The 461373-nt window shown below is 62.6% G+C and carries 451 protein-coding genes, 5 tRNA genes and 4 riboswitches (2 of these 460 cut by a window edge); of the genes, 226 read left to right on the plus strand and 230 right to left on the minus strand.

Features of this window, described 5'->3' with window-relative positions; translation table 11 throughout:
* The 4 genes from sepX to A0W34_RS21190 all read right to left on the minus strand — a co-directional run.
* A protein-coding gene (sepX, locus tag A0W34_RS21175; protein WP_081558232.1) for a divisome protein SepX/GlpR crosses the window boundary here: on the minus strand, positions 1–241 show its 5' portion. 494 nt of this gene lie to the left of the window's left edge; 241 of the gene's 735 nt are visible here — the first part of the coding sequence; it begins with the start codon at positions 239–241; the stop codon falls past the left edge of the window.
* Positions 242–508: 267 nt separating this feature from the next.
* The gene (locus A0W34_RS21180; protein WP_007727523.1) at positions 509–1144 is read right to left on the minus strand and encodes a GNAT family N-acetyltransferase; all 636 of its coding nucleotides are present in this window, start codon (positions 1142–1144) and stop codon (positions 509–511) included.
* Positions 1145–1165: 21 nt separating this feature from the next.
* Positions 1166–2425 (minus strand): molybdotransferase-like divisome protein Glp, encoded by a 1260-nt coding sequence (gene glp, locus A0W34_RS21185; protein ID WP_003946353.1) that lies wholly within the window; start codon positions 2423–2425, stop codon positions 1166–1168.
* A 125-nt stretch (positions 2426–2550) separates the two neighbouring features.
* The gene (locus A0W34_RS21190) at positions 2551–3462 is read right to left on the minus strand and encodes a UTP--glucose-1-phosphate uridylyltransferase (protein WP_003946415.1); all 912 of its coding nucleotides are present in this window, start codon (positions 3460–3462) and stop codon (positions 2551–2553) included.
* A 59-nt stretch (positions 3463–3521) separates the two neighbouring features.
* Between A0W34_RS21190 and A0W34_RS21195 the strand changes: the two genes are divergently transcribed.
* The 4 genes from A0W34_RS21195 (at position 3522) to mscL (ending at position 5869) form a co-directional block, all read left to right on the plus strand.
* Complete coding sequence (locus A0W34_RS21195) at positions 3522–4100, plus strand: 5-formyltetrahydrofolate cyclo-ligase (RefSeq protein ID WP_064074033.1); 579 nt, start codon at positions 3522–3524, stop codon at positions 4098–4100.
* Positions 4101–4211: 111 nt separating this feature from the next.
* On the plus strand, positions 4212–4523 hold the full coding sequence (locus A0W34_RS21200) for an FmdB family zinc ribbon protein (protein ID WP_042921300.1): 312 nt from the start codon (positions 4212–4214) through the stop codon (positions 4521–4523).
* 77 nt (positions 4524–4600) lie between these two features.
* Positions 4601–5347 (plus strand): SAF domain-containing protein, encoded by a 747-nt coding sequence (locus A0W34_RS21205; protein WP_064687538.1) that lies wholly within the window; start codon positions 4601–4603, stop codon positions 5345–5347.
* 99 nt (positions 5348–5446) lie between these two features.
* A complete protein-coding gene (gene mscL / locus A0W34_RS21210; RefSeq protein WP_007727535.1) occupies positions 5447–5869 on the plus strand; it encodes a large conductance mechanosensitive channel protein MscL in 423 nt (140 codons plus the stop codon).
* Positions 5870–5928: 59 nt separating this feature from the next.
* Here the strand turns inward: mscL and A0W34_RS33235 are convergent, their stop codons facing one another.
* The 9 genes from A0W34_RS33235 to mrf all read right to left on the minus strand — a co-directional run bounded on the left by A0W34_RS33235 (position 5929) and on the right by mrf (position 12919).
* Positions 5929–6105 carry a hypothetical protein gene (locus A0W34_RS33235; RefSeq protein WP_003946347.1) on the minus strand — a complete coding sequence of 59 codons (177 nt, stop codon included), beginning with the start codon at positions 6103–6105 and terminating at the stop codon, positions 5929–5931.
* Positions 6106–6111: 6 nt separating this feature from the next.
* A complete protein-coding gene (locus A0W34_RS21215) occupies positions 6112–6609 on the minus strand; it encodes a MogA/MoaB family molybdenum cofactor biosynthesis protein (RefSeq protein ID WP_176720912.1) in 498 nt (165 codons plus the stop codon).
* Between the two features lie 80 nt (positions 6610–6689).
* Positions 6690–8183, minus strand: coding sequence for a S1C family serine protease (locus A0W34_RS21220; RefSeq protein ID WP_232329898.1), 1494 nt, complete (start codon positions 8181–8183; stop codon positions 6690–6692).
* A 226-nt stretch (positions 8184–8409) separates the two neighbouring features.
* Positions 8410–9789, minus strand: a complete 1380-nt coding sequence (locus A0W34_RS21225; protein WP_020908630.1) for a HAMP domain-containing sensor histidine kinase — start codon at positions 9787–9789, stop codon at positions 8410–8412.
* A gap of 65 nt (positions 9790–9854) precedes the next feature.
* The gene (locus A0W34_RS21230; RefSeq protein ID WP_003946387.1) at positions 9855–10541 is read right to left on the minus strand and encodes a response regulator transcription factor; all 687 of its coding nucleotides are present in this window, start codon (positions 10539–10541) and stop codon (positions 9855–9857) included.
* Between the two features lie 70 nt (positions 10542–10611).
* Positions 10612–11223, minus strand: a complete 612-nt coding sequence (locus A0W34_RS21235; RefSeq protein WP_003946409.1) for a trimeric intracellular cation channel family protein — start codon at positions 11221–11223, stop codon at positions 10612–10614.
* Positions 11224–11241: 18 nt separating this feature from the next.
* On the minus strand, positions 11242–11415 hold the full coding sequence (rpmF, locus tag A0W34_RS21240; protein WP_007727540.1) for a 50S ribosomal protein L32: 174 nt from the start codon (positions 11413–11415) through the stop codon (positions 11242–11244).
* On the minus strand, positions 11415–11669 hold the full coding sequence (locus A0W34_RS21245; RefSeq protein ID WP_003946367.1) for a type B 50S ribosomal protein L31: 255 nt from the start codon (positions 11667–11669) through the stop codon (positions 11415–11417). Before A0W34_RS21245 ends, rpmF begins: the two co-directional genes overlap by 1 nt.
* On the minus strand, positions 11666–12919 hold the full coding sequence (gene mrf / locus A0W34_RS21250; protein WP_003946410.1) for a ribosome hibernation factor-recruiting GTPase MRF: 1254 nt from the start codon (positions 12917–12919) through the stop codon (positions 11666–11668). The genes A0W34_RS21245 and mrf overlap by 4 nt, the downstream gene beginning before the upstream one ends.
* Positions 12920–13023: 104 nt before the next feature.
* Here mrf and rpmB point away from each other — a divergent pair, with 104 nt between their 5' ends.
* From rpmB to A0W34_RS21285, 7 genes are all read left to right on the plus strand, one after another.
* Entirely contained in the window at positions 13024–13260 is a 237-nt protein-coding gene (gene rpmB / locus A0W34_RS21255; protein WP_003946346.1) for a 50S ribosomal protein L28, read from the plus strand.
* A 4-nt stretch (positions 13261–13264) separates the two neighbouring features.
* A complete protein-coding gene (gene rpmG / locus A0W34_RS21260; protein ID WP_003946358.1) occupies positions 13265–13429 on the plus strand; it encodes a 50S ribosomal protein L33 in 165 nt (54 codons plus the stop codon).
* A gap of 2 nt (positions 13430–13431) precedes the next feature.
* Complete coding sequence (gene rpsN / locus A0W34_RS21265; RefSeq protein WP_003946379.1) at positions 13432–13737, plus strand: 30S ribosomal protein S14; 306 nt, start codon at positions 13432–13434, stop codon at positions 13735–13737.
* Positions 13738–13746: 9 nt separating this feature from the next.
* Complete coding sequence (gene rpsR, locus A0W34_RS21270) at positions 13747–14004, plus strand: 30S ribosomal protein S18 (protein WP_003946414.1); 258 nt, start codon at positions 13747–13749, stop codon at positions 14002–14004.
* Between the two features lie 130 nt (positions 14005–14134).
* Positions 14135–15073, plus strand: a complete 939-nt coding sequence (locus A0W34_RS21275) for an AEC family transporter (protein WP_003946401.1) — start codon at positions 14135–14137, stop codon at positions 15071–15073.
* 19 nt (positions 15074–15092) lie between these two features.
* The gene (locus A0W34_RS21280) at positions 15093–15557 is read left to right on the plus strand and encodes a hypothetical protein (protein WP_007727550.1); all 465 of its coding nucleotides are present in this window, start codon (positions 15093–15095) and stop codon (positions 15555–15557) included.
* A gap of 152 nt (positions 15558–15709) precedes the next feature.
* On the plus strand, positions 15710–17071 hold the full coding sequence (locus tag A0W34_RS21285) for a flavin monoamine oxidase family protein (protein ID WP_050656887.1): 1362 nt from the start codon (positions 15710–15712) through the stop codon (positions 17069–17071).
* A 36-nt stretch (positions 17072–17107) separates the two neighbouring features.
* Here the strand turns inward: A0W34_RS21285 and A0W34_RS21290 are convergent, their stop codons facing one another.
* Positions 17108–18625: a PucR family transcriptional regulator gene (locus A0W34_RS21290; RefSeq protein WP_081558234.1), complete on the minus strand. Its 1518-nt coding sequence runs from the start codon at positions 18623–18625 to the stop codon at positions 17108–17110.
* Between the two features lie 169 nt (positions 18626–18794).
* On the opposite strand from A0W34_RS21290, the gene A0W34_RS21295 reads away from it, so the two are divergent.
* From A0W34_RS21295 to A0W34_RS21305, 3 genes are all read left to right on the plus strand, one after another.
* Positions 18795–20225, plus strand: coding sequence for a gamma-aminobutyraldehyde dehydrogenase (locus A0W34_RS21295; protein ID WP_003946421.1), 1431 nt, complete (start codon positions 18795–18797; stop codon positions 20223–20225).
* A 90-nt stretch (positions 20226–20315) separates the two neighbouring features.
* Positions 20316–21215, plus strand: coding sequence for a universal stress protein (locus tag A0W34_RS21300; protein WP_081558235.1), 900 nt, complete (start codon positions 20316–20318; stop codon positions 21213–21215).
* The gene (locus tag A0W34_RS21305) at positions 21212–22738 is read left to right on the plus strand and encodes an APC family permease (protein WP_003946397.1); all 1527 of its coding nucleotides are present in this window, start codon (positions 21212–21214) and stop codon (positions 22736–22738) included. The genes A0W34_RS21300 and A0W34_RS21305 overlap by 4 nt, the downstream gene beginning before the upstream one ends.
* Here the strand turns inward: A0W34_RS21305 and A0W34_RS21310 are convergent.
* Positions 22735–23352, minus strand: coding sequence for a TetR/AcrR family transcriptional regulator C-terminal domain-containing protein (locus tag A0W34_RS21310; RefSeq protein WP_030536334.1), 618 nt, complete (start codon positions 23350–23352; stop codon positions 22735–22737). The two genes, A0W34_RS21305 and A0W34_RS21310, sit on opposite strands and share 4 nt — an antisense overlap.
* A 149-nt stretch (positions 23353–23501) precedes the next feature.
* Here A0W34_RS21310 and A0W34_RS21315 point away from each other — a divergent pair, with 149 nt between their 5' ends.
* Positions 23502–24449, plus strand: coding sequence for a nitrilase-related carbon-nitrogen hydrolase (locus A0W34_RS21315; protein WP_081558236.1), 948 nt, complete (start codon positions 23502–23504; stop codon positions 24447–24449).
* Positions 24446–25471, plus strand: coding sequence for an agmatine deiminase family protein (locus A0W34_RS21320; protein ID WP_003946422.1), 1026 nt, complete (start codon positions 24446–24448; stop codon positions 25469–25471). Before A0W34_RS21315 ends, A0W34_RS21320 begins: the two co-directional genes overlap by 4 nt.
* Positions 25472–25482: 11 nt before the next feature.
* On the opposite strand, the gene A0W34_RS21325 is transcribed toward A0W34_RS21320, so the two are convergent.
* Genes A0W34_RS21325 through A0W34_RS21335 form a run of 3 tightly spaced genes read right to left on the minus strand, consistent with a single transcriptional unit; the run spans position 25483 to position 29277 of the window.
* Positions 25483–27420, minus strand: a complete 1938-nt coding sequence (locus A0W34_RS21325; RefSeq protein ID WP_063315954.1) for a VWA domain-containing protein — start codon at positions 27418–27420, stop codon at positions 25483–25485.
* A gap of 9 nt (positions 27421–27429) precedes the next feature.
* On the minus strand, positions 27430–28806 hold the full coding sequence (locus A0W34_RS21330) for an ATP-binding protein (protein WP_102999408.1): 1377 nt from the start codon (positions 28804–28806) through the stop codon (positions 27430–27432).
* 54 nt (positions 28807–28860) lie between these two features.
* Positions 28861–29277, minus strand: coding sequence for a VOC family protein (locus tag A0W34_RS21335; RefSeq protein ID WP_007727590.1), 417 nt, complete (start codon positions 29275–29277; stop codon positions 28861–28863).
* A gap of 85 nt (positions 29278–29362) precedes the next feature.
* Here A0W34_RS21335 and A0W34_RS21340 point away from each other — a divergent pair, with 85 nt between their 5' ends.
* The 3 genes from A0W34_RS21340 (at position 29363) to A0W34_RS21350 (ending at position 31604) form a co-directional block, all read left to right on the plus strand.
* On the plus strand, positions 29363–29935 hold the full coding sequence (locus A0W34_RS21340; protein ID WP_007727593.1) for a DUF4126 domain-containing protein: 573 nt from the start codon (positions 29363–29365) through the stop codon (positions 29933–29935).
* 27 nt (positions 29936–29962) lie between these two features.
* Positions 29963–30931: an alpha/beta hydrolase family protein gene (locus A0W34_RS21345; RefSeq protein WP_081558237.1), complete on the plus strand. Its 969-nt coding sequence runs from the start codon at positions 29963–29965 to the stop codon at positions 30929–30931.
* Between the two features lie 451 nt (positions 30932–31382).
* Positions 31383–31604, plus strand: coding sequence for a hypothetical protein (locus tag A0W34_RS21350; protein WP_003946391.1), 222 nt, complete (start codon positions 31383–31385; stop codon positions 31602–31604).
* 76 nt (positions 31605–31680) lie between these two features.
* On the opposite strand, the gene purH is transcribed toward A0W34_RS21350, so the two are convergent.
* The 4 genes from purH to A0W34_RS21370 form a co-directional block, all read right to left on the minus strand.
* Positions 31681–33240 carry a bifunctional phosphoribosylaminoimidazolecarboxamide formyltransferase/IMP cyclohydrolase gene (gene purH / locus A0W34_RS21355; protein ID WP_081558238.1) on the minus strand — a complete coding sequence of 520 codons (1560 nt, stop codon included), beginning with the start codon at positions 33238–33240 and terminating at the stop codon, positions 31681–31683.
* Positions 33233–33952, minus strand: coding sequence for a phosphoribosylglycinamide formyltransferase (purN, locus tag A0W34_RS21360; protein WP_081558239.1), 720 nt, complete (start codon positions 33950–33952; stop codon positions 33233–33235). Before purN ends, purH begins: the two co-directional genes overlap by 8 nt.
* Positions 33953–33958: 6 nt before the next feature.
* Complete coding sequence (locus A0W34_RS21365) at positions 33959–35491, minus strand: cell division protein PerM (protein WP_081558851.1); 1533 nt, start codon at positions 35489–35491, stop codon at positions 33959–33961.
* A gap of 121 nt (positions 35492–35612) precedes the next feature.
* On the minus strand, positions 35613–36656 hold the full coding sequence (locus tag A0W34_RS21370; RefSeq protein WP_081558240.1) for a DUF5336 domain-containing protein: 1044 nt from the start codon (positions 36654–36656) through the stop codon (positions 35613–35615).
* A gap of 86 nt (positions 36657–36742) precedes the next feature.
* On the opposite strand from A0W34_RS21370, the gene A0W34_RS21375 reads away from it, so the two are divergent.
* The gene (locus A0W34_RS21375; RefSeq protein WP_003946418.1) at positions 36743–37378 is read left to right on the plus strand and encodes an IMPACT family protein; all 636 of its coding nucleotides are present in this window, start codon (positions 36743–36745) and stop codon (positions 37376–37378) included.
* 42 nt (positions 37379–37420) lie between these two features.
* Here A0W34_RS21375 and sucD read toward each other — a convergent pair whose 3' ends face one another.
* From sucD to A0W34_RS21390, 3 genes are all read right to left on the minus strand, one after another.
* The gene (gene sucD, locus A0W34_RS21380) at positions 37421–38323 is read right to left on the minus strand and encodes a succinate--CoA ligase subunit alpha (RefSeq protein ID WP_003946432.1); all 903 of its coding nucleotides are present in this window, start codon (positions 38321–38323) and stop codon (positions 37421–37423) included.
* Positions 38324–38338: 15 nt separating this feature from the next.
* Positions 38339–39508 (minus strand): ADP-forming succinate--CoA ligase subunit beta, encoded by a 1170-nt coding sequence (gene sucC, locus A0W34_RS21385; RefSeq protein ID WP_003946426.1) that lies wholly within the window; start codon positions 39506–39508, stop codon positions 38339–38341.
* A gap of 179 nt (positions 39509–39687) precedes the next feature.
* A complete protein-coding gene (locus A0W34_RS21390) occupies positions 39688–41529 on the minus strand; it encodes a hypothetical protein (protein ID WP_232329899.1) in 1842 nt (613 codons plus the stop codon).
* Between the two features lie 232 nt (positions 41530–41761).
* Here A0W34_RS21390 and A0W34_RS21395 point away from each other — a divergent pair, with 232 nt between their 5' ends.
* Complete coding sequence (locus tag A0W34_RS21395) at positions 41762–42784, plus strand: M23 family metallopeptidase (RefSeq protein WP_054828357.1); 1023 nt, start codon at positions 41762–41764, stop codon at positions 42782–42784.
* Positions 42785–42862: 78 nt separating this feature from the next.
* Here the strand turns inward: A0W34_RS21395 and pcrA are convergent, their stop codons facing one another.
* A complete protein-coding gene (pcrA, locus tag A0W34_RS21400) occupies positions 42863–45355 on the minus strand; it encodes a DNA helicase PcrA (RefSeq protein WP_003946394.1) in 2493 nt (830 codons plus the stop codon).
* Between the two features lie 316 nt (positions 45356–45671).
* Between pcrA and A0W34_RS21405 the strand changes: the two genes are divergently transcribed.
* Positions 45672–45998: a chorismate mutase gene (locus A0W34_RS21405; RefSeq protein ID WP_003946362.1), complete on the plus strand. Its 327-nt coding sequence runs from the start codon at positions 45672–45674 to the stop codon at positions 45996–45998.
* A 74-nt stretch (positions 45999–46072) separates the two neighbouring features.
* Here the strand turns inward: A0W34_RS21405 and A0W34_RS21410 are convergent, their stop codons facing one another.
* Complete coding sequence (locus A0W34_RS21410; RefSeq protein ID WP_007727613.1) at positions 46073–47527, minus strand: NAD-dependent succinate-semialdehyde dehydrogenase; 1455 nt, start codon at positions 47525–47527, stop codon at positions 46073–46075.
* Positions 47528–47619: 92 nt separating this feature from the next.
* On the opposite strand from A0W34_RS21410, the gene pgi reads away from it, so the two are divergent.
* A complete protein-coding gene (gene pgi / locus A0W34_RS21415; RefSeq protein ID WP_007727615.1) occupies positions 47620–49275 on the plus strand; it encodes a glucose-6-phosphate isomerase in 1656 nt (551 codons plus the stop codon).
* Between the two features lies 1 nt (position 49276).
* Here the strand turns inward: pgi and A0W34_RS21420 are convergent, their stop codons facing one another.
* Entirely contained in the window at positions 49277–50089 is an 813-nt protein-coding gene (locus tag A0W34_RS21420; RefSeq protein WP_007727618.1) for an FAD:protein FMN transferase, read from the minus strand.
* Between the two features lie 210 nt (positions 50090–50299).
* Here A0W34_RS21420 and A0W34_RS32800 point away from each other — a divergent pair, with 210 nt between their 5' ends.
* Positions 50300–50458 carry a hypothetical protein gene (locus tag A0W34_RS32800; RefSeq protein WP_155277906.1) on the plus strand — a complete coding sequence of 53 codons (159 nt, stop codon included), beginning with the start codon at positions 50300–50302 and terminating at the stop codon, positions 50456–50458.
* Positions 50459–51010: 552 nt separating this feature from the next.
* Positions 51011–51454: a helix-turn-helix domain-containing protein gene (locus A0W34_RS21425; protein WP_003946341.1), complete on the plus strand. Its 444-nt coding sequence runs from the start codon at positions 51011–51013 to the stop codon at positions 51452–51454.
* Positions 51455–51480: 26 nt separating this feature from the next.
* Here A0W34_RS21425 and A0W34_RS21430 read toward each other — a convergent pair whose 3' ends face one another.
* From A0W34_RS21430 to A0W34_RS21440, 3 genes are read right to left on the minus strand one after another with little or no spacing between them, the layout of a single operon-like run.
* Positions 51481–52299, minus strand: coding sequence for an ABC transporter permease (locus A0W34_RS21430; RefSeq protein ID WP_007727621.1), 819 nt, complete (start codon positions 52297–52299; stop codon positions 51481–51483).
* On the minus strand, positions 52259–53110 hold the full coding sequence (locus A0W34_RS21435) for an ABC transporter ATP-binding protein (protein WP_042921332.1): 852 nt from the start codon (positions 53108–53110) through the stop codon (positions 52259–52261). The genes A0W34_RS21430 and A0W34_RS21435 overlap by 41 nt, the downstream gene beginning before the upstream one ends.
* Position 53111: 1 nt before the next feature.
* On the minus strand, positions 53112–53582 hold the full coding sequence (locus A0W34_RS21440) for a MarR family winged helix-turn-helix transcriptional regulator (RefSeq protein ID WP_007727626.1): 471 nt from the start codon (positions 53580–53582) through the stop codon (positions 53112–53114).
* A 125-nt stretch (positions 53583–53707) separates the two neighbouring features.
* On the opposite strand from A0W34_RS21440, the gene A0W34_RS21445 reads away from it, so the two are divergent.
* Positions 53708–54211, plus strand: coding sequence for a COG4315 family predicted lipoprotein (locus A0W34_RS21445; protein ID WP_007727629.1), 504 nt, complete (start codon positions 53708–53710; stop codon positions 54209–54211).
* Between the two features lie 3 nt (positions 54212–54214).
* Here A0W34_RS21445 and A0W34_RS21450 read toward each other — a convergent pair whose 3' ends face one another.
* Both A0W34_RS21450 and A0W34_RS21455 read right to left on the minus strand, forming a co-directional pair.
* On the minus strand, positions 54215–55537 hold the full coding sequence (locus A0W34_RS21450; RefSeq protein ID WP_003946361.1) for an NAD(P)/FAD-dependent oxidoreductase: 1323 nt from the start codon (positions 55535–55537) through the stop codon (positions 54215–54217).
* Positions 55537–56289: an SDR family oxidoreductase gene (locus A0W34_RS21455; RefSeq protein WP_007727631.1), complete on the minus strand. Its 753-nt coding sequence runs from the start codon at positions 56287–56289 to the stop codon at positions 55537–55539. Before A0W34_RS21455 ends, A0W34_RS21450 begins: the two co-directional genes overlap by 1 nt.
* A gap of 82 nt (positions 56290–56371) precedes the next feature.
* Here A0W34_RS21455 and A0W34_RS21460 point away from each other — a divergent pair, with 82 nt between their 5' ends.
* From A0W34_RS21460 to A0W34_RS21470, 3 genes are read left to right on the plus strand one after another with little or no spacing between them, the layout of a single operon-like run.
* A complete protein-coding gene (locus A0W34_RS21460; RefSeq protein WP_030534884.1) occupies positions 56372–57781 on the plus strand; it encodes a dihydrolipoyl dehydrogenase family protein in 1410 nt (469 codons plus the stop codon).
* Between the two features lie 29 nt (positions 57782–57810).
* On the plus strand, positions 57811–59340 hold the full coding sequence (locus A0W34_RS21465) for a carboxylesterase/lipase family protein (RefSeq protein WP_081558242.1): 1530 nt from the start codon (positions 57811–57813) through the stop codon (positions 59338–59340).
* A complete protein-coding gene (locus A0W34_RS21470; protein WP_081558243.1) occupies positions 59337–60809 on the plus strand; it encodes a carboxylesterase/lipase family protein in 1473 nt (490 codons plus the stop codon). Before A0W34_RS21465 ends, A0W34_RS21470 begins: the two co-directional genes overlap by 4 nt.
* Positions 60810–60816: 7 nt before the next feature.
* Here A0W34_RS21470 and A0W34_RS21475 read toward each other — a convergent pair whose 3' ends face one another.
* Complete coding sequence (locus tag A0W34_RS21475; RefSeq protein WP_003946354.1) at positions 60817–61242, minus strand: hypothetical protein; 426 nt, start codon at positions 61240–61242, stop codon at positions 60817–60819.
* Positions 61239–61829: a helix-turn-helix domain-containing protein gene (locus A0W34_RS21480; protein ID WP_003946400.1), complete on the minus strand. Its 591-nt coding sequence runs from the start codon at positions 61827–61829 to the stop codon at positions 61239–61241. Before A0W34_RS21480 ends, A0W34_RS21475 begins: the two co-directional genes overlap by 4 nt.
* A 166-nt stretch (positions 61830–61995) precedes the next feature.
* On the opposite strand from A0W34_RS21480, the gene A0W34_RS21485 reads away from it, so the two are divergent.
* From A0W34_RS21485 to A0W34_RS21510, 6 genes are all read left to right on the plus strand, one after another.
* The gene (locus tag A0W34_RS21485; protein WP_063315946.1) at positions 61996–62781 is read left to right on the plus strand and encodes an aldolase; all 786 of its coding nucleotides are present in this window, start codon (positions 61996–61998) and stop codon (positions 62779–62781) included.
* A gap of 33 nt (positions 62782–62814) precedes the next feature.
* Positions 62815–63717 (plus strand): dihydrodipicolinate synthase family protein, encoded by a 903-nt coding sequence (locus A0W34_RS21490; protein WP_064687551.1) that lies wholly within the window; start codon positions 62815–62817, stop codon positions 63715–63717.
* Between the two features lie 59 nt (positions 63718–63776).
* Entirely contained in the window at positions 63777–64637 is an 861-nt protein-coding gene (locus A0W34_RS21495) for an SDR family oxidoreductase (RefSeq protein WP_081558244.1), read from the plus strand.
* Positions 64637–66445 (plus strand): DEAD/DEAH box helicase family protein, encoded by a 1809-nt coding sequence (locus A0W34_RS21500; protein WP_081558245.1) that lies wholly within the window; start codon positions 64637–64639, stop codon positions 66443–66445. The genes A0W34_RS21495 and A0W34_RS21500 overlap by 1 nt, the downstream gene beginning before the upstream one ends.
* 199 nt (positions 66446–66644) lie before the next feature.
* On the plus strand, positions 66645–67121 hold the full coding sequence (locus A0W34_RS21505) for a nitroreductase/quinone reductase family protein (protein ID WP_003946395.1): 477 nt from the start codon (positions 66645–66647) through the stop codon (positions 67119–67121).
* Between the two features lie 57 nt (positions 67122–67178).
* Positions 67179–67958: a DUF427 domain-containing protein gene (locus A0W34_RS21510; protein ID WP_042449057.1), complete on the plus strand. Its 780-nt coding sequence runs from the start codon at positions 67179–67181 to the stop codon at positions 67956–67958.
* Positions 67959–67988: 30 nt separating this feature from the next.
* Here the strand turns inward: A0W34_RS21510 and A0W34_RS21515 are convergent, their stop codons facing one another.
* A complete protein-coding gene (locus A0W34_RS21515; RefSeq protein WP_030534893.1) occupies positions 67989–69221 on the minus strand; it encodes an MFS transporter in 1233 nt (410 codons plus the stop codon).
* Positions 69222–69293: 72 nt separating this feature from the next.
* On the opposite strand from A0W34_RS21515, the gene A0W34_RS21520 reads away from it, so the two are divergent.
* The gene (locus tag A0W34_RS21520; RefSeq protein WP_007727651.1) at positions 69294–70169 is read left to right on the plus strand and encodes a LysR family transcriptional regulator; all 876 of its coding nucleotides are present in this window, start codon (positions 69294–69296) and stop codon (positions 70167–70169) included.
* Here the strand turns inward: A0W34_RS21520 and A0W34_RS21525 are convergent.
* The 4 genes from A0W34_RS21525 to cobF all read right to left on the minus strand — a co-directional run bounded on the left by A0W34_RS21525 (position 70162) and on the right by cobF (position 74271).
* Positions 70162–71028 carry an Fpg/Nei family DNA glycosylase gene (locus A0W34_RS21525; RefSeq protein ID WP_007727653.1) on the minus strand — a complete coding sequence of 289 codons (867 nt, stop codon included), beginning with the start codon at positions 71026–71028 and terminating at the stop codon, positions 70162–70164. The two genes, A0W34_RS21520 and A0W34_RS21525, sit on opposite strands and share 8 nt — an antisense overlap.
* Positions 71029–71068: 40 nt before the next feature.
* A complete protein-coding gene (locus A0W34_RS21530) occupies positions 71069–72244 on the minus strand; it encodes a GGDEF domain-containing protein (protein ID WP_081558246.1) in 1176 nt (391 codons plus the stop codon).
* Positions 72245–72287: 43 nt separating this feature from the next.
* On the minus strand, positions 72288–73454 hold the full coding sequence (locus tag A0W34_RS21535; protein ID WP_232329900.1) for a GGDEF domain-containing protein: 1167 nt from the start codon (positions 73452–73454) through the stop codon (positions 72288–72290).
* 76 nt (positions 73455–73530) lie between these two features.
* Positions 73531–74271, minus strand: a complete 741-nt coding sequence (cobF, locus tag A0W34_RS21540; protein ID WP_042921340.1) for a precorrin-6A synthase (deacetylating) — start codon at positions 74269–74271, stop codon at positions 73531–73533.
* Between the two features lie 86 nt (positions 74272–74357).
* Here cobF and A0W34_RS21545 point away from each other — a divergent pair, with 86 nt between their 5' ends.
* The 5 genes from A0W34_RS21545 (at position 74358) to A0W34_RS21565 (ending at position 78503) form a co-directional block, all read left to right on the plus strand.
* Positions 74358–75158, plus strand: a complete 801-nt coding sequence (locus A0W34_RS21545; RefSeq protein ID WP_007727661.1) for a thymidylate synthase — start codon at positions 74358–74360, stop codon at positions 75156–75158.
* 2 nt (positions 75159–75160) lie between these two features.
* Positions 75161–75652: a dihydrofolate reductase gene (locus A0W34_RS21550; RefSeq protein ID WP_047272583.1), complete on the plus strand. Its 492-nt coding sequence runs from the start codon at positions 75161–75163 to the stop codon at positions 75650–75652.
* Positions 75653–75736: 84 nt separating this feature from the next.
* Complete coding sequence (locus tag A0W34_RS21555) at positions 75737–76069, plus strand: cupin domain-containing protein (RefSeq protein ID WP_003946336.1); 333 nt, start codon at positions 75737–75739, stop codon at positions 76067–76069.
* 19 nt (positions 76070–76088) lie between these two features.
* On the plus strand, positions 76089–76784 hold the full coding sequence (locus A0W34_RS21560; protein ID WP_030534897.1) for a hypothetical protein: 696 nt from the start codon (positions 76089–76091) through the stop codon (positions 76782–76784).
* A gap of 27 nt (positions 76785–76811) precedes the next feature.
* Positions 76812–78503 (plus strand): sensor histidine kinase, encoded by a 1692-nt coding sequence (locus A0W34_RS21565; RefSeq protein ID WP_081558248.1) that lies wholly within the window; start codon positions 76812–76814, stop codon positions 78501–78503.
* 3 nt (positions 78504–78506) lie between these two features.
* Here A0W34_RS21565 and A0W34_RS21570 read toward each other — a convergent pair whose 3' ends face one another.
* The 7 genes from A0W34_RS21570 to cycA all read right to left on the minus strand — a co-directional run bounded on the left by A0W34_RS21570 (position 78507) and on the right by cycA (position 86713).
* The gene (locus A0W34_RS21570) at positions 78507–79145 is read right to left on the minus strand and encodes a response regulator (protein ID WP_003946380.1); all 639 of its coding nucleotides are present in this window, start codon (positions 79143–79145) and stop codon (positions 78507–78509) included.
* Positions 79146–79221: 76 nt separating this feature from the next.
* Positions 79222–80115, minus strand: a complete 894-nt coding sequence (locus A0W34_RS21575) for a universal stress protein (RefSeq protein ID WP_081558249.1) — start codon at positions 80113–80115, stop codon at positions 79222–79224.
* Between the two features lie 358 nt (positions 80116–80473).
* Complete coding sequence (locus tag A0W34_RS21580) at positions 80474–81514, minus strand: LLM class F420-dependent oxidoreductase (protein ID WP_007727670.1); 1041 nt, start codon at positions 81512–81514, stop codon at positions 80474–80476.
* A gap of 176 nt (positions 81515–81690) precedes the next feature.
* Positions 81691–82584, minus strand: a complete 894-nt coding sequence (locus tag A0W34_RS21585; protein WP_007727672.1) for a universal stress protein — start codon at positions 82582–82584, stop codon at positions 81691–81693.
* 141 nt (positions 82585–82725) lie between these two features.
* Complete coding sequence (locus tag A0W34_RS21590) at positions 82726–84231, minus strand: glutamate-cysteine ligase family protein (protein ID WP_050654664.1); 1506 nt, start codon at positions 84229–84231, stop codon at positions 82726–82728.
* Positions 84232–84356: 125 nt separating this feature from the next.
* Positions 84357–85127, minus strand: coding sequence for a M23 family metallopeptidase (locus A0W34_RS21595; protein WP_003946431.1), 771 nt, complete (start codon positions 85125–85127; stop codon positions 84357–84359).
* 122 nt (positions 85128–85249) lie between these two features.
* Positions 85250–86713, minus strand: a complete 1464-nt coding sequence (gene cycA / locus A0W34_RS21600) for a D-serine/D-alanine/glycine transporter (protein WP_003946351.1) — start codon at positions 86711–86713, stop codon at positions 85250–85252.
* A gap of 142 nt (positions 86714–86855) precedes the next feature.
* On the opposite strand from cycA, the gene A0W34_RS21605 reads away from it, so the two are divergent.
* The gene (locus A0W34_RS21605; RefSeq protein ID WP_007727677.1) at positions 86856–87572 is read left to right on the plus strand and encodes an HAD family hydrolase; all 717 of its coding nucleotides are present in this window, start codon (positions 86856–86858) and stop codon (positions 87570–87572) included.
* Positions 87573–87579: 7 nt separating this feature from the next.
* Here the strand turns inward: A0W34_RS21605 and xylB are convergent, their stop codons facing one another.
* The 3 genes from xylB to A0W34_RS21620 form a co-directional block, all read right to left on the minus strand.
* On the minus strand, positions 87580–88977 hold the full coding sequence (xylB, locus tag A0W34_RS21610; RefSeq protein WP_081558250.1) for a xylulokinase: 1398 nt from the start codon (positions 88975–88977) through the stop codon (positions 87580–87582).
* 24 nt (positions 88978–89001) lie between these two features.
* Entirely contained in the window at positions 89002–89319 is a 318-nt protein-coding gene (locus A0W34_RS21615) for a WhiB family transcriptional regulator (RefSeq protein ID WP_003946343.1), read from the minus strand.
* Between the two features lie 69 nt (positions 89320–89388).
* Positions 89389–89619 carry a DUF3263 domain-containing protein gene (locus A0W34_RS21620; protein WP_020970382.1) on the minus strand — a complete coding sequence of 77 codons (231 nt, stop codon included), beginning with the start codon at positions 89617–89619 and terminating at the stop codon, positions 89389–89391.
* A 194-nt stretch (positions 89620–89813) separates the two neighbouring features.
* Here A0W34_RS21620 and A0W34_RS21625 point away from each other — a divergent pair, with 194 nt between their 5' ends.
* Both A0W34_RS21625 and A0W34_RS21630 read left to right on the plus strand, forming a co-directional pair.
* Positions 89814–91001, plus strand: coding sequence for an ROK family transcriptional regulator (locus A0W34_RS21625; protein ID WP_003946405.1), 1188 nt, complete (start codon positions 89814–89816; stop codon positions 90999–91001).
* A gap of 267 nt (positions 91002–91268) precedes the next feature.
* Positions 91269–92570 carry an MFS transporter gene (locus A0W34_RS21630; protein WP_007727683.1) on the plus strand — a complete coding sequence of 434 codons (1302 nt, stop codon included), beginning with the start codon at positions 91269–91271 and terminating at the stop codon, positions 92568–92570.
* Positions 92571–92616: 46 nt separating this feature from the next.
* On the opposite strand, the gene A0W34_RS21635 is transcribed toward A0W34_RS21630, so the two are convergent.
* The 9 genes from A0W34_RS21635 to A0W34_RS21675 form a co-directional block, all read right to left on the minus strand.
* Positions 92617–93417 carry a crotonase/enoyl-CoA hydratase family protein gene (locus A0W34_RS21635; RefSeq protein ID WP_042451070.1) on the minus strand — a complete coding sequence of 267 codons (801 nt, stop codon included), beginning with the start codon at positions 93415–93417 and terminating at the stop codon, positions 92617–92619.
* 65 nt (positions 93418–93482) lie between these two features.
* Complete coding sequence (locus tag A0W34_RS21640) at positions 93483–94463, minus strand: LLM class F420-dependent oxidoreductase (protein WP_232329901.1); 981 nt, start codon at positions 94461–94463, stop codon at positions 93483–93485.
* Positions 94464–94467: 4 nt separating this feature from the next.
* Positions 94468–94869, minus strand: a complete 402-nt coding sequence (locus A0W34_RS21645; RefSeq protein ID WP_081558251.1) for a nuclear transport factor 2 family protein — start codon at positions 94867–94869, stop codon at positions 94468–94470.
* Complete coding sequence (locus A0W34_RS21650) at positions 94866–96587, minus strand: class I adenylate-forming enzyme family protein (protein WP_081558252.1); 1722 nt, start codon at positions 96585–96587, stop codon at positions 94866–94868. Before A0W34_RS21650 ends, A0W34_RS21645 begins: the two co-directional genes overlap by 4 nt.
* A gap of 13 nt (positions 96588–96600) precedes the next feature.
* A complete protein-coding gene (locus A0W34_RS21655; RefSeq protein WP_003939841.1) occupies positions 96601–97884 on the minus strand; it encodes an ABC transporter substrate-binding protein in 1284 nt (427 codons plus the stop codon).
* A gap of 58 nt (positions 97885–97942) precedes the next feature.
* Complete coding sequence (locus tag A0W34_RS21660) at positions 97943–99031, minus strand: branched-chain amino acid ABC transporter permease (RefSeq protein WP_030534909.1); 1089 nt, start codon at positions 99029–99031, stop codon at positions 97943–97945.
* Positions 99028–99924 carry a branched-chain amino acid ABC transporter permease gene (locus A0W34_RS21665; protein ID WP_003940241.1) on the minus strand — a complete coding sequence of 299 codons (897 nt, stop codon included), beginning with the start codon at positions 99922–99924 and terminating at the stop codon, positions 99028–99030. Before A0W34_RS21665 ends, A0W34_RS21660 begins: the two co-directional genes overlap by 4 nt.
* A 3-nt stretch (positions 99925–99927) precedes the next feature.
* A complete protein-coding gene (locus A0W34_RS21670; RefSeq protein ID WP_003939931.1) occupies positions 99928–100641 on the minus strand; it encodes an ABC transporter ATP-binding protein in 714 nt (237 codons plus the stop codon).
* Positions 100638–101441 carry an ABC transporter ATP-binding protein gene (locus A0W34_RS21675; RefSeq protein ID WP_081558253.1) on the minus strand — a complete coding sequence of 268 codons (804 nt, stop codon included), beginning with the start codon at positions 101439–101441 and terminating at the stop codon, positions 100638–100640. Before A0W34_RS21675 ends, A0W34_RS21670 begins: the two co-directional genes overlap by 4 nt.
* 114 nt (positions 101442–101555) lie before the next feature.
* On the opposite strand from A0W34_RS21675, the gene A0W34_RS21680 reads away from it, so the two are divergent.
* The 4 genes from A0W34_RS21680 to A0W34_RS21695 are packed head-to-tail and all read left to right on the plus strand — an operon-like array spanning position 101556 to position 105602.
* Positions 101556–102143 (plus strand): nuclear transport factor 2 family protein, encoded by a 588-nt coding sequence (locus A0W34_RS21680; protein WP_081558254.1) that lies wholly within the window; start codon positions 101556–101558, stop codon positions 102141–102143.
* Positions 102140–102910 (plus strand): SDR family oxidoreductase, encoded by a 771-nt coding sequence (locus A0W34_RS21685; RefSeq protein ID WP_081558255.1) that lies wholly within the window; start codon positions 102140–102142, stop codon positions 102908–102910. Before A0W34_RS21680 ends, A0W34_RS21685 begins: the two co-directional genes overlap by 4 nt.
* Positions 102907–103962 (plus strand): NAD(P)H-dependent amine dehydrogenase family protein, encoded by a 1056-nt coding sequence (locus A0W34_RS21690; protein ID WP_081558256.1) that lies wholly within the window; start codon positions 102907–102909, stop codon positions 103960–103962. Before A0W34_RS21685 ends, A0W34_RS21690 begins: the two co-directional genes overlap by 4 nt.
* Positions 103959–105602, plus strand: coding sequence for a long-chain-fatty-acid--CoA ligase (locus tag A0W34_RS21695; RefSeq protein WP_081558257.1), 1644 nt, complete (start codon positions 103959–103961; stop codon positions 105600–105602). The genes A0W34_RS21690 and A0W34_RS21695 overlap by 4 nt, the downstream gene beginning before the upstream one ends.
* 74 nt (positions 105603–105676) lie before the next feature.
* Here the strand turns inward: A0W34_RS21695 and A0W34_RS21700 are convergent, their stop codons facing one another.
* Genes A0W34_RS21700 through A0W34_RS21710 form a run of 3 tightly spaced genes read right to left on the minus strand, consistent with a single transcriptional unit; the run spans position 105677 to position 109198 of the window.
* The gene (locus A0W34_RS21700) at positions 105677–106408 is read right to left on the minus strand and encodes a hypothetical protein (protein WP_037128481.1); all 732 of its coding nucleotides are present in this window, start codon (positions 106406–106408) and stop codon (positions 105677–105679) included.
* Positions 106405–107922 carry a carotenoid oxygenase family protein gene (locus A0W34_RS21705; protein ID WP_003940450.1) on the minus strand — a complete coding sequence of 506 codons (1518 nt, stop codon included), beginning with the start codon at positions 107920–107922 and terminating at the stop codon, positions 106405–106407. The genes A0W34_RS21700 and A0W34_RS21705 overlap by 4 nt, the downstream gene beginning before the upstream one ends.
* A 43-nt stretch (positions 107923–107965) precedes the next feature.
* Complete coding sequence (locus tag A0W34_RS21710) at positions 107966–109198, minus strand: acetyl-CoA acetyltransferase (protein WP_030534916.1); 1233 nt, start codon at positions 109196–109198, stop codon at positions 107966–107968.
* 123 nt (positions 109199–109321) lie between these two features.
* Here A0W34_RS21710 and A0W34_RS21715 point away from each other — a divergent pair, with 123 nt between their 5' ends.
* The 5 genes from A0W34_RS21715 to A0W34_RS21735 all read left to right on the plus strand — a co-directional run bounded on the left by A0W34_RS21715 (position 109322) and on the right by A0W34_RS21735 (position 114217).
* Positions 109322–110533, plus strand: coding sequence for an acetyl-CoA C-acyltransferase (locus A0W34_RS21715; RefSeq protein ID WP_081558258.1), 1212 nt, complete (start codon positions 109322–109324; stop codon positions 110531–110533).
* On the plus strand, positions 110530–111453 hold the full coding sequence (locus A0W34_RS21720; RefSeq protein ID WP_058037860.1) for an SDR family NAD(P)-dependent oxidoreductase: 924 nt from the start codon (positions 110530–110532) through the stop codon (positions 111451–111453). The genes A0W34_RS21715 and A0W34_RS21720 overlap by 4 nt, the downstream gene beginning before the upstream one ends.
* Positions 111450–112274: a DUF1295 domain-containing protein gene (locus A0W34_RS21725; protein ID WP_081558259.1), complete on the plus strand. Its 825-nt coding sequence runs from the start codon at positions 111450–111452 to the stop codon at positions 112272–112274. Before A0W34_RS21720 ends, A0W34_RS21725 begins: the two co-directional genes overlap by 4 nt.
* On the plus strand, positions 112271–113137 hold the full coding sequence (locus tag A0W34_RS21730; RefSeq protein ID WP_054827295.1) for an acyl-CoA thioesterase: 867 nt from the start codon (positions 112271–112273) through the stop codon (positions 113135–113137). The genes A0W34_RS21725 and A0W34_RS21730 overlap by 4 nt, the downstream gene beginning before the upstream one ends.
* A gap of 81 nt (positions 113138–113218) precedes the next feature.
* The gene (locus A0W34_RS21735; RefSeq protein ID WP_003940366.1) at positions 113219–114217 is read left to right on the plus strand and encodes a winged helix-turn-helix transcriptional regulator; all 999 of its coding nucleotides are present in this window, start codon (positions 113219–113221) and stop codon (positions 114215–114217) included.
* A 9-nt stretch (positions 114218–114226) separates the two neighbouring features.
* Here A0W34_RS21735 and A0W34_RS21740 read toward each other — a convergent pair whose 3' ends face one another.
* Positions 114227–115606: an LLM class flavin-dependent oxidoreductase gene (locus A0W34_RS21740; protein ID WP_198035666.1), complete on the minus strand. Its 1380-nt coding sequence runs from the start codon at positions 115604–115606 to the stop codon at positions 114227–114229.
* Between the two features lie 242 nt (positions 115607–115848).
* Here A0W34_RS21740 and A0W34_RS21745 point away from each other — a divergent pair.
* Positions 115849–115924 (plus strand) — tRNA-Arg (locus A0W34_RS21745).
* 49 nt (positions 115925–115973) lie between these two features.
* Positions 115974–116936, plus strand: a complete 963-nt coding sequence (locus A0W34_RS21750) for a formylglycine-generating enzyme family protein (protein ID WP_081558853.1) — start codon at positions 115974–115976, stop codon at positions 116934–116936.
* A gap of 1 nt (position 116937) precedes the next feature.
* Here A0W34_RS21750 and A0W34_RS21755 read toward each other — a convergent pair whose 3' ends face one another.
* Positions 116938–117855 (minus strand): TauD/TfdA dioxygenase family protein, encoded by a 918-nt coding sequence (locus tag A0W34_RS21755; protein WP_081558854.1) that lies wholly within the window; start codon positions 117853–117855, stop codon positions 116938–116940.
* A 35-nt stretch (positions 117856–117890) separates the two neighbouring features.
* On the minus strand, positions 117891–118559 hold the full coding sequence (locus A0W34_RS21760) for a TetR family transcriptional regulator (RefSeq protein WP_081558261.1): 669 nt from the start codon (positions 118557–118559) through the stop codon (positions 117891–117893).
* A 205-nt stretch (positions 118560–118764) separates the two neighbouring features.
* On the opposite strand from A0W34_RS21760, the gene A0W34_RS21765 reads away from it, so the two are divergent.
* Positions 118765–121101: an arylsulfatase gene (locus A0W34_RS21765; RefSeq protein WP_081558262.1), complete on the plus strand. Its 2337-nt coding sequence runs from the start codon at positions 118765–118767 to the stop codon at positions 121099–121101.
* Positions 121102–121174: 73 nt separating this feature from the next.
* Here A0W34_RS21765 and A0W34_RS21770 read toward each other — a convergent pair whose 3' ends face one another.
* The 4 genes from A0W34_RS21770 to A0W34_RS21785 form a co-directional block, all read right to left on the minus strand.
* A complete protein-coding gene (locus tag A0W34_RS21770; RefSeq protein WP_332314327.1) occupies positions 121175–122677 on the minus strand; it encodes a DUF4153 domain-containing protein in 1503 nt (500 codons plus the stop codon).
* A 108-nt stretch (positions 122678–122785) separates the two neighbouring features.
* Positions 122786–123781 (minus strand): HAMP domain-containing sensor histidine kinase, encoded by a 996-nt coding sequence (locus A0W34_RS21775; protein ID WP_007727705.1) that lies wholly within the window; start codon positions 123779–123781, stop codon positions 122786–122788.
* Positions 123778–124464, minus strand: a complete 687-nt coding sequence (locus A0W34_RS21780) for a response regulator transcription factor (RefSeq protein ID WP_058037854.1) — start codon at positions 124462–124464, stop codon at positions 123778–123780. The genes A0W34_RS21775 and A0W34_RS21780 overlap by 4 nt, the downstream gene beginning before the upstream one ends.
* A gap of 65 nt (positions 124465–124529) precedes the next feature.
* Positions 124530–125063, minus strand: coding sequence for an NlpC/P60 family protein (locus A0W34_RS21785; RefSeq protein WP_020970417.1), 534 nt, complete (start codon positions 125061–125063; stop codon positions 124530–124532).
* Between the two features lie 250 nt (positions 125064–125313).
* Between A0W34_RS21785 and A0W34_RS21790 the strand changes: the two genes are divergently transcribed.
* Positions 125314–126423, plus strand: a complete 1110-nt coding sequence (locus tag A0W34_RS21790) for a serine hydrolase domain-containing protein (protein ID WP_007727723.1) — start codon at positions 125314–125316, stop codon at positions 126421–126423.
* A gap of 5 nt (positions 126424–126428) precedes the next feature.
* Here A0W34_RS21790 and A0W34_RS21795 read toward each other — a convergent pair whose 3' ends face one another.
* A complete protein-coding gene (locus A0W34_RS21795; protein ID WP_007727728.1) occupies positions 126429–127652 on the minus strand; it encodes an erythromycin esterase family protein in 1224 nt (407 codons plus the stop codon).
* Positions 127653–127760: 108 nt separating this feature from the next.
* On the opposite strand from A0W34_RS21795, the gene A0W34_RS21800 reads away from it, so the two are divergent.
* On the plus strand, positions 127761–128483 hold the full coding sequence (locus tag A0W34_RS21800; protein ID WP_081558264.1) for a TioE family transcriptional regulator: 723 nt from the start codon (positions 127761–127763) through the stop codon (positions 128481–128483).
* A 4-nt stretch (positions 128484–128487) separates the two neighbouring features.
* On the opposite strand, the gene A0W34_RS21805 is transcribed toward A0W34_RS21800, so the two are convergent.
* The gene (locus tag A0W34_RS21805; RefSeq protein WP_003940096.1) at positions 128488–129135 is read right to left on the minus strand and encodes a TetR/AcrR family transcriptional regulator; all 648 of its coding nucleotides are present in this window, start codon (positions 129133–129135) and stop codon (positions 128488–128490) included.
* Between the two features lie 77 nt (positions 129136–129212).
* On the opposite strand from A0W34_RS21805, the gene A0W34_RS21810 reads away from it, so the two are divergent.
* Positions 129213–130754, plus strand: coding sequence for an MFS transporter (locus tag A0W34_RS21810; protein WP_081558265.1), 1542 nt, complete (start codon positions 129213–129215; stop codon positions 130752–130754).
* On the opposite strand, the gene A0W34_RS21815 is transcribed toward A0W34_RS21810, so the two are convergent.
* The gene (locus A0W34_RS21815; RefSeq protein WP_081558266.1) at positions 130654–132936 is read right to left on the minus strand and encodes an ATP-dependent DNA ligase; all 2283 of its coding nucleotides are present in this window, start codon (positions 132934–132936) and stop codon (positions 130654–130656) included. The genes A0W34_RS21810 and A0W34_RS21815 overlap by 101 nt on opposite strands.
* Positions 132937–133051: 115 nt before the next feature.
* Between A0W34_RS21815 and A0W34_RS21820 the strand changes: the two genes are divergently transcribed.
* Entirely contained in the window at positions 133052–133324 is a 273-nt protein-coding gene (locus A0W34_RS21820; protein ID WP_037128762.1) for a WhiB family transcriptional regulator, read from the plus strand.
* 65 nt (positions 133325–133389) lie between these two features.
* Entirely contained in the window at positions 133390–134295 is a 906-nt protein-coding gene (locus A0W34_RS21825; RefSeq protein WP_081558267.1) for an ABC transporter substrate-binding protein, read from the plus strand.
* 1 nt (position 134296) lies between these two features.
* Here A0W34_RS21825 and A0W34_RS21830 read toward each other — a convergent pair whose 3' ends face one another.
* The 12 genes from A0W34_RS21830 to A0W34_RS21885 form a co-directional block, all read right to left on the minus strand.
* A complete protein-coding gene (locus A0W34_RS21830; protein WP_075834100.1) occupies positions 134297–135949 on the minus strand; it encodes a substrate-binding domain-containing protein in 1653 nt (550 codons plus the stop codon).
* A gap of 120 nt (positions 135950–136069) precedes the next feature.
* A complete protein-coding gene (locus A0W34_RS21835; RefSeq protein ID WP_003939735.1) occupies positions 136070–136501 on the minus strand; it encodes a type II toxin-antitoxin system Rv0910 family toxin in 432 nt (143 codons plus the stop codon).
* A gap of 73 nt (positions 136502–136574) precedes the next feature.
* Positions 136575–138212: a solute symporter family protein gene (locus A0W34_RS21840; protein ID WP_007727752.1), complete on the minus strand. Its 1638-nt coding sequence runs from the start codon at positions 138210–138212 to the stop codon at positions 136575–136577.
* Positions 138209–138571: a DUF485 domain-containing protein gene (locus A0W34_RS21845; RefSeq protein WP_003939976.1), complete on the minus strand. Its 363-nt coding sequence runs from the start codon at positions 138569–138571 to the stop codon at positions 138209–138211. Before A0W34_RS21845 ends, A0W34_RS21840 begins: the two co-directional genes overlap by 4 nt.
* A gap of 162 nt (positions 138572–138733) precedes the next feature.
* The gene (locus A0W34_RS21850) at positions 138734–140485 is read right to left on the minus strand and encodes a sodium/solute symporter (protein WP_081558268.1); all 1752 of its coding nucleotides are present in this window, start codon (positions 140483–140485) and stop codon (positions 138734–138736) included.
* A gap of 10 nt (positions 140486–140495) precedes the next feature.
* A complete protein-coding gene (locus A0W34_RS21855) occupies positions 140496–140867 on the minus strand; it encodes a membrane protein (protein WP_003939880.1) in 372 nt (123 codons plus the stop codon).
* Entirely contained in the window at positions 140864–141655 is a 792-nt protein-coding gene (locus tag A0W34_RS21860; protein WP_003939723.1) for a LytR/AlgR family response regulator transcription factor, read from the minus strand. The genes A0W34_RS21855 and A0W34_RS21860 overlap by 4 nt, the downstream gene beginning before the upstream one ends.
* Positions 141656–141706: 51 nt before the next feature.
* Positions 141707–142924: a sensor histidine kinase gene (locus A0W34_RS21865; RefSeq protein WP_030534943.1), complete on the minus strand. Its 1218-nt coding sequence runs from the start codon at positions 142922–142924 to the stop codon at positions 141707–141709.
* The gene (locus tag A0W34_RS21870) at positions 142921–143307 is read right to left on the minus strand and encodes an MmcQ/YjbR family DNA-binding protein (RefSeq protein WP_007727762.1); all 387 of its coding nucleotides are present in this window, start codon (positions 143305–143307) and stop codon (positions 142921–142923) included. Before A0W34_RS21870 ends, A0W34_RS21865 begins: the two co-directional genes overlap by 4 nt.
* A 4-nt stretch (positions 143308–143311) precedes the next feature.
* Positions 143312–144529, minus strand: a complete 1218-nt coding sequence (locus tag A0W34_RS21875; RefSeq protein WP_081558269.1) for a lipase family protein — start codon at positions 144527–144529, stop codon at positions 143312–143314.
* Between the two features lie 15 nt (positions 144530–144544).
* Entirely contained in the window at positions 144545–146191 is a 1647-nt protein-coding gene (locus A0W34_RS21880) for a Na+/H+ antiporter (RefSeq protein ID WP_003939739.1), read from the minus strand.
* A 121-nt stretch (positions 146192–146312) separates the two neighbouring features.
* A complete protein-coding gene (locus A0W34_RS21885) occupies positions 146313–146504 on the minus strand; it encodes an antitoxin (RefSeq protein WP_003940164.1) in 192 nt (63 codons plus the stop codon).
* A gap of 180 nt (positions 146505–146684) precedes the next feature.
* Here A0W34_RS21885 and A0W34_RS21890 point away from each other — a divergent pair, with 180 nt between their 5' ends.
* Positions 146685–147827: a GGDEF domain-containing protein gene (locus A0W34_RS21890; protein WP_075834106.1), complete on the plus strand. Its 1143-nt coding sequence runs from the start codon at positions 146685–146687 to the stop codon at positions 147825–147827.
* Between the two features lie 6 nt (positions 147828–147833).
* Here A0W34_RS21890 and A0W34_RS21895 read toward each other — a convergent pair whose 3' ends face one another.
* The 3 genes from A0W34_RS21895 to A0W34_RS21905 all read right to left on the minus strand — a co-directional run bounded on the left by A0W34_RS21895 (position 147834) and on the right by A0W34_RS21905 (position 152324).
* Positions 147834–150338, minus strand: coding sequence for a cation-translocating P-type ATPase (locus A0W34_RS21895; RefSeq protein ID WP_003940410.1), 2505 nt, complete (start codon positions 150336–150338; stop codon positions 147834–147836).
* A gap of 76 nt (positions 150339–150414) precedes the next feature.
* Complete coding sequence (locus A0W34_RS21900; protein ID WP_081558270.1) at positions 150415–151530, minus strand: MBL fold metallo-hydrolase; 1116 nt, start codon at positions 151528–151530, stop codon at positions 150415–150417.
* 62 nt (positions 151531–151592) lie between these two features.
* Positions 151593–152324 (minus strand): enoyl-CoA hydratase, encoded by a 732-nt coding sequence (locus A0W34_RS21905; protein ID WP_003940192.1) that lies wholly within the window; start codon positions 152322–152324, stop codon positions 151593–151595.
* Positions 152325–152436: 112 nt separating this feature from the next.
* On the opposite strand from A0W34_RS21905, the gene A0W34_RS21910 reads away from it, so the two are divergent.
* Positions 152437–153540, plus strand: coding sequence for an NAD(P)-binding domain-containing protein (locus tag A0W34_RS21910; RefSeq protein WP_081558271.1), 1104 nt, complete (start codon positions 152437–152439; stop codon positions 153538–153540).
* The gene (locus A0W34_RS21915) at positions 153537–154979 is read left to right on the plus strand and encodes a phospholipase D-like domain-containing protein (RefSeq protein ID WP_064443868.1); all 1443 of its coding nucleotides are present in this window, start codon (positions 153537–153539) and stop codon (positions 154977–154979) included. Before A0W34_RS21910 ends, A0W34_RS21915 begins: the two co-directional genes overlap by 4 nt.
* 4 nt (positions 154980–154983) lie before the next feature.
* Here the strand turns inward: A0W34_RS21915 and A0W34_RS21920 are convergent, their stop codons facing one another.
* Positions 154984–155493, minus strand: a complete 510-nt coding sequence (locus A0W34_RS21920; protein WP_030534948.1) for a DUF6630 family protein — start codon at positions 155491–155493, stop codon at positions 154984–154986.
* A gap of 378 nt (positions 155494–155871) precedes the next feature.
* Here A0W34_RS21920 and A0W34_RS21925 point away from each other — a divergent pair, with 378 nt between their 5' ends.
* The 6 genes from A0W34_RS21925 to A0W34_RS21950 all read left to right on the plus strand — a co-directional run bounded on the left by A0W34_RS21925 (position 155872) and on the right by A0W34_RS21950 (position 161514).
* Positions 155872–158718, plus strand: coding sequence for a sensor histidine kinase (locus A0W34_RS21925; RefSeq protein WP_232329902.1), 2847 nt, complete (start codon positions 155872–155874; stop codon positions 158716–158718).
* Positions 158715–159131: a roadblock/LC7 domain-containing protein gene (locus A0W34_RS21930; protein ID WP_003940329.1), complete on the plus strand. Its 417-nt coding sequence runs from the start codon at positions 158715–158717 to the stop codon at positions 159129–159131. Before A0W34_RS21925 ends, A0W34_RS21930 begins: the two co-directional genes overlap by 4 nt.
* Positions 159132–159136: 5 nt before the next feature.
* Complete coding sequence (locus A0W34_RS21935) at positions 159137–159511, plus strand: DUF742 domain-containing protein (protein ID WP_007727785.1); 375 nt, start codon at positions 159137–159139, stop codon at positions 159509–159511.
* Positions 159492–160079 carry a GTP-binding protein gene (locus A0W34_RS21940; protein ID WP_003940118.1) on the plus strand — a complete coding sequence of 196 codons (588 nt, stop codon included), beginning with the start codon at positions 159492–159494 and terminating at the stop codon, positions 160077–160079. The genes A0W34_RS21935 and A0W34_RS21940 overlap by 20 nt, the downstream gene beginning before the upstream one ends.
* Before the next feature lie 40 nt (positions 160080–160119).
* On the plus strand, positions 160120–160914 hold the full coding sequence (locus A0W34_RS21945) for an MHYT domain-containing protein (RefSeq protein WP_003939865.1): 795 nt from the start codon (positions 160120–160122) through the stop codon (positions 160912–160914).
* Positions 160915–160977: 63 nt separating this feature from the next.
* Entirely contained in the window at positions 160978–161514 is a 537-nt protein-coding gene (locus A0W34_RS21950) for an AAA family ATPase (RefSeq protein WP_054781217.1), read from the plus strand.
* A 12-nt stretch (positions 161515–161526) separates the two neighbouring features.
* On the opposite strand, the gene A0W34_RS21955 is transcribed toward A0W34_RS21950, so the two are convergent.
* Positions 161527–161985, minus strand: coding sequence for a GNAT family N-acetyltransferase (locus tag A0W34_RS21955; protein ID WP_007727787.1), 459 nt, complete (start codon positions 161983–161985; stop codon positions 161527–161529).
* A 56-nt stretch (positions 161986–162041) separates the two neighbouring features.
* A complete protein-coding gene (locus A0W34_RS21960) occupies positions 162042–162668 on the minus strand; it encodes a helix-turn-helix domain-containing protein (RefSeq protein WP_007727793.1) in 627 nt (208 codons plus the stop codon).
* Positions 162669–162701: 33 nt separating this feature from the next.
* Between A0W34_RS21960 and A0W34_RS21965 the strand changes: the two genes are divergently transcribed.
* On the plus strand, positions 162702–163730 hold the full coding sequence (locus A0W34_RS21965; protein ID WP_081558273.1) for an NAD(P)/FAD-dependent oxidoreductase: 1029 nt from the start codon (positions 162702–162704) through the stop codon (positions 163728–163730).
* Between the two features lie 9 nt (positions 163731–163739).
* On the opposite strand, the gene A0W34_RS21970 is transcribed toward A0W34_RS21965, so the two are convergent.
* From A0W34_RS21970 to ctaD, 3 genes are read right to left on the minus strand one after another with little or no spacing between them, the layout of a single operon-like run.
* Positions 163740–164159 carry a DUF5313 family protein gene (locus A0W34_RS21970; RefSeq protein WP_042451127.1) on the minus strand — a complete coding sequence of 140 codons (420 nt, stop codon included), beginning with the start codon at positions 164157–164159 and terminating at the stop codon, positions 163740–163742.
* 55 nt (positions 164160–164214) lie between these two features.
* Positions 164215–164688 (minus strand): MarR family winged helix-turn-helix transcriptional regulator, encoded by a 474-nt coding sequence (locus A0W34_RS21975; RefSeq protein WP_003939892.1) that lies wholly within the window; start codon positions 164686–164688, stop codon positions 164215–164217.
* A 45-nt stretch (positions 164689–164733) separates the two neighbouring features.
* Complete coding sequence (ctaD, locus tag A0W34_RS21980; RefSeq protein WP_046379038.1) at positions 164734–166488, minus strand: aa3-type cytochrome oxidase subunit I; 1755 nt, start codon at positions 166486–166488, stop codon at positions 164734–164736.
* Positions 166489–166690: 202 nt separating this feature from the next.
* Here ctaD and A0W34_RS21985 point away from each other — a divergent pair, with 202 nt between their 5' ends.
* Positions 166691–167842 carry an NADH:flavin oxidoreductase gene (locus A0W34_RS21985; protein WP_007733403.1) on the plus strand — a complete coding sequence of 384 codons (1152 nt, stop codon included), beginning with the start codon at positions 166691–166693 and terminating at the stop codon, positions 167840–167842.
* A 64-nt stretch (positions 167843–167906) separates the two neighbouring features.
* Here the strand turns inward: A0W34_RS21985 and A0W34_RS21990 are convergent, their stop codons facing one another.
* Positions 167907–168755, minus strand: coding sequence for an aldo/keto reductase (locus A0W34_RS21990; RefSeq protein WP_081558274.1), 849 nt, complete (start codon positions 168753–168755; stop codon positions 167907–167909).
* A gap of 130 nt (positions 168756–168885) precedes the next feature.
* On the opposite strand from A0W34_RS21990, the gene A0W34_RS21995 reads away from it, so the two are divergent.
* The 3 genes from A0W34_RS21995 to A0W34_RS22005 all read left to right on the plus strand — a co-directional run bounded on the left by A0W34_RS21995 (position 168886) and on the right by A0W34_RS22005 (position 172165).
* Complete coding sequence (locus A0W34_RS21995) at positions 168886–169482, plus strand: class I SAM-dependent methyltransferase (protein WP_030535396.1); 597 nt, start codon at positions 168886–168888, stop codon at positions 169480–169482.
* 66 nt (positions 169483–169548) lie between these two features.
* Entirely contained in the window at positions 169549–171180 is a 1632-nt protein-coding gene (locus A0W34_RS22000) for an ABC-F family ATP-binding cassette domain-containing protein (protein WP_058037843.1), read from the plus strand.
* A gap of 145 nt (positions 171181–171325) precedes the next feature.
* Positions 171326–172165 carry an aldo/keto reductase gene (locus tag A0W34_RS22005; protein WP_081558275.1) on the plus strand — a complete coding sequence of 280 codons (840 nt, stop codon included), beginning with the start codon at positions 171326–171328 and terminating at the stop codon, positions 172163–172165.
* Positions 172166–172177: 12 nt separating this feature from the next.
* Here the strand turns inward: A0W34_RS22005 and A0W34_RS22010 are convergent, their stop codons facing one another.
* The 3 genes from A0W34_RS22010 to A0W34_RS22020 form a co-directional block, all read right to left on the minus strand.
* Positions 172178–172753, minus strand: coding sequence for a TetR/AcrR family transcriptional regulator (locus tag A0W34_RS22010; protein ID WP_058037841.1), 576 nt, complete (start codon positions 172751–172753; stop codon positions 172178–172180).
* Complete coding sequence (locus A0W34_RS22015) at positions 172754–173167, minus strand: VOC family protein (protein ID WP_021332241.1); 414 nt, start codon at positions 173165–173167, stop codon at positions 172754–172756. It lies immediately after the preceding gene.
* A 74-nt stretch (positions 173168–173241) separates the two neighbouring features.
* Positions 173242–173658, minus strand: coding sequence for a hypothetical protein (locus A0W34_RS22020; RefSeq protein WP_083056918.1), 417 nt, complete (start codon positions 173656–173658; stop codon positions 173242–173244).
* Positions 173659–173767: 109 nt separating this feature from the next.
* Here A0W34_RS22020 and A0W34_RS22025 point away from each other — a divergent pair, with 109 nt between their 5' ends.
* The 6 genes from A0W34_RS22025 to A0W34_RS22050 all read left to right on the plus strand — a co-directional run bounded on the left by A0W34_RS22025 (position 173768) and on the right by A0W34_RS22050 (position 179404).
* Complete coding sequence (locus A0W34_RS22025; RefSeq protein ID WP_042952669.1) at positions 173768–174118, plus strand: helix-turn-helix transcriptional regulator; 351 nt, start codon at positions 173768–173770, stop codon at positions 174116–174118.
* The gene (locus A0W34_RS22030) at positions 174111–174656 is read left to right on the plus strand and encodes a hypothetical protein (RefSeq protein ID WP_003939943.1); all 546 of its coding nucleotides are present in this window, start codon (positions 174111–174113) and stop codon (positions 174654–174656) included. The genes A0W34_RS22025 and A0W34_RS22030 overlap by 8 nt, the downstream gene beginning before the upstream one ends.
* Before the next feature lie 43 nt (positions 174657–174699).
* A complete protein-coding gene (locus A0W34_RS22035) occupies positions 174700–175596 on the plus strand; it encodes an ABC transporter ATP-binding protein (protein WP_003939757.1) in 897 nt (298 codons plus the stop codon).
* Complete coding sequence (locus tag A0W34_RS22040) at positions 175593–176786, plus strand: ABC transporter permease (protein ID WP_081558276.1); 1194 nt, start codon at positions 175593–175595, stop codon at positions 176784–176786. The genes A0W34_RS22035 and A0W34_RS22040 overlap by 4 nt, the downstream gene beginning before the upstream one ends.
* A gap of 93 nt (positions 176787–176879) precedes the next feature.
* Positions 176880–178367, plus strand: coding sequence for an acetyl-coenzyme A carboxylase carboxyl transferase subunits beta/alpha (locus A0W34_RS22045; protein WP_081558277.1), 1488 nt, complete (start codon positions 176880–176882; stop codon positions 178365–178367).
* On the plus strand, positions 178364–179404 hold the full coding sequence (locus A0W34_RS22050; protein ID WP_081558278.1) for a hypothetical protein: 1041 nt from the start codon (positions 178364–178366) through the stop codon (positions 179402–179404). Before A0W34_RS22045 ends, A0W34_RS22050 begins: the two co-directional genes overlap by 4 nt.
* A 20-nt stretch (positions 179405–179424) precedes the next feature.
* Here A0W34_RS22050 and A0W34_RS22055 read toward each other — a convergent pair whose 3' ends face one another.
* Complete coding sequence (locus A0W34_RS22055; RefSeq protein WP_064443860.1) at positions 179425–180696, minus strand: MFS transporter; 1272 nt, start codon at positions 180694–180696, stop codon at positions 179425–179427.
* A gap of 178 nt (positions 180697–180874) precedes the next feature.
* Between A0W34_RS22055 and A0W34_RS22060 the strand changes: the two genes are divergently transcribed.
* The 3 genes from A0W34_RS22060 to A0W34_RS22070 all read left to right on the plus strand — a co-directional run bounded on the left by A0W34_RS22060 (position 180875) and on the right by A0W34_RS22070 (position 184541).
* The gene (locus A0W34_RS22060; protein ID WP_081558279.1) at positions 180875–182791 is read left to right on the plus strand and encodes a propionyl-CoA synthetase; all 1917 of its coding nucleotides are present in this window, start codon (positions 180875–180877) and stop codon (positions 182789–182791) included.
* 93 nt (positions 182792–182884) lie between these two features.
* Positions 182885–183730 carry a mycofactocin-coupled SDR family oxidoreductase gene (locus A0W34_RS22065; RefSeq protein ID WP_020970454.1) on the plus strand — a complete coding sequence of 282 codons (846 nt, stop codon included), beginning with the start codon at positions 182885–182887 and terminating at the stop codon, positions 183728–183730.
* A 301-nt stretch (positions 183731–184031) separates the two neighbouring features.
* On the plus strand, positions 184032–184541 hold the full coding sequence (locus A0W34_RS22070; RefSeq protein ID WP_223304422.1) for a hypothetical protein: 510 nt from the start codon (positions 184032–184034) through the stop codon (positions 184539–184541).
* A gap of 7 nt (positions 184542–184548) precedes the next feature.
* Here A0W34_RS22070 and A0W34_RS22075 read toward each other — a convergent pair whose 3' ends face one another.
* Positions 184549–184935 carry a DUF1304 domain-containing protein gene (locus A0W34_RS22075; RefSeq protein WP_003939752.1) on the minus strand — a complete coding sequence of 129 codons (387 nt, stop codon included), beginning with the start codon at positions 184933–184935 and terminating at the stop codon, positions 184549–184551.
* Between the two features lie 87 nt (positions 184936–185022).
* On the opposite strand from A0W34_RS22075, the gene A0W34_RS22080 reads away from it, so the two are divergent.
* Complete coding sequence (locus A0W34_RS22080; protein WP_030535389.1) at positions 185023–185607, plus strand: TetR/AcrR family transcriptional regulator; 585 nt, start codon at positions 185023–185025, stop codon at positions 185605–185607.
* 57 nt (positions 185608–185664) lie between these two features.
* Positions 185665–186285, plus strand: a complete 621-nt coding sequence (locus tag A0W34_RS22085; protein ID WP_081558855.1) for a GNAT family N-acetyltransferase — start codon at positions 185665–185667, stop codon at positions 186283–186285.
* On the opposite strand, the gene A0W34_RS22090 is transcribed toward A0W34_RS22085, so the two are convergent.
* Positions 186243–186833 (minus strand): TetR/AcrR family transcriptional regulator, encoded by a 591-nt coding sequence (locus A0W34_RS22090; RefSeq protein ID WP_081558280.1) that lies wholly within the window; start codon positions 186831–186833, stop codon positions 186243–186245. The genes A0W34_RS22085 and A0W34_RS22090 overlap by 43 nt on opposite strands.
* Before the next feature lie 113 nt (positions 186834–186946).
* Between A0W34_RS22090 and A0W34_RS22095 the strand changes: the two genes are divergently transcribed.
* The 3 genes from A0W34_RS22095 to A0W34_RS22105 all read left to right on the plus strand — a co-directional run bounded on the left by A0W34_RS22095 (position 186947) and on the right by A0W34_RS22105 (position 189291).
* Positions 186947–188185, plus strand: coding sequence for an MFS transporter (locus A0W34_RS22095; protein WP_003940229.1), 1239 nt, complete (start codon positions 186947–186949; stop codon positions 188183–188185).
* A 134-nt stretch (positions 188186–188319) separates the two neighbouring features.
* Complete coding sequence (locus tag A0W34_RS22100; RefSeq protein WP_021332236.1) at positions 188320–188766, plus strand: hypothetical protein; 447 nt, start codon at positions 188320–188322, stop codon at positions 188764–188766.
* A gap of 156 nt (positions 188767–188922) precedes the next feature.
* Entirely contained in the window at positions 188923–189291 is a 369-nt protein-coding gene (locus A0W34_RS22105) for a VOC family protein (RefSeq protein ID WP_003939994.1), read from the plus strand.
* Between the two features lie 4 nt (positions 189292–189295).
* Here the strand turns inward: A0W34_RS22105 and A0W34_RS22110 are convergent, their stop codons facing one another.
* Both A0W34_RS22110 and A0W34_RS22115 read right to left on the minus strand, forming a co-directional pair.
* Complete coding sequence (locus tag A0W34_RS22110) at positions 189296–190642, minus strand: cryptochrome/photolyase family protein (RefSeq protein WP_081558281.1); 1347 nt, start codon at positions 190640–190642, stop codon at positions 189296–189298.
* Positions 190643–190652: 10 nt separating this feature from the next.
* Positions 190653–191240: a TetR/AcrR family transcriptional regulator gene (locus tag A0W34_RS22115; RefSeq protein ID WP_042921655.1), complete on the minus strand. Its 588-nt coding sequence runs from the start codon at positions 191238–191240 to the stop codon at positions 190653–190655.
* 76 nt (positions 191241–191316) lie between these two features.
* Between A0W34_RS22115 and A0W34_RS22120 the strand changes: the two genes are divergently transcribed.
* On the plus strand, positions 191317–191694 hold the full coding sequence (locus tag A0W34_RS22120; RefSeq protein ID WP_003939721.1) for a DUF952 domain-containing protein: 378 nt from the start codon (positions 191317–191319) through the stop codon (positions 191692–191694).
* Here A0W34_RS22120 and A0W34_RS22125 read toward each other — a convergent pair.
* Entirely contained in the window at positions 191691–192686 is a 996-nt protein-coding gene (locus tag A0W34_RS22125; protein WP_081558282.1) for a hypothetical protein, read from the minus strand. The two genes, A0W34_RS22120 and A0W34_RS22125, sit on opposite strands and share 4 nt — an antisense overlap.
* 89 nt (positions 192687–192775) lie before the next feature.
* Here A0W34_RS22125 and A0W34_RS22130 point away from each other — a divergent pair, with 89 nt between their 5' ends.
* The 3 genes from A0W34_RS22130 to A0W34_RS22140 are packed head-to-tail and all read left to right on the plus strand — an operon-like array spanning position 192776 to position 195436.
* Positions 192776–193351 (plus strand): TetR/AcrR family transcriptional regulator, encoded by a 576-nt coding sequence (locus A0W34_RS22130; RefSeq protein ID WP_029256004.1) that lies wholly within the window; start codon positions 192776–192778, stop codon positions 193349–193351.
* A 40-nt stretch (positions 193352–193391) separates the two neighbouring features.
* The gene (locus A0W34_RS22135) at positions 193392–194096 is read left to right on the plus strand and encodes a response regulator transcription factor (RefSeq protein WP_003939853.1); all 705 of its coding nucleotides are present in this window, start codon (positions 193392–193394) and stop codon (positions 194094–194096) included.
* Positions 194093–195436, plus strand: coding sequence for a sensor histidine kinase (locus A0W34_RS22140; protein ID WP_003939972.1), 1344 nt, complete (start codon positions 194093–194095; stop codon positions 195434–195436). The genes A0W34_RS22135 and A0W34_RS22140 overlap by 4 nt, the downstream gene beginning before the upstream one ends.
* A 5-nt stretch (positions 195437–195441) precedes the next feature.
* On the opposite strand, the gene A0W34_RS22145 is transcribed toward A0W34_RS22140, so the two are convergent.
* A complete protein-coding gene (locus tag A0W34_RS22145; protein ID WP_081558283.1) occupies positions 195442–197718 on the minus strand; it encodes a SulP family inorganic anion transporter in 2277 nt (758 codons plus the stop codon).
* 324 nt (positions 197719–198042) lie between these two features.
* Here A0W34_RS22145 and mgrA point away from each other — a divergent pair, with 324 nt between their 5' ends.
* The gene (gene mgrA, locus A0W34_RS22150) at positions 198043–199074 is read left to right on the plus strand and encodes an L-glyceraldehyde 3-phosphate reductase (RefSeq protein WP_007733451.1); all 1032 of its coding nucleotides are present in this window, start codon (positions 198043–198045) and stop codon (positions 199072–199074) included.
* Positions 199075–199087: 13 nt separating this feature from the next.
* On the opposite strand, the gene ppk2 is transcribed toward mgrA, so the two are convergent.
* On the minus strand, positions 199088–200053 hold the full coding sequence (gene ppk2 / locus A0W34_RS22155) for a polyphosphate kinase 2 (RefSeq protein ID WP_003940295.1): 966 nt from the start codon (positions 200051–200053) through the stop codon (positions 199088–199090).
* Positions 200054–200263: 210 nt separating this feature from the next.
* Here ppk2 and A0W34_RS22160 point away from each other — a divergent pair, with 210 nt between their 5' ends.
* Positions 200264–202681 carry a lysylphosphatidylglycerol synthase transmembrane domain-containing protein gene (locus A0W34_RS22160; RefSeq protein ID WP_007733454.1) on the plus strand — a complete coding sequence of 806 codons (2418 nt, stop codon included), beginning with the start codon at positions 200264–200266 and terminating at the stop codon, positions 202679–202681.
* Between the two features lie 9 nt (positions 202682–202690).
* Here A0W34_RS22160 and A0W34_RS22165 read toward each other — a convergent pair whose 3' ends face one another.
* Positions 202691–202981 carry a hypothetical protein gene (locus A0W34_RS22165; protein ID WP_081558284.1) on the minus strand — a complete coding sequence of 97 codons (291 nt, stop codon included), beginning with the start codon at positions 202979–202981 and terminating at the stop codon, positions 202691–202693.
* A gap of 11 nt (positions 202982–202992) precedes the next feature.
* Entirely contained in the window at positions 202993–203217 is a 225-nt protein-coding gene (locus A0W34_RS22170; RefSeq protein WP_232329904.1) for a flavin reductase, read from the minus strand.
* A gap of 192 nt (positions 203218–203409) precedes the next feature.
* On the opposite strand from A0W34_RS22170, the gene A0W34_RS22175 reads away from it, so the two are divergent.
* Positions 203410–204621, plus strand: coding sequence for a low temperature requirement protein A (locus A0W34_RS22175; protein ID WP_081558286.1), 1212 nt, complete (start codon positions 203410–203412; stop codon positions 204619–204621).
* 10 nt (positions 204622–204631) lie between these two features.
* Here the strand turns inward: A0W34_RS22175 and A0W34_RS22180 are convergent, their stop codons facing one another.
* The 7 genes from A0W34_RS22180 to A0W34_RS22210 form a co-directional block, all read right to left on the minus strand.
* Positions 204632–205870, minus strand: a complete 1239-nt coding sequence (locus tag A0W34_RS22180) for a helix-turn-helix domain-containing protein (RefSeq protein WP_064073983.1) — start codon at positions 205868–205870, stop codon at positions 204632–204634.
* A gap of 106 nt (positions 205871–205976) precedes the next feature.
* A complete protein-coding gene (lpdA, locus tag A0W34_RS22185) occupies positions 205977–207374 on the minus strand; it encodes a dihydrolipoyl dehydrogenase (RefSeq protein WP_081558287.1) in 1398 nt (465 codons plus the stop codon).
* A gap of 6 nt (positions 207375–207380) precedes the next feature.
* Positions 207381–208898 carry a 2-oxo acid dehydrogenase subunit E2 gene (locus A0W34_RS22190; protein ID WP_081558288.1) on the minus strand — a complete coding sequence of 506 codons (1518 nt, stop codon included), beginning with the start codon at positions 208896–208898 and terminating at the stop codon, positions 207381–207383.
* A gap of 2 nt (positions 208899–208900) precedes the next feature.
* Positions 208901–209950, minus strand: a complete 1050-nt coding sequence (locus A0W34_RS22195) for an alpha-ketoacid dehydrogenase subunit beta (RefSeq protein ID WP_007733466.1) — start codon at positions 209948–209950, stop codon at positions 208901–208903.
* Positions 209951–209960: 10 nt separating this feature from the next.
* Complete coding sequence (locus A0W34_RS22200; protein ID WP_044479496.1) at positions 209961–210884, minus strand: thiamine pyrophosphate-dependent dehydrogenase E1 component subunit alpha; 924 nt, start codon at positions 210882–210884, stop codon at positions 209961–209963.
* A gap of 236 nt (positions 210885–211120) precedes the next feature.
* Positions 211121–211582: a hypothetical protein gene (locus A0W34_RS22205; protein WP_003940038.1), complete on the minus strand. Its 462-nt coding sequence runs from the start codon at positions 211580–211582 to the stop codon at positions 211121–211123.
* 63 nt (positions 211583–211645) lie between these two features.
* Complete coding sequence (locus tag A0W34_RS22210) at positions 211646–212212, minus strand: hypothetical protein (protein ID WP_042451198.1); 567 nt, start codon at positions 212210–212212, stop codon at positions 211646–211648.
* Positions 212213–212465: 253 nt separating this feature from the next.
* Here A0W34_RS22210 and A0W34_RS22215 point away from each other — a divergent pair, with 253 nt between their 5' ends.
* Genes A0W34_RS22215 through A0W34_RS22230 form a run of 4 tightly spaced genes read left to right on the plus strand, consistent with a single transcriptional unit; the run spans position 212466 to position 215642 of the window.
* Positions 212466–213122 (plus strand): hypothetical protein, encoded by a 657-nt coding sequence (locus A0W34_RS22215; protein WP_003939689.1) that lies wholly within the window; start codon positions 212466–212468, stop codon positions 213120–213122.
* Positions 213115–213678, plus strand: a complete 564-nt coding sequence (locus A0W34_RS22220) for a hypothetical protein (protein ID WP_081558289.1) — start codon at positions 213115–213117, stop codon at positions 213676–213678. The genes A0W34_RS22215 and A0W34_RS22220 overlap by 8 nt, the downstream gene beginning before the upstream one ends.
* Positions 213679–213690: 12 nt before the next feature.
* Positions 213691–214368 carry a response regulator transcription factor gene (locus A0W34_RS22225; protein WP_081558290.1) on the plus strand — a complete coding sequence of 226 codons (678 nt, stop codon included), beginning with the start codon at positions 213691–213693 and terminating at the stop codon, positions 214366–214368.
* Complete coding sequence (locus tag A0W34_RS22230) at positions 214365–215642, plus strand: sensor histidine kinase (RefSeq protein WP_081558291.1); 1278 nt, start codon at positions 214365–214367, stop codon at positions 215640–215642. Before A0W34_RS22225 ends, A0W34_RS22230 begins: the two co-directional genes overlap by 4 nt.
* Positions 215643–215706: 64 nt before the next feature.
* On the opposite strand, the gene A0W34_RS22235 is transcribed toward A0W34_RS22230, so the two are convergent.
* The 3 genes from A0W34_RS22235 to A0W34_RS22245 all read right to left on the minus strand — a co-directional run bounded on the left by A0W34_RS22235 (position 215707) and on the right by A0W34_RS22245 (position 219871).
* On the minus strand, positions 215707–217422 hold the full coding sequence (locus A0W34_RS22235; protein ID WP_058037824.1) for a glycerol-3-phosphate dehydrogenase/oxidase: 1716 nt from the start codon (positions 217420–217422) through the stop codon (positions 215707–215709).
* 48 nt (positions 217423–217470) lie between these two features.
* A complete protein-coding gene (gene glpK, locus A0W34_RS22240; RefSeq protein WP_003939742.1) occupies positions 217471–218979 on the minus strand; it encodes a glycerol kinase GlpK in 1509 nt (502 codons plus the stop codon).
* Between the two features lie 64 nt (positions 218980–219043).
* Positions 219044–219871, minus strand: a complete 828-nt coding sequence (locus tag A0W34_RS22245; protein ID WP_003940085.1) for an MIP/aquaporin family protein — start codon at positions 219869–219871, stop codon at positions 219044–219046.
* A gap of 239 nt (positions 219872–220110) precedes the next feature.
* Here A0W34_RS22245 and A0W34_RS22250 point away from each other — a divergent pair, with 239 nt between their 5' ends.
* Positions 220111–221094 (plus strand): sugar-binding transcriptional regulator, encoded by a 984-nt coding sequence (locus A0W34_RS22250; RefSeq protein WP_007733475.1) that lies wholly within the window; start codon positions 220111–220113, stop codon positions 221092–221094.
* Here A0W34_RS22250 and A0W34_RS22255 read toward each other — a convergent pair.
* Positions 221029–221832 (minus strand): TetR/AcrR family transcriptional regulator, encoded by an 804-nt coding sequence (locus A0W34_RS22255; RefSeq protein WP_007733476.1) that lies wholly within the window; start codon positions 221830–221832, stop codon positions 221029–221031. The genes A0W34_RS22250 and A0W34_RS22255 overlap by 66 nt on opposite strands.
* 93 nt (positions 221833–221925) lie before the next feature.
* On the opposite strand from A0W34_RS22255, the gene A0W34_RS22260 reads away from it, so the two are divergent.
* The gene (locus tag A0W34_RS22260; protein WP_081558292.1) at positions 221926–222879 is read left to right on the plus strand and encodes an ATP-binding cassette domain-containing protein; all 954 of its coding nucleotides are present in this window, start codon (positions 221926–221928) and stop codon (positions 222877–222879) included.
* On the plus strand, positions 222876–223637 hold the full coding sequence (locus tag A0W34_RS22265) for an ABC transporter permease (RefSeq protein WP_058037821.1): 762 nt from the start codon (positions 222876–222878) through the stop codon (positions 223635–223637). Before A0W34_RS22260 ends, A0W34_RS22265 begins: the two co-directional genes overlap by 4 nt.
* 92 nt (positions 223638–223729) lie before the next feature.
* Here A0W34_RS22265 and A0W34_RS22270 read toward each other — a convergent pair whose 3' ends face one another.
* The 5 genes from A0W34_RS22270 to pdxH all read right to left on the minus strand — a co-directional run bounded on the left by A0W34_RS22270 (position 223730) and on the right by pdxH (position 228752).
* Positions 223730–224092, minus strand: a complete 363-nt coding sequence (locus tag A0W34_RS22270) for an FKBP-type peptidyl-prolyl cis-trans isomerase (RefSeq protein WP_003940440.1) — start codon at positions 224090–224092, stop codon at positions 223730–223732.
* 38 nt (positions 224093–224130) lie between these two features.
* A complete protein-coding gene (locus A0W34_RS22275) occupies positions 224131–225429 on the minus strand; it encodes a citrate synthase (RefSeq protein ID WP_020908786.1) in 1299 nt (432 codons plus the stop codon).
* 358 nt (positions 225430–225787) lie between these two features.
* Positions 225788–226735: an aldose 1-epimerase family protein gene (locus A0W34_RS22280; protein ID WP_003939677.1), complete on the minus strand. Its 948-nt coding sequence runs from the start codon at positions 226733–226735 to the stop codon at positions 225788–225790.
* Between the two features lie 41 nt (positions 226736–226776).
* Positions 226777–228042, minus strand: coding sequence for an MFS transporter (locus A0W34_RS22285; RefSeq protein WP_021332219.1), 1266 nt, complete (start codon positions 228040–228042; stop codon positions 226777–226779).
* Positions 228039–228752: a pyridoxamine 5'-phosphate oxidase gene (pdxH, locus tag A0W34_RS22290; protein WP_081558293.1), complete on the minus strand. Its 714-nt coding sequence runs from the start codon at positions 228750–228752 to the stop codon at positions 228039–228041. Before pdxH ends, A0W34_RS22285 begins: the two co-directional genes overlap by 4 nt.
* A 244-nt stretch (positions 228753–228996) precedes the next feature.
* Between pdxH and A0W34_RS22295 the strand changes: the two genes are divergently transcribed.
* The 4 genes from A0W34_RS22295 (at position 228997) to A0W34_RS22310 (ending at position 233289) form a co-directional block, all read left to right on the plus strand.
* Positions 228997–230124, plus strand: coding sequence for a citrate synthase 2 (locus A0W34_RS22295; protein WP_003940025.1), 1128 nt, complete (start codon positions 228997–228999; stop codon positions 230122–230124).
* Positions 230125–230187: 63 nt separating this feature from the next.
* On the plus strand, positions 230188–231309 hold the full coding sequence (gene serC / locus A0W34_RS22300) for a phosphoserine transaminase (protein WP_007733484.1): 1122 nt from the start codon (positions 230188–230190) through the stop codon (positions 231307–231309).
* Positions 231310–231509: 200 nt separating this feature from the next.
* Positions 231510–232451, plus strand: coding sequence for a septation protein SepH (sepH, locus tag A0W34_RS22305; protein ID WP_064073980.1), 942 nt, complete (start codon positions 231510–231512; stop codon positions 232449–232451).
* Between the two features lie 52 nt (positions 232452–232503).
* Complete coding sequence (locus A0W34_RS22310) at positions 232504–233289, plus strand: DUF6928 family protein (RefSeq protein ID WP_042451221.1); 786 nt, start codon at positions 232504–232506, stop codon at positions 233287–233289.
* Positions 233290–233309: 20 nt separating this feature from the next.
* Here A0W34_RS22310 and A0W34_RS22315 read toward each other — a convergent pair whose 3' ends face one another.
* Genes A0W34_RS22315 through A0W34_RS22325 form a run of 3 tightly spaced genes read right to left on the minus strand, consistent with a single transcriptional unit; the run spans position 233310 to position 235012 of the window.
* Positions 233310–233570, minus strand: a complete 261-nt coding sequence (locus A0W34_RS22315; protein ID WP_030535366.1) for a DUF2537 domain-containing protein — start codon at positions 233568–233570, stop codon at positions 233310–233312.
* Positions 233567–234373 carry a TrmH family RNA methyltransferase gene (locus tag A0W34_RS22320; protein ID WP_003939731.1) on the minus strand — a complete coding sequence of 269 codons (807 nt, stop codon included), beginning with the start codon at positions 234371–234373 and terminating at the stop codon, positions 233567–233569. Before A0W34_RS22320 ends, A0W34_RS22315 begins: the two co-directional genes overlap by 4 nt.
* A gap of 48 nt (positions 234374–234421) precedes the next feature.
* The gene (locus A0W34_RS22325; RefSeq protein WP_037128521.1) at positions 234422–235012 is read right to left on the minus strand and encodes a TetR/AcrR family transcriptional regulator; all 591 of its coding nucleotides are present in this window, start codon (positions 235010–235012) and stop codon (positions 234422–234424) included.
* Positions 235013–235082: 70 nt separating this feature from the next.
* On the opposite strand from A0W34_RS22325, the gene A0W34_RS22330 reads away from it, so the two are divergent.
* Complete coding sequence (locus tag A0W34_RS22330; protein ID WP_003940103.1) at positions 235083–235631, plus strand: hypothetical protein; 549 nt, start codon at positions 235083–235085, stop codon at positions 235629–235631.
* Here the strand turns inward: A0W34_RS22330 and A0W34_RS22335 are convergent.
* The 3 genes from A0W34_RS22335 to A0W34_RS22345 form a co-directional block, all read right to left on the minus strand.
* A complete protein-coding gene (locus A0W34_RS22335; protein WP_007733487.1) occupies positions 235615–236922 on the minus strand; it encodes an MFS transporter in 1308 nt (435 codons plus the stop codon). The two genes, A0W34_RS22330 and A0W34_RS22335, sit on opposite strands and share 17 nt — an antisense overlap.
* A gap of 104 nt (positions 236923–237026) precedes the next feature.
* Positions 237027–237458 carry a MarR family winged helix-turn-helix transcriptional regulator gene (locus A0W34_RS22340; protein WP_003939901.1) on the minus strand — a complete coding sequence of 144 codons (432 nt, stop codon included), beginning with the start codon at positions 237456–237458 and terminating at the stop codon, positions 237027–237029.
* A 65-nt stretch (positions 237459–237523) separates the two neighbouring features.
* Complete coding sequence (locus A0W34_RS22345; RefSeq protein WP_003940242.1) at positions 237524–238978, minus strand: NCS2 family permease; 1455 nt, start codon at positions 238976–238978, stop codon at positions 237524–237526.
* 102 nt (positions 238979–239080) lie between these two features.
* On the opposite strand from A0W34_RS22345, the gene A0W34_RS22350 reads away from it, so the two are divergent.
* Both A0W34_RS22350 and A0W34_RS22355 read left to right on the plus strand, forming a co-directional pair.
* Positions 239081–239338: a DUF2530 domain-containing protein gene (locus A0W34_RS22350; RefSeq protein WP_007733492.1), complete on the plus strand. Its 258-nt coding sequence runs from the start codon at positions 239081–239083 to the stop codon at positions 239336–239338.
* A gap of 90 nt (positions 239339–239428) precedes the next feature.
* Positions 239429–240469, plus strand: coding sequence for an iron-siderophore ABC transporter substrate-binding protein (locus A0W34_RS22355; protein ID WP_081558294.1), 1041 nt, complete (start codon positions 239429–239431; stop codon positions 240467–240469).
* Here A0W34_RS22355 and A0W34_RS22360 read toward each other — a convergent pair.
* The 3 genes from A0W34_RS22360 to A0W34_RS22370 all read right to left on the minus strand — a co-directional run bounded on the left by A0W34_RS22360 (position 240459) and on the right by A0W34_RS22370 (position 244579).
* Complete coding sequence (locus A0W34_RS22360) at positions 240459–241010, minus strand: phosphatase PAP2 family protein (RefSeq protein ID WP_042921691.1); 552 nt, start codon at positions 241008–241010, stop codon at positions 240459–240461. The two genes, A0W34_RS22355 and A0W34_RS22360, sit on opposite strands and share 11 nt — an antisense overlap.
* A gap of 6 nt (positions 241011–241016) precedes the next feature.
* The gene (locus A0W34_RS22365) at positions 241017–243689 is read right to left on the minus strand and encodes a sacsin N-terminal ATP-binding-like domain-containing protein (protein WP_081558295.1); all 2673 of its coding nucleotides are present in this window, start codon (positions 243687–243689) and stop codon (positions 241017–241019) included.
* A gap of 68 nt (positions 243690–243757) precedes the next feature.
* Positions 243758–244579, minus strand: a complete 822-nt coding sequence (locus A0W34_RS22370; RefSeq protein ID WP_030535360.1) for a DUF3027 domain-containing protein — start codon at positions 244577–244579, stop codon at positions 243758–243760.
* A gap of 38 nt (positions 244580–244617) precedes the next feature.
* On the opposite strand from A0W34_RS22370, the gene A0W34_RS22375 reads away from it, so the two are divergent.
* The 3 genes from A0W34_RS22375 (at position 244618) to A0W34_RS22385 (ending at position 247706) form a co-directional block, all read left to right on the plus strand.
* Complete coding sequence (locus tag A0W34_RS22375) at positions 244618–245448, plus strand: glutaminyl-peptide cyclotransferase (RefSeq protein ID WP_075834166.1); 831 nt, start codon at positions 244618–244620, stop codon at positions 245446–245448.
* A 69-nt stretch (positions 245449–245517) separates the two neighbouring features.
* Complete coding sequence (locus tag A0W34_RS22380; RefSeq protein ID WP_223304424.1) at positions 245518–247212, plus strand: MFS transporter; 1695 nt, start codon at positions 245518–245520, stop codon at positions 247210–247212.
* A gap of 26 nt (positions 247213–247238) precedes the next feature.
* On the plus strand, positions 247239–247706 hold the full coding sequence (locus tag A0W34_RS22385) for a DUF2771 domain-containing protein (protein WP_223304425.1): 468 nt from the start codon (positions 247239–247241) through the stop codon (positions 247704–247706).
* 88 nt (positions 247707–247794) lie between these two features.
* On the opposite strand, the gene A0W34_RS22390 is transcribed toward A0W34_RS22385, so the two are convergent.
* Positions 247795–248208: a cold-shock protein gene (locus A0W34_RS22390; RefSeq protein ID WP_007733502.1), complete on the minus strand. Its 414-nt coding sequence runs from the start codon at positions 248206–248208 to the stop codon at positions 247795–247797.
* A gap of 215 nt (positions 248209–248423) precedes the next feature.
* Here A0W34_RS22390 and A0W34_RS22395 point away from each other — a divergent pair, with 215 nt between their 5' ends.
* Both A0W34_RS22395 and A0W34_RS22400 read left to right on the plus strand, forming a co-directional pair.
* On the plus strand, positions 248424–248651 hold the full coding sequence (locus A0W34_RS22395) for a hypothetical protein (RefSeq protein ID WP_003940194.1): 228 nt from the start codon (positions 248424–248426) through the stop codon (positions 248649–248651).
* Positions 248652–248684: 33 nt separating this feature from the next.
* Positions 248685–249074: a YccF domain-containing protein gene (locus tag A0W34_RS22400; protein WP_003939919.1), complete on the plus strand. Its 390-nt coding sequence runs from the start codon at positions 248685–248687 to the stop codon at positions 249072–249074.
* Between the two features lie 94 nt (positions 249075–249168).
* On the opposite strand, the gene A0W34_RS22405 is transcribed toward A0W34_RS22400, so the two are convergent.
* Positions 249169–250566 (minus strand): putative Ig domain-containing protein, encoded by a 1398-nt coding sequence (locus A0W34_RS22405; RefSeq protein ID WP_081558296.1) that lies wholly within the window; start codon positions 250564–250566, stop codon positions 249169–249171.
* Positions 250567–250960: 394 nt separating this feature from the next.
* A riboswitch (cyclic di-AMP (ydaO/yuaA leader) is annotated at positions 250961–251170 on the plus strand.
* Positions 251171–251178: 8 nt separating this feature from the next.
* Between A0W34_RS22405 and A0W34_RS22410 the strand changes: the two genes are divergently transcribed.
* Positions 251179–251742 carry a transglycosylase family protein gene (locus A0W34_RS22410; RefSeq protein WP_003939675.1) on the plus strand — a complete coding sequence of 188 codons (564 nt, stop codon included), beginning with the start codon at positions 251179–251181 and terminating at the stop codon, positions 251740–251742.
* Between the two features lie 83 nt (positions 251743–251825).
* Here the strand turns inward: A0W34_RS22410 and A0W34_RS22415 are convergent, their stop codons facing one another.
* Positions 251826–252014: a hypothetical protein gene (locus tag A0W34_RS22415; RefSeq protein WP_019744939.1), complete on the minus strand. Its 189-nt coding sequence runs from the start codon at positions 252012–252014 to the stop codon at positions 251826–251828.
* A 60-nt stretch (positions 252015–252074) separates the two neighbouring features.
* Between A0W34_RS22415 and A0W34_RS22420 the strand changes: the two genes are divergently transcribed.
* Together A0W34_RS22420 and A0W34_RS33675 are read left to right on the plus strand one after the other, a co-directional pair.
* On the plus strand, positions 252075–254399 hold the full coding sequence (locus tag A0W34_RS22420; RefSeq protein WP_081558297.1) for a helicase-associated domain-containing protein: 2325 nt from the start codon (positions 252075–252077) through the stop codon (positions 254397–254399).
* 87 nt (positions 254400–254486) lie between these two features.
* The gene (locus A0W34_RS33675; RefSeq protein ID WP_007733507.1) at positions 254487–254612 is read left to right on the plus strand and encodes a hypothetical protein; all 126 of its coding nucleotides are present in this window, start codon (positions 254487–254489) and stop codon (positions 254610–254612) included.
* 424 nt (positions 254613–255036) lie between these two features.
* Here A0W34_RS33675 and A0W34_RS22430 read toward each other — a convergent pair whose 3' ends face one another.
* Together A0W34_RS22430 and A0W34_RS22435 are read right to left on the minus strand one after the other, a co-directional pair.
* The gene (locus tag A0W34_RS22430; protein WP_003940633.1) at positions 255037–255687 is read right to left on the minus strand and encodes a TetR/AcrR family transcriptional regulator; all 651 of its coding nucleotides are present in this window, start codon (positions 255685–255687) and stop codon (positions 255037–255039) included.
* A gap of 54 nt (positions 255688–255741) precedes the next feature.
* On the minus strand, positions 255742–256053 hold the full coding sequence (locus A0W34_RS22435) for a hypothetical protein (protein ID WP_064073975.1): 312 nt from the start codon (positions 256051–256053) through the stop codon (positions 255742–255744).
* Between the two features lie 215 nt (positions 256054–256268).
* On the opposite strand from A0W34_RS22435, the gene A0W34_RS22440 reads away from it, so the two are divergent.
* The 5 genes from A0W34_RS22440 (at position 256269) to A0W34_RS22460 (ending at position 263292) form a co-directional block, all read left to right on the plus strand.
* Complete coding sequence (locus tag A0W34_RS22440) at positions 256269–257462, plus strand: LLM class flavin-dependent oxidoreductase (protein WP_064074070.1); 1194 nt, start codon at positions 256269–256271, stop codon at positions 257460–257462.
* Positions 257459–258535 carry an alcohol dehydrogenase catalytic domain-containing protein gene (locus A0W34_RS22445; protein WP_081558298.1) on the plus strand — a complete coding sequence of 359 codons (1077 nt, stop codon included), beginning with the start codon at positions 257459–257461 and terminating at the stop codon, positions 258533–258535. Before A0W34_RS22440 ends, A0W34_RS22445 begins: the two co-directional genes overlap by 4 nt.
* A 180-nt stretch (positions 258536–258715) precedes the next feature.
* Positions 258716–260374 carry a DNA repair helicase XPB gene (locus tag A0W34_RS22450; protein ID WP_003940219.1) on the plus strand — a complete coding sequence of 553 codons (1659 nt, stop codon included), beginning with the start codon at positions 258716–258718 and terminating at the stop codon, positions 260372–260374.
* Positions 260375–260476: 102 nt separating this feature from the next.
* Positions 260477–262555: a peptidase gene (locus A0W34_RS22455; RefSeq protein WP_081558299.1), complete on the plus strand. Its 2079-nt coding sequence runs from the start codon at positions 260477–260479 to the stop codon at positions 262553–262555.
* A gap of 74 nt (positions 262556–262629) precedes the next feature.
* The gene (locus tag A0W34_RS22460) at positions 262630–263292 is read left to right on the plus strand and encodes a DUF3239 domain-containing protein (RefSeq protein WP_007733514.1); all 663 of its coding nucleotides are present in this window, start codon (positions 262630–262632) and stop codon (positions 263290–263292) included.
* Positions 263293–263301: 9 nt separating this feature from the next.
* Here A0W34_RS22460 and A0W34_RS22465 read toward each other — a convergent pair whose 3' ends face one another.
* From A0W34_RS22465 to A0W34_RS22490, 6 genes are read right to left on the minus strand one after another with little or no spacing between them, the layout of a single operon-like run.
* A complete protein-coding gene (locus A0W34_RS22465; RefSeq protein WP_063315901.1) occupies positions 263302–264288 on the minus strand; it encodes an LLM class F420-dependent oxidoreductase in 987 nt (328 codons plus the stop codon).
* Positions 264289–264301: 13 nt separating this feature from the next.
* The gene (locus tag A0W34_RS22470; protein ID WP_042451237.1) at positions 264302–265534 is read right to left on the minus strand and encodes an MFS transporter; all 1233 of its coding nucleotides are present in this window, start codon (positions 265532–265534) and stop codon (positions 264302–264304) included.
* A complete protein-coding gene (locus A0W34_RS22475) occupies positions 265531–266877 on the minus strand; it encodes an LLM class flavin-dependent oxidoreductase (RefSeq protein ID WP_081558300.1) in 1347 nt (448 codons plus the stop codon). The genes A0W34_RS22470 and A0W34_RS22475 overlap by 4 nt, the downstream gene beginning before the upstream one ends.
* Positions 266878–266908: 31 nt before the next feature.
* Positions 266909–267781, minus strand: a complete 873-nt coding sequence (locus A0W34_RS22480; protein WP_081558301.1) for an ABC transporter permease — start codon at positions 267779–267781, stop codon at positions 266909–266911.
* Positions 267774–268595, minus strand: a complete 822-nt coding sequence (locus A0W34_RS22485) for an ABC transporter ATP-binding protein (RefSeq protein WP_081558302.1) — start codon at positions 268593–268595, stop codon at positions 267774–267776. Before A0W34_RS22485 ends, A0W34_RS22480 begins: the two co-directional genes overlap by 8 nt.
* Positions 268592–269671 carry an ABC transporter substrate-binding protein gene (locus A0W34_RS22490; RefSeq protein ID WP_003940132.1) on the minus strand — a complete coding sequence of 360 codons (1080 nt, stop codon included), beginning with the start codon at positions 269669–269671 and terminating at the stop codon, positions 268592–268594. Before A0W34_RS22490 ends, A0W34_RS22485 begins: the two co-directional genes overlap by 4 nt.
* 277 nt (positions 269672–269948) lie before the next feature.
* On the opposite strand from A0W34_RS22490, the gene A0W34_RS22495 reads away from it, so the two are divergent.
* Positions 269949–270911, plus strand: coding sequence for a sigma-70 family RNA polymerase sigma factor (locus tag A0W34_RS22495; RefSeq protein WP_054831257.1), 963 nt, complete (start codon positions 269949–269951; stop codon positions 270909–270911).
* Here A0W34_RS22495 and A0W34_RS22500 read toward each other — a convergent pair.
* Positions 270887–272608: an FUSC family protein gene (locus A0W34_RS22500; protein WP_081558856.1), complete on the minus strand. Its 1722-nt coding sequence runs from the start codon at positions 272606–272608 to the stop codon at positions 270887–270889. The two genes, A0W34_RS22495 and A0W34_RS22500, sit on opposite strands and share 25 nt — an antisense overlap.
* Before the next feature lie 187 nt (positions 272609–272795).
* Between A0W34_RS22500 and A0W34_RS22505 the strand changes: the two genes are divergently transcribed.
* Entirely contained in the window at positions 272796–273974 is a 1179-nt protein-coding gene (locus tag A0W34_RS22505; protein ID WP_081558857.1) for an acyl-CoA dehydrogenase family protein, read from the plus strand.
* Positions 273975–273978: 4 nt separating this feature from the next.
* On the opposite strand, the gene A0W34_RS22510 is transcribed toward A0W34_RS22505, so the two are convergent.
* Together A0W34_RS22510 and A0W34_RS22515 are read right to left on the minus strand one after the other, a co-directional pair.
* A complete protein-coding gene (locus A0W34_RS22510) occupies positions 273979–274605 on the minus strand; it encodes a TetR/AcrR family transcriptional regulator (RefSeq protein ID WP_064687603.1) in 627 nt (208 codons plus the stop codon).
* Positions 274602–275258: a TetR/AcrR family transcriptional regulator gene (locus A0W34_RS22515; protein WP_007733534.1), complete on the minus strand. Its 657-nt coding sequence runs from the start codon at positions 275256–275258 to the stop codon at positions 274602–274604. Before A0W34_RS22515 ends, A0W34_RS22510 begins: the two co-directional genes overlap by 4 nt.
* Positions 275259–275441: 183 nt before the next feature.
* Between A0W34_RS22515 and A0W34_RS22520 the strand changes: the two genes are divergently transcribed.
* From A0W34_RS22520 to fadD11, 7 genes are read left to right on the plus strand one after another with little or no spacing between them, the layout of a single operon-like run.
* The gene (locus tag A0W34_RS22520; RefSeq protein WP_065351295.1) at positions 275442–276998 is read left to right on the plus strand and encodes a flavin-containing monooxygenase; all 1557 of its coding nucleotides are present in this window, start codon (positions 275442–275444) and stop codon (positions 276996–276998) included.
* A complete protein-coding gene (locus A0W34_RS22525; protein ID WP_003940129.1) occupies positions 276998–277930 on the plus strand; it encodes a metal-dependent hydrolase in 933 nt (310 codons plus the stop codon). The genes A0W34_RS22520 and A0W34_RS22525 overlap by 1 nt, the downstream gene beginning before the upstream one ends.
* On the plus strand, positions 277927–279018 hold the full coding sequence (locus A0W34_RS22530; RefSeq protein ID WP_081558303.1) for a PDR/VanB family oxidoreductase: 1092 nt from the start codon (positions 277927–277929) through the stop codon (positions 279016–279018). Before A0W34_RS22525 ends, A0W34_RS22530 begins: the two co-directional genes overlap by 4 nt.
* On the plus strand, positions 279015–279515 hold the full coding sequence (locus A0W34_RS22535) for an SRPBCC family protein (protein WP_081558304.1): 501 nt from the start codon (positions 279015–279017) through the stop codon (positions 279513–279515). Before A0W34_RS22530 ends, A0W34_RS22535 begins: the two co-directional genes overlap by 4 nt.
* Complete coding sequence (locus A0W34_RS22540; protein WP_081558305.1) at positions 279512–280945, plus strand: aldehyde dehydrogenase family protein; 1434 nt, start codon at positions 279512–279514, stop codon at positions 280943–280945. The genes A0W34_RS22535 and A0W34_RS22540 overlap by 4 nt, the downstream gene beginning before the upstream one ends.
* Before the next feature lie 4 nt (positions 280946–280949).
* On the plus strand, positions 280950–281912 hold the full coding sequence (locus A0W34_RS22545) for an SDR family oxidoreductase (RefSeq protein WP_081558306.1): 963 nt from the start codon (positions 280950–280952) through the stop codon (positions 281910–281912).
* Complete coding sequence (gene fadD11 / locus A0W34_RS22550; protein WP_081558307.1) at positions 281909–283711, plus strand: fatty acid--CoA ligase FadD11; 1803 nt, start codon at positions 281909–281911, stop codon at positions 283709–283711. The genes A0W34_RS22545 and fadD11 overlap by 4 nt, the downstream gene beginning before the upstream one ends.
* Here fadD11 and A0W34_RS22555 read toward each other — a convergent pair.
* The 5 genes from A0W34_RS22555 to A0W34_RS22575 all read right to left on the minus strand — a co-directional run bounded on the left by A0W34_RS22555 (position 283687) and on the right by A0W34_RS22575 (position 287509).
* Positions 283687–284772 (minus strand): sulfate/molybdate ABC transporter ATP-binding protein, encoded by a 1086-nt coding sequence (locus A0W34_RS22555; protein WP_007733546.1) that lies wholly within the window; start codon positions 284770–284772, stop codon positions 283687–283689. The genes fadD11 and A0W34_RS22555 overlap by 25 nt on opposite strands.
* Positions 284769–285578 carry an ABC transporter permease gene (locus A0W34_RS22560; RefSeq protein WP_020970514.1) on the minus strand — a complete coding sequence of 270 codons (810 nt, stop codon included), beginning with the start codon at positions 285576–285578 and terminating at the stop codon, positions 284769–284771. Before A0W34_RS22560 ends, A0W34_RS22555 begins: the two co-directional genes overlap by 4 nt.
* Positions 285575–286384, minus strand: coding sequence for a molybdate ABC transporter substrate-binding protein (gene modA / locus A0W34_RS22565; protein ID WP_003940357.1), 810 nt, complete (start codon positions 286382–286384; stop codon positions 285575–285577). The genes A0W34_RS22560 and modA overlap by 4 nt, the downstream gene beginning before the upstream one ends.
* 25 nt (positions 286385–286409) lie before the next feature.
* Positions 286410–286805 (minus strand): TOBE domain-containing protein, encoded by a 396-nt coding sequence (locus A0W34_RS22570; protein WP_003940157.1) that lies wholly within the window; start codon positions 286803–286805, stop codon positions 286410–286412.
* A 125-nt stretch (positions 286806–286930) separates the two neighbouring features.
* Positions 286931–287509 carry a carboxymuconolactone decarboxylase family protein gene (locus A0W34_RS22575; RefSeq protein ID WP_007733549.1) on the minus strand — a complete coding sequence of 193 codons (579 nt, stop codon included), beginning with the start codon at positions 287507–287509 and terminating at the stop codon, positions 286931–286933.
* Positions 287510–287644: 135 nt separating this feature from the next.
* On the opposite strand from A0W34_RS22575, the gene A0W34_RS22580 reads away from it, so the two are divergent.
* Entirely contained in the window at positions 287645–288835 is a 1191-nt protein-coding gene (locus A0W34_RS22580) for a pyridoxal phosphate-dependent aminotransferase (protein WP_003939670.1), read from the plus strand.
* On the plus strand, positions 288832–289842 hold the full coding sequence (locus tag A0W34_RS22585; RefSeq protein ID WP_003940556.1) for an AraC family transcriptional regulator: 1011 nt from the start codon (positions 288832–288834) through the stop codon (positions 289840–289842). Before A0W34_RS22580 ends, A0W34_RS22585 begins: the two co-directional genes overlap by 4 nt.
* Here A0W34_RS22585 and A0W34_RS22590 read toward each other — a convergent pair.
* Positions 289839–290264: a VOC family protein gene (locus A0W34_RS22590; protein WP_003940409.1), complete on the minus strand. Its 426-nt coding sequence runs from the start codon at positions 290262–290264 to the stop codon at positions 289839–289841. The two genes, A0W34_RS22585 and A0W34_RS22590, sit on opposite strands and share 4 nt — an antisense overlap.
* 48 nt (positions 290265–290312) lie before the next feature.
* On the opposite strand from A0W34_RS22590, the gene A0W34_RS22595 reads away from it, so the two are divergent.
* Both A0W34_RS22595 and A0W34_RS22600 read left to right on the plus strand, forming a co-directional pair.
* Positions 290313–290879, plus strand: a complete 567-nt coding sequence (locus tag A0W34_RS22595) for a hypothetical protein (protein ID WP_081558308.1) — start codon at positions 290313–290315, stop codon at positions 290877–290879.
* Between the two features lie 400 nt (positions 290880–291279).
* Positions 291280–291774 carry a hypothetical protein gene (locus tag A0W34_RS22600; protein WP_081558309.1) on the plus strand — a complete coding sequence of 165 codons (495 nt, stop codon included), beginning with the start codon at positions 291280–291282 and terminating at the stop codon, positions 291772–291774.
* Between the two features lie 22 nt (positions 291775–291796).
* Here the strand turns inward: A0W34_RS22600 and A0W34_RS22605 are convergent, their stop codons facing one another.
* Positions 291797–292315 (minus strand): hypothetical protein, encoded by a 519-nt coding sequence (locus A0W34_RS22605; RefSeq protein ID WP_156888939.1) that lies wholly within the window; start codon positions 292313–292315, stop codon positions 291797–291799.
* Between the two features lie 125 nt (positions 292316–292440).
* On the opposite strand from A0W34_RS22605, the gene A0W34_RS22610 reads away from it, so the two are divergent.
* The 4 genes from A0W34_RS22610 (at position 292441) to A0W34_RS22625 (ending at position 294860) form a co-directional block, all read left to right on the plus strand.
* Positions 292441–292644, plus strand: a complete 204-nt coding sequence (locus A0W34_RS22610) for a hypothetical protein (RefSeq protein ID WP_156888940.1) — start codon at positions 292441–292443, stop codon at positions 292642–292644.
* A gap of 177 nt (positions 292645–292821) precedes the next feature.
* Positions 292822–293112 (plus strand): hypothetical protein, encoded by a 291-nt coding sequence (locus A0W34_RS22615; protein ID WP_081558312.1) that lies wholly within the window; start codon positions 292822–292824, stop codon positions 293110–293112.
* Positions 293113–293530: 418 nt separating this feature from the next.
* Complete coding sequence (locus A0W34_RS22620; RefSeq protein WP_081558313.1) at positions 293531–293755, plus strand: hypothetical protein; 225 nt, start codon at positions 293531–293533, stop codon at positions 293753–293755.
* Positions 293756–293783: 28 nt separating this feature from the next.
* Positions 293784–294860 (plus strand): hypothetical protein, encoded by a 1077-nt coding sequence (locus A0W34_RS22625; RefSeq protein ID WP_081558314.1) that lies wholly within the window; start codon positions 293784–293786, stop codon positions 294858–294860.
* A 116-nt stretch (positions 294861–294976) separates the two neighbouring features.
* On the opposite strand, the gene A0W34_RS32805 is transcribed toward A0W34_RS22625, so the two are convergent.
* Entirely contained in the window at positions 294977–295120 is a 144-nt protein-coding gene (locus tag A0W34_RS32805; protein WP_156888941.1) for a hypothetical protein, read from the minus strand.
* Positions 295121–295282: 162 nt separating this feature from the next.
* On the opposite strand from A0W34_RS32805, the gene A0W34_RS22635 reads away from it, so the two are divergent.
* The 6 genes from A0W34_RS22635 (at position 295283) to A0W34_RS22660 (ending at position 298767) form a co-directional block, all read left to right on the plus strand.
* On the plus strand, positions 295283–295513 hold the full coding sequence (locus A0W34_RS22635) for a hypothetical protein (RefSeq protein WP_156888942.1): 231 nt from the start codon (positions 295283–295285) through the stop codon (positions 295511–295513).
* Positions 295510–295707 carry a hypothetical protein gene (locus A0W34_RS22640; protein ID WP_081558317.1) on the plus strand — a complete coding sequence of 66 codons (198 nt, stop codon included), beginning with the start codon at positions 295510–295512 and terminating at the stop codon, positions 295705–295707. Before A0W34_RS22635 ends, A0W34_RS22640 begins: the two co-directional genes overlap by 4 nt.
* Positions 295704–296012: a hypothetical protein gene (locus A0W34_RS22645; RefSeq protein ID WP_081558318.1), complete on the plus strand. Its 309-nt coding sequence runs from the start codon at positions 295704–295706 to the stop codon at positions 296010–296012. Before A0W34_RS22640 ends, A0W34_RS22645 begins: the two co-directional genes overlap by 4 nt.
* Positions 296013–296265: 253 nt before the next feature.
* Positions 296266–296835 (plus strand): HK97 family phage prohead protease, encoded by a 570-nt coding sequence (locus A0W34_RS22650; protein ID WP_081558319.1) that lies wholly within the window; start codon positions 296266–296268, stop codon positions 296833–296835.
* A 5-nt stretch (positions 296836–296840) separates the two neighbouring features.
* Entirely contained in the window at positions 296841–298130 is a 1290-nt protein-coding gene (locus A0W34_RS22655) for a phage major capsid protein (RefSeq protein ID WP_081558320.1), read from the plus strand.
* 325 nt (positions 298131–298455) lie between these two features.
* Entirely contained in the window at positions 298456–298767 is a 312-nt protein-coding gene (locus A0W34_RS22660) for an HNH endonuclease (protein WP_081558321.1), read from the plus strand.
* Between the two features lie 940 nt (positions 298768–299707).
* On the opposite strand, the gene A0W34_RS22665 is transcribed toward A0W34_RS22660, so the two are convergent.
* Positions 299708–301114 (minus strand): recombinase family protein, encoded by a 1407-nt coding sequence (locus tag A0W34_RS22665; protein WP_081558322.1) that lies wholly within the window; start codon positions 301112–301114, stop codon positions 299708–299710.
* 101 nt (positions 301115–301215) lie between these two features.
* A complete protein-coding gene (locus tag A0W34_RS22670; RefSeq protein ID WP_020970517.1) occupies positions 301216–301656 on the minus strand; it encodes an Lrp/AsnC family transcriptional regulator in 441 nt (146 codons plus the stop codon).
* Between the two features lie 79 nt (positions 301657–301735).
* Between A0W34_RS22670 and A0W34_RS22675 the strand changes: the two genes are divergently transcribed.
* The 3 genes from A0W34_RS22675 (at position 301736) to A0W34_RS22685 (ending at position 304080) form a co-directional block, all read left to right on the plus strand.
* Positions 301736–302473, plus strand: a complete 738-nt coding sequence (locus tag A0W34_RS22675; protein WP_003940360.1) for an AzlC family ABC transporter permease — start codon at positions 301736–301738, stop codon at positions 302471–302473.
* Entirely contained in the window at positions 302466–302795 is a 330-nt protein-coding gene (locus A0W34_RS22680) for a branched-chain amino acid transporter permease (protein WP_003940007.1), read from the plus strand. The genes A0W34_RS22675 and A0W34_RS22680 overlap by 8 nt, the downstream gene beginning before the upstream one ends.
* Positions 302796–302934: 139 nt before the next feature.
* Complete coding sequence (locus A0W34_RS22685) at positions 302935–304080, plus strand: HoxN/HupN/NixA family nickel/cobalt transporter (RefSeq protein WP_080961209.1); 1146 nt, start codon at positions 302935–302937, stop codon at positions 304078–304080.
* Positions 304081–304102: 22 nt separating this feature from the next.
* Here A0W34_RS22685 and A0W34_RS22690 read toward each other — a convergent pair whose 3' ends face one another.
* Positions 304103–304471 carry a hypothetical protein gene (locus A0W34_RS22690; protein WP_054825539.1) on the minus strand — a complete coding sequence of 123 codons (369 nt, stop codon included), beginning with the start codon at positions 304469–304471 and terminating at the stop codon, positions 304103–304105.
* A 136-nt stretch (positions 304472–304607) separates the two neighbouring features.
* Here A0W34_RS22690 and A0W34_RS22695 point away from each other — a divergent pair, with 136 nt between their 5' ends.
* Positions 304608–304982 (plus strand): hypothetical protein, encoded by a 375-nt coding sequence (locus A0W34_RS22695; protein WP_063315893.1) that lies wholly within the window; start codon positions 304608–304610, stop codon positions 304980–304982.
* Between the two features lie 53 nt (positions 304983–305035).
* On the opposite strand, the gene A0W34_RS22700 is transcribed toward A0W34_RS22695, so the two are convergent.
* Both A0W34_RS22700 and A0W34_RS22705 read right to left on the minus strand, forming a co-directional pair.
* On the minus strand, positions 305036–305500 hold the full coding sequence (locus tag A0W34_RS22700; protein ID WP_042921731.1) for a hypothetical protein: 465 nt from the start codon (positions 305498–305500) through the stop codon (positions 305036–305038).
* A gap of 83 nt (positions 305501–305583) precedes the next feature.
* Entirely contained in the window at positions 305584–306375 is a 792-nt protein-coding gene (locus A0W34_RS22705) for a MerR family transcriptional regulator (protein WP_042921734.1), read from the minus strand.
* 248 nt (positions 306376–306623) lie between these two features.
* On the opposite strand from A0W34_RS22705, the gene A0W34_RS22710 reads away from it, so the two are divergent.
* A complete protein-coding gene (locus A0W34_RS22710) occupies positions 306624–306851 on the plus strand; it encodes a hypothetical protein (protein WP_020970523.1) in 228 nt (75 codons plus the stop codon).
* Positions 306852–306945: 94 nt separating this feature from the next.
* Here A0W34_RS22710 and A0W34_RS22715 read toward each other — a convergent pair whose 3' ends face one another.
* Positions 306946–307362 carry a DUF7144 family membrane protein gene (locus A0W34_RS22715; RefSeq protein WP_007733561.1) on the minus strand — a complete coding sequence of 139 codons (417 nt, stop codon included), beginning with the start codon at positions 307360–307362 and terminating at the stop codon, positions 306946–306948.
* A gap of 147 nt (positions 307363–307509) precedes the next feature.
* On the opposite strand from A0W34_RS22715, the gene A0W34_RS22720 reads away from it, so the two are divergent.
* Positions 307510–308142, plus strand: a complete 633-nt coding sequence (locus tag A0W34_RS22720; protein WP_054188888.1) for an alpha-ketoglutarate-dependent dioxygenase AlkB — start codon at positions 307510–307512, stop codon at positions 308140–308142.
* Here A0W34_RS22720 and A0W34_RS22725 read toward each other — a convergent pair.
* The gene (locus A0W34_RS22725) at positions 308135–309673 is read right to left on the minus strand and encodes an AMP-binding protein (protein WP_058037803.1); all 1539 of its coding nucleotides are present in this window, start codon (positions 309671–309673) and stop codon (positions 308135–308137) included. The genes A0W34_RS22720 and A0W34_RS22725 overlap by 8 nt on opposite strands.
* Entirely contained in the window at positions 309670–310497 is an 828-nt protein-coding gene (locus A0W34_RS22730) for a crotonase/enoyl-CoA hydratase family protein (RefSeq protein ID WP_003939849.1), read from the minus strand. Before A0W34_RS22730 ends, A0W34_RS22725 begins: the two co-directional genes overlap by 4 nt.
* Positions 310498–310602: 105 nt before the next feature.
* On the opposite strand from A0W34_RS22730, the gene A0W34_RS22735 reads away from it, so the two are divergent.
* Positions 310603–311376 carry a hypothetical protein gene (locus A0W34_RS22735; protein WP_081558323.1) on the plus strand — a complete coding sequence of 258 codons (774 nt, stop codon included), beginning with the start codon at positions 310603–310605 and terminating at the stop codon, positions 311374–311376.
* Positions 311377–311398: 22 nt separating this feature from the next.
* Here A0W34_RS22735 and A0W34_RS22740 read toward each other — a convergent pair whose 3' ends face one another.
* Positions 311399–312091 (minus strand): SDR family NAD(P)-dependent oxidoreductase, encoded by a 693-nt coding sequence (locus tag A0W34_RS22740; RefSeq protein WP_064444223.1) that lies wholly within the window; start codon positions 312089–312091, stop codon positions 311399–311401.
* Between the two features lie 134 nt (positions 312092–312225).
* Between A0W34_RS22740 and A0W34_RS22745 the strand changes: the two genes are divergently transcribed.
* From A0W34_RS22745 to A0W34_RS22780, 8 genes are all read left to right on the plus strand, one after another.
* Positions 312226–313143, plus strand: a complete 918-nt coding sequence (locus A0W34_RS22745; protein ID WP_020970528.1) for a LysR family transcriptional regulator — start codon at positions 312226–312228, stop codon at positions 313141–313143.
* Between the two features lie 139 nt (positions 313144–313282).
* Positions 313283–314659 (plus strand): MFS transporter, encoded by a 1377-nt coding sequence (locus tag A0W34_RS22750; protein WP_081558324.1) that lies wholly within the window; start codon positions 313283–313285, stop codon positions 314657–314659.
* Positions 314660–314722: 63 nt separating this feature from the next.
* The gene (locus tag A0W34_RS22755) at positions 314723–315604 is read left to right on the plus strand and encodes a shikimate dehydrogenase (RefSeq protein WP_081558858.1); all 882 of its coding nucleotides are present in this window, start codon (positions 314723–314725) and stop codon (positions 315602–315604) included.
* Positions 315605–315648: 44 nt separating this feature from the next.
* On the plus strand, positions 315649–317601 hold the full coding sequence (locus A0W34_RS22760; RefSeq protein ID WP_193595009.1) for an oxidoreductase: 1953 nt from the start codon (positions 315649–315651) through the stop codon (positions 317599–317601).
* A complete protein-coding gene (locus tag A0W34_RS22765; protein WP_042921744.1) occupies positions 317598–318422 on the plus strand; it encodes an aldo/keto reductase in 825 nt (274 codons plus the stop codon). Before A0W34_RS22760 ends, A0W34_RS22765 begins: the two co-directional genes overlap by 4 nt.
* Positions 318422–319516, plus strand: coding sequence for a Gfo/Idh/MocA family protein (locus A0W34_RS22770; RefSeq protein WP_081558326.1), 1095 nt, complete (start codon positions 318422–318424; stop codon positions 319514–319516). Before A0W34_RS22765 ends, A0W34_RS22770 begins: the two co-directional genes overlap by 1 nt.
* Positions 319513–321240, plus strand: coding sequence for an FAD-dependent oxidoreductase (locus tag A0W34_RS22775; protein ID WP_081558327.1), 1728 nt, complete (start codon positions 319513–319515; stop codon positions 321238–321240). Before A0W34_RS22770 ends, A0W34_RS22775 begins: the two co-directional genes overlap by 4 nt.
* Complete coding sequence (locus tag A0W34_RS22780; protein WP_054825533.1) at positions 321237–322040, plus strand: sugar phosphate isomerase/epimerase family protein; 804 nt, start codon at positions 321237–321239, stop codon at positions 322038–322040. Before A0W34_RS22775 ends, A0W34_RS22780 begins: the two co-directional genes overlap by 4 nt.
* A gap of 54 nt (positions 322041–322094) precedes the next feature.
* On the opposite strand, the gene A0W34_RS22785 is transcribed toward A0W34_RS22780, so the two are convergent.
* Positions 322095–323183, minus strand: a complete 1089-nt coding sequence (locus A0W34_RS22785; protein ID WP_003940571.1) for a 3-deoxy-7-phosphoheptulonate synthase — start codon at positions 323181–323183, stop codon at positions 322095–322097.
* Between the two features lie 373 nt (positions 323184–323556).
* Here A0W34_RS22785 and A0W34_RS22790 point away from each other — a divergent pair, with 373 nt between their 5' ends.
* From A0W34_RS22790 to A0W34_RS22800, 4 genes are all read left to right on the plus strand, one after another.
* A complete protein-coding gene (locus tag A0W34_RS22790; RefSeq protein WP_232329906.1) occupies positions 323557–324336 on the plus strand; it encodes an ABC transporter substrate-binding protein in 780 nt (259 codons plus the stop codon).
* On the plus strand, positions 324333–324605 hold the full coding sequence (locus tag A0W34_RS33460) for a hypothetical protein (protein ID WP_232329907.1): 273 nt from the start codon (positions 324333–324335) through the stop codon (positions 324603–324605). Before A0W34_RS22790 ends, A0W34_RS33460 begins: the two co-directional genes overlap by 4 nt.
* 166 nt (positions 324606–324771) lie before the next feature.
* Complete coding sequence (locus A0W34_RS22795; RefSeq protein WP_003940575.1) at positions 324772–325062, plus strand: CD225/dispanin family protein; 291 nt, start codon at positions 324772–324774, stop codon at positions 325060–325062.
* A 50-nt stretch (positions 325063–325112) separates the two neighbouring features.
* Positions 325113–325559 carry a DUF2752 domain-containing protein gene (locus A0W34_RS22800; protein ID WP_051649551.1) on the plus strand — a complete coding sequence of 149 codons (447 nt, stop codon included), beginning with the start codon at positions 325113–325115 and terminating at the stop codon, positions 325557–325559.
* Between the two features lie 11 nt (positions 325560–325570).
* Here A0W34_RS22800 and A0W34_RS22805 read toward each other — a convergent pair whose 3' ends face one another.
* From A0W34_RS22805 to A0W34_RS22815, 3 genes are read right to left on the minus strand one after another with little or no spacing between them, the layout of a single operon-like run.
* Complete coding sequence (locus A0W34_RS22805; RefSeq protein ID WP_081558328.1) at positions 325571–326671, minus strand: DNA alkylation repair protein; 1101 nt, start codon at positions 326669–326671, stop codon at positions 325571–325573.
* The gene (locus A0W34_RS22810; protein WP_007733586.1) at positions 326671–326988 is read right to left on the minus strand and encodes a nuclear transport factor 2 family protein; all 318 of its coding nucleotides are present in this window, start codon (positions 326986–326988) and stop codon (positions 326671–326673) included. Before A0W34_RS22810 ends, A0W34_RS22805 begins: the two co-directional genes overlap by 1 nt.
* The gene (locus A0W34_RS22815) at positions 326985–328655 is read right to left on the minus strand and encodes a PucR family transcriptional regulator (protein WP_065351309.1); all 1671 of its coding nucleotides are present in this window, start codon (positions 328653–328655) and stop codon (positions 326985–326987) included. The genes A0W34_RS22810 and A0W34_RS22815 overlap by 4 nt, the downstream gene beginning before the upstream one ends.
* A gap of 195 nt (positions 328656–328850) precedes the next feature.
* Here A0W34_RS22815 and pruA point away from each other — a divergent pair, with 195 nt between their 5' ends.
* Complete coding sequence (gene pruA, locus A0W34_RS22820) at positions 328851–330512, plus strand: L-glutamate gamma-semialdehyde dehydrogenase (RefSeq protein WP_081558329.1); 1662 nt, start codon at positions 328851–328853, stop codon at positions 330510–330512.
* A complete protein-coding gene (locus A0W34_RS22825) occupies positions 330512–331477 on the plus strand; it encodes a proline dehydrogenase family protein (RefSeq protein WP_081558330.1) in 966 nt (321 codons plus the stop codon). Before pruA ends, A0W34_RS22825 begins: the two co-directional genes overlap by 1 nt.
* On the opposite strand, the gene A0W34_RS22830 is transcribed toward A0W34_RS22825, so the two are convergent.
* Together A0W34_RS22830 and A0W34_RS22835 are read right to left on the minus strand one after the other, a co-directional pair.
* Positions 331474–332772 (minus strand): NtaA/DmoA family FMN-dependent monooxygenase, encoded by a 1299-nt coding sequence (locus tag A0W34_RS22830; protein WP_198035667.1) that lies wholly within the window; start codon positions 332770–332772, stop codon positions 331474–331476. The two genes, A0W34_RS22825 and A0W34_RS22830, sit on opposite strands and share 4 nt — an antisense overlap.
* 113 nt (positions 332773–332885) lie before the next feature.
* Positions 332886–333431 carry a CGNR zinc finger domain-containing protein gene (locus tag A0W34_RS22835; RefSeq protein ID WP_003939872.1) on the minus strand — a complete coding sequence of 182 codons (546 nt, stop codon included), beginning with the start codon at positions 333429–333431 and terminating at the stop codon, positions 332886–332888.
* Between the two features lie 68 nt (positions 333432–333499).
* Here A0W34_RS22835 and A0W34_RS22840 point away from each other — a divergent pair, with 68 nt between their 5' ends.
* Genes A0W34_RS22840 through A0W34_RS22860 form a run of 5 tightly spaced genes read left to right on the plus strand, consistent with a single transcriptional unit; the run spans position 333500 to position 337994 of the window.
* Positions 333500–334447 (plus strand): EamA family transporter, encoded by a 948-nt coding sequence (locus A0W34_RS22840; protein WP_003940332.1) that lies wholly within the window; start codon positions 333500–333502, stop codon positions 334445–334447.
* A gap of 45 nt (positions 334448–334492) precedes the next feature.
* Positions 334493–335449, plus strand: coding sequence for an ABC transporter ATP-binding protein (locus tag A0W34_RS22845; RefSeq protein WP_003940598.1), 957 nt, complete (start codon positions 334493–334495; stop codon positions 335447–335449).
* Positions 335449–336243 (plus strand): ABC transporter permease, encoded by a 795-nt coding sequence (locus A0W34_RS22850; protein ID WP_019745005.1) that lies wholly within the window; start codon positions 335449–335451, stop codon positions 336241–336243. The genes A0W34_RS22845 and A0W34_RS22850 overlap by 1 nt, the downstream gene beginning before the upstream one ends.
* Entirely contained in the window at positions 336244–337368 is a 1125-nt protein-coding gene (locus A0W34_RS22855; RefSeq protein ID WP_003940336.1) for a sensor histidine kinase, read from the plus strand.
* Positions 337365–337994: a response regulator transcription factor gene (locus tag A0W34_RS22860; RefSeq protein ID WP_003940330.1), complete on the plus strand. Its 630-nt coding sequence runs from the start codon at positions 337365–337367 to the stop codon at positions 337992–337994. Before A0W34_RS22855 ends, A0W34_RS22860 begins: the two co-directional genes overlap by 4 nt.
* Positions 337995–338249: 255 nt before the next feature.
* Here the strand turns inward: A0W34_RS22860 and A0W34_RS22865 are convergent, their stop codons facing one another.
* Positions 338250–339554, minus strand: a complete 1305-nt coding sequence (locus A0W34_RS22865) for an IS256-like element ISRer3 family transposase (protein WP_042927240.1) — start codon at positions 339552–339554, stop codon at positions 338250–338252.
* 139 nt (positions 339555–339693) lie between these two features.
* Here A0W34_RS22865 and A0W34_RS22870 point away from each other — a divergent pair, with 139 nt between their 5' ends.
* Together A0W34_RS22870 and metE are read left to right on the plus strand one after the other, a co-directional pair.
* Positions 339694–340131, plus strand: a complete 438-nt coding sequence (locus A0W34_RS22870) for a helix-turn-helix domain-containing protein (protein ID WP_003940179.1) — start codon at positions 339694–339696, stop codon at positions 340129–340131.
* Positions 340132–340212: 81 nt separating this feature from the next.
* A riboswitch (cobalamin riboswitch) is annotated at positions 340213–340437 on the plus strand.
* A 159-nt stretch (positions 340438–340596) separates the two neighbouring features.
* Complete coding sequence (gene metE, locus A0W34_RS22875; RefSeq protein ID WP_003940074.1) at positions 340597–342861, plus strand: 5-methyltetrahydropteroyltriglutamate--homocysteine S-methyltransferase; 2265 nt, start codon at positions 340597–340599, stop codon at positions 342859–342861.
* A 58-nt stretch (positions 342862–342919) separates the two neighbouring features.
* On the opposite strand, the gene A0W34_RS22880 is transcribed toward metE, so the two are convergent.
* Together A0W34_RS22880 and A0W34_RS22885 are read right to left on the minus strand one after the other, a co-directional pair.
* Positions 342920–344518, minus strand: a complete 1599-nt coding sequence (locus A0W34_RS22880) for an ABC transporter substrate-binding protein (protein ID WP_081558332.1) — start codon at positions 344516–344518, stop codon at positions 342920–342922.
* A 173-nt stretch (positions 344519–344691) separates the two neighbouring features.
* Positions 344692–345306, minus strand: a complete 615-nt coding sequence (locus A0W34_RS22885) for a TetR/AcrR family transcriptional regulator (RefSeq protein ID WP_003939912.1) — start codon at positions 345304–345306, stop codon at positions 344692–344694.
* Between the two features lie 104 nt (positions 345307–345410).
* On the opposite strand from A0W34_RS22885, the gene A0W34_RS22890 reads away from it, so the two are divergent.
* The 5 genes from A0W34_RS22890 (at position 345411) to A0W34_RS22910 (ending at position 351393) form a co-directional block, all read left to right on the plus strand.
* On the plus strand, positions 345411–345962 hold the full coding sequence (locus tag A0W34_RS22890) for a MarR family winged helix-turn-helix transcriptional regulator (RefSeq protein ID WP_003939926.1): 552 nt from the start codon (positions 345411–345413) through the stop codon (positions 345960–345962).
* A 109-nt stretch (positions 345963–346071) separates the two neighbouring features.
* Positions 346072–347271: a homogentisate 1,2-dioxygenase gene (locus A0W34_RS22895; RefSeq protein WP_030535304.1), complete on the plus strand. Its 1200-nt coding sequence runs from the start codon at positions 346072–346074 to the stop codon at positions 347269–347271.
* A complete protein-coding gene (locus A0W34_RS22900) occupies positions 347268–348137 on the plus strand; it encodes a hypothetical protein (protein ID WP_030535303.1) in 870 nt (289 codons plus the stop codon). The genes A0W34_RS22895 and A0W34_RS22900 overlap by 4 nt, the downstream gene beginning before the upstream one ends.
* The gene (fahA, locus tag A0W34_RS22905) at positions 348134–349324 is read left to right on the plus strand and encodes a fumarylacetoacetase (RefSeq protein ID WP_030535302.1); all 1191 of its coding nucleotides are present in this window, start codon (positions 348134–348136) and stop codon (positions 349322–349324) included. Before A0W34_RS22900 ends, fahA begins: the two co-directional genes overlap by 4 nt.
* Positions 349325–349402: 78 nt before the next feature.
* Positions 349403–349496, plus strand: a riboswitch (SAM riboswitch).
* Positions 349497–349500: 4 nt separating this feature from the next.
* A complete protein-coding gene (locus A0W34_RS22910; protein WP_232329908.1) occupies positions 349501–351393 on the plus strand; it encodes an FAD/NAD(P)-binding protein in 1893 nt (630 codons plus the stop codon).
* A 49-nt stretch (positions 351394–351442) separates the two neighbouring features.
* Here the strand turns inward: A0W34_RS22910 and A0W34_RS22915 are convergent, their stop codons facing one another.
* The 4 genes from A0W34_RS22915 to A0W34_RS22930 all read right to left on the minus strand — a co-directional run bounded on the left by A0W34_RS22915 (position 351443) and on the right by A0W34_RS22930 (position 356607).
* Entirely contained in the window at positions 351443–353866 is a 2424-nt protein-coding gene (locus A0W34_RS22915) for an ATP-dependent Clp protease ATP-binding subunit (protein WP_007733608.1), read from the minus strand.
* Positions 353867–353980: 114 nt separating this feature from the next.
* Positions 353981–354496, minus strand: a complete 516-nt coding sequence (locus A0W34_RS22920) for a hypothetical protein (RefSeq protein WP_037128543.1) — start codon at positions 354494–354496, stop codon at positions 353981–353983.
* Positions 354497–354508: 12 nt separating this feature from the next.
* Entirely contained in the window at positions 354509–355708 is a 1200-nt protein-coding gene (locus A0W34_RS22925) for an MFS transporter (RefSeq protein ID WP_081558334.1), read from the minus strand.
* A complete protein-coding gene (locus A0W34_RS22930; protein WP_054781765.1) occupies positions 355705–356607 on the minus strand; it encodes an NAD(P)-dependent oxidoreductase in 903 nt (300 codons plus the stop codon). Before A0W34_RS22930 ends, A0W34_RS22925 begins: the two co-directional genes overlap by 4 nt.
* 108 nt (positions 356608–356715) lie before the next feature.
* Between A0W34_RS22930 and A0W34_RS22935 the strand changes: the two genes are divergently transcribed.
* The gene (locus tag A0W34_RS22935; protein ID WP_081558335.1) at positions 356716–357294 is read left to right on the plus strand and encodes a CGNR zinc finger domain-containing protein; all 579 of its coding nucleotides are present in this window, start codon (positions 356716–356718) and stop codon (positions 357292–357294) included.
* Here A0W34_RS22935 and A0W34_RS22940 read toward each other — a convergent pair.
* Positions 357291–357920, minus strand: a complete 630-nt coding sequence (locus A0W34_RS22940) for a TMEM175 family protein (RefSeq protein WP_081558336.1) — start codon at positions 357918–357920, stop codon at positions 357291–357293. The two genes, A0W34_RS22935 and A0W34_RS22940, sit on opposite strands and share 4 nt — an antisense overlap.
* 216 nt (positions 357921–358136) lie before the next feature.
* Here A0W34_RS22940 and A0W34_RS22945 point away from each other — a divergent pair, with 216 nt between their 5' ends.
* From A0W34_RS22945 to A0W34_RS22955, 3 genes are all read left to right on the plus strand, one after another.
* Entirely contained in the window at positions 358137–359387 is a 1251-nt protein-coding gene (locus tag A0W34_RS22945) for an MFS transporter (protein WP_007733614.1), read from the plus strand.
* 16 nt (positions 359388–359403) lie between these two features.
* The gene (locus tag A0W34_RS22950; RefSeq protein ID WP_081558337.1) at positions 359404–361071 is read left to right on the plus strand and encodes an amidohydrolase; all 1668 of its coding nucleotides are present in this window, start codon (positions 359404–359406) and stop codon (positions 361069–361071) included.
* A 93-nt stretch (positions 361072–361164) separates the two neighbouring features.
* The gene (locus A0W34_RS22955; RefSeq protein ID WP_003940243.1) at positions 361165–361824 is read left to right on the plus strand and encodes an LppP/LprE family lipoprotein; all 660 of its coding nucleotides are present in this window, start codon (positions 361165–361167) and stop codon (positions 361822–361824) included.
* A gap of 94 nt (positions 361825–361918) precedes the next feature.
* Here the strand turns inward: A0W34_RS22955 and A0W34_RS22960 are convergent, their stop codons facing one another.
* Positions 361919–365374: an indolepyruvate ferredoxin oxidoreductase family protein gene (locus A0W34_RS22960; RefSeq protein WP_042921773.1), complete on the minus strand. Its 3456-nt coding sequence runs from the start codon at positions 365372–365374 to the stop codon at positions 361919–361921.
* 321 nt (positions 365375–365695) lie between these two features.
* Between A0W34_RS22960 and A0W34_RS22965 the strand changes: the two genes are divergently transcribed.
* Complete coding sequence (locus tag A0W34_RS22965; protein WP_003940632.1) at positions 365696–366451, plus strand: MerR family transcriptional regulator; 756 nt, start codon at positions 365696–365698, stop codon at positions 366449–366451.
* Positions 366452–366457: 6 nt separating this feature from the next.
* On the opposite strand, the gene A0W34_RS22970 is transcribed toward A0W34_RS22965, so the two are convergent.
* The gene (locus tag A0W34_RS22970; protein ID WP_081558338.1) at positions 366458–368977 is read right to left on the minus strand and encodes a helix-turn-helix transcriptional regulator; all 2520 of its coding nucleotides are present in this window, start codon (positions 368975–368977) and stop codon (positions 366458–366460) included.
* Positions 368978–369341: 364 nt separating this feature from the next.
* On the opposite strand from A0W34_RS22970, the gene A0W34_RS22975 reads away from it, so the two are divergent.
* Positions 369342–370343 carry a helix-turn-helix domain-containing protein gene (locus A0W34_RS22975; RefSeq protein WP_223304431.1) on the plus strand — a complete coding sequence of 334 codons (1002 nt, stop codon included), beginning with the start codon at positions 369342–369344 and terminating at the stop codon, positions 370341–370343.
* A 50-nt stretch (positions 370344–370393) separates the two neighbouring features.
* Positions 370394–370651, plus strand: a complete 258-nt coding sequence (locus tag A0W34_RS22980) for a hypothetical protein (RefSeq protein WP_064687627.1) — start codon at positions 370394–370396, stop codon at positions 370649–370651.
* 325 nt (positions 370652–370976) lie between these two features.
* Here A0W34_RS22980 and A0W34_RS22990 read toward each other — a convergent pair whose 3' ends face one another.
* Positions 370977–371879 carry a hypothetical protein gene (locus A0W34_RS22990; RefSeq protein ID WP_058037781.1) on the minus strand — a complete coding sequence of 301 codons (903 nt, stop codon included), beginning with the start codon at positions 371877–371879 and terminating at the stop codon, positions 370977–370979.
* 151 nt (positions 371880–372030) lie between these two features.
* Positions 372031–373443: a Si-specific NAD(P)(+) transhydrogenase gene (gene sthA / locus A0W34_RS22995; RefSeq protein ID WP_054827928.1), complete on the minus strand. Its 1413-nt coding sequence runs from the start codon at positions 373441–373443 to the stop codon at positions 372031–372033.
* A 470-nt stretch (positions 373444–373913) separates the two neighbouring features.
* On the opposite strand from sthA, the gene A0W34_RS23000 reads away from it, so the two are divergent.
* The 6 genes from A0W34_RS23000 (at position 373914) to A0W34_RS23025 (ending at position 380178) form a co-directional block, all read left to right on the plus strand.
* Positions 373914–375428, plus strand: coding sequence for a condensation domain-containing protein (locus A0W34_RS23000; RefSeq protein ID WP_081558339.1), 1515 nt, complete (start codon positions 373914–373916; stop codon positions 375426–375428).
* On the plus strand, positions 375361–376827 hold the full coding sequence (locus tag A0W34_RS23005; protein WP_050654764.1) for a condensation domain-containing protein: 1467 nt from the start codon (positions 375361–375363) through the stop codon (positions 376825–376827). The genes A0W34_RS23000 and A0W34_RS23005 overlap by 68 nt, the downstream gene beginning before the upstream one ends.
* A complete protein-coding gene (locus tag A0W34_RS23010; RefSeq protein ID WP_081558340.1) occupies positions 376827–378209 on the plus strand; it encodes a condensation domain-containing protein in 1383 nt (460 codons plus the stop codon). The genes A0W34_RS23005 and A0W34_RS23010 overlap by 1 nt, the downstream gene beginning before the upstream one ends.
* Before the next feature lie 78 nt (positions 378210–378287).
* A complete protein-coding gene (locus A0W34_RS23015; RefSeq protein ID WP_003940568.1) occupies positions 378288–378749 on the plus strand; it encodes a MarR family winged helix-turn-helix transcriptional regulator in 462 nt (153 codons plus the stop codon).
* Positions 378746–379174 (plus strand): organic hydroperoxide resistance protein, encoded by a 429-nt coding sequence (locus A0W34_RS23020; protein ID WP_003939720.1) that lies wholly within the window; start codon positions 378746–378748, stop codon positions 379172–379174. The genes A0W34_RS23015 and A0W34_RS23020 overlap by 4 nt, the downstream gene beginning before the upstream one ends.
* Positions 379171–380178 (plus strand): NADP-dependent oxidoreductase, encoded by a 1008-nt coding sequence (locus tag A0W34_RS23025; protein WP_019745038.1) that lies wholly within the window; start codon positions 379171–379173, stop codon positions 380176–380178. Before A0W34_RS23020 ends, A0W34_RS23025 begins: the two co-directional genes overlap by 4 nt.
* A gap of 78 nt (positions 380179–380256) precedes the next feature.
* Here the strand turns inward: A0W34_RS23025 and A0W34_RS23030 are convergent, their stop codons facing one another.
* From A0W34_RS23030 to A0W34_RS23040, 3 genes are all read right to left on the minus strand, one after another.
* A complete protein-coding gene (locus tag A0W34_RS23030) occupies positions 380257–381132 on the minus strand; it encodes an oxidoreductase (protein WP_073512772.1) in 876 nt (291 codons plus the stop codon).
* Between the two features lie 50 nt (positions 381133–381182).
* The gene (gene yidC / locus A0W34_RS23035) at positions 381183–382136 is read right to left on the minus strand and encodes a membrane protein insertase YidC (RefSeq protein ID WP_003939695.1); all 954 of its coding nucleotides are present in this window, start codon (positions 382134–382136) and stop codon (positions 381183–381185) included.
* Positions 382137–382248: 112 nt separating this feature from the next.
* On the minus strand, positions 382249–382554 hold the full coding sequence (locus A0W34_RS23040) for a DUF6412 domain-containing protein (protein WP_029256089.1): 306 nt from the start codon (positions 382552–382554) through the stop codon (positions 382249–382251).
* A 389-nt stretch (positions 382555–382943) separates the two neighbouring features.
* Between A0W34_RS23040 and A0W34_RS23045 the strand changes: the two genes are divergently transcribed.
* Complete coding sequence (locus A0W34_RS23045; protein ID WP_039973374.1) at positions 382944–383483, plus strand: C40 family peptidase; 540 nt, start codon at positions 382944–382946, stop codon at positions 383481–383483.
* A gap of 190 nt (positions 383484–383673) precedes the next feature.
* Positions 383674–383910 (plus strand): hypothetical protein, encoded by a 237-nt coding sequence (locus A0W34_RS23050; RefSeq protein ID WP_007733940.1) that lies wholly within the window; start codon positions 383674–383676, stop codon positions 383908–383910.
* Here the strand turns inward: A0W34_RS23050 and A0W34_RS23055 are convergent.
* A complete protein-coding gene (locus tag A0W34_RS23055) occupies positions 383885–386242 on the minus strand; it encodes an ATP-binding protein (protein ID WP_007733939.1) in 2358 nt (785 codons plus the stop codon). The two genes, A0W34_RS23050 and A0W34_RS23055, sit on opposite strands and share 26 nt — an antisense overlap.
* 196 nt (positions 386243–386438) lie before the next feature.
* Between A0W34_RS23055 and A0W34_RS23060 the strand changes: the two genes are divergently transcribed.
* From A0W34_RS23060 to A0W34_RS23070, 3 genes are all read left to right on the plus strand, one after another.
* Positions 386439–387164, plus strand: a complete 726-nt coding sequence (locus tag A0W34_RS23060; protein WP_058037903.1) for a GntR family transcriptional regulator — start codon at positions 386439–386441, stop codon at positions 387162–387164.
* A gap of 108 nt (positions 387165–387272) precedes the next feature.
* Positions 387273–388847, plus strand: coding sequence for an NCS1 family nucleobase:cation symporter-1 (locus A0W34_RS23065; protein WP_058037776.1), 1575 nt, complete (start codon positions 387273–387275; stop codon positions 388845–388847).
* Between the two features lie 5 nt (positions 388848–388852).
* On the plus strand, positions 388853–389581 hold the full coding sequence (locus A0W34_RS23070; RefSeq protein ID WP_007733934.1) for an aspartate/glutamate racemase family protein: 729 nt from the start codon (positions 388853–388855) through the stop codon (positions 389579–389581).
* Here A0W34_RS23070 and A0W34_RS23075 read toward each other — a convergent pair.
* Positions 389548–390723: an MFS transporter gene (locus A0W34_RS23075; RefSeq protein WP_081558341.1), complete on the minus strand. Its 1176-nt coding sequence runs from the start codon at positions 390721–390723 to the stop codon at positions 389548–389550. The two genes, A0W34_RS23070 and A0W34_RS23075, sit on opposite strands and share 34 nt — an antisense overlap.
* 98 nt (positions 390724–390821) lie before the next feature.
* On the minus strand, positions 390822–391133 hold the full coding sequence (locus tag A0W34_RS23080; protein WP_007733929.1) for an ArsR/SmtB family transcription factor: 312 nt from the start codon (positions 391131–391133) through the stop codon (positions 390822–390824).
* 338 nt (positions 391134–391471) lie between these two features.
* Here A0W34_RS23080 and A0W34_RS23085 point away from each other — a divergent pair, with 338 nt between their 5' ends.
* Together A0W34_RS23085 and A0W34_RS23090 are read left to right on the plus strand one after the other, a co-directional pair.
* Positions 391472–392722, plus strand: a complete 1251-nt coding sequence (locus tag A0W34_RS23085; RefSeq protein ID WP_202425829.1) for an MCE family protein — start codon at positions 391472–391474, stop codon at positions 392720–392722.
* A gap of 82 nt (positions 392723–392804) precedes the next feature.
* A complete protein-coding gene (locus A0W34_RS23090; protein WP_058037902.1) occupies positions 392805–393560 on the plus strand; it encodes a class I SAM-dependent methyltransferase in 756 nt (251 codons plus the stop codon).
* A 43-nt stretch (positions 393561–393603) separates the two neighbouring features.
* Here A0W34_RS23090 and A0W34_RS23095 read toward each other — a convergent pair whose 3' ends face one another.
* The 8 genes from A0W34_RS23095 to A0W34_RS23130 form a co-directional block, all read right to left on the minus strand.
* A complete protein-coding gene (locus A0W34_RS23095; RefSeq protein ID WP_030535276.1) occupies positions 393604–394356 on the minus strand; it encodes a MerR family transcriptional regulator in 753 nt (250 codons plus the stop codon).
* A 75-nt stretch (positions 394357–394431) separates the two neighbouring features.
* Positions 394432–395919, minus strand: coding sequence for a flavin-containing monooxygenase (locus A0W34_RS23100; protein WP_156423121.1), 1488 nt, complete (start codon positions 395917–395919; stop codon positions 394432–394434).
* The gene (locus A0W34_RS23105; RefSeq protein WP_058037775.1) at positions 395916–396836 is read right to left on the minus strand and encodes a hypothetical protein; all 921 of its coding nucleotides are present in this window, start codon (positions 396834–396836) and stop codon (positions 395916–395918) included. The genes A0W34_RS23100 and A0W34_RS23105 overlap by 4 nt, the downstream gene beginning before the upstream one ends.
* Before the next feature lies 1 nt (position 396837).
* Positions 396838–397749, minus strand: a complete 912-nt coding sequence (locus tag A0W34_RS23110) for an SDR family NAD(P)-dependent oxidoreductase (RefSeq protein WP_081558342.1) — start codon at positions 397747–397749, stop codon at positions 396838–396840.
* 169 nt (positions 397750–397918) lie between these two features.
* A complete protein-coding gene (puuE, locus tag A0W34_RS23115) occupies positions 397919–398848 on the minus strand; it encodes an allantoinase PuuE (protein WP_081558343.1) in 930 nt (309 codons plus the stop codon).
* A gap of 16 nt (positions 398849–398864) precedes the next feature.
* Positions 398865–399851 (minus strand): allantoicase, encoded by a 987-nt coding sequence (gene alc, locus A0W34_RS23120; RefSeq protein ID WP_081558344.1) that lies wholly within the window; start codon positions 399849–399851, stop codon positions 398865–398867.
* Between the two features lie 3 nt (positions 399852–399854).
* Complete coding sequence (locus A0W34_RS23125; RefSeq protein ID WP_054780992.1) at positions 399855–401099, minus strand: DUF6986 family protein; 1245 nt, start codon at positions 401097–401099, stop codon at positions 399855–399857.
* A 62-nt stretch (positions 401100–401161) separates the two neighbouring features.
* Entirely contained in the window at positions 401162–403189 is a 2028-nt protein-coding gene (locus A0W34_RS23130; RefSeq protein ID WP_042922239.1) for a CocE/NonD family hydrolase, read from the minus strand.
* A gap of 140 nt (positions 403190–403329) precedes the next feature.
* On the opposite strand from A0W34_RS23130, the gene A0W34_RS23135 reads away from it, so the two are divergent.
* The 3 genes from A0W34_RS23135 to A0W34_RS23145 all read left to right on the plus strand — a co-directional run bounded on the left by A0W34_RS23135 (position 403330) and on the right by A0W34_RS23145 (position 406804).
* Complete coding sequence (locus A0W34_RS23135; protein WP_007733907.1) at positions 403330–404253, plus strand: pseudouridine synthase; 924 nt, start codon at positions 403330–403332, stop codon at positions 404251–404253.
* A 75-nt stretch (positions 404254–404328) separates the two neighbouring features.
* Positions 404329–405864: a CYTH and CHAD domain-containing protein gene (locus tag A0W34_RS23140; RefSeq protein ID WP_007733905.1), complete on the plus strand. Its 1536-nt coding sequence runs from the start codon at positions 404329–404331 to the stop codon at positions 405862–405864.
* A 49-nt stretch (positions 405865–405913) separates the two neighbouring features.
* Complete coding sequence (locus tag A0W34_RS23145; protein ID WP_047271050.1) at positions 405914–406804, plus strand: universal stress protein; 891 nt, start codon at positions 405914–405916, stop codon at positions 406802–406804.
* A gap of 54 nt (positions 406805–406858) precedes the next feature.
* On the opposite strand, the gene A0W34_RS23150 is transcribed toward A0W34_RS23145, so the two are convergent.
* The gene (locus A0W34_RS23150) at positions 406859–407599 is read right to left on the minus strand and encodes a VIT1/CCC1 transporter family protein (protein ID WP_019745057.1); all 741 of its coding nucleotides are present in this window, start codon (positions 407597–407599) and stop codon (positions 406859–406861) included.
* A 131-nt stretch (positions 407600–407730) separates the two neighbouring features.
* Here A0W34_RS23150 and A0W34_RS23155 point away from each other — a divergent pair, with 131 nt between their 5' ends.
* Entirely contained in the window at positions 407731–408489 is a 759-nt protein-coding gene (locus A0W34_RS23155; RefSeq protein ID WP_058037769.1) for an SDR family NAD(P)-dependent oxidoreductase, read from the plus strand.
* 3 nt (positions 408490–408492) lie between these two features.
* On the opposite strand, the gene A0W34_RS23160 is transcribed toward A0W34_RS23155, so the two are convergent.
* The 10 genes from A0W34_RS23160 to A0W34_RS23205 form a co-directional block, all read right to left on the minus strand.
* Positions 408493–409125: a TetR family transcriptional regulator gene (locus tag A0W34_RS23160; RefSeq protein ID WP_007733896.1), complete on the minus strand. Its 633-nt coding sequence runs from the start codon at positions 409123–409125 to the stop codon at positions 408493–408495.
* 114 nt (positions 409126–409239) lie between these two features.
* The gene (gene ftsW / locus A0W34_RS23165; protein WP_081558345.1) at positions 409240–410616 is read right to left on the minus strand and encodes a putative lipid II flippase FtsW; all 1377 of its coding nucleotides are present in this window, start codon (positions 410614–410616) and stop codon (positions 409240–409242) included.
* Between the two features lie 224 nt (positions 410617–410840).
* Complete coding sequence (locus tag A0W34_RS23170; protein WP_192712357.1) at positions 410841–412202, minus strand: MFS transporter; 1362 nt, start codon at positions 412200–412202, stop codon at positions 410841–410843.
* Between the two features lie 69 nt (positions 412203–412271).
* On the minus strand, positions 412272–413666 hold the full coding sequence (locus A0W34_RS23175) for an NtaA/DmoA family FMN-dependent monooxygenase (RefSeq protein ID WP_081558347.1): 1395 nt from the start codon (positions 413664–413666) through the stop codon (positions 412272–412274).
* A gap of 29 nt (positions 413667–413695) precedes the next feature.
* Entirely contained in the window at positions 413696–414775 is a 1080-nt protein-coding gene (locus A0W34_RS23180; protein WP_007733884.1) for an LLM class flavin-dependent oxidoreductase, read from the minus strand.
* A gap of 4 nt (positions 414776–414779) precedes the next feature.
* A riboswitch (SAM riboswitch) is annotated at positions 414780–414875 on the minus strand.
* Positions 414876–415054: 179 nt separating this feature from the next.
* The gene (locus tag A0W34_RS23185) at positions 415055–416683 is read right to left on the minus strand and encodes an ABC transporter substrate-binding protein (protein ID WP_081558348.1); all 1629 of its coding nucleotides are present in this window, start codon (positions 416681–416683) and stop codon (positions 415055–415057) included.
* 241 nt (positions 416684–416924) lie between these two features.
* A tRNA-Phe gene (locus tag A0W34_RS23190) sits at positions 416925–417001 on the minus strand.
* Between the two features lie 70 nt (positions 417002–417071).
* Positions 417072–417145 (minus strand) — tRNA-Asp (locus tag A0W34_RS23195).
* Between the two features lie 135 nt (positions 417146–417280).
* Positions 417281–417353 (minus strand) — tRNA-Glu (locus A0W34_RS23200).
* Between the two features lie 112 nt (positions 417354–417465).
* Positions 417466–418119 carry a TetR/AcrR family transcriptional regulator gene (locus A0W34_RS23205; RefSeq protein ID WP_003940323.1) on the minus strand — a complete coding sequence of 218 codons (654 nt, stop codon included), beginning with the start codon at positions 418117–418119 and terminating at the stop codon, positions 417466–417468.
* A gap of 405 nt (positions 418120–418524) precedes the next feature.
* On the opposite strand from A0W34_RS23205, the gene A0W34_RS23210 reads away from it, so the two are divergent.
* From A0W34_RS23210 to A0W34_RS23220, 3 genes are all read left to right on the plus strand, one after another.
* Positions 418525–419016, plus strand: coding sequence for a MarR family winged helix-turn-helix transcriptional regulator (locus A0W34_RS23210; RefSeq protein WP_064073417.1), 492 nt, complete (start codon positions 418525–418527; stop codon positions 419014–419016).
* The gene (locus tag A0W34_RS23215) at positions 419013–420404 is read left to right on the plus strand and encodes an MFS transporter (RefSeq protein WP_081558349.1); all 1392 of its coding nucleotides are present in this window, start codon (positions 419013–419015) and stop codon (positions 420402–420404) included. Before A0W34_RS23210 ends, A0W34_RS23215 begins: the two co-directional genes overlap by 4 nt.
* A 12-nt stretch (positions 420405–420416) precedes the next feature.
* Positions 420417–420489 (plus strand) — tRNA-Lys (locus A0W34_RS23220).
* A gap of 88 nt (positions 420490–420577) precedes the next feature.
* Here the strand turns inward: A0W34_RS23220 and A0W34_RS23225 are convergent.
* The 3 genes from A0W34_RS23225 to A0W34_RS23235 all read right to left on the minus strand — a co-directional run bounded on the left by A0W34_RS23225 (position 420578) and on the right by A0W34_RS23235 (position 422562).
* Positions 420578–421429, minus strand: coding sequence for an alpha/beta fold hydrolase (locus tag A0W34_RS23225; protein WP_054780996.1), 852 nt, complete (start codon positions 421427–421429; stop codon positions 420578–420580).
* A 62-nt stretch (positions 421430–421491) separates the two neighbouring features.
* Entirely contained in the window at positions 421492–421800 is a 309-nt protein-coding gene (locus A0W34_RS23230) for a hypothetical protein (RefSeq protein WP_136470805.1), read from the minus strand.
* A gap of 219 nt (positions 421801–422019) precedes the next feature.
* A complete protein-coding gene (locus A0W34_RS23235; protein ID WP_030535258.1) occupies positions 422020–422562 on the minus strand; it encodes a TetR/AcrR family transcriptional regulator in 543 nt (180 codons plus the stop codon).
* A gap of 121 nt (positions 422563–422683) precedes the next feature.
* Here A0W34_RS23235 and A0W34_RS23240 point away from each other — a divergent pair, with 121 nt between their 5' ends.
* From A0W34_RS23240 to A0W34_RS23250, 3 genes are all read left to right on the plus strand, one after another.
* A complete protein-coding gene (locus A0W34_RS23240) occupies positions 422684–423157 on the plus strand; it encodes a DUF4334 domain-containing protein (protein WP_047271067.1) in 474 nt (157 codons plus the stop codon).
* Positions 423158–423186: 29 nt separating this feature from the next.
* A complete protein-coding gene (locus A0W34_RS23245) occupies positions 423187–424275 on the plus strand; it encodes an NAD(P)-dependent alcohol dehydrogenase (RefSeq protein ID WP_047271204.1) in 1089 nt (362 codons plus the stop codon).
* Between the two features lie 84 nt (positions 424276–424359).
* Positions 424360–425559 (plus strand): low temperature requirement protein A, encoded by a 1200-nt coding sequence (locus A0W34_RS23250; protein ID WP_081558350.1) that lies wholly within the window; start codon positions 424360–424362, stop codon positions 425557–425559.
* 1 nt (position 425560) lies between these two features.
* Here the strand turns inward: A0W34_RS23250 and A0W34_RS23255 are convergent, their stop codons facing one another.
* Both A0W34_RS23255 and A0W34_RS23260 read right to left on the minus strand, forming a co-directional pair.
* Positions 425561–426145 (minus strand): hypothetical protein, encoded by a 585-nt coding sequence (locus A0W34_RS23255; protein ID WP_003940111.1) that lies wholly within the window; start codon positions 426143–426145, stop codon positions 425561–425563.
* A 45-nt stretch (positions 426146–426190) separates the two neighbouring features.
* A complete protein-coding gene (locus tag A0W34_RS23260) occupies positions 426191–426568 on the minus strand; it encodes an MmcQ/YjbR family DNA-binding protein (protein ID WP_020908916.1) in 378 nt (125 codons plus the stop codon).
* Positions 426569–426667: 99 nt separating this feature from the next.
* Between A0W34_RS23260 and A0W34_RS23265 the strand changes: the two genes are divergently transcribed.
* Positions 426668–427114 carry a hypothetical protein gene (locus tag A0W34_RS23265; RefSeq protein WP_054780998.1) on the plus strand — a complete coding sequence of 149 codons (447 nt, stop codon included), beginning with the start codon at positions 426668–426670 and terminating at the stop codon, positions 427112–427114.
* Between the two features lie 99 nt (positions 427115–427213).
* A complete protein-coding gene (locus A0W34_RS23270; RefSeq protein WP_003940105.1) occupies positions 427214–427804 on the plus strand; it encodes a DUF937 domain-containing protein in 591 nt (196 codons plus the stop codon).
* 56 nt (positions 427805–427860) lie between these two features.
* On the opposite strand, the gene A0W34_RS23275 is transcribed toward A0W34_RS23270, so the two are convergent.
* Positions 427861–429045, minus strand: a complete 1185-nt coding sequence (locus A0W34_RS23275; RefSeq protein WP_198035717.1) for an MFS transporter — start codon at positions 429043–429045, stop codon at positions 427861–427863.
* Between the two features lie 147 nt (positions 429046–429192).
* On the opposite strand from A0W34_RS23275, the gene A0W34_RS23280 reads away from it, so the two are divergent.
* The 5 genes from A0W34_RS23280 to phoU all read left to right on the plus strand — a co-directional run bounded on the left by A0W34_RS23280 (position 429193) and on the right by phoU (position 435332).
* Positions 429193–430068: a LysR family transcriptional regulator gene (locus A0W34_RS23280; RefSeq protein ID WP_081558351.1), complete on the plus strand. Its 876-nt coding sequence runs from the start codon at positions 429193–429195 to the stop codon at positions 430066–430068.
* A gap of 131 nt (positions 430069–430199) precedes the next feature.
* Positions 430200–431159: an acyl-ACP desaturase gene (locus A0W34_RS23285; RefSeq protein ID WP_003940492.1), complete on the plus strand. Its 960-nt coding sequence runs from the start codon at positions 430200–430202 to the stop codon at positions 431157–431159.
* 81 nt (positions 431160–431240) lie between these two features.
* On the plus strand, positions 431241–432383 hold the full coding sequence (gene dusB / locus A0W34_RS23290; RefSeq protein ID WP_003939756.1) for a tRNA dihydrouridine synthase DusB: 1143 nt from the start codon (positions 431241–431243) through the stop codon (positions 432381–432383).
* A 150-nt stretch (positions 432384–432533) separates the two neighbouring features.
* The gene (locus A0W34_RS23295) at positions 432534–434564 is read left to right on the plus strand and encodes an LCP family protein (RefSeq protein ID WP_042451384.1); all 2031 of its coding nucleotides are present in this window, start codon (positions 432534–432536) and stop codon (positions 434562–434564) included.
* A gap of 72 nt (positions 434565–434636) precedes the next feature.
* Positions 434637–435332, plus strand: coding sequence for a phosphate signaling complex protein PhoU (gene phoU / locus A0W34_RS23300; RefSeq protein WP_003940130.1), 696 nt, complete (start codon positions 434637–434639; stop codon positions 435330–435332).
* A gap of 75 nt (positions 435333–435407) precedes the next feature.
* On the opposite strand, the gene A0W34_RS23305 is transcribed toward phoU, so the two are convergent.
* From A0W34_RS23305 to A0W34_RS23365, 13 genes are all read right to left on the minus strand, one after another.
* Positions 435408–436154, minus strand: coding sequence for an SDR family oxidoreductase (locus A0W34_RS23305; protein ID WP_081558352.1), 747 nt, complete (start codon positions 436152–436154; stop codon positions 435408–435410).
* A 90-nt stretch (positions 436155–436244) separates the two neighbouring features.
* Positions 436245–436982 (minus strand): urease accessory protein UreD, encoded by a 738-nt coding sequence (locus tag A0W34_RS23310; RefSeq protein ID WP_232329909.1) that lies wholly within the window; start codon positions 436980–436982, stop codon positions 436245–436247.
* On the minus strand, positions 436982–437725 hold the full coding sequence (gene ureG / locus A0W34_RS23315; protein ID WP_003939705.1) for an urease accessory protein UreG: 744 nt from the start codon (positions 437723–437725) through the stop codon (positions 436982–436984). The genes A0W34_RS23310 and ureG overlap by 1 nt, the downstream gene beginning before the upstream one ends.
* Positions 437718–438407: an urease accessory protein UreF gene (locus A0W34_RS23320; RefSeq protein ID WP_081558354.1), complete on the minus strand. Its 690-nt coding sequence runs from the start codon at positions 438405–438407 to the stop codon at positions 437718–437720. Before A0W34_RS23320 ends, ureG begins: the two co-directional genes overlap by 8 nt.
* Before the next feature lie 4 nt (positions 438408–438411).
* The gene (locus tag A0W34_RS23325) at positions 438412–440121 is read right to left on the minus strand and encodes an urease subunit alpha (protein WP_081558355.1); all 1710 of its coding nucleotides are present in this window, start codon (positions 440119–440121) and stop codon (positions 438412–438414) included.
* Positions 440118–440588, minus strand: a complete 471-nt coding sequence (gene ureB, locus A0W34_RS33755; protein WP_007733849.1) for an urease subunit beta — start codon at positions 440586–440588, stop codon at positions 440118–440120. Before ureB ends, A0W34_RS23325 begins: the two co-directional genes overlap by 4 nt.
* Positions 440585–440887: an urease subunit gamma gene (ureA, locus tag A0W34_RS23335; protein WP_003939800.1), complete on the minus strand. Its 303-nt coding sequence runs from the start codon at positions 440885–440887 to the stop codon at positions 440585–440587. The genes ureB and ureA overlap by 4 nt, the downstream gene beginning before the upstream one ends.
* A gap of 280 nt (positions 440888–441167) precedes the next feature.
* The gene (gene pstB / locus A0W34_RS23340) at positions 441168–441944 is read right to left on the minus strand and encodes a phosphate ABC transporter ATP-binding protein PstB (protein ID WP_003939968.1); all 777 of its coding nucleotides are present in this window, start codon (positions 441942–441944) and stop codon (positions 441168–441170) included.
* A gap of 58 nt (positions 441945–442002) precedes the next feature.
* On the minus strand, positions 442003–442911 hold the full coding sequence (gene pstA, locus A0W34_RS23345) for a phosphate ABC transporter permease PstA (RefSeq protein WP_081558356.1): 909 nt from the start codon (positions 442909–442911) through the stop codon (positions 442003–442005).
* A gap of 3 nt (positions 442912–442914) precedes the next feature.
* Positions 442915–444006, minus strand: a complete 1092-nt coding sequence (gene pstC / locus A0W34_RS23350; RefSeq protein WP_007733846.1) for a phosphate ABC transporter permease subunit PstC — start codon at positions 444004–444006, stop codon at positions 442915–442917.
* 62 nt (positions 444007–444068) lie between these two features.
* A complete protein-coding gene (pstS, locus tag A0W34_RS23355) occupies positions 444069–445187 on the minus strand; it encodes a phosphate ABC transporter substrate-binding protein PstS (RefSeq protein ID WP_003940482.1) in 1119 nt (372 codons plus the stop codon).
* Between the two features lie 193 nt (positions 445188–445380).
* A complete protein-coding gene (gene mshD, locus A0W34_RS23360; protein WP_073512762.1) occupies positions 445381–446280 on the minus strand; it encodes a mycothiol synthase in 900 nt (299 codons plus the stop codon).
* Position 446281: 1 nt separating this feature from the next.
* Positions 446282–447034 (minus strand): winged helix-turn-helix transcriptional regulator, encoded by a 753-nt coding sequence (locus A0W34_RS23365; RefSeq protein WP_003939728.1) that lies wholly within the window; start codon positions 447032–447034, stop codon positions 446282–446284.
* A gap of 141 nt (positions 447035–447175) precedes the next feature.
* On the opposite strand from A0W34_RS23365, the gene A0W34_RS23370 reads away from it, so the two are divergent.
* The 8 genes from A0W34_RS23370 (at position 447176) to A0W34_RS23400 (ending at position 452425) form a co-directional block, all read left to right on the plus strand.
* Positions 447176–447955, plus strand: coding sequence for an LmeA family phospholipid-binding protein (locus A0W34_RS23370; protein WP_003939847.1), 780 nt, complete (start codon positions 447176–447178; stop codon positions 447953–447955).
* Positions 447952–448428 (plus strand): thioredoxin family protein, encoded by a 477-nt coding sequence (locus tag A0W34_RS23375; RefSeq protein ID WP_073512761.1) that lies wholly within the window; start codon positions 447952–447954, stop codon positions 448426–448428. The genes A0W34_RS23370 and A0W34_RS23375 overlap by 4 nt, the downstream gene beginning before the upstream one ends.
* Before the next feature lie 10 nt (positions 448429–448438).
* Complete coding sequence (locus A0W34_RS33840; protein ID WP_350318872.1) at positions 448439–448525, plus strand: putative leader peptide; 87 nt, start codon at positions 448439–448441, stop codon at positions 448523–448525.
* Between the two features lie 131 nt (positions 448526–448656).
* Positions 448657–449127: a DUF4395 domain-containing protein gene (locus tag A0W34_RS23380; RefSeq protein WP_073512792.1), complete on the plus strand. Its 471-nt coding sequence runs from the start codon at positions 448657–448659 to the stop codon at positions 449125–449127.
* Positions 449128–449201: 74 nt separating this feature from the next.
* Positions 449202–450035 (plus strand): sulfurtransferase, encoded by an 834-nt coding sequence (locus A0W34_RS23385; RefSeq protein WP_003939859.1) that lies wholly within the window; start codon positions 449202–449204, stop codon positions 450033–450035.
* Between the two features lie 2 nt (positions 450036–450037).
* Positions 450038–450343, plus strand: coding sequence for a DUF1416 domain-containing protein (locus A0W34_RS23390; protein WP_003939797.1), 306 nt, complete (start codon positions 450038–450040; stop codon positions 450341–450343).
* Positions 450344–450601: 258 nt separating this feature from the next.
* The gene (locus A0W34_RS23395) at positions 450602–451240 is read left to right on the plus strand and encodes an FABP family protein (protein WP_198035718.1); all 639 of its coding nucleotides are present in this window, start codon (positions 450602–450604) and stop codon (positions 451238–451240) included.
* Between the two features lie 144 nt (positions 451241–451384).
* Entirely contained in the window at positions 451385–452425 is a 1041-nt protein-coding gene (locus A0W34_RS23400) for a type IV toxin-antitoxin system AbiEi family antitoxin domain-containing protein (RefSeq protein ID WP_081558358.1), read from the plus strand.
* 233 nt (positions 452426–452658) lie between these two features.
* Here A0W34_RS23400 and cydC read toward each other — a convergent pair whose 3' ends face one another.
* The 5 genes from cydC to A0W34_RS23425 form a co-directional block, all read right to left on the minus strand.
* Positions 452659–454347: a thiol reductant ABC exporter subunit CydC gene (gene cydC / locus A0W34_RS23405; RefSeq protein WP_081558359.1), complete on the minus strand. Its 1689-nt coding sequence runs from the start codon at positions 454345–454347 to the stop codon at positions 452659–452661.
* The gene (gene cydD / locus A0W34_RS23410) at positions 454337–456025 is read right to left on the minus strand and encodes a thiol reductant ABC exporter subunit CydD (RefSeq protein WP_007733831.1); all 1689 of its coding nucleotides are present in this window, start codon (positions 456023–456025) and stop codon (positions 454337–454339) included. The genes cydC and cydD overlap by 11 nt, the downstream gene beginning before the upstream one ends.
* Positions 456026–456083: 58 nt before the next feature.
* Entirely contained in the window at positions 456084–457127 is a 1044-nt protein-coding gene (cydB, locus tag A0W34_RS23415) for a cytochrome d ubiquinol oxidase subunit II (protein ID WP_003939727.1), read from the minus strand.
* A 9-nt stretch (positions 457128–457136) separates the two neighbouring features.
* Positions 457137–458636 carry a cytochrome ubiquinol oxidase subunit I gene (locus A0W34_RS23420; protein WP_007733830.1) on the minus strand — a complete coding sequence of 500 codons (1500 nt, stop codon included), beginning with the start codon at positions 458634–458636 and terminating at the stop codon, positions 457137–457139.
* Between the two features lie 154 nt (positions 458637–458790).
* Positions 458791–459654 carry an aminodeoxychorismate lyase gene (locus A0W34_RS23425; RefSeq protein WP_007733829.1) on the minus strand — a complete coding sequence of 288 codons (864 nt, stop codon included), beginning with the start codon at positions 459652–459654 and terminating at the stop codon, positions 458791–458793.
* Positions 459655–459733: 79 nt separating this feature from the next.
* On the opposite strand from A0W34_RS23425, the gene ygfZ reads away from it, so the two are divergent.
* Both ygfZ and A0W34_RS23435 read left to right on the plus strand, forming a co-directional pair.
* On the plus strand, positions 459734–460855 hold the full coding sequence (gene ygfZ, locus A0W34_RS23430) for a CAF17-like 4Fe-4S cluster assembly/insertion protein YgfZ (RefSeq protein WP_007733828.1): 1122 nt from the start codon (positions 459734–459736) through the stop codon (positions 460853–460855).
* On the plus strand, positions 460852–461373 hold the 5' portion of the coding sequence (locus A0W34_RS23435; protein WP_030535239.1) for an MOSC domain-containing protein. The gene runs 147 nt beyond the window's last position; the window shows 522 of its 669 coding nt (coding positions 1–522); the start codon lies at positions 460852–460854; the stop codon falls past the right edge of the window. The genes ygfZ and A0W34_RS23435 overlap by 4 nt, the downstream gene beginning before the upstream one ends.

Raw genomic sequence — 461373 nt, forward strand, 5'->3', positions numbered from 1 at the left:
TGTCCATCTGGTCCTCCGCGTCGTAGCTGCTGCGCACTGGTTCTAGTTGCCAGTTCGGATCGCTTCGATGTCCTGCTGCCGGCCCGCGCTGAACAGGGTTGCTGTCGCCGCGGTGGAGTACTCGAGTCGCGAGTGCCGCGTCACTCGTCTGCCGGATCCTGGGGCGCTTGTTGACAAGCATCGGCACCAGGACGAACAGCCACACGGCCACCAGCCCGATCCACACGAATGAGCTAGGCATGCCGCGGCCTCCTCCCGATCACCTACCAGCACCTATGCCAGCCGTTGACGAGTCAAGGTTAACGGCCGACGCCCTCGCATCGTTGCCGACGCGCCGAACCCCACCATACTCATGTGTCACACGCGTACCGAACTGAACTTCCGGTTCAGTCCCAAAAGTCTCAAGTTCTGGTTGAATCAAAAACCACATTTTCCCGCCCGAAAGTAGGACTACTCAGCGGTAACTGCTGTTTAGCTCGCGTTTCTCACGCTTCTGGCGCCGTCTTCGTCACACCCACGAAGCACGTCCGGACCGCACCAATCTGTCGACGACGGTGGTGGGTACTTCCTCGATGGTCATTCCGACCAGAAGATGATCACGCCATTGGCCGTCGACATCGAGGTAGCGCTTGAGAAGACCTTCCTCCCGGAACCCAACGTTTCGTAGGACTGCGCGACTCGACGCGTTCTCCGGCCGAACAGTGGCCTCCACTCGATGCAGACCGACCTTCGAGAATGCGTGATCGAGTGTGAGTGCAACGGCAGCTGTGGCTACGCCCCCACCGGTCACGTGCGAGGCGACCCAATAGCCCACCCAGGCGGACCGCAGAGCGCCGCGCACCACATTTCCGATGGTGACCTGCCCGCAGTACTTCCCGTCGAGTTCGATCACCAGGGGAAGGATCCTGCCCTTGCGCGCTTCGGAGCGAAGGTTTCCGCACAGGGACGGCCAGACGGTGATGTGGTGGCGAGCATCCCAGGGCGATTCTCCGGTGGGCTCCCACGGCTCGAGGTGCTCGCGATCGCGAATGCGGAGACGACTCCACACAGCAGCGTCACGGAGCTTCACGGGGCGGACGGTCACCACTCCCGCGGGCACTCGCAGCGGGCCGAGATCTTCCGGCCATCCTGGATGGACTGACATCACACCCCACTCGGGTCGGCGTTACCCACGTTGGGCGAGAAAAGCTACGTCGACTTCTTCACCGATGTGCACTTCGGTGACGTCTCGATCGACCAGAACCAAGCAATTGGCTTCCGCCAAGGTCGCGAGGAGATGTGAGGACGCACCGGGCGCACCCCCGAGGGCCTGCACCAGGTACTCCCCTGTCGCTTCGTCACGCATCAGCTGACCACGCAGAAAACCCTTGCGATCGGCAATCGACGTGATCGTTCCCACTGTCCGCGCCTTCACTACTCGCCGCATCGGCTGGCGGCGTCCGAGCGCGATTCTGATCAGCGGGCGAACCATGACTTCGAATACCACCAGTGCGCTGACCGGGTTGGACGGTAGGAGAAAGGTCGGAACCTCGTCCCTTCCCAGCTTTCCGAAGCCTTGCACCGATCCCGGATGCATGGCAACGCGCTCCACCTCGAGTGTCCCCAGGTCGGCAAGCGCCTCACGAACCTCGTCGGACGCTCCGCCGCCCACGGCACCGGCGATGACAACGATTTCCGAGCGAATCAGCTGTCCCTCGACTACTTCGCGAAGACGACGAGAGTCGTTGCCTGCGATTCCCACACGGTTGACGTCGGCGCCGGCATCGCGCGCTGCGGCGGCGAGGGCATACGAATTGACGTCGTAAACCTGACCAGGCCCCGGCGTGCGATCCACGTCGACGAGTTCTCCACCGACGCTGATGACGGAGAGGCGCGGACGGGGATGGACGAGTACTTTGTCGCGGCCGACCGCGGCGAGCAACCCGACCTGTGCGGCTCCGATGATGGTGCCTGCCCGAACGGCCACGTCGCCCGGCTGGACGTCGTCGCCTGCACGGCGAACGTAATCGCCCGAACGCACCGGCTCGAAGATCCGAACGCGAGCGCGACCACCGTCGGTGTTCTCGAGCGGAAGAACTGCGTCGGCCAGCGTGGGCAAAGGCGCGCCGGTGTCGACTCGGACGGCCTGGCGAGGTTGCAAGCGGATCGGTTGGCGTGAGCCCGCCGTCACCTCACCGACCACCGGCAAGCTGAGGTCGGTAGGCTCGCCGTCCTCGCCTCGGAGGTCGGCTCCGGCGCCGGCGACATCGACACTGCGAACCGCGTAACCGTCGATGGCAGCTTGATCGAATCCCGGCAATGGGCGTTCGGTCACCACTTCCTCGGCACACAGCAGTCCCTGCGCCTCCGAGATGGCGACCCGAACCGGACGGGGTGCCACTGCAGCAGCGGTAACCCTGGTCTGCTGCTCCTCAACCGACCGCATCTGGTCCGCGTCCTCCTGTGTCTGGAAATTCGGTGATATCCGTCAGCTCATGATGCCTTGCCGCCGAAAAGGGACAAGCACATTGATACTGCGTTATCGGGCGATCAACCACCGTGGCGACACGCTCAGCGGTCGAGCCGATCCGCGAGCCACTTACGCAAGGACGGGCCGTAATCGTCACTGTCGAGCGCCAGGTCAACCGAAGCGCGGAGGTACCCGCCGGGGTTGCCCAGGTCATGACGCGTTCCGCGGTGCACCACCACGTGAACCGGATGGCCCTCGGAAATCAGGAGAGCGATGGCGTCGGTGAGTTGCAACTCACCGCCGGCTCCCGGCTCGATGCGACGAAGTGCGTCGAAGATCGCACGATCGAGCAGATAGCGACCTGCAGCGGCAAAGGTCGACGGCGCGTCTTCCACAGCCGGCTTCTCGACCATGCCGACGACCTTGAGGACGTCGGGATTGACCGCGTCGGGAACGATCTCGACGTCGAAGACGCCGTAAGCGCTGACTGCGTCTTTCGGGACGTCGATTGCACAGAGAACGGATCCGCCGCGCTTGGCCCGAACTCGCGCCATGATCTCCAGGACGCCACGCGGTAGTACGAGATCATCGGGCAGAAGGACCGCGATGGCATCTTCGTCGTCGTCGAGAACCGACTCGACGCAACCGACTGCATGCCCGAGGCCGAGGGGCTGCTCCTGAATCACGGAGTCGACTTCGAGCAAACCCGGCGCTTTGCGCACCTTCGCCAGGGCAGCGAGTTTTCCGCTTGCTTCCAGCTTGCTTTCGAGCACGAGATCCTCGACGAAGTGGGCAACCACGCCGTCTTTGCCCGGGGACGTCACGATGACGAGCCGCTCGGCTCCCGAGTCCGCAGCTTCACCTGCCACCAGTTCGATACCCGGTGTGTCCACGACCGGCAGCAATTCTTTCGGAACCGTCTTGGTGGCAGGCAGGAAACGCGTACCAAGTCCGGCTGCGGGAACCACGGCCGTACGGAAGGCCCTCGTGCTGCTAGCGACAACGTCTGTCATGCCAACACCTTAGCCGCCGCTTGTTACCGCTCGGTCAGCACGACGAATATCGTTGCGGGGTGACACCTCAGACAAAAGCACAATGGCGACAAATCACACTCGCAGCACGTGATGCAGTCTCCGAGCACACTCGAAACACGGAAACTGCGGCGTTGATCACGCACATACGTTCAGTGATTGTCGACGGCTCGGTCGTCTGTGCGTACGTCCCCACCCGCACCGAACCAGGATCCACCGATTTGCTCGACGCCGTTGCCGAGATCGCTCAGCGTGTACTACTTCCGATCACCGGGGAGCCGGGACCGTTGTCCTGGGTCGAGTACAGCGGCGCGGACGGTTTGCGCCCCGCGAAGTACGGCATTCGAGAGCCTGTCGGACCCGTCCTACCACCGGAAACCCTGTCCGACGTGGAATGCATGCTTGTCCCTGCTCTCGCGGTGGATCTTCGCGGAACACGCCTCGGCCGTGGCGCAGGCTTCTACGACCGGACGCTCGGGTCGGTCGGACCACAGACTCGGCTCGTGGCAATTGTCAGAGACTCCGAACTCGTCGAGGCCTTGCCTGCCGACGACCACGACATTCCCATGGGCTGGGCATTGACGCCAAGCGGCGGTCTCACGCCGCTCCAAGGCGATTGATCTGCGGGAATAGATCCCTGATTAGCGCTGTTGGCACTGTCACTTGTAGAGTGCTAAAGGCTGCGGTGTAAATACGCGGCTGCTCGAACATCACAGTGCGGAGGAAGCCCGGTGCCCACCTACTCATACGCATGTACGGAATGTGACAACCGTTTCGACATCGTCCAGTCCTTCAGCGAAGATTCGCTGACGGTCTGCCCAGCTTGCTCAGGCAAGCTCCGCAAGCTGTTCAACTCTGTTGGCATCGTGTTCAAGGGCAGCGGCTTCTACCGCACCGACAGCCGCGGCGGCTCCGGGACTGCGAGCGAGCCCGCCAAGAGTGATTCGGCACCCGCTACGAAGTCCGAGTCCAAGTCGGACTCCTCGTCGACATCGAGTTCGTCGACCAGCACGCCGGCGCCCGCAAAGGCTGCCGCGAGCTGATTTCCACAACCTCCGGGTTGTCCACAGGTTCACATTGTCAGGGCCGGAAGCACCGCTTCCGGCCCTAACGTGCATGAATGCCGTCAGCACGTTCTCGCTCGCCGAGGCGCTCCGATCCACTGCGCGCCCAACTCGATCTCAGCCCGAGCACCTTCGATCGCGTCGTCGAACTGACACGGGGCACACGATTCCGCACGGCGACAGTCCGTAAGATCGCAGCCGTTGTCCTCGCCACACTCGGCGTTGTTCTCTTCTTTCGAGGCGATCCCGCGACCGATACGGTCGCCGTAGTTGTCTCGAGCCGCGATCTCACTCCGGGGCAGGTGATTGCGGATTCGGATGTCGAGATGCGAGAGATCGACTCGAAACAACTTCCCGAAGGAGTTGTCTCCGACACCGACCTGGTGGTCGGAAGAACCGTTGCCGGCCCGATTCGCTCCGGAGAAACCGTCACCGACGTGCGCGTTCTCAGCCCACGGCTGGCCGGGTTGTCGGTAGGAACCGACGACGCCCGCATCGTCCCCGTCCGATTGGCCGATGCGGCCGTCGCGGACATGTTGCGCAGCGGGGACGTCGTCGACGTCCTGACCGTCGGCCCTGACACATCCCGCCCAGACACACCCCACCCCGACACACCCAACGAATCAATTGCCGACAAGGCCCCACAAATTCTTGCGGCAGGAGCGGTAGTCGCTTTGGTCACCACGTCGGAAAGTACGCGTAACCAGCAGGAACAGGTGATTTTGCTGGCCCTGCCGACACCAGCAGCCAACGTCGTAGCCGCGGCATCTCTGTCCAATGCGATCACCGTGACATTCCGCTGACCGCACAAAGCGTCCGAAGCTCCTCTAGGATTTTTCCAGTCGGTTCGGTATCAACGGACCATCTGGCACTTGCCATCGGAGACTCGAGGGGACACCGACATGCTCAAGGGATTCAAGGACTTCCTGCTTCGCGGAAACGTGCTCGACCTGGCCGTCGCGGTTGTCGTCGGCGCAGCCTTCACCGCCATCGTCACGGCATTCACCAGCAACATCATCAACCCACTCATCGCAGCTATCGGCGGATCCGACGAATTGGGCTGGGGAAAGGAGATCATTGCCGGTAATTCCGAAACCTTCGTGAATATCGGTGCTGTGGTCACCGCGATCATCAACTTCATCATCATCGCAGCGGTCGTCTACTTCGTGCTGATCGTCCCTGCGAATGCGGCGAAGAAGAAGTTCGTCTCCGAGCCCGAGGACAAGGAAGCCAGCGAAACCGATCTGCTCATCCAGATCCGCGACATCCTCTCGGCCAATGCCGGTGGCGCCGACACGGGAGCGCACGCCAAGACTCTCGAATAGGCAGTGCCCACAGATCAGATCAGGCCCTCGGACAATTGTCCGGGGGCCTGATTTACTTCTCAACCCCCGTGGTGCGGGGGCCGCTGACTGCGCAGCCAGTCGTCGTCCGAGGACCGCGAGGATCCTTCGGGACCCCGCTCGTCCGACGTCGTCTCGGGAAAGACGTCCCCGAAGATGCGCGCCAGGCGCTTCTTGTCGACTGACGGCTTCTTCGGGGTATCTGGTTGCTCCGACAAGCTGTCTCAGCCCTCGAGGCTGGAGAGCTCGGCGATCACGTGACTCGCCAAAGCCGTCAGGGTTGCCATGCCGTCGCGAATTGCCGGCCTGGTCGACGCCAGATTGGCGACCACGGTGCTTCCCGAAACTCCGACGAGGCCGCGGGACAAGCCTGCTTCGAGCGATCCGGCCGAAAGACCGGAAGCACGAAGTGCTTCGGCAATTCCCGGGATCTCGCGATCGAGAACCTCAGCGGTCACGTCAGGAGTGACGTCACGCGGGGATACCCCGGTACCGCCGACCGAGATGACGAGGTCGACGCCACCGATGACTGCGGTGTTGAGAGCGTTGCGGATCTCCACTTCGTCGGCGGCGACGGCGACCGTCGCATCGACGAGAAAACCCGCTTCGTTCAGCAGTTCCGTGACCAGTGGACCGATGGAGTCGGTGTTGTCGCCGTGGGCTGTGCGATCGTCGACGATGACGACCAGAGCGCGGCCGGCCGATGTGGCTTCGAGTTCCATGACTCCTACCGTAGTGTCCGATCCCGACGCCGTTGCGATCTGGCCGAAGATCGGGTCGATCGTCTGCTGATCGCCGAACATCATCGGCCGCCCTGCGCTGCCGCGGTTCCCAACGTGACGTCGACGGTCTTGGTCTGCCCGCCGTCGCTGTACGTGATCGAGACCTTGTCGCCGGGAGCATGTGAACGCACTGCCGCGATCAGCGAATCACCATCTGCGACAACACGATCGTCGACCTTGGTGATGACTGCACCCTTCGGGATACCGGCCTTGGCGGCCGGCCCGTCAGCAGTGACATCCATGACGGTTGCGCCGTCGGCGTTGTCCTGCGACGGCACGGTCACGCCGATCATGGCCTGAGTCGCCTTGCCGGTCTTGATCAGTTCGTCGGCGACGCGGCGTGCCTGATCGATCGGGATGGCGAAACCGAGGCCGATCGAACCGCCTTGGGTACCCGACGACGCTCCGAGCGAGGCGATCGCCGTGTTGATGCCGATCAGCTGGCCGTCCATGTTGACGAGGGCGCCACCGGAGTTGCCGGGGTTGATCGCTGCGTCGGTCTGCAGAGCGTCGATGACGGTGTTCTGATTGCCGGACTCGCCGCTCGTGGACACCGGGCGATCGAGTGCGGAGATGATGCCTTCGGTGACCGTGCCGGCCAGGCCGAGTGGGGACCCGACGGCAACCACCTGCTGTCCGACCTGGACGTCGCCGGAGTTGCCGAGATCGATGGGGGTGAGGTCGTTTCGACCGTCGACCTTGATGACGGCGATGTCGGAGACGGGATCGGCACCGACAAGGGTGGCCGAGGCCTTGGTTCCGTCGGAGAACGCAACGCGAAGTTGCGCTCCCTGTGCGCCGGCAACGTGGTTGTTGGTCAGAATCAGACCGTCGGAGGACAGGATGACACCGGAGCCCTCACCGCCCTGTCCCTGCGCGGTGGCCACCTCGATCTGCACGACGCTCGGCACGACCTTCGAGGCAACGGCCTGAACCGAGCCGGCGGGAGCGTTGGACGTGTTGGTCGCAGTGGGCTTCGGAGCGTTCAGAGAGTTGGTGACCGTCGCGGTTCCACCGTTGCGGTCCGCGACGACGGCGCCGACCACGCCACCGACACCACCACTGACCAGGACCAGGGCGAGAGCGCCGGCAACCAGCACCATGCGTCCCGACTTCGGCTTTGTGGTGGTCGAACCGGAGTTCGGCCCCTGCAGCGGTGCGGGGATCTGGTTGTGGCCGCCGCCCGGGCCGTTCGGACCGCCGGGGCCACCAGGGTTGGGTGCGCCGTACGGGGCGCTCTGCTGGTACGCGGCCTCATGGGCACCGTGCGGGTGGCCGAAAGCCTGCGTGGGCTGCTGCTGTGCCTGCCCGAAGGCTTCGGCGGGTCGGGCGAACGACTCGGTCGGCTGGTACGGCTGCTGAGGCGCCTGCCCCTGAGGCTGCTGCGGCGGCACGGGAGGCTGTGCCTGAGGTGCCGTCGGCTGTGCCTGAGGTGCTGTCGGCTGCGCCTGGGTGGTGGGCTCGCTGTTGGGCTGCTCGGGCCGGGTCGGCCCGACGTTACGGTCCTCGGTCATCGGCTCGCTTTCGTCTACGGTGACCACCGGACGGGCAGTCACAACTGTTCTGCCGACAATGCTGCCTTGCGCTGCTGAGAAGGCGCTGAGACGTGCCTGTCACTTTACCCAGAGTTCGACGTGAAAAACCGGTGTTGTCGGTTCGGCCCGAAAGACTTTCGGGCCGAACGCATTAAGCCGTGACGTCAGTCACCGAAGCGAGGGACCAACGGGTCTACAGAACACGCTACTCGGCACTCGGCCCCGGTTCACCGGGAAGCACGATACGAACAAGCGCTCCCCCACGATCGGATTCGTCGATCGCGATGGTGCCGCCGTGCTTGACGACGACCTGACGCACAATCGCAAGTCCCAGACCCGATCCCGGCATCGAACGTGCCGCAGTCGACCGGTAGAAACGATCGAACACCAACTCCCGATCCTCCTCCGGAATGCCAGGTCCCGCATCACTTACGGTCAATTCCAACAATCCTTGACCCACCGGTCGCATTTCGACGCGTACCTGTTCGCCCTTCGGACTCCACTTCGCAGCGTTGTCGAGGACGTTCAGCACGGCACGCGACAGGCCCGCTTGATCTCCGTAGACGTACCACGGAGTGGTGACCGCCTCGAACTCGATTTCGTTGCGCCTGCGCCGCGCTCGTTCGAGCGCACGCTCGACGACGTCGCTGACGTCGACGCGCTCGTACACGGTTTCGGGTGCGTCTTCACGGGCCAGGTCGACGAGGTCGCCGACCAGAGTCGACAGTTCCTCGATCTGCGCGACGACGTCGGCACGAAGTTCTGCCATGTCCTCGTCGGGAATCTGCGGCGCACCGGGGCGACTTGACGCGATCAGCAATTCCATGTTGGTGCGCAACGAAGTCAACGGCGTCCGCAACTCGTGTCCGGCGTCCGCGACGAGGCGCGACTGACGCTCACGGGACTCGGCGAGCGCCCGCAGCATCGTGTTGAAACTCTCTGTCAGGCGCGCCAATTCGTCGCTGCCGGTAACGGGGATCTGCGTCAGATCGTCTGTCCGAGCGACTCGTTCGGTGGCAGCAGTCAGCCTGGCAATGGGTCGTAAACCGGTGCGGCCCACGGTAGTACCCGCCACTGCCGCAAGTATGACGCCACACCCGCCGACCACGAAGAGCACCCAGGCCAGACGGTCCAGTACCGCAACGGTCGGCGCGAGCCGCTGACCGATCACCAAAGTGCTGCCGTCATGGGTTCGTTGAGCCAGCACTCGCTGACCGTCGACGGTTCGCAGCGAGGAATCCGATTCGCCACGCGCTACGGCGTCTTCGGCTTCACCGATCGGCACGTCGGAACCGGGCGGCTGGTACGTGCTCAGGTCCGAGAAGATCAGGGCCACACTGATGTCGGTGGTGTACAGCGTCGCACCGGAGATGTAGCGAGGGTCGAATCGCACGACATTGCTGTCGATCAGCACCGCTGCCCTGGTACGCAACTGGTGATCGACGTCCGCGTAGAGCGCACGCGAAACCACCGCGTAGGCAGCGATCGCCATGACTGCGACGGCAATGGCCACCACCGACGCGGCGAGCAGCGTCACACGCCAACGCAATGACACCGAACGGGTCAGTGGCATCGGTGGGCGCATTTCGACGGACGCTTGGGTGGTGGAGGATTTCTTCGGTTCGGCGTTCTTGCCGAACGGAGCGGTGATCACGGAGGCGTCTCCCGCAGGACGTAGCCGACTCCGCGGACGGTGTGGATCAACCTCGGTTCGCCGTCGGCTTCCGTCTTGCGACGCAGGTAGCCGACGTACACCTCGAGGGCATTGCCGGACGTCGGGAAGTCGTATCCCCACACTTCTTCGAGAATGCGTCCACGGGTCAGCACGCGGCGTGGGTTGGCCATGAGCATTTCGAGGAGGGAGAACTCGGTGCGCGTCAGGCTGATCGATCGTTCGCCGCGCTTGACCTCACGGGTGACCGGGTCGAGGGTGAGGTCCTCGAACGCCATCATTTCGGAATCGGCGTCCAGATCGGGCGCGGTGCGGCGAAGTAGTGCACGCAACCTGGCAAGCAACTCTTCCAAAGCGAAGGGCTTGGGCAGGTAGTCGTCCGCTCCGGCATCGAGGCCGGCCACTCGCTCGCTGACCGAATCGCGGGCGGTGAGCACGAGGATGGGCAGGTCGTCGCCGGCACTGCGAAGACGACGGCACACTTCGAGTCCGTCGAGTCGCGGCATCATGACGTCGAGAACGACGGCGTCGGGCCGGTTGGCGAGGATCTTCTCGAGTGCGTCGAGCCCGTCGACCGCGAGCTCGACCGTGTAGCCGTTGAAGCTGAGCGACCGCCGAAGCGATTCGCGAACCGCCCGGTCGTCGTCGACCACCAAAATACGCATACCGACAGTTTGGACTGAAGTGCTGAGATGCGGCTGAGAGGGTCCGATTCCGGCCTCCGGCGTGTCGCGGTCAGTCCCGGGTTCGCCTCGGCCCGGGCAGGCTCCAATGACGCCATAACGCAAGCAGTCTGAACACCGCGGCGAACGCTGTGCCGCACACCAGCGCGGCGTTGGTGGACAGTCCGGCTTGCGAGACTGTGACCACCAACGCAGCGCCGAGCAGTGCGGGAACCGCGTACAGGTCCTTGTGCAGGAGCAGTGGCACCTCGTTGACGAGAACGTCGCGGATCACGCCGCCGCCGATCGCCGCGGTCGCACCGATCAACGTCGCCGCCAGCGAACTGGCGTTGTTGTCCAGCGCGATGACGGCGCCGGTGCTCGCGAACAAGCCCATCCCCAGTGCGTCGAGCGCCAGGATTTCACGACGCAGTCGATTGAGCGGCTCGTGGAGGTAGAACACGGCGAGTGAGGTGGCGGCGGCCGTTCCGAAGTACGGCCAACTGCTCAGCGAGCTGGGCGGATGGACGCCGAGGAGAACGTCGCGGACGATACCGCCGCCGATGCCGGTGAACACACCCACCGAGCACACCCCGAAGATGTCGAGTCGCTTGGTGACGCCCACCAGGGCACCCGAGGCCGCGAACGCCACGATGCCCACCAGTTCGAGGATCCTCAGCAGCACCGGCCAAGGATCGCACGGTCAGATGCGGCTCGGGTCGATCACCCCGAGTCGAACTGCTTTGACCAGTCGCCGAGGGACTCGGTGGGTCTGGCCGAAGGCTGTGACCTCGACCAGATCGGGCGCCGTCGCCTTCCACTGGGCACGACGGCTGCGCGTGTTGGAACGGGACATCTTCCGCTTGGGAACGGCCATCAGAGTGCCTTGCGCTTTCCGTAGCGCCGCTCGAACTTCTCGACGCGTCCGGCGGTGTCCATCACACGTTGCGCTCCGGTCCAGAACGGGTGAGAGTCGCTCGTGACGTCGACGACCAGCAGCGGGTACGTGCCACCGTCTTCCCATTCGACGGTGCGCTCACTCGTCACGGTCGATCGGGTCAGGAAGCTCTTGCCGGTGCTGGCGTCCTGGAAGACCACCGGGTGGTAGTCGGGGTGCATCTGCTTCTTCATTCGTTTCCCTCTCGCGTTGATTCGGTTTCGGCATAAGGTGATTCGGATTCGTCACACGGGTCTTCGTGAAACTCGCCGAACGGGTCTTCCCACGTTGCCCACGACGCTTCGTCCGCCAATTCGTCGTCGGTGACCAAGGCGTGCTGCAGTGTTCGGTCGATCTCGAGCGGGTTCGCACCGCATGTGAGAACGACCATCGAGGTGTCGCGATCACCGAAACGCTCGTCCCATTTCAGAGCCGCGAGTGCACGGCGTTCAGCTGGAACGCGGTCTCGTTCCTCCGGCGTCATCGCGGCAAGCCAGGTGTCCGCGCTGGCAACTCGCAGGCCACCGCCCGCCGATTCGAGCCAGAGCGCTTCACCCGGTTGGGTTGCCACCCAGACTCGCCCTCGGGAGTACACGACGCCTTCGAGCAGGACGTCGATCGCCTCGTGCAGACGACCGGGGTGGAACGGCCGGTTCGCGGTGAACTCGACGAGCATCACTCCGCCGTCGTCGTCGAGCGGCGGCTGGCGACGCAACAGCGGTGAGTGAGCGTCGGCCAGTTCACCGCGTCGCGCATCCGCAGGCACCTCGAGGAGCAGTGCCTCGATGTCGTCTCCCTCATCGAAGACGGGTACCCGTGGAGCGATGCGCGCGAGAACCGCGTTCAAGCGGGACCGCTGCCAGCCGTCGAGCGCATCGGACCCGCGTAGGACGAGCGCGTCGGCGAAGTCGACCTGCCCGACGACGACCTGAGCCAGGGTGCGGTCGTCGTCGAGAGCTTCGTCGCCGGTGGCGTCTGCCAGCCAGGTCGCCGCGTCGATGCACGTCACGACGGCGTCGACGCGGACGTCCCGCTGCGCCGGTCCGTCCAGTTGGCCGACGACGCCGGTTACGACGACGTGCTCGATCGCCCAGCACAGCGCCTCGGGCTCGAGTTGCCGGTCCAACAGCAACACGATCCGCTGCACCGAACTGTGCGAGTGAAGCCGGCGCAGGAGCGGCAGCAAGTCTTCGCGCAGGGTGCAGGAGACGCAGCCGTGCGCGAGCTCGAGGATCGTCTCGCGCTCGGACACAGTGCCGGCAGACCCGGCACTCCCGGTCATCGAGGTGACCGTCCGCCGGACCACCCCTTCACGGACGTGGCTCAGGTCGTGGTGGACCAGAACAGTTCCGGTTCGCAGCAACGCTCGTGCGGTGTGTGGGGTGGATTCGCTCATGCCGGCGACCAGGACCAGCGGAGTCCTGCCGTCCAAGATCGTGTTCACAGCGGGCCTTTCTGGGAATGATTGTCATTACCGAGGTTGAACGGTACATTGATCTCACCGCATTGTCGAAAATGATTGTCATCTGCAAGTTGAAAGGAACACCCATGTCGGCTCACTGCCAAGTGACCGGACGTGTGCCGGGGTTCGGAAAATCCGTCTCGCACTCTCACAAGCGTTCGAACCGTCGCTGGAACCCGAACATCCAGCGCAAGACCTACCTCCTGCCCAGCGAGGGGCGTCGCATCACACTCACGCTCTCGACCAAGGGCATCAAGACGATCGACCGCGACGGCATCGAATCCGTCGTCGCCCGGATCCGCGCGCGCGGCGAGAAGGTCTGAGCAGATGGCACGCAACGAGATCCGCCCGATCGTGAAACTCAAGTCCACCGCGGGCACCGGGTACACGTACGTGACCCGCAAGAACCGTCGTAACGACCCCGATCGACTCGTACTGAAGAAGTACGACCCGGTGCTGCGAAAGCACGTCGATTTCCGAGAAGAGAAGTAGGCATGGCCAAGAAGTCGAAGATCGCGAAGAACAACCAGCGACGGGTCGTCGTCGAGCGGTACGCGGAGCAGCGGTCCGCTCTCAAGGAGACGATCCGCTCCCCGAAAAGCTCGGCAGAGGAGCGCGCGAAGGCCCAAGCGACCCTGCAACGTCTACCACGCGACGCCAGTCCGGTACGATTGCGCAATCGAGACGCTGCGGATGGACGTCCGCGCGGCCACCTGCGGAAGTTCGGGCTCTCCCGGATTCGCGTGCGAGAAATGGCGCACCGTGGGGAACTGCCTGGCGTACACAAGTCGAGCTGGTAAGGAAGTCGGATGGCAGTCAAGCGTTCACCGTCGAAGAAGCCACGCCCCGTAGAGGGTCGTAAGCCCAAGAAGAACCCGTTGTTCGCAGCGAAGATCACGCATGTCGATTACAAGGACATCAACTTGCTTCGCACGTTCATCTCGGACCGCGGCAAGATCCGCAGCCGTCGCGTCACGGGCCTGACCCCGCAGCAGCAGCGTCAGGTCGCCGTTGCAGTGAAGAACGCACGCGAAATGGCGTTGCTCCCCTTCACCGCCGCCCGGTAGTCATACGTGCTCGGTAGTCACACGTAGAAGTACCGAAGAGGTCGCGCAGTCACTCGACTGCGCGGCCTTTTTGTTGCCCTGACTAAGATTTTCCCGAAGTCGTTCATTCCAGTCGAGAGGTGCCCGCAGCGTGTCGGGAGTTGTTGCGGGTTTCACCGTAATTTTTGTTGTCATCGCGGTCGGGTATCTCCTCGGCCGTCTCGGCACCCTCGGTAGCCAAGGACAGTTCGTTCTCGGTCGACTCGTCTTCTTCGTCGCGACGCCTGCCCTGCTGTTCACCACCCTCGCGTCGTCCGATCTTTCGGTGATCTTCTCGCCGACGCTCGCCGTTGCGTCGGCTACTGCCTTTGCCGTCGGCGCTCTGTACGTCGTCGTCGCAAAGATCTGGCTCAACCGGCCGCTACCCGAACTGACCATCGGCGCGCTGTCGGCTTCGTACGTGAATTCGGCCAACCTCGGAATCCCGATCGCGGTGTTCGTGCTCGGCGATGCCACGTTCGTCGCGCCGCTCCTGCTCTTTCAGATCGTCGTGTACTCCCCGATCGCCTTGACGATCCTCGATCTGACGGCCCTTCGCGGCGCGGATGCCGAGAAGCTCTCGTTGATCGACACCGTCACCGCCCCGTTCAAGAATCCGATCGTGCTCGCGGGCGCTGCGGGGTTGATCGTCGCGTTGATCGGTTGGGTACCGCCCCGGCCGCTGATGCAGCCTTTCGAATTGATCGGCGCGACGTCCGTACCCGGTGCGCTGTTGGCATTCGGGCTCTCGCTCTACGGCGTGCGGGTGCTGGAGAAGGGCTCGAGTCCACGCCGCGACGTCGCGCTGGCATCGACGCTCAAGATCGTGGTCCAACCTGTGCTGGCCTATCTGATGGCGCATTTCCTCCTCGGCATCGACGGTCATCAGTTGTTCGCCATCGTGGTCGTCTCGACGTTGCCGACGGCGCAGAACGTCTTCATCTATGCAAGCCGCTATCGGCGCGGAATGGTCCTCGCCCGAGACAGTGCCTTTGTCACCACTTTGGCGTCAATTCCCGCAATTGCGCTGGTCACAGCGCTACTCGCTTGAGCAGGGTTACGGTGGATTCATGCGTGTACTAACCCTCGCCGTTCTGGCCTGCCTTGCTGTGGCCGGATGCTCCGTCGGGGCCCAGACCACGGGGCCGGTTGCCGCACCGAATCCGATGGCGGCCAACGAAGCAAGTCCCGCCGACTGGTCGCTCGGAACCCCCGTTCCCGACGAGGTCGACGACAGCGAGATGGGCACGGAGTTCGACAGCCGCACCGACATCGTGGGTGCGACGGCCACCATGTTCGAATCGTGGTCCGAGGTCGACGATCACACGGTGGCAGTCCACTTCGTGACCGGTACTCCGGAGTGCTACGGCGCGTACGCAACCGTCGAAGAGACTGATACGACGGTGATCGTCACGCTCCGAACCGGAGCATTGCCGGAGGCCGCGGACAAGATGTGCATCTTGGTTGCCGTGTTCGGCAGCCTGGACGTTCCGCTGAGCCGACCGCTCGGCGATCGCCACGTCATCAACGGCTAGCCGCGCCTAAACGGCACAAGATCACCGATCGAACACGCCGTTTCGTCAGGTGTGGTGTGCGTCTCCTCGGGACAGACTGAAAACCGACACCCGTTCACTCGCTCGTCGGCATCTTTCGACTCGAGCGGTGCTCAACATGAAGGAGCTCGCAAGTGCCTACTCTCCAGAGAGACGTTGCAATCGTCGGCGCCGGCCCCTCTGGCCTGGCAGCTGCAACCGCGCTGCGCAAGGCCGGTTTGACCGTCGCTGTAATCGAAGCGCGCGACCGCGTCGGCGGCCGCACGTGGACCGACACCATCGACGGAGCAGTTCTGGAAATCGGCGGCCAGTGGGTCTCCCCCGACCAGACCGCGCTGATCTCCTTGCTCGACGAACTCGGCCTGAAAACTTTCGAGCGCTACCGCGAGGGCGAGTCCGTCTACATCTCGTCGGCAGGTGAGCGGACGCAGTACACGGGTGATTCCTTCCCCACGAACGACACCACGAAGAAGGAGATGGACCGTCTCATCGACGAGATGGACGATCTCGCAGCACAGATCGGCGCCGAGGAACCGTGGGCACATCCCCTCGCCCGCGATCTCGACACAGTCTCCTTCAAGCAGTGGCTGATCAATCAGTCCGACGACGCCGAGGCACGTGACAACATCGGTCTCTTCATCGCCGGTGGCATGCTCACCAAGCCCGCCCACTCGTTCTCTGCCCTGCAGGCCGTACTCATGGCCGCTTCCGCAGGCTCGTTCTCCCATCTCGTCGACGAGGACTTCATCCTCGACAAGCGAGTGATCGGCGGAATGCAGCAGGTATCGATCCGCATGGCAGAGGCCCTCGGCGACGACGTCTTCCTCAACGCACCCGTGCGTACGGTGCAGTGGAACGAATCCGGTGCAACGGTGTTGGCGGACGGCGATGTTCGCGTCGAGGCAAGCCGAGTGATCCTGGCCGTACCGCCCAACCTCTACTCCCGGATCTCGTACGATCCCCCGCTGCCGCGTCGTCAGCACCAGATGCACCAGCACCAGTCCCTCGGCCTCGTCATCAAGGTTCACGCGGTGTACGAGACGCCTTTCTGGCGCGAAGACGGCCTCTCCGGCACCGGCTTCGGCGCGTCCGAGGTAGTGCAGGAGGTGTACGACAACACCAACCACGAGGACGATCGCGGCACCCTGGTCGCTTTCGTCTCCGACGAGAAGGCCGACGCGATGTTCGAGCTTTCCGTCGAGGAGCGTAAGGCCACGATTCTGGCCTCACTTGCCCGCTATCTCGGCCCGAAGGCCGAAGAGCCGGTTGTGTACTACGAATCCGACTGGGGCTCGGAGGAATGGACCCGCGGTGCGTACGCAGCGAGCTTCGACCTCGGAGGCCTGCACCGCTACGGCGCGGATTCCCGCACGCCCGTCGGCCCGATTCACTTCTCGTGCTCCGACATTGCGGCCGAGGGGTACCAGCACGTCGACGGTGCCGTTCGGATGGGTCAGCGAACCGCAGCCGACATCATCGCTCGCAGCAAGGCCTGACGGCCGCTTTGCCAAGTCTCGATCATTGCCCGGCAGTCACGATTGCCGGGCAATGATCGAGAGCAGTAGTTCGGCCCGAACCCTGGCCACTTCCAGCCGACAGTCGATCAGGCTCTCCACCTTCGCCATTCGGCTCCGCAGTGTGTGCCGGTGAACGCCCATCGTGATGGCGGCCGCTTCCCAGTGTCCGTTGGCCTCGAGAAATGCCCGCAACGACGCCAGCAGTTCGGTGCCGTTGTCACGGTCGTAGTCCTCGATCGGTGTGATCATCGTTTCCGCCAGCGTGTTGAGCACTTCACGCGTCGAATCGAAAGACAGCAGCACACTTCCGGTCAGCGCCGCGAATTCCAAAGGTTCGCCACCGATTTCCGCCGCCGACGCACACAGCTGGGACTGTTCGACGGCGACCGCCAGCGCAGCGACCACCCGTCGCGCGCTCAAGCCGACACGAAGCGCGCGAAGATCCGACCTCGATACCCCGCCGAGCAGCTCTCGGGCGAACTCGACGTCGTCGGTTCCACGCAGCAGCACCGTGACGCGAGTGTCGTTGATCCGCGAGAACAACTGCCGCCCCGCCTTGTTCATGAACTCGGCAATCTCGGCTCCGACGCGTCCCGCTACGTCGGACGTGTCGGCAAGAACTGTCAATCCTCGGATCATTCCCTCGCCGTCGGCGGCATGCCTGATCTGTTGCCACGCCGGCGCCGGGTCGCGATCCTCGGTGAGCAGCAGCCCGAGGGCGTGCGAATTCAACTGATCCTGAGTAGCACGCAGGCGCGCAGGTTTCTCGAAGTCCAACGCCAACAACGAGTTCGCGTGACCGAGCAGTATCTGATCGACGTAGCTGAGCGCCGAAGCACTGATCACCGCCAGGTATCCGTACGGCGTTCGCCCGACGCTGATCTGCTGCACCGCGATCGACGCTCCAGACCTTGCGAGCGTCACGCTACTGGAGGCACCGCCCCCGAGAGTTGCTCGCAGTTCGTCGATCACGTCGTCCGTCGGCAGTTGAGGTGAGCTCTCGAGAACTCTTCCGGCGACGTCGAGAAGAAGCACCGTCGCCGAAGTCGCGATCGCCAGTTCACGCACGGTTGCGGCAGTTCCGCCGGAAATGACGGCACGCGTCATTCGCGGTTGCGCCCGCGACGCCCGGAGGACAGCTTCATATTCCTGCTCTGCCAACCGGCTCATCACACGCTTGACGACGGCAGCAAAAGGCGTCGGCAGCGGCACCTCGATCAGCGGGAGTCCGATCTCGTCGGCGACGGCCACCAGATCGGCCGGGACCTCGGGGTACGAGAGCCCGGTTCCGAATCCCACCGCCGCCACACCTGCCGCGTCGAGCATTCGGAGATAGCGGCCGCGCTTTTGCTGAGTGGACGGCAATCGGATGCCGGTGGTGAGGATGAATTCGCCGCCGGTCAACCACCGGAAAGGGTCGAGCAGCTCCGTGGCGTGCGCAAATGTGATTTCGCGACCGACGCCCTGGGCGCCGCCTTTGAGTTCCAGCGCGAGGTCCGGCTGCGCCAACATCCACCGCACAGCGATCGTCATGGGCTGGACTGTACAACTCGGCGCGTCGGCGATCAAAGATTTCACCTTTTTGGCAGCTGCCTTTACTTGTGAGTCAGCGCACACTTGCTCACACACGCCCCACAAAGTGCGAGTTCCGTGCTGATCACCTCGGCCGGAACTCGTTCGACCTCGAGAGGAACCGGTACCGATGTCGATCGTCGTACTCGAGAACTACATCAACGGTGAATTCGTCGCCTCAGCCGCGACGGAAACACTCGACCTGATCAACCCCGTGGACGAGAGTGTGGTCGGTCGTACGCCGGTCTCCACGAAGGAAGACGTCGACGCCGCCGTCGAAGCCGCACAGAGAGCATTCGAGACCTGGGGCAAGACGACGCCGAGCGTGCGGCAGGCTGCACTCCTCAAGCTCGCCGACGCCATCGAAGCGCACAGCGACGAAATCGTCGCAGCCGAAAGCGCCAACACCGGCCAGGCTCACCAGATGATCGCCGACGAAGAGGTCAAGGTCGGAGCCGATCAGATGCGGTTCTTCGCCGGAGCCGCACGACTTCTCGAAGGCAAGGCGGCCGGAGAGTACATGGAGGGTTTCACCTCCTACGTCCGTCGTGAGCCGATCGGCGTCGTCGGTCAGGTCACTCCATGGAACTACCCGTTCATGATGGCGCTGTGGAAGATCGGGCCCGCCCTCGCGGCCGGCAACACGATCGTCCTCAAGCCCAGCGACACCACACCGGGCAGCACGCTGGTCCTGGCGAAGCTCTCGAAGGGCATCCTGCCGGACGGCGTGTTCAACGTCGTGCTCGGCAACGGCGGAACCGGAGCGACGTTGGTGGAGAACCCGGCCCTCGGTCTCGTCTCGATCACCGGTTCGGTGCGGGCGGGCATCGCTGTCGCCGTGTCCGCAGCACAGCAACTCAAGCGCGCGCACCTCGAACTGGGCGGCAAAGCGCCGGCGATCGTCTTCGGCGACGTCGACATCGAGAAGACCGCCACCGGCATCGCCGAGGCAGCGTTCTTCAACGGCGGCCAGGATTGCACCGCGGCCACTCGCGTGATCGTTCACGAGTCCATCCACGATCAGCTCGTCGAAGCCCTCGTCCGGAACGCCGAGAAGCTGCGCCCCGGAGCGCCTTCCGATCCTGATGCCTTCTACGGCCCGCTCAACAACATCAATCACTTCAACGCCGTGAGCGACAAGATCGCGAACCTGCCGGCGTCGGCCAAGATCGTTACCGGCGGAAAGCGTTCGGGCGAAACCGGATTCTTCTTCGAGCCGACCGTCATCACCGGCGTCGCGCAATCGGACGACATCGTGCAGGAAGAGACTTTCGGTCCTATCCTCACAGTCCAGAGCTTCTCCGACGAGAAGGAGGCGATCACGCTTGCCAACGACGTTCGGTTCGGCCTGGCCTCGAGCATCTGGACCAAGGATCACGGTGTCACGCAACGCGTCTCCGCTGCTCTCGACTTCGGTGCGGTGTGGATCAACTGCCACATCCCGCTCGTCGCCGAAATGCCGCACGGCGGCTTCAAGTATTCCGGTTACGGCAAGGATCTCTCGGCCTACGGAGTCGAGGACTACACCCGTCTCAAGCACGTCATGAGTTCGCACGACTGAGTCGCCGCCCCTCCTGCTGTGCGCCTTTATCAACCCCCCGCGGTTAATAAAGGCGCACAGCAGATTCCTCCAATCCGGAAAAGAGCCACCATGCGCCTTATCGTCGGATACCTCGCCACACCCAGCGGTAAAGACGGGCTGGTCCTCGGGGCCCAGCTCGCGCGCAGTCTCGGCGCGCAACTCGACATCTGCATGGTCCTCCCACCGGATCGGACACTGCCGGCCAAGGTTCCCTCGGAAGCCGGCTACGACGACATCCTCGCCGCGCGTGCACACGACTGGCTCTCCGAAGCGAAAGCGTCGGTGCCCGAGGACATCCAGGTGGAAGTACACCTGAGCTTCCACGAGTCGTTCGCTCAGGGCCTGCTCGACGAAGTGGACCGACTGAATGCGCTCGCGATCGTGGTGGGAGCTTCCGGCGACGGTCTGCTCGGCCGTCACGCGATAGGTTCGGTCTCGACCGAACTGCTTCACTCCGCCCATGTCCCGGTAGCGCTGGCGCCTCGCGGAACGCGGCACTCGGCGGCCACTGTGATACGAGAGGTCACCTGTGCACTCGGCACCCGCGTCGGCGCCGACATCGTCTTGAACACCGCCGTGCGCGCCAGCGAACTGATGCAGGTTCCGCTCCGACTGGTCTCACTGGTAGCGCTCGACCCCCAGAACGATCTGCGCGATCATCGCGACACCGCCGAGTCGGCCAGGGAGCGTGCACGAAATCACGCTCAGGACACACTCGACGTCGCAAGAGCCGCGCTCCCCGCGGAGTTCCCCATCGAGGTCATCATTGCCGACGGTTCAACAGTGGAATCCGCAGTGCGTCAACTGGACTGGCAGGACGGCGATCTCGTGATGGTCGGTTCCAGCCGTCTCGCGCAGCCCCGCAAACTGTTCCTGGGCTCGACCGCCGCCAAGATGCTGCGCGTACTGCCCGTACCCATGGTCGTAGTGCCCAAGCACGAATTCACCCAGCCGGAGGCACTGTCATGACCAGCACCGAACTGAGTTCCAAAGGCCTCGCCACCGGCAAGATCGGCATGATCTCCGGCGCGGTGCTCGGAATCTCCTCCGTGGCACCGGGTTACACCCTGACGGCCAGCATCGGATTGATCGTCGCTGCGGTCGGTCTCAAGATGCCCGCCATCTTCATCGCCGGCTTCATCCCGATGTTCCTCACCGCGTACGCGTACCGCGAACTGAACTCCGACACTCCTGACTGCGGAGCGTCATTCACGTGGTCCACCAAGGCATTCGGACCGTACGTCGGCTGGATGTGCGGCTGGGGCATGGTGATCGCCACCATCATCGTGCTCTCGAACCTCGCTGCAATTGCCGTCGACTTCTTCTATCTGTTCATCGCGCGGGTGGCCGACAATCCCTCCATCGCCGATCTGCCGGGCAACAAATTTGTCAATGTCGGCACCACACTCGTCTTCATCGCCCTGGCCACGTGGATAGCGAGTCGGGGAATCACTACCAGCGAGCGCGTGCAGTTCGCACTCGTCGGCTTCCAGATGGTGCTGCTGGTCGTCTTCGCCGTCGTTGCACTGGTTCACGTTGGCGCCGGCGACGCCCCGGCCGGATTGTCCTTCGACCTGAGTTGGTTCAACCCGTTCAGCGGACTCGCCATCGGTGCGTTTGTCATCGGACTCACCGGATCGATCTTCGCGTTCTGGGGCTGGGATACCTGTCTCACGCTGGGCGAGGAGTCGAAGAACCCCAAGAAGACCCCCGGCCGCGCCGGTTTGCTCTGTGTCGCAACCATTCTCCTGACCTACCTGCTGGTCGCCGTTGCCGCGATGATGTACGCCGGCGTCGGCGAGGAAGGCCTCGGCCTCGGCAATCCCGACAACTCCGAGAACGTCTTCGGCGCTCTGGCCGACCCGGTACTGGGCAACTGGGGCGGAATGCTTCTGTTCCTCGCGGTCTTCGTCTCTTCAGTCGCCAGCCTGCAGACCACGTTCCTGCCCGCGGCACGAACCATGCTCGCCATGGGTGCATACGGAGCTTTCCCCAAGAAGCTCGCCGAGGTCTCGCCTCGGTTCCTGGTGCCGTCGTACGCGACCGTCGTGGCAGGCGCGGTAACCGCAGTGTTCTACAGCGTCGTCACGTTCCTGTCCGAAAGTGCTCTGCTCGATACGATCGCCGCACTCGGCATCATGATCTGCTGGTATTACGGCATCACCGCATTCGCGTGCGTGTGGTACTTCCGCAAGACGCTTTTCGAGAGCGTACGAAACTTCGTCTTTCGGCTCGCGTTCCCACTCATCGGTGGCCTCATGCTGCTTGCGGTGTTCGTCATTTCGGTCCAGGAGAGTATGAATCCGGACAATGCCAGCGGAGCATCCATCGGCGGAATCGGCCTGGTCTTCTTCCTCGGGTTCGGAATCCTCATCCTCGGCGCGGTCCTGATGATGGTCATGCGAGTGCGCAATCCCGAGTTCTTCGAGGGCAAGACCCTCAATCGCGACACGGAGGCTCTGCGCGACGAGAACGACCTCAGCGTGTCCTAGGAGACAGTAGATTCGGGGGCCTGCGCGATCAGGCCCGCCATCAACACGCGCAAGCCGAATTCGAAGGCGGCGTCGGCACGTTCGGGATTTTTCCCGGACGTTGCCAACGCCGCCTTCATCGCGTCGTTGGCTTCGGGTCCCGACGCCCACTGGACGTCCGGCGCCGCCAGGTCCAGGGCCGAACCGAGAACAAAACTGTCGACGGTCGTGATCGCGTGCAGTGTTTCGGTCGGGTCGAAGCCACCATCGGCAAATGCCTGCGCCAATGCGTTGTAGAGGGTGAACGCCACACCGGCCTGCACCGTCTGGGCCGTGAAGAGCGGAATCAGACGAGGATGCGCGGCGTAGCTTCGCCGGTACTCGGCTGCCAGCGCCGCGACGGTCTCACTCCAGGTCCCCGAGGCCGACTCGACGTCGATTCCTGCCATCAACTGCGCCCTCATCAGTTCGACGATCTCGGCTCGTCCGGAAACGTGGTTGTAGAGCGAGGACGGTCGAACCTTCAGTCTTGCGGCGAGTCCCGGCATGGTGAAGTCGCCGGATTCGTCCACCGACTCGATCGCTGCCTCGGTGATGATCGCCGGCGAGAGCAGTCGTTGCGATGGCCGCGGCATATGTCCTCCTGTAGTGATCCACACCGTTCGGGGCGCTGCAAAAAACAATTCCTCGAAAGTCCTTGATCAATCAGCGCTCACCCACCATACTTAACGAATCACATTCGTTTTACGTTGAACGTCGAATACCCGAGCACCGAGGAAACCCCATGCTGACGATCACCGCCCTCACCCCACCCGAGTCACCGGCCGCGACTTCGCCGTCCACGTCCACCCCTCTGCGTGTAGGTCTCGTCCAACATCGCTGGCACGAGGACCAAGACGACCTCCACGCTGAATTGAGCGAAGGCATTGCGTCCGCAGCGAAGCTGGGCGCTTCCGTGGTCTTTCTTCCGGAGCTGACGCTCAGCCGCTACCCCGCTTCCACCCCGGCCGGCGACAATCCCGGACGCGCGGCGGAAGACCTGCTCACCGGACCCACTTTCGCCTTCGCCACCAAGGCCGCTGCGGAGAACCAGGTTCTCGTTCACGCGTCGTTGTACGAGCGCAGCGACGCCGAGGACGGCCTGGGCTTCAACACCGCGATCCTGGTCTCGCCCGGGGGTGAACTTCTCGGTCGTACCCGCAAGCTCCACATTCCGGTGACGGCCGGGTACTACGAGGACACGTACTTTCGCGGCGGTCCGTCCGTGGACGCATACCCCGTTCACGAGGCACTCGGCGCCAAGTTCGGACTCCCGACATGCTGGGACGAGTGGTTCCCCGAGGTCGCACGTGCATACTCCCTCGCCGGTGCCCAGGTCCTGGTGTACCCGACGGCGATCGGCTCGGAACCCGATCACCCGAACTTCGACACCCAACCGCTGTGGCAGCAAGTGATCGTCGGAAACGGTATCGCCAACGGCACTTTCATGGTTGTCCCCAATCGCCACGGCAGTGAAGGTCTCATCACCTTCTACGGTTCGTCGTTCATCTCGGACCCGTACGGACGCATCCTCGTTCAGGCTCCGCGCGACGAATCAGCCGTCTTGGTCGCAGATCTCGACCTGCAGCACCGTGAAGACTGGCTTGCGCTGTTCCCGTTCCTGGCCACTCGCCGACCCGACACCTACTCGGCCCTGACCGCACCGGTGAACACTGCAGGAGCCAACCGATGACCTGGCGCATGCCCGCGGAAAGTGAGCCGCACGAACGTACCTGGATGGCGTACCCGAGCGCCGGATACTCTCTCGGGGACACTGCGGAAGAGCAGCACGAAGCGCGCTCGACGTGGGCGGCCGTCGCCCACGCCGTCGCCGAATTCGAGCCGGTCACCGTCGTCGTCGATCCCGCCGAAGTCGAAGAAGCACGAAAGTACCTGTCCGAGAAGGTCGACATCGTCGAGGCACCTCTCAACGACGCGTGGATGCGCGACATCGGGCCGACGTTCGTCCTGTCCGACGAAGGCCGTCTCGGCGGAGTCGACTGGGTGTTCAACGGCTGGGGTGCACAGGATTGGGCGCATTGGGACAAGGACTCGAAGATCGGCGCATTTGTCGTCGAACAATCCGGTGCCCAGTTGATCGACTCACCAATCGTCAACGAGGGCGGCGGTATTGCGGTCGACGGTCTCGGCACCGTCTTGGTCACCGACACCGTCCAACTCGATCCGGGACGAAACCCCGACCTGACGAAGGCCGACATCGAGGCCGAACTCGCCCGCACCATCGGCGCCAAGCACGTGATCTGGCTTCCCCGCGGATTGACTCGCGATCAGGAGACGTACGGAACGCGCGGACACGTCGACATCGTCGCTGCCATCTCTTCCCCCGGAGTTGTACTCGTCCATGACCAACGCAATCCGGTGCACCCCGACTACGCCGTCAGCAAGACGATCATCGAGTTGTTCGAAAGCTCGACGGACGTCGGCGGTCGGCCGTGGAAGGTCATTCGGGTACCTGCGCCCGAGATCCTGCGCGACGACGAGGGATTCGTCGACTACAGCTACATCAACCATCTCGTGGTCAATCGCGGAGTGATCGCCTGCAGCTTCGACGATCCGGCCGACGCCGAAGCGGCCCGGATCCTTGCGGCCGCCTACCCCGGGCGCACCGTCGTCACCGTCGACGCCAGACCGCTGTTCGAACGTGGCGGCGGCATCCACTGCATCACCCAGCACCAGCCCGCTGAACAAGACTGACGACGGCAGAATTAGCGGCGACCTCGCATGTAGTCACTCACGACCGCGGCGCCGAGGCCGTCCAGGTCCGGCGCGATGACGCGTCCACCCACACGGTGCGCCATCCGGTCGACCACCCTGGCCAGACCTGGATCCTCACCGAGGCGGAAGAACGTGACCTTGGCGCCCAGCCTGGCCACCGCGTCGAGTGCTCGAACCGTCAAACCGAGGGTTCGCGCACTCGGCGGGTAGTCGAACCTGGCTTCTCCGTCCGCTTCGAGATGAGCCGTCGGCTCACCGTCGGTGACGATCAGTACCACCGGCTGTGCGTTGGAGTGGCGTCGAAGATGCCTGGCCGCCAACAACAGTGCGTGGTGCAGGTTGGTTCCCTGGTCCCACGCGCCGTCCAAACCAGCGAGCTCCGACGGGCTCAGCACATGCGCGTGGCGTCCGAAGGCGATCAACTGGAGTTCGTCGCTGCGAAATCGCGTACTCACCAGATGATTGAGTGCCAGAGCGGTGCGCTTCATCGGTACCCAACGCTCTTCCATCACCATCGAGAACGACGTGTCCACCAGGAGAGCAACCGCGGCCTGACTGCGCTGTTCGGTTTCGGCCACCTCGACATCGACGACGCTCAGCCGCACCGGCATTCGGCCCGGGTCACGCAGGACGGCGTTGGTGATGGTTCTCGTGACGTCCCACGGTTCCGTGTCCCCGAATTCCCATTCGCGGGACGCTCCGGTCGGTTCACCCATCGCACCGGCCCGACGCGTATCGCGTTGACCGGTTCGCGACGACAGTTGCCCGGCGACATCGCGCAGAGCAGTCTGCCCGAGCTGTCGCATGGCTTTGGGCGACAAGCGCCATTGACCATCCGGTGCACGATCGAAGAAACCCTGTTCCTGCAAAGCCTTTTCGAGATCGGCCAGGGTGCGAGCATCAGCGGCGGCTTCGTCGCCGAGTTGCCGCGCGACTAGCTCGGGGTCGATGTCGTCGAGCGCCGCGCCCGCGTATTGCTGCGACAGTTGATCCGCCAAGGATTCCAGCTCGGCGATGTCCTGCAGGGCACCGGTCCCCTCACCCAACCCCATTCCGTTGTCGCCGCGGAACTGTTGCGAACCTTCCCAGTCCTCACCCGGCCGAGCCGCCTGAAGGAACTGGTCGAGTTGACTCAGCTCACTCATCAGGCTCGGATCACCGAACGCCTGCTGCGCCAACGCATCCAACTCGTCACGCTGCTCCTGCGAGAGCGAGTTCCGCAATCGTTGTGCAGCCGCCGCGCGCTGCGCCAAAGAATCCAGAAGTTCCTCGACGTTGCGCGGGTTGTCCGGGAAATACTGCCCGTGCTTGTCCATGAACTCCGCGAACTGCTCCGCAGTGTCGACGCCGCGAGAGTGCGCGTCGAGCAGTTGATTCAGATCAGCCAGCATCTGGCGTATCTGCTCACGATCCTCGTCGGTGGCGCCCTCGAGTGCCTGCTTCATTCCCGAGAAGCGTTGATCGAGAACCTCACGTCCGAGCAGATCACGAATCTTCTCGTAATCCGCGCGAGCCTGTTCGCTGCGCCAGTTGTAGTCGGCCAGATCTTGCACGGCCTGAGCTGTCGACGGCGGTAACTCCTCGATCCGCATTTCGTTGAATCGTGCGTCGTCGTCGAGAGCACGTGCCAGTTCTTTGCGCTCTTCGAGCACCGCCTTGTCGAGAAGCTTACGAACCTCGTCGAGCGTTCCGTCGAGATTGTTGCGGCGTAGCAACTCACGTCGGCGCCGGTTCGCCTGGGCAGCAAGGTCGTCGAGCCCGCGCATGTCCCGGTTGCCTCGGCGCAGGAGCTCTCGGAGGGCATGGCGCGGCGACGTGCCCGACAACACGTCGTCGCCGATTGCTGCCAGGGCCTCGCGCAGATCCACGGGAGGCGCGAGCGGATCGGGACCACCGTCGTAAGGCCCGTACCGCGGATTGTGGATCATCACTGCCCCTTACGAATATACCGAGCGGCCGCCCGGGCCTTGATCTTTGGAGATCCGGCGCGCGAGGTAAAGCCCTTCGAGGGCAAGTTCGGCACCGGCGGCACGCTCGCCGTCGGATTGCGCACCGAGACGTTCGGCTACTTCGTCCAGGACCTCGAGGTCCGGAAGCTCGTCGAGAAATGCCTTGGCCGTGACAGATTCACCGGTGACGATCGTGTTGCCCATCTCCACCGCAGCAACCAGCATCCCCAGGTCGATCCCGCCGAGACGTACCCGAACCGTATCGGCCGTCGCGCGACGCAGCAGGTGCTCGAGCACCTCCAGTTCTCGTCCCTCTTCACCGGATTCGAACTCGACCTTGCCGCGAAGAACCTCGACCACGGACTCGAGATCGACGGGCCGTGCAACAGGATCGGCTTCGCCGAGCACCGCTGCCCGTCGTACCGCGGCGGCACTGACGGTTTCCGCGCCGGCGACGGCAAAGCGTGCCGACACACCCGATCGCTGGTCCACCGAGGTGGATTCGCGTAGCAAGCGCGTGAACCTGGCAAGAATTTCGAGAAGGTAGTCGGGCACCTCCGCGGCCAGGTGCGCCTCCTGCTCGATCACCGCGATCTCGCCCGCCAACTCGACGGGGTAGTGAGTGCGGATTTCTGCGCCGAAGCGGTCCTTGAGCGGTGTGATGATGCGCCCGCGGTTGGTGTAGTCCTCGGGGTTGGCGCTCGCGACCAGAAGAACGTCCAACGGAAGCCGAAGCGTGTACCCGCGGACCTGGATGTCCCGCTCTTCCATCACGTTGAGCAAAGAGACCTGGATGCGTTCGGCGAGGTCGGGGAGCTCGTTGATGGCCACGATTCCGCGATGCGCGCGAGGCACGAGGCCGAAGTGAATGGTCTCCGGATCGCCGAGGCTCCGGCCTTCGGCAACCTTGACCGGATCGACGTCGCCGATCAGGTCGGCGACCGAGGTATCCGGCGTCGCCAACTTCTCGGAGTACCGCTCGCTGCGGTGGCGCCAGGCGATCGGGAGGTCGTCGCCCAGTTCCTTGGCTCGACGTATCGAAGCCGGGGTGATCGGCTCGTACGGGTGCTCCCCCAGTTCCGAGCCTTCGATGACGGGCGTCCACTCGTCGAGCAGGAGCCCGAGGGTGCGAAGCAACCTCGTCTTTCCCTGACCTCGTTCGCCGAGCAGAACCACGTCGTGGCCGGCGATCAGCGCCCGCTCGAGTTGCGGGGCGACCGTGTCCTCGAACCCGACTATCCCGGGCCAGGGGTCACGGCCGTCCCGCAACGCGGCGAGAAGATTCTCTCGTAGTTCTTCCTTGACACTTCGCTGTACGTGTCCGGAGGCGCGTAGCTCTCCGAGGGTTTTTGCGACAGTCACCACTCCACGCTACGAGTGTTTGCGGGGTTTCGCCTCTCGCCGAGGAAGTTCGGTCGCTCAGCCTTCGATGTTCTCGGGATTCATCCAGATGATTTCCCAGATGTGGCCGTCGGGATCCTGGAAGCTGCGGCTGTACATGAAGCCGTGATCCTGCGTCGCGTTTCCTTCGGAACCGCCGGTCGCGAGCGCCTTGTCGACGAGGGCGTCGACGGCCTCACGGGTCTCGGCCGAGAGACCGAGCAGCGCTTCCGTCGACGTCGAGGTGTCGGCGATGCCCTTGGTGGTGAAGGTCTTGAAGAAGGGCTCGGCCAACAGCATCACGACGATGGTGTCACTGATGACCATCGACGACGCATTCTCGTCGGAGAACTGCGTGTTCTTGGAGTATCCGAGGCCCTCGTAGAAGGTGGTGGCCTTGCCGAGGTCCTTGACGGGCAGGTTGAGGAAGAACATCGGCTGCGGGTTTGTCGCCATGAAAGGTCCTTTCCGAGACTTTGCTGTGCGCCTTTATTAACCGCCGGCGGTTAATAAAGGCGCACAGTAGACCTAAACTCCACCCATGGATACCTGGGTGTTGCCGGCCATGCTCGGCCTCGGACTCGCCGCAGCGTCCGGAATGCGAACCTTCCTGCCGCTGCTGATGCTCAGCGCTGCCGTCCACTTCGAACTGTTCGGGATCACCGTCGGCGAGTCGATGCGGTGGATCGGATCGACCGGCGCGCTGGTCGCGTTGGCAATCGCCGCGGTGGTCGAACTGGGTGCCGACCTCATTCCGTTCGTGGACAACGCACTCTCGGTGATCGGGAACGTCACCGGACCGATTGCCGGAGTGATCGCCGCCTGGGCGGCATTCAGTCATCTCGACCCTGCGATGGCCGCGTTGGCGGGCATCATCGTCGGAGCGCCGACGGCGTTGACGTTCAGCGCCGCGCAGACCGGCACTCGCGCGGTCAGTACGGCCACTACCGGTGGGCTGGCAAATCCCGTCGTTTCCGTCATCGAGGATGTGCTGACTTTCTTCACTTCCTTGATCGCGATGATCTTGCCGCTCCTGATCATTCCCCTGCTCGCCGCGCTCTTGTGGTTCAGCTGGCGTGGCTGGCGTCGTGTCCGGAGTCTGCGCACCGCCTGACCGCACCGACCTGGTAGACAAGTCGTCATGTCCGACACCGAGATCTCGTTCCAATCCGGCGACGTCACCCTGTACGGGAGTCTTCGCCTGGCCGCCTCACCCGACGCCCCTGCCCCGGCCGCGCTGATTCTGGCCGGCAGCGGCCCCACCGATCGCAACGGCGACAGCGCCCTCCTCGAAGGCGACATCGGAACTCTGCGGTTCATCGCGGATCTTCTTGAAAAACAAGGGATTTCAAGCCTGCGTTACGACAAGCTCGGCAGTGGCGAAACTGCCCTCGGTGACTACGACATCGAGGACATCGCCGATCTCGGCTTCAACACTTTTGTCGACGCCGCCTCCGACGGACTGGACTACCTCGCCGGGCAACCCGGTGTCGATCCCAAGCGCTTGTTCGTGGTCGGACACAGCGACGGCGCCGTAGTCGCACTGGCTCTCGCCACCGCGAAAGAGAGCACGAGAGTCAGCGCCCTCGCACTGCTCGAGCCACTGAGCGTCAGGCTTCTCGATCTACTCACGACGCAGATTCACCGCCAGCTCGATGCGGTCGTCGGCGCCGGTCAGTTGCCGGTCGAACTGGCTGACGAACTGCGCGTCGCGCTCGCCGATGCCGTCGAGTCGCTGCGATCCGAGGGCACTGTTCCGGATGACCTGCCCGAGCCGCTGCAGAATGCGGGACTCGTACACGCCAACGCCAAGGCACTCGCCGAGGAAGACGCATTGGACCCGGTTGCGCTCGTGGCGGCGCTACCGGCGGGCATGCCCGTTCTCACGAGCTGCTCGGACAAGGACATCCAAGTCATTCCCGCCGATGTCGCGGCACTCGACGCCGCGCTCTCACATACAGCGCTGACTTCAGTGCGGATGCGCAACGCCAACTTCGTACTCAAGGACATCGGCGACGAACAGTCCACCGGGGCCGACTACGTCGCGCCGCTTCCGTACTCGGCAGAGTTCTCGGAGCCCTTCACAGCGTGGGTCCGTTCGTTCTCCTGATCACGTACAGACCGAACGTCCTCTTTTTCAGGTAGAAAGTTCCCTCCGTGAGCCATCGCGGAGGGAATTCTGCTTTCTACGCCTGACCTGCAATGAAGACTCTTTCAATCCGGCGAACCTGGGGACAGAAGTCACCCGGAGTTTACGTTCGCGGCGCTTTTTATTGGTGCGAACCCTCGATCCGTGCTGTACGGTCATCCATTAACCAGCAACGCCACACAGAAAGGACCGGACATCATGTCGCTACACCCGCACGTCGTATCCGTACCTTCGTGGCGCAGCTGCACCGCAGACAAGCACATTTTTTCGGCCGCAATGTCGGCCAAGCACATGGGCAACAAGCGCGGTGTACCCCGAGAATGATCCCCAGTTTCACCGGATTCGTTCTCGGGCACCCAGGGCAAACGCCTCGGGTGCCTTTTCTTTTACCTTTCACACGCAGGAGCACCACATGAAACTTCGAGTCAACCAACTGTCCATCGCGCCGCCGTATGTCGATCTGCCCGGTGACCTCACCGGATACGCCGTCACCCTGGATCTTTCACACTCCGATGCGGCCCACGAAGCTACCCTCGGCGCATTGATCAGCGAGATCCGCAGTCGCGGAGCCTCACGCGTCGTCATCACCGGCTCACCGCGCGAACTCCAGGGCACCCACAGCAGCGCCGCCTGAAAGACCCGGGCGGCCTGAATGCAGAACGGGCCCCGAACTCCCGTTGAGGAGTCGAGGCCCGCTACCGACGCAGGAGTCAGTGCGCGAAGTGGCGCGCACCGGTCAGATAGAGAGTGATACCGGCTTCCTTGGCTGCGGCAATCACTTCGTTGTCGCGAACCGAACCACCCGGCTGCACAACAGCCTTGACGCCGGCATTGAGCAGCACCTGCAGACCGTCAGGGAACGGGAAGAACGCGTCCGAAGCTGCAACCGAACCTACGACGCGGTCACCGGCTCGCTGAACAGCCAGATGCGCTGCATCGACGCGGTTGACCTGGCCCATACCGACGCCGACGGACGCGCCGCCGGAGGCCAGCAGGATCGCGTTGGACTTCACCGAACGGCTGGCGCGCCAAGCAAATTCGAGGTCAGCGAGAGTCTCGGCATCGGCAGCCTCACCGTTGGCGAGGGTCCAGTTGGCCGGGTTGTCGCCGTCGGCGTCCAGGACGTCGCGCTGCTGGAGCAACGTACCGCCGGAGATCGGACGCAGTTCGATTCCGGTAGCGGTCGGAGCGGCTGCCTTCAGAACACGAATGTTCTTCTTACGCTGCAGAACCTCGACAGCTCCGTCTTCGTACGAGGGCGCGATGACGACCTCGGTGAAGATGTCGGCGATCTGCTCGGCCAGTTCGACGGTGACCTCGCGGTTGGCAGCGATCACACCACCGAAAGCACTGACCGGATCGCATGCATGCGCCTTGCGGTGGGCGTCGGCGATGTCGGTGCCGATGGCGATGCCACACGGGTTGGCGTGCTTGATGATCGCGACGGCCGGATCAGTGAAGTCGTACGCTGCGCGCCACGCTGCGTCGGAGTCCGTGTAGTTGTTGTACGACATCTCCTTGCCGTGCAACTGCTCCGCCTGAGCCAAACCTGCAGGCGCAGCCGGGTTTTCGTACAGCGCAGCGTCCTGGTGCGGGTTCTCGCCGTAGCGAAGAACAGCGCTGCGGTTCCAGGTAGCACCGACCCAGGCCGGGAACAGCGAGCCGTCCTCGTCAGCGGCGATCGTGCTCGTCATCCAGCTCGCAACAGCGACGTCGTACGACGCAGTGTGCTGGAAAGCCTGCGCTGCAAGCACAGTGCGCTCACGCAAGGTGAATCCGCCACCGGCAACGGCAGTCAGGACGTCGGCGTAACGAGCCGGATCGACCACGACGGCAACCGACGGATGGTTCTTGGCTGCAGCACGCACCATCGACGGGCCGCCGATGTCGATCTGCTCGACACACTCGTCCGGGCTAGCGCCCGAGGCAACCGTCTCGGTGAAGGGGTACAGGTTCACGACCACCAATTCGAAGGTCGCGATGCCGAGTTCCTCGAGCTGAGCGAGGTGATCCGGCTTGCGGGTATCGGCGAGAACGCCGGCGTGGACGCGCGGATGCAGCGTCTTCACACGGCCTTCGAGGCATTCCGGGAATCCGGTCAGAGCCTCGACCGGCGTCACGGGGATTCCGGCGTCGGCGATCTTCGACGCGGTCGAACCGGTCGAGACCAACTCGACACCGGCCTCGTGCAGGCCCGTGGCCAGCTCGATCAGACCACTCTTGTCGTAGACGCTGACAAGTGCACGGCGCACAGCCTTGCGTTCACTCACTGGGGATCACGGCCTTTCGTCCATCGGAAACCACTCCGCGCGTAGCAACAGCGGCGATGACGTCCGCCAACAACCGTCGCTCCACAATTTTGATGCGTTCATGCAACGAAGACTCGGTGTCGTCGTCATGCACCGGCACAGCTTCCTGCGCCAAGATCGGCCCGGTATCAACTCCGCCGTCGACGAGATGCACCGTGGAACCGGTGACCTTCACGCCGTACGCCAGAGCGTCGGGAACCGCGTGCGCGCCGGGAAAGGCAGGCAGCAACGCGGGATGAGTGTTGATGATTCGGCCGCCGAAACGCTCGAGAAAGCTGGGGCCGAGGATTTTCATGAAGCCTGCGCTGACCACGAGATCGGGTTCGTACTCGGCCACTGCTGCTGTCAGCGCCTCGTCCCAGGCGGCACGATTTTCGTAGGTCTTGATCGAGACCTTGAAGGACGGGATCTTCGAATCCACAGCGTGCTCGGCGGCGAGGCAGTCACGATCTACACCCACGGCAACGATCTCGGCGGGGTATCCCTCGGCATGCGAAGCGTCGATCAGCGAAGTCAGCAGGGTTCCAGCGCCGGAAGCGAGTACGACTACCCGCGCGACCGAGTCGCGAAATTGGACCCTGTCGGGCATTGTCGGCTGCGGATTGTCGGCCGAGGCAGTCAGCGCACTACTCCTGAGAACTGGAAGATGATGCGGCCGGAGTATCGGCCGCATGACAGCCTAGTCGCTGGACTCCTGCGGCTTCGAGGGCAGGTCGGTCTCCGGCTCGGCCCCGGCTGTGGGGTCCGCCTCGGGTGCCGCGACAACCTCCGCGTCGACTACTTCGATCTCGACGGTTTCCTCTGTCACTACCTGCACGGGTTCGCCTGATTCTTCGACAATTTCGGCTTCGACGACCTTGGTCACTACCACCGCAGATTCCTGGGCGAGCACTTCGTCGGCGTTTTCGTCGTCCTCGCCATCCGTTGTGGCCGCGGCCGTGATCGCAAGTTCGGGCTCGGATGCTCGAGCCGGTTCAGCCGTCGGCGGCGCAACCTCGTCCTTCATGTGTCCGCGGTGTGAGAACCACATCGCGAACAGCGCCGAGACGGTTCCGAACAATCCCAGCCACGCAAAAGTCAGAAGACCGAAGCCCCACCACAGGACCTCGACGGTGCCGAACTGCCCGAGGTCTCCCCCCGCAGCAAGGGCAAGCAGAGCCATGACGACGCCGGCACCGGCAGCTGCCGTCAGCACTGCGAGCACACTGTCCTGCCCGGCGATGCGTCGAGCGCAATCGCGGCCGAGCATCACACCCACCGCAGCCGGAACGATCAACAGCACCGGCCAGATTCCGCCGGCGACGCCTTCCGGAACCGCTCCGAGAAGGGGCAAGGGTGGCAGATCTCCACCGATGTTGCCGAACACGCTGATGGAGACGTTTCCGAAATCGGCCGTCGATCCCGTCATCACCGCGGCTGCACCGACCACGAGGTTCGGCAGGTAGAGCAGCGACAACACCGTCAATCCCAGTACGCCGACAAACCCGTTGCCGCGTGCGAGTAGGTCACCGACCGTCGACCACGACACGAGTAGTGACACCACAACGGCCACGGCGCCCGCAGCCAGCAGCGCTGCCGACGCGGCCGCGGCCGGACGAACAGCGGCAGATGCCCACGGCGGAATCTCGGCGACGACGCGATCCCAGTGCGCAGCAGCAACACCGACGGACGCGGCGATCAGGTGAATCCCGGCGACCCAGCCGAAAGCGGCCAACGTGTTGGGGCTCGACAGCGGAATTGCCGCGGAGGCGTCGGCGACAACGGCGAGAGCGATTGCCGTGATAGTCAACGGTCCGGCTACCGCCGCCCCCACCAGGCGGAGTGTGTCGTCACGGGAGTCGGTGTGCACCGCAGTCGACGCGCATCGGCGTGCGACCACCCACATCATGACGGCCGTCGGAAGCAATGGCAGTACACCGAGTTGGACGCCGCTGATAGTCGCCGGCACCTGGTGGATGACCAACCAGGTGGTGGCAATGGCGCCGAAGGTTCCGGTCAGGTCGCTGCTCGCCGATACCAAAGCGACCACGACGACAGCCGCGATCAGCAGCATCGTCAGGCCCGACGGTCGGAAGGCGACGGTCAGCAGCTTGCGCGCCAGGTCCGGGTTCGGTCCCGGGCGACCGCCGCCGACGCGGCCGCTGCCAGTACGACCACGTCCGGGTCGTGAGGACGTGGGACGGGACCGGGTGCCATCAATCAAAGAACTCATCCCCTCGAGGGTTTCACTCGACAGTGCGCCGCGCACTCAGGCGCGCCGTCGGGCTCACGGAATGTGGCCTCCACCCGCAGCGGGTCGGAGGCCACATTCATGTTCGTGAAACGAAGAAGTACTACTGCTGACGCTCGTCGGGGTTCTGCGAGCCGAAGACCTTGGTCTCGGCCGCGGAATCGCTGCTGCCCTGGTCAGGTTCCGCAGACGGCGTCGGCGCTTCGAAAGTGGGCGGCTCGAAGCCCGTCGGCTGCTCGGTCGAGCCAGTCTGCTGCTGGTTGTACGGCTGGCCGTAACCGCGTGGAGCGGTGAACTGATCCGACGAGTAACTCGGGTTCGGCTGGCCACCGGGCTGAGAGGTCAGCGGATAGTAAGACGACGTCGTCGCGGCCGACGAGTCGGTCTGTCCGGGATTTTGCACCGGGTTCTGCCCGTAGGGAGACGCAGTCTGGCCGTAAGGCGGCTGCGAAGCGGTCGGGTCTGTGGGGGCGGCGTGCGCTCCCCCGTATCCCTGCTGCTGCGCCTGCCCGTACTGCGGATTCTGCTGGTACTGGCCCGGCTGCTGAGCCTGCTGAGGCTGGCCGTACTGAGCCTGTCCGTATCCCTGTGGCTGACCTGGCGCCTGCCCCGGCGCCTGGCCGTAAGGCTGCTGCTGACCGTACTGCTGAGCTACCGGTCGGGGCGCGGGCGCCTTCAGGATTCCGATCTCGAACAACAACGCGGCGACTGCGACGACGGTCTGCACGAACGAGAGGATCAGCACGATGATCAGGCCCCAACCGAGGCTGATGTCGACGTAGTCGCTGGTACCGACGGAGAACGCGGCGAACACCAAGGCGAAGAAACCCGTGAGGGTGAGCGCTGCGGCAATGCCTGCATACGACTGCTTCGGGAGCAGCGAGACGCCTGCGACCACACCGCCGGCGAAAACGAATCCGAGGCCGTAGATGCTCGATTCGAAGAAACTCGAACTGGTATCCAGGCCGCTACCGATGCCGCTGCTGCTTCCACTGATCGACGTGAAGGGCGCAAAACCGAGCAGGAAATTGATCAGGCCGAGTGCCGCGACGGCGATGAGCAGGATGAATCCGAGATTCTTGGTTCCACCGCCCGCTGCCGGCTGATTCGGTGGCCCGAAGCTGGGCCCTTGCGGCGTGAACGTCATGACTTCTCCTCGTAGACGGTCTTCGATGGTTACCAGCGTATGTGTCTCGACTTCGCACGCTAACACCGACAGGAGACAATGGGCAGATGCCCTTCACCCTCGCGCCCGGCGCCGACCACGTCGTCGAAACCGAGGTGAAGCACTCACGATTCATCGCCGCGCTTCACCGAGTAGACGACGCCGAAGCCGCCACGGAGTTCGTCGCGGAGCAGAAATCGCTGTATCCCGATGCGCGCCATCATTGTTCGGCTTTCGTGATCGGATACGAGGCGAACTCACGCGTCGAACGTGCACACGACGACGGTGAACCGGGCGGCACTGCCGGGGTGCCGATGCTTCAGGTTCTCAAGTCTCGAGATCTGGTCGATGTGATTGTTGTCGTCACGCGCTATTTCGGCGGAATCAAGCTCGGCGCCGGTGGATTGGTCCGCGCGTATTCGGGAGCGGTCTCGGTGGCTCTCGATTCGGCCGAGCTTGTGGCCAGGGAGAGAAAGGTCCTGCGCACTTTGGCGATCCGGCACTCAGAGGCCGGTCGGGTGGAAGCGGAGCTGAGAGCGCGGGGCGTCTCGGTGCTCGGAACTACGTATGGATCGAAGGCGGTGATGACACTCGCCGCCGGTGACGCCGACGATCTCGACTCGATCGTCGCATCCATCACATCCGGTGCGGGGCAGTTGGAACCTGCCGGGTCGATGTGGGTCGATACCACTGTGCGTGGTTAAGGAGTCCGGAGACTCCCTAACCACGCACGGGGGCGAAGCCCCTTACAGGGACTGAAGAATCTCGCGAGCGAGAGCAGCGGTGGCGGACGGCGTCTTGCCGACCTTCACGCCTGCAGCTTCGAGAGCTTCCTGCTTGGCCTGAGCCGTTCCCGAGGAACCGGAGACGATGGCGCCGGCGTGGCCCATGGTCTTGCCTTCGGGAGCGGTGAAGCCTGCCACGTAGCCGACGACCGGCTTGGTGACGTTGGCCTTGATGTAATCGGCTGCACGCTCTTCGGCGTCGCCACCGATTTCACCGATCATCACGATGACCTTGGTCTCGGGATCCTTCTCGAACGCCTCGATGGCGTCGATGTGGGTGGTTCCGATGACCGGGTCGCCGCCGATGCCGATGGCGGTGGAGAAGCCGAAGTCACGGAGTTCGTACATCATCTGGTAGGTCAGGGTGCCCGACTTGGAGACCAGGCCGATGGGGCCGGTGCCTGCAATGTTGGCGGGCGTGATGCCGACGAGGGCCTCACCCGGGGTGATGATGCCGGGGCAGTTCGGTCCGATGATGCGGGTCTTCTTGCCCTTGGACTCGTTGTACGCCCAAGCGTAAGCGGAGTCCTGAACCGGGATGCCCTCGGTGATGACCACGAGGAGCGGGATCTCCGCGTCGATGGCCTCGACGATGGCGTCCTTCGAGAAGGCCGGGGGAACGAATGCGATGGAGACGTCTGCGCCGGTCTCCTTGATCGCCTCTTCGACCGTCGCGAAGACGGGGAGCTCGACAGGGGAACCGTCAGCTGCAACGTGCGAGACCGTGGTGCCGGCCTTGCGAGCGTTGACGCCGCCGACGACCTGGGTGCCGGCCTTGAGCATCAGAGCGGTGTGCTTGGTGCCCTCGCCGCCGGTGATGCCCTGGACGATGACCTTTGAATCCTTGGTGAGGAAGATTGCCATTGTTCTGTGAGTCCCTTACTTCGCTGCGTGAGCGAGTTCGGCGGCCTTGTCGGCGGCCTCGTCCATGGTTGCGACGACCGTGACCAGCGGGTGGTTGGCCTCGGCGAGGATGCGACGACCCTCTTCGACGTTGTTTCCGTCCAGGCGAACGACGAGCGGCTTGTTGGCCTCGTCACCCAGGGTCTTCAGTGCGCCGACGATGCCGTTGGCAACTGCGTCACACGCGGTGATGCCGCCGAAGACGTTGACGAACACGCTCTTGACCTGTGCATCGTTGAGGATGACATCCAGGCCGGCAGCCATGACTGCAGCGGAAGCTCCGCCGCCGATGTCGAGGAAGTTGGCGGGCTTGACGCCACCGTGGTTCTCGCCGGCGTATGCGACGACGTCCAGCGTGGACATGACCAGGCCTGCGCCGTTGCCGATGATTCCGACCTCACCGTCGAGCTTGACGTAGTTGAGGTCGTTTTCCTTGGCCTTGAGCTCGAGGGGATCGGTAGCGTCGCGATCCTCGAATGCCTCGTGGCCGGGCTGACGGAACGCTGCGTTCTCGTCGAGGGTGACCTTGCCGTCGAGGGCGAGGATCTGATCGTCAGGCGTACGAACGAGGGGGTTGACCTCGACGAGGAGTGCGTCTTCGCCGATGAAGACCTCCCACAGCTTCTGGATCGTCACGGCCGCTGCGTCGAGCACCTCTGCGGGCAGCTTTCCTGCCTCGGCGATGCTGCGCGCGAACGCGAGGTCGACGCCCTTGACTGCGTCGACGGGGATCTTGGCGAGAGCGTCGGGGTTCTCCTCGGCGGTGACCTCGATCTCGACGCCACCCTCTACCGAGCACATGGCCAGGTAGGTGCGGTTGGTGCGGTCGAGCAGGAAGGAGATGTAGTACTCCTCGGCAATGTCACTTGCCTCTGCGACCAGCAGCTTCTTGACGACATGGCCCTTGATGTCCAGGCCCAGGATTGCCTCGGCGTTTGCCACTGCGGCATCCACGTCGGGCGAGTACTTGACGCCACCGGCCTTGCCGCGGCCGCCTACCTTGACCTGTGCCTTCACCATCACGGGCTTACCGATTTCTTCGGCAATCTCGCGTGCGCCGGCGACTGTGTCTGTAACACGTCCAGCCGAAGTCGGCACTCCGTGCTTGGCGAAGAGTTCCTTCGCCTGGTATTCGAAGAGATCCATCTGCTCACCGTCTCGTCTGCGTTGTCACCCGCTCGAGGGGTAGGAGCGGGTCTGTTCTGGACTTTAACCAGTTGCCGCGTTCGGTTTGCGCCCGCATTGATGCTATGTGGCCCAAGTCACGCGCAATTGCCCGATGAGGCACGCCTCACCGATTCGGCAAGGTGGCCACACCGAATTTGTCAAGCATCAGTCTCACTGATTCTTGCGCTCGAGAACGCTGCAACGAGAAGCAACACTATGCCCGTGGCCGCTGTGATCGCACCCACCCCCACGGTTGCGTCCGATATGCGCGATGACGTGAGTGGCCACTCACCGACGTACACCAGAGCTGCCACGGCAGATCCGATCAGCAATGCCGCGCCCCGCGACGGCCGCGCGGACGCTGCGATCACAGCGGCGATCACGACGGTGACGCCGACGAGCAGTTGACCCCAGACGTCAATTCCCCACGGCCACTCCAGAACTGAGGCCGCCGTATAGGCGTCGCCCTGATAGAGGGGAAACGCGGTTCCGATCAGGACAGCGACGGCGCCGATCCCACCGACGAGAAGCACCAGCCCTCTCGAACCGCCACCTACCGACGTGTCGACATCCTCACGCTCGGCGCTTCCCGCCAGCCAGACGAGCAGTCCCGTCGCCGCAGCGAGGAAAGCCGCGCCGCAGAGCACGAAGGCGCCGGCCCCCAACCCGACGCCCGGTACGTCCGTGGCGATGACAGCCGACTGCATGACAGCGGCGACTCCCATCACGACCGTGGTCCACAACACGCCGACGGCCGGCCGCACCACCGCGGCGCGGCCCGGGGCGAACAAGCCCAGACCGGCGACCAGCAGTACAGCAGCCGCGAGCAGGACAACTCGAGACGAGAGCATGGACGGTTCGGGGATGTTCTCCGGCAACGACAGGACCGGAAGTGCCACCCCCAGGGCTGCCACTGCTGCGGTGACAACTGCGCCGATACCGGCAACGCGGTGAAGTCTGTTCACCCGCGCTTGCGCCGCCCGGGACTGAGCCACCATCGCCGCTTTCAGCGCACCCTTTGTCGTCTTCGCGGGTGCGCGAACCACACTTTCAGCGGGAATCGCATCTGTTTCACGCCTGGAAGCGAGGTAGGGAGCTGAAACTCCGATCACGGCGATGACCACGGCGGCCAGTGCCCCGACCACCGATCCCGAACCGACGCCGATCCGATCGCCGGCCGCGAACCCAGCCATCACCCTGGTTCCACTGACTGCGAGTGCGCCGAGACCGACACCGATCAGGGCGCCGCAGCCCACCGGTAGCGAGATGGACGTCAATGCCGCCGCGACCGCAACGAGTACCGCGACGCCGACCAATCCCGTACCGACGGCGGTGGCCGCCGCCGAGTCGACGAGCGGTTTGACCAGAAAGATCGGATCCTGCGAACTGAAGGAAGGACCGAACAGGGAGAGCACGAACACCACCGCGGCCAGAATCAGCAGCGCTGTCGGCCACCCACCGATCCGCCCGCCAACCGATCGCCCGTCGAATTCCGCGGCGCGAGCGCTGCCGTATCCGTCCCGCTCCGATTCACGATGGACGACCATGAAGCCGAGGACACCAGACGCCACAAGAAGTCCGTGGCCCGCGAGCGCGAGATAAGCGCCCGGACCCGCATCGATCGAACCCGCCGAAATCGGACGGAAAAGGTCCAAGCGGTTTGCATCGATTGCGTCGACGAACAACTGAACGTCGAGGATCGCCGCGCCGAGGGACACCGCGCCGATACCTGCCAGGAGTCCGCCTGCGAAGGCGGGCCTGCGCCCCGAGGTGAGCACCGCAACCAGCGGCACGACGATCGTGCAGACGGCAGCGAAGAGAGCGGCGGAAGCAAGAGCCCCCGTCGTGTCGACCCCGCGGCCACTCCCGACTCCGACGACGGGACTGGCTGCCACTCCGACGGCACCGAGCAGTCCGATTACCGCCGCGAGTGGCGCCCCTGACTTCACTCCGGGGTCGTCGAAACGCGCCTGCGACGTAGTTCCAGGTGTTGTGGACACTCGATCGACGGTAGTGCCTGAATGGACCGGTGATCCGGTTGTGACACGCGTGATCACGAAACGAGATGATTCGTCCGTTTTGCCCGGATCGACATATTCCCAGGTCAAGCTGTGAGGCACGTCACATAATCGGACAGGTTTCCGCTACGGCTTGCGCCCATCGCAATCATTTCGTTACCGTCAGTCGGTCTAAGTCACGGGCTGATCACGAACTCGAGGAGAGAACCGGCATATGCATCACCGCAGCCAGTTCACCGCTAGTAGGTTCTCGAACTCAGCTCCAGACGAGGTCACGACCACTTATCCAACGCACTCGGCCAGGCGTTACACCGAGACCAAAAGTTCTGAGATCTCTACCGATATGTTCACTCGAAATTCATCCTCCACGTCGTCAGATTCCGACTCTCACGAGTTCGTCGAGTCCGACGTGATCAGCACCCCCACTTACGCCACCTCCGCACCGACAGTCGATGTCGAATCTCCGGTTCGCCGCAGCGGTGCTCACCGACTCCCCACCCCTCCCTCCGCTCTCAAGGGCCGCGCCGCCGTTCTGGCAGTTGCAGCCGGCGCGGTTGTCGCCGCGGGCCAGGCAGTTGTCAACGACGGTTCCTCTTCTGCCGCCGACCACTCGGAAGTTGCACTCGCCAACGAGTCCTCCGCGATCGGTACCACCGCAGAACCGCAGGCCGCTCAGTTCGCTCCGGCCACCTCCACGGCAGCCACCACCGAGGCCGACGCTCCGCAGGTCCTCAACGTCGCAGCGCCGACCGACCTCTCCCAGTTCAGCAACCTGCTTGCCAAGGGCCAGCGTTTCAGTGACGAGCGCGCAGCACGCGAAGCCGCTGCCCGTCGCCCGCTGTTCGTCCTGCCGGCAGTGGGCACGTTCACGTCCAACTTCGGCACCCGCTGGGGCACCCTGCACGCCGGCGTCGACATCGCCGCCCCGATCGGGACGCCCATCGTCGCCGTCGCCGACGGCAAGGTCATCGATTCAGGTCCGGCTTCCGGGTTCGGCATGTGGGTACGCCTACAGCACGCAGACGGAACGATCACCGTCTACGGCCACATCGACACGTCCACCGTCACGGTTGGTCAGCAGGTCATGGCCGGCGACCAGATCGCCACTGTCGGCAACCGCGGCTTCTCCACCGGCCCGCACCTTCACTTCGAGGTTCATCTCGCCGGCGAGAACAAGATCGATCCCCTCCCCTGGCTCGCCTCACGCGGCATCAGCCTCGGCGTCGAGCAGGACTGATCGCAAGCCCAACGCTTCTGATGAAAAACTTCCGGCCCGCACCTTTCCAGGTACGGGCCGGAAGTTTTTGCCTGTCTTCTACAGCTTGACCATCGGCACACCGCCGATGAGCATCAACCGCACCTTGCCCGCGCTACCGAAGTCGATGGTGACCGTCGCGGTGGGGCCAGTGCCCTTGGTTTCCAACACGGTGCCCAGACCGTACTTGTCGTGACTGACGCGGTCACCCGTGGCGAGGACCAGAACGTTGTTGCGGCCACGCGCGGCACCGAAACTGGGAGTCGACGCGGCCTTGCCGGACCCTCCCCCGTAGTTCTGCCCGCCGCCGTATCCCTGGCCGCCCTGGCTGCCGTAGCGGCTTCCGCTGCCGTAACCCGGCCTGCCGCTTCCGAATCCGCCACCGGTGCCCGGATCCTCACGGCGCCAGTTGATCAGGTCCTCCGGGATCTCCTGGATGAACCGCGACGCCGGGTTCTGGATCGGTTGCCCCCACGCCGAACGCATGATCGCGCGCGTCAGGTACAGGCGCTGCCTGGCACGGGTGATGCCGACGTAAGCAAGTCGACGCTCTTCGGACAGCTCCGCCGGATCGCCGAGGGCGCGCATGTGCGGGAACTGCCCGTCCTCCCAACCGGTGACGAAGACGACCGGGAACTCGAGGCCCTTGGCGGTGTGAAGCGTCATCATGGTCACGACGCCGTCATCGGAGTCCGGCAGTTGATCGGCGTCGGCGACAAGCGATACCCGTTCGAGGAAGGCGGCAAGCGAACCCGGATCGGGTTCACCTTCACGCATTGCTGCGGTTTCCTCGTCGTCCGGATCGATCAGCCCGGCCGCGTTTCGCGCGTCGGAACTGAATTCCCTTGCCACGCTGACGAGTTCGTTCAAGTTGTCGAGTCGCGCGCCATCCTGCGGATCGCTGCTCGCCGCAAGCTCGGCGCGGTAGCCGGTGCGCTCGAGCACCGCCTCGGCAACCTCACCGATGTCACCGAGCTCGAACGGTTCGTCCTCGTCGGCGGCCGCTGTCGGTAGCAGGGCCCGCAGCCCGTCCATCATCTCGAGGAACGACGCGATGGCCTTCTGTGACCGCGTATTGAGCAGCGCCACTTTGCCTTCCGCGCCGTCACGGAGAGCGGCGGCGAAGCTGATGTTGCGATGCTCGGAGTGCACGGCGACGCAGGCTTCGGCTCGATCACCGATACCGCGTCGGGGCGTGTTGAGAATGCGTCGTAGGCTCACGGTGTCGTCCTCGTTGGCGAGGACGCGCAGATACGCGACGATGTCCCGAACTTCCTTGCGCTCGTAGAAGCGAACGCCGCCGACCACCTTGTACGGCACTCCGAGTCGAATGAAGATCTCCTCGAGCGCGCGCGAGGAGTTGTTGGTCCGGTAGAACACCGCGATGTCGGCGAACTTGGTCTCGCCCTGGTCCACCAGCCGATCGATCTCCGAGGCGACAAACGATGCTTCGTCGTGCTCGTTGTCTGCAACGTAGCCGACGATCAGTTCGCCTTCACCCGAATCGGTCCACAGACGCTTTTCTCGTCGGCCGGTGTTCTTGGAAATCACGGAGTTGGCCGCAGACAGAATGTTCTGCGTCGAACGGTAGTTCTGTTCGAGAAGGATGGTCCGAGCATCCGGGTAATCGCGTTCGAACTCTTCGATGTTGCGGATAGTGGCTCCGCGGAACGCGTAGATCGACTGATCGGCGTCACCGACGACGCACAATTCGGCCGGGGCAACGGCGTGGTCGGACTCTCCGGCTCCACCGACCAGTTCACGCACAAGCATGTACTGCGCGTGGTTGGTGTCCTGGTACTCGTCGACGAGCACGTGACGGAAGCGGCGGCGGTAGTACTCGGCGATCTGTGGAAACGCCTGAAGAAGCGCGACGGTCTCACCGATGAGATCGTCGAAGTCGAGTGCGTTCGCAGCACGCAGCCGCTGTTGGTAGTGGCCGTAGACCTTGGCGATCAGCCGCGGCAGTTCGGCCGGATCCTGATCGGCTGCGACAACCGCCTCTTCCGGTCCGACGAGTTCGTTCTTCAGGTTGGAGATGTGAGTGGCGAGAAGCCGCGCGGAGAATCGTTTGGTGTCGAGCTCGAGGTCCTTCGAGATCATCGTCAGCAGTCGACGCGAATCGTCGGAATCGTAGATCGAGAAATTCGAGTTCAAACCGGGCAGGAGCGCCGCCTGTGCTCGCAGGATCCGCACGCAACTGGAGTGGAACGTCGATACCCACATGGCGTTGGCACGCGGTCCGACAAGAGCTGCCACACGCTCGCGCATCTCGGCCGCAGCCTTGTTGGTGAACGTGATGGCCAGGATCTGACCGGGGGTGACACCCCGTTCGGCCAACAGATAGGCGATGCGACGCGTCAGCACTGCAGTCTTGCCCGAGCCGGCGCCCGCGACTATCAGCAACGGCGAACCGGCATGGACCACGGCCTCGCGCTGTTGCGGGTTGAGACCCTCGAGGAGGGCGTCCGAACCCGCGTCGTGTCCCCGCGCGCCGCCCCCGTCGTGCTGGGAATGTCCGTCGTGCTCACCGAGTGCTGGGTACGTGTTCATCGCCTGTCCACGCTACCGGCGTCCACCGACACGGTCGTCAGTGCGTCCACCTGCTGGTAGAGGCACTTGGATTACCTGTGTCGAGCATGGCAAACTGGACGCTATGTTCAGCATTTCCGTTCGCGACAACACGGCCGACCCCGTCGGCCCGCTGTGGCGTTACTTTACGTGCCCCGGACCTCGGTGCACGTGATCTGAACAGCTCACCCGCCCCTGGTCCGAATCGGATCCGGGGCATTTTCGTCAGTGTGCCTGGATCGGTAACGACCCGAGCCGAGACCACGATCCACGCAGTAGGAAGAGGAGACGAATAGCAATGAGCACCCAGGCTGCAGCCCCCCATGGAAATACTGTCGATACTGTAAAAACTGCTCCGACAGACGTCGAGATCCCCCAGAGTGAGGCGGAGATCGACGAACTACGGAAAGAAATCGACCGTCTCGACGCCGAGATCCTCGCGGCCATCAAACGCCGCTCCGAGGTCTCCCAGATCATCGGCCGTACCCGGATGGCATCGGGTGGTCCGCGTCTGGTGCACAGCCGCGAGATGAAGGTCCTCGAACGATTCAACGAGCTGGGCCAGGAAGGCCACACTCTCGCGATGCTGCTCCTGCGCCTGGGCCGCGGACGCCTGGGCCACTAGCGCACGACCTGTTCACTTGCGAACGGCCACATCGGATGCCTCTGGCAGTCCCGATGTGGCCGTTCGCGTGTGTATCAGCTCTCGAGCGCGATGTACTTCGTGTTCAGGTATTCCTCGATCCCCTCGGTCCCGCCCTCGCGGCCGAATCCGGATTCCTTCACGCCACCGAACGGCGCTGCCGCGTCCGAGATCACTCCGCGGTTGACGCCGATCATTCCTGATTCCAGTGCGTCGGAAACCCGAAGCGCACGGTCGAGATCCCTCGTGAAGATGTACGCGGCCAGTCCGAACTCGGTGTCGTTGGCGGCTGCGATTCCCTCGGCTTCGGTGTCGAAGCCGGTGATCGCGGCGACGGGTCCGAACACCTCTTCTTTCAGAATCCGCGCGCTGGCCGGAACGTCTGCCAACACCGTGGCTGGATAGAAGTACCCTTCACCACCCGGCGCTTCGCCGCCCAGTCGCACCTTCGCCCCGGCATCCACCGCATCTGCAACCAACTCCGCGACCGTGTCGAGTTGGTTCTGGTTGATCAGCGGGCCGAGCTTCGTCTCCGGGTCGGTACCGGGTCCCATCGTGAAAGTCGCCATCTTCTCGGTCAGCTTGGTCGTGAACTCTTCACGCACGGCGTTGGCGACGTGGAACCGGTTGGCGGCGGTGCATGCTTCGCCTCCGTTGCGAAGCTTCGCCAGTACCGCGCCCTCGACTGCCTTGTCGACGTCCGCGTCGTCGAACACCACGAAGGGTGCGTTGCCACCCAATTCCATCGACGTGCGGAGCAATCGCTTCGCGGACTTCTCCACCAGCATCTTGCCGACGCCGGTGGACCCGGTGAAGGTGAGCTTGCGCAGTCGAGGGTCGTCGATGAGAGGGCCGGTCACTTCACCGGATTTCGATGTCGGCAACACCGAGAGGACTCCGTCGGGCAACCCGGCTTCGGCCATGAGCTGAGCAAGCAACAACATCGTCAACGGGGTCTCCGAGGCGGGCTTGACGATGATCGTGCAGCCGGCGGCCAACGCCGGGCCGATCTTGCGGGTACCCATCGCCAACGGGAAATTCCAGGGAGTGATGGCCAGACACGGTCCGACCGGCGCCTTGGTGACAAGGATCCGGCCGTTGCCCGCCGGCGCCGGCGTGTAGCGCCCGCCGATGCGAACGGCCTCCTCGCTGAACCACCGGAAGAACTCCGCCCCGTACTTCACCTCGGCGCGACTTTCGGCGAGTGCCTTGCCCATTTCGAGGGTCATCAGCAGCGCCACGTCCTCGGCTCGCTCGGTGATCTTCTCGAAGACGGCTCGCAGGATTTCACCACGCTCGCGCGCAGGTGTGCTCGCCCACTTCGACGAGACGGCGACGGCTTCGTCGAGAGCGCGCAGCGCGTCCGCGGGGCTCGCATCGGCGACATCGGTCAACGATTTCCCGGTCGCCGGATCCGCCACCGGGAAGGTCGCGTTGTTCTCCGCGGGCACGAACCGACCGCCGACGAACAACTGGGTGGGAACTGATCGAATGAATTCGAATGTGTCCATGGGTTCCATGATGCTCGTCGGAGCCGCGTCCGTCTGCCCGCGAGCGAGACTCACGCGGAAGTTTCCAGCTTGTGCCACTAAAGTCGATGATCGTGAGCACTGACATCACCGGAACCTCAGCCTGGCAGAAACTGCGCGCTCATTACGCCGACATCGAAGGCGTTCACCTGCGAGAACTCTTCCAGGACGATCCAGCCCGCGGGCGAGAGCTGACGATCGACGCCGGTGATCTTCACATCGACTACAGCAAGCATCGCGTCAGCCGCGAGACTCTCGCGCTGCTCGTCGACCTGGCCCGCGAGGCCGGCGTCGAGGCACGACGCGACGCGATGTTCGCGGGCGATCACATCAACACTTCCGAAGACCGCGCCGTACTGCACACAGCGCTGCGTCTGCCCAAGGATTCTGCGCTGACCGTCGACGGTCAAGACGTCGTCGCCGACGTTCACGAAGTTCTGGACGCGATGGGCGCTTTTGCCGATCGTGTGCGCAGCGGCGAGTGGACCGGAGCTACCGGCAAGCGCATCCGCACCATCGTCAACATCGGCATCGGCGGTTCCGACCTCGGGCCGGTGATGGTCTACCGCGCATTACGGCATTACGCCGACGCCGGAATCAGCGTCCGGTTCGTCTCCAACATCGACCCTGTCGATCTGGTCGGACAGCTCGACGACCTCGATCCGGAGACGACGCTCTTCATCGTCGCATCCAAGACGTTCTCCACCCTCGAGACCCTCACCAACGCGACAGCGGCAAAGCGTTGGCTGTTCGCCGGTCTGGGCAGCGAAGACGTCTCGGCCGTAGCCAAGCATTTCGTCGCAGTCTCCACCCACGGTGACCGCGTGGCGGAGTTCGGCATCGACACCGCGAACATGTTCGGGTTCTGGGATTGGGTCGGCGGGCGCTACTCCGTCGACTCGGCGATCGGCTTGTCGGTCATGTGTGCCGTCGGACCCGTTCGCTTTGCGGAGTTCCTCGACGGTTTCCACCAGATCGACACGCACTTCCGAAACCAACCGCTCGAGCAGAACGCGCCGGTCCTCCTCGGCCTCATCGGGCTCTGGTACTCCAACTTCTTCGGCGCACAGTCCCGCGCAGTTCTGCCCTACTCCAACGACTTGCTGCGCTTTCCCGCCTACCTGCAGCAGCTGACCATGGAGTCCAACGGCAAATCGGTTCGCGCCGACGGCTCACCGGTGACCACGTCCACCGGTGAGATCTTCTGGGGCGAGCCCGGAACCAACGGCCAACACGCCTTCTACCAACTCCTGCATCAGGGCACCTGGCTGGTGCCTGCCGATTTCATCGGGTTCGCGGAATCCACCGACGATCTGCCTACTGCGGACGGCACGGGATCAATGCACGATCTGCTCATGAGTAACTTCTTCGCTCAGACAAAGGTTCTCGCGTTCGGGAAGACTGCCGAAGAAATCGCGTCAGAGGGCACTGCTCCGGAGCTGGTGCCACACAAGGTGATGCCAGGCAACCGACCGTCGAGCACTATCTTGGCGAAGGAGCTGACCCCCTCGGTCGTCGGTCAGCTGATCGCACTTTACGAGCACCAGGTATTTGTCGAAGGTGCTGTCTGGGGTGTCAATCCGTTCGATCAGTGGGGCGTCGAACTCGGCAAGACACAAGCCATGGAACTGGGGCCTGCGCTCTCTTCCGAAGCAGCACCCGGCGACCTCGGCGACACATCCACAGATGCTCTGGTGCAGTGGTACCGCAGAGAGCGCGGACGGGCCTGACTCACGCGGCCGCCGGGCCGAACCAACTTTCCGTTGTGTACACGCGTCCGGATCGGTCGACGAGCCGAGCCCGAAGCTCTTGCTGTTCAACCCATTTGATGGCGCTTATCCCCCGGATCAACGCAGCTTCGCTCGCGGCGTACGCCCACACCGCGTCGTCAGCAATCACCGAGACCTGTGCCCATTCCGTGGAGGGCCGCTCCTGGTTCGGCTCCCAGGAGGGCAGCTCCAGCGCCCGCGCCGTCGCCATCGCGGTTCCGTTGATCAGTTCGACTTCTTCGCTGTCCGGCACCGGAATCTGCCAGCCACCAGCCGGTGCATGGCCGGCCGTGGCGATCACGTCGCCGATCCGCACAGCAACGCCGCATTGTAATTCGGCGGCGACGATCTGCGCGGCGCGATCGACGGTGTCGGCCTTGGCAACTCCGGTGATGTCGAACGACGCACCCCAGGGCGCGTACACCACGTCTCCGTCGAGCTGTACGTCCTCGAACGTCGGGGTCGGGTGCACCGGAGGGATGGATTCGTCCTCGGAGTAGTTGTCGGCAAGCGGATTGACTGCACCGCCGGTCATACGGGCAGCCCACAGCGCCGACCGCAGCAGAGCCGACATACGTCGTGTCACTTTGACCGGAGTTCCCTGAGCGAGGTTGACGGCGTGAATCTCGGCGTCTCCCCGGCGAAGGTCGCAGACCGCTTCGGTTTCGTCGATGGCAGCTGCGATCAACGCGTGCGCAGTAGGCAGCGCAGCGCCCTCGGTGACGTCCACCTCCACGGCGGAATCCCACATCGCCCACTTCTCGACACTGACCATGTCAGTCCTGCCCTTCGAACACACTGTGTTGTAACCAGTATGCGCCGGTCAGCAACCCCCGTGCCATAAAGCGCTTCCGAGGCCGAGGCACACATGCCGCAGGTTGAGCAGCGCACGGCGGGGACTGGATGGTAGATCTGTGCGACAGAATTGCCGCCTGGACTGTCGCCCTCCGTGTGCAAGACGTGTAATCCTCCACATGGTTCTGACATGCACCTGACTGCGACGACGTCGACTACTACTGGCGCAGCGGGCAATTCCGATCCGAAAGACGCAGAGTCGACGCTCGACATGTCCGGCCGGCCGGCTGCGCTTCGAGCCCGGTCCGCCGCAGCAACACGCCCGGGCGGCGCTGATGTCACCGCATGAACCTTATGTCACCGCATGAAAAATGGGGACCGACGAGAAGCACTGTGTTCCAACGTCGATGACATACCAATCGGCCGCTTTCAATGCGCGTCACTTTCGCAGGTGGACACACCTGAGCGCTCACTCTCGAGTGCAGCAAAATACGGGCCCACCACTGCGCGCGAGCGTCGAGCAGAGCACCGAGAAGAAGTCCCGAACACGCGGCGCGCCAACCGCCGGCACGACGACGCCCGGTGCCCGGCGGCAGCGCTTCGCACGTTACAGACCGAGCAGGAATGCATCGACACAAAATGGATAGGACCGGCTGAAAGAACCTGCAGCACAATGGCGTAACCACCACCGTTCGGCTTATACGCTACCGCCGTACACCTTGGCAAAACGAACGGTCAGTACGCGGCGAAAATCACATACTTTACAAAGTCTTTGGAATTTTTCTGCGCCAAATATCCGCAGGTGAAAGGACTTTCGACCAGAGTCCAGAATAACCGTGTCGTCTACTATGTGAAAACTGCGAAGTAGCTGTGACGCTGGGTCACGCTCGAGGGAGGAATTGTGACCGATTCATTCAAGGACCGTTTGAACGCCTTGTACCCGGCCACAGCACCGAGACTCACCAACGCACAAGTTGTGGAAGCCCTTTCGCAACGTGGATGCAAGATTTCGACACCGTACCTCTCGCAACTCCGGAGCGGTGTGCGCACGAATCCATCGGAGCAAGTCGTTTTGGCATTGGCCGATTACTTCGGCGTGGCAGCAGAGTACTTCTTCGGCCCGACACCTCGCCAAGATCCCGAACTGATTCCGGAAGAAGACCGTTCGGTTGTCGAGGAGTTCCACGACAGCGAATTACGTTCTCTGGCCATAAAAGCGGTCGATCTCTCCCCTGAATCGCAGGACTTGCTCTCATCGATTGCGGAGAAACTTCGCTCGTCCGAAGGACTCCCGGCCGTCCCTCCGGATTGCAGCACCTACACCCCACCGTTCACTCGCGACTAGTCCGGAGCGAAGATCAGCGAGTCAGATCAGCGAGTCAAGCGGCCCAATAGTGCCGAAGCTGTGATGATTCCGAGCAGCGCGGCCCCGATCAGCACGCCGAAGTCGACGAGGTAGTCGGTCGGCATTCCGATCAGCAGACCGCGCAGCGCTGACACCTCGTAACTCAGCGGATTGATGCGACTGAGCCACTGAACCCACGTCGGCATGAGTTCGACCGGGTACAGAGCGTTGGACGCGAAGAACAACGGCATGGTGATCGCCTGGCCGATGCCCATCAATCGATCTCGTTTGAGCACGATCCCCGCGATCGCAACCGACAGACAGGCGAAGAACGCCGAGCCGAGGACAACGACAGCCACGACGCCGAGCAACTTGATCGGGTTCCACGTCATGCTCACGCCCAGCAGCGCCGCTACAACGACTACGACCACGGCCTGGGCGACCGCACGGATACCGGCCGCAAATGCCTTTCCGGTGACCAGCGCGGCTCGTGGCGTCGGCGTCACCATGAGTTTGGTGAGGACTCCCGCGTCACGCTCCCAGATGATCTGGATTCCGTAGAAGATCGCAACAAAAAGCGCGGACTGCGCAATGATGCCCGGCGCGAGAAAGTCGAGATACGGTACGTCGCCAGTCGGGATCGCTCGGATATGACTGAACGTCTGACCGAAGATCACCAACCAGAGGATCGGCTGGATTGCGCGCGTGACCAATTCAGATCGGTCGTGCCGCAACTTCTGAACTTCCACGAGGCAGAATGTGTAAATTCTCGAGAGCAATCGAGCAAGACTGTTGGTAGTGGGATCAGCCCAAGCGGCGCGCTGTGCGACGGGCACTGCGGACATCGTGGAGACCTCCTGACTTGTCGCCGGTGAGATCGTCGCCGGTGTAGTGACGGAACACGTCTTCGAGAGTGACCTCCGGCCCCAGTTCGGCGGCCAACGCGCTCGGCTCGCCCACCGCACGAAGTTCACCGTGATGCATCAACGCAACACGATCACACAACTCCTCCGCTTCTTCCATGTAGTGCGTCGTGAGCAGCACAGTCATGCCGTACTGCTTCTGCATCTCCGCCACTCGCTGCCAGACGGATTCGCGGGCAATGGGATCCAGCCCCACCGTCGGTTCGTCGAGCACCAGCAACGACGGTCGGTTCACCAGCGCCTGCGCAAGTTCGAGACGTCGCACCATACCGCCGGAGAAACCCGACGCCAGACGATCACCTGAATCGAGTAGGTCCACCATCTCGAGCGCCTGGTCGACGCGCTCGCGTCGTTCGGACCGCGGAACGTCGTACAGTCGCGCGAACCAGGTCACGTTCTCGCGTGCGGTCAATGCGCTTTCGATCGAGAGCTGTTGTGGCACGTACCCGAGGTAGCGCCGAATGGTCATCGCCTCGGTACGAACTGAGCGACCGAGAATCCGAATGTCACCGTCTTGCAGAGGAAGTAACGTGTTGAGCAACCTGATCGTCGTAGTCTTTCCTGCGCCGTTGGGACCGAGCAGGCCGAAACACTCCCCCGCATTGATGACCAGACTCAGGTTGTCCACCGCGCGGTGGTCGCCGAACTTGTATGTAACCGAGTCGATCTCGACCGCGTGTGCGCCGGGGTCGGGTGAACCTGCCGCTCGGCTCTTCCACCACTGTGTCAGCATCTCACTGCCCCCCGCCTTCCGATCCGGCTGCTGCCAGAGCGCTCGCCAATCGAGACAGGGCCGGTAGAGCAGCCTCGATACTTGCCCTGTCCTCTGCGGTCAGAGTCGACAATGCCTGACCGACAATCACACTCCGGCGATCACGCCACACCTCGACGCGGGCGCGCGCCTCGTCCGCGAGCACCAATCGCGCGACGCGGCGGTCGGCCTCGTCGGCAACGCGTTCGATCACTCCCTCGTCGACGAGCTGCCGCACCAAGGTGGACACCGTGTTTGCCGCGACACCCAATCGCCCGGCAGCCTCGGCCACCGACAGACCCGGGTTGCGTCGTAGCAGCCTGACGAGTTCGATCTGGGCGCCGGCGAGCGGTCGTTCCGCAAACGGCCGCCCCGACGCCTTCCTCGTGCCCCGGCGCAATTGTCCGAGCGTCTCCAGGACGTCATCCGCAAGATTTGCTCCGCTTCCATCCACAACCTCACAATAGCTCTGTAACAGAGCTATTGTCGAGGAATCCGGACGCCCGGCGTTTTCAGCTCGTCCGCAACGGGTATCCCCGATTGCTTGTCCCGAGCACTCCCGCCCAGAACGGAGACGTCATGCGCAGACAGTGGTTGTTCGCGACAGTTGCGAGTACCGCCCTGATCCTCACCGGTTGCTCGCCCGACGCCCTCGATTCCGGGGACAGCGCAGACAACGTCACTGCCATTTCGACGTCGCTGTCGCCACCCGCCGCCGCTGATGCACCCCTGCTGAAGACCGCCGACTCCCCACTCGGGACGATCGCCGTCGACGGCGAAGGCATGACCGTCTACGTCTACAACCCGGACGAGGAGAACTCACAAGCCGGGTCGTGCGACGAAGCGTGCCTGCGTTACTGGCCGGCGGTCACCTCGGTCACGGATTCGCCGATCGTCGAAGGAATCGACGCTGTCATCGGTACCATCGACGGGCCGGAAGGATCTTTCCAGATCACCGTCAACGGCAAGCCCGTCTATCGGTACCTCGACGACAAGGTTCCCGGCGACATGCTCGGACAGAGCGTCGGCAGCCTGTGGTGGATGATCGACACCGCCGGAAACCCCGTGTTCAAGACCGAGTAACCCTCAGTTGTACGGCTGCCGAGCGGTTTCGGGGTCGCCGTACGTGATTGCCCGTTCCCGACGCGTCTTCGACGCCAGGGTTGCGCCCCAGTTCAGCACCGTGCTGGCGCGATTGCGGAACCCCGCGAGGAACGCGATGTGGATGATTCCCCATGACACCCATCCGATGAACCCGGACAACTGGACCGGCCCTGCCTGAAGCAACGCGTGGCGTCGCGAAATGTAGGCCGCGGTTCCAAGATCGCGGTACTTGAACGGTTTTCGGCTGGGCACTCCGTTTTCCACGGTTGCAGCGATCCGGGCACCGGCGTGCCGACCACCCTGCATCGCGACCTCGGCCACCCCGGCAAGTTTGTCCCGCGACATGAGGTCGCCCACCACGTAGACGTTCGGGTGGCCGGGAACGGTCAGATCGGCTTCCACCTCGATGCGGCCACCGCCGACCTGCTTCACACCCAGCGCCGTGGCCAGTGCCTCGGCGAACGGCACTGCTTCGACGCCCGCGGTCCACAGAATCGTGCGGGTCTCGTACTGCCGCTTCTCTTTTGTCTTCTTGTCCGTCGTCTCGATGCTGGTCTCGCACACGTCGGTGACGTGCACGCCGAGGTGAGTCTCGACGCCGATCCCGTCGAGAGTACGTTTGGCGGCGGCCGAGAGCTTGCGACTGAACGAAGGGAGCACCCGATCGTCGCCGTGGAAGAGCAGTACCCTTGCCTCGTCAGGGTCGATGGACCGGAACTCGTTGGTGAGCGCGTGCATCGCCAATTCGCGGATCTGTCCGGCTAATTCGACGCCGGTGGGTCCGCCGCCCGCCACGGCGAATGTCAGCCACGGTCGACGTTCTTCCGCAGTCGGGAGCGATTCGGCCATCTCGAACGCAGCAATGAGACTGCGCCTGATCGCCAAAGCGTCGTCGAGGGTTTTCATGCCGGGCGCCCATTTGATGAACTCGTCCTGGCCGTGGTAGGACTGGCGCATTCCAGCCGCCACGATCAGGTAGTCGTACGGCAATTCGAAGGTCGACCCGTCGAAGCGACTGGCAGTCAGTATCCCGGCGTCGGCGTCCACCGACTTGGCCTCGCCCAGAACGACGTTCGTGTTCTTGTTGTCCTCGAGCAGATGTCGCAGCGGACTTGCGATCTGCCCTTCGGAGAGCAGACCCGTGGCGCACTGGTAGAGCAGGGGCTGGAAGACGTGGCTGGTCCCTCGGTCGATCAGAACCACCTCGACGTCAGCCTTCTTGAGTCGTCTCGCTGCATACAGTCCACCGAAGCCGCCACCGACGATCACTACCCGGGGCTTACCGTTCGAGATGTGGATGCTCATCAGACAAACCTCGCTGTCACGGAGTTGGGCAGGAATCGTAGGGCCGCATCTATCCCTTGCCACTTGAGGCCGGGTAGCGCCGCTCGGGTGGTTTCCTTCTCGATAGCGTCGACCATGGCACTGACGCCTTCGTCCAGACTGGCCATGAGCGCAGCGTCGTCGCCGGCGCCGGCGGACATGTCGGTCTTGATGAAGCCCGGCAGCAGCGTGGTGACCCGAATAGGTGTGCGCGCCAACTCGATACTGAGCGCCTCACCCAGCGCCGCTACTCCCGCCTTGCTCGCCGAATAGGCCGCTTTTGGCCCGGGTAGCCCCCGATCCGCGCTTATCGAGGACACGAGAACCAGGTGTCCGGAGTCCTGCGCGCGGAAGATCTCGAGCGCAGCTTCACACTGCGACAGCGCGCCGACAAAATTCGTCTGCGCTGTTGCAAGATTCGCGTGCGCTTTTCCGGTTCCGATCTTGGCGCCCTTGCCGAGCCCGGCGTTCACGATCACCCGGTCCAGGCCACCCAACTCGTCGCGCAGCTCACCGAAAACCCGGACGACGGAATCGTGTTCGGTCACATCGAGTTCGCGCACTGCGACGCTGATCGACGGGTACTGCGCCACCAGCTCCCCACGCAGCGTGTCGAGACGATCCGTCCGCCGGGCACACAACGCGAGGTCGCGACCGGCCGCGGCGAATCTCCTGGCCATCTCCTCACCCAGACCCGAACTGGCACCGGTGATCAAAATCTTCTGCCGCGTCATGGGTGCAACTGTAACCATCATCGAGTTCTCGTACCCGGCGGTAACCGAGCGAACTCGGACCGATCCGACATACCGTGGAGCAATGACCGACGAATTCGATGTCATCGTGATCGGCGGTGGACCCGCCGGCGAGAACGCCGCCGCATACGCCATCGCCGGAAGTAATCGCACCGCCGCAATCGTGGAACACGAACTGGTCGGCGGTGAATGCTCGTATTGGGCCTGTATGCCCAGCAAGGCACTACTGCGCCCGGGGCAGGTCCTCGAGGCGGCCGACGCCTTGCCCGGGATCCCGGCCGGACCGCTGGACGTCGATGCCGTTCTGAAACGGCGCGACTCGTTCACCCACAACCACGACGACTCGTCCCAGGTCGACTGGGCAACCTCCGCGGGCATCACCGTGATCAAAGGCCACGGGGTCATCGACGGCGAGCGAGCAGTGACCGTCGACGGGACCCGTAAGCTCCGTGCCCGCCGTGCCGTCGTACTCGCCACGGGAACGACCGCCACCGTCCCGAAGACACCGGGATTGCGCGAGGCACTCCCGTGGACCTCGCGCGACGCCACCAACCTGCACGAGGTTCCGTCGCGAGTGGCGGTCATCGGCGGCGGAGTGGTCGCAACTGAGTGCGCAACGTGGTTGTCGTCGTTCGGCGCTCACGTGACGTTGCTCGTGAGGGGCGATGCTCTGTTGAAATCAGCAGAACCGTTTGCCGGAACGATGGTGGCCGAAGCACTCGGCGCCCGCGGTGTGGACGTTCGACTGAGCACTGCCGTCAACTCGGTCTCACGCCCCGATGCCAAGGACACCGGCGAAGGTCACATCCACGGTGGACCCGTCAGCATCGAGACATCGTCCGGCGTGATCGAAGTCGACGAGGTCATCGTCGCGGCGGGCCGCGGGCCGACATCTGCCGATCTCGGCTTGTCCGTCATCGGCCTCGAGGACGGCAAGTACGTCACCACTGACGATCACCTCTGTGCCCAAGGTGAGTGGCTCTACGCCGTCGGCGACATCAACGGTCGTTCTCCCCTCACCCACATGGGCAAGTATCAGGCGAGAGTCTGCGGAGACGTCATCGCCGCGCGGGCCGAGAGCCGCGGACTCAGGGGACCTCGGTACACGGCGTCGGCGGACAACGGACAGGTCCCCCAGGTGGTGTTCACCTCACCCGAAATCGCCTGGGTGGGACGCACCGAGAAGAAAGCTCGCGACGACGGCTACGACGTCGAAGTCGTGGAGATCGAACTCGCCGTCGCGGGATCTTCGCTGCTGCGCGACGACTACTCGGGGCGCGCGAAGTTGGTGATCGACAAGGCCACCGACGTGATCCTCGGCGCTACCTTCGCCGGGCCCGAAGTATCCGAGCTGGTGCATGCGGCGACAATCGCGGTCGTCGGCGCCGTACCACTGGAAACTCTCTGGCATGCGGTGCCCTCGTATCCGACGGTCAGTGAAGTCTGGCTTCGATTGCTGGAGGCTCGCCGCTGACGCGCTCCCGAAGTACGTATAGTCGCGACATGGCGTCCTACATACTTGTGACCACGGCCGACGGCACCCTGCGCGGCCGCCGGGTGGGAAAACTTCGTGCCTGGCGCGGAATTCCCTACGCCCGGCCGCCGGTCGGAACACTGCGTCTGACGCGACCCCAGCCGGTCACGCCGTGGACCGGAGAACGCGACGCGACCAGGTTCGGCGACGCGTCTGTCCAACACAAGAAGGGGCTGTTGCTCGCGCCCGGGAAGTACCAGCCGAGCAGCGAGGACTGCCTGACGCTCAACGTGCTCGCCCCCGCGAACACCGGCAATACTCCGCGTCCCGTCATGGTTTTCATCCACGGTGGGGCAAACACCATCGGGACCTCGGCCACCGGCTTGTACTCGGGCGTGTCCCTCGTCGAACGCGGCGACGTCGTCTACGTCTCGATCAACTACCGACTCGGCGCTCTGGGCTACCTCGATTTCACCCCGTTCTCCACATCCGAGCGCGTATTCGACTCCAACCTCGGACTGCGCGATCAGGTCGCGGCCCTGCAGTGGGTGCAACGCAACATCGCCGCCTTCGGTGGGGATCCTGAAAAAGTCACGATTTTCGGTGAATCCGCCGGAGCCACCGCCGTCACCACCCTGATGGCGACTCCGGCCGCCAAGGGACTCTTCGCCGGCGCTATCGCCGAGAGTTCGGCTCCGGATCTGGTCTCGAGCACGCAGCGATCGCATGCCTGGGGCGCGCGTTTCGTCGAGATCCTCAATTCCGGCCTACCACCCGCGAAGGCCCTGACCTCGGCGACAGCCGTCGAATTGGGCAGAGCCGGAAGCAGACTGGGCGCCGAGGTACTCGCGAACACACCTGGACTACATCCCTTCGGACCGGTCGTCGACGGCGACTTCCTGCCGCGCTCCCCCTTGGACGCATTCAAAGAAGGATCGGCACACCAGGTGCCGATGATCATCGGCACCAACAGACGGGAGGGGACGCTGTTCCCGAAGGTGCTCGACGCACTTCCGACCAACCCGTCGCGCATCGACACCATGTTTGCCCTCACCGATCCCGAGGCCGGGAAGCGCATCCTCGCAACCTATCCCGGCTACCCGGACGAGCAGTCCGCGATCGACGTCGGCGGAGACGTCACGTTCTGGCACCCGTCCGTGGAGTTGATGCAAGCGCACGCACAATCGGCGCCGACATACGCCTACCGATTCGACTTCGCGCCGACGATGATGCGCTGGCTCGGCCTCGACGCCACACACGGATTCGAGCTGTTTGCAGTCTTCGGCATCGGTGACACCCTTGTCGGGCGCGGCCTCACCCTTCCCGGCGGTCGACGCGGACTGCGCGCAGTCACCGAATCTGTTCAGGGACACTGGCTTCACTTCGCCGAGCACGGCTCGCCGCGCGGATCGTGGCCGCGCTACGAGGGGCAGGAGCGTCGGACCATGATCTTCGACGAGATCGTCCGCGTCGAGAACGATCCCAGACGTGAACAACGCTTGGCCTGGGCGGGATACAGCGGTTACCGTAGCCACGGCACCGACATCTCCCTACCGTGACGAGCCCCCTCGAGATCACTCTCGATTCCGGGGTCGTACGCGGGCGCCTCGATCGAGGACTGCGCACCTGGCGAGCAATCCCCTACGCAACGGCCCCGACCGGTCCTCGGAGATTTCGCGCACCGCAGCCGGTCGAGGCTTGGCATGGTGTCCGCCCGGCGGAAGCATTCGGCTCTCCGTCTCCGCAGCGCAAGAGCAACTTCGACGAGAACTCACTCTTCGTCAATGTCGTGGCTCCGCAGGTACCGTCGGATTCGTTGCGACCGGTCATGGTTTTCATTCACGGCGGCGCGTACAACGGCGGGAATCCGTCGACGCCCATGTACCGCGGAACGAGCCTGGTCGAACGTGGCGACATCGTCTACGTCTCGATCCAATATCGTCTCGGCGCGTTGGGCTACCTCGATTTCAGTGAATATTCCACTGCGGAACAATCATTCGAGACGAACCTCGGATTGCGCGATCAGATCGCCGCGCTGACGTGGGTCCAACGCAACATCGCCGCTTTCGGTGGCGACCCGAACGCCGTCACCGTCTTCGGTGAATCGTCCGGCGCCAACGCGGTCACCACTCTGATGGCAACGCCGGCGGCACGAGGGCTGTTCGCCCGGGCCATCGCTCAAAGTCCGCCGGCTGCTTCGGCATACGGAAAAGAGCGAGCGCACCGTTGGGCACGCGAGTTCCTCGAGATCGCACAGGCTCCGGATGCCGATCCGGCATCGTGGCTGCGCTCCGCTTCGGTGAAGGACCTGGTCGATGCCGGCGAAGAACTTGCGCGCCGCGGCGCGGACGAAGAACCCGGAACGCGGGCATTTGCCCCCGTGGTGGGTGACGACGTCCTTCCCGAACACCCGCTCGACGTGTTCGCCGCCGGACGCGCCCACCCCGTTCCGCTGCTCGTCGGTTCGAATCTCCACGAGGGAAGAATCTTCCCGCGCGTTCTCGACATCTTGCCTACCGACCCGGTTCGGATCGAGAAGATGTTCTCCCACACCACCCCTGAAGTGAAAGCACGTGCGCTCGCGGCGTATCCCACGTATCCGCACCGGTTTGCTGCCGCAGATCTCGGCGGCGACATCACGTTCTGGGAGCCCGCGATACTCTGCGCACAGGGTCATTGCCAGGTAGCTCCTACCTACAGTTACCGCTACGATTTTGCGCCTCGCCTGCTCAGACTCGTCGGCATGGGCGCTACCCACGCCACCGAATTGCTTGCGGTCTTCGGGCGTTCGGATGCACTCACCGCGGCCTTGACAGCGGTCGGTGGGCGCCGCGGACTGACTGCGGTGACCTCCACCATGCAGCGCCACTGGATCCATTTCGCCCGCCACGGAGTGCCGGACCGGGATTGGCCCGCCTACTCCGTACCGGAGCGGCAAACAATGATCTTCGACGAGACGTCCCGAGTGGAGAACGACCCGATGGGTGAGCGTCGACGGGCTTGGATCGGCTACGAGCACAGGCGCTGAAGCCCGATCAGAAGAACTGACCTTTCACGAAACCTGCGAGTAGGACGGCAAATCCGCCCACCTCGCCGAGAATCAGCAGAAACATCCCGAGGTGCAGGGGCGGACCGGCGGACTCGAACTGATTGTCGGTGTCCTTCATCGCACCGTGAGCGATGTAGCTGAATATCGCTGCGAGAAAGAAGAACACGACCACTGCGGCACTGGTCAGGTTGATCCACGTCGGCCACGCACTGAGTTCGACGAACACCGCGATCAGCAGCGTCGCAAACGAGTACATCAGGGCAGCGCGGTGTGCGATGTCGACATACGGATGGGCGAGGTGATTGTCCGAAGTGGCCATCTGTCGGTATTTCCAGATTCCCAGGCACAGGGAGAGAAGGAAGATCAGACCGGCAGCGAGAAGCGTCAGTGTCGTGTCGATCCCCAGCGTCATCTGCCCACCCCGCAGTGCGTTTCCAGCGAGTCACCGCTGGGTGATCCAGCCGAAGGCTTGTCGTAGACGACAACCAGCACCACCGCACGATCCGCCGACACCGACCGCATCCGGTGCGGCGTATTCGCGTCGAAGTACAAGCTGTCGCCGGCGTCGAGGTGCATCGTCTGCCCGGGGATTTCGAATTCTACGGATCCGGAATGCACGAACACGAACTCCTCTCCCGTGTGGTCCATGAACTTGGGACCCATCACCGAGGCCGGATGAACCACGAACGGCTGCATGGCCTTTCCGACCAGTGAGGGCGCGATCGGATCGTAGACGGAAGACTGCACGGAGTTGGCCGGGTCGATCACGCGGTCCTTCGCGCGCACGATCGTCATGGCATTTCCCTCCATACTGTCCGAGAACAGTTGCCCCACATCGGCGTCGAGCACACGCGCAATCTTGAGTGCCACCGCGATCGACGGGGTACTGATACCCCGCTCAACCTTGGAGAGATAGCTCTTCGTCAGACCGGTCTGCTCGGCCAGGCCCTCGAGCGTCAGACCGGCGCGACGCCGATGTGTTCGCAAAAACGCTGCCATTCGGTTCCCCTCACGAGACTTTGTGTCATCACCCTACCAATACATTGACCTGCGGCGATCAGCGATGCAGGAATCGAAGGTTGCACATTTCCGTCCTATATGACACTTTGTGTCTTATAGGTGACTGAATGTCATTGATTCCCGGGTCCCGAGAAAGGCACACCCTATGACCGACACGATGCATGCGAGCAAGCAGGAACTCATGGCCACCGCCGAGACGAAGATGCTCACCGAAGTAGCGACAGGTAGTTGGACTCTTCGACAGAAGATCGCACTGACCTGCCGGGCACTGTCGGACGCCGGCCACGACTCCGGCCTTGCCGGACAGATCTCCGCCCGCGGTGAGCAGCCAGGAACGTTTGTCACACAGCGACTCGGCCTCGGGTTCGACGAGATCACCGAGGACAACCTCCTGCTCGTCAACGAGGATCTCGAAGTCCTCGACGGGGAAGGCATGCCGAACCCCGCCAACAGGTTCCACAGTTGGATCTACCGCGCACGACCCGACGTCAACTGCATCGTCCACACACACCCGCTACATGCGACGGCGCTGTCGATGCTCGAGATTCCCCTCGTCGTCTCCCAAATGGACATCGCGCCGCTCTACGACGACTGCGCATTTCTCGCCGACTGGCCCGGGGTTCCCGTGGGAAACGAGGAGGGCGAGATCATTTCGGCTGCACTCGGCGACAAGCGGGCAATTCTGCTCGCCCACCACGGCCAACTCGTCGTCGGCAACACGGTCGAAGAGGCATGCTCTCTCGGGCATCTGATCGAGCGAGCGGCCAGACTGCAGTTGCTGGCGATGGCTGCCGGAGACATCAAGCCGCTACCGCCTCGCCTGGCGAAGGAGGCACACGATTGGACACTGACTCCTCGGCGCAGCGAGGCGAACTTCGCTTACTACGCCCGTCGCGCTCTCCGCAATCATCCCGACACACTGACCAACTGACTTTTGTTTCCCACCAACAGAACTGAGAGCCTCATGAGCAGCACCATCAAGGGAATCGTCGCCTATCCCATCACCCCGTTCGACCGGGACACCGGAGCATTCGACCCCAAGCCGCTACACACGCTCCTCGACAGCATGATCAGCAGTGGTGTCGACGCGATAGCCCCACTCGGCAGTACCGGCGAGAGCGCCTATCTCGACGATGCAGAGTGGGAGACGGTCGCTCGGGAGACTGTCGACTACGTCGACCGCCGAGTCCCCACCGTCGTCGGAGTGTCGGATCTGACGACGGCGGGAGCACTCCGCCGAGCATCGATCGCGGCAGACGCCGGAGCCGACGCAATGATGATCCTCCCCACGTCGTACTGGCATCTGGGTGAGCAGGAGATTCGTGAACACGTCACCGCGGTGGCCGATTCCGTCGACATTCCCACGATGATCTACAACAATCCGGCCACCACCGGGATCGACATGTCGCCGGAGTTTCTCGTCGATCTCGTCTCCACCGTCGACGGCATCACGATGATCAAGGAATCCACCGGCGACATCACCCGGATGAACCGCATCAACGAACTGAGCGGTGGCACGATCCCCTTCTTCAACGGCAGCAATCCTCTTGCACTGCAATCTTTCTCTGCCGGTGCAAGCGGATGGTGCACGGCAGCCCCGTGTCTGGCCCCCGAACAGGTGGTGCACTTCTGGCGTCTACTCGAATCCGGTGATCGGTCGGGTGCCGCCGCTGTGTTCGAACAGATCGAGCCGCTACTGAAGGTCCTCGTCAGTCGCGGACTGCCGTCGACGGTCAAAGCCGGGTTGGAATCTCTCGGCGTCGACGCCGGCCTTCCCCGCCGGCCCCTGCTGTCCCTCGACGACAACACCAGGACAGCTTTGTCCGACGCTCTGTCGGTGGCTCGCGGTGTAATCGTCGCGTCGTGACCTGACGTGGGAGTGGGTTCCGGCAAGATGGGATGCACACCGACCGAAGGAGGGGCACCATGTCCGTAGATTCACGGTCTGCGAGGATCGCCGTCACCGGCGCGACCGGTCATATCGGCGGACTGGTGGCCCGGTCGTTGGCCGACGCCGGTGTCCCGCAGCGGCTGATCGCACGGTCGGTCAACCGATTACCGCAGCTCCCCGGTGCCGATTCGGCCGAGACCACGTACGGGGATCAGGAGCGCGCTCTCGCGGCTCTGGCCGGAATCGACACCCTCTTCATGGTCTCGGCGGCCGAAAGCGCAGATCGCCTGGATCAGCACCGCACCTTCATCGACGCCGCAGCGGAGGCCGGGGTCAGGCACATCGTGTACACGTCTTTCCTCGGCGCTGCTCCGGACGCGACGTTCACGCTCGCTCGCGATCACTGGGTCACCGAAGAACATATCCGCGCTTCCGGGCTCGCATTCACCTTCCTGCGCGACAGCTTCTACCTCGATTTCCTACCCGCTCTCGCCGGTGAAGACGGTGTGATCCGCGGACCCGCAGGGGACGGTCTCGTCGGCGCGGTAGCGCGCTCCGACATTGCTGCCGTCGCTGTGTCGGTTCTGCAGGATCTGGATTCTCATGTCGGACAGACGTACAGCCTGACCGGACGGGAGGCACTGACGCTCTCCGAGGCCGCGAGCATCATCACCGAAGTCACCGGCAAGCGAACCACGTACGTCGAGGAAACGCTCGAGGAAGCTTACGAATCGCGGGCGTCGTACAACGCACCCGCTTGGGAACTCGACGCATGGGTGTCGACGTACACCGCAATCGCGCAGGGTGAATTGGCGCTGATCACGGGCACCGTGGAGGACCTTGTCGGCCGGCCTGCGCTCACGCTGCGTGAATTCCTCACAGCAGAAACCGCCTGATGCCACCACGCAAAGCAACCACGGCACGCAAGGCTGCCGCAAAGAAGGCTGCACCGCAGAAGGCTGCACCGCAGAAGGCTGCACCCAAGAGGAACACGACCAGAAAGACCGCCCCGAAGAAGACTGTCGCAAAGAAGAGCTCACGCGCGACGATGCCGGATGTGCCGACTGCCGGCCCTGGTGAGAGAGTCTGGCTCCTCGACGTTCCCTTTCGGACGCCGGCGCCTGGTGCGCAGTTCGTCAAGAAATGGAAGAGCTACGCGTGGGTCGGTACGGAGTTGCCCGTAGAACTCGCTCCATTCAAGGCACTCCCCTTCTCTTATCAGCAGTGGGTAGAGGACGACATCAATGACAGCACCGGTGAACGTCCCGTTGCTGCACCCAAAATTCCTCGGCCCGAGCAGGTTTCGGGGGCTGCAGCCGTCGTCGATGCCGCTCGCGCCGGCAAACGCGGATTTCTGTTGGCAGACAATGCAGGCCTGGGTAAGACGCTGATCGCAGTGATGTCTGCCAAGACGATTGCCGAGGAGCGTGGCGAAACCAACATCCTCGTCCTCGTCGATCGACCCGCACAGATCACCATTCCGCATTGGCGCTATTCCATCGCCTCGGTGGGCGACGGTGGATTCCGCTGGTTGATCATGTCGCCTGACCAATTGAAGAAGCTGATCGCGCGAAACGGCCGCCCCAAGTACACGTTCGGTGTGGTGATTGCCGACGAGGCCCAGCTGTACAGCAACGACACACAGCGCACGGCGGCATTCGAGAAGGTCGCGCGCTTTTCGAATGCTCACGAGCAAGCGCCGTTCGTCCTGTCCGTGACGGCAACACCGGGACACACGCCGGCCGACCAGCGTTACCTGGCACCGCTTTTCGCGCAGCTGCATTCAGAACCTTCGGAGTACTGGTCCGACCTGGGCGCCAGGCTGGTCGAGTCCGGCCTTCCGCTGGACAAGTCCTACGGGAAGTGGACGTGGAGCGCAGAGGCGAAGGAATCACCTACGCTGCAATCTCGCGCGCTCGAGACCGTGCGTGGGTGGATGTCGAACAGCAAACCGCCCTTGATGATTCATCGACCGACTCCGTGGGGACCTGTTCCGCTCGACGGTATGCCGATCGACCTCACCCATGCCCAGCGCGCCGAGTACGAGACGGAGTGGGCCGAGTACGCCTACGAAATGGGATTGGCCCGCAAGAGTCGCAACATCGCGCGCGGCCGTGCGCTGGTTCTGCGCTACCGACAGAAAGCGGGCATGATCCGCGCCGAGTCGACGGCCCAGTGGGCGCAGGCGCAGGTCAAGGCAGGCAAGCAGGTGTTGGTGGCCGTCGAATTCGTCTCCACGGCAGGTGATCCACTGGTCGAGATGATCGAAGACGCCGGGATCTCGGTGGCAAAACTGTTCGGCGCGGTGCCGGACAAGGAGGGTCAACGTCTGCGGTTTCAACGCGGGGACGCACCGGTCATCGTCTTCAATGTCACGACCTCGATCTCGCTCCATGCCAACGAAGCACTCCCGGACGGCACTCACGCGTCCCCGTTGCCACGGACGGGAATCTTTCATCAACCGCGCTACTCAGGGATCGCGGCAGAACAGACGTTCGGTCGGTCGCATCGCGACTACCAGACGTGCCCGTGGGTCATACCCTTCGGCGTGGGCACCAAGGAAGAGGACGTCGCCACGGTCATGTTGCGCAATCTCAATTCGGTCACAGGTCTGAAAGGTGGTGATCGATCCGGTCTGCGGTCGCTGTCCGAACTGCTCGGCGTCGAGTGGCTAGAGCCTGATGTCTTGACCTCGGAGGGTTGATCTTCCAACGACCGTCCAACGCGCACAAACGAACGGTTTCGGCGGTATGCCCCAATTCCACTCCACCAAAACCGAATTCGGCTGACCGCTTCATTCCTTTCGGGACCTTGGGACTCAGGTATCTGTGACCTGACGTGGCAGACTCTTCCGAGTCGAGGTGCACCAGCCTCGAAACAGTGCCGAGAATGCGAGGGGTCCGATGCGCAATATCTACCGGTCATTGATGCGCAATGTCGGCCATACACAATGGTTCTCGGATCTCGGCAAGGATCTGGTTCCGCTCGATCGAGCAGTGCAGAGAGTGTCGGGAGGCAAGCTCTCGCTGGTCGGAGAGAACACCGTGACTCAGCTACTGCTCACCACGACGGGCCGTAAGACCGGCCGTTCTCGAACCACGCCACTCCTGTACGCACCCGACGGCGATGCGTTTGTCGTCGTCGGTTCGAACTGGGGGCAGGATACGCATCCAGCATGGACACTCAATTTGATGGCAAATCCCACCGCGATCGTGACAGTGAAGGGCGTCGAAATACCGGTCGGTGCGAGTCTGGCGGAGGGCGCCACGCGTAAGAAACTGTGGGAGCTCGCGACCACCACGTGGCCGCCGTACGAAACCTACGCCGATCGAGCATTCGGGCGCCAGATCCGCGTATTTCGACTCCAACCTGTCAAATAACTGCTGCCGGGCGCAGGATGGGAAGGACCACCCTGCCGATCTCAGGAGCATTCGCGAATGTCCACAGCACTGACTCACGCAGAAGACACACAGATCACAGCTTCCAACGGGCGGATCGCACTGGAGCCGAACCCCCGCCGAATTCGAGCCTTCTTCGCTGGTCACGCCGTCGCAGACACCACTCGTTCGGTATACCTTTTCGAACGCGGCCGCCTGCCGATGTACTACATCCCCCTCGCGGACGTTCGTACCGAATTCCTCGTCCCGACGTCGACGACCACCCATTGCCCATGGAAAGGTGACGCCACCTACTGGACGATCGAGATCGGGGATCGCCGGGCCGAGGACGCCGTCTGGACCTACCCTGAACAGTTCGACGGTTCCCTGGATCTGAGTGAGTACGTCGCATTCTATTGGGATCGCATGGACGCCTGGTACGAGGAGGATCAACAGGTCTTTGTCCACGCCCGCGATCCATACGTACGTATCGACGCACTCCCCTCGTCCCGCCACGTCCAGGTTTTTGTCGGCGACGTACTGGTCGCCGAGACGAGACGACCCAGACTGCTCTTCGAAACCGGACTGCCCACGCGGTACTACATTCCGAGAATCGACGTTCACAGCGAGTACTTTGCGCCGTCCCCGACCACCACGGCCTGCCCCTACAAGGGCACTGCGTCGTATCTGTCGTTCACCGGCACAACCGAACTCGCTCCGATCGAGGATCTGGCGTGGTTCTATCCGTTCACTACCGCCGAAGCGTCCGGGATCGACGACCACGTGTCGTTCTATCCCGAACGCGTCGGCAAGATCCTGGTGGACGGTGCCGAAATCTGAAAGGTGCTGGAGCCGAGAAGGTGTGGGTGCCTACCCCACTGCAACAGGGGATTGCGGGATTCGCAGTTCAGCCGTCTCCAGTCGGCGATCATGCACCCACACCATCGCCGTTGCAACGGAGAAGACCAACCCAGCGATGCATACTCCGTTCCAGCCGTACGACTTCCACACCACTGACCCCACCGCCGAGCCCACGGCAGCACCGACGAAGTAGGTGGTCATGTACACGGAATTCACACGCGAACGCGCTTCGGGGACAAGGGCGTAGATCACGTTCTGGTTGCTGACGTGCACTCCCTGCAGCGCGAGGTCGGCAAGGACGATGGCAACGAGAAACCACACCACGTGGGTGGCACCGGCGACAAAGGGAAGCCACGACACCAAGAGAATCGCGATGGCGCCGCCGGTCGCCAGCTGACCCAATCCCCGATCGGCCAGTCTGCCCGCCACCGTCGCCATCAAAGCTCCCGCCACACCGAGTAGTCCGACCAAGCCGATTTGAGTGTCGCTGTAGCCGAATTCGCCGGACAGAAGAAAGGCCATCGTCGTGAAGACGGTGCTGACAGCAGCAAAAGCCAGTCCGCCCATGGCCGATCGGGTTCTCAGGCGCGGCAAGGTCGCAGCCAACTTCCCTACCGAAGCGAGCGTTGCGCGGTAGCTTGCCTTCGGGCGATCTGCGGAATCGGAAGGCAGAGATCGCCACAATGCCACGGCCATCACCACCATCAGCACCGCCGCAACCTTGTATACCGTCGACCAACCTCCCAGTCCGGAGAGGACGCCGGCAACGCTGCGCGCCAGCAGGATTCCGATCAGCAGTCCGCTCATGATCGTGCCGACCACCTGACCGGACCTCTCAGGTTCGGCCAGTGAGGCGGCAAACGGAATGAGCACCTGGGCGGCGACCGAAAAGACGCCAGCGACAGCGATTCCCACTGCCAGCGTGGCAAAGTTGGGCGCAAATCCGCTGACCGCTTGACCGGTCGCCGCCAGCAGCATGAGCCCTACCGTCAGCTTGCGTCGGTCCACCATGTCGCCCACCGGAACCAGAAGTATCAATCCGAGTGCATACGCGACCTGCGCGATGGTCACCGTCGCGGCCGCTGCGGAGGCCGACACATTCAGGTGATCTGCGATGGAATCGAGGAGTGGCTGGTTGAAATAGTTACCGCCCGCGCACAGGCCCGTCGCCGCAGCCATCAGCAGCACTATCGGTAGTCCGAGCCTCGGACGCGCGTCGCTTGAAATCATGTCGTCAAGCATGACCGCCTACACCGACGCGCGTCCAATAGATAGATATGCATGATCTATCTCCAGAAACGATAGATTGGTGTAATGGAACTACGTCACATCCGCTACGCCCTGGCAGTCGCGGAAGACAGACACTTCAGCCGAGCAGCGTCGCGGTTGCACGTTTCCCAGTCCGCCTTGAGTGCCCAGATCAGAGACCTCGAAAAGGAACTGGGAGTCGAATTGTTCAACCGGAACAGCCGAAACGTCGGCCTGACTGCTGCAGGCGAGGTTTTTGTCGCCCGCTCCCGCGAGGTACTCGGCGCCGTGTCGAGACTCGTCAGTGATGTCTCGGCACGGAGCAACGAGCAAGTGCGGTTGACGGTCGGCACCATCACCTCGGCGGGGCGCGTCGACGTCGGACGCGCCCTGGCAGATCTGACACGGCGCCACCCTGCAATCAACATCACCGCGCGACCGTACGGCAGTGAAGTAGTTATCGAGGGAGTCCGGTCCGGTGCAATCGACGTCGGCATTGTCGGATTGGCCGCAGGTCGCCTACCCAAGAGCTTTGCCGCCGCACCGCTGTGGAGTGAACCCACCGCAGCGTTCGTTGCTCCCGACCATCCCTTTGCCCAGGCTTCGTCGATCAGGCTCGAAGACCTACGCGATCACACTCTCGTGGACTTCGCCTCCGGCAGCGAGGCCCGTGTCCAAACCGACCAAGCCTTCGCCGAATCACAGGTCCCTCGGGGAAAAACACTTGAAGCCAACTCGGTAGACCTGATCTGTTCACTGACCGCCAACGGCCTGGGCGTAGGTTTGCTCCCCCAGTCCATGAGCGCCCTGCACCCCGAATTGGTCTGCATTCCGATCACCGATGCGCCGCATCGGATCGTCCACGCAATCACCGAACCCACCCATTCGTCGGCGCTCGCCCGCGAGTTCGTCGAACTACTCGCAGCGCAGTTCGCTACTTGAGCAGTTTCGACATTCGCCTGTCCGCCAACGGTTTACCGCCGGTCTGGCACGTCGCGCAGTATTGAAAAGAGCGCTCCGCGAACGACACTTCGCGTACGACGTCACCGCACACCGGGCACGGAAGTCCGGTACGAGCATGCACTCGCATCCCCGAGCGTTTCTCACCTTTGAGCCGGGCCGCGTCCTGACCTTCCGAACGCTCGATCGCGTCGGCCAGCGTGGATCGCATCACGGCATACAACGTCGAAATCTGATCCGGCGTCAGCCGCGACGAGGTCGCGAAAGGCGAGAGTTTCGCGGTGTGGAGGATCTCGTCCGAGTAGGCGTTCCCGATACCGGCGATCAACGACTGCTCGACTATCGAGTTCTTGATCCGCGCCGACGTTCCGCCCAGAATCTGTGCGAACTCGGCTTCGGTCACAGCCATCGCGTCCGGCCCCAACCGGGCGATGCCCGGAACCTCCTGCGGATCGTTCACGACCCAGACGGCGAGGCGTTTCTTGGTGCCGGCTTCGGTGAGATCGAATGCCGGCGTCAACCCTTCGGGTGTGAAGAAATGAACGCGCAGCGCCAACGGCCCCTTCCCCGGCTTCGGCGGCGTCGCCGATGGATTGTCCAGCCAGCGCATCCAGCCGGCACGGGAGAGATGCGTGACCAACCACAACCCGTCGCAATCCAGAGCCAGATGCTTCCCGAAGCGGGCGGCGCCCGTGACGTCACGCCCCTGCAGAGCGGTGATCGGCGGATCGAAGGTCTTGAGCACACTCAATGCAGCGATGTCGACGCGTCCCACCACTGCGCCGACCGCGTGCTGACGAAGGAACCCTGCCAGCGCTTCCACCTCGGGTAGTTCAGGCATGGCAACAGACTAACGCCGACCACGGACACTCACAGCGCGCTCAGTCCGTTTCCGTCTGCAGCACCACCGAATGCCCACCGCGTGCCTTCGCGGAGTACATCGCCCGATCCGCTCGCCGCAGCAGAGTCGGGTAGGCGACCAGCGCATCATCCGCTGATTCGAAAGGCCCTGCGATCTTCGCGATTCCGACGCTCATCGCCACCTCGGGATGATCGGGCGAGGTGATCGTCGAACGGAGTAGCTCATGTTCGAGTCGATGGAACGAGCGTTGATCGACCGAATCGACGATGACGAACTCGTCGCCGCCTATCCGTGCGATCAAGGCCGCCGGGCCGGCGCATTCGACCAGTCTCGATCCGACTTTTTCGATCACGGCGTCACCGACGGTATGTCCGTACTCGTCGTTGATGGCCTTGAATCGATTGATGTCGACGGCGGCGACTACCAAGAGCGCCGAGTGCGTGTACGACCGCTCCAGCAACAGTCGTACTTCGTCGGCCAGTCCCCTCCTGTTGAGCAGTCCCGTCAGTGGGTCCAATTGCGAGTTCAACGCGTCGGTGCCGAGGATCGAGAAAATGAACTGACAGGCAAAGGGAATCACGTAGATTGCCGCGCCGACCAGTACTACCAACGCGACCAGAACCGGAACATCCACATCGTTTTCGACCACGGCCGTACGTGTCACGATGCCGATGACCACGACGAACACCCACAACATGTGAAGGCTCTGTATTCGAGCATTGTGGAAGAACGCGATGTATCCGCCGATCACCGAGAACATCACGGCGTGTGCCAGTGCTGCAAGTGGATTGGAGTACAGCAGCATTGCGGCCGCTATTCCCACTTCCGAGTAGAGCACAAAGGCGTAAGACCAGGAACGGGAGAGATTTCGCCTCGTCGAGAGGGCGACGGCCATCATCACGGTTATGACCATGATGGCTGCGTTCGCGGAGCGCGCGTGCGCAGTGGTCGGTCCCTGTGGACTGAAGCGAGTGAGGAACATGATCACGGTGACCAGTACCAACGAGCAGACGACGAGAAACCGCGAGGCGACGGTCAACCCTTTGTCCGCGAGATAGCGATTGAAGGTGTCGAATTGGTCCGGACGCCGATACCAATCGACAAGTTGAGAAGAGATCAGCCGGAACGCGGGACCCGAGAGCGGTCGTCGAGACGCCACGGCGTCCGAACGCTCAACACTCTCGGCAGATTCCATAGTGTCAGGGTAATCCAGTCAACTCCCCGCAATCAGACAATTTTCACTGTTTGCCGTCCCACATCACAACCTGATCGCCGCCGGCGGCCTTCGCGCGGTACATCGAGGCATCGGCTACTCGAAACAGTTCCGTCAACTCCTCGTCGGAAATAATCGACGACCATTCGGCAGAGGTGATCGCGACTCCGACGCTGGTGGTCACTACCGGATCACGATCGTCGATTCGCAAGTGCCTTCGCAGATTGTCTTCGAACGCAGGCGCTGCGCCGACGTCTATCGTGTCTACCAACACGAACTCGTCCCCACCGAATCTGGCGAAGAGCGCCTTCTCGCCGCCGCACCACCGCAGTCGATCAGCAATCTGGCGAAGTACGAGATCGCCTTCCTCGTGCCCCTGTGAGTCGTTGACGCTCTTGAACGAATCGACATCGACAATCGCGACGACATACGACGACTTGCTCGACGCATGCCCCGTCGCCCCCATTTCGACAACAGCTCGCTGCAGCCCGCGCCGATTCAGAAGCCCTGTCAACGGATCCACATCCGAACTGTCCGCGTCGGAGCCGAGAAGTGAGAGGACGAACTGGCAGGCGAACGGAATGACCACGATCCCGGTGGCGATGATCAGACACAGTGCGGTGGCCAACGCAGGATCCGCGAAGACCGCAACCTTTCGGCCGACCACTGCCAGAACCACGATGGACAGCGCGATGTGAACCGCCTGGAGTCTCGCGTTGTGAAAGTACGCGATGTAACCACCGATCAGTACGAAGAGCACACACTGGATCAACCCGATGAAAGGGTCGTTGTTCAAGAACACACCGACGAATACGCCGACCTCGCAGTAGGCGACAAAGAAGTACGACCACCGACGCGTGATTTCGGGCAGAAGGCAGAAGAGCACGATCACCGCAATCGTGACGGCGATGATAACGGCGTTGACGACGCTGGTGACGTGGTTGTGCACGCCCGCGTCGCTGAAGCGCAGCAGAGTCATCGCAATGATGACCGTCGTCAGCGAGCCGATGACCAGCAATCGGACAGCTAGCTCCAGGCCCTTCGTGGCGAGGTATCGATTGAAACTGTCGAATTGATCAGGACGCCGATACCACTGAACCAGAAGGTCGAAAGCCGACTTCACAGCAGATTTTTCACGGCCACGCGGCGCGGGCAGAATCGACTGCAGTCGGTCCTGCCCGAACGATGTCATGCGCAGATCATAGGTGCGCAGACCGTCGTTCGGGATCAAGAGTGCAGGATCGAGGCGGCAAATTCAGGGTCGGTTGTCAGCGCCGAACGAGGTACGTATCCATGATCCAACCGTGCTTCTCACGCAACTCCGCCCGGCGAGCGACGATCTGATCTTCGACGTCACGCAGTTTGCCGGAAATCAACTCCTCGTCCGGGGTCCCGAGGTACGCGCCCCACCAGATCTCGGCGTCGTTTTCGCTTACCTGAGTGAAGGTGCAATGCGCGTCGAGCATCACGACGGCATTGTCCACGCCGTCGGGCAATCCCTCGGCCAGTTTGCGGCCGGTCGTGATGTGGATGGGTTCGCCGATTCGGTTGAGGACGATTCGGTGTTGTGCAGCCAGCGACTGCACGCTGGTGATTCCCGGGATGACGGAGTAGTCGAACGAAACTCTCCCGCGAGCGAGCACGCGCTCGACGATCCGCAGAGTGCTGTCGTAGAGGGAGGGATCACCCCAGACGAGAATCGCGCCGACGCCAGGTTCGGCCGCGAATTCCGCTTCGAATTTCGCGGCCCGACGCTCGTGCCAGTCCTCGACGACTCCCTCGTAATCGGTGGGGGTTCGGTCCCGCGGCGGGTCCGTGATCTCGACCACCTTGTAGTCGAGGTGAACGTGCTCGTCGAGAATGCCGGTGCGCAAGTCGACCAGGGCCTGCTTCTCGTCACCCTTTCCGATGATGAAGAAGGTATCGGCCCTGTTCATGGCCTTGATCGCCTGAACCGTCACCTGGTCGGGATCACCAGCACCGATACCGATCACCAAGAGTTCGCGCATGTGCCGAGGCTATATTGCCGTGCGCCTTTATTAACCGCCGGAGGTTAATAAAGGCGCACAGCAGGGCAGGCCCTAGACTGATTCCCGTGACTGTCTCCACTGCTTACGAAGACCTCCTCCGGCTCGTCATGGAGACGGGTACCGCCAAATCCGATCGAACCGGAACCGGCACCCGCAGCATCTTCGGTCACCAGATGCGTTTCGATCTTGCCGACGGCTTTCCGCTCGTCACCACCAAGAAGGTCCACCTCAAGTCGATAGTCAACGAACTCCTGTGGTTCCTGCGCGGCGACTCCAACGTGGCGTGGCTGCACGAGCACGGCGTCTCCATCTGGGACGAGTGGGCCGACGAGAACGGTGAACTCGGCCCCGTCTACGGCGTCCAGTGGCGTAGCTGGCCCACCCCTTCGGGCGAGCACATCGACCAGATCGCGCAGACCGTCGAGACTCTGCGCTCCAACCCCGATTCGCGGCGGATCATCGTTTCGGCGTGGAACGTCGCCGACATTCCGCAGATGGCCCTGGCGCCGTGCCACGCTTTCTTCCAGTTCTACGTCGCCGACGGCAAGCTCTCCTGCCAGCTGTACCAGCGCAGCGCCGACATGTTCCTCGGCGTTCCGTTCAACATCGCCAGCTACGCGCTGCTCACCCACATGATGGCCCAGCAGGCCGGACTCGACGTCGGCGAGTTCGTCTGGACCGGCGGCGACTGCCACATCTACGACAATCACGTCGACCAGGTGACCGAGCAGCTCGGCCGCGAACCGCTGCCGTTGCCGACCCTGAAGCTGAACAAGCGCGACTCCATCTTCGACTACACCTTCGAGGACGTGGAGATCGTCGACTATCAGCACCACCCCGCGATCAAAGCCCCGGTAGCGGTCTGACGATGACCGATCGCACAGTCACCCTCATCTGGGCGCAGGCCCACGGCGGCGTCATCGGCGCCGACAACTCGATCCCGTGGCGCGTGTCCGAGGACATGGCTTACTTCAAACGCGTCACCATGGGCCATCCGGTAATCATGGGGCGGCGCACCTGGGACTCCATTCCATCGAAGTTCCGTCCGTTCAGCGGGCGTCGGAACATCGTCGTCACACGCGATCCGCAATGGCACGCCGAAGGCGCCGAGGTAGTCCACAGGCTGGACGACGCCCTGGCGTTGCCGGACGGTGACGTCTTCGTCGTCGGCGGCGGGCAAATTTATTCGGCTGCACTGCCATTCGCGACGCATCTACTGGTGACCGAGATCGACCTCGACATCGCCGGTGATGCTTTTGCTCCCGAGATCGGCCCCGAATGGAACCTGAAATCCGACGAGCCCTGGCAGACCTCGGAGAAGAGCGGCCTGCGCTTCCGCTGGTTGGAGTACACGCGCTGACCGACTTCCGCCGATAACGAGGCACCTCGCGAGTGAGTCGGTCATACTCCAAGAAGGACATTCACCGCTTCCGAGAGGTCTTCGATGGACAAGAAGTCACTGACCGCTCTCGCTCGCCAACAGTTGAAACTGGCGGGCTCGGCGACCAGCGGTCGCAGTTCACAAACCGTCTACGGTGGCCACCAGCGCAGCCTGCGACAGACGGTGATCGCCCTGAGCGCCGGCAAGAGCCTCGCCGAACACGACAGTCCGGGCGAAGCCACGTTGTTGGTCCTGAGCGGGAAGCTGAATCTTGTGTGTGGGAGTGACCAGTGGAAAGGATCCACGGGTGATTTCCTGACCGTCCCGGCCGACCGGCACAGCGTCGAAGCGCTCGAAGACGTTGCATTTCTACTGACCGTCGCCATGAAGGGCTGAAATCGGTAGCGTCTTCCGCGTGAGCGAAACCGTGATCGAAGTGTCCGTCGTCGCAGCCCCGTCCGTACTCTGGCCCGCGCTGCGCGACCCGTCGCTGATTCGACGTTGGTTCGGCTGGGAGTACGACGGACTCGACGACGAAATCAACCAGATCTACTCCACCGCTGAGGCCGACCCCGAAGCGTTGACGCTGAAACTCGGAAACGGTGACCGTTTCTCACTTCGCGAACAGGACGGCAAGACGGTCGTCCGCATCGATCGGCCGGCCAAATCTGCCGACGACGACTGGTACGACGACATCACCGAGGGCTGGACGACATTCCTCCAGTTGCTCAGATTCGCAGTGGAGCACCACGGACTGGCCGAGCGTAAAACCATTTATCTCGACGGCCTTCTGCTCCCCGGTGAGAACGTGGCAAGCGTCCTCGGGCTCACCGAAATCGAATTGGAAGCGGGAAGTCGGTACGCGGTGACAATCGCTCCCGGCGACTATTTCGAAGGCGTCGTCGACTACGTCACTGACCACCAATTCGGGTTGACAGTCGAGGATCTCGGCCCTGGCCTGCTGTCTGTCGCCACCCAGTCGGTGACGGCGCAGCGGCCCGACGGAGGCATGTCCATCCTGCTGACCACCTACGACCTGAGCGATGACGAGTTCGACGAGATCAAGCATCACTGGTCGTCGTGGTGGGAAGGTCGCCGCCAGGAGAGCTGACGTTCGGTGAGGCGATATGCTTCGACCATGGTCGAAGCTTCGGGTCACAGTCCGGCACGTACGTTCGGCGAGTTGCTCGACCGCCTGGGCGATTCCAATGCCGACATACCGACACTCCACCGCCTGCTCGAGGCGGTCCTGGTGGTCGGCTCCGGCCTGGACCTCGACCTGACGCTTCAACGGATCATCACCTCTGCGACAACGGTTCTGGATTGCCGCTACGGCGCCCTGGGGGTCGCGGCGCCGGGGGGCGGGCTCTCGGAATTCGTGTACGAGGGAATCTCCGGGTCCCAACGCGCGACCATGGGACATTTCCCCGAAGGTCATGGCGTGCTGGGTGTTCTGATGAATCACCCGCAGACTTTGCGTGTGGCCCATCTCGGCGACCATCCCGAATCGGTGGGATTCCCCGCAAATCATCCACCGATGGAGAGCTTCCTCGGAGCGCCGATCATGATGCGGGGAAAGGTGTTCGGAAGCATCTACCTGACCGAGAAACGGGGACAGGCCGAGTTCACCCAGGAAGACGAGGTCATTCTCGAAGCCCTCGCCATCGCAGCCGGTATCGCTGTGGAAAACGCCCGACTGTTCGAGCAGTCACGAACTCGTGAAAGATGGCTCACCGCAACATCTGCCATCCGCTCGCGGTTGCTGGCCGGTGACTCGCTCGAGGACGGCCTGCAACTTCTTGCCAGTCGCGTTCGGGACCTGACCGGCGTCGACGACGTGATCGTGGTGATCTGCGAGAACGGCTACGCACAGGTTCACGCCGCGGCCAGCGCCCGGACCACGTCACGTGGAGTCAGAATCCCGGCGACCACTTATCCGTTCGACGTGGTGCGGAGCAGTCGAAAGCTACAGGTACTCAACACTTTAGGCGCACTCACCGAACTGGTGCCGTCGGCTGGGAGTGCGGTCGTGGCACCGATGTGCGTCGCCTCGGGTGTAGTCGGCGCGGTCATCGTGGCGTCGAATTCCACCAACACGCACTGGGATCACGACGAACTGACCCGGATCGAGTCGATGGCCGAACTCGGCTCCGTTGCAATCGAGTTCGACGAGAAACAAAAGGCGCAACGCCTGTTGTCCGTTCTCGCCGACCGCGACCGCATCGCACGAGACCTGCACGACAACGTCATCCAGCGACTGTTCGCGAGCGGAATGAGCCTGCAGAGCACGCTTCCGGACGAGACCCTCCCGGAGTCGGCGCGCGCGATTGTCAAACGATCTCTCGAACAGCTCGACAAGACAGTCCGCGAGATTCGGACAACCATCTTCGATCTGCAGACTCCGACGGCCACCGATTCGTCGAGCCTGCGCCGACGCCTCCTCGATGTCATCGGCGACGCCACCGCACAGTCCGCGGTGACCCCGAGCGTCCAATTCTCCGGCGCCATCGACACTTTGGTGAATCCCGGGATCCACCAGCACGCCGAAGCCGTGCTGCGTGAGGGGTTGAGCAACGTCCTTCGGCATGCACACGCACGCCACATCACCATCGCTGTCACCGCGGACGTCCAATTTGCGATCACGATCGAGGACGACGGCGTCGGACTCCCCTCCGACTTCCACAAGAGTGGACTGCACAATCTGGAGCGCCGCGCCGAACATTGCGGCGGTACGTGCACGATCGTCAATCACGATCCGAGCGGTGCACGCCTGCTCTGGCGAGTACCGCTCGGTCGAACCAACTCGAATCGACCGAAATCCGGTCGTTAGATCCTAGCGACTGCCGCTACGGATTTCGGTCGCCAGCACCGCAGCCTGAGTACGACGCTGCATGCCCAGCTTCGAGAGCAGACGCGTCACGTAGTTCTTGACCGTCTTCTCCGCGAGGAACAATCGCGCGCCGATCTCCCGGTTGGTGAGCCCTTCTCCGATGAGGTCGAAGACTGCTCGCTCCTGATCGGAAAGTTCGGCCAACGGATCAGCTGTACGGTCGCTGCGGATCCGCTGCATCAGCGCCTCGGTTGCACGACTGTCGAGCAGTGAACCGCCGCGCCCGACTGTGCGGACTGCAGCGACCAGATCGGTTCCGAGAATCTGCTTGAGGACGAATCCCGAGGCGCCCGCCATGATCGCGTCGAGCAACGCCTCGTCATCGGCGTACGACGTGAGCATCAGGCAGCGGAGGTCGGGAAGCATCGAGCGGAGTTCTCGGCACAGTTCGACGCCGTTGCCGTCAGGCAGGCGTACGTCCAGGACAGCGACGTCGGCGTTGCTCTGCGGTACCGCAGCCAGCGCTTCCCCCACGGACGCCGCCTCGCCCACCACCACGAAGTCCTCGACCCCACCGAGTAGGTCGAACAATCCGCGTCTGACGATCTCGTGATCGTCGACCAGGAATATCCGCGTTGTCATCGAACCCCTCCAAAAGACATCTCACGTCGAACGGTACCGGAGACGGTGGACTCAGAACTCATGGAATGCATTCTCTTCACTTGTTGACGTGCCGGACGATGAGAACCGGGCAATCCGCGGTGTGCAGGAGCGCTCGACTGGTCGATCCGAGGAGCATTCCTGCGAATCCGCCGCGCCCGCGACTGCCGACGACTATCAACTGCGCCGTCTCCGCGTATTCGCTCAGAACTCGGACCGGACGGTCACGCGCGACGACTCTTTCGACGAAGACGTCCGGGTAACGCTCGGTGAATCCGGCCAATTGCTCCGCGAGGACAACTTCCTCACCCGTCTGGATGCTGCTCCACAGTGGGTCGTCGGGGGTGGCGCCCAACGAGGGCTGCACACTCACGTCGCTCCACACGTTGACGGCGATCAAGGTGGCGCCCCGCGCGGAGGCCTGCTCGAAAGCGTGCTCGACTGCCTCGATGCTGCTTTCGGATCCATCGACACCGACGACGACGGGGCCCTCGGTCGGCGGTCGACCGTCGAGCGTCCGTCCTCGGACAACTGCAACCGGAGATTCGCCGTGCGAGACAACCGAGACCGTCGCAGAACCGACGACCAATCCGGTGAATTCGCCGTGCCCGCGAGGGCCGAGCGCAATGATGTACGCACCCTTGGACAATTCGATCAAGCGATCGGAGACGCTGCCGTCGAGCAGTTCGGTGACGATCTCGAGGTCGTCGTCGATGCTTTGCCGCGCGAGGATCTGTGCGCTGTCCAGACGAGCGGTGGCAGTGCGCCGCAGTTCGTCCTTGAAGCTCTCGGCGAGGTAAGGCTCGGAGTAGTAGAAGGCTGGGATGTGCACCACCGTCGCGATGTGGAGCGGTCGACCGAGCGCCACTGCCGTCCTCGCCGCCCAGACGACAGCCGACGACGCCGATTCCGAACCGTCTACCGCTACGACGACGGGTTTGGTTGCACTCATGTTCGTCCCTCCACAATCGACCACAGAATCTCTTCGCCCTCACACTATTGCCCAATGACGGCAAAAAGGATTCATCAGCCGACGCGAGTCCCGAATCGGACATTGGGTGTTCGGGTGGACTGCGGCAACGGCCCCGCCAACATCCCTTTCGGGCGTCAACGAGGCCACCGGTGCCGGATTCGCACGCAAACCCTGGCTACTCGATCCACGTTAGGTGAAGAACCCGACCGGTCAGAAGTGAAAAAAGTCCTGTCAACAAGCGCCCAAAATCGGGTTTCGTACGCAGGAGATCCTGAACCACCCGCTCTGCTGTGCGCCTTTGTTAACCGCCGGCGGTTAATAAAGGCGCACAGCAGGGTCAGTCACAAATCTTGCGGAACTTCTCGATCAGCTGCACTCGGCCGTTGCGGTCGGCCGCTAACGGCGTGACGTTGAGCGTCGTGACACCGGCTTCGGCGAAGGCTGCGACGCGTTCCTTGACGTAGCTCTCGGGACCGATCAACGACACTGCGCGAACCAGTTCGTCCGGGACCGCTGCTGCGGCTTCGTCCTTCTTGCCCGCGAGGTAGAGATCCTGGATCTTCTCGGCGGCCTCTTCGTAGCCGTAGCGCACCGCGAGATCGTTGTAGAAGTTCTTGCCCTTGGCGCCCATGCCACCGATGTAGAGCGCAAGGCTCGGGCGTACCCAGTCGAGCATGTGGTCGACGTCGTCACCGATGGCCAGGGCCGGCGACGCGTACACCTGAAGCTCACCGAGGCTCGGATCGCGCTTGGCCTTGCCCTTGGCGATCGGCTCACCCCACACGCTTGCTGCCTTCTCCGGATGGAAGAAAATAGGTTCCCAGCCTTCGGCGATTTCCGCCGTCAGCTCGACGTTCTTGGGTCCGAGCGAAGCGATCAGGATCGGGATGCGCTCACGCACAGGATGATTGATCAGCTTGAGCGGCTTTCCGAGTCCGGTGCCCTTCTCGGCGGGGAGGGGAACCTGGTAGTACTTGCCCTGGTACTCGACCTTCTCGCGGCGCCATACCTGACGGCAGATCTCGACGACCTCACGTGTGCGTCCCAGCGGAGCGTCGTACTTGACGCCGTGGAACCCCTCGATCACCTGCGGTCCGGAAGCGCCCAGTCCCATCACGAAGCGACCGTTGGAGACGAAGTCCAGGCCCGCCGCCGTCATGGCGGTCAACGAGGGCGTACGGGTGTAGATCTGAAAGATTCCCGAAGCGAGTTCGATGGTCGACGTCTTGGCCGCCAGGTAACCGAGCTGGCTGACGGCGTCGAAGGAATACGCCTCCGGGACGAAGGCGATGTCGAGGCCCGCCTTCTCCAGGTCACCGACCTCTTCGACGGTTTCGGCGAACCCGCCGCTGTAGTTCAAACCCATACCGATACGCACGTTGTAACCCCAATCCTGACGATTGCTGCCGTGTGCGACGCGCACACGAGCAGTGGTACTCCCATCGAACACTTACTCACATCGAACACTACGGAACCTGAGTCCGCATTCATGTGACTACCCCGTTCATATTCGATGACCGAAATGAACGGGGTAGTGGGAGAGCCTGTCGAGGGTCAGGATTCTTCGGGGCGAACCACCATGACGGGGCACTTGGCCGAAGCGATCAGGGTGTTGCTGGTCGAGCCGAGCAACATGCCGCGGAATCCACCGCGACCACGGCTTCCGACTACGACGAGCTGCGCTTTTGCCGACCAGTCCAGCAGCCGTCCGCGTGGGTTGTCGAGGTATACCTCGCGCCGGACCTTCACGTCCGGGTATTGCTCGGACCATCCGGCCAAGCTCTCGCTGAGTACCGCGTGCTCTTCCTCTTCGAGAGACTGCGGGGCAAGCGCAGCGGCCCTCGGGTCTTCGAATGCCGCACTGCCGAGGTCACTCCACACGTGCAACGCCACCAACTCGACTCCGCGGAACGACGCTTCCTCGAAAGCCGCACCGACGGCCTGGGCGCTCAACGCGCTGCCGTCGACGCCGACCACTACGGGTCCTTCCGAGGGCACCGCACCATCGCGGTCCCGAACGACGATGACCGGACACTTGCCGTGACTGGCCACACCGACCGCGGTATTGCCGAGGACTGCTGTCGCCGCCTTGCCTGACGCCGACGCTCCGACAACGACCCGCCTGGCTTGTGCCGAACTCTCGATCAGCCACTGAGTTGCGCTGCCGATGGCGATTTCGGTGTGAACTTCGAGTTTCGGATCGATCTCACGGGCGAATTGTTCCGCCTCTGCCAAGATCGCTTTTCCCGCCTCTTCGACCCATTCGTACACCCCACCCGCGTCGACGTACGGTCCGCCGAAACCGTAAGGCGCGAAGTCGAGGGCGTGGATGATGTCGAGTCGCAATTCGCGCTGGGCGGCGATTTTCGCGGCCTCGCGGAGCGCTGTGGACGCAGTGTCCGAACCCTCGACTCCGACAACAACACTGTTATGTTCGCGTGAACTCATGTGCCCACCTTCCTGAAGAAGTAACCGAGCCACTTTCACTCTAACCATCCCACTTGTCCGGATTTTTTGGGGTCGCCCCCTCTTCATTTCGGGGACTTAGGTCCCCGAAACTGTTGACGGATAGGAGAATTAGCAGAGCAATCAGGACCAGGTGTGAACAGGATCTCCCGTCCGCATGTTCTCCACGTAACCGCGGAGCATTCCGGTGAGCGCAGTCGAGCGGTCCGCGCCCGAGGCCTCCGCGTGCGCCACTTGCTCGCGTTGCCAGGCGGCACCGGTCTGCCGATTCATGCACCGCCCTTCGATCACGCCGAGGTACCGATCGCGGGCCGCGGCGGACAATCCGAAGTCGGCCAAACCCTCGTCCGCCAACGGCAGCAGCCTTCGCAGGACCAACTCGTCGGCACCGACCCAACCGATCTCCGGCCAGTACAGGGTGGCGTCGAGTCCGTACTTGGCGCCGATGTGCAGGTTCTCTTCTGCCGCATGGAACGACATGTGCGACCACAGTGGCCGCTCCGCGTTCACCAATGCGCGAACGGTTCCGTAGTAGAAGGCCGCATTGGCCATGATGTCGACGACGGTCGGCCCGGCCGGCAGCACCCGATTCTCGATACGCAAGTGCGGCTTGCCATCCGAGCAGTCGTAGACAGGCCGATTCCAGCGATAGACCGTGCCGTTGTGCATCTGAAGCTCGCTCAACTCCGGAACCCCGCCCGCCGCGAGCACTTCCAGCGGATCGGTGTCCGAGACATCAGGGAGCAGCGCCGGGAAGTACCGTGAATTCTCCTCGAACAGGTCGAGAACCGAATGGATCCACCGCTCACCGAACCACACTCGCGGTCGCACACCTTGGTTCTTGAGCTCGAAAGTTCGGGTGTCCGTTGCCTGTTCGAAGATCGGAATGCGTGATTCGTGCCAAAGCGCCTTCCCTGCCAGGAAAGGAGAATTGGCCGCAAGCGCCACCTGTACTCCGGCCAGACACTGCGCGGCATTCCAGTGCGCTGCGAATTCTTCCGGCGCGACGCGCAGGTGCAACTGCATGGACGTACAAGCCGCCTCCGGCACCACCGAATTGGTGTCGGCCCGAAGGATTTCCACGTCGCCACCGGGTAGCGCGACACCTTCGACGTCGAGTTCGATGTCCTCTCCTCGCGCGGCAAAAATTTGCTCGTTGAGCAATTCGTAGCGCGGGTTGGCGGTGATCCACTCACGATCGAGATGCTCGAGCTGCAGTGTCGGCAGCATCCCGATCATCACCATCTCGGCGTCGTGCGCGTGGATTCGCGCGTCTGCGACGTCGAGGGACGCCCGCAGTTTCTTCTCCAATTCGAAAGTCGCATCACCGGTGAGTGGGCCGGGCTCGACGTTCATCTCGACGTTGAACTGTCCGAGCTCGGTTTGGAAAACCGCAGAGTCGTCGATGGATTCGAGTACTTCACGGTTGGACATCGCGGGCGTCATGTCGCCGGTCACGAGGTTGAACTCGATCTCCATGCCCAACAGCGGAGCGGGCTTGTCGACGGCGTCTCGGAAGTCACCACCGTCGAGCATCTGCTTCATGGCGTCGACGCACGAGCGCACCTTCTTACGAAAGAGCCTACGGTCGGCTCTGGTGAATTCTCGCGCCGTGACCTCTGCACCCATTGCGCATTCCCCCTTCGACGATCAACGTCACTGAAGGCTATCCGTCCGGTGTCACCGACAAACGAGAACTGCGGTGGCACCGGGAAGAATTTCCCGACGCCACCGCAGTTCTCCGAAAGTTTCTTCTACGAGTTGTCGACCCAGGTGACAGCTACGCCGCGAGCCTGCAGCCACGCTGCGGGATCGACCTTTGCGCCGTTCTCGGCAACCTCGAAGTGCAGGTGCGGGCCGGTGGACTGGCCACGGTTACCCACGGTGGCGATCTGCTGGCCGGCGTTGACACGCTGGCCGACGTTGACCTGGTAGTCGTTGACGTGGCCGTACGTGGTGACCGTGCCGTCGTCGTGCTGGACGCGGACCCAGAGGCCGAAACCTGACGCCGGGCCGGCGTCGATGACCTGGCCGTCGGCTGCAGCCAGAATCGGCGTACCGATCGGAGCCGCGATGTCGAGGCCGCCGTGGTGTGCTCCCCAGCGCGAACCGAAGGTGGAGGTCAGCGTTCCGGACACCGGCTGCACGGTACGAGCTGAGGTGCCGGGGTTGATCCCAGCGAGGAACTGCTGTGCCTGCGTGTTGAGGTCGGCAGCAAAATCGGGAAGCTCGGGGATGTCGAGAGCCGGAAGTGCCGCCAATTCAGCCGGAACGACAACGCCCTCGGGGAGCAGACCCTGCGGGATTTCGATGCCGGCGATGGTCTGTGTTGCCGGCGCCGCAGCAGCCGTTCCTGCGCCCATCTGGCCTGCACCGACGAGGAGTGCACCGGTAGCCGCAGCTACGACACCTGCCTTGACACCGGCACCAGGGCCAGCCGACGGGGTGCGGTGGCGGCCGCTTGCTGCCTCGGGATCGATCTCGAAGACAACATCGTCATTGCCCGTGCGGTGGTGGTTTCCCACAGTGTGTACTCCGTCAGTCGTCGGCGTGCAGCGTCCTTCTGATGAAGCCCGCTCCTCTGTCTGCCGAAGAATGTAACAGTTTGATCAAGGCGGCCGCCACCGTTACCCGATCTTGACCAAAACTATTTGTCGCCGTTCTGTCGGCTGGCGTCCAGTTCTGACTTGAATGCGTCGTATCGTGCCCGGTGAGCGGGTCGACGCCGGATGATCGCCCACGCGATGCCCAGAACCACGAACCAGATCGGCGTGACGAGAAGTGCCTGCAGGGTGTCGTCCTTGGTTGTCAGTGCCCAGAGAATGAAGACGAAGAACGCGAGCACGACCCAGCACATCACGATGCCGCCGGGCATCTTGAACTTCGACGCCTCGTGCAGGTGCGGACGACGCTTCCGGTACACCATGTAGCTCGCCAGGATGATCGTCCACACGAACATGAACAGCAGCGCCGAAATGGTCGTGACGACGGTGAAGGCCTCGATCACGGAATCGCCCGAGAACAGCAGGATCAACGACGCCAGCAGGAAGATGCACGAGAACATCAGGGCGTTCGCGGGGACCTTGCGTGAGTTCAGCTTGCCGAGGGCCCTCGGTGCGTCGCCCTCCTGCGCAAGGCCGAACACCATGCGCGAGGTGGAGTAGATACCCGAGTTGGCCGAAGATGCAGCGGAGGTCAGCACGACGAAGTTGATGACAGAAGCAGCGATGCCGAGGCCGGCGAGTGTGAACATGGCGACGAACGGACTCTTGTCTGCGCTGATTTCACGCCACGGAGTCACCGCGATGATCACGGTCAGTGCAACGACGTAGAACAGCAGGACACGAATGGGGATGGAGTTGATGGCCTTCGGCAGGTTCTTCTCCGGGTCCTTCGCCTCGGCTGCCGTCGTACCGACGAGCTCGATACCCACGAAGGCGAACACGGCGATCTGGAAGCCGGCGACGAAGCCCATGAATCCGGTCGGGAACATCCCGCCGTCGTTCCAGAGGTTGTCGATACCGGAGGTGGCACCGTTCGGCGCCGTGAACCCGGAGACGACCATGACGATGCCGACGACGATCAGGCTGACGATGGCGATGATCTTGATCAGCGCGAACCAGAACTCGGTTTCACCGAAAGCGCGAACGGTCGGGAGATTGAGGAGCAACAGCGCCGCGATCGTCAGCAAAGCAGGAATCCACGCCGCGAGCCCTGGCCACCAGTACTTGAAGTACCCGGAAATCGCGATGACGTCCGCGATGCCGGTGACGATCCAGCAGAACCAGTAGGTCCAGCCGGTGAAGAATCCCGCCCAGGGGCCCAGCAGATCCGCGGCGAAGTCGGAGAACGACTTGTACGCCATGTTCGAGAGCAGCAGCTCCCCCATCGCCCGCATGACGAAGAAGAGCATGAATCCGATGATCATGTACACGAAGATCACGGAAGGCCCGGCGAGCGAGATCGTCTTGCCCGATCCCATGAACAGTCCGGTGCCGATGGCACCACCGATGGCGATCAGCTGGATATGCCGGTTGGACAGCTGACGTGAGAGGTGGGGGTCTTCGCCGGACGGCTTCGTCAGGTCTGGTGTATTCGCGTGGTCGGACACGGAGGATCCCCCTCGTCGTTCGGTTCATCCGGGGCATCGAAATCGTGCCCGTCGGGGGAACCTCGGAAAATGTGCTCTCTCAAAGTACGCGTGCACTGGCTCACATCACGCATCGGAAAGCGGACGCCGATAACCTGTCGAGGTGAACACTGACAGCACGGCCCATCAAGACGGACATATCGCCGCGACGCTGTTCGATTTCTCCGGAACCCTCTTCCGTTTGGAGGAGAGCGACGATTGGACCGAGCACCTCGTCGATCACCAAGGCGATCCGCTCGACGTGCACGCTCAAGCCGAGCTGATGCGTCGGATGACCGCGCCGGTGGGCAGAACCGTGGAGATGGACGAAGCGGGGATCTACGCGTGGGAGAACCGCGACCGGGATCCGAAGTTGCATCGTCAGGCTTACCTCGACGTGTTGAGTAAGTCCGGGGTGCCCGATCCGGTTCGGGCCGAAGCTTTCTACGCCCTGCTGGTCGATCCGGATCAGTGGTCGCCGTACCCGGATACCGGCGAGGTCCTGAAGTCACTGTCGGAGAAGGGCATACGCACTGCCGTCTTGAGCAACATCGCCTTCGACATCCGTCCGGCGTTCGCCGACCGCGGCTGGGACGTCTGGGTCGACGAGTTCGTTCTCTCGTTCGAGGTGGGTGCAGTCAAGCCCGAACCGGCGATCTTCGAGTACGCCCTCGCACAACTCGATGTGGATGCGGCACAGACTCTGATGGTCGGTGACAGCGACATCGCCGACGGCGCTGCCCGTGACGTCGGTTGCCAGTTCGCACTCGTCGATCCCCTGCCGACGACCGAACGCCCGCACGCGCTACTCGACGCAGTGCGGAAGTTCGGGCTTCTGTAGGGAGCGCTCAGACACCTTCGGTGAGTTCGCGCAACGACGCGTAGCGCTCGCGCACGTGGGGAGCTGGTTCGGCGTCGAATCGTCGCTCTTCCGGTTTCGGCCACACCGGCGGCTGCGTGTCCCCGGACAGTGCCCATGCTGCTTGCCTGCATGCCCCTTCGGCGACGTACTCACCCGGAGCAGGGATCACGACCGGCACTCCGAGAATTGCCGGCGCGATCTCACAGAGAGCGCGCGACTTCGCTCCGCCTCCGACGAGGAGAACTCGCTTCACCTCGACGCCTTGACGAACCAGATCGTCGACGCCGTCGGCCAAGCCGCACAGGAGTCCTTCGATTGCGGCTCGTGCAAAGTGCGCAGGCGTCGAGTTCTGCAGCCGGAATCCGTGCATGGCCCCCGTGGCGTCAGGGCGGTTGGGCGTCCGTTCACCCTCGAAGTACGGAATCATGACCAGCCCGTCGTTTCCGAGGGGCGCCGTCAACGCCAACCGCGACAGTTCGGCGTGATCGACACCGAGAATGGACGCCGTCGCATCAAGAATGCGCGCGCCGTTGAGAGTGCACACCAGCGGCAAGTGCAGGCCGGTTGCGTCCGCGAATCCTGCCACGTTCCCGCCGGGATCATGCGTGGGGGTGGCCGATACAGCCGAGACGACGCCGGATGTTCCGATCGAGATGATCACGTCACCGGGAACTGCTCCCAAACCCAGTGCGGCTGCGGCATTGTCACCGGTGCCAGGCCCGACAATACCTCCGGAACGTGTACTTCCGATCTTTTCGTTCGGCGATGCAACTCGGGGAACATGCGGGGTTCGACCGCGAAATGCCAACGCCAGCAAATCTTTACGATATTCGCGCGTCGAGGCAGCATAATAGCCGGTTCCACTGGCGTCGCCCGCGTCGGTAACAAGCTCCTCGATCGAGCCGGACCCACCCAACTTCCAGGACAACCAGTCATGCGGAAGACACACCGCGGCAGTGCGATCGGCATTGCCGGGTTCGTGATCTGCCAGCCATCGAAGCTTGCTTGCCGTGACCGCGGCGACCGGAACTACACCAACTGCGTCGGCCCACGCCTTGGGTCCGCCGAACTCTTCGACCAGATCGGTCGCAGCCTTCGCCGACCGAGTGTCGTTCCACAGCAACGCCGGTCTGACAACCTCGCCGCCACTGTCCAGACACACCATGCCGTGCTGTTGAGCTCCGACCGATACGGCTGCGACGTCGCCGAGCCCACCCGCCGCGGCGATTGCACTGTCCATCGCCTCGAGCCAGCATGCCGGATCTATCTCGGTACCGACGGGGTGCGCCGCCCGCCCTTCTCGTACCAGCTCTCCCGAATCGGCATCACGGACAATGACTTTGCACGACTGGGTAGACGAATCGATACCGGCTACGAGGGTCACACTGGCGTCCTTTCCGAAGGACCGTCAGCTCGCGTTGGCGACCGCGGGCATCCGGTTGCTGCGCTTACGCAGCGATCGCACATATTCTGCGCGCTCGGTCTCCGTCATTCCACCCCAGATGCCGTACGGCTCGTGGACGGAGAGTGCGTGTTCGCGGCACTGCTGGAGTACAGGGCACGTCGCGCAGACCTTCTTGGCGTTGCGTTCACGGTTCTCGCGGGCGTGTCCACGCTCGCCGTCCGGATGGAAGTACACCGCGGAATCGTGCCCGCGGCACGCTCCCTGCAGCTGCCAGTCCCACACTTCGGCGGTCGGGTACGGCATCGGAAGGTGCTTGTGCATGATGGCGACCTCAATTCCTTACTCGGGTGACACGGATTCGGGTGACTCTGGGCTGACGCCGGGTCGGACTTATCGACGCCTGGCCGATTGGCCGAGTCGATGTGCACAGACCGTTGCGAGTTCGCCGGTGACCGGCGGAGTCAGCGCTACGACGCCGTCGTCGAGAATTGCCTGCAGCCTGCGGAAATACTCGTCCGGGGCGAGGCCGAAGGTTACAAAGATCTCTTCGTCAGGTCCACCGTCGAACTGCTGCCACTTACGTGCGAACTCGACGATCTCTTGTGTATCGGTGCGGCTCATCAGGTTCTCCCCTGTTTGTGCGCCCTGCTTCACAGAAACTGCGACTCGTCTCCTCGGACGCCCGTGGCAGTGAGTCAAGACACAGACTATGCCTACTTCTGCTTTTTCACAAGACCTACTTACGTCTTTTTGTGAACAAAGTATGCCAACTTTCGCACGCTGAAGTTACCGACGAGGAATGCTTGAATAGGACAATGACCCGACCGTCCACGACTCCGGCTACTGCGGGAGAGGTATTCACGCTGATACGCAGCGGTTCCGCAACCACGCGCAGCGAGATCGGGAAGCTCACCGGCCTGTCCAGGACGGCGGTATCGGCCAGGGTTGCAGCACTTCAATCGCTTGGTTTGATCGCCGATGACGACGAGGGCCCGTCGACAGGCGGTCGGCCGCCGTCCACTCTCACGTTCGCGAACTCGTCCGGCGTGGTTCTCGTCGTGGCAATCGGTCGATCGCGGGCACAACTTGCCGTCACCGATCTGGCGGGCACGATCCTCGCGGCAGAAGACATCGACAAGTCGGTCGGGGTCGGCCCCGACGAACTGATGCCCGAAATTGCCGAGCATCTTTCGTCACTACTGGCCCAGGTCCACCGCGCGTCTACCGAGGTCATCGGAATCGGACTGAGCATTCCCGGAACGGTCGACGTCGCCGCGGGAGCAAGCCTCGACTCTCCGATGATGGCGGGGTGGGACGGAGTCGCGCTTGCCCCCTATCTGGCATCGGTGACCACGGCTCCGCTGTTCGCGGACAACGATGCCAACGTGATGGCTCTGGCCGAATTGAGCGAGCGACGCGAGAGTGCGCCCAACCTCCTGATGATCAAGGCGTCAACCGGCCTCGGCGCAGGAATCGTCATGGGCGGAGTCCTCCAACGCGGTTCACTCGGAGCGTCCGGCGAGATCGGGCATACCAAAACCGCTGCAGCGCGGGGCATGAAGTGTCGCTGCGGCGACGTCGGCTGCGTCGAAACTGTCGCCAGCGGTTGGGCTCTCGTGCACGCCCTCCGAGATCAGGGCCGAAGCGTCGGTCACGTGCGTGATGTCGTCCGCCTCGCCCTGGACGGCGACAGCGAAGCCCGCCGGCTCATCAGAAGCAGCGGCCGACTGATCGGCGACGTCATTTCCGGCGCGGTCAATCTCCTCAATCCCGAGGTCCTGATCATCGGCGGCGACATGGCCGAGGCGGACGAACTCTTCCTCGCCGGGCTTCGGGAGTCCGTCTACGGCAACGCAACGGCGCTTGCCACCCGAAAGCTTCAGATCGCTTCGGTCAGCCACGGCGCACAATCCGGCATCCTCGGTTGTGCGGTTCTCGTCCTCGACCATCTGCTCAGCGCCAGGGAAATCGATCTGCGGATCGCGGCGTCACTCCACACGTGAGTCGCTGACTTCTCGCACGCTCCGCATCAAACAATCAGACTTTTCCGGCATCGCTTGTGTTGACGCTCACACTTCTGCATAAATCATTACCTACCGATCATTCGGTTGTCGATATCGACGATGAGATCGCGCAGGAACGCTCCGAGTCAGCCAAAAGCATGCACCGAGCACACCGGCAACGTCGCAGATCGAACAGCGTTTCTCCCCTGTTCCGACTTCGCAGTTTCACCGTTTCGGTGAACCACGTGACTGGCAGAAAGTAGCTCGATGACCACAACCAGAACTGGCACCAAGCCCGCCGCGAAGGAATACGACCGCGCCGCGATGGCGTCGATGGTCGGCACCACCGTCGAGTGGTACGACTTCTTCATCTACGCCCAAGCTGCAGCCCTGATCTTTGCCGACCTGTTCTTCAAGCCGATGGGCTCGGCAGGCCAGATCGTCTCCTACGTCACGGTCGGCATCAGCTTTGTCTTCCGTCCTCTCGGTGCCATCGTGGCCGGCTATCTCGGCGACAGGCTCGGCCGCAAACGTGTCCTGGTCGCGACGTTGGCGATGATGGGTGCCGCGACGGTTCTCATCGGCGTGCTGCCGACGTATGCATCGATCGGAATCTGGGCACCGATCCTGTTGATCCTGCTTCGCGTCGTCCAAGGATTCTCGACGGGCGGCGAATGGGGCGGGGCCGCTCTTCTTGCCGTCGAACACGCACCCACCAAGCGTCGAGGATTCTTCGGAGCGTTCGTACAGATGGGAGTACCGCTCGGAATGTTGCTCGCCACCGGCGTTTTGGCACTGTGCACGTTCACCCTCACGGACGAACAGTTCACCACCTGGGGATGGCGAGTGCCGTTCCTGCTCAGCGTCGTGTTGATCGGCGTCGGCTTCTACATTCGAAGCAAGGTCAGCGAGTCACCCGTATTCGCCGAACTCAAGGAACGCCGCACCGAGAGCAACACGCCTATCCGAACTCTGTTCAAGAAACACCCGAAGCAGGTCGTACTCGCGGCGCTGTCCTTCATCGGCACAAACGGCAACGGCTACATGGTGATCGGCGGATTCATCGTCGCGTACGCAACCAAGACCTATGGCCTGGGTAAGACCGAACTACTGATTGCCACGCTCGCAAGTGCCGTCACGTGGGGCGTTTTCACCATGATCGGCGCCTACTGGTCGGATCGACGCGGCCGCACCACGGTGATGAACGTGGGCAACCTCGCAATGGTCCTCTTCGCGGTGCCGTTCTTCCTCCTCATCGACACCGGGAATCTCGGCTGGATCTACGTGGCGATGATCCTGTTCTCGGTCGGACTCGGGCTGTCGTACGGACCTCAACCCGCGTTGTTCGCCGAACTGTTCCCGGCTTCGATCCGTTACAGCGGTGCGTCGATCTCCTACGCGGTAGGCACCATCTTCGGCGGCGCCTTTGCTCCCACCGTCGCACAGTGGCTCCTCGGCAAGACCGGTGGCACCCTTGCCATCTCGATATACCTCGCCCTGCTGGCCGCGGTCTCGTTCGTCGCCACGATGCTCATCAAGGATCGATCAGGACGAGACCTGATGGTGTAATCGACCTGAATGTGGACGCCCAACGGCGTCGCGATGCCGGAGTTTGTCAGCCGAACTTTCGAAAGGCGAACTCCGGCAACTTCTTCGCAGCATTCGCTGTGCGCACGATCTTGTGGTTCTTGCCTCGCATCAGCGCCAGTTGGATCCGCGATTCGATCCAGAACGCGCCGCGAGGCGAGCGGTTCCAGGTCTTGTGCAGCAACGTCTTCGTCGCTGCGACGGCGTCCGGCGAGCGAACCGCGATCTGCGACAGCAGTTCCTGCGCCGGCTTGATCGGATTGTCGCTGACTCCGCTCACGAACCCCCACTCGAGAGCCTGATTTCCGTCGAACAGTTCAGCAGTCATGGCGAGGCGTTTCACGACGTCCATTGCCGCGAGTTCGCGCATCGTGACCGTTCCGGTCATGTCGGGGATCAATCCCCACTTCGCCTCCATCACCGAGAACGTGCAATCGGGGGTGGTGAATCGAAAGTCTGCGGCGAGCGCCAATTGCAGTCCCCCACCGAAGCAGTGCCCGTGAACGACCGCGATGACCGGCACGGGCAATTCGCGCCACACCCAGCACGCGCGTTGAAAGAGGTTGGTCTTCTGACCGGGAAATTTCGCGAAGGCCTTCGCCATGCGCCTCGGTTGCTTACCCGCAGAGGCGAAGTCCAACCCGGCCGAGAACGCGTCACCCGCGCCTTGAAGAATCACGCCCCGGATCGAACGATCAGCTTCGATAGTTCGAGCGGCGTCCACCAGGGCGTCGAGCATGTCCAGATCGAGACCGTTGAGTTTCTCCGGTCGGCTGAGCGTCACGTACGCCACCGACTGCACTACCTCGACACGAACGCGATCACTCACGGCTACTCCTTCGGTTAGACATACCCCCGACGAACTTACCTGAGAGTAAGTTCGTCGGGGGTCCGTCATGCCATCTCCGCAAGAAGTTCCATGGTCACTTTGCCGGCAGGATCCGAATCAGTGGATGAAGGCACGGCCACGACGGAGTCCACTCCCGCCGCTCGGTACGCCTCGAGTTGCTCGCGGGCATCGGCCGGAGTCCCGACGATTCCCACCGTTGCCACCATCGCGTCCGAGGCCTGGCTCAAGAGCTCGCGCGGCGCGGCCCCGGCCCTGGCTGCCTCGATCACATCAGCGAAGCCCGCGCGGACGAACATGTCCGAGTACCCCGGAGCAGCCAGATACGGTACGAGCCCGCGTCGAAGTTGATCGATCGACACCTGTGACGGTCCATTCTCGGCGACGGCAGCCGGTGCCCACACCGACACGAAAGGCATGCCGGTTTCCAACTCGGCAGCGATTTCCTTGCACCGTGTGATCAGGCGCCCCGCTTGCTCCGGGCTGACCAGATTGAGCACCAGTTCGTCGCCCAACTCCACCGCGGCCCGAAGCGCCTTGTCCCCGAATGCCGCAACGATCAGCCGGCCGCCCGGCGGTTGAAGTCGCAGCCGGTATCCACTGGTCCGCATCACCGTTCCGGCGACTTCGCCCCGCTCGCCGTTCATGAGCGCTCGCACACCGCGGGCGGACTCCGCGAGCGCCCGAGCTGCCCCGGACCTGCTTCGTCCATGCCATTTTTCGACCACGACAGTGCTGGACGTACCCAAGGCGATCGACACGTGGCGCCCGGTGAGATCGGCCACCGACGCCGCCCCGATCGCGATCATCGCCGGATCACGAACCGTCACCGCGAGTGGGCCGACCACCAGTTCGGAGTACTCGAAGCCGACGCCGACCGACGTCGCCAGCGCAAAGGCGTCGTACGTCGCCATCTCCCCCACCCACACTCGGCCGAACCCGAGTTTGTCGGCGAGGCGCGCGGTAGTGGTCACCTCCTGCGGCGGACGGTCCTGCCACAACCCCAGGGAGATGTCGATGGTCGGCAAACCTCTACTCGAAGTCGGAGACAAGACCCATTCCCTCCAACAGTGTCGGACGGTCGTAGTACTCGAGCCACTCGGTGATCCGTCCGTTTGCCATGCTGAGGATTCCGACAACAGGAACGACGCCATGGGTACCGTCGAAGTGGAAGTCGTCCACTCGCTGCACAAATACCCTTCCGTCGATCACGCCGAGAGACTCGATCTTCAGTGTGATCCGTTCACACTTGCTTGCCAGTAACGCAATTCGGCCCGCAACGGCCTCCTTGCCGACAAGAGGTTCCTGCATGACGCTGTGGAGCACACCGTCCTCGGCGAACAAGTCGACGACGCGTGTCCAGTCCATGACGTCCCACGCCTGGAACATCTCACGCGCCAACGCAAGCTTGTCACTGTCGTTCATCACACTCATGCCACACTCTTCTGTCGAAGCTCACGCTTGAGGATCTTTCCGGTCGAATTGCGCGGCAGTTCTTTCCGAATCTCCAGCCGCTCGGGAAGTTTGTACGACGCAATGCGCTTGTCCTTCAGGAACGCGACCAGAGCGTCCAGCTCGAGTTCCGTCTCGGGCCGCAGCGTGACCACTGCTGCGACGCGCTCACCGAGTACTTCGTCGGGGTCGCCGATGACGGCCACATCCGCGACGGCCGGATGCTCGGCGATCAATCCCTCCAGTTCGGCTGGGGCGATGTTCATTCCGCCGCGGATCACGAGGTCCTTCCCCCGGTCCAGGTAGCGGAGAAACTGCCCGTGATCACCGGCAATCTCGAAGATGTCTCCGGTGCAGAGGAATCCGCGTTCGTCGAACGGAGACGGCCGATCGCCGAGATAGCCGGCAAAGACCGTCGGTCCGCTGATTCGCAACTCACCCGGGTGCCCGACTTCGGTGATGTCCTCGCCGGTGACCACGTCGACCAAGCGCACGTCCATCCAGTCGGAGATTCTGGTGCTCCAGCGAAAGTTCTCGACACCGAAGCGGGGGAAGTACCGTGCGCGGTCGTCCGGATCCGGCATGTCCGCAGGCGAGGAGAGCAGACTGATGCCTTCGTTGGATCCGAAGAAGTTGATGACTCCGATTCCGTATCGCTCCTGCCATCCCCGGACCATCGGAGGTTGCAGTGGCACCGAACCCGAACCGATCCGAGTCAAGCTCGACAGGTCGACCGCCGCGAGCATCGACTCGTCGGCGAGCAGCATCCACAACAGCGCAGGCGGCGCTACCGTGTACGTCACGCGCTCGGCCTCGATCTGCCCGAGGAAAACTCGAAGATCGAACGGGTGGTGCTGTACCAGTACACATCCCGTGCGGAGCCACGGCAGGAACATTCCGTTGATTCCGGCCATGTTGACCATCGGGAACGGGTTCAGCAAGACGTCGCCGACACCGATGTCGGGAGCGTCGATCGTGGCCCAGCAGATGGCCAGCCACTCGTAGTGCGAACGTGGGACCCCCTTCGGTTCGCTTTCGGTCCCGGAGGTCCAACAGATCGTCATCGCATCGTTGGGGTTGTTGGGATCTTCGGTGATTCGGACATCCAATTCACTGCGCTGTGTTTCGGTGGCCGCCCGAGGACTCAGCCCCACGACACCGGCCGGCAACTGGGCCGGAAGCTCGGATGCGGGAGCGTAGGCGAACACCGATCTCAGAGAGGGAATCCGGGATCTGATTGCAGCGATCTCCGTAGCAGGGAGTCTGTCACCAAAACTGGGTACGGTGACAAATGCTGCAAACGCCGCCTGGTTTGCCATTCCTTCCACTTCACGTTCGCGGTACTGCATGGGCAATGGCGAGACCACGATCCCCAGAGACCACGCTGCAAGGTAGACCTCGACCAATTCGACGGTATTGGGCATCTGCACGCCCAGAACATCTCCCCGGCCCAAACCCACCTCGGAGAAGCCGGCAGCGAGCGCGATGACTTCGCTCTCCAGTTGGTTCCAACTGAGGCGTCGCGGATCTCCGCCGGACAACTCGCTCCGGTTCGCCGGATCAACCACGGCAAGTTCGTCACCGCGTACCCGCACCTGCGCCCGGAACACCTGATCGATCGTCTCGTCGGACCACCACCCCTTCGAGGTGTATTCGTCCACCTTGACGCGAGGGTGCAATCCCCTGTGTGCCTTGTTCATTCGCGTACTCGTTTCAGTTCTCGTAACGGCCGGAAATGTCGATCACGTCGCCCTGCTTCTCGAACGCCTGGGTAGCGGCGTTCCACTCGAACGGCTGGAATGCCAGGATTCCCAATGCATGGTCCGCGGTCATCGTGAATTTGATTCCGTCGATGAACATCGGCGGGTGGTAGTCCTGCGTTCGTGCGGCACTCATGATGCTGGCGCGTGAGAGTCCGTCGGATGACTCAGAGGCCCGAGTGAAGTTGTCCACCAACAGGTCACCGATGGCCCAGCCGTTCACGGTGTAGCTGTTGGTCGGGGAATCGGCACCGTGAGCAGCCGCACCGGCCAGGTAGTCACGTACCGCCGCGTCATCCTTGTAGAGGGCGTTGTTGGGATCCTTGAGCCACACCATCACCTGCTGCCCGTCGGCAGCATCACCCGCGGGCGCATACAGCGTCGCACCGTCGACGCAGTTCGACGGTTGAATCACGGTGTCGGGCTTCCATCCGACACGTCCGATCGCCTGGGTGATCGCGAGGCAATCGGTGGTGACACCGGCCACCACCAATACCTCGGCGCCACTGGCTTTGAGGGTCGATGCCGCCGTCTTGGGGTCGGTCAGCGCCTCTTCGGCTGCGATCTCGAAGTTCGTTCCTTCGATCGCGGACTTGAAGCCGTTGGCGATCCCTTGTCCGGACTCGGTCTGGTTCGTGGCCAAGGCAACCTTGGCGCCGCTCGGATACTTCTTCTTCAGGCTTTCGACCACTACCTCCATCTCGACGCCCGGATCCGGTAGATACTCCGTGGTCCACGGAAAGTCTTCGATCACCCGGAACTCGGGCATGCCTGCCTGCGCGAAGAGCAGTGGAACACAGGCAGTGGTCTGGTCGTCCGCGATGGCGTTCAACTGGCCTGCTCCGAACGTGCCCAGAACGTCGACCTTGTCCTTCTGAATGAACTCTCCGACATTGGCTTTGGCGCGCTCCGGGGAGAAGGCATCGTCCTTGACCACGACGTCGAGCTTGACGCCGCCGACGCCGCCGGCCGCGTTCTCGACCTCGAACCGTGCTCGCATTCCTTCGATCACGTTGCCGACCGCGTCGGCGAGCGGGCCGGACGTCGGACCACTCCACCCCACCGTGAGTTTGTCGGTGATCGGCGCCGCGGCACCACTGGGATCGCTGCAGTCGTCGACCGATACTGCTCCGGCCGAGGTCGACGTGTTGCTCTCTGCGTCGGAGTTACCTCCGCAGGCCGAAAGGAGTAGTGCCGCAGCGGCGATGACTGCGGGAATCGTGGTCTGCCTTTTCATATCGTCCAGTTCCTTGCTGTGAGTTGAGAGAAACGAGAGTGGGCGAGGGAGACGGCGCTCAGGTGCGGGGTTCACCTTCGCGATACTTGGGATGATCTGCGGGAACCACGAGGACAAACCGTCGGAGAACACTGTTGATCCGGCCGACGATTCCGTCCGGCATCAAGAACACGATCGCGATCAGCACCGCGCCGAACACAACTCCCGACACGGGGCCGTCGGTGACGCTTCCGGTGTAGTACGGCAGGAACACCACTGCCGTCGCCCCGACGATCGGGCCGAATTGCGTTGCGATTCCGCCCAACACCAGTCCGGTGATGAACTCGATCGACTTCATCAACGAAAAGGACTCGGGTGAGAGCGCGCCGATGTACATCGTGAACAGCGAACCTGCCAGACCGGTGATCGCGCCGGAAAGTCCGAAAGCGAGAATCTTGACCCGCGCGACGTTGATGCCGTTTGCACTCGCCGCAATCTCGTTGTCGCGCACCGCAACCATTGCCAGACCGAATCGACTCTTGACGAGATTGCGGATCAGGAGCATGACCACTGCCAGCGTCACTACCGAAACCCAGAAGATCCAGAGATAGGTGTCCGCGCGGGTCAAACCCGTCCATTTCGGCGGGACCAGAAGATTCGCACGAACGACCATGCCGGCCGCGCCACCGGTGAGATCCCCGGTCTTGCGGATCACTTCGGGAAACGCCACAGCGACGGCGAGGGTAACGAGGGCCAGATACAGCCCTTTGATCCGCAAGGAGGGAAGCCCGACGAGAAGTCCTAGTACGAAACACAATACGACTGCCATCGGGATTGTGGTCAACGGCGAGTATCCGCGATCGACGATCAGAACGCCGGTCGTGTACGCGCCGAGGCCGAAGAAGGCAGAATGGCCGATCGACAGAAGTCCGGTGTACCCGCTGACGATATTCAGTCCGGCGATGGCAATCGCGATGATGAAGACACTCGTGAACTGCCCTACGCGAAACGGCGCGCTCTGCGACACGAGGAGCAGGGCACAGACGGCAGCCACCAGCAGAACCAGTTGGAGTATCCGGTACGACGTCGATCCGGCAACCACCACGCGCGGCTGCCTGACTGCCTTTTCGGCGACCGCGGGTTCATTTCTCTCGGCAAGCGTCGTCATACCCGCTCCAGTTTCTTGGTACCGAACAGTCCATTGGGTCTGACGAAGAGGATCACCACGATGATCAGTAGCGCGGATGTCTGCTGCAGCGAACCGCCGATGACCGAAATGTAGCCGCTGAGCATCGATTCCAGAACACCGATCGTCAACCCACCCACAACTGCGCCGACAAGACTGTCCAGACCGCCGAACAGCGCTGCCGCAGATGCTGCGATGAAGATCGGGAACATGGTCGTAAGGCCGAGTTGTTGCGGCGAGAGCGGAGTGACCAGGACACCGGCCAGTGCGCCGATCGCTGCCGCAACACCCCAGCCGATTGCGAGTATCCGGCTGGTCGGAACTCCGGCGAGAGTGGCAGATTCGGCATTGTCCGCGACGGCACGCATGTGCAGACCGACTCTCGTCTTGCGAAAGAGCAAGGACATCAACACAAGTAGGACAACGAGCGCAACCAGTACGCCCAGTGCGTCGCCGTACACGCGCGCGCCGCCCACTGAGATGTAGTCGGTGGGACCGTTGGGAAACGGGCTCGGCATGATCTTCGTTTCGCTCCCCCACAGCATTCCGGCCAACGAGTTGAGCCCGGTGAACAATCCCAGTGCCACTATCAGCACTGCCATGTCACTTCTACGTTGAACCGGCCGGATGAGCAGACGCTCCATCAACGCCCCGAGCAGGAAGCCGAGAGCGAGAGCCGCTCCGATCGCGGCCCAGATCGGCCAGGACATCGTTGTGAGCCACCACGCCACGAAGGTTGTGAACAGGGCCAACTCGCCCTGAGCGAAGTTGATCGTGCCGGTGGCACGGAACACCACCACGAGTGCCAGCGCGAGAATTGCGTAGATCGAGCCGTTGGTCAATCCGGAGATGAGTCGTTCGAGAAAGAGTGTCACCGTTTACTCCTGGTACCCGAGATAGGCGCTGCGCACGACGTCGTCCGAACGAAATTCCTCGGGCGTGCCGGCAGCGACGATGGTGCCTACGTCGAGCAGGAAGACCTTCGACGCGAGTTTCATCGCGAGATCGGCATTCTGTTCCACGATCAGCAGTGCAGTTCCGTCGCTCCGGTTGATCGCACCGAGCGTGTCGAACAATTCGGCGATGACGATGGGCGCCAGACCCAGGCTCGGTTCGTCGCACAAAAGCAGGGTGGGACGGCTCATCAATGCCCGCGCGACCGCGAGCATCTGCTGTTCACCGCCTGACAGCGAACCTGCCAACTGTGTGGACCTCCTCGCGAGCACCGGAAATGTCTCACACCACCGCTCGATGTCGGCCTCGATCTCCGCCTTGTCGTTGCGAAGCGCAGCGCCGACGAGCAGGTTGTCACGTACCGACAGTTGACCGAGAGTTCCACGGCCCTGTGGGACAAGGCTGACGCCGGCGGCCACGGCGCGTTCAGGTTTGGATCCGAGCGGCGAACCGTTGAAGGTGATCGTTCCCTGGTGCGGAATCAATCCGGCAAGCGCGCGCATCATGGTGGTCTTGCCGGCACCGTTCGCGCCGAGAACAACAGCGACCCCGCCGGGTTCCACGTCGAGCGACACCCCGTGCAGTACATTGCCTCGCCCGTAACCGGCATGCAGATCATCGACGCTCAGCAGGCTCATGCCGCTCGCCCCAGATAGGCATTGATCACGGCGTCGTTCTGCTGGATCTCCGCCGGAGTACCTTCAGCGATCTTGTGGCCGAAGTTCAGTGCGACAACGTGATCGGAGATACCCAGCACCAATCCCATGTGGTGTTCGACCAGAAGCGCTCCGAAGCCGAAGTCGTCGCGGAGCGAGACGATCAGTTCTCCCAACTCCTTGACTTCGCTGTGTGTGAGCCCGCCGGCGGGCTCGTCGAGCAGAAGCAGCGAAGGCTCGGACATCAATGCTCGTGCCAGTTCGACGCGCTTGAGTGTTCCGAACGGAAGGCCTGCTGCCGGCGCGTTCGCGACGTCGACGAGTTCGAGGCGTTCGAGCAGGTACCAGGCCTTCTCTCGCAGTTCTCGGACTCGGGCGCGCGCTGGAGGCCAGCCGAGAAGCCCTCTCGCCAGTCCGAAGCGGCCCCGAGACGATCCGCCGACCATGGTGTTGTCGAAGACGCTCATGCCGCTGAACAGTGCGAGATTCTGGAAGGTCCGAGCGATCCCTGCAGATGCCAATGCATAGGGCCGCAATCCCAAGAGGTCGGTTCCTTGCCAGGTGATGACACCGCGACTCGGTTCGTAAATCCTTGTGATGCAGTTGAACAGCGTGGTCTTACCAGCGCCGTTCGGCCCGATGAGTCCGCAGATCTGGCCGGCGTGGACGTCGAAGCCGACGTCGTCGAGAGCCGTAACTCCGCCGAATTCGATCGATACATCGGAGAGCGTGAGTACGACCGGGTCATTCGCAGGTTGTGCGGGTGGTGTGTTTCCAAGCATTGGTTTCACCTCCTCGTGACACTTCAATTAACAGTGTGATAGAGATTACTACAGTAAACAGAGGCACTCCGTCAACGTGCGGCCCCCGATCCGGAGCCGAGAAGGGACATCATCGTGAGGTCCAACAACATTCACGCAGTCGACAGCGGCGGGGGCCCAGACGTCAGGGACTACAGCCGGGTCGACGCTCTCGTCGCCAAGCAGGAAATCTACGAGGTTCTGGCTCGTTTCCTCCGAGCTGCCGATCGCGGAGACGTCGAGGACGCCAGGCGGTGTTATCTACCCGGCGCAACCGAAGACCACGGGGGTGTCTTCACCGGCACCGCCGACGACTACATCGACCACATCGCCGGGGCCATCACTCACCCACGGTCACTGACGACCCACGCAATGACCAACGTCCTGATCGAACTCGACGGGGCCACAGCACACGTCGAGTCCTACGTGCTTGCCTTCGCGCGAATCAAGCACTCGGACGGCATAGCCGACACACTCACCTCGGCGCGCCTGATCGACCGCTTCGGCTACGAGGACGGCAGGTGGGGAATCCGCCACCGCGCACTGCGGTGGGACTGGAACCACGACATGGCCACAGCCGAAGGCTGGATCTTCGGGATGCTCGCGCCTGAAACGTCTTTGAAGAAGAGCAAGAAATTTCCCGACGACCTCATCTACACACGGCAGACACAGGAGCACTCATGACAAGGTTTCGCGGAACGCCGATAGAGGGCGCGACTGTCCTCGTCACCGGCGCCAATCGAGGGCTCGGCTTGGCCTTCGTCCAACAGGCGAAGTCGATGGGTGCCGCCAAAATTTATGCAGGGGTGAGAAATCCCGACGAGGCGCCCGCCGAGCTGCGATCCACCGGAGCACACATCGTCGAACTCGACGTGACCGATCCAGGACTCGTCGATGCAGCGGCCAGGGCGTGCGGTGACACCACAGTGGTCGTCAACAATGCCGGACTGTTCACCGGGAATCGGTTGATCGAGGCCGACGACCAAGCGGGTGCGCGAGCCGAGATGGAGGTCAACTACTTCGGGCCTCTGACGATGATCCGCGCCTTCGCGCCGGTACTCGCCGCCCGCGGCGGAGGATCGATAGTCAACGTCCTGTCGGTGGCCGCAATCGCTCCGACCGCCTTCATGGGTGGCTATTCACCGGCCAAGGCGGCTGCTCTGTCGCTCGGCGGCATCGCTCGCGCCGAACTCGAACCGCACGGCATCACCGTCACGTCGTTGATCGTCGGCAGCGTCGACACCCGCATGGCGTCACATGTGCAGGGCCACAAGGAAAACCCTCTCGACATCGCGGCAACCGGACTCGCCGCCATGCAACGCGGCGAGTGGACGTGCGACACCGATTTCATGGCAATCGACGCGCGTGCGCGCCTGGCCCGCGACCCGATTCGGTACGAACGCGGACTGGGCAAGCTCCTCTTCGCCGGCGAACTGACCACCCGATCATGAGCGATCCGATTCGTGTTGCCCAGTGGGCGACCGGCGCCATCGGCAAGACGGCGCTACGCGGAATCATCGATCGTCCCGACCTCGAGTTGGTCGGCCTCTACGTGTACAGCGACGCCAAGGCGGGTCGAGACGCCGGTGACATCGCCAGACGAGCACCGACGGGGGTGATCGCTACACGCGACGTGGACGAGATCATCCGCTCGCGCCCACAGGTTCTCATCCACAGTCCGCGGTTGCAGATTCCGTACGAACGCCACGACGACGATCTGTGCCGTCTGCTTCGCGCCGGGATCAACGTGATCACAACGGCCGGGCAGCACTTCCCCCGCGCACACGGCACCGAACGCGAGCACATGTTCGCCCAAGCATGCAAGGAAGGCGATTCGACGCTCTTCGGCGTCGGGGTGAGCCCAGGCGTCATCGGTGAGAGATTGGCGTTGGCGCTGACGGGAACATCGATCGAACTCGACCGAATTACGATCGACGAGGTGCTCGACGCTCGCGGCATGCCTGACCCCGGCTTCGCGTTCACCGTCATGGGAATGGGTTCGCCCCCGGAGGAACTGGACGGAACCGGGCCGTTGCCCTCGCTGTACGCGTCGCTGTACCTCGAGACCATCGCGTTCATGTGCGAGCGCCTGGGCGTCACCTACGACGAGGTCGTGTCCGATCACAGGGTCGTTCCGGCACGTACGGATCTCGACGTCGCCGCCGGACGCATCGCCGCGGGAACCGTCGGAACCACCGAATGGCGCTGGCACGCAATGGTCGACGGAAAGCAGTTCCTCACCCTCGCCATCATCTGGACCATGGAACCTGATCGCGACGAATACGCGGGACGGGACCAATGGGAAGTCCACCTCTTCGGCAAACCCGAGATCGTGATGACCGTCAACCTGGTCGAACCACAAGATCCGAACAGTCGCACGACAGCCGGTCAGTTCATCACTGCAGGCCCGGCACTACGCGCCGTCGAGCATGTACTCGCTGCTCCCGCCGGCATTTTCGAACCCCCTGTCTTTGCCCCCTTCAGATTGGAGCATTCAGCATGACAACTCAGCCGACGGACGTAGGTTCGACTGCCACCCGTGAACCTGCCACCCGTGAACCTGCCGTCCGTGAACCTTCCGTGAACGCGCTCCTGCCCGACGGTCGCCCCGTGCAGAATCTGGAAGACTTGCTACGCAGCCGGGCGATTGCCAGTCCGAAGAGCACCGCCGTCATCTCCGATGACGGGCGTACCAGTTTCCGCGAACTCGACATCGAAACAAATCGTGTCGCGAATGCACTTCTGCGCGATGGTGTTCGACCCGGCGACCGGGTGGCGTACATCGGGGCCAATGCACCGTCTTTCCTCTCCGTCCTGTACGGATCTTCGAAGATGGGCTCGATCCTGACGGCCGTCAACAATCGGCTGGCACCGGGCGAGGTCGACTACATCCTGAGCAACAGCGAGCCGACCGTCGTCGTACTCGGAGCAGGCGATGAGGGCCTCTCCGACGTCGCCGCGGCGGTCGGTAGCGTCCGGACCGTCGTCACGGTGGACGGTTCCGGAAACTCGATCTCGTGGAACGACTGGCTTTCCGGTGTCGGCGACGACGATCCGGGGTCGTCGCGCCGCCCCGACGACACAGCGCTGATCTTCTACTCGTCGGGAACCACCGGTCACCCCAAGGGAATCGAACTCACCGGCGCCAACCTCGGCCGTGCCCTCGCCACCATGTATCACCTGCTCGATCTCGACACCGACTCCGTGGCTATGTGCCCGGTTCCGTTCTTCCATGTGGCCGGACTGGGTCTCGCCCTGGTCACGACGCTCGGCGGTGGCGCTCTACTGCTCGAGACCATCGCCGGACCTCTCGAACTCGTCGCGCTGATGCAGGAGTACAAAGTCACGCATGCGGTCGCCGTTCCCGCGGTGATCAGCGTCCTGACCTCCCTTCCGGCTGTGCGCGAGGCAGATTGGAGTGCCCTGCAGTTCCTGGTCTACGGAGCCGCGCCGATGCCACTGCCCCTGTTGCAAGACGCGACCGAGGTCTTCGGGTGTAGTTTCCTGCAGGCATACGGACTCACCGAGTCGACCGGCGGCGTCACCATGCTGACCCCGGAAGATCATCGGGCGACCGACGAGTCGACCGCGCATCGGTTGAAGTCCGTCGGGCAGCCGATGTTCGGAGTGCCCATCCGCATCGTCGATCCCGTGACGCTCGAAGACGTCCCGGTCGGTACCCGCGGCGAGGTCGTCATCGGCGGCGCTCACGTCATGAAGCGTTACTGGCGTAACGAAGCAGCCACTGCGGCCACCATGTTGGACGGTGACTGGCTTCGCACCGGAGACGGCGGATCGTTCGACGAGGACGGCTATCTCTACCTCCACGACCGCCTCAAGGACATGATCGTCTCCGGCGGTGAGAACGTCTATCCGGCCGAGGTGGAGAGTGTTCTCTCCGGGCACCCCGGCATCCGCGAGGTGGCGGTAGTCGGCGTTCACTCCGATCGGTGGGGTGAGACTCCCCTTGCCGTAGTCGTTCGAGCTGCTGATTCGGATGCAACCGAAGCGGAGATCATCGAGTGGTCACGCGAGCGACTGGCTCACTTCAAGTGCCCCAGTGCGGTTCGGTTCATCGAGGAGCTGCCACGCAACGCTAGCGGGAAGCTGCTCAAGACTCGTTTGCGACAGGACTTCGCTTGAGTCCATGACACGAATTCGGGGCCGGTCGCTTCGAGCGATCGGCCCCGATTTCTGTCGTTCGATGTGAAGCACGCTCAGCGTGGGTGAATCCGGAACTCCACGCCGCCGACACTCAGCCCGGGCTCGACGGCAGACGCGCCGCTCGACGCCGCCAGATCGATTGCAGTGAGCATCGACCGCTCCCCCGGAACGAACGACACGACGCGTGATCCCAGCCTGATCGAGAGTGGTTGCGCCGAGACCGGTTTCTTTCCGAACACTTCGGCCCACAGCGTCGCCGTCCTGGCCGGATCGGGCGAGGACACGTCGACGCCGAGGATGTCGTCGACCCAGGGATCGAGGGAAACCTCCTTCTCCGTCTCATCCCAGAACCACTCGTCGGCGTCGGGAATCTCGTCGAGTTCTACGAGCAGTCCGAGATCACCGGGATGAAGTTGGACGATCCGGTGACCGTAGGCCTCGAGATCTGCCACCGTCCGAACATCGGCCGCAGCTGCACGTTCCAGATAGGGCTCGATGTTCGAAACCTGGATCGAGAGTGCATAGCCGCCCTCCCCTCCGCCCTTGCGGATCCATCTCGCCAGCGAGACCGTCTCGTCGAGCGGTGCGACGATCTCGAGAAATGCCTGCGGCCCGACGGCCAAGGTCTCGTCGGCCAAACCGATGTCTTCGAGCAGTGGATCTGTGAATCCTGGTGCCAGATTCAACGCTTCACGTAGTTGTTGACCGGTCTTGTCCAGGTCTCGTGCACCGATCACCACCTGTCGCAGGATCTCCCACGTGCCCGCGTCGTGCGTGCCCGTCACAGTCCGACCGCTTCGGCTGCGGTGTCGGCACTCTGCCAGCGTCGGAGCTCGGCACCCGGCGCCCACGTCGAGTGGGTGCCACTCGAAATCCGTTCGGGAAGGCGAAGTTTGCACAATGGTCCGTCTCCGACGCGGGCAGCGTCGAAGATCAGGCAGAAGGACGCGTCCTCGTTCATGTCGGTGGTCAACGTGATGAGATAGCCGTCGTCTTCGGCGGTACCACCCACGCGTGGTGCCATCGAGGTCTCGCTTCCATACACGCCGTCACCGAAGGAGAATCGTTCCTCGTTCCCCGTAAGCAGGTCGTGTTTGACCAAGCCGTCGAACAGGAACCACGACGGCTTACCCGAAGCCGCATAGGCGTATCGGTACTTCTCACCCGCGAAATTGCCGTTCATCATGCCGAATTCGGTGATCGAGTCACTGAGTTGCTCTTCACGCGTGGCTCCGGTGACCAGGTTCAAACGCCAGCGGTGAAGCCGGGTCTGCATGCGATCGAGAGCGAGGAAACGGAAGGCGCGCTCCCACTGATTGCCCATACCGTTGTCCGACGGCTCCGGATCACCCTGGTAGAAACCGTCCAGAACAATCTCGTCCCCCTCTTCGTAGGCGTTCACGAAGTGCAGGACATAGGTCGAATCGGCTTCGAACCACTTGATGTCAGAAGTATTTCCGCGGCGTGGGATGACTCCGAGACGCAGCGGGATATCGGGATGGAAATTCGCGACGTGCGCGCCCTTCTCCAGCAGAACCGGATCCCAGAACAAGGGGCAGTCGTTGAGGATCGCGTAGTTCTCCGTGAAGGCCATGTCGTGCGGCAAGCGCGGACCGGGAAGTGGGACGTCGACGTAGTGGACCAACTCGTTGGCCGAGTCCACCACGCCGTAGTGCATGTACGGCGCTTCCTTGCTGTAGTTGAAGAACAGCATTTCTCCGGTCTTGTCGTCCACCTTCGGATGCGCGGACACACCCCATTCGAAGGGGAACTTGCCGTTCCAGCTTTCCTTGCCGAGTGTCTCCGCCGACATCGGATCGAGACGATACAGATCTCCGCACTGGTAGAAGCTGGTGAGAGCAGTCCCCCGGTGAACGACGACGTCGGTGCTGGACGCGTCCTTCATCCGGGTGCGCGCACCCTTGCCGCCCTCGGGGCGACTGAGTTTGGGAGACTCGGCAAGCCCGGCCCACAACGCAGCGCCGGCATCCTGCTCGGCCGCCAAGCCGTCGGTACGTACGAATCGGTTGCGGTAGAACGACTCTCCGTCGCGAAAGCCCACGATGTGAATCATGCCGTCACCGTCGAAGGGGTGATACGCCTTCATCGAGGGATGGAGCGGATTCTCGGTGTTACGCAGGTAGACACCGTCGAGGTCTTTCGGAACCTCACCGAATACGACTTCGAGGTTGTCCGCTTTGAACTCGGTGGTCTGGGGTTGCCACGGGCCGGTGCGATACGGGTGATCGTCATCGGCGGGAAGGGTGGACAACAACTTGCCTACGATTTCGACGTCCATGGAATTCTCTTTTCGACTGATGGGGAAAGGCTGGGCTGCACTTTCAGGAAACTGCGTCGACGACAAAACTGACGGTGGTGGCCGTACTTCCACCGAAGTTGAGCGTCGCAAAGCGGCTCGCACCCTCGACTTGGAAACCGCCGGCCGTTCCCGTCACCTGATGGGCCGCGTCGAGAAGCATTCGAACACCACTGGCACCCACCGGATGACCACCGCCGATCAGACCGCCGCTGGGGTTGATCGGTAGCTTGCCGCCCATGGCGATATCACCACTCTCGATGGCTTTCCACGACTCGCCGGGCGCGGTCAGACCGATGTGGTCGATCGCGAGATACTCACTCGCCGTGAAACAATCATGTGTTTCGATCCCGTCTATCCCGGCCAGGTCGACTCCGGCCCGGGAGAAGGCACCCATCACCGCATCCCGAACGTGTGGCATCACGTAGGGATTATCGGCGTCGCGGGCCAGCTTCTGCTCGAGACCTAAACCAACTGTCCGGTGACCCCAGCCCGCGATCTGGGCCAGCGGAGTCGCCGCGGCATCAGGATGCTCTCGGAGGTACTTGTCCGTCACCAGCACAACCCCGGCGCCACCGTCGGTCACCTGACTGCAATCGAATCGTCGAACACCACCTTCCACAACGGGATTGGTGGTGTCGTCACCACCCGCATTTCCGAGTAGATCGGGCACCGCCCAACCGCGTGTCTGCGCGTTGGGGTTGTTCTTCGCGTTTGCGAAGTTGATCTGCGAGATCGCGCGAAGGTGAGATTCGTCGATCCCGTAACGCCGCCCGTACTCCTTCGACACACGGTCGAACATGTACGGCCACATGAATTTTGCTTCCTGACCTTCGTGTCCGACCCAGGCTGCAGCGCCCAGATGGCCAGCCGCGTCATCACCCGGAACCGTCTTCTCCAGTTCGATACCCATCACCAGAGCCACGTCGTAGTTGCCGGCGCGCAGGTCTGCCATCGCTGCAAGTACAGCGATACTGCCCGATGCGCACGCCGCCTCGTGCCGAGACGAGGGCACACCCCACAGGTCTGGATGCACGGTGGCGGGCATCGCGCCCAGCTGACCTTGGCCGGCAAACAATTGCCCGAAGGCATTACCGACGTGGATCACCTCTATGTCGGTGGCAGGAACCTTCGCCGCATCCAGGGTGTGGTTCACCACCTCTTCGGCAAGGTTCGCGAAATCGAGTTCCTCACGGGTGAAGTTCCGTGCGAAGTCGGATTGGTACCCGCCGAGAATCCAAATGTTCGAAACAGTCATGACCTCTCCCCTTGCCGATCCGGCCTCGGTGACGTCACCGAGATACCCGCGCAACGGCGGTTGTAATTTCACCGCAACCGTACTACAACTAGCAGAGTAACTCTACTAATTGAAGGGTTGAAAATGACTGATGCTTTTGTCCTCGACTACGTGCGAACGCCGCGCGGTCGAGCATCGGCGCGAGGCGCCCTCCACGAACACAGCCCAGTCGATCTTGTCGTCCACCTGGCCAAGGCTTTGCAGGGTCGAACGAACCTCGCCGCAGAACAGATCGACGACGTCGTTCTCGGTTGCGCATCGCAGGTGGACGAGCAGGGCGCGAACATCGCTAGAACTGCCGCACTCCTTGCCGGTTGGGGCGACTCCGTCCCCGGCGCAACCCTCAACCGATTCTGCGCATCCGGCGTCGACGCAGTTGGCCAGAGCGCGGCCCGCATTCGCGGCGACGACGTGTCCCTCGTCGTGGCCGGTGGCGTCGAAAGCGTCTCCCGGACTCCGATGTTCAGTGATCGCGGACCGCTGTGGACCGATCCGGCAACTATCGCGCAGATCGGTTCCATCCATATGGGTGTTGCCGCCGACTTGAATGCCACGATCGAGGGGTACTCCCGCGACGAGTTGGATGCGTACGGCGTCGAAACCCAGCACAAGGCTGCCGAGGCCTGGCGCAACGGCGCATTCGAGCGGTCCGTTGTGCCTGTCCCCGGCAGAAATGGTGAAGCCGGAATCGCGCACGACGAACTGGTCAGGGCAGAGACGACGGCAGAGGGACTCGCCGCGCTGCCTCCGGCCTTCGAAGGGCTCGGCGCCGCCGGTCAGGATGCACTCGCGCTCGCCGCCTACCCTGAGGTCGGCAAGGTCGAACACCTGCACACCGTCGGATCCTCTCCCGCCATGGCCGACGGCGCAGCGCTCCTACTCCTCGGATCCGAGAAAGCCGCGGCGAGAGCCGGCTTGACCCCTCGCGCACGGATCATCGGATCCGCCTCGACTTCGGTGAATCCGGTCCTCATGCTCACTGCGGGTCAGAGCGCCGTGGAGGCAGTCATCGCGCGAGCCGGGCTTCGTCCACAGGACATCGACGTGTTCGAGTTCGCAGAGGCCTTCTCCGCGCTCTGCCTACGGTTCCGCCGCGATCTTGACGCCGGGCCGGACCGCATGAACCCCAACGGAGGCACGATGGCGATGGGCCATGCATTCGGCGCCACCGGAGCAATTCTCGTCGGCGCATGTGTCGACGAACTGGTACGGAGCGACGGACGCTACGGTGTGGCCGCGGTCAGCGGCGCAGCCGGTGTCGGAGTCGCGGTGCTCGTCGAACGGATCGCCTCATGACCGTCAGTTCACTCTCCGGCCGCGTTGCCGTCGTCACGGGAGGGGGTAAGGGCCTCGGCCGTGCCGTCGCACTGCATCTCGCGAGCCGAGGGGTCACGGTGATCGTCAACAATCGGAATCGCACACTCGACGGGAGCGGCCGAGGGCCTGCAGATCAGGTCGTCGACGAAATCCTCGAAACCGGTGGACAGGCCGTCGCCAACCACGACGACGTCACCGACCCCGAGGTCGGCCGAAAGTTGGTGGACGACGCTCTCACTCGGTTCGGACGACTCGACTTCTGCATCACCAGCGCCGCGGTCAGCGGTCCACAGATGCTTCATCGCACCACCGCCGAGAACCTCAGCACCGTCATCACGACAAACGTCGTCGGAACCGCACTGGTCGCCGCCGAAGCCTCCCGAGTGATGCGCGAAGCCGGATTCGGGCGCATCGTGATGATTGCCTCGACCGCAGGACTGCACGGAGAACCCACCGTGTCCGCCTACGCCGCCAGCAAGGGTGCCGTCATCGCATTGGGACGCACCGCAGCCGGCGAAGGTGCGAGTCGCAATGTGTTCACCAATGTCGTACTGCCCTATGCCACTACGCAGATGACCGAATCCGGAATGGATCCACGATTCATCGACATCATGGGTGCCGACCTGGTAGCCCCGGTGGTCACCGCCCTCGTCGATCCCGAGTCCACGACCAACGGGCAGGTGATCGTCACGGCAGGCAACGGGGTGCGTTCGGCCGACGCCGTCGAGGGCTCGACCGAATTCTTGCCCACCACCACAGAACTCGATGCCAAAGCGCTCGACGCGCTACTCGTGACCAGCCGACTCGGCGCTCCTCACACCTATCCGAGCGCACAGGAAGCCTTCGCGGACTTCGCTTCCGAACTGCTCGACCACCACAATCAGAAAGCGCGCGCATGACCGACATCCCAGTGGGCGACCTTGCACTGAACTTCGGTGTGAGCGCACTCGCCGTCCTCGTCTTCATCGCAGTCGTGATGGCCGTCGCCATCCGGATGAACAATCACTCGATCATCGACATCTGCTGGGGGCCTGGCTTCGCCGTCGTCGCCGTCGTCTCGTACCTGACGTCCATCGGGTCGGACGGCAACGATCTGCGTCGCCTCGTCGTGCTGGCTCTGACCGTGGTCTGGGGAATGCGACTCGGCCTCTACATCGGCTTCCGAAACCGTGGGCACGGGCAGGACAAGCGCTATACTGCCCTGCTCAAACATCAACAGGGACCGCTGGTTCCGTTCCTGATTCGCAAAATCTACGGCCTCCAGGGCGTTCTCATTCTCGTGGTGTCGCTGCCCGTCCAGTTCGCGATGTACGAGTTTCGCGCCCTCGGAGTCCTCGGCGCGATCGGCATCGCGGTCTGGACCGTCGGCTTCGTCTTCGAATCGGTTGGAGACTACCAACTTTCCCGCTTCAAAGCTGATCCGGCCAATGCCGGGAAGGTGATGGACCGTGGGCTCTGGGCCTGGACCCGCCATCCCAACTACTTCGGTGATGCATGCGTCTGGGTCGGACTGTTCATCCTCGCGCTTGGTGATCCATTGGCGCTGATCACGATCGTCTCTCCGATCGTCATGATCAAACTGCTGGTGAGCTACAGCGGTAAGGCCCTTCTCGAACGCGGCATGCGCAAGAGCAAGGGGCAGGCCTACGACGACTACGTCGCCCGGACCAGCGGATTCTTACCTCGTCCACCCCGTCCGGCACGAAACCACGCGTCGTGAGCGCCCCCACGAGTGGTCTCGCCGACGTCTTCGATCTGGAATCGACCGGCCCGGACCGGTGGCAAGGGTCGAACGACGGTGTTCGGCTGCCTCAGCTGTTCGGCGGCCAACTGGTAGCCCAGTCGATTCTCGCAGCCGGGCACACGGTTACCGACGGCAAAGCGATCAGTTCCGTCCACACCCACTTCCTTCGCCCGGGGTCGACGAATCGCGCGACCGAGTTCTCGGTAGATCGCCTTCGGGACGGAAAACGCCTGTCCACCAGAGGCGTCGACGTCCACCAGGACGGACGACTCGTCTGCCGTTCGACGGTCTCTGCCTCCTCGATCGACGAGGGCATCACTCACAGTCGCGCAGTACCTACCGCACTCCCGCCCGCTGAGTGCGTGACGTTGCAGGAGTTGGCCGAGGCAGACGGCGGGCTGGGAGAGGTGTGGGAGGAGTTCTCCGCCATCGAGATTCGTGTGTCCCCCATCGATTCGCAGGCCCCCACGACGCATTCGGCGGCGCCTCCGCGCAACATCTGGATGCGTTCGGCTCAGCGGCTGAGCGACGATCCGCTGATTCACGTGGCTGCTCTCGCCTATGCCAGTGATCTGATGCTGATGGCAACCGCGCTGACTCCGCACGGCTACGACATCGGGCAGGAGCACTCGCTCGACACGGACTGGACTGGTGTGTCCCTCGATCACACGATGTGGTTTCAACGCCCTGTGCGGGCGGACGAGTGGCTGCTCTTCGAGCACTCGACCCCCACAGCTCACACCGGCAGAGCAGTAGTGAATGCCGCGGTCTTCGATCAGTCCGGACTCCAGATCTGCCAGATCACTCAGGAAGCGTTACTCATTGCCCGCACCGAGTGATTCCCGACTCTTTCTGCAGACCATTCGGTACGGTCTCGCGGTGCCGCAGGGTGCGCGGCCTATGATTTCGGGGTGGTACGAGTGAATGCAGCCGGATCTTCGACACCCACCGCGTCGGCGGGCGTCACCGAGTTGCCTGCCGGCGGTCCGAACGCACTGGCCGTCACGCTCGGGTTGTTGGGGGACGAGTGGAACCTCTGGATTCTGCGATTCGCCCTGTTGGGGTCGCGGCGATACAACGACTGGCTCGCCCTCGGGGGAATCTCCAACTCTGTATTGTCCTCACGGTTGGCGGTCCTGACGGCCGGCGGAATGCTCGAGCGTCGTGAGTATCAGCAGAACCCGCCCAGGCACGAATACTCGGTCACCCGCAAAGGGCAGTCGATCTGGCCCGTCCTGATCACCATGTGGTCGTGGGAGAAGCAGTGGGCGCCCAATGAAACCCAGCCGCTTCCACCACTGCGGCACAGCACCTGCGGAAACGACTTCACCCCGATCCTGCGCTGCAAGGAGTGCGGCGAGGACGTGGACGTACGATCCCTGGACTCCCAAATGGGTCCGAGTGGGGACTTCTCACGCAGTGTCCCGGAAGCAACATCGCGGCGACGCTCCACCAAGTCCGAACGCCGTCCGGAGATTCTGGCTCACACGATGGAACTTGTCGGCAATCGCTGGTCAGCGGCGATCATCGGTGCAGCTTTCCGAGGCGCTCGCCGCTACGGAGAGTTCGCCGAGATCACCGGTGCACCACCGGCGATAGTCGCGGATCGCTTGAAGCACCTCACCGAGATCGGTGTGATGGAAACGCGTCCGCTTCCGGATCGCCCACAGTGGTCGGAGTATCGACTCACCGCCAAGGGCACGGCGTATTTCCCCGTGGTGATGTGCATGATCTCCTGGGGTCAGCGTTGGTTCAGATCCGCGGACGGCCCGGACATCGTTCTCCATCACAAGGCCTGCGGTAAACGGTTCGAAGCACGCTTGGGTTGCAGTGTGTGCGGTGAAGAGTTGAGGTCTTCGGACATCGAGGCCGTCGACCTCACCACCTCGGTTCACGTACCCGGGTCCGGCTGGTCCTGAGGTCCCCGCTCAGCCGGCAGTGCGGATCCGGTCGAAGCTCCGGCCTCGGTGTTCGAGCGGCAGCCTGTCCCCTCGCCCGAACAGTTTGTTGCGCAGCGTTCCCTCGTCGTAGTCGCTCTGGTAGGCACCTCGTTTGGTCAGCTCCGGAATCACATGCTCCACAATGTCTTCGAAGGTTCCGGGAGTCACCGCGTACGCGAGATTGAAACCGTCGACGTCGGTCTCGGACACCCACTCCTGCAATTCGTCGGCGACCTCCGCGCCGGAACCGACAACGATCGGGCCGAGCCCGCCGATGCCCGCCCACTCCGCGATGTCCCCCACCGTCCATTCGCCACCTTTCTCGTCGGCCTGGCGAAACGATGCGACCGCGGATTGAATGGCATTGCTCTCGACGTTCCCGATCGGTTCGTCCGCTCGGTATCCGGAGAGGTCGATTCCCATCCACCCCGAGGTGAAAACGAGCGCGCCTTCACTACTCGCGTAGCTGCGGTAGTCCTCGAGCTTCGCCTGGGCCAACTCAGGGGTTCGGTCGGTGATGATCGTCAACAGTGTGTAGATGCGGGCCGAGTACGGATCTCGCCCGACCTTCGTCAGTTCGTTTCGGATTCGGGCAACGGTGTCTTTGAGAATCGCCTTTGTCGGTGCACCGACAAAAATTGCTTCGGCATTCTCGGCGGCGAACCGAACCCCGCGAGGCGACGCGCCGGCCTGGAAGATGACCGGCGTCCGCTGCGGAGAAGGTTCGGAGATGTGGATGCCCGGAACGGTGAAGTGCTTGCCTTCGTGCTCGATCGGATGAACCTTGGCGGGGTCTGTGTAGACCCCGGTGGTTCTGTCACGCACCACCGCGTCGTCTTCCCACGACGTTTCCCACAACTTGTAGAGAACTTCGAGGTACTCGTCCGCGTGGTCGTAGCGATCGTCGTGCTGGAGTTGGTCGTCCTCGCCCATGTTCCGTGCGGCCGAGGGGAGGTATCCGGTGACCACGTTCCACCCGACTCGCCCGTTCGTCAGGTGGTCGAGGGTGCTCAAGCGCCGAGCGAACGGGTAGGGATGCTCGAAAGCTGTACCTGCGGTGATCCCGAAGCCCAAGTGCTCGGTCACGGCAGCCATCGCCGACGCCAGCAGTAGCGGGTCCGAGACCGGTACCTGCGCGCCCTGCCGCAGCGCTGCGTCGTGATTGCCGCCGTACACGTCGTACGTTCCCAACACGTCGGCCAGGAACAGCCCGTCGAATCGTCCACGCTCGAGGAGCTTCGCCAACTCCGTCCAGTACGTCAGATCCGTGTACCTGGACGACTGGTCCTCCGGGTGGCGCCACAGACCTGGCGATTGGTGGGCGACGCAGTTCATGGCAAAGGCGTTGAAGCGGATTCTGCGGGTCATTCCCGCACGATGCCGTGCCTGCTCCGCGGTGAACACCATTGCGATCAGTGCGATCGGTTCGGCTCCTGCTTGCACCCGGCGATACCGTCGACTTCGCGACCTCGTCGGCGGGCCGCTACACTGACTAGCGCAGCTGTGACGCCCGAGGCATCGTGCCGACAGGTCGAGCGGACGCAACAGCAGTATCGGGAAGCGAAAACCCCGGCAGCACAGGGTTTTCAGCGCTTGTCGGTACGCTCCCCGCCCTCGTAGCTCAGGGGATAGAGCATTCCTCTCCTAAAGGAAGGGTCGCAGGTTCGAATCCTGCCGAGGGCACCAGGTGGGACTCTCCCCACATCGGCGTGACCAACGTGCCATTCTTGAATTCATGACGACGCCTCACTCCACGGCAACTCCCCCGAAGAACATGTCTTTGATCCCGGGTGGGACGTACTGGATGGGCTCCGAAGACTTCTATCCGGAAGAACGCCCAGTTCACCAGGTCACCGTCGACGGATTCTGGATGGACACGACGGCGGTGACGGTCGCCGAGTTCCGACGCTTCGTGAAGGCAACCGGCCACGTCACCACTGCGGAAATCGCCCCGGATCCCGCCGACTATCCCGATGCCGATCCAGCCCTCCTCGTTCCGGGATCGTTGGTCTTCACTTCGCCACCCGGCCCGGTCTCACTTGACGACTACACCCAGTGGTGGTCGTTCACTCCCGGCGCCGACTGGCGCCATCCAGAGGGAGCTGACAGCAACATCGGGGGACGTGAACGGCACCCCGTCACCCACGTGTCGTACTTCGACGCCCAGGCCTACGCCGCGTGGGCCGGCAAGGAACTCCCGACCGAGGCCGAGTGGGAGTTTGCCGCCCGCGGCGGACTCGATCGCCAGGCCTATGTGTGGGGCGATCACGACTCTCCGGGCGGGCGGCCCGGTGGCAACGTGTGGCAGGGCCAGTTCCCCTGGGAGAACCTGCTCGAGGACGGTTACGAGCGCACTGCTCCGGTCGGAAAGTTCCGGCCCAACGGCTACGGACTGTTCGACATGGCCGGGAACGTGTGGGAATGGACGGCCGATCACTACACGTCCGACCACGCCCACAGTTCCAAGAACGTCGCGCCGGCCTCGTCGTGCTGCATTCCTCGTAATCCCCGAGCGGAGTTCGCCACGGAGGCGTTGGCGGGCGAACCCTACGCACGACGGGTGATCAAGGGCGGCTCACATCTGTGTGCACCGAACTACTGCCTGCGCTACCGCCCTGCCGCGCGGCAGGGCGAATCCGAGGAGTCCTCGACCTGCCACGTCGGCTTCCGGTGCATCATCCGCATTCCGCAGGAGTAGATCAGAAGGGCACGTCCCCCAGGATGGCCACCCGCTCCATGACGCGGCGATGAGGGAAGTAATCACTCGCTGCGTAGTGCTGGGTAGCCCGGTTGTCCCAGAAGGCAATGGAATTCGGCGCCCACTTGAAGCGGCACTGAAAGTCCGGGACCTTGACCTGCGCGAACAGCAGGTTGAGCAGCTCGTTGCCTTCGACAGGATCCATGTCCGGAATGTGGGTGGTGAAAAGGCTGTTGACGAACAGAGTCTTACGCCCGGTCTCCGGATGCTTACGCACCATCGGGTGCAGGACCGGCGGGTACTGCTCCTTCATCTGTTCCAACTTCTCCGGGCTCATGCCGCGTCCGAAGGACGGCACAAAATCGTGGATGGCGTCCTTGCCGTCGATCAAGTCCTTGATCTCGTCGGGGAGGCAGTCGAAGGCGTTCCCCATATCAGCCCAGAGCGTGTCACCACCGGCAGGCGGTACGTCGATCGCCCGAAGTACTGAACCGAGCGGCGGCGTCTTCGTCCAGGTGACGTCGACGTGCCAGATGTTCTCGGTTCCTGGACTGTCCTCTCCGCGTTCGAATCTGACGACTGCCGGGACCTCTCCCTGCGGGAGAAGTGGATGAACCTCGAGTTCACCCCAATGGGCCGCGAAGTCACGATGATTCACGCTCGAAATCGGCTGGTCCCGAAAGAACACGACCTTCCATTCGAGGAGGGCCCGACGCACGTCCTCGATCTGCTCCTCCGACGGATCACGCAAGTCGATATCGCTGATCTCGGCACCGATGAACGGTGTGACGGGTGTCAGAGTGAACCGCTCGTACGGCCTCGATTCAACGCCTTCCGGATTGCGCCTCATTCCGCGTGGTCCGAATTCGATTGTGTGATTGCCGATTTGGACTGTTCTTGATGATGTAAGGGTAGCCATCGAATGACTCCGTCCTGTCGTGTCGTGTCGCGGGGTCACACGTCAGTCGACGCGTGCACCCGCTTTGCTCGTGTGCGTTTGTGTGCGCTTTGGGGCGCGGTCAGTGCTCCTACCGCGAGATCGACCAGATGATCCACCGTCGTATCGAAATCTGCCTGCACAACGGGGTTTTCGTCTTCCCGGCGTTGCTCGAAGATGGCCAGAGCAGAGACGCTCATGTTGAACGTCAGATCGATCCGTTCAACCGCGACGCGGCGGGGCAGATGCGGCAACGCCCGCGTCAACCTGCCGACTACCTCGTTGATTCCTTCACTGACCTCGCGAAACTCAGCACTCTGCGTATCCACCGACGGTGAGATTCGGGCAATGAATCTCGCATAGTTGGACCCGTCGACCGTCGCCAGAAAATCGGCCAGCGGGTACAGAAAGGCTTCGACCAAAGCACGGACCAAGTCGGTCCGCCCACTGGCGTCGATGTCGTCGAGATACGTCAGTCGCGCTGCGTTGATCTGATCCATCCGATGCCGGAATACGGCCAGCACCAGACCGTCTCGCCCACCGAAGTGATACTGAACTGCAGAGTTGTTGCGCTGCCCGGCCGCAGTCGCCACGTCCCGCATGGACACTTCGTGAATACCTTGCTCGGCGAACATCCGCTCGGCGACGGCGATCATGGCGTTCTTGGCATCCAACGAGGCGGGCATACACCGACCATATAAGTCATTGTCTTAATTCCGCAAGGCCCACCCCCCGTGCGCGGTTAGGGAGTGCAGGGACTCCTTAGCCACTCACGGGGGTAGTTGTCCCAGTCAACGAGACATACGCCGCCAACGGAACCCCAATCGATACGCTCCCGATTAAGACAACTGCTTAATCGACCCGGTTTTGCACACGCCAAGGAGCCTGCTGGTGAATCGCCATTCCATTCCGATCATTCCCGAGACGCCGAACGTCGCGGCCGCCGTGTACTACCCCGATCAGAATCCCCCGTACACCCGCCCGGAACCGCTTCGCCCGCCGGCCGGGGCCCCGAACGTGCTGCTGATCATGATCGACGACGTCGGATTCGGCGCACCCTCCGCGTTCGGTGGCCCGTGCCGCACCCCCACCGCCGAGCGTTTGGCCGAAACCGGCGTGAAATACAGCCGATTCCACACCACGGCCCTGTGCTCGCCGACGCGTGCCGCCACACTGACCGGGCGCAACCACCACAGTGTCGGTATGGGTGTCATCTCCGAAATGGCCAACGCGGCACCGGGATACAACGGAACCCGCCCCGCCTCTGCCGCCACGGTCGCACGCGTCCTGCAGGGAAACGGCTATGCGACAGGTGCTTTCGGCAAGATGCACCAGACCCCGACGTGGGAGACCACCGCTGCCGGGCCGTTCGATCGGTGGCCGGTCCGTGAGGGTTTCGACAAGTTCTACGGTTTCCTCGGTGCCGAGTCCGACCAGTTCACCCCGGTTCTCTACGAGGACTTCACGATGGTCGACTTACCCAAGACGCCGCAGGAGGGTTACCACCTGTCAGAGGATCTGGTCGACCATGCGATCGAATGGGTCGAGGGTGTCAACACGATGGACCCCGACAAGCCGTGGTTCTGCTATCTCCCCTTCGGCGCGTGCCACGCTCCACTGCAGGTTCCGGACCGATACCTGAACAAGTACGTCGGCGAATTCGATCACGGGTGGGATCGCCAACGCGAGATCACCCTCCAAAAGCAGAAGGAACTGGGCGTCGTCGCTCCTGACACCGAATTGGCCCCCTGGGCTCCAGGGCTCCCATACTGGGACGAACTCGACGACGACCAGAAGAAGGTCTCGGCCCGTTTGATGGAGTTGTATGCGGCGTTTCTCGAGCACACCGACGACGAGGTAGGCAGGCTCGTCGACCGGTTGCAGGACATGGATGTACTCGACAACACTCTGGTGCTCTACATGATGGGTGACAACGGCGCTTCCGCGGAAGGCGGAATGGAGGGCTCGTTCAACTACCTCGCCGGCCTCAACGGTTACAAGAGTGCGACATCCGACGTACTGGCGCGCTACGACGAATTGGGGACCGAAACCAGCTACCCGCACTATCCGGCGTCGTGGGCTCTGGCTCTCGACACCCCTTACCAGTGGGCCAAGCAGGTTGCGTCCCATTACGGCGGTACCCGAAACGGTCTGATCACCCACTGGCCCAAGGGGATCGACAAGCCAGGAATCAGGGAGCAGTGGCATCACTGCGTCGACATCACGCCGACAATCCTGGAAGCTGCCGGTATTCCGGCACCGACCAGCGTCGACGGGGTCACCCAGAAACCGATGGAAGGCGTGGCGATGAACTACACCTTCGCCGAGCCCGATGCCGAAGAGCGCCACACCACACAGTATTTCGAGATCTTCGGCAACCGCGGAATTTACGATCACGGTTGGACCGCAGTCACGGCCCACCGCGCACCCTGGCTGATGGCCACTCACGGCCTCGAGCTCACACCGATGAGCGAGGACCGTTGGGAGCTGTACGACACCTCGGTCGACTGGTCGCAGGCCCGCGATCTCGCGGACGAGCATCCCGAGATCCTCGCCCGGCTCAAGGAAAAGTTCCTCGTCGAGGCGGCCAAATATCAGGTGCTGCCGCTGGACGACAGAACGGTCGGTCGCCACGCCACCGCGGAATCACGACCCCCGCATCCGATGATGGGCCGCAAGACCCTCACGCTGTACCCACACATGAACGGTCTGGTCGAGAAAGCCGCGCCGACGTTCTTCAACCGCTCGTACACGCTGACCGCAAGTCTGGGTAGCGTCGCCGACGGCATGCTGGTCAGCCTCGGTGGCCGGTTCGGCGGATTCGCTTTGTACATACTCGATTCCGTCCCCGTCTACTGTTACAACTTCAGCGGCGGTGGTCGGACCTTCGTGCGTGGGCGCAACCCGCTGGCACCCAATGCACGCGAGGTGTCCGTCCACTTCGAGTACGACGGCGGCGGAATCGGCAAGGGTGGAACCGCAACCCTGAGCGTCGACGACGAGGTGGTCTCCGAAGGCCGGATCGAGAAGACCACTCGGGCGATCTTCAGCATGAACGAACAGCTCGACGTCGGCATCAACCGGGGAAGCCCGGTCGCGGAAGAGTTCGCGGACAAGGGCACGTTCCGCTACGGCGGCAAACTCCACAGCGTGACCGTCGACTTACGATCCACCCGAGATGTGGTGTCCGCAGAGGAACGGGAGAAAATCTCACTCGCCGTGCACTGATCGACCAGGCGACGCTCGCCGATTGTGCAGCCGCGCGCGATATCTGCCGTGCGGCTGCACAATCGCCCTGCGTCTATCCGACCGTGTACATCTGCAGGCACGGCCCCACCGGGCGAGCTTCCAGGATGTCGCGGGCCTTCTCACGCGCTGCGTTGAACTCCCAGGGCGCAGTGGTGCCCGGCACTCCGAATCGATATCTGCTCAAGGCACATGAACGCTGCGGTTCCGGTAGACGATCCAAGGCAGGTACCGCGTCGACGGAGAGCCCGCGTAAGTAGGAAACGTCGATGCTCTTGCCGCCCTCGAACCGTTCCACGTTCTTTTGCGCGATGTACGCGTCGGGGTTGAACACCGCGAAGGCCAGCAGCGCGACGGCCGAAGTGGCGAGAACAGCTGTGGGCAGCCACTTCCCGGACATCCGAATACCTGCGACGAGCAACAACACGAACACGAAGCCAAGAAGCAGCTCTGTCGCGAAGACGCTGACCCGGAGCACCGTGAAACCGTACTGATTCTCGTACAACCACATCCGGTGCACAGCGGACGCCACGATCACCAGGCTGAAAACACACAGGGCACCCAGCAGTCCGCGGGCAAGACGCCTCGATCCAGCGTCGCAGCGGTCGATGTACCGCACTGCGACGGCGATGACGAGCAGCGTCAGCACGGTAACCGCCATGAGCTGCCAGAAACCCTCACGCGCGTAGTCCGCATAGGTCAGTCCATCGGTCACCTGTACGTGCTCGTCTCCCCCGAACAGCGTCTTCGTCTGTACTGCAACAAAACCGAGGAACAGCACGTTAAGTACTCCGAGCGGGACCGCCCACTCCCACATCGGCAACGGCGTCGCCGGCGCAGGTGCAAACGCGTCCACCGTCGGCGTTCTGCGACGCAGATACACCGCAACCAGCGTGCCGAACGCCATCACGACGCCGGCAAAGATCCGTGCTCCCGGGTTCGGCACCGAGATGGCAGGAGCGAAGCCGCCGAAGATCTTCGCGAACTCCGGATCCGCACTCACGAACAAAGATCCGAAAATCAGCAGGAGAAGAATCGACACTGCGCTTACGACGACAACTCGCGCCGCCGGCACCCGCGGAGCAGAGCGGGTAGCAAGTTTTCGACGACGAACGAAGTTGACCGTCCGGTGGGGTGCCCGCCAGGGAGCGACCGTTCCCAGAAGTATTCCGGTCCACGTCCGCCCGCCGATCAGAGTCCACGTGAACAGAACCCACGCAGCTACGACGCAGAGGAACACCAACCACTCCGCACCGCGAACGGCGGCAACACCCAGCAGTGCGAGCATCCCGATGGCGGCGACCCACTGCGTCACGGTCATCCGCGGCGGCGTCAGAATCCCGAAGACGATCACCACACCGGCACCCACGATCACGTACGCGATACTCGCGAACCCTGGGTCGAGGATCAGGGCCGCAAGCACCCCTACTGCGGCCGCGCCGAGGAGCATCGAGCGGGTGGCCATCGACGTGCGATCGGGACGCCAGAACCGGCTGGAACGCTTGGGTTTTACGGCCGGCATCGGCGGTTTCGGTGGAATTACTATCGGAGCGCTCATGTGATCTCCTATGTGTCTGGTTCAATTTTTCAGGGTCGGAAGTACAGACGAATGCCGATGAAGACATGCGCCATCGCGAGATCTCTCGATCTCGTCAGGGACTTTGATTCAGTTCTGCGGCAGCACTACTCGAATGCAACAACCCGACGGGGCATCGACGACGGCAATCCTGCCGTCATGTAATTCGACCGCCCACTTCGCGATCGCGAGGCCGAGCCCGGTACCCCCGTCGGTCGAGCCGCCGCGGATGAAGCGGTCGAACACTCGCTCACGGGCCTGTGGTTCGATGCCGGGGCCGTCGTCGTGGACGTCGAGCACCAACTCCCCCGCGCTGCCGGTACGTACTCGGATGACAACTTTGGTGTCGACGTTCCCGTGCTGAACCGCATTGTCCACCAGGTTGGTCACCACCTGGTGGAGGCGATCCGGATCGGCGACCACGGACAATTGTGGAGGCTTGACGTCTATCTCGATGTCGCCCGCACTCACACTCGACAGCTCGCGTAAGAACGGCTCGACCTCGAAACGGCGGCGTTTCAACGGCATTGCGCCACCCTCGAGTTTCGAGAGATCGAGAAGGTCGGCTACCAGCGCGCCCAGTCGTTCCGTTTGCCGCAGCGCCGATTTCATCATCGCCGGATCCGGTTCTTCGACACCGTCGACGACGTTCTCGAGCATGGCTTGCAAAGCGGTGATGGGCGTGCGCAGTTCATGGGAGACGTTGCCGATCAACTCGCGGCGGTACCGGTCGTCGGCCCCGAGGTCCTCGGCCATCCGATTGAACGCATGGGCGAGTTCGCCTACTTCGTCTCTGGAAGTCGCTCGTACTCGCCGCGAATAGTCGCCGCGCGCCATCGCCTTCGCCGCGGCCGTCATCTCGCGAAGCGGTGACGTCATCCCGTGTGCGAGCACCTGAGTAACGCCTAGAGCGACAACCAACGCCGTCAGTAGAGCAAAACGAAACGGTTGTTGCGACGTCAGCCAGAAACCACCCGCGGCGAACACCAGTGCTGCGACAACCAGGAGGCCGACCTTCACCTTGAAGGACCGCATCGGGTCCAGCGGCCGCGGCCACCGTGCAAAAAGACGGTCGACGACGCTCATCGCGGCACGTCCCAGGCGTACCCGACCCCGTGAACGGTCCGGATCACGGAAGGTCCGAGCTTGCGTCGCAGCGCCTTGACGTGGCTGTCGACGGTCCGACTGCCCGCTCCCTCACCCCAGCCCCAGATCTCCTCGAGCAGCGACTCCCGCGGGATCGCGGCTCGCGGCCGCTCCGCCAGATAGGCGATGAGATCGAATTCGGTGCGAGTCAGGTGAACTTCTTGCGCATCACGGCGCACTCGACGTTCGGTCAGGTCGATCACGACGTCACCGAACTCGAGGAGGTCGGCCACCGGGCGAGCAGCGTGCTCCGCGCGATCCGCACGCCGAAGCAGAGCCTGCACCCGGGCGACGAGCACACGCATGCTGAACGGCTTGCTCAGATAGTCGTCGGCCCCGACGCCGAGACCGATCAGCATGTCCGTTTCATCGGCGCGAGCGGTCAGCATCAGCACGGGCACCGGGCGCACGGCCTGGATGCGGCGGCAAACTTCGAGGCCGTCGAATCCCGGCATCATCACGTCGAGCACCACTAGGTCGGCATCCATCTGCTCGCAGCGGGTCACAGCGCTGGGGCCGTCGAATGCCAACTCGACGTCGTAGCCCTCGGCACGCAGCCTCGCCGCGATGGACTCGCAGATGCTGACCTCGTCGTCGACCACGAGCACTCTTCGCTGACTCATGGAACTGACTGTATTCGGCCCTCGTGGATGAACCTGGGAGGACTTGTGAAGGTTCTGTGCAGGTTCTAGAACCTGCGGATGTTGTTGATCGGCAGATCCGCCAGGGGCGTCAGTCCGGTCGGAACACCAACTCCGTAGGCGTTGAACACCATTCCGAACCCAGCGTAGATGCCGACGTGCGTCGCACCGGGGTAGAAGGTGATGACGTCGCCGGGGGCGAGGGCCCACCGGGGAACCGGCTGTCCGACGTTGGCCTGCTGTTGGCTGGTCCGTGGCAGATTCACGCCGGCCTGCCGAAACGCCCATTGCACCAGCCCGGAGCAGTCCCACGAGTTCGGCCCGACGCCGCCCCACTGGTAGGGCTTTCCGGTCTGAGTGCTCGCCGCTGCCAGCGCGATCAGCCCTGCCGGACTCGGAATCGGAAGGGCGGCTGATCCGCTGCTGATGCTGCCCGTGCTTCCCAAGCTTCCGGAACTCCCGCTACTGCCACCGCTACCGAGGCTTCCCGGGTCGGCTGAGGCGGGGGCAGCGGAAAGCAACAGGACACTTCCGGTCAGCAAAGCCGCGACCGTTCCCGTGCGGAGTGTCGACTTCTTCATGCATCCGTCCTTCGTGGGAGTCGTTTCGGCGCGCGGCAGCGCACCTCGATAGCCGTGAACTGGTAAGACACGTGAAAACAAACACTTCGTTCGGATGTTAACTGCGTGGACGTGGTGTTCGGACAGGAATGATTGATCCGATTTGTCGGTTTTGAACAAACGGGCCTTACGTCCCGGGCTGGCAGAAGATCAGGGAATGATGGGGGATTTCCTGGATCCCGCGGCACGACAAGGTCCATAGATTCGACTCATGCGCCCATACCTGCTCGTCGCCGCGGTCATCATCGGAGCCACCACGGCACTCGTCGGTTGCTCGACGCTCCAGCGCGCAGTGGAGATTCAATCGGATCTCGACGGACTCACCAGGTCGGGTGTCGTCGGGTCGATCGCAACACTCGACGACGGCACCACGACGGCTGTCATGACCAGCGGCGTGCCCAACCGGACCAACGGCGATTCGATCGGCAAGAATGATCGCGTCCGGATCGGAAGTGTGACAAAGACATTCACAGCTTCACTCGTTCTGCAGTTGGTCGCCGAGGGCAAGGTCGACCTCGACGCACCGATCGAGCGGTATCTCCCGGGCCTACTGCACAGCAGTGACATGGACGGCAGTGGCATCGACGGTAGCGCGATCACCGTGCGGCAACTGCTGCAACATCGCAGCGGCCTTCCCGAGTTCGCCGGAGAACCCGGCGCCGACGAATGGATTGCAGCTAACGAGAACCGAACGCTGACGCCGTCCGCCGCGGTCGCCATCGCCCTCGGCAAACCGGCGCAATTCGTCCCCGGAACGTCGTTCGTCTACACCAACACCAACTACATCGTTCTCGGAATGCTCGTCGAATCCGTGAGCGGCCGCAGCTACGCCGATGAACTCCGGTCTCGGATACTCGATCCGCTGGACTTGGAAGACACGTACCTCCCGCCGGCCGGTGAGCTCGACATCAGGGGCGATCACCTGACGGGCTATCAGGATCTCGACGGTGGCCTGACCGACGTTTCCCGCACGGAACCGTCGATCCCCTGGGCTGCCGGAGCGATGGTCTCGACGGGCACAGACCTGAACACCTTCTGGCGTGCACTACTCGACGGGCGGGTGGTGCCGGCCGAGCAGCTTGCCGAGATGACCACCCCTCAGGTCGCCGCCACCGAAGCCGAGGGACTCGGGTACGGGATGGGCGTCGGCGCCACCGAACTTCCCTGCGGCGTCACCTATACCGGCCACAGTGGTGGGATCTACGGGTACTACACACTGTCCGGTGCGACGCCGGACCGCGCGTTCACTGTGACGCTGACGTCGACGCCGAAGGACCAGCCGGACACCGTCGCGATACTCTCGCACGCACTCTGCCCTTGACGCTGTTACCAGTATTGATGACGTTTTCCATCAGTGTCCGCGACGAAAATGACGGCGTCGGCGCCGTCCAACTCCGAAGGTTTCAGCGGCAGATGCCCTGGCAGGATCGCCTCTCCCGCGGTGACGGACAGGTCAAGTGCTGCGCGAAGTGCGGGGGTCGGAAACAGGGCACGCCGACTGGTCGCATCGGCCAACGCTCCCTGCAGAGTGCCCGGATCACTGTCGGGGTTGGCGTCGGTTGCCACGAATACGTAGCGCTCTCCGAGGACAAGTCCGACAAGTGAGCCGGCGCTCCCCCAGCTGACCACGTCGCCGTTGACGGGCATGTCGGACGGCACTCGCAGGAGATGGGCATTGTGTGCGAAGAGCAGGATCGGCCCGCGTCGCTGCTCCTGGGCGACGACGGCCAGCAGGTTCTCGGCCATCATCTCGGCACGGAGACTGAGCAGAGTGCCGATACGATCAGGAGCGGAACTCGCCATCGCGGCGTGGTAGCGCAGAAGACCTACAGCGGTGCGTGCGTGTGCGAGGGCCAGGTCGTATCCGCCCGGGTCGGCGGGCCGCAGCACAGGTGCGGCGCGCCGCAGGACGCTGGCGAGGTCGTCCGCAATGATGCGCAGGGCACGAGCCTGATCGGAGTTGCCGACGGACGCAGCCGGTTCGAACATCGCCGCCGGGTTGGTCCAGTCGGGGTCCTGCCCGAGCAGAAGGTCGATGTCGTCGAACGAGTGCGGCCGCATCGCAGCGGGCAGGAAGTCACCTGCTGCAGACAGCGCGCCACGTGGGCTCGGTGCGCCGGAGTACTCCACCGGAGCGTCGAAGCCGTAGAAGCGAACTCGGTCGGCCGGAGCGCGGCCGTGGTTGTACTCGCGTAGCCATTCGACGAGTTCGCGGTTTCCCGGTACCGCACCGAATCCGTGGCTGAAGCCTGTGGCGAGCACCTTCTCGATGTCCGCCTCTCCCCCGTTCACGTAGTCGTTCACGAGCAAAGCCGCAAAGACATCTGTTTCGAGCACGATCGACCGATATCCTCGTTCGACCAGTTGGCCGAGAAGTTCGTTGCGCAGCAACGGAAAAGCCTTGATCCCATGAGTCGGCTCGCCGAGAGCGAGCAGAGCCGGCACCTCGGTTCGCGCTGCGAGCAGTTCGTCGACGGCACGACCAAGACTTGCCGCGTCTTCGAGTTGGCGGCCGAACTCACTCAGCGCTGGGGCAGTGGACATGATCATCCCTTTCGAATGTGGACTGCCTTCGACAGTATCGTTGAAGATTCGGGTTAAACTTTTACTGGCAATTACCTGGGGTATAACGTGAAAAGCCTCAATCGGAGGTGATCAGTGCGGCCCATAGACCTTGCCCGTGAACACGGGTTGTCCGCACAGGCGATCCGCAACTACGACGATGCCGGCATCCTCCCTCCGACCGAGCGCAGCACTTACGGCTACCGGCGATACACCCCAGTGCACGCGCAAGCCCTGCGCACTTTCCTCGCATTGCGCGGCGGTCACGGGCACCAGCGGGCCACGGAAATCATGCGGGCAACCAACCAGGGCGACACCGAGTCCGCCTACCGCCTGATCGACAGTGCGCACGTGACGCTGCTCGCCGAGCGAAAAACTCGCACCGAGGTAGCCACAGCGCTGGGGACTCTGTCCACCATGGCACCGGCACTGGTGCACGGTCCAGCGCTGACGGTGGGTGAGCTGGCGCGCCGTCTCGGCGTTCACCCGGCGACACTGCGCACGTGGGAAGAGCATGGCATCCTGCGCCCCGAGCGCGAACAGGCAACGGGTTATCGCGAATACGGTCCGGAGTGTGTGCGCGACGCCGAGATCGCACGGCAGCTGCGGCGCGGTGGCTATCGGCTGTCGCAAGTCGCTCAGTTTCTCGATTCGCTGCGCGAGGCCGGCGGAGCAGACGCATTGTCAGCGTTCCTCGAATCCTGGCAAGACCGGCTAACCACACGCAGTCGCAACCTTCTCGCCGGCGCAGCTCAGCTCGATGCCTATCTCACGATGCTGGATCAGACCTCGCCTGGTTGCCGATCAGCAAACGGTTGAGGCGTCAGTTCACAAGCCGCGCAAGGCTCCTCACCATCTCACCGACGGTGTCGGTCGACGGCCACGGGAATTCCGGGAGATCGGCCCGCAACATCACCTGTCCGTGCAGCGAAGTCCAGATCGATACCGCATCGACAAAAGTGTCTGTGCTGGCCGACCTCCCAGCGGCGACGCACGCGTCGAGGTTGGTCACCAGTGTGTTGAAGGCGGCCAGTCCTCGCGTATCCGATTGTGGTGACTGACCTTTCGGCCTGGACCACCCGAACAAGACCCGATACCGAGCGGGCTCGGAAATGCCGAACTCGACGTATGCCGAGCACCCGGCATACAGACCCTCGACCGGGTCGGGGTGTGCGGAAACGGCGTCGGCCACGGCGAGATGCAACTGCTCCAGCGATTCGGAGACCACCGCTTCGACAATGGCATCGCGATCGGAAAAGTGTCCGTAGATAGATGGTGCGGATATCCCGACTTCGCGAGCGACCGATCGGAGCGTCACCGCCTGATCCGATCCGGTGCGGGCGATGAGCGTCGCCGCTGCGGCGACGATCTCTCCGCGGAGTCGTGCGCCGCTTCCTCTCGGATTTCGGGCGCGAGTACTCCGAGAACCACTCGTCCCAGTTTCATCGGCATCTTCGGAAACATCACTCACCCGACAAACTTTACACATGTAAGGCGAGGGGGTACGTTCTCATCACTAAACATTCGTAAGGTTACATTCGTAAGGACATGATGAATTCCCTCGAACCCACTGACCGGCGACGATGGGCAGCACTGGGCGCCCTCTGCACATCCCTCGTCGTAGTCACGACCGACAACACCATCCTCAACACCGCTATCCCGACCCTTGCCCGCGAACTGCGGGCGACCACCGTCGACCTGCAATGGATCACCAACGCATACACATTGGCGTTCGCCGCCTTGCTCATCACGGCAGGTGGACTCGGCGCGAGATTCGGTCACCGTCGGATACTTCTGACCGGCCTCACCTTGTTCGCCCTCGGGTCAGCCTTCGCTGCCCTCTCTCACACGTCGTTGCAGCTGATCGGATGGAGAACAGTGATGGGGGCAGCCGCCGCACTGGTCATGCCGGCGACGCTGTCACTTGTCGTCTCGATGTTCGCCCCGCACGAGAGAGGCCGGGCGATAGGAATCTGGTCTGCAACCGCCGGACTGGGAATCGCGATCGGCCCCGTGGCCGGTGGCGTACTTCTCGAACATTTCAGTTGGGGAAGCGCCTTCTGGATAAACGTCCCACTGGTCGCCGGTGTGATCGCCGCGACGGTTTTTCTTGTACCCCCGGCAAGAGGGATCACGAAGGGTTCGTTCGACATCCCCGGACTCCTGCTGTCCGCCGGCGGACTGGCTTTGATCGTGGATGCCCTCACCCAGGCAAGCCTTCGCGGATGGTCGTCGCCCGTCACGGTGCTGGAGATCGTCAGCGCAACAGCACTTCTCGCCGGATTCGTCTGGTGGGAGCTGCGGGCCTCGGCGCCGATGACCGACGTGCGCATCTTCACCAGTCGAGTGTTCAGCATCTCCAATGCCATCTTGGCCGCAACGTTCTTCGCCCTTTTCGGAGTTCTCTTCACGTACACGCAATACCTCCAATTAGTTCGTGGTTACGGTCCATTGGTCGCCGGCGACGGTGCAGTTCCGTTTGCGATAGTGATGGCGGCTGTCGCCTCCAGCAGCGATCGTATGGTCGGCCGATTCGGCGTGCGCAGTTCGATCGCGAGCGGTCTCGCAGTCATGTCCGCGGGACTGTTGGTCCTGTCGATCGCAGCAGATAGGTACGCACCGTTCGGAATCCTGGCTGCGATCATGGCACTGGTCGGCGCGGGGATGGGGTTGGTCATGGCTCCGGCCACAACCACGTCGATGGCTTCGGTTGCGCCCCAGCAGGCTTCGATGGCCAGTTCGATCAACAGCGTCGTGCGAGAGTTGGGTGGAGTTCTGGGCGTCGCCGTCATCGGGACGGTCGTAGCCACCGATTTCCGGTCCCGCTTCGAACCCGGAGTCGACACTTCCACAGCCGATCCGGCGCAGATCCATGCCGGCGCTCCCCCCGCGAGTGCCTTGACCGACGCAGCGAACCAGGCTTACACCTCGGCGATGAGTACCGGAATCCAAATCTGTGCCGCAGTCGCGTTCGTCGGTGCGTTGGCCGTCATTGCACTGTTTCCCGCACCACGTCGCCCGGTTTCTTGTCCTCCCGCAGACCCCGCCAACTCGGATGACGAAGGCGTCCGGTCGCCGTCCAATCCATGAACCGCACCTCACCGACGAGTTCCGGTTTCACCCACACTGCTCCCTTGCGGTCGTCGGCGGGCAGTTCCTCCCCGAACGGACTTTCCTTCTGACGCAGCGGTTCCAGTGTCGCAAGTAAAGACTCCAAGTCGCGATCACTGAAGCCTGTACCGACGCGCCCCACGTAGGTCAATCCATCCTCACCCGGAATTCCCATGAGCAGCGCCCCGATCCCCTGTGCTCGATTGCCCTGCCCAGTGCGCCACCCTCCGATCACCACCTCTTGAGTGCGCCAGTTCTTCACCTTGATCCAACTCGACCCACGCCGCCCCGGAAGGTAGACCGATGCACGACGTTTGGCGACAATCCCTTCCCATCCGGCATCGGTACTCACCTCCAACGCGTTCTCCGCCGTGCCCTCGATCTGTGGAGGTACCTCGAGCTCACCGACCTTGCCCGCCAACGCATTCAACACGGTGCGCCGGTCCGAGTAGGATTTCCGCAGCAAAGACACTCCGTCGAGGTACAGAAGATCGAAGGCCAGGAACACCGGCTCCCCACCTCGCTGGAGAAGACCGAAATCGGTGACCCCCGCGTCGTTGTACGCCACCACTTCCCCGTCGAGAACCACGTCATGACTGTCCAGCACCTCGGCCAACCCGGCAAGGGCGGGATAGTCCCCGGTCTTGTCGTTACCCGCGCGACTGCGAAGTGACATTGTGCCCGAATGATATTCGAGAATCACTCGAATCCCGTCCCACTTACCTTCGAAAGCCCACTCCTGCGAGTCGAGACCTTCGAGCGTTCCAGCGGTGGCAAGCATCGGCTCGAGATTCTTGGGAAACTCCGTTCCGAAACTCGCGTTCTGATCCTTCATCAGATGCATCAACCACTGGTCACCCTTCGTCCGGATCAGCGCGAAGCGTCCCTGCACCCGTTTCCCACTGAGGCGCACGATCACCTCGTCTTCACGCCACTTCTCGGTCTCGTACGTCCCGGAATCCCAGATCGTCATCGAACCGCCGCCGTACTCCCCCTTCGGAATCGTGCCCGAGAACGTGGCGTACTCGAGCGGGTGATCCTCGGTGTGCACGGCCAACCGATTCTCTCCGGCACTGGTCGGTACGCCCTTCGGAACAGCCCAGGACACGAGCACACCATCCCGCTCCAGCCGAACGTCGTAATGCAATCGTCTGGCGTGATGTTCCTGAATCACAAAGGTATTGCCCGCTGTCTCCTTGGTCACCGCAGCAGGGATCGGCTCCGGCGTCCGGTCGGCCGACCGCTTGTTGCGATAGTGCGTCAACGTGTCGGCTACAGCCGCCGAGACCGGCGGATCCAGATCGCCCAGCAGATCACCATCGGATTCGACGCGCTCCAGAACCTCGTCGAACAACAGATGCCGTAGTTTCGGATCGTCGAGTTCGTCCCAACTGCGCGGCGCGGCAACATAGGGTTGATCGCGACCACGCATCGAGTACGGCGCAATGGTTGTCTTGGCTGCGTTGTTCTGACTCCAGTCCACGAAAATCTTGCCTGCCCGCACATTTCGAGCCATCGTCGCGGTGACGAGATCCGGGTGAAGCTTCTCGAGTCCGGTGGCGATCTGCTTGGCGACAGTCGACGCACCGCTGCCGTCCAAGGCTCGATCCAGTGGAACGTAGAGGTGAATTCCCTTGCTACCACTGGTTACCGGATAGGCAGTCCACCCCAGAGTTGCGACCAGATCTCGAATCGACCTCGCCACCTCGGCGCACTCGGTCAATCCGACGCCTTCGCCCGGGTCGAGATCGAATACCAGTCGTGTCGCCGGACCACGCTCGGAACCGTCGAATCGCCATTGGGGAACGTGCAATTCGAGTGCGGCCTGCTGCCCCAGCCACGCCAGGGATGCAACGGAATCGAAGACCGGGTAAGTGACGACACGATCAGAATGTTGCAGCGACGCACGCGTGAGCCACTGCGGGGCAGACGACGCAAGGTTCTTCTCGAAGAAGGACTGACCGTCCACGCCATTGGGCCAACGCTTACGAGTGCCCGGTCTACCGACGACATGCGGAAGCATGACTGCGGCGATACGGGTGTAGTAGTCGATGACTTCGGCCTTCGTGGTGCCGCTCTCGGGGTAGAGGATCTTGCCCAGATTGGTCACGGACACCGTTGTGCCGTCGAGCGTGATCTGACCCCGATCCGTCGTTGCCATTTCCTCATTGTGCTGGATAGTGCTGCATCTGGCAGTAGAAATCTGGTGGATCGGAAACCTGCCGCTGCGCCAGTCCACGGGCAAGACTGGATTCTCGATGGGAGAGGAGACCACGATGACAGTTCGCAGTTCCGTGGAGCCGTTGGTGGACAACAACTGGCGGATGTTCGCCACCTGTAAGACGGTGGACCCCGCGGTGTTCTATTCGCCGGGTGAAGAACGCGGACGCAATCGGGCTGCACGGGAAAATTCCGCCAAGCAGGTGTGCTTCCGCTGCCCGGTCATTCGGGACTGTCTGACGTTTGCACTCGACACGGCTGAACCACACGGAGTATGGGGTGGGACGACACCGTCGGAGCGCCTTGCACTACGACGCTCAGCTGCGTGAACTCCGCTCACACGAGACCCCCGTCACGTTCGTACCGGACAAACAGGCAAGATGGCCTTGTGCCTATGACACGACGCGCTGTTGCCGTGACCGCCATCTTCGCTTCCTCGATCTTGTTGGGCTCGTGTTCGTCGCAGCCGGAGGCACCTGCGGCAGCGGACACCACGACCACGGTTCCCGAGGCATTCACCAAACTGCCCTCGACTACCGCCGTGGACAAGTGCGGACCCCAGAGCGGGACCACCCTCGAAGACGGTGTCTTGACCATCGCCACCGATTCGCCGGCGTACGCGCCGTGGTTCGTCGACAACACTCCGTCCAACGGCAAGGGCTTCGAGGGGGCGGTGGCCCGGGCCGTCGTCGACAAGCTCGGGTACAACGCCGACCAGGTTCGCTTCACCACGGTCGCCTTCAACGACGCACTGAAACCAGGCCCCAAGGATTTCGACTTCGACGTCAATCAGTTCACGGTTTCCGGGGATCGCCGTGAGAACGTCGACTTCAGCTCGCCGTATTACGCAGTGGCGCAGTCGGTGATCGCCTCGCGCGGGAGCAAAGCCGCTGAGGCAAAGAATCTTGCGGATCTTGCCGGCTACCGTTTGGGCGCTCAGACCGGTTCCACCAGCCTCGCGGCGATCACGGACACGATTGTTCCGACCACTGCGCCACGCGAGTTCGCGACCACGGACGATGCGAAAGCTGCGCTGGCCGCGGGCGAGATCGACGCACTGGTCGTCGACATCCCGACCGGATTTCACATCACCGAGAACGAACTGCCCGGGTCGGTCATCGTGGGTCAGTTTCCGCGACCCAACGCGGTCACCGAATTCTTCGGGTTCGTGCTCGAGAAGAACAGTCCTCTGACGGCGTGCGTCTCTGCCGCCGTGGATGCGCTCTACGCCGACGGCACCCTCGAGAGACTCGCAACCGAATGGATCACGGACAGCGCCGACGCGCCAGTCCTCGAGTAGTTCAGCCGGCGCGCCCACTGATCGCGCCGACGAAGACCTTCGGGATGTCTGCCGGTGTCGGAGCGAAGTGGCTGTTGCCGCCGGTGAGAGCCGAAATCTGCTCGAGCACATCGGTATCGGCGTCATCGGTGACACCGATGGTGATGATCGGTACCGGCCGCGTCGGGTCCTGCTCGCGAGTCAGGGTGTCGAGAAGTTCCTGCAGCGAGATACTCGACGGATCATCGTTCGCACCGTCGGTCAGCAGAATCACCGAATTGATCGAGGCCGGATCGTAGGTCTGTTGCATGGACCGATACGCGGCGAGAACGCTGTCGTACAAACCTGTTCCGCCGCCGACGATCGAAGAGAGGTCGTCGATCCGAGACAGCAGTTTGCTCCGATGATCCGTGTCGCCTTCAGTTGCATCCATACGGGCGACAGGTTCGAGTTCGCGGTAGTCCGTCCCGTCACCGAGGTCTACGGAGAACGCCCAGAGACCCAATTGTGCGTTGGCGGGAAACATTCGGATCGCGATGTCACCGGCCTGCGCCGTCGCGGCCATTCGAGTGACCCCGTCCTGCATGTAGTCCATGGACCCCGAGACGTCGACAACTGCCAGCGCGCGGGAAGGCCTGGACAGAATCTCGTACCGCGCAAGCGCTTTGGTGACCACAGACGGATCGGACGGCACCAGCGAGCCAACACTTCCCACTCCACCGGCGACCGGTGGGGCCTGATCCGCGCCGCGGAACCCGAGGCCGGCAAGTACGGAGCGCCCGGTGTCCGATGTCAGCGCTGCCACCAGCAGTTTGCCGGCGTCGACCGCCGACGAGTCTGCACCCACACTTGCCATCGGGTAGTCCATGAAGACCGAACCGGACGACGGTACCGACGCGGTGAGTCGACTGTCCGCATGTGCGGCGAGATAAGCCTCGAAGGTCTGCTCGGTCGTCACCGCGGTCCCGCCGTCCGCGTCCACGGTTTGGATGCGTCCGGTCGAACCGGTTTCCTTCAGATTTCCGTACTGCGCTTGCGCCACCGGGACCAGGGCTGCCGAAATGGACGTGAGGTCACCGCCCCGCGACTGGGCCTCGGCAAAGGCTGCCACGATCGGTGCGCTGGAGACGGCACTGGTGAGGGGATCGCCGATGTGCAGTGCTGGAGCGCCGAGGACATCCGTCCAAGCGGCGGGTGCCTCGCTACCCGGCGCCGAGACAGTGACAACAGGGGTGGACGCGACCGAGTTGCTGATCCGGCGAATCTCCTGCCCGCTAGCCGAAACCTTGTCCAACCATTCGCTCGAATCAGGGATCCACAGTGCGGGTGCCGAACCGTCGGCGATCGCCGCGACGGTGAGCACGGGATCTTGCGGCGTCACGCTGAGCGAGCTGCACCCGAGTTCCGTAGCGGGGATGGCAGCGGCGACAGCTTCGAGTCCCGAGGCGATCGACGGATCGGCGGCCACGGTCACGGTTTCCGGGTTCTCACAGCTGGTTGCCGTCGCAGCTGTGACAGCACTCGCACCGAGTTCTCCCTTGTCGCTGACGCTTTTGAACGTCACGGCGAATGCTGCGGTTCCACCGACTGCGACTACTGCCAAGAGTCCGATCAGAACCTGCACGGATCGAGGCATGGACGCAGGTGGTGCGCCGTACCCATGACGAGACGACATTGATCGAATCCTTTCCGGCGGGACCCGCATCAATAACCAACCGATGCCCGGTTTATCCCGCCGAAAAGAATCCTAACTCACGTTAGCGGTGAAGTAGCTCGATGTGGAAATCTCCACAACTTAGGTGTAGATCTGGACAAACTGGGCCAGCGACTTCTCCACATCGCCTTTGAGCGCCCGCGCCACACTCGAACCGATCGGGCCGAACAACGGCGCGCCGCCCAACTCGACTGTCAGCGCGAGTTCCGACCCGTCGCCCTTTGCCTTGACGTCGAGTTCGAGACCGAGCTTGACCCCGCCCTTGCCGTCTCCCTTGAGCGAGATCGCCTTCGGGACGTCGTACTTCTTGATGGTCCACCGAACGCGGTTGCGCAGGCCCTTCACAGTCACGACCGAGCTGATCTCGGTGCCGACACCCAGTTGTTCGGGAAGTTCACTGCGCCATCCGTCGTGAACCACGAGCCAGTTTTCGTATCCACTGAGATCGGACGCCTTGTCCCACACTTCCTGAGGAGGAAGCGGAACGTCGATTTTCACTGTGAGCTTTGCCATGGCAGAACAATAAGCCCCGTGCGCCTTTTCCGTAACCAGAGGTACCAGAAAGACGCACGGGGCTTTGCCCCTCTTAGTGGCTGACAGCCTTTTCGACGCCGACGCCGGTGAGGGAGCGAACTTCCATCTCCGCCTGCTTTGCCGGATCTTCGATCTTGTTACGTCCGATGTACGTACCGACGATGCCGAGGACGAATGCCAGCGGAATCGAGACGATGCCGGGGTTCGAGAGCGGGAACCAGGCGAAGTCGGAGTTCGGGAACATCGACGACGGCTTACCCGACACCGCCGGGGAGAACACGATCAGCGTCAAGCAGCTGATCAAACCGCCGTAGATGCTGAAGAGCGCACCGGTGGTGTTGAACTTCTTCCAGAACAACGAGTAGAGCAGGGTGGGCAGGTTCGCCGAGGCCGCCACTGCGAAGGCGAGAGCCACCAGGAAGGCGATGTTCTGCCCCATCGCCATGATGCCGAGAACGATGGAGACGAGTCCGATGACCACGACGGTGATTCGAGAAACTCGAACCTGCTGCTCCTCGGTTGCGTTGCCGCGCTTGATGACACTGGCGTAGATGTCGTGAGCGAACGACGCCGAAGCAGTGATCGCGAGACCGGCAACGACGGCGAGGATGGTCGCGAACGCCACCGCGGAGATGATGCCGAGGAAGATGGTGCCACCGAGCTCGAAGGCGAGAAGCGGAGCGGCCGCGTTCTCCTTACCAGGCGCTGCCAAGATCTTGTCCGGTCCGACCATGCTGGCCGCGCCGTAGCCGAGAACCAGTGTGAACAGATAGAAGGCACCGATCAGCGCGATCGCCCAGGTCACCGAGCGGCGAGCTTCCTTGGCAGTGGGCACCGTGTAGAAGCGCATCAGCACGTGCGGCAGGCCCGCCGTGCCGAGCACCAAAGCGATTCCGAGAGAGATGAAGTCGAGCTTCGTCATTCCGGAAAGACCGTACTTGGCACCGGGCCCGAGGATGTCGCGTCCCTGCACACCCTTGGTGGTGGAACTGTTGACCATGTCCTGCGCATTGGCGAGCAACTGAGAGAAGTTGCCGCGCACTGCCCACAGAACGAGTACGAACATGATTCCGGCTCCGGCAACCAGCAGAACTGCCTTGACCATCTGTACGTAGGTGGTGCCCTTCATGCCGCCGACCAAGACGTACACGATCATCAGCACACCCACGATCGCGACGACGATCGACTGTCCCACCTTGCCGTCGATGTTGAGCAGCAGCGCGACAAGTCCACCGGCGCCGGCCATCTGGGCAAGAAGATAGAAGAGGGAAACGGCCAGAGTGGACAGGGCCGCCGCCATGCGCACCGGACGCTGCTTGAGTCGGAAGCTCAGCACGTCGGCCATCGTGAATCTGCCCGTGTTCCTGAGCAATTCGGCGACCAGGAGCAGTGCAACCAACCAGGCGACAAGGAAGCCGATGGAGTACAGGAAGCCGTCGTAGCCGTACACGGCGATCGCACCTGCGATACCGAGGAACGATGCCGCCGAGAGGTAGTCACCGGCGATGGCGAACCCGTTCTGCGGGCCGGTGAACTGCCCACCACCGGTGTAGAAGTCGGACGCCTTCTTGGTGGTCCGGCTGGCGCGGATCACCAGCGTCATGGTCACGACGACAAACGCGAGGAAGATCGCGATGTTGAAGGCTGGGTTTCCTACGTCCGTTCCGGACGCGGCGAGTGTGGTGATCACTGTGCGGGACCTTCCAGTTCTTCACGGATGGCGGCGGAGCGGGGATCGAGCTCACGACCGGCGAACTTCACGTACCACGCGGTGATGGCGAAGGTCGTGACGAATTGCCCGAGGCCGAGGATGATGCCGAGATTGATGTTGCCGAGGACCTTGGTGGCCATGAAGTCGTGGGCATAGGTAGCCAGGACGACGTACACCGCATACCAGAGCAGGAAGAATGCAGTGATGGGGAAAACGAACTTGCGCAGACGCGTTCGGAGTTCCTGGAATTCGGGACTCGCTTGCATGTCTATGAATGCCTGGGCATCCGGGGTGCGTCGCTCTTGCGGCGACCCCTCACTGATTTCTGCTGTGGACACTGCCGGCTCCTCGCCTCGCGTGTGAAGTGAACTACGCACAGACGTTAGTGAGATCGGAGTCACATGAAGACGCTGTGGCGCCAGTCACACGGTGAGCAGTCGCGCGCTGCGCCGAACGGTCAGGCAGGCGCGACCAACGGCAGAGGGTTCGGGCGGTGAAAGTCAGGGTTGGCGGAGATCGTCTTCGCGATCGGAGCCCATTCCGAGACGTTCCGGGGCGTGCATCCGCGTGAAGATTCGCGCAATATCTGCCGGTATCTGCTTCGACGACACCTTGCTCACGACGATCATCGTGAGGAACGCCAGCGGCACGCTCACCGCGGCCGGGAACGCGAAAATGGCTGCCGGCCAGCCACCGAGGACGTCCTCCGACAAACCACCCAGGACGGCGACAGTAGCGGCAGTGCCCGCAACACATCCACCGACAACCATCCCCGCCCCCGCGCCGACGGCAGTCAGACCGCGCCACCAGATACCCAATACGAGCAGTGGGCAGAGCGTCGACGCAGCGACTGCGAACACCAAACCGACGGTTCTCGAGAGGTCGACCGACACCACCGCCAGCGACAGCACGAGAGGAACGACCCCGGCCAGTAGCGCTGCAATACGGAAGTCTCGAACTCGACCACGGAGAACATCGGTACTGACGACGCCGGCGATGCTGACGAGCAATCCGGACGACGTCGACAGGAAAGCGGCGATGGCACCGGACGCCACGAGGGCTGCCAGCAGTTGTCCGCCCCACCCCGAGAACACCGAGCCCGGCAACAGCAGCACCGCCGCGTCAGAGGTGCCGGTGATCAGAAGTTGCGGGACGTACAGTCGAGCGAAAACACCGAGGAGTGTCGGAAACAGGTAGAACACGCTGACCAGACCGACAACGGCGAGCGACGTCAGACGGGCTGCCCGGCCGTCGGGGTTGGTGTAGAACCGGACGAGAACATGAGGAAGGCCGAGCGTTCCGAGGAAGGTCGCGAGCATCAGCGAGTACACCTGGTACATCGGGTGCGGCCCACCGAAACCCCAACCCGGGGTGATCCAGTCAGAGTTCTGCGCGGGCGCTCCGGCGACGACAGGGACAGCGGCTCCCGCGTCGAGGACCATGGACATGCCTTCACCGAGAGTGTGCTCCCCCGGCCCCAGGGTCATCGTGCCTTCGACCGCTCGCCCGTCGACTGTGCCGCCGCTGACCGTCACCGGCTCGGACACCTGGACGACGACGTCGGTGGTGATGTCGACGGTCGTCGCAGTGGTGACCGTCGGCGGCATCGACGCGCCGACGTCGTGGTGATCGCCGAAGAAGTAGAAGGTCAGTGCCACAGCGGGAATCGCGACGGCAGTCAGTTTCAGCCAGTACTGGAAGGCCTGAACGAAGGTGATCGAGCGCATCCCGCCGCCGACGACGTTGGCGATGACGATGACCCCGACCGCTACGCCGCCGATCCAACTGGGAACCCCGAGCAAGATATTGAGCGTCAGTCCCGCGCCTTGGAACTGTGGAATCAAATACAGGATGCACACCATCGCGACCACGAGCATCGCGAGCTTGCGCAATCGCGGTGAGCCGAGACGGAACTCGGCGAAATCGGGGACGGTATACGCACCGGAACGCCGAAGCGGCGCTGCGACGAACAGCAGCAGGGCGAGGTATCCGGCGGTGAAGCCGATGGGATACCAGAGTGCGTCGGCGCCGTACTTGGCGACCAGCCCCGCAACACCGAGAAACGAAGCAGCAGAGAGGTACTCGCCGGAGATGGCCGTCGCATTCCACCGCGCACTGACGGTTCTGGACGCGACGAGAAAGTCCGAGGTGGTACGAGCGAGCCGAACGCCGTAGATTCCGATAGCCACCGTCGCGACAGCTGCTGCCACGATGCCGAGCACCGTCACCACCGGGATAGGTTGTCCTCCCACAGTGCCGCGCTCAGTCGTCCACGATGTCGTTGAAGTCCTGCTCGTTTCGCTCCGCACGACGCACGAACACCCAACCGGTCGTCAACAGCAAGGGATACACGGCGCCGCCCATCACGAGCCAGGGCAACCGGATGCCAAGGACCGCGACCTCCGACAGCGTCGGGAAGAGATGCGTCAGCAGCGGCACCGCACACAGGAGCCCGGCTGCCACGACGGCAAGGCGAATCGCCAGTCCCAACTGCGCGCGAACGAGACCGCGGATCATGGCGTCACCGACTTCGGTCTGTTCCTGCACCTCCACCCGTGTTCGCACGATCCGTGCGCCACTACGTTGCGCCAACACAACGCGCTCACGCTGCGGAGGGTCGGACTGCGACGTCACCGCGACAACCAACTCTGCTTGGGCGCACGAACCAGTCGATCCTTGAGTTCACGGGTGTGTCTGCGACTGACCGGAAGCTCGACGGGAGGTTTGTCACCGTGCGGGCGCAGACAGACCACCAATCCACTGCCTACTGTTCGGATGCCGGTGACCAGCGCCAGAGATACCAGGTAGGAGCGGTGCACACGCAAGAAGCCCGCGTCGGCCCAGCGTGATTCGAGCGTCGAGATCGGGATGCGCACCAGGTGCGACTTTCCAGCGGTGTGCAAACGCGCGTAGTCCCCGTCGGCTTCCACCCACTCCACCGAGGAACGCTGAACGAGCGTCGTGACACCGCCCAGTTCCACCGGGATCACCTCGTCCGTGGGCGCAGCTTCGGGTTTGCTCTCACTCTTGGTGCGCCCGGCGAGCCCCACGATCCGCTGAACGGCCTGAGCGAGACGCTCCTCCCGGAGCGGTTTGAGTAGGTAGTCGACGGCGCCGAGATCGAATGCGTCAACCGCTCGATCGTCGTGCGCTGTCACGAACACCACGGGCGGTGGCGTCGCGAAATTGGAGAGGATGCCGGCCAGTTCGAGACCGTCGAGTCCGGGCATGTTGATGTCGAGAAACACCGCGTCGATGCTTCCACCGCGCAGTATCCGCAACGCTGTCGTCGCATCCGATGCCGTGTGAACGTGCGCCACCGAGTCCTCGGCGCGCAGCAAGAAGGCCAGCTCGTCGAGGGCTGGTTTCTCGTCGTCGACGGCAAGGACGGTCAGCTGGGCATCAGTGTCAGTCTCGTTCACAACAGGTCCATGTTCCCACGACGGTTTCAGCCTGATCATCGAAGGCGAGATTCAGACGTGAATACCCTGCTTGAACTTGGGAACACGCATGCTGACCTTCGTACCGGCACCCGGCGCTGTCTCCACCACGAGTCCGTAGTCGTTGCCGAACGCGGCACGAAGTCTGTCGTCGACGTTGGCCAAACCGACGTGAGCAGCTTCTCGTGCGCTGGGTCGCCCCGATCCCGACTCGATGGCGTCGAGCGAACCGGAGCGCAGTAGTTCGGGGTCCATCCCCACACCGTCGTCCTCGACGCTGATGATGCAGTCCGGTCCCTCGTCCGCAGCCACGATGCTCACGGTCCCGCCCTCCGGCTTACTCGAAATGCCGTGACGAACCGCGTTCTCGACCAGCGGCTGGAGGGCAAGGAAAGGAAGAACCACGTTGAGCACTTCGGGTGCTATCTGAAGGCGGACGTTCAGAGCCTCCCCGAATCGCGCGCGTTCGAGGGTCAGGTAACGATCGATGTTGCGCAGCTCGTCGGCAAGCAGGGTGAACTCACCCGCAGATCGGAACGAGTACCGCGTGAAGTCCGCGAACTCGAGGATCAGTTCTCTGGCCCGCGCCGGATCGGTTCGAACAAACGATGCGACCGTGTTGAGCGCGTTGTAGATGAAATGAGGACTGATCTGTGCGCGCAGGGCACGCACTTCGGCTCGATCCAACAGGGCTCTGGACGCGTCGAGGTCGGCGAGTTCGATCTGACTGCAGGCATATCGTGCCACCTCGGTGACCGCTCCGAGCATTCCCGGCCACGGGTCCTCGCTGGTGACGATTCCCAGTACGCCGACCACGCCGATGTCCTCGATCAGCAGGGGCTGAGCGATCAGCGCTCGCACATGGTGATCGCTCGGTCCGCGCACCAGGTCCGAGTGCGTGACGAGTACCCGGCGTTCGCCTTCGATCGCACGAATGGCGGCGTCATGGAATTGTTCGGACAACGCTTCGTGACGGCCGTCCCACGCCAACAGGTTTCCCGACGCGTCTGCCAGGCCCAGACCGGAGCCGCCGGTCAGCTCGCGTAGGTGAGGCGCCGCCTCGGCGGCCGAATTCTCGTCGAGTCCACGCCGAAGTGGCCGCGCGGCAAGCGAAGCCGTATGGAGAGCGGCATGGACTGCACGTTCGGTGGGGGTGGTCACCTCACGTCTGGTGCGCATCCACACAGCCGTCAGCGCCCCGGCCACTGCGAGAATCAGCACGCTGAGAAGCGCGACCACGGCCGGACTCAAGGCGAGTCCTCGTCCAGTTTCCGTATCAGTGTTTTCGGAGCCACCGTGCGGTACGCATCTTCGACGACGTCGGCTACGTCGTTCCAGAATTTCTCGTCCTCGGTCTCGTCGGCACTCGGAACGTCGAGGTACACGCCGATCCATCCCCGGCCACCCACGTACGGAGGGACGAAGAACCTCGACGGGTCACGACTGACCCAATCTGCCTGCGCCCCAGGTGGGGCCGCGGCCCAGATCGCGACGCGATCGTCGTGGTGGTGATCTGCCATGGTGACGAACTGCGGCGCCTTGCGCACGAACCACGACGCTTCACCGTGGCTGACCCGCTCGGTCGCCTCCGGCAATGCCAGTGCAAGAGCGCGGATTCGCTCCAACGGCGTCATCGATTCACGACCCGCAGGTATTCGGTGCCGGAACACCTGCAAATCGATCCTTCACCCACGCGACAGCTCCCGGCACAGCGGCGCCGTCCGCATGACCTTCACCCGGTCGCGCCTGGAATTCGATGACGTCACCGTCGGCGCAGGCGCGTTCGACTGCCGCCTCGGTCCATTCCGGACGGATCAGGTTGTCATTGGTACCGACGACTACGTACATCGGACCGCTCGCGCGTTGACGGGGAAGAGCAACGTCGCTGAGCCACGCGTGAATTCGGTCCGCATCCTCGGCGGTAGCCGGCCGCGTGTCGGCGGGCGTCACCTTTCCGACCAGACCCAACTTCTCCGTCGCCCGAGAGGTCAGGCACGAGGTGAGCAGGTCGTAGTTCTGCTCGAATGCGCCGCGCACGTAGTCGGTTCGTTCGAGGTCCGGATGGGTGAGGGACAGCCCTTCGAGTACATAGGGCAGCAGCAGTTGCTGAGGCAGTGACAGATTCACCTCGGAATCACTCGAGATGATCGGCGAGATGTCCGCTGCCGGGGACAGGTTTGCTGCACCGACGAATTCGAGTCCGTCGCCGTAGGTGTCGGCTTCCTCGGCTGCTGCCCAGGATGCCTGCCCGCCTTGGGACAGCCCCAGAGTTGCCCAACGAGTCGCGGTGTCCGGAACGACGTTGCGCGCCGCTCGAACCGCGTCGATGACGTTGAACGCCGCGGTGTCCGGTTGCAGGTAAGGATGCGGGTCCGGAGTGCCGAGGCCCTCGAAGTCGGAGACAGCGACCACGTATCCCGAGTCGAGGAACGGCGCGACCAGGCCGATCGTGCCGAACAGGGTCGGCGAGGCCGACGGCGCGCAGTCGTCCGAAATACCCGTCGTGCCATGGCCGATGGAGACGATCGGCCAACCGCCCTCCGGCGGAGTTCCAGGCGGCGTGAACACCGTTCCCGACACCTGAGTCTCTCGGCCGTCGATACCGGAGGTGGAGCCGTACAGGATTTTCACCGCGCTTGCTCCGGACGCCGCCACTTCGGCTGTGCTGGTGAAGGGTTCACTGTCGAACACGACGCCACGTTGCGCACTGCTCTCGACCGACGGGGTTGTCGTGGTCGAGGTGTCGGTGACGGAGACATCCGGCGAGGCATCCGATCCGCAGCCGACGCTCACGAGAAGTGCGCTCGCCACCACGACTCCCCAGACTGCGCGAACCCGCGAACTCCGAACAGTCATACGCAGTGTTCCCCTCTATTTGCCTGCACCGCTACCTGCTCGGCGACGCCTGACACGTTCCTCTGCTGCGGCCTCTTCGATGTCGAGTCCTTCCAATACGGTACGCAATACCTCGTCGTCGAGATCTCCGTCGTCACGTGCGGCGATCAGCGCAACTCGTTGCGAGCGCAGTGACTGATGCCTGAACTTGTCGAACAGAGCTCCCGCATTCCACAAGGCGGCCTCGCGATCGGCGTCCTCGTCGACCTCCTGGAGTTGAAGCCTCGCCTGCATCGAGCGTCGTACGCGTTCGACGATCGCCTGCAGTTCCTTCCCGTCGATCCCCGGCGGAGGGTGCGCGGCCGCGTCTGCCAACGCCTTCTCTCCCGCCTTGCGAGAAATGTTGCGGGCCAACTCCATCTGTTCCTGCGTGCGCAACTGCTCGTAAGGATCCGCGACGTCGAGGCGACGGATCATGAACGGCAAGGTAGATCCCTGGATGAGCAATGTCCCGACCGCGACGATGAACGCGATCGCCTGGATGACGCCGCGTCCGGGGAACGGCTCGCCGGACGAGAGTGCAAACGGGATACCGCCGGCCGCAGCAAGAGTGACGACGCCGCGCATTCCCGCCCACGAGACCACCAGATTCTGTTTCCACGTCAGTTGATTCTCGCGATCACGGCGCAGGGTTACACCGAATCGCACACGCGAGTAGCTCAGGAACAGCCACACCGGCCGAATCACGATGACAACGGCCAGGACTGCGAGACCGTACGCGAACACGTGAAGCACCGGAAGTCCGTCGGCGACAACATCGTCGATCACGAAGCTCAGCTGGAGCCCCATGTACGCGAAGACGAACATCTCGAGAAGGGTGTCCAGGCTCGACCACACCGAGCGCTCCTGCAATCGCGTCATGATCGACGCGTCCGTCGAATAGTGCCCGATCACCAGACCAGCGACCACAACGGCCAGAACACCGGACGCGTGTAGTTCTTCGGCGGCCAGGTAGGCAGCGAACGGAAGCACCAACCCCAAGCCGGTTTCCAGTGGAGAGTCGTACATGCGGGCACGAACGAACTTGACGACAAACGCGAGCACCAAGCCGACGACAACGCCGCCGATCACTTCGTACGCGAAGAACAACAGGGGCGAATCGGTGGCAATTCGCGTTCCGGTCACTGCTGCGACGGCGACGGTGAAGAGCGTGAGCGCGGTGGCGTCGTTGACGAGCCCCTCGCCCGTCAGGATGGCGATCACCCGTTTCGGGAGCCCGAGCTTCTGACCGACCGCCACCGCGCTGACGGCGTCGGTCGGCGCGATCACGGCCCCGAGCACCAGGGCGGCGCCGATCGTGAACTCGGGCACCATCCATTCGGCGAAGAAGGCAACCACGAACGCCGTCACCAACACCATTCCGACGCCGAGGCGCAAGATCGGGGCCAAGTTGCGTTTGAAGGTCGCCACCGAGAATTTCAGAGCGGCCGAGTAGAGAAGCGGCGGCAGGACCACACCGAGAATGACGTGGGGATCGAGTTCCGGCCGCGGCATACCGGGTATGAAGGATGCGACCGAACCTACCGTCACCAAAACCAGCGGAGCCTGCAGGTTTCGTCGATTGGACAGCCCGGTGACTGCGATGGCGGCAATGACGACCAGCAGAATCCAGGTGAAGTTCACGCGTTCATTCTGCCCGCCGACCCTGGGAGTTCACCTAGCGGACGCACAGAAGCCCGCAACCTTTTCGGTGACGGGCCCCTGAGCAACGGTGCTACCGAAAAACGGTATGCCGAATCCGGTATTACTGCTTTTCGGGAACAGCCTTCTTGGCGGCCTCAGCTGCCTTGTCGATCTGATCGCCGTACTTGTTGCCGGTTTTGTCGTCGGCGATGTCGGCGACCTTGTCGATAGCGTCGTGAACCTTGTCGGAGTTCTCCGCTGCGAGCTCCTGGCCCTTTTCGACCAATCCCTTGACGTTGTCCAAGAAACCCATGTCCGTGTCCTCTCCCGGTGCTGACGCACATCCTTCGGCGGAATCGTTCCTCCGCGCCCTTCGATTCTCACAGGTCGACGGCCTCTGCGCCAGAAAGCAGGTCCGTGCGTTCGAGCCGTGCGCAACTCGAGGTAGCGTTAACCCACCAATAGCTGATTGACCACCCATCGACATCGACAGGTGCCCGGTTTGAATGCAGGACTGCGCGGGACGGGGAGCGACCCCTACCCCACGCGTGAACTGCTGTCCCGGTGGTGGTCGGATCGCACCGATTACACCTGGCTCCCCCGATTCCTCGACACTCGCGGGCTGACCGTTCCCGGACGCAAATTAGTCGCGGTGTGGTGTTTTCTCTTCGCCCTGATCGCGGCGACCATGCAGTTGAGCCGCTTCGGTTCCGACACCGCCCTGGCGCGGTCGATCTTCGCCCTCGGAACTATCAGTGGCGCCTATGCGGGCTACCGCTGGGCGCGTAACGAATCGTGGCCAACTTGGCGACAATCCGTGGCCTTTGTCGTCTGGGCCGACCTGTGGCTCGCCGTCACTCTCTTCTTCGCCGTACGCACCGCTTTCGTCGGAACCATCGGCTGCATCCTGTTCATCATGATCGGCTTCTATGCGGCGATAGTTCACAGCCCTCGCGTTGCCATCAGCCACATCGGTTGGGCTCTTGCTGTCTGCACGACGCTCGCTGCCATGGCGATGTCCGAGCCGGTCAACGACGCCTGGGTGGTCGTGAATCTCTATCTGATGGTTGCCGGTGTGGTTTTCTCCACCGCATGGATTCTGCAGATCGTCTGGCTGCGCCTGACCGACGACGCACGCAACGCCCACCGGGACTACCTCACCGCGACACTCAATCGCCGCGGACTCCAGGACGAGGCACAGCATCTGCTGCGCAGTGATCGAACGCAGGCTCTGATCGCACTACTCATCGACGTCGACTCGTTCAAAAACCTCAACGACACGCACGGGCACGTCGCGGGCGACGACGCGTTGACCGCTGTCGCCGACCGCCTCATCGCTGCCGCCGGCCCCGATGCGGTGGTGGCTCGAATCGGTGGAGACGAGTTCGTCGTCCTGCGCGGAGTCGATCGAGGAGACATCGAGCAGGTCGCCACCGAGATACATTCGGCGGTCTCGTCCGACTCCGATCCCTATCCTGTGTCCGCCAGTACCGGCGTCAGCGTCTATCTGAGTCCCGAGACGGACTTACCGGATCGAGCTGTCAACGAACTGATCGAGCACGCAGACAATGCGATGTACCGAGCCAAGAAGCGCGGCGGCGATCGCATTGCCTGGGTGCAGATGTTCAGGCGCTGAAACTACTCACTCACTGTGGGCATGGTGATGCTCGCCGGGCAGGTCGTCGGGTGTCGCGAACATCTTTCGTTTCTCCCCGTGCAGGCGTGCGCTGATCCACCACGAGAGTTCCACGAGTACAACGCCGATCGCGCCGAGGGTGATCGCGAGCGTCGTCGCAGCGACGTTGCTCGGATCCAGTTTGAAGAACTCACGGGTGAACGGCAGCGCGAACAGGATGAGGTATCCGGCCACCGACCCGCCGATCAGAACGAGCTTCCACCAGACGTACGGCCGAGCCACGACGGCCAGAACCCACACGGCGATCATGATCAACGTGATGAGCGCACTGGTTCCGGCCTGGATCTTCTGGGTTTCCGTCTGGTCCGGGCCTTGGTAAGCCAATACGTAGGAGATGAACGTGGTGATGCCGATGATCAGGCCCGACGGCAACGCCAGACGCATCACGCGCGAGACGAAACCGGTTCGCGCGCGCTCGTTGTTGGGTGCCAGAGACAAGATGAAGGCCGGGATACCGATCGTGAACCACGCTGCGATCGTGACGTGGCGGGGCAGGAACGGGTACGGCAGCGGTTCGAAGTCGAAGACCTGGGACAGGACGCCGGTGATGCCGATCAGGAACGCAAGCACCACCGAGTAGACGGTCTTGGTCAGGAACAGATTCGACACACGCTCGATGTTGCCGATCACTCGGCGGCCTTCCGCGACGACGTACGGGAGCGTCGCGAACTTGTTGTCCAGCAGCACGATCTGGGCCACGGCTCGGGTAGCCGGGCTGCCCGACCCCATCGAGACTCCGATGTCGGCGTCCTTGAGTGCGAGCACGTCGTTGACGCCGTCACCGGTCATCGCGACGGTATGTCCGCGAGACTGCAAGGCCGCGACCATTTCCCGCTTCTGATCCGGTCGCACTCGACCGAACGTCGTTGCTCCGTCGAGAGTGTCCGCCAGCTTTTCCTGATCGCTGGGCAGCTCTCGCGCGTCGATGGGACGGTCGCCGCCTTCGAGTCCGAGGGATCCGGCAACGGCGCCGACGGAAACCGCGTTGTCGCCGGAAATGACCTTGACCGCGACCTTCTGGCTGGCGAAGTACTCCAACGTCTCCTGGGCGTCCGGGCGCACTTTCTGCTCGAGCACGACCAGAGCTTCGGGGGTGACGGTGCCCGGTGCGTCGGCGTCGTCGACGGGGAGGTCGCTGCTGCCGAGCATGAGGACACGAAGTCCGCTCGAACCCACTTCCTCGGCCTTGCGGGCCATTTCCGAGTCGGGATCGAGCAGCACGTCCGGGGCACCGAGTACCCAGTTGCCGTGACTGCCGTACGACTGGCCGCTCCACTTCTTCGCCGAGGAGAACGGCGCCACCGCTGTCGCTTCGCCCCACCCGGAGTCGTCGGAGAGAGACTCGCGAATCGCCAGGACACTCGCGTTGGGGCGAGGGTCGGACGCGGCCATCGCGCTCAACGCGGACTTGACCGCAGTCTCCCCCGATCCACCCGGTGCGACGTCGACCTCGGACAGCCGCATACCGTTCTCGGTCAGCGTTCCGGTCTTGTCCGCGCACACCACGTCGACACGAGCCAGACCCTCGATCGCCGGCAACTCCTGAACGAGGCACTGGCGCTTGCCCAACCGGATCACACCGACCGCAAATGCAATGGACGTCATGAGCACAAGGCCTTCGGGAACCATCGGAACCAGAGCTGCCACCATGCCGTTGAGTGCCGGTCGGATCGGCAGGCCGATCGTGAAGAGCTGATTGAAGATGATCAGCGCACCCGCCGGAATCATCAGGTAGGTGATGAACTTCAGGATCTTGTCGATGCCGCTACGCAGTTCGGAATGCACGAGGGTGAACTTGCTCGCCTCTTCGGCCAGCTTGGCCGCGTATGCATCGCCGCCGACCTTGGTGGCGCGGTATGCACCGCTGCCCGCGGCAACAAAACTGCCCGACAACACTTGCTGGCCACTCGCCTTGTGAACCGGATCGGCCTCACCGGTGAGCAGCGATTCGTCGACCTCGAGTGCAGCCGAACTGACCACCTCACCGTCGACGACTATCTGGTCACCGGATCCGAGTTCGATAATGTCGTCGAGCACAACATCTTTGGGCGCCATCGCCACGGCGACGCCGTCACGCCTGACCATGGGCTTGGCCTGACTCACGATGGCCAGAGCGTCGAGCGTGCGCTTGGCGCGGATCTCCTGGATGATGCCGATACCGCTGTTCGCGATGATCAGCAGTCCGAACATGCCGTCGATGATCGAACCCGTCGCGAGCACGATCACCAACAACACGGTCAGGATCGCGTTGATGCGAGTGAAGACGTTGCCGCGAATGATGTCCTTGACCGAGCGGGACGCCCGGTCCGGTACATCGTTGGTTTGTCCCGACGCGATCCTTGCTGCAACCTGATCGGCGGTCAGACCGCGGGCGACGTCGACGTCGTCCGGCAATCGCTCAGGCGCTACCGCCACTGCTGTCTCTTCTGAACTGGTGTGCTCGTGAGCCATGGTCAAAGATTACGCACCCGGAGCAACTAATCAGGGTGCGACTCGACAGGCAACCACGTCCGCGACACTTCGCCGCTCAGCCCAGCGGTATCCACCACTTCGACGGCGGTGTCGGTGACAACGCGTCGATCCTGCCGCCCGGCATCGGGACCGACACTGTTGTGCCCGCATCTGCAGCCGACTCGTCGAGGCGAATGATCGGCTCCGACCACGAGTGAAACGCGAGGTTGAACGTCGCCCAGTGAATCGGGACGAAGACACCGCGCGACCCGTCGCCCTTGTTGAGGTCGATGTGCGTCTGCACTGCCTCTTCCGGATTCATGTGGATGTCCGGCCAGCGCACGTCGTACGCACCGACGGGGAGAAGCGTCAGATCGAAAGGCCCATAGGTTTCACCCAGCTGTTCGAAACGTGATGTGTATCCGCTGTCACCACCGAAGAAGACCCGGTGCTTCGGCCCGGCGAATACCCACGACGCCCACTGGGTCGTGTTCCGGACAAGGCCACGACCGGAGAAGTGACGAGCCTCCGTGCACGTGAGGACCAGGTCGCCGATCTTGGTCGACTCGTCCCAGTCCAGTTCCACGATCCGGTTCTCGGGCACCTTCCAGTGCCGCAGGTGCGCACCGATACCGATCGGCACGACGAACGGAGCGGTCTGTGTACGAGTCAGGGTCTTGACCGTAGCCATGTCGAGATGGTCGTAGTGATCGTGAGAGATGACTATCGCATCCACTGCAGGCAGTTCGGTCAAAGCCACCGGAGTGGGGTGCATGCGTGCGGGACCTACTGTGGCCGAGGGTGATACGCGTTCACTCCACACCGGATCGGCGAGAACGCGGTAGCCGTCGACCTCGACGAGAACGCTCGAATGGCCGTACCACGTCACCGCCGCGTCGCCGGCTGCCGCCGGTGCCAGCGGAGTGGCCAACGGAATCGGCCGACGCGGCCGACCCGTCGACCCTCGCGTGGCCATCGACTTGAACATTCCGACATCGGTGCCCGGAACCAGTGTGCTGCTGGGCTCCGAGTTGTGGAACTGGCGGTCCCGGTATCGCGGGGACATCGCCGCATACGGTTGCACCGTGTTTCGCGAGGCCCCGATCTGCGTCGGGATGCCCCATGCGGCTCGCGCCACCCACCCCGTCGCCGCGGCAACAGCAGCAACTCCGAGAACCGTCGTCTTCTTCATTCAGACGAGCGTAGCCACTATCTGCCCTGCGTGCCCGGCGCCTGTTTTCCCTGCAACCAGCTTTACTTACCCTTGAATACGGGAGGGCGGTTCTCGATGCGGGCAGCGCGGGCTTCCTGGACGTCCTCGCTGAGCCAGGCGGCGTGAAGCGCGTCGAGCTGCTCGGGAGACTGCTCCTCCATGGTGCCGTCGTCGTTGAGAACCATCTTCATGTGCCGCAACGACAGCGGTGCGAGATTTGCAATGCGGTGTGCCCATTCCTGAGCGTCGTCGAGGGTTCCAATTTTGTTGGCGAGGCCGCGAGTGAAGGCTTCTTCGGCGCCGATCTGTTCGATGCCGAGCAAAATGGTGCGCGCGGGACCGCCGCCGACCAGCGACGCGAGCCGACGCATCGTCCACTTGTCCACCGAGACACCGAGGGTGGCGGCCGGGATTCCGAAGCGAGCGCTCGGCGCTACGACGCGAAGATCCGACGCGATGGCCAGTTGCGTGCCCGCGCCGATGGCCGGACCGTTGACAGCGGCAATGACGGGGATGGGCGCCGTGTCGATAGAGCGAAGCATCTCGAACAGACGATCGGTGAAGCCCTCCATGTAGACGTCGCCGGAAAGGTCCGCGCCTGCACAGAACGCCGATCCCTCACCGGTGATGACGACGACGTGCGCGTGCTCGGCTACCGCCGCGTTCATCGCGTCCCGTATTGCGATGCAGAGTTCCGCGCTGAGCGCATTACGACGCTCGTGACGCTGCAACTCGATGGTCACGACGTTGCCGTCACGGGAGAACCCGATCATGTCCGCTCACTTTCGTTTCTGGAAGGCTCGACACAGGGATGTTCCGAGGCGCCGATACCGTCCGCATACTTCTCTGCAGCTAAGTTCTGTACATCAGGAGGTTAGATTACCGATGAGTACAGACGACCTTGCCGCACAGCAACCACACCCGGTTGACGTGGTGGTGATCGGCGCCGGACAGGCCGGACTCTCCGCCGCGTACTACCTGCGCAAGTTCGGAATCGAGCCCGAATCGGGGTTCGTGGTGCTCGATCATGCGTCGGGGCCGGGCGGGGCGTGGCAGTTCCGTTGGCCGAGCCTGACACTGAGCACCGTCAACGGCGTCCATGACCTCCCGGGAATGTCCTTCGCGGAAACCACCGGTACAGACGCCGAACAGGTGCCTGCATCGGTGGCGGTCCCCCACTACTTCGAACTGTACGAAAAGCAATTCGAACTTCCCGTCCACCGCCCGGTACACACGCGAGTGGTGTGTCCGAGGGAAGAGCGCCTGCGGATCGAGACCGACCGGGGAGTATTCGCGGCGCGAGGCTTGATCAACGCGACGGGGACCTGGGAGCGGCCCTTCATCCCCCACTATCGCGGGGCCGAGTCGTTCCGTGGCCGACAACTGCACACGAAGGACTATCGAACCGCTGCCGAGTTCGAAGGCAAACATGTCGTCGTGGTCGGCGGCGGGATCTCGGCTGTCCAACTGCTCGACGAGATCTCACGCGTCACGACCACTACCTGGGTGACGCGGCGCGAACCCGAGTTCCGCGACGAGCCGTTCACGCCGGACATCGGCCGCGCTGCGGTTGCCATGGTCGAAGATCGTGTACGACGCGGCCTGCCACCGGGATCCGTTGTCTCGGTGACCGGCCTCCCGGTAACGCCTGCCATCCAGGCAGCGCGAGAGCGTGGTGTGATGAATCGACTGCCGATGTTCTCCGAAATTCTTCCGAACGGCGTGAAGTGGGCCGACGGTACCGTCGTCGACGCCGATGTCATCTTGTGGTGCACCGGTTTTCGTAGCTCACTCGATCACCTGGCGCCGTTGCACCTGCGCGGACCGGGTGGCGGAATCCCGATGACCGGGCGCCTCGCCACGCAGGTCGAAGCCGACCCTCGCGTGCACCTGGTGGGATACGGACCGTCGTCGTCGACGATCGGAGCCAACCGCGCCGGCCAAGCGGCAGCGCGCGAACTGACCGCGTACCTGGGAATCGGCGAATGAACAGAATCCTTGTTCCGGGCGAAACCTGCTGGCGCATCGAACCGGCGGACAATCTTGCCTGCATCGTCGACGCCGCTGACTACTTTCATCATGCGAAGTCCGCAATGCTGCAAGCTGAAAAGCGAATCATGTTGATCGGCTGGGACTTCGACACGCGCATCAAACTCGAACCAGGCGAGCAGACTCTCGACGGCCCCAACCGGTTGGGAATGTTCCTCCGCTGGCTCGTCCGCGAGAAACCCGACCTCGAAATCCTCGTACTCAAATGGAACATCGGCGCGTTCACCGCAATCGGCCGCGGCATGACTCCCGTCTTCGTGTCCAACTGGCTAACCGACGAGCGCCTACGGTTCGAGATCGACGGCGCCCACCCGGTTGGTGCGGCGCACCATCAGAAAATCATCGTCATCGACGACGCTCTGGCGTTCTGCGGCGGCATCGACATGACTGTGGACCGCTGGGACACCTCGGATCACGTCGACCGAAACGATTATCGAATCACGCCGAGCGGAAGGCGTTACGGCCCTTGGCATGACGCAACCACGGCGGTCGACGGCAATGCGGCTGCGGCCATCGGCGAATTGGCGCGGGCACGCTGGAAATCCGCAACCGGCGAGGATCTGACACCGGTCAAGAGCACTGCGACTCCGTGGCCCGTCAATTTGGCTCCCACCTTGCGGGTGGTCGACGTAGCCGTCGCCAGAACATTGCCGGAACTCGGCGAGCGCGCGGAGGTTCGTGAGATCGAGGCGTTGTATCTCGCCGCCATCGCCGGCGCCGAACACACGCTGTACATCGAAAGCCAGTACCTCGCCTCACGCACGCTGGCCGAGGCGATTGCCGCGCGCCTGCGTGAGGACGACGGACCGGAAATCGTTCTGGTCATTCCGCGCAACGCCGACGGTTGGCTGGAACAAAAGGCGATGGACGGGGCGCGCCACGACCTGCTGCATCTGCTGTGGTCCGCTGACATCCACGACCGTTTCGGTGCGTTTTATCCCGTGACCTCCTCTGGCGCACCCATTTACGTACATGCCAAGGTTCTCGTGATGGACGATCGCCTCCTGCGAATCGGGTCGTCGAATCTCAACAACCGTTCGATGGGCTTCGACACCGAGTGCGACATCGCCGTCGAATCCGACGACGACGCAGATGTCGAGTTGCGCGCCTCGATCATCGGATTGAGGCGCCGGCTACTCAGCGAGCACCTCGACGTCACCGAGGAAGAAGTCGACGACGCGTCGGGTGAGCAGTCACTGTTGTCGACGGTTCGCGCTCTCTCGACCTCCGACGCTCGCAGTCTGCGCGAATTCGACCGGAACACAGTCGACGGCGAAGACCACGTGCTCGCTGAAAATGCACTGATGGATCCCGAGCGCACGCCGCCCAGACTGAGCGATCGAATCGAAGGATTGCGCCGCCTGCTCGGCAAACGCTGAGACTCTAGAACACGCGCACGCAGTGCCCGGTTGCCAGCGCGAGTTCGACGAGCGTTGCACCGTGAACACTCGGGACGAGCGCGAGGAGAAACGTATCGCTGTCGCTGTCGAGCCAGGCAAGTGAAACGCCCGTATCGGTGATGTTGTCGCCGATACGGGCGAGAAGCGATTCGAGTCCGGCAGCTCGATCGAAGGCCACGACAAGACTGTCCGCCCACTCCCACGATCCCGCCGGCGCCGACGTGAGCACTCGCAGCTGACCCAGAACCTCGGCAGCATCCTCGTTCCAGTCCACCCAGACCAGGCGTTCTTGTTCGTGCAATGCGTCGACGAGAGCAAACCACGCCATTTCCGGGTGTGGCTTCTCGAGCGTCTGTGAGTACAACTCGTTCTGCACTTCGACATACCGTTCCGGTTGGTCGATCGCGAGAGTCACACGATCGATGACAACAGCGCTGTCAGGGGCGAGCAGTTCGGCGATCGCGCGCAACGCGTCGCGAGCAGTTCCACTCACTATGGCTCCAAGTTCAATTCGGTCATCGGTGCGGTTTCCACATTCTGACATGCGTGTGCGCCTCGTTCGGACGTGTCCTCGATGTCGGGACACGAGCCAGATGCTTGCCGTGAGTTCCACGAATTCCCGGGCAGCACCGCTCGCCGAGCTACCAAATTGGACTTTCCGGCTATCCCATTCGCCGCACTTGTCCGTTTACCCTTTCACCTGGCCTTACAATCCGGATATAGTCATCGGCGATCCAAGAAGCCAACTGGGATGTAGCGAGCCAGCGAACAGTCTGTTACCGTTCAGCTAACTACCCCTTCTGGTCAAACCGGATCGAAGGGGTTCGGGCAATGACCCACGGGGGGTTGACGTGAAGGGGCCATGTTCCGCATGAAACACGATTCACACACGACAACCTCTTGGTGGTCGATCGGCGAATGGCGCCTGGGATGGAAGGTCATCGCCGTTCTCGCATTGCCGATGATCGTCGCCGTCGTCCTCGGAGCCCTTCGCGTTCAGACGGAACTCGAAGAAGCCGCACAGCTGAGTTCCTCGTCCGAGCGCGCCCTCGCTGTGCCCGCCGCGATCAATCTCGAATCCGCGCTGTACGAGCTCGCCGAAGCCGCATCGGCACGCGCTGACACCGGCCCCGCCACACAAGCGGTTTCGGACGCAATGGATCAACTGGTCGACGCCGCGCGCGCGTTCCAGTCCGACGACGATCTCAACGACCAAGTGACTTCGGCGCTCGCAGAGAGCCGTTCCATCACGGAGGAGGTCGCCGCCGGCGCGGTGGCTCCCGCACGCTTGGTTTCGCGGGTCGGCGAAGTCTCTCGCGCACTCTCGAGCACCTTCACCAGCGTCGTCGAGCATTCTCAGCGTCCGGCGCTGCGCGAAGAGGGTGGCCGACTCTCAGCACTCTGGGATGCGCGACGAGCACTGGCCGAACAACGAATCCTCTTCGGCTCAGGTGATCCGGACCAGCAGGCTCGTACCTCGATGGTCAGTGCCGCCGGTGCCGAACTGGTCGCTCTGAACAACATTCTCGCCATCGACGGGAGCAACGACACCGTCCGGACCCTCAGCAACTCCGCTCAGAACCGGATCAACGCACTCGGATCAACCCCGTCGACCTCTCCTCTGGGGAGCCGCGTCGGTACCGATCTGAAATCCGGAAACGACCAGTACAACAGCCTGACCGACACCACCGTCACCGAGTTCGGCGATACCGTCACCGCTGAATCCAATGCAGCACGAACCGCAGCACTTCGTGACACTGCAATCGTGCTCGGCGCGGTCCTGCTGGCACTGGCCATCGCCCTCGTCATCAGCCGATCGCTCATCGATCCGATCCGTCGGCTGCGATTTGCCGCATTGCAAGCAGCACGACGCGGACTCCCCGACGCGATCGAACGAATTCGCGCAGGTGCCAGTATCGACGACGTCGACTTCGCCCGTGTACCGATCCGCACCCACGAGGAAATCGGCGAGCTTGCACGCGCGGTGGACGACATGCACGGTCAGGCCATCACGCTGGCCGGCGAGCAGGCCACCCTGCGGCGCCAGGTCAACGACATGTTCGAAACGCTGTCGAGGCGTAACAAGTCCCTCGTCGACCAGCAACTCGGTTTGATCGAACAGTTGGAGCAGGACGAAGACGACCCTCGTCGCCTCGGGAATCTGTTCCGGCTCGACCACATCGCCGCGAGAATGCGTAGAAACGGCGACAACTTGTTGGTTCTCGCCGGAACCGATGTACGCCGCGCCAGAACCGCCCCCGTCGCTCTCGGCGATATCCTTCGTGCGGCGGTATCAGGCGTCGAGGAATATCGACGCGTCGAACTCGGGCAGATACCGCCCGGAGTCGTCACCGGTCATGCTGCCCCGGACGTCGTTCACCTCATCGCTGAACTGCTCGACAATTCTCTGCGGTACTCCCCGCCGGAGACCACCGTCTCCATCAACGCTGCCCGCACCATCGACGGCTCCATGATCGTCGAGATCGCAGATCTCGGTATCGGCATGTCGCCTGCCGATATCCTCGATGCCAACGAGCGCCTCGCCGCCGGCGGCGAGATGAGCGCGGATACAGCGCGTCGCATGGGTTTGTTCGTCGTGAGCCGAATCAGTCGTCGCTACAACATCTCTGTGCGCCTGCGCCCGACGGCAACGTCGTCGACGCACAGCGGCATCACCGCAACGGTGCTCCTACCGACGTCGATACTCGATTCTTCTCGGGGACCCGAGATCCGCACGCCGCGAACCGGACCCGTGCCCACGCTCGATCGGACTCCGCCGCCCGCACCGTCTGAACCGTCCTGGTCAAAGCCCGTCCCGACCGAATTGGCACCCCCGCAGCCTGCGACCAGAAGTTTCGCAGATCTCCCGCGTCGAACGCCCAGCAACAGCACCGACCGGACTGAGACGTTCGCCCCGATCACACCGCAATCCATTCCCACGACAACAGCGCATTCGGGGTTGCCACGTCGCACTCCGGGCACAAGTGGAGTACCGGCGGTCAGTACCTCGACTCCGACCACTGCTGCACCCGCCACCTCCGTGTCGTCCTTCGCTCCTCTGCCCGATCCCGAAGGCACAAGCGCATCGACGTCCCTTCCCGTGCGTACTCCTTCGCCGGAATTCACCTCGCCGGCACAGGGTCCCGAGATCCCGGTGGGTCCACACCCGTCGACAACCCCGCCGCCACGGCACCGGCTCTCAGCCCCGACGCCGACAAATACTGCGGCGTTCTTCTCCTCGCGCACCCGTGACGGGCTCTCTGCTCGCGCATCGGCGCGCGCTGACGGCGCGGGAGAGGGCAACTCGAACGGCGTACTCGCTGCCCCGACCACGATGCCGATTTTCGCCCGGATGGTGTCCGAGTGGCTCGTGGACCCGACGGCGGAGACTTCAGCTGCTTCCACCGGCAGTGCTTGGACCACCGACGCGGATCAAGGCTGGCTGGCCGCTCGGACCTCGTTCGAGATGCCGGTCACCAAGATCGCCGATTCCGGACTTCCCATTCGAGACCGCGGAGCCCGCCTGGTTCCCGGTGCCGTCGGGAGAGGCGGAACGACACAGCGCCATGCATCCAATCCGGCGGACGTCCAACGTGGTTGGAGCAGTTACCAATCCGGCGTACAACGAGGGCGTCGGCGCGCCGCCGACCATGAGCCCGATGGCGGACAGTCTTTCGAATCGTCCACGATGTTGCACAACGATGAAGGAGAACAGTGAACACTGTCGGAGCCCAAGAGACTCCCCGCGCACTCGACTGGCTGGTATCGGCTTTTGCCCGAGACGTGCCGGGTGTGAGTCACGCGATCATCGTCTCAGCCGACGGGTTGTTGACGGCCTCGAGCACACATCTTCCGCTCGATCGGGCCGATCAATTAGCCGCTGTCACTTCCGGACTCGCCAGCCTGTCCGCGGGGGCGTCACGCCTCTTCGACGGTGGAGCCGTCATGCAGTCCGTCGTCGAGATGGAGAACGGCTACCTGCTTCTCATGGGCGTCGGTAGTGGCGCTTACCTTGCCGCTCTCGCTGTCGCCGGATGCGACATCGGCCAGATCGGTTACGAAATGGCGACTCTCGTCGATCGCGTCGGCACCACCATGGACATTGCCCCGAGAACATCGCAGGGTATTTGAGTTCGATGCCTCACCATCAATCCGAGTACGACGACGCCGAACCGAGCTTGGTCCGGCCGTACGCGCTCACCGAAGGTCGGACCCTGCCGTCCATCGACCTCCCACTCGAAGCGATCATCGCGACGATCGAAGACGCGGTCTCGAACAATCTTGCACCGCAGGATATTCGTGCATCGATCGTCGCACTCTGCGAGCAGCGGATCTCGGTTGCCGAGATCGCTGCCCACCTGGGTGTTCCGATCGGAGTCGTGCGGGTACTGGTCGCCGACCTCGTAGTAGCCGGATCACTGGAAATACATGCCACTCTGCGAAGCGACGCATCTCGAGTCGAGCGACGCGAACTGATCGAAAGGACCCTCAGTGGACTTCGGGCACTCTGACTCATCGTCTCGCGTGAAATCGACAAAAATCGTGATCGCCGGGGGTTTCGGTGTTGGCAAGACAACACTTGTGGGGACCGTCTCCGAAATCGTCCCCCTTCGCACGGAGGCCATGGTCACCGACGCCAGCGACGGTATCGACAATCTCGGATCCACTCCCGACAAGAGCACCACGACGGTCGCGATGGACTTCGGGCGCATCACTCTCGCCGACGACCTGGTCCTCTATCTGTTCGGAACCCCGGGACAGCGCCGCTTCTGGTTCATGTGGGACGACCTGATCACCGGTGCGATCGGTGCGGTCATTCTGGTCGACACGCGTCGCCTGGAAGACAGCTTCGCCGCAGTCGACTTCTTCGAGGCGCGAGGCCTCCCGTTCATCGTGGCGGTCAACCGTTTCGACGGCGCACCAATCCATTCGGCGAGCGATCTCCGCCAGGCGTTGGCTCTACCCAACCGGGTTCCCATGATCGAGATCGACGCCCGAAACCGCGAATCAGCCAAACGCGCGCTGATCGCCGTCACCGAATACTCCCTCGAACGACTTGCAGCTGAAGCAGTCGTCTAGATGAATCACCAGATGCGAATCGTCGCCGAAAGGAACTGGCATGTCGGATGAAATGCACCATTTCTCGATGGGAATCTGGCTGCTCGGACTCGCCTACGTCGTGTCCGTGGTCGGGTCGGTAGTCGGCCTGGCGTGCACCAGGCATTCAGCGTCGGCGACGACAACCGCCACACGCATGCGATGGCTCGCCATGGCTGCCTTGTCGATCGGTGGCGTCGCCATCTGGCTCATGCATTTCATCGCCATGCTCGGCTTCGCGGTCCCCGGCAGTCCCATTCGATACAACCTCGGATGGACCGTGATCTCCGCGATCATCTCAGTAGGGGCCGTGTTTGTCGGCCTGCTGATCATCGGGACCGAATTTCGCTGGACGCGGCTTCTGATCGGGGGCGTGGTAACCGGTCTCGCCGTGAACATCATGCATTACACGGGTATGCGCGCCTTGCGCTTTCAGGGCGAGATCCACTACGACCTGCTCTTCGTTGCACTGTCGGTTCTCATCGCAGTCGTCGCCGGAACCGCTGCACTGTGGTTCACCATGGTGCTCGAGTCCACGATTCTGCGTTTTGTCGCCGGAATCATCATGGGCATCGCTGTCGTCGGTATGCACTACACCGGAATGGCCGCTGTCGAGGTTGTTCACGACGCGGCAGCCCCGGCGCCACAGGGACTCGAAGTGTTCTCATTCCTCTTCCCTGTCTTCGTTCTCGGCCTGCTGGCGTTGGCAGTTCCGATTGTCGCAGTGCTGACAGCACCCAACCGCGCGACGGCACGAATGGAATCCGCCGCCGACGATCTGGCGTTCGAAGCACGAGAGTTCGCGATCTCGAACTGAGCGAGTACGGGGCGAGTACGGGGCGAGTTCACGTAAATCGACAACGCCCCGTACATTTCGGGGATGGTGGATGCCGGACACAACCCCCAGCCATCGACTCGCGCAACGCTCGTCGTGATCGGTGGTTTGCCGGCCACCGGCAAGTCGACGATCGCGCGGGCGCTTGCGCAGCGTCACCAAATCCCCTTCGTGCGGATCGATACCATCGAACAGGCGCTGATCCGCAGCGGTATCGCTGACGGGTCCGGGACCGCCGGATACATCACCGGGTACGCGCTCGCCGCCGAACAATTGCGACTCGGACTTTCGGTCGTGGTCGAATGCGTCAACCCCGTCGAGGCGACACGAGACGCCTGGTCCGCTACCGCACAACATAATTCGGCGCGCCTGCTCGGTGTCGAGGTCATCTGTTCGGATCCCGACGAGCATCGCAGACGCGCTGAACGGCGAGTCGTCGACATCCCGGATCTCGTACCACCGACGTGGCAGGAAATTCTGGATCGAGACTACGAGCCGTGGACTACGGAACGGCTGGTGCTCGACACCGCAATCATGGACTCCGACAGTGCAGTACGACGCATCACAGCAAAGATGCTGTAGCGTGCGAGCTGCTCACAAGGTGAGAACGAAGAATGCGCTGTTCGGGTCTTCGCGGTAGTTCCCGAACGGTGGACAAGGCACGAACCCGAATTTCGCGTACAACCGGCGAGCTGGATCGAAGAACTCTTGCGTACCGGTCTCCAATTCGAGTTGCCGGTAACCTCGTTGTCTCGACTCGTCCACGACGTGTTGAAGAAGTCGCGTTCCCACGCCACGCCCCCTTGCTGCCGATGACGTTCGCATCGACTTGATCTCGCCGCCCGCCGACGACCGTTCCTTGAGCGCGACGCAACCGAGTAACTCGTCACCTTCGCTCCACAGCGTCCACATGGTCACAGAGATATCCATCAGCCCCGTGACGTCCAGCGCGTGAACGCTGTCCGAGGGCGAGGTCGCGTGCATGTCGGCGAGATGTTCGGTGAGTAGAGCACGGACCGCATCCCGACTCAGGTCGTCAATTTCGATTCGCACAGACCCTCACTGTTCTCTTCGCTTCCGGCAGCATCGAATGAAAGTATGACTGTCCGTCACTTCGCCGAAGGCCTGGCCCGAACGTGGATGCGTTCTCCTTGGGGGCCGAACAGACTCAGTACCTCGACCGGGCCGCGCCCGTCACTGCCGAACCAATGCGGGTTTCGGGTGTCGAATTCAGCAGCTTCACCCGTACCCATCACGATGTCGTGATCGGCCAACACCAACCGCAACCTCCCCGACAACACGTACAGCCATTCGTAGCCGTCGTGCACTTGGGGATCCGGTTCCGTCTGGCTTGCCGGGATGGTCATCTTGAATGCCTGCAACCCACCCGGTTGCCGAGTCAGCGGCAATACCGTTCGCCCACTGACGCTTCGAGGCGCACTCTGGATGCGTGGATCGGCGACCTGCGGTGCCGCCACCAGTTGGTCCAACGGCACTTGGTGGGCAAGCGCGATCGGAAGCAGCAACTCCAAGCTCGGGCGACGCTCCCCCGCTTCGAGCCTCGACAGGGTGCTCTTCGAAATACCGGTGGACTCGGACAGCGCTGTGAGCGTGACGTTCCTCTGTGTACGAATGCGTTTGAGGCGCGCGCCGATCTGCGAGATGGCGGCATCGATGTGCGGACCGTTGACATTCATGGTGCCGAGTCTGACGACGATTCCCAGAAATGGCAACATTAGTTGCTGAAGAACCCCCTCCGCGAGCAATCTGTGCTCATGCGAACACACACTGAAACTGAGATCCTCGACGCCGTGATCGTCGGCGGTGGCGCCGCCGGACTCAGCGCAGCCCTGGTGTTGGGTCGTGCTCGGCGCTCGGTCGCCCTCATCGATTCCGGCAAACCGCGCAACGCACCGGCAGCACACATGCACGGCTTCCTCTCGCGCGACGGCATGGCGCCACGTGAGTTGCTCGCCGTCGGACGCAGCGAATTGCAGACGTACGGAGTGGAATTGACACAAGATGACGTAGTCGACATCTCCTGGCGCGGTATCGAACCCGGCTTTGTCGTCGAACTTTCAGGAGGCACGACGCTCGAAACTCGTACTGTGCTGGTTGCCACCGGTCTACGGGATTCACTCCCGGAAATACCAGGCATCCAGGAGCTTTGGGGACAAAGCGTGCTCCATTGCCCGTACTGCCATGCGTACGAGATCAGCGACCAACCGATCGGCGTTCTCGGCGGCGACGCTCGCGAGATGTCACTTCACCAGGCGTTTCTACTCCGACAGTGGTCGTCGGATGTGACGTTCTTCCCCGACAAGATCTCGCTCACCCCCGACGAACGCGCGCGACTGGCTGCCCGAGGAGTGACGGTTGCCGACGGATCGGTATCTGGATTGGTCTGCGAGAAAAGCAAACTGAAAGCCGTCGAACTCGACAACGGCCAACTTGTTGCGCGCTCAGCACTGTTCGTTGCGCCGCGTTTCGTTCCGAACGACGCACATCTGACGCGACTCGGCTGCAAAACCAGCCCCACGGGATTCGTGGCTGTCGATCGTTCCGGCGCCACCAGTGTTCCTGGTATCTGGGGCGCCGGCAACGTCGTCGACCCTCGCGCTCAGGTAATCAATGCTGCGGCGGCAGGTTCGACCGCGGCAATCGCGATCAACGGATATCTGGTCGAGCAAGATGTCGAATCGGCTCTTCGTTCGACCGAGCCGGAAGGTGGCTTCTCGGCGACAGTGGAGCAACGCGTCTGCGAGTTGAACGGCGGCAGCGCCCTCCACGGCTTGTGACCGAGGCGTCTACGTCGCGGGGCCGCCGTGCAACTTCTCGTAGGCGGCCTTCTCGGCGTCGTGGCGCGAGATCTTCTTCGGGTTCTCGAGGTCGGAAGGCAAACCGTGACGCTCGAGGCGGCGCGACCTGTTCTGAGCCATGTAGGAGACCGAATAGAACAGTGCCAGAAGCACTCCGAGCAGCACCATCGATGCCCGCAGGGCCCACGGTCCGGGGAAGAGCATGAAGGCCGCGAACACTGGAATGAACGGCACCATGCTTCGGATCAGGTGACGCGGCACGGCCCAGTCACCGATCAGGTCGTTTCGTACCCAGTCCTGCATCGAATCGGGCAGTTTGCGCCCCACTGAATAACCCAACCACTGAAGAGGATTCGGGCTCGTACGTTGCTTTTTGGAAGTCACGGAAGTCACCTGTTCGGTACGCATCGACGGTACTGACGCAGTCATCACGTTTCTTTCGGATGCAGTCATCACATTTCTCTCATTGGTCCAAGGCTCCGGCGCGGAGCGCGGCCTCGTTGACCCGCGTCAGAACATTGTGGAGTTCTTCGAGTTCGGCGAGGCTGACGCCGAGCTTCGCGACAACCGCCGGCGGGATCTTCTCCGCCTCCGCGCGCAGTGCCACACCGGCTTCGGTGAGGTCCACGTCCAGTTGCCGTTCGTCGGCGCGGCTACGGGTTCGCGTGATCAGTCCGGACGCCTCGAGTCGCTTGAGGAGCGGCGACAGCGTCGGCGAATCGAGTTGCAGCGCCTGCCCGATTTCCTTGACCGCCATCGGCGACTTTCCCCACAGTGCCAGCATCACCAGGTACTGGGGATGCGTGAGGCCCATCGGCTCGAGCAGTGGCCGGTAGACGGACAGCACCGCCCGGTTCGCGACCGCAAGTGCAAAGCACACCTGCCGGTCGAGAGCCAGCGGATCATCCATCTGCGTCTGCGGAGCCTTCGTCGTCATGAATCCGATGTTATCAGATTAATTAGTGCAGCAACTATTATTGCACTAATCAATCTGGCGACGATCGTCACTCTTCTCCAACGTCGACGTGGGTTGCCCGGTGAGACCCACGTGCGCTTCGGCCCTCATTCGCTCCACCATGTGCGGGTAGTGCAGCTCGAACGCCGGACGCTCACTGCGGATGCGCGGCAACTCGGTGAAGTTGTGACGCGGCGGCGGGCAGGTGGTTGCCCACTCCAGCGAGTTTCCGTAACCCCACGGATCGTCGACGGTGACAACTTCGCCGTAGCGGTAGCTCTTGAAAACGTTCCAGATGAACGGAAGCGTCGAGGCACCGAGCACGAAGGCAAAGATCGTGGACACCGAGTTCAGCACCGTGAACCCGTCCGAGGGCAGGTAGTCGGCATAGCGACGCGGCATCCCCTCGCCGCCGAGCCAGTGCTGAACGAGAAACGTGCCGTGGAAACCGACGAACGTGGTCCAGAAGTGCCACTTGCCGAGACGCTCGTCCATCATGCGACCGGTCATCTTCGGGAACCAGAAGTAGATACCGGCGTACGTGGCGAACACGACCGTACCGAAGACCACGTAATGGAAGTGGGCGACGACAAAATACGTGTCGGTGACATGGAAGTCGATCGGCGGGCTCGCGAGAATGACACCCGACAGACCACCGAAGAGGAAGGTGATCAAGAAGCCGACCGAGAACAGCATCGGCGACTCGAAGGTCAACTGCCCCTTCCACATCGTGCCGATCCAGTTGAAGATCTTCACACCTGTCGGCACGGCGATCAGGAACGTCATGAACGAGAAGTACGGCAGGAGAACAGCACCCGTCGCGTACATGTGGTGAGCCCACACCGCGATCGACAGAGCTGAAATCGCCAGTGTCGCATAGACCAATCCGGTGTACCCGAAGATCGGCTTACGGCTGAAGACCGGGAAGATCTCCGAGACGATGCCGAAGAACGGCAGCGCGATGATGTACACCTCGGGGTGACCGAAGAACCAGAACAGGTGCTGCCACAACAGAACTCCACCCGACGCCGGGTCAAAGATGTGCCCACCGAGATGACGGTCGACGAACAGACCCATGAACGCAGCGGTCAAGAGCGGGAACGCCATCAAGATCAGAATGCTGGTGATGAAGATGTTCCACGTGAAGATGGACATCCGAAACATCGTCATACCTGGTGCGCGCAGGCAGATCACGGTGGTGATCATGTTGACCGCACCGAGAATGGTGCCGAGGCCACCGACCGTCAGACCGAAGACCCACAGGTCGGCGCCGACGCCGGGACTGTGCACCGCGCCCGACAACGGGGTGTACGCGGTCCAACCGAAGTCGGCAGCGCCGCCCGGCGTGAGGAATCCGCCGAGAACGATGAGACCACCAAAAGTGAAGAGCCAGAATCCGAATGCGTTCAGACGCGGGAACGCCACGTCCGGGGCACCGATCTGCAGCGGAAGTATGTAGTTCGCGAAGCCGAAAACGACGGGCGTCGCGTACAGCAGCAACATGATCGTGCCGTGCATGGTGAACAACTGGTTGAACTGCTCGTTCGAGAGGAACTGCATCCCGGGGACAGCCAGTTCCGCACGCATGAACAGGGCCATCAGGCCGCCGATCAGGAAGAACACGAAAGCTGTGATCATGTACATGATCCCGATCTTCTTGTGATCGGTGGTCTTGATCATGTCGAACATCCACGACCCCTTGGGATCACGGCGCTTCGGGTACGGCCGCTCCGGAATCGGCTCCAACTCTCCGGTCCGCTCGTCCGGCACCGTTGTCGTCATGCTCGCGCGTCCTCTTTCGTGCTCGATACCGCCTCAAGAACTTTCCGCACGACCATATCGCATGTTAATAGTTAATGCACAAACTAAGCGTGGCCGACGTGAGCAACTATCGAAAACCGAACGTACGCAACCTTTTGCAGATTTCGGTGAGATAAAGTCAGGCGGCGGAATAGGTCGAGGGTCCGCCGCGTTGAACAAACCCGTGACTCTTCCCGACACATCGACAGCACCCGAGGCCTCCGCGTTGCGCGGCCTCTTCGAGCCTTTCGAGGTCAAATCACTCTCGTTGCGTAACCGTTTCGCCATGGCCCCGATGACGCGCGCCTTCTCGCCGGACGGAATCCCCGGCGCCGACGTAGCCGAGTACTACCGTCGTCGCGCAGCAGGGGGTGTCGGCTTGATCATCACCGAAGGCACGTACATCCCGGACCCGGCAGCCGGCCCGCACACCCGCGTACCGCGCATCTACGGCGATTCGAGCCTGGGTGGCTGGAAGTCGGTCGTCGACGCCGTCCACGCCGAAGGCGGATCGATCATTCCTCAGCTGTGGCACCTCGGAGTCGAACGCGGCGAGAACTCACGCCTGAACCCCGAGGTCGAAACCGTCAGCCCCTCCGGCCTGGCACTGGACGGCACCCGCCTGGGACGAGAATTCACCACCTCTGACCTCGACGACTTGAAGCAGTCGTGGGTCGACGCCGCACTCAACGCGAAGAACACCGGGTTCGACGGTCTCGAGTTGCACGGAGCACATGGCTACCTGCTCGACGAATTTCTCTGGGCGGGAACCAATGTCCGAACCGACGGCTACGGCGGATCACTCGAGGCCCGCACCCGTTTCCCGGCCGAGGTCGTCGCCGCAATCCGAGAGGCCGTCGGGGACGAGTTCGCGATCGTCTACCGATTCTCGCAGTGGAAGTCCGGCCATTACGACGCTCGTATCGCCCAGAGCCCGGCAGAACTCGGCCGCATCCTCACTCCCCTGGTCGACGCCGGCGTCGACGTTCTGCATCCGTCCACGAGGCGTCATTGGGAACCGGCATTCGCTGAACTCGACGGTGAAGACGGCACACTCGGCCTCGCCGGTTGGACGAAGAAGCTGACCGGGTTGCCGACCATCACCGTCGGTTCGGTCGGACTCGATTCCGTGTTCACGACGGCATTCACCGGCGAAGCTGCATCTGCTGTCACCGGACTGGAGCGTCTCGAAGCTCAGTACGAGAGGGGTGAATTCGACATGGTTGCCATCGGGCGCGCGCTGCTCGCCGATCCCGAGTGGGTCGAGAAGCTCCGCACCGGACGCGCGGACGAGCACATCGCATTCACCGCAGAACATCGCACACACCTGAACTGACCTCGCACGACAAAACGGCACTCCCGCAATTGTGGGAGTGCCGTTTGTGGGTCTGCCGGAAGTACTAGCTGCCGAGCGTGACCGGGTCGGGGCCGATGCGGCCGGCCGGGTCGTCGAGAGCACCGATCGCGTTGATCTGTTCCGGTGTCAGTTCGAATCCGAAGACATCGAAGTTGGCGGCGATACGTTCGGGGGTCACCGACTTCGGAATCACCACGTTTCCGATCTGCAGGTGCCAGCGAATAATCACCTGAGCCGCGGTGACGCCATGAGCGTCGGCGATAGCGGTGATGACGGGGTCGCCGAGAACGGTTCCCTGTCCGAGCGGGCTCCACGCTTCCGTCGCGATTCCCTTGCCGGTGTGGAAGGCGCGCAGTTCGGCTTGGTTGAACTTGGGGTGAAGCTCGATCTGGTTGAGGACCGGCACCTCACCGGTTTCACCGATGACACGCTCGAGGTTCTCGATGGTGAAGTTGGAGACACCGATGGATCGAACCCGTCCGTCGGCCTTGAGCTTCTGGAATGCCTTGAACGTCTCGACGTACAGGTCCTTGGACGGAACCGGCCAGTGGATCAGGTACAGGTCGAAGTACTCGAGACCCAACTTGTCGAGGCTGGCGTCGAATGCCGCAAGCGTCGAGTCGTAGCCTTGGTCGTCGTTCCACAGTTTTGTCGTGATGTAGAGGTCTTCGCGGGCGATGCCGGATTCGGCGATCGCGCGGCCGACGCCCACCTCGTTGCCGTAGATCTTGGCGGTGTCGATACTGCGGTAGCCGGTCTTCAGGGCTGTGGAGACGGCCTCCTGCGTCTCGTCGTCCGGAACCTGGAACACACCGAATCCGAGTGCGGGGATCGTCTTACCGTCGTTCAGAACAATGGTCGGTACAGAGGTCACATCGTTGGTCTCGGTCATATATGGATCCAACGCGCGAGGGCCGGGAGGCATTCCCCGCCGAACCTCCGGGCAGTGCCCTTGTACCGCCCGAAATGCCGGTCTACCTTGGAAGACAAGTATTGGAATCGCCTCGAGAAAAGAGAGAGCGATGAATCTTTCATATCGTCTCGCCTACAAGGTCGGTGTCACTCCGTGGGAGCACACCGGGCACGGGTTCGACGCTCAACTGTCCGGCCTTCTGGATGCGATTCCCGTCCCGGAAGGTGGCCGTGCACTCGATATCGGTTGCGGCACCGGACGCCATTCCATCGAGCTGGCGCAACGCGGTTGGCACGTCACCGGCGTCGACGCCGAACAGGAACCGCTGGACAAAGCGCGCATACACGCGCGTGAAGCACACGTCGACGTCCGGTTCCTCCACGAGGACGCGGCAGACCTGCACATTGCCGTCGACGGCGGGCACATGCTGGTGCTCGACATCGGCTGTTTTCACGGGCTCACCGATCATCAACGGCGGGACTACGGGAGATCCGTAAACGCGATCACCGCACCCGGGGCGTCCATGGTGATGTTCGCATTCGGACCGGGGCACCGTTGGCCGATGCCACACGGCGTCTCGGAGGAGGACGTCATGCGAGCATTCGACGGTTGGTCGATGGCCTCGAGCATGGCCGCGGACGTGAGTGAATCGCCACTTCCGGTCCGTGCGGCACATCCGTGCTGGTATCACCTGGTCCGTGGCTGACTGCTGTGCGCCTTTATTAACCGCCCGCGGTTAATAGAGGCGCACAGCACCGGGGATACTTCTCAGGTGACTGCAACACTGCGCATCAGCGGCCTCTCTGCTTCCCGGGGAGAACGCACCCTGTTCTCCGACCTGGATCTCACCGTTGCCCCCGGCGACGTCATCGGCCTCGTCGGCGCGAACGGCGCCGGCAAGTCGACGCTTCTCACCGCACTGGCCGGAATCGGAACTGCCGACGTCGAAGGTTCGATCATCCTCAGCCCGCCGGATGCTGCGGTCGGTTACCTCGCGCAGGAACCCGATCGCATCGAGGGTGAGACCGTCCTCGAGTTCCTCGGCCGCCGCACCGGCGTCGCCCACGCCGAGGAAGTCATGAACGCCGCAGCCGAAACCCTGGCCGAAGCCGAAGAGGATCTGTACTCCCCGGCACTGGAACGCTGGCTCGCTCTAGGCGGCGCCGACCTGCTCGAGCGCGCCGAGAAGGTGGTCGAAGAACTCGGTCTCGGAGTTCCACTCGATGCACATATGACGGCATTGTCCGGCGGTCAGGCCGCGCGCGCCGGCCTCGCGTCACTGTTGCTTTCGCGCTACGACATTCTCTTGTTGGACGAGCCCACCAACGATCTCGACCTACGCGGTCTCGAGCAGTTGGAGCGATTTGTCGCCGAGACGCGCGCAGCACTGGTTGTCGTGAGCCATGATCGCGAGTTCCTCTCGCGCACCGTCACCGGCATCGTGGAACTCGATCTGGCACAACAGGACATCGCCGTGTACGACGGCGGCTACGAGTCGTACCTCGCCGAACGCGAGATCGCCCGCCAGCACGCACGCGAGGCGTTCGAGGAATATGCAGGCACCCGCTCCGATCTCGAAGATCGCGCACAGATGCAGCGCAACTGGATGGAACACGGCGTCCGCAACGCGCGTCGTAAAGCCAAGGACAACGACAAGATCGGACGCGGATTGCGGACCGAGTCGACGGAGAAGCAAGCCGCGAAAGCCCGCCAGACTCAACGCCGCATCGAGCGACTCGAAGTGGTCGAGGAACCGCGCAAGGAGTGGGAACTTCGTATGGAGATCGCGGCGGCGCCGCGGTCCGGATCCGTTGTCGCGACCACGAACGGCGCCAAGGTAACTCGCGGTCAGTTCACGTTCGGTCCGGTCACGACGCAGATCGACTGGGGCGATCGAATTCTCGTCACGGGCGCGAACGGGGCAGGCAAGACCACCCTCCTCAACGTCCTGCTCGGCAAACTCGTCCCGGACGAGGGCATCGCGTCGCTGGGTTCCGGTGTCGCGATCGGTGAGATCGATCAGGCGCGTGGATTGTTCGAAGGTGATCAACCAGTCGTGGAGGCCTTCGGTGCGCAGGTTCCGGACTTGCCCGATGCCGATGTCCGCACTCTCCTCGCCAAGTTCGGCCTGCGCGGACACCACGTACTCAGATCTGCCGCTTCCCTGTCCCCCGGCGAGAGAACAAGGGCTGCACTTGCTTTGCTCCAGGCTCGCGGCGTGAACCTACTGGTACTGGACGAGCCGACGAACCATCTCGACCTTCCGGCGATCGAACAGCTCGAGCAGGCAATGGAGTCGTTCGAGGGAACCCTCCTTCTGGTCACTCACGATCGACGCATGCTGCAGTCCACCCGAAGCACGCGCCGGTGGAGAATGGAGAACGGACAGCTCTTCGAGGAGTAGCCGATCGACTCTGCTTGCGCAGACAACCCGCGTGTGCAACTATTTATCAGGCGCACGCAATAGTTGCATGCGCGGCATAGGTGGCCCGCGGATGACATGATCCCCCGTCGAGCTGCCACATCCCAGTCCCGAAAGGCACTCTTCAATGTTGTCGATCCCCGACCGCACACTGACCCACCGAACCACCGGCGAGCCGATCACCATCCCGCAACTCGGGTACGGCGTTTTCCAGGTACCGGACGCACAGACCGAAGAGGTCACTGCCGCAGCTCTCGAGATCGGCTACCGCCACATCGACACGGCCGCGATCTACGGAAATGAAGCCGGGGTCGGCCGCGCCATCGCAGGTTCGGATATCCCTAGGTCAGAGCTTTTTGTCACCACCAAGCTGTGGAATGACGATCAGGGCCACGACCGAACACTCGCCGCTTTCGACACCAGCCTCGACAAGCTCGGACTCGACTACGTCGACCTCTATCTGATTCACTGGCCCGCGCCGGCAAAGGGCCTGTTCGTCGAGACCTGGGCGGCATTCGAGCAAATTCTCGCCTCCGGCCGCACCCGGGCGATCGGTGTGTCCAACTTCCTGCCCGAGCACCTCGAACTGCTGGCCGAGCACAGCTCGATCACCCCGGCCGTCAACCAGATCGAATTGCACCCCAGACTGCAACAGCACGCGTCACGGGAGTACGCGCGAAGTCGCGGCATCGAAATCGAGGCTTGGAGCCCATTGGGACAAGGAACCATCCTCGACGACCCGGCCATCGGGAAAATTGCTGCAGCACACGGCAAGAGCCCGGCACAGATAATTCTGCGCTGGCATCTCGAACAGGGTCACACCGTTCTGTCGAAGTCGGTCACGCCTGCACGCATGCGCGACAACGCCGCAATCTTCGACTTCGCACTCGATGCCGACGAGTCAGCGGCCATCGCAGCGCTGAACACCGACAGCCGTGTCGGGCCTGATCCAGTCGAATTGAACTGAATCGAAACGGCTTCAAGAATTTTCGTGGGGAGTCAACGTCAGCAGCACAGAATCGACGGACTGCTCGGCCAGGAGCGCGTCCAGCGGTAAGTGACGGAACAACGCTCGGTAATAGATCGGCGACGCCAGCGCGTCCAGGACGAAGTCCAGGTCGAAGTCGCTCCGTATGTCGCCGCGTAGGCGCGCCGATTCCAGCACTGCCGCAGTGGAATCGCGTCGAGGCTGAAAGAATGCCGACTGGAAATCCCGCGCCAATTCCGGGTCCGCCGCCAGATCCGCGACCAACGCGGGCAGGATCCGCCCGACTACCGTTTCGCTCAGCCCCACAACCAATGTCGTGATGCCGGCGACCAGGTCTGCCCTGAGATCGCCGGTGTCCGGCGTTGGATCAGTGCCGATGTGCGCCACGACGACGTCCACCACCAGATGCCGCTTCGACGGCCATCTCCGGTAGATGGCGGGTCGATGCACGCCCGCTCTCGTCGCCACCGAACCGATCGACAGCTCCGCATATCCGTTCTCCCCCAACAACTCCAGGGTTGCCGCCAGAACGGCTTCGTCGATCCGCTCGTCGCGGGCGCGCACCATCTACAGCACCGGCCGCGGCATGAGCACCAGACGCCAGCCGTCGGGATCTTCGAAAGTCATCCCCGCATTCTCCTCCCAGTACGGATTCTCGGCGCCAACGGGTTCGTGCCCTGCTTCCCCCAACCTCTGAACTACCTCGTACATCGCCGACTCGCCGGCGAAGTAGAGCACCAACAGGTTGTCCTGCGTCGGCGCCGGGCACGGGCTTCCGTCTTCGTGGGTCGTGAATTCGAGGTGATAGTTCGAATCCGGCAGACCCAGCATGATTCCGTCGTACCCGGCATGACCGGAGAACCGGTAGAGCTCTGGCAATCCCAGACAGTCGCGATAGAACGCAATCACGTCGTCGAGCCTGTCGGTGGGTCGCGCTACGCGCACTTGCACTACTGCGAGGTCGTTCGGCCAAGTTGTCATTCCAAAACAGTACAGTACGTACCGTAATGTTTCGAGAAAATGGTTGCCAGCCTCCCGACGGCAGCTCGCTTCAACTACAAGCGATCATTCTCCGGAAACGCCGCCTTGGGCATGAACTTCGGCCTGGCGAACAGCACAGACAGTTTAGTGGGCTGCGACTCCACCGGGCGATCGGACCGGTACAGCAACGCCTGCTGCGGGGTACTCACCCATTCACTGGCGAAGATCTCACCGAGGCGCGAAACCGGCACGTGCGACCCGTCCTCGAGTCGAACGGTGACGTCCGCCCCGATGTCCGACTGGCCGTACACGACCCACCACGATTCGCCTTCCACATCCCCCGGAGTGTGCTGCCCGATACCGATGACTGCACCCTTCTCCATCGGATCGCGCCAGACCGCTTCGCGCCCTTGCGGTCCCACGCAGTAGCTACCATCCTCGCACACCTGCACGACCAGGCCGGACTCTTCGAGCACCAACTGTTCGACCACTATGCCAAGCCCCTTCCGTTGCCCGAACCTTATCCGCCGGCACGCCCCAGAAGCGGAACAATCGCGGTTCGTGTTGACAAACTGTTGGGTTTTTACAACACTTTGATGCATGAGCCCAGTCCGGCGGGGAGACGCGCTCCCCATCTTCAATCGCATCGGAGTGCTTCGCGCCGAGCGGAAGATGAGCCGGGCACAGCTTGCGCAACTCGTCGACGTGAATCCGCAGACGGTGGGGGCACTCGAACGCGGTGACCACTACCCCAGCCTGGATCTTGCATTCCGAATCTGCTGGGTGTTCGACCTCCCGGTGGAGGCGGTGTTCTCCCGGACGGAGTTCGGGCCGCTGTCGACGGAGGTCTACCGGAATGCACCGTCGACGGAGGTCTACCGGAATGCACCGTCGACGGAGGTCTACCGATCTGACCGCACTACCGAGGGGAGTGAAAAGCCAAGTGCCTGAATCAAATCTGATCGACCGCTACCAGGCCCACCGCACTCGGCGGTTCCTGCAGAACGAGGAGACGTTCCGACATTGGCTCCCGAATTGGCGAACCCGTCGACGTCGGCGCGTACTCGTCGTCGCCCTGGCGGTCCTGTTCACCACGATGGTTGCCGTCAGCACAGCATGCCTGTTCAATCCGCTCTTCGCCGTGGCATGGCCGGTCCTCACCCTGCTGTTCCTGCCGACGTGGTCCTCACTTCAAATCGTGTCGGGCCGGCAAGGGGATGCTCCGCGGCAGGCGTTGGACGAATGGGAGATCCAGCAACGCAACGACGCTCGCTCCGTCGGGCTCAGCGTGACCCAAACGTTGGTCTTCATTGTCGCCATTTTCCTCATTTTCACCTCGTCGGTGCAGTGGAATGTAGAGAGGCTGCCTTACACGGGAGGTTTATTGGCACTGACTGCAATGCTGATCGGCGCGTGCACGCCCGCGATGATTCTCTCGTGGACCAATCCAGACCCGGATCCGATTGATTCGGAAGAGTTCGATCTCTGACCCGTATTACCGAAGCGCACCACTCGACCGATGGGAAGGACCCATGTCAGCCACCCTCACGATCGACGGCATCTCGAAACGCTACGGCGACGTCGTCGCACTCGACAACCTGAGTTTCGAAGTGCGCCCAGGCGAGATCTTCGGATTCGTCGGCAGCAACGGCGCCGGCAAGACGACCACGATGCGCATTGCGCTGGGTGTGCTCGGAGCAGATTCGGGAGAAGTTCGCCTCGGCGGCAAACCTGTCGACCTCGACGTGCGTCGCACTATCGGATACATGCCGGAGGAACGCGGCCTCTACCCCAAGATGAAGGTGGGAGCGCAACTTTCCTATCTGGCCGAGCTACACGGACTCTCGAAGGCCGACGCGCACGCGGCCACTGAGCGGTGGACCGAACGTCTGGGCATCGCCGAACGCGTCAAGGACACCGTCGATTCCCTGTCCCTCGGTAATCAGCAACGTGTGCAGCTCGCAGCGGCGCTGGTTCACGACCCATCGGTACTCGTTCTGGACGAACCGTTTTCGGGCCTTGACCCCGTAGCGGTCGATGTCATGAGTGACGTGTTGGTCGAGAAGGCTCGCACCGGTGTTCCCGTAATCTTCTCCAGCCATCAGCTGGATCTGGTGGAGCGCTTGTGCGATCGCGTGGGCATCATCAGCCGCGGCAGCATGCGAGAGATCGGAACCGTCGACGAGCTACGAGGCAAGGGTGACGGCCGAATCGAAGTCTTCGCCCCTGACGCGCCGGTCGGTTGGGCACACCATCTGATCGGTGTCACCACACTGAGCCACCTCGACGGTCGAACACTCCTGAGCGTCGACGGAACCGCCGACGATCAGCAGATCCTGCATGCAGCGTTGAAAACCGGGCCGGTGCACGAGTTCACGCTACGACGTCCGTCACTGACCGATCTGTTCCGAGAGGTAGTAGCCGCATGAGCAACCAGTTGAGCGGAGGTCGAGCCATCGGGTTGGTCGCCCGACGCGAATTCATGACGCAGATCTCGAAGAAGAGTTTTGTGATCAGCAACGTCATCATTCTGGTCGCGATCATCGGCGGCATCATCGCCTTCTCGCTCTTCTCCGGCGGCGACGAGGACAAGTCGAAGATCGGCTTGGTCGGCAACCAATCACTCAGTGCCACGATGGTGTCCATCGGCGACACCCTCGGAAATCCGGTGACGGTAACGGAGGTTTCCGACGACGTCACCGCGCGTGATCAAGTCAAGGACGGCGACCTCGACGTGGCCGTGATCGCTGGATCGGGCGGCGGCGTCACTGTCGTGACCAAGAAGGAAGTAGCCACGAATCTGCGGGCCGTCATCGAGAGTTCCGTTGCACAGCAGGCACAATCGAATGCGCTTTCCGCTGCGGGGATCGACCCGGCTCAGCTCGCCGAAGCCACGTCCACCGCAGTGGTCACCATCGATGCCATCGATCCCCCGGATCCCGAACAGGGCCAACGTATAGCGATGTCGATCGCTGCTGTGGTGCTCCTGTACATGCAGATCCTGCTGTTCGGAACGTACGTGGCGATGGGCGTCGTCGAGGAGAAGTCCAGTCGCGTGGTCGAGCTGCTGCTCTCCACTCTTCGTCCGCTGCAGTTGTTGTGGGGCAAGGTTCTCGGAATCGGTGCTGTCGGCCTGATGCAGATGGCTGCCTATGCCGTCGCGGGCGTCGCCACCGGACTGGCGACGGGCGTCCTGACCGTGACGGGCACCGCGATCGGCGTTCTGTTCGGCACTCTCGGGTGGTTCATTCTCGGCTTCCTCTTCTTCGCCGTGCTGTACGCCGCCGCCGGGTCCATGGTCTCGCGGCAGGAGGACGTCAACGCCACCGCGATGCCTCTCGCGCTGCTCGTCATGGCGATGGTCAGCGTGGCTTTCGTTTCGGTGAGCAATCCAGAAGGAACCCTGAGCAACGTGTTGAGTTGGATTCCGCCGTTCTCGGCAATCCTCATGCCCCTGCGTATTTCCGCCGGTGTTGCTTCTCCGTTCCAGATCGTGGGAACGATTCTGCTGATGCTGGTGGTGACCGCTGCGTTGTCGATGATCGCGGCAAAGATCTACCAGCGCTCCATCCTTCGTATCGGCAAGGTCGTGTCATGGAAAGAGGCGTTCGGACGCTGATTCTCCAGCGCACAACTGGCGCCACGCGATCCCGGCGGCACCCCGTCCAGGTAGGTTCATCCTGGACGGGGTGCTGCTTACTTGGAGGACGTTGTGCGAATCTCGGCCGAAGAACTACTCACTGCGGTACTCGATCCCGAGAGCTTCGTCTCTTGGGACTCCCCGCCCGTCGACGTCGGACCTGGCCCGAAATACGCAGAAGACCTGGCGAAGGCCCGCGAGAAGAGCGGAGTTGACGAGTCCGTCGTCACCGGTGTCGGTACCGTTCGGGGACGTCGGGTCGCGGTAATTGCCTGTGAATTCAGCTTTCTCGCCGGTTCCATCGGAGTCGCCGCGGCCGAGCGGATCGTGACCGCCGTCGAACGTGCTACGGCAGAACAACTCCCGCTGCTCGCCTCGCCCACCTCTGGCGGAACGCGGATGCAGGAGGGCACCGTCGCCTTCGTTCAGATGGTGAAGATCGCTGCGGCAGTGGCTGTTCACAAAGCGGCACACCTGCCCTACCTGGTATACCTGCGCAATCCCACCACCGGCGGGGTCTTTGCCTCATGGGGATCCCTCGGCCACATCACCGTCGCGGAGCCAGGCGCTCTGGTGGGTTTCCTCGGACCCCGTGTCTACGAATCCCTGTACGGCGAAAAGTTTCCCGACGGAATCCAAACGTCCGAGAATCTGTATCGCAACGGCGTGATCGACGGCGTCGTCCCCGTCGACCGGCTCCGCCTGCTGGTCAATCGAGCATTGTGCGTGCTCACCGATCCCCCGGCTCCGGCGGCCACGGAGCCGATTCCCTCACCCGAGATTCCCGATGTTCCGGCCTGGCAGTCGGTGATGCTCTCGCGCCGGGCCGATCGACCAGGCATTCGGCAGTTGCTCCGCCATGCAGCGACCGAACAGGTACCGCTCAGCGGCACCGGGCAGGGTGAAACCGACAAGACGATCTTGCTCTCGCTCGCCCGCTTCCGAGGCTTTCCGTGCATCCTGCTCGGCCAGGACCGCAGTGGCCAATCCGCGCTCACCACGATGGGACCGGCCGCGCTCAGGGAAGCACGACGTGGCATGAAACTTGCCGAAGAACTACAACTCCCGCTTGTCCTCGTGATCGACACTTTGGGCGCGTCGCTGTCCAAAGAAGCTGAAGAACGTGGACTGGCCCCTGAGATCGCCCGTTGCATCGCCGACCTCGTGACGCTGAAGACCCCGACAGTGTCGGTGTTGCTCGGTCAGGGAACAGGCGGCGGGGCGCTCGCGCTGCTGCCCGCCGATCGGGTACTCGCGGCACAGAACGGGTGGCTCGCTCCCCTGCCGCCGGAAGGCGCAAGCGCGATCGTCCATCGCGACATCAGTCACGCACCGGAGATGGCGGCAGCGCAGGGCATTCGTTCGTTGGATCTGCTTCGAGACGGCGTGATCGACGCGATCATTCCCGAAACGCCTGACGCGGCCGACGAACCCGTGGAATTCTCCAAGAGGGTAGGGGCTGCGATAGCGCACGAACTCTTCGTGCTTGCCGAAGAGTCGGACACCGATCGCCAGGCCTCCCGTATCGCGCGCTATCGAAACCTGGGAGTTCCGCAATGACGACGAAGGACCGGAATGCGCTGACGCTGCCGCACAGTTACGACCGCGCGGCACTCGCTCGTTTCGAATTGTTCCTGTTCGCCGGCGTCGCCACCGTGCTGATCACCCGCGCTTATCTGGCGGCAACGGGCTATCCCCAGATCGGGGGCGGCGCCCTCCACATCGCACACGTTCTCTGGGGCGGGTTGCTGATGGCCGTCGCCATCGTGGCGACCGCCATCACCGAAGGCTCTCGCACGCGTGACCTGGCCACGCTCGTCGGCGGAATCGGGTTCGGTCTCTTCATCGACGAGGTCGGAAAATTCGTCACCGCCGACGTCGATTACTTCTACCAGCCTGCCATCGCGATCATGTACGTCGTCTTCGTTCTCTTCTATCTTGCCGCGCGCGAGGTGGTGATTCGGCGCGGAATGAATGATCGTCATCGGCTCGCCATCGGGGCGCGAGCGCTCTCGGACCTCGCTCTCGGTCAGCTAGACGAGATCCAGTACAACCACGCCCTCCGCGTACTCGACGGCGTCGAAGACCGCAGCCTCACCGACCTCGTCGATTCGATCAAGGCCGGCCTGCATTCACGGACTCCGCCGACCGGCGGTATCGAATCGAAGATCACTCGTGGCCGCAATGCGTTCTTCCACCGTGCCGAGGAAGTGCTCCGGCACCGGGTCGTCCGCCGACTGGTACTGACCCTGTTCGTGCTGCAGGCTCTTCTGGCGATTGTCCAGGTGATCTACGCATTGGTGTCCGAGAACGTCGTCGAGGCCGACGACGTCTCCGACCTGGTGGTACAGATCTCCACCGTCGCAACCGGAGTTCTTGTGGTTCTGGGAGTGTGGTTCCTCTTCCGAGGTCCGTACCTGCGAGCCTTGAGGCTCCTGCGTGCATCCCTCATCGTGAGCCTTCTGGTGACGCAGGTTTATCTGTTCACACAGGACCAGTTCGGCGCGCTTTTCGGATTCGCGGTGTCACTGTTCATGCTCGCGACTCTTCGCATCGCGATTCGAAGCGAAGAGGCCGCCGCGGCTCTACCGCAGTAATCCCCTACCGCAGCGATTCTCTACCGCACTGAGATCGCCGGCCGACTCGGTAGATCGCGGATTCCGCGGAGGGGGCTGAAGAGCAAGACCAATCCGCACGGCGCGATCAGGCAGGCCATGATCCACATCGTCCCGCGCGGTCCCACTGCGTCGCCGAGGTAGCCTGCCGTCAGAGCACCGAGCGGAATGCTGCTGTGCAGCAGGAACATACTCGTTGCCACCACTCGTCCGAGGCGGTCCGGCGGACAGTAACTTTGACGGAAACTGCCGAGCACCACGTTGCACGACACGACGCCCGCAACCATCACCATGCCGCCGATGCAGAACCAGAACAGGCCGGCACCGTACGTCGTCAGAGGTGCTAACAGGATGAACGGTCCCGTCACCAACTGACAGATGAGAACGCTTCGGGCAGTGCCGAATCTGCGGCCGAGCGGGCGCGCGATCATCGATCCGACAATTCCGCCCACCCCGGCAATCGCCAGGAGAAGCCCGAGTCCGAACTCCCCCACGCCAACCGTCTTTTCCAGGAACACGATCTGGATCGTGGAGTACCCGGTGAGACCGAAATTGAGCAGAGTGCCGTAGACGACGATCGACCGCAAATACGGATCACCGGCGACGAATCGCAGTCCGAGCGCAATCTGCCGTCGCAACGGTTCTCGCTGATTCTGTCCGCGATGGACGGTCTCCTGCACACGAATCAGCCAGATGCATACGAAGCAGAAGGCGAACGTGAACGCGTCGACAACCAGACCGGCCGCGAGCCCGACAGTTGCAACCACCAGCCCACCGACGCTTGGGCCGATCACCCGAGTTGCGGCCTCAGCGCCCTGAATCTTCGAGTTCCCTTCGACAAGATCCGCTTCGGCGAGCACCGTGGGGAGATACGAGTGATAGGCCGCCTGGAAGAAGACGGTGGCTGTACCGGTGAGCAGCGCGACCAGGAGCAGGTGGCCGTATGTCATCGCCTCCAGGAAGCCGGCGATCGCGAGGCTCGCGAAGAACAGCGCGCACGCAGCGTTCGCGATCATCATGATCGGGCGCCGAGGCAGCCGGTCGATCCAGGCACCGGCTGGTAGTCCGACGATCAACCACGGCAACCACACTGCTGATGCCAGCACACCGATCTGGAAGCTACTGGCGTCCAGTTCGCGAAGCGCGATCAGCGGCAGTACGACGGTCGTGACACCGTTTCCGATACCGCTGACTGCGTCGCCGGTCCACAGAAGTCGGAAGTCACGCAGAGCGAGGACTCCCCAGAAGCCTGCGCGTTGCGCTGCACCTGTCACATCGATCCCCCCTTTCAGTCCCTGGCCTATCCCACCCCTGCGCGCCACTGGCCGACGGGACAGGCCCGCCCGGCGCAAAGGGACGGTACCCGCACCGCTACTGAGGCGCACCGCACTGACGGTGACCTAAGGTGTTTCAGGTCACCGGTAAGCGAAGTTCACGAGAGGACACACGTCGATGAGCTCTTCCGAGCAGGCGTCCCACACCACGTATGCCGACGCATATCGCGAGAGCATGGATCAGCCGGAGAAGTTCTGGCTCGACGCTGCGCGGGCCGTCGACTGGGATGTCGCCCCCACGAAGGCTCTCGACGATTCTGCCGCGCCGATCTATCGCTGGTTCCCGGATGCTTCGCTCAACACCAGCTTCAATGCCCTCGATCGGCACGTCCGCGACGGCCGCGGCGATCAGACGGCGTTGATCTTCGACTCCGCGATGGTCCCCACCAAGGCCACTTACACCTACGCCGAATTGCTCGAGCAGGTCTCACTCTTCGCCGGCGTCTTGAAAGATCAGGGTGTGGTGGCGGGCGACCGCGTGATCATCTACATGCCGATGATCCCCGAAGCTGCGATCGCGATGCTCGCGTGTGCGCGAATCGGCGCGGTGCATTCGGTGGTGTTCGGCGGCTTTGCGGCCAAGGAGCTCGCAACCCGTATCGACGACGCCGGTCCAGTGGTGCTCGTGACGGCGTCCGGCGGCCTCGAACCCGGACGAACAATCGAGTACCTGCCGATGGTCGAGAAGGCTCTGCAACTGTCCGCCACTCCCGCGCACACCGTGATCGTGAAGAATCGCGAGCAGATTCCCGGTGCAGCCTGCGACTACAAGTCAAGTGCCGCAGCCTGGTTCGACTGGGACGAGCTGATCGCCGACGCCACCCCGGCCGACCCGGTGTCGGTCGCCGCGACGGATCCGCTCTACATCCTCTACACCTCGGGAACGACCGGTAAGCCCAAGGGCGTCGTCCGGGACAACGGTGGCCATGCCGTTGCGCTGACGTGGACCATGAAGAATCTGTACGACATCAGCCCAGGACAGGTGTGGTGGACCGCCTCCGACGTCGGCTGGGTGGTCGGCCACTCCTACATCGTCTACGGACCGTTGCTCGCCGGAGCCACGACGGTCATGTACGAAGGCAAGCCCGTCGGCACCCCCGACGCCGGTGCGTTCTGGCGCATCATTTCCGAATACAACGTGTCGGCACTCTTCACCGCTCCGACAGCGATCCGCGCGGTCCGCAAGGCCGACCCGGACGCAAAAGAGCTTGCCAAGTACGACATCTCGTCGCTCGACACACTGTTCGCGGCCGGCGAGCGCTTGGATCCCGACACCTACGAGTGGGCTACTCGGATTCTCGATCGCCCGGTGGTCGATCACTGGTGGCAGACAGAAACCGGTTGGGCCATCTGCGCGAATCTGCGCGGCCTCGAACCCATGGAGATCAAAGCGGGCTCACCCACCGTCGCCTGCCCCGGATACCGCGTCGAAATCGTCGACGGCAAGGGCGAACTCGTGGGTCCGGGCACCGAGGGCAACATCGTGATCGGCCTGCCGCTTCCTCCCGGAACACTCGCCGGACTGTGGCGTGACGAGGACCGGTACGTGAAGTCCTACCTGTCGACTTTCGAAGGCTATTACCTCACCGGCGACTCCGGGTACATCGACGAGGACAACTACGTCTTCGTGCTCGGACGAAGTGACGACGTGATCAACGTTGCCGGACATCGCCTTTCGACCGGAAGCATGGAGGCCATCGTCGCCGGCCACCCGGCTGTCGCCGAATGCGCGGTCATCGGCATTCACGACGAACTCAAGGGGCAACGGCCGAGCGGTTATGTCGTGCTCAAGTCCGGCGTCGACATCGATCCCGAAACACTCCGACAGGAACTGGTCGCGCGGGTGCGAGACCAGATCGGTGCCGTCGCCACGTTCCGGGACGTCACCGTCGTCGCCGCACTACCGAAGACTCGTTCCGGCAAGATCCTCCGCAAGACCATGCGGCAGATCGCCGACAACGAGGAGTACACGGTCCCGTCGACCATCGAGGACGCGAGCGTACTGGACGAGTTGTCCAAACTCCTTCGCGGATAAGGATTCAGAGAATTCCCCTGCCTGGCTCGCACCGAACGTAGCAGTATGAACACGTTCCAGTTTTCAACGATTCAGACGGGCAGGGGAAGTTCGATGGGCAATTTGGACGGTCAGGTCGCATTCATCACCGGAGCGGCGCGTGGTCAAGGGCGCGCGCATGCCGTCAAGCTCGCGTCCGAGGGCGCGGACATCATCGCGGTGGATCTCTGCGCGCCGGTCGCAACGGCGGGGTACGACATGGCCACCGAAGCCGACCTCGCCCAGACCGTCGCCCTGGTCGAAGCTCAGGGCCGGCGCATCGTCGCGTCCGTCGCGGACACTCGCGACCTCGATGCCCTGAAATCAGCGGTCGACGCCGGAGTCGAGAAACTCGGCCGACTGGACATCGTGATCGCCAACGCGGGAATCGCGGCGTCGGCGAAATTGTCCTGGGACCTGAGCGCCGAAGAGTTCCGCGAGCTGATGGACATCAACGTCACCGGCGTCTGGTTGACGACCAAGGTGTCGATTCCGCACATCATGAACGGCAATCGAGGTGGATCCATTGTGTTGATCAGCTCGATGGCCGGGCTTCGAGGCGTGCCGGGGATTGCCCATTACTCCGCGTCCAAGCACGCCGTTCGGGGGTTGGCGAAGTCTCTGGCCAACGAACTCGGCTGGGCAGACATCCGAGTCAACTCCGTACACCCGGGCAATGTGCGTACGACGATGATCGACAACGAACCGATGGTTCGTGCGTTCCGTCCAGACTTGGAGAATCCTGTCCTCGCCGATACCGCTCCGATCATGTCGAAGCTGAATCTGCTGCCCCACCCGTGGGTCGACCCCGAAGTGATTGCGGATGCGGTGTTCTATCTGGTGGGGCCGGCCGGGCGCGGGATCACCGGCATCGCGTTGCCGATCGATCTCGGCACCTCGGAAAAATTCGCCGGCGGCTGAAGGCCCGAACTGATGCAGAATTGCCTCTGCCGGATGGGTCTCGAGCACCATCCGGCAGAGGCAATTCCGGCTTGATCAAGCCTTCGTAGCAACAGAACAAGTAGTCGACAACCTCATAGGCGCTCCTCGTCTGGCGTGGGAAAAACCGTTGTGGGATGCGCAACAAACCCAAGACCCAGCGTAGAAGCATTTGGCCGCAAACGCGCGTCATTCGGCACTATTTTTTTGGATTCGGGCATACTGGACAACGCTCCCACCACGTATTATGGACCCGAGTTCACACTTACAGGGGGCAGGCACAGTGACGGTCAAATACGCCGTAATGGACCCGATTCACGGAAAAGTCGAGATCTCGTTCGATGTCGACACGGGGGTCGTCGACGTCCGAAACGGCAACTCACACGCTCTGTTGACGCGTCGAGTCGATGCCCCGCGCCGTGAAGGCACACCCATAGGAACGCGCGCCGCCGCAGACTTGTTCTTCACTGTCGGTGGCGACGAAGTCGAACTCACTGTCGGCAAAGGGTTTCTGTCCCGTCGCTCGTACTCTGTCTCGGCACTCGTCGACGGCGTGAGTTTGAACTTCGCCCCAGTCGACGACGCGAACAGTGCATTCACCCGCGACGGATTGCGGATCGGGCACTTCTCCAAGAACGAGGAATCCGATCCCAGACAGACCGACGCAGTCTGGTCGAGCACGCCGAGCACCGACGAACTTGTCATCGGTTACGCCCTGGCCGAAGCCTTCGATTGCGGAGCACTCAACGGGGCTTTTGCGTTGATCGAATCACTGGTGCTCGGCGGCGGATAGAGACCACTCAAAGCAGGTGGATTACCAGCAGAACAACGGCAATAGCTGGGAAAAGCATCTGTACGACGGCTGCGCGGGCTTTGTCGGGAGACGAGAGAATCAGCACCAATCCCGCGGCAACCATCGATCCTGTGCCTGCCAGTACGAGGGCAATTCCGACCGACGCGGAGCCGGTCGCCGCAATCACGATGCCGACCGCCGACACGATCGCCAAGAAAAGGTTGTAAAAGCCCTGGTTGAAGGCGAGCGGCTGCGTGGTGATCGCCTCTTCCTCGGACTTCACGCCGAACGTGGCGCGGGTCTTCGGGGCCGTCCAGAGAATCGATTCGAGGACAAAAATGTACACGTGCACTGCTGCGGCCAGTCCCGCGAAGATGTAGCCGGCGACGTTCATCGGTGAGCTCCTGTTGCTTCGAGTGAATTCTGTATCGTTCGGTCCAATATATACTGGACCGAACGATACAGAAAGAGCGAGGCTTTGATGGGCAGATCACAAGAATTCGACACAACAGCCGTGGTCGCTGCCGCTTTGGACGTTTTCTGGGCACGCGGATACGAAGGTGCCTCACTCGGCGACCTCGAATCCGCGACGGGGCTGAGTCGGTCAAGTCTCTACAACTCGTTCACCAACAAGCGCGGATTGTTCGACGCCGCCGTGCAGATGTACCTCGACCATGTCATCCGGCCACGTCTGCGCAGCCTCACGACAAATCCCGGGGCAGACGCAGTCGACGACTACCTTTCCTCGCTTGCGCAAGCGATCGGCACCATGACCGCCGACTCGCCTCGGCGCGGTTGCCTACTTCTCAATACGGCTGCCGGACTCGGCGCGCACGACGATGCGGCGGCCGCAGTGATCCGCGCGTACCGCCGAGAACTCGCCGACGCGATCAACAGTGGATTACACGCCGCGTTTCCAACCGAGACAGACGCCACGCTCTCAGATCGCACTCGAATCCTTCTCTCCTGCACGGTAAGTGCATTGGTACTCGCACGAGTTGACACCGAAGAGGCCATCGCAACTCTCGAATCTGCGCGCCGACTGAACGCAGAGTGGCAGGGATAATGACCGGAGAGCTCACGCCATTGCCCGCCATCAGGCGGGTAGGCGATGATGCTTCACGTGCCCAAGTTGACCACGCCCGCTATCGCCGCTGGATATCTCCGGGGAATGGACCAACCTTCGATCCACGTCGGGACTTTCGCGATTCTCCGACCCTGGACCCGCGACGACGCACCGGCCGTCATGGAAGCCTTTCGCGATCCGTCGATTCAGCGTTGGCACATCCGCCGCGCCGACTCGATCGACGAAGCACGGGGTTGGCTCACCCAGTGGAGAGACGGGTGGGCAAGCGAATCCGAATGCCATTGGGCGATCGCCGCTCCCGAGACAAATGAACTCCTCGGCCGAATCGCAGCAAAGGGGGTGAATTTGTGGGACGGCACTGCCGAGCTCGCGTATTGGGTGACCCCAGCGGCGCGCGGCCGCGGACTGTGCACCCAGGCTGTAACCGCACTGTCCGAGTGGGCATTCCGCGAAGCAGGGTTTCATCGATTGGAACTCGAGCACTCGATCCACAACCCACGATCGTGCCGAGTCGCCACCAAAGCAGGGTTCAGCGAAGAAGGTGTTCGACGAGGCTCCGCCAGGCACGCCGACGGCTGGCACGACATGCATGTCCACGCCCGACTACGTAGCGATCAGCCTTCGGCACCGACCCGCGCCGCGAGGGCAAGCGTCTGATCCACCAATTCCGCAACTCGCTGCGGCACGACCGGTTCGAGGTCGAACAGAATTCGGTAGATGATCGGCGCCACCACGTGGTCCACTACCGAATCACCATCCACGTCAGCAGCTTCCGGCCAACGAGCTAGTATCACGTCGATCTGTGTCCGACAGAAAAAGGCGCACTTGAACTTCTTCGTACCATCCGGTGCATGCGTCTGATCGTCGCTCATCAACACGTCACGCAACGAAGCACGACCGACAGGCGCAGACATCTCCTCGAGGTACTCCTGCGCCCAAACCGTCAGATCCCCTCGGAGCGAGCCCGTTTCACGCGGGTCGGCGTCCGGGCGCAATCTCTCGATCGAGACGTCGGCAAAGACTTCGTTGATGTCACCCCACCGCCGATAGATGGTCGACGGGGTCACTCCCGCATCGGTCGCGATCATCGGCACCGTGATCTCGGCTCGATCACGCTGTTCCAACAACTTGCGCGCCGACGCATGCACGGCCTGTTGGATGCGCGCACTACGGCCACCGGGGCGCGGACCTGCGGACGGACTCATAAATCCAATACTAACGCAAAGATGTTGCATTAGGCTACGGCCAGGCGTAGCGTCCCAAACGCAAAGTATTTGCGTTTGAAGTCTTCACCACCCGCACGGGAAGCGCTACGACAATGACAACGACCGTTTCACCTCAGACCGAGAGCACTTCACGCCCACGCCTTGGGCGAGGCGTCGCTTTCACACTCATCGCCGTCATCATCGCCACGTTCCTGGGCGCATCCGCGACCCCGACACCGTTGTACGAGCACTATCAACAGTTGTGGGGATTCTCCTCGCTGGCGTCGACGCTCGTGTTCGGCATCTACGCTCTCGCATTGCTCGCCACGCTCCTGACCGCCGGATCCCTGTCCGATCACATCGGCAGGCGCCCGGTCCTGCTCGGAGCACTCGCGCTCGAGGCAGTCTCGCTCGCGCTGTTCGCCTCGGCCGACGGTTTGACCATCCTGCTCATCGCCCGGGTCGTACAGGGTGTTGCCACCGGCGCTGCAATCAGTGCTCTGGGTTCGGCATTGATCGACCTCGAACGCACTCCGGGCCGAGGATCGATCATCAACAGCGTGGCTCCGACGATGGGGCTTGCAGTCGGAGCAGTGGGTTCGAGCCTCATCAGCGAGCACCTGCCCCGTCCCACCAGCACTGTCTACCTGGTCCTTCTCGTGCTTGTCATTCTCGAGATCTTCGGAGTATGGGCCGCTCCCGAGACTTCGGGCGGACGCCCCGGAGCCTGGCAGTCCCTGCGCCCCACACTGGCCGTTCCTCGTCAGGCGCGCACGATGATTGCCCTGACCGCACCGTGCCTGATCGCGGTCTGGGCACTGGGAGGTTTCTACCTCTCACTCGGACCTGCATTGGCGCGCAACGCACTTGACGTTCACAGCTCCCTCATCGGTGCCATCATGGTCGCAACACTGACAGGATTCGGAGCGGCAGCAGTACTCACCTTCCGCAAACTCGGCGGCCGGACCGTGATGCTGATCGGAACCACCGCCTTGGTGCTCGGGGTGGCCGTCACACTCATCGGTGCTGAAACATCCTCTGCCGTATTGATTCTGGTCGGTACGGCTGTTGCAGGTATCGGCTTCGGAGCAGGATTCCAAGGAACTATCCTCACCGTCATGCCGCTGGCCGAGAACCACGAACGCGCGGGTTTGTTGTCCACCGTCTACGTCATCGCATATCTGGCCAACAGTCTTCCCGCCTTGCTGGCCGGCTACCTGGTCGGCAAGGTCGGATTGGTGGATACGACGCGTGGCTACGGAGCACTCGTCATGGTGCTCGCGGCGGCCGCACTGATCGGACTGCTGGTCACCGGCGAGCGAAAGGTCGAAGCCGTCTCGGTGTCGGAGTAGGTGTCCCCCGATCGGTGGACACACCGTTCCGCCTGCACAGGGTCCGGGGAGTGGACATACGACATCGATCTGCTCCGACATAGTTGTCTTCGAGAGAGCCAACCGAACGCTCACCCGGACAAAGGACACCGTCGATGACGAACCCACGCTACGTAGTTGCCGCAATCACAGCTCTGGCCGCCGGCGCCCTCACGTTGGGATTGAGCGGAATCGCCAGTGCCGGAACCCTTCCCACAACCGGCAACAGCATCACGATGACGATCAGCAACGACACCGAACAGACAATTCATCTCGAAGGCGCCGACAACCCCTACGGACAGTGGATGCAGAGCCCACGCCAGTCGCTCGCGCCCCACGAGACCGAAATCGTCACGGCGTACAACCAGGACCCGCGCGGCCTGACGGTCGACGTCGTCTATTCCACTCCCGGCGGCGGACAAGCCGTCTTCATGGCCAACGACTATCCGCAGTTCGACACCGACGGAACCCGCACCACCGACCCTGATCACTACTTCATCTCGAGCTACATCGACGGCTACTACCCGAACCTGAGCGTCGGGTACCACCTCAGTGCGGTGTGACTGCAGCAGTCGTCATAAGTAATCCATCTGCCTCTCAGACGCACTTGTTCTTGGACATTCGTCCGGCGCGCGGGGATTGTTGAACGCAGCCCCGCACGACCAGGCACACGCCCCGTTGCCGGTGGCCCGAACATCAACGGGAGAGGGAAAACCACAGTGCGACTACCCAACCAGTTTCTGATCTACGTCAGCGATGCCGCCTCCGCAGCAGCGTTCTACGGCGAATTGTTCGACGCGAAGCCTGAGGTCCTCAGCCCTCGGTACATGACCTTCGACCTCGGCGGCGGTGTGGTCCTTGCACTGTGGAGCGGCAAGTCCCGCGACCTCGATCCCGCGACACCGCGCAATTTCGAAGTCGGCATCTTGGTCGACGGCGGGAGCAACGAAATTCGGGCGATCCACGACGAGTGGGTGGCCAAGGGAGTCGAGGTCGTCGAAGAACCCAACGAAGATGTCTTCGGTCTGACGTTCGTCATTTCAGATCTGGACGGAAACCGCGTCCGCGTAGCGCCCGCAGATCACTGAGCACTCAGCCTTTGATCTCGCCGTACCGGCGCAAGGCCTCCTCACGCTCGTGCGCGTGATCGACGATCGGGTCCGGGTAGTCGACTGGGCGCATCGCCTTCAACGAGTGGACGGCCTTCCCGGGAACATCGCGAAGTTCGGGGACCCACCGACGGACGTATGTGCCGTCGGGATCGAACTTCTCCCCTTGCGTGATCGGGTTGAAGACGCGGAAGAAGGGCGAAGCATCCGTACCCGACCCGGCAGTCCACTGCCACCCGTGCTGATTGGAGGCCAAGTCACCGTCCACCAGTTGCGACATGAAGTACCGTGCGCCGCGCCACCACGGAATGTGCAGGTCCTTCACCAGGAATGACGCGACGATCATTCGGACCCGATTGTGCATCCAGTTCTCGGCGGCGAGTTGCCGCATGCCGGCATCCACGATCGGGAAGCCGGTCTTGCCTTCACACCAGGCCGTGAAGGCGGCGTCTGCGTCGACTCCCCCGTCGTGACGTAAACGGTCGAACTTGTCGTCGTAGTTCTTCCGCGCGCTGTCGGGGCGCTGAAACAGGATGTCCGCGTAGAAGTCTCGCCAAGCAAGCTGGCGACGGTACGCCTGAGCGCCGTCTCCGAGTCGCTTGGAGAGATCTGCCAACATGGTTCTCGGATGAATCGTGCCGTACTTGAGCGGGATCGACATCCGACTCGTGGTGTCGAGGTCGGGTCGATTTCGTTCGTCGTCGTACCGGTCAAGATCGTTCTCGCAGTATTCTTTCCACTGTTCGAGCGCACCGGCCTCACCGACGACATCGCTGACGGTGCCGGACGGCGCGGGGATACTCACTCGGCGCGGGCCACCGTCCTTCTCGCTCGGATCGAACCAACGGACCGTCCCCGCATCGGTCGACGCGGGGCCCCGCCAACCATGTTCCATCCACTGACGGAAGTACGGCGTGAACACCTTGTACGGATCACCGTCCGCCTTGGTGACGCGTCCGGGCGCCACGGCATATGGTGACCCGGTGGCGATCAACTCCACCTTCTCGGCCACGGCCGCGTCGCGCCGTCGGCCGTAGGGCCCGTAGTCGCCACTGATGTGAACTTCTTCGGCGCCAACGGATTCCGCCACGCGGGGCACCACGTCTGCCGGATCACCTCGAACAACCATCAATCGTCCGTCGAGCTGGTTGTCGAGTGCCGACAAGTTGGCGAGCAGTTGATTCTGGCGGGGTGAGCCTGCCGGTCCGAGCAACTTCTCGTCGAGGACGAACAAACCCAACGTCTGTCCGCCGGCATCCGCCGCTGCAGTCAGAGTCGGAAGATCACCGACCCTCAGATCGCGTCGAAACCAGATCACAGAGTTACTCACCCAGTCGAGCCTACCGATCAGATCTCAGAACGCATCCCACCGCGCGGGCCGCCAGTTGCGCCGCTCTTTCGGCTGTCGGTTCGGAGGTGAGCCCGAGCAGTCGCCGCCGGTGCTCCTCCCCGAGCAGCAAGGTGTACAACTGATCCGCGCACAGCGCAGCCTTCTGGCCGTGCTGATCGATCAAAATCTTCTCCAGAAAGGCAATCGACTTGGCCGGGCCGGATTCGTAGAACGCTGCGGCCAATTCAGGGAACTGCACGGCCTCGCCGATCATCATGCGGTGCAGCGCAATCGAGTTGTCGCTGTGCAGGGCGATGACGATGTCCACTGCAGCGGCGAGCAGGTCGGACTGGCCCTCGCCGGCATCGTCGACGTACGCGTGCTGACGCGCAACCGCAGCTGCAAAGACCGCAGACTTGTCGCCGAAGTAGCTGTACACGGTGCGCTTGGCGACGCCGGCCACCGTGGCAATGCCCTCGATGGTAGTTCGGGCGAACCCGACATCTCGAAACGAGTCGACAGCGACGTCGAGAATCTCGTTGCGTCGTTCGGCGCGCTCGGCGTCACTGGTTCTCCCACGTCTGCGCGGTTGCTCCATCAAGTCCCCTGTTACCGTGCCGGTAAATTAATGCTACGTTGACGTTTCATTAATTCGAATACTACAGGAGCACTGCATGACCGGACAACGACTCGTCCACGTCGCTATCGCCGACGACTGGGAAGCATGCAAGCGTTTCGGTGAGTACGAGGTCTCGACGCGCGGAATCAGTTACGACGAGGCAGGATTCATTCGCGCAACGACCCCGGACGCACTCGCTTCGGTACTCGATCTCGTGTTCGGCGACCTCACATTGCCGCTGGTCGTCGCCGTCATCGATCAGGACGCCCTGACCTCCGCGGGCATCGACGTCGAATGGGAGGCGGAAAAGCCCCGAATCCTCCGACCTCTACCGATGGACGAGGACACCGTGGTCGCCGAACTGGCCGTGGAACGCGTTGACGGGGTCTGGCCGATTCCCGACCTGACCCCGTACGCAAGCTGCGCCGGCTAGACCAGCGCAGCCTCCGGTTCGATAACCGGCGCCGACGCCTTCTTCCGGCCGGCAGCCACGCACAGCGCGATCCCGACGGCAATCCAGCACACCAGCACCAGAAGTGGCGTGGTGGCGCCATGGCCGTCGAAGAACGCCATCGAACGGACGGATGCTCCTGCGGCGCCAGGTGGGAGCAGCTGCCCCAATGCGCCCCAGCCTGCGGGCAACCACGCGGCAGTTGTCGCCATCCCCGAGAGTGGGTTTCCGATGAACATCATCGTGACGGCGCCCAACGCGAACCCCTTCATCCCGAGCAGGGATTCGAGCCCCAAAATGGGAAGCGAGATGGCCGACATGCCCATGGTGAGTGCGAGCGCGGTGAGCAGGTAGTTTCCGTCAAGACTGTTGGTGCCGAACTGCAGAATGGCAGTCAGTGCAAAACCCGCGACCACCGCGACGCCGACAGCGCCCAACACTCGCTTGACGATGCTGCGCGGAAACAGTTGCACGAGAACAACAGCGGGCATGATTCCGCCGAACACCAAGGGCAAGGCCAATGCCGTGAGCCCAGCACCGGTCGGGTCGTCCGCAGTCAGCGGCACAACGTCTTCGACGGGCACCTTTGCCCCCGAGGCCTCCGAGAGGCCGTTGGCCACCCCGGTCAGGGTCTGGGCGATCGGGGTTCCGCCTGCAGTCGCGATCAACACGTGAGGACCGTTGGCATCAACGGCGATTCCGCCGACCACGTCGCGATTCCGAATCGCGTCACGCAGGGCGTCGGCGTCAGCGAATTCTCGAGTATCGAAGGCGCCTTGCTTACTCGCCTCGAGCGAGGTGCTGATCTGTTCGGTTGCCGCAGCTGGACCGGTGATGCCCAACTTCAGTTCGTGCGGGCCACTGTTGACCGAGGGCAGTACGAAGGCAAGCAGCATCAGCCCGATCACGGCGGACAAGCCCAACACCACAGCCACCAACTTCTTGCGGTCCTGTGCTTCAACTTCGGCGTTCATAACTACCCTCCCTAAGTGGAAGTTTTTCCTCCACTATTTGTGGAAGATATTCCTCCGGTTATTATGAACTGTCAATACCGGAGGTGGATGTGCGAGCCGATGCACGTGAACGCAGAAACGCAATAGTCGACGCCGCACGAGCGGTGTTCACCGAGCGCGGGCACGACGCGCCGCTCGATGCAGTCGCAGAACTCGCGAAAGTGGGCATCGCCACGCTGTATCGAAACTTTCCGACGCGCGAGGACCTCGTGACCGCCGTTGCCGTCGCAACACTGACCGATGTCCGCGAGGCTGCCGACATCGCACTCACGGCAATGTCCACCGATCCGACAAACGCGTGGCACACGCTGGTGGACCGCCTCGTGGAACTGCGCCTGGGTGCGCTCATTCCTGCACTGGTGGAACGCAGTTTCACCGAGCTGGCGCCCGAAGTTCTGGCGGTGCGTGAGGTGACGAAAACGAAGATGACCGCGACGATCGGCGCCGCTCAGAGCGCCGGACTGGTTCGCGCCGATCTGCAACCGCTCGAATTCGTCATGGCTCTGGCCAAACTGACGCGCCCGCAAATCGAGTTGTCCGACGAGGCCATGCCGAACCTGGTCCCGCGGTTGGTCGCGGTGTTCATGGCCGGTCTGCGTCCGGACGGTACCGACTTGCCGGTCTGATCGGCGAAACCCGACGTACCAGGCAAGGCACAATGGGGCTGTGACCGAGATACCGAAAATCCTCGTAGTCGACGACGACGCAGACGTCCTGACCTCACTCGAACGCGGATTGCGGCTCTCGGGATTCACCGTACTGACGGCGGTGGACGGCGCCGACGCGCTCCGAGTGATCTCCGACAAGCGACCGGACGCGGTAGTCCTCGACATCAACATGCCGGTGCTCGACGGCACCGGTGTGGTGACGGCGCTTCGTGCCGCCGGCAACGAAATCCCGATCTGCGTGCTCAGTGCGCGCAACTCGGTCGACGATCGCATCGCCGGGCTCGAATCCGGTGCAGACGACTACATGGTCAAACCGTTTGTTCTTGCCGAACTGGTTGCCCGGATCCGCGCAATGCTCCGTCGCAGCAACACTCCGGCCGGCGATCACTCCGAGGGTACGAATACCCTGCGGGTCGGAAACCTCGACATCGATCTCTCCGGTCGCCGGGTTCGTGTCGACGGCAAGGAAGTACCGCTCACCAAACGCGAATTCGAGCTACTCGAAGTGCTCGCACACAATTCCGGCATCGTGCTCACTCGCGAACGTCTCCTCGAACTGGTGTGGGGCTACGACTTCGTCGCCGACACGAACGTCGTGGACGTCTTCATCGGCTATCTGCGTCGAAAGTTCGAATCCGGTGGTTCACCTCGTCTGCTGCATACGGTTCGCGGCGTCGGGTTTGTGCTTCGGGAGAACCCGTGAAGCGTCGCCGCTTCTCACTACGAACTCGCGTTGCCGCGGCCGCGGCACTGGGGGCGACGTTCATCGTCATCGCACTCGGTGTGGTCGTTGCACTGGCTATCGCACGAAATAATCTAGCGCAATTGGACCGCCGACTCGAGACGGCATCGACGGTCATCGTGGCCAATGCTGCAACAGCGGGACCTTTTCTCGGTGCGTTCGGAGACGGCGGCGCCTTTTCCGTGACCATCCGCTCCGATACCGACGGAACCGTCAAATCCAGTACTCCGACGCGACTGCCCGAACTACCGGTCGGCTCGGCGACCGTCGACGTGGACGGTACGAAGTACCGGGCATATACCGCCGAGGCCGACGGGATCAATGCCCTTGTCTCGCTGGCGGTTCCCTATGCCGAAGCGCGAGACATCACAGTCGACCAACAGCGACAGGTTGCGTTCTTCGGCGTCGGGGCCGTAGCGGCCGCAGCTGCGTTGGGATGGTTGTTCGGTGGCCCGGCGGTGCGCCCCCTCGTGGAGTTGACCCGCCGGATCGCCAGGCGCGATCCCGATCTCGCCACCGAGGTTTCCGGAATCCGTGAAGCGGACGAGCTTGCTGCAGCAGCAGAATCGATGCTCAGCGACGTCGCTCGAGCGCAAGCCGCAACCAACTCCGCCCTTGCCGCCGCCCGAGATTTTGCGTCCGCCTCGGCTCACGAACTCCGAACTCCGTTGACAGCAATGCGAACCGACATCGAAGTGTTGTCCATTCACGACCTCGATCACGAACAAAGACGCGAGATCCTCACAGATCTGGCCCGCGCGCAGGGCCGCGTCGAGTCAACTCTGAGAGACCTCGAGCGCCTGGCGAAGGGTGAACTCTCGACGGCCGAGGATTTCAAGGACACCGATTTGACCGAGGTCTGCGACATCGCTGCCGACGACGCACGCCGACATCATCCTGGGCTCGACGTCGGCGTCGTCACGGTGGATTCCCCACTCCCCTATTGCATCCGGGCCCTTCCCGGCGGAATCCGGTTGATCCTCGACAACGCGATCACCAATGCAGTCCGCCACGGCGGCGCGAGCGCGGTGCGCATCACCCTCGCTCGCCCGGCAGATTCACCGGACACCGTCACGATCACGATCGACGACAACGGTTGCGGAATACCGGCCGAGGAACGCTCGAGCGTGTTCGAGCGCTTCACTCGCGGATCGACGGCAGGCAAGACAGGCTCCGGTTTGGGCCTGGCGCTGGTGGCGCAGCAGGCGGCCCTGCACGGCGGACGGACGACATTTCACGACAGTCCACTCGGCGGGGCTCGCCTGCTGGTCGAACTCAGGGATCAGCCCGGACCCGAATAGCCCCTTCAGGTCTCGATCAACTGGCCGATCCCTGACGCTGTCACTTCGATGACCCGAGCCGAGCCGATGTCGAAGAACAGTCCGGCGATACGCAGGCGACCATCCACACGGGCCTGACCGACGAGAGGATGGCGTTCGAGAGTCTGCAATTGGACTGCGACATTGACCATTCCGAGCTGATCGACCTCCGAGAAACCTGCCTCGGCCGCAGCACGCGCGACCGGATGGCCACTCGTATAGGCCTGCAAGCTCGTCTCCGCATGCCGCAGCCATTCCCCGACGACTCCCGATTCCGACGAACCGTTCGTCAGGAGTGCTTGCATCGCGCCGCAGCCCGAATGTCCGCACACGACCACCGAGCTGACACCCAACTCGTCGATCCCGAAGGCCAGTGCCGCTTCCACCGACGTATCGCGGCCGCCGGCAGGAACCAGGTTTCCGACATTGCGCACGGTGAACAGGTCGCCGGGGCCACTGCTCGTGATGATGTTCGGCACCACTCGCGAATCTGCGCAGGTAAGGAAAAGAGAGTCGGGGTTCTGCCCGTCGCGCAACTGATCCATGTGCGGCCGTATCGCTTCGGCGCGATGGCGATGATAGTTGGACACCCCGTCGAGAATGGGCCGCAAGGCCGGCGGGCTGCTCAGATTCCTCCCCGAAGCCTGTGGTTGCCAACTGCCCCACGGCGCGAGCAAGCCGCGCAGGTCGGTGACTGCGGCGCCGCGCTTCGGCGGACCGGTGGTCGCGCTCTCCATACTCACCGAGCCGACTTCGTCGATGACCACCGAACCACCTGCCAACTCGTACTGCCTCGCCCACTCTTCGATGACGTCGAAGACGGCATGGTCGAGGAAGTCGACAGACAGCTCGACGGTGACGTCCGACCGCGGTGGGAGTCCGGCGAGCACCGACGTCAGCTTGGGCAGCACCAGGAAGGTGCACGAGCCTTCGACCAGGACGCGCCACTTCCCGGAATCGTTGTCGCCCAACTCTTCTGCGGTGACAGTTGCGCGGATGACACGCCACACCAGGAGGGCGATGGCCAGCGCCAACCCGATCAGGACGCCCTCGAGCAGATTCAAGAACACGACGCCGACCACCGTGGTGCCGTACACCCACAGATCACCGGTCCGTCGCGCCAACCGAATGTGCGCCAGCTTGACCAGTTGAATACCGATGACAATCAACAGTCCGGCCAGTGCAGACTTCGGAATCTGCTGGACCAACCCGGCGAGCGCAGCCGAGAACAGCAGAATCCACAGGCCGTGCATGATCGACGACGCGCGGGACTTCGCCCCGGCCTCGACATTGGTCGCACTGCGCACGATCACCCCGGTGACCGGAAGGCCGCCGATGGCCCCGGACACCATGTTCGCGGTGCCCTGGCCGAGCATCTCGCGATCGAAGTTCGACCGCGGGCCCGAGTGCATCTTGTCCACGGCCACGGCCGAGAGCAGACTCTCCACACTGGCGATCAGGGCGATGGTGAGGATGCCGGTTGCGACGCCGAGCCACTGGCCGTCGGGCAGAGCGGGGAGTCCGATCGAGTCCAGCAAAGATCCGTCGAGAGCAATACGCTCGACGTCGATCGGCAGCGCCAGCGAAGCGAGAGTTGCCAATACGATGCCCACCAACGCCGCCGGAACCTTGCGGACACCGGCAGGGAGATAGCGCCACCCGAGAAGGGTGGCGATGACGACGAGTCCGATCATCAGGTCCTCGACATGCAAGGCACCGATCTGTGCGGGCAACTGCCGTAGATTGTCCAGCGCCGAGCTGGCCGAGCTTCCACCCAACAACACGTGAACCTGTTGTAGCGCAATGGTGATGCCGATACCGGCGAGCATCGCATGCACCACCACTGGAGCAATAGCCAGCGCCGCACGGGCAATTCGGCTGAGCCCGAACACGATCTGCAGAATTCCGGCGCCGACGGTGATCAGGCAGGTGACTTTCCACCCGAACTTGCCGATCAGTTCGGCGACCACCACGGTCAGGCCGGCTGCGGGACCACTGACTTGCAGCGGTGAACCTCCCACAGCTCCGGCCACCACTCCGCCGACGATTGCGGCGATCAGACCTGCCATGATCGGCGCCCCGGAGGCGATCGCAATTCCCAATGACAGGGGAAGCGCCACCAGGAATACGACCAGCGACGCCGGCACGTCGTATCTGATCAGTTGCTCGAGATATCGCCGGCTTCCACCACCCGGCGGAGACGAATCCCCCACGACGCTCTCGTCTGCGGATGATTGTGCGTGCACTACGGACTGCGTCGACATAGATCTCCTCGCCGGACCCCGGATCCGGCTGCTGGGCAACATGTTCGAAGCGAATCGGCGATCGGTATCGCCGATCGACTGTGACCATGGTAACCGCGATTCCTTACCGTTCCCTTAGATGCGAGCCCAGACGTGGTCGACGTCACCGCCGCCCGGCACTGTGACTCGAACCTGAACATCGGTCCAAAAGATCGATCGAATTGCTTTAAACCGCAAGCATTTTGACTGACACACCTCCAGCCGCCGGCACACCTGAGCGCCGTCGGCGATAATGGTCGGGAGTGAACGCTCAACCGCAAACACAACGATGTGAAGGCAGGCACCATGTCCGATCAGTACGTCGCCGCGCAGGACCGCTACGAAGCCATGCCGTACCGCCGAACCGGTCGGAGCGGTCTCAAACTCCCGGCCATCTCGCTGGGCCTCTGGCACAACTTCGGCGACGACGTACCGATCGAGAACCAGCGCGCAGTTCTGCGGCGGGCATTCGATCTCGGAATCACCCACTTCGATCTTGCGAACAACTACGGTCCCCCGTACGGAAGCGCCGAGACGAACTTCGGCAGGATCCTGCGTGAGGATTTCTCTTCGTACCGCGAGGAATTGGTCATCTCGTCCAAAGCCGGCTGGGACATGTGGCCCGGCCCCTACGGATTCGGTGGTTCCCGCAAGTATTTGCTGTCGTCCCTCGATCAGTCGCTCGGACGACTCGGCGTCGACTATGTCGACATCTTCTACAGCCATCGCCCTGACGCCGAAACTCCGATCGACGAGACCGCAGGCGCCCTGATCAGCGCTGTCCAGCAGGGCAAGGCCCTGTACGCGGGTATCAGTTCGTACTCGCCGGAGCGCACCCGTGAAATCGCCGCACTGCTCGCCGCTGCGGGGGTTCCGCTCTTGATCCACCAGCCGAGCTATTCGATGCTGAACCGCTGGATAGAGCAGGACCTGCTGTCGGCTGTCGACGATCTCGGCGTCGGCGTCATCGCGTTCTCACCACTCGCTCAAGGCATGCTCACCGATCGCTATCTGAACGGCGTCCCCGAGGATTCCCGTGCAGCTCAAGGTAAGTCACTGGATCCGTCGTGGTTGACCGACGACGCTCTCACCCACATCCGCGCGCTCAACGACATCGCGGCAGACCGCGGCCAGTCGCTGGCTCAGCTGGCACTGAGCTGGGCACTCCGCGATTCGCGGGTCACCTCGGTACTGATCGGTGCGTCCAGTGTCGCCCAACTCGAAGCCAACGTCGGCGCGCTCGACAATCTCGAATTCAGCGCAGCCGAACTGGCCTCCATAGATCAGCACGCCAAGGACAGCGGCATCAATCTGTGGGCAGAGGCCAGTTCGATCTGAGCGATCACCTGCGCTAGAGCTGAGGCAACTCCACGTTCACGTGCTCGCCCTCTTCGAATACGGCCGACGCCGGCCCGACGATCAAGGGATCCGGAGTACCGACAGCCCGGTGATCCTTGTTGGGATAGTCGAAGCTGGCGAGCACGTGACGCATCGCCTCGAGGCGAGCGCGCTTCTTGTCGTTGCTCTTGATCACCGTCCAGGGCGCATCCCCGGTATCGGTGTAGAAGAACATGGCTTCCTTGGCCTGGGTGTAGTCGTCCCACTTGTCGAGCGAAGCCAGATCGGTCGGTGAGAGCTTCCACTGACGCACCGGGTCCGTTCGGCGGGCCGCGAACCGCGCCAACTGCTCTTCGCGGCTGACCGAGAACCACAGCTTGTGCAGATGAATCCCGGAGTTGACGAGCATCCGCTCGAAGTCCGGGGTCTCTCTCATGAACTCGAGATACTGCGTCGGCGTGCAGTAACCCATCACTCGTTCGACGCCGGCGCGGTTGTACCAGGACCGGTCCATCATCACTATCTCGCCGCCGCTGGGTAGGTGTGCGACATAGCGTTGGAAATACCACTGCGTCCGCTCGATGTCGGTGGGCTTCTCGAGCGCGACCACGCGGGCTCCACGGGGATTGAGATGCTCGGTGAATCTCTTGATCGACCCGCCCTTACCGGCAGCATCGCGACCTTCGAAGATGATGAGCACCTTCTGACCGGTTTCCTTGACCCACAGCTGCAGCTTGAGCAACTCGATCTGCAGACGCCGCTTCTTCCGCTCGTACTCGCGGCGCGACATCTTCTTCTCGTACGGATAGCCCTGCTTCCAGGCATCCGCGAACTCCGAAGGCTCCAGCACGCCGAGCTTGTGCTTGAGACTCGACAGCTCGTCGATCTCGGCCGCGTAATCCTCGGTGACGGAAATTCTGGTCGACGGGGTCGGCAGGTCAGGAACCCGACCGTCCACACCGCTGGCGTCGGGGCTCATGAATACGCACTCCCTGTCGTCGAAATGAACGAACGTCCGGAAAGTGAATTTTACGCGCCGAAGCCCGCTCCCGCGGGTCCGAAGAGAATGTTGCTTGGCATCGAGGAGGTAACGACAGGTCCGGCTTCCCAGTCGCCGAACCCTCACGCGGTACCTTGATCGAGGTAACTGAGACGGTCGGTAACCCCGAGAGAAGAGAGTTCTGGCGAGATGCGAGTAGACGGACGGGAGATCCCGGTAACGGGAAGCCTCCTGCCACCACTGCACCGCCGTACGAGCGACATCATGCGGGTTGCGATCGCTGCTGTGCTGCTCGGCGGCGTGATCGCGGGATCTCTGATCACTCGAAGTCAGTGGGACGCCCTCGAAACGTCGGTGTCCAACATCGTCGGTGTTCTCTCGCCGAGCCTGTCCGACACTGTGTACCTGCTCTACGGCATCGCAATTCTGGCGCTACCGTTCGCCATCCTGATCGGCCTGATCGTCGGGCGCCGGTGGAAGTTGCTGGCCGGATACGCCGCCGCCGGACTGTGCGCCGGTGTCGCGCTGTCCTTCACCGGAACAGGCCTGGCGGCACCGAAATGGCACCTCGACGTGCCGGACCGACTCGACGCCACCTTCCTGTCTCAATTCCTCGACGATCCGCGATGGATCGCGATGCTCGCGGCGGTGCTCACCGTCTCGGGCCCGTGGCTTCCGAAGAAGTGGCGACGAGCCTGGTGGACGCTGCTTCTGCTCTTCGCTCCCATCCATCTGATCGTCAGCTCGATCGTTCCCGCACGATCGATGCTGGGTCTCGCCGTCGGTTACCTGATCGGCGCGGTGATCGTTCTCGCCGTCGGCACCCCTGCCCTCGAAGTGCCATTGGACTCGGCAGTACGCGTACTCGCGCGGCGCGGTTACCGCGTCACCGCATTCCGCGTCGTGAGTCCCTCGGGAATCGGGCCTCTTGTCATGTCCGCAGCCATCGACCAAGCACCGGACGACGAACCTTTCGACGAACTCGTCGTCGAGTTGTACGGACAGAACCAGCGAAGCAGCGGAGCAATTCGACAGACGTTCCGTTGGATCTCTTTCCGTAACCGTGAAACTCCGCCGCCCTACGGATCACTTCGTCGCGCCGTCGAACACCGAGCGCTCATGGGTATCGCTTTCGCCGACATCGGTCTGGCCAGTTCCAAGGCCGTCGCAATCTCGGTACTCGATCGCGGGTGGGAGATGTACGCGCGCCCGAGTCCTCGTGGCATCCCCCTTGCCGTCGCCGTCGAGAACCAGGCGGGCGAGGAAGAATCCACCAAACTGATCGACGCGCTGTGGCAAACACTGCATACCGCTCACGTGCACCAGATGGCGCACGGCGACCTGCGCGCTTCCGAGATTCGTGTCGAAGGCGGAACCATCCTCTTCGGCGGGTACGCGTACTCCGAATTCGGCGCCACCGAAGTTCAGATGCAGTCCGACAACGCACAACTTCTCTTCGCCACCGCATCATTGTTTGGGGTCGATGCAGCGGTGGACGCCGCGATTCGAGCGCAAGGCGCAGACACGATTCTCGCCGCCTCCGGCCGATTGACCACCGCTGCATTGCCCAACCGAATTCGGCGGACGGTCACGGATTCCGCGAAACTGATGACCGAGATCCGAGACGAGGTCGGTGCCAAGAACGGGATCGAAAAGGTCGCTCCCGCACAGGTCACCCGATTCAGTCGCAACCAGCTGATCCAGCTCGTTCTGCTCATCGGTCTGGTCTACGTCGCCTACCCCTTCATCAGCCAGGTCCCCGCGTTCATCACCGAGCTGAAGACGGCCAACTGGTGGTGGGCACTGCTCGGCCTCGGCGTCTCCGCACTGACGTACGTCGGCGCGGCTGCGGCCCTGTGGGCCTGTGCGTCGTCGATGGTCAGTTACCGCAACCTCTTGATCATGCAGGTGGCCAACACCTTTGCGGCGACGACAACTCCGGCCGGAGTCGGCGGGCTCGCGCTGAGCGTGCGGTTCCTGCAGAAGGGCGGGCTCGGTACCGTCCGCGCAACGGCCGCAGTCGCGCTGCAACAGACGGTTCAGGTGGTCACCCACGTCGGCTTGCTGATCTTCTTCTCGATCGTCGCCGGACGTGATACGAACCTCTCGCACTTCATCCCGGGATCCACTGTTCTGTACCTGGCGGGCGGCGTAGCGCTCGGAGTTCTCGGTGCATTCATGTTCATCCCGAAACTCCGTGGGTGGCTGCGCGACGATCTGCGTCCTCAGATCACCGAGGTGTTGGGTGAACTGAGCCAACTCGCGCGAAACCCGACCCGCTTCCTCATCATCGTGGGCGGCAGCGCCGCAACAACTCTCGGTGCCGCCCTGGCTCTGTGGGCGAGCGTCGAAGCATTCGGCGGCGGAACGACGTTCATCACCGTCACCATCGTTACGATGATCGGTGGGACGCTCGCCTCGGCGGCTCCGACACCGGGTGGCGTCGGAGCCGTCGAGGCCGCCCTCATCGGTGGTCTGTCCGCATTCGGACTGCCGGCAAGCATCGCGGTCCCGTCGGTCCTGCTCTACCGAGTGCTGACCTGCTGGCTCCCGGTGTTCTGCGGTTGGCCAACGCTGCGATGGCTGCAGAAGAACGACATGGTCTGAGCCGTTCCGCTACTTCTGGCGAACGACGTGAGCCTGCAGTGCTTCGCCGTCCTCGTCCACCCAGCCTTTGCTCTGGGCGTATTCGACCATCGCGGCAACACCTTCGACGTCCGTGGTGCTCTCGCGAACGCGGGCTACCGAGATGAATGCACTACCACCGCTGACGTATCCGTAATCCTGAAGGCGCAAGAGTTCGTCCAGTTCGGCTTCGGAGATGTCGGCACTCACCTCGACGTGAAAGGCCTTCAGGTTGTCCACATCGTGGATGCTGACGCGGCCGTCGTCCACCAGTACATACATGGCTCTCCTTCCTAGAGCACTGACGTCGGTGCGTGCGTACCGAATACACGCCGGTGGTAGGTCAGTGGATTCGACTCGCGGTGCTCGACCTCGTTCACCGATCCTGTCACGATCTTGTGATCACCACCGTCCACGGTGCACACGATCCAGATGGGAGCTTCCGGCAGTCTCGGTGAGCACACGTGCGCCATGGCTTCTCGAAAACACAACGCCCGGTTGCCCTGTGGGACATTCACGATGTCAGCCCTTGTCTGCCAACTCTTGTGCGTACTTCTTTGTCATGTGGTCGACGGCGTCGACTTGCGCCTTCGCATGCCCCTCCCTGACGGCGCGCGCGTGAGCGCGGACAGCATAAACACTACTTCGAGAAAACGGACAACTTCGCCGCCTACCAGCACTGTTGATGCCGATAGCCGATACTGAGCTGTATGTCGGAACTCGGAAATGAACCAGACTCGAAGCAGAAGGCGGTGCTCGAGCGACACGCGTCGTGGATCGAATTGTTCTTCGACCTCGTCGTGGTTGCCGGTATCGGTCAGTTGGCTCACCTGCTCCACGGTTCGCCGTCGTGGTCGGATGTCGCGCTCTACGCGTTGCTCTATCTCGCGTTCTGGACCGCGTGGGCGACGTTCACGATGTACGGCAACGTTGCCGGTGACCGTGTCCGGATCCCGAGCATGCTGATCGCCATGTTCGGACTGGCCGTCATGATGGCGGCCGTGGCCGGCATCCACGACAACCATGCGCTGGCCTTCGCTGTCGCCTACGTGGCCGTACGTCTGCTGGCGAGTCGGGTGTGGCACAACGGCCAGATAGTCGTGGACTGGCCGATCGCCCAGATGTCTCTCGGTGTGATCCCGTGGATCGTCTCGTTCTGGTTCGAGGGCGAAACTCGGTTCTGGCTCTGGACCGCCGGTGTGGCCATCGACCTGCTGATCATGTTCGTCGTCTCCGGCAGCGCGATCATGGAAGACGCGCAGGAAAAGCTCGACCGCATCATCAAGGTTCGGGGGTTCAAGGACGACCGGATGCCCGAACTCGAAGCCCTGCACTCCGATCGGGCTCACCTTGCCGAGCGCTTGGGCCTGTACGTCATCATCGTGCTGGGCGAGGGTGTGATCCTCGTGATTTCTGCGGCCTCGAAGCTCACCTGGGACTCGACGGTGGTCAGCCTCGCAGTCGGATCGTTTGTCCTGCTCTCGGGCATGTGGGCTCTCTCGCTTCTCTACGGCCACGCCGGTGTTCCGCACCTGCAGCCCGAGAAGTTTCCCGCTCGCATCGACATGGCGCTGCACTGTTTCACCACCGGCGCTATCGCGGTTCTGGTCGCGGGGCTCGGAGCGGCAACCGAACACGGCGCGGAGCATACGCCCGCGAACCTGCGGTGGTTGTTGTGCGGAAGCATCGCAGTCTATTTCGGAATCAGCCTGGTGGCAGGGCTGTTCGCGCGATCGGACCGACGGTGGCTGCTCGGCTGGGCGCTCCCGTGCACCGCCGTCCCCATCGTCATGGGCATCGTCGGCACGCACATGAGCGCCACGTGGATCATCTGGGTTCTGGTGGCCACCGTGACCTGGCAGAACGGCTACGAGTACGCGCAGGTGCGGCGTTCGCGCCGCTCTGCTGTGCGCCTTTATTAACCCCCCGCGGTTAATAAAGGCGCACAGTAGGGGCGGTTTTTACCCTCACCGCCGGGTCGAAGCGATAGGGCTGAGCCAACAGGATTCCGGCCAATCGCTTACGCAACCTCGACATCTCGGCCCGGACGGTCACCGTCTTGCGCGGATCGCCGAACAACTGTGAGGCGAGCTGCGAGGCCGTGAGGCCCTCGGGCGCCTGTGTCAGAGCCACGAGGATCTGCGAATGGCGCGGGCTGAGGTCGATGCTCCAGCTCCCCATTGCCGAGGAGTACCGCAATTCCATCGCATTCGGATCTTGCACATCCAATTCGACTTCGGCACAAACCGTTCCGGACGCCGGATCCATTTGAGGGCGGACGAGCCAACCACCCGGAAGCGGCTCGCACATACATAGTCCGAGCGACGGGAGCCAATGCTCGCCGCTGCTCATCACTTTCGGCAGTGCGATTCTGTAGATCGGCGCCATCGAGTCCACCGCCGCGACCCAGCCACTGCGGTCCACGACCACTGTCGGCTGACTCGCACGAGCCAGCGTCGATGCCGAGATCATCCGGAGCTGATCCAATCCGATTCGATGCTTCTCCCGCAGTGCGGATTCCGCCAGCCTGGCCACACTGTCCACCAGAGCGAGAGTCGACGGGTGGACCGTGTCTGCTGCGCCGGCGACGTTCACGACGGCGATGGCCCGGCGACTACGCGGATCTCGAACCGTCGCCCCGGAGCAGGTCCACGGATGCTGCGAGCGCGAGTAGTGCTCGGCCGAGAACACCTGCACTGCCGAACCTGATGCCAAGGAAGTGCCGATCCCGTTGGTACCAACAGCTTCCTCGGTCCACGACGCACCCTCGATCATCCCGAGCCGTTCGGCCCGATCCAACATTCGACTGGACCCGTGTCGCCAGAGGATACGTCCGTAGCGGTCCGCCACCACGATCAGATTCGCGTCGTCCGGGCCGACGAGTGGTGCCAGACCGTGCACCGCCTCGCCGAAGATCTCCGCCATGCCGGCTGCGCGTCTGCCTTCTTCGATCTCGGATTCGCGGCCGGTCTCGGTGATCGAGCACCGGTCCGGATCGAGTCCGAGCGCACGCAAACGCGACCACGAATTCGCGATGACGGAGCGCGGACGCGCAGGCGGCTTGCGTCCCGACATCGTTGCTTCGTACACGGATTCGAGAACACGTGCGTACTGCGCCGGGTCTTCACCACTGGCCAGGGCCGGTTCGAGTCGATTCGTTTCGCCGATCACACTCCAGTCCTATGTGACGGGGTCTTCGAAAGCGAGCGTTGCACCCGGTTGCAGAGTTGTTCGCGTGCGTGAACGAAAGGACGGCGTTCACGCACGCGAACGGTGCTCACGCGTTGAGGGGTCTCCCCAGCGCCGAGAGCACAGACTCGTGCATTGCCTCCGAGAGCGTCGGATGAGCAAACACGACCTCGGCGAGATCCTCGCCGGTGGCTTCGAGGGATCGAGCGATACCGAAACCCTGAATCTGCTCGGTCACATCCGGACCGACCATGTGCGCGCCGAGAAGTTCCCCGGTATCGGCGTCGAAGATCGTCTTGACGAAGCCTTCGGCCTCGCCGATCGCCAGTGCCTTGCCGTTCGCCTGCAGGTCGAAGTGTCCGACCCGCAGCGCGCGACCAGTACCGGCGCACTGCTTCTCCGTCAGACCCAGGCTCGCCACCTGTGGGCGGGCATACGTGCATCCCGGAACGTAGTCGCGATCGAGCGGATGAACGTCGGGCACGCCCGCCAGCTTTTCGACGCACAGGACAGCTTCGTGACTTGCCTTGTGCGCCAGACATGGAGCGCCCGCGACGTCACCGATCGCATAGATCCCGAAAGCGCTCGTACGGCACCACTGGTCGGTGACGATCGCACCGCGCTCGATCTCGACGCCCAGAGCCTCCAACCCCAGATCCTCGACGTTGCCGGTGATTCCGGCCGCCACCAACACCCGGTCCACGGTCAACGACTCGACACCGTCGCTCGTCTGCACATTCACCTGGACGGCGTCGTCGCCGACGGTCACCGCCGACACCGAGGCTCCGGTGTGAATCGTGATGCCACGCTTCTCGAACTGCTTGCGAACGAAGGCCGAGATCTCTTCGTCCTCGACCGGCATGATGTGTGGTGCCATCTCGACGATGGTCACCTCGGTTCCGAGATCGCGGTACAGGCTGGCGAATTCGACTCCGATCGCGCCGGACCCGATCACGAGCAGCGACTTCGGCAGTTCCTTCGGGACGAGCGCGTCGAAGTAGGTCCACACCCGATCACCGTCGGGGGCAACGCCGGGAATCGAACGCGGCCGGGCACCGGTTGCAATGATCACGTGGTCGGCTCGATACGTCTGTCCTCCCACGGATACGACGCCTTTGTCCACCAACTTCGCGGCGCCTGAGATGACGTCGACGCTGTTCTTCTTCATCAGATAGGCAACACCGCCGGACAACCTCTCCGAAACCCCTCGGCTGAACGACACCAACTTCGAGATGTCGAACTGGACAGACGCCGAACTGAATCCGTATGTGTCGAGTTCACTCAAGGTATGCGCGACGTCCGCGCCGTGCAGCATCGCCTTGGTGGGGATACAACCCCAGTTGAGGCAGATACCTCCGAGGCGATCACGTTCTACCAGCGCGACGTTCAACCCCAACTGGGCAGCCCGGATCGCCGCCACGTAACCACCGGGGCCGCCACCGATGACAAGAACGTCGTACTTATGCGACGTATTGTTTTCCACCACAGCCCCTTACACCAACATCAGCGCGGGAGAAGCGACAAAGCGCTGGAGCTCCCGAAGGAAGGTCGCACCCAGGGCTCCGTCGATAACCCGGTGATCGCACGAGAGGGTCACGGTCATCACGGTCCGGGCAGAAACACTGTCACCGACCACCACCGCGCGCTTCTCCCCCGCACCTACGGCAAGGATCGCTCCCTGGGGCGGATTGATGATCGCGTCGAATGCCTTGATCCCGAACATGCCGAGGTTGGACACCGTGAAGGTTCCGCCCTGGAATTCTTCGGGACGAAGTTTGCCGGTCTTCGCCTTGGTGGCCAACGAGAGCACCTCACCCGCGATGTCCGCCAACGACTTGGTATTCGCGCTACGCACGATGGGCGTGATCAGCCCGGTCGGAAGTGCAACTGCCACCGAGACATCCGCCGACGCGAATCGAAGAACCGATTCGTTCGCGGCATCGAACTGGACGTTCACGTCCGGCACCTTCATCAGTGCAGCGGCGCAAGCCTTCACGATGAAGTCGTTGACCGACAGCTTGACCGCCGGGACGGTCGAATTGATCTCCTTGCGCAGAGCGAGGAGCGCATCGAGCTCGAGGTCTGCGGTGAGCCGGAAATGGGGTGCCTGCTGCTTGGACGCCTGCAACCTACCGGCGATTGCCGATCGCATGGGGGTGAAAGGAATTGTGTCGTACTCGGGTTCGGCCGCAACAGATTCGGTCTCAGCCGCCGCCTCGGGCAGGAGCTGCGCTGAACGAGCGGCGTCGTGCACGTCGGCGACGCAGACGCGCCCCCGCGAACCCGTCGGACGACAGTCATGCAGGTTGACGCCCAGTGATCGGGCAGTTCTGCGTGCGACCGGGGTGGCAGGCACGGCACTGTCGTCGGCGGTCGATCGCAGCGGGAGGCCGGATCTCGCGGCCGGCACTACCGGCGCAACAGTGCCACCGGCGTCACGAATCGCGTCGTCGATGTCGCGGACACTGATCCGCCCGAGGGGACCGGTACCCACTACGGCGGCGAGATCGATTCCGAGCGATTCCGCACGTCGGAGTGCGCGAGGACTCGCAAACACATCGTCCTGCGTCGTGCCTTGCAGAACGCTCGGTACGACGGTGGAACCGGTTGGTGCAGGTTTCGCTGCAACAACCACCTTCGCAGCCGGTGTAGCCGCAGGTGTCACGGGAGCCGCCGGCGCAGCAGCTGGTGACGGTGCCGGCTCTTCCGCCGGCGCGGTTGCGCCGCGGGCGGCGAGGAACTGCTCGATCTCCGCATCCGTCGCGGACGCATCGGCGGATACACCGATCACGGCGCCGACGGGCAGAGTCTGCCCAGGCGTGCCGACGATCTTGCGGAGAACACCGTCGAACGGCGCCTCCAGCTCGTTGGTGATCTTGCTGGTCTCGATCTCACAGATCAACTGGCCCTTGGTGAACGAGTCACCTTCCTCGATGAGCCACGCGTTGACCAACCCCTCCTCCATGGAGAGCCCCCATTTGGGGATGTCGATAGCTTTGATGTCAGCCATGATCAGGCTCTCACCAGCTTGCGAACCGACTCTTCGATGCGCGCCGCGTCAGGCAGCCAGGCAGTTTCGAGGGTCGGGGAGAACGGAACCGGCGTGTGCGGCGGCGTGATCAGTTCGATCGGCGCTTTCAGGTAGTTGAATCCCTTGGTGGCGATCAGCGCGGCTACGTCGTGCCCGAAACCGCAGCGGGCGGCGGATTCGTCGACGATCACGACCCTTCCAGTCGATGCGACGGATTCGAGGATGCCGTCCTCGTCCAATGGTGAGACGGTACGAGGATCGACAACCTCGACCGAAATACCCTCGGCGGCCAGCTTGTCTGCTACGTCGTTGGCGCGGTTCACCATTGCGGACAACGCGATGATCGTGACGTCGTCGCCCTGCCTGGTGTAGTTGGCGACGCCGAACGGAATCGCGTACGGCTCGTCCGGCACTTCGTCCTTGAGGTCGTAGAGAACCTTGTGCTCACAGAAGACGACGGGATCGTCGTCCCGGATGGCTTGGATGAGTAGGCCTTTGGCGTCGTAGGCGTTGGACGGCGCGACCACTTTCAGGCCGGGCACCGCGGCAAATACGTTGTACGGAGACTGAGAGTGCTGCGCAGCGGCGGAGAAGCCTGCGCCGATCATGCCTCGCACCACCAGCGGGGTTCTGGCCTTGCCACCGAACATGTAGCGGAACTTGGCAGCCTGGTTGTAGAGCGCGTCGTAGGAGACTCCGAAGAAGTCCATGAACATCAGCTCGGCGACCGGCCTCAGTCCGGTCAGTGCGGCTCCGGCAGCCATTCCGATGATCGCGGATTCGGTGATCGGGGTATCGATTACACGCTCCGATCCGAACTCCGTCCACAATCCCTTGGTGACACCCAGGACACCGCCAAATGCCTCGATCTTCTTCGTCTCCAGATCGGGATTGGTACCGGCATGCCCACCCCGTACGTCCTCACCGATGAGAACGACGCTCGGGTCGCGTTGCATTTCTTGGGCGATGGCCTCTTTGACGGCCTCGCGGTAGGTCTTCTTCGACACGTTCTCGGCTTCCACGCTTGTCATCTCGGGCTCCTCAGTACGACACGTAGACATCGGTCAGCAGATTCTCGACTGGTGGGTACGCTGCGGCGCGCGCCTTCGCTACCGCCTCGTCCACCAGCACTCGCGACTGCTCGTCCACCGCGTCCAGATCAGCGGTGCTGACCTTCTTCGCATCCACACTGCTACGGAAATTCTTGAGCGGATCCTTGGTTTCCCGCAGTTGCGCAACCTGTTCCGCCGTGCGGTACAGCTGCGCGTCACCCTCGAAGTGGCCGTGCCAACGGAATGCGGCCGCCTCGATCGTGGTAGGGCCACCGCCGGTCCTGGCTCGCTCGGATGCTTCCGCCATCGCGTCGTAGACCGCGAAGAAGTCGGTGCCGTCCACCTTGACGGCAGGCATTCCGAAGGATGCAGCGCGGGCGGCGATGTCGGGTGCGCCCACCGCGTAGTCGGTTCCTGTTGCTTCACCGAATCCGTTGTTCTCGATCACGAAGACGATCGGAAGATCCAGCACCACAGCCATGTTCATCGCCTCGAAGACGGTTCCCTGGTTGGATCCACCGTCTCCCGTGAACGACGCTGCGATGACACCGTTTCGAAGCGTCTTGCCACTCAGTGCAGCGCCGATCGCCAACGACGGGGCTCCGCCGACAATCGCGTTGGCGCCGAGCATTCCCACGGACAGGTCGGCGATGTGCATCGAGCCGCCCTTACCGCGACACAGGCCGTCGTCCTTGCCGAAGATCTCGGCCATCATGCCGTTCAGATCGCAGCCCTTGGCGATGCAGTGCCCGTGACCGCGGTGAGTGGATCCGATGTAGTCGGCGTCGCTCAGGTTCTCGCACACTCCCACCGCGATGGCTTCCTGGCCCGAGTAGAGGTGAATGAAGCCGGGGATGTCACCGGTTGCATTCTCTTCGTGCAGTCGATCCTCGAACGCACGGATGCGCGACATCTTCTCGTACGCCTTCAGCAATGCATCCCGGTCCAGCCCTGAATGGGGCTTGGCGCCGGTCCTTTTCGATCCTGGGGTTGTCGGCTTCTGCGCCGTCCGTTGAACCACAGTCACACTCCTCGTTCTCGATCACTCGTCGCCATGCAGTGTCGTGTAGGTCACGGGCGAAGGGAAAGAGTTGCGTGAGGTTGCCGGGAGTTGCGAAGGGTTGCAGCTGTTGACTTTCGAGCGTTGATTCAGGCGCCGCTCAGGCTGCCGCGTCTGATCTTGGCCAGCGCGCGGTGTTGGGCGAGTTCGACGGCGCTCGTTGTCGTTCTCAGTGACAGCGCCGTCTCGCGCACGTCGAAGCCGACAACGATGCGAGCTACCAAGACGTTGCGTTCTGCGGCCGACAGATCACCGAAGGGCAGAGTGAGTCGACTGGAGGCGGGTAGCGAATCGATTTCGCGACTGATCGCGTCGTACAGATGCGCGAGGAACGCTTCTCCGGCACGTCTACGTCGCCGAATGTCGGACAGGACGGATCGGCAGATACCGACGGCAATACGATCAGCGTCGAGCGGTCGCAGTTCGGCACGACAGCGCCGCGTCACCAGAGGTACGATGCGTTGAAGGAGTTCTGCAATCGCGTCCCGATCCCCTCGGGACGCATCGTCGGCAACACTGTCGATCGAACGTCCACCTGCCCTGCTTGTCATTCCGATCTCCCCCTGCTTCGGCTCTTGGTCGAATTCCCGACTACTGCTCAGGTTTTGAAGTCGCTAGGGGCGTATCGGCTCGGGGCAGATCCCGGTTTGTTCCCCGATGATGTTGATCTCGGCGTTGGAACGAGGGTCAGCGCCGTAGTTGATCTGGTCGGTGCACTTCTCGGAGGGCTCGACGGCATCGGGCGGGAGCGGCGCCGGGCATGAACCCATCTGCTCTCCGATGCTGTTGATCTCCGCATTCGAACGAGGGTCACCCACATAGTTGATCTGATCGGTGCACTTGGTCGACTCGGTAGCCGGACCAGGGGCCGCAGGGGCAACCGCGCTGGTCGAGACCGGGGTCCAGGCCGGCGCTGCTCCGCCCGCCGGGACTCCGGGGGTGGATGCGTCCGTACCGCCGCCCACCGAGTTCGAGCCTTCGACTGTCTCCGAGGTGGTCGCTGCGGTCAGCGGCGGTGGGGTCGTAGACGCCGCAACCACCGATGTAGTCGTCGGTTCGTCTCCTGGAGCGCTGTTGTCATCACTCGAACACCCTGTCATCGCGCACACCACCCCGATCGTCAGTACGGCGAGCAGCACTCGCAGACGCCGAGTCTTGTTGGTCAGCAATAGTTCAGGCATTTGCTCTCACACTCCTCGATACGCGGATCAGCTCGTTCCGCCCAAGCGGTGAACACCGACGTGACTCACTCTAGGAGCCTGATTCCATCGGTTTCGTAACAGAATTCCGTCGGTCGCGTACCAACTCTCGACGGTCCTGACATTCATACGATTACGTAACGGTGGGTGGCAAAACTCCGATATCGAGATCACCTGTGATCGTATGAAAACGCACATGCCGATGAGAGGGTTCGCAGCGGCCGGGGAGGGGAACGTGTTGTATCGGAGTGACATCTGCGGCGGTCGATCAGACCGTACTCGCAGCCTGTTCGGTACAGCGCTCGCGGCAGCAACCCTCGGAGCGTCCGTGATCACCGGCTGCGCGTCCACCCAGGGCGTTGTGATCGAAGGCGATGTCGCTTCCACCGGGTTGCCCGTCACACAACCTGCAGACCTGGCCAGACGGGTTGCCGAAAACTCGAGGTTGGGCCGGGCGCTCCTCGACGATCCGGGGGTGTCCGAGGGAGTGAAGACAGAACTTCGGTCGTGCCCTGACTGGTATCCGATCTCGGTCGGGTCCATCCTTCTCGATCCAGGCGCACCGCGTATCGTGCCGGAGACCGAACTCGTCGTCATGAATGTGTATCCGTGCCAACCGGCCCACCAACCCGGGACCGGAGTGTCGATTTCGGTCAACCTTGCCGGCTACGTCTACCGCAGCGGCAAGGCCGGGTCGAGTGAAGACGATCCCGAACTGGGTGAGCGCCTGTTCTCCGTCGAAGAGCGCGGAAAGTTCATCGTCAGCGGTCAACGCGCCGCGAGTTTGTCTGTCCTGGAAACGGATCCGCGGCCACCGGAGTTCGAATGTTGCCCCCGTCCACCGCTTCGGACCGAGTTCCACTGGGATGGAATGGAGTTCATCCGTGATTGATCGCCGTCGGCGCGCGATGCTCGCCGGTGTTTGCCTGCCGGTCGCGTTTGCTCTCGCCTCCTGTTCCACCGAGCCAGAATCAGAACCCACTCCGAATATCGCAGCATCACTCGACCCCTCGGATCTCTCACAGGGCTTGAGCATCGATCCTGTTGCCCTCCTCAGAGCAGACCCGGAAGTGTCCGATGCGGTCAAGGACAGTCTCCGACTGTGCGGTGATGCGAACTTCCCCTACGAAATCCGGTACTCCCCCGTGACAGGCGCCGTTTGGCAAGATGCCGTCGTCAATGTCTTCACCTGCGAGTCTGTCGGCATCTGGGGACGACCGGCCCCACCGGTCAGCTTCATGGTCGCCGGATTCGTCTACCAGATCGACGAATCGGGCGCTCACAAAGTCTTCGGAGTGCAAGACCCGGGACGCTACGTCGTCGGCTCAACCGAAGGATTGTCGGTCATGGTCGACCTGTGCAAAGACCCCGGCATTCCGGAGTTCTGTCAATCGTCGACTGCATACAAGTGGACCGGTGAAGGGTTTGAGAGTGTTCCGTTCCCATGAAAGCGAAGGCCGATGACCGATCCGTTGATTTTGCTGGTCGAAGACGACGCTGTCATCCGCGAAGCAACGCAATTGAATCTCGAACGCAACGGGTTTCGGGTAATCACCGCATCGGGTGGGTTGACCGGAATGGAATTGGCCCTCGAAGCCAAGCCGGATATCGCCGTCCTCGACGTGATGCTTCCCGACCTGAACGGAATCAGCCTGTGCCGACGCATTCGTGAGGAACTGTCGGTGCCGGTCATCATGCTGTCCGCGCGCGACGACCCGGTCGACATCGTTCTCGGATTGGAAGCCGGTGCCGACGATTACGTCACCAAGCCCTTCGACAGCGGTGTCCTGGTGGCCCGTATCCGCAGTGTGCTCCGGCGGGTCGAATCCCATTCCGGTACGGAGAAAGACATCGTGACTCTCGGCGATCTGGAGATCGATCGCGAGTTGGTGACCGTCACGCGTTCGGGCTCCGAAGTGGCTCTCACACCCACCGAAATGAAGCTGCTCCTGGTCATGGTGAGTGTGCCGCGCAAAGTCTGGTCTCGCTCCGAACTGCTCTCGGATGTCTGGGATTACGACTGGGGCGGCGATACTCGCATCGTCGACGTTCACGTTCAGCGATTGCGCACGAAGATCGGCTCCGAACAGATCCGGACCGTCCGGGGGTTCGGCTACACGATGGACAACCATCGGTGAGATCGCGGGATCTCGCAGCCAAGCTCCCGTCCACCGGCAGGCGGTTGTCGTTTCAGTGGAAGATCGCGGCGGCCATCACGTTCGTGATTGCCGTCGCCTCGATCACGCTCAGTACCGTGATGCATCAAACCTTTTCACACAACCAAGAGGATGCAGCGCGGGCGGCAGCTGATCGCAATCTCCAACTGGTGCTGCAGGACGAAACGGGCAGCATGCGTGCGCTGTTCCGCGCCACCACAGATGGTCTCGACGTTCCGGAAGAGTTGCGCGAGGCCGTGGCGGGCGGCAAACGTGCCACCTACCTTGTCGACAGCGGGGACCAGCCTTTCGTCTGGGCTGCTGCCGACGTCAACACTCAGGTGGTGGCGATTCGCGTCCCGTACACCGCGCAGCGGGAATCGATCGCCAGCGTCGATCGGACACTTCGCAACGCCACCATCGCAGTGATCGCAGCGGGTGCCGTCCTGGGTGTGCTGCTTGGACTCGCGATGTCGTATCGATTGCGCTCGGCCGCCCGTGCGGCCCGCAAAGTGTCTACCGGAGCGAACATCCGCGTCCGCTCGGTCACCTGGTCACTCTTCGACGACGAGATCACCGAACTGGCGGATGCAGTCGACGCGATGTCCGATGCTCTACGGGGACAACTGGACGCCGAAAAGCGCGTGACAGCCAACATCGCGCACGATCTCAGGACGCCCATCTCCGGACTGGTCGGCGCCGCAGAGCTCCTGCCACCCGGTAGGCCAACCGAATTGGTGCGCGACGGCGTCCATAAACTCAGGAGGCTCGCCGAGGACGTCATCGAAGTGGCACGCCTCGACACCACCTCCGAGCAGGCAGACATCCAATCGGTGGAACTGGCGCCGGTGGTGCGTCACGCGATTTCCACCACAGGAGTCGAGTGTGAAGTGAGTGTTCACGGCACCCCCGTGTCGTACACCGACGCGCGCAGACTGGAGCGGATCATCGCCAACCTGATCTTGAATGCTCGCAATCACGGAAAGTCGCCGATCAATGTCCACGTCGACCACTCCCGCATCACGGTCCGAGATCGGGGCGTCGGGTTCACTGAAGAGTGGCTTCGCCAGGGGCCGAAGAGATTTCAGACCAACTCCGTCGAACGCGGCCCGAACTCAGGCCTGGGCCTCGGCTTGACGATCGTAGTGGGACAAGCGGCGGTCATCGGCGCTCGTATCGACTTCGCGAACCATCCGAACGAGGGCGCGGTTGTGACGATCGACCTCCCTGAATGTTCGGCAGACGAGTTCGATTGACACCGAGGCAGTTCGGTCGATCGGCCGGGACACAGCGTCCCGGCCGATCATTGGCGTCCCGGACTCAAACCTGTCCGACAGCGACTCCGGTGCGAACGTCCGGTGCACCGAGGCGCGCCGCATCAGCTGTGAGGTCATCGGGCTGCTCCTGAGATTCCCGCTCGGCTGCGACGCGCAACCGGTAGTGCTCGATCTCCTCGGCAATGTGCTCGGGAGTCCAACCGAGCACCGGCGCAACCAGTTCCGCCACTTCGGCAGCTGCCGCATCGCCGCGATCGGTAACCTCGATGGAGATGCGGGTACGACGGGTGAGGATGTCGTCGAGATGCTGTGCACCCTCGTGACTCGCGGCGTAGTGAATCTCCGCCTTGAGGTACTCAGGGGCGGAGTCCAACGGCTGCCCCAGTTCCGGTCGCGCCTCGACGAGTTCGAACAACTCGTCAGCCAGAGTGCCGTACCGACCCAGTAGGTGCTCGATGGTCGAAACGTGCAGTCCCGTGCGCTCAGCGGTGAGATGCCGATTGTTGTGCGCGGCAAAGTAGCCGTCGGCACCCACAAGTTGGATACGCTCGGTGCAGGACTTCGGCACCTTCTGTTCCAATCCGTGTACCGCGGAATCGACTGCGTCCTTGGCCATCACGCGGTAGGTCGTGTACTTGCCACCGGCGACCACCGTCAACCCTCGAACCGGACTCGACACCGCGTGCTCACGCGAGAGAGTGCTGGTCGAGTCCGATTCGCCGAACAACAACGGACGCAGTCCCGCGTACACACCGACAACGTCCTCGTGCGTCAACTCGTCCTGGAGCAGCTTGTTGACATGTCCGAGGATGTAGTCGATATCGCTTCGGCTCGCTGCCGGATGCGCGAGGTCGAGGTTCCAGTCGGTGTCCGTCGTACCGATGATCCAGTGGCTTCCCCACGGGATCACGAACAGCAGACTCTTCTCGGTCCGCGTGATGATTCCGGTCGCAGAGTTGATGCGGTTTCGCGGGACGACCAAATGCACACCTTTCGAAGCGCGAACCTGGAATTGCCCTCGCCCACCGACCATTTCCTGAATCTCGTCAGTCCACACACCGGCGGCGTTGATGACCTGACGAGCACGGATCTCGAACGCGCGACCTGTTTCCAGATCCACGGCCTTCACCCCGACTACGCGGTCCTCCTCACGGAGAAAGCCGATTACGCGGGTGCTGTTGACGCACAGCGCGCCGTACTCGGCCGCCGTGCGCGCCAGCATCATCGTGTGGCGGGCGTCATCTACCTGACCCTCGTAGAACTTGACCGAACCCCGGATAGCAGAGCGCTTTCCGGAAGGGAACGATTCGAGAGTCTTCTTCTTGCCCACATGCTTGTGGTGTGAGGGAACCCCGCGGCCTGCGCCCATCACGTCGTAGACGCCGATGCCCAGACCGACGTACGGCCGGTCGATCAACTTCTCGAGTGGGTAGATGAACGGCACCGGCTTCGCGAGATGCGGGCACAGCGAATTCAGAACCAGTGACCGCTCACGCAGTGCCTCGAACACGAGCGCAAAATTGAACTGCTCGAGGTAACGCAGTCCGCCGTGGAACAGCTTGCTCGACCTGCTCGAGGTTCCGGACGCGAAGTCACGAGCCTCCACCAAGCCCACCTTCAGACCGCGAGTTGCGGCGTCGAGCGCGCTACCCGCTCCGACCACGCCACCGCCGATAACGAGGACGTCGAGTTCGGTTTCTTCCAACTTCTTCAGCGACTCCGCCCGCGAGGACGGACTCAATGCTTGTGCTGTGCTCATGAAAACTGTTCCTTCACTTGAAAATAGGTAGAAATGGGGGCGCCGCGATCAGTCTGCGTCGACCCAGTCGAGTGTCCGAGTGACGGCTTTCTGCCAGCCTGCATACAGGCGCTCACGCTCGGCCGAATCCATCGACGGCGTCCAGCTCTTGTCCTTCGCCCAGTTGCTGCGAATGTCGTCCTCGCTCTCCCAGTACCCGACCGCGAGACCAGCGGCGTACGCAGCGCCCAATGCCGTGGTCTCCGCAACGACAGGGCGGATCACCTCGACGTCGAGCAGATCGGCCTGGAATTGCATGAGGAGTTCGTTCGCGACCATTCCGCCGTCGACCTTGAGAACCTTCAAGTCGACACCCGAGTCGAGGTTCATCGCCTCGATCACCTCACGACTCTGGTACGCAGTCGCTTCGAGCACCGCCCGGGCAAGGTGCCCCTTGTTCACGAACCTTGTCAGACCGACGATCGCACCGCGTGCATCCGCGCGCCAATGCGGTGCAAACAGGCCCGAGAACGCGGGCACGAAGTACGCGCCACCGTTGTCGTCCACTGAGCGCGCGTTCACCTCGATGTCGGCCGCGTTGTCGATCATGCCGAGGTTGTCTCGAAGCCACTGGACCAGCGAACCGGTCACGGCGATCGATCCTTCCAGTGCGTAAACCGTTGGCTGCTCACCGATCTTGTAACAGACCGTCGTCAACAAGCCGTTCTTGCTCATCACCTTTTCGGTGCCGGTGTTGAGGAGCACGAAGTTGCCGGTTCCGTAGGTGTTCTTCGCTTCTCCGGGCGAGAGGCAGGCCTGACCGAAAGTCGCTGCTTGCTGATCGCCGAGGATTCCGGCGATCGGCACGCCGGACAACGTTCCGCGTTCGCGCACGAATCCGAAAGTTTCGGACGAGCTGCGAATCTCGGGGAGCATCGATTCGGGGATGCCCATGTCGGCGCAGATCGCCGAATCCCAAGCGAGAGTGTCGAGATCCATCAACAGAGTGCGCGACGCGTTGGTGGGGTCGGTAGCGTGCACTCCGCCGTCGACGCCGCCGGTCATGTTCCACAGCACCCAGGTGTCCATCGTGCCGAAGCACAACTCGCCTGCTTCGGCCTTCTCACGCGCGCCCTCGACGTTGTCGAGAATCCACTTGACCTTGGGGCCCGAAAAGTACGTGGCCAACGGCAATCCGGTGACTTCGGTGTACTTCCTGGGGCCGTCTTCGCCGGCGAGTGCAGTACAGATTCGATCGGTGCGTGTGTCCTGCCAGACGATGGCGTTGTAAACGGGCTTTCCGGTTGCTCGTTCCCAGACCACTGCCGTCTCACGCTGATTGGTGATGCCGACGGATGCGATGTCGGCCGCGGTCAGATCTGCGTTGGCCAAGGCGCCCGCGGTGACGTTGCGGACGTTGTCCCAAATTTCGATCGGATCGTGTTCGACCCAGCCTGCCTGCGGAAAGATCTGTGTGTGCTCGTGCTGTTCGACAGCGACTACGTGCCCACTGTGATCGAAGATCATGCATCGCGTGGAGGTGGTTCCCTGGTCTATCGCGGCTACGAACTGCGCCATCGTGCTACCCCTTTGGTGTCGAAGAAAGTGCGAAAGATTTACTGTCAGAGATGATGATTCGCCATCAGGCCGGTATCGTGGCCGGCTCCTCGGCTGCCTTCTCCACCGACTCGTCAGGCAGGAATCGACCAATCAGCTTGTCGTAGAGGAACACCCCGATCGGAGCGCCGATCAGCGGCCCCACGATGGGCACCCAGAAATACAGGCTCCCGTACTGATCTCGCCAGGCGCTGCCGTAACCGGTGAGATACGACGCCAGCCGCGGACCGAAGTCACGGGCCGGATTGATGGCGTAACCCGCGTTGGTCGCCCATGCGAATCCGATTGCCACCACGATCAAACCGACGACGAAGGGCGCAAGATTCGCGAGCGGCGGAGTTCCCCGAGTATCGGTCACCGCAACGATGAGGAACAACAGGATCGCCGTGCCGATGATCTGATCTATCAGCGCTGATCCCAGACTGACCGGGAGCGTTCCGTTTCCGGGCATCGTCGAGAAGATCGTCTGAGTCGCCGTTGTGTGTCCGGGATCGATGGCATTGAGCATGTCGTTGTAATTCCACCGGACGATCAGGGCCGCGACAAAGGCTCCAGCGGTCTGCGCCAGCGTGTAGGGCAGGACCTTGCGCCAGGAGAATCCCCGGAAGATCGCAAAGGCGAAGGTCACTGCTGGGTTCAGATGAGCACCCGTCACCCGGCCTGCGACATAGATGCCGAACATGACGCCGAGTCCCCAGGCCCACGCGATACTGTCGTGTCCGCCGAGACCCCCACCGCTCCCGCCGGACACAACCTGCGCCACAACTCCGACGCCGAACAAGATCAAGATCATCGTTCCGGCGAACTCGGCTGCCAACTCGCCTGGAAGCCCTAATCGCTTGGCTTTCTCCATCCCCACCCTCACTTCGTTGTGATGCATGTCATAGTTTGGATTGCTGCACCCGTAGCGTAAGGCCGTTTGCACATTCACGCATAGCTCGTGCACATATGTGCAAATGCCCCATTTGCGCACCGTAACGCGGGTAACAGACACACTTCTGGGACTTTGCGTGATCGAGCGCCTCGGCCTGGGCCTACTCGGATAAGATTCGGTTCAATGCTCTTGCACGTACGTGCAGACAGGACGAACCCATGGAAACTCCCACTTCGGACTCCGCTACCTCCGATCCGGCGGACCCGCGCATCGCCGACGCAGTTCAGGCCGCACGCCTCTACTACTTCCAGGACCAGACCATGGCTGCCATCGGCCGCGACATGGGGGTGTCCCGATCCACCGTCTCCCGATTGATCACCTACGCGCGCACCTCGGGTCTCGTCGAGATCAAGATCAGCACCCCGCACGGCCAGGCTCCTCGCATCGAACGCGAGTTCTCGGAACGGTACGGAGTGCGCGCCCACGTGGTGACCGTGCCGGAACTGGTGGGAGATCTCGAGCGACTCGAAAAGGTCGCAACCTTTGCAGGACGCCTGCTGGCGTCGTTCTTCGACAGCGACATGGTGATGGGGATCGCCTGGGGAACCACACTCAGTGAAGTCAGCAAGCACCTTGCCCCCAAACGCACGTACAACTCGTACGTCGTGCAACTCAACGGCGCCGCGAATACTCGCACCACCGGAATCTCTTACGCCAGCGACATCATCAGAACCATCGCCGACGCCTACGGTGCTCTGCCCCAAGGATTTCCGGTGCCTGCCTTCTTCGACTACCCGGAAACCCGGGAGCAACTGTGGCGCGAACGAAGCATCAAACGCGTCTTGGACATGCAGAAGCGAATGGACCTGGCAGTCTTCAGCATCGGCGTACCGGGCGGCAACGTACCGAGTCACGTCTACACCGCCGGATACCTCGAACCCGATGAAGCAGAAGCACTTCGACGCGACGGAGTGGTCGGCGACATCGCAACCGTCTTCTTCCGGTCGGACGGGAGCTACCGCGGAATCGAACTCAACGAGCGCGCGAGCGGCCCGCGACTGGACCTTTTCGAGAAGGTCGCCAGGCGCGTGTGCATCGTCGCCGGAACAGCAAAACTGCCGGCCCTGGAGGGAGCACTACGGGGCGGGCTGATCACCGATCTGATCATCGACGACGTCAGCGCCACCGCGCTGGTGTCCTGACCGCTGCACCAGCTTCTCGATTCCGTCGAGAAGTAAGCCGAGCGAGAAACTGAAATCGAAGGCATCGTCGCCGGCGGCCTCACCCTCCGGGCTGCCGTCCTCGAAGCCGCCTTCCTCGATTGCTGCACTCAGGTAGGGGAATCCCTCCCGATTGATGACACGAGCAATGAGAGCGCCGTATGCGACGTCGTCGTCTGCCGACTGCGCTGAACGAGAAGCCAGGTCAGCCGAGAATCGAGCGCGGCCGATGACGAACAACGACACGTTGGTCACCACCTGGAACTTCGACGCGGCGCTCAGGGCGACCCCGTCGAGGGCGCTCAGACCCGCGTCGAGCCACGCCATGTTGTTGGGCCCGGTCGGTGGAGCCGTGATGGGCAGCTTGAGCCACCACGGTCGACTCAGCATCGTGGCATACTCCTGATTCGCCCACGCCTCGAGCTTGACGCGCCAGGTCACGCCGTCGGGAATCACCGGCGGCGGCCCGATCACCCGATCCGAAATCAGTTCGATCAGTTCGTCTTTGCTTGCCACGTAGCGGTAGAGCGACATGGTCGTGAACCCGAGCGCTTTGGCCACGCGGCCCATCGACAGAGCGGTGACGCCTTCTGCGTCGGCCAATTCGATCGCGGTGTCGAGAATTTGCTCGAGACTGAGCCCCTTCTTCGGACCCCGCGTTCCCGGCTGGTCCAGTCCCCAGGCCAGTTCAACTGCTCTCGGTAGCGCTCCGCGATCCATAAGCTCCCACTCTTCACTCTTGCCATCATCCTAGAACTGTGTACGCTATAAACACGAGTTTATGACATACACAGTTCTTACTTGGAGGTCTCGATGTCAGGAACGATCCCCGCAATCTCGGTCCGCGGACTCCGTAAGCACTACGGCGATCAACAGGTACTGGCTGGACTCGACCTGGCGGTCCCGGCCGGATCGGTGTACGCCCTCCTCGGCGCAAACGGCGCCGGAAAGACCACGGCCGTAAGAATTCTCACCACCCTCATCCCCTTCGACGGAGGCGAGGTCATGGTCGTGGGGCATTCACTGCCCGGAGATCCACAGAACGTTCGGCGGCGCATCAGCGTGACCGGGCAGTACGCAGCCGTCGACACCTTGCTGACTGGATTCGAGAACCTCACCCTACTGGGCGAACTGAATCACCTGGGCCGGAAGAACTCCCGTCGCCGTGCCGAGGAATTGCTCGACCAGTTCGTTTTGACGGACTTCGGCGACAAACGCGCCGGTGACTACTCGGGCGGCATGCTCAGACGACTCGACATCGCGATGAGCCTCGTCGCCCGACCGGACGTCGTCTTTCTCGACGAACCCACCACCGGCCTGGACCCGCGAAGCCGCCACGACATGTGGTCGATCGTTCGAGGACTCACAGCGTCAGGCGTCACCATCTTCCTCACCACCCAATACCTCGACGAGGCAGACGAATTGGCCGATACGGTCGGCGTGCTGAGCGGCGGCCGCATCGTCGCCGAGGGAACACCGGACGAACTCAAACGCCTTGTTCCCGGCGGCCACGTCGCACTGCAATTCGAGAACCTGGCTCAACTCGAACTCGCCGCGGCATCACTGCCGCAGGCGCATTCGAATGCCGAGACCTTGACCCTGCACATCCCTTCCGACGGGGCAGTTCCGTCGATCAAGGCGATCCTCGACTCGATCGACGATCCGTCGATCACCGTCGAGAAGTTCTCCGTTCACACTCCGGATCTGGACGACGTGTTCTTCGCGCTCACCGGATCAGGCCAACCCGAGATTGCGAGCGTTCGATGACCTCCACCATTGCAATCGATTCCGCGGTGATGCTCCGCCGGAATCTCAAACACGTTCTGCGCAGTCCGGATTCGATGATCACCGCGATAGCCCTTCCGGTCATGCTCATGCTGCTGTTCGTCTACGTCTTCGGCGGCGCCATCAACACCGGTAGCGAGTACATCGACTACGTCGTGCCAGGAATCATCCTTCTGTGCGCCGGTTTCGGCGCCTCGACCACCGCGGTCAGCGTCTCGAGCGACATGAAGGACGGGATCATCGACCGTTTCCGGACCTTGGCGATCTCTCCGTCGTCGGTCCTGACCGGTCATGTACTGGCCAGCGTCGTCCGCAACGTCCTGACTACGGCGATCGTGGTCGTCGTTGCGCTGATCATGGGATTTCGCCCGACAAGCGATCCGTTGCGCTGGCTCGGCGTCGCCGCTGTGATCGTCGCCTTCGTCTTTGCCATGTCGTACCTCTCGACAGCTTTGGGACTCTTGGCCCAGAACCCGGAGGCTGCAAGCGGATTCACCTTCGCCATCATGTTCCTGCCCTACGTCAGCACTGCTTTCGTACCGGCTGAGACCATGCCGTCCTGGCTGCAGGGGTTTGCCCGGCACCAACCGGTGACTCCGATCATCGAGACTGTGCGCGGACTCCTGATGGGCACGCCGATCGGGAATAGCGCGGCCATCGCCCTCGCGTGGTGCCTGGGCATCGCCGCCGTGGGATTCGTGTGGTCCAACTGGCTCTACCGACGAAAGACCGCGAGCTGACCACACAAGAAAGCCCCACACCTGACGGTGCGGGGCTGCTTGTGCTGTGCGCCTTTATTAACCGCGGGGGGTTAATAAAGGCGCACAGTGGATTACTTGGCGTCCAGCAGATCGATCACGAAGACCAAGGTCTTGCCGGAAAGCTGGTGCCCTGCACCGGCGGGGCCGTATGCCAGCTCCGGCGGAATGGTGAGCTGACGGCGTCCGCCGACCTTCATGCCCGGGATGCCGTCCTGCCAGCCCTTGATCAGGCCACGAAGCGGGAACTGAATGGACTCGCCACGGCTCCAGGAAGAGTCGAACTCTTCGCCGGACTCGAACTCGACACCGACGTAGTGAACGTCGACGGTGCCACCGGGAACGGCTTCGGCGCCTTCTCCGACAACCAGATCCTTGATGACCAGATCGGTCGGCGCGGGGCCTTCCTGGAACTCGATTACGGGCTTGCTACTCATGGGTCCTCCTCGTTGAGGCGAAAATTGGGGGGCAGGGGCTAGCGGGTGGTGATGTCCCGATAGTCACGCTCGGTGTAGCCGGTGTAGATCTGGCGCGGGCGGCCGATCTTCGTAGCCGGATCCTCGTGCATTTCACGCCAGTGCGCAATCCAGCCGGGCAGACGGCCCATGGCGAACAGCACCGTGAACATGCGCGGCGGGAAGCCCATCGCGCGGTAGATGAGGCCGGTGTAGAAGTCGACGTTCGGGTAGAGCTTGCGCTCGATGAAGTAGTCGTCCGTGAGGGCGGCCTCTTCGAGTTGCATTGCGATGTTGAGCAGTTCGTCGTCGCCGCCGAGCTTGGCGAGGATGGTGTGCGCGGTTTCGCGGACCAGCGCAGCGCGCGGATCGTAGTTGCGGTAGACGCGGTGCCCGAAGCCCATGAGCTTCACGCCGTCTTCCTTGTTCTTGACCTTGCGGACGAACTCGGCTGCGGTGCTGCCGCTGGCCTTGATCTCGTCGAGCATCTCGAGCACTGCCTGGTTGGCGCCGCCGTGCAGCGGGCCCCACAGTGCGTTGATGCCGGCCGAGACGGAGGTGAACAGGTTGGCGTCCGACGAGCCGACCATACGCACGGTCGACGTGGAGCAGTTCTGCTCGTGGTCTGCGTGCAGGATCAGCAGCATGTCGAGTGCCTTGGCGACCTCGGGATCACCCTGGTACGGCTCGGCGGGGAAGCCGAACGTCATACGCATGAAGTTCTCGACCAGGTTCAACGAGTTGTCCGGGTACAGGAACGGCTGTCCGACGGACTTCTTGTACGCGTACGCAGCGATGGTCGGCAGCTTCGCGAGAAGACGGATGGTGGACAGTTCCACCTGCTCCGGATCCTCGGGATCGAGCGAATCCTGGTAGTACGCCGACAATGCGTTCACTGCGGACGAGAGAACCGGCATCGGGTGAGCGTTGCGCGGGAATCCGTCGAAGAACCGCTTGAGGTCCTCGTGAAGCAGGGTGTGTCGACGGATGCGGTCCGTGAAGGACTCGAGCTGGGCGTCGGTCGGCAGTTCGCCGTAGATCAGCAGGTAGCTGACCTCGATGAACGTCGACTTACCTGCCAACTGCTCGATGGGATATCCGCGGTAACGCAGGATTCCCTTCTCACCGTCGATGTAGGTGATTGCAGAACTGGTGGATGCAGTGTTCACAAAACCGGGGTCAAGGGTGGTGTACCCCGTTGTGGCCAGCAGCTTTCCCAGCTCGATGCCGTCATTGCCCTCTGTTGCCCTGGCAATGGACATCGTGTACTCACCACCGGGGTAAGTAAGCGTGGGCTTTGTGTCATTGTCAGCGGGCACGAAGGATCCCTCTCAAGCTCGAACCAACGAGTAACTACATGCGATCAACTAGAAACTAGTCGCACGGGAGAGATCGTGCCGAAGGAGGGTCGCTCCACGGCTATTTTTCGGGTACTCACGAACCCGACATACCCACCGAAACTGAAACATGTTCCAGTCTGGGCTTTCCCACTCGCGTGACCGGTACTCCAGTCTACGGAATCGCGCATTTACCCACACTGATCTGCAAATCTCGGCTGCAATTCGCAAATGGGAGCAACGTCGGACCTTCCGGACCACTGACACGGGGTACCGAAAACCGATCGTTATCGGCTGATGCCTACTTGGTGTTACACGATCCCACGGTATGAGAGCCGGATCACAGCGCCTTGATGCCCCAGCTACCCGTCCACGTCTGACCCGGATGAAGCACCAGGAGATCGATGCCCGAGTTGAAGGCGTCAGGCGGGCAGGTCATCGGCTCCAAAGCCAATGCGCGCCCACGGTCGGGATACCCCTTGTCGTTGGCGGGATCTGCGATGAAGGCCTGAATCCACGGGAACTCGCGGTTGGTCCACAGGGCAGTGCCCGTTCCATCCGGAGCCAGCAGCTCGTGTTGCGTGCGACCACTGCCGTCGACGACGTCCAATGCGCTGTACGGAGTGTCCAACTGCACCCCGGCAAGCAGTCTCGGTGTCCGGAAGTCGTAGTCCGTACCGGCGACTGCCTGCGAATACGCGTTCGGCAGCATCCTCGCCGGATCGATCGGCAACCGCGTGCCTGCTGCCAGATGCAGAGCACATTCGTCGAGCGGAAAGTCGCCGGCGCGAATGAAGGTGTGCATTCCGAGCCCGAACGGCGACGAGGTCGCACCCTTGTTCGTGGCCGTGTGCGTGACGGTCAGTCCGTCGGCACCGACCTCGTAGGCGACCGTCAGCTGCAACGGATAGGGCCAACCCTTGTGAAGTCCCACGTCGACCGACAGTTCGACGCGCTCGTACGTGTGGTCCACGAGGCTCCAATTGCGACGCCGGACGAACCCGTGGCTCGCGTTCCCCAGCGCAGGTTCGGTGATCTCGAGTTGATGCTCGATCCCGTCGAACATGAAGTGCCCGTCGCGAATTCGGTTGGGCCACGGCGCGAGAACCAATCCGGCCGACAGCGGTGGCTTCGATCCGAGTGCCCAGGTCTCGGTCAGCGCGCGCTGACCGTTCGGTCCTTCGTGATCGAGTAGCCGCAACCCGGCACCGGCCGCGGCGATCTCGGCTCGATAGCCTCCACCACGGATCTCGAACCCTCCCCTACCCGTGCTGTGCGGCGCAGTCATACGTACCAGTTTCCACCACGAGCGACCGGTTAACCAGGACGTCAGACGGCGCGTCCCACCTTGTAGCGAACGAATGCCGGAAATGCGAGGGCAGAAAGGACAACACCGACAATCACCAGGAAGCCGCCGCCCGCTGCCGCGACACCGGTCCCGAACAGGAAGGCTGCACCGCCGTGCAGCACGTCACCGATACGCGGACCACCTGCCACGACCACGATGAACACGCCCTGCAGTCGTCCGCGCATGTCGTCGGTTGCCACTTGCTGGAGCATCGTGCTGCGGAAAGCCGCCGAGACCATGTCGACGGCTCCGCCGAATGCCAGGAACGCGACCGCCACCCAGAGCAGAATCACACTGGAACCGGGACTCGCGAAGTACACGGCAACGCCGAAGCCGACCATGGACAGCCCCCACAGCGCGATGCAGACCAGAACGGCTCGCCCCTGGTACTGAACCCGTGGCAACCAACCCGAGAAGACTCCGCCCAGAACGGCTCCCACCGACATCGCCGCGAACAGCAGTCCCAGCGCAAAACCGCCGCTGGCGGGATCACCGAAGGATTCGTGGGCAATCTCCGGGAACAATGCTCGCGACATCCCGAACACCATCGCGATGATGTCCACCACGAACGACGCGAGCAGAACCTTCTGCGTCGCGAGATACGTGAAACCGCCGAGGACCTCGCTCAATCCGGCTCGCCGAGACGTTCCGGTCGGCGGAATCGCCGGGAGCTTCCATACCGCCCACAGTGTGGCGAGAAGAAAGATCGAGTCGAGCAGGTACAGCAGTTGCAGACCGGCCGACGGTATGAGGACACCCGCCAGTAGCGGGCCGGCTATCGCACCGAACTGCACGACAGTCATGTTCAGCGAGTTCGCGGCAGGTAACTGCCTGCCCGGAATCAACCGAGGGATGATCGCCGCTCGCGTCGGCTGGTTCACCGCGAAGAACGCCTGTTGAACCGAGAACAATCCGAGCACCAACCACACGTTGTTCACGTTCAGGGCAGCCTGGATCCAGAACAGTACCGACGTGACGCCGAGTCCGATCGAGGTGATCATCAACAGCCGTCGTCGATCCATGACGTCGGCCAGTGCGCCGCCCCACAGACCGAAAACGACCAGCGGGACCAGACCGAAGATTCCCGTCAGACCGACGTAGGCCGAGCTTCGGGTGATCTCGTACACCTGTTGCGGTACGGCGACCACGCTGAGCTGAGCGCCGATGACGGTGACGATGCCGGCCGTCCACAGCCGTCGATAGTCGCGATTCTCGAGCGGAGTCGTGTCCGCGAGTAGCCGGCTCACGGCTGGAGACGGACGGCGGACCACTGTCCGTCGACCAGGCTCGTGCGAACTCGATTGTGCATGCGGTTCGCGCGTCCTTGCCAGAACTCGACAGACTCGGGCCGAATCAGAATCCCGCCCCAGTTCGGTGGCACCGGAATCTCACCGTCCACGCCGAATCGAGCAGCGACCTCACGCAGTTGCTCGTCGAGATCGGCACGCGAGTCGATCGGACGAGACTGCGACGACGCCCACGCGCCGAGCTGTGAACCTCGAGGCCTGGTTCGCCAATACTCCTGCGTCAGTTGAACACTCACCCGCTCGGTGGTGCCGCGGACGATCACCTGCCTGGCAAGGGTCAGCCACGTGAAGTTCGCCGACGCGTACGGGTGGGCGTCGAGGTGACGAGCCTTGTCGGATCCGTAGTTGGTGAAGAAGAGGACGCCGTCCTCGCTGAGCCCTTTGCAGAGCACGGTGCGCGACGCCGGACGGCCACCGTCGTCCACCGTCGACAGAGTCATGGCGTTGGGCTCCGGCGCGTCAGCTTCGACGGCGTCCACGAGCCATTGGCGCATGAGGGGCAGCCAACCGGTTTCGACAACCGAAGTATCCAATTCCGCACTCATGCGGTCCTCGACGGACTCCGATTCGCTGCCTGCTTGCGGATAGCCCACACGCATGGCCGCGAGTTCGTTGTCCACCGCCTGCGGGTCCTGACGTTCATTCGACACAGCCGAGAACGCTACTCCCGGGTACTCACTGGCCAACGGCTACGCGGCACGCGCTAAAGTTTGCCGTGGCTAGACCCGACCCGGACCGCGAGCCGCACCAGCGACAGCGCCGAATCGGGACGAGACGATTGCGCAGTACAAAACACGGTGCGTGCTCATCCCTGCGAGCACCGAGGCGCAGTCACTGAAGCTGAGGCAGTGCGACTGTAGACCTGGCGCACTCGAACGAGGAGAGTCCACGAGAATGGCAGCGAGCGCAGCAATACCGGACGATTTTGTGAGCGGACTCGAAGGCGTCGTCGCCTTCACCAGCGATATCGCAGAACCTGACAAGGACGGCGGCGCACTGCGCTACCGCGGAGTCGACATCGAAGACCTGGTCGGCCAGAGGGTCACCTTCGGCAACGTATGGGCCCTTCTCGTCGACGGCCGCTTCGGCCCCGGCCTCCCGCCGGCCGAGCCGTTCCCCCTCCCCATTCACACCGGCGACGTCCGTGTCGACGTTCAGGCCGGACTGGCGATGCTGGCTCCCATCTGGGGCTACCAGCCGCTCCTCGACATCGATGACGAGACCGCCCGCGACCAGCTCGCCCGCGCATCCGTCATGGCGCTGTCGTACGTCGCGCAGTCCGCTCGCGGCATCTACCAGCCGGCAGTCCCGCAGAGCCGCATCGACGAGGCCAAGACCGTCACCGAACGCTTCATGGTTCGCTGGAAGGGTGAGCCCGATCCGGCACACGTCGAGGCAATCGACGCGTACTGGGTCTCGGCAGCCGAGCACGGCATGAACGCCTCCACCTTCACGGCCCGCGTCATCGCCTCCACGGGCGCCGACGTCGCGGCTTCGCTTTCCGGCGCCATCGGCGCGATGTCCGGCCCGCTGCACGGCGGCGCACCGGCCCGCGTTCTTCCGATGATCGAAGAGACCGAGAAGACCGGCGACGCCCGCGCACTGGTCAAGGGAATCCTCGACCGCAAGGAAAAGCTCATGGGCTTCGGACACCGCGTCTACCGCGCCGAAGATCCCCGTGCACGCGTGCTCCGCGCCACGGCCAAGCGCCTCAACGCTCCCCGCTACGAGGCTGCCGCAGCTCTCGAGCAGGCTGCACTGGCAGAACTGCGTGAGCGTCGTCCCGATCGCGCGATCGAGACCAACGTCGAGTTCTGGGCCGCCGTCATCCTCGACTTCGCCGAGGTTCCCGCGCACATGATGCCTGCCATGTTCACCTGTGGCCGCACCGCCGGCTGGTGTGCACACATCCTCGAGCAGAAGCGTCTCGGTAAACTGGTACGCCCGGCCGCCATCTACACCGGCCCGGCGCCCCGTACTCCGGAGTCGGTCGAGGGCTGGGACCAGATCAGCCACGCGTAGTACCCCGCTCGAATTCGCCAATCACGGTAGTACAGAACACAAGTGAAGGAACAGAAAGAAGCGATGACCTCCACACCGATCATCCCCGCCGACCTCAAGCCCGCCGACGGACGCTTCGGCTGCGGTCCTTCCAAGGTTCGCCCCGAGCAGCTGCAGTCCCTGGTCGAGGTGGGCGCTTCGGTGTTCGGCACCAGCCATCGCCAGAAGCCGGTCAAGAACGTTGTGGCCAGCATTCGTTCCGGCCTCGCCGATCTGTTCTCACTGCCCGAGGGCTACGAGGTCGTCCTCGGCAACGGCGGAACCACTGCGTTCTGGGATGCGGCCGCATTCGGCCTCATCCGCGAGAAGTCGCTGCACCTGACCAACGGCGAATTCAGCTCCAAGTTCGCTTCGGTCGCCAAGGCCAACCCGTTCATCGGTGACCCGATCGTCGTTTCCGCCGATCCGGGCAGCGCACCGGTGCCGGTCTCCGACCCGTCCGTCGATCTCATCGGCTGGGCGCACAACGAGACCTCCACCGGTGTGTCGATCCCCGTCTCGCGTCCCGCGGGTTCGGAGAACGCACTGATCGCCATCGACGCCACCTCGGGCGCCGGCGGACTTCCGGTCAATGTCGCCGATTCCGACGTCTACTACTTCGCTCCGCAGAAGTGCTTCGCTGCAGACGGCGGACTGTGGATCGCGCTGATGAGCCCGGCCGCCCTCGAACGCGTCGCGGAGATCAAGGATTCGGGACGCTGGACGCCTGACTTCCTCTCGCTGCCCATCGCCGTGGACAACAGCTCCAAGGATCAGACGTACAACACCCCGGCCCTGGCCACCCTCTTGCTCTTCGCCAACCAGATCGAGTGGATGAACAGCAACGGCGGCCTCGACTGGACTACCGCTCGCACCGCGGATTCGTCCTCGCGCCTGTACAACTGGGCCGAGGCCAGTGAGTTCGCAACGCCGTTCGTCGCTGATCCGGCACACCGCTCGCAGGTTGTCGGCACCATCGACTTCAACGACGACGTCGACGCTGCCGAGGTGGCAAAGATCCTGCGCGCCAACGGAATCGTCGATACCGAGCCGTACCGCAAGCTCGGCCGCAACCAGCTGCGCGTCGGCATGTTCCCGGCCATCGACCCCGATGACGTCACCGCTCTCACCAAGAGCATCGACTGGGTCGTTTCTCAGCTCGGCTGATTTTCACATTTGCTTCACCGCTCGGCCCCCGGCATGACGTCGGGGGCCGAGCGTCGTTTGCGCCAGGCCTTGTGAGCTACCACACCGGTGGGCGGATCCGAGGTCATCTCGCCCTGCGTGTCCTGCCGAGTCCATGGTCACGAATGAATTACAGTTGAGCGCGGCGCAAAGTCGCGAGCCGGCGCGATAAGGAGGTCAATGTGCGAGAGCTTCGAGTGATCGGACTTGAACCCGATGGATCGCATGTGGTGTGCGCAGATGCTGAAACCGGCCAGAAATTCCGGCTTCCCGCCGATGACAAACTTCGTGCAGCTTCCCGCGGAGACGTGGCTCGACTCGGCCAGATTGAGATCGAAATGGAAAGCCAACTCCGTCCCCGCGAAATTCAGGCGCGCATTCGTTCCGGTGCTTCCGTAGAGCAGGTCGCCGAAGAAGCGAAGATCCCCATCAGCAAGGTCGAGCGCTTTGCGTACCCCGTTCTGCTCGAGCGCTCCCGCGCCGCGGAAATGGCGCAGGGCGGACACCCGGTGCGCGACAACGGTCCGACAGTTCCCACCCTCTCCGAAATCGTGACCCACGCATTCCGCGCCCGCGGCCACAGTATCGACGAGGCCACCTGGGATGCCTGGCGCGACGAGGACAATCAGTGGGTCGCGCAGTTGCAGTGGCAGGCCGGCCGCACCACCAACGCCGCGCACTGGCGCTACCAGCCCGACGCGCACGGCGGAACGATCGTCGCACTCGACGACGCGGCATTCGACTTGATCGATCCCGACTTCGGTCGCCCGCTCCGCGGCCTGGTACCGGTGGTCTCGAACGAGCCGCAGCAGCTCGAACTGTCCCGATTCGACGTCGAACCGGTGGCGGAGATCGAGCCCGAGCCCGCAGCAGTTTCCGAGCGGACAGCAGTTTCCGAGCGCACAGTAGTCCCCGAGCGGACGGTGGTGGCGGAACGGATCGGGGCGCCCGAACCGATTGCTGTCGAGCCGGAAACCGTCGTCACCGAAGAGGTTCCCGAACCCGCACCGGATGTGACCCCGAAAACCGCTCCGCAGCAGACGCAGACCAAGGACAAGCGCGGACGGCCTGCTCTTCCCTCGTGGGACGACGTACTCCTCGGGGTCCGCAGCAGCGGTCGCTGACCCGAAGGAAAGTATTCTTCTTTCGAGCGAGGCTGAGGAGAGAGGGCTGCCGGTGGCTGCACGGGTATCGACGATCTGGTTTCTGGGCGGCGCAGACGCTCGCACCGAATTGAGCAGGTACCCACAGCCGGATCAGACCGAGGCCCTGAAAATCGCCATGTCGCTGTACCCGGACAAGGAGTTCGAGTCGCTCGGGCCTCAGCCGCTGTCGATGGCCGCGACGGTGAGCCCCGGCTACGTCTTCGTCGGCGCGTACGGTCGAGTGAGTGTCGTCTGCAGCTCCGAACTCAGCACCTTCGTCCCCTCGAAACTGCCTGATTCCTGGCACCTTTCGGCAGAGGGTGGCTCGACGCTGTTGATCAGCTCCGTCCCCGAAACCGCGCAGGGTTCGTTTGCACTGTGGGAGGACGGCGAGCTACGACGCTCGTTCAGTGCCATCCCGATCGACATCGTCGAAAATCTGGGGATCCCACAGACCTGGGAACTGGAATTCTGGGCCGGCAACCATCCCCTGCGTTACCCGCCCGGGATCCTGCCTGATCCGCAGTCACTTCCGTTCCACCCGCAACAGTTCGCGGAGTCCGCCAACCTCGAGTGGCTGGGATTTCGATACACCGGCGCGCCGCGAGAACACGAACTCGACACAACGCAGATTCTCCTGTGGGGCTTCAAGATTCACCGACCCGGCGAGGCACCCAAACCTGCACCCCCAGCCCCCGCGCCGATGCCCGAGCAGGCGCCGACAGAGGTACCCATGCCCGAAAACATGCCGCCGATCCACGACGCACCGGTGGCCAAGCCGCGCGGCCGCCTCGCTCGGTACTTCGGCTTCAAGTAGCGCCGAGCAGCCTCACAGGTTCACGCGGCTATCGCTGCGATCCACCCGAGCGGTACGCCGGCTACCGCGCCGTAGACCACCCATCGCCAGACGGGGACGGCTCGCCAGCGCCAGACGGTCGGCGCAAGTCCGCCTACCGCAATGACATTGACGACAACCGCCAGGAGCACGTTCACGTTGCCCAGCGCGACACAGAACGCCGCGACGGCACTGGTCGAGAGCATGGCTGCGAACACCGACACCGCGATTCCGGTGAACCAGGGCGTGCGGTCCTGAGTCACCGGCCGGTCCTGACACGTTCGTAGAAGGCCATCGCCGCTGCGGTCGCGACGTTGAGCGAGTCGGTGCCGGGTGCCATCGGTATCTTGGCACGAATGTCGGTGGCCCGCATCGCATGTTCGGTCAAACCTGGCCCCTCGGCGCCCAGCAGTAGCGCTACCTTCTCCCCGGTCATCGCTTCGGCCAAAGTGACCGCTTCCGGATTCGGAGTCAAGGAAATGAGCTGAAAACCGTTGCCACGCAGCTCATCCAAGTCGTGTGGCCACTTTGCCACATGCGCGAAGGGCACTCGCAGCACGTGCCCCATCGACACACGGACCGACCGCCGGTACAGCGGGTCGGCACAACCCTTCCCGAACAGAACTGCATCGACACCGAGCCCCGCCGCGTTGCGGAACATCGAGCCGAGATTCTCGTGATCGTTGACGCCTTCGAGAACCACGACGGTCTTCGCGTCCTTCAACACGTCCGAGACCGCGAGCGGTGCCGGGCGCGCTGCTGCAGCGAGGACGCCGCGGTTGAGGTGAAATCCGACGACCTCGGCCATCACTTCGGCGCTCGTACGGTAGAACGGCACGTCCACACCGTCGAGATCGTCAGCGAGCTCCAGGAGCCGTCGTTCGACGCCGAGGAGACTGATCGGCTCGAACCGCGAAGTCAGCAGTCGCTGAGTGACGAACACTCCCTCGGCGATGACCAGTCCCTTGCCCTCCGGCAGGTCGGGGCGCCGATCCGAAGAGTTGAGATCGCGAAAGTCATCCAGCCGGGGGTCGGCGGGATCTGAGATGTCGATGACGTGAACCACGGGTCTATCGTGCCGTACGCACCGCAAGCCCCCACCACTACTCCCGACCTAGCGCAACAGCGTGACAAAATGCGCGTCGAGCACCTGGCTGATCACCTCTGGATTGGTTCGCTCGGGATTGTCGACGCCGTGCGACGCGAGCCCGTCGGCGAGCGCATGCAATCTCATCGCCTCGATGTCGACCGAGGCACCCGGCCGTAGAAAACCCGCTCGATGCGCCGCTTCCACGAACGAACGAAAGTGCTCGAACAAGGTCCGGTCTGTCTCGTCACGCACGGCCGTCAACGCCGAATCGGTCTGGGCGGCAGCAGCAAAGGCCTCCCAAACCTGCATTTCTTCACGCCGATCTTGGTCGAGGGGAACGAACTGATCGGTGAACTGACGGATCGCGCGGCGGATGTCGGGATCGAAGTCGATGCCGGCAATCCTTTCCTCCACCCGGACGGTCACGAGCGTCATCGCGAACAGCAAGAGTTCGGACTGCGTCGCGAAGAAGTGCCGTAGCGACCCCGTCGACATCTTCGCCTCGTCCGCGACCGCCCGGACGCTGGCGCTCGCCACACCGTCTCGACGGATCACACGCCACACGGCCTCGGCGATCTCTTCACGCCGCTCATCCGGACTGCTACGTTTCACCACTTCACAAAACTAACACAGCTGTGCTAGTTTTCGATCACTAACACAGTCGTACTAGAAATGAGCTGATGTCATGATCGTCCACTTGATCATCGCGTGCGAAATCATGTTCTGGGTGTTCATCGCCGCAGGTCTCGCGGCCCGCTATCTACTGCGCCGCAAAACGCTGGGCGCCGCACTGCTCATCTGCGCGCCCCTGGTGGATGTCGTACTGCTCGTCGCCACAGCCCTCGATCTTCGTGGCGGTGGCGAGGCGAACTTCACCCATGGGCTTGCCGCGGCCTACATCGGATTCTCCGTCGCGTTCGGACACAGCCTCATCTCCTGGGCCGACGCCAGGTTCGCCTACCGATTCGCCGGCGGCCCGGCTCCCGTCGCACCACCCAAGTACGGGAGTGCGCGAGCACTGCGCGAATGGCGCGAGTTCGGCAAAGCCGCGATCGCCTGGGCCGTCGCGTGCGGACTTCTCGGCGCGGCCATCTTCCTCGTCGACGACCCCACCCGTACTGGAGCCCTCGACGGATGGATCAGCAAGCTGACAGTGGTACTCGCAATCTGGGGAGCAATCGCCCTGAGCTACACGGTGTTTCCCAAGCGTGAGAAGGTCACGGCGCGCGGCTAGCCTCGACTGCCTGTTCGGTCGCGTCGCATACGATCACCGGACGCAGGACGAAAACCGGCAGCCTGCCACCGTCTTCCGGTCGCGCAAGACGAAGTTTCAGCCCTTCGCTGCGTAGCAGGTACACCCCGGCCACAGTGCCCGAGACGAGCGAGATCACTCCGCCCACGATCAAGGGCGCACGTGGGTCCACGGAGTCGGCGAGCCAACCCAGCAACGGGCTTCCCAGCGGTGTGCCACCGAGGAAACTGAGCATGTAGATACCCATCACCCGCCCGCGCATCTCGGAAGGCACCGACATCTGCAGGATGTTCATCGCGGACGTCGTGAACGTCAACGTCAGTGCGCCCGTGGGGATCAACATCAGCGCCACCAACGCGTAGGTGGGCATCAATCCCACCGCGACCTCGAACACACCGAAAGCCACGGCGGCACCGAGGAACGTCCGCAACCGCGGCGCTTCCTTCCGTCTTGCGGCGTACGCAGCGCCGGCAAGGGTGCCCACGGCGAGCGTCGTGGACAGCAATCCGTAACCGTCGGCCTCGAGACCGAACGTGTTGCGCGCCATCACCGCCAGGCTGATCGCGAAGTTCAGGCCGAAGGTCGAGACCATGAAGACCGACACCATGATCACGCGAAGGTCCTTGCGGCCCCATACATATCGGAACCCGTCGCGCACCTGCCCCTTGGTGCGCGGGGCCGGTTCCGACGGGATCAACTCCTTCTTGTTCATCAGGTAGAGCGCGATGAGCACCCCACCGAATGTCGCGACGTTGAGCAGGAACACCCACCCTGTTCCGATCAGGTTGATCAGCACACCCGAGATGGCCGGACCGACGATGCGGGCCGTGTTGAACGTCATGGAGTTGAGCGCGATGGCGTTGGACAGGTGCTCCTTGCCCACCATTTCGATGGTGAACGATTGACGCACGGGTGCGTCGAGCGCCGAGACACAGCCGAGGGCAAAGGCAATCAGGAAGACATGCCACAACGCGACGAGCCCACCGACGTCCAGCAGGCCCAACACGAGTGCGCATACCGCACTCGCCCACTGCGTGAAGATCAGGATCCGACGCTTGTCGTACCGATCGGCCAGCACCCCACCCCACACCGACAAGAACAGCGTCGGGCCGAACTGCAAGGCCATGACGATGCCCACCGCCAGCGCGTTGCCGTCCGAGAGCGTCAGTACCAGCCAGTCCTGGGCGATGCGTTGCATCCACGTGCCGACCAGAGAAACGATCTGTCCGGAAGCCCAAAGGCGGTAGTTGCGGTTGTGGAGCGCGGCAAACATGCCGGAATCGGGGTCTCGGGGCACCCCACTATCTTGCCCCTCGAGTAATTCGTTTGGGCAACGACCTCTGGGTAGCGGAGCTACGCGACCTCTAACTCACGGAGCTACTCCGTCTTGTTGACCATCTCGGTGATGATCTCGACGGCACCGCGCAGCGTCGCGAGTTCTTCGCCACCCAGCCCGGCCAGCTGCTCGTTCATCCACGCCTCGCGCGCATGGGTTTCGTCCGCGAGCAACGCCTGCCCGGCGTCGGACAGATTCACGATGATCTGACGACCGTCCGTGGGATGCGGCGAGCGCTCGACCAGACCGAGCTCGGCGAGAGAAGCAACAACGCGCGTCATCGACGGCGGCTGCACTTTCTCACGTGCTGCGAGTACGCCAGGAGTCATCGGGCCGTACTGATCCAGGCTCGCCAAGGCGGACAGTTGCGTCAGCGATACCTGAGCGTCGACTCTGCGGCCGCGCAGATGCCTGGTGAGACGCACTACAGCCAGGGAAAGATCGCTGGCCAGCGCACGAGTTTCGGTGGTCACGCGTCAGACAATACGTCAAGAGCTGGCCGGTAGCTCACGTAATCGAATACCGGTCAACCCTGATTTCACGTAAGGGCGTCGGTAATGGGTCCGACAGTGAAGTAGGCCACAAAAAGTGCCGCCACGATCCAGAGCAACGGGTGGATCTTCTTGATACCACCGCTGGCAGCGTGCAGGACCACCCATGAAATGAAGCCGACGCCGATGCCGTTGGCGATCGAGTAGGTGAACGGCATGACGATCATGGTCAGGAACGCCGGGAGAGCAACCGAGAACTTGGTGAAATCGATGTCTCGGACCTGCCCGATCATCAGCGCACCGACGACGACGAGGGCAGGCGCAGCTGCCTCGATCGGCACGACGGAGTAGAGCGGCGTCAGGAACATCGCGACGAGGAAGAGCAGTCCGGTCACGACGTTTGCCAGGCCCGTGCGGGCGCCTTCGGCGATACCCGACGCGGATTCCACGAACACGGTGTTCGACGACGCCGAAGCGCCACCGCCCACGATCGCGCCCGCGCCTTCGACGACAAGCGCGCGACCGACGTTGGGGAGGTTTCCGTCCTTGTCGGTCAGGCCGGCTTCCTTACCGAGACCCGTCATCGTGCCCATGGCGTCGAAGAAATTCGCGAGCACGAGGGTGAAGACAAGCAGGCTGGCGGCCAGAACACCGATGCGGGTGAATGCGCCGAAGATGCTGACGTCGCCGACCAGGCTCAGATCAGGCATACCACCGAGCATCTCCGGGATCGCGGGGATGCTGAGGTTCCAGCCCTTGGGGTTGGTTCCGAGCGAGGGTCCGACGTCGGCAACTGCCTCGATGATCGCGGCGAGGATCGTCGTGACGACGATGCCGATCAGCAGTCCACCACGAACCTTGCGCACTACCAGAACACCCATGAGCAGCACACCGAAGATGAACACCACGGTCGGCCACGAAGCGATGGAGCCGTTGATTCCGAGTCCGACGGGAACCGTCGTACCGGCGGCATCGGGGATACGGCGGACGAATCCGGCGTCGACCAGTCCGATGAAGGCGATGAACATGCCGATACCGGCCGCGATCGCGGACTTCAATGCCGAGGGAATCGCATTGAACACCGCAGTTCGGAAACCGGTGAGTGCCAACAGAACGATGATCACACCGTCGATGACCACCAGGCCCATCGCCTCGGGCCAGGTGACCTGAGGTGCGATTGTGACGGCGAGCAGGCTGTTGATGCCGAGACCCGCGGCGATGGCAAACGGATAGTTGGCAACGACACCGAAGACGATGCTCATCAGGCCGGCAACCAGAGCGGTGACCGCAGCCACCTGGTTGACCGGAAGGATGTTGCCGAGAACGTCGGTCTTCGCTGCAGCGTCGTCAGCCGAGAAACTGCCGAGGATCAGGGGGTTGAGGACCACGATGTAGGCCATCGCCACGAAGGTGACGACACCGCCGCGAATCTCGGTCGAGATCGTCGACCCTCGTTCGCTGATCTTGAAATAGGTGTCGAGGATCTTGCCGGGTGCCGCCATGTTTGTTCTTTCCCCATCGCTGTAGGTCGCCGTGTGCCGGCGCACATGAAGCCGGTCGCACTAGGGAGAGTAGGCCACCGGGGTACGGGTAGCGTTAATTTTGTGACGGAGACTCGCAACACAACAGGCCTGATCGGCAAATTGTCCGCACCCGCGCCGGCACTGATCATCGGCACCGCGTTGTGGGTGATCGCCACGATCGTGGTCGCGGTGAGCGGCGATCGTTGGTCGGATGCACTCCCGATCTGTTACGCGGGTATCGGAGTCGGCTTCCTCGGCTTCGCTCTGTTCTCCATTCAACGACGCGCAGCTGTGCGCGGTGACAAGGGCGCACAGCAGGGCGCCGGTCTGGTCGACTGAGCAGGTCGATTCACCCTTTCAGTATGGTAAGCCTACCCTTCACTCCAGTGTCGGTCTTAGCTTGTCAATGCTGAAAGGAACCACGTAGCCGTGAAGATCTCCCACCGAAATCGTTGGAAAAGCCGAGGACGTTGGACGAGACTGACATCCGTTGCTGTGGTCGCCCTGGTCGGCACAGCACTCGTCTCCTGCAGTTCGAACGACGACGCAGCAAGTAGTCCGTCGAGTTCCGGTGGTGGCGCCTTCCCCGTCACGATCGATCACGCTTTCGGCAGCACCACGATCGATTCCGAACCACAACGGATCGTCACCGTCGGTTACAACGACGAGCAGGCTCTGTTGGCTCTGGGCATCAAGCCCGTCGGAATGGTCAACCAGTACCCGGGCGAACCGGACGTCAACCGCACGTGGCCATGGGTCACCGGCCCTTGGGGCGGAACCGAACCGACCGTCGTCGGCAGCAATCCCGAAACCACGATCAGCGTCGAAAAGATCGCTGCGCTCGAGCCCGACCTGATCCTCGCGCTCTACTCGAGCATCGACAAAGACCTGTACAGCACACTTTCCGCGATCGCCCCGACCGTCGCGAAGGATCCGGCCTACGGCGACTACGCAACTCCGTGGCAGATCACGACGAAGACCGCAGCGAAGGCAGTGGGTCGCGAAGCCGACGGCGAGAAGTTGGTCGCCGATATCGACAAGCAGTTCGCCGACGCCAGAAGCGCTCACCCGGAATTTGCAGACCAGACCGCGGTGATCATCAGCGTCGACGCGCCCCCGGAGTTCTACGCCTTCTCCTCCGAGGACGCCCGCGGACGGGTTCTCGGCAGTCTCGGATTCAAACCTGCTCCCGCGGTCGAGGCCTTGATGAACGGTGAGTTCTACGCGCCGATCTCCACCGAACGACTGGATCTTCTCGACGTGGACCGTCTCGTTGTCATCGGCAATCCCGATGCCGCACAGGCGGTCCGAAACAACCCTGGCTTCCAGCAACTCGACGTGGTCAAGGACAATCGCGTCGTCTACGTCAACGACGATCAGGCTCCGCAGGTCGGTGCGGCCTTGACCGCAAGCTCGGCACTGAGCTTGCCGTGGGCCACGAGCCAACTACTCGCCGAGCTCACGAAGTAACCAGCGCCCGGCGCTTTCTGATCTGCGCGGTTCCCCAGATCCACACCCCGGCCCACATCATCCCGAACGCCCAACCTGCCAGTACATCGGTCATCCAATGGGCAGCCAGGTAGACGCGGGAGAATCCGACGGCGATCGTGTACAGGCCGAGGCTCGCGAGCATTGCCGTCTTCGCGAGCCTCGGCAAGGCAAGACGAAGGATCACGGCGGCAACCGAAGTCGCGAGGATCGCGCTCATCATCGCGTGGCCCGACGGGAACGAATACGAATCGATTTCGATCAACCGCTCCGGCAGGGGTGGACGGGTTCGCGTGAAGATGCGCTTCAATCCGCTCATCACGAGCAGACCGGTCAACATCGATCCGGCGATCAGCAGAGCTTCGGTGCGTAGTCCCCGGACCAGAAGCACGATCGTGAGCAGCGTCGCGATCAGCCACGACGCGAGGGTTCCGCCGCTGTCGGTGATGACGTCGACGACGTCCACGAGCCACGCCGTCCGCTGACTCACTGCGCTGTCGAGTACCCACTGATCAAAAGACATCTGCCCTCACATTCCTTGCGGCAGAGTCCACGTACGCATCACGTGATGAACGCCGTCCGAGTCCACCCACCACGGCACGATCACCGTCGTCTCGACCGCCCCCGTCAGTTCCACCGTCAGTTCGTGATGGATCACTACCTCGCCGCTGGGTACCTCACGGCCGAGGGCTGCGAAGCCGAGAACTGCCTGCGGTTCGTTCGCCCACGTCGTGACGACGCCGGTGCTGCTCACTCGTCCGTGAACGGATGCAGACGCCGTCGCGACGTCGAGTAGATCTGCCAGTGCGTCGGCCGTCTCGAAGCTGCCGAGCACCACTCGTTGTGCAGGTAGTGCCGCTCCCAGCCACGGTCGGTCGAGAACAAGGGCGTCGCCGGGATCGACCAGATCGCCGGAAAGGCCTCGCACGAACGGAGGCAGGTGCAGTTCCTCCAGGTCGAGAACCCGTCGCTGCGCTGCCTCACCCAGTAGCCGGTGCGTCCGCGCGACGACGGCGGAGGCCGGCATCCGTAGTGGGTCCGCAAGCCGATCGAGCAGCAGCTGAGCCAGTTCCGGATCGTCGACGGTATCCGATGCCAGCAATCCGGAGAAGAATCCGGCGTCGGGGTGTTCGGCAGCATCGAGCAAGCCCTCGAAGGTGCGATCGCCCGGAGCGCGCAGCAAGCCCAGCACCTCACCGCCGAGTTCGGCATTCGAACGCAACCACCACGCCGTGTATCCACGACGGTCGGTGAGCAGCGCCCGCGTCGCCGGCGACTCGACCAGCAGCGACAACGCCTGCGGCCAGCGGTCTTCGTCCACGAGGTCGAGATCGCGCACGGCTTCGATGTATTCGGGGTCCTCGTCGAGGGTGTCCCACCATGCGTCTTCGGCGTCGAGATCGTGATCGGGGCCGGAAGGCAATTCCTCACGGACCACCGTGAAACCCCACCCGACACCGACTACCCGTAGCGCCTGCTCCCCCACCCGCTGAACAAAATCAGCGTCGACGATGCCAAAGGGAGAATCCTCGACCAGGACGCTTGCAAGGGGAGCTCCCGGAAGCAGAAGTTGGTCGGCGGACCGCAATTCGCCCTCCGAATCAGGAAGCAGCACTTCACCGATCCACGACGGCAGCGCTCCTGGCGCCACGTGGGCCGCCAATCCGAGTACAACCTGCGCCAACTCCGTCGCTACCGAATCATCTTGGTCCGCAGCATCTTCGATCAATGCGCGCAGCGCCGGATCGGACAGCAGGTCGGTGGCACTCGCGGTCTGCGCTCCCAATCGAGACAGCAACGGGTGAACCGCGACGGGATGAACCAACCTCGTCCACTGCACCGACGGCGCGTCTTCGCCCAGTTCGACGCCGACGACGACGGTCCGCGGCCCGGTCACCGTCCGTCCGTCGGAGAGCGGAACCGGCAGTGTTCCAAGCTCTTCCACCGCAAGAGTGTCGATCACCAAGGGCTCGAGAGCCGAATAGAGTCGATTCCACCACTTCGGTTCACGTTCCGAACCGCTGAGCAGTTCCGCGATGCGCGCGAGCCCGATGCGGTGCGTCGACACTGCCGCGAGTGCTCGCTCGTGCTTGGGGCCGGAGAGCTCGGGGACAACCAGGCCGCCGATGATGTCGGTGAGCAACTCGGCAAGGTCATCACCGAGCCCGGGCACCACGGATGCTCGCTGCGGCGCGCGGTCGGGTTCACCGACCACCGGAAGCCACTCGTTTTCCTGCAGCTCCTTCAGAAGCGCTTCGCGCAGAAGCGAATCGGTTTCGCTGCGGGCAAAGGCAGGGATCGGGACGAGTGCCGTTCGCTGCCGAGGAGGTAGTGCAGCAAGGAACTTCGCGTACCCCTCGGCAAGCGGAGCGATCGGTGCAGCGGGCATGATGCGTCGCCGATCGGGTTGCATTGCAATGTCGGCAATGATGATCGCGGGGATCGACAGCTCCTCGTCGGATCGCGTCGGCGCCCGCAGGACGTCGTCTGCGACCGGCTCGACGACCCCGTCGCGGACCGGCACCAACCATCGCGCGTTCGGCGCGGTGTACTGCCACCACGTGCGATCACCGATCGCGATCTCGACGAGGCCGGAATCCAGCACCCGTTCCGATCGCCGAAAAGTCTTCTCACCCAGACGAATTGATCCGAGAGCCGGGAGTTCGAGCAGCAGGTCGACTGCCTCACGTGTCATCTGCGAAAGCAGCGCCGCGGCATCGACGTCCGGCCGAAGCGTCAGCACCACTTCCGAATCAGCACCATCGCTCGGCAATTCGCCAGACGGCCACACCAAACGAAGTACGGGGACACCGGTTTCCGGTACCGGGAGTTCGCGAGACTCGATCTCGCGCAGAGTGTGCGAGGCAGAGAATCGAATCGATCCCGTCGACGAGCGCAGTTCCACCTCGTCACTGACCGAGAGAACTGCCGAGAATCCGACGCCGAACCGTCCCGTCACACCTTCGTCGGCGTCGACCTTGTTCGACGCGCGCAGCGCGGTCAGCGCATGTACACCGGATTCGTCCAGTGGACGGCCCGTGTTCGCCACCGTCAGCGTCCGACCGTCCACATCCACCCACAAAGAGCCCTGGACGCCCTCGCGTGCAGCTGCATCGGCAGCGTTCTGCGCCAGTTCGGTGAGCAGACGGTCGCGGTACCCGGCCTTTGCGAGGTCGGATTCCGCAGCCGCGTCTTCACGCAATCGCGTCGGAGATTCCGACCACGCGCGCAGCGTCGCCTCGCGGAGTGCGTCCGTACCGAACGGATCTTCTACTCGGTGGATACCGAATCCTCAACTGCAACAGCGCTCGACGGGCGAGCGGGCACCGCAATCAGCTCGACGGCTCCGTCGTCGAATGCGTCGAACTGCGGCGAGCCCGCACCGAGCGGCAGGCTGGTGTCCGAGTGCGCGCCACAACCGTAGGACACGCTGACCACACGGCCGTCTGCGGAGAGTTCGTTTCCGCACACACCGAACGCTGCGTGCAGCGAACCGGCGAGTGGAAGGAAGAATCCACACAGTCCACACGTCGACGGCGCGGCCTTCGCCATCTCCGACTCCGGGCCGAAGTCACCGTCGAACCAACGCTGCGCGGCATCGAGTCGGCCCTCGCGGCTCATGACCTGTTTGCGGCCGAGCCCGATTTCGAGAGCTACCTCGTCGACTTCCGGGTCACCGGTGGCGACGTAGCCGGGAACGAGGCGAGGATCCTCGGCCGGCGGGGCGAGTAGGTCACCGACGGACAGATCGCCGGGACGAATCCGCTGATCCCATGGCAGCCATTCCGGCGCAACCAACGCGTCGGGACCCGGCAACAGCGCCAACTCACTGATCGTGGCGTGGGTGTCCTCCGGTCCGGCAGCGACGACAACCGCCCACTGCCAACCGCGGTATCCCGGAATGTCTGCTGCAAATCGATGGGTGGCGGCAAATTCGTCCTCCGACGTCACGCCGAGGTATGCCCCCACACCGCCTTCATGCAGGTCGACGACTGCCTTTCGGGCAAGCTCGACCGCATCGGCCAGTACTGGGCGCGGCACTGCACGCTCTGGAGAAGTAGCAACACTCACTCCTCCAGTTTGCCGCACCACCGCAAGTCCGCAACGCACTGGGCTGCCATGCTGGGCAGATGAGTAGGTCACACGCCAATTCCGTGCGCACTTTTGCAGTGGTCGCCGTGATCGCCTCGGCCTTGGCGGGGTGCTCCGATTCCCCCGGCGCTCCCGACAACCTCACGTCCGAAACCGGCTCCGTCGAGATCGTTCGAGTGTCCGCGCACGATCCCGACGCGTTCACGCAGGGCCTCGAGATCGACGGAAACCGGTTGTACGAAAGCACCGGACGCGTCGGGCAGTCCTGGGTGCGCTCGAGCGAGATCTCCGACGAGCAGTCCCCCGCTTCGGGACCGGAAGTTGCGCGTGCCGATCTCGACCCGCCGTTGTTCGGTGAGGGCATCACGGTTGCCGGAGACACACTGTGGCAACTCACCTGGAAAGACGGCGTTGCCATCGCCCGTGACAAGGACACCTTGACCGAACGAGGGCGGTTCCCACTCGACACCGAGGGATGGGGAATCTGTTCGCTCGGGGATCGGCTGGTCTCGAGCGACGGTTCGGCCACGTTGACCTTTCGCGATCCCGAAACCTTCGCGTCGATCTCGACCGTCGACGTCACCAGATCTTCGGAGTCCGTCGGCAAGCTGAACGAATTGGAATGCGCCGAAGACGGCTCCGTCTACGCCAATGTCTGGACCACGGATACCGTCGTCCGAATCGACCCGTCGGACGGCAGCGTCACGAACGTGTACGACGCTTCGCCGCTACGCGAAGAACTCGTCGCGGACGGATCGACCAGCACCGTCGACGTTCTCAACGGCATCGCGCAGATTCCCGGTACCGATCGATTCCTGCTCACCGGCAAGTATTGGCCGCAGATGTTCGAAGTCCGTTTTGTTAACTGAGTCCGACATGACACAGGACTCGCAGGGGTGTGCGTGGTAGCCGCGCCGACACTAGGACAGAATTGAGTGGTGACCGGACCGCGCGAACCCTACGACCCCGAAACTCGGCGAATCCACGACGAGCCGGAGGGGCAACAGGTGCACCCCGGTTACGACAATTACCCACCCGCGGCCCGCCCGGACAATTACCCACCTTCGGCCCGTCCCGCTGCCCGTCGCACGCCTTTGCCACCGCTGCATCCGATTCCCGAATCGCGGGGAGACTCCGAATCCGCGGCCGGTTCGAAGACGCCGGGGGCGGACGCTCCCAAGGCTCCACCGATGCCTCGCAAGCTCACCGTCACTCGCGTCGCAGCGATGCGCAGCCGCGAACTGACGAACAAGGGCATCGCGACCTTCCAGCGCGCGGCGAAGGCCGACGGCGCGGACAAGTCCGGTCTGACCGCTCTCACCTACGCGGTGATGACGAACAACGCGACCGACGCGGCGATCTCCGTCGCTCTGGCCAACACCCTGTTCTTCTCGGCGGCGACGGGCGAGGACAAGACCAAGGTCGCGCTCTATCTCCTGATCACGATCGCACCGTTCGCGGTCATCGCACCGCTCATCGGCCCCATGCTCGACCGGTTGCAGCGCGGACGCCGCATCGCACTCGCGTCGTCGTTCGGAATCCGGACGCTCCTCGCGGTGATCCTGGTCTTCAACTTCGACAGTTGGATCCTCTATCCGGCCGCGCTCGGCATGATGGTGCTCAGTAAATCGTTCTCGGTGCTCAAGAGTGCAGTGACACCACGTGTCTTACCACCGGAAATAGACCTGGTGCGCGTGAATTCGCGTCTGACGGTCTTCGGGCTGATCGGTGGAACGATCGGGGCCGGCGCGGTCGCAGGTGCGCTCGCGCTCGCTTTCGGTTCCACCGGCGCCTTGTGGTTCGCGGTCGCCGTCACCGTGTTCGGCGCATATCTGAGCATGCGAATCCCGTCGTGGGTCGAGGTCACCGAGGGTGAGGTACCCGCGACCATCACCTACCACCCGGACGAAGCGCATCACGCCGGCAGCGCCCCACCGCAGCCGGACGCCAAACCTGCCAAGGTCCGTCAGCCTCTCGGACGCGCCGTGATCATCGGACTCTGGGGCAACGGCACCATTCGCGTGCTCACCGGCTTCCTGACGCTCTACATCGCGTTCGTCGCCAAATCACGCACCGATCACGAGCCGCTCCAGCAGGCCATGATGCTCGGCCTGGTCGGCGCAGCAGCCGGTCTGGGTAACTTCGCCGGAAATGCCACGGGTGCGCGCCTCAAGCTCGGCCGGCCTGCCTTGATCGTGCTCCGGTGTACTGCGTCGGTGTGGATCATCGCGGTGATCGCAGCTCTGACGGACAACCTCATGACGGCCGCGCTTGCCACGCTCATCGCATCGGCCGCCAGCGCGCTCGCCAAGGTCTCACTCGACGCGTCACTCCAGCACGACCTGCCCGAGGAATCGATCGCGTCCGGATTCGGTAGATCCGAGACGGTTCTGCAGCTGAGCTGGGTACTCGGCGGCGCATTGGGGGTTCTGCTTCCGACCGAATACTGGATCGGGTTCACTGTTGTATCGGTGTTCCTGACGATCGGGCTTCTGCAGACCTTCCTGAGCTACCGAGGAAGCAGCCTCCTGCCCGGCCTCGGCGGGAAGCGACCCGATCTGGCCGAACAAGAAGTGACCGAAGTGATTTACACCGGTAAATCCAACCGAGGACAAGGAAGTACTCCGCAGTGATGATGCGCTCGAGAACAAAGAAGATCGTGGCAGCGATCAGTGTCCTGATGGTGGTGGCACTGGTTGCTTACGTCTCCGTTCTTTTCGTGATCATCAAGAACATCAATGACGACCCCGACAAGCTGCCGGTCATCACTGCATACGCACACGGCAAGACGATCGAAACGAACCCTGCCGGTTTCTGCACCATCGACCTGTCCCAGTGCGCCCAGGTGGGCGACATCTACGCACTCGACGTTCCAGCGGGCTACCCGCTGCAGCTGTCGTTGTCGACGGACGTCTCGGATGCGCAGTGGGCACTGCTCGCCGTCTACGAGGATGCCGACGGCAACCAGACCGGTGAGCCCCGAGTCTTCGAGCCCGGCGAGGCCCTGGCAGTGACGGTCGAGTCTTCGAGCGATCCCGTCAAGCAACTCGTCGGCGTCGAAATCCACCTCGCCGTCGGTGAGGGAAGCGAACAGGGACTGCTGATCTGGTCGATCAAGACCGCCTGATCCCCGGAACGTCGAAAATGCCCTGCACACCGATTGGTGTGCAGGGCATTTTGTTTCGAAGCCGTATATGGCAGCTCGTATCGAGCGATCAGGTGTCGAGCTCGCGAGCGACGGCCCGGACGACCTCGGAGATCCGCTGAGCGGTCTTACGGTCCGGGTACTTGCCGTTGCGCAGATCCGGCTGGACCTTCGCCTCGAGCAACGTGATCATGTCCTCGACCATGCCGTGCAACTGATCAGGGGTGTGCTTACGCTCGACGGGCTCACGACGCGTCGCCGTCGCGCCGCGCAACGACGGCGCCGGCTCGAGTACCTTCAGGCTCAGTGCCTGCGGACCGCGGCGGCCCGCAGCCATTCCGAACTCGACGCGCTGGCCGGCCTTCAAGCCTTCGACGCCCTCGGGGAGAGCGGAAGCACGGACGTAGACGTCCTCGCCCTCTTCCTGCGACAGAAAGCCGAAACCCTTTTCGACGTCGTACCACTTCACCTTGCCGGTCGGCACCGCGTTCACCTGCTCATCACTCGACTGGGGCGTCTGCCCCAATGTGCTCGGGAGGCTCTCGGAAGAGCCTCATGGCCTTGCTCGCATCGCTTCCGGTGGAAGAATGCAAAAGAACGCGCCCCACACTTGCTTCAGCGGGGCGCGCAGTCTGTTAACAGTCTACCTGTGACGAACCCGGGTCGGCACCCAGGTTTACAGGCACTATCCTCGTAGGTGTGGACCCTCAACCGAACCCGCGCACTTCCGGCACCGGAAACGGTCTGTTCCGTACGGCGATGGCACTGTTCATCGTCGGATTCCTGGCGATCGTGGCCATCTTCGCAGTCCATATCTTCAGCGACACCCCACCCGGCCTGGCGTTGTACCTGGTAGCACTCGCGTGCCCGATCGGCTTCCTCCTGGCCATCGTCTACACGCTCAGATCCGGTCGACGCGTGCGCTGATCACTCCCGCCTCCAACCGAAAGGTCACTGACCATGAGAATCCTCCTGAACGTGATCTGGCTGGTCTTCGGCGGCTTCTGGCTGGCGTTGGGTTACTTCGCCGCAGGCATCATCTGCTGCATCCTCATCATCACGATTCCCTTCGGAATCGCGGCATTCCGCATCGGCATCTACGCACTGTGGCCGTTCGGTAAGACCGTCGTCGACAAGCCGACCGCTGGTGTCGGTTCGATGATCGGCAATGTCATCTGGGTGATCATCGCCGGTATCTGGTTGGCGATCGGACACATCGTCACCGCCGTCGCGATGGCGATCACGATCATCGGAATTCCGCTCGCGGTCGCGAACCTGAAGATGATTCCGATCTCGCTGATGCCGCTCGGCAAGGAGATCGTCGACGTGGACCGGGTGAATTACGCATAGTCGTGGACCGCGTCGATTACGCATAGCGGGCCCGCGGACCGAAGAACCCGACCACAGCAGTTGCTGTGGTCGGGTTCTCTGGTATCAGGTCGTATCAGCGGCCGAGGCTACCGAGTCGGGGGAGGTTACCGAGCGAACCGGTACCCGTTCCCGGGTTGCCCGGATCGACGGGGCCGACCGGCCCCTCGGAGACCACGATGGTCACGCTCGAAGCACGCGAAAGCACGCTCTTCGCAGTGACCTCGACGGTGACGCTGCCGACAGCGGTGGGGGTACCCGAGATGGTGCCGTCCTGTGCGAGGGACAGTCCGCCGGGCAGAGTGCCACTGGTGAGTGCAAAGGTTGCGCGCGCATCGGCGGCAGTGAGCTTCTGCGAATATGCCTTACCTACCTGAGCGGCAGGCAATTCGACGGTCGCGGGTAGCGGGTACGCGGCAACGACTGTCACCTTGCCCCCGTTGGTCGTCGACGCGATGGCGCCGGTCGAGGTGTCGAGCGCGAGGTTTTTGACCTTCTCCAGTGCCGGAACCTTGGTATCGGTCAGAGCGGTGGTGGCGCGGGTCGTCAGATCGACCGACCACAGGTGTCCGTTCATGACGTCCGCGACATATGCAATGCCTGCCGCAGCGTCGACGACCACGCCGTTGGGAATCGCGGTCGGAGACAGCGTGGTCTTCGACAGAATCGCGCCGGCCGGGGTGATCGCCCACAGGTTGGTTGCCCGGGTGTCGGTCATGTAGATGTTGCCGGTGTTCGTGTCGACATCGACGTCGACCGGGTAGAGGTTGTCGGCACGCACGATCGACTTGAGTGCTCCGCCCTTGCGTACGTCCGCCTGCCACAGCGTGCGGCCGTAATTCTCGTCGAAGAAGTTGGTGTCCGCGATGTAGAGGAAGCCGCGGACACTGTCGAAGGCGAGCTTGGTCGGCGTTGCCGACTTGTGGACCAGAATGCTCGACACGGCGTCGGCGGCGTTGGGGTCGACGACTCGGATGTTGCCGGACTTGTAGTCCGAGAAGTACGCGCGGTGTGTTGTGGGATCGACGACGACATCGTTGATCTGCGGACGCGAGCCGTCGGGGTTCTTCTCGCTCAGCGTGACCGTCTTTTCGACCTTGCCGGTCTTCGTGTCGACAATCGAGATCGCGCCGCCGTAGGAGGAGGACACGTATGCGCGTCCGAGGCCCGAGTCGACGGCAAGTGCCGACGGGTAACCGACGACGCCGTCGATGGTGCCGACAGACTTGCCGGTGTTCGTGTCGACGACGGACAACGAGCTGGTCGGTCCGCCGTACTGCGTGATGTATCCGCGGTGGGTTGCCGAGTCGACGACGATGTCGCCGGGCTGGGTTGCGGTATAGCTTCCGACAACACCGTGTGTCGGATCCTCGGGTGAGGCGTGTGCAGCGGGAGCAGTGACGGCCAGGCCGACAGCAGCAGCGGCGACGGCGAGCGACGCGGTGACCGCACGCCGACGGTATTGCAGTTTCATGAGGGGTGCCCTACTTCTTTGGAAGACTCTGCGAAACCTGCCCAATCGAGGCAAGTCAGGCAAACCTAACCTAAGTTTCAATCTCGATGTTGAGACACGGGCCACACCCTGGGCGCGGATCGACACACCTCTCAATCGCCCGAAATTCTATTTCCACATAACGTGTGACCTTGCTCACATTACGGATGGATAACGGAACGGACACAACCCGACATTCACTCAGTCACCCCCACCTACCTGGGAAGAGTCTCCTGCGCTTTGTGTGACGCGTTGTACGTCCTTCGCCACGCCGCGTTATCAAATGGTGACACGAGCGACTCGAGCCGTTACCGTCGTTTTCGGCCGGGAAACTCGGCCACCTCCGGCCCGCCGCGCCAAGCCTTGTCCCGCGGGTACCGGACTTCCGACAGAGCATTCCAGGGACGAGGACGGGGGACCCAAAGTCCTCTGTGAGAACAGAAAAGTTCTCCAGTGGACACCGGTTCGATCGCAAGACCGAATCTTGGGGTGAAGCCAGACCCTTTCCAGCCAGGAAAGGCGAGGCCGGGCGACCTCTCAGCCCGAACCCGACAGCTGACCTCGCAGGCGCGTGTGGAGAGGATTTCGACCATCATGAGCGGACGCCATCGCAAGCCCACCACCACCGGCCGCACTGTCGCCAAGGTCGCCGTCACCGGCGCCATCATGGGCGTAGCAGGAATTGCAGCCACCGGAACCGCAAACGCTGCCCCCGACTCCGACTGGGATCGTCTCGCCCAGTGTGAGGCCGGCGGAAACTGGGCCATCAACACGGGCAACGGTTACCAGGGCGGACTGCAGTTCTCCCCCAGCACGTGGAACGCACACGGCGGCGGACAGTACGCAGCCACCGCAAACCAGGCCACTCGCGAGCAGCAGATCGTTGTTGCCGAGCGTGTTCTCGCAAACCAGGGTTGGGGCGCATGGCCGTCCTGCTCCTCCAGCCTCGGGCTGAGCAGCGGCGCCACCGAGCGTTCCGCTCCAGCCACCACGGCTCCTCAGGCAGCTCCGGCTCCGGCGCAGCAGGTCGCACAGACCGTTGCACACCCGGTCGCCGACGCCATCGATCAGGCAATCGCATTCGCCGAGGCCAACGGCATCCCGGTCGACCCGCAGATCCTCGCAGTCGCCGACACCGCGAAGTCGTTCCTCAAGTAACACCGGCAAGACTGTCCGCTCGGACGCTCGAACATCAAGAAGGCCCGCACCGATTCGGTGCGGGCCTTCTTCGTGTCGAGTTGTTATCGGTTGATGACGGTGTGCGGGTGTACGTAAGGAAGTGACTCCACCGGAACCGGAAAGGTGGTGTCCTCGCCGAAGGGTGAAAGTCCACCTGCGCGGGTCGATGACAATTCGGTCACTGCGTGATCTCCGTCTGCAGTTTCCGGCCATCCTGGATCTACATAGTGTTGCTTCGAATTGTTGGCCACGAAGTCATTTTGACAGGACGCCGTTACGCCGTACAGACCAGGTCTCTAATCTGATACCTGATGACCGAAACACGTGGCACCCCGGCGGGCAGTTCCGCAGCCGAAAGTCTGACCGATTGGCTCTCGGCGCGCAGTGACGCCGAGTTGACGGAGTTGCTGCGTCTGCGCCCCGATCTGGCCGTACCGCCGCCGAGCACGATGGTGGTTCTCAGCGGTCGGGCACAGCAACGCGCGTCGGTCAGCCGAGCCGCGGACGAACTCGACACCCTCGATTTCGGTCTTCTCGAATTGTTGGCACTGGCCGGCGCCGAGGAAACTCCGATGACGCGGGCGGAGCTCAACAGTGCGATCGCCGAACGCGCCCTGACCGGCAAGGGCAAGGTCACCAAGAAGGCCGTCGACAAGTCTCTGTCGAAGATGCGCGCGTCCGCCCTCATCTGGGGTGTCGATCCCATCAGCGTCGTCCCGGCAGTCATCGGGATGATTCCGTGGCGTGTGGGGCGCGCCCTCGAACCTGCCGAGGCGATGACCGAGACCGAGATCTCGGCTGCGCTCAACGCTCTGGACACCCGCGAGCGGGATCTCCTCGAGACACTCGCCAACTCCAGCCCGATCGGTCGCACCCGCGACGCTGCCCCCGGAACGCCGCCTGAGCGCCCGGTTCAACGACTGCTGGCGGCCGGCCTGCTGCGGTGGCTCGACGAGCAGACTGTCGAGCTTCCGGCGACGGTTCGTCAGGTCATCCGCGGCGAGCCGGTTTTCGATCCGACGACGCTGACCGCACCCGTCATCGGGGGCGACAAACTCAAGCCGGCGGACGTGAACGCCGCAGCAGCCGGCGAGGCGCTCGAGTTGGTACGCCAATGCGAGAACGTGATCGCTGTTCTGGGCGCAGCGCCGGCCCCCGCACTGCGAGCCGGTGGGCTCGGTGTTCGAGAACTACGACGCGTGGCCAAGACGGCCGATCTCGACGAAGCGCGCGTGAGCCTACTTGTCGAGTTGCTCTCGGCAGCCGGACTCATCGCCAGTGGAACACCAGATCCGGCGCCGGTCTCGGACAACGCGGACGAATACTGGACGCCCACGCTTGCGGTCGACGGCTGGCTGAACGCATCCACAGCGCGACGGTGGGAGGTCCTGGCGTCCGCCTGGGTCGACGTACCTCGAGTCCCGTGGATGATCGGGCTGCGCGATTCCACCGACAAGCCGATCGCGGCGTTGTCCGAGGAGGGCCGCGCTCCGGCGGCTCCGCGAGATCGTCAGGCCATTCTGGGGCTGCTCTCCGAACTCGACAGCGGCCAGACCGCGTCGACCGTCGAGGTAAGTCGGCTGCTGGCGTGGCGACGCCCGCGATGGAGCGGGCGCCTGCGGACGTTCGCGATCGAGCGGACTCTGGACGAGGCCGCTGCTCTCGGGCTGGTGGCCCGCGGCGCGTTGTCGTCACCTGGACGAGCCTTGCTGCACGGCGGGGACGCCGAAGCCGAAATGCAGTCCGCGCTACCCGAGCCCATCGACTACATCCTGGTCCAGGCGGATCTGACTCTGGTTGCGCCCGGCCCGCTGGTACCGGACCTGCTCGAGCAGGTGAGCCTGGTCGCAGACATCGAGTCGGCCGGATCGGCGTCCATGTACCGCATCAGCGAGGACAGCGTGCGTCGTGCGCTCGACGCCGGTCTGACGGCCACCGAACTGCATGCGATGTTCGCTTCGAAATCGAAGACTCCTGTCCCCCAATCACTTTCGTATTTGATCGACGATGTCGCCCGTCGACACGGACGACTGCGTGCCGGAGTGGCGGCGTCGTTCATTCGATGTGAGGACGCGTCACTGCTGGCGGAGGTCCTCGCATCCGCAGTGGCCGAGCCGTTGGCACTGCGCGCCTTGGCTCCCACCGTCGCGATTTCGCAGGCCCCTCTCCGCGAAGTCCTGACCGAGCTGCGAGCCGCCGGATTCGCGCCGGCAGGTGAGGACTCCTCGGGCACGTTGGTCGATCTCCGCCCACGTGGGGCACGTGTACCCAACCGTCGCAGCCGACCGGCGTCGAGGATGCCGGCGAGCCCGTCGGCGGATCAGCTGGCGTCGTTGGTCCGCACGATGCGGGCCGGAGACCGTGCTTCCGCCCCCGGCCGCGGCGGAGTGCGAACGGACGGTTCACGGGAGAACAACGCCGCCACCATCGCCTTGCTGGCCACGGCGGCCCGAGACAATTCGAGCGTCAACATCGGCTACGTCGACGCCCAGGGGGTCGCGACGCATCGCATCGTCGACCCCGTCAGCGTGGGCGGCGGACAGCTGGACGCCTTCGACCCCGCGAGCGGCGCGGTTCGCCGTTTCACGTTGCACCGAATTACTTCCGTCAGCCCCGTCGACTCCGGAAAAAAGTAGCAAAAAAGAAGCAACTGGCTTTTTTCTGTAAATGAAGTATGGTCGAGGTCAGTTTGTGATTGCCACTTCGAAAAATGAGGAGCGACAATGGCTGACAAGGCGCCGGGTAAGAACATGAAGAAACCCGCCCAGTCGATCAAGGAACGCCGCGCGGAGAAGCGGGCGAAAACTGCGGAGTCTTCCGAGTTCATCCGTAAGCGGAAGCGGAGCTGACAGCAAAGTCCAGAGAAGACGAGCTGATTGCGAAGCTGACCAATGCCTGCCTCCACCGACACCCTCGTGCACCTGCACGAAACGTTCAACCTGTTCAAGTCACGTAATCGAGGAACTGACGCACGCTCGCGCGGGTACGCAGCGGGCATGACCCTCGCTTCACTCTGCGTCCTCGACGAACACGCTCGGCAATCCGGAATACTTCTATCGGATTTACCGCAGAAAGAGAATCAACCATCGTGAAAAGAACAATCCATACCCTGGACCGCATTCAAACGAGACTCGAATCGGAGCTTGATTCCACTCCGGGTGATTCCGAAAAGAATATCGGTTACCGGTCCGGAATTTCCGAAGCTATTACTCATGTAATGGAAATGCGGAAGTCAGTGGTCGCGCAGAAATAGGAGACGCATCGATTAGGCGCTCACCCCAATAACTGCCGCACACCACCCACCAGAAAGACGACCTGGTCCTCGTAGAAGTCGGCAAGCCGCTCCGGCGCGAGCGGCTTGCCACTTCCGCTCCAATCGTCCGCCCGGCTCAACGCCTGGAGGAAGCCCATCAAGGCAATCGCCCAGCGAGTCTCGAGCCGTTCGGGATCGGTAGCAGGAAAAGTACGACGGACCTGGTCGAGGAGATGTTCACGCAGGTGCAGCTCGGTCGCCTCGAGGGCTGGATGGCCCGGTCGTGACATCTGCGGCTGCGAGATCTGCGTGACGATTCTGATCCATCGCATTCCCCGCGTGCGATGGCGAAGGAGCAATGCCTTGTAGGGCGCAGTGACGGCCCGTACCAGCGCCTCCACCGTCGGCGGCGTCTTGTCGGCGGAGAGGGCGTCGACGTTCGCGCTGATCTGATCTCGCACCGACGTTCCCATGTCCAACAGCACCGCTGCGACCAGATCGTCCTTGGTTCCGAAATGGTAGTGGACCGATGACGGCCCGAGACCGGCCGCGGCGTTGACCGAGCGCAGCGAAACTGCATCCAATCCCTCTGTCGCGAAAAGCCTTTCAGCAGTTTTGAGCAAACGCAGACGCGTCGCGTCGCCTTGACGGTTCTGCCGGGAGTCGGTCATACGAACGAGCTTCGCACGGGCTCGACAAACGTCTCAACCGTGGCGAACGCGGAGTCAGAGTGATTCACGGTGTGCTCGCACCCTGTTGTCGCGATCCACCCAGCCGTGGGCGCGTGCGTAGACCACCATCGCGGAGAACTTCTGTCTCCACTCGGTGTTTCCGATCCGGGCAGCGACGGCTTGCTCCAAGTGGCCGATGTCGAGCCAGACGTGATCCCCCTCGAGTTCCCCCCACGGTTCCAGTACCCGACTCAGAGTCTCGGATCGATCGTCGCCGCCAACGACGACCGAGAGACTGGTGAAGTCGTCGACACTGTTCAGTTCGACGGTCGAGGAGTCGGGGGTGATTGTGACGTCCAGTTGCATACCTCTTCAATACTCCTTCGGAAAGTACTTGGTTCAGTCGATCGACTCGCAACAACGATATCCGACGTCATTGCACCAGATAACGTTGAACTACAGGTGATTACAAATCTCCCACTGTGCGGGAGGCTCAACTTATTGGATCAGTTGATCCATGTTAGACATCTCGATCAGAGCGAGTGATCCAAATCACTCCCCTGTCGACAGGAGTTGTCATCGTGTGGTCCGCATCGTCCATCCGCTTCGGAGCCTTCCTCGCCCCGTACCATCCGCTCGACGCCGATCCCGCCCTGCAACTCAGACGCGATATCGACCTCATGACACACCTGGACCACCTCGGATTCGAAGAAGCGTGGATGGGTGAGCATCATTCGACCGGCGCCGAGATCGTGCCTGCCCCGGACATGTTCATCGCGGCCGCCGCAGAGCGAACCGAGCGCATCCAGTTCGGCACAGGCGTGACGTCTCTGCCCTATCACCACCCGTTGATCACGGCCGACCGCATCACTCAGCTCGATCTGCAGACGCGCGGACGACTCATCTTCGGCACCGGCCCGGGCAAGATCCCCCTCGATGCGCACATGATGGGCATCAACCCGTCGGACCAGCGTCGTCGCCAGGGCGAAGCGCTCGAGGCCATTCTCGCGTTGCTTCGCGGCGAGGTCGTCAACATGGAAACCGACTGGTTCACGTTGCGTGACGCACGCGCACAGCTGCCCACCTACCGCGCGGACGGCATCGAGACAGTGACAGCGTCCACGATTTCCCCCAACGGTTCGGTGCTCGCAGGCAAGAACGGCCTCTCCCTGCTCTCATTGGCCGCGAGTTCACCCAGCGGCTTCGACGCACTGGATCGCAACTGGGATGTGTACGAGAAGGTCTCGGCCGAACACGGCCACCGCGCCGACCGAGCGACGTGGCGTGTGGTCAATCCGATGTTCATCGCCGAGACCCGAGCGGAGGCCGAGCGCGCCGTGAGCCGACGGATCGGATCGATGGCTTCCTACGTGAATCGACAGACCGGCCAGAACCCGGCCTGGGCAGATACACCGGCCGGAGTCATCGATCAGTGGCGCAACGACACGCTCGGCGAGTTCGGTCAGGCGATCATCGGTACCCCCGAAGATGCGATCGCACAGATCGAGCGTCTGATCGAGAAGACGGGAGGGTTCGGCACGTTCTTGATCCTTCACGTCGACATGGCGAGCTGGGAGGACACCAAACGCAGCTACGAATTGTTCGCCTCCGAGGTGGTCCCGCACTTCCGGAAGCGAAATGTCGGGCGTCAGGCGAGCATGCAGTTCGCCGAGGACAACCGCGAATACCTGATCGGCGGGCTGGTCGGAGCGATCACCAAAGCCCATACCGACTACTACGGCCGGCCGGCCGAGACGGGAGCCGTGCGCGCATGAGGGCCGTCCGTTTCCAGCAGGGAGAATTCGCGGTCACCGAGATCGCCGACCCGCCGCCGTTGGCACCCCATCAGATCCGCATCGACGTCGTCGCCTGCGGGATCTGCGGCAGCGACCTGAGCATGTCGAAGGACCCGTGCCGATTCGTCGAGGTCGCGCACGACGGGGGCTACCCGCTCGCCACCTTCGATCCGGACGCGCCAGTGGTGCTGGGGCACGAATACGCGGGTCTCGTCTCCGAGACCGGTTCTGCAGTAGACGATTTCGCGATCGGCGATCGGGTGGCCGGCATCGGCTTGGCCACCGACACCGCTACCGGGATCCCGACGATCATCGGCTACTCGAACGAGTACCACGGCGCGTTCGGCGATCACATAGTCGTCGACGCGTTCTGGGTCCGCAAAGTTCCCGACCACCTGTCACTCGAGCACGCCACACTTGCCGAACCTCTCCACGTCGGCGAGATGCATCTCCAACAGTCCGGCCTCACCTCGGCCGATTCGGCGCTCGTCATCGGTTGCGGAACGATCGGACTGGGCGCCATCGTCGCCGCGAAAGCGCGCGGAGCGCAGATCGTCATCGCGTCGGAGCCCTCCCCCAAACGACGCGAGCTCGCCGCGAAGATGGGCGCGGACATCGTCGTCGATCCGGCCGAGCAGGATCCGATCGAACTGTGGAATCGAATGATCGCCGAAGGCAACCAGCTTGTCGGCCAGGCCGCGAACGGAGTTCTGATCGCCTACGAATGCAGCGGTCGGGCGGGAGTCATCGGAGAACTGATGCACACTCTGCCGTTCAACTCGCGGATTCAGGTTCTGGCTGCGCCGTTCGGCGACGAGACGATCATTCCCGTTGTCGGGCAGTTCCGGAGGATCTCGATCAATTTCGGTCACGGTCCTTACGAGAATGCCTACGACATCACCCTGCAGAGGCTCGCCGACGGCGAGATCGACGCCGAAGCGATCATCACCGGCAGGGTCGGTCTGGATGGAGTCTCGGACGCTTTCGCAGCTCTGCGCGCACCCGACGAACACGTGAAGATCCTCGTGCTACCCGCGGGCCTCCCGGAATAGCGGTCGATCCTGCCCTGTTGACGTAGGGGTGCTCGCACTCGGGCACCTCTACTTCGGGCTGTGCGAGCGTCGCATGTTGGCGTCTGCGCCCCGATACCAGGACAATGGCAGGGTTGGCGTCAGCCGACAACGCGGCGCAACGCTCTGTGGCTGCCGCGTTTGCTTCACTAGGAGGATTCCGTGACCGACGGACCGTTGATCGTCCAATCCGACAAGACGCTGCTGTTGGAGGTCGACCACGAGCGCGCCGGCGATGCCAGGCAGGCAATCGCCCCCTTCGCGGAACTCGAACGGGCCCCCGAACACGTCCACACGTATCGCATCACTCCCCTGGCCTTGTGGAATGCCCGCGCCGCCGGACACGACGCCGAGCAGGTTGTCGACGCGCTCGTGTCGTACTCACGATTCGCGGTTCCACAACCGCTGCTGGTCGACATCGTCGACACGATGGCCAGGTACGGACGCTTACAGCTGGTCAAGAGCCCGGTGCACGGCCTCATCCTGGTCAGCCTCGACCGCGCAGTCCTCACCGAGGTGATGCGACACAAGAAGATCTCGCCGATGCTCGGTGAGAAGGTCGACGACGACACCGTGATCGTCCACCCGAGCGAACGCGGCCGCCTCAAGCAGATGCTGCTCAAGGTGGGCTGGCCGGCCGAGGACCTCGCCGGCTACGTGGACGGCGAAGCGCACCCGATCGATCTCGCTTTCGAAGAGGGCCACTGGGAACTGCGCGACTACCAGCAGATGGCAGCGGATTCGTTCTGGGCCGGCGGCTCGGGCGTCGTCGTGCTGCCGTGTGGCGCCGGCAAGACGATGGTGGGCGCCGCAGCGATGGCAAAGGCCAAGGCCACCACCCTCATCCTCGTCACCAATACCGTTGCCGGTCGTCAGTGGAAGCGTGAGTTGATCGCGCGTACATCGTTGACCGAGGAAGAAATCGGCGAATACTCCGGCGAGCGCAAGGAGATTCGGCCGGTCACGATCGCGACCTACCAGGTGATCACACGTCGCACGAAGGGCGAGTACAAGCACCTCGAACTTTTCGACTCCCGCGACTGGGGACTGGTGATATACGACGAGGTCCACTTGCTGCCCGCGCCCGTCTTCCGGATGACGGCAGATCTGCAGTCGCGCCGCCGTCTCGGCCTGACCGCAACGCTGGTTCGTGAGGACGGCCGCGAAGGCGACGTCTTCTCGCTCATCGGCCCCAAGCGCTACGACGCTCCGTGGAAGGACATCGAAGCGCAGGGCTGGATCGCGCCGGCCGACTGCGTCGAGGTGCGAGTGACGATGACGGACGCCGAGCGCATGTCCTATGCCGTCGCCGAACCGGAGGAGCGCTACAAACTGTGCTCGACGGCTCACACGAAAATTGCGGTCGTGAAGTCGATCCTGGCCAAGCACCCCGATTCTCCGACTTTGGTGATCGGTGCGTATCTCGATCAGCTCGACGAACTCGGCGAAGCCCTGAACGCCCCGGTGATCAAGGGATCCACCAAGAACAAGGAACGCGAGATCCTCTTCGATCAGTTCCGTAACGGTGAGATCCAGACGCTGGTGGTGAGTAAGGTCGCGAACTTCTCGATCGACCTTCCGGAGGCGTCTGTCGCCGTGCAGGTTTCGGGAACCTTCGGGTCGAGACAGGAAGAAGCGCAGCGACTCGGACGCCTACTGCGACCCAAGCACGACGGCGGTCAGGCTCACTTCTATTCGGTGGTCTCGCGCGACACTCTCGATGCGGAGTATGCGGCACATCGTCAGCGATTCCTCGCCGAACAGGGCTACGCCTACCGGATCACCGACGCCGATGACCTGCTCGGACCTGCAATCGGCTGAGCATTTCTGCAACACGTTGCAGAATTAAATGGACATACGTCCAGTTATCTGTAGAGTGTCCCCTGTCACAGTCGTGTCCATCGGCCGGGGGTCACCAGCACCATGCGCTCAGTTCCACGTCTACGGGGTCGGCTCGCCGGAACCATCTCGCTGCTGACTGCCGCCGTCGTCGTCGCCGCGACCGGCGTCAGCGCCGCGGCACCGAGTCCTGCTCCTACTGCGCAGAACTCGGTGTACGCACTTGCGAACGGTTGCTTCGCGCTGCGCACCGAGTCTGGTGATTTCGTCCGTCGTGACGGGTCGGCGTACCTCACCGACGTAACGAAAGCCGCAGACGCCGAACCGTTCCGGCTACATGCGGCCCAGTTGGGTCGATTCATGCTGTACGGCCCGGACGGGTCGATGCTCTCGCACGACGGCGCAGACTCGGTGCTCGCCACTTCCGAAGCAACTCCGTCCACCGACTGGACCGTGATGTCCACTGGCGAGTCCTTCGTTCTGACAGCGACCTCGAACGGCCGACAACTGATCTCGCGAGATTTGATGCTCACGATGTCCGATCCCGGTGACGTTCCCGAATCTGCGTTCACGCTGATCCCGCGCGACGGCTGCGCCGACTTCCCCGAAGCGGAGGTGGGCGCAAACGGCGTTCCGGGAGAAATCGGACCGAACGGTGAAGTCACCGGATTCATCGACACACACGTGCACATGAATGCTTCCGAGTTCATGGGCGGAAACCTGCACTGCGGCCGACCTTTCGATCCTCAGGGCGTCACCGCAGCGCTCGTCGACTGCCCGGACCATCAACCCGACGGGATACCGGCGCTCCTCGAAAACGTTCTGTCGTACGGCAATCCCTTCGAAACTCACGACACCACCGGCTGGCCGAGTTTCACCGACTGGCCGGCGCACGATTCACTGACACACGAGCAGACGTACTACAAGTGGGTCGAGCGGGCCTGGCGTGGCGGTCTGCGAATCTTCACCAACCTCTTTGTCGCCAACCGTGTCCTGTGCGAGCTGTATCCGAGTAAACGAAATCCCTGTGACGAGATGGAGACCGTCCGGATCCAGGCGCAGCAGACACGCGAACTCCAGGACTACATCGACGCCCAGTACGGCGGTCCCGGCCGGGGTTGGTTCCGCATCGTGAGCTCCCCTGAACAGGCCAGGCAGGTGGCCGCCGACGGAAAGCTGGCCGTCACCCTCGGGGTGGAGGTGTCCGAACCCTTCGGTTGCTCTGTGCGCAACGGAATTCCGCAGTGCACCGAGGACGACATCGACCGCGGCCTGGACGAGTTGTACGACCTCGGTGTCCGGCAGATGATCGTCACGCACAAGTTCGACAACGCCCTCGGCGGTGCCCGTTTCGACGGCGGCGTCACCGGAGTGGCCGTCAACATCGGCAACTACCTGGGCACCGGGGAGTTCTGGCAGTCGGAACCATGCACCGGCGTTGCCGAGGACAATGTGCTGCCCACCAAGGTCGACGGCGCACAGAATCTTCTCGCGGTACTCCCACCCGGAGTGACGCTTCCGGTGTACCCCTCTGGTCCGCAATGCAATTCGCACGGCCTGACCGACCTCGGCGCGTACACGATCCGAGGTTTGATGGACCGAGGGATGATCGTGGACATCGATCACATGAGCGTCAAGACCGCCGAAGCGGCTCTCGATATTCTCGAAGCTGCGAACTACTCCGGCGTCGTTTCCAGTCACAGCTGGAGCGACCCGAGCCTGTACAAGCGGATCTACGCACTCGGCGGATTTGTCGCCCTGTACGCCGGACAACTCGACGCATCGGACGAAAAGCCCGAAGAGCGTGGGTTCATCGACCAGTGGCGGGACGCACGGGCGATGCGAAGCGAGAACTACTACTTCGGTTTCGGCTACGGCGCCGACACCAACGGCTTCGGGCCGCAGGCCGCACCGCGCGGCGACGCCGCAGAAAATCCGCTGCAATATCCGTACACCGCCTTCGACGGCACGGTCATGGACCAGCAGCGCGCCGGCACCCGGGTTTTCGACGTGAACACCGACGGCGTGGCGCAGTACGGGATGATTCCCGACTGGATCGCGGACATGCGCATCGCCGCGGGAGCCGACGGCGACACCATCATCGAGGACATGAGCCGCGGCGCCGAGGCTTACCTGCAGATGTGGGAGCGCGCGCGAAACTAGCTACGCTGGTGGACGGTCCCCGGGCGATCGGGGGCCGGTCCTAGATCGTCCGGCACCACCCGAAGGAATTTTTCGTGGCTGACTTCCAGTTCACCGTCGACAAGGCTCACGCCAAGTCGGTCAACGACACACTGGCCGATGTACGCCGCCTGCAGATTTCTGCGGTGATCTTCGCGATCGTCCTCGCCGCGGTCGGGGCCTGGTTGATCAGCATGGGCGAGGTGTGGTCCATCATCATCGGCGCGGTCCTCGCCATCGGTGCGGCCAGTTCCCTGTGGGTTGCCGTGTGGGCACCTCGCAAGGTGGGAAGCGTCGAATCTCTGTATGCGGACAACCCACTGGTTCCCGCGATCGTCACCGAGGTTCACCCTCGAGCGGCGACCTTGACGGCATTGATCGACATCGCGAAGCCTGCGGCCGGAGCACCGCAGTACGCGCTCGTCAGCCGCAACGTTCGACTCAATCCGAAGTGGCGAGTCGGCGACCGCATTCCGTCGGTCGCACTGCGTTCGGATCGTTCCACCCGCAGCAAGGCTGACACGTGGCAGATGGTCAGTCCCATGCCGATCGAGTGGGGGACCAAGGACTCGGCAGTGCTGGCACGCGCGATCGCTGCTGTCAGTGCGAGCGAGTGGAACTTCCTGCAGAGCCGGATTCCCGATTCCGAAGAAGTTCGCACCCACCCCGATCGCCGGGTTCTGATCAACCCGGCCGATCTTCCTGACTCGCTGCGCTAGTCCAAACGGTTACGCGAGCGCGGGCAGCACTTCCTTCTCGAACATCTCGATTCCCGACGTGTCGTACGCGGCCTCGGGGAAGTAGAAGATTCCGTACTCGAGTCCCTGCGCCGCGAGCGCCGACAGGTTCTCGATGATCTGCTCGGGCGTACCCACGGCGGGCATTCCGCGGAACGCATCGAGCGACGCATCGGCGGCAGCTTCGCCGACCAACGGCGTCAGTCGGGCCTTCAGTGTCTCCAACCGCTGAGCCACCTCGGATTCCGTCGCGCCGATGGCCACGTTGTAGTTGGCCGAACGGACGATGGCGTCGAAATCGCTACCGACGGTGTCGCAGTGCTTCTTCAGGATTTCGGACTTGTGCGCGAAGCCGGCCGGGGTGCCGTCGAAGTTCGTGTACTGCGCGTACTTGGCCGCGATCTTGAGTGTGACCTTCTCGCCGCCACCGGCAACCCAGATGGGAATTCCGCCCTCTTGCAACGGAAGTGGACGGCACAGCGCTCCGTCGACCTGGTAGTACTTGCCGTCGAGCGTCGAGCTGCCGGTCGACCACGCCTGCTGCATGATCTGGATTCCTTCGTCGAGGCGGCCCAGACGCTCACCGGCAGAGGGGAAGCCGTAGCCGTATGCGCGCCACTCCTGCTCGTACCAGCCGCCGCCGATGCCCATCTCGACGCGTCCACCCGTGATCAGGTCGGTGGTCGCGGCGACCTTGGCGAGGTACGCCGGGTTTCGGTAACTCATGGCGGTACACATCTGGCCCAGTCGGATACGCGAGGTCGACGCACCGAGTGCGGCCATCAATGTCCACGCCTCGTGAGTCGCTTCTTCCGTCGGCTGGGGAACGGTGTGGAAGTGGTCGTAGACCCACACCGACTCCCACGGCCCTGCCTCCGCGCGCAGCGTGAAGTCCCGCATCACCTCCCACTGCTTCGCGGGGTCGATGCCGACCAGGTCCAGACGCCAGCCTTGAGGTACGAACAGTCCGAATCGCATGTAGCGAGCCTACCTACAGTTTCCCGACGCGCGACCGGGGTGACACCCGCGGAGAGTAGACCGGAATGAAGCGGAACATCATCGCCGCGCCGGCGAACGACGTCGCGCCCAGAGCGGCGAATGCCCACCCGAGTGGGAGCACCGCGGCGAGTAGACCGATCGCGAGCGGCCCACCGAACATGCCGGTGTCGTGAGTCAATCGCCATGCAGCGAGGAACTCGGCGCGTTCTTCGGGCGGGGCGATATCGGCACCGAGGGTCATGATCACGCCGTTGCCCAGCCCGTTGCCGATCCCCATCACGACAGCGACCACGGTCAATCCCACTGCACCCGTCGAGAACGGCAACAGTAGGTACGACACACCGATCACCGTCAGCGAAGGCACCGCGACCAGCCTGCGGCCGTATCGGTCCATGATGTGTCCGGCCGGGTACGAGCACAGCAGGTCCACGGCCGCACCGATACCGAAGATCACACTCACCTGGGCTGCATCCAATCCGAGGTGCAATGCCCACAATGGAAGAACGGCCTCACGCGAAGCGCGGGCGGCGCCCATCAGAAGGGAGCCTGTCCCGAGCGTCGACAGAGCGGCACGATGACGGCGAAGGATCTCCGGGAGCGTAACGTGTCCGTGATCGCTGTTGCCTGCCTGCACCTTTCGTGGCGGGTCGGGAACGCGGGCCATCAGCGCCCCGGCGAGCACGACGCCCACCAACTGGACGAGGAATCCTCCGCGCGCTCCCACCAGGAGAATCACGCCGGCCCCGATGAGCGGTCCCAGGAAGAAACCCAACCGCCACATCGCAGCGAACGACGACATTGCTCGGGCCCGTAGACCGAGTGGCACGGTCTCGGCGAGGTAGCTCTGCCGCGCAAGGCCCCACACCGCATTCGCCAATCCGGTCAACAGTGCGCCGATACCGAGCATCCACGGAGTCTGTGCAAGGAGACAGATCACCACTCCTGTTGCACCCAAGGAACTTCCGCCGATGATCGACCTGCGCTCACCGAAACGCGACACGATCCTGCCGGCGGGGAGGTCACCGAGTACGGCGCCCAAACCACCGAGTGCAACGATCAGGCCGGCGACGGCAACCGAGGCACCCAGGTCGCGCGCGGTGACGGCCATGATGGGGGCAGCCGCACCCTGACCGATCCCGAAGATGGCCGCCGGTACGAAAACCGTTGTGACCAGTGGCTTGAGACCGGCAATCGCCGGCTGTTCCTTGGGCAGTGTTTCCGTCACGCGCTCACTTCTGCCGCGTCAGCGGCCCGCGAGAACCGATTCGCCGGACGATCGAGGCCGTAGTGACCCCGCAGGGTGGATTCCGTGTATTCGGTCCGGAAGAGCCCACGCGCCTGCAGAATCGGCACGACCCGGTCGACGAACACCTCGAGCCCTCCGGGCAGATAGGGCGGCATGATGTTGAAGCCATCCGCGGCGCCCTTGTCGAACCATTCGGTCAACTCGTCCGCGACCTGCTCCGGTGTCCCGGCAAATGTCCGATGCCCACGGCCACCGCCGAGTTTGCCGATCAGTTCACGGACGGTGAGGTTTTCGCTCTCCGCAAGGTCTTTGACGAGCTGGTATCGACTCTTGTTTCCTTGGATGCGATCGATGTCCGGCAACGGGGGCAACGGGGCATCCAGCGAATGCTCGGTGAGGTCGACGCCCACCATGTTCGAGAGTTGGCGCAGCGAGTACTCGGGTGAGATGAGATCCGTGAACGACTGCTCCAGTGCCTTGGCTTCTTCTTCCGTATCCGCGATGAAGGGAACGATGCCTGGCACCACCTTGATCTCGTCGGGACTACGCCCGTACTTGATCAGCCGCGCTTTGAGGTCGGTGTAGAAATCCTGCCCCTGCTCGAGTGTTCGTTGAGCGGTGAACACGGCCTCGGCATACTTCGCCGCGAAGTCCTTACCGCTCTCGGAGGAACCGGCTTGCACGAGCAACGGACGTCCCTGTGGAGACCTCGGCGAATTGAGCGGGCCAGCCACCGTGAATCGTTGACCGTCATGGTCGATGCGATGGACACGATCAGGATCGGCGAAGATTCCGGTCTCTTCGTCCAGGACAACTGCCCCCTCTTCCCAGCTGTCCCAGAGTCCGAGCGTCACGTCGAGAAACTCCTCGGCGCGCTCGTAACGACCGCTGTGCGTCGGTACCGCATCGAGGCCGAAGTTCGCGGCCTCGTCGGCGCCGGCCGACGTCACGATGTTCCACCCGCCTCGTCCGCCACTGATGTGATCGAGGGAAGCGAACTTCCTTGCGAGAGTGTATGGATCGCTGTAACTGGTCGACGCGGTTGCAATCAGCCCCACCTTGTCGGTGGCCGCCGCGATCGCCGACAGCAAGGTGACGGGTTCGAAGATCGCCTGGGTGTTGTACTTGACCCGCGGGCCGACTGCTAGACCGTCGGCGAAGAACACCGAGTCCAGCTTTCCACGCTCGGCGATTCTCCCCAATTCCTGGAAGTGCTTGACGTCCAGGAGGTTGGCCGCATTTGTGCGTGGGTGGCGCCACGCCGCCTCATGATGGCCGACGCCCATCAGGAAGGCGTTCAGATGAAATTGTCGTTCGGACATGAGTTCGCAGAATCTTTCCGTGAATGTGTGGTCAGGTGGTGACGCGCCAGCGCGAGAGCCGACGTTCGATCAGGACCAGAATCGCGTTGATTGTCAGACCCAACAACGAGATCGCGACGATGCCCGCGTACATGTTCGGGATCTGGAAGTTGAGTTGTGAAGCGGTGATCAGATACCCGAGACCGGCTTTGGCCCCGACCATTTCGGCGGCGATCAGCACGAGAATCGACGACGCGGCTGCCATGCGGATACCCGTGAAGATCGTGGGAACAGCGGCGGGCAGAACCACCTTCTGGAACAGCCGAATCGAGGAGAACCCCAGCGAGGCAGCGGACTTGATCAGCAGGGGGTCCACTGTTCGCACACCGGAGATCGTGTTGAGCAGAATCGGGAAGGTGCAGGCGTAGATCACCAGGGCGATCTTCGATTCCTCACCGATTCCGAGAATCAGCACGAAGACGGGAAGCAGAGCCAAGGCTGCTGTGTTGCGGAACAATTCGAGAATCGGGTTGAGGAAGTCGGAGACCGGGCGGTACCAGGCGATCGCGATTCCCAACGGAATCGCGATCGCGATGGCCACGAAGAATCCGGTCAGCGCACGCGTCAGACTGGCCGAAACATGCTCTTGCAATTGTCCGTTCTCGGCGAGGGTGAAGAATGCGGACACAACTTCGGTGAAGGGCGGGAGGAAGACCTTGTCCACCAGTCCGAGCCGAGGTGCCGCTTCCCAGATCCCGAGGAAGATCGCGATCGCAATCGACGGCTTGACAATCCGCCAGGCGGTGGAACCAATGTAGCGCGCCGCCTTGCCGCCGGCCTGGCTCCGCTGCGCAATGTCAGGTGTTTTGTCGGCCAACGGTTTCGGAGCGGCGACCACCTCCGGCGTCGCCAATGCGCTAGACATGTGCAACCTCCTTGACAGGATCGAGTTCGCCGGCCCGAGCGCGCTCGACTTCACCGTGCAGTAGCGTCCAGATCCGGTGCCGGAACACCCGGAACTCCTCACCTGATCGCACGTCGTCGCCGGACCGGTCGATGTCGATGTCGACGATCGTCTTGACGCGCCCTGGCCTCGACGTCAGTACTGCAACACGTTGCCCGAGGTAGATGGCCTCGTCGATTCCGTGGGTGATGAACAGGATGGTCTTGCCGGTGGCCTTCCAGATGCGCAGAAGCTCGTCCTGCAGCGACTCTCTCGTCTGTGCGTCCAGCGCTGCAAATGGTTCGTCCATCAGCAACACTTCGGGGTCGAATGCCAGGCTGCGGGCGATCGCGACTCGCTGCTTCATTCCACCGGACAACTCGTGCGGATAGCGATCCGCGAAACCTTGCAGACCGACCAGTTCGAGGTAATGCTCGGCGAGCTCGCGTCGCTCGCTCTTCTTCACGCCCTTCGCTTCGAGTCCGAACTCGATGTTGTGACGTGCAGTTCGCCATGGAAGTAGCGCGTATTGCTGGAAGACGATTCCCCGATCCAAGCCTGGGCCCGTGATCTGCTTGCCGTCCAGAAGGATTCGACCGGAAGTGGGCGAACTGAGTCCTCCGAGGAGGTCCAGCAGAGTCGACTTGCCGCAACCACTCGGCCCGACGAGGACCAGGAACTCCCCCGGCGCCACGTCGATGTTGATGTCCTCGACCGCGGTGAAAACTTCGTCGGTCCCACGAATGTCGAACTGTTTGGTGACGTGCTCGAGCCGTAGTTTCGGTTCTGTGCTCATTTTGCTGCCTCCAGTGCCTGTCCGTCAGCGCCGCTGTCGGGTGAATACGTTCCGTTGGCGTACGGGTTGAATTCGTTGGTGTAGATGTCCGACGGCTTCAACTTTCCTTCTTCGAGTTCGCCGTTACGGGTGAGCCAGTCGATCCACGTGCTGATCTCGGTATCGGTGATCGTTCCGCCGGGGCCGGCGACTCCTGGGCTCTTCCAGTAGCTGATGAGCTTGGTGTCCTCGTTGCGTCCGCGGCTGTTGATGATCGACGTCAGCTTCGCGATCACTTCTTCTCGTGGGTGTGTCTGCGTCCAGCGGATGGCCCTCGCTGTTCCCTGCACGAAATCGGCGACCGCCTCCTTGTTCTGCGCGATGTAGTCGTCACGGAACACCAACGTGCCGTAGGTGAACGAGCCGAACAACGATTCGTCCGTGAACAGCTCTCGAAGGCCACCACGTTCGAGCGCGGAGTCACGGAAGACCGAGCCGAGGGTGGCGACGTCGATCTGTCCCTGCCGCAACGCTTGTTCCGTGTTGACCGGTGGAACCACGATCAGTTCCACCTGCTTGATCTCGTCCGGTGTAAGCCCCTCCCGCGCAAGCCATTCACGCACGACGAACTCGTGGTGCGCACCGAGGGTGTTCATCCCGACCTTCTTGCCGATCAGGTCCTTCGCCGATTTGATCGGACTGTCGTCGAGAACGTAGTAACCGTTGAAGCTCTCCTTGTCCGAGCCGTAGTACCCGATGACCGAGGTGATCGGTGAACCCGCGGAAGCCAACTTCACCACCGCACCGTTGAACGCTCCCCCGAACTCGGTTTGACCGGTCGCTGCGTTCTGAATGCTCTGAGGGCCGCTGGTCGTATCGCCGATCCAGTTGAGCTCCACGTCGTTGAAGTAGCCGAGGTCAGCGGCCAGTTCGGGGTAGATGACCTGTCCGGTGCTGCCCTCGTACCGCAGGACGGTCTTGCCGTCGGCGGTCTTGACCACTTCGTCGGAGGAGCCCGAGCAGGCAACGGCAAAACTGGACAGAGTGACAAGAGCGACGACCGCGGCTACCGAGCGCGCGAAACGAGGGCGAATCATGAAGTTGCTTCCTGTAGAAGATGATTGGTTCAGTTCTCGGCTACACCTGTCCGGAGCGCCGTGTGCGGCGCTCGGCACAGGCAGGTGTGGGGAATGTCAGTTCAACGACAACAGTTGAGCGACATGAGCGGGAAAGACCGAAACACGTGAGACTCCAATGAATGTGCAGACAGGATCGAGCCGTGAGCAGTGCCGAAACCATACGTCGGCACCCACTACCTGGGTCAACGGTTACATTCATGCCGGATTTAATGTGTGAGGTCCGTATCATGAGGGCATGCTTTCGCCGACGACTGCGCAGGACTTCGAGCAACACCGTGGCCACCTGACTTCGGTGGCCTACCGTCTCACCGGAAGTTTCAGCGACGCTCAGGATGCGGTGCAGGAAGCGTGGATACGGCTTCAAGTTGCCGAAAACACGCGAGGCGACGAGTTGCAGATCCGCGAACTGCGCGGATGGCTCACCACAGTTGTCGGCCGCATCTGCCTCGATCATCTCAAATCGGCCGCGGTCAGAAGAGAAAGCTATGTCGGACAGTGGCTTCCGGAGCCGATCGTGACGCCCGTCGACGCCACCGCGGGCACACCCTCAGCGACACCCGATCCGCTCGAGTACGTCGTGAGGCAGGAACAGAATCGTTTTGCTGCCCTCGTCGTCCTGGACACTCTTACTCCCGCTCAGCGCGTTGCCTTCGTCCTGCACGACGGATTCGACGTGCCCTTCGCCGAGGTAGCGCGCATCCTCGACATCGAAGTAGCCACTGCCCGCCAGTTGGCCTCGCGGGCACGTAAAGCCGCAGCTTCGGCGCCGGCCCCGGTCAGTGGCGAGGAACATGCTGCCGCCGTCGAGCGATTGGTGACGGCTATCGCGAGTGGAGATCTGAACGCCGTGATCGATGCACTCGATCCCGATGCCGTCCTGATCGGTGACGCAGGCGGAACTACCCGCACGGCCGTCAACGTCGTGCGCGGCAGTGATCGTGTGGCGCGGTTCTATCTGGGATTGGCCCGCAAGTACGGACCGGCAGCGGTGTTCTCGATGTCACCGGTTCTCGTCAACGGACAGCTCGGCGGTGTATTCGCCGGCTCACCGGGGGACGACCAGTACCCGCAGTTCGCCGCTCGCGTTGCCGGCTTCACTGTCCGCGACGGAGTCGTGTGCGCGGCCTACGACATTGCGAATCCAGCCAAGTTCAGCGCTGTGCCGATGCTCGATCACACCGAACCCGAACGCAAGTAGCGAGACTCCCATTCCTCGAGGTGTGATCTGGACACCTGCGTGCCGAACCACAGTCGGTGCAGTACATCCGATCCCAGATGATGCAATTCGGTGTGCGTCCTCCACTGCTGCGACGCCCACTCGGGTTCGTTGTGGGCGGCGTCGATCCCGGCCATCGCGCTACCTCGCAGTTCGAAGTCCAGGTCCCGACGAAGCTCCGAAAGCTCCGACCAATTCGTCTGTGGTGCATAGTGCCTCGCGCGAATTTCGGTCAGCAGCTTGAACAGGACGCTACCCGCCCGTTCGTCGACCCAGATCAGAGTGCGTCGATGCGCACCGCGCCCCACCGTCCACAGGACCACCAACGCCACGACGACGCCGATTGCCGTCTCGAGCATGCGGCTGAGGATCAGATGTCGGACGGTCCCGTGCGCACCACCGGCAGCGCCGAGGAGAATCGCGAGGGCGGTGATGAAGATGACGGCTATCCCGTAATTCCGCACCAGGAACAGCTCGATCCCCGCCATCAGGACTGCAAGTACCGCCACCAACCACAGACCGGTCGGACTCCAGGAGTAGATGGCACCCAACAGAATCAACCCGAGGACGGTCCCACCGATGCGGTGGATTCCGCGATAGGTGCCCAGTATTCGATCCGGTCCTTGATGAAGGACCATCGCCGCGGCGATCACCGCCCAGTCCGGGCGATCGATGCCGAGCAGGACGGTGAGGGTTCCCGCCGCCATACAGGCAATGGACAGCCGAAGTGCCGTCACCGACGCTCGGCTGGACCGATTGCAGGCGCGGAGGAACCGATATCGGATCGTCGGGTCGGGCAGAGGCGGGTGAGCACCGACGTCGTCGACGTCGAACGCGGGGTCGGCCATGAGTTCCGGATCGTGGTCGTCGGAGATCGCCCTGGCCATCGAGATCTGCGCTCGTTCGAGTTCACGGGTCAACGGGTGGTCTTTCCCGACGATTGCGCCGCGGTAGAGGCACTGCCACGCGTCGTGCAGCCGAAGTGCTGCAGCGTGGCGTTTGTCTCGCGTGAGTTCGGGTGGGGCGTACGTCGCCTGAGCGTCCGTGTACTCCGCAACGGCCGAGACGGCTGCCTGTACAGCGCTGCGTTCGACAGCTCTCGGTGCCCACAGGATTCCCGTCATCGAGACGACCACCGCGCTGATCCCACCGATTGCCGTCCACATCGCGACCTCGACCGGCGGCTGACCGGGAGTGGCGATCACGGAACTGATCTCGGTGGTGAGCAACAGAAAGAACGCGCCCGGTGGACCCAATCGAAGCGCGTCGACGGTGAAGGCGCAGGTCGACACCACGACGGCCATGATCAGCACGACAAAGACGAGCAGCACCGTCGGCGCTCCCTCGGCGATGGCTCGGTGGACGGGCTCACCCACCGATGCCCCGACGAAGGACAGGATCGTCAGCGCCGTCGCAGCGATACCGACTGCCTTCCACCTGCTCCGGTACGGACGATCCTCACCGTAGATCGATGCAAATGCGCCGAGGCCGACCAGGAGCGAAGCAGACCCGAATCCGAGCAGTGTGGCGATGGCCGCCGGAATCGCCAGGGCGAGGGCGACGCGAACCGCTCCGGGGTACCGGTTTCCCACCGGCGGCAATCCGAACAGGACGCTGCGCGCCGGCCGCGGAGCCGGGAGGTTGGACTCGTGACCCGCTGATGTTTCTTCGGGGTCCACTGCCCATCCTTCGCGCCGGCCTGTTCGTGTCTGTGTCGTCCCATTCTTGCGGGCGGCCGACGTGGAATTCGAGGCGGGTCCGGAGGTCGATTCGACCACCCCTTTATTGACACTATGTCAACAGTGTGGATGATAGGTGGAGTCGGATCCGCTCGCGGGTCGCACTTCATCGATCGGGAGAATCACGATGACGCAAGGATCTACCGCAACCCGGACCGCAGAACGACGGCCCCCGTGGATGGACGACGAATTGGAGGCCGTGGCCGACCTGGCAAGGAACTTCTTCGCCAAACACGTCACACCGCATCAGAAACGCTTCGCGTCCCAAGGTTTTCCCGACAAATCCGCATATCGAGAACTCGGGGCGCTCGGGCTCGCCGGCATGTCGATCCCCACCGAGTACGGCGGCGGAGGAGGAACTTTCGCGCACGACGCCGTGCTGTTCCACGAGCAGGTCATGGCGGGTGATCATTCACTCCAACTCGGCGTGCACTCGGGAATCGTGCCGCACTACCTCAATGCCTACGCCGATCACGAGCACAAACTGCGCTGGCTACCGAAGCTGGTGAGTGGCGAGTGGGTGGGCGCAATCGCCATGACCGAGCCCGGCACCGGATCCGACTTGCAGAACATCACCACCCGAGCCGTCCGCGACGGTGACGACTATCTGATCAGCGGCGCAAAGACCTTCATCTCCAACGGTCGCAATTGTGATCTGGTGATTATTGCCGCCAAGACCGATCCCAGCCTCGGAGCGCGTGGAGTGTCGCTCATCGTGGCCGAGGTCGATGACAACACACCGGGTTTCGAGCGCGGGCGAATACTCGAGAAGGTCGGACAGAAGGGCCAGGACACCACCGAGCTGTTCTTCGACCGCTTGCGGGTGCCTGCAACAAACCTGCTCGGGGGCCGCGAAGGCACAGGGTTTGCCCAGCTGATGCAGCAGCTACTGCCTGAACGATTGATCTGCGGAGTTGCAGCCACTGCGGCAATGGAGCGTGCAGTCGCCCTCACCGTCGAGTACACCAAATCCCGAAACATGTTCGGGCAAACGCTCTTCGATCTTCAGAACACGCGCTTCGAACTTGCCGAGTGCGCGTCCATCGCTCGTATCTCACGAACGTTCATCGACGACTGCATCGTCAAATACCTTGCCGGGCAGCTCGATGCGACTACCGCCGCGATGGCCAAGTACTGGCTCACCGATCAGCAGTGCGCCGTGATCGACCGCTGCGTGCAACTACACGGCGGGTACGGGTACATACTCGAATATCCCATCGCTCAGATGTATGCTGACGCTCGTATTCAGCGAATCTACGCCGGATCGAACGAAGTCATGAAGGACCTCGTGGCGAGATCACTCTGAGCAATCAGGAATCCGCCTCGCACGCCGGCAGAACGTCACGCACGATGGCGAGCAAACTGCGTACCAGCAGAAGGTGCACCTGTTCGCGGTCGAGCGCTCCCGTCACCAACCACTGCTTACTGGCGGTCTTCGCCAGTCCTCCGTACGCCACGATCATCGAATGAACAGCAGCCTCGCTGCCTTCACTCGGTCGAATCTCGAGCGCATCCATCATGCGTCGCGCAGCAACGTCGTCAGCATCCTGCAGGATCCGATCCATCTCGGGATCACGGCGGAGGTCGTCGGACATGACTGTCGAGATCCACATGTCGCGATGACGCCAGGCGACGTCGAGCCACCGATCGATCACGGCGCCGATCCGCTTCTCCTGGCTCGCCGATCGCGGAATGCGGTCCACCGCCACTTCGGGAATGAAGACGAACCGCCGCACGACGTCGAGATACAACTCCCGCTTGGAGCCGAAGTAATGATTGAGCAGCGGACGTCCGACCCCAGCCGCCTTGGCCAACTCGGTCATCGAGACGTCGGCAAAAGACTTCTCCTCGAAAACCTTTGCCGCGCTGACAATGATCTGCTCACGCCGGTCTTCGGGACCGAGACGCCTTCCGCCTGTGGCCGACGCGGACGTCATTCTTTTCTCGCAGGCGTGCTGTTGACCGTCGCCTGCGCCTCGACCATGAGCGAAATGTGCTCCACCAAACGCTTTCGAGAGATCTTGGAGGACGGGGTGTGCGCCTGATAGATGAACGCGAGAGCACCGAACAGCCCCACTGAATTGAGTTCGGAGTTCGCGGAGTCGGTTGCCTCGCCGCCGTACATCAGCTCGAGCGACGCGGAAATCGGATTCGTGAACTCCGCCATCAATTCTCGCCCTCGATCCCACAGCGCAGGTTCCGCCTGGGATTCGACGAACATGATGCGTCCACGTCGAGGATCTTTGAATACGTAGTTGGTGAAGGCCTTCACCACGTGGCGGATCAGGGCCGACGGTTCGGAAGGCGCCGCCTCGAGAGCGTCCAGAATAGTGTCACGCGCACCGAGAACGACCTCGTCGAGCACGGCGACCAGCAGTTCGTCACGGTTGGCGAAGCTCTCGTAGAAGTACCGTTCGGTCAGCGCGGCCTCGCGGCAGGTCGCACGCATGGTCGCGGCGGCCGCTCCCTCGGTGCCCATGATCTGCAACCCGGCTTCGATCAGCTGTGTCCGGCGCGCGGCGCGGCGATCTTCCGGTTCCTGCCCACGCCACCTGCGCGGGCCGGTGCGCCGAGCCTCGGTATCCGTCATGTCCCCATGTTCTCACTGACCGGCAGCGCTCTCGACCTCAGGTTATCGCGGCGACCTCCGCAAGCGAACTGACATCGCCCGATGTCAATCAGTTGAATTCTGACATCAACCGCTGTTGACATCACTTGATGTCAGACTTACTCTTCGTTCAGTTGTTCACGCACCAATCAGGAGGCGTCACACATGGTCGACATCGACCCAACCTCGGGGCCATCGGCCGGTGACGAGGAAACTCGAACTCGCCGAACACGAGTCGTCGTCATCGGAGCCGGTTTCGGCGGCATCGGAACGGCTGTCCGCTTGAAGCAGTCCGGGATCGACGACTTCGTCGTTCTGGAACGTGCCGCGGAGCCCGGGGGAACCTGGCAGGTCAATACCTACCCCGGTGCACAGTGCGACATCCCGTCGATTCTGTACTCGTTCTCGTTTGCGCCCAATCCGAACTGGACGCGGCTGTATCCGCTACAGCCCGAGATCTACGACTATCTCCGGGATTGCGTCCATCGCTTCGGACTGGCCGGTCATTTCCACTGCAATCAGGGCGTGACAGAAGCTTCGTGGGACGAGCAAGCCCAGATCTGGCGGGTACACACTGCGGAAACCGTGTGGGAGGCACAGTTCCTGGTCGCGGCCACCGGCCCGTTCAGTGCCCCCGCCACACCCGACCTTCCCGGGCTCGAATCGTTTCGTGGTCAGATGTTCCACACCGCGGACTGGAACCACGACCACGACCTTCGCGGTGAGCGGATAGCCGTGGTCGGCACCGGCGCCTCTGCGGTGCAGATCATCCCCAGACTGCAACCGCTCGCGGACACGTTGACCGTGTTCCAGCGGACACCGACGTGGATCCTGCCGCACCCGGATCAGCCGATGACCGGCTGGCCGAGCGCTCTCTTCGAGCGGGTGCCGCTCACCCAACGACTGGCACGCAAGGGACTTGACCTGCTCCAAGAAGCCCTGGTACCCGGATTCGTGTACAAGCCGTCACTGCTCAAAGGGCTGGCCGCACTCGGCCGCGCACACCTTCGCCGGCAGGTGCGGGACCCGGAGCTTCGCGCAAAGCTGCTCCCCCACTACGCATTCGGATGCAAGCGTCCGACGTTCTCGAACACCTACTATCCCGCGCTGGCGTCACCCAATGTGGAGGTGGTGACGGACGGAATCGTCGAGGTGCAGGAGCGCGGAGTCCTCACCGCGGACGGCGCCTTCCGGGAAGTCGACACCATAGTCATGGGAACCGGCTTTCGTATGGGAGACAACCCGTCGTTCGACATCATCCGGGGCAAGGACGGCCGCAGCCTCGCGCAGACGTGGAACGGCAGTGCCGAGGCCTTCCTCGGCACCACCATCAGCGGGTTTCCGAACTTCTTCATGATCCTCGGCCCCAATTCCGTGGTCTACACCTCGCAGGTCGTCACGATCGAAGCGCAGGTCGAGTACATCGTGAGCTGCATTCTTCAAATGGACGAGGGCGGCATCGGCAGTATCGACGTCCGGGCAGACGTGCAGAGAGAGTTCGTGCGCGCGACCGACCGCCGACTCGCCACCAGCGTGTGGAACGCCGGCGGGTGCAGTAGTTACTACCTCGTCGACGGCGGCCGCAATTACACCTTCTATCCCGGATTCAACCGATCCTTCCGCACCAGGACCAAACGAGCCGACCTCGCTCACTACGCGCAGGTACAACCCGTCTCGTCCGAATCACTCACCACTGCCCGAGAAACCGTGAGGAGCCGATAATGCTCGGCATCAACGCCTTCCGAGGCACACCCGTCGTCGCACCGTCCGGCGCGCGCCGCTACACCGACGAAGCACATGCGATCGCCGCCCGTGACGTCGAATTCGACTGGGACGGCGTACCACTGCATTACGTGCCGAACGAACCGATGGTCACCCACGTCATCAACTTCATGCATCTCGTGTTGCCCGAGGGAGAGCGGGCCATGTCCGCAACGCTCGCCGAAGCACTCCCGCTCATCGAGGACCCCCGCCTGCACGAAGAGGTGGTGGGATTCGTCGGACAGGAAGCAACACACGCGTCGTCGCACAAAGGTGCACGCGAGCATCTTGCGGACCTCGGCATGGACATGAAACCGATGTCACGCCGGATGGACTGGCTCGTGGACAAGATATTGGGCGACAAAGGATTGACCGGAAAAGCCAAGCACGCCTGGCTCTGTGAACGTCTCGGCTTGTTTGCCGCGATGGAGCATTACACGGCGGTGGTCGGGGAATGGCTGCTCACCGATCCCGCCCTCGAAGATGCCGGCATGCACCCGACGATGCTCGACATGGTCAAGTGGCACGGCGCCGAGGAAGTCGAGCACCGCAACGTGGCCTTCGACGCCTACATGTACGTGGACGGTAGCTACGCCAGACGCGTTCGCACGGCGCTGCTCGCCAGCTTCACGTTGTTCGTGTTGTTCATCGCCTCGATGAACTACCTCTTCCGGCAGGACCCGTCGAAGGCGAAGGGCCGCCTGTGGCCTCTGCAACTGATCAGCGCCACTCGCCGCGGCCTGGTCCCGAACATGAAATTCCTGATCACCGAGATTCCTCCGTATCTGCGGCCGAGCTTCCATCCGTCCCAGATCGGGGACATGGACGTAGCCATGCGCTACCTCGCTCGCTCACCTGCCGCCAATCGTTCTTCCGAAAAGAGTGAAGGATGAACAAGACGACTGCCGACCGTCCTCACGACGCACAAGACTTCACACCGACCCGGTCGTTGAGGATTGCCGCACAGGCGACGAGCGCATACCGTCGAATCTTTGCGTCAAGTCCTGCAGCGCAGATACTTTCGCGTCCCAACCCGGTCCGCTACAGCGGATTCGACATGACGCTGGACGTGAAGTCCGTCCGGTTCGAGTGCGCAGACGTCCTGAGTGTCACCTTGACCCCGAGGGAAGGAATCACCCTGCCGTCGTGGATTCCCGGCGCTCACCTAGACGTCATTCTCCCCTCGGGAAGGCAACGACAGTATTCGTTGTGCGGAGACCCCGACGACTTGACCTCGTATCGGATCGCCGTCCGGCGGATCGACGAAGGCGGGGGCGGCTCCCGCGAGATACACGAGTCGCTGAAACCCGGAATGGTTGTCGACGTACGAGGGCCGCGGAATGCATTTCCTTTTGTCACTGCTCCGTCGTACCTCTTTGTTGCGGGCGGAATCGGGATCACTCCGATACTTCCCATGGTGCAACGCTGTCACCGCCGCGGAGTCCCGTGGCGATTGGACTATCTCGGACGAACTCGGGCAGCTATGCCATTCCTGAACGAGGTCGAGGAGTATTCCAGCGGCCGGGTAACCATCCGACCCGACGACGAGCTGGGTCCGACGGATATCGGAACACTCGTCGCTGCTGCGGATCCCGGTGCCGCGGTGTACACGTGCGGACCGGTTCCGCTGATGAACACGGTGCGTGCGACAACTTTCGCCGCCAACCCGACCGGATCGGTGCACAGCGAAAGGTTCTCCCCACTCCCGGTAGTCGACGGCAAGGAGTTCACGGTGCATCTGGCGCGCACCGGTATCACCGTCGATGTGGGCGAGTCCGAAAGCGCCTTGGCTGCAATACGACGCGTACTTCCCGGAGTAGCGTATTCATGCCAACAGGGCTTCTGCGGTACATGCAAGGTCCGGGTGCTCTCCGGGACCGTCGAGCATCGAGACACCCTCCTCACCGAATCCGAACGTACTGGTTCGATGTTGACCTGTCGATCACGTTCCACCGGTGGGTCTTTGGTGGTGGACCTGTGAAGGGAAAATTCTCTCTTTCTGCGGCCGACGCAGCCTTCATCCGCTCCGCTCCGCTGGTGATCACTCACCGGATCGAATCCGAAGCGACATGTGAAAGCTTGTGGCAGACGTTGACCTCGGACGGAGCGCTCACGTCGTGGGCGCACGGGATCACCGGAGCCGACTGGACCTCGGACAGGCCATTCGGCGTCGGGACTACGCGAACCGTGCGAGCCGGCGCTTTTGCTGCACTGAACGAGCGATTCTTCCGCTGGGACGAGGGCCGCCGGATGTCGTTCTACGTGGAGTCGGCGTCACTTCCGGGGTTCAAACGCTTCGCTGAAGATCTGGTGTTGGAACCGACTTCGACTGGCAGCCGCCTCACCTGGACGTTCGCTGTGCAAGCGCTACCGTGGTTCGCCCCCATTCTGACTCTGTCCCGACCGATCCTCCAACGCGTCACCCGCGGCTGGGCCGACGGCGCCGTCCACCACACACTTCAAGGAACTCCACGATGACGGCGACCGAGATCGACACGACCACACAGGCGTCCGACGACACAGTGACACAGGCAGTGCGCGACGCCCGTACTGCTTCCGAGTGGTGGGCAGAACTGACATTCGAGCAACGTGCTCGTCGACTGGATCGGTGGCGAGGAATCATCGCTCGTCGAGCATCCGAACTCGCCGACGTCGTTCACCGGGACATGGGCAAGCCGCACCCTGATGCGATGCTCGAAATCGCCATGGCACTCGAACATCTCGCGTGGGCGTCGAAGAATGCCCGAAAGGTATTGGGCAGGCGCAGCGTCCGCTCCAGTTTGTTGACGGTCAATCAGGCCGCCTCGGTGGAGTATCGACCTCTCGGGGTGATCGGTGTGATCGGTCCGTGGAACTATCCGGTCTTCACCCCACTCGGTTCGCTCTCGTTCTCGCTGGCGGCAGGCAACGCCGTGGTCTACAAGCCGAGTGAGTTCGCACCGGCAGTCGGGCAATGGTTGGGCCGCGCCTTCGCCGAGGTCGTCCCTGAACATCCTGTGCTGCAGGTCGTCACGGGCGATGGTTCGGTCGGCGCGGCACTGTGCCTGGCCGGTGTCGACAAGATCGGGTTCACCGGATCGACCGCGACGGGCAAGAAAGTCATGGCAGCGTGCGCCGAGACCCTCACACCGGTGTTGATGGAATGTGGTGGTAAGGACGCGCTCATCCTTGATGCCGACGGAAATGTCGGTGCCGCCGCGGATGCTGCGGTGTGGGGAGCATTGTCCAACTCCGGTCAAACCTGTCTGGGCGTCGAGCGTGTATACGTGCACGAACATGTCTACGGCGAGTTTATCGACAAGACAATCACTTTGGCTGCCCGAGTTCATGCGGGTCCGGGTGCCGAAGACAAGATCGGTCCGATCACCATGCCCTCGCAAGTGGCTGTAATCCGGCGCCACATCGACGACGCGATGTCGCGGGGTGGACGTGTCGTTCTCGGAGGGCTCGGCTCGATCTCCGGCCAGTACGTGCAACCGACCATCATGGTCGACGTCCCCGAAGACAGCCTCGCCGTCACGGAGGAAACTTTCGGCCCGACGATGACGATCACCAAGGTCGCCTCGATGGACGAGGCGGTGGAGTTGGTCAATGCGTCGCCATACGCATTGGGAGCAAGCGTGTTCGGCAAGGACGGAGCGGCTGTTGCCGATCGGCTCCGATCCGGAGGAGCGTCGGTGAACTCTTACGTGATGTATGCCGCGGTTCCCAACCTGCCACTGGGTGGGGTCGGAGCATCTGGTTTCGGACGCGTTCACGGCCCAGATGGTCTGAAGGAGTTCAGCTACGCTCGTTCGACGACTCGGCAACGATTCCGTTCGCCCCTACCACTGACGACGTTTCGAAGGACCGCCCGAATCGACTGGCTGGTCAAGGTTCTCATCCGCGCGCTACACGGAAGGCACTGAAGCAATGACGGGACGCTTGTCCGCAATTGCGGGAACAGTCCGCGATCTGGGAATTCCACTGCCCGGACGCCGAATCGACTACGACGTCGCCGGAAAGGTCGTACTGATCACCGGTGGAGGCGACGGTATCGGTGCAGCGCTGGCGCGCACTCTCCACCGGCGTGGGGCCACCGTGGCACTGGTCGACGTCAACGAGAGTTCATTGGCAACGGCCGAGCGCTCATTCGAGTCACAGCGAGTCGTGACGGTGACGGCCGATGTCCGAGATCGGGACGGCATGACCGCAGCCGTGCAAACGATCATCGAGCAGCTGGGCAGAATCGACGTCGTAGTGGCCAACGCCGGAATCACCCCTCCCCCGGCAACATTGCGCCAGATCAATCCCGACGCCTTCGATCGTGTGCTCGACGTCAATCTCACCGGCGTCTTCAACACCGTGCATCCGACCATCGACGAGGTGATCCGCAACAGTGGGCACATCGTCGTCGTGTCATCGGCGGCGTCGTTCGCCCCCGGTTTGGGCGGCGCTTCGTACATGATCAGCAAGGCTGGGGTCGAAGCGCTCGGCCGGGCGCTGCGTCTCGAGGTTGCCGGCTACGGCGCTACTGCCGGCATCGCGTACTTCGGGATGGTGGATACACAACTTGCACGCGCAACACTCGACGACGACGAGATCGGGCGCAAACTCGACGCTCGACTACCTGGTCCCCTCCGTCATCGAATCTCCCCGGACCGTGCCGCCACCGTGATCGCCGACGCGATCGCGCGCCGCGCCGCCCGGACCCTTGCCCCCGCTGCCTGGGAACCCTGGGCGTGGGGACGCGGATTCATCAATGTCCTTGCCGACGGTTACCTGGCAAAAGACAAACAGGCACACGACCTGATCCGCGAACTCGAAGACAGAACCACCGCTGCGGCCCCGACGAATGCATCAGCCCTGCCAAAGGCATCCAGGAGAACATCATGACTACGTTGTGTGCAGCCTTCCAGCGAGTGTCGGCGGTAGCGCCCGACGCGGTGGCTTTGCGAGACATCGGCGATGCGCGAACACTGACGTGGCGCGCGTACGGCGAACAGGTTCGCGATGTTGCCGCGGGATTGGCCGGAATCGGCGTGGGACATGGCGATACGGTTGCATTGATGATGAGTAACCGCATCGAGTTCTACCCGATCGACGTCGGCGCCCAACACCTCGGCGCGACATCCTTCTCCATCTACAACACGTCGGCACCCGAAGGCATCCAGTACATCCTCGCCAATTCCGGTGCGCGAGTGCTCGTCTGCGAGGCCCAGTACGTGGATACCGTTCGCCGATCCGGTGCCACACTCGACACGATCGTGGTCGTCGACGCGCAACCGTCTGCCCAGCAGTCCGGCACCCTGACGCTGGAGCAGATGAAGTCCTCTGCTGCCGCCGATTTCGATTTCGAGAGCACCTGGCGTGCGGTGAAACCGAACGACGTCGCCACGTTGATCTACACCTCCGGCACGACCGGCAACCCCAAAGGCGTCGAGACGACTCATGCCTGTCTGTTGTTCGAAACCACCGCCGTCAGTGCTGTACTCCCCGTCGAGTTCGGTGACCGCATCACCTCGTACATGCCGTCGGCGCACATCGCCGATCGGCTCACCTGCCTGTACATGCAAATGGTGTTCGGCACCCAGATCACTGTCGTGCCGGATCCGAGCCAGGTAGCGGCTGCGCTTCCGGACTGTCGCCCCACGATCTGGGGCAGCGTCCCCCGTGTGTGGGAAAAGCTGAAGGTTGCAGTCGAATCGGCCGTCGCCAACGAACCGGACGACGCGCGGCGAGCGGCATTGCAGTGGGCACTCGACGTCGGTCGCACTCGGCTCGCACACTTGCGAGCCGGTGAAACAGTCCCCGCCGAACTGGAAGCGGACTACGCCCGAGCCGATGCAATGGTCCTCTCCGCTCTGCGTGCGAAACTCGGTTTTGCCGAACTGAAGTGGGCCATCTCTGGCGCCGCACCGATTCCGCCGGACACCTTGGCATTCTTTGCAGCCCTGGGAGTTCCGATCTCGGAGATCTGGGGAATGTCCGAGCTGACATGCATTGCGAGCACCGCACCGGCCGAGCCGACCAAGCTGGGAACGGTCGGAAAGTTGCTCCCCGGCATGGAAATGCGCATCGAGGCGGACGGTGAGCTACTGGTTCGAGGACCGTTGGTCATGAAGGGGTACCGCGGCGAACCGGCAAAAACGGCCGAAGCGATCAGTGCAGACGGTTGGCTTTCGACCGGAGACATCGTCACGGCCGACGCAGACGGATACCTCACGGTGATCGATCGCAAGAAGGAGCTGATCATCAATGCGTCGGGAAAGAACATGTCCCCCGCTGCCATCGAGACCGCAGTGAAGACGTCGTCGTCGTTGATCGGTGAGGTCGTGGCGATCGGAGACGGCCGAAAGTTCAACACAGCGTTGATCACTCTCAGCGCCGACGCCGCGGTCGGAGCGGCATGCTCACTGGGACTTGCGGCCGAGGCCGCGGTACTCGCCAAGGACGCTCGGATCGTCGACATCGTTGCAACTGCTGTCGCCGAGGGAAACTCGCGTCTGTCGAGGGCCGAGCAGATCAAGCGGTTTCACGTACTCACCACGTTCTGGGAGCCAGGCGGCGACGAGCTGACACCGACGATGAAGCTCAGGCGCAAGCCGATAGCCGAGAAGTACGCGTCCGAAATTGCAGCCCTCTATGCGGATTCGGTCGTAGAGGACGTCTACGAGCCTGCGCCCTGCGCATAGATCAGCGTCTCGGTGGCCTTGACCACAAACGTAGCGGCCGATCCCGGAACCAGATCGAGCTCGGCCGCTGCGCTCGCCGTGATGTCGGCAGACAAGCCCGGCTGGCCGGCTTCGTCCTCGGCTCGGACTCGGACGACATCGCCTCGATTTTCGATCTCCGCGATCGTGACCGCAAACGCGTTTCGTGGGCTCCCGTGAGGCGGATCCAGGTAGACCGACACTGCTCGCGGCTCGAAGACTGCCACGGCGGCACTGCCGGCCGGTAGGTCGGTCTCCGTCTGGCCCGCGATATCCACCCCGACCGGACTTCTGAGCATTCCGTCTCCGGCCATCGTGCCGCTGCGCAAGTTGATCCCTGCGATGCGTGCTGCAAATGCACTACGCGGGCGAGTCAGAACTGTTCGTACGTCACCACGTTCGACGACCCGGCCGCCGTCCAGCACGACAACGGTATCGGCAAGGGCCAGCGCATCCAGAGCGTCGTGCGTGACGAGCACGGCCGTGCGATCTCCTGTTCGGAGCACTCTACGCAGCAACGACCGCAATGCCGGGGCGGAGGCGACGTCGAGCGCAGACATCGGTTCGTCGAGCAGGAGTAGTTCGGGTTCAGCAGCCAATGCCCTCGCCACTGCGACTCGTTGCGCTTGACCGCCGGAGAGCTGTGACGGCTTGCGGTCAGCCAATTCGGCGGCGTCGACTGCGTCGAGCCAGTGGCGCGCGGAATCGGCGGAATCGCGACGCGACCGCCCTGCACTGCGCGGCGCGAACGCCACGTTCGCGGCCGCACTGAGGTGGGGAAAGAGAAGTGCCTCTTGCGCGAGTAGAGCAGTGCCGCGCCGATGCGGCGCCAACGCGACTCCCCTACCGGTATCGGTGAGAACGCGAGAATTCAGTTCGATCAACCCACGCCGCGGGTGATGTAGTCCGGCAACCGCCGCCAGTACCGTCGACTTGCCTGCGCCGTTCGGTCCGAGGACAGCGGTCACCTCACCGGCCGCGACGTCGAACGTCGCAACGACATCGCGCTCCGGAATCTCGATGTCGACGTGGAGGCCACTCACAACGAACCCGCCGATCCGCGTCCACGCACCGCAACCACGATGACCACCGCGACTACGACCAACACCAGCGAAAGCGCTACCGCTGCATCCGGATCGGTCTCACGCTGGAGATAGATTTCCAACGGCAGGGTACGCGTGACCCCTTGCAGACTTCCCGCGAACGTCAGCGTTGCACCGAACTCCCCCAGTGCGCGAGCGAAAGCCAGCACTGCCCCTGACACCAGACCGGGAAGCACCAGCGGCAAAGTCACCCGGCGAAGCACGGTGGTCGGGCGGGCTCCGAGCGTCGAGGCTACGGCCTCGTATCGTGTGCCCGCAGTGCGTAGCGCACCTTCGAGGCTGACGACGAGGAACGGTAGCGCGACAAACGTCTGCGCCAGGACCACCGCGGTTGTCGAGAATGCTATCTGGATGCCGAGCACTTCCAACTGCTCACCGATCAACCCTTTGCGCCCGAACGTGTACAGCAACGCGATACCGCCCACCACTGGCGGCAGAACCAGCGGGAGCAGAATCAAGGATCGAAGAACGGACAGTCCCCGAAAATGACTGCGCGCCAACACCGCGGCCATCGGTACCCCGAACAGGATGCACAGCAGCGTGCTCATTGCCGCTGTCTTCAAACTCAGTTTCAACGCGGCAACCGACGATTCGGAAGTCACGAGTTCCCAGAACTGCGACCACTGCACGGTGGCCAGCATCGCCGCCAAGGGCGCGATGACAAACGCTCCGCCGATCAGCGCCGGAAGGTAAATCCATACCGGCAACCCGAGCGGAGCCCGGACCGCCGGTCTTAGGTGTGTCACGGGGCAGCGAATCCCGCGTCACTCAGAACTGCCAGGCCCTTGGGCCCCTTCACGAGATCGACGAATTTGGTTGCCGTTCCCGAATTCTTCGAATCCTTCAGCACCGCAATCTGGTACAGGTTGACCACCGTGGTGGCCTCCGGGAACGCGACGGTCTGAACCTTGTCACCAGCGGACTTCGCGTCGGTGACGTAAACGATGCCGGCATCGGCCTGCCCGGACGTCACCTTGTTGAGAACGTCGGTCACCGACGATTCTTCGCTGACGGGCGAGAGGGTCTCGCCTGTGGCCGTCTCGACCTTCTTCGTAGCCGCGCCACAAGGGACCTGCGGAGCGCAGATCACCAGTTGCGTCCCCTCCTTTGCCAGATCGGCGAACGACGCGATGCCCTTCGGATTGCCCGGCGGCACAACAATCGTCAAGGTGTTGCTCGCGAAGTCCGAGGGCGACCCCGCGACGACGCCGGCGTCGGTGGCCTTGGTCATGTTGGCGGCGTCAGCCGAGGCGAACACGTCAGCCGGTGCGCCCTGAGTGATCTGAGCGACGAGGTCCGAGGACCCGGCAAAGCTGAAAGTGACCGATGAACCGGGGTTCTCGGACTCGAATTCCTTGCCGAGTTCGGTGAAGCTGTTCTTGAGTGACGCCGCCGCGAAGACGGTGATACTTCCCGTGGCACTCTCACTCGAAGTGGTTGTGGTCGGAGCGGCCGACGACGTCTCCGACGAAGAATTGTCGGAGGAACTACAACCGGTCACCAGGGCAAGCGAAAAGGCACCTGCTGCAACAAGTCCGACTACACGCTTCACGAATTTCCTCCAGTATGTTCAAAAACTACGGCGTTTCCACGATGACCGTGGTGGCCTTCACGATTGCGACTCCGATACTCCCGACCTCGAGTCCGAGCTCCCGAACCGCGTCGGTACTCATCAACGAGACGACAGTGAAGGGCCCACACTGCATTTCGACCTGAGCCATCACCTTGTCGGTGACGACCTTGGTGACGAGGCCGGCGAACCGGTTGCGGGCCGAACTCGCACCCGTGAGCGGATCGGCCGGTGCGGGTCCGGCGTTGGACCGGGCGAAGCCCGCCAACTCGGCACCGTCGATGACCTTGCGGCCGGAGTCGTCCGTCGTCGCGGTGAGAAGCCCACCGTCGACCCACCGCCGGACGGTGTCGTCACTGACACCGAGCAGGCCGGCAGCTTCGCGGATTCGAATGTTGGGCACCAGGTGATCGTAGGTCGCAAGTGCGGACCTAACAAGCCGGAATGCTCCGCAGATGCGTGAACTAGTCAATCATGATCACGTATCTGCGGAGCATTGTCGATAGTTGCCGTAGACGAATCAGCGCATCATTCTTCTGCCCAGGGCACACGGCAGGAGTCGGTGCTGAACCCCTGCTCGGTAATCCCCAACGCCGAATACATCCGGGCGCGCATGTTTTCGAGCCCGATCTGATAGGTCAGTTCCACGACGCCCGCTCGCCCGAACCTGCGCTCGAGATCCGCGACCTGTTCGTCCGTCACCCCGTTCTCCCCATGGGGGTCACCGGTCATGGCGTCGGCGTAGGCGATCGCGGCCCGCTCGTCTTCGCTGTACTTCGATGAATCCCGGTAGTTCGCGATCTCTTTCAACTTGTCGATGTCCAAACCGTCCAAGCGCGAGAGCATCGTCCCGAAGTCGACACACCACGAGCAGCCGACAGTCCAGGCGACGCGATAGACGGCCAGTTCACGAATGTTCGACGGCAGCACCTTCGACGCCTTCTGCACAGCCATTTCGTGGCGGGCAGCCGCTACGAACAATTTCCGATGGTTGGCCAGGACGGCAAAGGGCTCGGGGACTTCGTCGTACTGCCTGGCGGCGAATTTGTATGCCACTTTGATCAACGGACTGGCTTCTGACGGTGTCACTGCGGGAATGCGAGTCATGGCAAGCCTCCGTATGTTCTGGGGCACCGGATTCGATGCTCTCTACAGAGTTGGACGATGGCGGCGATTCAAACGTGACAAGCACCGCGTCCGAGCGGATGTGAGGATGCGGTGTCAGCCGACTAAGCTGCAAAGATGCCTTCGACGCCCCGCAACCGCACCGTCTCGCGTCTGCAGCCGTTCGCATCTACGATCTTCGCCGAGATGACAGCGTTGGCCACACTTCACGACGCGGTCAACCTCGGTCAGGGCTTTCCGGATACCGACGGTCCTGCGGCCATGCTCGAGGTAGCGCGCCGAGCCATCGCCGAGGGCGTCAATCAATACCCGCCCGGTCCGGGCATGCCCGTCTTGCGTCAGGCCATCGCGGAGGATCGGCGCATCCGCTACGGACTCGACAGTGATCCCGACTCCGAAGTTCTGGTCACCGTCGGCGCCACCGAGGCGATCAGTGCTGCGATTCTCGGACTGGTCGAACCCGGCGAAGAAGTAGTGCTGATCGAGCCGTACTACGACTCCTACGCTGCATCCGTCGCGTTGGCAGGCGCTGTACGTCGCACAGTTCCGTTGGTAACCGCGGGAGACGGATTTGCGGTCGATCTCGATGCATTGCGCGGCGCGATCACCGCCAAGACGAAGATGCTGATCGTCAACAGTCCTCACAACCCCACCGGCACCGTATTCACCGATCACGAACTTCGAGCGATCGCCGAACTCGCGTGCGAACGCGACCTGATCGTGTTGAGCGACGAGGTCTACGAGCACTTGGTCTTCGACGGCCTCACCCACACACCGATGGCGTCGCTCCCGGGCATGCGTGAGCGCACCGTCACGGTGTCCAGTGCCGCAAAGACTTTCAATGTCACCGGCTGGAAAACCGGCTGGGCGATCGGCCCGCGCGAACTCATCGACGGAGTCCGTGCCGCCAAGCAGTTCATGTCATTTGTTGCCGGTGCACCGTTCCAACCGGCCGTTGCCTACGCGCTCACCAACGAACAGCCGTGGGTCGTCGAACTTCGACAGAGCTTGCAAGGCAAACGCGACGTGCTCGGTAAAGCTCTGACCGAGGCCGGTTTCACGGTGCATTCCGGTGGCGGCACGTACTTCCTCCTTGCCGACATCAGACCGTTGGGCGAAACCGATGCGGGAGATTTCTGCCGCGCACTGCCCGAGCGGATCGGCGTCGCGGCCGTTCCGGTCGACGTGTTCGCGGACAACCGCGACGATTGGAAGCACCTGGTGCGCTTCGCCTTCTGCAAGCAGGACCACATTCTGTCCGAAGCTGCACGCCGTCTCCACCTGCTCCAAGGAGCAGCGCACCCATGACAGCGCGGACCATCCCGACCGCATTCGTCCACCGCTATCTCGCGTTCTCGCCGGACAACGACGTCGACTTGTCGGGTGCACTGCGCGCTGCCGGGATCGACCTCGAGACACTGTCCGACCCGCGCGCCCGGCTGACCCCGACTCAGGTCACCACGTTCATCCAATCCACCTGGCAGATCACCGACGACGAATTGTTCGGCCTCGGATCCGCCCCGGTCCCCCGTGGCACTTTCCGATTGATCTGCCTGACGTTGATCCATTGCCCTGATCTCGGATCGGCCTTCGCTCGAATGTCCGACGTGATCCGTGCGCTACCGGCTCTGGCCCCACTGTCGATCGAGAAGGGCGAGGAAAGCACTCGGGTGAGTTTCGCTGTCCGAGCTCGCGAAGGCGTCGCCGAACCTGATGTCGCAGAACGTGTCACAACCGATTTCGTCCTGATCTTGCTGCACCGATTTTCCGCATGGTTGATCGGAAAGCGCGTCCGACTTCGGGCGGTCGAGTTTCCGTACTCGGCACCGGATGCACGGTTGGCGCAGGACTACGACTACATCTTCGGAGCGCCGGTCACCTTCGGCGCGAAGCGCGCGGCACTGGAGTTCGACAACTCGGCCATGCGTGCACCGATCATCCAAACCGAGGAGACGTTGGAGGAGTACCTCCGAGAATCTCCGATTCAGCTCATGTCCGAACGTGATTACGACAGCACTGCGTCGGCGCAGGTACGACGGGTCCTGGAGCTCGGGGTGAAGGGGCGAACCTCCACTGCCGAGGAGATCGCGGAGATGCTTTCGATCAGCGTTCCCCATCTGCGTCGACTGCTGCGGCGTGACGGAACATCACTGAATCAACTACGCGAGGAAGTGCTCCGCGACGTAGCCATCGCTGGTTTGCGGCGCGGAGAATCCGTCGAAGTACTCTCGGCGCGATTGGGGTTCTCCGAGCCCAGCGCCTTCCGTCGGGCCTTCAAACGATGGACCGGCGACACTCCGAGTTCGTACCGCTAGCTGACGCAGAACTCGTTTCCTTCGGGATCGGTCATCGTGATCCACACGCTCGGCCCCTGCGCTCCTCGGTGCAGGATCGTCGCCCCCACCGTCTCGAGGTGCGCTGCGACATCCTCGCGCTTGTCGCCCACTCGTATGTCGAAATGGAGCCGGTTCTTCACCGTCTTCGATTCCGGAACCAATTGGAACAGAACGCGGGGACGTTCGGGATGCTCCGGATCGCTGATGGCCGCACCTTCGCGCCAGACGAGGACTCCCTCGAATGTCGTGGTGTCGGATTCCTTGGCGTGACCAGCGGCGACGAGGCCCCTGATGAAATCTTCGTCGCTGGGCTCCGCTGCCCACCCGAGTGCTGCGGCCCACCACTTCGCCTGTTCGTGCGGATGTGCCGAATCTACTGTGACTTGAAATTCGTATCCCATGTTCTGCCACCTTAGAGAGGTCATCTATCTGGGAGGATCTGATCCGCAATGGACGAAATCCATCATCACGCCAGCGCCTTAGCTCAAACCATGCGCGGGACACCGGCATTCGCCAGCGAAACATATGCATCCGACAAGTTCAGTGAACACGCGCTACGCGCCGCCGAGTACCTCATGCGCCAGCCCGATGCACTCGAACTACAACACCGGTCCTTCGCCCTGATGGACGGCGACGATTACACGATGGCCGATGCTTTCGTCGTCGCGGAGGCGGAGAATCGAGGCATGACGTACGACGCCGCGCAGTGTGAGCCGTGGTGCACCAACACAGCCGGACTCGGGGACGGAGACCGACACCTATGTATCGGCCAGGGGTCAGGCCCGATCAATCTCACCGCCGAACCGGGGGAGCTGAGCGACGACGGGATCACCACAGCCGCGATGCAGATCGGACCCGAGCGTAGGGGGTTCGGGTCGGACCCGGTTGTCTACATCAACTGGCAGCTGACGTCTGGAGAAGTCGTCACCCACATGACGCCAGCAGAGGCGCGCATTCTCGCGGACGCATTGAACGCCAGCGCCAACACGATCGAGTCCGGAATGCAGCAGAACTGACCGTCACAACCAAACTGCCCTCGACTTTGGACACTTGAGCCGGGGGCAGTTTCTGTTCAGGTGCGTAGCTCAGCTGATGCCGAAGCCACCGCCGAACGTGACCGAGAGCCACTTGACGAAGGCTGCGAACGCCACGTTGAAGTCGATTCCAGCGGAACCCATGATCCTCACCTCGCATTGCCAGGGATTGATCCCCCTGCAAACTTTTCATCGGATCGCACCCGGCCCGTGTTAGCGCGCGCACCGGCAACATCGTCGGTTAATCTCCCCGGTGTCCGGGCAGGACGCTTGTCGATGAGGGCACACGCGTCTTGTCCGGACCTCGATCCGCAGAAATGCTCCGACAGAAATCTGTCACAGGACGAACCAGCCAGGCCCGTGGACCACTAACGTCTACCCGGTGAACCTTGTCACCTGCCCCAACGGGCACACCGGACCGTCTGACGAAGTGCCCACCGTCAACGGCGTGCAGAGCTGCCCGATCTGCGGGTACCGGATCGAGCGGCGCTCTCTCAGCGGTGCCGGTACCTCTGTGTTGGTGGCACTCGGTTTGGTTGCGGTGGCGCTGATCGGTTGGGCGGCAGTCCTTCTGTTCATCCCGCTACCCGCGCAAAACATGGGTCTGGGCTCCGTCGGCACGTGCGGCCCCGGCTACTCGTCGGAATCCGCGCTCTCGGTACGCATGAATCCGAACTCGGTTGTCGAAGGTCAACGGGATGTCGATCCCACGTCGATCGTCGCCGCCCAGGAGCAACAGGAATGGGTCGACTATTGCGTCGGCGTGGCGGATTCGAGAATCAAACTGTCGGCAGTGATCGGTGTCGTCGGCGTTCTCGTCGGTGCGGCGACTGTCGTCCTCGCGACCACACGACCGTCCTGGCTCCTACGAAGTTAGAGCCAATCAACCAGGACAACCGTCACAGCAGACCCTTCTCGGTCAACCAGGCATTCCAATCGTCGACCGCCTGCCCCGCCAACTCCACAGCGTCACAGTCTGCACCGTTCACGCGGACGGTCCACGAATACCGGACCGAGCTGTCGCCAACACTCTCGTTCGAAAGTATCTCGCCAGTCGACCAGTTCACCACCGCCTCGATGCGCGGCATGTTAATGACAACACTCTGCCCCGACACTTCCGCGTATTCGCCGCTCTCCGTCCAACTCTTGCCACGGTCCAAAAGCAGATGTTTGACTCCATTCGCGATGTCCCGACAAGCGCCCAACGCAACCGAATCCTCGAACAATTGACGAGTTTCCTTCTCGAGATACTTCGGCGATGGTGGGGCGGTAATCCAATCACGCAGATGCCACGCGTCCTGCCAGAAGTGATACAGCGCGTCTCTCGCTTCCGCCGCGTCGGCTTCAACACCTGCCTGGAGACGCGTCAAAGATCGCTGCATCCGCTGGTACTGGTCCTGCCATGCCTCGTTCAACACAACGACCAGGATAGGTGGTCCGTCTATCGCCCAGAACCACACTGGACCACGACCCTCCTCATGATTACCGGACACCTTGGCGGGGGTATGCCGATACGAAACATCGAGATCGGGAGGGTGCACCTATGGCACCAATGAAAGACGTACGCGGATTCACTGACACGGAGTTGGTCGACGAGCTGAACCGGCTCGAGAGTCTGGACGAGATGACCCGTTGCGATGAGATCCGGCTCGACATCGTGCGAGACGAGTTGGTGCGCCGACAGTCCGCCGAACGTGTGGAAGTGCGGCACGGAAAAGGTATAGAGAAGAGTTACGGACGATCATGAACGACGACGACACCATCTGTCTGGAGTACGGGTCGGTCAACACCTAAGGACACGAACCGCGCGCACTGCTCCGAGGCAAATGACTCGCAGCAGAAATCCTCCGACAACAACTTGTCACAGGCCGCGCCGTTGTCGAATACTTGAACAGTCGGGGCTTACCGAAGGGAACGGGAAGTCATGGGATGGCTGTATATGTTCGCGAGCGCATTCGTCCACGGTGGTCGACGCCGACGCAAGAGGGCTGGCCCGCTGACCGTCGCTATTCGCAAACGTCAGGCCGAGAAGCGCTACGTTGCGAATGCGGTTCGACGCCGCGAACTCAACGACAAAGCACGTCGGATCTACAACGAACGACACCCGAAGCCGACACCGCGCCAAACGACGGCACCACCGCAGCCGCCGACACCGCGACAGCTCTCGCCGCCGAAGGCGTACAAAGATCCGCGCGATTTCTGGACTCGCTGGTAAACCCTTCCAGAACAAGAAAATCCCCCCGGCTACCGAAGGACAAGTAAGGGAGCCGAGGGGATTCTCTTTGCGCCGGATGGTACGACGGTCCGGCACGTTGCGGGTGGCCCCGCCGAAGACCCCAAGTAGTCGACGGGGCCGAAGGTGGTACGAAGGATCGAGCAACCAAACCTGCGCCCGCAGAACAGAATACAGCAAAGCCCCGAGCATAACCGTCAGATGGTGTAAGCGGAATACGTTCGGGGCTTCGTGCGTCCGGGGACGGGCCGGACTCGACATGCAGCACCTCCGATTCTACCGCGCTCGGATCGGCGGTGCGCGAGGCAATTTCAGTGAGCTTGGTTGAAAAAAGCACGTGTCAGCATTCCGTGGAAATGTAGTCCCAGTAACAGGAACTACCTAACGAAAGCCGAAGACCATGAGTAAGTTTCACATCGACCAGCCGCTCGACCCGAATCTGATCACACGCGAAGAGGCCGCAGTCATCATGCGCCGGTCGCTGGGTTCCGTGGGCAACTACATCGACGCCGGACGCTTCACCAGATACGACCTGACGGGACGTTGCCTGTTCCTCGACCGTCGCGAGGTGGAGGAGCTTGCCACCGAAATCAACTCCGGCCGAGTGAACGTCACGCGACACTGAGCGCCGACCAACCAGAGAGACATGCGACATGACGACAAAGTACGGGCCTATCGTCGAGCCCGAGCTGATGTGCAACCTCCACGTGATTCGACTACTGGCAACAGACGACGCCTCCCGTTCGCTGTTCGCGATGCTGATCGAATTGCGCTGCGCGAGTATGGCCGGACTGGCCGACGGCTTCGTTCCCGCCGACCTGCTGCGACACTCGACCAAGCATCACGAACCAGAAATGGCCATAGCGGAATTGGTGCGCCTTGGGTTGGCAGCGGAGGTCGAAGGCGGATGGCAGCTCGACTGGTCCGGCCAGGTCTCCGCCGACACAATCGAACAGAAACAAGCGAGCGGCAAGGCTTGGGATGCGCACCGGAGAGGCAACCACGCGAACTGCGAAGGGCGAAACTACAACTGTCACACCAACGGCGACCTGCAACGATGGAAGGAAGCGAATGATGACCGCACGGCTCCCGTACGCGGTGTGTCCGTACAGCTCCCGCGTGGTAACTCTACTCAACTCTACCCAACTCAACCCAACGGAGTTAAGGGTTTAGTTGGAGGAGAGTCGAAGCCGGGGGCCCCGGCCAAGAAAGATGCCGCTGGGGCGTCACTTTCCCGGCCACCCCGAAAGGGATCAAAAGCAGCGCCGAAAAGCAAAGCGCCAAGAGCGGGCGCTCCAAAGAAAGCCGCTGTTCGCAAAACCCCACCGGCAACGCAGCGCTCGACGCCTGAGCCGAAACCCGCACTGCCCGAGTATCAACGATTCTTCAAGCTGGGTGCTGGAGGTCGGGATCACCGGAACCCCGTCCAGATCCGGAGTATCGACGGCGGTATCGCGCTCTACGTCGACGAGGAGGATCTACTCAACGTCAACAGGGTTCGTGTTCAGATATGGGACAAGCGTGCCGCAGCGCTCATCACGGCAATCGAAACCGGCATCCGGGAGTTGTTCACCGACAGAACCGGAACCGCCCTCACCGAGACCGAGCGGGACGATTGGTTGGTCGCCAAGATCCCGGTGCCCGTTCAACATCGCGCTGGGATAGTCGAATTGGCAGTGGAAGCGCGGAAGAAGGTTCTCCTGGAGCAAGGATTCGTCGAGAGGGATTGATTAGTCCCGGCTGACGTCCACGGAGACGCCCGAAATGGGTCACAGGGTTCATCCTATTAGGGCACGAAAAAGCCTCCCTTACAGTCAAACTGAGAGGGCGGCTTTGATTCGGGGTCTCAGTCGGTCTCGGGATAGAACTTGCTCGCACCGTCGAATCGGCGAATCTCGACACCGCCCGGCACGGCCACGACAGTCGCGCGAACACCGCTCGGAGCGAACTCGTAGTCGTTGACGATTCTGTCGGTGAGGTCGGAAGACATGACTGGATACATTGCGGCACTCCATGATCGAGAGTCTTGCCCGAAGTCGGCGGCAACGGGACCATCGAATTTTACCACACCGAGCATTCGCTAGGTTGACATGAAAGGCACAAAGTGAACACCGAAAACATCAGCGAGACAAGGTTGCACCGGCACGGGTGCGTGACCGCGACAGTCGAAGACATCTCGGACGCGCTTCGAGTCATACTCGCGCTCAAGGCTTCCCACGTGACGCTCACGGCCGCCGAAATAGCTGGGGTGACAGGATTACCCCACGACCGAGTTTCGTTGGCACTGAGGGCAGCCGAGAGGGCGGGGATCACCATGCGGCTGCCGCGCCGCCCCGGACGTTTGAGCACGCGCTGGACATCTACCGAATTGAGTTGGCTGTGAACGACGACGCGTTGCCGGCCGATTCCAGCAGCATCCTCGACGGCGACGAATTCACACGCGGCAAGTGGAAGTCCGAAAAGCGTTGGGCAGCTGAACGGCGGTGGAAGCGCAAACAATATCAAGACTGGCGGGACACCCAAACACTGCTGGGTAATCCAAACAACACGTGGACCGATTGGGAGAACTCGAAATGACGTATCAACTCACACCGACAGCACGGACCAAACTCGCTCTGGTTTACACGACGACGATGGCCGGACTCACCGAGGACGAACGACGCGCACTCGTCACCGGCAAGCCGGGCATGCTCGACCTACTGCACAGCACCGACGGCGAAAACAGTTGGTACACCATGACAGTCGACGGTGATCCGTTTGCCGTCATCCCGGCCGACTGGCTCGAAGACGATGCGCAGATCGAGCTACCGAAAGTCACCTGGGTCGAACCGATCGACGGTCACGTGCCCGACACCGTAGCGGAAATGTTCCCCGACGACTGAGTAGAAAACCGTGAGAATGTCGTGGCCCCGGAAAAGTGTCCCGCAGCATGATCCGGGGTGGCGATGCTAGGATCACCTCAGCAGGTCGGACGACGATATCAGTCGAAACCGCTGAGCAGTAACAAGATTCACGCCGGAGCAGTAGCGCAGGGGCGCTGACAGCCACCACGTAGTCGTCTTGGATAGCAGGCGCGCCAACGTATTCGCGTATTGGCCTTGTATGCCTCTCCATCGACCACATTGGAAGCTCCACATGACCACTCGTGAAACAATCACCCGCGCAACGTCTACCGACCTCGAGGTTCGATCCTCCGGCGACGGTAGGACCATCTGCGGCATCGCCTGCCCGTTCGACTCGCCCACCCAGATCAACGATTACGACGGCAAGTACACGGAAACGGTTCAGCGGGGAGCATTCTCACGCACCATTGCCGAACGTGGACACCGCATCCGCTTCATGGCGATGCACAACAACTCGATGCTCCCACTCGGTCGCGCGACCCTCCTCAGGGAAGACGCATCCGGACTCTATGCCGAGTTCCGTGTCTCGCAAACCCAGGCCGGTGACGAAGTTCTCGCGCTCGTACGTGACGGCGCACTCGACGGACTCAGCATCGGATTTCAACCCGTTCGCGAAACCTGGACCCGAGCAAGGGATTCACGAACCATTCTGGAAGCCAAGCTGATCGAGATATCCATCGTCAACAGTCCGGCGTATGCCGACGCGCTTGTCAGTGGCGTTCGATCCTTGCACGACATCGTCACACCCGAGCAGGCAGCACGCAGGCTCGAACTACTCCGCATTACTCACCATTGGAATTGATTCACATGACTATCGACTTTCGCTCAACACAATTCGCCCGTTTCCACGGCATGTCCGACGCCGACCTCGAGGCCGAACGCGACAAGCTCCTCGCCGAGGCAGGACAACTCACCACCCGCAGCGCGCTCACTCCCGAGCAGTCCGAACGCTTCGAGGCCGTGGCCGCAGACCTGGAGTACCTGGGACACTGCGAGTCTCAGCGCGCACGCATGGTCGCCGCGATGAACTCCGGCAGTTTCGAGGCTGGCACCCCGTTCACCCCGTCGGCACCGAAGCCCGCACGCAACCCTCTGGAAGGCGCACTGACGCTCACCCGCGGGCAGTCATTCGCCGAGCATCACCGCGTCAACGGGGGCACGCAGGAAATCGCTCGCCCCGGTAGCTTCGACCGTCTCGTGCGCGGTATGGTGACCGGCGACTGGCGTGGCGCTTCCGAAGAGCGCGCGATGTTGGAAGGTACCAACTCGGCAGGTGGTTTCCTGGTTCCGACACCGCTCGCCGACCACGTGATCGACCTCGCGCGTAACAAGATTCAGGTTCTCGCGGCAGGTGCGACCACGGTCCCGATGACCTCCCAGACGCTCAGGATTCCTCGACTCACAGGTGAAGGTTCGCCTACGTGGCGCAACGAGCTGGCGACCATCTCCGCAGCCGACATGACCTTCGATTCCGTCACCCTGACGGCCCGGTCGCTCGATCGTCTCATCCTGGTCTCCAACGAACTGTTCCAGGATTCCGATCCGAGCGCCGGTGACGTCATCGCCCATTCGTTCGCGGCACAGATCGCCTTGGCGCTCGACCTCGCCGCCTTGCGTGGTTCCGGGGTGGCACCGATCCCGTTGGGCATCCTGGGCACCTCCGGGGTCACGGTGACGAGCCACGGCGCGAACGGCACGGCGATGTCGTACGACTTCCTGTTGGATGCCATGGCGACAGTGCGCGGCAACAACTTCGAGCCGAATGCAGCCATCGTGGCACCGCGCACCCTCCAATCGCTCAGCAAGGCGAAGGATACGCAAGGTCGCTACCTCGATCCCCCGACCGGACTGATTCCGCTCCTGCCCTCGAAGCAGGTTCCGATCAACAACACCGTCGGTACGTCGTCGGACACGTCGGAGCTGTATGTCGGGCAGTGGGATCAGCTCTACATTGGTATCCGCGCAGGCTTCTCGCTGAGGCTCCTGCCCGAACGCTACGCAGATCAGGGCGCAGTTGGCTTCCTCGCGAATATCCGAGCGGACATCGCAGTGGCCCAGCCGGGAGCGTTCTCCGTCGACGTGGGCGTGAGGCCGTAATGCCTATACCACAGCCGCTTTCGTCAGGGTTCGCGAAGCTCCGCGCGATCGTGGACAGCAACCTAGCACAGCCGAAAACCGAACTCGACGACGCCGAAGGACGAGAAGGTATCCCTGTGAGCCAGTGGCGCGCACTGCCTGATCTTCCCGAGCGTCCGTAAAGACTTCGTACTCGCCTGGCGCACATGACCTTCTGTGAGGTTGGCGATGTGGCGGCATCATCACGGCACACGAGTACGAACGACATCGAGGGCACCACCACTTTCTTACTGAGCTGTTCGTGAGTGGTTGGTGCCCTTCGGTGTATCACCAGAGAGAAGCGATCATGAACGCGATTCATCATTCCGCGAAGTGGACCAAGCTGACCAAGCGTCTGAAATCCAAGCTGCCACCGATCTGTCACCTCTGCGGGGGCGCGATCGACCTGGGAGCACCACCAAGGTCACGAGAGTCCTGGAGTCTCGATCACCTTGTCTCCGTCGAGAACGGGGGCGCACCCTACGATCCGGCCAATTGCGCACCGGCACACTTGTCCTGCAACGGGCGTAAGAGCGCGGGTGTCGTCGGACCGTTCACTCCACCCGTACCCACCGCGTACCAACAGCCCCAAGGTTGGTCCGGCTCCCGTAACTGGTGACGTTGGTAGTCAACTGCGCTCGATACTGTCGGAGCACCCCGCCTGTGCATAGACCTGTGGATACCGAGCATCGCCACCCTACTGGCCCCCAGATCGACGCACAGGCTGTAGCACCCACGCCCTTGTGTGATTGCCTACCCAGATCACAGACGTTGTGCACAGGTCGACCTACTGTCGATGCCCCTGCCGTGGATGACACCACCACGATGTGTCGACAGTCGGTTGCCACCAACCACACAGCGACCTACTCGCACCAGTGTGTGCAGTACCTGTGTGCGTGTGACCTGATGTCCTGCATGTGAAGTACGTGTGCGTTTGCAGTACCCACCTACCTACCCACAGTGCATGTGCAGTGGCGTGTCTTGCTGGTACACACAGCTACTCACCAGAATTACCTACATGAGACACAACTATGTATGTCTCACGTGTACGTGAGCGTGTGTGAGTGCACCACGTAAGCGACATGCACGCATGCATCACTCATGTTGTCGAGCAATCGGTTTCCGAAACATGGACACCGAACATAGTGCAGCACAGAGGCATCGGCGCGATGGGATGGTGACCCTCCTACTCCGCGAATAGGAGTTCCTATTGTTTCGCATCGCACTAATAAGGATGGTCGACATGAGCAGTCCCATTAGTGGCACTGATGTACCATCCGAAAGAATGCAATAGACGCTTTTATCGGCACGTCAAAGAATGCTTTAGTTCGATTAGTGGCCGGGCATCAATATTCATTAGCGGAGGCAGTAGTGTGGTGCCGCATGCGGTAGGGTGAGGGGGGTACCTTAAAACCGTGAAAGAGTGCAACACTCATGACCCGGAGTCGCGGATCACTTCCCTCTCTAATGGGAATTTTCGTGAGCCTCTGACCTGCACTTATATCGTACCGAGGACGTGCATGCGGAGATCCGCCAACAGATTCCCAGATCACACACGCTTATAGGGCGCGCCTTACGGTTTTCCACGTAACTTCTACGTCGTCGGGATTGAATACGCGGCCCGTTTTCTTTATCCGGACGTTCACGCTGGCGCGGACAATTCTTCGCTGTTCTTCGAGGGTTGCATCTTCCCACACAGCTAGTGGGTCTTTGGCTATGAATCGCAACAGTATCGGGTCAGAGACTAATGTCGACTCACGCGCCTTTTGTTGTGCGCGTTCGATCTGGCCGATTAGCCCTGCCTCCATTCGCAGATATTGTTTCTGACTCATTTCTCCGCGCATCGCCGCATCCGTGTACCCGTCCAGACGTTGTTGTAATTCATCAGCCTCCGCGAGATGCCGTGCGCTGTCTACGGTAACTTCGTCGCCTTCGTCGTCCGAGAACAGGAACAGGTGCTCTTGATATTTGCGAATCAACTGGAGCATCTTTTCGATGACGACAGCATCTGCACGCTCCACGTTCCGCGCGACGTGAAAGTTCACGCACTGATACGAGCCTTTCGTGTGCTGCTTTCTCCGATAGCAGAACGAACCACACACATCGCAGACAGCTATGCCACTGAGGAGAAACTTCGGCGCGGTGCCGCGATTGGTTCGACGTTGTGGATTATCAAGGACAGCAACAACTCTCATATGCTCATCCTCTGTCAGTATGGGCTCCCACGTTCCCCTCACCTTCTCGCCGTTGTGTACCCGCCAGCCTGCCAGCGCTGGATTCTTGAGCATCTTCGCGAGCGACGTGGGACGCCACTCTTCCCCGGCACGCGGGCCGACGTCTTTGGCGATGGATCGCAGCGTCTCTCCGTCGAGCACCCTCCCGACCATCTCACGAACGAATTCGGCAGCGGTGGGGTCGATCTCACGCTCACCTCGAACGAGGTTGCCCCGCGCGTCACGAACCCCCCGGTATCCGTACGGGTGCTTTCCGTGTGGCTTACCCTGCGCAGCATTACTTTTCAGTGCACGCACCACCCGGTCGCGCGTCTCGTCGGCTTCCTTCTCCGCCATGAGCGCGTCGAGTCCGGTACTGAATCGGTCGGTGCCGAGGTTCAGGTCGTGGGTGCGGCCTTTGTAATTCCAGAACACCCCCAGCGCCGCGCACAGATCCCGCAGTTCGGCATAAGCCGTGAGGTCGCGCTGGGCGCGTGAAGCCTCCCACGTGACCAGTACGTCGCCAGGGCGCAGCACCTCAGCGAGACGCCGGTACGCGGGCCGATCCTTACCGCTCCAGCGAGATGCGCCGATGTCGTTGTCTTCGAGAACCTCCCCGACCGGCCACCCCTCACGCAGGCAGACCGCCCGACAGTCTGCCTCTTGTTCGGCTACCGAGCGGCCGGATCGGGATGAATCCTGGGAGACCCGTACGTAGATGATTGCCCTGGTGAGGGATTGTTTTGAGGTCATTACCCCAGATTACGCCTATGACCTCCCTATTGATTTATTACCCATGTTCCGACGTTAACGCCGACCACCGACACCTGTGAAGGTTCAGCCGAGCCCGGGCATCAGTCGACACTCTTGATGGTCTTCATGGTGATCAACGATGTCACCCGCGAGACAGCCGGAAGCCCGCTGAGCTTGGTGACCATGAAGTTCTCGTACGTCGCGAGATCTTTCACCGCGACGCGAATGAAGTAGTCGGGAATTCCGAACAATCGCCGACATTCGATCACTTCGTCGAAGGCGGCGACCTGGGATTCGAAGTCCTCGATGGTGGCCTGGTCGTTGACTCCGATCTCGGCGGTGACGATCACTTGAAATCCTCGGCCAAGCGCTTCCTGACTGACGATCGCGCGGTACCCGGTGATGATTCCGTCGGCTTCGAGCTTTTTCACGCGGCGCAGGCAAGGGGACGGTGTCAGACCCACCAGATCCGCCAACTCGGTATTGGTCAAACTCGAGTCCTGGCGTAGGTGAAACAAAATTGCGTCATCCATGGCATCCATCGCACTATTATTGCGCACTGTTCAATATGTGGGCATTCTGAGCAATCGATCACCTCGATCTTTGTTATAGATTTGCGTCGTGATCGAACCAGCATCGTCGACGGCCGCACCAGCCGTCGAACTCCCACCGCGAACCCCGGCGTGGCGGCACGCCTTCCAGCTGTCGCTACCGGTTGGATTCGGCCTGCTCCCACTCGGGATCGCACTTGGTGTTCTTGTGGTCCAACAAGGGCTCAGCCCTTGGTGGGCAGTCGCTTTCACCTCGCTGATCTACGCCGGATCGCTGGAGTTTCTCGCGGTCGGAATGGTCGCGGCCATGACACCGCTGCCGTACGTCGCTCTGACCGCACTGCTGGTCAACTTTCGACATGTGTTCTACGCCTTGAGTTTTCCGCTGGAAAAGATTCGCAACCCCTTCGCCCGCTTCTACAGCATGTTCGCGCTGACCGACGAGGCCTATGCGATGTCGGTAACTGCCGATCCCAAGGCACTCACCGGACGCGTCATCGTCTACTCCCAGCTGTACCTGCACGGCTACTGGATCGGTGGCGCGATTCTGGGCGCGACAGCAGGACAGTGGATTCCGGACTCGATCGTCGGCCTCGACTTCGCCCTGACGGCGTTGTTCGTCGTCCTCTCGATCGAAGCGATTCGCGCACAAAACGGATTCGCGGTGCCGGTCGCCGCGGTCACCTGCGCTCTGGTCGCCCGGCTCGCAGCGCCGGACCACATGCTGCCAATTGCAATGGGCGCCTTCGTGCTCTTCCTGATCGGGCGCTTTGTCTACGACTCACGAAAGGCGAAGATCGATGCCTGACACCTCGTACATCTTTGCGGCGGTCGCAGTCATGGCCGTGGTCACCTTCGCGCTGCGCGCAATCCCCTTCGCCGCGCTCATGCCGCTGCGCTCCTCCGCCCTGGTCGGCTACCTCGGCATCTACATGCCGGCAGGCGTCATGTTGATCCTCGTGATGTATTCACTCAAAGGGGTGTCGATCACCGCCCCTTCTCACGGCCTACCCGAACTGATTGCAGTGTGCGCCACGATCGCCGCGCACCTCTGGCGAAAGAATGCCGTCCTGAGCATCGTCGTCGGAACGACGATCTACGTCGCGCTGGTCAATACCGTGTTCGCCTGAGCATTCCCATCGACGAGCAAAATATCTTTACTCCCGAATGGGCAATTTGTAACCTCCAGGCGCTTATCTGAACAGTTGAACACTTATACGATTTCAGTAGCGTGGCCGCCGGCCGCGACTGAAAGATCGGTGAGGTTCGATGTCCACGATAATGACCACGACAGGCACTCGAATCGCCGGTGCTTGGCACAGTCTGGATCGAGGCCAGCGTCGAAGCATCATCGGGATGACCGTCACCGTCGTAGCGCTCAACGTCGTCGGGTGGGCAGTTCTTCTCGGCCTGGTTGTCCCCGGCCACTACACGATCGAAGGCAGTGTCTTCGGCGTCGGACTCGGCGTAACGGCGTACACGCTCGGCATGCGCCATGCTTTCGACGCCGATCACATCGCCGCTATCGACAACACCACTCGGAAGTTGGTAGCGGACGGCAAGAAACCGATGTCCGTCGGGTTCTGGTTTTCGCTCGGACACTCGACCATCGTCTTCGTACTCGTCGCCCTCTTGGCTTTGGGTGTGCGGCAACTGGCCACCAGCCTTTCCGACGACAACTCCGATCTGGAGAAGTGGACCGGCTTGTTCGGCACCACCATTTCCGGCACGTTCCTGATTTTGATCGGAATCTTGAACCTTGTCTCTCTCATCGGGATTCATCGGGTGTACACGAAGTACAAGGCCGGAACCTTCGACGAGGAACAACTCGAGAAGGAACTCGACAGCCGCGGCGCCTTGAACAAGATTCTGGGCCCGGTGATGAAGATGGTTCGCAAGCCCTGGCACATGTACCCGGTCGGCCTACTGTTCGGATTGGGATTCGACACCGTCACCGAAGTCGGGCTGTTGGTGATCGCCGGCGGCGCGGCGGCGACAGGGCTCCCGTGGTATTCGATCCTCGTTCTGCCGATCCTCTTCTGCGCCGGGATGTCTCTGTTCGACTCGATCGACGGATCGTTCATGAACTTCGCCTACGGTTGGGCATTTGCTCAGCCGGTCCGAAAGATCTACTACAACATGGTGATCACCGGACTCTCGGTGGCAGTCGCCCTGCTGATCGGGACCCAGGAAATCATCTCGATCTTCACCGACAAACTCGACATCCACGACGGGATTCTCGGCGCCATCGGGAACTTGGATCTCGGCGCGATGGGCTTCATCATCGTCGGACTCTTCGTCGTCACATGGATGATCGCCCTCCTCGTGTGGCGGTACGGCCGCATCGAAGAACGGTGGCAGGCTCAGTCCGGTGCAGCAGTAGCACGACGAGCGACAGCAGACGAAGCGATGTGAGTTCGACTCGGTCTACGCAGAATCATGGGCCACCCGAAAGCGAATAGCTGATGTACGTCTCGCCCCATTTCAGGTACGCGCTCGACGTCGCCTGGCCGCGGATCTGGTCGTTCTGCCACTGGTAGACAGCGCGCCACGGAAATACGGAACTCACTTGTTCCAAGGTGTACTGCTCACGATGGCCCTGCGCGAATCGCTGTTCGAGATCTTCACGAGTGCGCGGCGGGAAATTGCTGATCAGGTAGGTCCGGCCGAGAGACTCGATGCGCCCTGGCGGCGCAAAGACATCAGCGCTGCGATAAGTGAAGGCCAGATACAGGTAGGCCGCCACCACAATCGTTGCCAGCGCTACCGCGCCGATCTTGATTGCACGTCGAAGCAGGGTCGGCATGGCTCACAGTACAATCCAATTCTCCTGTCGAGCACATTCAGTGCGTTTCCCACATTTATCGAAAGACGCATCCCGCGGAGTTGGCGAGATGCAATAGTGGAGTTCGAACGGGGTGAGCCCCGGCTAGGAGAAAACGGTGCGGATACGTCATGCGGTAGTGGGTGTGGCAATCACGGGACTTGTTCTTGCAGTGGCAGGCTGCGGTAGCGGCGACGGCGAAGCTGCCGAAGGACCAGGCATCGCCGTGGCGGCGGAAACCAAGCAAGTTCCCGACCGGGTGACCGTGCATCGACCTGGCCTCATCGACACCAGCATTTCCCCGTTCGACGTGCCTGCATGGCCAGGGCCGCACCCCTCCGAATTCCTCGAGCCCAACCCGCCGTCGGGTGAGAGCGGTGAGATCGCCGGCAACCGAGCTGCGACAACCTACGCGGCCTCGCTCGACAACCCCGATGCACTGTGGAATGTCGGCGGCACGGTGCAGTGGCTGGTTGTCGAGCCGTTTCCCTGAAGGTCTTCCATCGAGGTCTCCGCTCTGACCGACTCCAGACGATCTTTGCGAGTTCAGTCCCGCGACAACGCTGCACAGAATTCGCCGGGTTGATCGACATGCAACCGCAACCCACCGATCAGAGTGGAGCGAGATCCCTTCGACAGCCGTTTCGGGAGCGTGACCGAGAGCGGCCGATCGAAGTCTATGTCCACGACAGTGCCGTCGGGCCCCGGCAGAACCAAGCGATCGTCGACAATCACATTTGCTGTCTCACCGAACCTTCGGACCATGCTCGCCCGCGAAATCCGTGATCGGTCCACCTCGACTCGAATGCCCGTGCCGGAACGAAACACCACCGTTCGAGCCGAGACGAGATGCGGGTGCACGACGCGTCCGGCAAGCCAACCGCCAATCGCAATCAGCGACAACACCGTTGCAACGAGCAGCACGACGCGAAGCCACTGCCACGGCACCAGGAAGTGAATCGCCACGGCCTCGATCACACTCGCCGCAACAAATGCCACCGGTATCGACATTGTCCCCCTCGCGTAGCCGAAAGTCGCTGTATCACTGGAACCTCCGTCTCTCCGACCCGTCGAGAGCAACCACAGTGATCGGATCACGCCGTACCGCCTGACATGAGACGTGTTGCGACGCGCGCGACCACTTCACGTTGCGCTGAATCAGGCACCAGATCAGCGATCCCAACCGAGAATCCCACGCCTGCGGAGTCTCCGTCTGCGTACACATCGCCGAGCACCCCGTCCAGTGATTCCTCCAGTTCGTCCGACAAGTACGCGATCTCGTCTGCAACCTCGGCTACCTCGCGCCCAGCCAGAGCGGCGAAACGACGGTACAGATCGACAATTCTCTTCCGGTCGCCCTCGTCGGACAGCAATCGCGCAGCCGTGGAGAACAGTTCGTGTGGCGCTGCTCCCGAGATCGCCACCAATTCCCACATGTCACGTTCGCGCTCGAACAAGCGTCGCACCGAACCCGTGGGGGACGACGCGATCAACTCGTCGAACGCCGACAGCAGCTCCATCGGAAGCGGCGAGACCACCCTCCCAGCACCTCGCGCCGTGAGCATTTCCTGGAGGCGCACTCGCTGGTCTGCGAGGACGCGCTGCTTCCGGTCTATCTCCGCGATCAGGGAGGAAAGATCTTCGGCGAAGTCGTCCGGTTCTCGTGCATCGATCGGCGTCGGTTCGATCATCGCGGCAATGGATCCGAGTGGAATGCCGGCGGCGGTGAGCCAACGAATGCGCATCAGCCTGACCAGATCGGGAAGTTCGTAAGTTCTGTAACCGTTGGACAGTCGTCTCGGCTCGGCCAGCAACCCCAGTCGGTGATAGTGCCGAACGGTCCGCGGAGTGGTGCCTGCCGCACTGGCCACGTCGCTGATTCGCATACGAACAGCATTAACTATGACGCTACGTCATAGTCAAGGCCCGGCATGTCGGGCCTTGAGGCATAAGGTCCTGTTCTTCCTGCCAAGAGTTTCGCAGACGAATTTCGCGGGTATTGATCACTTGCGGCGGCGATTTCCAGAGCGAGGGGTCAGCCGCGCAAGGTCTGCCCCCGGCTGTCACTCGCCGGGCGGCGGGCCGCCAAAACCAGCGGGCCGCCAGAAACTATCTGTGCCAGGCGATGATTTCGATGCAAACGACACGACTCGACACCATCCTGATTCTGATCGTCGGGACGGCAATCGGACTGAGCGTCTGGCTGGCTACGCAGGAACCATTCGCGTCGATCGGACTCGGAATCGCAACGGTAGTGATCTGCTGGATCTCTTGCTCGATGATCCATGGCTTCCCACACCGATCGACGAAGGACATGCGTCCGCGCGAGAACCAGGATCGCGAGTCACCGAAACGGCGCTGACGCCGCGTAGGGATGAGGCCAACCGTGGAGGCCCGGACACAGCGAAGTGAGTGGTTCACCTACCGCAGGTGAACCACTCACTTCGGTCAGAGGATCACACCTCGTCAGGTCGCCAGGTCGCGACGGCCCAGATCACAGCGACGTCGAGGGCGATGATCACGATCGACCACAGCGGGTAGTACGGCATCCACAGGAAATTCGCCACGATCGAAAGTGCCGCGATGACGAATGCCATCCCGCGGGCCCACGCCATGCCGACGAACAATCCCAGCGACACCGCGATGCCGATGATTCCGAGCACGATGTGGATCCAACCCCATGTCGTGACATCGAATTCGAAGGTGTAATTGACTCCGACGATCAGCAGGTCGTTGTCTGCGAGAGCCGCGATGCCCTGCAGCAACGCGACGATTCCCGCGACGAAGAGCAGGCAGGCTGCCGCCACCGTGGTCCCGATGGCAAAGCCCTGTCGGACAGGATGGTTCGCATGAGATTGGTGCGGAGCAGTCATGACGTCCCCTTCTTCGGCGAAATAGCGTGAGAACAGTATTCAAAGGTTCACGCCGACGGACATCACCCAGCAAGGATGAACAGCCGTCCAGCACTGCAATCAAAATTCATGGGAACATATGTTCGATTTCGGTGTACGGTGGAGCCTATGCCCGCCACGATGCAACCGTCTCTGTTCGACAACGGTGACCTCGGCGTTTCTTTGGCCGATCTCGACGGCACGGTGCAGCGACGTATTCTCACCGCCGGCGCATGGGTCGACCATCGCCCGGCCTGGCTGACCGGATCGGAGGCCGTGTTCGACAATCTGGAAGCTACGGTGCCGTGGCGTTCCGAACGGCGTCAGATGTACGACCGCGTTGTCGACGTCCCTCGTCTGGTGTGTTTCTACGCAGAGAATCAACCACTGCCGGACGCACTTCTCACCGAAGCCAAAGACGCGCTGAGCAGTCACTACTTCGACGAACTCGGTGAACCATTCGCCACGTCGGGTCTCTGTTTCTATCGCGACGGTTCCGACAGCGTTGCCTGGCACGGGGACGATACGGGACGAAGTCGCACCGAGGACACGATGGTGGCCATCCTGTCTCTCGGTGCGGCTCGCCCGCTCCTATTGCGCCCTCGTGGGGGCGGCGAATCCATCCGCTTCAATCTCGGACACGGAGATCTACTCGTCATGGGCGGATCCTGCCAACGCACGTGGGAACACTGTGTCCCGAAGAGTGCGCGGGCCCTCGGGCCGAGAATCAGCGTTCAATTCCGCACTCGCGGAGTTAGATAGCGTCGCGGAGTTCGTCTCGCAGCGCCTTCCGATTGAGCTTGCCGACGGCCGTCTTCGGTATGGATTCTGCAAAAACAACCCGACGCGGCTTCTTGTACGACGCCAGTCGCTCGCCGACGTGCGCGACCAATGATGCTTGCAGTACGTCGTTTTCGACGGTCCCGTCCTCGAGTACCACCACAGCCGTGACCGCCTCCACCCACTTGGCGTCGGCGGTACCCACCACGGCGACCTCACGGACGGACGGATGCGTCAGGAGTGCATCCTCGACTTCACGGGGGTAGACGTTGTATCCGCCGCTGATGATCATGTCCGAAGCTCGGTCCTTCAAGAACAAGAATCCTTCGGCGTCGAACTGACCGATGTCACGGGTGTGAACCCAGCCGTCTTCGGTGAAGGTGTCCGCATTCAGTTCCGGTGCATTGAAGTATCCGGCGATCGCCGATGGCGAGCGGATCACGATTTCACCCGGTTCTCCCTGGGGCACTTCGTTTCCCTCGCCGTCGAGCAGCCTGATCTCGACGTCGATGGCCGGCTGACCACAGGACAGCAGGCGATCTTCCGTGTGATCTTCGGGCCGTAAGACTGCAATACACAGCGGTGCCTCGGTCTGCCCGTAGTACTGGAGAAAACGGTGTTGCCCCCACGCCTGCATCGCCCGTTCGATGGTGGCCAGCGGCATCGGCGACGCACCGTAGATCACGGATTTCAGACTCGAGATGTCTGCGCTCGCAAAATCAGGGCGTTCGAGGAGCATCTGAATCATCGTCGGCACCAGATTGATTGCCGTAGCCCGATGCTCGGTTATCGAGTCCAAGAAGGTCGACGGGTCGAAACCGGGGAGGATGACGGTCTTACCGCCACGGAGCCAGAATGGAAGCACGAAGACACCGCTGGCGTGAATCAGTGATGCTGCGTGCAACATCGTGTCGTCCTGAGTCGCCGGAAGCAGATTGAGCAGAACATTGCGGCAGATTCCGGCGTAGCTGCGCTGAGTGTGCTGCGCGGCCTTCAGCGTTCCCGTGGTCCCGGAAGTGAACAGCGTCAGGATCACGTCGTCGGGATCTACCTCGACGTCCGGAGTGGCCGAAGACATGCCCTGTGCTCGATCCAACAGCGAAAGCTGCCCCTCCGCACCTGTTTCCAGCCCGACGAACGTCCGATCCGGGAACCTGGCGGACAGTTCAGCAGCTCGGCCGGCAAGGTCAGTACCGAAAACGACGTGCGAGGTGTCGGTGTCCTCGAGCATTCGTGCGTGCTCGTCGAGCGAGAGTCGCGAGTTGAGCGGAACCCTGTTGATGCCAGCTTTGACACACGCAAAATCGACAGGCACGCTGGCAAGAGAGTTGTTGACCAGCAATGCAACCCGTGCGCCACGCCCGATACCGAGCGCGATGAATGTATGCGCCAATCGGCTGCTGAGTTCGTCCACTTCCGTGAACGTCATCGATCGATCGCCGAAAACGACGGCTGTTCGCGGTCCGTGCTGTCGCGCACCACGGGCGATCAGATCTCGGGTTACGGGCATCATGGTTCAGTTTCCTCGTTCGAATTCGGGTTGTTCTCGAATCGGCCGTGCCGGCCGGCGCCCGCGGCGAACGCAGCAGCGCCGCGCACACCTTCGGCGATGACAATGGGATTTCCTGCGACACCCTCGGCGCGCAGTGCTTCGGCAAGTGGTAGATCAAAAGATCGGTAGGCCGATGCGCGATCCGCGAGCATGCAGAGTTGTGGGAAAGCGGACAACTGGTGCGCAAGCTCCTTGGCTACCTGGAGTGACTGCCCCACTGGAACAACACGATTGGCCAGTCCGAAGGCCAACGCCTCCGAAGCGTCGACCGGGCGACCGGTCAAGATCATGTCGAGCGCTCGCCCCTGCCCGACGATTCGCGGCAGTCGCACGGTCCCGCCGTCGATGAGAGGAACTCCCCAGCGCCGGCAGAAGACTCCGAACACGGAATCCTCCTCGCAGATCCTCAGGTCCGCGAGCAATGAAAGCTCGAGCCCTCCGGCCACTGCGTATCCACTGACGGCGGCGATCAACGGTTTGGACAACACCAACCGACTCGGCCCCATCGGGCCGGTGCCGCCGCCTTCCGGATGCAACTCGTGCACGCGCGCGGGGTCGGAGACTGCGGTCAAATCCGCACCGGCACAAAATGTGCCGCCCGCACCCCACAGAATTGCCACCTTCTGACTCTCGTCCGACTCGAATTCCAGGAAGGCATCACGCAACTGCGCCGCCATCGGCCCGTCCACCGCATTCTTGCGATCAGGGCGATTCATCACGATGACAGTGACGCCACCGTCACGCTCCACATAGACATCGCCACCTGGTCGATCGGAGTCGGTCACGATATTTCCTCACTGCTCGCGGATAAGGTTTCCCGGTACCCACCATGCCACTTGTAACAGAATTTGTCAGGAGTTGTTCAAAAGTTGTTACAAACTGATCGAGGAATGTCCGCAACCCGAGTTGTGCTGGACCTCGCAACAGCGGGCCCGGACACCGAGTTCAGCACCGCTGTGCTGACCCGGGCCGGCGAGATCGTCGGCGTCAGCGCATCAAGCATTCGCGTGGCAGCGGGCCGACTGTGCCGCGAGAACAAACTGCGTCGTACCGCTCGTGGAACGTACGTCCTCAACCCGGACGGCATCCCCACCTACAGCGAGGTCGAGGGGTGGCGAACTCGTACCGATCGCATACGCCCCTGGGACGGCACCTGGATCGCCGTCGAGCACTCGGGGCTCAAACGAAGCGACCGCACTGCCGCCCGCCGGCACGATCAAGCGCTGCGACTGGCGGGTTACGAGGAGTGGAAGCCCACACTCGCAGTCCGTCCGAACAATCTCCTCGGCGGCACGGACAGCGCCCGCCGCACTCTCCGCCGACTCGGCGCCGCCCCCGAATCGGCCGTCATGGAAATCGCTCACCTTGCCCCCGAGGATGATTCGACAATCCGCACACTCTGGAACTCGGAAGCACTGTTGGCCGACATCGCCGAGGCCCGTGAAGCACTCACACAGGCGCAAACACGCCTGGCGACAATCAGTCGCGAGGAGGCGGCCCGCGAATCACTTGCTCTGGGCAGCGCGGTGATCGCGGTCATCGTGCGCAATCCGCTCCTTCCGGAAGAACTCGAACCGACACAGCCACTGCGCGAACTGATCTCGCACATGCTCGAGTACCAGGACGCATCTCGCGAACTGTGGCAGTCACTGCTCCGGTTCTGATCGATTTCTCCCAGAAGGTAATTCAGTATGTTGCACGGCCGCCGCTGGCGTCGTACACGGCGCCGGTCGAGTAACTTACCGCCGACGACGACAGCCAGGAGATCAGTTCGGCAATCTCGTCGGCCCTCCCCATTCGCGCCATCGGCGTCAAAGACTGCGAACGGGCGAGGATGGCCGGATCGGTGCCGGCATTCATAGGACTTTCCACGGCCGCCGGAGCTATCGCGTTGACCAGCACACCGGTGGTGGCGACCTCTTTGCCGAGTGATTTCGTCAGCGCGACGACGGCCGCTTTGGACGCGGAATATGCACTCTGATTCGGGTTTCCGTCCTTGGCCGCAATACTTGCGAGGTTGACGACCCTCCCCCACCCCGACGCAACCATCCCCGGCACGAACGCCCGGCACATCAGGAATGTCCCTTCGACGTTGATGCGGAACGTACGCTGCCAAGCCGCGAGGTCGACGTCGACGAGTGGCGCTGATGGTCCTACGATTCCCGCACTGTTGATCAAGATGTCGACTCTGCGGAGCCTGGTTCGAAGCGCATCGACTGCTGTCGGATCACTCACGTCGAGTTGTTCGTCCGCGCCTTCGGCAAGATCTGCCGTTACCACCCGAACTCCCCTCTCCGTCAACAGCTTTGCACTGGCGGCGCCGATTCCGCTCGCACCGCCGGTAACGAGCGCTGTGACACCCTCTGGGTAACCCTGCATCGCATTCACTCCTGAGTTTCTGTGCGCTACGCACTCAATTTATGTTGCAAACAGGCATAATTGCCGTCACACTGTGTAGAAATTCTGAATATATGGCGTTTGTTGTCAACGTCAAATACCTGGAGGCCTTGCCGATGGAAACCCGCTGGTTGCACGCGTTTGTCGCGGTTGCGGAAGAACTTCACTTCGGGCGGGCCGCATCACGGCTCCAGATGGCCCAGTCGCCGCTCAGCCAGATGATCCGAAAGCTCGAAAAGGACATCGGCGTCAAGTTGTTCGAACGAAGCACTCGCAGCGTCGCACTCACATCCGGCGGACATGCCTTTCTCCCCCACGCCTATCGCGTCATCGAGAACATGGAGACGGCACGACACGCTACGCGCGCGTCGTCGGGAGGCGTCTACGGACGAGTCACAATCGGGTTCACCGGAGTGCTCAACTATCAAGCACTTCCGCCACTGACACGCGCGTTGCGTCAGCGTTATCCGGAAGTCGAACTGACACTCCTCGGCCGGATCATGACGCGCGACGCGGTCATCCAACTCGAGAGCGGCGCCCTCGATCTCGCCTTCGTCGGACTACCCGTGGAATCCGCATCACTGTCTACCCGACTGATCCGACGGGAGGCATTCGGCGCTGTGCTTCCGATCGACCATCCCCTCGCAGAGAGAGACGCGATCGACCTCCGCGAATTGGCCGACGACGGATTCGTGACCACCCCGCTCTCGGCCGGCTCGGCCCTCCAGGAAACCGCGATGCGCGCCTGCATGAACGCAGACTTCAGGCCTCGCGTGGTTCAGGAGATCACCGATCCGTACATGATCCTGATGCTCGTTGCCGCCGGCGTCGGTGTAGCGCTGATGACGTCCGGTATGGCTGCTATCACCCCACCTGGCAGTGTGTTCGTCCCACTCACCGGCGAGCCGACGTTCATGAATCACGGAATTGCCTGGTCACCGCGGCACATGACCGATGCGCTCGCCGTCGCATTGGAGACATCCGAGGAAATTCTGCCGACGCCGGAGATTGAGACCAAAAACGTCATTATCTGAGACTCATTTAGTGTTGGACGCGCCATAGTCCTTCGTGGCACTGTCGTCTCAGCCGCCGAAAGGTGAGGGACGTCACCGATGCGTGGTGCATCTCCAAACGTGCCGCCACGGCCGGCCCATCGGGACGAAAGGACTTCACATGGCACCTCCGATCACCTCCACCGGATCCACGAACGCGACCGAGGAACATCCGAATGCGAACGCGCGCCGCGCCGCCGTTTCGGGCTTCCTCGGCAGCACCCTCGAGTACTACGACTTCTTCATCTACGGCTCCGCGGCCGCGCTGGTGTTCCCCAAGATCTTCTTCCCCGGCGGCGGATCAACGGCAACCCTGCTCTCGATCAGCACCTTAGGTGTCGCCTACGTCGCCCGCCCGCTCGGCGCGGTGCTGTGGGGTCACCTCGGCGATCGGTACGGACGCAAGAACGCGCTTCTCGCCTGCCTGCTCCTCATGGGTGTTGCGACGGTCATCGTCGGTTGCCTGCCGACCTACGACCAGATCGGCATCGCCGCGCCGATCATTCTCGTCTTGCTTCGCCTACTTCAAGGGCTCTCTGCCGGCGGTGAATCACCCGGCTCTTCCGCACTGACGCTCGAACACGCGCCGGATCACCGTCGTTCGTTCTTCACCTCGTTCACCATGAGCGGGATCATGTTCGGCATCGTCGTCTCCAGCCTGGTATTCATCCCAGTGGCGAGCCTGCCCGACGAAGACCTCTACTCGTGGGGTTGGCGAGTTCCCTTCTGGCTCAGCATCATCGTGACCGTCGTTGCCCTGTGGCTACGTCGCGCCCTGGATGAGCCGGAGGTATTCGAGGAACTCAAGGAACAGGACGAGACGGCCGGAATTCCCGTCGTCGAGATGTTCCGCTCGCACTGGCGCACCGTGATCCGTATCAGCATGAGCTCGACCTTCGCGATGATCAACACCATCGTCAACGTCTTCGCTCTGGCGTACGCCGTCGAATCCGGCTTCGAGCGCTCCACGATGCTGTGGGCAATCGCGACCGCCAATTTTGTTGCCGTACTGACTCAGCCGCTGTTCGGCATCCTCTCGGATCGCTACGGACGCAAGCCCATCTTCGTCGTCGGCGCGATCGGAGCCGGCCTGATGATCTTCGTCTTCTTCCATTCGATCGGAACCCAAAGCGTCCCCATGGTCTTCGCTTCGGGAATCGTCATGATCGGCATCTTCTACGCCATGCCCAACGGCACGTACCCGGCGTACTTCCCGGAGCAGTTCCCCGCGAAGGTCCGATACACCGGAATGGCCGTCAGCCTCATGCTCGGACTCCTTGTTGCCGGCTTCACACCGGCTATCGCTCAGGCGATTTCAGCCGGAGACAAGAGCAACTGGACACCGGTTGCCTGGATGTGCCTGGGCTTCGCCGTCGTCTCCGCCATCGCGGCAATGACCGGACCGGAAACGTACCGCACGCCCACAGCTGATCTGGGCCAACCGAAGCCGAGCCTGCCGATCAAGCAGGACTCAGAGCTCACCAGCAACAACGCTTGACCGGACCGGCCCCTCGCGCTGAATTGCCGCGAGGGGCCGTCCCCACTTATGCAGGAGAATGTCATGACTACCGAATTCACACGTCACCGAATCGGCCTTGTCGGAGCCGGGATCTCGACTTCCCTCTCGCCCGCGTTGCACGCACACGAAGCAGCAGCACTGGGACTCGACGATTACAGCTACGAACTGGTAGACCTCGAGAACCTGAACATCTCGGTCGAGAAAACCGGTGAGGTGGTGCGTGGCGCCGTCGCGGGCGATTTCACCGGACTGAACATCACCCATCCGTGCAAGCAGGTTGTCGTGGACGCGCTCGACGAGCTGTCCGACAACGCGCGGTTGCTCGGTGCCGTCAACACGGTTGTGGTCGACAACGGCCGTTTGATCGGCCACAACACAGACCACAGCGGATTCCTCACCGCACTGCGACGCGGTTTGCCCGACGCCGCCTTGGACCGAGTGGTGCTTGCCGGGGCAGGAGGGGCGGGTTCCGCTGTGGCATACGCACTCGCCGCCGCCGGCACCACGGATCTTCGCATCGCAGATATTGATCCCGCTCGCGCTGCCGATGTGTGTTCTCGCGTCGCCTCGGCCTTCGCTGGCACGCGCACAACGGCTTTGGCGATCGATGAGATCGCCGTCAACCTGACTACGTGCGACGGCGTCGTCAACGCATCTCCGATCGGCATGGTGGGTCACCCCGGAACTCCCTTCGACCCTGCGGCGTTGCATTCCGGATTGTGGGTCGCTGACATCGTTTATCGACCGATGCGCACCGAATTGCTCGACGCTGCAGCTGCTCTCGGATGCGCAGTTCTCGACGGTGGGCAGATGCTGGTGGCTCAAGCCTCTGACACCTTCACACTCCTGACTGGTGTCGAAGCCGATACGGATCGCATGCGCAGCCATCTGAGCGAGCTGCTCTCCGAGACGGCATGCGCATGAGCACAACCGAACACCTACTTTCTCGCGAAGTACCAGGAGCACTGATGAATGTGACTGCGCCTTTCGCCGAACCTCTCGACATGGGCAGCGTCCGCCTCCGGAACCGGTTCGTGTCGGCCCCGATGGAACGCAACTACTGCGAAGTCGACGGCACCATGACGGACGAGTACATCGCGTACCTCGCTCGCCGCGCCGAAGGTGGTGCTGCACTGATCTTCACCGAAGCGAGCTACGTGCGTGCCGACGGCAAGGGTCGCATCCGGCAGATGGGCGTCGACGTCGACGAACGGATTCCGGGCATCAAGAAGATGGTCGACGCTATTCACGCGCATGGAGCGCTCGTCGGAGTCGAACTCAACCATGGTGGTCGCACGGCGCAAGGTTCTGTCAGCGGGTTTGTTCCCGTTGCCCCGACACCGATTCCGTGTTTGGTTGTCGGCGGCGAGATGCCAGAACAACTCGACGGCGACGACATCGAGCACATCATCGAGTGTTTCGGTGAAGCCGCAGCGCGCTGCCAGCAGGCCGGCGTCGACGTCATCTCCCTGCACGGTGGCCACGGGTATCTGATCCACCAGTTCCTCTCCCCTGCTTACAATCACCGCGACGACGAGTGGGCCGACCCCACCTTGTTCGTCAACAAGGTCATCGCCTCCGTCCACGAGCACGCACCGGGAATCACTCTGGGACTCCGATTCTCAGCCTTCGAAGGCATCGACGGCGGACTCGACGCCGAGATGACTCGCGCTCGCATCGGCGCCATCGACACCGACCGACTCGATTTCCTCGACGTCTCGGCCGGCAACTACGAAGCGGGACAGTGGATCATCCAGCCCGGTGAATGGTCGCGCGGTCTCCTCGCGCCGTACTCCGAGCAGTACCAGCGCGACTTCGACATCCCGGTGGGAGTGGCCGGACGCATCACGTCGCCGGAGATCGCTGCGCGGATCATCGAATCCGGGCAGGCGAACTTCGTCAGCATGGCTCGTACGCTGCACGCAGATCCGGACTTCCCGAATCGCGCCATCGACGGTGGCCGGTACCGCCCTTGCATTGCCTGCAACTACTGCATCGACAGCCTGGCCGCCGGCCCCATTCCCTGCTCCGTCAACCCGTGGGTCGGCCGCGAATTGGATCAGCCTACAAAGCCGGCTGATGCCACCGTGCGGGTCGCCGTCATCGGTGCCGGGCCGTCGGGAATGGCCGCTGCCCGCGACCTCGCACTTGCCGGTCACCGCGTCGACCTGTACGACGAGCGACCCAGCCTCGGTGGCGACTTCGCTCTGGCATCGAAGCTTCACGAGTATCCCGAATATGGACGGATCGTGGACTGGTACGCCGCGGAACTGGCTGAACTCGGGGTCCACTGCCACACCTCGACCCGGGTAGATGCTGCTTTGCTCTCCGGTGTCGATTTCGACGCCATAGTTCTTGCCGCCGGCGGCGTCGGCCCCGTGGTCGATCTCCCCGGAGCAGCAACCCGTACCGTTCGCGACGTCCGCGAATTCCTCGTCTCCGGCGATCCAGCTCCTGCCGCTGTCACCATCTTCGGCGCCGACCGTGAGGCTGCGGCCGTCGCCGACGATCTCCTTCAGAAGGGCACCCAGGTCGTGATGATCGGCCCGCAGGAAACCATCGCGCACGACGTCGGACGCCGCGGAAAGATCGTGCTGCTGCCGCGCCTGGCCGCAAGTGAGAACCTCACGACCTACCTCAGCTCGATCGTCACCACAGTCGCCGCTGACCGCGTCACGATTTCGACGGCCGGTGTGCTGAGCGAGGTCGATGCTCCGGGCGAACTGCTGATCTCGCAAGGCGTCGAGCCGCGTTCGGAACTTCTTGCCGAACTCCGTTCACTGGCACCACGACTCGGAGTACATACCGTCGGCGACGCGAGCGGTGACGGCGGGTCCATCCATGCCGCACTCGTGACCGCAGCCGACGTTGCCGTCGCGATCACCGCCGCCGCTGCGGCACGTCAGGAGGTTCACGCATGACCACACAGGCAGCCACACCCGTGGCAACTGCATTGCCGCCCATTGGACTCGGAACCTGGCCCCTGGTCGGTGCCGACGCCACGAACTCGGTTCTCTCCGGCATCGAGGCCGGGTACCGCCTCATCGACACCGCCGCGATCTACGGCAACGAGGGCGCAGTCGGTGTGGCGCTGGCGGAATCAGGTGTGCCGCGAGAAGAACTGTTCGTCACCACCAAACTTCGTGGCAACGACCAGGTTTCCGGCGACATTCGGGGCGCCCTCGAGCAGAGTCTGGAACTACTGGGACTCGACCAGCTGGATCTGTTCCTGATCCACTGGCCACTCCCGCGAATCGATCGCTATGTCGCGTCGTTCGAGTCGATGCTGGCCTGCCGCGACGCCGGACTGGTTCGGTACGTGGGTGTGTCGAACTTCCTGGAGCTCCACCTGCGCCGCGTCGTCGCCGAAACCGGCGAGGCACCGGCAGTCAACCAGATTCAGATGGACCCGTCGCTCGCTCGGATCCCGGTTCGCCGCGCAAACGACGAACTTGGCATCTTCACTCAGTCGTGGAGTCCGCTCGGCCGGGGTGACGTGCTCGACAACGCCGTTGTGAGCGAGATCGCCGGTCGAATCGGTTGCACACCAGCTCAAGTGGTCCTCGCTTGGCACGTCGCGCAGGGTGTGGTTCCGGTCGCGCGATCAGCGAACCCGACGCGTCAGGCCGAGAACCTGGCAGCACTCGACGTCACCCTCACCAGCGAGGACATCGAAGCACTGAACAGTCTCGACCGCGGCGAGTCTGCCGCGCGGGACGTCGAAGCAGAGGAACATTTCTGATGACGTTGAAAGTCGGAATCGTCGGCTGCGGCAAGATCGCCGGCAACCATGCCCGCGCGCTGCAACAAGTCCCCGGTGTCGAGGTGATCGGCTGCTGCGATCCCGATCTCGGACGCGCCCAGGAGTTCGCGGCAGCGCACGGCATTCCCGCAGCCGTGAGTTCAGTGGAGCAACTTCTCGCCCTCGGACTCGACGCCTGCACCGTTTGCACGCCGCACCCGGTACATGAAGAGGTAGTCGTGGCCGCTGCCGAAGCGGGTGTACATGTTTTGTGCGAGAAGCCCATCGCAGTCGATGTTGCTGCCGCCGACCGCATGATCGAGGCCGCCGACCGCGCCGGTATCACGTTCGGGGTGCTCTTCCAACGCCGATTCTGGCCGGCAGCACGTCGGATCCGCGACGCCATCGACGACGGGCGGATCGGACTACCCATGCTCGGTGAGGCGTCGGTGATCCTGCACCGCCCGTCTAGTTACTACTCGACCGATGCGTGGCGCGGACGCTGGGACACCGACGGCGGTGGCGTGCTCATGACACAGGCCGTGCACCAGATCGACATGCTGGCCTGGTTCATGGGCGAGGCCGTCTCGGTCAGCGGCTTCATCCGCACCCACACTCACGGTGAGCACATCGAGACCGAAGACAGCGCGTCAGCTGTGATCTCCTTTGCCTCGGGCGGCACCGCCACCGTCACCGCGACTACCGGTGCCAATCACAATCTGGGTAACCGCGTGACGGTGATCGGGCGCACCGGCGCCATTGCCAGCGTCCTCGAATTTCCTGAAGGGCACGAGGGTGTCAACGAAATCTGGACCGTGCCGGGCGAAGTCGAGTTCCAGTCGCCGTACTCCGCCGACATCGACGCCAATCTCGATGTGGGAGCGGTCAATGCGGCACTGACCGACTTCCACACCCTGCAGGTTCAGGACTTCGCCGACGCGGTCCTGACCGGGCGCGAACCCGCCGTCACCGGTCGAGACGCGCGCGCGTCACTTGCCATCATCGCCGCAATCTACGAATCGTCACGAACAGGCAAGGTTGTCGAGCTGACATCGACACCGACCCTCGCAACAACTGCCAAGGAGCAGAAATGAGTAGCAGTACCCCCCTCACCTACGACGTGGTTGTCGTGGGCTCCGGCGCAGGCGGGCTTTCCACAGCAATTGCCGCAGCACATGGCGGCGCGTCGGTACTCGTCGTCGAGAAGGCCGACACCTGCGGCGGCGCAACGGCCTGGTCGGGCGGGTGGATGTGGACCCCACGCAACATGTTTGCCATCGCCGACGGGGTTGTCGAGGATCGCTCGGCACCGCGGACATATCTGGAAAACCGACTCGGCGGCAACTTCGACGCCGCCAAAGTTGATGCACTCCTCGACGGCGCCCCGGAGATGGTCGAGTTCTTCGAACGCAAGACTGCTCTGAAGTTCGTGCCCGGAGCCAAGATCGCCGATATTCACGGTGACACACCGGGCGCCGGCACGGGTCACCGTTCCGTCGGACCGAAACCGGTGAGTCTGCGAAAGCTCGGACCAGATGTCGCGGCGCTACTGCGTCGGCAGCTGTACGAAACGTCGTTCCTCGGTATGGGCATCATGGCCGGCCCCGACCTGCAGGCTTTCCTGCACTCGACTCGATCGCCGAAAGCATTTGTGCACTGTGGTGTTCGGGTGACTAAGCACATGTTCGATCTCGCCACCAAGCGTCGTGGCCAGCAACTCGTCAACGGCACTGCGCTTGTCGGTATGATGCTGCGCTCGGCACTCGATCTGGGCGTCGAGATTCGGGTGAAAACGTCGGCAACATCGCTGCAGACTGACGATGACGGTCGCGTTGTCGGTGTCCGCCTCGAAGGTCCGGATGGCGCGTACTCGGTAACTGCCACGCGCGGCGTCGTACTGGCCACCGGCGGCTTCGCCCAGGACATCGACCGCCGACGTGAACTGTTCCCCCGTACCCCCACCGGAAACGAGCACTGGTCACTCACTCCGAAGACAACCACCGGCGACGGCATCACCCTCGGCGAATCCGTGGGCGGCCGACTCGACCGCACCCTCGCCTCCCCCGTCGCGTACTGCCCCGTCTCCATCGTTCGCTACCGCAACGGCAAGGAAGGTGTGTTCCCGCACATCCTCGATCGCGGAAAGCCCGGTGTCATCGGAGTTCTCGCGAACGGCAAGCGGTTTGTCAACGAAGCACTCGGCTATCACGACTACACACTCGCGATGGTCGAGCAGGTTCCCGAGGGCGAAGAGGTGTGCTCGTGGTTGATTGCCGATCAACAGTATGTGCGATACCTCCCGCTGGGCATGGCGAAGCCCTTGCCGATCCCGATCCAGCCGTACCTGCGCTCGGGGTACCTCACGCGTGGGCGCACTCTTCGGGACTTGGCCGAGAAGATCGGCGTCGACCCCGTGCAGTTGGAGAAAACCGTCGCAGCTTTCAATATCGGGGCCGTGGCCGGTGAAGACCCCGAGTTCAGTCGCGGTACAACACCGTTCAACCGAGGTTCCGGAGATGCTTCCAATCCGTGGCCGAACCCGTCGCTCGCGCCCTTGCAGAAGGGTCCGTACTACGCGGTGAAAGTCGTGCCAGGGAGTTTCGGCACCTTCGCCGGACTGGTCACGGACTCGTCGTCGCAGGTTCTCGATGACAACGACCGCCCCATCGAGGGGTTGCTCGCCGTCGGCGTCGATCAGGCGAGCGTGATGGGCGGGCACTACCCGTCCGGGGGCATCAACCTCGGACCGGCCATGACATTCGGTTACCTGGCCGGCCGGGAACTGGCCGGAGCCAAGACAGTTGGAGCGCACGCATGACACTCTCACTCGGACTGGCAGCCCTCACAGTGCTCGACACCGCACCGATGCAGCACGTCGCCTTGGCTGAAAAGCACGGCTTCGACACCATCGGTATCCGTCTGATGCCCGCGGCACCAGGTACGACGGCCTACCCTCTGCACGAGGACAAGCAGTCGTTGGACGAACTGGTGCGTCGACTGGGCGATTCACCGGTCGAGGTATTCGACCTCGAAATCATCCGTCTTGCAGCCGACTTCGACCCCACCGACTACGTTCCGCTGCTCGAAGCCGGAGCACAGCTCGGAGCCAAAGCCGTTCTGGTGGGCGGCGACGACCGCGACCGCGCTCGGCTCACGGACTCCTATGCCCGCCTCGCTGAACTGTGCGCGAACTACGGCATCGTCGCTTCGCTCGAATTCATGCCGTGGACTGCGGTGCCCGATGCACGTGCGGCCATCGAGATCGTCTCGGCGGCAGACGGTCCGGCTCGTAGTGTCCTGGTCGACGCATTGCACACCGACCGCTCGGCGACAACGCTCGAGGATCTTGCGTCCATCCCTCGCGAGTGGTTGCACTACGCCCAGATGTGCGACGGTTCGACCCCCGCTCCCACTGGGGACGCAGAGCTGATCCGTCAGGCCCGCGAGGAGCGTCTGGTGCCCGGCACCGGCGGCATAGCCCTGGCCGACATCTGGTCGACTTTGCCTGCCGGACTGCCGGTCAGCATCGAACTGCCCAACGAGCCACTGCGCCGCGCCGTCGGCACCGACGCCTGGCTGGAGCGCCTGGTCGAGGCCACGCGAGAAGTGTTGGCCTAGCGGCCCTGTGCGCCTTTTTGGTAGTTGGCGCTACCAGAAAGGCGCACGGGGGCGTCAGCCCCTCCGAGCCGCAACGGCCTGCGCCAGACGGTCCAACTGCGCTGCGGTGGTGGACCAGTCGATGCACGCGTCGGTGATCGACTGACCGTAGGTGAGCTCGTCCGCCTTACCCAAGGTCAGGTCCTGACGGCCGGCCTCGATGAAACTCTCCAACATGACGCCCGCGATTCCCTGCTCGCCCTCGGTCAGACGTCGGGCAATGTCGTCGAGCACGATGACCTGACGCTCATGGTCCTTGCTGCTGTTACCGTGGCTCGCGTCGATGACCACGCGCTCGGGCAGGTTCGACTTACGCAGGCGGGCAAGGGTGTCCGCGACTGTCTCGGCATCGTAGTTCGGTCCGTCGCTACCACCACGAAGAATGACATGGCAGTCGGGGTTGCCCGCGGTACGGATCAAGGCAGCCTGGCCGTCGAGGTCCGTTCCGGGGAACACGTGGCTCGCTGCCGCGGCGCGGGTGCCGTCGACGGCTACCTGTACGTCGCCTTCGGTGGAGTTCTTGATACCGACGGGCATGGACAGCGCGCTGCACAGCTGACGGTGAACCTGACTGGCGGCGGTCCGGGCGCCGATCGCACCGTAGCTGACCAGGTCTGCAATGTACTGAGGCATGATCGGATCAAGGAACTCGCAGCCGACAGGCAGGCCCAGGCTCGACACGTCGAGAAGCAACTTGCGGCCGATACCGAGCCCGGTGTTGATGTCGAACGTGCCGTCGAGGTGGGGGTCGTTGAGCAGGCCCTTCCACCCGAGTGTGGTGCGCGGCTTTTCGAAGTAGACGCGCATGACGATGTGCAGATCGTCCCGCAGTTCTTCGGCCTTGGCGGCCAACCGGCGGGCGTAGTCCATCGCCGCTTCCGGATCGTGCACAGAGCACGGACCGACTACGACGATCAAACGATCGTCGTCACCGTTGAGGATGTTGATGGTGTCGGCCCGACCGGTGCGCACAGTGGCGGCCGCGACCTCGTCCGGAGCGTGCTGAGCACGAACGGTCGCCGGTGACACGAGCGGACTGATACTCACAGTGCGCTGATCGTCGAGGCTGTCCGAAGCTGCGGTGGTGTCGATGGTGACAGTCATGGGGTTTTCGGTTTCCTGTTCTCAGGCCGACCCCAGAGATGAAGAGAAACTCCAGCGAGCCGGTCTGTAGTCCGGCTCTTGGGTGGAGGTTGTCAGCGCGTGGTTACGCCGGCAGGCCCACCCGGGGCCGGCCTGCTAAACCAGAAATAGACGCGCTGCATGTCGGCCACGATACCTCGAGTTCGGATCAGATGGGCGCGCCCCTCCACAACGAGCCGAATCCGAGGGGAGAGTCCCGTGGCACGAGCCCGTGACGAATGGCCAAATCCGCTGAGCGATTGGCGCTTTCGAGCAAGGCTGCGGCTACGGAATTCGAATACGTTGGTCAGGCACCTGCCAATGCCCGGAACATCAGATGGAGCTGCGCCTTCTCATGCCTGTGATCGAATCGACCGAAACCTTCCACCCGACGGTGTCCCCTTTTGCGACCGATACCCCCTTGCAGTCGACAAGAGATGTGGACGGCGAGTTCACCCGTCTGATCGATTCCTTGACACGACGCGGATTCCTGGCCGGTGCGGCGGCGCTCGGTGCACTAGGCGCACTCTCTGCATGTTCGAGCGAATCCAGCGGCACCGAAGCCTCCGACGAGTGGGTCGACATCGTCGTCGCGGACCAGGCCTACCGCCTCCCGCGGGACCCCAAGCGCGTCGTGGTACTCGAAGCTCGAGGCGCCCTCGATTTTGCACTACTTGCCGAGTACCCGATCGTCGCGACCAATTGGGATCCGAAGTCTCAACTCATGCGCCAGGTACCCGCCGGCGCGGCTCGCCTCGGTGGGACGAACAACGAACCGAATGCCGAATCGATACTGAGCCACGACCCCGATCTTTTGGTCGTCGGGAAAGGCTGGTGGGATTACTACCAGGACAAGGGCCTGCTCGGCACTGACATCGCACCGGTGCTCGTCGTCGACGAGGGCACGACGGGCTCGTCGTGGAAGCAGGCCATGACCGCGCAGCTCACGGCTCTCGATCGCCGCGAAGTCGCCGAACGCGTCATCGCCGATACAACGCCGAACTTGCGCAAGCGCGGGCCAAGATCGGTGGTCTCCTCGAAGGCAAGTCGATTGCGATCGCCGGCGCAGACAGCGGTCAGATCTGGCTGCAGAACAACACGTTCGCCGTCTCGGTTGCGCAGGACCTCGGCTTGAACGTCTTGACCGACGCTGCCCATGCCGCACCTGATCGGAAGGATTCGACTTTCTACAGCCTCGAGGAGCTTGCGATCTTCGACCAGGCCGACTTCGTCTTGCTACAGAACCCCGACGCTGTGGAAGCCGAGTCGCCCACGTGGAAACGAGTCCGCGCTGTCCAGGACGGCCATGTCGGGCATCTGCGATACGACCTCAACAACGGCCTCGCTCTGACTGCGATGGCCCTGGCCGCTGACATCGCCGAGCAGGTACAGGTCATGCGCTGACGTCTTCGGGATCGCCTTCCGAATCAGAAATCAACCGGATTCTCTGTCATACGAACAGTCGATACTGACTCACTCGGAAACGGATTATGTTGTCACCTGCCCGTGCTCTTCGCACGTCAGAGGGTGTTTCTCCGAACGCCCTGTTTCTCCGAACGCTAGGTGACCAATGACGCAGAACCCGTACTACGGCCAGCAACAACCGGTCGGCCCTCCGCCGGACAACAATCTGGTCTGGGCGATTCTCGTGACAGTGTTCTGCTGCCTCCCGCTCGGCATCGTCTCGATCGTCAAATCAAGCCAGGTCAACACTTTGTGGGCGCAAGGTCAGTTCGACGCTGCGCGAAAATCAGCTGACGATGCCAAGAAGTTCGCCTTGTGGTCAGTCGGCGCAGGTGTTGCCGTCGCTGTTCTGTACTTCCTTTTTGTCGTCGTCCTTGCCGGATCGAGTTCCCTGTGACCGCCGACGCCGACCGGCGACACTGATCGACGGCCAAACACCGAACTGCAATGACACCGAATTGTGGTGACACCGAGAACGATGACATATCACGACTCGCCGCACTGAAGGCGCCAGCGGCAGTTGCGTTCACGGCAATTGCGCTGTGCGCCTTCATCTCCTGGAGTGACCCCACCACACCTGGTGGGGTCATTCCCGTTTGTCCGACCAAAGCGCTGTTCAACGTCAATTGTCCCGGTTGCGGTAGCACTCGGATGGTGTACAGCCTCATCCACGGCGATTTCGGTGCAGCGATGCGTTTCAATGCCTTTGGCCTCGTGATGCTGCTTGCACTGGCGTTCACGTACGTCTCGTGGACGACCGCCCGCACCCGTGGAAGACCCGTCGTGCTCTGGCATCAGTTGCGCTGGTCACCGGCTGTGATCTTGACACTCGTGTTGATCTGGACGACGGTCCGCATAGCCCCGATCCCGATATTTGCCAGTCTCCGCGTCTAGGCCGGATCTCCTCACGCGTCCAAACGGAATACACCTCGCACCTGGCGTACGCCGTTGATCTGCACCTCGACGGCATGTTCGCCGGCGTAGTACTTCCGGGTGCTGATCGGTTTGAAGGAATGCCTCTTCGCGATACGGGCCGGCACCCCGGGTTCCAGCGTTCGTGTTGTCAGTTTGAAGACCTTGGGCGTCGTCTGCCCGTTGGCCTTCACGTGGTGGACGATGTAATCGATCACGACGGTGACGGACTCGCTGCCATTGTTCGTGACGGCGAAGTCGAAGGTGAGTTCTCCACCCGCATCAACTGTTTCGCGGTCGATGACGAACCCCTCGACCACGACGTCGGTGGGCGGCGAGAACCCCAAGAGGGACAGAGCATCTGGATCGCCGGCCTTGATCAACGTCCGCAATGCATGTTTGACGATTTTCAGTGTGTTGGCATCCGGTGTCTGCAGCCAACGCTTCGCAGTCGATACTGCGAGCCCAGCGTCAGCACGACTGAGATCGTTGAGATGGTTTGCGACCGAACGTCGTACATATTCCGAATCATCCCGATACAGCTCGTCGAGAATGACGATTGTCGACTCGGGACGCGCCGTCAATTCTTTCACTCGTCTTCCCCAGGGCAAACGAGTACGAGTGCCTTCGGTCGCCAAGCGCCGGACGTGTTCGTCTTCATGGCCGGTCCAGGTGAGTGCGATCGCCAGCGAACGGTCAAGGTTCGTTTCGAGAAATGAGCGAATTGCGAATTCGGCCGTCAGACGCGACGTCAACTCGGCAAGCAGAGCCATTCCCTCGTCGAAATCCGACTCGGAGCCACTTCGTGTCGCCGTGACGGCGACGGCTTCGGTCACCGGCCAGATCATCCAACCGGTGAAGGTCTCTTCTGAAAGCGCACGGCGGATGATCTCGGCGAAGGCCGGAAGATCCTGAGGCAGTTCGGCAGTCATCGCGTCCCGCACAACGCGCGTACGTTCGCCGAGACTCATACCGTCGAATTCGGATGTACTACCCCGAACGAGGGCGAGGCGTGTGTGACCGGAGGCTCGCTCTAGACAGCCTGCCAGATCGGCGACGACGGATTTCCCGAGCAGTTCGTCAGCGGTGGGCATCAGGGGCACACCGTGAGAGCGGAAATCCGATCACCGTCGAGAGTGAAATGGTGATGTAACTGGACGGGGCTTCCGGGAAAATCACCCTCGACCTTCACCGACACGACAACGGCCGAGCCTGGGGTGTTGACCGACTCGATCTTCTGGGTGAAGGTGAACGCCGTCGACACGGCCGACTTCCACGCCACGATTTCTTCGATCCCGACATACGTCCGGCCGTCGTCACGAACCACTGCGTCTTCGGTGAAAACGCCGCGGACGTCGCCGCCGTCGAAATACGCGCGCGCTGCGCCTGGCACCTTCGCTGAGTCGATCATTCGCGAAGAGTACTGCTGGGGTCCGACAGGTTCGGCGAACTCACTGCCCGAGCAGACGCCGCCAACTGAATCTCCATCAACAGCCTGGCCGACGGCTCGGAGAGGTCGGTATCCGTGATCTCCTCGACCCTCTTGATCCGATACCTGAGGGTGTTCGGGTGAATCCGAAGCTGCTCGGATGCACGTCGGACATCGCCCGAATGTGCGAGGTAAACGGAGATGCTTTCGCGCATGTTCGACCCGTTGCGTCTGTCGTAGACGTCCAGGGCGTCGACTCTCGGATCGTGCAGTTGCTCGTCGGCCGCAATGGTGTCCATGATTTCGCCCAGCAGCACCGGTGTGCGCGAGTCCGCGAGGGTGGTCACACGAACATCCCCCGACGTTCCGTCCAAGACCCGATCCACTTCGGCCCGAGCCTGGGCCACCTCCGCAAGCGTCGAAACCGGCGACGAGACCGCGGCCCGTAGCCCCGAAGGCGACACCTTGTCCAAACGCGCGACAACTTCGCGGGTCCACGAGACTGTGGATTTCACGGATTGGGTTCGCGGAAACAGCACATAGATCCGGGTGCCGACGGTACTCACCAGCGATTCACGCTGAAAGGCGCTGGCGTGCAGTCGCAAAGACGACACGAGTTCGCCCGAAGACGGCAGCCCACCGTTTCCGATACTCGCCACTCCGACCACCATCGCCGGTCCGGACATCGGGATGGTCAACGAGGCCGCGAGCGAAGGAACGTCGACACCGCCGCCGCGAACCCCGAGCAACCGCTGAATCTGTATCGCCTCGTTACTCGGCGCGTCTCGGATGCGCGAAATCAGCCGAGCAGCAACGGCCGCGGCACCGCGGAGCACGCTGTCGGCATCGCCGGCAATGGGAACCGGGCCTTCCTGCACCCAGATCGTGCCGAGAAGATCAGAGCTGAAACCGCTCTCCCCCTTGACATTGTCGGATATTCTCCGAATCGGAACCACCAACCGTCGCCTGATCGCAAGGTCGTCGTGAGCGGGCACCTCCACTACGTCGTCACTTCGCCGCAGGCTCTCGAAGACGCCCCACTCCTGTAGCTTTCGGAGGTATTCGCGAGGTCCTTCGCGGCCGAGGATTGATTGCCGACGTAGCTCGTCCGCAGCATCTCCCGATGCCGAATAGGCCAAGACGTGGGAATGCTCGTCCTCGATGCTGACCATCCCCCGCGTGATTGCGGCGACGTTCTGCGCCAGCTCGAACAAGTCTGTGTCACTACCGAATACGATGTCGTCCGAATCCTGTCGGGACACCGAATGATCGAGCACGCCCCGGATGGTCGTGAACAATCGATCCCAACGAGCATCCGGATGGACCGCTATCAAGGCGATTCCGGCGCGCTGTGCCGCCGCACGCACCGACGTGTCCGAGGCCTCCTTCGACATGACGGCCCGAGGCGCTGATCCCTTCTGATCGAGGCGGTTCAGCCAGGCCGCCAATTCGGCTGCGCCGATACCGACAGCGAGCCAGAGCTCAGAGGATTCGACGGCCGCGGTTCTGGGGCGCGTGAGGTCCCCGACCTCTGCGAACACCACGGAGTCGACGAAGACGTCATCACCTGACGGCGCGAGGACGAGCTCGACAAAAGCTCCGCCCAGCGCCCGAAGGACCGCGTCGAGCCTGACCCCACGGATAGACACGTACCACCCACTCTCCGGACCGTCGCAATGCCTCAACTTCGAGAATAGTGCATTTTCCTGCGAAAACGGTTCAGCCGATCGGACAAACACGGACACCGATGTTTGGCCGCTCAGCGGATTACTCGCCGACGTCTTTCGACTTGACTGGTTCACGACACGACAACTGCCCACTCCTGAGTCTGCCGAAGGATCGTCATGGACGCCGTTACCAATGTCCCCCACCCAGCCAACGAACCGGTGAACAATTACGCGCCGGGAAGCCCGGAACGATCGCGCCTCCGTACGAAACTGACCGAACTGGCCGAATCGCCGACCGACATCAGGCAGGTCATCGGCGGCATCCACCGAACTGCGGAAGGTAAGCGAGAGAGCGTTGTTCAACCACACCGTCACAGTTCGGTGCTCGGATCGTATGCGGACGCAACGCACTCGGATGTTCGTGATGCCATCGACGCCGCTACACTCGCCGCCCCGGCCTGGCGCGACCTCTCGTTCGACGACCGCGCTGCGGTCTTCCTCCGCGCCGCCGATCTACTTTCCGGCCCGTGGCGCGAAACCATCGCCGCCGCAACAATGCTCGGCCAGTCGAAGACCGCATACCAGGCCGAGATCGACGCGCCCTGCGAACTGATCGACTTCTGGCGTTTCAACGTCGCGTTCGCACGTCAGATACTCGCCGACCAACCCGTTTCCGCTCCGGGAGTGTGGAATCGCGTCGAATATCGTCCACTCGAAGGTTTCGTCTACGCGATCACTCCCTTCAATTTCACCGCCATCGCCGGAAATCTCCCCACAGCACCGGCCCTGATGGGCAACACCGTGATCTGGAAGCCGTCACCGACGCAGGCCGTCGCGGCGTACCTGACAATGCAACTACTCGAAGCTGCCGGCCTCCCGCCCGGGGTGATCAATCTTGTTCTCGGCGACGGCCCCTTGGTGTCCGAGGTCGCGCTTGCCGACCCCCGACTGGCGGGTATCCACTTCACCGGATCCACCGCAACGTTCCAGCGTTTGTGGCGTGAGGTCGGAGCCAACATCTCGAACTACCGGACGTATCCGCGTCTCGTCGGCGAAACCGGCGGCAAGGATTTTGTACTCGCACACAGTTCCGCTGACCCGGACGTACTCACGACGGCATTGATTCGCGGGGCCTTCGACTACCAGGGCCAGAAATGTTCGGCCGCATCACGGGCGTTCATCCCGAAGTCGTTGTGGGCCAAGATGGGCGACACGTTCATCGACACTGTGTCGTCGCTGAAGTACGGAGACGTCACCGACCTGACGAACTTCGGCGGCGCCGTCATCGACCAACGTTCGTTCGACCGAAACGCCGCCGCGATCGTCCGCGCCAAGTCGACCAGCAGCCTCACCATCGCAGCAGGCGGCGACTACGACGACCGTGAAGGATTCTTCATCTCACCGACGGTCCTACTCGGTGACGACCCGAGCGACGAAGCCTTCAGCACCGAGTACTTCGGTCCCATCCTTTCGCTTCACGTCTACGACGACTCCGCACCGAATGCCTACGCCGACATCCTCGCGCGCGTCGACAGCGGATCCGCTTACGCCCTGACCGGCGCCGTGATCGCCACCGACCGTGCGGCCGTCGATCAAGCTCATCATGGTCTGCGGTTCGCCGCCGGAAACTTCTACGTCAACGACAAGCCGACGGGAGCGGTAGTCGGACAACAACCCTTCGGAGGTGCGCGGGCTTCGGGTACCAACGACAAGGCCGGTTCGCCGCAGAATCTGCTCCGTTGGGCGTCGACACGCACCGTCAAGGAAACCTTCGTTCCTCCCACCGATCATCGTTACCCCCACCAGGACGTCGATCCAGCCGAGAGCGAGAACCGTTGATGAGTGCCGTCTCGCTGAGCAACCCACTGCGCCCGGTGCTCCTCGCGGCGGCACGCTCGTCGCGACTGGAGAAGACAGTCTCCGGGATGACCTTGACCCGCAAGCTTGTAGACAGGTTCGTCGCCGGGGACGCGGAACCCGCAGCGATGTCAGCGGTGCGCAACATCCTCACCAGTGGCCGGTTCGTGACGGTCGACTACCTCGGCGAGGACACCACCGATCCGGCTCAGGCAACAGCTACCGTCGATGCCTATCTCTCCCTTCTCCGCTCGTACGCAACGCTTTCCGAGATTGCCGGGACGCAACACTCCCTGGAGGTTTCGCTCAAGCTCTCCGCGTTGGGGCAGTCACTTCCCGGTGACGGCGAGAAGATCGCCCTGGCGAACGCTCACCGAATCGTCACAGCGGCAGACGAAGTGGGCGCGTGGGTCACCGCCGATGCGGAGGATCACACCACCACCGACTCGACACTGTCCATCGTCGAAGAGTTGCGCCGCGACTTCCCGACGCTCGGCACGGTCCTGCAGGCGTATCTACACCGCACCGAGGCCGACTGCCGGCACTTCTCCGGATCAGGTTCACGAATTCGGCTGTGCAAGGGTGCATACAAGGAACCGGCCGGCGTCGCGTTCCAAAAGGCCGGCGAAGTCGACGCGTCGTACCTGCGTTGCCTGAAGGTCTTGATGGAAGGTGACGGGTACCCGATGGTCGCCTCCCACGATCCCACCATGATCGACGCCGCCCTCGAACTCGCCACATTGACCGAACGCACAGCCGAGGATTTCGAGTTTCAGATGCTCTACGGCATCCGCGACGGCGAACAACGCAGATTGGTAGCCGAAGGCAATCACCTGCGGGTCTACGTTCCCTACGGCAGCCAGTGGTACGGCTACTTCATGCGTCGCCTCGCGGAAAGACCGGCCAACCTCATGTTCTTCATGCGCTCACTCGCTTCCAACAACTAGACACCGGAAACCGGTGGCAGCGGTGGCAACTCGAGGTTTTCGCGAAAGGTACCGCCGACGTAGTCGGATCCCACGATTCCGCGCTTGCGCAGCTCCGGCAGCAGCCCGTTCGTGACGAAATCGCGTGTACGCGGATCGGCAAGGTCACCGAGCGTGATGACGTCGAGTACGCCCGCGTCGTATCGTTCCTCGATCGCGTCCGCGAGCTGTTCCGGGGTGCCCGCCGCTGCCCAGTGGCCGGTGTCCTTGGACGCGATGATCAACTCACGCAGAGTCTTTCCTAGTGATGCGAGCTTGCCGAAGATCTCGACCCGGCCCCGTCGTCGATTCACCGACGACGGGTCCGGCAACAACGACTCCGGGATCGGCCGATCCAGCGGCAATTCCGAGAAATCCACGTCACCGCCGAACATGTCGGCAAGCCTGGTGCGTCCGGCGTCGAAGTCCGTCGATTCCTCGGCTTCTCTGACCAATCGTTCGACTTCGGCTTCGGTAGCGCCGTACGTTGCGTGGAACGAGCTGAAAATCAGTGGCAGTTCGTCCCCACGCCCCAACTCTGCCGCCCTGGCGCGGATCGTCTTCGTGTAGGTGACCGCGTCCTCGAAGGTTGCGAGAGAAGTGAATACGACCTCCGCGAAGCGAGCACCCAGTTCGATACCCCCGGCAGATTGGCCTGCCTGGAATTGGACCGGACGACGCTGCGGCAGGGATGGAATGTTCAACGGCCCCTGCACGGTGAAGTACTTGCCTCGGTGCTCGATGGGGACCACCCTCGACGGATCCAGCACCGCAGAGCCCTCTCCCCGGATCAAGGCGCCGGGCTTCCAGCTGTCGAAGAGCGCGTTGACCACCTCGAGCGATTCGGCCGCTCGGGCGTACCGCTCCTCCGGACTCGGCAGGTCCAGGTCGCTGTAGTTCTCTTCTCCGAGTGAGGAAGTGACGGCATTCCATGCGGCTCGACCATTGCTGACGTGGTCCAGGGTGCCGAACAACCGTGCCAGGTTGAATGGGTGATGAAACGTCGTCGTGACGGTGGCGATGAGCCCCACATGGGTGGTGACCGCACTCAGCGCGGCAAGGAAGATCAACGGCTCCTGCGCACCGATCGCGCCCTGCGCACCGAAACTCAGCAGGTCGGCGGCAAACAGTCCATCGATCTTGTTCGCCTCGGCCGTCTTTGCGACGTCGATCGCGGACGCGACCGTCGAAGTCGTCGGATCGATCGCGGCGTCGTAGATACTCACCGCCCCGCTGACACCGGTCATCGTCTTGAGTGGACGCCTACGATCGGCCACCGACCATCCTCCTGGCTTCGCGAAATCTGTTCCGAATTCACAACGCTAGACCGATCCTGGCTCCCGACAAGGTATTCACTCAGCCTGGTTCTATCCCTCCGAACGCCGCTTGGTCACGCCCCGGATTTACGGGCACGATAGGCGGCGACGTGCGCCCTGTTCCCACAGTTTCCGGTGTCGCAGTATCGCTTCGAACGATTGCGCGACAAATCCACGAAGACCGCTTCGCAGTCCGGGGCCTCGCACCATCGCAACCTCGAGAATTCGTCGGTTCGGATCAGATCGAGCACACCCATCGCCGCTTCTGCGGCCATCCGGTCCACCAGTGGCGAATCGTCAGCGGTGACGTGCAGGTGCCAGCCGAGATCATCGTGCCTGGTGAGCCGCGGCCTCGCGCCCGATTCGAGTAGCAGTGTGTTCACCACCTCGACGGCGTCGTCCACTCCCGCGGCTTCCCAGAACTTTCGCAGTCGTGGACGCAGCGCACGAACCGCCGTCAATTCCTCCGGTGTGCCGTCCCGCCTGCCGGTCCAGCGATCCGCGTCGAGAAACCGTGTCAGCTCCTCTTGATCCGGAAGCAGTTCGGCCCCGCCGCGGGCCGTGTTGACCAACGACGCGGCGAAGACGAGCGCCGATTCCGTGTCACCAGCAAAATGCACTTTGACTCCTGAGCCGTATCAACCTAATGTCAGCATCGTAATCGCTTTTACTCCTGACGGGTGACGACGTGAACTCTCGCAACGGCTTGATCTTCGCTCTGCTGTCCGCGGCAACGTTCGGCGTATCGGGCCCGTTCGCGAAATCTCTCATCGAATCAGGGTGGTCCCCCGGCGGCGCAGTGTTCGCGCGCGTTGCCGGCGGCGCACTGGTGATGATGGTGATCGCCGTAGCCACCCAATGGCCTCGCCTACGACAGGTGAGCACCCACACGCGAACGGTACTGCTGTACGGGGTGTTCGCGATCTCGGGCGTTCAACTGTGCTTCTTCAATGCCGTGCAACATCTTTCGGTCGGCGTCGCATTGCTTCTCGAGTACCTTGCACCGATCATCGTCATCGGGTGGGTGTGGATAACCAAGGGCGCGCGTCCGAGCGTGCAGACGCTTCTCGGTGCGGCGGTGGCCTTGATCGGCGCCGCCGTGGTGATCGACGTCTTCGGATCGGCAGAGATCAGTGCCGTCGGAGTCGCCTGGGGACTGGCCGCCGCGGCATGCCTTGCAGTCTATTTCGTCATTTCCGAACGTGCGGACGGTGATCTCCATCCAGTTGTGCTCGCGGCATCGGGGCTCACGGTCAGTGCGGTGGTCATCGGCGCGCTCGGACTCGTAGGCGTCCTCCCCCTCCAGTTCTCGGCCTCGAACGCAGTCGTGGCAGACCATTCGGTGAACGTGTGGCTGCCGGTGGTGGTCCTGGTCCTGGTCAGCACTGTCATTGCCTATCTCACCGGCATCGCCGCGATCACGCTGCTGGGGCCGACAATCGGGTCTCTGGTAGCGCTGACCGAAGTGCTGTGCGCGGTCGTCGCCGCGTGGATCCTGGTCGGGGAATCCGTCACCGCACTCCAAGCTGTAGGTGGCGCAGCAATCATCGCGGGGTTGGTCCTCGCGCGCCTCGGCCAGGTTGCACCGAAACAGATACCGGCCGACCCGATGACAAATGTCATGGCAGAAGAATGACGGACGGACGAGGGATCACGACCTCGAAGCGAGCAGATTCTATGTATGACCTCAACACAGGCACGGCATTCACCACAGGCACTGCACACACTCACTGAAGGATCGGCACACGACGCCGTCCGGTTGACCGGACTTCGTAAGAGTTTCGGAACCGTCGACGCCGTCAAAGGTATCGACCTGAGCATCCGCCCCGGCGAGATCGTCGCGTTCCTCGGCCCGAACGGCGCAGGCAAGACGACAACCATCGACATGATCCTCGGCCTGTCCCGGCCGACGTCAGGCGAGGTGAGCGTCTTCGGAATGTCACCTCGATCGGCGATTGCCCGCGGACTCGTCTCGGCAGTCATGCAGACCGGCGGACTACTGAAAGAGCTGACGGTTGCCGAGACGGTGCAGCTGACCGCCAGCCTGTACTCCCAATCCCGTCCGGTCGACGAAGTGCTGGGGAGAGCCGGAATCCTCGACATCTCCGATCGCCTGGTCAGCAAATGCTCAGGCGGACAACAACAGCGGTTGCGATTTGCGATGGCGTTGCTGTCGAACCCGCAATTGCTCATTCTCGACGAGCCCACCACCGGTATGGACGTCGAAGGGCGTCGGGACTTTTGGTCCGCCATCCGCGCCGACGCAGATCACGGTCGCACTGTGCTTTTTGCGACGCACTACCTCGAAGAGGCCGATGTCTACGCCGACCGCATCATCCTGGTCAGGCAAGGCACCGTGGTCGCAGACGGGACCACCGCCGAGGTCAAGGCGATGGCGTCCGGGCGCACCCTGCGCGCGACTGTTCCAGGCATCACCGACGAACTCCTGCGAGCCATACCGAACTCCGACGCCGTCGAGGTGCGCGGTGAGTCGCTACTCGTGCACTCGGGCGACACCGATGCCGTTGCACGGTTCCTGTTGACCAATACGCAGGCTCGCGATCTCGAAATCGTCTCGCGTGGCCTCGAAGACGCATTCATCGCACTCACGTCGAACAACTCCGAAGGACAGAAGTGATGACCACTGCAACCGAAGCGAATACCTACGGAGCCGAGCGAACCGTCGTACCTCTCGGCGGATTCAACACGACGCTACTGCGACTGGAATTTCGTCGCCTGACTCGCAACCGGCGCACGATGATCTTCACGCTCGTCATGCCGGTTGTCTTCTTCCTCGTCTTCGGTCTCGGTCAAGGCGACGACGACCACGGGATCGGGCACGGCAATGTCGCCGCGTACATCATGATCAGCATGGCCCTGTACGGCGCGATGCTGGCCACCACCAGCGGCGGCGCGATGGTCTCGATCGAACGAGCGTCCGGGTGGAGCCGACAACTTCGGCTGACTCCCCTGACCCCGGTCGCCTACATCGCCGTCAAACTGATCATGGCGATGCTGCTCGGTCTCGTCTCGATTCTCGTGGTCTACGTCGTCGGCGCGTTCACCTCGGCGCAGATGGACGGATCACTCTGGTTCACAACGGCATTGATCGCCTGGCTGGGATCGTCGATCTTCGCGGCCTTCGGCCTGTTCATGGGGTACCTACTCCCCAGTGAGAACGTCATGCAGTTGCTCGGACCGGGACTGGCTCTGCTCGCATTCGGCGGCGGACTCTTCGTACCACTCACCGACGGTTCCGTATGGGCGACCATCGCACAGTTCACCCCGATGTTCGGCATCAACGCCCTCGCCCACGCACCGTTGACGGGCAATAGCATTCACTGGACCTGGATCGTCAATATCCTGGTGTGGTTCGCCATCTTCGCCGGCGGAGCGATCTGGCGGTTCCAACGAGATACGGAGCGTGTGTAGTTGTCGCAAACGACTGACCGAGAAGATTCCGTCGCGCTCCCGCGGCGGAATCGTTTCGGCGTTCTCTTCGCGGCGGTCTGGATGGTATTTCTCGGCGGGCCGCTGATCGAGGGATGGAATCTACGCGACGAACTGCGCGGCTGGACAGGGATTCTCGCGACGATCGCCTTCAGTGCCCTCTACCTCTACACCTTCGCCACAACGCAGCAGCGGCGTCGAATGACGATGACTCGGCCGACGATTCGCGAAGCTGCACTGGCTCTGTCCGCCTTGACCGCGTTGGCCGCTGTGATGATCGTGAGCGTCGGGCCGACAGGTTTGACAGCAGCACCGTACCTCGCGGTGACAGCGGTGACGCTGTTGCCGACCGTCGCCGGCGGCATTCTCGCTTTGGTGTTCGCGGCCTCCGTGGAGATAGTCAGCCTCTCGTCCGGATGGGGAAACTACTCCGGACTCTCACTCGGAGTCTGCGCGGCCGCGTTCGCGACCTGGGGAATCATGTCCCTGATCAGCCGCAACTTCGCCATACTCCATGAACGCGAAGAGCAGGAGCAGCGGGCAATCATGGAGGAGCGAACGAGGATGGCGCGCGATCTGCACGACATCCTCGGGCACTCGCTGACCGTCATCACGATCAAAGCCGAACTGGCCAATCGCCTACTCGATGTCGATATCGAACGTGCGCGCAACGAACTCGACGACCTCGAAAGACTTTCTCGTGACGCGTTGGCAGACGTGCGCTCGGCCGTCGAAGGATTTCGTGGGATTTCGCTACCCGTCGAGATAGCCCGAGCGCGAGAGGCATTGCGTGCGGCTGGTATCGAGGACGAGGTGCCGAGCAGTACCGACATGGTTCCCACGCGTCTTCGGGAACTCTTTGCATGGACGATCCGTGAGGGCGTCACCAACGTCGTTCGACACAGCGGTGCGACCCACTGCCGGATCACGGTCGACGAAAATAGTGCGTCGGTCGTCGACGACGGACGAGGGGCCGAGTCGACGTCTTCCGGAAACGGTCTGATCGGATTGCGCGAGCGCGCCGGAGCGTCGGGCGCACGAGTGATCATCACTCATCCCCAGCCACAGGGGTTTGCACTTCAGGTAGTCGAACAGGAGACAGAGTGAACAGCCAGGGCGATCGAGCAACCATACGGCTGCTCTTGGCGGACGATCAGGCGCTCGTGCGAGGAGCTTTGGCCGCGCTGCTCGATCTGGAATCCGACCTGTCCGTGGTGGCCGAGGTCGGTCGCGGCGACGAGGTGGTGTCCGCCGTTCTCGAACACCGCCCGGACGTCGCGCTTTTGGACGTCGAGATGCCCGGCATGGACGGAATCGCCGCGACGGCGGCCCTTCGCGAGGCAGCACCCGACACCCGGGTTCTGATCGTCACCACGTTCGGCCGTCCCGGATTTCTTCGTAAAGCCCTGCACGCCGGGGCCGGCGGGTTCGTCGTCAAGGACACCCCCGCCAGGCAGCTTGCCGACGCGGTCAGGCGTGTCCACGCCGGACTGCGCGTCGTCGATCCCACCCTTGCGGCCGACAGCCTCGTCAGCGGCGAGTCGCCCCTGACGGAGCGTGAGACCCAAGTACTGCGCGCCGCTCACGACGGCGCACCCGTGGCAGCCATCGCAGGGGCGCTCTTCCTGTCTGCCGGGACAGTTCGAAATCATCTGTCATCCGCGATGGGTAAGACGGGTGCGTCGACGCGCGCGGAAGCCGTCAGAATCGCCGAGTCGAACGGCTGGCTCTGATCCGCGCGTCTGGAATAGCCTTCCCCGGCAAATAGTTCGCCGTTCGATTCGTGATGGCGATTTGTCCAGATCACTCAAAGTAGGGACCTTCTACCCTAGGGATTTTCCCTGCAAACGACCGCTTCGCGAGAATCTGAAACAGCTAATCGTTCGATAACTGGCTATGATGCAGTTAATTGAACCGACGGAGCCTGTGCGTAGCGGGGGAAGGGACGTCTCATGGAGATATTGTCAAGACCTGTGGATGAGGGTGTTTCAGGCGACCTCCGTTTCGCTTGATTCGTCGGGCTCAGCGGGTGAGATGTCGATGGGTCGTTCGAGCAGCTTGCCTTTGTGGAACACCGCGCCGGCACGGACCAGCGCGACCAGATGGGGGGCGTTGACCGCCCGCCAGCGGGCTTGTGCGGCGTCGATCAGCTTGTAGGCCATGGCAATCCCCGCTGCGCGTGACCCAGGGCCCTTGGTGACCTTGGTTCGCAACCGCACGGTCGCAAACGTCGATTCGATCGGATTCGTAGTGCGCAAGTGGATCCAGTGCTCGGCCGGGTACCGGTAGAACTCCAGGAGCACGTCGGCGTCGTCGACGATCTTGGCGACCGCCTTGGGGTACTTCGCGCCGTAATCTACCTCGAAGGCCTTGATCGCGACCTGGGCCTTGTCGATGTCCTCGGCGTTGTAGATTTCCCGCATCGCCGCGGTCGCACCTGGATGAGCCGACTTGGGCAGCGCAGCAAGCACATTGGCCTGCTTGTGAAACCAGCAGCGCTGTTCACGGGTATCCGGAAACACCTCCCGCAGTGCCTTCCAGAACCCCAGCGCCCCATCACCGACGGCCAGCACCGGGGCGGTCATCCCGCGGCGTCGGCATGAGCGCAGCAGATCAGCCCACGACTCTGTGGACTCCCGGAACCCATCGGTGAGCGCGACGAGCTCCTTGCGGCCGTCGGCGCGGACGCCGATCATCACGAGCAAGCACAGCTTCTCCTGCTCCAGGCGGACCTTGAGATGGATGCCGTCGACCCATAGGTACACGAAATCGGTGCCCGAGAGATCCCGGTCGGCGAAGGCCTTCGCCTCGTCCTGCCATTGCGCGGTCAGCCGGGTGATCGTCGAGGCCGACAGCCCGGCACCAGTGCCGAGGAACTGCTCCAACGCCGCACCGAAGTCGCCGCTGGACAGCCCGTGCAGGTACAGCAGCGGCAACACCTCGGTCATCTGCGGGGACTTGCGTGACCACGCCGGCAGGATCGCCGAGGAAAACCGTTGCCGTTCACCGGTCTCGGCGTCGACACGGCGGTCGTTGACCCGCGGTGCGGTCACCGTCACCGCCCCCGCCGCGGTGAGCACGTCACGCTCGTGGTGATAGCCGTTGCGGACCACCAGCCGCCGGCCGTGCTCATCGAGATGCTCGGCGAACTGCTCGATGTATGCGGCGACTTCGGCGGCCAACGCCGCCGCGAGCATCTGCCGGGCACCGTCGCGAACGATCTCGTCAAGCAACGACCGACCAACACCGCTGTCGTCGTTGGAGGATTGCTGATCCTGAACTACCGTGAGCATGGGCGTACCTTCCCGAACCAGCGCGCCAACGCCGGTCCTGATCAGAGCTGATGGAATTTCAGATCATTCCCGGGAAGGTGCGCCCACTCACGCCGCCTCGCCGAGAACCATCCACAGGTTCTGATCATTGCTCCGTCTCATGTCGAACCAGTTCAACGATCGCTTGAACTCGCTGTTCGAGACTGCCGACTTTCACGTCACCAACGCGATGGTCGTTCGCGGCATGACCGAGTTCGGCTGCCGTATCTCGACGCCGTACCTGTCGCAACTGCGCACCGGCGTCCGAACCAATCCGTCACCCGAAGTGGTTGCCGCCCTCGCCCACTTCTTCAAGGTCCATCCGGACTACTTCTACGCCCCGTCCGATCACACTCCGCCCGCGATCTCAGGTGGCGAGGCAGACCTCTCCCTCCTCGAACAGCTGCACAACGTGCGCCTGCGGAACCTCACCTCCCGTGTCGTCGACCTCTCACCGTCTTCACAGGATCTGCTTGTCGAAATGGCGGAGAATCTACGTTCCTCCGAAAATCTTCCGCGCGTACCACCGGACTCGAATTCCTACATGTCACGCGCATAGCGCCCTTCGCCGACTCTCCTTGACTGCTCAGGGAGGGTTGGCCTTATGCTGGTCGATGCAGCTGGTTCGCCCGGCACGGTCATGAGGAGCCCCGAAGACCGGTCCCGGCGTCGAAGCTCCGTCAGCGCAAGCTGTCGGGGTGAGAGGGAACCCGGTGAAAATCCGGGACTGTCCCGCAGCGGTAAGCAGGAACGACCGCCGTTCATGTGCACTGGGCATCCGCCTGGGAAGCGACGGCCAGTAGGTTCGATCCAACTCGATCGAGTGCCCGCGAGTCCGAAGACCTGCCGACTGTGTCGGGCACGCCGTGCCCGACGGTCCACCGCCTCGTGGAATGGGCGTGTAGATCTCCATCGGACCTCGTGTGCGGTGCGGGCAGTGCTGCCCGCTGAAACTCGGGGTCTCGTGAGGTGTACCCGTCTGCCGGCAGTGGCCATCAATGCATTGGCAATCTGGAGAAACTCCGTGACAACAACATTCACTTCGACCGTGCTGGGCTCACCGCGCATCGGTCCTCATCGAGAACTCAAGCGGGCAACCGAAAGCTACTGGGCAGGGCGCATCGACGCCGACGCCCTGCAGGCTGTCGCCCGTGACCTCCGTCGGCAGGGCTTGGCCGACCTCCGTGACCTGGGCCTCGACTCCGTCCCGGTCAATACCTTCTCCTTCTACGACCAGATGCTCGACACCGCAGTTCTTCTCGGCGCGCTGCCCGACCGCGTCGCGTCGGTCGCCGATCCGTTGGACCGCTACTTTGCCGCTGCCCGTGGGACGGACACCATCGCGCCGCTCGAAATGACGAAGTGGTTCGACACCAACTACCACTACCTGGTGCCGGAGATCTCGCCGTCCACCACGTTCGCACTCGACCCGTCCAAGGTCTTGTCCGAACTGGCAGAAGCACTTTCCGACGGCATTGCAGCCCGCCCGGTCGTCATCGGACCGGTCACCTTCCTGCTGCTCTCGAAGGCTGTCGGCACCGACGAGCCGCTGCTCTCGCGACTCGAAGAACTACTCCCCCTCTACGCGGATCTACTCGGTCGGCTCGCGAAGGCCGGTGCGAGCTGGGTTCAGCTCGACGAACCGGCCCTCGTGGGCGATCGCACCGACGAGGAAATCGAAGCGGCACGCGCTGCGTACGAACAGCTTTCAGCGCTGTCCGAGCGGCCGTCGATCCTGTTGGCGTCGTACTTCGGTTCGCTGCGTGAGGCGCTGCCCGCGCTTGCGTCCACCGGCGTCGAAGGATTTGCCGTCGACCTGGTGGCCGGTCAGGATTCGATCGGCTCCGTCCCCGAACTCGCCCGCAAACTGGTCGTCGCCGGCGTGGTCGACGGACGAAACATCTGGCGGTCGGATCTGGATTCGGCACTGAGCACGTTGGGTGCTCTGTTGGGCAGCGTGGATAATCTTGCCGTCTCCACATCGTGCTCCCTGCTGCACGTTCCGTACACTCTCGACGCAGAAGCCGATGTCGACAAGGCCCTGCGCTCGTGGCTCGCGTTCGGCACCGAGAAGGTCAAGGAAGTAGTAACTCTCGCAACCGCTCTCACACAGGGCCGGGAGTCGGTGGAAGACGAGTTCGCTCTGGCACGAGCGGCCGCGTCGACCCGCAAGGACGATCGCAGACTCAATGATGCGAGTGTTCGGGGACGCCTGGCCGCCGTGCTGAACTCGGCGACCGGTCGCGCGCCCGCCGCCGAACGTCGCGCTGCCCAGGACGAACTGCTTTCTCTGCCGCCGCTGCCCACGACGACAATCGGTTCGTACCCGCAAACCTCGAAGATCCGCATCGCTCGCGCAGCACTGCGCAAGGGCGAGATCGACGAAGCCGAGTACGTCAACCGTATGCGCGCCGAAATTGCCGAAGTTGTTGCGCTCCAGGAAAAGCTGGACCTGGACGTTCTTGTTCACGGTGAGCCGGAACGCAACGACATGGTCCAGTACTTCGCGGAGCAGTTGGACGGATTCTTCGCCACCGCCAACGGTTGGGTCCAGTCGTACGGCACCCGCTGCGTGCGTCCGCCGATTCTGTACGGCGACGTCTCCCGCCCGAAACAGATGACCGTCGACTGGATCACGTACGCGCAGTCCCTGACCGACAAGCCGGTCAAGGGCATGCTCACCGGACCCGTCACCATTCTGGCCTGGTCGTTCGTCCGCGACGACCAACCCCTCGCCGACTCGGCAAATCAAGTCGCACTGGCCATTCGAGACGAGACCGTCGACCTGCAGGCCGCCGGAATCGGAATCATCCAGGTTGACGAACCGGCTCTACGAGAACTACTCCCACTGCGTGCCGAGGATCAGCGCGCCTACCTGGACTGGTCGGTCGGCGCCTTCCGGTTGGCTACCTCGGGCGTCGCGGATTCCACCGCGATCCACACGCACCTGTGCTACTCCGAGTTCGGAGCGGTGATCGGCGCCATCGCCGGCCTCGACGCGGACGTCACGTCCATCGAGGCGGCGCGCTCACACATGGAGGTCCTCGACGATCTCAGTTCGGTCGGGTTCGATCTCGGCGTCGGCCCGGGTGTCTACGACATCCACTCGCCGCGGGTGCCGAGCGTCGACGAGATTGCCGAATCCCTGCGTGAGGCACTCAAAGCTGTTCCTGTCGAGCGGTTGTGGGTCAACCCGGACTGCGGTTTGAAGACCCGCGGTTCCGTCGAGGTCGAGGCGTCACTGCGTAACCTCGTCGAAGCCGCGAAGTTGGTACGAGCGGAGCTATAGGGGCAAAGCCCCTGTGCGCCTTTTTGGTAGTGGGCACTACCAAAAAGGCGCACGGGGGTCAGCTCAACCACGTGTTGCCGAAGAGCAGAATCCCGTCCGCACTCGGGGTCACTCCGTGGACGTTCTCGCGCCACGGGATGAAGACCTTGCCGGAGTTGACCACGGCCATCGGCGCCGTCTCGTTGACCACGGTCTGAATATCGTCGATGACGGCTCGCCGCTCATCCTCGCCCGACGCTGTTTGCAGCTTGCCGAGCAACTCGTCCATCCGAGCGTTCTTGTAACCGAGGATGTTCGACGGCGATTCGCTGAACAGGTTGCCGTACATACGCACGAACGGTGACTCTTCCAGCACGTTGAACGCGAAGTAGGACACGTCGTAGTCGTGCTTTGCGTACAGCATGGAAATCAGATCGTTGATGCTGGTTGCGTAGGTGATGTCGACCGTGAAACCCACTGCCTGCAAGAGCGACTGAAACGTCAGTGCGCTGCGCTGCGTCGCCGGATCGTTCATCCCGACGTACGTCAGTTTTCCGTCGTAACCGTCCGCCTTCGCCTCGGCGAGATACTTCTTGGCCGCCTCGGGGTCGAAGCCGTTCCCGGCCACCGATCCGTGCCACTGCGACCACGACGCGAACATGTCGGTGCCGGGTTCGCCGAAGCCGCCCTGAACTCGCTCGTTGAACGTATTCGGGTCCACCGCAGCGACAATCGCCTTACGCACGCGCTCGTCCTTCGCTGCCCGATCGTCGCGCTGATTGATTGCCAGAACTCCGGCCATGCTGGCCGAGTACACAAATCCGGGATCACCGGCTTCGAAAGCCTCGTGAATGAAGTCGGGAGACTTCAGATAGGCAACCTGGATTCCGTCGGTGTGCAATCCTTCCAGTTTGCTCTTCTCGTTGACGATTGCCGGAAAGCGCAACTTCTCGAGGTACGGCGCCCCGTCCCAGTACGTCGGACGGGCAGCGAGCACCAATTCGTCCTGGGAGGCGAACTTCTCGACGGCGAACGGGCCTGCCCCGATCGGGGTGAACGTGCCGGTAGCCATCGACGAGGGCGCGACGATCATGCCGGGACCGGTGGTGAACATGATCGGGAACTCGTCCCACGGCTGCGCCAATGTAAAGACGACCGTACTCGGATCCGGTGAATTCGTCTCGCGCACAGCGGTCTTCCACACCAGCGCGTGAGTTCCCTTCTTCTGCAGATAGTGATCGATGCTCCACAGGACTGCCGCACTGTCCATCGGAGTGCCGTCGCTGAAGGTGACGCCGTCGCGCAATTTCAGTGTCCACACCGTGTTGTCGCCGTTGGCCGACAACGACTGAGCCAAGTGGGGGACGTATTCGCCCGCCGACGTATCGAAGCGCATGAGAAGGTCGTAGATGGCTGCCATTTCGCTACCACCGGTAGCGCCGCCGTCCTGACGGTCAGCCGGATCGAGACTGCTGATCCCGTTGTAGGTGGCAAACGACACGGTGCCACCCGATCGCGGCTCTCCCCCGTTGTTCTGGTCACCGACAACTCCGACCGTCACGTCCGATGCATCCGTGGTCGTACCTTGGCTGCTACCGGCGCACCCCGTCACCACCAGCGTCGCCGACGCCAGGACAACCATCCAGATTCGAGCGCGGACTCGGTACGAGCGCTTCATTGCGACTCACTTTCACAGTTCACGGATACGTCGATCCCTGGATCGGACACCCGACATATTTGTAAGTGAATTCTAGGTAAGGTCTCGTCCTGCGTCTTCGTTTTCACAAAGCCGAAGCGATAATTCGCGTTCATGACAGCAGAAACAAGAACTGAATTCTAGGTTGCAACCGTTCAGCGAATTACCAGTCCGATGACGTCTTCGACGTTCCGCTGGGCCTCTGCGAATCCGATCCGGCCACTGGTCCACAGCGCAAGGGCCGTCAACATCGTGCCGCCTATTGCCACGGCCGCAACCCTCGCCGTCTCGGCCGGGACGCCGTCCATCAACTCGAACAGCATTCTCCGATGTGCCGCTGCGCGCAGATCCAACGACTCGATCACGAACTGATCCGAGGACGAATGGAGTTCGATCTCCAACCGAGCGAAGTAGGGCCTACGCTCGAATGCCTTCATCTCGCGGCGATGAAGTGCCAGAACCCGCTCGTACGCGTTGTTCTCACCACCGTCTGCCCGCAACTTCTCAGGACGACGGACCGATTCGAGACCGCTCCACGCCGTCATCGCCGCAGCCAGAAGTTGCTGTTTGGTCGGAAAGTAGCGATACAGCGTTCCGAGTGCGACGCCTGAACGCTCCGAGACGTCTTTCATCTGGATTCGATCCGACGGCATCTCGGCCAGCATCTCGACCACCGCCGTGGTCAGTCGTCCTCTCCGCTCGAGTTGCCCCACCGACATGAGGTCGACGTCCAAGGGAAACTCGTCGCTGCGCGCAGTCACGCGCGTCACGATAGTTCAGAATCCTGACCGCAGTGCCGGGTTGCGAAGTTTCATCGTAACCCCGAGATTTAATACACGGATTAATCAACTGCAGATCGCGCTAGGGTTAGTCCATGACTGACCGGACAACCGATGACCAGCCAACCGTCGGCGTGCTGAACTTCTGGTCGTTCATCGAACTGGCCAACAAGCGACTGGCCACCGAACACGGCTTTCGCGACCAGCTGGCCACCGAGGTACTACTGACACTCAATCGGGCTTCCAACGTGGTCACCTACGATCTCGAGTCGTCGATCCACCGCCCTCGCGGCTGGTCATGGTCCTCCTTCAGGCTGTTGTTCGTCACCTGGCTGGCCGGTCCGATCGAGCCGAAGGCTGCCGCCGAGCTCACCGGCATGAGTAGGGCAGCGGTCTCCAATCTGTCCAAGTCGCTGCTGGCAGACGGATTGATCGATCGTCGGCCCACCGAGAACGACGGCCGTTCCGTCCAGCTGTACCTGACCGACAAGGGCCGAGAAGCCATGGTCGAAGCCTTTCGCGAGCAGAACGAACGCGAACACGCCTGGGTAAGCGTCCTGAGCGAGGCCGAACAGCGAATTCTTGTCATGCTCCTGGACAAACTGATCACCAACCGCAGCCAGTTCGACGTACGCGGACGTAACTGACATAGACCCCAACCCCCTTGGAGGGTTGCGCTCATCACATCATTTTAGTTAATATGTTTACTATCTGGTGGAGGTGAGCCAGGCAGAACAGCACAGAAGGAGCCCCGTCATGGCGTTCTATCGACAACTCGGCAACATCCCACCGAAGCGTCACACCCAACACCGTGACGAGTCCGGCAACCTCTACTACGAAGAACTGATGGGAGAGGAAGGTTTCTCCTCGGATTCTTCGTTGCTGTACCACCGCGAGATCCCGTCGGCCATCGTCGACGCAACGGTCTGGGAACTGCGCGATCAGAGCACAACCCCCAACCATCCCCTCAAACCGCGCCATCTGAAACTCCACACGCTGTTTCCCGAAAGCACCTGGAACGAGACCGACGTGGTAACCGGCCGTCGTCTCATCCTCGGAAATGCCGACGTGCGATTGTCCTACGTCGTTGCGGCAGCGCCATCTCCCCTGTATCGCAACGCAATCGGCGACGAGATGGTCTACATCGAATCTGGCGAGGCGACCGTCGAGACCGTCTTCGGTGCACTCGAGGCCAGTGAAGGTGACTACGTCCTGATCCCGATGTCCACAACGCATCGATGGATCCCCAAGGGTGACAAGCCACTTCGTGCCTACGCCATCGAGGCGAACAGTCACATCGTCCCGCCCAAGCGCTATCTTTCCCGCTTCGGCCAGCTGCTCGAGAACGCACCGTTCTGTGAACGAGACCTGCACGGACCGATCGCGCCCATGATCGCCGAAGGAACCGACGTCGAGGTACTGGTCAAGCACCGAACGTCGGCGGGCATCGTCGGCACCCGAATGGTTTATCCCACGCACCCTTTCGATGTCGTCGGCTGGGACGGCTGCCTGTACCCGTACACCTTCAACATCTCCGACTACGAGCCGATCACGGGCCGTGTTCACCAACCGCCGCCGGCCCACCAGGCGTTCGAGGGAAACAACTTCGTGATCTGCAACTTCGTTCCGCGCAAGGTCGACTACCACCCCCTGTCGATCCCGGTGCCGTACTACCACTCGAACGTCGACTCGGACGAGATCATGTTCTACTGCGGCGGTGACTACGAGGCGCGCAAGGGTTCCGGCATCGGTCAGGGTTCGATATCGATTCATCCCGGCGGCCACGCCCACGGACCACAACCCGGCGCCTACGAGCGGAGCATCGGCGCCGAGTTCTTCGACGAGCTCGCCGTGATGGTCGATACGTTCCGGCCCCTCGAATTGGGTGAGGGAGCCCTTGCCTGCGAGGACGAAGCGTACGCCTGGAGTTGGGCAGGGCGGGGGCCTCGGCAATGACGATCATCTCCCCACTCCTGCGCGGCCTGTGCGACGACGCAGCACTTTTCCCACCCGGCAATGCTCCTCTCGCCGAGGCAATTCCGGCCCACGCCGCCTACCTGCAGGCAGATTACGACGCACTGGTCGGGCCTTTCGTTTTTCCCGCGCCGCGACTGAGCGAACTGGCTGCGTACGTTTCAGCGGACAGCCCGGTGACGCTGAGTCTGACCGTGCCGGCCGGCCCATCCGAAACGGCGGCCGCACTCTCGAACGCGCTCGCCATCCCTGGTGTTCACGTCGCCGCCGTCGAGGTGGGAATTCCTGACGGGTTGGACGCCGATGCGGCCTTCGAGGAACTCTCTCGTGTCCATGCCGCTCATCCCGACGTCGACATTTTTGTCGAGGTGCCTCGAGGTGATCGGCGCGCGGGCTATCTCACAGCTCTCGAAACTGCCGGGCATTCCGCAAAGTTTCGCACCGGCGGGATTGTCGCCGAGGCGTACCCGAACGAGGAAGAGCTCGCCGATGCGGTGATATCCGTTGTCCGAGCGAATATCCCGTTCAAGGCGACTGCGGGACTGCACCACGGTGTGCGCAACACCGATCCGGAAACAGGCTTCGAGCAACACGGCTTCCTCAACATCATGGTGGCCGTCGACGCGGCGAGGCGGGGCGCCGATCGTTCGGAAATTGTTGCTGCACTGTCTCAGCGCGATGGAAAATCGATCGCGCAAGCCCTGGCCGACCTCACCGAGGACGAGGCCGGCGAGGTGCGTCGCCGATTCCTCTCGTTCGGTACCTGCAGCATCTCGGACCCTCTGACCGAGCTGGAAGGCCTCGGGTTGATCGTCCGCTCCGACAAAACCGAAGGAACTCTCGTATGACTGTCACGACCATCGACATTCCCGCCGACTCACTGTTCGGTCTCGACAATCTGCCGTACGGGGTCTTCTCCCCCGCGGGAGGGTTACCGCGTGTCGGTGTGCGCGTCGCCGAATCGGTGGTCGATCTCGCAGCGACACTAGGTGATTCCGTCTTCTCCGAACCGACTCTGAACGCGTTCATGGCTCAGGGACGAGATCAGTGGGTATCGGTGCGAAACCGGATCACGGAGCTCGTGACTAGCGAAATAGACTCGAATGCAGTGTTTTCCGTTGATTCGGTGACAATGCATTTGCCGATCGCAGTGGCCGATTACGTCGACTTCTACGCCTCGGAGAATCACGCAACCAACCTCGGGCGGTTGTTCCGCCCGGACGCAGCCCCCTTGATGCCGAACTGGAAGCATCTTCCCGTCGGATACCACGGGCGCTCGAGCACCGTCGTCGTCTCCGGCACCGACATCGTTCGTCCCTGCGGACAGCGGAAGGCACCCGATCAGGAAAGCCCGGACTTCGGACCGTCCCGGCGCCTCGACATCGAAGCCGAGATGGGGTTCATCGTCGGAACTCCCTCGAAGATGGGCGATTCCATCACCCCGGACGAATTTGCCGAGTACGTCTTCGGCGCCGTCGTCGTGAACGACTGGTCTGCCCGAGACATCCAGGCGTGGGAGTACGTGCCCCTCGGTCCGAACCTGGGGAAGAGTTTCGCGACCTCCATCTCACCGTGGGTCGTACCCTTGCTCGCTCTCGAAGCAGCCCGAATCGACACTCCGGTGCAGGATCCCGAACCGCTTTCCTATCTGCGTGGTGAAGAGAAGTGGGGGCTGGACATCGACCTGGCCGTCGAATGGAACGGTCACGTCGTCTCCCGGCCGCCCTACGCCCAGATGTACTGGTCGCCTGCGCAGATGCTCGCGCACACCACCATCAACGGCGCAGCAGCGAGCACCGGCGATCTCTTCGCGTCCGGAACCATTTCCGGACCGGACAAAGATCAGCGCGGCGCCTTCATCGAGCTGACGTGGGGCGGCAAGGAACCCGTAGCTGTGGGCTCCGAGACCCGTACCTTTCTCGAAGACGGCGACACCATCGCCATCTCAGCCACCGCTCCCGGCGCCGGCGGATCACGAATCGGCTTCGGGGATGTTCACGCTCGGATCCTGCCTGCAACGCAAACCGAAAGATAGTGATTGACAACTGTTTGATTCACGCTGATCTGATGTCCGGAATTCCTTGCCTCAAAATTCTCCGAAGATAAGCTGGACTAACCATCCAGAGCGATCGAGAGTCCTGGCTCCGTGACGTCGCAGCAACCCCCTCTGCTGAGGTGCGGGTGCTTTCTGCCAGGTCCGATGGAGGACTCGTGCCAGGCGATCGACCCCGTACCTCAGTGGGGACAGCAGCTGTCATCGTGATCGTGGGTGGTGGACCCCGCGGGACCGGCGTACTCGAGCGGATCCTCGCTCACGAATCGGTGAACGCCGATCCCACACCGATCGACATTCACGTTGTCGACCCGTATCCGGCAGGCGCCGGCCGTATTTGGCGAGGCAGCCAGGCGCCGCTTCTGTGGATGAATTCGACAACAGCGGACGTCACGATGTTCACCGACGAGACCACCGCCGTGATCGGCCCGGTGCTGCCGGGTCCGACCCTCGCGGAATGGGTCGCCGAGCGCTCGGCTGAGCTTGCCGAATTCCCAGAAATCGCAGCAGAAGTTCCGACGATCACCCCGTCGTCGTTTGCATCGAGGTCACTGCAGAGCCGATACCTGAACTGGGTGTTCGAGACTGCAGTCGACTCCGCGCCAGCGCACGTCGACGTTCGAGTTCATCGACGATCCGTGGTCGACATCGTGAACGTCGGCGAGACACAGACGGTTCATCTGGACGACGGAGCTGTCATCGACGCGACGACCGTCCTTCTCGCACAAGGGCACCCCGATGCGTTGCCTGCCCCACGTGAAACCGCGCTGACCAGCTTCGCGTCCGATCACGGGTTGACGTATGTGGGTCCGGGCTACACTGCCGACCTCGACGCCGATGTCATTCCCGAAGGCGAACCGGTTCTGATCGCCGGACTCGGGCTGGCTTTCGTCGACTGGATGGTTCTCCTCGCCGAGAGCCGTGGCGGCATCTTCGAACGCGGTGAAGACGGCATCCTCACTTACGCTCCCTCGGGTCGGGAACCCCTGTTGTATGCCGGATCTCGTCGCGGAGTGCCGTATCACTCCAAGATTTCGTACTCGATCGCTGACGCACGGCCACCGCTACCGCGGTTCTTCACCGCTGATCTCGTTCCCGGCGACGGACCGTTGGATTTCCGAAACGACATCTGGCCCTTGGCGTCGAAAGAACTGGCAGGCGCCCACTATCACGAGCTGTTCGCATCTCACCCGGATCGGACAGTGGGCACCTGGGAGGAGTTCGACGCCGAATTCGCCTCGCTGGCCTGGGGATCGCCTCGATTGCATGAACTGGTCGAGAACGCAGTCCCGAAGCCGGAAGACCGTATCGATCTCGAGCGGCTGAACCGCCCACTCGGCGGTGAGCGCTACGACGGGCTTGCCGAGGTCCAATCCCGGATCACCGAATACATCTCGGCAGATGTCGCGCGGAGGTCGGACCCGTATTTCAGCGCCGACGCGGCTGTCTTCTCAGCGCTGCTGTCGACGTACATGACCGTCGGAGAATTGTTGCGGCGCGGCAGAATCCCGGCCGAATCCGTCGCCAAGGACGTCGAGGGTTGGCTTCATTCGTTCTTCAGCTTCATCGCCAGTGGTCCGCCACCCGAGCGACTGGAACAGTTGATCGCCCTCAACGAGGCGGGCATCGTCCAGTTCCTCGGGCCGGATTCGGTGTTCTCCACCGAGATCGACCCGGCAACGGGGGCTGGGATCTTTGTCGCGCGCAGTGCGTCGCACACCGACATCGTGGCCGCGAACATCCTCGTCGAAGCACGCTTGCCGGTTGCGTCCATCAGCGCGAGCGGTGACTTGCTCCTGCGGACGCTTCACCGTCGGGGCGAGGCAGTCGAACTACGTGCCACCGCCGACAGTTCGGCGAAGCTCGCGGTCGACGGCACGTCACGAATTCTTCTTCAGGACAACACTGCTCATCCTCGCCGCTTCGCCGCAGGGCCGTGGGTTGCAGGCCACAACTGGTCGGCGGCTTTCCCTCGTCCCCGTACCAATGCAGGGTTCTTCCGGCATAACGATGCCCTGGCGGCGGAGATTTTGGGCGCTACGCGCCTGTGAGCGGTTAGGGAGTCCTGGGACTCCCTAACCGCTCACAGGGGGCTGTCCCCTAGCTGAACACCAACTCACCCTCGTCAACCGCGACGGTGATACTGCCGCCCTCTTCGAGGAGATCGTCGAGCAGCATGTCGGCGATCTTGTCGTCGACCACACGCTGAATCGAACGACGCAACGGGCGAGCCCCGAACTCGGGTTGATGCCCGTGCTCGGCGATCCAGTCCACTGCGTCGGCGGTGAACTCGATCTCGATGCCCTTGGACTGCAGCCGCTTCCGGCTGTCGTCGAGCAGCAGATCAGTAATCCGGTGCAGTTGCTCGGTGTCGAGCTTGCGGAAGATCACGATCTCGTCGATACGGTTGAGGAACTCCGGCCGCATCGATTCGCGCAACCTGGCCATCACGCGGTCGCGCAGTGGCTTCTCCGCCGACTCTGCGTCACCCGTGGTGAAGCCGAGTCCACCGGACTTGCTCGAGATGATGTCCGAGCCGAGGTTGCTGGTCATGATCACGACGGTGTTCTTGAAGTCCACCGTCCGACCCTGACCGTCGGTCAGACGCCCGTCGTCGAGCACCTGGAGCAAGGTGTTGAACACGTCCGGGTGTGCCTTCTCGATCTCGTCGAGCAGGATCACCGAGTACGGGTTACGACGCACCTGTTCCGTGAGCTGTCCGGCCTCGCCGTAGCCGACGTATCCGGGAGGAGCACCGACCAACCTGCTGACCGTGTGCCTCTCACCGAACTCACTCATGTCGAAGCGCAGCATCTTGTTCTCGTCACCGAAGAGTGTGGCAGCCAGAGCTTTTGCGAGCTCCGTCTTGCCGACGCCAGTGGGTCCGAGGAACAGGAAGCTACCGACGGGACGATCCGGATCGCTCATACCGGTACGGCTACGACGCACGGCACGCGCGATGGCGCGAACGGCGTCATCTTGCCCGATGACACGACCGTGCAGTTCCTCTTCCAGACGGCGCAGGCGATCTTTCTCTGCCTGAGTCATCTGGCTTGCCGGAATACCCGTTGCGCGAGCGACAACTTCGGCGATTTGTTCAGCGGTCACGTCCGGCGTTTCCTCGGAAGGAACCGAGGATCCTGCCTTCTCGAGACGCTTTGCGACGCCGTTGATCTCGTCACGCAGGGTCGACGCCTTCTCGTACAACTCGTCGGCGACGGCTTTCTCCTTGTCGCTCTCGAGCTGCTCGAGACGCTGCTGCAGCGCAGCGGTGTCTACCGTGGCCGTCTTCAAGCGAAGCCTGGCGCCGGCCTGGTCGATCAGGTCGATTGCCTTGTCCGGCAAGAACCTGTCGCCGATGTAACGTGCCGACAGCTCCACCGCAGCGGTGATCGCCTCGTCGGTGTAGTGCACCTTGTGGTGATCCTCGTACCGACTGCGCAGTCCGCTCAAGATCGCGATTGCGTCCTCGATCGACGGCTCTCCGACCTGTACGGGCTGGAAGCGCCGCTCGAGCGCGGGATCCTTCTCGATGTTCTTGCGGTATTCGTCGAGCGTGGTGGCGCCGACGATGTGCAGTTCACCGCGAGCGAGCTTGGGCTTGAGGATGTTTCCGGCGTCCATCGCACCGTCTGCACCGCCTCCGGCACCGGCGATGGTGTGCATCTCGTCGATGAAGACGATCAGCTCGTCCTTGTGTGCGGTGATCTCGTCGATCACCTTGGTCAGCCGTTCCTCGAAGTCACCGCGGTAACGGGTACCCGAGACCATGCTCGAGAGTTCGAGCTGGACGATCTTCTTGCCCACCAACGATTCCGGGACATCCCCGTCGACGATGCGCTGGGCGAGACCTTCGACGATGGCAGTCTTGCCGACGCCGGCCTCACCCACCAGGACCGGGTTGTTCTTGGTGCGGCGGGAGAGGATCTCGATGGTCTGTTCGATCTCGTCGGCGCGGCCGATCACCGGATCGACGCCGCCGTTGCGGGCGCGATCGGTGAGATCGATGCCGTACTTGTCGAGCGTCGGTGTGGTGGACTCGTCTTCGACTGGACCGGCTGCGGGATTCTGAACCGCTGCCTGCAGCTTCTCCGGCGTGATGCCGGCCGAAGCGAGCAGACGACCCGGAACATGATCGGGGTCACCGGCCAGGGCGATGAAGAGATGTTCGGGGTCGATGTACGTCGATCCCAGGGCTCGGGCCAGTTGATGAGCCTCGAGTAGAGCGGTTTTCACGGCACTGCTGAGCGCAGGAGCAGAGTAGGCCCCCTGCTCACGGCCTTGTGGCAGCCGCAGGTCGACGGCGTCGACCACGGATTTCGGGTCGGCTCCGGCGCGCTGCATGAGCGTGCGGACCGGATCCTGCTCCGCCATGACGCGGAGAACGTGCAGTGCATCGAGATCCGAATCACCGCGAGCAGCCGCTACACGTGCAGCGTCAGCCATGAGTTGCTGGGTGGCCCTGCTCATGAGCCGGGAAATATCGATGCGACCGGGACCCTCGGGCCCGAAGAATGCTGGCATTCCGAAGCCTCCTTGCAGAAAGTCGAGCGTTACTGACTCAATTAACGTGCATGGGGCTCGATCAATTCCCGCGGCCTCAGATTTGTTTCAACACCATCCAGTCGCCGATCGTTCTCAACTACCGAAAGATCCGGTAGACCGACCGACCGGGTACGCCTCGACGCGCATGATCACCGATCCCGCGCAGGGACCACTCTTGATGTCGGTACGCCACGAACCTTTCAGACTGCCATCGGGCTGAGGTGTGTAATACGCCTCGGAGTGCGCCGGTGCCCACACCTTGGGCACGCCCTCCCCCTGGTAGCAATCCCACTCCCAGTCATAGGGGTGCACCCAACTGGTTCCGTCCCAGGTGTATCGAGCAGGCTGCGGCAACGTCGGATTGGCGGGAGCCGGACCGCCGACCACTGTGGCGATACAGACTCCGCTCGAGCAATCCGTCTCGAACGTGTATGTATCGGAGAAATCCGGCTCCCACTGGCTGGCGGCCAGACTTGTGCCCGTCTTGGTCGCGGCGAAACGCTTGAGCGAGTAATCACCGGACCAATTCGCATCCGCAGCCCCCGCGGGCATCGCTCCGGCGACAAACCACGTAGCAACGAGAGCAACCACCAACAATGACTTCCGCATGCGTGAAGTGAATCACAAGCTATGTCCGAATTGTCGGATACTGGCCACAAGAACACCGACGACGATCAGCACCAGCGAAACCAACGGCAACGCTCCCGCACCCCTGTCCGCCAAGATCAGCCCGCCCACGACGCCGCCCGCTGCGATCGCCGCATTGAAGATCGTCACGAAAACCGATTGCGCCGTGTCCACAGCGTCGCCCGTCGTATCCGCGAGCGCAGTCTGAAGGAGAGTGGGAGCGCCTCCAAATGCCACGCCCCATACCGCAACGCTGAGTGCGATCACTGCGAAGCTGTCACCGCCGACGCCCAACGCCGTCAAAGCTGCGGCAAAGACCACCAAGCTCAGCACGGTGAGACTTCGAAGGGCCCGGTCGACAAACACCCCGACCACACCGATGCCCACGAAGGCGAAAAGTCCGAACACGAACAAGACGATTCCCAACCGATCGCCGAAACCGATGCGATCCAGAAACGCCGCCAGATACGTGTACACGATGTTGTGCGCGAGGATCCACAAGAACGCGACAAACAGAATCGGTCGTACGCCAGGCAGGACCAAGACTTTCCGCACCGGCAGCTGCCGATCCGCTTGTTGCCCGGGAAAGTCCGGCATCACCGTGAGTATCCACGCGACCAGAAGTAGCGCAGCAACCGACATCACGGCGAAGACGACGCGCCAATCGGCCAGGGTCCCGAGCCACGCCCCCATCGGAACGCCGATTGCCAACGCGATCGGCTGTCCGACGGAGGCAACCGCAACGGCCCGCCCCTGCAGGTGAGGGGGCGACATCCTGCGTGCGTACCCGGCAAGCAACCCCCACACCACACCTGCCGCCACACCGGCCAGAAACCGAACACCCAAGGTGAGAACAAGATTCGACGAAAGCGCTGTCACCAGATTGAAGACACCGAACCCCAGAATCGCCGACACCAGGACAGCACGCCGTCGCAATCCTCGGGTCAATGCGATCAGTGGTACCGCCCCGACGACGGAACCCAATGCGTATGCGGTGACCAATTGCCCTGCGCCGGAGACTGATACGGACAACCCTGACCCGATCTGCACCAGTAGTCCGGCCGGCATGGTTTCGGTTGTGATCGCTATGAAGCCTGCCATTGCGAGTGCCGACAACCCGGCCAGCGGTAGTGTCCGGACGGAATCGGTCTCCGCCAGTGCCGAAGTCGCCGTCCCGTCCGAGTTCGAGCTCACCTCGTCGGTGTTTCGGGACTGCCTTCACCCGACTGGCCGGAACGGACCAGTTCTGCAATAGACGCCCAGTCCATCTCGCCCTGACCGTTCGCCAGAGCCTGAGCGAGCACGCCTCGAAGTACGCCACCGAACGGCAAATCCAGATCGACGCTGTCGGCGGCGTCGAGCGCAAGCCTCAAATCCTTGAGGCCCAGAGCTGTGGTGAATCCTGCAGGCTCGTACTGACGCGTCGCGACGAGGTTTCCGTAGCTGGAGTAGACCGGCCCCGGGAAGATCGTCGAGGTCAGCAGTTCTACGAGTTGGCTTCCGTCCACACCTGACCTCTCCCCCAATGTGATTGCCTCGCCCAAGGATTGAATCGCGGCGAGGATGAGGTAATTGCCGATGATCTTGACGATGTTGGCCTGCTCCGGACGCTCACCTTGTGGCCACGTGCGAGCACCGATGACGTCGAGGAAGGGTTGCACTCGCTCGAGGAGGGAACTGTCGCCGGCGGCGATGATGTTCAACTGACCAGCCTGAGCAACAGAAACGCGTCCGAACACCGGCGCCGCGATGTACCCGATACCGTACTCGGCGTGCAGTGCGGCGGCGCGCTTGGCAAGGTCGACGCTGACGGTGGCCATGTTGACGTGCACGGTTCCACTCGGAACGGATGCGAGGACGGCGGGATCCAGAATGGCCGAAGACACGGCCGAATCATCTGCCAACATCGACAGCACAACACCGGACTGGAATGCCTCGGCAACGGTTTTCGCGCCGCTCGCCCCTTCCTCGACCAGTTCGGCTACCGCTTCAGGGCTGCGATTCCACACCGTCACGTCGAAGCCTGCGCCCAGTAGATTTCGAGCGATGGGACGACCCATCGCGCCCAAGCCGACCACGGAAACAGAAGTCATGGATTTCCCTCTCGAAAGTGCTGAACCATCTAAGACGGTTCAAGACTCTCACACGGGTACAGTTGCTGTCGAACCGGTTGAGATGGTTCGCCACGAAGGAGGACGAAAGTGAACGAAGCAGGAGCTGATCAATCCGCTCGGGACGTGTTTCGACTCGACAACGACACGCTCGCCTTCCGCTTCACCGCCACCCTCACCAATCGGAACGGCTCGAGGTTCGAACGACTCACGAGCCCGCAGCGACTCGAATTATGGTTACGCGCCAACGATCTGATGGACGCCCCCGCAACCGCGACAGAAGACGACCTCCGCGGCGCGCAGGATTTACGTGAGGCCATTCATCGCATCGGAACCGCCGTGTGCGAGAACCGCCGCGCCTCACGCACCGATGTCGGGATCGTCAACACCGCATCCGAGCTCGGTGATGCCCACCTCGTCCTCGAGAGTGGCCAGGCCCTCTGGAAATCAGCCGGAGACAATCCGATCCGCGACGCTTTGTCGATAGTGGCTGCCGACGCGATCGCGGTGCTCGGTGGACCCGACCACGACCGCGTCAAAGCCTGCCAGGGCGACGGGTGCACCGGCCTCTACGTCGACACCAGTCGCGGCAACAACCGACGCTGGTGCTCGATGAACATCTGCGGAAACAAAGCCAAGAAATCCGCGATGACCGCTCGCGCCGACTAGCTCATCTCACCTTCACCGCGACTCCATTTCGCCGCCACTCGGTTCCACAGCTTCTCGATCGGCGTCGACAACAGGAGAAGAAACAGCGGGAAGTACGACGTCACCGGAACGAGCACACTGACGAGCAGCGCCACCACCATGATCAGGAAAGTGACGATTTCAGCGGTGAAATGCGGCTTCGCATTCTCTTCGCTCAACGAGGGGTTGCGAACCAGACCCCACGCGACCACCGCCAGGCACGCAGCACTGGCTGCCATTGTCCCGATGTAGAGAGCCCTGGTTCCGAGATCCTGCGACGGCGCCGCAACGAGCGCTGTCGGGAAGGGCAAGAACACGATGGTCATCACCCACAACCCCAGCCCGCGCACAACCACCTTGTCTCCGTCGACCACAAAACGAAGCAGCCGATGCTGCGACCACCAGAGACGGAAGATCACCAGAAAGCTCAGGGCGAACGAATAGAACTCCGCAGCGTGATCGCGCAGGAGTTCCGACGTGGTGCCGTGGTGGTCACTGGTGAGTTCGACCAGCGGCAGTACGAGCAGCGTGATCGCAATGGCGACAATCGCGTCGATGAAAGTGACGTAGCGCTCGAAGTAGCGGGTGCGTTCCGCAATCTCAGCCATTGCGGAAGCATAAGCCTCACAACAGGAAACAGACCGGCGACGCCACTTTCCGGAAGCAGGTATCCGGAAACATACAATTAACGAATCAAATTCGTTAGATCTCTTGACCGTGGCGGAGCTCATCCCCATACTTAACGAATCACATTCATTAAGTGACTCGCATCACGACACCAGGGGTCGGTTCAGCCACCCCCTTCAGGACATGGGGTTGCCCTAGTGCCGATCAACGCTTCGACGAATACGCAGTCCGACCGGGTTCCACTCACCGCCAACCGCGGTATTGCCGTCTTCAGTATCGGCGTCATGGGGTTCATTACCGCGAACCTCATCCCCCTGATGATCGTGGCAATGGTCGAGGACCTCGGTGTCACCGAATCCGCTGCCGGTGCCGTTCTGACCGCATCGCTGCTGGTCTGCGCCGTCACCTGCCTCGCCACCACCCGAATCGCCTCGGGCCGGCATCGCCATCTCCTCGGCCGCGTCAGCCTGATCGCGATGGCAGCCGCATTCGGCGTTGCGGCCATCGCACCGTCCACGACGATCGCATGCGCCGCGATCATCGTCGGCGGTATCGGCGCTGGTGGATCCGCATCCGTTGGCGGAGCGGCACTGGCCGCGCTCACGAACCCGGACCGGGCGTCAAGCATCAGCGGCCTCGTGAACCGTGTCGTCGTCACAGCCGTCCTCGCTCTCATACCCATCCTCGGCACACACATGACCAACGCATTCGGCATCGTCGCAGTCCTGGCACTGGCTACCGCAGCAACGGTCACCTGGTTGCCGTCGTCCCCGGTGAAAGAGTCGCCGGAGACGGCGAAGTCCGCCAATACGACCACAGCTCTCCCCGCCGGGGTCAGCGCGAAACGACTCACTTTTGCCGGAACCGCATTTCTCGCGATGCTTGCAGTCTGGGCGATCAGCGAGGACTCGTTGTGGGCAGTACTCGGCATCATGGGTTCCGAGCACGCCGGGCTCTCGGATCAACAAATGAGTCTCGCACTGAGCGCATCAACGGCGGGTGGTGTGCTCGCGGCTGTTACCTTGACCGCGTTGGGTTCTCGGGTCAGTCGGACAGTATCGATCTCCGTGCTACTGATACTCGGGGCAATTCTGAAGCTGTCTGCCGGCCTCACCACCGATCCCACGATCTACCTGGTAGTGGTCATCGCTTGGAACACGATCTACGCGGCCACGTTCATCGTCCTGGTTGCCATCTCGGCCGCGCTCGACGCGGCCGGCCGATGGTCGGCGCCACTACTGGGCACCTACCTCATCGGCTCCGCGTTCGCGCCGCTGTTCGGAACTTCGGTGACGGCCGGCCTCGGGTATCCGACCTTCGGAGTCATCATCTCGGGGATCAGCTTCGTTCTACTGGTCCCGTTCGCCTTGGTTTCCCGACTCTCCGCACGTACCGAAGGTGCGTATCGTCACCACAGCGCCGCCATCACTACTACCGTCATCGCGTAAGGATCACGTAGAAGTCATGAATGACAGCATCACTCACTACCGCAACGGAAAGATCTTCACGGCTGCCGACGACGGATGGGCCGAGTCGATAGTCGTCGAAGGCCACAAGCTCAGATTCGTGGGCGAAACCGTCTATGCCGATATCCTGGCTCCAGACGCCGAGGTGATCGATCTCGAAGGTGCCGTCGTGCTACCCGGTTTCGTCGACGCCCATACGCATTTGGTGATGATGGGATTCGCGCTGCAGAAGTTGGATCTGCGTGATGCCGCCGATCTCGCCGACATTCAGTCCAGCATCAAGCAATTCGCGGAATCGAACCCGGACGCACCACGACTGCTGGGTCGCAGTTGGTTGTTCTCCGCGCTGGATGGAGGGCACCCGACGCGAGAGATGATCGACGCCGTCGTACCCGATCGCCCGGTGTACCTCGACGCCAACGACGTACATTCGGTCTGGGTGAACACTGCAGCACTGCGAGAACTCGGCATCGACGCGGACACTCCCGATCCGATCGGCGGTCGTATCGGCCGGGATCCGGACACCGGAGAAGCCACCGGAATGCTGTACGAGACCGCCATGATGCTCTACGTCTGGCCGAAACTGGCGGAGCTCGCATCCGACGAAGACCGGGACGCCGCCCTCGCTCTCGCCTTCCGCCACTATCTCGAGGACGGCGTGACCGGTGCGGTCGACATGGCTCTCGGCGCGGACGAATTAGCCTCGCTGGAAAGAGCATTGGACGCAGGAGACGGAACACTGCCGCTGCGCGTCGCGGCTCATTGGCTGATGACCCGCGAGGACAATGAGGCCGACAACGTCCGACAAGTTCACGACGCAATCGAACTCCACGAGCGTGTCCAAGGTCCGTGGCTCCGTATCGCCGGAATCAAGATCATCATCGACGGTGTGATCGACAGCTGCACTGCCGCAATGAAAGAACCGTACTCGGACGGCACCAACGCCGAGCCCATCTGGGATCTCGAATCCTTGATCCCCGTCGTGACAGCCGCCGACGCCGCAGGCCTGCAGATCGCGATGCACGCGATCGGCGACGAGGCGTCGGAGATCGGTTTGACGGCACTCGAGTACGCGATCGCCGCCAACGGAGACATTCCCCGCAGGCACCGAATGGAACACTTGGAGTCCATCACCCGGGACAACGTCGAAAGGCTTGCCCGCCTGGGAATCATCGCCTCGATGCAACCGGTTCACGCTGACCCTGCAATCCAGGAGAACTGGCAGGCGATGCTCGGCGACTACCGGGTGAATCGCGCGTACCCCTGGCCTGAATTCACCGAGGCCGGAGCGGTTCTGGCCTTGGGTTCGGACGCTCCGACCGCTCCCCACCCGCCGCTGCCGAACATGTTCACAGCCACCACCCGTCGATCCGCAATCGATCCGTCGCTGGCACCCAATCTGCCGAAGTACGCTCTACCTCTCGCGGATGCGCTGGCTCACGCAACTCGCGACGCTGCTTACTCGTGCCGGTGGGAACATGTGACCGGCCAGCTGGTTCGGGGTAAAGCAGCCGATTTTGTCGTACTGAAACAAGATCCGTTCACCGAAGGGGTCGATTCTCTCCTGACCACAGAGATTGCGATGACCGTCGTTGCTGGATCCGTGCGATACGACGCGGCCGGGGCCAAGAGCACCGAAGCACGGAACACCGAGTCCGATAGCTGATCGTTACCGGTTGTTCGATAACGCACGCATGCGGCCCGGCGACAGAACGAAGGAGGGACTTGAACACGTGAACCCATACACTCTGGAGGACGCATGCGCAGGAAAGCTCCGATTTCGGCCGCCGTCGCAGCCGCTGCACTGGTGACGGCCACTGCCCTGACGGTCGCCGGTTGTGGGTCGACCGAAGGAACACCTGAAGCGGCGGCGAGTTCCACGGCAGCCAGTTCAACGGCGTCGGCGACATCGACGGCAAACGAAACCGAGACGACGGTAGCGAGCTCTCCCCCGCCACAATCGAACACCCGCACAAATGCATCCACGACGGCGACTACGACAGCAATCCCCGCTTCGGGTCCCTGTCTCGACGTCGGCTCCTCGCTCGTCACCGACGCCATCGGCACGCTGGGCACCGACATCAACGGGGGCAATTGGATACCGAGATCCGCGAGCGAAGAACAGATCGGGAATTGTCCTGACCTGCTCTGGGTTTCGGTGGACGGCGACGGCGTCGGCGATGCGACTTACCAGTCACACGTCCTGTTCTTCCACGACGGAACATACCTGGGCACGGCTACCAGTGAGCCGTACTCGTACACACACGTCATCGACAGCAACAAGGATTCGGTATCCGTCCAATACCGTTGGCTGCTGGACGACGATGCATTCTGCTGTCCCCAAGGCGGACCGAACATAGTGAACTTCACGTGGAACGGCAGCGCCGTGGTTGCCGACGGCCAGTTCCCGCCCTCCTGAACCTGCCTGGGTCCGAGTATGCCCTGAATGCAACTGTGCCCCAGCGACGACGGTCACTGGGGCACAGCCTTGTTCGATCTACTCGCCGGCGCTCCTACTCACCGACACCGAGTTCGCGCAGGCGAGTCTTGTACAGCTCGATGTTGCCGAGCTTGATGTCTTCGTAACCGCGAACCACGTCCGGCAGTGCCGCGATCTCGACGGCGCGATCGTATCCGTCGGTTGCGAGCGTACGAGAGAGGTCAGCGATCATGGCCTCGTACTCGGCGAGCAGTTCACGCTCGACCTTGCGGACGTGCATGTAGCCGAAGGGGTCGAGCTTGGTACCGCGAAGCTTCTTACCCTTGGCCAGAACCTTCAGTGCAACATGCGACTTGGGTCCGAGACCGATCTTCTTCTTGCGGCCCATCACTCGAAGGATCGGCGGGTGGAGCTTGTAGGTCAGGTTCTCCCCGGCCGGCACCTGAGACTTGACGTCCTCGATGAATGCGGGGTCGACCAGCATACGAGCAACTTCGTACTCGTCCTTGTACGCGGTGAACTTGAAGAGGCCGCGGGCAACAGCCTCGCTGAAATCGGTCCGCTCGGTTGCGGCACGTTCGGCGGTCCAGACTGCCTGAACCTGATCGATGTAGCGCTGGGCGATCTTGACGGACTGGAACTCGATGAGCTGCGCCGCACGCAGTTCCACCAGTCGCAGGGTTTCACCGGTGAAGGTGGTTCCGGCGAACATGTGAGCCGGTGCGACAACGGGTTCGCGGACGGACTTGGCCGGCGTGGTGACGGCCGAGAACGCTGCGGTGTCGGCAATTGCTGCACGACCCCAACGGAATGCCGCGATGTTCGCGTCCACGGCAACGCCGTTGATGCCGATCGCTTCTTCGATGGCCTCTGCCGGCAGACGAAGTCCGCCGCTCTGGTAGGCCGCACCGATCAGCAGGAAGTTGGCTGCTGCGGTGTTACCGAACAACTCCTGTGCCGCGGCGAGTGCGTCGAACGAACGCAGGGTGCGCGACACCTTGTCGAGACGGGCGAGGAGTGACGTCTCCTCGGGGTAGCGAACAGCCTTGTCGTAGACCATGTCTCCGGTCGGCGTCTGAGACGTCGAGGCGATGGAGACCGTCTTCTCGGCGTTGCCGTAGTCGAGGTTCTTGTTGTCCGTCGCGGTCAGCAGGTCGAAGGCGACGATGCAATCCGCGCTGCCCGGAGTGAGGCGGTTGGACGGCTCGAGCGCGCTGGAGCTGAAACGCAGGTGCGAGACAACCGGTCCGGCCTTCTGGCTCAGTCCGATCTGGTCAAGGCTCTCCACCTCGAGGCCGGCGCGCAGTGCAGCCGTTGCGAGCACCTGGTTGACGGTCACGATGCCGGTGCCGCCGATGCCCGCGAGGAAAACGTTCTGCGTGCTGGTGAGCGGTCCGAAATCGGGGTCTGCGACGACGGGCGGGACGGGACGTGCGGCCTTCGGAGCCTTCTTGCCCGGTACCAATTCGACGGTCACGAACGACGGGCAATCGCCGTCCATGCAGGTGTAATCGGTGTTGCAGGACGTCTGGTCGATCTTCGTCTTGCGGCCGTACTCGGTGTCCACGGGCTGGACCGAGAGGCAGTTCGACTTCACACCGCAGTCACCGCAGCCTTCGCACACTGCCTCGTTGATGACGACGCGAGTGTTGCGAGTGGGCAGCGTGCCACGCTTGCGCTGGCGACGAGCGTCGGCCGCACAGTGCTGGTCGTAGATCAACACTGTGACGCCCTTGATCTCGCGAAGCTCCTTCTGGGCCTCGTCGAGGCGATCGCGGTGCCAGAGCTTGGTGCCCTTGGCCAGAGCGCGCTTGTTGTGACGCGAAGGCTCGTCGGCGCAGATGATGATCTGCTTGACGCCCTCGGTGGTCAGCTTGTGGCTGAGCTGAGCAACGGAGAGGGCACCTTCCGCGTCCTGTGCACCGGTCATCGCTACTACTTCGTTGTAGAGCAACTTGTAGGTGATGTTCACGCCTGCGGCGATGCATGCCTGGACAGCCAACTGACCGGAGTGGAAGAAGGTGCCGTCGCCGATGTTCTGGAACAGGTGAGGCACGTCGGTGAACGGTGCCTGCCCGATCCACTGGCTGCCCTCGCCGCCCATTTGCGTCAGGCCGGTGACAGCGCTGTCCTCACGGCCGGACATGGTGACGAGTGTGTGGCAACCGATTCCGCCGCCGCCGATGGAACCCTCGGGAATAGCGGTGGAACGGTTGTGGGGGCACCCGCTGCAGAAGTACGCGGTTCGCTTGGCGGAGAGCACGTTGAGCGACAGCGGGGCCGGGAGGGTGCGCTTGAGTTCGACGTGCGGCTTCAGTACGCGGCGCAACGGGGCGAGCAGCCGGCCTGCGGTCAGTTCACCACTGGCAGGCATGAGCAGACGGCCCTGGCCGTCACGCTTGCCGATGATGCGAGGGGCATCGTCGGTGCCGTACAGGACTTCCCGGATCTGAGCTTCGATGAACGCGGTCTTGTCCTCGACCACGACGATCTGCTCGAGACCTTCGGCGAACTCCTTGATCTTCTCGCCCACGACGGGGTAGCACATTCCGATGCGAAGGAGACGGATCCCGGCGCGGTGCAGCGCGGCATCATCGACGCCGAGGTCTGCCAGAGCTTGTCGGACGGAGTCGAAAGTTGTACCGGTGGCGGCGATACCGATCTTCGCACCGGAGGGGTTGACCTCGATCACATCGAGGTTGTTGGCAGTTCCGTACGCGTGCACAAGATCCCATCGCGGGCCGTACAGATCGGCCTCGGCGATGACACTGTCCGGCGGCGCGGCCATCTGACGCTGCTTGTAGACGAAGGGCTTGCCCTCGAACTGCACTTCCGGAACCACGATGTCGAAGTCCGCGATGCTGCCGTCGATCGTCCAGGCACCGTCTGCGACGTCGGCGACGATCTTCAGCGCTACGACGCAACCGGAGACACGCGAGAGAGCAACGGCGTGCATACCCATCGTGATGATCTCTTCGGCATTGCGTGGGAAGAGAACCGGCACGCCCATCGCGGCAAGCGAGCGCTCGCTGACGGCCGGAACCGTGGAGGACTTCGACGCGGGGTCGTCGCCCACCAGGAGGACGACGCCGCCCTTGGGGTTCACGCCGTACATGTTGGCGTGGCGAATGGTGTCGGTAGCGCGGTCGACGCCGGGGCCCTTGCCGTACCAGACGCCGGTCACGCCGTCGTGGGTCGCGGTTCCGGCAGGGAGATCCGTCTGGCTTCCCCATACCGCCGTGGCGGCGAGCTCCTCGTTGAAGCCAGGGATGAAGGTGATGTCGTGCTCGGCGAGAACCTTGGGCATGCCGTGAAGCATCTTGTCGACGCCACCGAGGGGGCTGCCCTGGTAACCGGAGACGAAGGTGGCAATACGCTTACCTGCCCGAATGTCGCGAACGTGCTGCTCGACGAAGCCGCGTGCAATTGCCTGAACACCGGTCAGCAACACCGGTCCCGATCCCGACCGGTACCGATCATCGAGGTCATAGGGCTTGGCCTGGGCTACGCCCGACACCAGTTCAGTCATCGTGGACCACCGTTCCGTCTGCAGTGCATTTCAACTACCGTGCATTTTCAACAACCGCGTAACTCGATCTGTTCAGATGATCGTGGTCGAGGTATGTGAAAGCGTCAACAGAGGCTTGTTCAACTATTCAAATTGACAATTTGTGAGCCAAATCACGTGACCTAGGTCATCGAATCAATCAGTTGGAGACCCGTTCGTGGCGATACGGCGAAACGGACATAAAACGTTCCCGACAATGCACACCGAGAACTTTCTTGACATTGACGCAACGTCAACTTGCATGCTGAATGAGCACAACCGATCCGAGAGTAGGAACTCCACGTGAGCGAATGGTCCATCCAAGAACTCGCCAAATCCGCAGGTACCACCAGCAGAACGCTGCGTCACTACGGCGATTTGGGACTCCTGGAACCGAGTCGCATCGGCGCCAACGGCTACCGCTTCTACGACGAAGACGCCCTGGTGCGACTGCAACGCATCCTTCTACTTCGGGAACTCGGACTCGGATTGCCGGCCATCGCCGAAGTCCTCACCGGCGAACGCGATACGGCCGCCGCACTGCGTACGCACCTCGAACTCCTCGAGCAAGAGCGCACGCGGATCTCGAGACAGATCGAATCGGTCAACAGGACCTTGAACAAGACGAAGAATGGTGAATCACTCATGCCGGAAGATGTTTTCGACGGGTTCGACCACACCCGATACAAGGACGAGGTCATCGAGCGTTGGGGCAAGGACGCCTACACCAGCGGCGACAACTGGTGGCGGTCGATGTCGGAGCAGGACCGTAAAGCTCATCTGCAATCTCAAGCCGACATCGCAGCGGCATTCGGAAAAGCACTGACAGCGGGGCTGTCCGCGGAAAGCGACGACGTCCAGACGATTACCCGAAGACAGTTCGAGTGGATAAAGATCGGTTGGCAGGGAAGGACTCCCAGCGCCGACGCCTTCACCGGGCTCGGCCAGATGTACGTCGACGATCCCCGCTTCACTGCAAACTACGACAAGTACGGAGAAGGCACTGCTTCGCTGGTCCGTGACGCGATGAAGGTCTACGCCGAGCGCAATCTGCACTGACGTCGATCAGTCCTGCCCACTGCCGAGGAGGTTGTGTCGGTGCGCTGCCGCGACAGCCTCTTCCCGGGAATGCGCACCGAGTTTGCGATACAAGGCTCGGAGGTGACTCTTCAGCGTGTTGTTGGATACGAACAACCGCCGCGCGATCTCACCGATCGGAATGCCGAGACCCAGTTCCACGAGAACGTCCATCTCCCGTTTCGTCAATTGGACCCGAACGATGGCCGCCGGATACATCTGCGCCGCTTCGGATTCGAGAAAGGTCGCGACGGCACTGCTCGAGCCCTCGGCCCGATCTTCGAGTTGCCTGATCAGATCACGCGGTATCGTCGCCAGGGCCGACAGGACACCGGAGGTTTCGAGCAGTCCGCGAGCTTCCTCCCATGTACTCGCGGCAGCGGGGATCCTGCCCAGTTCACACAGAGCAGCGCATTCGATCAGCAGGGATTCGAGCCGAAACCTCGTGAGATACTGCCCGCTCCAGTCGATTTCGCGGCACAATTCCAATGCCTGGGACGGCGACCCGGTCAGGAGATGCGCCCGCGCCACGGAGACCGTGACAACTGCAAACGTATGTGGCGCAGCGACTGATTCTTCCAGCGCCTTGGTACCCTCCCCGGACGCCAACAGAAGATCGATACGTGCCGCGGTGAGAAGCGCGTCACCGAGCGATCGTTCACACGGATTCACGTGCCCGTGCGTTGCCACTGCGCGCTGGAGGGAAATCAGCCCCCAGAACGGGTCCGATTGCAGCAGTGCAAATCTGGTGTAAGTGTAGGCCGCGAACGCCCACAGGTCGCCCGGCGGTGTGACCTCGGCGAGTGCGTCCATCGCGGCAGCTCCGGCGTGCAGGTCCACGCTGTCGCACGCCACCAGTGCCCGCGCGATCGCTCCCCCCATGTGCGAGGGCGGTCCCAACCATCCCGAAACGTCCGGGTGTGTGCTTTCCAGGTGCAGCCAGTCCGTCGCGTGCGCGACGTCCCCGATCAGCGCGGAGTTGAGCGCGGCATTGCCTGCGGCGTGACGCAGGACGAACTCCGGACCATGTTGCACCGCACCTTGATAGGCGAGTCGCAATTCCACCGCGGCATCACCGAGGTCACCGGTCAATTGATGCGAGACCCCCCAGATCAGCCGCAGGGCGGGCAGTTGAGACCCCAACGCGCCCAACGACTCGTCGCCGATTCCGTACACGACGTGCGCCAATTTGCGCGTGATCTCGGTAGAGCGTTGGTACTTACCGGATGTTCTCAGCACCACCGCTTGGACAGTTCCGACGTTCAACAAGCTGTGCGCATGCGGACTACCACCTATCGCACGCAATTCCGCCGGTTCCGTCGGTAATGAATCGCCGTTGATCAACTGCGGCCGCAGACGTGATTCGAGCAGGTCACGACCCACCAGAATCGAAGGGTTCGAACTGAGTACGTCACCGGGTATGGATTGCAACGCAGTCCGGACCAATCCGGTGTGATCGACCAGAAGATCAGCCCAGTGGCGCTCGAGTATGTCGAGCACCCTGGTCCACTTGCGTCCGTCCAAGGCGTAGTGAACGGCACCGGCTATATCCGAAGTCCCGAGAGCGTGATCGACGAGTACCTGGAAGGGATCTTCGAATCCATCCCCTTGTTCGGCCCGTATCTGTATGAATGCCAGTCGAACTGACGGCGCGAAGTACCAGGACGGTTCTCCCTCGAAACCATTCCGGAAGATCAGACCGAAAGACTCGAGCAAGTCCAGTTTGCCCTCCACGTCAAGATCGTCGGACAAGACACGAGCGATCTCTGGTGTCACCGTGCGGGCAGCGGCGATCGTAGTCGCGAAGTCGAACAACTCGAGCGACTTGCCCGATCGAGGAGCGGTCCGACTGACGTACGCGTGGATCGCCTGGTCCACTCGCTGCTGAACGCGTTCGCGTCCACGGCTCGGTTCACTCAGCCCCGCAACCGCACTCAGAGCAACCTTCATCAGCACGGGAACGCCGGCGACGCGTTCACAGATCGAATGGACGATGCCCGAGGGAAGGTGAATCCCTGCCTCCGCGAACAGAACGGTGGACTCGTCGAGCGTGTATCTGAGGTCGTTCGCGCACAGGTACTCGTCCACGCGGACGTCTTCGAGCAAGTCCGTCGCAGACCGATCCTGCAGCGTGACGATTACTTTCAATCCGGGAAGCCGCACGATCAGATCCACGATTCGGCGTCCCACCTCGTCACCCTCAACCAGGTCGATGCGGTTGAACACCAACACGAATGGTGCGGGCGACGAGTCGAGGAGTGATTCGATCGCGCCCACTGGATCCTCGCGCATTCGTGGCGGGGCCTCGAGTGATTCCAGGGAATCCTGAATTACTGCGAGCGCGGTGTTCCAGTACTCGAGGGGGGTCATCCGATGCGATGGCGCCGGCACCCAGACTACCGGTCTGCTCGGCACCTGCCCGAGAGTCGTGAGCCACAACGCGGCGAGTTCCGTCTTGCCGAACCCAAGCGGCGAATCGATGACAGTCAATCCCGCCGAGCGTTCCATCAATCCGAGGAGGCGGGGACGAATCGCCGTGGCTCCACGCCCGGCAAGCCGCCTTTGCAGCGTGCCCCTTCCTCGAGGATTTCGCTTTGCTCGAGATAGCTGCGATCGATTCGAAGTGGACGTCACGATGGCCGACAAACGAGCAGTCGATCCCCGCCGAACTCGAGATTTCGTTCGAGCATCGAACTCCCAACCTGTCCACCCATAACGAACAACATAGACAGCTTCGCCGCGACACGCGAGCACTGGCCGTCTCACAAATACGCCCGATTTGTCTCATTATGTGGGCTCGGTCACTATTGGCGTCTATTTGCGGGAGAGTGACTGCGACCTGCGGGATCTGACATATCATGCCCGCGTGTCGATGAATTCCGCCCGCATCCGCGTGTCGACCCGATCGGTCGATCCTGCGGACGCCGACGACTTCTGGCGCAGTGCCACACGTCCGTTCTTCGTCACCGACCGAATTGACCCTGACACATCTCTCGAAGGCTCGATCACAGCGCTTTCCATCGGAACCTCGTTGATCGGTCAAACTACCTTCAACGCACAGAAGTACACCCGAAACAATCGGCTGATCGCAGAGAGCGGACTCGACGATGAATACATGGTCCAGGTCGTCCTCGACGGGCAGTTGAGCGGCAACGCCGACGGAGTCGATTTCGTCGCACGTCCAGGCGATGTCACATTCTTCGACCTCGGGCGTACCTGGACCGCCGACGCGGAGGCGGAATCGACAGGGCGCACCATCACGCTCCTCGCACCGCGTTCCCTCGTCGAGGCCGAGTCGAAGGGTCGTTCTCTACACGGGACGGTACTGCGCGGAGTTCCTGCCGTCGTGCTCGCTCAGTGCATGCAATCGGTCGTACTCGCGCTACCGCATCTCGACCCCGATGCTGCGGCCGGCTACGAGGACGTCGTCGCTTCTCTCCTTCGTGTCAGTTTGGGTATCGCCGAACCTGATCTGTCGCCGCGGCCCGATCACTCTCTCCGCGATCGTGCGTACGCCTACATCGCCGAGCATCTCTCGGAGACCTGGCTCGGCCCGACGAGCATGTGCGCAGCATTGTCCGTCTCCCGGGCACAGCTCTATCGCGCATTCGCATCCGACGGCGGAATAGCTCTTGTCATTCGGCGGAAGCGTCTCGAACTCGTCTACCGCGAATTGACCAGAACCGAGATGCCGAACGAAACGATCGAAGCGTTGGCCCTGCGATGCGGCTTCACCTCGAAATCCCAGTTGGCGCGAGCGTTCAAGGACTTCTACGGGATGACCCCGAGCCAAGCCCGAACCGACGGCAGACGCACGATCGGGGACCCGTCGATCGCACGCCTGCACCGCCGACTCGAGTTCTTCAGCCCCTGAATCCGAGATACTCCACAGCCTCGCGAGCGTGCCTGTGTTCTAGTTGATCCATGAGCTGGGTCGACAAGGAACTGAGTCTGGCTGCGCTCACAGGTGCGGTCACAGGTGTCGCCGTGATGATCCCGATAGTCGGCGATGGAGCCTGGTCCTGGGTAGGACTGTTCATGTCGGCTGTCGTCGCTACCGGTGACCCGGTGCGAGATGCCGGAGGATTCCCGACCTCCTTGATCGTACTGGCGGTCATCGCCGCAGTTACGTACGTGTTCTCCTACCTGCTCGCCCCCGCCCAGGCCTCCGAAACCCCGTAAGAACCTCTGCTTCATCACGATTCGTCCTCCGAACCGCGGTGGAGATCAATAATTCCATGACAGGCAGCGAGCTCAGATCACTTCAGCTGGAAATGAACCGGAGAACAAACTGCTCGATGCCTTCCGATATGACCTTGGTCAGCGCGGTGAAGTCGTTCGACCAGCGTTGAATATCCAAGCTGCTCATCACTTTCCTCCGTTCTTCGTCCCGCTGCCCGTGACCGCACAACGTATGCGGGACGTTGGGGCGCACTGGAACTATCTGCGAGAACGCGGTTTCCGTTACCAATTGACCGGTCGAACAGCACAGCTTTTCGCTACCGCATCAGACGGTCACTTCTTCGACCGGTTTCTCCTCGTGGCTCGCCGCGCCGAAGACGGCCACGGCGACGGCACCCGCGATTGCCCCGACGAAGCCGACGACGGCAAGCCATTCCAGGCCCGGTCTCGACGTGTCGCCGAGCACCACGACGCCGACGATTCCCGGAACCACCGTCTCGCCGACAACCAGAGCCGCTGTCGCTCCGTTGACGGATCCCAGTTGCAGCGCCACCGTGTGCAGATAGAAACCGCCCAGGCCCGAGACGAGGATCGCCCAGCCGGCCGGATCGCGGAGCATGGTGCCGATTTCGAACGGATCGATTCCGTAGACCACGCGTACGGCAATGGCCAGACAGCCGAACAGCACACCCGAGATCAACCCGGCGACAACTGCTGCGCGTGAGCCCAACCATCGGATCAAACCGATGCCGATCAGCAAGATCAACGCCGAGCCCACGAGGACACCCCAGTGGACGACGTCGTTGGAACTCCCACCGCCCGCGTGACCTGACGACAATCCGAGCAGCAGGAGCGATCCGATCACCGCAGCGATCGCGAACCAGTCGCGACGATGCAACTGGATGCCGAGGACCACGGTCCCCAGCACTGCCGTGATGACGAGATTGGCACTGACCACTGTCTGCGACAAGAACAGTGGAATGAGCCGCGCGGAGATGGCACTACCGGCGAATCCGACCGCATCGAGCACGGTGCCCAGGATGAACGACGCCGTCAGTGCGGCCGCGAACGTCGAACGCAAGGTCGGGCCACCCGACGCCGTCACGTGTCCGGCCTCGCCACGCTGCTCGGCGGCAGCTGCCGACTTGCGCGCGCCGTAGGCTTGCAGCACGGATGCAACGCCGTACCCGACGCATGCCACGATCGCGGCAATCAGTCCGATCAGCATCGAAATTCCACACGAAGTTCCTGGGCAATGGTCATGGAGATAGACCCTGCCCTATTTCCCCAGGCCTGACATCACCCTCAGGTATTCGAACAAGTGCTACCCGAGAAGTACACCGACCGACCCTGACCGGTACCTGGGGACACCCCGACCCCTAGTGGAATTGCTTGAGAGCCCTGATCTTGTTCATGACGTCGAGCGCCGCCACCTTGTACGCCTCGGACAGTGTCGGATAGTTGAAGACGGCGTCGACAAGGTATTCGACGGTCCCGCCGCACCCCATCACCGCTTGGCCGATATGCACGAGATCCGTTGCACCCGAGCCGAAGATATGAACACCGAGCAGTTTCAGGTCATCCGTCGACACCAGGATCTTGAGCATCCCGTAGGTGTCGCCTGCGATCTGCCCGCGTGCGAGTTCGCGGTATCGGGAAACCCCGACCTCGTACGGCACCGATTCCTTGGTCAAATCGACCTCGGTGGCGCCCACGTACGACACCTCGGGAATCGAGTAGATGCCGATCGGCTGCAGATCCATCAGCTTCGCGCCTGGTTCGTCGAAGGCATGATAGGCCGCGAGTCGACCTTGATCCATCGACGTCGCCGCCAACGCCGGGAATCCGATGACGTCACCGACGGCGTAGATGTGTTCGACCTTGGTGCGGAAATTGTCGTCGACGTAGATACGGCCACGTTCGTCGGCTTCGAGCCCGGCGTTCTCCAGCGCGAGTGGCGCCGTGAGGCCTTGCCGTCCAGCCGAGTACATCACGGTCTCGGCTGGAATCTGCTTGCCGCTGCGCAGCGTCGTAAGCGTTCCGTTCGCTCCGACGTCGACGGCCGTCACTTCTTCACCGAATCGGAAAGTGACCGCCAGATCGCGTAGATGGAATCGAAGCGATTCGATGACCTCGGGGTCGCAGAAGTCCAGCATCGACGTCCTCTTCTCGACGACGGTGACCTTGGTGCCGAGTGCCGCGAACATCGATGCGTACTCGATACCGATCACTCCCGCGCCCACGACGACCATGGTGGTCGGGATGGAGGTCAGATCGAGGATCCCGTCGGAGTCGAGCACCCGGTGACTGTCGAAGGACACCCCCGCCGGGCGAGCAGGCAACGTTCCGGTCGCGATCACGACGAACCTCGCCGTGATCGTCATCTTGTCTCCGCGCGAGGAGTCCTCGACGAGGATGGTGTGCTCGTCGACGAACGAGCCGACCCCTACCAACAATTCGACGCGGTTGCGCAGAAGCTGAGATCGAACGACTTCGATTTCTTTGGTGATGACATGCTGGGTTCGCGCCAGCAGGTCGGCCGGAGTGATGTTCTCCTTGACGCGGTAACTCGCGCCGTACAGTTCGCGTTGGTTCATCCCGGTGAGGTAGAGAACCGCCTCACGCAACGTCTTCGACGGAATGGTGCCGGTGTTGACGCACACTCCCCCGAGCATGTTGCCTTTCTCGACCATCGCTACCCGTTTACCCAGCTTGGCCGCCGCGATGGCAGCCTTCTGCCCACCCGGGCCGGAGCCGATCACAACCAGGTCGTATTCCATCGGATCAGTCATCGCTTAGAAATACCGTCTGCATACGACCGGCAGATGCCGAGCATGTCAATACTCGGTGAACAATCCGCGCGCCGAAACGACACGACGGCAGTACACGAACCCTGTTGCAATTAAAAGAGATACAGCCGAATTAATACGAAACTTGCTACACATAAACATATTCCGACGTTCGCATGCGCACATGTTTCGTCGCCGGCGGAATTCACAACGGTCTGTTGAAATTTGTTTCACCACAGAGTGATTGATCGATCAACTGACAGGTGACCAGGGCCGTAAACCGGATGTCCAGTATTCGAATTGTCCGAAAAAACGAGCGGAATGTTCCTCGTCACATCCCGCACCGAAGCAGTTGCGCGGAGCCTCGGGCCGCGTTCTACTTGCCTTGACTAATCATCTGTCACTCTCGGTTACAAACATCCGCCCCGTTCACGATCCCCACCTTTCGCCATCTCGAGAGATCAGGTTTCCCAATGGAATTCACGGAACTTGCCGACTATCCCCTACCTCCAGGGACCGTCACCGAGTGGACTCCCGCCGCGGTGAATCCGCCCGAGCTGTGGCCTGTCGACCAGCGTCCCGCCAGCTACATACACGAGGCACACTTGAAACATGCCCAGCAGGCGAAACGGCAGGTGCACCATCAGACCGACGTGTGCACTCCGTCGTGGCTGGGTACCTCGTTTCGCATCCACGACCGACTCGACCGAAGGATCTGGGCGGCCGCTCTCGATCACTGGATCGATCGCCACGAAGTGCTCCGAACACACGTCGCCGTGGAGGGCGAAACGATAGTCCGACGCACCGCGGCGTCTGGAGACGTCCGGATTCTGGGCACCGAGGTCGGACACCTTGCGTCCTCGATGTCTGTCTTCACGCATCTGCAGCAACTGCTCGACCGATCGACCGATCCACTTGTCTGGCCTGCGTATCAGTTCGCGACGATCGAAGGCCCCAACCACTTCACCGTGGTTTTTGCCGCTGATCATGCTCTGCTGGACGGATATTCGGTGGCGTTGACCGCGCACGAACTGCAGACGATCTACCGATCGTTGAGCGAGGGAAGCCCTCCCTCGCCGCCGGAGACCGGAAGCTACATCGACTTCGGCACCAAGGAACGAGATCTCGTGGGACACGCGGACCGCTCTCACCCGGCAGTGCAGACGTGGCGCGAGTTCTACGCGCAGGGCGAGGCTCCGTACTTTCCAGCGCTACCCGAACCGGTCACCGGACGCCGAGTCCCTCAGCAGAGCCTGTCTGCCTGGCTTCTGAGCGCCCGGGGAGCCGAACGCCTGGCAGAAGCGAGCAAGCGCAGCAACCAAGGATTCCTGGCCGCGATACTCGCGTGCGCGGCCAAGGTGACCGGCGATCTCACCGGTGCAGACGAATTCCGCGTCGTCGTGCCGCAACACACCCGTTCGGAGCTTCGATGGGCCGCGTCGCTGGGATGGTTCATCGGTGTTGTGCCGGTGAGGATTCCGATTGCCCCCGCCGCAACCGTGAGCGATCTGGCCAAGGTTGCCGGCACGGAGATACGGCGCGTCCGCCCCGCCGCGGCACTGCCGTATTCGAAAGTGTGCGAGCTGATCGACTCCCCGCAGCACCTGCCGTTCGTGCTCTCGTACATGGACGTTCGTCACGTTCCTGGTGCCGAGCAATGGACGAGCTGGCAGACCAGGGGCCTTCGTAGTCGAGATCATTCGGGAACCGACGTCTACATCTGGCTCACGCGGACTCCCGAAGGGCTCAATCTGGCCATACGCCACCCGGGCAACGCGCGCACGAGCCGCCACATCCATCAGTTCGCGGGACTCCTACGCCGCGAAATGGAGGACTTTGCCTTCTCGACCGACACTTTCGCACCTCCGACCAACACCGCCGTACCGATCAATACCGCTGTACCGATCGAGGAGAACTCTCATGGAAATGACACCCATCGATCTCTGGGCACCGAAAGCCGGGACGCTCACCGAGTTCAGGCCTACTGAACAATCCCTGGCGGCGGCATCCGGGGCACCACGGAGCGACCAACCGCTCTCGTTCCTACAGGAAGGACACATTCGTACCGCCGATCACAAGCGCGCACAAGGCGTCGACTGGTCACCGTGGATCGGATTCACGTTCACTCTGCCCGGTGATCTCGACCGGGAGGCACTGCGTCGGGCGGTCCAGGCGTTTGTCCTGCGGCACAACACACTGCACAGTTGGTTCGAGGTGAGATCATCCGAAGATCCCGACGGTAGCGGGGTCATCGACCGTCACGTGGTGGATGCGTCGACGATCGAACTCACGCCGCACAGCATCGGTTCTCTGAACACGACAGATGCGGTTCGCGAGCATGTGAGCCGAAGTTTCGCCGGCGATACCAGCCCATTGCAATGGCCCTCGTTCATCAGTGGCGTCGTCGAGCACGGCGCCGGCTTCACCGTCTACTACGGCGTCGATCACTCGCACACCGACGGCCTGTCGTTGATGCTGGGCGTCGAAGAACTTCGTGCGCTGTACATCGCCGAAAGCGCCGGCATCGACGCTCAACTTCCCTCTCCCGGCAGCTACGTCGAGTACAGCGGCGAGGAACGGACATCCGCGGGGAACCTCGACCTGGCCGCAGCGCCTGTGCAGCAGTGGATTTCGATTCTCGCCGCCAACGCCGGCCAACTCCCGACGTTCCCTCTCGACCTCGGCGTCGCGCGGGGCGAACAGACCCGGTCGACCCGCACACACATCGACGTTCTCGACAGCGACGAGTCAGCCGCGTTCGCAGCGCTGTGCAAGTCCAATGGCGTCGGCTTCTCCACGGGGATCTTCGCAGCCCTCGCCCTCACCGAGATCGAAGTTGCGGATCGAGCGAACTACTTCGCGCTCAACGCAGTCGGCACTCGCTCCGATCCGAGATACCTCTATTCCCAAGGCTGGTTCATCAATCTCGTCCCGGTCTCGTTCACGCTGAGCGGTGTCACGAACTTTACCGATGCACTCCCCCTTGCCCACGCTGCTCGCGCTGCGGTGAAGGGACTCGCGGACGTGTCCATTCACTCGGTGATCGCCCAGGTGTCGAAGTTGACCGGATCCGACATCGGTGGAACCTCGGTCCCGCCGATGGTGTCGTACATCGACATGCGCCTGATTCCAGGTGCCGAGCACCATGACGAACTCGAGGCGCGGGCACTGGGTGGGCCCGGAACGACGGGTGATCTGTCGATGTGGATCAACCGGAAGGAAGACCGTACGTACGTGATGGTCAGTTTTCCGGACACCGAGCAGGCGCACACATCGGTGAATCGGTACCTACGACACCTTCGCAACGTCCTGAGAACGGTCGCTGATACCGGCGACTACCGTGTCGTGCGTCAGGCGGATGCACGTCAGGAAGTGGAGACCGCCTGATGCACATCACGTTTCTCGACAGGTTCGAGGCACGGCCGGGCCGCATTCTGCAGTGGACGCCGAGCGAAATCTCCACCGGAACGACGTATCCGGTTCCCCCGACCTCCAATCAGCAGCTGCATCTTGCCGGCAGCCGCGGCGATACGACTTGGCTCGCTGCTACTTTCGACGTTCCCGGCCCCATCGACACGGACGCACTCAAGGCCAGCTTCGAGGAATGGACGTCCCGTCACGACGCCCTGTCGTGCTCGTTCTCCCAGGCCGAAGAATCGGGTGAATCCTCGGCACTGTTCGTCGACGTCGCCGACGTCGGCGATCTGCGCCTGCGTGAGGAAACAGTGGCTGACGCGAGAACACCGGAGCAGGTGCGAGAACTCTTGGGCGAGCGCTTGGATCGATGGTGCAATCCTTTCGCGTTTCCCGCGTACTTTCTCGGTGCCATCACCCGCGAGGACCAGTCGACAGTGATCTGCGGGTTCGACCATGCCATCTGCGACGGCTGGTCCATGAGCATCGCAATTACCGAGATCAGCACTCTGTATCGCGAATACACGCGGGCGGACCGTGATCCGATCGCGTCTGATCTCCTTCCGGAGCCCGGGAGTTTCCTCAACTACTGCTTCCGGGAATCGGCAACCGCGGATCCAGAGCCCGGCGACCACCGGATTGCGGGTTGGCGGTCCTTCCTCCGAGCATGCGCGGGTGACACTCCCCATTTTCCCGTAGATCTGGGACTGCCCGCCGGGGCGATGTCGCCCCAGGGCACAGACACCCGAATGCTCCTCGACGCCGACGAAGCAGAGCTGTTCGACCAGAACTGCGCCGATCATCGGCACTCGTCGTTCGGTGCAATTCTTGCGTCGATCGGTTTGGCCACAACACAATTGACCGGCAAGAGGGACACGCACCTACTGTTCCCTGTTCACACGCGTCGGGAACCGCGACACAACCACACCTTCGGATGGCTGGTAGCCAATGCGCCCATCACCGTGACGAGCATGGACAATCTTCACAGCACTGCCCGGGCAGTCAATCTCGCTTTCCACGAGTCACTTTCACTGTCGTCCGTGTCGTCGAGGCAGGTGTTGCGTAGCTTGGGGCCCGAGGTTTCGCCCACTCGCAGAGACATCTTCTCGGTGTCCTACGCCGACTACCGAACCATGCCCGGTGGATCTCGCCCCCGTAAATCAAAGTCCAGCGAATCACAGCCTGCGCCGATCAATCCGCAGCAACTCAGTCGCGTCTCGAACGCCGACGACGTTCAGTTCTGGTTCTCACGAACTCACGACGGATTGGCAGTGCGGACCAGGTTTCCTGCGCCCGCTGCCCGGACAGTGCACACCTTCCTCTCGCATGTCTCCGAGATCCTGTCGACGCCGTAGACGAACGGCCGCCTATCCGTAGATCTATTTGACACTTCTTTGTTGTGCACAACTTAACTGTGCGCTACAGTTGTTCTCGTGACCAACCCACTCGCCCTCGAACGCCAGGTCTGCTTCGCCCTCTATTCGGCGTCGCGGGCCACGACGGCCGCGTACCGGGCGATGCTCGACGACCTGGGAATCACGTATCCCCAGTACCTCGTCTTGTTGACACTCTGGGAACGAGACGGCCGCGGGGTGCGTGAGATCTGTGAGGCACTCGATCTCGATACCGGAACTCTCTCGCCGCTGCTCAAGAGGCTCGAGGGTCTGGGATTCATCGAGCGCCGACGCCTCACCACGGACGAGCGTCGCGTCGAGATTCACCTGACCGAGGCGGGTTCCACCTTGCGCAGCAAGGCCGAGGACATCCCGGCCAAGCTCGCAGGCGCCACTGGTCTGAGTAACGACGAACTCACCGAACTCCGAGACGTTCTCACTCGTCTCGGTGAGTCACTTCAAGCATCCAACGCCCACTCCGACGGAAAGAAGAAGTCATGAACATCGTCTACACCGCAGAAGCACTTGCCACCGGCGAAGGCCGCAACGGTCACGCTCGCACCTCGGACGGACGCCTCGATCTCGGCCTCGCCATTCCCAAGGAAATGGGTGGCAGCGGCGAAGGCACCAACCCCGAGCAGCTCTTTGCCGCCGGATACGCAGCATGCTTCCACTCCGCTCTGCAGATGGTCGCCCGTGCCGAGAAGGCCAACGTGGCTGATTCCGCAGTCGGCGCGCGGGTCGGCATCGGCCCCAACGGTGCAGGAGGCTTCGGACTCGCTGTGACGCTGGAGGTTTCACTCCCCCATCTACCCCATGATCAGGCCGTCGAGCTGACGGAGAAGGCACACCAGGTGTGCCCGTACTCCAATGCAACTCGCGGCAACATCGAGGTCACCCTCGAAGTAAGTAAGGACGACGAATGAGCACTACCACTGTCAGCCGGGAAATCCGTCTCGCTTCACGCCCGAACGGTTGGCCCACGTCGGAGAACTTCGCCACCGCCGAAGTAGAACTCCCCGAACTCGAAGACGGCCAGATCCTGGTCCGCAACATCGCCATCTCCGTCGACCCGTACATGCGCGGCCGAATGAACGACGTGAAGTCCTACCTTCCGCCGTTCCAGGTCGGTGCGCCGCTCGACGGTGGTGCCGTCGGCGAGGTCGTCGAATCCAAGTCGGCTGATCGCGCCGTGGGCGACGTTGTCGTCCACGGCCTCGGATGGCGTGAATACGCCATCCTCGACGGATCCGCAGTGACTCCGGCCGACACGTCCATCGCGCCGGCGACGGCCTACCTGGGTGCCCTCGGCATGACTGGCCTCACCGCGTATGCCGGCCTCACCGCGGTTGCGGAGTTCAAGGAAGGCGATACCGTATTCGTCTCCGGCGCAGCAGGTGCCGTCGGATCGCTCGTCGGTCAGATCGCCAAGTTGCTCGGAGCGAAGCGAGTAATCGGTAGCGCCGGTTCACCGGCGAAGGTTGCCCGACTTCTCGAACTCGGATTCGATGCGGCATTCGACTATCACGACGGCCCGATCACCGAACTACTCGCCGCTGCCGCCCCTGACGGCATCGACGTGTACTTCGACAACGTCGGTGGCGAGCATCTCGAAGCCGCAATCGATGCCATGAACCAGGGTGGCCGGATTGCCCTGTGCGGAGCCATCGCTCAGTACAACACCACCGAGAAGCCCACCGCTCCCCACAACCTGGCACTGGTGATCGGCAAGCAGCTCACACTGCGCGGATTCCTCGTGGGCGGCTACCGTCACCTCGGTGGCGAATTCCGCACCCACATGGCAGGGTGGCTCGCCGACAACAAGATTCAGTGGGACGAGACCATCGTCGAAGGCCTGGAGAATGCACCGCAAGCGTTCATCGACCTGATGCGCGGCGCGAACACCGGCAAGATGGTTGTCACGCTGTAACCCGAACAACATCTAGCTCGAACGGATATGAAGGTGGCCGCGAACTTCTCGAAGTTCGCGGCCACCTTCATATCTCAATCAAATCCCGAACGAGACTCCGGTCAACTTCTCCGACAGTGTCCACAAACCCGAGGCTGTCTTCGTATCGTGTGACTTCTTGTTCGACCCCACGACCTTCGGATACCCTCGCTGCTCGAACGGACCGTCCGGTCCGATGTAACTGCCGCCGAAGGCATCCGGCGCGGTTGCCGCCCACAGTTCGGGAAGGGCGCCCATCTCCGCGGACTGCGCGAAGATCGAATTGCCGATTCCCATCAGCTTGTCCTGGATCGACTCGGTGTGCCCCTGCAGGTTCGTCGACGCGTACCCCGGATGCGAAGCGAGCGCTTTGAGCGAAGATCCCGACGCCGCGAGCCTGCGTTGAAGTTCGTACGTGAACAACAGATTGGCAAGCTTCGACTGCCCGTAGGCCAACCAGCGGTTGTACTTCCGACGCTCGAAATTGAGATCGTCCAGATCGACACTTCCGAGCTGATGCAGGGCACTGGACATCGTCACGACACGATCGGTGAGCTTGTCCTTCAGCAATCCGGTCAACGCGAAGTGTCCGAGATGATTTGTGCCGATCTGCATTTCGAATCCGTCGACCGTCCGGCGGAACGGAACCGCCATCACGCCGGCGTTGTTCACCAGGACGTCGACCTTCTCCGTTGCGTCGGCAAAGGCTCGTACCGACGACAGATCCGAGAGGTCCAATTTGCGGACAACCGCGTTGGGCCCGATCTCGGCGGCTACGGCGTCGGCCTTCGTGGTGTCACGACAGGCGAGGACGACGTCGGCCCCGGCTTTGCCCAGCGCTCGTGCGACTACCTCACCCAGTCCGCTGTTCGCCCCCGTGACGACAAATGTGCGGCCGGTCTGATCGACTACGTCTTCTGCGGTCCATTTGGTCATGCTTTCCAGCGTACGTGCCTTACTCGCCGGTAGGGAGGGGTCGCTTTCCGTCATCGCCTGCGCTTGGCGCGGATGGGCTTGGCGCCCGGCAGCGGCGGTGCAGCCACTCTGGGCGACGGGGGCGCGGTCATTCCGGGAGTCGGCGACGATTCGGCTTCCTTCTGCTCCGCAGCGATGCGTCCGTACACAAAATGCTGTTGTCCCAGCGTCCAGCAGTTGTTACTCACGAAATACAGCAGGATCGCCACGGGCGCGAACGCACCGAAAGCGATCACCCCCACCGGAAACACCCATAATGCGAGCTTGTTCATGATCGCTGTTTGAGGGTTGACGGTTCCGGTGTCCACTTGGCGCGCGATGGATGCCCGCGATGTGAAATGTGTAGCGACGGCGGCAAATATCATCAGCGGTACAGCTACCAGAATGATGGAGATACGGCTGACGTCGCCGAATGCTTCCAGTTGTGCTGCCGGGCTCGAAATCATGGCGGACAACGGTGCGCCGAACAGTTTGGCGTCGAGAAAAGACTGCACATCCGAGGCACTGAAGAAGTAGTTGGCCGTGTTCGCGTTGTCCGCCACCGACATCGGTTCGGTCGGGCTCAGAAACGGGACGTGCGATGCCGCTCCGGTCCGATTGAACGATCGCAGGACGTGATAGAGACCAATGAACACCGGTGCCTGAACCAGCATCGGCAGACAGCCGAGCAACGGACTGTAATTATGTTCTTTCTGCAGCTTGGCCATCTCTACAGTGAGTTTCTGCCGGTCACCCGAATACTTCTTCTGCAACGCCTTGATCTGAGGTTGCAGCTTCTGCATCACCAGTTGAGTGCGGACCTGCTTGACGAAGGGTTTGAACAGCAGGGCTTTGAGCGTGAAGACGAGAAATACGACCGACAACGCCCACACGACGCCGTTGTCGGGTGATCCGGAGACCAGTGAGAAGACCTTGTGCCAGAACCAGAGGATTCCGGACACGGGGTAGTAGACAAAATCGAGCATGACGAATGAACCTCACCGAGAGGCACGCTCAGAGAGATGAGAGCGCGGGAATGGTTGTGGACGCAAGACGTCTGACCGACCTACGACGAGTTCACACCCGTCGACTGCCGATCTACAGACCGATTCCCGGAGCTCGAGGTTGCGGACGACCGGGCGCGTCCGGGCTGCTCTGCCTGCGGAAAGCACCACGCAGGCAGCGTTCGTCATCAGACGGGCCAGTGGCCGAAACCGCGCATAGTTGCAGAAGTTCGTACTTCGAGGAAGTTGCGAGCGCAGCGACCACGAAGACGGCAATCGCAGTTCCCAGCACCGCGGCGCTACCCGAGGAACCAAGCGGAGGCACTGCGAGAAGAGCGATGAACGGCAGCAGAAGCAGCAACAGTGACCGTGTCACCGTTCCTGTGCTCCGCTGTTGCATGACTGCGAGAGTACAGAACGTCTGCCGAATCCAGCCAGACGCTTGCCTCACGTACTTTTTCGCGCAGCCATTTGTGCGCAGGATCGTGGTCCATCCGACCGTGCCACTGTTGAGCGTTCGGCGCTCCCGCTGCGAATCGCCTGACCGGAGCCGGGGGACGCCGGCCGCCGTGCCCTCCTTGATTCGGATCACGAAAGTCCGTCGAAGTTCTCGCGATCGATCAACAGGCCTTGCACCCACAATGCCGCTCGAAACAGGTATGCACCCCGTCCAACTGACCGGTGCGAACACGTCGAGGCGCAACCAGGCTGAGTGTCGCAAGCCGAAGCCCGATCACACCCATCTGGACACCTGCTTCGGGACGCATCGACGCAAAGACAACACGCGAAATGTCGCACCACCGATTCACCGACCCCCGCACGAAGAAGCATGCACTCGGAAGGGCGCTTGTCGTCGGCGTTCTTTCCCTGACAACCCTTGCCGTGAGTATCGACACCGCGAACGCTCAGGCCCCCGTGCTTCGGGACTGGAACATCGCCGCAGTTTCCGTCGACACGAATCCGGCGAAGGTGTCAGCTTTCGCTTCCTCGGATACAGGCCGCGTATTGGCAGCCGCAGAGTCCAAGATCGGCGCTCCGTACGTCTGGGGCGCGACCGGGCCGGACTCGTTCGACTGCTCCGGTCTCGTTCAATGGGCCTATGCACAAGCGGGCGTTTCGATTCCGCGAACCAGCTACGACCAGGCGGTTGGCGGCACTCCAGTTTCCCGGGACGATCTACAGCCGGGTGACGTGGTCCTGTACTACGGCGGGGAGCATGTGGGGATCTACGCCGGAGGCGGTGAGATCGTTCACGCCCCGACGTCCGGGGAGTCGGTCGAACGCGCACCCGTGGACTCGATGCCGTACTACCTCGCCCGACGTTACTGACATGAATCCCGCAAGCTCGATGAAACAGCGTGTATCGCGGCGATATTCGAATCGCTCGTCGCGAGCCGAACGATTGACACTCCCCCATTGCGCGGAATGTGATGTCATCCTCTCACCCGCGAGCGCGGTCTGCGCCAGGTGTCGTGGGGCGCGGTTGGACGTGACGCGGTGTTGCGGAGACGGCACTGTCGTGTCCTGGCGAACGGTTCACGGCGACCCCTCGACCGTTCTCGCCATCGTGGAATTGGACGAAGGGCCGTGGCTGTATACTTTCCTCACCGAATCCCCTCGCGCGGATGCGCCTGGACCGCTACGAGTGTCGTTTCAGGGGCGTGAAGAAGGTAAGCGCTACCCGGTGTTCTGCTTGTGCGGCGACGACCGTGGTGAACTGCTATCGGACGTCAACTCCGGCCTGCTGAGCCATTGACCTCACGCGAGTCACGCTCCTGCGCGGTCGAGACGTACCACGCTGCGATCTGCGCTCTGGAACTGAATCCCAGTTTTGTCAGTACGTGTTCCACGTGTCCCTGAGCGGTGCGCAGCGAGATTACCAAGTGCTCCGCAATCGCGCGATTGGTCAACCCTTGGGCAACCAGTTCCGCAACTTGCTGCTCACGAGGAGTGAGGTGAGGCCCTTCAGCCGACGACGCAGTCGTGACACTGGAGCGCTTGTCGAGCGCATATGCGACAGCTTCACCCTCGGACATCGCAAACCCGCTGCGAAACGACTTGTCGAAAGCATCGTCACCCATGGCTTTGCGAGCAGTCTCTGCAGCAGTGTCGTGATGAGCTGACAAACCCGGCAGGCCCGCCAGCCGTCCCCCGACCTTCTGCCAATACATGGCTGCCGCGCCGAGCAGAACCGCTGCATGCTTCCAATCACGTTGCGCTGCAGCAATCCACGCCAACGGCTCGATACACCACGCCGAGTTCATCGGGGCATCGAGAATTCTCAAACTTCGAGTCAAATAGTCACTTGCGGCCTCCAATTCACCTCGGAGCCAGCTCACGAGCCCGAGAGTTCCCAGCGCAAATGCCTGGAACATCATCTCGTCGGCGGGCACGGTGATCGCGAGAATCTCTTCGTTGCACTCCACAGAGCGATCAAGAGCGCCGGACAGGAAGTACGCGACTCCCAAGGTGTCCAGGCCGATCACAACATGCAGCAGATTCTTGTCGAGTCGAAACAGCGTCAACGCGGATTCCAGCTTGGCTGTAGCGGTATCGAAGTTACCTCTGAAGGTATCGACGTATCCGTCTCCCCACGTCGCCAAGCCGCGCGAGCGCACATCCGCCAAGTCGTTTGCCAGGCGCCAACTCTCGTCGACCAACTCTTCTGCCCGTTCGAGTTCCCCCTGCATCGCGTGATTCACGGCGTCGATGGCCAAGACATCCACTCGGAACGGATCCAGCTCTCGATCCTCTGCATTCAAGGCTCGATCCGTCCAGTAACGCGCCTGCACAAGTAATCCACCTGCAAGCCAGAATCTGTACAACGCACCGACCATTCGCGTTGCAGATCGCGCCTCTCCGGCAGTGGAAATCGAGTACTCCAACGCATCGTTGACGTTGCGCTGTTCACGACCGAGCCTTGCGATCCAGGCAGCTTGCCGGCCACTGATCCACTCGGCTTCCGCATGAACGACCAGTGCCTCGAACCAATCACGATGGCTTCGACGCAGAGCGGAATACTCACCGGCGGACTCCAACTTTTCATGTCCGTACTCCCGGAGTAGGTCGAGGAGGTGGTACCGAACATCCCCGTCGGTTTCCTCACGAATCAGGATGGACTTCTCGACCAACGCGGTGACGAGATCGAGCACTTCGGTCGAATTCATGTCCTGCCCACACACGCCCTCAGCGGCGTCGAGGTCGAACCCACCCGAGAACACCGACAACCTCCCCCACAACTGCTGTTCGGTTGGCGAGCAGAGGTCGTAACTCCAATCGATCGACAATCGCAGCGTCTGTTGACGACTCGGAACGTCGCGTCCACCCGTTGTAAGAAGTCGGTATCGATCCGAGAGCCTGTTCATGATCTGCTCAGCAGACATACCACGCAGGCGAGCTGCCGCCAGTTCGATCGGAAGTGGGAGTCCATCCAAGTCGTGACAGATATGCGCAACGGCGCGCTTGTTCTCCTCGGTGAGGGTGAAACCAGGTACGACGGAAGCCGCACGCTCGGTGAACAACGACACCGATTCGTACTGGGCAATTCCCTCGAATTCGGGCGGCTGTTGCTGCGGTGTGGTGAGTGAGGGAACGCGCATCGTCACCTCACCGCCCAGGCCCAGCGATTCGCGGCTCGTCGCCAGGATCTTGACGCCGGCACATCGCCGTAGGATCGCGCCTACGAACACAGCGACGGCATCGACCAGATGTTCACAGTTGTCGAGCACCAACAGCAGACTCCGATCGGCGCAGTAGTCGATCAATGCCTGCAGCGGGTCCGCCGACGAGACCGACCGGACACCAAGGGTCACGGCGACATGATCTTCGAGGAGATCCGAATCTGTCTGCTCCCCCAGTTCCACCAACCAGGCACCGTCTCGAAACACCCTTTGCAACGCGCCCGCAAGTCGGATCGCGAGCCGTGTCTTGCCCACGCCACCGATCCCGGTGAGTGTCAACAAACGGGACGTCTCGAACAATCTCCTGGCGTCGGCCAACTCACGCCGACGACCGACGAAACTCGTCAGCTCCAAGGGCAGGTTGCCGACAACTCGCTGGTCGGCTTCTGAGCGCACAGCGGATGCCATCGACCGACTCGCTTTCTGCCATACCACTACACAACAACGCTACCCCCACGATCGGCCTCCCGAGCAGCACTCACGCGAGCATGTGATCGGAGCCCACTTGTTCTCCCCCGAGTGCGAGATGCACGACGGCCACACCGGTGTCACGCAGACGAAACAACGTATTCCTACTCTGGCAGACAGACGAAGGGAGAGCGACATGCCGCCGCGCCGTAGATCGGTACTGCTGACGCAACTGGTAATCGATGCTCCCGGAAGTCCCCAACAAACGATCCTCGACGAACTGCGGCGAGTGATTCTGTCGGGTTCGGCGCCTCCGGGTACCCCGATTCCTCTCGGCGACGTGGCTGATGTGTTCGGTGTCAGTCGAATACCTGTGCGGGAATCACTGAAAACACTGGTCGGAGAGTCCTTGGTCGACCATCGACATCAATTCGGCTACACCGTTGCTCAGCTGACGCCGGCAGAACTGCGAGAGATGTACATCGTCCGCGAAACTCTCGAATCAGCTGCATTGGCCGTCGCCGTCGAGCAGGCAACCGAAGAGGATCACGAACACGCCGTCGAGGTGAACTCCCGTTTGGAGATCGCGTTGCGCTACGACGACTCTCAGTCCTATCACTGTGAGAGCCGAAACTTTCATCTCGCACTGACCCGACCGTCGCAAATGCTTCGACTTCTGCACATGTTCGAAGCTGCCTGGAACATCACCGAACCTGTACAGCCGATGGTCCATGTTGCCGGCGTCGATCGCCAGGTTCTGCACTCCGATCACACCGCGATGCTGGACGCATTCCTGCGTCGGGACGCATCCGCACTTCTGAGCGCTTCCGAAATCCATCATCGCCGACTCGATACCGTGATCGCGACTCTACCGACAGACACCGGTCTATTGGCCGAAAAAGATATACCGATCACGCAATAGTCGTGCAACACAGCATCGATACCTTTCTCTCAACACAGTTTTCATCACTGACGCTGAGAGCTCGTGGCACCGTCCGCTGATTTCCTGCACTGATGCACAGGAGCTGTCATGACCGACATTCTTCCGTCCCGAACGACCACTACCCCCACTCCCCCAAAGGAAACCGGATCGGGTGACCTTGTCGAAGCCGCGGGTCACCCTGTCGGAAGCGGCCTGATCAAGCCGGGCTACGACCCTCGTTTGACCAACGAGGACTTGGCGCCGCTTCGCAAGCAGACCTGGTCGTCGTACAACATCTTCGCCTTCTGGATGTCCGACGTACACAGCGTCGGCGGATATGTCACTGCCGGTAGTCTTTTCGCACTGGGATTGGCCAGCTGGCAAGTACTCGTCGCCCTGCTGGTCGGTATCACGATCGTCTACTTCTTCTGCAATCTCGTCGCCAAGCCCAGCCAAGTTACCGGCGTGCCGTATCCGGTGATCTGCCGCAGCGTGTTCGGCGTCCTCGGCGCGAACATCCCGGCAATCATTCGTGGCCTGATTGCCGTGGCTTGGTATGGAATTCAAACCTTCCTCGCTTCAGCAGCCCTCGATGTCGTACTGATCAAACTCTTTCCGTCACTCGCGCCCTATGCCGTCGTCGAAGACTACGGATTCGCCGGACTCTCCGCACTGGGCTGGGGAAGTTTCATGCTCCTGTGGGTACTTCAGGCCTGTGTCTTCTGGCGAGGCATGGAATCGATCCGCCGCTTCATCGACTTCTGCGGGCCGGCTGTGTATGTCGTGATGTTCATGCTGTGCGGCTACCTGATCTACAAGGCAGGCTGGAGCGCCATCGATCTCACGCTCGGCGACGTCAAGTACTCGGGTTTCGACGCCGTGCCGGTCATGCTCGGTGCGATCGCTCTGGTTGTCTCGTACTTCTCCGGACCGATGCTCAACTTCGGCGACTTCTCCCGCTACGGAAAGTCGTTCACTGCCGTCAAGAAGGGCAACTTCCTCGGTTTGCCGTTGAACTTCCTCGTATTCTCGGTGTTGGTCGTCGTCACTGCATCGTTGACGCTGCCGGTGTACGGCGAACTGATCACCGATCCCGTTGCGACCGTTGCACGAATCGACAGCACCTTCGCCATCGTTCTCGGCGCACTCACCTTCACCATCGCCACGATCGGCATCAACATCGTGGCCAACTTCATTTCCCCGGCCTTCGACTTCTCCAACGTGAGTCCGCAGAAGATCAGCTGGCGCGCCGGCGGAATGATCGCAGCGATCGGCTCGATCCTCATCACGCCGTGGAACTTGTACAACAATCCGGACGTCATTCACTACACACTCGAAACCCTCGGAGCCTTCATCGGTCCGCTGTTCGGAATTCTGATTGCCGACTACTACCTCGTGCGCAAGCAGAAGGTCATCGTCGACGAACTGTTCAGCATGTCGCCGACCGGAACCTACTGGTACAGCAAGGGATACAACCCTGCTGCAGTGATCGCCACCGTGGTGGGAGCCGTCGTCGCGATGGTCCCGGTCCTGGGCAAGGACCTCACCGGGATGTACACCGCAGCGCAGTACAGCTGGTTCATCGGTTGTGGGCTCGGATTCACCGTCTATTACCTACTCGCCGCGCGCTCTTCCTCAGCTGTCCGGAATGCTTCCTCTCCCGACACTGTGACGGTCGACTGATCGTCATGAGAATCAAGGTGATCAACCCCAACACCACGTGGGCGATGACCGCCAAGATCGAGGAATGTGCCCGGACCGTCGCAGGCTCGGGCACATTCGTCGAGGCTGTCAGCCCTGCCATGGGTCCCGCGTCGATCGAAAGCCACTACGACGAAGCTCTCAGCGTCCCCGGAATCCTGACCGAGATCGCCGCCGGAGAAAAGAACGAAGTCGACGGCTACGTCATCGCTTGCTTCGGTGACCCAGGTCTTGATGCAGCCCGAGAGTTGGCCAAGGGCCCCGTCGTAGCTGTTGCCGAAGCGGCCATGAACTACGCAAGTTTCCTGGGTCGCGGATTCAGCATCGTGACCACTCTCGGTCGAACCCGCGGCCGCGCAGCCGATCTGGTGGACCGGTACGGCATGCAGGCTCGGTGCCGGGGTATCCACTCCTGCGAGATTCCGGTTCTGGAACTCGATCGTGATCCCGACGCGCGAAAGGTGATCTTGGAAGCCTGTTTCGACGCATTGGAGCAAGACGACTCGGACGTCCTCGTGCTGGGTTGCGCCGGCATGGCGGACCTGTGCCAGGACTTGTCCGACGAACTGGGTGTCCCGGTAGTCGACGGCGTTGCCGCTGGGGTCACGATGGTTCAGTCGTTGGTCACCCTCGGACTGTCGACCAGTTCGCGCGGCGAGTTCGCACGGCCACTTCCCAAGAACTACACCGGTACACTGACACCGTTCTCGCTGTGAGCGTGCCTGAGCGAGAGTCGAACACCTGTCACCAGCAGCGCCAGGATCGCGAACAATACTCCAGCCCAGACTAATTGGCGGGTTTCGAAATGCGCGAGAAACAGTCCACCGACCGCAGTGCCGAGCGTGATCCCCAGGTTGGAGAACGAGATGAAAAGGCTGTTGCCGAATTCAGGCGCGTCGACTGCGTCTCGCCCCATCCAGCTCTGCGAAACCACCAGTCCACCGGAATGCACTACACCCCAAACCAACACGGCTACAACCATCGCGCCGAAGTACGGGCCCGCCAGATAGAGCATCACGTAGACGACGATGTACAGCAAGGGAAAAGCCACAACCGTGCGCACCACCCCCTTGGCGAGCAGAGCCCCGAAGACGAAGTTGCCGAAGATCATCACGACACCGAAAGCCAAGAGCATCGCGCTGATCCACGATCCGCTCATGCCGGTCACTTCGCCGAGGTATTCGGCAAAGTATCCGTACACCGAGAACATGGCTGCGAGGACGAAGGTGACGGAAAGAATGGTCAACCACACGCGCGGCCGGCGAAGTATCCCGACCTGTGCACCGTACGACAGGCGTTGTGTCACAGGAGCCGAGGGCAGAAGTACGACAATTCCGAGAAACGCGAGAACGTTGACCACGGCTCCGAACACGAATGCTGTCGACACCGAAAAGTTCTCGGCCAAATAGGACGTCAAGGGCACGCCGAACGCGAATCCGACTGTGACGCCTGCAAATACCTTGGTCACCGCGGCGGTCGCCTGTTCCGGCGATACCAGACGAACCGCACTTGCAAGCGCGACAGCGAAGAAGACCGGATGAACCACGGCGGGGATGATCCGAAATGCAAACATCACCTCGAAACTCGATGTGGTCGCATACACCACATTTGAGACCGCAAAGACTGCAATCGCCACCAACAGAACGGTTCTCCTGTTGATTCCCGAGGTGATCAGCGTTGTGAACGGACCGGTCACCGCCACGACGAGTGCAAACACACCGACCAACCATCCGGCAGTCGACGCGGTGATACCGAACTTTTCGCTGATCTGAGGCAGAACCCCGATAATGCCCATCTCCGTAGTGATGATTCCGAATACACCCAACGCCAGAACCGGTATCAACAATTTCGACTTCACGACACACTCCTCACTACTTCGTCACACAAGAAAGTTACATATCTAGATATGTAGATATATTTGGTTGAACAACCCAGCCGACGAGGGCAATTCGGCCGCTACAGCTTTTCGCGAACGAATTCCCTGAACTCGCCGATCACGGATTCGTTTCGTCGGTAATACGTCCACTTCCCGATGCGCTCGGACTCGAGCAGACCCACATCTTTCATGCCCTGCAGGTACCCCGAGATCACCGACTGGGCAAGTCCCGATCGCCCCTGGATGTCACCCACACAGACTCCGATGTGAAACCCGAGATCCTGCTGCGTATACGAGTCCTCGTCGAAGTACTTCGCCGGGTGCGCGAGCCACTCCATGATCTGCAGGCGAGTCGGGTTGGACAGCGCCTTGAAGATCGCCAAAGCATCCATGGACCACACCCCTCTGCACGACAACCGGAACGCATCTACTTTTATGGATATGTTTGGCGAAGTCAAGCCCGATCCGGACCGAAAGCCGTCTGCATCACATCGAAGCATTCGAAGTGAGCTGCGACACTTACGTTTCGACGACCTGCGGAAATCTCAGCGCCGACTTTCTATCTGTGACGACTTGTTTATAGTTATCGCCAACAACGAATTGCCGGAAGTTTTCGGTTCACCTCAGAACGTCCGTGGGTGAACACAATTCGCTCAACACCAGCCGTACCCGGCTTGTCATTCGGGAGTCGAACCATGAACACACCGCATCAGTTCAGGGTCGTCACCTCATGGTGATGTCGAAGCTCGCCAAATGGCAGCTGGTCGCCCTCGTCGTGGTTGCACTCCTGGGCTTGATCTATGTCGGAGCGAAATACGTACGGCTGGACAATCTTCTGGGATTCGGCCAATACACGGTCAAAACCGAACTGGCGACGTCCGGTGGCATCTTCACCAACGCCGAAGTGACCTATCGCGGTGTACCCGTCGGACGCGTCGGTGACATGTCGCTCACGTCCGACGGAATCGAAGTCGACCTGTTGATCGACAGCAGTGCTCCTCAGATTCCCGCATCCGCGCGGGCCGTGGTGGCCAATCGCTCAGCCATCGGCGAGCAGTACGTCGACCTTCAGCCCGATACCGACCAGGGCCCGTTCCTCGAAGACGGCTCGGTGATCGCCGTGGGCGACACAACCACGCCGATCCCGATCGAGAATGTCTTGACCAGCGCCAACGGTCTGGTGCACTCCGTTCCGGTCGACGCACTCCACACCGTCGCGAAAGAACTCGGCGCGGCATTCAACGGCAAGGGCGAAGATCTGCAGGTACTTGCCGACTCGCTGTCGGGGATCTCCCAGTCGGGCCTCGACACCCTTCCCCAGACCCTCGGACTGATCCGCGACAGCCAGACGGTGCTCACGACCCAGTCCGATCAATCGTCGGCGATCAAGCAGTTCAGCACCGACCTCGACGCACTGACGGCGCAATTGCGCACCAGCGACCCCGACATCCGACGCGTGATCGACAACGGCATACCGGCCAGCGAACAAGTCGGCTCTCTCGTCACCGAAGCCGGCCCCGCGCTCACGACCAACCTCTCCAACCTCTCCGCCGTTGCAGCGGCAGCCGCACCGACACTGCCCTCGCTGCAGCCCTTCCTGCTCTTCCTGCCTGCGCTCGCCGGGGCGGCGCCCACCGTTGCACCGGGAGACGGCACAGTACATCTGGGCTTGGTACTCGAGACCAACAACCCGCTCTCGTGCACCGTCGGTTACGAAGGGACCATGGCGATCCTCGACGAGATGAAGCGCAAGGACCCGAACTTCGACGACACGACGCAGAACTTCCCGTTGAACACTGCCGCCAACTGCCAGGCACCTCAGGGCAGCGAAACGGGGGTTCGTAGCGCCAACCGCATCGCGTTCGCCGACCCGAACACCTCGCAACCGTGGGACGGCAAGCCCAAGGTGGACCCGGACAAGCTCAACCTGAACCCGATTGCCACTCAACTCGCACCGATGCTCGGCGCCACCCCGAAGTAGCCGTAAACAACTGGCACCGTCGACCCTCCGCGACGATGATGATGTGATGTCGGAAGGAACGCCTGAAGGCGAGCCACAGAGCATGTCACGAGGTTTCGACGAACTTGTCGCCGAAGCGGAATCCGCCTCCGTCGACGGGTGGGATTTCTCGTGGCTCGACGGACGCGCCACGGAGCAGCGTCCGTCGTGGGGGTACCAGAGGCTGATGGGTGAACGTCTCGGCCGCGCCGGCGCCGCATTGGACATCCAGACCGGCGGCGGCGAAGTCCTCGCCGCTGCACCGTCACTCCCGCCGGTGATGGCTGCAACCGAATCCTGGCCACCGAACATCGCCAAGGCCACCGCCCTTCTGCGTCCCCGAGGTGTGGTGGTGGTCGCGGATCAGGACGAGCCGCCGCTACCGTTCGCCGATTCGGCTTTCGACCTCGTGACCAGCCGACACCCAGCGACGGTGTGGTGGACCGAAATCGCGCGGGTACTCGAACCGGGAGGAACGTACTTCGCTCAACATGTGGGTCACGCCAGCGTGTTCGAACTGGTCGAGTACTTTCTCGGTCCTCAGCCGCAGGCTCGTCGCGGACGGCACCACGAGGACGAAACTGCCGACGCGATTGCGGCCGGGCTCACCCTCGTCGACCTTCGCTTCGAGCGTCTGCGCATGGAATTCTTCGACATCGGCGCCGTTGTCTACTTCTTACGCAAGGTGATCTGGATGGTTCCGGGATTCACCGTCGCGCAGTATCGGGACCGGCTCCGCGAACTCGATCAGCAGATCCGCCGCGACGGATCTTTTGTCGCGCACTCGAGTCGATTCCTGATCGAGGCACGCAAGAGCTGAGCGCACCGCGACGGGCCGCACATCCCGAACGTGATCGATGCTGCTAGTCGGACTCGTCGGCGTCGCTCCGCGAGCCGATCGCAGCGGCAAGATAGTCGCCGAGTTCACGCTGAAGGTTCGCGTCGAGTGCCCGGGCCAGTGCCGAATGTACCGACGCCACACCGAGTTCACGCATCGTCTGGAGCATCTCGGCTGTTCCGGCAACCTCGTCGCCCTCCGGGAGCCAACCGACCCCGTGCTGATCGACGATGCGATCCTTCGCCGCCTGAATCAGGTCTTTGGCGATCCCGTCCACAGCGTTGTGAAGCTTTTCGTGCACATCGACCAGTTGATCGAGAGTGAAACCGTAGTCGAGGAGACTCGAAAATCCGCTGAGCAAAGCAGGATCGGTGAAAACGCAGTTCTCTCCTTCGATCTGTACCAGTCCGAGATCTACGAGACGATCCAGTTGACCATCTGCATCTCCCCCGAGAAACTCGCGTACGACGGCCATCTCGATACTCACGGTGTCGCTGCGGGACCATGGTTCGGTGACCGCGTGCTGCAGACCCAGCACCTCTGTCAGGTCTTTCCCGCTTTCCCACCCGGTGATGAAGTCGTCGATATGCGCAGTGGTGAAACCTCGTTGAAGAAGCGTGTCGATCAGCTTGAGGCGTTCGAGGTGCGCGTCGCCGTAGATGCCTACCCGCCCACGTTTCTCCGGCGGAGGAAGCAATCCACGTTCCTGATATGCCCGTACATTCCGCGAGGTGGTGCCCGCAGCGCGCGCTAGATCGTCGATGCGGTACTCGGTCACCGCCTCGTCTCCTCTGCCGCGTCGGTCGTCACGATTCCAACTTAGTGGCAACACCAGGCCGATCAGAACCCGGGATCAGGTCTGCGCGGTGTCTTTCTCGCGCACCGTGCTCGTGTAGTCCCGAAGATCCACCGATTTCAATTGGTTCACGTACTGGGTCGCGAAACCGGGAAACATAGTGGCATTGAATCCTTCGTCGGTGAGATACCAACTCGAACATCCCGAGTTCCACGTGGTCTTCGACAGCCGACGCTGCAACTCGACGTTGTACGCATCTTCGACATCTTGACGAACATCGAGTGCCTTGAGGTCGCGCTCGAGAACGATCTTGATCGCTTGGGCGAGATAGTCGAGTTGCGCTTCCATGTACACAAGGGCGGAGCTGTGCCCCGGACCCGAGTTGGGTCCGAAGGTGAAATACAGGTTGGGATAACCGGATACCGCAATGCTCTTGTACGCACGCGCCCCGGATTTCCACTCCTGAGCGAGCACACGTCCGTCCCGGCCGATGATCGGGACCGGTGTTCCGGTCTTGCAAACGTCGAAGCCGGTGGCGAAGACGATGCAGTCGAATTGATGCTCGATCCCTTCGACCGTGCGAATGCCATGTGGCGCCAATCTCGCGATCGGCCAGGTCACGAGTGTGCAATTGTCTTGCTGGAGAGCCGGGTAATACTCGCTGGTCATCAGCAACCGCTTGCACCCTGCCCGAAAGTCGGGAGTGAGTTGTCGCCGCAACCACGGGTCCTTCACCTGCATGCGCAGATGAAGACGCCCGACTGTTTCCACCACCCTCGTCAACGGGGATTCCCACACCACCCCGAGAGCTACCGATTCGTGTCCCCAGTACCAAGCCCGACGCGCCAGAGTCTGGACGACCGGATGACGACGGTACAGATCCTTCGTGCGAGATCGGGTGCGTAGGTTTGCTCGCGGCAATGCCCATCCCGGTGTTCGTTGGAAAACCTTCACTGATCGTGCAGTTTTCACGAGTTCCGGGACGATCTGGACGCCACTGGCCCCGGTTCCGATCACTGCGACCCGCTTGTCGGTGAAGTCGTAGTCATGGTCCCAGCGAGCACTGTGAATCTTGTGTCCTTCGTAGCTCTCCAAACCCGGAACAGCAGGAAAGCTGACGTTCGCCAGCGGACCGGACGCCATGACGACGGTCCGGGCAATGACCGCTTCACGGCCCTCGAGCGCGATCGCCCAGACACCTGTCTGCTCGTCCCACTCGACGCCCGTGACGTTGCACCGAAACCGAATCTTCGGCTCGAGGCCGAACTCTTTCACCATCGTTCGGATGTAGCCGAGGATCTCCGCGCTGGCCGAGTAGGTGTGCGACCAGTCCGGGTTCGGGGCGAAACTGTACGAGTACAGACGGGACGGAATGTCGCACGCAGCTCCCGGATACGTGTTGTCGCGCCACGTCCCGCCGACCTCCGTGCCGCGTTCGAGAATGACGAAGTCCTCGATACCGTTCTGCTTCAACCGAATCGCCGCTCCGATTCCTGCGAAACCTCCACCGATGATCGCCACTGACAGTGGCACGGCAGTACTCATGCGAGTGGCTCGTACGTAAGTTCTTTGGCCCAGGTCGGCTCGGAATTGAGCCTGCTGCCGGAAAGTCGGCCAGTGACCTTGACCATCCGATCGGCAAGCAGATGGTAGGGATGGTTGCGATTGATGACCATGTTGCCGTGCCACTTCACCACCCGATACATCGGGACGCGGAGCGCGGCCGGACTCCGTTCGCCTACGTTCCTGAATCGCTTCATCGCGGTGTAGAGCCGTTCCTCGTTCACTCCCATGTCGACGATGTTGTCGCGCATCTTGTTCAGCAGCGGGATGTAGCGAAGTGTCCCGATGATCAACGCCGGATTCAACCAGGCGCCGACGGTTTCGACAACGAGCTTGCGCGTCGTCGAGTGCCCGAGCATCTCGATCACCGCAAAATCGACCGCCAGATGCCTGGACTCGTCTGCATTGATCTTCTTGAACACAGCCTGACAGACCGGATCCTCGATCTCGTCCATGATGAACTTGACCAGGGCTCCGTCGAGCGCCACCTCGAGCATCGGTATGACGGTCCCGAGAATCGAGAGCGACAAACCGTCGGAATGCTTGTCCAGCCAGTCGATGACGAGCTTGACGTTGATGTTGGGCTCGGGCATCTCGTCGCCGTCCAGCATTCCCCACCGACGCATCAGCGCGAGTTCGGCGTTGGCGTGCTTCTGTTCCTCGGCGTGGAAATGCCGATAGATGTCTCGGAGAGTTTCAGTCGGCGCCTTGATAGCCATCGCAGCGAAGCCACGGGCACCGACGTTCTCGATCCACATCAGGTCCGACATGAACGGTTTCAGCTTCGCATGAAGCTCTGGACTGATCGTCTCGGCGCCCGGAGCATCCCAGTCGATGTCCACCAGAGCCCATTGGCGGTCCTTGATCTTGTGCAGCATGCCGTCGAAATCGAAGGACATGTCACGCTCCTTTCGTGCTCGGCGAGTTCGTCTCCGGCGCCGCCGAAGTTCCAGATGATCCCGACTTCTGTTTCGGTGCAAAGCGATTGAGAACTCCACAGCCCCAGGTGTATGCAACGGGTAGATACCGTTTGAGTCGCCAGATCACCTTCGCATCGAACTGCGGCACCACGTAGAGTCGACCCTTGTCGTAGGCGTCGAGAGTGGTGACGGCGATGCGCTCCGGCGAATAGCCGGTTCGCCGCATCAACGCTTGCGCCAATTGTGTTGCTTCCGCGGTGATTCGGCCGTCGAGAGCAACATTTGTCTTGACGAAGGTCGGACACAGCACCGTCACCCGCACTCCCGTACCGGCATGTTCAGCGGACAAGGTCTCCGAGAGCGACATCACGGCGGCTTTACCGACGTTGTAGGGCGCCATCAGCGGCGCAGCCGCAAACCCAGCAGCCGAGGCCACGTTGATGAATCCCCCGGCCCCGCTCGCACGCAGTTGTGGCGCGAATATCTCACAGCCGTGCACGACACCCCACAGATTGATCCCGAGTGCCCACTCCCAATCGTCGAAACCGATCTGGCCCACAGGTTTTCCACCGATACCGACCCCGGCGTTGTTGATCACCAGCGAAAGCGGACCCGCAAGTTCGAGTTCCGCGAACAACGCCAGGTCCTGAACCTGCTCACGAATTGACACATCGCATTTGACGGCGTGCGCGGTACCACCGATCTCATCGATGAGTGCCACTGTTTCCTTGGCCCGTTCCAGCGAGATATCCGCGCAGATCACCTCACCGCCTCTGCGCGCCAACTCCAACGAAAAGGCACGGCCGATTCCGCTGCCGGCGCCGGTCACCACTGCGCGGGCATTGTGGGACACCTTCGATCCGCGGTTCTTGGTCGGTTTCTTGGTCGGCACCGGTCGGCTCACCTTGAAGACGCTTCGACTGCTGTGTGTTTCTCCATCTCCAAAGAGTCATCCACAACCGTGCCAGTTGTCAATGGCCTAGAATTCGATGGCGGAATACGCGGCAGTCGAACCAGTACCCGGACTGCTCGAATGAAGTCTTTTGTCGACCGACCGTGATCTAAACGGGGTGCGCGGTCTTCCAGTGCTCGGCGATGTCGATGCGCCGCGCGATCCAGACCTTCTCGTGTGACTGCACGTGGTCCAGAAATCGCTCGAGAGCGGCCGCACGGGCAGGGCGGCCGACTATGCGGCAGTGCAACCCGATCGAGAGCATCTTGGGCGATCCGGCCGTCCCCTCCGCATACAGCACGTCGAAGGCATCGCGTAGGTGCGCAAAGAACTGATCACCGCTGGGAAATCCTGCGGGAGAGGCGAAACGCATGTCGTTGGTGTCAAGGGTGTACGGGACGACCAGGTGCTTCACCGATTCTGCGCCACGCGGAACGTCGACCCAGTACGGCAGATCGTCGGCGTATGAATCGGAGTCGTAGACGAAGCCGCCGTGCTCGACCACCAATTCGCGGGTGTTCGGTGAATCGCGCCCGGTGTACCAACCGAGGGGCGCCGAACCCGTCAGATCTCGCAGAATCTGCACGGCCTCGGCCATGTCTGCGCGTTCGCGCTCGATGTCCACGGATTGGTAAGACTTCCAACGTAATCCGTGGCACGCGATCTCGTGGCCCAACTCCTGAAAAGCACTGACTGCTTCGGGGTTCCGCTGCATCGCCCGCGCCACCGCAAAGACTGTGAGAGGCAGGTTTCGCCGCTCGAAGGTTCGCAGTACACGCCACAACCCGGCCCGGGAGCCGTACTCGTACAGCGATTCCATGCTCATGTGTCGATTCGGAAATGCCTCTGCCGGAGTCATTTCCGACAGAAATGTTTCCGAAGCCGCGTCCCCGTCCAGGACGTTGTTCTCGGCTCCCTCTTCGTAGTTGAGCACGAACTGAACCACTATCCGCGCGTCGCCGGGCCAGTGCGGATGCGGCGGATGAGGGCCGTACCCCACCATGTCCCGGGGATAGTCGTCGCGCGGATAGTCGCTCATGCCAACAACTTTACCGTCAGCGCCCGGAGATCACAGCGCGAGCAGCGTCGGTGAGTACGCCGAAGACTCTCAGCCGCGCCAGGCCACCGTCCGGGAAGATGTCCAGACGAACATCGGTGACCTGGACTTCGGAATCGATCGGAAAGCGATGGCGCGTATCCGGACGCAGCGTCGTGCGCGGCAACAGTTCGATCCACTCCCCCTCCGACGTCCGCCCGGTCAGAGCACCCTCACCTGGACTGTTTCCGAGGAAGTACGAGGTGTCGATCTCGACGAAACTCAGTACGCCTTCACCCGCGAGTTGTACTTGCACCCAGTCGTTTCCGTTGTCGCGGCGCCTGGCGGTCTCCCACCCGTCACCCATCGAAGCAGCGCGTCCGGGAAACAGGATGTTCTGCGGTGAGCTGTAGAACATGTTGGAGCAATCGGTCACGCGGCCACCGTTTTCGAGTGCTGCGAGGTCCAACGGCCCGGCATCGAGGAAACGCGGGTCCGGCCGCGCTTCGCCGTGAACACGGAATCTTGCCACGCCGCCGTCCGGGTAAATGGTCAGCTTGACGTGCGTCCACCGCTGCTCCGACGCCACCGCGAACGGATTCTCCGAGTCACCATGCACGATCGAGCGCTCGACGATGGTTGTCCACTCACCGGATCCGGCCAGGTCGGCGGGATCCGGATACCCGTCGACCGAGATTGCTTCCACCGAGATCTCGGGCGGGTAATTGCCCTTGAACCACGCGGTGTCGACCACGACGCCTCGCACCACTCCGGGAACACCGAGTCGGACGATCGCCTCGTCATGGCCTGCCACCCGGCGGCGACGCGTCTCCCAACCGTCGTACACCTGCCCCTTGTGACCGAACGTCGCCGGCTGGTACCCGGCCTTGCCTGGGCGGATCAGGGCCTCACGCTCGGCAAACGCCTCGTCGTTCGCCCAGATGACGGCTCCGCCGAGGGTGCGCAGTGCGAGATCGGGCAGCAAGGTGAATTCGGTGGTGCTCATCGGTCAGTGTTCTCCTGTGATCGGTGTGGTGCGTCCTACGAGGTGACGGAGTGCGTTGGTGTCGGCGCTCGGGGCGAGCCGGAGAACTTCGGATTCCGGATAAGCCCCCGCGTCGAGCCCGCGCAGTACCACCGCTGCGAGCGCCTGGGCGGTTGCAGGTTCGTCCATCACGTCGCCACCTTGGCGCCCCAAGTACGACTGGATGCGCGGGGCAGCGGCGCCGAGCGCGTTGCGATAGAAGCCGAACGTGGCGAGCCAGCGGGTGACCAGATGCCCGGGGTGCATGTCCCACCCCTGGTAGTAACCGCGTTCCAGGGACCGCGTGACGAGGCGATGGTGCCGAGTGATCGCGTCGCGGATCGCCGTAACGCTCCCGACAGGCGCGACCTGAGTCGACCCGTCGCACACCCAGACGCCGGTCTGCGCGGCAGCAGCCAACATGACAGCCTTTGCGTGGTCTGCCACCGGATGTTCGAGCGACTGATGACGCGATGCAATTCCGCAAGCTGCACTGTAATCGTAAGTGCCGTAATGCAAACCGGTCAGACGACCGGCACCGCGATGGATGGCCTGAGCAACTGCCACCGTTCCGTCGGCCGCGATGACCGCCTGCGGGCTCTCGATCTGCAACTCGAACCGAAGCGAACCGAGCTCGAGTCCGTGCGCCTTCTCCAGCTCTTCGCAGAGCAACACCGTCGCCGTGACCTGCTCCACCGCGCGCAGTTTGGGAACGGTGAAGACAAATCCGTCCGGCACTCCGCCGGCCGCGTCGAGCACAAGCTCGAGCGTCCTGATCGAGCGCCGACGCTCACCGGCCGGCAACCCCTTGAACCTGATGCCACTCCAGTTCGGCCCGGCAGGATCAGCGCTGAGCGCGGCAAGCGTCTGTCCGGCCGACGTCGCTGCATCGTCTTCTTCTTCGTCGCTGCGGCGTCCGTACCCGTCCTCGAAATCGATCCGAAAGTCTTGGACCGGCTTGCGGCCGAGTTGAACTCGCACATCAGCGAGCGCATTCTCCGTGTCGAGATCGGCGAACACATGAGCATGGGAATCGAGAAGCGCGATCGCCTGCTCACCCCAGAGTCGAGGGGTGTCGACGGTTGCATCCGCGGCACTGACGTAAATCGTGTGCACGGGTTGGATCTCGTCACGGTTTCCCGGGTACTGCGCCGCGAGCCGCTCGTCCACCGGATCCAGAAGTCCGTCCAGACGATCGTGGACGGCGGCGGAGAGTCGGGATTCTGTCATCGGACGATCTTCTCAGAACGTCCGCGAGCCCGCAGGTTCTCACGCCGCCGATCCAATCCGAGTCAGCGGCCCCCGACGAACGGAACGTTGACGAAGCTCGGCCGGTCTGCAGCCAACTCGATGTGCTGCGGTTTGAGTTGGCTGTCGGCGAGCATCGGGCCGAGCGCCAGGTATCGCGGCACGCTGGCAGCGTAGACGTCGACGCGGAGCCGGTGCCCCGGTTGCAGCACTGCGTCCGTCGGGAGCATGTTGATGTCGACGGTGGTGACCTCACCGGGAACCACCGGCTGACGCGTGTCGATCGTCAGATAGTGGTGCGGTTCACTGTAGTCACCGTTGGCCGAGCGAGTGCTCTTCGAATCGTCGACTGCCCGCAGCGACGCAGTCAAAGCGCCGTTCGTGATCGGTGTCGATGTTCCGTCCGGTGCTACGTCGTTGACCGTCGCTGCCCAGAATCCGTCCGTCGCGTCCAAGACTGTCTCGAGATGGACGTTGATCGGGCCCGAGAGTGAGGTCGGCTCCGTCACTGCCTCACCGGTGAACGTCAGGCCCTCCGCTTCCTGGAATCGGGAATCCTTGGAACACGTCGCACCGAGCACCACGGAGATCCCGGCAGTTCCCTGAGTTCCGTCACCGGAGCAGAAGCCTCGCAGTCCTGGTGCGACTGTCAATCGCGCTGCGGCACTGGGCGGGTCATTCGTCAGCGAACCGTCATACGATGCGTGGGCGGCAGTACCGCTGGGCGCAGAGTTCAGATACATACGTTCGTAGCTCGCACCGGCTCGCGGGAACTGATCGTCCGTGATCCATCCGCCGCCTTGCTGGAACATCGTCACCGGACCGTAACGATCGATTCCGTTGTCGATGCCCTTGAGCCACTTGTCGAACCACGCACGTTCGAGTACGTCGAGGCGCGGCGGCGCACCGTCCTTGCCGAATCCTCCACCGGGAGTGACGTGATAGCCGTTCCCCATGATCAACTGCTTCTGCCCGGGCGGCAGATCGATTCCGTTGTAGATCCGCGGCTCACTGTTGGCGAAGATGTCGTGCCAACCGCCGTAGACCATCGTCGGAACGGCGATGTTGCCGACGTCAGCGGCTCGGTCCTGATAGAACTGCCCGTCTTGCGCGACTTGCAGAGTCGACGGCGACACGTCCTCGATTCTCTGAGCCGTCATCGCTTGCACCAGTTCAGGAATCAGCGTTCCCGGATCCTCGAGGCGGCTCGCCAACCACAGGGGATCGAAGTTTCCTTGCAGGATGTCCTGAACGTTCGGGATGAGTTTGAGCCCGTTGACCGCGGTCAACCACAACGGCATGAACCCGACTCCGAGGCCGCCACCGGTTCCGACGATGTCGCGCAGCAGATCGTTGCCAGGTTCGACCGGAAAGATCGCCTTCAGTGCAGGTGGATTGTTGCTCGCCGCCTGCACCGAGTTGATCGCGGAGTACGAGATGCCCGCCATCCCTACTTTCCCGTCGGACCATCCTTGCTTGCTCATCCAGTCGATGACCTCGACCGAATCCTGTTGCTCGCGCTTACCGAGCACGTCCCAATTACCTTGGGAGAAGCCGGTTCCACGTGCATCGACCACTACCTGCGTGTATCCGTTCTGGACCAGATCACGGTTGACGCCGAGAACCCTGGCGCCTCCGCCGGCGATGACGCCCGTCAACTCCGACACGCCGTCGAACGGCGCCGCGAGGTCGAGCGAGTTCGCAACGTCCATCAGCGTCTCACCGACCTGCGGGATCGACAGAGCTGAATCCACCAGTGTGTCCAGCAGTTTCGTGTACGGCGTGATGTTGAGGACCGAAGGCGTCTTCGATTCCACGGCCCGCCCGGATGCATCCGCCGGTCGGTACACATTCGCTTGCAGAACTGTGCCGTCACTCATCGTGATGGGCACGTCCCACTCGATGGAGACCCCCGGATACTGCGGCGTCGCCTCCGTTGCCGCGAGCCAGGCCTGCCCGTCCGACCCTCCCGTCGGATCCGCAGAAGCGACGGCGCTCGGCACCGTCAATCCCACGACGCACAGCCCCACCGCAATCGTTGTCGACCTTCGACGTAGAAGTCGTGTCCTCACGAAAACCCCAATTTTCTGTTGTGATGACCCAGCCCTGCCCCCACGACAGTGACCGGTGTCACGAACTTACCGGATAGTAACTTCCGTCCCATATGTCGTCAATAGGTCTGAATGCCGACCGGACGGCTAGCTTTGAAGATGTGTCACGATCACCGCTTCCCGTCCGCGACGGCCTGAACCCCAGTCGCATCCGTCAGCCCGACGACGGCATGTGGACGACGACGCTCGACTACCTGCTCGAACGGTTCCCCCAGGACGCCGTCCGATTGCGGGAGAAGGTCGCAGCCGGGGAGGTCGTCGACGAGAAGGGTGTCGGAATCACCGAGACGAGCGCTTTTGCTCCCCGGCGGTTCGTCTACCTGTACCGCGACCCTCCCGTCGAAACGCGGGTGCCGTTCGAGATCGACATCCTCTACCGGGACGAGAACATCTTGGTCGTGGACAAACCGCATTTCCTGGCGAGCACCCCGCGCGGGCGATACATCGCCGAATCGGCGTTGGTCCGCTTGCGTCGGGACCTCGAACTACCGGAGCTGAGTCCAGCTCATCGCCTCGACCGCGTCACGGCGGGACTGCTGCTGTTCACCGTGCATCAGGCGGCCCGGCGCGACTACCAGACCATGTTCGCCGAGCGCCGCGTCGCCAAGGAGTACGAGGCCATCGCGCGTCACGACGCTCAGGTGAGCACCCCCGTGGTCGTGCGTAGTCGCATCGTGAAAGAACGCGGCGTGCTCAAGGCCGCGGAGATCGAGGGCGAACCCAACAGCGAGTCGCGGATCGAACTGATCGAAACGCGAGACGGCTTCGCGCGGTACCGGTTGATTCCCCATACCGGCAAGACCCATCAACTTCGGCTGCACATGACCTCGCTCGGGCTCCCGATCCACGGCGACAACTTCTATCCCGACTTCTACGACGTTGCCGCAGAAGATTATTCGAACCCGCTGCGCCTGCTGTCGAAGGTTCTCGAGTTCGAAGATCCGAAGACCGGCCGGCTGCAACGGTTCGAAAGTCGGCGGACCCTGTCCTGGCCGGACGAATCAGGCCGTGGCGACTCGCCGTAGGGACCCCGGACCCTTCCACTGCGCCTCCGATACCGGGAGGATGGAAGCGCAGACCGCACCGCAAGAGGAGACCAGATGAGCAAGACCGCCGTCGTACCCGAAGCCGTACGGGAGATCGAGCGCAAGTACGAGGCGCCGGCCGAGCAGGAAGTTCCCGCCTTGGGCGGACTTCCCGGTGTTGTCGGCGAACCGGTCCACGACTCGATACAGCTCTCTGCCACCTACTTCGACACCGCGGACTACCGGTTGCTGGCCGAGAAGATCACGCTGCGCAAGCGTGAGGGTGGCGACGACGCGGGGTGGCACATGAAACTTCCCGCAGGCCAGGACACTCGAACCGAAATCCAACTTCCCCCGGACGAGAGCACCGATGTGCCCTCGCCGCTGTCGAGTCTGATCCGGGCGATCATTCGCGGTCACGATCTGGTGCCGGTCGCCCTGATCATCACCGATCGGGAGCGCACCAGGCTCAACGGCGAAAACGGTGTGCTGCTTGCCGAAGTGGTCTCCGACACCGTCATCGCCTGCAAGGCAGACGGTTCCGGAGAGTCGACGTGGCAGGAAGTCGAGGTCGAACAAGGCGCAGGCGGGCAAGAGCTGGCCGATGCAATCGAGTCGGTTCTACTGGACGCCGGGCTGGAGCGCTCTGCGAGTCCGTCCAAACTCAAACGAGCACTGGGCACGTCGGTCACACCGTACGCCGGTCACGAGGTCACCTCGGGCAAGGCGTCGAATCCGCGGATCTTGTTGCGTAATTACCTCATCGAACAATTGCGCGCACTGGTCGCCGCGGATCTCGGCACGCGTCGGGCCGACGACGAAGCCGTTCACGACTTCCGGGTTGCGGCACGTCGCATCCGCAGCGCTCTGCAGTCGTACGCCGGCCACTCCCCCAAGACCGACGATCTCATCACGGATCTGCGGTGGATCGGTGGAAAGTTCGGTGACGCCCGCGACGTCGAGGTCCAGTGGGAGCGTCTTGTGGAACGCCTCGGCGAAATCGACGAGATGCCCGAGCGAGAAGCTGTGCGAGCTCGAATCGACGAGTTCTTCTCTGCACGTGGTGAAACCGCCCAGGAAACAGCCCTCGAGGCGCTCGATTCCGAGCGATACACCACGCTGCTCGATCGCCTCGACGAGTACGTCGGCGACCTCGAATTCGACACCGCCACCCACCGCGTCGGAAAGAAGGCATCGGCACGAGAGTTGGCCCATACCCTGCGGCACCTGGCACACAAGGTCGGTAAGCGGGTCGATCACGTCTTCGATGCCGATAGCCGCACCGAGCGTGACGAGCGAATGCACCGCGCCCGCAAGGGAGCCAAGCGGATGAAGTACGCGATCGAGGTCATGGAACCCGTGTCGAAGAGCCGAGCGAAGCGTGCACTGAAGCATTTCAGCCACTTCCAGGATGTTCTCGGCGAGCACCAGGATTCCGTTGTCGCCCAACATCATCTACTTGCAATGGCAGCCGAGCAGGAGCATACCTCGCTCACCAGTTTCGGATTGGGCATGGCCTACCGACGAGAACTGGAAATAGCCGACGGGCAATCGACCCTGCTACGCAAGACGTGGAAGGAAGCCGTGAAGTCAGCATCGTCACTCTGGTGACGTCGCTGTAACCAGTCGACCGATCTCGATCATTTCAGAGGGAGTAGACATGAACACACTTGCAGGACACCAGGATGTCGTCGCCGGTATCGACGGATCCGAGGCCTCGACGGCGGCGGCCCGGTGGGCGGCCTCCGTCGCGAACGCGGTCAACTCACGACTGATTTTGGCGCACGCCCTGCCGCAAGAGGGCCCGATCTACAGTCCCGCTGCAGTGATGTTGCAGTCACAGTTCCTCAGCCAGATCCGCGAAGACGGCGAAGCGATCGTCGATGCCGCCGCCACGGTGATTTCGGCCGAATTCCCCGAACTGACCATCGAATCCGAGATCGCGCCAGGGCCGGCGTCGACGCATATCCTCGAATCCTCGGGTACCGCACGCCTGATCGTGATGGGGTCGACCGGATCGGGTGCACTGCGCTCACGGCTGCTCGGATCGACCGCACTGAAGGTGGCCAATCATGCAACCTGTCCGGTCACCGTGTGGCGTGGTTCGGCGGAGAATCCCGGTCCGGATCAGCGTCCCGTCATCGTCGGAGTCGACGGAAGCGCGTTGAGCAAGAAGGCCGTCGAGTACGCGTTTCGTTATGCCGATCAGTTCGACGCGCCGCTCATCGCGGTCCACACCTGGCAGGGCTCGTCCACCTTCCGCGAAGGCGGAGCGGGAATCCTGATCGACTGGGAGGCTGTCGAGCAGGAGGAATCGGCGCTACTGGCGGAAAATCTAGCCGGTATGGCCGACCAGTACCCGGACGTGCCGGTCACCCGCATCAGTGAACCCGGTGCCGCTGCTCCCGTCATGCTCAAATACGCCGACGACGCACAGTTGATAGTTGTCGGAAGTCACGGACGCAGTGCGATGGCCGGCGCCGTGATGGGCTCCACCAGCCAGAATCTGCTGCACCATGCGCCAGGGCCGGTCATGATCTGTCGCGCCTGAATTGCTGTGCGCCTTTATTAACCCCCCGCGGTTAATAAAGGCGCACAGCAGGGGTCAGGCGAGACCCGTGCCCACCAACTGACCTACTCCGTACGTCACGGCCATCGCCAGCGCGCCGCCGATCACCACGCGTAGCACCGCTCTGGTCTTGCGGGCTCCGCCGAGCGTCGCGCTGATCGTCCCGGTCAGTGCAAGTGCGATCAGCACTGCGAAGAAGGCGATGGGGACGCGGATACCCGTCGGCGGCAACAGGATTGCGACCAACGGGATCGCCGCGCCGATCGTGAACGAGATTGCCGACGAAATCGCCGCATGCCATGGATTGGTGAGATCATCCGGGTCGATACCCAATTCGACTTCGACGTGCGCCGCGAAGGCGTCGTGCTCGGTTAATTCTTCGGCGACGCGGCGGGCCGTCTCCGGACTCAATCCCTTGTTCTCGTAGATCTCGGTCAGTTCCTGAAGTTCAGCCTCCGGGGTCTCGAGGAGTTCCTTCTTCTCCTTCTGCAGGAGTGCGCGTTCGGTATCCCGCTGAGCGCTGACCGAGACGTACTCACCCAGCGCCATGGACACAGCGCCGGCAACCAGACCAGCAAAACCCGCTGTGAAGATTGCTGAGCGCTCGGTTGTGGCTGCAGCAACACCGACCACGAGGCCTGCGGTCGAGACGATTCCGTCGTTTGCACCCAGAACACCTGCACGCAGCCAGTTCAGGCGATTGTTCAAACTCGGTGCGTGAGGTTCCGATTCCCCACCGGGCGCCCCGTCGGTCAACTGCACACTGTCTCCGGACATGGCAACAGATTAGGACGATCAGTCCGGTTGCGATAGCAATCTGAGCCTGTCCTTCGCGCACTGATATATTCCGATTGGCACCCCAACCAAGCATTTGTTAGGTTTGGAATCGGCAGACACCTGGAGGCATTGTGAGCGCAGTACGCACCGCTTTTGTCAGCGGCGGAACCGGTGGAATCGGGTCGGCGATCGCCCTGACCCTCGCCGAACGCGGACACGACGTCGCCTTCACCTACCGAAACAACAAGGGCGCTGCCGAGCAACTGAGCGAGCAGATTCGAGCGCATGGTGTGCGCGCCCACTCGTACTCGCTCGACTTGACCGACGAGTTGTCGATCGGCGCCGCCGTCAACGATGCGGTCAGTGATCTGGGCGCATTGACGACCCTCGTCCACGCTGCGGGACCGCACGTCCCGATGACGCACCTCTCACGTGTGACGCCGGCGTTCTTCACCGAACAACTCAACCAGGAGGCCGCGGCGTTCTTCACCCTCGTCCACACCGCCCTGCCTGCGCTGCGTGCATCCTCGGGTTCGGTGGTGGCGGTGACAACCGCGGCAACGGATCGTTTTCCCGTGCGCGACGGACTCTCCGCAGGCACCAAAGGGGCTGTCGAACAACTTGTTCGCGGATTCGCCGCAGAGGAAGGACGCTACGGCGTCCGGTTCAACGCTGTCGGACCAGGCATGTTGACGGACGGAATGGCGGAGCGCCTGATCAGCTCCGCCGAACTCGACCAGGGCGCGCTCGACGTGACAATGAGCCGAATCCCGTTGAAGCGCTTCGGATCAGCTGCCGACATCGCCGAAGCAGTGTGTTTTCTCGCAAGCGACGCGGCCGGATTCATCAGCGGTCAGAAGCTCAACGTCGACGGTGGCTACACCGTCTGAGCGCTATCCGCCCAACTTGCGAAAGACCAGTCGCACGGCAAGTTCCAGGTGCGCCATCACCTCGTCCGTCGTCATCCGGCCCGCAACCCACGAGACGAGACTCGACATCCAGACGTCGTCGATCACCTTCACCGCGTCCAACTGCTGCTGCGAGACTTCCTCGACACCGATCGCCTTCGCGAACATCTCGGTCACGACCCCACCGAGCGCGTTGAGTTCCGGGGTCGCCGACGCGTCCGCGAACATGTACGCCCGAACCAACGCTTCGTAACGGAGGTGATCGGTCTCGAGGACCTCCGTATTCTTGCGCAGCACAAACAGAATCCGGTCCGACGGAGTCTCGCCCGGGATTACAAAGTCTTGGAATCTGTCACGCAAACCCTCGAACATCCACAACAATGCGACGACAAGCATGTGGTTCTTGGACGGGAAATACCGGTAAACAGTGCCGATCGCGACGCCGGCGCGATCGGCCACCGATCGCATCTGCACCGCGTCGTAGCCGCCTTCGGAGGCGGATTCCATTGCGGCGTCGACAATCCGGCGAAAACGCGCTCGCTGCGACGGCGTCGTACGACGTCCGGTCACCGAGCTACGTTCGACCACCGACTGGTCTGCCTTGTCGCCACCTGCCATGTCCACAACCCTTATTAGACGTCGTTTTGCCGACTCCCAATGTAGCCGCCCAACGCAATTGTCGGGTGCATGACTGCCCGCTTCCGAACTGCCCGCCAGTGGAACTGGCCCAGATCAGGAAGCGCGCCGCGGCCGATCGGATCGGCCGCGTCTACGTGGATCTTCCGACCAGTCGCGAGAGGGTGCGCGTCGGCCCGGAGCTGGAGTCCGGCGTCTGTCGGGTTGTGGTGCCCGTCGTTCCGGTCGGCGTTGCCCAGTTGGAGCAGGCTGGGCGCGGCGAGCTGGCGGCCTCCGTCGATCGGTCTGTGGCTTCTTGGCAATGCCGAACCGAGGCTTGCCGAAGACCAGCGGTATCCAACCGCGACCGCTGCTCTCGGCCGAGGCGACAGCCTCGGGCTCACGGAAGGCTGCGTGCGCGATGAGCCCGAACATCAGCAGGGTGGTGATCATCGACGTTCCGCCCGCCGAGATGAGCGGTAGTTGCAGACCGGTCACCGGAATCAGGCCGACGACGTAGGCGATGTTGATGAACGCCTGCACGACGATCAACGTCGTTGCCGTCGCTGTCATGACTTTGAGGAACGGATCAGTGGACCGTTTCGCGATCCGCAGCCCGACGATCAGAACCGCGGCAAAGAGAGCGACGACGATCAGCGCGCCGACCAGACCCAACTCTTCACCGATCACGGCAAAAATGAAGTCGTTGTGCGCCTGCGGGAGATAGCTCCATTTGGCGTCGGACTGTCCTAGACCGCGCCCGAAGATGCCGCCGTTAGCCAATGCGTACTTGGCCTGAGTGCTCTGGAAGTTCAAACCCTGCGGGTCGAGATCAGGATTGAGGAAAGCCTTGATGCGATCCGAGCGGTAACCAGCAGTAAGCCCGAGCACGAGAAATGCGACTGCGGAACCGAGCGTGAGGCTGATGAATGTCTTCATCCGGAACAGCCCGAACCACAGCACCGACATGAAGATGATGCCGATGGTGATGGTGGTTCCGAGGTCCTTCTCCAACACCACCAGAACCAGAACCAGCAGCGTCGTACCGCCGATCACCGGCAGCGCACGGTTGACATCCATCCGCGCGTTCATGAACGACGCAACCGTCGCCGCGGACCAGATCGCCAGAGCAAGTTTGGCCAGCTCCGACGGCTGGAAGGAAATACCCGCGATCACGAACCAGCTGCGAGCACCCATTTGTTCCGAGCCGATACCTGGAATCAGCACCAGGACAAGCAGAACAAGACACAGGATCAGCAGCCATGGTGAGGCTCTACGCATCGTTTCGGTCGGCAACCGCACGACCGCCACGAACATCACCAAGCCGATCGCTGCGAACATGCACTGCGGCCAGAAGCGGGCGTAGGACGTCCCGGACAGAACATAGGATTCGACGCCCGAAGACGACAGCACCATCAGCAGTCCGAACGCGACGATCAGCACGACCAGACCGACGATCATATGGAAATCGAACAGTGGCCGATTGGTCCACATCGCCGTTCGAGCGCGGAAGGGTGTCGATGTGCGGTCACGTTTGTCCGACGCTCCACGGGGTGAGTTAACTGGCTCTCCACTCCCGCGACCGTTGGGCTTGTCTTCACTGCGACCGGTCACCACACAAGTATCGTCCCACGACTCCTAACCCATGGGTAACACAAGTCCCATGAGTCACACGGGCTCGGCCTCCCGAGGTCCATGTAGACCCACGAAATACCAGGTCACGTCCTTCGCCGGCGTCGGTCTGCCACCGCCCCCGCCAACGAGAGCGTCAACATGACCACGCAGACGGCAAGCGCGATCCCGAACGCACGTCCATATCCGTCGGGCGAGCATCCGAGTACACCGAGATACAACCCCGATACCGCGGCCAGCGAGATGGTCGCTGACAGGCGCTGAGACAGTTGAAGGAAACCCGCCGCAACACCGTTCGCGCCCGGCGGTGCATATTCGAGAGTCAGCACCCGATTGGGCGCGTCGACCAAACCGCTGGCAACTCCCGACAACACCGCCAGGACCACCAGCACCGGGATCAGATGTTCCCGCGGAATCAGATTGACCGCTGCGATGTACCCGAGGATGACAAGGATCTCGCCGACTATGGCAAAAACCACTGCACTTCGGCCGAACCTGGCAACCAGCCGCCATCCGAAAGCCGACGTCAATGCCATCGCGAGTGAGCTACCGGTCATGATCAACGCCGCACTCAGCGGGGCGAAGCCCAAACCCTCGATCAGATAGAGGCTGAGCACCGCGTTGACGGCGAGGATGGATCCGAACCAGAAGAGTGCAACCGTCGTACCCAACCGGAAGCCCCTCGAGGCGATCAACGACGGAAGCAGTACCGGCGTCCCGCCGCGCTCGGCGTACCGACGTTCCCAGAACCAGAAGGCAACGGCAGCGCCGAACGCACCGATCAGGAAAGCCGCAGCCACAGTGACACTGGTCCGGGTCACGATGGGCCACAACAGGAGCCCGGTCGTAGTCGCCAGCAGACACAGCCCAACCGGATCGATCGATGCGCCCGATCGGGTAGTTCGATCACGGCGCAGAAAGCGAAACGCCAGAATCAGTGTGATCAGAGCAAACGGCACGTTGAGAACGAGAAGCAACCGCCATCCGAAGTCGGCGTCGGAATACTTCAGCAGAACGCCACCGAGGATCGGTCCGGAAACGCCGGCCAGACCACCCGCGGTGCTGTACGCGCCCAACGCCTTCGCCCGAGCCTTTCCGGACACCCGGTCGGTGATGATGCCGAGCACCTGCGAACTGATGGTGCCTGCGCCGATCCCTTGCCCCAGCCGGGCCAACACGATCATCGACGGATCCGACGCACACGCTCCGAGGATTCCCATCACCGCGAAAATGCTCAGGCCCGCCAAGAACAAGCGTCGACGCCCGACGACGTCACCGAGTCGGCCCGCCGGCACCAGGGCCAAGCCGAAAGTCAGCGAATAGCTCGCAAGGATCCACTGCACCTCCGAGGTCGACGCGCCCAGCGACGCCCGGATCGACGGAACCCCGATTCCGAGCACCGCCGAATCGAGAAGAGTGGTGAAGCCCGCGGCTACGCAGACGATGATCTCCCAGCGGACGGCCGAATCGAGCTTGGTGGATTCGGCCGCCGCTGTGACCGTGTGGGACAGGACCCGTTACCCCGCAGCTTCAGACGTGGCCCGACGCGTGAGCGGCGGTCGCAACCCCAAGTGCTCTCGCAGCGTCGACGTGGAGTACTCGGTGCGGTACGCCCCACGCTCCTGCAGTTCCGGGATCAACCAGTCGACGATCTCGTCGAGCCCGGTCGGCACCAGGTACGGCGAGATGTTGAAGCCGTCCGAAGCTCCGTTGCGCACCCAATGGACCAACTGATCTGCGACCTGCCCCGGAGTGCCCGCAAAACCCGAACGCTGCGAGGTCTCGATAGCGACCTGACGTAGGGACAGATTCTTTGCCTCGGCAAGAGCACGCCATTCACGTGCGATCGCAATGGGGTCGTTGCCGTCCCGCGCGGAACCGCGCGTCTCCGAAACCGGGCGGGCAACCGGATCTTCCTCGGGGAGTGGACCGTCGGGGTCTCGATCGGAAAGGTCCTTACCCCACACCAGTCCGACGAGAGAGAGGGCAGTCTGACCGGTGAACTGGCCTTCGAGGACCCACCGTGCCTTCTCCTCGACTTCGGACTCGTTCTCCGCCAACACGATCTGCGTGCTGGGCAAGATCTTGACGTCGTCCTCCGGTCGCCCGGCTTTACGCAACCGAGCCCGAATGTCGTCGGCGAAGTCGAGCGCGCCGTCGAAATGAGTCCCGTGTCGCGAGAAGATGACGTCGGCATGGGTCGCCGCGAAATCGCGTCCACTCGGGGAATCACCCGCTTGGAAGATGACCGGATGCCCCTGGCGGCTTCGGGGAAGCGTCGGCGTCACGGAGATGTCGAACTGTGAAGTCTGCCTGCGCACGTCGCCGACGGCACCCGGAGTAGACCAGTTCTCGGACGTGCGAGAATCCGAGATCGCGTCGTCGGCCCACGAATCCCACAGTGCCCGCGCGGTTTCGATGAACTGCCCGGCACGCTCGTAGCGCAGGGAGTGGTCGAGGAAACCACCGCGACGGAAGTTCTCTCCCGTCCACGCGTTGTCGGTGGTCACCGCATTCCAGCCGGCCCGTCCGTCGGAAAGTAGGTCGAGGCCGGAGAGTCGACGCGCAAGGTCGGCCGGTTCGTTGTACGTGGTGTTCTGTGTCGCGACCAACCCGATCTTGTCGGTGATACCGGCGAGGGCGGCCAACTGCGCAATGGCGTCGGGGCGGCCGGCGATATCCAGATCGAGAATCTTGCCGTTCTGTTCCCGAAGGCGAAGGCCTTCACCGAGGAAGAAGGCGTCGAACAGACCTCGCTCGGCGGTGAGTACCAAGCGCCGAAACGTCTCGAAGTCGATCTGGGATCCGCTCGAGGAATCGGACCAGATGGTGGTGTGGTTGACCCCTTGGAAGAAGACGCCGAAGTGAACGTGAGCGTCGGGTCGAGGTACGGCGGAGCGTGATGCAGTCATGGCCGAAATATCCTTAGCGCGAAGTCAAGTCAGGAGGAGTGGGCGAATCGATTTGAGGGCCGCTGCAGACCGAGGTTGCCCCTCAGGGTCGATCCCGGAACCGGGCGTCGCGTCAACCCGGCCTTGGACAGCGTCGGAAGCACGAATTTGGCCAGCACCGGAAGGTCCTCGTCGATCACGAGAGCATGGAAATGAACACCGTCGAGGTGTCCGGCCAATTCCTTCAGAACCACGGCCGCTTCCCCCGGATCTGCAGCCAGGAGCAGTCGGCCGGTGACGACGGCATTCCCGTACGAGTTCAGCTCGGTCCTCCGCTGCGCCGCAGACAGATTCGGCGTATCGAATGCCACATCGACCTCGGCGACCACCAATGACGCGCCCTCATCGCGCGCCTTGGCAGCCGACTGTGCAATGGTCTCCACCGAATCACCCGAAACGAGAACAACATCCGGCTGGCGTGGATCGATTTCGCCGTAGCGGCCGAACACCACCAACTGGCCTTGAGGCGGCCGCGGAACGATTGCCGGCCCCTTCACCGAGAACGTGTCGCCCTCGAAATTGACGTAATGCAGACGATCACGTTCGAGGAAACGCCCACTGAGATAGTCACGAACGACGGCGTCGTCCTCCCACGAGTCCCAGAGATCGGTCACAACGGTGACCGAATCCCGCTGCTCTTGCTGACGCGCCGACTCCGTTGTTACCGGAGCCCTCCCCCACGCCCTCGCCGCGGCATCGTCTTCGACCGGAACAGCAAGCCAGCCGCCACGCCCACGCGAGGAGTAGTCCAACGTCGCCAATTGCGAGGACGTATGAAACGGTTCGGCGTACGTGGTCCCGACGACGGGGACCAGCCCGATCGTGCTGGTTGTCGCCGCCACGTACGACGCCCTCGAGACGGCATCGATGCGGCCGACGACGTCACCACTCGGGGGGAGGATGGAATCGTCGAACGTCGCGAACGTGAAGCCGGCATTCTCGGCAGCCGCGACGCGATCGCGCACGGCTTTGCCCGTGAGCAGCTGGTCCGGGCGGTGTGAGCTTCGGCGCCAGGCAGCGGGGTGAGTGCCCTCGCCGTCCAGTTCGATACCCACGGCAAATACAGTCATGTGTCCTCCATCGGTCCTGGCGGTAGCACCCACACTGCGGTTAGGTAGCGGGTTGCTGCGGCATCATCGAGCCAGGTCTCTCAGCCACTCTGGATGGTGGATGCAATCTATGCGGGCCACGCTGGGCAAGTCAAATCACGCTTGTCGAATCATATTGACCTACAACATATTTCAATACAATCATCCTGATCGAAAGGGTTGCGCAACGCTAGCCGACGTAGACACGAAAGAGCCCCGCCCGACTCGCGCCGGACGGAGCTCTCGGTGTGCGCTGGAACGCTACTTCGCGCCCATCCATGCCTGATCGAACAGCATGATGCCGGTTGCAGTCGGAACCACACCGTGCACGTTCTTCTGCCAAGCCCAGAACGACGTGAGCCCGCCGATCGGCGCCGACGGAACCGTCTCGTTCCACAGCGTCTGAATCTTGCCGATGATCGCCAGGGTCGACGAATTGTCCTTGGCTTGTTGTAGATCTGCGATCAGCTGATCCATCGCCGGGTTCGCATATCCAGCAGTATTCGCCATCGAGGTGCTGTTGGTCGTGGAGAACAATCCGAGATCGAGAATCGACTCGTACATTCCGATGCCCGCGTGCGCGAGGTCGAAATCGTGCTTGACGTAGACGTTCTGCACGATGTCGCCGGCGTTGTTGGCCAAGATCAAGTTCACCTCGAACCCGACGGCCTGCAACAGTGACTGCACGGCGAGGCCGATCGCGTGGTCCTTGGGCTCACTGAGCGCGACGTAGTCGAGGCTGCCGTCGTATCCGTCTGCCTTCGCCTGATTCAGAAGCTCCTTGGCCTTTTCGGGGTCGTAGGCAATACCCGGTGTGTCTACATGCCATTGAGACGTCGGACCGAACAACTCCGAGCCCGGCAGTCCCTCACCGTTTTCCACTCGCTGATCGATCAACGTGGTGTCCAGCGCGTAGCCGATGGCCTGGCGAACGCGAACATCCGAGCCCGGTCGGCCCTCACGGTTGTTGATAATCTCGGCACTACCGGCATTGAGCACGTCGATGTAGCCGGGGTAGCCAGCGGACTTGGCGGAATTGATCGCCGACGTGAGGCCGCGAATGTAGGCGACATCGAGCTGACCGCTGTTCAATGATTCGAGATTGGCCTGCGGACCGTTGAGCGCAACCATCCGCAACTTGTCCAGCTTGGGGGCGCCGCCGTAGTAGGACGGGTTGGCCTTGAAGATTCGCTCGACGCTCGGTGTGAAGACATCTTCGGTGAAGGGTCCGGCTCCGATGGCGGTGAACTTGTCGCCCTGCTGCGAACTCGGGGCGACGATCATCCCGTGCCCGAGAGCGAGCATCGACGGAAAACGCATCCACGGCGTCTTCAGCTTGAATTCCACTGTCGTCGGACCGCTTGCCTGCGCCGATTCCACCGAAGCCAGCCACAGTTCGGCGCCATTGCCCTTGCCCGCGTTGTACCGATCGATGCTCGCGATCACGGCGTTGGCGTCGAGGGTGGTGCCGTCACTGAACTTCACACCGTCGCGAAGTTTCAGCGTCCAGGTGGCTCCGTCGTCAGCTGTCTCGAGCGATTCAGCCAACTTGGGCTCGAACTCGCCGCTCGCAGTGTCGTAACTCATCAGGACGTCGTACACAGCAGCGAAGGCCTCACCGCCGGAACCGCCGCGCGCGGCCGTCTTCGTCGGGTCGAGTGAGGGAACGAGCACCTGTACGCCGTACGTCATGGTCCCGCCGGCCACCGCAGTTCCCGGATCAGGCTGCTCGTTGACCATGCCGGTCACGACGTCCGCCGACGCGGTCGTCGTATCGGTCCCGCTGTCGTCACCATTGCTCGAGCAGCCCACCAATAGAACCCCGGTACCGAACAATGCGACGGCGACCCGGCTGACTTTCCCGATGCGCCAAGATCTCGAGTGCGACACGGAGATTCCACCTCACTTTCAGTAGACGCAGCCACGGATCGGCCGCAATCGGCTAATAGTGATGTCCTCTGTGGAGTGACGCCCAGCACGTTCCCGGTGACCGGAAACATTCACGGAGACAAAGGATGCGCATAACTGAGATGATCGGGCCGAGTGGTTGACGGCGACTGACATCCGAATACGAAAAAGCTCCAACCTTATGTTCGAAGAACATGAGATTGGAGCTTGTCGATAAGAATTATGGTGGCCAGGGCCGGGATCGAACCGGCGACCTTCCGCTTTTCAGGCGGACGCTCGTACCAACTGAGCTACCTGGCCGGACGGCACCCGAACCGAATGCCTATCGCATTGCTTTGTTCTCAACCGATTGATTGAGAACAAAGCTTTGCGACCCTGACGGGACTCGAACCCGCGACCTCCGCCGTGACAGGGCGGCGCGCTAACCAACTGCGCCACAGGGCCTTGCTTTTTCCTTGCTGTGAAACCGTACTACATCTTCGAGCCGCTCCCAAACCACTGTCCTGGCCTGGCATTTGTGCATCTCAAAGCGTGTCGTGCGGGTCAAACCATACTGCATCGTTTCGCTTTCGCAAAACGTACCCCCTACGGGATTCGAACCCGCGCTACCGCCTTGAAAGGGCGGCGTCCTAGGCCGCTAGACGAAGGGGGCCCGCCGGATCTCTCCGAACTAGTACCCCAACGGCGTTCCGTTGGGAGCTTGGATAGCTTATGGCACGGCATTCGGAAATCACAAATCGCCTGTTCACGGGCAGAAAAGTGCACTATTCAGTGTCAGGGAACTCGACTTGGGGCCACCCGTCACGATGGAACGTCTCCAACCACTGCGGCGTAGCCATGGCTTCGAGGACTACTTCGAGAGACTCCTCGAACCACTCGCCCAGATCTCCACTGGAGGCAATCAGGTCTGCCATGTACCGCTGACCGGCAAGGCTCGCTGCCAGTACACGCGTGAATTTGTCCGGGTCGGCGTCCTCTCGGAGCAAACCGTCGTCCTTGGCACGCAATGCCAACTCATAGGCGGTCTTTCCCCAGACCTGCCCACCACCGGACTGCACATCCTTGTAGAACTCGGGCTCGATGATCAGCCGGAATTCCGCCTGCACGATTACCTCGGCACGGAAGACCTCGGCAATGTCGAGCACGAGACCGTGCAAAGCGACGAATGGATCGAGGTCTGTTCTCTTGGCCCAACGATCAGTAATTCCAGTGAAGGTTTCGATAGCCGAGGTCAGAACCGCTCGCGCCAACTCTTCCTTGGACTGGAAATGGAAATACATGGCGCCTTTGGTGGCGCGGGAGCCCTCGAGGATCGTGTTCACCGACGCAGCTGCATAGCCGCGCTTGGCGAATTCGACTGCAGCCGCTTCGACCAGGGCGGCGCGGGTACGCCGCGCACGCTCTTGTTGACGTGCCATTTACGGTGTTGTGCCTCTCGCAGAGTTGGTACGCAGAGCCGCCGTGATCGGCGCCTGTCATCCCCCGAAACTTCACAATATCCCCTCCAACAAACCCTACGTAAGGACTAGAGCCATACCCGCCAAAAGTACTAGACGCAATCGGCTGTTCAGGGGACAAGAACCGACTTTATGCCCAAAAGACACCAAGTGGTATGGTTTTGGCCGCTCGGGTGCGCCGCAGGGGGTGCGCATCCGAGCTTTTTCGTGCCCGAGATTCTGATAATTCGACCTCGCAGACGGAACTGCTTCGCCGACCGATGGACAGCAGTCCCAAGGTTTTAAACACCTAGTGCAATTGTTTATTCCCCCTTTTCCGTCGAAACCGTGCTGGCAGCATCGAAACAACACAGTTAGACTGTCTAAATGAAAGTTGGAGAGGGTCGCAGCAAGGCTCGAGACGAGATCGACGTACTTTGGGACGATCTGGGTGCCTTCGTCCGACGTCTACGCACCAAACGCAACGACCACAAGCTCACGCCGAGCCAGATCCAGGCCCTCGGCCACCTCGACCGACAAGGTCCGTCGACCGCCAAAGAGTTGGCAAAATTCGAGCGCGTCACACCGCAATCAATCGCAAAGACCGTGGCCGCGCTCGAAGAACAGGGCATGGTGACGCGAAGGGCGGATCCATCGGACGGCCGCGCGGTCTTGGTCACGATGACCGAACTCGGCACATCGACCCTTCACGAAGACCGAACGAAACGAACAGAGTGGCTGGCTGAGGTCATCGACGCCGAGTGCACCGAAGCCGAGCGTGACTTGCTTCTGATCGCCGGCCGAATCCTGCGCAGACTAGGCCAGGGCGAGTCCCCAGCATCGACATCGATATCAGAGGAGTCACTGATGAACTCGTGACCACCGTCGTCGAAACGCCGACCCCCCAAACTCCCGTTCCACTGAAACTGAGTCTTGCTCTCGGCTCCGGAACCGTTCTTCAAGCGCTGAACTCGTCGATGATTGCCGTGGCAATCGTCCCGATCGCCACATACTTCGGTTCCAGTTCAGGCACAGCGTGGGTCATCTCGGCCCTCTACATCGCGACTGCGGTCACGGCGCCGGCGGCTGGTCGACTCGGATCGATCCTCGGCGCCAAACGCGTCTACCTCGCCGGATTGGGCCTGATCGCTGCCGGATCGATCCTCGGCTCGCTCGCCCCGTCGCTGGGCTGGCTGATCGCCGCACGAATCCTGCTCGGAATCGGCACGGCGACACAGTATCCGAACGCGATGACCGTCATCCGCGAATACGCTGACCGCCACCGGACTCAAACCCGTTCAGCTATAGCAACACTCACCATTTGCGCTCAATCGGTCGTCGCGCTGGGGCCCACTCTCGGCGGGTTGTTGGTCGGCACACTCGGTTGGCAATCGATCATGTGGGCGAACCTCCCACTTGTCGTCGTCACTGCCGTATGGGTCTTCTTCGCCGCCCCGAGCGACTCCGCCCTGCCCGACCGGGCCGGCGCCGCTGCGTTGTTCAAATCTCTCGACCCACTCGGCATCACCCTGTTTCTCGCTCTGACGACATCGACGATGCTCTTTCTCCTCTCTCTCGCCGAGCACGCGAAGTGGTACCTCGTCCCGTCGACGGCCCTCTTCGCGTTCCTGTTCGTCTGGTGGGAACGTCGAACGGCCTCGGCGTTCATCGACGTCCGCGCCGTCGTCCGAAACCGCGCACTGAGCATGACTCTCGGCCGGACGCTTCTGACGTACACGGCGTTCTACTGCATCTTCTTCGGGCTCCCCCAGTGGCTACAGGTAGCCCGCGGAATGTCACCGATCAGCGCCGGGCTCTTCATGCTGCCTGTCGCTGCGGTCGGGATCTTCGCGACCATGTCCGCGTCCAGGGTGTACGGGAAATTCGGCGCACGAATCACCCTCCTGATCGGCACCGCCGCGTTGGCTGTCGGCGGGATTCTGATTGCCTTTGTCGAATCGAGCTCGACTCCCCTAGTGGCACTCCTGCTGATTGCGGCGATCCTGGGCATTCCCAACGGCTTCAACAACATGGGAAACCAGAACCTGATCAACTCGGTGACCACCTCCGCCGACGTCGGGACCGCGATCGGCCTTTACCGAACAATCCAGTACATCGGCGCCAACCTTGCGGCCGTCGTCATCGAGCTGACCATGCGCGGAACCATCGACGACGCGGGTCTGCATCGCACTGGCGGGACCATCGCCGTCATCGGAATCGCCCTTCTGATGGGGGTGGTGTTTTCACGGACTCTGCGGTCCCGTTAGACTCTGCGCCGCGCCCCTATAGCTCAGTTGGTAGAGCTACGGACTTTTAATCCGCAGGTCGTAGGTTCGAGTCCTACTGGGGGCACAAACACAGACCCGGCGCCTCATTCAGAGGCGCCGGGTCTTGTGCGTTCATGCCACATCAATTCGTGCCACATCAATGCATCAGCAGGTCATCGAAGCAGGAACTCGAGGGTCACGCGCTCGAATGCCTCCTTGGCTTCGATCATCACCCAGTGCCCGCAGTTCGGGAATACATGCAGTTCGGCGTTCGGAATCAGTCGCATCGGAATCATCGGCATGTCCGGTGGACACTGCCGATCATCGAGCCCCCATGTCAGCAAGGTCGGGCATTGCACCTTGTGCATCATCGACCAGTACGGCGGCACATCCGAGTTGGACATCATCTGCTGCTGAGCGGCAAAGGCTTTGGATCCGTACATCGCGGTCAATGCCTGGTGCGAGGCCGGATCGTTGGCCGTTTGCCATCGTTCCTCGATCCGCTCCTCGGTGATCACGGATCTGTCGTAAACCATGCACTCGAGCCAGCGAACCAACTTCTCACGGCTGGGAGCGTCGGCGAATTCCTGGAGGAGACGCGTACCTTCGCTCGGGTTCTGACTGAAGATGTTCGGGCCCACGCCTCCGATGGTGACCAATCTGCGGACGCGGTCAGGGAACCTCATCGCGACGTTGACCCCGACAACTCCGCCCTTCGAATTGCCGATCATCGCAGCGGATTCGATTCCCAGCGCATCCATGAATCGAACCACCGCCGAGGTTGCCGTGAGAACTGGATGACCGTCGACGGGATCGCTCACGCCGAACCCCGGGAACTCGAGGAGGTAGCAGTGGAAGTGCTTTGCGAACACCTCGAGGTTCCCCCGGTAATTCCGCCATCCACTCACGCCGATCCCGGAGCCGTGCAACAGGATCAACGGCGGACCATCGCCCGCCTCGTGATAGCGCAAAGTCCCCCTGTCGGTAGCGACTTCGCGTTTGGTCCCTTCGTAAGTCACGTCCATACCGCAAGATTAGAACGTGTTACAGATTTGCGACGGCTGATTGCGGAACTTCGCAATCACTGTCAGAAGCATCCCCCGCTGCCTCGACGCCCACTGCGATTCGTGGACTTCTGCTCGCTCGGTTTCGACTTCCCCGTCCCGGCCTTCACACACCGGTTGGGGCGCCGCACCTGCTCGAAGTGCCCGGCGCTCACCACATGACCGGCCACGCTGACCTTGACCGGCGCATCCGCGCGGGCGGTTCCGACTTGCGCCGATCCCAACGTCAGGGCGCAAGCAGCCACAACGACCAGCGCTACCTTCTTCGAGATCTTCATATGCACGGCCACTTCGACACGGGTCCACTCCAGATGCTGAACAGGTGCGCGCACCGAAGGAACACGCTCGGCGTCGACGATATTCAGTCAGGGTGGCCGGCCGCGATCCTTTTGCTCACCAGCATCTGAACAGTCGACGACAAAAGTTTTGGCGGCACGTCAACATCCCGAGGGCGTCAACGAGCCGACGCCCAACGTACGCACCGTTACTGAGAAATCCGTAAATCCGGGCAACCACACAGCGACGGGCGTGGACGTTCGCGTTTGGACTCGCTACGCCACAATCAAACGCCGAACCGCCTCGACTGCCGCCTCCCGACGTCGAGGGATGGAACGAGACGACTTGAGCGCGAGCATCCGGGCGATATCCGTGATCAGCAGGATCAACTCCGTGGGATTCCACGCGGGGTCGATGTGTCCCTCGAGCTGCCCCTTGCGGATTTCCGCAACTTTAGGCCGGAAGGTCTTGCTTCGTATGTCGTCCTCGCTCATGACGTCCGGCGCTTCGAGATCCGCCCATTGCTGCAATCGGGCGTTCTCGGGATGGGCAACGTAGTTGTCGAAGAGGCGACCTGCATAGCCCGGCAAGTCGTCACCTCGAAGTGCTGTCTCCGCTGTTGTTTCGGACGTCCACTGTTCGGTCACGGCAGCGAACAACTCTTCCTTGCTTGCGAAGTACGCATAGAGGCGGTCTTTGCTGGCACGCGCTTGCGCGGCGATCCGATTGATCCGCGCGCCGGCCAACCCGTACGTGGCAAATTCGTCCTTTGCGGCCGCCAGAATGCGGTCCCTCGTAGCTTCCCCTGCTGAGCGCATGTTCACAGCCTAGAACGAATCGACCGTTGCCGAACCATCCGGTTCGGCGTAGCGTGCAGAGTTGACGAACAATTTGGTTCGCGAACAAGTCGTGCCACTTACCGTCAACTCGAGGAGAGACATGAATCTCGACGAAGCCCGAACTGCTTTCGCCCGGCTCCGTGCTGCGGAAAGTGGTGTATCACCAGCAGAACTCGACGAAGTGTGGGCCGCGCTGGAAACCGTCGCCGCCGAAGAAATCCTCGGCGAGTGGAAGGGTGACGACTTCGCCACCGGTCACCGGCTTCACGAAAAGCTGTTCGCGAGCCGTTGGTACGGCAAGACCTTCAACTCGGTCGAGGACGCCAAGCCGTTGATCTGCCGAGACGAAGACGGCAACCTCTATTCCGACGTCAAGGGCGGCAATGGCGAAGCAAGCCTGTGGAACATCGAGTTTCGTGGCGAAGTCACGGCAACGATGGTCTACGACGGTGCGCCGATCTTCGACCACTTCAAGAAGGTCGACGACTCGACACTGATGGGCATCATGAACGGAAAGTCGGCGCTGGTTCTCGACGGTGGGCAGCACTACTACTTCCTGCTCGAGCGAGCGTGATTCGCGCCGAACAGAATTCGAGATCCTCCATGCAGATGACAGCGGCGCTCTCACACGGCCCGCACTCCCCCTTCACACTCGACACCGTTGAAATCGACGAACCCCGCGCAGACGAGATCCTGGTTCGCATCGTCGCTACCGGCCTGTGCCACACAGATCTGTTCACGAAGTCGGTGCTACCGGAAAGGCTCGGCCCCTGCGTGTTCGGGCACGAAGGGGCGGGGGTGGTCGAGGCCGTCGGCTCGTCGATCGACAGCATTGCGCCCGGTGATCACGTGTTGCTGAGCTACCGCAGTTGCGGTATGTGCAGGCAGTGTCTCAGCGGCCATCGGGCGTACTGCGAAAGCTCACACGGGCTCAACAGCTCTGGCGCACGCACCGACGGCTCGACGCCGGTCCGGCGAAGCGGAACTCCGATACGGTCCGCATTCTTCGGCCAGTCCAGCTTCGCGGAATACGTCATCGCCACTGCCGACAACACCGTCGTCGTCGATCCTGCAGTGGACCTGACCGTCGCGGCTCCCCTCGGCTGCGGATTTCAAACCGGCGCGGGTGCCGTGCTGAATCTACTTCGCCCCGAGCCCGACTCGACGTTTGTCGTCTTCGGAGCCGGCAGCGTCGGACTCGCAGCGCTACTGGCAGCGAGGGCTGCCGGCGTTTCCACCCTGGTCGCCGTGGACCCCGTTGCGCAGCGGCGCGCACTCGCCGAGGAATTCGGCGCCGTCACTGTCGATCCGACCACCGAGGACGCGGTCGAAGCAGTACGCGCCGCCACCGACGGAGGTTCGACACATTCCCTCGACACCACCGGAATCGGCTCCGTGATCAATCAGGCCGTCACATCACTTCGAGCACGGGGAACACTGGCGGTAGTCGGACTCGGAGCGTCCACGGTCGAGATGAACATGGCCGACATCATGCTGAGCGGAAAGACAATTCGAGGATGCATCGAAGGAGAGTCGGAAGTCTCGACGTTCATCCCCGAACTCGTCGAACTCTTCACTGGTGGCCGGTTTCCGATCGACCGCTTGGTGACGCGCTACGCCTTCTCCGACATCAACAAAGCCGTCGAAGATCAAGCGTCGGGGCGCGTCATCAAACCCGTTCTCGTGTGGTGAGGGGCGAAATGTCTCATTCGTCGACCCGACGGAATTCGCCCTAGACTGCGCTCCTGCACTAGACGTCGGAGCAAGGTGGGGACGATGACAGAACACACCAGTACAGGCGCGGGCCACGGCCGGGCCGTAATGCCGATCATCCGGATGCGCGCACGCAGCCGCGACGAGGACCATCGAGCATCGACGCCACTCGAACTGTTCTTCGACCTGTGTTTCGTGGTTGCAGCCGCACAGGCCGGAGTTCAACTGGTGCATGCTGTCGCCGAGGGCCACTACGCCGACGGCATCGCCGGCTATATGTTCGTCTTCTTCGCGCTGTGGTGGGCGTGGGTGAACTTCACCTGGTTCGCGTCTGCCTACGACACGGACGACGTCCCCTACCGGGTCGCGACCTTCGTACAGATTTGTGGCGTGCTCGTCTTCGCCGCCGGAATCCCTGACGCATTCGACGGAACCGACCGTACGACGGCCATCGTCGGCTACCTCATCATGCGAATTGCGCTCACCTGCCAATGGCTTCGAGCCGCCAGCGGTGAATCCGGTGCAGCGCGAACCACTGCTCTGCAATATGCCGCCGGGCTCGTGATCGTCCAGGCCGGCTGGATCGTGCTGCTCCTGATGCCGGCGTCGGCGTGGATTCCGGGCTTCTTCGTTCTCATGATCGCCGAACTCGCGGTGCCGGCGATCGCCGAACGCAACCACCAGACGCCGTGGCACCCGCATCACATCGCCGAACGCTACGGCCTCTTCACCATCATCATGCTCGGCGAAACCATCGCTGCCGCCACCATCGCGGTCCAATCCGGCATCCGGGATTTCGACGCCGCCGATATACTGATTCCGATTGCCGTCGGCGGAGTTCTGATCGTGTTCTCCGCGTTGTGGATCTACTTCGCCGTCCCGATCCACGAGTACCTCGCAGACCAAGGCAATCGCGCCGTCCTGTTGTGGGGATACGGGCACTACTTCGTATTCGGATCCGCTGCGGCCATCGGCGCCGGCATCGAAGTAGCCGTCGAGGAAGCAGTTGGCGAAGCGCACATTTCGACGTTCGCAGCATCTGCCGCGGTCACGATTCCGGCCGCGATGTTCCTGATCTTCGTGTGGCTCATGCATTCACGCCACTTCAAGCGCGACAGGATCGAGCAGGCCGTTCTACCGGTGAGTGCAATCCTGGTTCTCGCCTGCACATTTGCCGGACACTGGGCTGTCCCGCTCGCCGGACTGGTGGCGGCGGGAACCGTCGGAGTCGGTGTCGGCCTGAGTACTCGGTCGAAGAGCTGACTCAAATTTCCGGAGCCGGAGCCTCGCCCTTGCTCTGCGGCTCGTGCTGCTTGAGCTCACCGCGCATCTTGTCGAGATCCTTTCCACGCTTTTTGTACATGTAGCCGAGCGCGACAAGTCCAAGGAACAACGCAACGCCCAGGACGGCACCGACAACGGATGCTCCGCGGAATCCGGGGCCGTCGACGTCGAGGATCCGCTCGCCGGCATGCGCAGCGTTGTTGTTGCCGAGAACAACTGTCAGAGAGAGCAGATTCGGCAGCGCGAAGATCACACCCAACGCGAGAGCCGTGATCTGCATGATTCGAGCATGCTTGCGCTTGCGCACCTGCCAGACCGCCCGGAAGAAGATGAGCGGGACCAGGGTGCACACGAGACCGAACAGCAGCCCCCACGCGATTCCGGCGCTGAAACTGCCGTTCGCCAACGACGCAATGCGCTGCGCCCACCAACGCGGAAGGAAGGCGGCAAGGATGAAGTAAGCGATGACCAGGACCACCGCCATCACTGCGATCCCGATGGCCTTCTTCGCCCACGGCGGCATGCCCGGTTTTGCGGTGGCCGGTGAAGTTTCCGGTGTCGTCATGACAATTCCTCGTCTAGTCGGCGTCTGTACTGACGAATCTATCCGTTACGGGCGTTCCTCATCCGCATCGAGAACGATCCGGGCAAGCCGCTTCGGCGCAACGAGGGTGAACGAGGTGTAGATCCACTCCTCCAGTTGCGACCATTTCTCCTCGGAAACGTCGGTGCCGATGTCGAGTGCAACCCACCCGTGTCGACCGAGTCCGTAGCCCGCAGCACTTGCGCCTGGTTCGGTGGCCACCACCGCTTCGGCTTCCTCCTTGCTCAGCTTGACGGTCAAGGAGGTGGCTTCGAGGTTGCAGAACACGAAGTTCTTGCCGCGGACCCGGAACGTCGGGTGGCCGTCCCACGCTTCGATGTCGACGCGCTCCGCTTCCGGCAGCGACAGCGAGATCTCTTCGAGTCGACGCATGTTGTCGGGCATGGAGACGATTCTGCACGCTCGATACCGAGCTTGACACCCGCGACACAGCTAGGCTCGGCGACGACCGCGTCACCGAACTCCGAACACAGGGAGACTGGCATGCGCACGTTAGTTCATCTCGTTCTGCTCATTTGTGGAATCGCCGTTGCCGTCGGCTCGTTCACGTACGTACTGGCCGGGGTCAAACCCGACAACGTTCGCCTCGAGGACCTGCGGGACGGCTTTCCGGCAGGGTGGGCAATCGAGCAACTCGGCGATCAGTCCGTGACCTTCTACCGGTCGATGGCGATACTTCTGCTCGCCGCCGCCGTATTGATTCTGATCGCCGCATTGTTCGGTTCTCGCATCGCAGCATGGATCGGAATTATCGTGGGATTGGGGACTCTTGGCACGTTCTACTACCGCGTGAACGATCAGTTCGACAATGTCATCAGGGAAAACTACTCCACGATCCTGACAAATCAGACAGGATTCATTCTGACGGCCGGCGGACTGATTCTCGCTCTCCTAGCGTGCCTGGTCCCCCGCGAGAAGACCCGAGCCTGACCGCTCGGCAACCAGAGGGTTACCGTCGACGCCGACATTCACTAGTGTCTGCAACAGCCGGGTACTGACGAGTAGTACCCCAGAAGAGGTAGGGCATCAATGGCATCGCTTGACGACCTTCTATCCCAGATCCCCATCGACCAGATCGCGCAGCAACTCGGCGTCGACCAGGCAACTGCCGAATCGGCGGTCAAGACTGCACTTCCGACCCTCGTCGGTGGCCTCGGCGCCAACGCGCAGGATCCCGCCGGTGCAGCCTCGCTGGAAAGCGCGTTGCAGTCTCACGCCGACACCAGCCTTCTCGACGACGGCGTCGACATCAGCAAAGTCGACACCGCTGACGGTCAGAAGATCGTCTCGAACATCTTCGGCGGCAACACCGATCAGGTCGCCAGCGCACTGGGCGGTGTCGGTGGCGGCGGTGGAAACGATCTGGTGAAGCAGTTGCTGCCGATCCTCGCTCCCATCGTCCTGGCCTACCTCGCCAAGCAGTTCACCGGTGGCGGTGCCGGCGCGCAGACTCAGGCCTCCGGTGGCGGCGGGCTCGGGGATCTCCTCGGCGGAATTCTCGGCGGCGGCGGCAATTCCGGCGGCGGCATCGGCGGCGCACTCGGCGGCATCCTGGGTGGATCCGGTGGCGGCGGCCTCGGAGACCTGCTCGGCGGCCTCCTCGGCGGCGGCAAGAAGTAAGACGCTCGACAGAACGCACTGCGGCGATCCCGTTCGGGGTCGCCGCAGTGCTCTGTTCAGTCAATCGTCGAAGATCGAAACATCCTCAGTGACAAGGCAAACGCAACCAACAGCAGCGCGCCCACAAAAGTACTGACCCCGACCCAACCGCCACCCGCGTATGCAAGACCCGCGAGGGCGCCCGCCACGGACGAACCCGCGTAGTAGGCAAACAGATACAACGCCGACGCCTCGGCCCGGTGATCGGTAGCGATCAGCCCCACCCAACCGCTGTCCACCGAATGTGCGGCGAAGAATCCTCCGGTGAAGAGCAGCATCCCCACGAGCGTCAACGCCAGATTGTCCGGAACGGTCAGTGCCAGGCCGATACCGATGACGACAACCGACCCGAGCAGCACGCTGCGCCTACCCAGTCGGTCAGAGGCCCCGCCGGCTACCGCCGAGGTGAAAGTTCCGGCAAGGTAGAAAAGGAACACCAGGCCCACAAGCGCTTCAGGAAGGCCGAAAGGTGCTGCCGTGAGCCGAAACCCGAGGAAGTTGTAAATCGAAACGAAGCCGCCCATCAGGATGAATCCCAAAGCGAAGAGTGTTCGCAGCGACGGGTTCGCAAGGTGGCGTCGTAGATTCGACGCGATCGTGCGCGCCGATATCGGTTGCGGGCGAAAGAACTTCGACGCGGGAAGCCGCCGGATCATGTTGAGCGCGAACAATGCCGACAGCGCGGACGCAGTCAACAGCGCCCAACGCCACGTACTGAAATCGACGACGGCCGACGGCACGAGCCGTCCGATCAGCCCACCGATCGTTGTGCCGGCGACGTACCTTCCCATCGCTGCACCGAGGTTCTTCCGATCGACCTCCTCGGCCAGATAGGCCATCGCCACCGCCGGGACACCGGCCAGAGCCAATCCTTGTGCTGCGCGTCCGACCAGCAGAACCTCGATCGTCGGACTCAGCGGCAGAAGTAAACCGATCACACAGGACGCCGACGCCGACGCGATCATCACCCGCGTGCGACCGAAGCGCTCGGAGAGCGCACTGGCCGGAATGATTGCCAACGCCAACATGCCCGTCGTCGCCGAGACGGACAGCGCAGACACCGCAGGCGAGACGTGGAAGTCTTCGGCGAACGCAGGCAGCAACGCCTGTGCCGCGTACATCGAGATGAACGTCGACAGCCCGGCCGCGAACAACGCAACGGTCACGGTTCGATATCCCGATGTTCCGCGGCGAAGCGGCATCACTTCGGATTCGATCACATTCTCGACAGTCACCACGTACCTCCAGGCATCACTTACCTCCGGCAAGAATCCTCCCGCCCCGACTTGGCAAAAGAAAATGCATAAACTTGGTGTTCTATATGCTCTGGGGGTATATAGATTGGGTTCGTGATGCTGACCGAAGACCTCGAATGGTTTGTCGTGCTCGCCGAAACCCAACAGGTGACCGCTACCGCGAATCTGACTCACCTGTCGCAGCCGACCCTTTCGCGCAAACTCGCTCGCCTCGAACGACAGATCGGCGTGACACTCTTCGACCGTCAGGGACGCCGACTCGAACTGAACCGGTACGGCGAGATCCTCTATCGACATGCTCGCATCGCACTGCGTGCCCTCGACGCCGCGCAGACCGAAATCCAGTCGCTGGCGAGCCCCGAGAGCGGCACGGTCCGACTCGACTTCCTCCACTCGTTCGGCACCTGGTTGGTGCCGCACATGCTGCGCGGATACCGCGTCGAGTATCCCGGAGTGCGATTCGAACTGCATCAGGACAGCGCGCAGTTCCTGGTCGACAGAATCGCCGCCGGCACGTCCGACCTGGCCGTCGTCTCGCCTCAGCCGCGCGATCCGCAGGTGGCGTGGATGCAGATCGCCCAGCAGTCACTGGCATTGGCTGTTCCGGCTGATCATCGCTTTGCGAAGTTGCATTCGGTCGAGCTTGCGGACGCGGCCGACGAACCGTTCATCGGTATGCATCCGAACTTCGGGATGCGAAGAATTCTCGATGAACTGTGCGCGGCCGCAGGATTCACTCCGAATTTCGTCTTCGAGAGCAGCGAGCTGGCAACGGTCGGCGGACTGGTCTCCGCGTCCTTCGGTGTCTCGGTCATGCCGGTTCAGGATCCACCGATCTGGGCCGAAGGAGTCGTCTATGTACCGATCGAAGGAGCACAGCGAAAAATAGGGCTGATCTGGTCGAAGAGTCGCAAGCTGTCCGATCCCGCCCGGACGTTCCGCGACTACGTCGAAAGAACGACTTGGTAGTGAAAGTGCCCCCGGATAACTACGGATCGGTAACATCCCTCGAGGGGAGCAATTTTCATGCCATTCTTTTCAAACCTACGGTGCCGTAGGCTGGGGCGAAGTCGCGCATTCACTCAACATGGAGGCAAGAAATGACGAGGATTCTGACGCAGCTGGAGCTGCTACAAGAGCTGCAGCCGGTTGCCGAGGAGAACGTCAACCGCCACATCTCCATGGCCAAGGAATGGCATCCACACGACTACGTTCCGTGGGACGAGGGCCGTAACTTCGCAGCCATGGGCGGCGAAGACTGGAGTCTCGAACAGTCACAACTCGGCGAGGTAGCTCGCGCCGCGATGATCACCAACCTGCTCACCGAGGACAACCTGCCGTCGTACCACCGTGAGATCGCCGAGAACTTTTCGCAGGACGGTGCCTGGGGAACGTGGGTCGGCCGGTGGACCGCCGAGGAGAACCGCCACGGCATCGTGATGCGTGACTACCTCGTCGTCACGCGCGCAGTCGACCCCGTCGAGCTCGAGCGCTTCCGCATGGAACACATGACAAACGGTTACAGCGCACCCATCGACGAGGGCGACGCCGGCCTGCTGCACTCGGTCGCCTACGTGACCTTCCAGGAACTCGCGACGCGCGTCAGCCACCGCAACACCGGCAAGGCCTGCGACGAGCCGATTGCCGACAAGATGCTTCAGCGCATCGCCGCCGACGAGAACCTGCACATGATTTTCTACCGCAACATCTGCGCCGCCGCGCTCGATCTTGCTCCCGATCAGGCGCTCAAGGCTGTGGCGAACATCGTCCAGAACTTCCAGATGCCCGGTGCCGGCATGCCGAACTTCCGCCGCAACGGCGCCCTCATGGCCAAGCACGGCATCTACGACCTTCGCCAGCACCTCGACGAGGTCGTCTGGCCTGTCCTGCGTAAGTGGAACATCTTCGAGCGCAACGATTTCAGCGCCGAAGGCGAGAACACGCGCGAAGAGTTGGCGGCCTTCCTCGAGACACTCGCCGCCAACGCGACGAAGTTCGAGGAACAGCGCGATCGCATGCTCGCACGCGAAGCCGCCAAGCGCGAACAGCAGGCTTCTTAGTTTCACCAGCTATTCTGTGCCCGGTACCGGATTCGGTACCGGGCACTTCCAATTGTCACAAGTATTTGTTCAGAGGTAGACATGTCATCCCTTCGTATCGGTTCACTCGAGCTGCACAGCCCCGTGGTCCTCGCACCCATGGCGGGCGTCACCAACGTCGCCTTCCGCACGCTGTGCCGTGAACTCGAACTCGAACGTGCAGGCAGCACGTCCGGGCTCTACGTCTGCGAGATGGTCACCGCCCGCGCGCTCGTCGAACGCCAACCCGCCACGATGCACATGACCACGTTCGGTCCGACCGAAACGCCCAGGTCGCTGCAGCTGTACACCGTCGACCCGGATACGACTTACGCCGCGGCCAAGATGATCGTCGACGAGAACATGGCCGATCACATCGACATGAACTTCGGCTGCCCGGTACCCAAGGTGACCCGCAAGGGCGGTGGATCGGCGCTACCGTACAAGCGTCGACTGTTCGGTCAGATCGTCGCGGCAGCCGTGCGCGCCACCGAAGGCACCGACATTCCGGTCACCGTCAAGATGCGCGTCGGCATCGACCCCGAACATCACACGCACCTCGACGCCGGCCGGATCGCCGCAGCTGAAGGCGCCGCTGCCGTCGCACTTCACGCACGTACCGCGTCGCAGCGCTACTCCGGCACTGCTGACTGGAACGAGATCACGCGCCTCAAGGAACACGTCACCGACGTGCCGATCCTCGGCAACGGCGACATCTTCGACGCCTCGGATGCTGCCCGCATGATGAACGAGACCGGCTGCGACGGCGTCGTCGTCGGACGCGGCTGCCTCGGACGGCCATGGCTGTTCGCGGAACTCAGCGCAGCTCTCAACGGACAACAGATCGCCACGCCGCCGACGCTCGGCGAAGTCACCAAGATCATCGCCCGTCACGCCCAACTGCTCGCCGCACATCACGGTGAAATGAAGGGTCTGCGCGAACTTCGCAAGCACGTCTCCTGGTACATGCGTGGGTTCCCGGTCGGATCGGATCTGCGGGTCTCGATGGCTCTGGTCAGCACGTTGTCCGAACTGGACGATCTGCTCGGACAGCTCGACCACGACGTCCCGTTCCCCAAGGACGCCGAAGGCCCGCGCGGACGCCAAGGCTCACCCGGTCAGGTAGCACTCCCGGAAGGTTGGCTCGACGATCCCGAAGACGACCTTGTGCCGGTGGGAGCTGACATGATGCACTCTGGTGGCTAGCGAAAACACGCCGTCGGATTACTCACATCACTTTCTGAGTGAAGCACTCAGGATTCACCAGTAATATGGCTCCAGCTTCGTCGACAACCGGTTGACGCCGGCATCTGAATGACGAGTTACTGACAGTCGACGACGGGACAGGTTGCATCGGTGGGTGATGATCACGATTCGGGCCCACCTCCGCCCGAGAGCCGCGCCCCCTGGGAACGTCCGCTCGCAGACAAGCGCTTCCGCAACGCCCGACCGGACCAACCGGCAACGCCCCAGCGCCCTGCCACACCCCAGCGACCAACACCGCAACCACCCAGTCCCCCGGAGCGTCGCAGCAGTGGACGTACCGGGCGACGGGACTCGCCTCCGACCGACGACTCTGTTTCGGTCGCCGAGTTGGTCCGTCGGGTAGGCGACAAGAAGCCGCCACCAGCCCCGGCTACGCCGCCCAAGCCGGCGCCGAACAAATCCGTACCACCCAAGACTCAATCTTCAGCAGCGTCGTCGCCGCCCCCCGCCCGGCCGATTCCCGCCCGTCCGACCGTTCCGCCCGCCGCTGCGGACTGGATCACCGAAGAACATCCCGTCACCTCCGCAGTGCCGCGGGTAGTCGGTGACACCGGCGCCACTCGTCTGGCGCAAAGCAAGATTCGCCGCCGCCATCGCGCAAAAGTGATCGGCCGATCGGCAGTAGCGTTCCTGGCCGTCATGTCTCTCGCATTGACCGGCGTCGTGTGGGGCTATCTGCGCTCGGTCGAAGGCGGATTCGATCAGATTGCGGCACTCGACACCGAGTCCGACGACATCATCGACGCCGGTGGTCAACTCGGCGACGAGACGTACCTGATCATCGGCACCGATACCCGCGCCGGTGCGAGCGGTGAGATCGGCGCCGGAACCGTCGAAGACGCCGAAGGCGCCCGAGCCGACACGGTAATGCTGGTGAACATTCCCGCGGACCGAAGCCGCGTCGTCGCCGTCTCCTTCCCGCGTGACCTCGACGTCGAACGTCCGATCTGTCAGGGATGGGACAACGACGCCGGCAAGTACACCAGCGAAACCTTCCCGGCAGCGAGCGGCGACAAACTCAATGCGACGTACGCACTCGGTGGCCCCAAATGCCTGGTCAAGGTCATCCAGAAGATGTCCGGCCTGAAAATCGGGCACTTCGTCGGAATGGACTTCGCCGGTTTCGAGCGCATGGTCGACACCGTCGGCGGTGTGAACGTCTGCTCCCCCGGACCGATCGAAGACGGCATCCTCGGAACCGTCCTCGCCTCCGGCGGCACGCAGATGCTCGACGGCCGTACCGCCCTCAACTACGTGCGTGCTCGCCACGTCGAAGCCGAGGGCAACGGCGACTACGGGCGCATCACCCGTCAGCAGAAGTTCCTGTCGGCGCTGCTCCGCTCGGCCCTGTCCAACCAGGTCCTCCTGAATCCGAGCAAGCTCAACGGATTCATCAACGCCTTCACCAGCGACACGTTCGTCGAAAACATCGACACCAAGTCACTGGTCACCCTCGGTCGCTCGCTCCAGAACGTCGACGCAGGCGCGGTCACGTTCTTGACGGTCCCCACGGACGGCACCAACGACTGGGGCAACGAGATTCCTCGCACGGACGAGATCAAGTCCCTCTTCCAGGCGATCATCGACGACGATCCGCTTCCGGGCGAAGAGCGCGAGGACACCACACCGTCGTCGACCAGTTCCACGACAACCGCTCCTACGTCCAGCACGCCGCCGGCCGCCACTTCCGTCGAGGCAATGAGCGCCTACAACATCTCGGTCGACGTCTCCAACGCGTCGGGAATCGCCGGGCAGGCCGCGACGATCGCCGACAGCCTCGCGGCTTACGGTTTCCAGATCTCCACGGTCGGTAACTTCAGCGCAGCCACCGGCCTGGCGAATGCTCAAGCGTCGACCACCGTCGTGCGCTACGCCGCAGGTTACGAGGCTGAAGCGGTGACGGTCGCGTCGTCGATTCCCGGCGCGGTTCTGGTTCTCGCTCCGAGCATGGGAGACATGATCGAGGTCGTCGTCGGAAGCAATTTCGCCGGCACCGTCGTCGCCCCCGCGGACCCGGGAACCATCCTGGCGGCAAATCCGACGTCGGTCGACACCAGCACCTCGACGGCTCTGCCCGCCGACATCGCCAGCGTCAACGCCGGCGACACCACCTGCGACTGACACGCGTTCATTCACCTTGCGTTCACCTGGTGCTTGTGACTTGGTCTTTCACGGCACGTAGGCTCTGACCTCATGCGCGTGGCTTACAACGAACAGATGACCGAGCTTGCAGACACGCTCGGCGAGATGGCAGGACTGGCAGGTGCCGCTATGGAGCGCGCCACCCAGTCCCTGCTCCAGGCAGACCTGTCCCTGGCAGAACAAGTAATCGGCGAACACGACAAGATCACCGAACTCAGCACCATCTGCGAGGAGCGCGCGTTTGCGTTGCTCGCCTTGCAGGCTCCCGTTGCCGGAGATCTGCGCTCGGTGGTCAGCGGAATCCAGATCGTCGCCGACATCGACCGCATGGGCGCACTCGCCCTGCACGTCGCCAAGATCGCGCGCCGCCGACATCCCAACCACGTGCTTCCTGAAGAGGTCAACGGCTACTTCGCCGAGATGGGACGCATCGCTGTCTCCATCGGTGCGGCCGCCAAGGTCGTCCTCGAGACCCGCGACCCCGAGCGCGCTGCCCGTCTGCGCGAAGAAGACGAAGCGATGGACGACCTCCACCGCCACCTCTTCACCGTCCTCATGGACCGTGAGTGGAAGCACGGCGTTGCCGCCGCAGTCGACGTCACGCTGCTCGGCCGCTTCTACGAGCGATTCGCCGACCACGCCGTCGAGGTCGGCCGACGTGTCATCTTCCTGGTGACCGGCAAGCTGCCCGAAGAGCCCGAAACCACCGAGAAGGTCGACAACCTCACCTCGTACCCGGATCTCTGAACTACCCGGATCTCTGAACCCAACCGTCCACGTGAGTAAAAGGCGGCCGCGCACTTGCGCGGCCGCCTTTCCTATTCAGTTCTCGTGCAACCAGGTTTCCAACGTGGGTCCTGCAGTTGTGGATCCCGGCGCGGGCAGCAACGCCCCACCCTTCATCGCCTTACCCGCTCCAGGCATCGAGATCGGGATCAGCCACTTACGTCGGCCACGGTATTTCAAGATCTCGCGCGTCATGGCCGGGATCTCGAGGACCTCGGGCCCGGCCAGGTCCGGAGCCCTCCCGGTCGGACCGTTCTGAGCGCAGGTCACGAGCGCCTCGGCGACGGTCTTCGCTGCCACCGGTTGTGACCGCATCCGGGGAACCATCGCGACCGGCCCCAGCCCGAAGAGCGCGATCGTCTTCTCGCCGAACTCGAACCACTGAGTGGATCGCAGGATCGTGAAGGGAATACTCGACGCTTCCACCGCGCGTTCCTGCGCAGCCTTCCCCTGGTAGTAACCGAAGGACTTCAATCGCGGATCGTCGCAGTTCACGATCGAGAGCAACACGTGGTGCTTCACGCCGGCCCTGGCTTCGGCCGCGGCGATGTTCTTCGCTGCCGTCTCGAAGAACTCGATCGCCTTCCTCGCACCGTTGGTGACATGATCACTCACGTCGACGACCACGTCGGCGCCGGAAAATGCTTCGTCCAACCCGGCACCCGTAGAGATGTCGACTCCCGTCGATCGAGCGGCAGCGACCACGTCGTGGCCCCCTGCCTTTGCCTGCTCGACGACCAGCTTTCCCATCTGGCCGGTTCCGCCCAGAACAACAATTCGCATGATGCCTCCGTCAAACCTGTGCGCCCGGCTCTCTTCGGCCTGGTCACATACTGGACGACGCAGCCTCCCGAAGTGTGACGGTAGGGCGAATCAGTCGGTGTACTCCTGCGAAACTCGCCCACGCCACTGCGACCAGATCGGATCCAACGCTGCGCTCGCCTCGTGTGCGTGATCGGCAACGGCCCGTGCCAGCATCCCTGCTCCCGCCAGCGGCGTCACGTGCCCTTCGACGTCGTCGGTAGTCTTCATCCCCAACAGCATGGTCGTACCGAGCACGCGATGGCCACCGAGAATTCCCGGCAGCGAACGGCCCGGCACGCTACGCAGGTCGAGAGTTTCCACGAGCAGCGCGTCACCGTCGACGGTAATGCGCTGATCCGAGCGAAGGGCACCGCCGGTTTCGCCGGTCCGGCCGAACACGATCATCTCGTCGAGCAGCGCAACCGCATCGGATTCCAGTGAAATATCCACGCGCCTGGTCACATCCGCGCCGCCCGCGACGACAAACGGTGCCGCGCGCCAGATCAGCGCCGCACCGGCGCCGACGCTCGCCGAAGCCGACCACGACGCCCGGCCGCCACGCGCGTTGTACGCGACGGTCCCCGACGGCTCGATCACCTCGAGGCACGTACCCGGAGCGACTACGAATTCGATACGCAGGTCGTCGCCGGCCAGCAGCGTTGCACTGTGCCCTACCAAGGCAATTCGCACGGTGAGCCCGCGAGCGTCGACGAACCGCGGGGCCAAGAAGTCGCCCGAGATCAGCTCTCGCGCAACAGCGGTGTCACCCACTCTCTCGACGACGACCCGCGTAGCTCCAGTGCGCATCAGTGAGCGTGAGAGTGGCTGTGCCCGTGACCGTGACCGTGGTCTTCTTCATCGGCATGGAAGTGCGGCGCCATCGGCCCCGGATCCTGCGGGGTGTGACTACCCGCGCGATGAGATGCGATGACCTGGCGGAGCCACGCACTGAGCTGGTCGATCGTTGAGTGATCCTTCTGGCTGAGCGCGAGAACGGGAAGTCCGTCACGCGCGGCCGTGGCATCGGCAACCATCTGGACCGCGTCGACGTCGACGTACGGGGCCAGGTCGATCTTGTTGACCACCAACAGATCTGCCCGCTCGATTCCGGGACCGCCCTTGCGTGCGACGTCTCCGCCGCCCGCGACGTCGATGCAGAAGATCTGGGCGTCGACCAGTGCCGGGCTGAACGTGGCGGTCAGGTTGTCACCGCCGCTTTCCACGATCACCATGTCGAGGGGATGGAACTGACGCTCGAGGTCTTCGACCGCAATGAGGTTCGGCGTGACGTCGTCACGAATAGCCGTGTGCGGGCACGCACCGGTCTCGACTGCGACGATGCGCTCGATCGGCAGAACGTTGGCCGCGCGCAACAGTCGCGCGTCCTCGTCGGTGTAGATGTCGTTGGTGACCACCGCGATCTCGTACTCCGCCGCGAGTTCGCGGCAGATGGTGGCGATGAGGGTGCTTTTGCCGGTGCCGACGGGGCCGGCAACGCCGAGCCTCAAACCTCTTGCAGCAGTGGTGGTGTTGTTCAGGTTGTCAAGCACGGAAAATCCTCCTGGATCGAGCGTGGTGTTCGAGTGACCATTGTTCGACCAACGGCCCTGTTGTTGCGGGTATATCTGCGACGCCCTCGACGGCTACGGCAGCCGCGGCGACGGCTTCGATGGTCGGGGCTGCTCGGAGCAACCATTCGACCGGTTCTGCCGGATCCACCGGCAGTAGCTTCAATGCCGCCGACGCCACCGTTTGGGCGTCGTCGTACAAACAAGATCTGGCTGCCTGTAGGTCGTCCATCCCGGAGACCGCCGTGAAGACGCCCAACGCGAGCGGACGCATCGGATGCCCAGGCAGCGCCATGAGCATCTGCACCGCGGGGTGCTGCGGCCACAATCGCGACGCCAGTCTCGCCAGCCCACGGCCGAGCTGAATCGACGCCTCACGCAGCGGTGCGCTGGGAGTCCGAGCGAGCAGTTCCCTCGAGATGTCCTCGAGTTCGCCTGCACTACCCTCACTTACGGCCCAGCGGCGCGTGACCACCGTTGAAGCGGCCTCGACAAGTCCGACTGTTTCGAGTCGACCGCGAATGAAGTCAGGGACCTGACTCTGCAGGAGTCCGCCCGCCAGTGCCGGTTCCAACCCCGACGAGTGCGCGTGACCGCCGGTAGGCAGACGCCCATCTGCCAAGAGCATCGATGCTATCTCGGCAGATGCCGTCTCGATCGACATGGTTTCAGAACAGCATGTAGCGCTGAGCCATCGGCACCACGTCAACGGGGTTGGGCGCGATCAGGTCGCCGTTGACCTTGATGGCAAACGTCTCCGGATCGACGTCGATGGACGGCAGCGCCGTGTTGTTCGGCATGTCCGCCTTGGTGAGGTGTCTCGTCGGACGAACACCGGTAAGGGTGCGGGTGAGACCGAGACGATCGGCCAGACCGTCCTCGATGGCCATCGGAGAGACGAACGTCGTGGACAGGTGCGGGGCCGATCCCGGAGTCGCCGCGATGGCCGGGCGAACGAACACCGGCTGCGGGGTCGGGATAGCAGCATTCGGATCACCAAGCGGCGCAGCAACTATCGCCCCGCCCTTGATCACGGCAGAAGGACGGACTCCGAAGAACGCGGGATCCCACAGCACCAGGTCCGCCATCTTCCCGGCCTCGACCGAGCCGATCTCGTGATCGATACCGTGCGCCACCGCGGGGCAGATCGTGTACTTGGCGACGTAACGCCGCGCACGCTCGTTGTCGGCCGGCATGCTGGTGCCCAGCTTGCCGTACTGGGCCTTCATGACGTGAGCCACCTGCCATGTCCGCAGGGTCACCTCACCGATACGGCCCATCGCTTGGGCGTCGGACGAGGTGATCGAGATGGCTCCGATGTCGTGCAGAAAGTCTTCTGCTGCAATCGTTGTCGGCCGGATCCGGGACTCGGCAAAGGCAAGATCCTCCGGAACCCGGGGATTGAGCGCATGACACACGATGAGCATGTCGAGGTGCTCGGCAACCGTGTTGACGGTATGCGGCAACGTCGGATTGGTCGATGCTGGAAGAACGTTCGGCTCACCGGCGGTCACGATGATGTCCGGCGCGTGCCCGCCGCCGGCGCCTTCCGCATGGAATACGTGGATTCCGCGTCCGGCGATCGCGTCCAAAGTGTGCTGTACGTAACCGGTTTCGTTGAGACTGTCCGCGTGCAGCGCTACCTGGAGGCCGAACTCGTCGGCTGCTCGAAGAGCGGCGTCGATCGCGGCCGGAGTGGAACCCCAGTCCTCGTGAACCTTGAATCCGCCTGCGCCCGCGAGAGCTTCCTGGCGCATGGCCTCATGGCTGACGGTGCTGCCCTTGCCGAGAAGAAGGACGTTGAGCGGGATGTGGTCGAGGGCGCGGTGCATCATCGTCAGCGACCAGGCGCCGGGTGTGACGGTGGTTGCCTTGCTTCCCTCGGTGGGACCCGTTCCGCCGCCCGCCACCGTCGTCGTACCGGTCGCGAGCGCCTCCATCATCTCGATTTGACTGAGGAAGTGCACGTGAGTGTCGATCGCACCCGCGGTGAGGATCTTTCCCTCACCGGCGATCACGTCGGTGCTCGGCCCGATGAGCAACTTGGGGTGCACGCCATCCATGATGTCGGGGTTACCGGACTTGCCGATCGCAACGATGCGTCCGTCGCGAATTCCAACGTCTGCCCGGACGATTCCCCAGTGATCGAGAATCACCGTGTTGGTGATGACGACGTCGAGAGCACCCTGGTCGCGAGTGGTCAGGCCCTGGCCCATCGACTCTCGGATGCTCTTACCGCCGCCGAAGACCATCTCGTCGCCGGTCGCGGTGTAGTCGTGCTCGATCTCGATCCACAGATCGGTGTCGGCCAAACGGATCTGGTCACCTGCGGTCGGGCCGTACAGGGAGGCGTAGCCGCGTCGATCGATCCTGCTCATTCGGCTGTCCTCTCAACTGTCGTCGCGGCGTCGTCCGGTGAATCCGCCTCGACTGGAACATCACTCACACGCACGTTCACCGAGGACGCTCGCAAAGGTTCTTCGACCTCGACGCCGGGCGTGCCGAACGGCATGACGGTCTTGGGCTCGCGCGCATGTGTCGGTAGGTCTTCGTCCGGCACGATCTGCAGGCCCGGAACCCTTTTGAGTCCGCCGAGCGCGATCAGTGTCACCGTTCTGCTGACCCCGGGTTCGAACCGAACCGACGTTCCCGAGGGGATGTCGAGCCGGAAGCCGTCTGCCGCTTCGCGATCGAAGGTCAACGCCGGGTTGGCCGCGGGAAGGTGGAGATGTGAACCGATCTGAATGGGGCGATCGCCGTCGTTGACGACGACCATCGTGATCTTCTCCGCGTCCGTGCCGAACTCGAGCGGTTCGGTGGACACACGTACTTCGCCGGGAATCATCGAATGGGCTCCGTCACGGTGACCAGTTTGCGACCGTCCGGGAAAGTGGCCTCCACCTGGACGTTTGCAATCATCTCGGGTACCCCTTCCATCACGTCGTCGCGGGTGAGCACTTGCCGACCGGCGTTCATCAGTTCCGCAACCGTCATTCCGTCACGCGCGCGCTCGAGAATCCAGCACGAGATCAGTGCCATCGCTTCGGGGTAGTTCAGCAGTACCCCGCGCTCGCGGCGGTCACGGGCGACCATGCCCGCGACGCTCAGGAGCAGCTTTTCGGTATCTGAAGGGGTGAGGTGCACTGACAAGCCCTTCCGGTTGTGAAACGACATCGATCGACAGCGTGCTGTCGGGCCGAGATTAGCATTGTCCGAAGCGTCGTCAGTATCCACGAGATTCACGTCGTCGGCTACTTCAGCGCCCACTCGGCGCACTTGCGCTGCTCATCGAATTATTCGGGCGCCCAACGACGCTCAGCTCTGCGCACCGGAGTGGGAACTATCACCACAACCAAAAAGTTTCACCCCCGTCTCCTGTTGGAAACGGGGGTGAAACATGATCGTGCAGGGTTGATCCCGGGACCTATCCGAAGCGGCCGGAGATGTAGTCCTCGGTGGCCTTCTGCGTCGGGTTCGAGAAGATCTTCTCGGTGTCGTCGATCTCGACGAGCTGACCGGGCTTGCCGGTTGCCTCGAGGTTGAAGAATGCCGTCTGGTCACTCACACGCGCAGCCTGCTGCATGTTGTGCGTGACGATGACGATCGTGAAATCCTTCTTCAGCTCGGTGATCAGGTCTTCGATCGCGAGAGTCGAGATCGGGTCGAGCGCGGAGCACGGCTCGTCCATGAGCAGGACGTCGGGCGAGACCGCGATGGCACGCGCGATGCACAGACGCTGCTGCTGACCGCCTGAGAGGCCGCCACCGGGCTTGTCGAGGCGATCCTTGACCTCGTTCCACAGGTTGGCACCGCGCAGCGAACGCTCGGCCACCTCGTCGAGCTTCTTCTTGCTGCGCTCGCCCTGCAACTTCAAGCCCGCGACGACGTTGTCCTTGATGGACATGGTCGGGAAGGGGTTGGGTCGCTGGAACACCATGCCGATGGTCTTGCGAACACCGACCGGATCGACGTTCGAGCCGTAGATGTCCTCGCCGTCGAGCAGCACCGAACCCTCGACGCGCGCACCGGGAATCACTTCGTGCATGCGATTGAGTGAACGGAGAACGGTGGACTTGCCGCAACCGGACGGGCCGATGAAGGCGGTGACGCTCCGGGGCGGGACGGACAGGCCCACATCGGCGACGGCGTGGAACTTGCCGTAGTAGATGTTGACGTCCTTGAGATCCAGACGCTTGGCCATTACCGGCTCCCTACTGAGTTGTTGACGCTGTTGAGTACGAACATGTTCCGAGGCCGCATCACTTACTTCTGACCTGTGAGAAGTGACCGATCAGCTTCGCGACGATGTTGAGGATCGCGATCAGCAGGATCAGGGTCAGTGCTGCGCCCCAGATGCGGTTGGTGCCGGCGTCGGTGGGGTTGTTCATCTCGGCGACCATGACGGAAGGCAGTGTGCCCATTTCGCCGTTGAACAGGTCGAAGTTGATGAACGGTGCGTAGCCGACGAGGATCAGCAGCGGTGCGGTCTCACCGAGCACGCGGGCCAGGGCCAGCATGACGCCGGTGATGATGCCGGGAAGTGCCGTCGGCAGAACGATTTTCGAGATGGTCTTCCACTTCGGCACACCGAGCGCGTACGACGCCTCTCGCAGATCCATCGGGACGATGCGCAGCATTTCCTCGGTGGAGCGGATGACGACCGGGACCATCAGAAGGACCAGAGCCAGTGACACCGCAAACGCGGACTTGGGGAAGCCGAAGGTCGCGATCCACAGGGCGTAGATGAACAGCGCAGCCACGATCGACGGAACACCGCTGAGGATGTCGACCATGAACGTGGTCAGCTTGCCCAGCTTCGACTTCCGGTCGGCGTACTCCACCAGGTAGATCGCGACGAAGATACCGAGCGGGATGGAGAAGACCGCGCACACGATGCCTTGCAGCAGGGTGCCGATCAAGGCGTGATAGATACCGCCGCCGTCGGCCGACGCCGTCAATCCGCTCAGCGAGTTGGTGAACCAGGTAGGCGACGTCAGAGCGGGCAGGCCCTTGGCGATGACCGTGAAGAGCACCCAGACCAACGGGATGAGCGCGATGACGACTGCCAGGCTCACCAGGACGGTCGCGATGACGTCCTTGGCACGACGACGGGCTCCGACGCCTTGGAAAGTGGGGGCCTTGACCGGCCGGTCCAGAGTGGAGGTCATGGGTCAGTCCTTCTTTCCGGCGATCACTGCGCGGGCAGCCGCGTTGACGACGAAGGTCAGTACGAACAGCACCAGTCCGGCTGCGATGTACGCGCCTGCCTGGATGTCGTTGTTGAACTCCGCGTAGCCGAGGGCGATCTTGGAGGCGATGGTCGAGCCGCCGTCGAACAGCGACCAGCCGAAGGCCTGAGAGGTGGTGCGCAGGATCAGGTAGAGCGCCATCGTCTCACCGAGTGCGCGTCCGAGACCGAGCATCGAGCCGCTGATGTAGCCGGACTTACCGAACGGGATGACCGTGGTGCGCACAACTTCCCAGCGCGTGGCGCCGAGGGCGAGTGCGGCTTCGATCTGTGATCGCGGGGTCTGGATGAACACCTCGCGGGTCACTGCGGTGATGACCGGAAGGATCATCACGGCGAGGACGATGCCTGCGGTGAAGATGGTGCCGCCGCCGGTGATCGATCCGCTGCCGTCGGCGAAGAGCGGGAACCAGCCGAGAGTGTCGTTGAGCCACACCGCGACCGGGGTGATCGCCGGAGCGAAGACGAGAAGTCCCCACAGGCCGTAGACGATGGACGGCACAGCTGCCAGAAGGTCGATCGTGTACGACAGTGGCCGCGTGAGCCACTTGGGTGAGTACGAAGTCAGGAAGATCGCGATGCCCAGTGCGATCGGCATCGCGAGCACCAGTGCGAACAGCGAGACCAACACCGTGACCTGGAAAAGATCGAGGACACCGAACGCCATCGCGTTGATGTTCTGCGTGACCCATTCACGGCTGGTCAGGAAGTTGACCTGGTTCCGGCTCAAAGCAGGAACAGCACGCCAGATCAGGAACGCGCCGATCGCCGCGATGACAACCGTGATGAAGATTGCCGAACCGGAGGCGAGCGAGCTGAAGATGCGGTCACCCGGACGGGTCACCGTCTTGCTGTTGCCGCTACCCGGACCGTCACCCTTCGGAGGATGCTCGGTTTCTGGAGCCTTGGTGGAAGTAATCGTGTCCTCCGTGGTGCCGTTCGGACCGCCCACCCCGGCCCCGCTGGTTGCGGGGCCGGGAGAACGAGATGTCGAGGTGATGGGCGCGTCACTCATGCGCGCTCACTTCCTTCACGTCTGAATGTAGATCCATGAGCTTGTCCGCACGAGTCTCTAGGTCAGCTGATTGCCGTGATGGACGCGTTGAGGCGATCCTGGACGTTGGACGGCAGCGGGACGTAACCCTGCTCGGCCAGGTTGGCCTGACCCTCGTTGGCCGCGCTCGTCAGGAACGACTTCACTGCTGCGGAGGTGTCCGCGTCGTAGCCCTTGGAGCAGACGATCGAGTACGTGGCGAGAACCAGCGGGTAGGCGCCGGCTTCGTTGGTCTTGAAGATCGACGCGAGGTCGAGCGTCAGGTCGCCGGTTGCGTCGGACTTGAACTTCGCGCCTGCGATCGACTTCGCGGCCGTGTCGTTGGTCAGTGCGACTGCCTCGGAGCCGGTGTTGATTTCGGCAACCGAGAGCTTGTTCTGATCGGCGAACGACTTCTCGACGTAGGTGATCGAACCCGGTGCCGTGGCAACTGCCTGTGCAACGCCCGCCGAACCCTTGGCGCCCTCACCGACGCCACCGGTGAAGTCGGACCCTGCGCCCGACGTCCAAGCACCGTTCGATGCCGCGTCGAGGTACTTCTGGAAGTTGTCGGTGGTACCCGAGGAATCGGAGCGGATCACGGTGGTGATCTTCTCGTCGGGAAGCGATGCACCGGAGTTGAGCGCGGCGATTGCCGGATCGTTCCACTTGGTGATGCCGCCGTTGAAGATCTTCGCGAGAACCTCTGCGTTGAGAACGAGCTTGTCGACGCCGTCGAGGTTGTATGCAACTGCGATCGGGCCGAAGACGAGGGGAAGGTTCCAGGCTTCGCCGCCGACGCAACGCTCCTTGGCCTTGTCGGCCTGCTCGTCCTTGATGGCCGAGTCGGAGCCGGCGAAGTCGATCTGGCCGGCGATGAACTGTGTACGACCGTCGCCCGAACCGCTGGGGTTGTATGCGACGTTGACCGTCTTGCCCTTTTCCTGGCACACGGAGATGTAAGTGGCGACGAACTGGTCCATGGCGTTCTTCTGTGCCGAGGAACCAGCGGCAGAGAGGTTGCTCTTGCCTTCGCACGTTGCGTTCGATGCGGACGCGTCCACACCCGTCGACGACGAGTTGTTGTCGCTGCCACATGCGGCCAAGGTCATGGCGCCCACGGCCACTACACCGAGCAGGGCACCACTGCGCTTGAGATTCACCAAGATCCTCCGGAAATCGCTACCGCCACGCCCACGATCGGGCGGCGACATGAGACGCAGAATGATTGAAATCTGCATCAGGCAACACGGCGCTGCCCACAGAGAAAAGTAGGCGGGCGCGGTGTCCGGCTGGACCACACATGGTTAACGGAGAATGAACAGACTGGACATTTCTGCGTGTCCGACTGTGACGTCAGAGCGCGCGGGCGTAAGCCATGTCCACGTGGAACCGATCGAAGCCGAGTCGTTCGTACGTGTGGAGGGCGGCCGTGTTGTCGCCTTCGACGTACAGAAGGACGGTTCCGAGGCCGCGATCACGCAGGTAATGCATGCCCGCGAGAGTCAGCACTCGGCCGAGACCTCGTCCCTGCGCCGCGGGATCGATCCCCACGACGTACACCTCCCCCAGCTCCGGATCGTCACCTTCGGGTGCGTGCACCTTGGTCCAGTGAAAGCCGAGAAGAGTATCGGGATCGGTGTCCGCGAACGCCATGAACAGACCAGCAGGGTCGAACCAACCTTCGGCCGTTCTCTCGTCGATCTCCGCCTGGGTCCAGCCACCCTGCTCGGGATGCCAGGAGAAGGCCGCATTGTTGACGCGAAGGATCTCGGAATCGTCTTCGGGTCCACCATACGTCCGAATCGTCACACCTTCGGGCACAACGATTTCCGGAAGCTGCGGAGCATCGAGTGGTCGACGCAGCTGCAGGAGTTCACGAACGCTGACCAGATCGCGGCTCTTGGCGAATTCGACTGCGGCGTCGACGTTTCCGTGCGCCCAGACACGCGTGCCCGGCCGGCCCTCGTCGAATACCGCTGCGGCAAGCCTGGTTCCGATGCCGCGGCGCCGCGCCTGCGGGTCGACCACCAACTCCGCCATGTCGGGATGCTCGTCCGAACCGGCTTGCAGCTGCGCATAACCGACGACTGCATCGCCGTCGAGTTCGAGGAAGTGTCGCGCGCCGCCGCGCCCGGCAACGGCATGGCGCCCCTGTTCCGACACGGGCGCCTTGCCGTCGAACTCGGTTGCGCGATCGAGAAGCGCGGAAACCTGCTCGGCGAATCCAGCCGGCAGTGAATCTGTCCAACCCACGTCAGACCACCGATCCGTCGGCCGCGTCGTAGTCGACGTCCTCGTCGTCCTCGAACTGAACGGGAGCAGCTGCGCCACCCTTGGCCCTGGTCGGACGCACTGCCTTATATCCGACATTTCGGACTGTACCGATCAAGGACTCGTATTCGGTGCCGAGTTTCGCCCGCAGACGACGCACGTGGACGTCGACCGTCCTGGTGCCGCCGAAGAAGTCGTAGCCCCACACTTCCTGCAGCAGCTGCGCCCGGGTGAATACCCGTCCGGCGTGCTGCGCGAGGTACTTGAGCAGCTCGAATTCCTTGTAAGTCAAATCAAGGGGCCGTCCACGCAGTCGTGCCGTGTACGTCCCCTCGTCGATAACCAGTTCGCCCAGCGTGATCTTTCCCGACGCTTCCGGACTGGCCACACCGCCGCTGCGGGCGACCAACAACCGCAATCGGGCGTCCACCTCAGCCGGACCGGTACCGGGAAGCAGGATGTCGTCCAACCCCCAGTCGGCGTTGACGGCAACGAGTCCGCCTTCGGTGAGGACGGCGACCACAGGTACTGCGGATCCTGTGCTTCCGAGCAATCGACACAACCCGCGTGCGGCAGCCAGATCGGTGCGCGCATCCACCAATGCCACGTCCGCGGAACTTGCCTCGAGTAGCGAGGAAACCTCTGTGGGGGCAGGCCGAACCGAGTGCGCCAGCAACGCCAACGCCGGTAGTACAGCTTCCGGGTTGGGGTCGGAGGTGAGGAGGAGCAGTTCCACACGGCCTCCTATCTAGTAGCCCGCGCAACCCGTGAGGGCAACGCTCGAGTAGTTCGACGCTTTTGGTCGGTCCCTACATTAGCGTGCCTGGTACCGGGGCCGTCGCATCGAACCCCGACCGGAGTCCGTCACAATGGTGCGGTGCGCAAACTGATCATCGGCATCGTCTTTCTCCTCGGCCTCGGACTGGTGGCCGATTTCGGCGCGGCCGCGTACGCCGAGTACCGGGTTTCCCGCGAGCTCCGAACCGGCGCATCACTCGAGTCGGATCCGGAGGTCACCTTCAACGGGTTCCCCTTCCTCACCCAGGCACTCGGCGGGAAATACAAGGACGTCTACGTCAGAGCTACCGGCGTCCAGAGCGACGTGGTGGGCGAAGTGACCGTCGAGGCCGATCTGCGCGGGGTCACCGTTCCCTTCTCCGACATCGTGAACGGCAATGTCACCCAACTCCCCGTCGACAAACTCGACGGCCGGATGGGAATCAACGCCACCGACCTCGGAAAGCTGCTCAATATCCCTGACCTGCAGGTATCTTCGCCGCCGGCCAACAAGTCGGATGGCACCGGGGGCAGCGGCGGAACCGGAGCGAGCACCGCGGGCGCCGTCGTGCTGACGGGAACGGTTGCCGTCGGTCCGGTCGAGACTGCAGTGAGCGTGCAGGCCAACCTCGTTCTGGAAGGTGGGCAGGTCAAGATCGTCGCCAGCAATCTGTACTTCGGTCCGGAGGGCAAAGCCGATTTCTCGATCCCCGCAGCACTCGAACCCGTCGTCCTCGGCTTGTTCAGCTACACGATCGATCCGCAGGCACTTCCCTACGGAATTCAGCCGAGCCTGGTCTACGCGGAAGGCGGAAGAATCGTGATCGAGGGCAGCGCCGAAAACACGACGATCGATCTCGCAGAGCTGCAGAACCGATGACCGGGATCACAATTCTGCTGGTCGCGCTGGTGGCCGTCGTCGCGGTCGGGCTCTTTCTCAAGTCGCGCAACGGAAAGGTCCGAGTCACCACGCCGGCCGCGACCGGCGCGGCGGACAGTCGCCTCGAACTGCTCCGCGCCGCTGGAGTCTCTTCGCCGAACGGCGGACCCGTCGTACTGCATTTCTCTGCCGACTGGTGCGGACCGTGCGCCGCAGTACGCCGCGTCGTCGGTCAGGTCGTGATCTCGATGGCCGACGCTCCCCGTCCGCCGGTGGAGATCGAGCTCGACATCGACCAGGAACCGGCTCTGGCACGCGAGATGAGTGTCCTCTCGCTGCCCACCACCTTCATCCTCGACGGTGGCCTGGAGGAACAGTTCCGGGTGTCCGGAGTGCCATCCGCAGCCGATCTGAAAGCTGCACTCGTACCACTATCCGGACCCCACGAGCCAAAATCCGAGAATTCGGGGTAAACTCGCCGACGTGCAAACCCGCCACGAGCTGATGCTCACCCGACGCCGCGCAGTAGACCTGTGCCGCCTCGGGGGCTGTTGCTGTACCTGTTGCTGATCACCACATCCGTCAGATCTCTCTGACCTTCGAGCTTTCGCTCACGTGATCAATCCACCGAGTGGGACTTTGACGTCCCGTTTTCTCGGTCCAGGCACAGCATCATGCAATCCAGCGCAGGAGCACTCCCGATGTCCACAACCACACCCCAGCTCGAGCAGGTCGACGTCCGCGGACCTCGATTCGCCGCGTGGGTCACCACCGGCGTTCTCGTACTCACGCTCATCCTCTCGACCTTCTCACTGCCCGCCGCCACCGTCGTTCTCGCACTGCAGGCCATAGTCTTCGCGGTCGGAGCGGTACTCGGCCCCAAGCGCAGCCCGTACGGCCAGATCTTCGGCAAGCTCGTCGCCCCGCGACTCTCGCCGGTCAGCGAACGCGAACCCGTGGCACCGCTGCGCTTCGCGCAGTTCGTCGGCCTCGTCTTCGCATTGGCAGGCACGGTCGGTTTCCTGGCCGGGTCGACGATCGTCGGCACCGTTGCCACCGGCTTCGCCTTGTTCGCGGCCCTGCTCAACGCCGCGTTCGGCATCTGCCTCGGCTGCCAGATCTATCCACTCGTCGCAAGGCTGCGGAATACCGGCCGCGCTACCACCGCGTGAAAACGCTTGCCCCACAACCCTGCTGAACCCCTGCTAGATAACGACCGATGCAAGACCACATCGAAAGGAACACCATGGCTCGCTCCGACGTCCTAGTCTCCGCTGACTGGGCTGAGCAGAACCTCAACACCCCCAAGACCGTTTTTGTCGAGGTGGACGAGGACACCAGCGCATACGACGGCGGCCACATCGAGGGTGCAGTCAAGCTCGACTGGCGCAAGGACCTCCAGGACGGCGTCCGACGCGACTTCCTGAACCAGGAGCAGTTCTCGGATCTGCTCTCCGCCAAAGGCATTGCGAACGACGACACCGTCGTTCTCTACGGTGGCAACAACAACTGGTTCGCCGCTTACGCGTACTGGTACTTCAAGCTGTACGGCCACCAGGACATCAAGCTGATCGACGGCGGCCGCAAGAAGTGGGAACTCGACGGACGCCCGCTCTCCAAGGACGCAGTCAACCGCGAAGCCACGCAGTACAAGGCCGAGACCCCCGACTTCTCGATCCGCGCTTTCCGCGACGAGGTCATCGACGCCATCGGCAGCAAGAACCTCGTCGACGTTCGTAGCCCTGACGAGTTCTCAGGCAAGATCCTCGCTCCCGCCCACCTTCCGCAGGAGCAGGCGCAGCAGCGTGGCCACGTCCCCGGAGCCATCAACATCCCGTGGAGCACCACCGCCAACGAGGACGGCACCTTCAAGTCGGACGACGACCTCGCCAAGCTGTACGCGGAAAAGGGCTTCGACGACACCAAGGAAACGATCGCCTACTGCCGCATCGGCGAGCGTTCGAGCCACACCTGGTTCGTCCTGCAGGAGATCCTCGGCAAGAACAACGTCAAGAACTACGACGGCAGCTGGGTCGAATACGGCTCACTCGTCGGCGCACCGATCGAATTGGGAGCCTGATCATGTGTGGAGCACCTACTCAGGGCCAGACCCTGCCTGCCGGCGTCGACGTCGAGAAGGAAACGGTCATCACCGGCCGCGTTCTCGCAGCTGACGGCCAGCCCATCGGCGGCGCATTCGTGCGTCTGCTCGACGGCTCCGGAGAGTTCACGGCCGAGGTCGTGGCATCGGGAACCGGCGATTTCCGCTTCTTCGCCGCTCCGGGCGAGTGGACCGTGCGTGCACTGTCCAGCTCGGGCAACGGCACCTCCACCGTCGCTCCCGAGGGCTCGGGCGTGCACAACGTGGACGTGACCGTCAGCAAGTAATTCATGCTTTGTCAGGCGGCCCCGCACCCCTCCGGTGCGGGGCCTTCTGCATTCCGGCTCCCGATTTTTCTGGTCGGTCGCCGCGGTCTAAGATGTACCCGTGGTCATTTTCTTCGAGGTACTCCTCGCACTCGCATCCGTCATGATCGCTTGGTTCTCCGTGTACGTCGTGTACCGCTTGGTCACCGACGAGTCGTGAGTCAGGCTCCGGATTCAGGGTCCGACGCGACCGCTGACGATTCCGCCGCTGCAGGTGCCGTGAGGCGCGGCAGCGGGGACGAAGCTGTCGCCATCGCCGTCGAACGCTCCAAGTCGACGGCGTCGCTCAACATTCCGACCCTGCCGGACCTTCCGTTGCCGGAGGACACCGCAAACCTGCGCCTCGGCCCGGATATCAATCCCGAACTCCTCGCGCTTCTCCCCCTCGTCGGTGTCTGGCGCGGCGAAGGTGAAGGACACGACGAGAACGGCGACTACGCCTTCGGTCAGCAGATCGTCATCTCGCACGACGGCGGCCCGTACCTCAATTGGGATTCCCGGTCCTGGCGCCTCGACGCCGAGGGCAAGTACGTGAGCCCCGATCTGCGCGAGAGCGGTTACTGGCGCATGGGCGGCGACGGCATCCCGGGCAGCGTCAACCAGGAAGTGGTCGAACTCCTGCTCAGCCACAGCTCCGGTGTTGTCGAAATGTACTACGGGCGCGCACTCACCCAGGCGTCGTGGGAACTTGCCACCGACGTGGTGATCCGCAGCCAGTCGGGTGCACTGTACGGCGGCGCGAAGCGTCTGTACGGCATCGTCGAAGGCGGCGACCTCGCGTACGTCGAGGAGCGGATCATGTCTGACGGTGGCCTGGAACCGCGTCTCTCGGCCCGCCTGACGCGCTACATCGGCTAGCTCTGCTGTGCGCCTTTATTAACCCCCGGCGGTTAATAAAGGCGCACAGCAGATTTATCCACAGGCACCGACAAATTCCACAGGCGGGCTTCGGAGCGGCATCTTCGACCGATTCTTGTCGGTCCGCGATCTGACGGTATTCGCATGAGCTGCGACTACATCGATCCTGATCTCCGAAGACTCTTCGACTTCCAACACGGACTCGCGACCAATAAACAACTACGCCCTTTCGGCTATTCACCGCGGCGCATCCAACATCTGGTCGAATCGGGTCAATGGACTTCCGTCCTCCACGGCGTTCAATCCAGCACCAACGGCCCGCTCAACCGAGCAATGATTCTCGAGGCCGCCCTTCTGTTCGGCGGCGGAGAGACCTACCTGAGTCACCGGACGGCAGCTGAAGAGTGGGGACTCACGCACATCGAGTCCGAACTGCCGGTCCACATCACGGTCCGATACGGCAGATCCTCGCGCTGTCAGAGTCCGACGGTCAGACCCGAACGCTCCCCGGCGCGCCCCGTTCCGTTGGGGTGGTCCACTGCCCATCCCGGAGTGATCGTTCATCGTTCACGCGCTCAGGCCCACATCGGCGTTGCCACTCAGCCTGCTCGTACTTCGCTGGCCGACACCGCAATTGACCTGGCGGTTGCAGAGCCGTCGGCTCGCGACGCCGCTCGTTCTCTGGTTCGCTCGGCCACGGCGTGCAAAGTGTCACGGATGGAATTGCGCACCCGAATGGAATGCCGACGGCCGAGGCGATATGTCAAAGCGCTGTCCTCGACATTGGACCTGTTGGATCGCGGTGTCCAGTCGGTACTCGAGCATCGCTACGCAATCGAGGTCGAGCGAGCACACGGTTTGCCGGAAGCACGACGGCAATCGCCGGTCCTCGTCGATGGGAGAACTTTCTACGAGGACGTCGACTACCGCAATTGCGGTGTCGCACTGATCGTTCGACTCGACGGATTTGCCTTCCACTCTTCTCGGGCGACTGCGCTGCGGGATCGGCGGCGAGGAAACACATCCGAACTGTCAGGCAACGCCACACTGGTCTTCGGTTGGGAGGAGGTGGAGGGGGCCTCGTGCCGAACTGCAGCCGAGGTCAGAGCCATCCTCGAGCGCGGTGGATGGTGGGGGCCTAATCCTTGTCCACGCTGTGCGCCTTTATTAACCGCCGGGGGTTGATAAAGGCGCACGGCACGAAGCGACCCCCGAGCCACACCCACGCTTTCGCGCGGATCCCGGTCGGACTGATCGGGGGCTCGGGGGTCGGGTGGCTGCCTGGGATTCGCCGGCCGCTCACGCGGTAAGTGAATTCCATCAGCGATTGCGGCTAGCTGGCAGCCACCTCACGCGTCCGTCTGTACTTCAATTTCAGACCACCTCCTTCCTTGTGTACAGGAGAAAGTACGCCCACTTCACGATGACGGCAACGTATTTTCCACAGAAACTCTTCCGACGCATATCACCTGGTCAGCTGCTGTGCCGTCCGGAAGTTGGTGGGTGACGACAACAACGGTTCGCGAAGAATCGACCAGCGTTGCGTCGCGACTGAGCAACTCGCGCAGCAACTGAGCGCCGGCCTCCGCGTCCATGTGCTCGGTCGGCTCGTCGAGCAGCAGTACCTCCGCGGGCGAGACGATCGCGCGTGCCAACAGCAACCGACGACGCTCACCGCCCGAAACCGCTCGCATACCGCCGACCAGGTAGGTGTCGAGCCCGTCCGGCAGTTCCGCCAGCCACTCGCCGAGACCAACTGCGGCAAGTGCCTTCTCCGCGTCCTCGGCGGTGAGGTCACCCCGCGCGACGCGCAGGTTCTCGAGTACCGACGTCTCGAAGAGGTGTGCGTCTTCGGCGAAGTACCCGACGTGCCGACGCAGCTCGGCCGGATCGATATCCGAAACGTCCACCGAGTCAACACGAACTGTTCCCGCGACGGGCGGCAGCAGTCCCGCCATCGTCATCAGCGCAGTGGTCTTTCCCGATCCACTCTCGCCGACGACGGCAACACGAGCACCGCGAGGAAGATCCACCGACAGCGGTTCGGTCACCTTTCCCCCGGGCCAACCCGCCCGCAACGCGTGCACACTCAGGACCCCGTCCTCCGGCCACGCACGATTTCCTTCAACGTGTTCGGCGTCGGCTCGATCGAGTACCGCCATGATGCGTGCCGACGCCAGCCGCGCCTTGGTCAATGCCACCGCCGCGCTGGGCAGTATCGCGGTTCCCTCGAAAGCCGACAGCGGAAGCAGTACAAGGATTCCCATGGACATCGGTGACATGTCGGTGGTTCCGTACAGCGAGATTCCGATCAGCAGGGCACCGAGGACGCTCACTCCGATTGCCAGGGGCGTGGCAGCGGCGGCAAAGGCACTCGGGACCGCCGCGCGATCGGTTGCGTCGACCACATCGTTCTCGGCAGAGACCGCCTCGCTCACCGCCTGATCCAAGCGACCCGATACCCGGAGCTCGGCGGAATGGTCGAGGGCGGTCACCGCGGACTCACTGAATCGCGCTGCGGCAGCAGAACTGTCGGCCTCGGCGAGACGAGCAGCACGAGCCGACAGCCAGGGTGCCGCGATCCCGGACACCGCCAGCGCAACAGCCAGGATGAGCGCGGCCGGAACCGAGATGAACAACAGGATTCCCACCGCAGCAAACGCGAGGACAATCGAAACCGCAATCGGGATCAGTGCTTTGACGACGACGTCGCCCAGTGCATCCACGTCGGCGCCCGTACGTGAGAGCAGGTCACCGCGTCGTAGTCCGGCTGCTGCCGCGGGATCTCCTGCGGCCAACTGCTGGTAGATCCTCGATCGCGCCGCGGTGGTTCCGCGCAACGCGACGTCGTGCGTCGTCAATCGTTCGAGATAGCGGAAGACACCACGTGAGATTCCCAATGCGCGTACGGCAACTACCGCAACACTGAGATCGAGAACGGGAGGCATCTCCCAAGCCCGCGTGATCAACCATGCGGACAGCGCCGCCAAGGCGAGTGCGCTACCGAGTGTTGCCACACCCGCCGCTACCGCCGTCAGTACGCGTCGTGGCCGAAGTTCCAGTAGCCGCAGAGCACGCAGAAGCGGATCGTGAGCGTCACTTCTCATGAGCGCGCACCTCGACGATCCGGTCAGCTGCGGCAAGCACACTCGGACGGTGGCCGATCACGACAACGGTGTCGCCACGCTCCGCCCGTGCTCTCAGAGAAGCCAACACTGTCCCTTCCGAATCCGAGTCGAGGTGAGCGGTGGGTTCGTCCAGGACAAGAACTGCGCGGTCCGAGGCAAGCACGCGTGTCAGTGCCAGCCGTTGCCGCTGCCCCAAAGACAGACCTGTACCGCCGACGCCGATCACGGTCTCGACGCCCGCAGGCAGCTCGGCCAGTACCGCGTCGAATCCCGTCGCAGCAGCGGCGTGGGTCAGTGCTTGCGCATCGACGACCCCGGTGAGATCGAGATTTTCACGAACGGTGCCGGGTAGGAGGACCGGATGCTGGGGAAGCCAGGCCAACTGACTCCACCACGCGTGCTCGTCCAGGTCTCGGACATCGACGCCGGCGACCGTCACACGCCCACTGCTCGGTTCGATCAACCCGAGCAGCGCGTGCACTGCCGTCGACTTGCCGCAGCCGTTGGGACCGGTGAGCACGGTGATCGCCCCTGGCGATGCCATGGCGGAAAGTCGAGACGGTGCGACTCCCCCACGAGAGGCCACACCGAGTCCGTCGAAGACGATGTCGGCGCCTCGAGCGACCACCGTCGTGCTACCACCCTCCGGCGCGGCAGAATCCGCCTCGATAACCTCGAATGCCTTGTCGGCTGCCGCCATTCCGTCCTCGGCGGCGTGGAACTGGGTTCCCACCATCCGAAGTGGCAGGTACACCTCGGGGGCGAGGATCAACGCGACTATCCCCGGCTCGAGTGACATGTCGCCGTACACCAGTCGCAAGCCGATACTCACGGCCACCAACGCGACGCAGAGCGTTGCGAGCAGTTCCAGCACCATCGAGGACAGGAACGCGACGCGGAGAGCTGACATCGTCGTTCGCCGATGAGCGTCACCGAGTTCACGGACGCGCTCGGCAGGACCTTGCTGACGACCGAGCGCCCGCAGCGTCGGCAAACCGGCAAGAAGATCGAGCAGTTGCGAAGACAACGTGGTCATCGCTGCCAGCGTCTTCTCCGACTTACCCTTTGTCAGCAAGCCGATCAGAATCATGAAGATGGGGATCAGCGGCAGCGTCACGAAGATGATGACCGCAGACGTCATGTCCTGCACCGCAATGACTATCAGGGTGATGGGTGTCAGCGTCACCGACAAGACCAGGGCCGGAAGGTATCCCGTCAGGTACGGACCAAGGCCGTCGACACCTCGGGTGACCACGGTCGCGATCTCGTCACGCCGCGGATCCAGATCGCGAGGACTCATCGCCGTCGCCGACGTCAGCACGCCGTTCTTGATCTCGGCAACGACGCGAGTCGACGCCCGGTGCGCATACCTGGTCTGCAACCAGGTCCCCAGAACTCGGACCGCCACAGCTGCGGCGAGAACAACCAATTCGGTTGTCCACGAGGAAACATCCACAGTTCGAGTGGTGATCACTCCGGCCAGCACCCGGCCGATCATGAGCGCCGCGACGATGACCATCACGACGTTCACCATCGACAGAGCGACCGTGAGGATCAGATAGCCGCGCGCAGAAGCGGAATGTCGCCACAGCCGCGGGTCGATCGGCCCCCGGCGACGCTCCCGAGTGGTGGGAGCGTCGCCTACTTCGATAGTCACGTGAATTCGACCGTCAGTTCTTTCGTGATTCGAATGTTTCGTGATTCAAGGTTGGTGACTACCACGTCTTCTCCTTGAATCGCAGACCGATCGACGCCGGAATCTGCTTGGAGGAGATGCGCTGTCGGAACACCCAGTACGTCCAACCCTGGTAGATGATCACCACCGGCGTCATGAATGCCGCGGCCCACGTCATCACCTTGAGCGTGTACGGACTCGACGACGCGTTCTCGATGGTCAGGCTGTACGCCGGATCCAGCGTCGACGGCATGACGTTCGGGAACAGCGAGGCGAACAGCAGCACGACGGTGGCGATGACGGCCACACAGGTGAGAACGAAGGCCCAGCCTTCGCGCTCGGCCCGCGTCAGGAAGACGACGCCGATCAGTGCCGCAGCAGCGGCAGCTACCAGAATCCACGTCCATCCCTTGCCGTAGGCGAGTTGCGTCCACAGAACGAATCCGCCGGCAACAGGAATAGCTGGAATTGCCAGTCGTGCAGCAATTTTCACGGCATCTTCACGAACCTCGTCGGCACTCTTGAGTGCCAGGAACACTGCACCGTGGAGAGCGAACACCAGCGCGGTGGTCAGACCGCCGAGCAGCGCGTACGGATTGAGCAGATCGAAGAATCCCGACTCGACCTGCTTGTCTGCGTTGATCGCCACGCCCCGAACGATGTTCGCGAAAGCCACGCCCCAGAGAACTGCCGGGACCCAGGAGCCGAAGATGATGCCCCAGTCGCAACGCTGACGCCATTTGTCGTCGTCGATCTTGCTTCGCCATTCGATGGCACAGATACGAACGATCAAGGCCACCAGGATGATCAGCAGCGGTAGATAGAACCCGGAGAACAACGTCGCGTACCACTCCGGGAATGCCGCGAACATCGCGCCACCGGCGGTGATCAGCCACACTTCGTTGCCGTCCCACACCGGGCCGATCGTGTTGAGCGCTACCCGTCGACGCGTATCGGCCGGGAGGTCACTGCCTCTGCCGACGATCGGCATGAGCATTCCGACACCGAAGTCGAACCCTTCGAGGACGAAGTAACCGATGAACAGTACTGCGACGAGCACGAACCATACTTCTTGAAGTCCCATGATCGCCTCCTAGTACGCGAACGACAGTTGTTTGGGCTTGTCCGGATCTTCCGGCTCGTCATGATCTGTATCGCCCGGCGGATGCATGTCGTGCTCCAACGGGCCTTCCTTCGCGTACCGCACGATCAGCTTGAACCAGACGACTCCCAGCGCTCCGTACAGCAGGGTGAAGGTGATCAGCGAAGCCCAGACGGTAGCCGACGCGTGGTCCGAAACACCTTGGTCGACAGTAAGTCTGATCATGTCGACGCCGGTCGGGTTGGGATGCACCACCCAGGGCTGACGGCCCATCTCGGTGAAGATCCAACCGGCGCTGTTCGCCATGAACGGAGTGGGGATCGCGACCAGGCTGAGTATTCCGAACCACTTCTGGTCCGGGACCCGCCCCTTACGAGTGACCCACAGTCCCGCGAGAGCCAGTGCTGCCGAACCGGCGGCGAGGCCGATCATGGCGCGGAAAGACCAGTACGTGACAAAGAGATTCGGTCGGTAGTTACCCGGTCCGAAGTCCTGCTCCGCCTGCTCCTGCAGTTGGTTCACGCCTTGCAGTTCGACGCCGGTGAACTTGCCCTCGGCCAACCATGGAAGAACGAACGGCACCTTCAGAACGTGCGTCACGCTGTCACAGTTGTTGTGAGTGCCGATAGTGAGGATCGAGAAGTCCGGATCCATCTCGGTGTCGCACAGCGATTCCGCCGACGCCATCTTCATGGGTTGCTGCTGGAACATGAGCTTGCCTTGGACGTCACCGGTATAGATGATGCCGATTCCGGCCACGATCATGACGAGCAACGCGAATCGTGTTGCCGGGCGGTACATCGTCCGTGCGTCGGCTTCGAGGCGCTCGGCTTCGGCGGCCTCAGCCTGCTTGGCGCGGCGCATGTTCCGCACCATCCACCAACCACTGATGCCGGCGACGAACGTCGCCGCTGTCAGGAAGGCGCCGGCAACCGCGTGCGGGAAGGCAGCGAGAGCGGTGTTGTTGGTCAGCAGCTCCCAGATACTGGTGAGCTCGGCACGACCCGTTTCAGGGTTGTACGTCGCACCGACCGGATGCTGCATGAACGAGTTGGCCGCGATGATGAAGAACGCCGACGCGTTGACGCCGATCGCCACGAGCCAAATGCACGCCAGGTGTACAAGTTTGGGCAGCCTGCCCCAACCGAAGATCCAGAGTCCGATGAAGACGGACTCCATGAAGAAGGCGACAAGGCCTTCCAACGCGAGCGGAGCTCCGAAGACGTCACCGACGAATCGCGAGTACTCGCTCCAGTTCATGCCGAACTGGAACTCCTGCACGATGCCGGTGGCTACACCGAGTGCGAAGTTGATGAGGAAAAGCTTGCCGAAGAACTTGGTGAGCCGATACCAGTGGTCCTTTTTGGTGACCACCCACATCGTCTGCATGATCGCGATCATCGGCGCAAGTCCGATGGTCAGCGGAACAAGGATGAAGTGGTAGACGGTAGTGATACCGAACTGCCACCTGGAGACGTCCAAAGTATCCATTGGCTACTCCGAGAGTAGGGCCCTGGGACAGGCTTCGGGGTTCGAGACGCGGGCAGTCGCTCGGCCCCTGCGGACACGGTACTGCTGTCCGGTTTGGACCGCAGGACTTTGCTACTACCAAATGTAGTAGAGACCTGTCGCGATTCCTATTCGCCTATCGCCCTGCTGAATCCGAATCAATTGCACGTTCAACCAATTCCGCGAATTCCCCGGAGACCTTCGGCTCTGGCAATGTGAGCCCGTCGAGTGTATGGACGCGTGCGGCCAGCGTGACGCTCGAAACCATCCACACTCCGTCGGCCGCAATCAAATCCGCAGGTCGGAGGGTTTCGTATCGGCAATCGAAGCGAGCACTGCCGGCAACGTCGAACAGGGCGCGCTGCGTAGTGCCCATCAAAATGCCCTGTGCGGGAGGCGGTGTGATCAAAGTCCTGTCCCGAACGATCACCACCGTCGAGCGTGGCCCCTCCAACACATTGCCCTCGGAACTGACGAAGATCACATCGTCAGCACCCAAATTCGCCGCATATCGAAGCGCTGCCATGTTGGTTGCGTACGACAACGTCTTCGCGCCCAGTAGCTGCCAGGGTGCCCGGGCAGAGAGATCGACAGAGAAACCTCGCTCGAGAGTCATCACCGATAACCCCGATTCGCGGACCTGTCTGACCCGATCGGCCACCGGACCGACCATCACGAAGGCTGTCGGCTTGTCGCCGCTCTCACGGCCGCGGGTCAGAACGAGACGAAGGGCGCCTTCCTTCTCGGTCCCCCATTCCTCGGCAGCCATCTCGATCGCCAGACGCCAATCATCGAGAACCGGAGCGGGCAGGCCGAGTGCCCGTGCGCTCAGAACCAGTCGACTCAGGTGTCCCTCGACCACCCGGGCGCGGCCGTCGCGTACCAACAGCGTCTCGAAGACTCCGTCGCCGCGCACCACCGCCAGGTCGTCGGCGTGCAGAAACGGTGCGTCAGCATCGAGCACCTCATGGTCGAGAGTCACCAATACGCGATCAGGCATGCCATCAACCCTAACGATCCGCCAAGCCGCCGGGGCCGCCCTGTAACCGCGATCCCGCCCACACTCCTAGACTGGTCTCGTGGTCGACAACGCTCTTGTGCCCAACAGCCCACTTCTGACTTCCCCCGGCGCGGTCACCGCACCGGACGGTTCGGCCGACATCGGTGTCGCGTGGCACTACGGCGATCCTCTCGGCGAACAGCGAACCGCGCAGCGCGCAGCAGTGGTGGTCGACCGCAGTCACAGATTCGTGATCGCCATTCCCGGCGACGAACGCCTCACGTGGCTGCACACGATTTCGAGCCAGCACATCGCCGCGCTCCCCGACGGCAAAAGTGCCGAGAACTTGAGCCTGGACGTCAACGGACGCGTCGAGCACCACTTCGTGCAGACGGACCTGGCAGGTGTCACCTGGATCGACACCGAGGCGAACCGCGGACCCGACCTTCTCTCCTTCTTGAAGAAGATGGTGTTCTGGTCCAAGGCCGAACCTCGAGACGGCAACGAACTCGCGGTCCTGAGCCTGATCGGACCCGAAGCGTCAACTGTCCTCGCCGCACTCGAGGTTCAGACACCCACCGAGGCCTACGACGCTCACGCCTTGGCCGACGGCGGATTTGTCCGCCGCATGCCGTGGCCTACCGAGAACTCTTTCGATCTTCTCGTCCCACGTGAGCAACTGGCAGCGTGGTGGACCAGGCTGACCGATGCCGGCGCCAAGCCCGCCGGCAGTTGGGCCTTCGAGGCACTGCGCGTCGAAGCGACGAGGCCTCGCCTCGGACTGGACACCGACGAACGGACCATCCCGCACGAGGTCCACTGGATCGGTGGGCCGGCCGAGCACGGCGCCGTCCACCTCGACAAGGGGTGCTACCGCGGTCAGGAAACCGTTGCCCGGGTTCACAATCTCGGCAAGCCCCCGCGCCATCTCGTCATGTTGCACCTCGACGGCAGCGCCGAAGCCGTCCCGGAACCGGGTGACCCGATCACGGCGGGCGGACGGGCCGTCGGACGCGTCGGGACCGTCGTCAATCATCACGAGCTCGGCCCCATCGCACTCGCTCTGATCAAGCGGAACATCCCGGTCGACACCGAACTGATGGCCGGCCCCAGCGCTGCGTCCATCGATCCGGATTCGATCGTCGCGGACGACGCACCCCAGGCCGGACGTGAGGCTGTCAACCGATTGCGCGGAAAGTGACGGGCACGGTCGACGCGGTCTGCGTCGTCCACACCGAACGTGACAGTGGCGTCAGGCGAGTCCCCCGTACCGCGATCGACAAGCGTCCCGTCGACGGCCGCGTCGCGGTCGGCCGACTCGGTCTGGGTGGCGACTACGTCTGCGACACCGAGTTCCACGGCGGCGCCTTCCAAGCTGTCTACGCGTATCAGCGCGACGAAGCCCAGCGTTGGTCGGACGAATTGGGCCGACCTCTCGGCCCCGGATGGTTCGGCGAGAATCTTCACATCAGCGGGATGCTCGTCACGGACGCCGTGATCGGCGAGCGTTGGCACATCACCGGAGCCGAGGCGTCGGACGTTCTCGAACTCGAAGTGACCGCTCCCCGGGTCCCGTGTGGCACCTTCGGCATCTGGGCCGCGGAGAAGGGCTGGGTCAAGCGATTCACCGAGCGGACCGACGTCGGCGCCTATCTTCGCGTCAACCGGACCGGCACGATCGCCGCGGGCGATTCGGTCACCCGAGTCCACGTACCGGAT

Origin of the sequence: Rhodococcus sp. BH4, from assembly GCF_002079265.1 — a bacterium.
Lineage (GTDB): Bacteria > Actinomycetota > Actinomycetes > Mycobacteriales > Mycobacteriaceae > Rhodococcus_F > Rhodococcus_F qingshengii.

What these genes read in the sequence shown, in the direction of transcription:
- A0W34_RS21180 (WP_007727523.1), bottom strand. Translation starts at nt 1,144, where the DNA reads ATGTCAGTCCATCCAGGATGGCCGGAAGATCTCGGCCCGCTGCGAGTG.
- glp (WP_003946353.1), bottom strand. Translation starts at nt 2,425, where the DNA reads ATGCGGTCGGTTGAGGAGCAGCAGACCAGGGTTACCGCTGCTGCAGTG.
- A0W34_RS21190 (WP_003946415.1), bottom strand. Translation starts at nt 3,462, where the DNA reads ATGACAGACGTTGTCGCTAGCAGCACGAGGGCCTTCCGTACGGCCGTG.
- A0W34_RS21205 (WP_064687538.1), top strand. Translation starts at nt 4,601, where the DNA reads ATGCCGTCAGCACGTTCTCGCTCGCCGAGGCGCTCCGATCCACTGCGC.
- mscL (WP_007727535.1), top strand. Translation starts at nt 5,447, where the DNA reads ATGCTCAAGGGATTCAAGGACTTCCTGCTTCGCGGAAACGTGCTCGAC.
- A0W34_RS21215 (WP_176720912.1), bottom strand. Translation starts at nt 6,609, where the DNA reads ATGGAACTCGAAGCCACATCGGCCGGCCGCGCTCTGGTCGTCATCGTC.
- A0W34_RS21220 (WP_232329898.1), bottom strand. Translation starts at nt 8,183, where the DNA reads ATGACCGAGGACCGTAACGTCGGGCCGACCCGGCCCGAGCAGCCCAAC.
- A0W34_RS21225 (WP_020908630.1), bottom strand. Translation starts at nt 9,789, where the DNA reads ATGCGCCCACCGATGCCACTGACCCGTTCGGTGTCATTGCGTTGGCGT.
- A0W34_RS21230 (WP_003946387.1), bottom strand. Translation starts at nt 10,541, where the DNA reads ATGCGTATTTTGGTGGTCGACGACGACCGGGCGGTTCGCGAATCGCTT.
- rpmF (WP_007727540.1), bottom strand. Translation starts at nt 11,415, where the DNA reads ATGGCCGTTCCCAAGCGGAAGATGTCCCGTTCCAACACGCGCAGCCGT.
- A0W34_RS21245 (WP_003946367.1), bottom strand. Translation starts at nt 11,669, where the DNA reads ATGAAGAAGCAGATGCACCCCGACTACCACCCGGTGGTCTTCCAGGAC.
- rpmB (WP_003946346.1), top strand. Translation starts at nt 13,024, where the DNA reads ATGTCGGCTCACTGCCAAGTGACCGGACGTGTGCCGGGGTTCGGAAAA.
- rpmG (WP_003946358.1), top strand. Translation starts at nt 13,265, where the DNA reads ATGGCACGCAACGAGATCCGCCCGATCGTGAAACTCAAGTCCACCGCG.
- rpsN (WP_003946379.1), top strand. Translation starts at nt 13,432, where the DNA reads ATGGCCAAGAAGTCGAAGATCGCGAAGAACAACCAGCGACGGGTCGTC.
- rpsR (WP_003946414.1), top strand. Translation starts at nt 13,747, where the DNA reads ATGGCAGTCAAGCGTTCACCGTCGAAGAAGCCACGCCCCGTAGAGGGT.
- A0W34_RS21280 (WP_007727550.1), top strand. Translation starts at nt 15,093, where the DNA reads ATGCGTGTACTAACCCTCGCCGTTCTGGCCTGCCTTGCTGTGGCCGGA.
- A0W34_RS21290 (WP_081558234.1), bottom strand. Translation starts at nt 18,625, where the DNA reads ATGACGATCGCTGTGCGGTGGATGTTGGCGCAGCCGGACCTCGCGCTG.
- A0W34_RS21295 (WP_003946421.1), top strand. Translation starts at nt 18,795, where the DNA reads ATGTCGATCGTCGTACTCGAGAACTACATCAACGGTGAATTCGTCGCC.
- A0W34_RS21300 (WP_081558235.1), top strand. Translation starts at nt 20,316, where the DNA reads ATGCGCCTTATCGTCGGATACCTCGCCACACCCAGCGGTAAAGACGGG.
- A0W34_RS21305 (WP_003946397.1), top strand. Translation starts at nt 21,212, where the DNA reads ATGACCAGCACCGAACTGAGTTCCAAAGGCCTCGCCACCGGCAAGATC.
- A0W34_RS21310 (WP_030536334.1), bottom strand. Translation starts at nt 23,352, where the DNA reads ATGCCGCGGCCATCGCAACGACTGCTCTCGCCGGCGATCATCACCGAG.
- A0W34_RS21315 (WP_081558236.1), top strand. Translation starts at nt 23,502, where the DNA reads ATGCTGACGATCACCGCCCTCACCCCACCCGAGTCACCGGCCGCGACT.
- A0W34_RS21320 (WP_003946422.1), top strand. Translation starts at nt 24,446, where the DNA reads ATGACCTGGCGCATGCCCGCGGAAAGTGAGCCGCACGAACGTACCTGG.
- A0W34_RS21325 (WP_063315954.1), bottom strand. Translation starts at nt 27,420, where the DNA reads ATGATCCACAATCCGCGGTACGGGCCTTACGACGGTGGTCCCGATCCG.
- A0W34_RS21335 (WP_007727590.1), bottom strand. Translation starts at nt 29,277, where the DNA reads ATGGCGACAAACCCGCAGCCGATGTTCTTCCTCAACCTGCCCGTCAAG.
- A0W34_RS21340 (WP_007727593.1), top strand. Translation starts at nt 29,363, where the DNA reads ATGGATACCTGGGTGTTGCCGGCCATGCTCGGCCTCGGACTCGCCGCA.
- A0W34_RS21345 (WP_081558237.1), top strand. Translation starts at nt 29,963, where the DNA reads ATGTCCGACACCGAGATCTCGTTCCAATCCGGCGACGTCACCCTGTAC.
- A0W34_RS21350 (WP_003946391.1), top strand. Translation starts at nt 31,383, where the DNA reads ATGAAACTTCGAGTCAACCAACTGTCCATCGCGCCGCCGTATGTCGAT.
- purN (WP_081558239.1), bottom strand. Translation starts at nt 33,952, where the DNA reads ATGCGGCCGATACTCCGGCCGCATCATCTTCCAGTTCTCAGGAGTAGT.
- A0W34_RS21365 (WP_081558851.1), bottom strand. Translation starts at nt 35,491, where the DNA reads ATGAGTTCTTTGATTGATGGCACCCGGTCCCGTCCCACGTCCTCACGA.
- A0W34_RS21370 (WP_081558240.1), bottom strand. Translation starts at nt 36,656, where the DNA reads ATGACGTTCACGCCGCAAGGGCCCAGCTTCGGGCCACCGAATCAGCCG.
- A0W34_RS21375 (WP_003946418.1), top strand. Translation starts at nt 36,743, where the DNA reads ATGCCCTTCACCCTCGCGCCCGGCGCCGACCACGTCGTCGAAACCGAG.
- sucD (WP_003946432.1), bottom strand. Translation starts at nt 38,323, where the DNA reads ATGGCAATCTTCCTCACCAAGGATTCAAAGGTCATCGTCCAGGGCATC.
- sucC (WP_003946426.1), bottom strand. Translation starts at nt 39,508, where the DNA reads ATGGATCTCTTCGAATACCAGGCGAAGGAACTCTTCGCCAAGCACGGA.
- A0W34_RS21395 (WP_054828357.1), top strand. Translation starts at nt 41,762, where the DNA reads ATGCATCACCGCAGCCAGTTCACCGCTAGTAGGTTCTCGAACTCAGCT.
- pcrA (WP_003946394.1), bottom strand. Translation starts at nt 45,355, where the DNA reads ATGAACACGTACCCAGCACTCGGTGAGCACGACGGACATTCCCAGCAC.
- A0W34_RS21405 (WP_003946362.1), top strand. Translation starts at nt 45,672, where the DNA reads ATGAGCACCCAGGCTGCAGCCCCCCATGGAAATACTGTCGATACTGTA.
- A0W34_RS21410 (WP_007727613.1), bottom strand. Translation starts at nt 47,527, where the DNA reads ATGGACACATTCGAATTCATTCGATCAGTTCCCACCCAGTTGTTCGTC.
- A0W34_RS21420 (WP_007727618.1), bottom strand. Translation starts at nt 50,089, where the DNA reads ATGGTCAGTGTCGAGAAGTGGGCGATGTGGGATTCCGCCGTGGAGGTG.
- A0W34_RS32800 (WP_155277906.1), top strand. Translation starts at nt 50,300, where the DNA reads ATGCACCTGACTGCGACGACGTCGACTACTACTGGCGCAGCGGGCAAT.
- A0W34_RS21430 (WP_007727621.1), bottom strand. Translation starts at nt 52,299, where the DNA reads ATGTCCGCAGTGCCCGTCGCACAGCGCGCCGCTTGGGCTGATCCCACT.
- A0W34_RS21435 (WP_042921332.1), bottom strand. Translation starts at nt 53,110, where the DNA reads ATGCTGACACAGTGGTGGAAGAGCCGAGCGGCAGGTTCACCCGACCCC.
- A0W34_RS21445 (WP_007727629.1), top strand. Translation starts at nt 53,708, where the DNA reads ATGCGCAGACAGTGGTTGTTCGCGACAGTTGCGAGTACCGCCCTGATC.
- A0W34_RS21450 (WP_003946361.1), bottom strand. Translation starts at nt 55,537, where the DNA reads ATGAGCATCCACATCTCGAACGGTAAGCCCCGGGTAGTGATCGTCGGT.
- A0W34_RS21455 (WP_007727631.1), bottom strand. Translation starts at nt 56,289, where the DNA reads ATGACGCGGCAGAAGATTTTGATCACCGGTGCCAGTTCGGGTCTGGGT.
- A0W34_RS21460 (WP_030534884.1), top strand. Translation starts at nt 56,372, where the DNA reads ATGACCGACGAATTCGATGTCATCGTGATCGGCGGTGGACCCGCCGGC.
- A0W34_RS21465 (WP_081558242.1), top strand. Translation starts at nt 57,811, where the DNA reads ATGGCGTCCTACATACTTGTGACCACGGCCGACGGCACCCTGCGCGGC.
- A0W34_RS21475 (WP_003946354.1), bottom strand. Translation starts at nt 61,242, where the DNA reads ATGACGCTGGGGATCGACACGACACTGACGCTTCTCGCTGCCGGTCTG.
- A0W34_RS21480 (WP_003946400.1), bottom strand. Translation starts at nt 61,829, where the DNA reads ATGGCAGCGTTTTTGCGAACACATCGGCGTCGCGCCGGTCTGACGCTC.
- A0W34_RS21485 (WP_063315946.1), top strand. Translation starts at nt 61,996, where the DNA reads ATGACCGACACGATGCATGCGAGCAAGCAGGAACTCATGGCCACCGCC.
- A0W34_RS21490 (WP_064687551.1), top strand. Translation starts at nt 62,815, where the DNA reads ATGAGCAGCACCATCAAGGGAATCGTCGCCTATCCCATCACCCCGTTC.
- A0W34_RS21495 (WP_081558244.1), top strand. Translation starts at nt 63,777, where the DNA reads ATGTCCGTAGATTCACGGTCTGCGAGGATCGCCGTCACCGGCGCGACC.
- A0W34_RS21500 (WP_081558245.1), top strand. Translation starts at nt 64,637, where the DNA reads ATGCCACCACGCAAAGCAACCACGGCACGCAAGGCTGCCGCAAAGAAG.
- A0W34_RS21505 (WP_003946395.1), top strand. Translation starts at nt 66,645, where the DNA reads ATGCGCAATATCTACCGGTCATTGATGCGCAATGTCGGCCATACACAA.
- A0W34_RS21510 (WP_042449057.1), top strand. Translation starts at nt 67,179, where the DNA reads ATGTCCACAGCACTGACTCACGCAGAAGACACACAGATCACAGCTTCC.
- A0W34_RS21515 (WP_030534893.1), bottom strand. Translation starts at nt 69,221, where the DNA reads ATGCTTGACGACATGATTTCAAGCGACGCGCGTCCGAGGCTCGGACTA.
- A0W34_RS21520 (WP_007727651.1), top strand. Translation starts at nt 69,294, where the DNA reads ATGGAACTACGTCACATCCGCTACGCCCTGGCAGTCGCGGAAGACAGA.
- A0W34_RS21525 (WP_007727653.1), bottom strand. Translation starts at nt 71,028, where the DNA reads ATGCCTGAACTACCCGAGGTGGAAGCGCTGGCAGGGTTCCTTCGTCAG.
- A0W34_RS21530 (WP_081558246.1), bottom strand. Translation starts at nt 72,244, where the DNA reads ATGGAATCTGCCGAGAGTGTTGAGCGTTCGGACGCCGTGGCGTCTCGA.
- A0W34_RS21535 (WP_232329900.1), bottom strand. Translation starts at nt 73,454, where the DNA reads ATGACATCGTTCGGGCAGGACCGACTGCAGTCGATTCTGCCCGCGCCG.
- cobF (WP_042921340.1), bottom strand. Translation starts at nt 74,271, where the DNA reads ATGCGCGAACTCTTGGTGATCGGTATCGGTGCTGGTGATCCCGACCAG.
- A0W34_RS21550 (WP_047272583.1), top strand. Translation starts at nt 75,161, where the DNA reads ATGACCGATCGCACAGTCACCCTCATCTGGGCGCAGGCCCACGGCGGC.
- A0W34_RS21555 (WP_003946336.1), top strand. Translation starts at nt 75,737, where the DNA reads ATGGACAAGAAGTCACTGACCGCTCTCGCTCGCCAACAGTTGAAACTG.
- A0W34_RS21565 (WP_081558248.1), top strand. Translation starts at nt 76,812, where the DNA reads ATGGTCGAAGCTTCGGGTCACAGTCCGGCACGTACGTTCGGCGAGTTG.
- A0W34_RS21570 (WP_003946380.1), bottom strand. Translation starts at nt 79,145, where the DNA reads ATGACAACGCGGATATTCCTGGTCGACGATCACGAGATCGTCAGACGC.
- A0W34_RS21575 (WP_081558249.1), bottom strand. Translation starts at nt 80,115, where the DNA reads ATGAGTGCAACCAAACCCGTCGTCGTAGCGGTAGACGGTTCGGAATCG.
- A0W34_RS21585 (WP_007727672.1), bottom strand. Translation starts at nt 82,584, where the DNA reads ATGAGTTCACGCGAACATAACAGTGTTGTTGTCGGAGTCGAGGGTTCG.
- A0W34_RS21590 (WP_050654664.1), bottom strand. Translation starts at nt 84,231, where the DNA reads ATGGGTGCAGAGGTCACGGCGCGAGAATTCACCAGAGCCGACCGTAGG.
- A0W34_RS21615 (WP_003946343.1), bottom strand. Translation starts at nt 89,319, where the DNA reads ATGCACAAGCACCTTCCGATGCCGTACCCGACCGCCGAAGTGTGGGAC.
- A0W34_RS21620 (WP_020970382.1), bottom strand. Translation starts at nt 89,619, where the DNA reads ATGAGCCGCACCGATACACAAGAGATCGTCGAGTTCGCACGTAAGTGG.
- A0W34_RS21625 (WP_003946405.1), top strand. Translation starts at nt 89,814, where the DNA reads ATGACCCGACCGTCCACGACTCCGGCTACTGCGGGAGAGGTATTCACG.
- A0W34_RS21630 (WP_007727683.1), top strand. Translation starts at nt 91,269, where the DNA reads ATGACCACAACCAGAACTGGCACCAAGCCCGCCGCGAAGGAATACGAC.
- A0W34_RS21645 (WP_081558251.1), bottom strand. Translation starts at nt 94,869, where the DNA reads ATGAGTGTGATGAACGACAGTGACAAGCTTGCGTTGGCGCGTGAGATG.
- A0W34_RS21650 (WP_081558252.1), bottom strand. Translation starts at nt 96,587, where the DNA reads ATGAACAAGGCACACAGGGGATTGCACCCTCGCGTCAAGGTGGACGAA.
- A0W34_RS21655 (WP_003939841.1), bottom strand. Translation starts at nt 97,884, where the DNA reads ATGAAAAGGCAGACCACGATTCCCGCAGTCATCGCCGCTGCGGCACTA.
- A0W34_RS21660 (WP_030534909.1), bottom strand. Translation starts at nt 99,031, where the DNA reads ATGACGACGCTTGCCGAGAGAAATGAACCCGCGGTCGCCGAAAAGGCA.
- A0W34_RS21670 (WP_003939931.1), bottom strand. Translation starts at nt 100,641, where the DNA reads ATGAGCCTGCTGAGCGTCGATGATCTGCATGCCGGTTACGGGCGAGGC.
- A0W34_RS21675 (WP_081558253.1), bottom strand. Translation starts at nt 101,441, where the DNA reads ATGCTTGGAAACACACCACCCGCACAACCTGCGAATGACCCGGTCGTA.
- A0W34_RS21685 (WP_081558255.1), top strand. Translation starts at nt 102,140, where the DNA reads ATGACAAGGTTTCGCGGAACGCCGATAGAGGGCGCGACTGTCCTCGTC.
- A0W34_RS21690 (WP_081558256.1), top strand. Translation starts at nt 102,907, where the DNA reads ATGAGCGATCCGATTCGTGTTGCCCAGTGGGCGACCGGCGCCATCGGC.
- A0W34_RS21695 (WP_081558257.1), top strand. Translation starts at nt 103,959, where the DNA reads ATGACAACTCAGCCGACGGACGTAGGTTCGACTGCCACCCGTGAACCT.
- A0W34_RS21705 (WP_003940450.1), bottom strand. Translation starts at nt 107,922, where the DNA reads ATGGACGTCGAAATCGTAGGCAAGTTGTTGTCCACCCTTCCCGCCGAT.
- A0W34_RS21710 (WP_030534916.1), bottom strand. Translation starts at nt 109,198, where the DNA reads ATGACTGTTTCGAACATTTGGATTCTCGGCGGGTACCAATCCGACTTC.
- A0W34_RS21715 (WP_081558258.1), top strand. Translation starts at nt 109,322, where the DNA reads ATGACTGATGCTTTTGTCCTCGACTACGTGCGAACGCCGCGCGGTCGA.
- A0W34_RS21720 (WP_058037860.1), top strand. Translation starts at nt 110,530, where the DNA reads ATGACCGTCAGTTCACTCTCCGGCCGCGTTGCCGTCGTCACGGGAGGG.
- A0W34_RS21725 (WP_081558259.1), top strand. Translation starts at nt 111,450, where the DNA reads ATGACCGACATCCCAGTGGGCGACCTTGCACTGAACTTCGGTGTGAGC.
- A0W34_RS21740 (WP_198035666.1), bottom strand. Translation starts at nt 115,606, where the DNA reads ATGACCCGCAGAATCCGCTTCAACGCCTTTGCCATGAACTGCGTCGCC.
- A0W34_RS21750 (WP_081558853.1), top strand. Translation starts at nt 115,974, where the DNA reads ATGACGACGCCTCACTCCACGGCAACTCCCCCGAAGAACATGTCTTTG.
- A0W34_RS21755 (WP_081558854.1), bottom strand. Translation starts at nt 117,855, where the DNA reads ATGGCTACCCTTACATCATCAAGAACAGTCCAAATCGGCAATCACACA.
- A0W34_RS21760 (WP_081558261.1), bottom strand. Translation starts at nt 118,559, where the DNA reads ATGCCCGCCTCGTTGGATGCCAAGAACGCCATGATCGCCGTCGCCGAG.
- A0W34_RS21770 (WP_332314327.1), bottom strand. Translation starts at nt 122,677, where the DNA reads ATGAGCGCTCCGATAGTAATTCCACCGAAACCGCCGATGCCGGCCGTA.
- A0W34_RS21775 (WP_007727705.1), bottom strand. Translation starts at nt 123,781, where the DNA reads ATGAGCGTCGTCGACCGTCTTTTTGCACGGTGGCCGCGGCCGCTGGAC.
- A0W34_RS21780 (WP_058037854.1), bottom strand. Translation starts at nt 124,464, where the DNA reads ATGAGTCAGCGAAGAGTGCTCGTGGTCGACGACGAGGTCAGCATCTGC.
- A0W34_RS21785 (WP_020970417.1), bottom strand. Translation starts at nt 125,063, where the DNA reads ATGAAGAAGTCGACACTCCGCACGGGAACGGTCGCGGCTTTGCTGACC.
- A0W34_RS21790 (WP_007727723.1), top strand. Translation starts at nt 125,314, where the DNA reads ATGCGCCCATACCTGCTCGTCGCCGCGGTCATCATCGGAGCCACCACG.
- A0W34_RS21795 (WP_007727728.1), bottom strand. Translation starts at nt 127,652, where the DNA reads ATGATCATGTCCACTGCCCCAGCGCTGAGTGAGTTCGGCCGCCAACTC.
- A0W34_RS21810 (WP_081558265.1), top strand. Translation starts at nt 129,213, where the DNA reads ATGATGAATTCCCTCGAACCCACTGACCGGCGACGATGGGCAGCACTG.
- A0W34_RS21815 (WP_081558266.1), bottom strand. Translation starts at nt 132,936, where the DNA reads ATGGCAACGACGGATCGGGGTCAGATCACGCTCGACGGCACAACGGTG.
- A0W34_RS21820 (WP_037128762.1), top strand. Translation starts at nt 133,052, where the DNA reads ATGACAGTTCGCAGTTCCGTGGAGCCGTTGGTGGACAACAACTGGCGG.
- A0W34_RS21825 (WP_081558267.1), top strand. Translation starts at nt 133,390, where the DNA reads ATGACACGACGCGCTGTTGCCGTGACCGCCATCTTCGCTTCCTCGATC.
- A0W34_RS21830 (WP_075834100.1), bottom strand. Translation starts at nt 135,949, where the DNA reads ATGTCGTCTCGTCATGGGTACGGCGCACCACCTGCGTCCATGCCTCGA.
- A0W34_RS21835 (WP_003939735.1), bottom strand. Translation starts at nt 136,501, where the DNA reads ATGGCAAAGCTCACAGTGAAAATCGACGTTCCGCTTCCTCCTCAGGAA.
- A0W34_RS21870 (WP_007727762.1), bottom strand. Translation starts at nt 143,307, where the DNA reads ATGACGCCGTTGGAGCGAATCCGCGCTCTTGCACTGGCATTGCCGGAG.
- A0W34_RS21875 (WP_081558269.1), bottom strand. Translation starts at nt 144,529, where the DNA reads ATGACTGTTCGGAGTTCGCGGGTTCGCGCAGTCTGGGGAGTCGTGGTG.
- A0W34_RS21885 (WP_003940164.1), bottom strand. Translation starts at nt 146,504, where the DNA reads ATGGGTTTCTTGGACAACGTCAAGGGATTGGTCGAAAAGGGCCAGGAG.
- A0W34_RS21895 (WP_003940410.1), bottom strand. Translation starts at nt 150,338, where the DNA reads ATGGCTCACGAGCACACCAGTTCAGAAGAGACAGCAGTGGCGGTAGCG.
- A0W34_RS21900 (WP_081558270.1), bottom strand. Translation starts at nt 151,530, where the DNA reads ATGAAGAAGACGACGGTTCTCGGAGTTGCTGCTGTTGCCGCGGCGACG.
- A0W34_RS21905 (WP_003940192.1), bottom strand. Translation starts at nt 152,324, where the DNA reads ATGATCGGGTTCTCCCGTGACGGCAACGTCGTGACCATCGAGTTGCAG.
- A0W34_RS21910 (WP_081558271.1), top strand. Translation starts at nt 152,437, where the DNA reads ATGAGTACAGACGACCTTGCCGCACAGCAACCACACCCGGTTGACGTG.
- A0W34_RS21915 (WP_064443868.1), top strand. Translation starts at nt 153,537, where the DNA reads ATGAACAGAATCCTTGTTCCGGGCGAAACCTGCTGGCGCATCGAACCG.
- A0W34_RS21925 (WP_232329902.1), top strand. Translation starts at nt 155,872, where the DNA reads ATGAAACACGATTCACACACGACAACCTCTTGGTGGTCGATCGGCGAA.
- A0W34_RS21935 (WP_007727785.1), top strand. Translation starts at nt 159,137, where the DNA reads ATGCCTCACCATCAATCCGAGTACGACGACGCCGAACCGAGCTTGGTC.
- A0W34_RS21945 (WP_003939865.1), top strand. Translation starts at nt 160,120, where the DNA reads ATGTCGGATGAAATGCACCATTTCTCGATGGGAATCTGGCTGCTCGGA.
- A0W34_RS21950 (WP_054781217.1), top strand. Translation starts at nt 160,978, where the DNA reads ATGGTGGATGCCGGACACAACCCCCAGCCATCGACTCGCGCAACGCTC.
- A0W34_RS21960 (WP_007727793.1), bottom strand. Translation starts at nt 162,668, where the DNA reads ATGTTGCCATTTCTGGGAATCGTCGTCAGACTCGGCACCATGAATGTC.
- A0W34_RS21970 (WP_042451127.1), bottom strand. Translation starts at nt 164,159, where the DNA reads ATGCGTACCGAACAGGTGACTTCCGTGACTTCCAAAAAGCAACGTACG.
- A0W34_RS21975 (WP_003939892.1), bottom strand. Translation starts at nt 164,688, where the DNA reads ATGACGACGAAGGCTCCGCAGACGCAGATGGATGATCCGCTGGCTCTC.
- ctaD (WP_046379038.1), bottom strand. Translation starts at nt 166,488, where the DNA reads ATGACGACAACGGTGCCGGACGAGCGGACCGGAGAGTTGGAGCCGATT.
- A0W34_RS21990 (WP_081558274.1), bottom strand. Translation starts at nt 168,755, where the DNA reads ATGACCGAGACCAACGATGTGACCTCTGTACCGACCATTGTTCTGAAC.
- A0W34_RS21995 (WP_030535396.1), top strand. Translation starts at nt 168,886, where the DNA reads ATGAATCTTTCATATCGTCTCGCCTACAAGGTCGGTGTCACTCCGTGG.
- A0W34_RS22005 (WP_081558275.1), top strand. Translation starts at nt 171,326, where the DNA reads ATGTTGTCGATCCCCGACCGCACACTGACCCACCGAACCACCGGCGAG.
- A0W34_RS22010 (WP_058037841.1), bottom strand. Translation starts at nt 172,753, where the DNA reads ATGGTGCGCGCCCGCGACGAGCGGATCGACGAAGCCGTTCTGGCGGCA.
- A0W34_RS22015 (WP_021332241.1), bottom strand. Translation starts at nt 173,167, where the DNA reads ATGACAACTTGGCCGAACGACCTCGCAGTAGTGCAAGTGCGCGTAGCG.
- A0W34_RS22025 (WP_042952669.1), top strand. Translation starts at nt 173,768, where the DNA reads ATGAGCCCAGTCCGGCGGGGAGACGCGCTCCCCATCTTCAATCGCATC.
- A0W34_RS22035 (WP_003939757.1), top strand. Translation starts at nt 174,700, where the DNA reads ATGTCAGCCACCCTCACGATCGACGGCATCTCGAAACGCTACGGCGAC.
- A0W34_RS22040 (WP_081558276.1), top strand. Translation starts at nt 175,593, where the DNA reads ATGAGCAACCAGTTGAGCGGAGGTCGAGCCATCGGGTTGGTCGCCCGA.
- A0W34_RS22050 (WP_081558278.1), top strand. Translation starts at nt 178,364, where the DNA reads ATGACGACGAAGGACCGGAATGCGCTGACGCTGCCGCACAGTTACGAC.
- A0W34_RS22060 (WP_081558279.1), top strand. Translation starts at nt 180,875, where the DNA reads ATGAGCTCTTCCGAGCAGGCGTCCCACACCACGTATGCCGACGCATAT.
- A0W34_RS22065 (WP_020970454.1), top strand. Translation starts at nt 182,885, where the DNA reads ATGGGCAATTTGGACGGTCAGGTCGCATTCATCACCGGAGCGGCGCGT.
- A0W34_RS22075 (WP_003939752.1), bottom strand. Translation starts at nt 184,935, where the DNA reads ATGAACGTCGCCGGCTACATCTTCGCGGGACTGGCCGCAGCAGTGCAC.
- A0W34_RS22080 (WP_030535389.1), top strand. Translation starts at nt 185,023, where the DNA reads ATGGGCAGATCACAAGAATTCGACACAACAGCCGTGGTCGCTGCCGCT.
- A0W34_RS22090 (WP_081558280.1), bottom strand. Translation starts at nt 186,833, where the DNA reads ATGAGTCCGTCCGCAGGTCCGCGCCCCGGTGGCCGTAGTGCGCGCATC.
- A0W34_RS22095 (WP_003940229.1), top strand. Translation starts at nt 186,947, where the DNA reads ATGACAACGACCGTTTCACCTCAGACCGAGAGCACTTCACGCCCACGC.
- A0W34_RS22100 (WP_021332236.1), top strand. Translation starts at nt 188,320, where the DNA reads ATGACGAACCCACGCTACGTAGTTGCCGCAATCACAGCTCTGGCCGCC.
- A0W34_RS22115 (WP_042921655.1), bottom strand. Translation starts at nt 191,240, where the DNA reads ATGGAGCAACCGCGCAGACGTGGGAGAACCAGTGACGCCGAGCGCGCC.
- A0W34_RS22120 (WP_003939721.1), top strand. Translation starts at nt 191,317, where the DNA reads ATGACCGGACAACGACTCGTCCACGTCGCTATCGCCGACGACTGGGAA.
- A0W34_RS22125 (WP_081558282.1), bottom strand. Translation starts at nt 192,686, where the DNA reads ATGAACGCCGAAGTTGAAGCACAGGACCGCAAGAAGTTGGTGGCTGTG.
- A0W34_RS22145 (WP_081558283.1), bottom strand. Translation starts at nt 197,718, where the DNA reads ATGTCGACGCAGTCCGTAGTGCACGCACAATCATCCGCAGACGAGAGC.
- mgrA (WP_007733451.1), top strand. Translation starts at nt 198,043, where the DNA reads ATGTCCGATCAGTACGTCGCCGCGCAGGACCGCTACGAAGCCATGCCG.
- ppk2 (WP_003940295.1), bottom strand. Translation starts at nt 200,053, where the DNA reads ATGAGCCCCGACGCCAGCGGTGTGGACGGTCGGGTTCCTGACCTGCCG.
- A0W34_RS22160 (WP_007733454.1), top strand. Translation starts at nt 200,264, where the DNA reads ATGCGAGTAGACGGACGGGAGATCCCGGTAACGGGAAGCCTCCTGCCA.
- A0W34_RS22165 (WP_081558284.1), bottom strand. Translation starts at nt 202,981, where the DNA reads ATGTATGTACTGGTGGACGACGGCCGCGTCAGCATCCACGATGTGGAC.
- A0W34_RS22175 (WP_081558286.1), top strand. Translation starts at nt 203,410, where the DNA reads ATGTCGGAACTCGGAAATGAACCAGACTCGAAGCAGAAGGCGGTGCTC.
- A0W34_RS22190 (WP_081558288.1), bottom strand. Translation starts at nt 208,898, where the DNA reads ATGGCTGACATCAAAGCTATCGACATCCCCAAATGGGGGCTCTCCATG.
- A0W34_RS22195 (WP_007733466.1), bottom strand. Translation starts at nt 209,950, where the DNA reads ATGACAAGCGTGGAAGCCGAGAACGTGTCGAAGAAGACCTACCGCGAG.
- A0W34_RS22200 (WP_044479496.1), bottom strand. Translation starts at nt 210,884, where the DNA reads ATGTCGCGCATCCGTGCGTTCGAGGATCGACTGCACGAAGAGAATGCA.
- A0W34_RS22205 (WP_003940038.1), bottom strand. Translation starts at nt 211,582, where the DNA reads ATGACAAGCAGGGCAGGTGGACGTTCGATCGACAGTGTTGCCGACGAT.
- A0W34_RS22210 (WP_042451198.1), bottom strand. Translation starts at nt 212,212, where the DNA reads ATGCCTGAACTATTGCTGACCAACAAGACTCGGCGTCTGCGAGTGCTG.
- A0W34_RS22225 (WP_081558290.1), top strand. Translation starts at nt 213,691, where the DNA reads ATGACCGATCCGTTGATTTTGCTGGTCGAAGACGACGCTGTCATCCGC.
- A0W34_RS22235 (WP_058037824.1), bottom strand. Translation starts at nt 217,422, where the DNA reads ATGAGCACAGCACAAGCATTGAGTCCGTCCTCGCGGGCGGAGTCGCTG.
- glpK (WP_003939742.1), bottom strand. Translation starts at nt 218,979, where the DNA reads ATGGCGCAGTTCGTAGCCGCGATAGACCAGGGAACCACCTCCACGCGA.
- A0W34_RS22245 (WP_003940085.1), bottom strand. Translation starts at nt 219,871, where the DNA reads ATGGAGAAAGCCAAGCGATTAGGGCTTCCAGGCGAGTTGGCAGCCGAG.
- A0W34_RS22250 (WP_007733475.1), top strand. Translation starts at nt 220,111, where the DNA reads ATGGAAACTCCCACTTCGGACTCCGCTACCTCCGATCCGGCGGACCCG.
- A0W34_RS22255 (WP_007733476.1), bottom strand. Translation starts at nt 221,832, where the DNA reads ATGGATCGCGGAGCGCTACCGAGAGCAGTTGAACTGGCCTGGGGACTG.
- A0W34_RS22260 (WP_081558292.1), top strand. Translation starts at nt 221,926, where the DNA reads ATGTCAGGAACGATCCCCGCAATCTCGGTCCGCGGACTCCGTAAGCAC.
- A0W34_RS22265 (WP_058037821.1), top strand. Translation starts at nt 222,876, where the DNA reads ATGACCTCCACCATTGCAATCGATTCCGCGGTGATGCTCCGCCGGAAT.
- A0W34_RS22270 (WP_003940440.1), bottom strand. Translation starts at nt 224,092, where the DNA reads ATGAGTAGCAAGCCCGTAATCGAGTTCCAGGAAGGCCCCGCGCCGACC.
- A0W34_RS22280 (WP_003939677.1), bottom strand. Translation starts at nt 226,735, where the DNA reads ATGACTGCGCCGCACAGCACGGGTAGGGGAGGGTTCGAGATCCGTGGT.
- A0W34_RS22295 (WP_003940025.1), top strand. Translation starts at nt 228,997, where the DNA reads ATGGCAGCGAGCGCAGCAATACCGGACGATTTTGTGAGCGGACTCGAA.
- serC (WP_007733484.1), top strand. Translation starts at nt 230,188, where the DNA reads ATGACCTCCACACCGATCATCCCCGCCGACCTCAAGCCCGCCGACGGA.
- A0W34_RS22330 (WP_003940103.1), top strand. Translation starts at nt 235,083, where the DNA reads ATGATCGTCCACTTGATCATCGCGTGCGAAATCATGTTCTGGGTGTTC.
- A0W34_RS22335 (WP_007733487.1), bottom strand. Translation starts at nt 236,922, where the DNA reads ATGTTTGCCGCGCTCCACAACCGCAACTACCGCCTTTGGGCTTCCGGA.
- A0W34_RS22345 (WP_003940242.1), bottom strand. Translation starts at nt 238,978, where the DNA reads ATGGCGGCACCCGGCAAGATCCTCGACACCTATTTCAAGATCAGCGAA.
- A0W34_RS22360 (WP_042921691.1), bottom strand. Translation starts at nt 241,010, where the DNA reads ATGTCTTTTGATCAGTGGGTACTCGACAGCGCAGTGAGTCAGCGGACG.
- A0W34_RS22375 (WP_075834166.1), top strand. Translation starts at nt 244,618, where the DNA reads ATGAGTAGGTCACACGCCAATTCCGTGCGCACTTTTGCAGTGGTCGCC.
- A0W34_RS22400 (WP_003939919.1), top strand. Translation starts at nt 248,685, where the DNA reads ATGAGAATCCTCCTGAACGTGATCTGGCTGGTCTTCGGCGGCTTCTGG.
- A0W34_RS22405 (WP_081558296.1), bottom strand. Translation starts at nt 250,566, where the DNA reads ATGAAACTGCAATACCGTCGGCGTGCGGTCACCGCGTCGCTCGCCGTC.
- A0W34_RS22410 (WP_003939675.1), top strand. Translation starts at nt 251,179, where the DNA reads ATGAGCGGACGCCATCGCAAGCCCACCACCACCGGCCGCACTGTCGCC.
- A0W34_RS22420 (WP_081558297.1), top strand. Translation starts at nt 252,075, where the DNA reads ATGACCGAAACACGTGGCACCCCGGCGGGCAGTTCCGCAGCCGAAAGT.
- A0W34_RS33675 (WP_007733507.1), top strand. Translation starts at nt 254,487, where the DNA reads ATGGCTGACAAGGCGCCGGGTAAGAACATGAAGAAACCCGCCCAGTCG.
- A0W34_RS22430 (WP_003940633.1), bottom strand. Translation starts at nt 255,687, where the DNA reads ATGACCGACTCCCGGCAGAACCGTCAAGGCGACGCGACGCGTCTGCGT.
- A0W34_RS22435 (WP_064073975.1), bottom strand. Translation starts at nt 256,053, where the DNA reads ATGCAACTGGACGTCACAATCACCCCCGACTCCTCGACCGTCGAACTG.
- A0W34_RS22445 (WP_081558298.1), top strand. Translation starts at nt 257,459, where the DNA reads ATGAGGGCCGTCCGTTTCCAGCAGGGAGAATTCGCGGTCACCGAGATC.
- A0W34_RS22455 (WP_081558299.1), top strand. Translation starts at nt 260,477, where the DNA reads ATGCGCTCAGTTCCACGTCTACGGGGTCGGCTCGCCGGAACCATCTCG.
- A0W34_RS22465 (WP_063315901.1), bottom strand. Translation starts at nt 264,288, where the DNA reads ATGCGATTCGGACTGTTCGTACCTCAAGGCTGGCGTCTGGACCTGGTC.
- A0W34_RS22475 (WP_081558300.1), bottom strand. Translation starts at nt 266,877, where the DNA reads ATGTCCGAACGACAATTTCATCTGAACGCCTTCCTGATGGGCGTCGGC.
- A0W34_RS22480 (WP_081558301.1), bottom strand. Translation starts at nt 267,781, where the DNA reads ATGTCTAGCGCATTGGCGACGCCGGAGGTGGTCGCCGCTCCGAAACCG.
- A0W34_RS22485 (WP_081558302.1), bottom strand. Translation starts at nt 268,595, where the DNA reads ATGAGCACAGAACCGAAACTACGGCTCGAGCACGTCACCAAACAGTTC.
- A0W34_RS22490 (WP_003940132.1), bottom strand. Translation starts at nt 269,671, where the DNA reads ATGATTCGCCCTCGTTTCGCGCGCTCGGTAGCCGCGGTCGTCGCTCTT.
- A0W34_RS22495 (WP_054831257.1), top strand. Translation starts at nt 269,949, where the DNA reads ATGCTTTCGCCGACGACTGCGCAGGACTTCGAGCAACACCGTGGCCAC.
- A0W34_RS22505 (WP_081558857.1), top strand. Translation starts at nt 272,796, where the DNA reads ATGACGCAAGGATCTACCGCAACCCGGACCGCAGAACGACGGCCCCCG.
- A0W34_RS22510 (WP_064687603.1), bottom strand. Translation starts at nt 274,605, where the DNA reads ATGACGTCCGCGTCGGCCACAGGCGGAAGGCGTCTCGGTCCCGAAGAC.
- A0W34_RS22515 (WP_007733534.1), bottom strand. Translation starts at nt 275,258, where the DNA reads ATGACGGATACCGAGGCTCGGCGCACCGGCCCGCGCAGGTGGCGTGGG.
- A0W34_RS22520 (WP_065351295.1), top strand. Translation starts at nt 275,442, where the DNA reads ATGGTCGACATCGACCCAACCTCGGGGCCATCGGCCGGTGACGAGGAA.
- A0W34_RS22525 (WP_003940129.1), top strand. Translation starts at nt 276,998, where the DNA reads ATGCTCGGCATCAACGCCTTCCGAGGCACACCCGTCGTCGCACCGTCC.
- A0W34_RS22530 (WP_081558303.1), top strand. Translation starts at nt 277,927, where the DNA reads ATGAACAAGACGACTGCCGACCGTCCTCACGACGCACAAGACTTCACA.
- A0W34_RS22540 (WP_081558305.1), top strand. Translation starts at nt 279,512, where the DNA reads ATGACGGCGACCGAGATCGACACGACCACACAGGCGTCCGACGACACA.
- A0W34_RS22545 (WP_081558306.1), top strand. Translation starts at nt 280,950, where the DNA reads ATGACGGGACGCTTGTCCGCAATTGCGGGAACAGTCCGCGATCTGGGA.
- fadD11 (WP_081558307.1), top strand. Translation starts at nt 281,909, where the DNA reads ATGACTACGTTGTGTGCAGCCTTCCAGCGAGTGTCGGCGGTAGCGCCC.
- A0W34_RS22575 (WP_007733549.1), bottom strand. Translation starts at nt 287,509, where the DNA reads ATGACTCGCATTCCCGCAGTGACACCGTCAGAAGCCAGTCCGTTGATC.
- A0W34_RS22580 (WP_003939670.1), top strand. Translation starts at nt 287,645, where the DNA reads ATGCCTTCGACGCCCCGCAACCGCACCGTCTCGCGTCTGCAGCCGTTC.
- A0W34_RS22585 (WP_003940556.1), top strand. Translation starts at nt 288,832, where the DNA reads ATGACAGCGCGGACCATCCCGACCGCATTCGTCCACCGCTATCTCGCG.
- A0W34_RS22590 (WP_003940409.1), bottom strand. Translation starts at nt 290,264, where the DNA reads ATGGGATACGAATTTCAAGTCACAGTAGATTCGGCACATCCGCACGAA.
- A0W34_RS22595 (WP_081558308.1), top strand. Translation starts at nt 290,313, where the DNA reads ATGGACGAAATCCATCATCACGCCAGCGCCTTAGCTCAAACCATGCGC.
- A0W34_RS22610 (WP_156888940.1), top strand. Translation starts at nt 292,441, where the DNA reads ATGGCACCAATGAAAGACGTACGCGGATTCACTGACACGGAGTTGGTC.
- A0W34_RS22615 (WP_081558312.1), top strand. Translation starts at nt 292,822, where the DNA reads ATGGGATGGCTGTATATGTTCGCGAGCGCATTCGTCCACGGTGGTCGA.
- A0W34_RS22620 (WP_081558313.1), top strand. Translation starts at nt 293,531, where the DNA reads ATGAGTAAGTTTCACATCGACCAGCCGCTCGACCCGAATCTGATCACA.
- A0W34_RS22625 (WP_081558314.1), top strand. Translation starts at nt 293,784, where the DNA reads ATGACGACAAAGTACGGGCCTATCGTCGAGCCCGAGCTGATGTGCAAC.
- A0W34_RS32805 (WP_156888941.1), bottom strand. Translation starts at nt 295,120, where the DNA reads ATGTCTTCCGACCTCACCGACAGAATCGTCAACGACTACGAGTTCGCT.
- A0W34_RS22645 (WP_081558318.1), top strand. Translation starts at nt 295,704, where the DNA reads ATGACGTATCAACTCACACCGACAGCACGGACCAAACTCGCTCTGGTT.
- A0W34_RS22650 (WP_081558319.1), top strand. Translation starts at nt 296,266, where the DNA reads ATGACCACTCGTGAAACAATCACCCGCGCAACGTCTACCGACCTCGAG.
- A0W34_RS22655 (WP_081558320.1), top strand. Translation starts at nt 296,841, where the DNA reads ATGACTATCGACTTTCGCTCAACACAATTCGCCCGTTTCCACGGCATG.
- A0W34_RS22660 (WP_081558321.1), top strand. Translation starts at nt 298,456, where the DNA reads ATGAACGCGATTCATCATTCCGCGAAGTGGACCAAGCTGACCAAGCGT.
- A0W34_RS22665 (WP_081558322.1), bottom strand. Translation starts at nt 301,114, where the DNA reads ATGACCTCAAAACAATCCCTCACCAGGGCAATCATCTACGTACGGGTC.
- A0W34_RS22670 (WP_020970517.1), bottom strand. Translation starts at nt 301,656, where the DNA reads ATGGATGCCATGGATGACGCAATTTTGTTTCACCTACGCCAGGACTCG.
- A0W34_RS22680 (WP_003940007.1), top strand. Translation starts at nt 302,466, where the DNA reads ATGCCTGACACCTCGTACATCTTTGCGGCGGTCGCAGTCATGGCCGTG.
- A0W34_RS22685 (WP_080961209.1), top strand. Translation starts at nt 302,935, where the DNA reads ATGTCCACGATAATGACCACGACAGGCACTCGAATCGCCGGTGCTTGG.
- A0W34_RS22690 (WP_054825539.1), bottom strand. Translation starts at nt 304,471, where the DNA reads ATGCCGACCCTGCTTCGACGTGCAATCAAGATCGGCGCGGTAGCGCTG.
- A0W34_RS22700 (WP_042921731.1), bottom strand. Translation starts at nt 305,500, where the DNA reads ATGTCGATACCGGTGGCATTTGTTGCGGCGAGTGTGATCGAGGCCGTG.
- A0W34_RS22705 (WP_042921734.1), bottom strand. Translation starts at nt 306,375, where the DNA reads ATGCGAATCAGCGACGTGGCCAGTGCGGCAGGCACCACTCCGCGGACC.
- A0W34_RS22710 (WP_020970523.1), top strand. Translation starts at nt 306,624, where the DNA reads ATGCAAACGACACGACTCGACACCATCCTGATTCTGATCGTCGGGACG.
- A0W34_RS22715 (WP_007733561.1), bottom strand. Translation starts at nt 307,362, where the DNA reads ATGACTGCTCCGCACCAATCTCATGCGAACCATCCTGTCCGACAGGGC.
- A0W34_RS22720 (WP_054188888.1), top strand. Translation starts at nt 307,510, where the DNA reads ATGCCCGCCACGATGCAACCGTCTCTGTTCGACAACGGTGACCTCGGC.
- A0W34_RS22725 (WP_058037803.1), bottom strand. Translation starts at nt 309,673, where the DNA reads ATGATGCCCGTAACCCGAGATCTGATCGCCCGTGGTGCGCGACAGCAC.
- A0W34_RS22735 (WP_081558323.1), top strand. Translation starts at nt 310,603, where the DNA reads ATGTCCGCAACCCGAGTTGTGCTGGACCTCGCAACAGCGGGCCCGGAC.
- A0W34_RS22740 (WP_064444223.1), bottom strand. Translation starts at nt 312,091, where the DNA reads ATGCAGGGTTACCCAGAGGGTGTCACAGCGCTCGTTACCGGCGGTGCG.
- A0W34_RS22745 (WP_020970528.1), top strand. Translation starts at nt 312,226, where the DNA reads ATGGAAACCCGCTGGTTGCACGCGTTTGTCGCGGTTGCGGAAGAACTT.
- A0W34_RS22750 (WP_081558324.1), top strand. Translation starts at nt 313,283, where the DNA reads ATGGCACCTCCGATCACCTCCACCGGATCCACGAACGCGACCGAGGAA.
- A0W34_RS22755 (WP_081558858.1), top strand. Translation starts at nt 314,723, where the DNA reads ATGACTACCGAATTCACACGTCACCGAATCGGCCTTGTCGGAGCCGGG.
- A0W34_RS22760 (WP_193595009.1), top strand. Translation starts at nt 315,649, where the DNA reads ATGAATGTGACTGCGCCTTTCGCCGAACCTCTCGACATGGGCAGCGTC.
- A0W34_RS22765 (WP_042921744.1), top strand. Translation starts at nt 317,598, where the DNA reads ATGACCACACAGGCAGCCACACCCGTGGCAACTGCATTGCCGCCCATT.
- A0W34_RS22770 (WP_081558326.1), top strand. Translation starts at nt 318,422, where the DNA reads ATGACGTTGAAAGTCGGAATCGTCGGCTGCGGCAAGATCGCCGGCAAC.
- A0W34_RS22775 (WP_081558327.1), top strand. Translation starts at nt 319,513, where the DNA reads ATGAGTAGCAGTACCCCCCTCACCTACGACGTGGTTGTCGTGGGCTCC.
- A0W34_RS22780 (WP_054825533.1), top strand. Translation starts at nt 321,237, where the DNA reads ATGACACTCTCACTCGGACTGGCAGCCCTCACAGTGCTCGACACCGCA.
- A0W34_RS22785 (WP_003940571.1), bottom strand. Translation starts at nt 323,183, where the DNA reads ATGACTGTCACCATCGACACCACCGCAGCTTCGGACAGCCTCGACGAT.
- A0W34_RS22790 (WP_232329906.1), top strand. Translation starts at nt 323,557, where the DNA reads ATGCCTGTGATCGAATCGACCGAAACCTTCCACCCGACGGTGTCCCCT.
- A0W34_RS22795 (WP_003940575.1), top strand. Translation starts at nt 324,772, where the DNA reads ATGACGCAGAACCCGTACTACGGCCAGCAACAACCGGTCGGCCCTCCG.
- A0W34_RS22800 (WP_051649551.1), top strand. Translation starts at nt 325,113, where the DNA reads ATGACACCGAATTGTGGTGACACCGAGAACGATGACATATCACGACTC.
- A0W34_RS22805 (WP_081558328.1), bottom strand. Translation starts at nt 326,671, where the DNA reads ATGCCCACCGCTGACGAACTGCTCGGGAAATCCGTCGTCGCCGATCTG.
- A0W34_RS22810 (WP_007733586.1), bottom strand. Translation starts at nt 326,988, where the DNA reads ATGATCGACTCAGCGAAGGTGCCAGGCGCAGCGCGCGCGTATTTCGAC.
- pruA (WP_081558329.1), top strand. Translation starts at nt 328,851, where the DNA reads ATGGACGCCGTTACCAATGTCCCCCACCCAGCCAACGAACCGGTGAAC.
- A0W34_RS22825 (WP_081558330.1), top strand. Translation starts at nt 330,512, where the DNA reads ATGAGTGCCGTCTCGCTGAGCAACCCACTGCGCCCGGTGCTCCTCGCG.
- A0W34_RS22845 (WP_003940598.1), top strand. Translation starts at nt 334,493, where the DNA reads ATGACCTCAACACAGGCACGGCATTCACCACAGGCACTGCACACACTC.
- A0W34_RS22850 (WP_019745005.1), top strand. Translation starts at nt 335,449, where the DNA reads ATGACCACTGCAACCGAAGCGAATACCTACGGAGCCGAGCGAACCGTC.
- A0W34_RS22865 (WP_042927240.1), bottom strand. Translation starts at nt 339,554, where the DNA reads ATGCTCACGGTAGTTCAGGATCAGCAATCCTCCAACGACGACAGCGGT.
- A0W34_RS22870 (WP_003940179.1), top strand. Translation starts at nt 339,694, where the DNA reads ATGTCGAACCAGTTCAACGATCGCTTGAACTCGCTGTTCGAGACTGCC.
- A0W34_RS22880 (WP_081558332.1), bottom strand. Translation starts at nt 344,518, where the DNA reads ATGAAGCGCTCGTACCGAGTCCGCGCTCGAATCTGGATGGTTGTCCTG.
- A0W34_RS22890 (WP_003939926.1), top strand. Translation starts at nt 345,411, where the DNA reads ATGACTGACCGGACAACCGATGACCAGCCAACCGTCGGCGTGCTGAAC.
- A0W34_RS22895 (WP_030535304.1), top strand. Translation starts at nt 346,072, where the DNA reads ATGGCGTTCTATCGACAACTCGGCAACATCCCACCGAAGCGTCACACC.
- A0W34_RS22900 (WP_030535303.1), top strand. Translation starts at nt 347,268, where the DNA reads ATGACGATCATCTCCCCACTCCTGCGCGGCCTGTGCGACGACGCAGCA.
- fahA (WP_030535302.1), top strand. Translation starts at nt 348,134, where the DNA reads ATGACTGTCACGACCATCGACATTCCCGCCGACTCACTGTTCGGTCTC.
- A0W34_RS22915 (WP_007733608.1), bottom strand. Translation starts at nt 353,866, where the DNA reads ATGCCAGCATTCTTCGGGCCCGAGGGTCCCGGTCGCATCGATATTTCC.
- A0W34_RS22920 (WP_037128543.1), bottom strand. Translation starts at nt 354,496, where the DNA reads ATGCGGAAGTCATTGTTGGTGGTTGCTCTCGTTGCTACGTGGTTTGTC.
- A0W34_RS22930 (WP_054781765.1), bottom strand. Translation starts at nt 356,607, where the DNA reads ATGACTTCTGTTTCCGTGGTCGGCTTGGGCGCGATGGGTCGTCCCATC.
- A0W34_RS22940 (WP_081558336.1), bottom strand. Translation starts at nt 357,920, where the DNA reads ATGGCTGAGATTGCGGAACGCACCCGCTACTTCGAGCGCTACGTCACT.
- A0W34_RS22950 (WP_081558337.1), top strand. Translation starts at nt 359,404, where the DNA reads ATGAATGACAGCATCACTCACTACCGCAACGGAAAGATCTTCACGGCT.
- A0W34_RS22955 (WP_003940243.1), top strand. Translation starts at nt 361,165, where the DNA reads ATGCGCAGGAAAGCTCCGATTTCGGCCGCCGTCGCAGCCGCTGCACTG.
- A0W34_RS22960 (WP_042921773.1), bottom strand. Translation starts at nt 365,374, where the DNA reads ATGACTGAACTGGTGTCGGGCGTAGCCCAGGCCAAGCCCTATGACCTC.
- A0W34_RS22970 (WP_081558338.1), bottom strand. Translation starts at nt 368,977, where the DNA reads ATGGAACGCTCGGCGGGATTGACTGTCATCGATTCGCCGCTTGGGTTC.
- A0W34_RS22975 (WP_223304431.1), top strand. Translation starts at nt 369,342, where the DNA reads ATGAATTCCGCCCGCATCCGCGTGTCGACCCGATCGGTCGATCCTGCG.
- A0W34_RS22980 (WP_064687627.1), top strand. Translation starts at nt 370,394, where the DNA reads ATGAGCTGGGTCGACAAGGAACTGAGTCTGGCTGCGCTCACAGGTGCG.
- A0W34_RS22990 (WP_058037781.1), bottom strand. Translation starts at nt 371,879, where the DNA reads ATGCTGATCGGACTGATTGCCGCGATCGTGGCATGCGTCGGGTACGGC.
- sthA (WP_054827928.1), bottom strand. Translation starts at nt 373,443, where the DNA reads ATGACTGATCCGATGGAATACGACCTGGTTGTGATCGGCTCCGGCCCG.
- A0W34_RS23000 (WP_081558339.1), top strand. Translation starts at nt 373,914, where the DNA reads ATGGAATTCACGGAACTTGCCGACTATCCCCTACCTCCAGGGACCGTC.
- A0W34_RS23005 (WP_050654764.1), top strand. Translation starts at nt 375,361, where the DNA reads ATGGAAATGACACCCATCGATCTCTGGGCACCGAAAGCCGGGACGCTC.
- A0W34_RS23010 (WP_081558340.1), top strand. Translation starts at nt 376,827, where the DNA reads ATGCACATCACGTTTCTCGACAGGTTCGAGGCACGGCCGGGCCGCATT.
- A0W34_RS23020 (WP_003939720.1), top strand. Translation starts at nt 378,746, where the DNA reads ATGAACATCGTCTACACCGCAGAAGCACTTGCCACCGGCGAAGGCCGC.
- A0W34_RS23025 (WP_019745038.1), top strand. Translation starts at nt 379,171, where the DNA reads ATGAGCACTACCACTGTCAGCCGGGAAATCCGTCTCGCTTCACGCCCG.
- A0W34_RS23030 (WP_073512772.1), bottom strand. Translation starts at nt 381,132, where the DNA reads ATGACCAAATGGACCGCAGAAGACGTAGTCGATCAGACCGGCCGCACA.
- yidC (WP_003939695.1), bottom strand. Translation starts at nt 382,136, where the DNA reads ATGCTCGATTTTGTCTACTACCCCGTGTCCGGAATCCTCTGGTTCTGG.
- A0W34_RS23040 (WP_029256089.1), bottom strand. Translation starts at nt 382,554, where the DNA reads ATGCAACAGCGGAGCACAGGAACGGTGACACGGTCACTGTTGCTGCTT.
- A0W34_RS23045 (WP_039973374.1), top strand. Translation starts at nt 382,944, where the DNA reads ATGTCGCACCACCGATTCACCGACCCCCGCACGAAGAAGCATGCACTC.
- A0W34_RS23055 (WP_007733939.1), bottom strand. Translation starts at nt 386,242, where the DNA reads ATGGCATCCGCTGTGCGCTCAGAAGCCGACCAGCGAGTTGTCGGCAAC.
- A0W34_RS23060 (WP_058037903.1), top strand. Translation starts at nt 386,439, where the DNA reads ATGCCGCCGCGCCGTAGATCGGTACTGCTGACGCAACTGGTAATCGAT.
- A0W34_RS23065 (WP_058037776.1), top strand. Translation starts at nt 387,273, where the DNA reads ATGACCGACATTCTTCCGTCCCGAACGACCACTACCCCCACTCCCCCA.
- A0W34_RS23070 (WP_007733934.1), top strand. Translation starts at nt 388,853, where the DNA reads ATGAGAATCAAGGTGATCAACCCCAACACCACGTGGGCGATGACCGCC.
- A0W34_RS23080 (WP_007733929.1), bottom strand. Translation starts at nt 391,133, where the DNA reads ATGGATGCTTTGGCGATCTTCAAGGCGCTGTCCAACCCGACTCGCCTG.
- A0W34_RS23085 (WP_202425829.1), top strand. Translation starts at nt 391,472, where the DNA reads ATGGTGATGTCGAAGCTCGCCAAATGGCAGCTGGTCGCCCTCGTCGTG.
- A0W34_RS23090 (WP_058037902.1), top strand. Translation starts at nt 392,805, where the DNA reads ATGTCACGAGGTTTCGACGAACTTGTCGCCGAAGCGGAATCCGCCTCC.
- A0W34_RS23100 (WP_156423121.1), bottom strand. Translation starts at nt 395,919, where the DNA reads ATGAGTACTGCCGTGCCACTGTCAGTGGCGATCATCGGTGGAGGTTTC.
- A0W34_RS23105 (WP_058037775.1), bottom strand. Translation starts at nt 396,836, where the DNA reads ATGTCCTTCGATTTCGACGGCATGCTGCACAAGATCAAGGACCGCCAA.
- puuE (WP_081558343.1), bottom strand. Translation starts at nt 398,848, where the DNA reads ATGAGCGACTATCCGCGCGACGACTATCCCCGGGACATGGTGGGGTAC.
- alc (WP_081558344.1), bottom strand. Translation starts at nt 399,851, where the DNA reads ATGAGCACCACCGAATTCACCTTGCTGCCCGATCTCGCACTGCGCACC.
- A0W34_RS23125 (WP_054780992.1), bottom strand. Translation starts at nt 401,099, where the DNA reads ATGACAGAATCCCGACTCTCCGCCGCCGTCCACGATCGTCTGGACGGA.
- A0W34_RS23140 (WP_007733905.1), top strand. Translation starts at nt 404,329, where the DNA reads ATGAGCAAGACCGCCGTCGTACCCGAAGCCGTACGGGAGATCGAGCGC.
- A0W34_RS23145 (WP_047271050.1), top strand. Translation starts at nt 405,914, where the DNA reads ATGAACACACTTGCAGGACACCAGGATGTCGTCGCCGGTATCGACGGA.
- A0W34_RS23150 (WP_019745057.1), bottom strand. Translation starts at nt 407,599, where the DNA reads ATGTCCGGAGACAGTGTGCAGTTGACCGACGGGGCGCCCGGTGGGGAA.
- A0W34_RS23160 (WP_007733896.1), bottom strand. Translation starts at nt 409,125, where the DNA reads ATGGCAGGTGGCGACAAGGCAGACCAGTCGGTGGTCGAACGTAGCTCG.
- ftsW (WP_081558345.1), bottom strand. Translation starts at nt 410,616, where the DNA reads ATGTGGACCAATCGGCCACTGTTCGATTTCCATATGATCGTCGGTCTG.
- A0W34_RS23175 (WP_081558347.1), bottom strand. Translation starts at nt 413,666, where the DNA reads ATGACTGCATCACGCTCCGCCGTACCTCGACCCGACGCTCACGTTCAC.
- A0W34_RS23180 (WP_007733884.1), bottom strand. Translation starts at nt 414,775, where the DNA reads ATGACTGTATTTGCCGTGGGTATCGAACTGGACGGCGAGGGCACTCAC.
- A0W34_RS23205 (WP_003940323.1), bottom strand. Translation starts at nt 418,119, where the DNA reads ATGGCACGTCAACAAGAGCGTGCGCGGCGTACCCGCGCCGCCCTGGTC.
- A0W34_RS23210 (WP_064073417.1), top strand. Translation starts at nt 418,525, where the DNA reads ATGAAAGTTGGAGAGGGTCGCAGCAAGGCTCGAGACGAGATCGACGTA.
- A0W34_RS23225 (WP_054780996.1), bottom strand. Translation starts at nt 421,429, where the DNA reads ATGGACGTGACTTACGAAGGGACCAAACGCGAAGTCGCTACCGACAGG.
- A0W34_RS23235 (WP_030535258.1), bottom strand. Translation starts at nt 422,562, where the DNA reads ATGCGCTCAGCAGGGGAAGCTACGAGGGACCGCATTCTGGCGGCCGCA.
- A0W34_RS23240 (WP_047271067.1), top strand. Translation starts at nt 422,684, where the DNA reads ATGAATCTCGACGAAGCCCGAACTGCTTTCGCCCGGCTCCGTGCTGCG.
- A0W34_RS23245 (WP_047271204.1), top strand. Translation starts at nt 423,187, where the DNA reads ATGCAGATGACAGCGGCGCTCTCACACGGCCCGCACTCCCCCTTCACA.
- A0W34_RS23250 (WP_081558350.1), top strand. Translation starts at nt 424,360, where the DNA reads ATGACAGAACACACCAGTACAGGCGCGGGCCACGGCCGGGCCGTAATG.
- A0W34_RS23255 (WP_003940111.1), bottom strand. Translation starts at nt 426,145, where the DNA reads ATGACGACACCGGAAACTTCACCGGCCACCGCAAAACCGGGCATGCCG.
- A0W34_RS23260 (WP_020908916.1), bottom strand. Translation starts at nt 426,568, where the DNA reads ATGCCCGACAACATGCGTCGACTCGAAGAGATCTCGCTGTCGCTGCCG.
- A0W34_RS23265 (WP_054780998.1), top strand. Translation starts at nt 426,668, where the DNA reads ATGCGCACGTTAGTTCATCTCGTTCTGCTCATTTGTGGAATCGCCGTT.
- A0W34_RS23270 (WP_003940105.1), top strand. Translation starts at nt 427,214, where the DNA reads ATGGCATCGCTTGACGACCTTCTATCCCAGATCCCCATCGACCAGATC.
- A0W34_RS23275 (WP_198035717.1), bottom strand. Translation starts at nt 429,045, where the DNA reads ATGCCGCTTCGCCGCGGAACATCGGGATATCGAACCGTGACCGTTGCG.
- A0W34_RS23285 (WP_003940492.1), top strand. Translation starts at nt 430,200, where the DNA reads ATGACGAGGATTCTGACGCAGCTGGAGCTGCTACAAGAGCTGCAGCCG.
- dusB (WP_003939756.1), top strand. Translation starts at nt 431,241, where the DNA reads ATGTCATCCCTTCGTATCGGTTCACTCGAGCTGCACAGCCCCGTGGTC.
- phoU (WP_003940130.1), top strand. Translation starts at nt 434,637, where the DNA reads ATGCGCGTGGCTTACAACGAACAGATGACCGAGCTTGCAGACACGCTC.
- A0W34_RS23305 (WP_081558352.1), bottom strand. Translation starts at nt 436,154, where the DNA reads ATGCGAATTGTTGTTCTGGGCGGAACCGGCCAGATGGGAAAGCTGGTC.
- A0W34_RS23310 (WP_232329909.1), bottom strand. Translation starts at nt 436,982, where the DNA reads ATGCGCACTGGAGCTACGCGGGTCGTCGTCGAGAGAGTGGGTGACACC.
- A0W34_RS23320 (WP_081558354.1), bottom strand. Translation starts at nt 438,407, where the DNA reads ATGTCGATCGAGACGGCATCTGCCGAGATAGCATCGATGCTCTTGGCA.
- A0W34_RS23325 (WP_081558355.1), bottom strand. Translation starts at nt 440,121, where the DNA reads ATGAGCAGGATCGATCGACGCGGCTACGCCTCCCTGTACGGCCCGACC.
- ureB (WP_007733849.1), bottom strand. Translation starts at nt 440,588, where the DNA reads ATGATTCCCGGCGAAGTACGTGTGTCCACCGAACCGCTCGAGTTCGGC.
- pstB (WP_003939968.1), bottom strand. Translation starts at nt 441,944, where the DNA reads ATGGCCAAGCGTCTGGATCTCAAGGACGTCAACATCTACTACGGCAAG.
- pstA (WP_081558356.1), bottom strand. Translation starts at nt 442,911, where the DNA reads ATGACCTCCACTCTGGACCGGCCGGTCAAGGCCCCCACTTTCCAAGGC.
- pstC (WP_007733846.1), bottom strand. Translation starts at nt 444,006, where the DNA reads ATGAGTGACGCGCCCATCACCTCGACATCTCGTTCTCCCGGCCCCGCA.
- A0W34_RS23375 (WP_073512761.1), top strand. Translation starts at nt 447,952, where the DNA reads ATGACCGGGATCACAATTCTGCTGGTCGCGCTGGTGGCCGTCGTCGCG.
- A0W34_RS23380 (WP_073512792.1), top strand. Translation starts at nt 448,657, where the DNA reads ATGTCCACAACCACACCCCAGCTCGAGCAGGTCGACGTCCGCGGACCT.
- A0W34_RS23385 (WP_003939859.1), top strand. Translation starts at nt 449,202, where the DNA reads ATGGCTCGCTCCGACGTCCTAGTCTCCGCTGACTGGGCTGAGCAGAAC.
- A0W34_RS23390 (WP_003939797.1), top strand. Translation starts at nt 450,038, where the DNA reads ATGTGTGGAGCACCTACTCAGGGCCAGACCCTGCCTGCCGGCGTCGAC.
- A0W34_RS23400 (WP_081558358.1), top strand. Translation starts at nt 451,385, where the DNA reads ATGAGCTGCGACTACATCGATCCTGATCTCCGAAGACTCTTCGACTTC.
- cydC (WP_081558359.1), bottom strand. Translation starts at nt 454,347, where the DNA reads ATGAGAAGTGACGCTCACGATCCGCTTCTGCGTGCTCTGCGGCTACTG.
- cydB (WP_003939727.1), bottom strand. Translation starts at nt 457,127, where the DNA reads ATGGGACTTCAAGAAGTATGGTTCGTGCTCGTCGCAGTACTGTTCATC.
- A0W34_RS23420 (WP_007733830.1), bottom strand. Translation starts at nt 458,636, where the DNA reads ATGGATACTTTGGACGTCTCCAGGTGGCAGTTCGGTATCACTACCGTC.
- A0W34_RS23425 (WP_007733829.1), bottom strand. Translation starts at nt 459,654, where the DNA reads ATGCCTGATCGCGTATTGGTGACTCTCGACCATGAGGTGCTCGATGCT.